Source organism: Streptomyces sp. NBC_00483 (assembly GCF_036013745.1).
Lineage (GTDB): Bacteria > Actinomycetota > Actinomycetes > Streptomycetales > Streptomycetaceae > Streptomyces.
Map to the genome: position 1 here is coordinate 8,891,775 of NZ_CP107880.1, position 457,818 is coordinate 9,349,592.

The 457,818-nt window shown below is 70.7% G+C and carries 407 protein-coding genes and 6 pseudogenes (2 of these 413 running past the window's edge); 196 read left to right on the top strand and 217 right to left on the bottom strand.

What is annotated here, in order from left to right:
- On the top strand, positions 1-388 hold the final stretch of the coding sequence (locus tag OHA73_RS39775; protein WP_327657617.1) for an amidase. It extends 878 nt beyond the left edge of the window; the window shows 388 of its 1,266 coding nt (coding positions 879-1,266); its start codon lies off the left edge, out of view; the stop codon is at positions 386-388.
- 41 nt (positions 389-429) lie between these two features.
- On the opposite strand, the gene OHA73_RS39780 is transcribed toward OHA73_RS39775, so the two are convergent.
- Entirely contained in the window at positions 430-1,026 is a 597-nt protein-coding gene (locus tag OHA73_RS39780; RefSeq protein ID WP_267067898.1) for a nuclear transport factor 2 family protein, read from the bottom strand.
- 187 nt (positions 1,027-1,213) lie between these two features.
- Here OHA73_RS39780 and OHA73_RS39785 point away from each other — a divergent pair, with 187 nt between their 5' ends.
- The 3 genes from OHA73_RS39785 to OHA73_RS39795 all read left to right on the top strand — a co-directional run bounded on the left by OHA73_RS39785 (position 1,214) and on the right by OHA73_RS39795 (position 4,121).
- Complete coding sequence (locus OHA73_RS39785; RefSeq protein ID WP_327657618.1) at positions 1,214-2,080, top strand: IclR family transcriptional regulator; 867 nt, start codon at positions 1,214-1,216, stop codon at positions 2,078-2,080.
- Between the two features lie 86 nt (positions 2,081-2,166).
- Positions 2,167-3,222 carry a maleylacetate reductase gene (locus OHA73_RS39790; RefSeq protein ID WP_327657619.1) on the top strand — a complete coding sequence of 352 codons (1,056 nt, stop codon included), beginning with the start codon at positions 2,167-2,169 and terminating at the stop codon, positions 3,220-3,222.
- A complete protein-coding gene (locus tag OHA73_RS39795; protein ID WP_327657620.1) occupies positions 3,219-4,121 on the top strand; it encodes an intradiol ring-cleavage dioxygenase in 903 nt (300 codons plus the stop codon). The genes OHA73_RS39790 and OHA73_RS39795 overlap by 4 nt, the downstream gene beginning before the upstream one ends.
- Before the next feature lie 25 nt (positions 4,122-4,146).
- Here OHA73_RS39795 and dmpG read toward each other — a convergent pair whose 3' ends face one another.
- The 4 genes from dmpG to OHA73_RS39815 form a co-directional block, all read right to left on the bottom strand.
- Positions 4,147-5,187: a 4-hydroxy-2-oxovalerate aldolase gene (dmpG, locus tag OHA73_RS39800; protein ID WP_327657621.1), complete on the bottom strand. Its 1,041-nt coding sequence runs from the start codon at positions 5,185-5,187 to the stop codon at positions 4,147-4,149.
- Positions 5,184-6,149, bottom strand: coding sequence for an acetaldehyde dehydrogenase (acetylating) (locus OHA73_RS39805; protein WP_327657622.1), 966 nt, complete (start codon positions 6,147-6,149; stop codon positions 5,184-5,186). Before OHA73_RS39805 ends, dmpG begins: the two co-directional genes overlap by 4 nt.
- Before the next feature lie 3 nt (positions 6,150-6,152).
- The gene (locus OHA73_RS39810) at positions 6,153-6,992 is read right to left on the bottom strand and encodes a 2-keto-4-pentenoate hydratase (protein WP_327657623.1); all 840 of its coding nucleotides are present in this window, start codon (positions 6,990-6,992) and stop codon (positions 6,153-6,155) included.
- Between the two features lie 71 nt (positions 6,993-7,063).
- Positions 7,064-7,828, bottom strand: coding sequence for an IclR family transcriptional regulator (locus tag OHA73_RS39815; RefSeq protein ID WP_266723580.1), 765 nt, complete (start codon positions 7,826-7,828; stop codon positions 7,064-7,066).
- Between the two features lie 225 nt (positions 7,829-8,053).
- Between OHA73_RS39815 and OHA73_RS39820 the strand changes: the two genes are divergently transcribed.
- On the top strand, positions 8,054-8,860 hold the full coding sequence (locus OHA73_RS39820; RefSeq protein WP_327657624.1) for an SDR family oxidoreductase: 807 nt from the start codon (positions 8,054-8,056) through the stop codon (positions 8,858-8,860).
- A gap of 65 nt (positions 8,861-8,925) precedes the next feature.
- On the opposite strand, the gene OHA73_RS39825 is transcribed toward OHA73_RS39820, so the two are convergent.
- Both OHA73_RS39825 and OHA73_RS39830 read right to left on the bottom strand, forming a co-directional pair.
- The gene (locus OHA73_RS39825; protein WP_327657625.1) at positions 8,926-10,851 is read right to left on the bottom strand and encodes a sulfatase-like hydrolase/transferase; all 1,926 of its coding nucleotides are present in this window, start codon (positions 10,849-10,851) and stop codon (positions 8,926-8,928) included.
- A gap of 243 nt (positions 10,852-11,094) precedes the next feature.
- The gene (locus OHA73_RS39830) at positions 11,095-11,496 is read right to left on the bottom strand and encodes a tautomerase family protein (RefSeq protein ID WP_327657626.1); all 402 of its coding nucleotides are present in this window, start codon (positions 11,494-11,496) and stop codon (positions 11,095-11,097) included.
- 151 nt (positions 11,497-11,647) lie between these two features.
- On the opposite strand from OHA73_RS39830, the gene OHA73_RS39835 reads away from it, so the two are divergent.
- Positions 11,648-12,550, top strand: coding sequence for a LysR family transcriptional regulator (locus OHA73_RS39835; protein WP_327657627.1), 903 nt, complete (start codon positions 11,648-11,650; stop codon positions 12,548-12,550).
- Here the strand turns inward: OHA73_RS39835 and OHA73_RS39840 are convergent.
- On the bottom strand, positions 12,529-14,172 hold the full coding sequence (locus OHA73_RS39840) for a sigma factor (RefSeq protein ID WP_327657628.1): 1,644 nt from the start codon (positions 14,170-14,172) through the stop codon (positions 12,529-12,531). The two genes, OHA73_RS39835 and OHA73_RS39840, sit on opposite strands and share 22 nt — an antisense overlap.
- Positions 14,173-14,382: 210 nt before the next feature.
- On the opposite strand from OHA73_RS39840, the gene OHA73_RS39845 reads away from it, so the two are divergent.
- Positions 14,383-14,823: an SsgA family sporulation/cell division regulator gene (locus OHA73_RS39845; protein ID WP_266723591.1), complete on the top strand. Its 441-nt coding sequence runs from the start codon at positions 14,383-14,385 to the stop codon at positions 14,821-14,823.
- Positions 14,824-14,859: 36 nt separating this feature from the next.
- On the opposite strand, the gene OHA73_RS39850 is transcribed toward OHA73_RS39845, so the two are convergent.
- The 3 genes from OHA73_RS39850 to OHA73_RS39860 all read right to left on the bottom strand — a co-directional run bounded on the left by OHA73_RS39850 (position 14,860) and on the right by OHA73_RS39860 (position 17,842).
- A complete protein-coding gene (locus OHA73_RS39850; RefSeq protein WP_327657629.1) occupies positions 14,860-15,315 on the bottom strand; it encodes a VOC family protein in 456 nt (151 codons plus the stop codon).
- A 74-nt stretch (positions 15,316-15,389) separates the two neighbouring features.
- Complete coding sequence (locus tag OHA73_RS39855; RefSeq protein WP_327657630.1) at positions 15,390-16,562, bottom strand: serine hydrolase domain-containing protein; 1,173 nt, start codon at positions 16,560-16,562, stop codon at positions 15,390-15,392.
- A gap of 146 nt (positions 16,563-16,708) precedes the next feature.
- Positions 16,709-17,842: an Lrp/AsnC family transcriptional regulator gene (locus tag OHA73_RS39860; protein ID WP_327657631.1), complete on the bottom strand. Its 1,134-nt coding sequence runs from the start codon at positions 17,840-17,842 to the stop codon at positions 16,709-16,711.
- 152 nt (positions 17,843-17,994) lie between these two features.
- Here OHA73_RS39860 and OHA73_RS39865 point away from each other — a divergent pair, with 152 nt between their 5' ends.
- A complete protein-coding gene (locus OHA73_RS39865) occupies positions 17,995-19,302 on the top strand; it encodes a metal-dependent hydrolase family protein (protein WP_327657632.1) in 1,308 nt (435 codons plus the stop codon).
- A complete protein-coding gene (locus tag OHA73_RS39870) occupies positions 19,299-20,879 on the top strand; it encodes an AbgT family transporter (RefSeq protein ID WP_443063176.1) in 1,581 nt (526 codons plus the stop codon). Before OHA73_RS39865 ends, OHA73_RS39870 begins: the two co-directional genes overlap by 4 nt.
- Before the next feature lie 17 nt (positions 20,880-20,896).
- On the opposite strand, the pseudogene OHA73_RS39875 reads toward OHA73_RS39870, so the two are convergent.
- Positions 20,897-21,805, bottom strand: a pseudogene (locus OHA73_RS39875) (non-reducing end alpha-L-arabinofuranosidase family hydrolase); the annotation flags it as partial.
- Positions 21,806-22,231: 426 nt separating this feature from the next.
- Between OHA73_RS39875 and OHA73_RS39880 the strand changes: the two are divergent.
- A pseudogene (locus tag OHA73_RS39880) lies at positions 22,232-23,266 on the top strand (endo-1,4-beta-xylanase); the annotation flags it as partial.
- Between the two features lie 56 nt (positions 23,267-23,322).
- Here the strand turns inward: OHA73_RS39880 and OHA73_RS39885 are convergent.
- The 7 genes from OHA73_RS39885 to OHA73_RS39915 form a co-directional block, all read right to left on the bottom strand.
- The gene (locus OHA73_RS39885) at positions 23,323-24,150 is read right to left on the bottom strand and encodes an alpha/beta fold hydrolase (protein WP_327657633.1); all 828 of its coding nucleotides are present in this window, start codon (positions 24,148-24,150) and stop codon (positions 23,323-23,325) included.
- Positions 24,151-24,167: 17 nt separating this feature from the next.
- The gene (gene fdxA / locus OHA73_RS39890; RefSeq protein WP_266723607.1) at positions 24,168-24,488 is read right to left on the bottom strand and encodes a ferredoxin; all 321 of its coding nucleotides are present in this window, start codon (positions 24,486-24,488) and stop codon (positions 24,168-24,170) included.
- A gap of 7 nt (positions 24,489-24,495) precedes the next feature.
- Positions 24,496-25,500: an NAD(P)/FAD-dependent oxidoreductase gene (locus tag OHA73_RS39895; RefSeq protein WP_327657634.1), complete on the bottom strand. Its 1,005-nt coding sequence runs from the start codon at positions 25,498-25,500 to the stop codon at positions 24,496-24,498.
- Between the two features lie 182 nt (positions 25,501-25,682).
- A complete protein-coding gene (locus OHA73_RS39900) occupies positions 25,683-26,549 on the bottom strand; it encodes an IclR family transcriptional regulator domain-containing protein (RefSeq protein WP_327657635.1) in 867 nt (288 codons plus the stop codon).
- Positions 26,546-27,520, bottom strand: a complete 975-nt coding sequence (locus OHA73_RS39905) for a catechol 1,2-dioxygenase (RefSeq protein WP_266723612.1) — start codon at positions 27,518-27,520, stop codon at positions 26,546-26,548. The genes OHA73_RS39900 and OHA73_RS39905 overlap by 4 nt, the downstream gene beginning before the upstream one ends.
- Positions 27,517-28,896, bottom strand: coding sequence for a M20 family metallopeptidase (locus OHA73_RS39910; RefSeq protein ID WP_327657636.1), 1,380 nt, complete (start codon positions 28,894-28,896; stop codon positions 27,517-27,519). The genes OHA73_RS39905 and OHA73_RS39910 overlap by 4 nt, the downstream gene beginning before the upstream one ends.
- A gap of 115 nt (positions 28,897-29,011) precedes the next feature.
- On the bottom strand, positions 29,012-30,283 hold the full coding sequence (locus OHA73_RS39915; RefSeq protein ID WP_327657637.1) for an aromatic ring-hydroxylating oxygenase subunit alpha: 1,272 nt from the start codon (positions 30,281-30,283) through the stop codon (positions 29,012-29,014).
- A 162-nt stretch (positions 30,284-30,445) separates the two neighbouring features.
- Between OHA73_RS39915 and OHA73_RS39920 the strand changes: the two genes are divergently transcribed.
- Positions 30,446-31,939 carry an AMP-binding protein gene (locus tag OHA73_RS39920; RefSeq protein ID WP_327657638.1) on the top strand — a complete coding sequence of 498 codons (1,494 nt, stop codon included), beginning with the start codon at positions 30,446-30,448 and terminating at the stop codon, positions 31,937-31,939.
- A gap of 214 nt (positions 31,940-32,153) precedes the next feature.
- On the opposite strand, the gene OHA73_RS39925 is transcribed toward OHA73_RS39920, so the two are convergent.
- The 4 genes from OHA73_RS39925 to OHA73_RS39940 form a co-directional block, all read right to left on the bottom strand.
- Positions 32,154-33,101 (bottom strand): quinone oxidoreductase family protein, encoded by a 948-nt coding sequence (locus tag OHA73_RS39925; protein ID WP_327657639.1) that lies wholly within the window; start codon positions 33,099-33,101, stop codon positions 32,154-32,156.
- Positions 33,101-33,955 carry an alpha/beta fold hydrolase gene (locus OHA73_RS39930; protein ID WP_327657640.1) on the bottom strand — a complete coding sequence of 285 codons (855 nt, stop codon included), beginning with the start codon at positions 33,953-33,955 and terminating at the stop codon, positions 33,101-33,103. Before OHA73_RS39930 ends, OHA73_RS39925 begins: the two co-directional genes overlap by 1 nt.
- A gap of 32 nt (positions 33,956-33,987) precedes the next feature.
- Positions 33,988-34,836, bottom strand: coding sequence for an alpha/beta fold hydrolase (locus OHA73_RS39935; protein WP_327657641.1), 849 nt, complete (start codon positions 34,834-34,836; stop codon positions 33,988-33,990).
- Between the two features lie 139 nt (positions 34,837-34,975).
- On the bottom strand, positions 34,976-35,572 hold the full coding sequence (locus tag OHA73_RS39940) for a TetR/AcrR family transcriptional regulator (protein WP_327657642.1): 597 nt from the start codon (positions 35,570-35,572) through the stop codon (positions 34,976-34,978).
- An 87-nt stretch (positions 35,573-35,659) separates the two neighbouring features.
- Between OHA73_RS39940 and OHA73_RS39945 the strand changes: the two are divergent.
- A pseudogene (locus tag OHA73_RS39945) lies at positions 35,660-36,390 on the top strand (SDR family NAD(P)-dependent oxidoreductase).
- Between the two features lie 42 nt (positions 36,391-36,432).
- Here the strand turns inward: OHA73_RS39945 and OHA73_RS39950 are convergent.
- The 5 genes from OHA73_RS39950 to OHA73_RS39970 all read right to left on the bottom strand — a co-directional run bounded on the left by OHA73_RS39950 (position 36,433) and on the right by OHA73_RS39970 (position 42,850).
- Entirely contained in the window at positions 36,433-37,212 is a 780-nt protein-coding gene (locus OHA73_RS39950) for an SDR family NAD(P)-dependent oxidoreductase (protein WP_327657643.1), read from the bottom strand.
- 78 nt (positions 37,213-37,290) lie between these two features.
- Positions 37,291-38,133, bottom strand: coding sequence for an enoyl-CoA hydratase/isomerase family protein (locus OHA73_RS39955; protein ID WP_327657644.1), 843 nt, complete (start codon positions 38,131-38,133; stop codon positions 37,291-37,293).
- An 11-nt stretch (positions 38,134-38,144) separates the two neighbouring features.
- Positions 38,145-40,451: a CaiB/BaiF CoA-transferase family protein gene (locus tag OHA73_RS39960; RefSeq protein WP_327657645.1), complete on the bottom strand. Its 2,307-nt coding sequence runs from the start codon at positions 40,449-40,451 to the stop codon at positions 38,145-38,147.
- A gap of 115 nt (positions 40,452-40,566) precedes the next feature.
- Complete coding sequence (locus OHA73_RS39965) at positions 40,567-41,409, bottom strand: IclR family transcriptional regulator (RefSeq protein WP_267067861.1); 843 nt, start codon at positions 41,407-41,409, stop codon at positions 40,567-40,569.
- 88 nt (positions 41,410-41,497) lie between these two features.
- Complete coding sequence (locus OHA73_RS39970; protein ID WP_327657646.1) at positions 41,498-42,850, bottom strand: MFS transporter; 1,353 nt, start codon at positions 42,848-42,850, stop codon at positions 41,498-41,500.
- A 167-nt stretch (positions 42,851-43,017) separates the two neighbouring features.
- Between OHA73_RS39970 and OHA73_RS39975 the strand changes: the two genes are divergently transcribed.
- The 5 genes from OHA73_RS39975 to OHA73_RS39995 all read left to right on the top strand — a co-directional run bounded on the left by OHA73_RS39975 (position 43,018) and on the right by OHA73_RS39995 (position 47,850).
- Entirely contained in the window at positions 43,018-44,004 is a 987-nt protein-coding gene (locus tag OHA73_RS39975) for an ABC transporter substrate-binding protein (protein ID WP_327657647.1), read from the top strand.
- A 142-nt stretch (positions 44,005-44,146) separates the two neighbouring features.
- Complete coding sequence (locus tag OHA73_RS39980) at positions 44,147-45,154, top strand: ABC transporter substrate-binding protein (protein WP_327657648.1); 1,008 nt, start codon at positions 44,147-44,149, stop codon at positions 45,152-45,154.
- Complete coding sequence (locus tag OHA73_RS39985) at positions 45,151-45,987, top strand: ABC transporter ATP-binding protein (RefSeq protein ID WP_327657649.1); 837 nt, start codon at positions 45,151-45,153, stop codon at positions 45,985-45,987. The genes OHA73_RS39980 and OHA73_RS39985 overlap by 4 nt, the downstream gene beginning before the upstream one ends.
- Entirely contained in the window at positions 45,984-46,808 is an 825-nt protein-coding gene (locus OHA73_RS39990; RefSeq protein ID WP_327657650.1) for an ABC transporter permease, read from the top strand. Before OHA73_RS39985 ends, OHA73_RS39990 begins: the two co-directional genes overlap by 4 nt.
- A 70-nt stretch (positions 46,809-46,878) precedes the next feature.
- Entirely contained in the window at positions 46,879-47,850 is a 972-nt protein-coding gene (locus OHA73_RS39995; protein WP_327657651.1) for a quinone oxidoreductase family protein, read from the top strand.
- A gap of 59 nt (positions 47,851-47,909) precedes the next feature.
- On the opposite strand, the gene OHA73_RS40000 is transcribed toward OHA73_RS39995, so the two are convergent.
- Positions 47,910-49,445, bottom strand: a complete 1,536-nt coding sequence (locus OHA73_RS40000) for a carboxylesterase/lipase family protein (protein ID WP_327657652.1) — start codon at positions 49,443-49,445, stop codon at positions 47,910-47,912.
- Positions 49,446-49,739: 294 nt separating this feature from the next.
- Here OHA73_RS40000 and OHA73_RS40005 point away from each other — a divergent pair, with 294 nt between their 5' ends.
- The 3 genes from OHA73_RS40005 (at position 49,740) to OHA73_RS40015 (ending at position 53,086) form a co-directional block, all read left to right on the top strand.
- Entirely contained in the window at positions 49,740-51,155 is a 1,416-nt protein-coding gene (locus OHA73_RS40005) for a carotenoid oxygenase family protein (protein ID WP_327657653.1), read from the top strand.
- 133 nt (positions 51,156-51,288) lie between these two features.
- Positions 51,289-51,855: a GNAT family N-acetyltransferase gene (locus OHA73_RS40010; RefSeq protein ID WP_327657654.1), complete on the top strand. Its 567-nt coding sequence runs from the start codon at positions 51,289-51,291 to the stop codon at positions 51,853-51,855.
- Between the two features lie 115 nt (positions 51,856-51,970).
- The gene (locus tag OHA73_RS40015) at positions 51,971-53,086 is read left to right on the top strand and encodes an IS630 family transposase (protein ID WP_327657655.1); all 1,116 of its coding nucleotides are present in this window, start codon (positions 51,971-51,973) and stop codon (positions 53,084-53,086) included.
- A gap of 137 nt (positions 53,087-53,223) precedes the next feature.
- On the opposite strand, the gene OHA73_RS40020 is transcribed toward OHA73_RS40015, so the two are convergent.
- The 5 genes from OHA73_RS40020 to OHA73_RS40040 form a co-directional block, all read right to left on the bottom strand.
- A complete protein-coding gene (locus OHA73_RS40020; protein WP_327657656.1) occupies positions 53,224-54,504 on the bottom strand; it encodes an IS701 family transposase in 1,281 nt (426 codons plus the stop codon).
- Between the two features lie 52 nt (positions 54,505-54,556).
- Entirely contained in the window at positions 54,557-55,000 is a 444-nt protein-coding gene (locus OHA73_RS40025; RefSeq protein ID WP_327657657.1) for a PaaI family thioesterase, read from the bottom strand.
- A 72-nt stretch (positions 55,001-55,072) separates the two neighbouring features.
- The gene (locus tag OHA73_RS40030) at positions 55,073-55,771 is read right to left on the bottom strand and encodes an enoyl-CoA hydratase-related protein (protein WP_327657658.1); all 699 of its coding nucleotides are present in this window, start codon (positions 55,769-55,771) and stop codon (positions 55,073-55,075) included.
- Between the two features lie 58 nt (positions 55,772-55,829).
- Positions 55,830-56,423, bottom strand: coding sequence for a TetR/AcrR family transcriptional regulator (locus tag OHA73_RS40035; protein WP_327657659.1), 594 nt, complete (start codon positions 56,421-56,423; stop codon positions 55,830-55,832).
- A 127-nt stretch (positions 56,424-56,550) separates the two neighbouring features.
- A complete protein-coding gene (locus OHA73_RS40040) occupies positions 56,551-57,555 on the bottom strand; it encodes a LacI family DNA-binding transcriptional regulator (RefSeq protein WP_327657660.1) in 1,005 nt (334 codons plus the stop codon).
- Positions 57,556-57,667: 112 nt separating this feature from the next.
- On the opposite strand from OHA73_RS40040, the gene OHA73_RS40045 reads away from it, so the two are divergent.
- Both OHA73_RS40045 and OHA73_RS40050 read left to right on the top strand, forming a co-directional pair.
- Positions 57,668-58,519: a phytanoyl-CoA dioxygenase family protein gene (locus OHA73_RS40045; RefSeq protein WP_327657661.1), complete on the top strand. Its 852-nt coding sequence runs from the start codon at positions 57,668-57,670 to the stop codon at positions 58,517-58,519.
- Complete coding sequence (locus tag OHA73_RS40050) at positions 58,512-59,975, top strand: sugar porter family MFS transporter (RefSeq protein ID WP_327657662.1); 1,464 nt, start codon at positions 58,512-58,514, stop codon at positions 59,973-59,975. Before OHA73_RS40045 ends, OHA73_RS40050 begins: the two co-directional genes overlap by 8 nt.
- On the opposite strand, the gene OHA73_RS40055 is transcribed toward OHA73_RS40050, so the two are convergent.
- The 7 genes from OHA73_RS40055 to OHA73_RS40085 all read right to left on the bottom strand — a co-directional run bounded on the left by OHA73_RS40055 (position 59,927) and on the right by OHA73_RS40085 (position 66,937).
- Positions 59,927-60,721 carry an SDR family NAD(P)-dependent oxidoreductase gene (locus OHA73_RS40055; RefSeq protein WP_327657663.1) on the bottom strand — a complete coding sequence of 265 codons (795 nt, stop codon included), beginning with the start codon at positions 60,719-60,721 and terminating at the stop codon, positions 59,927-59,929. The two genes, OHA73_RS40050 and OHA73_RS40055, sit on opposite strands and share 49 nt — an antisense overlap.
- Positions 60,718-61,710: a fumarylacetoacetate hydrolase family protein gene (locus OHA73_RS40060; RefSeq protein WP_327657664.1), complete on the bottom strand. Its 993-nt coding sequence runs from the start codon at positions 61,708-61,710 to the stop codon at positions 60,718-60,720. Before OHA73_RS40060 ends, OHA73_RS40055 begins: the two co-directional genes overlap by 4 nt.
- Before the next feature lie 95 nt (positions 61,711-61,805).
- Entirely contained in the window at positions 61,806-62,744 is a 939-nt protein-coding gene (locus tag OHA73_RS40065; protein ID WP_327657665.1) for a VOC family protein, read from the bottom strand.
- A 3-nt stretch (positions 62,745-62,747) separates the two neighbouring features.
- Complete coding sequence (locus tag OHA73_RS40070; RefSeq protein WP_327657666.1) at positions 62,748-63,749, bottom strand: amidohydrolase family protein; 1,002 nt, start codon at positions 63,747-63,749, stop codon at positions 62,748-62,750.
- Positions 63,746-64,888, bottom strand: a complete 1,143-nt coding sequence (locus OHA73_RS40075; RefSeq protein ID WP_327657667.1) for an FAD-dependent oxidoreductase — start codon at positions 64,886-64,888, stop codon at positions 63,746-63,748. The genes OHA73_RS40070 and OHA73_RS40075 overlap by 4 nt, the downstream gene beginning before the upstream one ends.
- A gap of 67 nt (positions 64,889-64,955) precedes the next feature.
- Complete coding sequence (locus tag OHA73_RS40080; RefSeq protein WP_267067845.1) at positions 64,956-65,939, bottom strand: cyclase family protein; 984 nt, start codon at positions 65,937-65,939, stop codon at positions 64,956-64,958.
- On the bottom strand, positions 65,936-66,937 hold the full coding sequence (locus tag OHA73_RS40085) for a fumarylacetoacetate hydrolase family protein (RefSeq protein ID WP_327657668.1): 1,002 nt from the start codon (positions 66,935-66,937) through the stop codon (positions 65,936-65,938). The genes OHA73_RS40080 and OHA73_RS40085 overlap by 4 nt, the downstream gene beginning before the upstream one ends.
- Positions 66,938-67,085: 148 nt before the next feature.
- On the opposite strand from OHA73_RS40085, the gene OHA73_RS40090 reads away from it, so the two are divergent.
- From OHA73_RS40090 to OHA73_RS40105, 4 genes are all read left to right on the top strand, one after another.
- Positions 67,086-68,024: a LysR family transcriptional regulator gene (locus OHA73_RS40090; protein ID WP_266723671.1), complete on the top strand. Its 939-nt coding sequence runs from the start codon at positions 67,086-67,088 to the stop codon at positions 68,022-68,024.
- Positions 68,025-68,098: 74 nt separating this feature from the next.
- Complete coding sequence (locus tag OHA73_RS40095; protein WP_327657669.1) at positions 68,099-68,872, top strand: IclR family transcriptional regulator; 774 nt, start codon at positions 68,099-68,101, stop codon at positions 68,870-68,872.
- 122 nt (positions 68,873-68,994) lie between these two features.
- Positions 68,995-69,990 carry a PDR/VanB family oxidoreductase gene (locus tag OHA73_RS40100; protein WP_327657670.1) on the top strand — a complete coding sequence of 332 codons (996 nt, stop codon included), beginning with the start codon at positions 68,995-68,997 and terminating at the stop codon, positions 69,988-69,990.
- A gap of 84 nt (positions 69,991-70,074) precedes the next feature.
- On the top strand, positions 70,075-71,292 hold the full coding sequence (locus OHA73_RS40105) for a cytochrome P450 (RefSeq protein ID WP_327657671.1): 1,218 nt from the start codon (positions 70,075-70,077) through the stop codon (positions 71,290-71,292).
- A gap of 21 nt (positions 71,293-71,313) precedes the next feature.
- Here OHA73_RS40105 and OHA73_RS40110 read toward each other — a convergent pair whose 3' ends face one another.
- Positions 71,314-72,363, bottom strand: a complete 1,050-nt coding sequence (locus OHA73_RS40110) for a LacI family DNA-binding transcriptional regulator (protein ID WP_266723675.1) — start codon at positions 72,361-72,363, stop codon at positions 71,314-71,316.
- A gap of 262 nt (positions 72,364-72,625) precedes the next feature.
- Here OHA73_RS40110 and OHA73_RS40115 point away from each other — a divergent pair, with 262 nt between their 5' ends.
- From OHA73_RS40115 to OHA73_RS40140, 6 genes and pseudogenes are all read left to right on the top strand, one after another.
- A complete protein-coding gene (locus OHA73_RS40115; protein WP_327657672.1) occupies positions 72,626-73,942 on the top strand; it encodes an ABC transporter substrate-binding protein in 1,317 nt (438 codons plus the stop codon).
- A gap of 78 nt (positions 73,943-74,020) precedes the next feature.
- Positions 74,021-74,905 carry a carbohydrate ABC transporter permease gene (locus OHA73_RS40120; protein ID WP_327657673.1) on the top strand — a complete coding sequence of 295 codons (885 nt, stop codon included), beginning with the start codon at positions 74,021-74,023 and terminating at the stop codon, positions 74,903-74,905.
- A 3-nt stretch (positions 74,906-74,908) separates the two neighbouring features.
- Complete coding sequence (locus tag OHA73_RS40125) at positions 74,909-75,745, top strand: carbohydrate ABC transporter permease (RefSeq protein ID WP_266723681.1); 837 nt, start codon at positions 74,909-74,911, stop codon at positions 75,743-75,745.
- A 48-nt stretch (positions 75,746-75,793) separates the two neighbouring features.
- Positions 75,794-78,388 (top strand): family 78 glycoside hydrolase catalytic domain, encoded by a 2,595-nt coding sequence (locus OHA73_RS40130; RefSeq protein WP_327657674.1) that lies wholly within the window; start codon positions 75,794-75,796, stop codon positions 78,386-78,388.
- An 82-nt stretch (positions 78,389-78,470) separates the two neighbouring features.
- Positions 78,471-78,653 (top strand): annotated as a pseudogene (locus OHA73_RS40135) (glycoside hydrolase family 3 C-terminal domain-containing protein); the annotation flags it as partial.
- Between the two features lie 138 nt (positions 78,654-78,791).
- A complete protein-coding gene (locus OHA73_RS40140; protein ID WP_327657675.1) occupies positions 78,792-79,070 on the top strand; it encodes a fibronectin type III-like domain-contianing protein in 279 nt (92 codons plus the stop codon).
- Between the two features lie 27 nt (positions 79,071-79,097).
- Here OHA73_RS40140 and OHA73_RS40145 read toward each other — a convergent pair whose 3' ends face one another.
- Positions 79,098-80,051, bottom strand: a complete 954-nt coding sequence (locus tag OHA73_RS40145; RefSeq protein ID WP_327657676.1) for a MerR family transcriptional regulator — start codon at positions 80,049-80,051, stop codon at positions 79,098-79,100.
- A 108-nt stretch (positions 80,052-80,159) separates the two neighbouring features.
- Positions 80,160-81,053 carry a helix-turn-helix transcriptional regulator gene (locus OHA73_RS40150; RefSeq protein WP_327657677.1) on the bottom strand — a complete coding sequence of 298 codons (894 nt, stop codon included), beginning with the start codon at positions 81,051-81,053 and terminating at the stop codon, positions 80,160-80,162.
- 216 nt (positions 81,054-81,269) lie between these two features.
- Between OHA73_RS40150 and OHA73_RS40155 the strand changes: the two genes are divergently transcribed.
- The 5 genes from OHA73_RS40155 to OHA73_RS40175 all read left to right on the top strand — a co-directional run bounded on the left by OHA73_RS40155 (position 81,270) and on the right by OHA73_RS40175 (position 87,932).
- Complete coding sequence (locus OHA73_RS40155) at positions 81,270-82,247, top strand: aldo/keto reductase (protein WP_327657678.1); 978 nt, start codon at positions 81,270-81,272, stop codon at positions 82,245-82,247.
- Between the two features lie 58 nt (positions 82,248-82,305).
- Positions 82,306-83,334: a zinc-binding dehydrogenase gene (locus tag OHA73_RS40160; protein WP_327657679.1), complete on the top strand. Its 1,029-nt coding sequence runs from the start codon at positions 82,306-82,308 to the stop codon at positions 83,332-83,334.
- Between the two features lie 61 nt (positions 83,335-83,395).
- Positions 83,396-84,247: an aldo/keto reductase gene (locus tag OHA73_RS40165; RefSeq protein ID WP_327657680.1), complete on the top strand. Its 852-nt coding sequence runs from the start codon at positions 83,396-83,398 to the stop codon at positions 84,245-84,247.
- A 169-nt stretch (positions 84,248-84,416) separates the two neighbouring features.
- Complete coding sequence (locus tag OHA73_RS40170; RefSeq protein ID WP_327657681.1) at positions 84,417-86,528, top strand: ATP-binding protein; 2,112 nt, start codon at positions 84,417-84,419, stop codon at positions 86,526-86,528.
- A 30-nt stretch (positions 86,529-86,558) separates the two neighbouring features.
- Positions 86,559-87,932: an SUKH-4 family immunity protein gene (locus OHA73_RS40175; protein WP_327657682.1), complete on the top strand. Its 1,374-nt coding sequence runs from the start codon at positions 86,559-86,561 to the stop codon at positions 87,930-87,932.
- Positions 87,933-88,030: 98 nt separating this feature from the next.
- On the opposite strand, the gene OHA73_RS40180 is transcribed toward OHA73_RS40175, so the two are convergent.
- The 12 genes from OHA73_RS40180 to OHA73_RS40235 form a co-directional block, all read right to left on the bottom strand.
- Entirely contained in the window at positions 88,031-88,318 is a 288-nt protein-coding gene (locus OHA73_RS40180; RefSeq protein ID WP_327657683.1) for a hypothetical protein, read from the bottom strand.
- A gap of 25 nt (positions 88,319-88,343) precedes the next feature.
- Entirely contained in the window at positions 88,344-90,548 is a 2,205-nt protein-coding gene (locus OHA73_RS40185; protein ID WP_327657684.1) for an SUKH-4 family immunity protein, read from the bottom strand.
- A gap of 35 nt (positions 90,549-90,583) precedes the next feature.
- Positions 90,584-91,270, bottom strand: a complete 687-nt coding sequence (locus OHA73_RS40190) for a hypothetical protein (RefSeq protein WP_327657685.1) — start codon at positions 91,268-91,270, stop codon at positions 90,584-90,586.
- Between the two features lie 222 nt (positions 91,271-91,492).
- Positions 91,493-92,404, bottom strand: coding sequence for a pentapeptide repeat-containing protein (locus OHA73_RS40195; RefSeq protein ID WP_327657686.1), 912 nt, complete (start codon positions 92,402-92,404; stop codon positions 91,493-91,495).
- Between the two features lie 54 nt (positions 92,405-92,458).
- Positions 92,459-94,681 (bottom strand): SUKH-4 family immunity protein, encoded by a 2,223-nt coding sequence (locus OHA73_RS40200; RefSeq protein ID WP_327657687.1) that lies wholly within the window; start codon positions 94,679-94,681, stop codon positions 92,459-92,461.
- Between the two features lie 153 nt (positions 94,682-94,834).
- Entirely contained in the window at positions 94,835-95,116 is a 282-nt protein-coding gene (locus OHA73_RS40205; protein WP_327657688.1) for a DUF6406 domain-containing protein, read from the bottom strand.
- The gene (locus tag OHA73_RS40210) at positions 95,113-102,186 is read right to left on the bottom strand and encodes a toxin glutamine deamidase domain-containing protein (RefSeq protein WP_327657689.1); all 7,074 of its coding nucleotides are present in this window, start codon (positions 102,184-102,186) and stop codon (positions 95,113-95,115) included. Before OHA73_RS40210 ends, OHA73_RS40205 begins: the two co-directional genes overlap by 4 nt.
- 156 nt (positions 102,187-102,342) lie before the next feature.
- Positions 102,343-102,654, bottom strand: coding sequence for a hypothetical protein (locus OHA73_RS40215; RefSeq protein WP_267067826.1), 312 nt, complete (start codon positions 102,652-102,654; stop codon positions 102,343-102,345).
- Positions 102,655-102,710: 56 nt separating this feature from the next.
- Complete coding sequence (locus OHA73_RS40220) at positions 102,711-103,181, bottom strand: hypothetical protein (RefSeq protein WP_266723725.1); 471 nt, start codon at positions 103,179-103,181, stop codon at positions 102,711-102,713.
- 151 nt (positions 103,182-103,332) lie between these two features.
- The gene (locus OHA73_RS40225) at positions 103,333-103,764 is read right to left on the bottom strand and encodes a hypothetical protein (protein ID WP_327657690.1); all 432 of its coding nucleotides are present in this window, start codon (positions 103,762-103,764) and stop codon (positions 103,333-103,335) included.
- Positions 103,765-103,881: 117 nt separating this feature from the next.
- On the bottom strand, positions 103,882-104,112 hold the full coding sequence (locus OHA73_RS40230; protein WP_266723729.1) for a DUF7489 domain-containing protein: 231 nt from the start codon (positions 104,110-104,112) through the stop codon (positions 103,882-103,884).
- A gap of 80 nt (positions 104,113-104,192) precedes the next feature.
- Entirely contained in the window at positions 104,193-105,677 is a 1,485-nt protein-coding gene (locus OHA73_RS40235; protein ID WP_327657691.1) for an amidohydrolase family protein, read from the bottom strand.
- A 187-nt stretch (positions 105,678-105,864) separates the two neighbouring features.
- Between OHA73_RS40235 and OHA73_RS40240 the strand changes: the two genes are divergently transcribed.
- A complete protein-coding gene (locus OHA73_RS40240) occupies positions 105,865-106,632 on the top strand; it encodes an SDR family NAD(P)-dependent oxidoreductase (protein ID WP_327657692.1) in 768 nt (255 codons plus the stop codon).
- Positions 106,633-106,757: 125 nt separating this feature from the next.
- On the opposite strand, the gene OHA73_RS40245 is transcribed toward OHA73_RS40240, so the two are convergent.
- Entirely contained in the window at positions 106,758-107,708 is a 951-nt protein-coding gene (locus tag OHA73_RS40245; protein WP_267067821.1) for a ScbA/BarX family gamma-butyrolactone biosynthesis protein, read from the bottom strand.
- 120 nt (positions 107,709-107,828) lie between these two features.
- Between OHA73_RS40245 and OHA73_RS40250 the strand changes: the two genes are divergently transcribed.
- Both OHA73_RS40250 and OHA73_RS40255 read left to right on the top strand, forming a co-directional pair.
- The gene (locus tag OHA73_RS40250) at positions 107,829-108,482 is read left to right on the top strand and encodes a ScbR family autoregulator-binding transcription factor (protein WP_327657693.1); all 654 of its coding nucleotides are present in this window, start codon (positions 107,829-107,831) and stop codon (positions 108,480-108,482) included.
- Complete coding sequence (locus OHA73_RS40255; RefSeq protein ID WP_327657694.1) at positions 108,479-109,183, top strand: HAD family phosphatase; 705 nt, start codon at positions 108,479-108,481, stop codon at positions 109,181-109,183. Before OHA73_RS40250 ends, OHA73_RS40255 begins: the two co-directional genes overlap by 4 nt.
- Positions 109,184-109,285: 102 nt before the next feature.
- Here the strand turns inward: OHA73_RS40255 and OHA73_RS40260 are convergent, their stop codons facing one another.
- From OHA73_RS40260 to OHA73_RS40290, 7 genes are all read right to left on the bottom strand, one after another.
- Positions 109,286-110,311: an aldo/keto reductase gene (locus OHA73_RS40260; protein WP_267067818.1), complete on the bottom strand. Its 1,026-nt coding sequence runs from the start codon at positions 110,309-110,311 to the stop codon at positions 109,286-109,288.
- A 34-nt stretch (positions 110,312-110,345) separates the two neighbouring features.
- Complete coding sequence (locus tag OHA73_RS40265) at positions 110,346-111,326, bottom strand: quinone oxidoreductase family protein (protein WP_327657695.1); 981 nt, start codon at positions 111,324-111,326, stop codon at positions 110,346-110,348.
- Between the two features lie 99 nt (positions 111,327-111,425).
- Positions 111,426-112,916: an MFS transporter gene (locus OHA73_RS40270; RefSeq protein ID WP_327657696.1), complete on the bottom strand. Its 1,491-nt coding sequence runs from the start codon at positions 112,914-112,916 to the stop codon at positions 111,426-111,428.
- Entirely contained in the window at positions 112,909-114,465 is a 1,557-nt protein-coding gene (locus OHA73_RS40275; RefSeq protein ID WP_327657697.1) for an MFS transporter, read from the bottom strand. The genes OHA73_RS40270 and OHA73_RS40275 overlap by 8 nt, the downstream gene beginning before the upstream one ends.
- Entirely contained in the window at positions 114,462-114,914 is a 453-nt protein-coding gene (locus OHA73_RS40280) for an SRPBCC domain-containing protein (RefSeq protein ID WP_266723745.1), read from the bottom strand. The genes OHA73_RS40275 and OHA73_RS40280 overlap by 4 nt, the downstream gene beginning before the upstream one ends.
- A 29-nt stretch (positions 114,915-114,943) precedes the next feature.
- Positions 114,944-115,708 carry an SDR family NAD(P)-dependent oxidoreductase gene (locus OHA73_RS40285; protein WP_267067813.1) on the bottom strand — a complete coding sequence of 255 codons (765 nt, stop codon included), beginning with the start codon at positions 115,706-115,708 and terminating at the stop codon, positions 114,944-114,946.
- A 75-nt stretch (positions 115,709-115,783) separates the two neighbouring features.
- Positions 115,784-116,725 (bottom strand): ACP S-malonyltransferase, encoded by a 942-nt coding sequence (locus OHA73_RS40290; protein ID WP_327657698.1) that lies wholly within the window; start codon positions 116,723-116,725, stop codon positions 115,784-115,786.
- A 383-nt stretch (positions 116,726-117,108) separates the two neighbouring features.
- Here OHA73_RS40290 and OHA73_RS40295 point away from each other — a divergent pair, with 383 nt between their 5' ends.
- The 14 genes from OHA73_RS40295 (at position 117,109) to OHA73_RS40360 (ending at position 130,994) form a co-directional block, all read left to right on the top strand.
- Positions 117,109-118,155 carry an AfsA-related hotdog domain-containing protein gene (locus OHA73_RS40295; RefSeq protein WP_267067811.1) on the top strand — a complete coding sequence of 349 codons (1,047 nt, stop codon included), beginning with the start codon at positions 117,109-117,111 and terminating at the stop codon, positions 118,153-118,155.
- Positions 118,152-119,234, top strand: coding sequence for a 3-oxoacyl-ACP synthase (locus OHA73_RS40300; protein ID WP_327657699.1), 1,083 nt, complete (start codon positions 118,152-118,154; stop codon positions 119,232-119,234). Before OHA73_RS40295 ends, OHA73_RS40300 begins: the two co-directional genes overlap by 4 nt.
- Positions 119,235-119,245: 11 nt before the next feature.
- Positions 119,246-120,967 (top strand): FAD-dependent oxidoreductase, encoded by a 1,722-nt coding sequence (locus OHA73_RS40305; RefSeq protein ID WP_327657700.1) that lies wholly within the window; start codon positions 119,246-119,248, stop codon positions 120,965-120,967.
- A complete protein-coding gene (locus OHA73_RS40310; RefSeq protein WP_327657701.1) occupies positions 120,964-122,082 on the top strand; it encodes a beta-ketoacyl-ACP synthase III in 1,119 nt (372 codons plus the stop codon). The genes OHA73_RS40305 and OHA73_RS40310 overlap by 4 nt, the downstream gene beginning before the upstream one ends.
- The gene (locus tag OHA73_RS40315; protein WP_327657702.1) at positions 122,079-122,333 is read left to right on the top strand and encodes an acyl carrier protein; all 255 of its coding nucleotides are present in this window, start codon (positions 122,079-122,081) and stop codon (positions 122,331-122,333) included. The genes OHA73_RS40310 and OHA73_RS40315 overlap by 4 nt, the downstream gene beginning before the upstream one ends.
- The gene (locus tag OHA73_RS40320) at positions 122,330-123,550 is read left to right on the top strand and encodes a beta-ketoacyl-[acyl-carrier-protein] synthase family protein (protein WP_327657703.1); all 1,221 of its coding nucleotides are present in this window, start codon (positions 122,330-122,332) and stop codon (positions 123,548-123,550) included. Before OHA73_RS40315 ends, OHA73_RS40320 begins: the two co-directional genes overlap by 4 nt.
- Positions 123,551-123,689: 139 nt before the next feature.
- Complete coding sequence (locus tag OHA73_RS40325; RefSeq protein ID WP_327657704.1) at positions 123,690-124,667, top strand: aldo/keto reductase; 978 nt, start codon at positions 123,690-123,692, stop codon at positions 124,665-124,667.
- 12 nt (positions 124,668-124,679) lie between these two features.
- The gene (locus tag OHA73_RS40330) at positions 124,680-126,320 is read left to right on the top strand and encodes a 3-hydroxyacyl-CoA dehydrogenase NAD-binding domain-containing protein (RefSeq protein ID WP_327657705.1); all 1,641 of its coding nucleotides are present in this window, start codon (positions 124,680-124,682) and stop codon (positions 126,318-126,320) included.
- Positions 126,321-126,365: 45 nt separating this feature from the next.
- Positions 126,366-126,863 carry a cupin domain-containing protein gene (locus OHA73_RS40335; RefSeq protein WP_327657706.1) on the top strand — a complete coding sequence of 166 codons (498 nt, stop codon included), beginning with the start codon at positions 126,366-126,368 and terminating at the stop codon, positions 126,861-126,863.
- Complete coding sequence (locus OHA73_RS40340; RefSeq protein ID WP_327657707.1) at positions 126,860-127,561, top strand: HAD family hydrolase; 702 nt, start codon at positions 126,860-126,862, stop codon at positions 127,559-127,561. Before OHA73_RS40335 ends, OHA73_RS40340 begins: the two co-directional genes overlap by 4 nt.
- Positions 127,562-127,798: 237 nt before the next feature.
- Complete coding sequence (locus OHA73_RS40345) at positions 127,799-128,623, top strand: AfsR/SARP family transcriptional regulator (protein ID WP_327657708.1); 825 nt, start codon at positions 127,799-127,801, stop codon at positions 128,621-128,623.
- 189 nt (positions 128,624-128,812) lie between these two features.
- Positions 128,813-130,072, top strand: coding sequence for a cytochrome P450 (locus tag OHA73_RS40350; protein WP_327657709.1), 1,260 nt, complete (start codon positions 128,813-128,815; stop codon positions 130,070-130,072).
- Between the two features lie 73 nt (positions 130,073-130,145).
- Positions 130,146-130,346 carry a ferredoxin gene (locus OHA73_RS40355; RefSeq protein WP_266723759.1) on the top strand — a complete coding sequence of 67 codons (201 nt, stop codon included), beginning with the start codon at positions 130,146-130,148 and terminating at the stop codon, positions 130,344-130,346.
- 165 nt (positions 130,347-130,511) lie between these two features.
- Positions 130,512-130,994 (top strand): hypothetical protein, encoded by a 483-nt coding sequence (locus OHA73_RS40360; RefSeq protein WP_327657710.1) that lies wholly within the window; start codon positions 130,512-130,514, stop codon positions 130,992-130,994.
- A gap of 101 nt (positions 130,995-131,095) precedes the next feature.
- Here OHA73_RS40360 and OHA73_RS40365 read toward each other — a convergent pair whose 3' ends face one another.
- A complete protein-coding gene (locus OHA73_RS40365) occupies positions 131,096-131,872 on the bottom strand; it encodes a hypothetical protein (protein ID WP_267067799.1) in 777 nt (258 codons plus the stop codon).
- 348 nt (positions 131,873-132,220) lie between these two features.
- On the opposite strand from OHA73_RS40365, the gene OHA73_RS40370 reads away from it, so the two are divergent.
- Both OHA73_RS40370 and OHA73_RS40375 read left to right on the top strand, forming a co-directional pair.
- Positions 132,221-134,659, top strand: coding sequence for a DUF3289 family protein (locus tag OHA73_RS40370; RefSeq protein WP_327657711.1), 2,439 nt, complete (start codon positions 132,221-132,223; stop codon positions 134,657-134,659).
- Positions 134,646-135,242, top strand: coding sequence for a hypothetical protein (locus OHA73_RS40375; RefSeq protein ID WP_327657712.1), 597 nt, complete (start codon positions 134,646-134,648; stop codon positions 135,240-135,242). The genes OHA73_RS40370 and OHA73_RS40375 overlap by 14 nt, the downstream gene beginning before the upstream one ends.
- A 121-nt stretch (positions 135,243-135,363) precedes the next feature.
- Here the strand turns inward: OHA73_RS40375 and OHA73_RS40380 are convergent, their stop codons facing one another.
- Entirely contained in the window at positions 135,364-135,879 is a 516-nt protein-coding gene (locus OHA73_RS40380; RefSeq protein WP_266723769.1) for a carboxymuconolactone decarboxylase family protein, read from the bottom strand.
- A gap of 119 nt (positions 135,880-135,998) precedes the next feature.
- Between OHA73_RS40380 and OHA73_RS40385 the strand changes: the two genes are divergently transcribed.
- From OHA73_RS40385 to OHA73_RS40395, 3 genes are all read left to right on the top strand, one after another.
- On the top strand, positions 135,999-136,988 hold the full coding sequence (locus OHA73_RS40385) for a pirin family protein (protein ID WP_327657713.1): 990 nt from the start codon (positions 135,999-136,001) through the stop codon (positions 136,986-136,988).
- Between the two features lie 122 nt (positions 136,989-137,110).
- Positions 137,111-137,449, top strand: coding sequence for a GNAT family N-acetyltransferase (locus OHA73_RS40390; protein WP_327657714.1), 339 nt, complete (start codon positions 137,111-137,113; stop codon positions 137,447-137,449).
- An 83-nt stretch (positions 137,450-137,532) separates the two neighbouring features.
- Complete coding sequence (locus tag OHA73_RS40395; RefSeq protein ID WP_327657715.1) at positions 137,533-138,564, top strand: NADPH:quinone reductase; 1,032 nt, start codon at positions 137,533-137,535, stop codon at positions 138,562-138,564.
- Positions 138,565-138,598: 34 nt separating this feature from the next.
- On the opposite strand, the gene OHA73_RS40400 is transcribed toward OHA73_RS40395, so the two are convergent.
- The 4 genes from OHA73_RS40400 to OHA73_RS40415 are packed head-to-tail and all read right to left on the bottom strand — an operon-like array spanning position 138,599 to position 142,437.
- Positions 138,599-139,870, bottom strand: coding sequence for a CaiB/BaiF CoA transferase family protein (locus tag OHA73_RS40400; protein ID WP_327657716.1), 1,272 nt, complete (start codon positions 139,868-139,870; stop codon positions 138,599-138,601).
- The gene (locus OHA73_RS40405) at positions 139,870-141,036 is read right to left on the bottom strand and encodes an acyl-CoA dehydrogenase family protein (protein ID WP_327657717.1); all 1,167 of its coding nucleotides are present in this window, start codon (positions 141,034-141,036) and stop codon (positions 139,870-139,872) included. Before OHA73_RS40405 ends, OHA73_RS40400 begins: the two co-directional genes overlap by 1 nt.
- A gap of 7 nt (positions 141,037-141,043) precedes the next feature.
- Complete coding sequence (locus tag OHA73_RS40410) at positions 141,044-141,907, bottom strand: HpcH/HpaI aldolase/citrate lyase family protein (RefSeq protein ID WP_327657718.1); 864 nt, start codon at positions 141,905-141,907, stop codon at positions 141,044-141,046.
- On the bottom strand, positions 141,904-142,437 hold the full coding sequence (locus OHA73_RS40415) for a MaoC family dehydratase (RefSeq protein ID WP_327657719.1): 534 nt from the start codon (positions 142,435-142,437) through the stop codon (positions 141,904-141,906). The genes OHA73_RS40410 and OHA73_RS40415 overlap by 4 nt, the downstream gene beginning before the upstream one ends.
- 112 nt (positions 142,438-142,549) lie before the next feature.
- On the opposite strand from OHA73_RS40415, the gene OHA73_RS40420 reads away from it, so the two are divergent.
- The 7 genes and pseudogenes from OHA73_RS40420 (at position 142,550) to OHA73_RS40450 (ending at position 149,732) form a co-directional block, all read left to right on the top strand.
- Positions 142,550-143,281, top strand: coding sequence for an IclR family transcriptional regulator (locus OHA73_RS40420; RefSeq protein WP_327657720.1), 732 nt, complete (start codon positions 142,550-142,552; stop codon positions 143,279-143,281).
- A 296-nt stretch (positions 143,282-143,577) separates the two neighbouring features.
- Positions 143,578-144,900: an MFS transporter gene (locus tag OHA73_RS40425; protein WP_327657721.1), complete on the top strand. Its 1,323-nt coding sequence runs from the start codon at positions 143,578-143,580 to the stop codon at positions 144,898-144,900.
- A gap of 122 nt (positions 144,901-145,022) precedes the next feature.
- Entirely contained in the window at positions 145,023-145,880 is an 858-nt protein-coding gene (locus OHA73_RS40430; protein WP_327658620.1) for an alpha/beta fold hydrolase, read from the top strand.
- 133 nt (positions 145,881-146,013) lie between these two features.
- A pseudogene (locus tag OHA73_RS40435) lies at positions 146,014-147,140 on the top strand (sensor histidine kinase).
- Positions 147,137-147,796, top strand: a complete 660-nt coding sequence (locus OHA73_RS40440) for a response regulator transcription factor (RefSeq protein WP_327657722.1) — start codon at positions 147,137-147,139, stop codon at positions 147,794-147,796. Before OHA73_RS40435 ends, OHA73_RS40440 begins: the two are co-directional and overlap by 4 nt.
- A gap of 101 nt (positions 147,797-147,897) precedes the next feature.
- Positions 147,898-148,437, top strand: a complete 540-nt coding sequence (locus tag OHA73_RS40445; protein WP_327657723.1) for an ArsR/SmtB family transcription factor — start codon at positions 147,898-147,900, stop codon at positions 148,435-148,437.
- Positions 148,434-149,732, top strand: a complete 1,299-nt coding sequence (locus OHA73_RS40450) for an MFS transporter (RefSeq protein WP_327657724.1) — start codon at positions 148,434-148,436, stop codon at positions 149,730-149,732. Before OHA73_RS40445 ends, OHA73_RS40450 begins: the two co-directional genes overlap by 4 nt.
- A 14-nt stretch (positions 149,733-149,746) precedes the next feature.
- On the opposite strand, the gene OHA73_RS40455 is transcribed toward OHA73_RS40450, so the two are convergent.
- From OHA73_RS40455 to OHA73_RS40465, 3 genes are all read right to left on the bottom strand, one after another.
- The gene (locus tag OHA73_RS40455) at positions 149,747-150,802 is read right to left on the bottom strand and encodes a hypothetical protein (protein WP_327657725.1); all 1,056 of its coding nucleotides are present in this window, start codon (positions 150,800-150,802) and stop codon (positions 149,747-149,749) included.
- Entirely contained in the window at positions 150,799-151,611 is an 813-nt protein-coding gene (locus OHA73_RS40460) for an MBL fold metallo-hydrolase (RefSeq protein WP_327657726.1), read from the bottom strand. Before OHA73_RS40460 ends, OHA73_RS40455 begins: the two co-directional genes overlap by 4 nt.
- Before the next feature lie 140 nt (positions 151,612-151,751).
- Positions 151,752-152,783, bottom strand: a complete 1,032-nt coding sequence (locus OHA73_RS40465) for a LacI family DNA-binding transcriptional regulator (protein WP_266723778.1) — start codon at positions 152,781-152,783, stop codon at positions 151,752-151,754.
- A gap of 221 nt (positions 152,784-153,004) precedes the next feature.
- On the opposite strand from OHA73_RS40465, the gene OHA73_RS40470 reads away from it, so the two are divergent.
- The 6 genes from OHA73_RS40470 (at position 153,005) to OHA73_RS40495 (ending at position 160,245) form a co-directional block, all read left to right on the top strand.
- Positions 153,005-153,850, top strand: a complete 846-nt coding sequence (locus OHA73_RS40470) for a prephenate dehydratase (RefSeq protein WP_327657727.1) — start codon at positions 153,005-153,007, stop codon at positions 153,848-153,850.
- Between the two features lie 36 nt (positions 153,851-153,886).
- Positions 153,887-154,726 carry a helix-turn-helix domain-containing protein gene (locus OHA73_RS40475; RefSeq protein WP_327657728.1) on the top strand — a complete coding sequence of 280 codons (840 nt, stop codon included), beginning with the start codon at positions 153,887-153,889 and terminating at the stop codon, positions 154,724-154,726.
- Positions 154,727-154,892: 166 nt separating this feature from the next.
- A complete protein-coding gene (locus OHA73_RS40480; protein WP_327657729.1) occupies positions 154,893-155,762 on the top strand; it encodes an ABC transporter ATP-binding protein in 870 nt (289 codons plus the stop codon).
- Between the two features lie 102 nt (positions 155,763-155,864).
- Positions 155,865-156,932, top strand: a complete 1,068-nt coding sequence (locus OHA73_RS40485; RefSeq protein ID WP_327657730.1) for an ABC transporter substrate-binding protein — start codon at positions 155,865-155,867, stop codon at positions 156,930-156,932.
- 68 nt (positions 156,933-157,000) lie between these two features.
- Positions 157,001-159,088: an iron ABC transporter permease gene (locus tag OHA73_RS40490; RefSeq protein ID WP_327658621.1), complete on the top strand. Its 2,088-nt coding sequence runs from the start codon at positions 157,001-157,003 to the stop codon at positions 159,086-159,088.
- Between the two features lie 14 nt (positions 159,089-159,102).
- Complete coding sequence (locus OHA73_RS40495) at positions 159,103-160,245, top strand: peptidase C39 family protein (protein WP_327658622.1); 1,143 nt, start codon at positions 159,103-159,105, stop codon at positions 160,243-160,245.
- Positions 160,246-160,378: 133 nt separating this feature from the next.
- Here OHA73_RS40495 and OHA73_RS40500 read toward each other — a convergent pair whose 3' ends face one another.
- A complete protein-coding gene (locus OHA73_RS40500) occupies positions 160,379-162,559 on the bottom strand; it encodes a hypothetical protein (RefSeq protein ID WP_327657731.1) in 2,181 nt (726 codons plus the stop codon).
- Between the two features lie 92 nt (positions 162,560-162,651).
- A complete protein-coding gene (locus tag OHA73_RS40505) occupies positions 162,652-163,272 on the bottom strand; it encodes a TetR/AcrR family transcriptional regulator (protein WP_327657732.1) in 621 nt (206 codons plus the stop codon).
- 111 nt (positions 163,273-163,383) lie between these two features.
- Here OHA73_RS40505 and OHA73_RS40510 point away from each other — a divergent pair, with 111 nt between their 5' ends.
- The 8 genes from OHA73_RS40510 to OHA73_RS40545 all read left to right on the top strand — a co-directional run bounded on the left by OHA73_RS40510 (position 163,384) and on the right by OHA73_RS40545 (position 172,604).
- A complete protein-coding gene (locus tag OHA73_RS40510; RefSeq protein WP_327657733.1) occupies positions 163,384-165,582 on the top strand; it encodes a 2Fe-2S iron-sulfur cluster-binding protein in 2,199 nt (732 codons plus the stop codon).
- Between the two features lie 342 nt (positions 165,583-165,924).
- Entirely contained in the window at positions 165,925-166,986 is a 1,062-nt protein-coding gene (locus OHA73_RS40515) for a glycosyltransferase family 2 protein (protein WP_327657734.1), read from the top strand.
- 204 nt (positions 166,987-167,190) lie between these two features.
- Positions 167,191-168,708 carry an ATP-binding protein gene (locus tag OHA73_RS40520; protein WP_327657735.1) on the top strand — a complete coding sequence of 506 codons (1,518 nt, stop codon included), beginning with the start codon at positions 167,191-167,193 and terminating at the stop codon, positions 168,706-168,708.
- Positions 168,701-169,135, top strand: coding sequence for a roadblock/LC7 domain-containing protein (locus OHA73_RS40525; RefSeq protein ID WP_266723794.1), 435 nt, complete (start codon positions 168,701-168,703; stop codon positions 169,133-169,135). Before OHA73_RS40520 ends, OHA73_RS40525 begins: the two co-directional genes overlap by 8 nt.
- A complete protein-coding gene (locus OHA73_RS40530; RefSeq protein ID WP_266723796.1) occupies positions 169,132-169,491 on the top strand; it encodes a DUF742 domain-containing protein in 360 nt (119 codons plus the stop codon). Before OHA73_RS40525 ends, OHA73_RS40530 begins: the two co-directional genes overlap by 4 nt.
- Positions 169,466-170,128: a GTP-binding protein gene (locus tag OHA73_RS40535; protein ID WP_443063177.1), complete on the top strand. Its 663-nt coding sequence runs from the start codon at positions 169,466-169,468 to the stop codon at positions 170,126-170,128. Before OHA73_RS40530 ends, OHA73_RS40535 begins: the two co-directional genes overlap by 26 nt.
- On the top strand, positions 170,125-171,369 hold the full coding sequence (locus tag OHA73_RS40540) for a cytochrome P450 (protein ID WP_327657737.1): 1,245 nt from the start codon (positions 170,125-170,127) through the stop codon (positions 171,367-171,369). The genes OHA73_RS40535 and OHA73_RS40540 overlap by 4 nt, the downstream gene beginning before the upstream one ends.
- Positions 171,366-172,604, top strand: a complete 1,239-nt coding sequence (locus OHA73_RS40545; protein ID WP_327657738.1) for a cytochrome P450 family protein — start codon at positions 171,366-171,368, stop codon at positions 172,602-172,604. Before OHA73_RS40540 ends, OHA73_RS40545 begins: the two co-directional genes overlap by 4 nt.
- A gap of 24 nt (positions 172,605-172,628) precedes the next feature.
- On the opposite strand, the gene OHA73_RS40550 is transcribed toward OHA73_RS40545, so the two are convergent.
- Positions 172,629-174,950 (bottom strand): FdhF/YdeP family oxidoreductase, encoded by a 2,322-nt coding sequence (locus OHA73_RS40550; protein ID WP_327657739.1) that lies wholly within the window; start codon positions 174,948-174,950, stop codon positions 172,629-172,631.
- Positions 174,947-177,448: an ATP-dependent Clp protease ATP-binding subunit gene (locus OHA73_RS40555; RefSeq protein ID WP_266723804.1), complete on the bottom strand. Its 2,502-nt coding sequence runs from the start codon at positions 177,446-177,448 to the stop codon at positions 174,947-174,949. Before OHA73_RS40555 ends, OHA73_RS40550 begins: the two co-directional genes overlap by 4 nt.
- A 385-nt stretch (positions 177,449-177,833) precedes the next feature.
- Here OHA73_RS40555 and OHA73_RS40560 point away from each other — a divergent pair, with 385 nt between their 5' ends.
- Entirely contained in the window at positions 177,834-179,471 is a 1,638-nt protein-coding gene (locus tag OHA73_RS40560; RefSeq protein WP_327658623.1) for an FUSC family protein, read from the top strand.
- Between the two features lie 12 nt (positions 179,472-179,483).
- Here the strand turns inward: OHA73_RS40560 and OHA73_RS40565 are convergent, their stop codons facing one another.
- Positions 179,484-180,731 carry a PucR family transcriptional regulator gene (locus tag OHA73_RS40565; RefSeq protein WP_327657740.1) on the bottom strand — a complete coding sequence of 416 codons (1,248 nt, stop codon included), beginning with the start codon at positions 180,729-180,731 and terminating at the stop codon, positions 179,484-179,486.
- A 133-nt stretch (positions 180,732-180,864) separates the two neighbouring features.
- Between OHA73_RS40565 and OHA73_RS40570 the strand changes: the two genes are divergently transcribed.
- On the top strand, positions 180,865-181,500 hold the full coding sequence (locus tag OHA73_RS40570) for a DUF1345 domain-containing protein (RefSeq protein WP_327657741.1): 636 nt from the start codon (positions 180,865-180,867) through the stop codon (positions 181,498-181,500).
- A gap of 25 nt (positions 181,501-181,525) precedes the next feature.
- Here OHA73_RS40570 and OHA73_RS40575 read toward each other — a convergent pair whose 3' ends face one another.
- The 5 genes from OHA73_RS40575 to OHA73_RS40595 form a co-directional block, all read right to left on the bottom strand.
- The gene (locus OHA73_RS40575; protein WP_267067778.1) at positions 181,526-182,872 is read right to left on the bottom strand and encodes a serine hydrolase domain-containing protein; all 1,347 of its coding nucleotides are present in this window, start codon (positions 182,870-182,872) and stop codon (positions 181,526-181,528) included.
- 123 nt (positions 182,873-182,995) lie between these two features.
- The gene (locus tag OHA73_RS40580; protein ID WP_266725714.1) at positions 182,996-183,523 is read right to left on the bottom strand and encodes an NUDIX hydrolase family protein; all 528 of its coding nucleotides are present in this window, start codon (positions 183,521-183,523) and stop codon (positions 182,996-182,998) included.
- Between the two features lie 99 nt (positions 183,524-183,622).
- Positions 183,623-184,147 (bottom strand): AAA family ATPase, encoded by a 525-nt coding sequence (locus OHA73_RS40585; protein ID WP_327657742.1) that lies wholly within the window; start codon positions 184,145-184,147, stop codon positions 183,623-183,625.
- Between the two features lie 52 nt (positions 184,148-184,199).
- Positions 184,200-184,841: a DUF4232 domain-containing protein gene (locus OHA73_RS40590; protein ID WP_266723812.1), complete on the bottom strand. Its 642-nt coding sequence runs from the start codon at positions 184,839-184,841 to the stop codon at positions 184,200-184,202.
- A gap of 267 nt (positions 184,842-185,108) precedes the next feature.
- Entirely contained in the window at positions 185,109-186,761 is a 1,653-nt protein-coding gene (locus OHA73_RS40595; RefSeq protein ID WP_327657743.1) for a glycine/sarcosine N-methyltransferase, read from the bottom strand.
- A gap of 440 nt (positions 186,762-187,201) precedes the next feature.
- On the opposite strand from OHA73_RS40595, the gene OHA73_RS40600 reads away from it, so the two are divergent.
- Positions 187,202-189,577, top strand: coding sequence for a glycoside hydrolase family 127 protein (locus OHA73_RS40600; RefSeq protein ID WP_327657744.1), 2,376 nt, complete (start codon positions 187,202-187,204; stop codon positions 189,575-189,577).
- 41 nt (positions 189,578-189,618) lie between these two features.
- Here OHA73_RS40600 and OHA73_RS40605 read toward each other — a convergent pair whose 3' ends face one another.
- The 3 genes from OHA73_RS40605 to OHA73_RS40615 form a co-directional block, all read right to left on the bottom strand.
- Positions 189,619-190,989 carry a M1 family metallopeptidase gene (locus tag OHA73_RS40605; RefSeq protein ID WP_327657745.1) on the bottom strand — a complete coding sequence of 457 codons (1,371 nt, stop codon included), beginning with the start codon at positions 190,987-190,989 and terminating at the stop codon, positions 189,619-189,621.
- 83 nt (positions 190,990-191,072) lie between these two features.
- Positions 191,073-194,963 (bottom strand): Pls/PosA family non-ribosomal peptide synthetase, encoded by a 3,891-nt coding sequence (locus tag OHA73_RS40610; protein ID WP_327657746.1) that lies wholly within the window; start codon positions 194,961-194,963, stop codon positions 191,073-191,075.
- A gap of 206 nt (positions 194,964-195,169) precedes the next feature.
- Positions 195,170-196,768 (bottom strand): GMC family oxidoreductase N-terminal domain-containing protein, encoded by a 1,599-nt coding sequence (locus OHA73_RS40615; protein ID WP_327657747.1) that lies wholly within the window; start codon positions 196,766-196,768, stop codon positions 195,170-195,172.
- A gap of 158 nt (positions 196,769-196,926) precedes the next feature.
- On the opposite strand from OHA73_RS40615, the gene OHA73_RS40620 reads away from it, so the two are divergent.
- Entirely contained in the window at positions 196,927-197,568 is a 642-nt protein-coding gene (locus OHA73_RS40620; RefSeq protein WP_443063241.1) for a TetR family transcriptional regulator, read from the top strand.
- Between the two features lie 24 nt (positions 197,569-197,592).
- Here the strand turns inward: OHA73_RS40620 and OHA73_RS40625 are convergent, their stop codons facing one another.
- The gene (locus OHA73_RS40625; RefSeq protein WP_327657749.1) at positions 197,593-198,921 is read right to left on the bottom strand and encodes a glycoside hydrolase family 125 protein; all 1,329 of its coding nucleotides are present in this window, start codon (positions 198,919-198,921) and stop codon (positions 197,593-197,595) included.
- A gap of 118 nt (positions 198,922-199,039) precedes the next feature.
- A complete protein-coding gene (locus tag OHA73_RS40630) occupies positions 199,040-199,627 on the bottom strand; it encodes a dihydrofolate reductase family protein (RefSeq protein WP_327657750.1) in 588 nt (195 codons plus the stop codon).
- A 160-nt stretch (positions 199,628-199,787) separates the two neighbouring features.
- Between OHA73_RS40630 and OHA73_RS40635 the strand changes: the two genes are divergently transcribed.
- The 3 genes from OHA73_RS40635 (at position 199,788) to OHA73_RS40645 (ending at position 203,703) form a co-directional block, all read left to right on the top strand.
- Entirely contained in the window at positions 199,788-200,993 is a 1,206-nt protein-coding gene (locus OHA73_RS40635) for a cytochrome P450 (protein ID WP_327657751.1), read from the top strand.
- Positions 200,994-201,162: 169 nt separating this feature from the next.
- A complete protein-coding gene (locus OHA73_RS40640) occupies positions 201,163-202,107 on the top strand; it encodes an alpha/beta hydrolase (protein ID WP_327657752.1) in 945 nt (314 codons plus the stop codon).
- Between the two features lie 3 nt (positions 202,108-202,110).
- Positions 202,111-203,703, top strand: coding sequence for a flavin-containing monooxygenase (locus tag OHA73_RS40645; protein ID WP_327657753.1), 1,593 nt, complete (start codon positions 202,111-202,113; stop codon positions 203,701-203,703).
- 22 nt (positions 203,704-203,725) lie between these two features.
- On the opposite strand, the gene OHA73_RS40650 is transcribed toward OHA73_RS40645, so the two are convergent.
- Positions 203,726-204,259: a TerD family protein gene (locus OHA73_RS40650; protein ID WP_267067764.1), complete on the bottom strand. Its 534-nt coding sequence runs from the start codon at positions 204,257-204,259 to the stop codon at positions 203,726-203,728.
- 131 nt (positions 204,260-204,390) lie between these two features.
- Here OHA73_RS40650 and OHA73_RS40655 point away from each other — a divergent pair, with 131 nt between their 5' ends.
- Positions 204,391-204,828, top strand: coding sequence for a VOC family protein (locus OHA73_RS40655; RefSeq protein WP_266723831.1), 438 nt, complete (start codon positions 204,391-204,393; stop codon positions 204,826-204,828).
- 286 nt (positions 204,829-205,114) lie between these two features.
- Positions 205,115-205,789, top strand: a complete 675-nt coding sequence (locus tag OHA73_RS40660) for a PepSY domain-containing protein (protein ID WP_267067763.1) — start codon at positions 205,115-205,117, stop codon at positions 205,787-205,789.
- Between the two features lie 136 nt (positions 205,790-205,925).
- Here OHA73_RS40660 and OHA73_RS40665 read toward each other — a convergent pair whose 3' ends face one another.
- From OHA73_RS40665 to OHA73_RS40680, 4 genes are all read right to left on the bottom strand, one after another.
- Positions 205,926-207,143 (bottom strand): 4-hydroxybenzoate 3-monooxygenase, encoded by a 1,218-nt coding sequence (locus OHA73_RS40665; protein ID WP_327657754.1) that lies wholly within the window; start codon positions 207,141-207,143, stop codon positions 205,926-205,928.
- A gap of 173 nt (positions 207,144-207,316) precedes the next feature.
- A complete protein-coding gene (locus OHA73_RS40670; RefSeq protein WP_443063178.1) occupies positions 207,317-208,117 on the bottom strand; it encodes a helix-turn-helix domain-containing protein in 801 nt (266 codons plus the stop codon).
- Between the two features lie 73 nt (positions 208,118-208,190).
- On the bottom strand, positions 208,191-209,072 hold the full coding sequence (locus OHA73_RS40675) for an alpha/beta fold hydrolase (protein ID WP_327657755.1): 882 nt from the start codon (positions 209,070-209,072) through the stop codon (positions 208,191-208,193).
- 34 nt (positions 209,073-209,106) lie between these two features.
- Positions 209,107-210,279, bottom strand: coding sequence for a cytochrome P450 (locus OHA73_RS40680; RefSeq protein WP_327657756.1), 1,173 nt, complete (start codon positions 210,277-210,279; stop codon positions 209,107-209,109).
- Between the two features lie 297 nt (positions 210,280-210,576).
- Here OHA73_RS40680 and OHA73_RS40685 point away from each other — a divergent pair, with 297 nt between their 5' ends.
- On the top strand, positions 210,577-211,161 hold the full coding sequence (locus tag OHA73_RS40685; protein ID WP_327657757.1) for a dihydrofolate reductase family protein: 585 nt from the start codon (positions 210,577-210,579) through the stop codon (positions 211,159-211,161).
- A gap of 57 nt (positions 211,162-211,218) precedes the next feature.
- On the opposite strand, the gene OHA73_RS40690 is transcribed toward OHA73_RS40685, so the two are convergent.
- Positions 211,219-211,569 carry an STAS domain-containing protein gene (locus OHA73_RS40690; RefSeq protein WP_266723842.1) on the bottom strand — a complete coding sequence of 117 codons (351 nt, stop codon included), beginning with the start codon at positions 211,567-211,569 and terminating at the stop codon, positions 211,219-211,221.
- 299 nt (positions 211,570-211,868) lie between these two features.
- On the opposite strand from OHA73_RS40690, the gene OHA73_RS40695 reads away from it, so the two are divergent.
- The gene (locus OHA73_RS40695) at positions 211,869-212,825 is read left to right on the top strand and encodes a GlxA family transcriptional regulator (RefSeq protein ID WP_327657758.1); all 957 of its coding nucleotides are present in this window, start codon (positions 211,869-211,871) and stop codon (positions 212,823-212,825) included.
- A 118-nt stretch (positions 212,826-212,943) separates the two neighbouring features.
- Complete coding sequence (gap, locus tag OHA73_RS40700; protein ID WP_267067755.1) at positions 212,944-213,942, top strand: type I glyceraldehyde-3-phosphate dehydrogenase; 999 nt, start codon at positions 212,944-212,946, stop codon at positions 213,940-213,942.
- Positions 213,943-213,964: 22 nt separating this feature from the next.
- Here the strand turns inward: gap and OHA73_RS40705 are convergent, their stop codons facing one another.
- Together OHA73_RS40705 and OHA73_RS40710 are read right to left on the bottom strand one after the other, a co-directional pair.
- On the bottom strand, positions 213,965-214,951 hold the full coding sequence (locus OHA73_RS40705; protein WP_327657759.1) for an L-threonylcarbamoyladenylate synthase: 987 nt from the start codon (positions 214,949-214,951) through the stop codon (positions 213,965-213,967).
- Positions 214,952-214,999: 48 nt separating this feature from the next.
- Positions 215,000-215,641: a carbonic anhydrase gene (locus tag OHA73_RS40710; protein WP_323179739.1), complete on the bottom strand. Its 642-nt coding sequence runs from the start codon at positions 215,639-215,641 to the stop codon at positions 215,000-215,002.
- A 417-nt stretch (positions 215,642-216,058) separates the two neighbouring features.
- On the opposite strand from OHA73_RS40710, the pseudogene OHA73_RS40715 reads away from it, so the two are divergent.
- A pseudogene (locus OHA73_RS40715) lies at positions 216,059-216,268 on the top strand (LysR substrate-binding domain-containing protein); the annotation flags it as partial.
- 135 nt (positions 216,269-216,403) lie between these two features.
- Here the strand turns inward: OHA73_RS40715 and OHA73_RS40720 are convergent.
- From OHA73_RS40720 to OHA73_RS40730, 3 genes are all read right to left on the bottom strand, one after another.
- A complete protein-coding gene (locus OHA73_RS40720; protein WP_267067754.1) occupies positions 216,404-217,927 on the bottom strand; it encodes a catalase in 1,524 nt (507 codons plus the stop codon).
- A 181-nt stretch (positions 217,928-218,108) separates the two neighbouring features.
- Entirely contained in the window at positions 218,109-219,059 is a 951-nt protein-coding gene (locus tag OHA73_RS40725) for a DUF998 domain-containing protein (RefSeq protein WP_327657760.1), read from the bottom strand.
- Between the two features lie 184 nt (positions 219,060-219,243).
- Positions 219,244-219,930 (bottom strand): DUF2848 domain-containing protein, encoded by a 687-nt coding sequence (locus OHA73_RS40730; RefSeq protein WP_327657761.1) that lies wholly within the window; start codon positions 219,928-219,930, stop codon positions 219,244-219,246.
- Between the two features lie 165 nt (positions 219,931-220,095).
- Between OHA73_RS40730 and OHA73_RS40735 the strand changes: the two genes are divergently transcribed.
- Together OHA73_RS40735 and OHA73_RS40740 are read left to right on the top strand one after the other, a co-directional pair.
- Positions 220,096-221,445, top strand: a complete 1,350-nt coding sequence (locus OHA73_RS40735; RefSeq protein ID WP_267067751.1) for an MFS transporter — start codon at positions 220,096-220,098, stop codon at positions 221,443-221,445.
- Positions 221,446-221,491: 46 nt separating this feature from the next.
- Entirely contained in the window at positions 221,492-222,316 is an 825-nt protein-coding gene (locus OHA73_RS40740) for a carbon-nitrogen hydrolase family protein (protein ID WP_327657762.1), read from the top strand.
- A gap of 59 nt (positions 222,317-222,375) precedes the next feature.
- On the opposite strand, the gene OHA73_RS40745 is transcribed toward OHA73_RS40740, so the two are convergent.
- On the bottom strand, positions 222,376-223,005 hold the full coding sequence (locus OHA73_RS40745; RefSeq protein WP_327657763.1) for a GntR family transcriptional regulator: 630 nt from the start codon (positions 223,003-223,005) through the stop codon (positions 222,376-222,378).
- 100 nt (positions 223,006-223,105) lie between these two features.
- Positions 223,106-223,618, bottom strand: coding sequence for a CGNR zinc finger domain-containing protein (locus OHA73_RS40750; protein ID WP_267067749.1), 513 nt, complete (start codon positions 223,616-223,618; stop codon positions 223,106-223,108).
- Between the two features lie 175 nt (positions 223,619-223,793).
- Between OHA73_RS40750 and OHA73_RS40755 the strand changes: the two genes are divergently transcribed.
- Both OHA73_RS40755 and OHA73_RS40760 read left to right on the top strand, forming a co-directional pair.
- The gene (locus tag OHA73_RS40755) at positions 223,794-224,663 is read left to right on the top strand and encodes an alpha/beta fold hydrolase (RefSeq protein ID WP_327657764.1); all 870 of its coding nucleotides are present in this window, start codon (positions 223,794-223,796) and stop codon (positions 224,661-224,663) included.
- Positions 224,664-224,721: 58 nt separating this feature from the next.
- Complete coding sequence (locus OHA73_RS40760) at positions 224,722-225,834, top strand: mandelate racemase/muconate lactonizing enzyme family protein (protein WP_327657765.1); 1,113 nt, start codon at positions 224,722-224,724, stop codon at positions 225,832-225,834.
- A 19-nt stretch (positions 225,835-225,853) separates the two neighbouring features.
- Here the strand turns inward: OHA73_RS40760 and OHA73_RS40765 are convergent, their stop codons facing one another.
- On the bottom strand, positions 225,854-227,218 hold the full coding sequence (locus OHA73_RS40765) for a sensor histidine kinase (RefSeq protein WP_327658625.1): 1,365 nt from the start codon (positions 227,216-227,218) through the stop codon (positions 225,854-225,856).
- Between the two features lie 71 nt (positions 227,219-227,289).
- Positions 227,290-227,997: a response regulator transcription factor gene (locus tag OHA73_RS40770; protein ID WP_327657766.1), complete on the bottom strand. Its 708-nt coding sequence runs from the start codon at positions 227,995-227,997 to the stop codon at positions 227,290-227,292.
- A gap of 63 nt (positions 227,998-228,060) precedes the next feature.
- Here OHA73_RS40770 and OHA73_RS40775 point away from each other — a divergent pair, with 63 nt between their 5' ends.
- Together OHA73_RS40775 and OHA73_RS40780 are read left to right on the top strand one after the other, a co-directional pair.
- Positions 228,061-229,251, top strand: coding sequence for a UDP-N-acetylglucosamine--N-acetylmuramyl-(pentapeptide) pyrophosphoryl-undecaprenol N-acetylglucosamine transferase (locus OHA73_RS40775; RefSeq protein WP_327657767.1), 1,191 nt, complete (start codon positions 228,061-228,063; stop codon positions 229,249-229,251).
- On the top strand, positions 229,248-230,273 hold the full coding sequence (locus tag OHA73_RS40780; protein ID WP_327657768.1) for a GDP-mannose 4,6-dehydratase: 1,026 nt from the start codon (positions 229,248-229,250) through the stop codon (positions 230,271-230,273). The genes OHA73_RS40775 and OHA73_RS40780 overlap by 4 nt, the downstream gene beginning before the upstream one ends.
- Positions 230,274-230,281: 8 nt before the next feature.
- Here OHA73_RS40780 and OHA73_RS40785 read toward each other — a convergent pair whose 3' ends face one another.
- Positions 230,282-230,662, bottom strand: coding sequence for a winged helix-turn-helix transcriptional regulator (locus tag OHA73_RS40785; protein ID WP_327657769.1), 381 nt, complete (start codon positions 230,660-230,662; stop codon positions 230,282-230,284).
- 143 nt (positions 230,663-230,805) lie between these two features.
- On the opposite strand from OHA73_RS40785, the gene OHA73_RS40790 reads away from it, so the two are divergent.
- On the top strand, positions 230,806-231,723 hold the full coding sequence (locus OHA73_RS40790) for an NAD(P)-dependent oxidoreductase (RefSeq protein WP_327657770.1): 918 nt from the start codon (positions 230,806-230,808) through the stop codon (positions 231,721-231,723).
- Complete coding sequence (locus tag OHA73_RS40795) at positions 231,720-232,607, top strand: NAD(P)-dependent oxidoreductase (RefSeq protein ID WP_327657771.1); 888 nt, start codon at positions 231,720-231,722, stop codon at positions 232,605-232,607. Before OHA73_RS40790 ends, OHA73_RS40795 begins: the two co-directional genes overlap by 4 nt.
- A gap of 57 nt (positions 232,608-232,664) precedes the next feature.
- On the opposite strand, the gene OHA73_RS40800 is transcribed toward OHA73_RS40795, so the two are convergent.
- The gene (locus OHA73_RS40800; protein WP_327657772.1) at positions 232,665-233,519 is read right to left on the bottom strand and encodes an alpha/beta fold hydrolase; all 855 of its coding nucleotides are present in this window, start codon (positions 233,517-233,519) and stop codon (positions 232,665-232,667) included.
- A 130-nt stretch (positions 233,520-233,649) separates the two neighbouring features.
- Here OHA73_RS40800 and OHA73_RS40805 point away from each other — a divergent pair, with 130 nt between their 5' ends.
- From OHA73_RS40805 to OHA73_RS40820, 4 genes are all read left to right on the top strand, one after another.
- The gene (locus tag OHA73_RS40805; RefSeq protein ID WP_266723878.1) at positions 233,650-234,072 is read left to right on the top strand and encodes a winged helix-turn-helix transcriptional regulator; all 423 of its coding nucleotides are present in this window, start codon (positions 233,650-233,652) and stop codon (positions 234,070-234,072) included.
- A gap of 31 nt (positions 234,073-234,103) precedes the next feature.
- Positions 234,104-234,571 (top strand): hypothetical protein, encoded by a 468-nt coding sequence (locus OHA73_RS40810; protein WP_327657773.1) that lies wholly within the window; start codon positions 234,104-234,106, stop codon positions 234,569-234,571.
- Positions 234,568-235,467 (top strand): NADP-dependent oxidoreductase, encoded by a 900-nt coding sequence (locus OHA73_RS40815; protein WP_327657774.1) that lies wholly within the window; start codon positions 234,568-234,570, stop codon positions 235,465-235,467. The genes OHA73_RS40810 and OHA73_RS40815 overlap by 4 nt, the downstream gene beginning before the upstream one ends.
- Positions 235,468-235,559: 92 nt before the next feature.
- On the top strand, positions 235,560-236,372 hold the full coding sequence (locus tag OHA73_RS40820) for an alpha/beta fold hydrolase (RefSeq protein WP_327657775.1): 813 nt from the start codon (positions 235,560-235,562) through the stop codon (positions 236,370-236,372).
- A gap of 66 nt (positions 236,373-236,438) precedes the next feature.
- Here OHA73_RS40820 and OHA73_RS40825 read toward each other — a convergent pair whose 3' ends face one another.
- From OHA73_RS40825 to OHA73_RS40840, 4 genes are all read right to left on the bottom strand, one after another.
- On the bottom strand, positions 236,439-236,837 hold the full coding sequence (locus OHA73_RS40825) for a PPOX class F420-dependent oxidoreductase (protein ID WP_327657776.1): 399 nt from the start codon (positions 236,835-236,837) through the stop codon (positions 236,439-236,441).
- Between the two features lie 42 nt (positions 236,838-236,879).
- Positions 236,880-237,935, bottom strand: a complete 1,056-nt coding sequence (locus tag OHA73_RS40830) for a phosphotriesterase family protein (RefSeq protein WP_327657777.1) — start codon at positions 237,933-237,935, stop codon at positions 236,880-236,882.
- Entirely contained in the window at positions 237,932-238,951 is a 1,020-nt protein-coding gene (locus OHA73_RS40835) for a DMT family transporter (protein ID WP_327657778.1), read from the bottom strand. Before OHA73_RS40835 ends, OHA73_RS40830 begins: the two co-directional genes overlap by 4 nt.
- Before the next feature lie 140 nt (positions 238,952-239,091).
- A complete protein-coding gene (locus OHA73_RS40840) occupies positions 239,092-239,844 on the bottom strand; it encodes a glutamine amidotransferase (protein WP_327657779.1) in 753 nt (250 codons plus the stop codon).
- Between the two features lie 130 nt (positions 239,845-239,974).
- Between OHA73_RS40840 and OHA73_RS40845 the strand changes: the two genes are divergently transcribed.
- Together OHA73_RS40845 and OHA73_RS40850 are read left to right on the top strand one after the other, a co-directional pair.
- The gene (locus OHA73_RS40845) at positions 239,975-240,985 is read left to right on the top strand and encodes a LacI family DNA-binding transcriptional regulator (RefSeq protein ID WP_327657780.1); all 1,011 of its coding nucleotides are present in this window, start codon (positions 239,975-239,977) and stop codon (positions 240,983-240,985) included.
- 13 nt (positions 240,986-240,998) lie between these two features.
- Positions 240,999-242,111: a M20 family metallopeptidase gene (locus tag OHA73_RS40850; protein WP_327657781.1), complete on the top strand. Its 1,113-nt coding sequence runs from the start codon at positions 240,999-241,001 to the stop codon at positions 242,109-242,111.
- 68 nt (positions 242,112-242,179) lie between these two features.
- On the opposite strand, the gene OHA73_RS40855 is transcribed toward OHA73_RS40850, so the two are convergent.
- A complete protein-coding gene (locus OHA73_RS40855) occupies positions 242,180-243,274 on the bottom strand; it encodes a CU044_5270 family protein (protein WP_327657782.1) in 1,095 nt (364 codons plus the stop codon).
- Complete coding sequence (locus OHA73_RS40860; RefSeq protein ID WP_266723892.1) at positions 243,271-243,906, bottom strand: RNA polymerase sigma factor; 636 nt, start codon at positions 243,904-243,906, stop codon at positions 243,271-243,273. The genes OHA73_RS40855 and OHA73_RS40860 overlap by 4 nt, the downstream gene beginning before the upstream one ends.
- Positions 243,907-244,213: 307 nt before the next feature.
- On the opposite strand from OHA73_RS40860, the gene OHA73_RS40865 reads away from it, so the two are divergent.
- Both OHA73_RS40865 and OHA73_RS40870 read left to right on the top strand, forming a co-directional pair.
- Positions 244,214-244,699 (top strand): hypothetical protein, encoded by a 486-nt coding sequence (locus OHA73_RS40865; RefSeq protein ID WP_327657783.1) that lies wholly within the window; start codon positions 244,214-244,216, stop codon positions 244,697-244,699.
- Positions 244,700-244,855: 156 nt separating this feature from the next.
- On the top strand, positions 244,856-248,479 hold the full coding sequence (locus OHA73_RS40870; protein ID WP_327657784.1) for a S8 family serine peptidase: 3,624 nt from the start codon (positions 244,856-244,858) through the stop codon (positions 248,477-248,479).
- An 80-nt stretch (positions 248,480-248,559) separates the two neighbouring features.
- On the opposite strand, the gene OHA73_RS40875 is transcribed toward OHA73_RS40870, so the two are convergent.
- Positions 248,560-249,561 (bottom strand): WD40 repeat domain-containing protein, encoded by a 1,002-nt coding sequence (locus OHA73_RS40875; RefSeq protein WP_327657785.1) that lies wholly within the window; start codon positions 249,559-249,561, stop codon positions 248,560-248,562.
- 156 nt (positions 249,562-249,717) lie between these two features.
- Between OHA73_RS40875 and OHA73_RS40880 the strand changes: the two genes are divergently transcribed.
- The 8 genes from OHA73_RS40880 (at position 249,718) to OHA73_RS40915 (ending at position 259,050) form a co-directional block, all read left to right on the top strand.
- Positions 249,718-250,614 (top strand): polyphosphate polymerase domain-containing protein, encoded by an 897-nt coding sequence (locus tag OHA73_RS40880; protein WP_266723900.1) that lies wholly within the window; start codon positions 249,718-249,720, stop codon positions 250,612-250,614.
- The gene (locus OHA73_RS40885) at positions 250,611-251,288 is read left to right on the top strand and encodes a DUF4956 domain-containing protein (RefSeq protein WP_266723901.1); all 678 of its coding nucleotides are present in this window, start codon (positions 250,611-250,613) and stop codon (positions 251,286-251,288) included. Before OHA73_RS40880 ends, OHA73_RS40885 begins: the two co-directional genes overlap by 4 nt.
- Positions 251,288-252,838 carry a CotH kinase family protein gene (locus OHA73_RS40890; RefSeq protein WP_327657786.1) on the top strand — a complete coding sequence of 517 codons (1,551 nt, stop codon included), beginning with the start codon at positions 251,288-251,290 and terminating at the stop codon, positions 252,836-252,838. The genes OHA73_RS40885 and OHA73_RS40890 overlap by 1 nt, the downstream gene beginning before the upstream one ends.
- A gap of 201 nt (positions 252,839-253,039) precedes the next feature.
- Positions 253,040-253,795 (top strand): response regulator transcription factor, encoded by a 756-nt coding sequence (locus tag OHA73_RS40895; RefSeq protein ID WP_327657787.1) that lies wholly within the window; start codon positions 253,040-253,042, stop codon positions 253,793-253,795.
- Positions 253,792-255,468, top strand: coding sequence for a HAMP domain-containing sensor histidine kinase (locus OHA73_RS40900; RefSeq protein WP_327657788.1), 1,677 nt, complete (start codon positions 253,792-253,794; stop codon positions 255,466-255,468). The genes OHA73_RS40895 and OHA73_RS40900 overlap by 4 nt, the downstream gene beginning before the upstream one ends.
- Positions 255,469-255,632: 164 nt before the next feature.
- Entirely contained in the window at positions 255,633-255,896 is a 264-nt protein-coding gene (locus OHA73_RS40905) for a DUF3311 domain-containing protein (protein ID WP_327657789.1), read from the top strand.
- A complete protein-coding gene (locus tag OHA73_RS40910; protein ID WP_327657790.1) occupies positions 255,893-257,389 on the top strand; it encodes a sodium:solute symporter family protein in 1,497 nt (498 codons plus the stop codon). The genes OHA73_RS40905 and OHA73_RS40910 overlap by 4 nt, the downstream gene beginning before the upstream one ends.
- A complete protein-coding gene (locus OHA73_RS40915; RefSeq protein WP_327657791.1) occupies positions 257,386-259,050 on the top strand; it encodes an HAL/PAL/TAL family ammonia-lyase in 1,665 nt (554 codons plus the stop codon). The genes OHA73_RS40910 and OHA73_RS40915 overlap by 4 nt, the downstream gene beginning before the upstream one ends.
- 49 nt (positions 259,051-259,099) lie before the next feature.
- Here the strand turns inward: OHA73_RS40915 and OHA73_RS40920 are convergent, their stop codons facing one another.
- Positions 259,100-260,059: a PDR/VanB family oxidoreductase gene (locus tag OHA73_RS40920; RefSeq protein ID WP_327657792.1), complete on the bottom strand. Its 960-nt coding sequence runs from the start codon at positions 260,057-260,059 to the stop codon at positions 259,100-259,102.
- Positions 260,060-260,234: 175 nt separating this feature from the next.
- Between OHA73_RS40920 and OHA73_RS40925 the strand changes: the two genes are divergently transcribed.
- Positions 260,235-261,440 (top strand): cytochrome P450, encoded by a 1,206-nt coding sequence (locus tag OHA73_RS40925; RefSeq protein WP_327657793.1) that lies wholly within the window; start codon positions 260,235-260,237, stop codon positions 261,438-261,440.
- On the opposite strand, the gene OHA73_RS40930 is transcribed toward OHA73_RS40925, so the two are convergent.
- The gene (locus tag OHA73_RS40930) at positions 261,427-262,245 is read right to left on the bottom strand and encodes an IclR family transcriptional regulator (RefSeq protein ID WP_327657794.1); all 819 of its coding nucleotides are present in this window, start codon (positions 262,243-262,245) and stop codon (positions 261,427-261,429) included. The genes OHA73_RS40925 and OHA73_RS40930 overlap by 14 nt on opposite strands.
- Positions 262,246-262,477: 232 nt before the next feature.
- On the opposite strand from OHA73_RS40930, the gene OHA73_RS40935 reads away from it, so the two are divergent.
- Complete coding sequence (locus OHA73_RS40935) at positions 262,478-262,903, top strand: DUF4267 domain-containing protein (protein WP_327657795.1); 426 nt, start codon at positions 262,478-262,480, stop codon at positions 262,901-262,903.
- A gap of 3 nt (positions 262,904-262,906) precedes the next feature.
- On the opposite strand, the gene nhaC is transcribed toward OHA73_RS40935, so the two are convergent.
- From nhaC to OHA73_RS40950, 3 genes are all read right to left on the bottom strand, one after another.
- Positions 262,907-264,397, bottom strand: coding sequence for a Na+/H+ antiporter NhaC (gene nhaC / locus OHA73_RS40940; RefSeq protein WP_327657796.1), 1,491 nt, complete (start codon positions 264,395-264,397; stop codon positions 262,907-262,909).
- 124 nt (positions 264,398-264,521) lie between these two features.
- Positions 264,522-265,658, bottom strand: coding sequence for a DmpA family aminopeptidase (locus OHA73_RS40945; RefSeq protein WP_327657797.1), 1,137 nt, complete (start codon positions 265,656-265,658; stop codon positions 264,522-264,524).
- Complete coding sequence (locus OHA73_RS40950) at positions 265,655-266,374, bottom strand: GntR family transcriptional regulator (protein ID WP_266723924.1); 720 nt, start codon at positions 266,372-266,374, stop codon at positions 265,655-265,657. The genes OHA73_RS40945 and OHA73_RS40950 overlap by 4 nt, the downstream gene beginning before the upstream one ends.
- Before the next feature lie 251 nt (positions 266,375-266,625).
- Here OHA73_RS40950 and OHA73_RS40955 point away from each other — a divergent pair, with 251 nt between their 5' ends.
- The 4 genes from OHA73_RS40955 to OHA73_RS40970 all read left to right on the top strand — a co-directional run bounded on the left by OHA73_RS40955 (position 266,626) and on the right by OHA73_RS40970 (position 270,000).
- Positions 266,626-267,648, top strand: coding sequence for an asparaginase (locus tag OHA73_RS40955; RefSeq protein ID WP_327657798.1), 1,023 nt, complete (start codon positions 266,626-266,628; stop codon positions 267,646-267,648).
- Positions 267,649-267,785: 137 nt separating this feature from the next.
- Positions 267,786-268,076 (top strand): hypothetical protein, encoded by a 291-nt coding sequence (locus OHA73_RS40960; RefSeq protein WP_266723928.1) that lies wholly within the window; start codon positions 267,786-267,788, stop codon positions 268,074-268,076.
- Positions 268,063-268,809 (top strand): hypothetical protein, encoded by a 747-nt coding sequence (locus OHA73_RS40965; protein WP_266723929.1) that lies wholly within the window; start codon positions 268,063-268,065, stop codon positions 268,807-268,809. The genes OHA73_RS40960 and OHA73_RS40965 overlap by 14 nt, the downstream gene beginning before the upstream one ends.
- Positions 268,810-268,818: 9 nt before the next feature.
- Positions 268,819-270,000 carry a hypothetical protein gene (locus OHA73_RS40970; RefSeq protein ID WP_267067712.1) on the top strand — a complete coding sequence of 394 codons (1,182 nt, stop codon included), beginning with the start codon at positions 268,819-268,821 and terminating at the stop codon, positions 269,998-270,000.
- On the opposite strand, the gene OHA73_RS40975 is transcribed toward OHA73_RS40970, so the two are convergent.
- The 5 genes from OHA73_RS40975 to OHA73_RS40995 form a co-directional block, all read right to left on the bottom strand.
- The gene (locus OHA73_RS40975; protein ID WP_266725722.1) at positions 269,945-271,174 is read right to left on the bottom strand and encodes an NAD(P)/FAD-dependent oxidoreductase; all 1,230 of its coding nucleotides are present in this window, start codon (positions 271,172-271,174) and stop codon (positions 269,945-269,947) included. The genes OHA73_RS40970 and OHA73_RS40975 overlap by 56 nt on opposite strands.
- A 14-nt stretch (positions 271,175-271,188) precedes the next feature.
- Positions 271,189-271,383 carry a ferredoxin gene (locus OHA73_RS40980; RefSeq protein WP_327657799.1) on the bottom strand — a complete coding sequence of 65 codons (195 nt, stop codon included), beginning with the start codon at positions 271,381-271,383 and terminating at the stop codon, positions 271,189-271,191.
- 52 nt (positions 271,384-271,435) lie between these two features.
- Positions 271,436-272,668, bottom strand: a complete 1,233-nt coding sequence (locus OHA73_RS40985; RefSeq protein ID WP_327657800.1) for a cytochrome P450 — start codon at positions 272,666-272,668, stop codon at positions 271,436-271,438.
- A 144-nt stretch (positions 272,669-272,812) separates the two neighbouring features.
- A complete protein-coding gene (locus tag OHA73_RS40990) occupies positions 272,813-273,430 on the bottom strand; it encodes a TetR/AcrR family transcriptional regulator (RefSeq protein WP_327657801.1) in 618 nt (205 codons plus the stop codon).
- Positions 273,431-273,520: 90 nt separating this feature from the next.
- The gene (locus tag OHA73_RS40995) at positions 273,521-274,855 is read right to left on the bottom strand and encodes an NAD-dependent succinate-semialdehyde dehydrogenase (RefSeq protein ID WP_266723949.1); all 1,335 of its coding nucleotides are present in this window, start codon (positions 274,853-274,855) and stop codon (positions 273,521-273,523) included.
- 289 nt (positions 274,856-275,144) lie between these two features.
- Between OHA73_RS40995 and OHA73_RS41000 the strand changes: the two genes are divergently transcribed.
- Positions 275,145-276,362: an alpha-hydroxy acid oxidase gene (locus tag OHA73_RS41000; RefSeq protein WP_327657802.1), complete on the top strand. Its 1,218-nt coding sequence runs from the start codon at positions 275,145-275,147 to the stop codon at positions 276,360-276,362.
- A 105-nt stretch (positions 276,363-276,467) separates the two neighbouring features.
- On the opposite strand, the gene OHA73_RS41005 is transcribed toward OHA73_RS41000, so the two are convergent.
- Positions 276,468-278,012, bottom strand: coding sequence for an FMN-binding glutamate synthase family protein (locus OHA73_RS41005; protein WP_266723953.1), 1,545 nt, complete (start codon positions 278,010-278,012; stop codon positions 276,468-276,470).
- A gap of 379 nt (positions 278,013-278,391) precedes the next feature.
- Between OHA73_RS41005 and OHA73_RS41010 the strand changes: the two genes are divergently transcribed.
- Complete coding sequence (locus OHA73_RS41010; protein ID WP_327657803.1) at positions 278,392-280,380, top strand: glycoside hydrolase family 3 protein; 1,989 nt, start codon at positions 278,392-278,394, stop codon at positions 280,378-280,380.
- A 27-nt stretch (positions 280,381-280,407) separates the two neighbouring features.
- Here the strand turns inward: OHA73_RS41010 and OHA73_RS41015 are convergent, their stop codons facing one another.
- Entirely contained in the window at positions 280,408-281,076 is a 669-nt protein-coding gene (locus OHA73_RS41015) for a TetR/AcrR family transcriptional regulator (protein ID WP_327657804.1), read from the bottom strand.
- A 156-nt stretch (positions 281,077-281,232) separates the two neighbouring features.
- On the opposite strand from OHA73_RS41015, the gene OHA73_RS41020 reads away from it, so the two are divergent.
- A complete protein-coding gene (locus tag OHA73_RS41020) occupies positions 281,233-281,625 on the top strand; it encodes a cupin (protein ID WP_267067698.1) in 393 nt (130 codons plus the stop codon).
- Between the two features lie 50 nt (positions 281,626-281,675).
- Here the strand turns inward: OHA73_RS41020 and OHA73_RS41025 are convergent, their stop codons facing one another.
- Both OHA73_RS41025 and OHA73_RS41030 read right to left on the bottom strand, forming a co-directional pair.
- The gene (locus tag OHA73_RS41025) at positions 281,676-282,029 is read right to left on the bottom strand and encodes an FAD-dependent oxidoreductase (RefSeq protein WP_327657805.1); all 354 of its coding nucleotides are present in this window, start codon (positions 282,027-282,029) and stop codon (positions 281,676-281,678) included.
- Between the two features lie 431 nt (positions 282,030-282,460).
- On the bottom strand, positions 282,461-283,678 hold the full coding sequence (locus OHA73_RS41030) for an FAD-dependent monooxygenase (protein ID WP_327658626.1): 1,218 nt from the start codon (positions 283,676-283,678) through the stop codon (positions 282,461-282,463).
- 448 nt (positions 283,679-284,126) lie between these two features.
- Between OHA73_RS41030 and OHA73_RS41035 the strand changes: the two genes are divergently transcribed.
- The 5 genes from OHA73_RS41035 to OHA73_RS41050 all read left to right on the top strand — a co-directional run bounded on the left by OHA73_RS41035 (position 284,127) and on the right by OHA73_RS41050 (position 288,831).
- Positions 284,127-285,434, top strand: coding sequence for a sulfite oxidase (locus tag OHA73_RS41035; RefSeq protein WP_327657806.1), 1,308 nt, complete (start codon positions 284,127-284,129; stop codon positions 285,432-285,434).
- 82 nt (positions 285,435-285,516) lie between these two features.
- The gene (locus OHA73_RS45870) at positions 285,517-285,597 is read left to right on the top strand and encodes a putative leader peptide (RefSeq protein WP_353962433.1); all 81 of its coding nucleotides are present in this window, start codon (positions 285,517-285,519) and stop codon (positions 285,595-285,597) included.
- 256 nt (positions 285,598-285,853) lie between these two features.
- On the top strand, positions 285,854-286,411 hold the full coding sequence (ssuE, locus tag OHA73_RS41040) for an NADPH-dependent FMN reductase (RefSeq protein ID WP_266723965.1): 558 nt from the start codon (positions 285,854-285,856) through the stop codon (positions 286,409-286,411).
- Positions 286,408-287,604, top strand: coding sequence for an SfnB family sulfur acquisition oxidoreductase (locus tag OHA73_RS41045; protein ID WP_327657807.1), 1,197 nt, complete (start codon positions 286,408-286,410; stop codon positions 287,602-287,604). The genes ssuE and OHA73_RS41045 overlap by 4 nt, the downstream gene beginning before the upstream one ends.
- Before the next feature lie 135 nt (positions 287,605-287,739).
- Complete coding sequence (locus tag OHA73_RS41050; RefSeq protein ID WP_327657808.1) at positions 287,740-288,831, top strand: LLM class flavin-dependent oxidoreductase; 1,092 nt, start codon at positions 287,740-287,742, stop codon at positions 288,829-288,831.
- A 17-nt stretch (positions 288,832-288,848) separates the two neighbouring features.
- Here the strand turns inward: OHA73_RS41050 and OHA73_RS41055 are convergent, their stop codons facing one another.
- Genes OHA73_RS41055 through OHA73_RS41065 form a run of 3 tightly spaced genes read right to left on the bottom strand, consistent with a single transcriptional unit; the run spans position 288,849 to position 290,879 of the window.
- Complete coding sequence (locus OHA73_RS41055; RefSeq protein WP_327657809.1) at positions 288,849-289,997, bottom strand: Gfo/Idh/MocA family protein; 1,149 nt, start codon at positions 289,995-289,997, stop codon at positions 288,849-288,851.
- Positions 289,982-290,680, bottom strand: a complete 699-nt coding sequence (locus OHA73_RS41060) for a ThuA domain-containing protein (RefSeq protein ID WP_327657810.1) — start codon at positions 290,678-290,680, stop codon at positions 289,982-289,984. The genes OHA73_RS41055 and OHA73_RS41060 overlap by 16 nt, the downstream gene beginning before the upstream one ends.
- A 34-nt stretch (positions 290,681-290,714) precedes the next feature.
- A complete protein-coding gene (locus tag OHA73_RS41065; RefSeq protein WP_267067693.1) occupies positions 290,715-290,879 on the bottom strand; it encodes a hypothetical protein in 165 nt (54 codons plus the stop codon).
- 196 nt (positions 290,880-291,075) lie between these two features.
- Here OHA73_RS41065 and OHA73_RS41070 point away from each other — a divergent pair, with 196 nt between their 5' ends.
- The gene (locus tag OHA73_RS41070) at positions 291,076-292,107 is read left to right on the top strand and encodes a LacI family DNA-binding transcriptional regulator (RefSeq protein WP_267067692.1); all 1,032 of its coding nucleotides are present in this window, start codon (positions 291,076-291,078) and stop codon (positions 292,105-292,107) included.
- Between the two features lie 35 nt (positions 292,108-292,142).
- Here OHA73_RS41070 and OHA73_RS41075 read toward each other — a convergent pair whose 3' ends face one another.
- The 9 genes from OHA73_RS41075 to OHA73_RS41115 all read right to left on the bottom strand — a co-directional run bounded on the left by OHA73_RS41075 (position 292,143) and on the right by OHA73_RS41115 (position 303,922).
- Complete coding sequence (locus tag OHA73_RS41075; RefSeq protein WP_327657811.1) at positions 292,143-293,243, bottom strand: sulfite oxidase; 1,101 nt, start codon at positions 293,241-293,243, stop codon at positions 292,143-292,145.
- A gap of 122 nt (positions 293,244-293,365) precedes the next feature.
- The gene (locus OHA73_RS41080; protein ID WP_327657812.1) at positions 293,366-294,976 is read right to left on the bottom strand and encodes an acyl-CoA dehydrogenase family protein; all 1,611 of its coding nucleotides are present in this window, start codon (positions 294,974-294,976) and stop codon (positions 293,366-293,368) included.
- Positions 294,973-296,196 carry an acetyl-CoA C-acetyltransferase gene (locus OHA73_RS41085; protein WP_327657813.1) on the bottom strand — a complete coding sequence of 408 codons (1,224 nt, stop codon included), beginning with the start codon at positions 296,194-296,196 and terminating at the stop codon, positions 294,973-294,975. Before OHA73_RS41085 ends, OHA73_RS41080 begins: the two co-directional genes overlap by 4 nt.
- A 108-nt stretch (positions 296,197-296,304) precedes the next feature.
- On the bottom strand, positions 296,305-297,054 hold the full coding sequence (gene fabG, locus OHA73_RS41090; protein WP_267067688.1) for a 3-oxoacyl-ACP reductase FabG: 750 nt from the start codon (positions 297,052-297,054) through the stop codon (positions 296,305-296,307).
- A gap of 8 nt (positions 297,055-297,062) precedes the next feature.
- Positions 297,063-298,331 (bottom strand): CoA transferase, encoded by a 1,269-nt coding sequence (locus OHA73_RS41095; RefSeq protein WP_327657814.1) that lies wholly within the window; start codon positions 298,329-298,331, stop codon positions 297,063-297,065.
- A 72-nt stretch (positions 298,332-298,403) separates the two neighbouring features.
- On the bottom strand, positions 298,404-299,174 hold the full coding sequence (locus tag OHA73_RS41100; RefSeq protein ID WP_327657815.1) for an enoyl-CoA hydratase/isomerase family protein: 771 nt from the start codon (positions 299,172-299,174) through the stop codon (positions 298,404-298,406).
- Positions 299,171-300,316: an acyl-CoA dehydrogenase family protein gene (locus OHA73_RS41105; protein ID WP_327657816.1), complete on the bottom strand. Its 1,146-nt coding sequence runs from the start codon at positions 300,314-300,316 to the stop codon at positions 299,171-299,173. The genes OHA73_RS41100 and OHA73_RS41105 overlap by 4 nt, the downstream gene beginning before the upstream one ends.
- A gap of 23 nt (positions 300,317-300,339) precedes the next feature.
- Entirely contained in the window at positions 300,340-302,550 is a 2,211-nt protein-coding gene (locus OHA73_RS41110; protein ID WP_327657817.1) for an acetate--CoA ligase family protein, read from the bottom strand.
- Between the two features lie 46 nt (positions 302,551-302,596).
- Positions 302,597-303,922, bottom strand: coding sequence for an MFS transporter (locus OHA73_RS41115; protein WP_327657818.1), 1,326 nt, complete (start codon positions 303,920-303,922; stop codon positions 302,597-302,599).
- A 233-nt stretch (positions 303,923-304,155) separates the two neighbouring features.
- Between OHA73_RS41115 and OHA73_RS41120 the strand changes: the two genes are divergently transcribed.
- The gene (locus OHA73_RS41120) at positions 304,156-305,064 is read left to right on the top strand and encodes a LysR substrate-binding domain-containing protein (protein WP_327657819.1); all 909 of its coding nucleotides are present in this window, start codon (positions 304,156-304,158) and stop codon (positions 305,062-305,064) included.
- A gap of 103 nt (positions 305,065-305,167) precedes the next feature.
- Here the strand turns inward: OHA73_RS41120 and OHA73_RS41125 are convergent, their stop codons facing one another.
- Positions 305,168-305,950, bottom strand: a complete 783-nt coding sequence (locus OHA73_RS41125; protein ID WP_327657820.1) for a GntR family transcriptional regulator — start codon at positions 305,948-305,950, stop codon at positions 305,168-305,170.
- A 231-nt stretch (positions 305,951-306,181) separates the two neighbouring features.
- Between OHA73_RS41125 and OHA73_RS41130 the strand changes: the two genes are divergently transcribed.
- From OHA73_RS41130 to OHA73_RS41140, 3 genes are read left to right on the top strand one after another with little or no spacing between them, the layout of a single operon-like run.
- The gene (locus OHA73_RS41130) at positions 306,182-307,267 is read left to right on the top strand and encodes a nucleoside hydrolase (RefSeq protein WP_327657821.1); all 1,086 of its coding nucleotides are present in this window, start codon (positions 306,182-306,184) and stop codon (positions 307,265-307,267) included.
- Positions 307,264-308,679, top strand: a complete 1,416-nt coding sequence (locus OHA73_RS41135; RefSeq protein ID WP_327657822.1) for an MFS transporter — start codon at positions 307,264-307,266, stop codon at positions 308,677-308,679. The genes OHA73_RS41130 and OHA73_RS41135 overlap by 4 nt, the downstream gene beginning before the upstream one ends.
- A gap of 31 nt (positions 308,680-308,710) precedes the next feature.
- A complete protein-coding gene (locus OHA73_RS41140; protein WP_267067679.1) occupies positions 308,711-309,322 on the top strand; it encodes a class I SAM-dependent methyltransferase in 612 nt (203 codons plus the stop codon).
- A 164-nt stretch (positions 309,323-309,486) separates the two neighbouring features.
- On the opposite strand, the gene OHA73_RS41145 is transcribed toward OHA73_RS41140, so the two are convergent.
- Positions 309,487-311,505, bottom strand: coding sequence for a GxGYxYP domain-containing protein (locus tag OHA73_RS41145; RefSeq protein WP_327657823.1), 2,019 nt, complete (start codon positions 311,503-311,505; stop codon positions 309,487-309,489).
- A 121-nt stretch (positions 311,506-311,626) separates the two neighbouring features.
- Positions 311,627-312,037, bottom strand: a complete 411-nt coding sequence (locus OHA73_RS41150; RefSeq protein WP_327657824.1) for a RidA family protein — start codon at positions 312,035-312,037, stop codon at positions 311,627-311,629.
- A gap of 143 nt (positions 312,038-312,180) precedes the next feature.
- Here OHA73_RS41150 and OHA73_RS41155 point away from each other — a divergent pair, with 143 nt between their 5' ends.
- Positions 312,181-312,549 carry a winged helix-turn-helix transcriptional regulator gene (locus tag OHA73_RS41155; protein ID WP_327657825.1) on the top strand — a complete coding sequence of 123 codons (369 nt, stop codon included), beginning with the start codon at positions 312,181-312,183 and terminating at the stop codon, positions 312,547-312,549.
- A 235-nt stretch (positions 312,550-312,784) separates the two neighbouring features.
- Positions 312,785-313,744: a D-alanyl-D-alanine carboxypeptidase family protein gene (locus OHA73_RS41160; RefSeq protein WP_267067676.1), complete on the top strand. Its 960-nt coding sequence runs from the start codon at positions 312,785-312,787 to the stop codon at positions 313,742-313,744.
- A gap of 91 nt (positions 313,745-313,835) precedes the next feature.
- Here the strand turns inward: OHA73_RS41160 and OHA73_RS41165 are convergent, their stop codons facing one another.
- The 4 genes from OHA73_RS41165 to OHA73_RS41180 all read right to left on the bottom strand — a co-directional run bounded on the left by OHA73_RS41165 (position 313,836) and on the right by OHA73_RS41180 (position 317,268).
- A complete protein-coding gene (locus OHA73_RS41165; protein WP_327657826.1) occupies positions 313,836-315,410 on the bottom strand; it encodes a PTS ascorbate transporter subunit IIC in 1,575 nt (524 codons plus the stop codon).
- Positions 315,411-315,448: 38 nt separating this feature from the next.
- Positions 315,449-316,291 (bottom strand): PTS sugar transporter subunit IIA, encoded by an 843-nt coding sequence (locus OHA73_RS41170; protein ID WP_327657827.1) that lies wholly within the window; start codon positions 316,289-316,291, stop codon positions 315,449-315,451.
- 215 nt (positions 316,292-316,506) lie between these two features.
- Positions 316,507-316,761, bottom strand: coding sequence for a hypothetical protein (locus OHA73_RS41175; protein ID WP_266724008.1), 255 nt, complete (start codon positions 316,759-316,761; stop codon positions 316,507-316,509).
- A 156-nt stretch (positions 316,762-316,917) separates the two neighbouring features.
- Positions 316,918-317,268 carry an antibiotic biosynthesis monooxygenase family protein gene (locus tag OHA73_RS41180; protein WP_327657828.1) on the bottom strand — a complete coding sequence of 117 codons (351 nt, stop codon included), beginning with the start codon at positions 317,266-317,268 and terminating at the stop codon, positions 316,918-316,920.
- Positions 317,269-317,359: 91 nt separating this feature from the next.
- Between OHA73_RS41180 and OHA73_RS41185 the strand changes: the two genes are divergently transcribed.
- The gene (locus OHA73_RS41185; RefSeq protein ID WP_267067673.1) at positions 317,360-317,821 is read left to right on the top strand and encodes a MarR family winged helix-turn-helix transcriptional regulator; all 462 of its coding nucleotides are present in this window, start codon (positions 317,360-317,362) and stop codon (positions 317,819-317,821) included.
- A 41-nt stretch (positions 317,822-317,862) separates the two neighbouring features.
- Here the strand turns inward: OHA73_RS41185 and OHA73_RS41190 are convergent, their stop codons facing one another.
- From OHA73_RS41190 to OHA73_RS41220, 7 genes are all read right to left on the bottom strand, one after another.
- Positions 317,863-318,801: an ABC transporter permease gene (locus OHA73_RS41190; RefSeq protein ID WP_266724014.1), complete on the bottom strand. Its 939-nt coding sequence runs from the start codon at positions 318,799-318,801 to the stop codon at positions 317,863-317,865.
- On the bottom strand, positions 318,788-319,585 hold the full coding sequence (locus tag OHA73_RS41195) for an ABC transporter ATP-binding protein (RefSeq protein WP_266724016.1): 798 nt from the start codon (positions 319,583-319,585) through the stop codon (positions 318,788-318,790). The genes OHA73_RS41190 and OHA73_RS41195 overlap by 14 nt, the downstream gene beginning before the upstream one ends.
- A 56-nt stretch (positions 319,586-319,641) precedes the next feature.
- Positions 319,642-320,748, bottom strand: a complete 1,107-nt coding sequence (locus tag OHA73_RS41200) for an ABC transporter substrate-binding protein (RefSeq protein WP_327657829.1) — start codon at positions 320,746-320,748, stop codon at positions 319,642-319,644.
- Between the two features lie 134 nt (positions 320,749-320,882).
- A complete protein-coding gene (locus OHA73_RS41205; protein WP_323179740.1) occupies positions 320,883-320,984 on the bottom strand; it encodes a putative leader peptide in 102 nt (33 codons plus the stop codon).
- 157 nt (positions 320,985-321,141) lie between these two features.
- Positions 321,142-322,362 (bottom strand): acyl-CoA dehydrogenase family protein, encoded by a 1,221-nt coding sequence (locus OHA73_RS41210; protein ID WP_327657830.1) that lies wholly within the window; start codon positions 322,360-322,362, stop codon positions 321,142-321,144.
- Positions 322,363-322,375: 13 nt separating this feature from the next.
- Positions 322,376-322,978: a winged helix-turn-helix domain-containing protein gene (locus OHA73_RS41215; protein WP_327657831.1), complete on the bottom strand. Its 603-nt coding sequence runs from the start codon at positions 322,976-322,978 to the stop codon at positions 322,376-322,378.
- Positions 322,979-323,260: 282 nt separating this feature from the next.
- Positions 323,261-324,265: an amino acid ABC transporter permease gene (locus OHA73_RS41220; protein ID WP_327657832.1), complete on the bottom strand. Its 1,005-nt coding sequence runs from the start codon at positions 324,263-324,265 to the stop codon at positions 323,261-323,263.
- A 587-nt stretch (positions 324,266-324,852) separates the two neighbouring features.
- Between OHA73_RS41220 and OHA73_RS41225 the strand changes: the two genes are divergently transcribed.
- On the top strand, positions 324,853-325,812 hold the full coding sequence (locus tag OHA73_RS41225) for an ABC transporter substrate-binding protein (RefSeq protein WP_327657833.1): 960 nt from the start codon (positions 324,853-324,855) through the stop codon (positions 325,810-325,812).
- A gap of 81 nt (positions 325,813-325,893) precedes the next feature.
- Here the strand turns inward: OHA73_RS41225 and OHA73_RS41230 are convergent, their stop codons facing one another.
- From OHA73_RS41230 to OHA73_RS41240, 3 genes are all read right to left on the bottom strand, one after another.
- A complete protein-coding gene (locus OHA73_RS41230; protein WP_443063179.1) occupies positions 325,894-328,680 on the bottom strand; it encodes a beta-N-acetylglucosaminidase domain-containing protein in 2,787 nt (928 codons plus the stop codon).
- A 218-nt stretch (positions 328,681-328,898) separates the two neighbouring features.
- Complete coding sequence (locus OHA73_RS41235; protein WP_327657835.1) at positions 328,899-329,813, bottom strand: endonuclease/exonuclease/phosphatase family protein; 915 nt, start codon at positions 329,811-329,813, stop codon at positions 328,899-328,901.
- Positions 329,814-329,968: 155 nt separating this feature from the next.
- Entirely contained in the window at positions 329,969-330,868 is a 900-nt protein-coding gene (locus tag OHA73_RS41240) for a helix-turn-helix transcriptional regulator (RefSeq protein ID WP_327657836.1), read from the bottom strand.
- 161 nt (positions 330,869-331,029) lie between these two features.
- On the opposite strand from OHA73_RS41240, the gene OHA73_RS41245 reads away from it, so the two are divergent.
- The 4 genes from OHA73_RS41245 (at position 331,030) to OHA73_RS41260 (ending at position 334,726) form a co-directional block, all read left to right on the top strand.
- Positions 331,030-332,274, top strand: a complete 1,245-nt coding sequence (locus OHA73_RS41245; RefSeq protein WP_327657837.1) for an MFS transporter — start codon at positions 331,030-331,032, stop codon at positions 332,272-332,274.
- Positions 332,275-332,396: 122 nt separating this feature from the next.
- Positions 332,397-333,419 carry a zinc-dependent alcohol dehydrogenase family protein gene (locus tag OHA73_RS41250; RefSeq protein ID WP_327657838.1) on the top strand — a complete coding sequence of 341 codons (1,023 nt, stop codon included), beginning with the start codon at positions 332,397-332,399 and terminating at the stop codon, positions 333,417-333,419.
- 54 nt (positions 333,420-333,473) lie between these two features.
- Positions 333,474-334,187, top strand: coding sequence for an SDR family NAD(P)-dependent oxidoreductase (locus tag OHA73_RS41255; protein WP_327657839.1), 714 nt, complete (start codon positions 333,474-333,476; stop codon positions 334,185-334,187).
- Positions 334,188-334,288: 101 nt separating this feature from the next.
- On the top strand, positions 334,289-334,726 hold the full coding sequence (locus OHA73_RS41260) for a pyridoxamine 5'-phosphate oxidase family protein (RefSeq protein ID WP_327657840.1): 438 nt from the start codon (positions 334,289-334,291) through the stop codon (positions 334,724-334,726).
- An 82-nt stretch (positions 334,727-334,808) separates the two neighbouring features.
- Here the strand turns inward: OHA73_RS41260 and OHA73_RS41265 are convergent, their stop codons facing one another.
- The 7 genes from OHA73_RS41265 to OHA73_RS41295 all read right to left on the bottom strand — a co-directional run bounded on the left by OHA73_RS41265 (position 334,809) and on the right by OHA73_RS41295 (position 342,156).
- The gene (locus tag OHA73_RS41265) at positions 334,809-335,807 is read right to left on the bottom strand and encodes a nuclear transport factor 2 family protein (protein ID WP_327657841.1); all 999 of its coding nucleotides are present in this window, start codon (positions 335,805-335,807) and stop codon (positions 334,809-334,811) included.
- 88 nt (positions 335,808-335,895) lie between these two features.
- Positions 335,896-337,263, bottom strand: a complete 1,368-nt coding sequence (locus OHA73_RS41270; RefSeq protein WP_327657842.1) for an MFS transporter — start codon at positions 337,261-337,263, stop codon at positions 335,896-335,898.
- A gap of 149 nt (positions 337,264-337,412) precedes the next feature.
- A complete protein-coding gene (locus tag OHA73_RS41275; RefSeq protein WP_327657843.1) occupies positions 337,413-338,192 on the bottom strand; it encodes an HpcH/HpaI aldolase family protein in 780 nt (259 codons plus the stop codon).
- Positions 338,189-338,965 carry an SDR family NAD(P)-dependent oxidoreductase gene (locus OHA73_RS41280; RefSeq protein ID WP_266724048.1) on the bottom strand — a complete coding sequence of 259 codons (777 nt, stop codon included), beginning with the start codon at positions 338,963-338,965 and terminating at the stop codon, positions 338,189-338,191. The genes OHA73_RS41275 and OHA73_RS41280 overlap by 4 nt, the downstream gene beginning before the upstream one ends.
- Entirely contained in the window at positions 338,962-340,272 is a 1,311-nt protein-coding gene (gene hisD / locus OHA73_RS41285; RefSeq protein WP_327657844.1) for a histidinol dehydrogenase, read from the bottom strand. The genes OHA73_RS41280 and hisD (OHA73_RS41285) overlap by 4 nt, the downstream gene beginning before the upstream one ends.
- 43 nt (positions 340,273-340,315) lie before the next feature.
- Positions 340,316-341,011, bottom strand: coding sequence for an alpha/beta fold hydrolase (locus tag OHA73_RS41290; RefSeq protein WP_327657845.1), 696 nt, complete (start codon positions 341,009-341,011; stop codon positions 340,316-340,318).
- 5 nt (positions 341,012-341,016) lie between these two features.
- Positions 341,017-342,156 carry a cupin domain-containing protein gene (locus tag OHA73_RS41295; RefSeq protein WP_327657846.1) on the bottom strand — a complete coding sequence of 380 codons (1,140 nt, stop codon included), beginning with the start codon at positions 342,154-342,156 and terminating at the stop codon, positions 341,017-341,019.
- A gap of 224 nt (positions 342,157-342,380) precedes the next feature.
- Here OHA73_RS41295 and OHA73_RS41300 point away from each other — a divergent pair, with 224 nt between their 5' ends.
- On the top strand, positions 342,381-343,379 hold the full coding sequence (locus tag OHA73_RS41300) for a LacI family DNA-binding transcriptional regulator (RefSeq protein WP_266724056.1): 999 nt from the start codon (positions 342,381-342,383) through the stop codon (positions 343,377-343,379).
- 4 nt (positions 343,380-343,383) lie between these two features.
- Here OHA73_RS41300 and OHA73_RS41305 read toward each other — a convergent pair whose 3' ends face one another.
- The 3 genes from OHA73_RS41305 to OHA73_RS41315 all read right to left on the bottom strand — a co-directional run bounded on the left by OHA73_RS41305 (position 343,384) and on the right by OHA73_RS41315 (position 347,360).
- Positions 343,384-344,790: an amino acid permease gene (locus OHA73_RS41305; RefSeq protein WP_266724058.1), complete on the bottom strand. Its 1,407-nt coding sequence runs from the start codon at positions 344,788-344,790 to the stop codon at positions 343,384-343,386.
- 134 nt (positions 344,791-344,924) lie between these two features.
- Positions 344,925-346,286, bottom strand: coding sequence for a histidinol dehydrogenase (gene hisD / locus OHA73_RS41310; RefSeq protein ID WP_266724060.1), 1,362 nt, complete (start codon positions 346,284-346,286; stop codon positions 344,925-344,927).
- Positions 346,287-346,448: 162 nt separating this feature from the next.
- Positions 346,449-347,360, bottom strand: coding sequence for a LysR family transcriptional regulator (locus OHA73_RS41315; protein WP_267073669.1), 912 nt, complete (start codon positions 347,358-347,360; stop codon positions 346,449-346,451).
- Positions 347,361-347,534: 174 nt separating this feature from the next.
- Here OHA73_RS41315 and OHA73_RS41320 point away from each other — a divergent pair, with 174 nt between their 5' ends.
- A complete protein-coding gene (locus OHA73_RS41320; RefSeq protein WP_327657847.1) occupies positions 347,535-348,425 on the top strand; it encodes a carbon-nitrogen hydrolase family protein in 891 nt (296 codons plus the stop codon).
- 74 nt (positions 348,426-348,499) lie between these two features.
- Here the strand turns inward: OHA73_RS41320 and OHA73_RS41325 are convergent, their stop codons facing one another.
- The 4 genes from OHA73_RS41325 to OHA73_RS41340 all read right to left on the bottom strand — a co-directional run bounded on the left by OHA73_RS41325 (position 348,500) and on the right by OHA73_RS41340 (position 353,417).
- On the bottom strand, positions 348,500-350,182 hold the full coding sequence (locus OHA73_RS41325) for a glycoside hydrolase family 13 protein (protein WP_327657848.1): 1,683 nt from the start codon (positions 350,180-350,182) through the stop codon (positions 348,500-348,502).
- A gap of 81 nt (positions 350,183-350,263) precedes the next feature.
- Positions 350,264-351,112, bottom strand: coding sequence for a carbohydrate ABC transporter permease (locus tag OHA73_RS41330; RefSeq protein ID WP_327657849.1), 849 nt, complete (start codon positions 351,110-351,112; stop codon positions 350,264-350,266).
- The gene (locus OHA73_RS41335) at positions 351,109-352,092 is read right to left on the bottom strand and encodes a carbohydrate ABC transporter permease (protein ID WP_327657850.1); all 984 of its coding nucleotides are present in this window, start codon (positions 352,090-352,092) and stop codon (positions 351,109-351,111) included. The genes OHA73_RS41330 and OHA73_RS41335 overlap by 4 nt, the downstream gene beginning before the upstream one ends.
- A complete protein-coding gene (locus tag OHA73_RS41340) occupies positions 352,089-353,417 on the bottom strand; it encodes an extracellular solute-binding protein (protein WP_327657851.1) in 1,329 nt (442 codons plus the stop codon). Before OHA73_RS41340 ends, OHA73_RS41335 begins: the two co-directional genes overlap by 4 nt.
- A 168-nt stretch (positions 353,418-353,585) precedes the next feature.
- Between OHA73_RS41340 and OHA73_RS41345 the strand changes: the two genes are divergently transcribed.
- The gene (locus OHA73_RS41345) at positions 353,586-354,611 is read left to right on the top strand and encodes a LacI family DNA-binding transcriptional regulator (protein ID WP_327657852.1); all 1,026 of its coding nucleotides are present in this window, start codon (positions 353,586-353,588) and stop codon (positions 354,609-354,611) included.
- Between the two features lie 58 nt (positions 354,612-354,669).
- Here the strand turns inward: OHA73_RS41345 and OHA73_RS41350 are convergent, their stop codons facing one another.
- Entirely contained in the window at positions 354,670-355,038 is a 369-nt protein-coding gene (locus tag OHA73_RS41350; RefSeq protein WP_327657853.1) for a hypothetical protein, read from the bottom strand.
- A gap of 447 nt (positions 355,039-355,485) precedes the next feature.
- Here OHA73_RS41350 and OHA73_RS41355 point away from each other — a divergent pair, with 447 nt between their 5' ends.
- The 4 genes from OHA73_RS41355 to OHA73_RS41370 are packed head-to-tail and all read left to right on the top strand — an operon-like array spanning position 355,486 to position 359,304.
- Positions 355,486-356,547: an ABC transporter substrate-binding protein gene (locus tag OHA73_RS41355; protein WP_327657854.1), complete on the top strand. Its 1,062-nt coding sequence runs from the start codon at positions 355,486-355,488 to the stop codon at positions 356,545-356,547.
- Positions 356,544-357,410 (top strand): ABC transporter permease, encoded by an 867-nt coding sequence (locus OHA73_RS41360; RefSeq protein ID WP_443063180.1) that lies wholly within the window; start codon positions 356,544-356,546, stop codon positions 357,408-357,410. Before OHA73_RS41355 ends, OHA73_RS41360 begins: the two co-directional genes overlap by 4 nt.
- A complete protein-coding gene (locus OHA73_RS41365; RefSeq protein ID WP_327657855.1) occupies positions 357,386-358,213 on the top strand; it encodes an ABC transporter ATP-binding protein in 828 nt (275 codons plus the stop codon). Before OHA73_RS41360 ends, OHA73_RS41365 begins: the two co-directional genes overlap by 25 nt.
- Positions 358,210-359,304, top strand: a complete 1,095-nt coding sequence (locus OHA73_RS41370; RefSeq protein ID WP_327657856.1) for an LLM class flavin-dependent oxidoreductase — start codon at positions 358,210-358,212, stop codon at positions 359,302-359,304. The genes OHA73_RS41365 and OHA73_RS41370 overlap by 4 nt, the downstream gene beginning before the upstream one ends.
- On the opposite strand, the gene manD is transcribed toward OHA73_RS41370, so the two are convergent.
- The 6 genes from manD to OHA73_RS41400 all read right to left on the bottom strand — a co-directional run bounded on the left by manD (position 359,292) and on the right by OHA73_RS41400 (position 365,398).
- Entirely contained in the window at positions 359,292-360,488 is a 1,197-nt protein-coding gene (gene manD / locus OHA73_RS41375) for a D-mannonate dehydratase ManD (protein ID WP_327657857.1), read from the bottom strand. The two genes, OHA73_RS41370 and manD, sit on opposite strands and share 13 nt — an antisense overlap.
- A 63-nt stretch (positions 360,489-360,551) precedes the next feature.
- Positions 360,552-361,376: a carbohydrate ABC transporter permease gene (locus tag OHA73_RS41380; protein WP_327657858.1), complete on the bottom strand. Its 825-nt coding sequence runs from the start codon at positions 361,374-361,376 to the stop codon at positions 360,552-360,554.
- Positions 361,373-362,335: a carbohydrate ABC transporter permease gene (locus OHA73_RS41385; protein WP_327657859.1), complete on the bottom strand. Its 963-nt coding sequence runs from the start codon at positions 362,333-362,335 to the stop codon at positions 361,373-361,375. Before OHA73_RS41385 ends, OHA73_RS41380 begins: the two co-directional genes overlap by 4 nt.
- On the bottom strand, positions 362,335-363,645 hold the full coding sequence (locus OHA73_RS41390) for an ABC transporter substrate-binding protein (protein ID WP_327657860.1): 1,311 nt from the start codon (positions 363,643-363,645) through the stop codon (positions 362,335-362,337). Before OHA73_RS41390 ends, OHA73_RS41385 begins: the two co-directional genes overlap by 1 nt.
- Positions 363,646-363,771: 126 nt before the next feature.
- Positions 363,772-364,524 (bottom strand): FadR/GntR family transcriptional regulator, encoded by a 753-nt coding sequence (locus tag OHA73_RS41395; protein WP_327657861.1) that lies wholly within the window; start codon positions 364,522-364,524, stop codon positions 363,772-363,774.
- A 109-nt stretch (positions 364,525-364,633) separates the two neighbouring features.
- Entirely contained in the window at positions 364,634-365,398 is a 765-nt protein-coding gene (locus OHA73_RS41400) for a FadR/GntR family transcriptional regulator (RefSeq protein WP_371591181.1), read from the bottom strand.
- Between the two features lie 263 nt (positions 365,399-365,661).
- Here OHA73_RS41400 and OHA73_RS41405 point away from each other — a divergent pair, with 263 nt between their 5' ends.
- The 6 genes from OHA73_RS41405 to OHA73_RS41430 all read left to right on the top strand — a co-directional run bounded on the left by OHA73_RS41405 (position 365,662) and on the right by OHA73_RS41430 (position 371,752).
- Positions 365,662-367,029: an MFS transporter gene (locus tag OHA73_RS41405; protein WP_327657862.1), complete on the top strand. Its 1,368-nt coding sequence runs from the start codon at positions 365,662-365,664 to the stop codon at positions 367,027-367,029.
- On the top strand, positions 367,026-368,753 hold the full coding sequence (locus OHA73_RS41410) for a dihydroxyacetone kinase family protein (RefSeq protein WP_327657863.1): 1,728 nt from the start codon (positions 367,026-367,028) through the stop codon (positions 368,751-368,753). Before OHA73_RS41405 ends, OHA73_RS41410 begins: the two co-directional genes overlap by 4 nt.
- Before the next feature lie 81 nt (positions 368,754-368,834).
- Positions 368,835-369,308 carry a ribose-5-phosphate isomerase gene (locus OHA73_RS41415; protein WP_267073655.1) on the top strand — a complete coding sequence of 158 codons (474 nt, stop codon included), beginning with the start codon at positions 368,835-368,837 and terminating at the stop codon, positions 369,306-369,308.
- Positions 369,308-370,078, top strand: coding sequence for a triose-phosphate isomerase family protein (locus OHA73_RS41420; protein ID WP_327657864.1), 771 nt, complete (start codon positions 369,308-369,310; stop codon positions 370,076-370,078). The genes OHA73_RS41415 and OHA73_RS41420 overlap by 1 nt, the downstream gene beginning before the upstream one ends.
- A 1-nt stretch (position 370,079) precedes the next feature.
- A complete protein-coding gene (locus OHA73_RS41425; RefSeq protein ID WP_267073653.1) occupies positions 370,080-370,889 on the top strand; it encodes a sugar phosphate isomerase/epimerase family protein in 810 nt (269 codons plus the stop codon).
- Positions 370,886-371,752 carry a phosphogluconate dehydrogenase C-terminal domain-containing protein gene (locus OHA73_RS41430; protein WP_327657865.1) on the top strand — a complete coding sequence of 289 codons (867 nt, stop codon included), beginning with the start codon at positions 370,886-370,888 and terminating at the stop codon, positions 371,750-371,752. Before OHA73_RS41425 ends, OHA73_RS41430 begins: the two co-directional genes overlap by 4 nt.
- Before the next feature lie 73 nt (positions 371,753-371,825).
- On the opposite strand, the gene OHA73_RS41435 is transcribed toward OHA73_RS41430, so the two are convergent.
- Entirely contained in the window at positions 371,826-372,728 is a 903-nt protein-coding gene (locus OHA73_RS41435; protein ID WP_327657866.1) for a helix-turn-helix domain-containing protein, read from the bottom strand.
- Positions 372,729-372,811: 83 nt separating this feature from the next.
- On the opposite strand from OHA73_RS41435, the gene OHA73_RS41440 reads away from it, so the two are divergent.
- The 5 genes from OHA73_RS41440 to OHA73_RS41460 are packed head-to-tail and all read left to right on the top strand — an operon-like array spanning position 372,812 to position 377,095.
- A complete protein-coding gene (locus OHA73_RS41440; RefSeq protein ID WP_327657867.1) occupies positions 372,812-373,447 on the top strand; it encodes a non-oxidative hydroxyarylic acid decarboxylases subunit B in 636 nt (211 codons plus the stop codon).
- Positions 373,437-374,864, top strand: coding sequence for a non-oxidative hydroxyarylic acid decarboxylases subunit C (locus tag OHA73_RS41445; protein ID WP_327657868.1), 1,428 nt, complete (start codon positions 373,437-373,439; stop codon positions 374,862-374,864). Before OHA73_RS41440 ends, OHA73_RS41445 begins: the two co-directional genes overlap by 11 nt.
- 53 nt (positions 374,865-374,917) lie before the next feature.
- On the top strand, positions 374,918-375,166 hold the full coding sequence (locus tag OHA73_RS41450) for a non-oxidative hydroxyarylic acid decarboxylases subunit D (protein ID WP_266724108.1): 249 nt from the start codon (positions 374,918-374,920) through the stop codon (positions 375,164-375,166).
- Between the two features lie 52 nt (positions 375,167-375,218).
- Positions 375,219-376,004 (top strand): HEAT repeat domain-containing protein, encoded by a 786-nt coding sequence (locus OHA73_RS41455; protein WP_327658628.1) that lies wholly within the window; start codon positions 375,219-375,221, stop codon positions 376,002-376,004.
- Positions 375,998-377,095, top strand: a complete 1,098-nt coding sequence (locus OHA73_RS41460; RefSeq protein ID WP_327657869.1) for a MerR family transcriptional regulator — start codon at positions 375,998-376,000, stop codon at positions 377,093-377,095. The genes OHA73_RS41455 and OHA73_RS41460 overlap by 7 nt, the downstream gene beginning before the upstream one ends.
- A 37-nt stretch (positions 377,096-377,132) precedes the next feature.
- Here the strand turns inward: OHA73_RS41460 and OHA73_RS41465 are convergent, their stop codons facing one another.
- The 4 genes from OHA73_RS41465 to OHA73_RS41480 are packed head-to-tail and all read right to left on the bottom strand — an operon-like array spanning position 377,133 to position 380,745.
- On the bottom strand, positions 377,133-377,666 hold the full coding sequence (locus OHA73_RS41465) for a hypothetical protein (protein WP_327657870.1): 534 nt from the start codon (positions 377,664-377,666) through the stop codon (positions 377,133-377,135).
- 22 nt (positions 377,667-377,688) lie between these two features.
- Positions 377,689-378,615 (bottom strand): glycine betaine ABC transporter substrate-binding protein, encoded by a 927-nt coding sequence (locus OHA73_RS41470; RefSeq protein WP_266724112.1) that lies wholly within the window; start codon positions 378,613-378,615, stop codon positions 377,689-377,691.
- A 17-nt stretch (positions 378,616-378,632) separates the two neighbouring features.
- Entirely contained in the window at positions 378,633-379,556 is a 924-nt protein-coding gene (locus OHA73_RS41475) for an ABC transporter permease (RefSeq protein ID WP_266724114.1), read from the bottom strand.
- On the bottom strand, positions 379,540-380,745 hold the full coding sequence (locus tag OHA73_RS41480) for a quaternary amine ABC transporter ATP-binding protein (protein WP_443063181.1): 1,206 nt from the start codon (positions 380,743-380,745) through the stop codon (positions 379,540-379,542). Before OHA73_RS41480 ends, OHA73_RS41475 begins: the two co-directional genes overlap by 17 nt.
- Before the next feature lie 200 nt (positions 380,746-380,945).
- On the opposite strand from OHA73_RS41480, the gene OHA73_RS41485 reads away from it, so the two are divergent.
- The 5 genes from OHA73_RS41485 (at position 380,946) to OHA73_RS41505 (ending at position 387,264) form a co-directional block, all read left to right on the top strand.
- The gene (locus OHA73_RS41485) at positions 380,946-381,752 is read left to right on the top strand and encodes an IclR family transcriptional regulator (protein WP_327657872.1); all 807 of its coding nucleotides are present in this window, start codon (positions 380,946-380,948) and stop codon (positions 381,750-381,752) included.
- Positions 381,753-381,854: 102 nt separating this feature from the next.
- The gene (locus OHA73_RS41490) at positions 381,855-382,604 is read left to right on the top strand and encodes an IclR family transcriptional regulator (protein ID WP_443063242.1); all 750 of its coding nucleotides are present in this window, start codon (positions 381,855-381,857) and stop codon (positions 382,602-382,604) included.
- Between the two features lie 246 nt (positions 382,605-382,850).
- The gene (locus OHA73_RS41495) at positions 382,851-384,935 is read left to right on the top strand and encodes an oxidoreductase (RefSeq protein WP_327657874.1); all 2,085 of its coding nucleotides are present in this window, start codon (positions 382,851-382,853) and stop codon (positions 384,933-384,935) included.
- 20 nt (positions 384,936-384,955) lie between these two features.
- Positions 384,956-386,215, top strand: a complete 1,260-nt coding sequence (locus tag OHA73_RS41500; protein ID WP_327657875.1) for an aromatic ring-hydroxylating oxygenase subunit alpha — start codon at positions 384,956-384,958, stop codon at positions 386,213-386,215.
- Positions 386,212-387,264: a hybrid-cluster NAD(P)-dependent oxidoreductase gene (locus OHA73_RS41505; protein WP_327657876.1), complete on the top strand. Its 1,053-nt coding sequence runs from the start codon at positions 386,212-386,214 to the stop codon at positions 387,262-387,264. The genes OHA73_RS41500 and OHA73_RS41505 overlap by 4 nt, the downstream gene beginning before the upstream one ends.
- Positions 387,265-387,285: 21 nt before the next feature.
- On the opposite strand, the gene OHA73_RS41510 is transcribed toward OHA73_RS41505, so the two are convergent.
- Positions 387,286-387,861, bottom strand: a complete 576-nt coding sequence (locus tag OHA73_RS41510) for a TetR/AcrR family transcriptional regulator (RefSeq protein WP_327657877.1) — start codon at positions 387,859-387,861, stop codon at positions 387,286-387,288.
- Between the two features lie 498 nt (positions 387,862-388,359).
- Here OHA73_RS41510 and OHA73_RS41515 point away from each other — a divergent pair, with 498 nt between their 5' ends.
- The 4 genes from OHA73_RS41515 to OHA73_RS41530 all read left to right on the top strand — a co-directional run bounded on the left by OHA73_RS41515 (position 388,360) and on the right by OHA73_RS41530 (position 393,538).
- Positions 388,360-389,469 (top strand): 3-oxoacyl-[acyl-carrier-protein] synthase III C-terminal domain-containing protein, encoded by a 1,110-nt coding sequence (locus tag OHA73_RS41515; RefSeq protein WP_327657878.1) that lies wholly within the window; start codon positions 388,360-388,362, stop codon positions 389,467-389,469.
- A 63-nt stretch (positions 389,470-389,532) separates the two neighbouring features.
- Positions 389,533-390,645 carry an AMP-binding protein gene (locus OHA73_RS41520; RefSeq protein ID WP_327657879.1) on the top strand — a complete coding sequence of 371 codons (1,113 nt, stop codon included), beginning with the start codon at positions 389,533-389,535 and terminating at the stop codon, positions 390,643-390,645.
- A gap of 21 nt (positions 390,646-390,666) precedes the next feature.
- A complete protein-coding gene (locus tag OHA73_RS41525) occupies positions 390,667-392,040 on the top strand; it encodes an aldehyde dehydrogenase family protein (RefSeq protein ID WP_327657880.1) in 1,374 nt (457 codons plus the stop codon).
- A 52-nt stretch (positions 392,041-392,092) separates the two neighbouring features.
- On the top strand, positions 392,093-393,538 hold the full coding sequence (locus tag OHA73_RS41530; protein WP_327657881.1) for an MFS transporter: 1,446 nt from the start codon (positions 392,093-392,095) through the stop codon (positions 393,536-393,538).
- Between the two features lie 18 nt (positions 393,539-393,556).
- On the opposite strand, the gene OHA73_RS41535 is transcribed toward OHA73_RS41530, so the two are convergent.
- The 5 genes from OHA73_RS41535 to OHA73_RS41555 form a co-directional block, all read right to left on the bottom strand.
- Positions 393,557-394,888 carry an MFS transporter gene (locus OHA73_RS41535; protein ID WP_327657882.1) on the bottom strand — a complete coding sequence of 444 codons (1,332 nt, stop codon included), beginning with the start codon at positions 394,886-394,888 and terminating at the stop codon, positions 393,557-393,559.
- Between the two features lie 423 nt (positions 394,889-395,311).
- Positions 395,312-396,787, bottom strand: coding sequence for a sialate:H+ symport family MFS transporter (locus OHA73_RS41540; RefSeq protein WP_266724130.1), 1,476 nt, complete (start codon positions 396,785-396,787; stop codon positions 395,312-395,314).
- A gap of 59 nt (positions 396,788-396,846) precedes the next feature.
- Complete coding sequence (locus OHA73_RS41545) at positions 396,847-397,542, bottom strand: N-acetylmannosamine-6-phosphate 2-epimerase (RefSeq protein WP_266724132.1); 696 nt, start codon at positions 397,540-397,542, stop codon at positions 396,847-396,849.
- Positions 397,542-398,492 carry an ROK family protein gene (locus OHA73_RS41550; protein ID WP_327657883.1) on the bottom strand — a complete coding sequence of 317 codons (951 nt, stop codon included), beginning with the start codon at positions 398,490-398,492 and terminating at the stop codon, positions 397,542-397,544. The genes OHA73_RS41545 and OHA73_RS41550 overlap by 1 nt, the downstream gene beginning before the upstream one ends.
- 62 nt (positions 398,493-398,554) lie before the next feature.
- Positions 398,555-399,514, bottom strand: coding sequence for a dihydrodipicolinate synthase family protein (locus OHA73_RS41555; protein ID WP_327657884.1), 960 nt, complete (start codon positions 399,512-399,514; stop codon positions 398,555-398,557).
- A 198-nt stretch (positions 399,515-399,712) separates the two neighbouring features.
- On the opposite strand from OHA73_RS41555, the gene OHA73_RS41560 reads away from it, so the two are divergent.
- Positions 399,713-400,429 (top strand): FadR/GntR family transcriptional regulator, encoded by a 717-nt coding sequence (locus OHA73_RS41560; protein ID WP_327657885.1) that lies wholly within the window; start codon positions 399,713-399,715, stop codon positions 400,427-400,429.
- 34 nt (positions 400,430-400,463) lie between these two features.
- On the opposite strand, the gene OHA73_RS41565 is transcribed toward OHA73_RS41560, so the two are convergent.
- On the bottom strand, positions 400,464-401,336 hold the full coding sequence (locus OHA73_RS41565) for an isocitrate lyase/PEP mutase family protein (RefSeq protein ID WP_327657886.1): 873 nt from the start codon (positions 401,334-401,336) through the stop codon (positions 400,464-400,466).
- Between the two features lie 89 nt (positions 401,337-401,425).
- Positions 401,426-402,343 (bottom strand): MBL fold metallo-hydrolase, encoded by a 918-nt coding sequence (locus OHA73_RS41570; RefSeq protein WP_266724142.1) that lies wholly within the window; start codon positions 402,341-402,343, stop codon positions 401,426-401,428.
- 122 nt (positions 402,344-402,465) lie between these two features.
- On the opposite strand from OHA73_RS41570, the gene OHA73_RS41575 reads away from it, so the two are divergent.
- The 3 genes from OHA73_RS41575 to OHA73_RS41585 all read left to right on the top strand — a co-directional run bounded on the left by OHA73_RS41575 (position 402,466) and on the right by OHA73_RS41585 (position 404,679).
- Positions 402,466-402,642: a hypothetical protein gene (locus tag OHA73_RS41575; protein WP_267073633.1), complete on the top strand. Its 177-nt coding sequence runs from the start codon at positions 402,466-402,468 to the stop codon at positions 402,640-402,642.
- Positions 402,629-404,020 (top strand): amidase, encoded by a 1,392-nt coding sequence (locus tag OHA73_RS41580; protein ID WP_327657887.1) that lies wholly within the window; start codon positions 402,629-402,631, stop codon positions 404,018-404,020. Before OHA73_RS41575 ends, OHA73_RS41580 begins: the two co-directional genes overlap by 14 nt.
- Before the next feature lie 98 nt (positions 404,021-404,118).
- Complete coding sequence (locus OHA73_RS41585; protein ID WP_327657888.1) at positions 404,119-404,679, top strand: TetR/AcrR family transcriptional regulator; 561 nt, start codon at positions 404,119-404,121, stop codon at positions 404,677-404,679.
- A gap of 36 nt (positions 404,680-404,715) precedes the next feature.
- On the opposite strand, the gene OHA73_RS41590 is transcribed toward OHA73_RS41585, so the two are convergent.
- The 8 genes from OHA73_RS41590 to OHA73_RS41625 all read right to left on the bottom strand — a co-directional run bounded on the left by OHA73_RS41590 (position 404,716) and on the right by OHA73_RS41625 (position 413,076).
- The gene (locus OHA73_RS41590; RefSeq protein ID WP_327657889.1) at positions 404,716-405,474 is read right to left on the bottom strand and encodes an ABC transporter ATP-binding protein; all 759 of its coding nucleotides are present in this window, start codon (positions 405,472-405,474) and stop codon (positions 404,716-404,718) included.
- A 9-nt stretch (positions 405,475-405,483) separates the two neighbouring features.
- Positions 405,484-407,130, bottom strand: coding sequence for a benzoylformate decarboxylase (gene mdlC / locus OHA73_RS41595; RefSeq protein ID WP_327657890.1), 1,647 nt, complete (start codon positions 407,128-407,130; stop codon positions 405,484-405,486).
- On the bottom strand, positions 407,127-407,888 hold the full coding sequence (locus tag OHA73_RS41600; RefSeq protein ID WP_327657891.1) for an ABC transporter permease: 762 nt from the start codon (positions 407,886-407,888) through the stop codon (positions 407,127-407,129). Before OHA73_RS41600 ends, mdlC begins: the two co-directional genes overlap by 4 nt.
- Positions 407,889-407,947: 59 nt before the next feature.
- On the bottom strand, positions 407,948-408,733 hold the full coding sequence (locus OHA73_RS41605) for an ABC transporter permease (protein ID WP_327657892.1): 786 nt from the start codon (positions 408,731-408,733) through the stop codon (positions 407,948-407,950).
- A complete protein-coding gene (locus OHA73_RS41610) occupies positions 408,730-409,686 on the bottom strand; it encodes an ABC transporter substrate-binding protein (RefSeq protein WP_327657893.1) in 957 nt (318 codons plus the stop codon). The genes OHA73_RS41605 and OHA73_RS41610 overlap by 4 nt, the downstream gene beginning before the upstream one ends.
- A gap of 76 nt (positions 409,687-409,762) precedes the next feature.
- Positions 409,763-410,263, bottom strand: a complete 501-nt coding sequence (locus OHA73_RS41615) for a MaoC family dehydratase (RefSeq protein WP_327657894.1) — start codon at positions 410,261-410,263, stop codon at positions 409,763-409,765.
- 74 nt (positions 410,264-410,337) lie between these two features.
- A complete protein-coding gene (locus tag OHA73_RS41620) occupies positions 410,338-410,766 on the bottom strand; it encodes a hypothetical protein (protein ID WP_327657895.1) in 429 nt (142 codons plus the stop codon).
- A gap of 9 nt (positions 410,767-410,775) precedes the next feature.
- The gene (locus tag OHA73_RS41625) at positions 410,776-413,076 is read right to left on the bottom strand and encodes a hypothetical protein (protein WP_327657896.1); all 2,301 of its coding nucleotides are present in this window, start codon (positions 413,074-413,076) and stop codon (positions 410,776-410,778) included.
- 248 nt (positions 413,077-413,324) lie between these two features.
- On the opposite strand from OHA73_RS41625, the gene rraA reads away from it, so the two are divergent.
- A complete protein-coding gene (rraA, locus tag OHA73_RS41630; RefSeq protein ID WP_327657897.1) occupies positions 413,325-413,816 on the top strand; it encodes a ribonuclease E activity regulator RraA in 492 nt (163 codons plus the stop codon).
- Between the two features lie 50 nt (positions 413,817-413,866).
- Here the strand turns inward: rraA and OHA73_RS41635 are convergent, their stop codons facing one another.
- Both OHA73_RS41635 and OHA73_RS41640 read right to left on the bottom strand, forming a co-directional pair.
- Entirely contained in the window at positions 413,867-414,448 is a 582-nt protein-coding gene (locus OHA73_RS41635) for a TIGR00730 family Rossman fold protein (RefSeq protein WP_327657898.1), read from the bottom strand.
- An 88-nt stretch (positions 414,449-414,536) separates the two neighbouring features.
- Positions 414,537-415,346, bottom strand: a complete 810-nt coding sequence (locus tag OHA73_RS41640) for a LysR family transcriptional regulator (protein WP_266724167.1) — start codon at positions 415,344-415,346, stop codon at positions 414,537-414,539.
- A gap of 67 nt (positions 415,347-415,413) precedes the next feature.
- Between OHA73_RS41640 and OHA73_RS41645 the strand changes: the two genes are divergently transcribed.
- The 5 genes from OHA73_RS41645 to OHA73_RS41665 all read left to right on the top strand — a co-directional run bounded on the left by OHA73_RS41645 (position 415,414) and on the right by OHA73_RS41665 (position 419,333).
- Positions 415,414-416,313, top strand: coding sequence for an NAD(P)H-binding protein (locus OHA73_RS41645; protein WP_266724168.1), 900 nt, complete (start codon positions 415,414-415,416; stop codon positions 416,311-416,313).
- A 322-nt stretch (positions 416,314-416,635) separates the two neighbouring features.
- Positions 416,636-416,839, top strand: a complete 204-nt coding sequence (locus tag OHA73_RS41650) for a cold-shock protein (RefSeq protein WP_020119326.1) — start codon at positions 416,636-416,638, stop codon at positions 416,837-416,839.
- Between the two features lie 205 nt (positions 416,840-417,044).
- On the top strand, positions 417,045-418,571 hold the full coding sequence (locus tag OHA73_RS41655; protein ID WP_327657899.1) for a DEAD/DEAH box helicase: 1,527 nt from the start codon (positions 417,045-417,047) through the stop codon (positions 418,569-418,571).
- 70 nt (positions 418,572-418,641) lie between these two features.
- Positions 418,642-418,959: a CBS domain-containing protein gene (locus OHA73_RS41660; protein WP_327657900.1), complete on the top strand. Its 318-nt coding sequence runs from the start codon at positions 418,642-418,644 to the stop codon at positions 418,957-418,959.
- 50 nt (positions 418,960-419,009) lie between these two features.
- Positions 419,010-419,333, top strand: a complete 324-nt coding sequence (locus OHA73_RS41665; RefSeq protein WP_266724175.1) for an SCO5918 family protein — start codon at positions 419,010-419,012, stop codon at positions 419,331-419,333.
- Positions 419,334-419,389: 56 nt separating this feature from the next.
- Here OHA73_RS41665 and OHA73_RS41670 read toward each other — a convergent pair whose 3' ends face one another.
- Positions 419,390-419,737, bottom strand: a complete 348-nt coding sequence (locus tag OHA73_RS41670) for a MerR family transcriptional regulator (RefSeq protein WP_327657901.1) — start codon at positions 419,735-419,737, stop codon at positions 419,390-419,392.
- Between the two features lie 97 nt (positions 419,738-419,834).
- Positions 419,835-420,692, bottom strand: coding sequence for a LysR family transcriptional regulator (locus tag OHA73_RS41675; protein WP_327657902.1), 858 nt, complete (start codon positions 420,690-420,692; stop codon positions 419,835-419,837).
- A 70-nt stretch (positions 420,693-420,762) separates the two neighbouring features.
- Here OHA73_RS41675 and OHA73_RS41680 point away from each other — a divergent pair, with 70 nt between their 5' ends.
- Positions 420,763-421,080 carry a hypothetical protein gene (locus OHA73_RS41680; protein ID WP_327657903.1) on the top strand — a complete coding sequence of 106 codons (318 nt, stop codon included), beginning with the start codon at positions 420,763-420,765 and terminating at the stop codon, positions 421,078-421,080.
- 224 nt (positions 421,081-421,304) lie between these two features.
- Positions 421,305-423,638, top strand: a complete 2,334-nt coding sequence (locus tag OHA73_RS41685) for a penicillin acylase family protein (protein ID WP_327657904.1) — start codon at positions 421,305-421,307, stop codon at positions 423,636-423,638.
- Between the two features lie 46 nt (positions 423,639-423,684).
- Here the strand turns inward: OHA73_RS41685 and OHA73_RS41690 are convergent, their stop codons facing one another.
- The 3 genes from OHA73_RS41690 to OHA73_RS41700 form a co-directional block, all read right to left on the bottom strand.
- Positions 423,685-424,872, bottom strand: a complete 1,188-nt coding sequence (locus OHA73_RS41690; RefSeq protein ID WP_327657905.1) for an MBL fold metallo-hydrolase — start codon at positions 424,870-424,872, stop codon at positions 423,685-423,687.
- A gap of 75 nt (positions 424,873-424,947) precedes the next feature.
- Complete coding sequence (locus OHA73_RS41695) at positions 424,948-425,775, bottom strand: DoxX family protein (protein WP_327657906.1); 828 nt, start codon at positions 425,773-425,775, stop codon at positions 424,948-424,950.
- Between the two features lie 194 nt (positions 425,776-425,969).
- Positions 425,970-426,764 (bottom strand): SDR family NAD(P)-dependent oxidoreductase, encoded by a 795-nt coding sequence (locus OHA73_RS41700; RefSeq protein WP_327658629.1) that lies wholly within the window; start codon positions 426,762-426,764, stop codon positions 425,970-425,972.
- A 98-nt stretch (positions 426,765-426,862) separates the two neighbouring features.
- Here OHA73_RS41700 and OHA73_RS41705 point away from each other — a divergent pair, with 98 nt between their 5' ends.
- Entirely contained in the window at positions 426,863-427,723 is an 861-nt protein-coding gene (locus OHA73_RS41705; protein ID WP_327657907.1) for a helix-turn-helix transcriptional regulator, read from the top strand.
- 16 nt (positions 427,724-427,739) lie between these two features.
- Here OHA73_RS41705 and OHA73_RS41710 read toward each other — a convergent pair whose 3' ends face one another.
- Together OHA73_RS41710 and OHA73_RS41715 are read right to left on the bottom strand one after the other, a co-directional pair.
- The gene (locus OHA73_RS41710; protein ID WP_327657908.1) at positions 427,740-428,411 is read right to left on the bottom strand and encodes a response regulator; all 672 of its coding nucleotides are present in this window, start codon (positions 428,409-428,411) and stop codon (positions 427,740-427,742) included.
- Positions 428,408-430,123, bottom strand: coding sequence for a sensor histidine kinase (locus OHA73_RS41715; protein WP_327657909.1), 1,716 nt, complete (start codon positions 430,121-430,123; stop codon positions 428,408-428,410). The genes OHA73_RS41710 and OHA73_RS41715 overlap by 4 nt, the downstream gene beginning before the upstream one ends.
- Positions 430,124-430,417: 294 nt before the next feature.
- Between OHA73_RS41715 and OHA73_RS41720 the strand changes: the two genes are divergently transcribed.
- Positions 430,418-431,836, top strand: coding sequence for a GntP family permease (locus OHA73_RS41720; RefSeq protein WP_327657910.1), 1,419 nt, complete (start codon positions 430,418-430,420; stop codon positions 431,834-431,836).
- A 171-nt stretch (positions 431,837-432,007) separates the two neighbouring features.
- Positions 432,008-433,018: a mechanosensitive ion channel family protein gene (locus OHA73_RS41725; RefSeq protein ID WP_327657911.1), complete on the top strand. Its 1,011-nt coding sequence runs from the start codon at positions 432,008-432,010 to the stop codon at positions 433,016-433,018.
- A 56-nt stretch (positions 433,019-433,074) separates the two neighbouring features.
- Here OHA73_RS41725 and OHA73_RS41730 read toward each other — a convergent pair whose 3' ends face one another.
- The 3 genes from OHA73_RS41730 to OHA73_RS41740 all read right to left on the bottom strand — a co-directional run bounded on the left by OHA73_RS41730 (position 433,075) and on the right by OHA73_RS41740 (position 435,677).
- Positions 433,075-433,686, bottom strand: coding sequence for an SUKH-4 family immunity protein (locus OHA73_RS41730; protein WP_327657912.1), 612 nt, complete (start codon positions 433,684-433,686; stop codon positions 433,075-433,077).
- A gap of 40 nt (positions 433,687-433,726) precedes the next feature.
- Positions 433,727-434,596, bottom strand: coding sequence for an arylamine N-acetyltransferase family protein (locus tag OHA73_RS41735; RefSeq protein WP_327657913.1), 870 nt, complete (start codon positions 434,594-434,596; stop codon positions 433,727-433,729).
- A 91-nt stretch (positions 434,597-434,687) separates the two neighbouring features.
- A complete protein-coding gene (locus OHA73_RS41740) occupies positions 434,688-435,677 on the bottom strand; it encodes an SDR family NAD(P)-dependent oxidoreductase (RefSeq protein ID WP_327657914.1) in 990 nt (329 codons plus the stop codon).
- Between the two features lie 152 nt (positions 435,678-435,829).
- Between OHA73_RS41740 and OHA73_RS41745 the strand changes: the two genes are divergently transcribed.
- Together OHA73_RS41745 and OHA73_RS41750 are read left to right on the top strand one after the other, a co-directional pair.
- Complete coding sequence (locus OHA73_RS41745; protein ID WP_266724200.1) at positions 435,830-436,420, top strand: TetR/AcrR family transcriptional regulator; 591 nt, start codon at positions 435,830-435,832, stop codon at positions 436,418-436,420.
- A gap of 164 nt (positions 436,421-436,584) precedes the next feature.
- Entirely contained in the window at positions 436,585-437,202 is a 618-nt protein-coding gene (locus OHA73_RS41750; RefSeq protein WP_327657915.1) for a hypothetical protein, read from the top strand.
- Positions 437,203-437,306: 104 nt separating this feature from the next.
- Here the strand turns inward: OHA73_RS41750 and OHA73_RS41755 are convergent, their stop codons facing one another.
- Positions 437,307-437,762: an STAS domain-containing protein gene (locus tag OHA73_RS41755; protein WP_327657916.1), complete on the bottom strand. Its 456-nt coding sequence runs from the start codon at positions 437,760-437,762 to the stop codon at positions 437,307-437,309.
- Positions 437,763-437,987: 225 nt separating this feature from the next.
- Between OHA73_RS41755 and OHA73_RS41760 the strand changes: the two genes are divergently transcribed.
- Positions 437,988-438,866 carry a SigB/SigF/SigG family RNA polymerase sigma factor gene (locus tag OHA73_RS41760; protein ID WP_327657917.1) on the top strand — a complete coding sequence of 293 codons (879 nt, stop codon included), beginning with the start codon at positions 437,988-437,990 and terminating at the stop codon, positions 438,864-438,866.
- A 23-nt stretch (positions 438,867-438,889) separates the two neighbouring features.
- On the opposite strand, the gene OHA73_RS41765 is transcribed toward OHA73_RS41760, so the two are convergent.
- On the bottom strand, positions 438,890-439,630 hold the full coding sequence (locus OHA73_RS41765) for a GAF domain-containing protein (RefSeq protein WP_266724205.1): 741 nt from the start codon (positions 439,628-439,630) through the stop codon (positions 438,890-438,892).
- 237 nt (positions 439,631-439,867) lie between these two features.
- Between OHA73_RS41765 and OHA73_RS41770 the strand changes: the two genes are divergently transcribed.
- Positions 439,868-440,266 (top strand): DUF3662 domain-containing protein, encoded by a 399-nt coding sequence (locus OHA73_RS41770; RefSeq protein ID WP_327657918.1) that lies wholly within the window; start codon positions 439,868-439,870, stop codon positions 440,264-440,266.
- Between the two features lie 155 nt (positions 440,267-440,421).
- On the top strand, positions 440,422-441,615 hold the full coding sequence (locus OHA73_RS41775; RefSeq protein ID WP_327657919.1) for an MFS transporter: 1,194 nt from the start codon (positions 440,422-440,424) through the stop codon (positions 441,613-441,615).
- On the opposite strand, the gene OHA73_RS41780 is transcribed toward OHA73_RS41775, so the two are convergent.
- From OHA73_RS41780 to OHA73_RS41805, 6 genes are all read right to left on the bottom strand, one after another.
- Positions 441,584-442,912 (bottom strand): hypothetical protein, encoded by a 1,329-nt coding sequence (locus tag OHA73_RS41780; protein ID WP_327657920.1) that lies wholly within the window; start codon positions 442,910-442,912, stop codon positions 441,584-441,586. The two genes, OHA73_RS41775 and OHA73_RS41780, sit on opposite strands and share 32 nt — an antisense overlap.
- Positions 442,909-448,023 (bottom strand): hypothetical protein, encoded by a 5,115-nt coding sequence (locus OHA73_RS41785; RefSeq protein ID WP_327657921.1) that lies wholly within the window; start codon positions 448,021-448,023, stop codon positions 442,909-442,911. Before OHA73_RS41785 ends, OHA73_RS41780 begins: the two co-directional genes overlap by 4 nt.
- Positions 448,023-450,089 (bottom strand): CHAT domain-containing protein, encoded by a 2,067-nt coding sequence (locus OHA73_RS41790; protein ID WP_327657922.1) that lies wholly within the window; start codon positions 450,087-450,089, stop codon positions 448,023-448,025. The genes OHA73_RS41785 and OHA73_RS41790 overlap by 1 nt, the downstream gene beginning before the upstream one ends.
- A 70-nt stretch (positions 450,090-450,159) precedes the next feature.
- Positions 450,160-450,990, bottom strand: coding sequence for a hypothetical protein (locus OHA73_RS41795; protein ID WP_327657923.1), 831 nt, complete (start codon positions 450,988-450,990; stop codon positions 450,160-450,162).
- 305 nt (positions 450,991-451,295) lie between these two features.
- Positions 451,296-452,579 (bottom strand): MFS transporter, encoded by a 1,284-nt coding sequence (locus OHA73_RS41800; protein ID WP_327657924.1) that lies wholly within the window; start codon positions 452,577-452,579, stop codon positions 451,296-451,298.
- Positions 452,580-452,703: 124 nt separating this feature from the next.
- The gene (locus OHA73_RS41805; protein ID WP_327657925.1) at positions 452,704-453,588 is read right to left on the bottom strand and encodes an EamA family transporter; all 885 of its coding nucleotides are present in this window, start codon (positions 453,586-453,588) and stop codon (positions 452,704-452,706) included.
- A gap of 85 nt (positions 453,589-453,673) precedes the next feature.
- Here OHA73_RS41805 and OHA73_RS41810 point away from each other — a divergent pair, with 85 nt between their 5' ends.
- From OHA73_RS41810 to OHA73_RS41830, 5 genes are all read left to right on the top strand, one after another.
- Positions 453,674-454,213 (top strand): CGNR zinc finger domain-containing protein, encoded by a 540-nt coding sequence (locus tag OHA73_RS41810; RefSeq protein ID WP_327657926.1) that lies wholly within the window; start codon positions 453,674-453,676, stop codon positions 454,211-454,213.
- Positions 454,214-454,279: 66 nt separating this feature from the next.
- Complete coding sequence (locus OHA73_RS41815) at positions 454,280-455,104, top strand: DeoR/GlpR family DNA-binding transcription regulator (RefSeq protein WP_266724226.1); 825 nt, start codon at positions 454,280-454,282, stop codon at positions 455,102-455,104.
- A 183-nt stretch (positions 455,105-455,287) separates the two neighbouring features.
- The gene (locus OHA73_RS41820) at positions 455,288-456,376 is read left to right on the top strand and encodes an alcohol dehydrogenase catalytic domain-containing protein (RefSeq protein ID WP_323187362.1); all 1,089 of its coding nucleotides are present in this window, start codon (positions 455,288-455,290) and stop codon (positions 456,374-456,376) included.
- Entirely contained in the window at positions 456,373-457,707 is a 1,335-nt protein-coding gene (locus OHA73_RS41825; protein ID WP_327657927.1) for an MFS transporter, read from the top strand. The genes OHA73_RS41820 and OHA73_RS41825 overlap by 4 nt, the downstream gene beginning before the upstream one ends.
- Before the next feature lie 58 nt (positions 457,708-457,765).
- On the top strand, positions 457,766-457,818 hold the 5' portion of the coding sequence (locus OHA73_RS41830; protein WP_327657928.1) for a dihydroxyacetone kinase family protein. Its footprint extends 1,708 nt past the window's final position; the window shows 53 of its 1,761 coding nt (coding positions 1-53); it begins with the start codon at positions 457,766-457,768; its stop codon lies beyond the right edge, outside the window.

Here is a 457,818-nt window from a genome sequence, read left to right on the forward strand (position 1 = left end):
GGCGCGCGAACGCTCCGCCGAGCTGGAGCGGGCCGATCAACTCAGCGCACCCCTGGCCGGGCTTCTCCGAACCGGTGCGGCCACCTCGGAATCCGACTACCGCGCCGCGTGCCGACTGGTCGCCGCGGCACGCACCGAACTCGGCGCGCTCCTCACCCAGTACGACGCGGTACTCGGCCCTGCCGCGCCCGGGGCGGCTCCGCAGGGGCTCGACGCCACCGGCGATCCGGTGCTCAGCCGCCCGTGGCAGGCCCTCGGTCTGCCCACGGTGGCCGTGCCGGGGCTGCGCAACGCGGCAGGGCTGCCGCTCGGACTCCAGGTGATCGCGGGATCCGAGGCGGCAGCCCTGCGTGCTGCGGTCTGGGTGGAGCGAAGCCTCAACGGGTGAGGAAATCCCGGCCCGTTGAGGAGAGGAACGGGGAGAGTTGCTCAGGCGCCGGCAGCGTGCTCATTCGTGTGGTTCGTCCCCGGCGCCTTGAGCAGCACGGACCGCTTCGGATAGCTGCCGACGAAGAAGTCGGGAAGGTCGGCGATGGCGACGTTCTCGGTCCGGGTCCGGGTGATCTTCCATACGCCGTCGATCCTGCGGAACGCGTTGTTGAGCCGGCTGGCGCGGATCAGGGACTTGCCGTCCTCGAAGAGCCAGGGCTGGAAGTGGATCCACTGGCCGTCGGCCTCGTCCCCGTACACATGGATCTGCTCCGAGGTGAGCCAGTGGGCGTTCAGGAGCAGCTTCGGGTCCTGGTCCTGCGGCCAGAAGCGGTTGAAGTGCGCGCGGATCGCCTCCTTGCCCTCGGCCCGGCCGAACTGGCTGTCGTAGTACTCGCCGACGCCCTCCCAGATGGCGTCGTCGGAGTAGAGGTCGAGGATCAGCTCGATGCGCTGCTCGTCGCTGTCGACCCCGTACTCCGGGCACGGTGTGTCGCACAGGAACATGTAACGGGCCTGAATACGGCGGATGTCGGCCTCGCCCTCGAGGACCTCGATGCGCTTGACCAGGGTGTCGATGGTGTCTTGGCTACTCATGTCGGCAGCCTCGCCGCCGCGCGTCCCGGAAGGAACCGCTCGGTCCACTGGGCGGATCGGCGCCGCGTAACCGGCCGTCATCGGGTCGTCACAGGGGTGCGTGTTCGCGGCCGAAGGGGGGTTGCCAAGAGGTTCACGAAGTTTGAACAATCACCTTTGGTCATTGGTATCGGCGAGGGGAAGCGGTATGCGCGCGAGCGCCCAGGCAGAACTCGACACCGCGGAGCAGGCCGCCCCGGTGGTCGGGCCCGGGGCCCCCGAACCGCACATGAGCTCCGTGCTCGGCAAGGCGCACCTGGTGCTCGGAGTCTTCTCCTCCGGCTCGACCTGCCTCGGTCTGAGCGAACTCAGCCGCCGCTCAGGCGTGCCCAAGGCGACCGTGCACCGGATCGGCACCGAGCTCGTCCAACTCGGCTATCTCAGCCGCACGCCGGACGGGTACCAGCTCGGCTGGCGCATCTTCGAGCTGGGCCGACTGGTCCCCGGACCGGCCCATCTGCGGGCGGTCGCGCGCCCGGCGATGCTGGATCTGCGGGCCGCGACCCAGGCCGTGGTCCACCTGGCCGTGCCGCACGGCACCGACTGCTGCTACCTGGAACGCCTCGGCGGCCGCCGGGAGGCAGCCGTCGTCGCGGCCGTCGGTTCGAACGTGTCCCGGCCGCTCACCGTCTCCGGGCGGGTCCTCCTGGCCTACAGCGACGACCAGGAGGACGTGATCGCGGAGCTAGAGGCGCAGCGCGCCGACGGATCCCCGTCCTCCGACCGGCTCGACCCGGCGGCGCTGCGCGCCGAGCTGGCCCAGATCCGCGCCCGCCGATGGGCCCAGGAGCGGGAGTCGTGCATGCACGGCTACAAAAGCTTCGCCGTGCCGATCATGTACTTCGGGGGTGACCGGATCATCGGCACGATCGCCGCGACGGTCCCGGCCGACCGCCGCGACGACCAGCAGCTGATCCACGCACTGTTGGCGACGGCGGCCGACATCGGCCGAGGCCTGTACCGACAGAACTCCTCCCATACGGGCCCCGGACCGCGGGTCGGCATGGCGGGCTGAGGGGGGCGACGGGTGATGGAGTCCGTCGGTCCGGCCACCGGACTGCCTCACTGCTCCGCACCCTCGGCCCAGGCAGTATGGGCGGAATGAAGTTCGCACACGAAACCCCCGCGCAGCGCGCCGTGTTCGCGCCGGGGGAGGCCGTCCGCACCGTCGTCGACGAAGTGGCCCGGCTCGGATCGGGACGCGTCCTGATCGTCGGCGGCCCCTCCGCCAGGGCCCTGACCACGGAGCTCTCCGAGCACCTGACCGGGGCGCGGGTCCACGACGAGGTGGTCGAGCACGTCCCGGTCGAGGCCGCCGAGCGGGCCCGCGCGGTCGCGCACGAGCACGCCGCCGACGCGTTGGTGTGTGTCGGAGGAGGCTCGGCGACCGGCCTCGCCAAGGCCGTCGCCCTCACCACCAAACTGCCGATCGTCGCCGTCCCCACCACCTACGCCGGCTCGGAGGCGACCAACGTCTGGGGGCTGACCCGGGACGGCGTCAAGACCACCGGCGTGGACGCCGCGGTGCTCCCGGCCACCGTCGTCTACGACGCCTCGCTCCTGCTCACCCTCCCCGGCGCACTCGCGGTCGCCAGCGGCCTCAACGCCCTCGCACACTGCGTCGACGCGATGTGGGGGCCGCGCGCCGACCCCATCGACCGCGCCATGGCACAAGAGGCGGCCCGCGCGCTGAGCGCCGGTCTGCCCGAAGTCGGCGCGCACCCCGACCGGTTGGCCGGGCACGAGCAGATGCTCTACGGCGCCTACCTTGCCGCCGTCGTCTTCGCCTCCGCAGGATCCGGCCTGCACCACAAGATCTGCCATGTGCTGGGCGGCCGTTTCGACCTCCCGCACGCGCAGACCCACGCCGCCGTTCTGCCGCACGTCCTGGCCCTCAACGCGCCCCACGCCCCCGAGGCCGAGCGCAGGGTCGCCGCAGCACTCGACGCACCCACCGCCACCGAGGGCCTCGCCGCCCTCTACGCCCGCCTGGACGCGCCCACTTCGCTCAAGGAACTGGGCATGCCGGAGAGCGGCATCGCCGAAGCCGTGGCCCCCGTCCTCGCCGCCGTGCCGGAAGGCAACCCCGCCCCCGTGACCCGGGACCGGCTCAGCGCACTGCTGCGGGCGGCCTGGGAAGGAGACATCCCGCGATGACCACCCACCCGACACGGACGGCACCCGGACCCGAACAGCAGAGCCGCGAGGCAGAACTCACCGACCGCGTCACGGCCTCCTTCGACAACTGCCCGGACCCCCGGCTGCGGCAGCTGATGAGCGGCCTCGTGCGTCATCTGCACGCCTACGTCCGAGAGGTCCGGCTCACGGAGGAGGAGTGGAACCGGGCCATCGACTTCCTCACCCGCTGCGGCGACATCACCGACGACCGCCGCCAGGAGTTCATCCTCCTGTCCGACGTCCTCGGCGCGTCCATGCAGACCGTCACCGTCAACAACGAGGCGCACGGCGACGCCACCGAGGCCACCGTCTTCGGCCCCTTCTTCGTGGAGGACTCGCCCGCCGTACCGCTCGGCGGCGACATCTCCGCCGGTGCGCCCGGGGAACCCTGCTGGGTCGAGGGGACGGTCATCGACACGGCCGGCACACCACTGGCGGGGGCCCGGATCGAGGTGTGGGAGGCGGACGAGACCGGCCACTACGACGTCCAGTACGACGACCACCGGACCGCCGCGCGAGGCCACCTGGTCACCGACTCCCAGGGGCGGTTCCGCTTCTGGGCGGTGACCCCGACGCCGTATCCGATCCCGCACGACGGCCCGGTGGGGGAGTTGCTGGAGTCGGTGGGCCGCTCCCCGATGCGCGCCTCGCACCTGCACTTCAAGGTGACGCACGAGGACTGCCGCACGCTGGTGACCCACATCTTCGTGCGGGGCGACGAACTCCTCGACTCCGACGCGGTGTTCGGCGTCCGGGACTCCCTGGTGAAGGACTTCGAGCAGCACCCCGCCGACGCCCCCACACCGGATGGCCGGACCGTCCAGGGACCCTGGACGCGGGCACGCTTCGACATCGTCCTCGCGCCCGCGAAGGCCTGAAGGGCGGCTCGTCCCGTACGTGGTGTCAGCTCGCCTGTGCGAGTCCCAGCGCCACGTCGACGATCATGTCCTCCTGACCGCCGACCAGGCCGCGCTTGCCGACCTCGACGAGGATCGTGCGGACGTCGATGCCGTAGCGCTCGGCGGCCGCCTCCGCGTGGCGCAGGAAGGAGCCGTAGACCCCGGCGTAGCCGAGCGTGAGGGTCTCGCGGTCGACGCGGACCGGGCGGTCCTGGAGCGGGCGCACCAGGTCCTCGGCCGCGTCCTGGAGGGCGAACAGGTCGCAACCGTGCTTCCAGTCGTTGAGGTCGGCCACCGCGATGAACGCCTCGATGGGGCAGTTGCCCGCGCCCGCGCCCTGGCCGGCGAGCGAGGCGTCGACGCGGGTCACGCCCTCCTCCACCGCGGTCATGGAGTTGGCCACGGAGAGCGAGAGGTTCTCGTGGGCGTGGATGCCGAGTTCGGTGGCCGGGTCGAGGACGTCGCGGTAGGCGCGCATCCGCTCGCGGACGCCGTCCATCATGAGGCGGCCGCCGGAGTCGGTGACGTAGACGCAGTGGGCGCCGTAGGACTCCATGAGCTTGGCCTGCCCGGCCAGCGTCTTGGCATCGGCCATGTGGCTCATCATCAGGAAGCCGGAGACGTCCATGCCCAACTCGCGTGCCGTGGCGATGTGTTGGGCCGAGACGTCGGCCTCGGTGCAGTGCGTGGCCACCCGCACCGAGCGGACCCCGAGCGCATACGCCCGCTTGAGTTCCTCGATGGTGCCGATGCCGGGCAGCAGGAGGGTGGTGAGGCGGGCGTTGGTGATGTGCGCGGCCGCGGTCTCGATCCACTCCCAGTCGGTGTGGCTGCCGGGGCCGTAGTTGAGGGATCCTCCGGCGAGGCCGTCGCCGTGGGACACCTCGATCCCGTCGACACCGGCCGCGTCGAGGGCGCCCACGATCCTCCCGAGCTGCTCCGGCGCGATGCGGTGCCGGATGGCGTGCATGCCGTCGCGCAGGGTGACGTCCTGGATGAACAGCTTGGTGTCATGTGTGGCGGTGTGTGCGGCGGTGGCACTCATGCGTCGGCTCCCTGGAGGTCGGTGGCGCGGGGGAGTTGGGTGGCGCGGGCGGCCATGGCCTCGGCCATCCGCAGGGCCGCGCTGGTCATGATGTCGAGGTTCCCCGCGTACGCCGGAAGGTAGTGGGCGGCCCCCTCGACCTCGAGGAAGACGGACACCTGGTGGGTGACCGGGGCCGTGGTGAGGGTGTGCACCGGCTGGTCGGCGGGGACCGGCGTGATCTGCACCTGCTGCTTGAGGCGGTAGCCCGGAACGTACGTGGACACCTCGTCGACCCGCTTGGCGACGGCTGCGCGGATGGCGTCGTGGGAGGCCTCGTCGGGCGCGTTCACCAGCGCGAGCACGGTGTCCCGCATGATCAGCGGCGGCTCCGCCGGGTTGAGGACGATGACGGCCTTGCCGCGGTCCGCGCCGCCGACGGTCTGGATCGCGTGGCTGGTCGTCTCGGTGAACTCGTCGATGTTCGCGCGGGTGCCGGGCCCCGCGCTCTTCGACGCGATCGAGGCGACGATCTCCGCGTACGGGACCGGTGCTACGGAGGACACGGCGGCGACGATCGGGATGGTGGCCTGGCCGCCGCACGTCACCATGTTCACGTTGTCCGCGGCGACGTGGTCGTCGAGATTGACCGCCGGGATCACCATCGGGCCGATGGCGGCGGGCGTCAGGTCGACGAGCTGCTTGCCGTACGGGGCGAGCGCCTGGGCGTTCGCGACGTGCGCCTTCGCGGACGTCGCGTCGAAGACGATGCGGATGTCCTCGAAGCCGTCCATCGCGATCAGGCCCTGGACGCCCTCGGCGGTGACCGGGACGCCGAGCCGCTCGGCGCGGGCGAGTCCGTCGGAGGCGGGGTCGATGCCGACCATCGCGCCCATTTCGAGGGTGTCCGAGAGGCGGAGCACCTTGATCATCAGGTCGGTGCCGATATTGCCCGAGCCGATGACGGCGACCTTGGTCTTCATGCTTCAGGCTCCTTCGTGGCCGGGGGCGGTGGCGTGGAAGCGGACGGAGACCGAGCCGAGTCCGCTGATGTCGGCGGTGAACACGTCGCCGGCCGCGGCGGGCACCATCGGTCCGAGCGCGCCGGACAGCACGACCTGGCCCGCGCGCAGGGGGTCGCCGACGTCGCGCGCGGTCCGGGCGAGCCAGCCGAGTGCGGTGAGCGGATCGCCCAGGCAGGCCGCGCCGTTGCCGGTGGACACCGTCTCCTCGTGCCGCTTCATCGTCATGTCCGCCTCGACGGGCTCGAACTCGGTGAGCGGCTTGGCCGGGCCCCCGATGACGTACAGCGCGGAGGAGCCGTTGTCGGCGACGGTGTCACCGAAGGTGATGTCCCAGTCGGCGATCCGGCTGTCCACGATCTCCAGAGCGGGGACCGCGTGCGCCACGGCGGCGCGGATCTGCGCGTCGTCGAGGGGGCCGTCGGCGAGGTCCGCGCCCAGGACGAACGCGATCTCCGCCTCGACCTTGGGCTGGAGCAGCCCGCCGACCGGCACGGAGGCCCCGTCCTCGACACTCATGTCGGCGAACAGCACCCCGAAGTCCGGTTGATCCACGCCCAGTTGCCGCTGCACGGCGGGCGAGGTGAGGCCGATCTTGCGGCCGGTGACGCGGCCGCCCGCTTCGAGGCGGTGTGCGGTGAGCAGCTCCTGGACGGCGTAGGCCGCCTTCACGTCGTCGCTGCCGATCAGGTCGCGCACCGGGGGACAGGGCACGTGGTCGGCGGCGGCGCGCAGCAGCCGCCGCGCCGCCTGTGCGACGGCGTCGTTGCCCGGGGAGGTGTCGCCGGGGGAGATCTCGTTCATGCCCCCAGCTTGGACAAGAGGGGCGCCCAGGGCCCAGGATTGAGTTCCGTCTGGCGGAACTCGTTCGTGGTTCAGTGCTTGCGCAGTTCCTCGCGGCGGCCGAGCGTCGCCGAGATTCCGGCCGCGGCCGCGCGCACGCTGTTGGCGTGCCGGGCGGGCTGGAACCGGTGCACCGGTCCGGTGACACTGACCGCCGCCACGATCTCGTCCGCCGGCCCGAAGATCCCGGCCGCGACACACACGATGCCGACCGCCGACTCCTCGTATTCGAAGGCGACACCCTTCGTGACGACGTCGGACAACTGCCGTGTCAGTACGTCGACGTTGGTGATGGTCCGGGGTGCCTTGCGCTCCAACGGCCCGCGCAGCGTGGCCTCGCGCACCTCGGCCGGGGAGTGGGCCAGCAGCACCTTCCCGATCGCCGTCGCGTGCAGCGGCATCCGGCCGCCGAGCCGGGAGGGCGAGTCGGCCTGCTGGTGGCCGCCCATCTTGGCGACGTAGACGACCTCGGTGCCCTCGCGCGTCCCCAGATGGACAAGTTCATGGGTGCGTACGAAGAGGTCCTCCAGGAAGGGGGTGGCCACTTCGAGCAGCCCGCGCTCGACCGACGCGCGCATCCCCAGCTCGAAGACGAGCCCGGACAGGCGATAGCGCCCCTGGACGCGGTCGAGGAGCCGGGCCGCCACGAGATCGCCGAGGACCCGGTGCAGGGTGCTCTTGGCGAAGTCCGTACGCCGCTGCAGCTCGGCGAACCCGAGGGTGGTGTCCTCGACGGTGAAGGCCTGCAGCACGGTGAGGGCCTTGGCCAGGACGCCGCTGGGCGCGTCGTCGCTCAAGGTGCCTTCCTCCTTCCCCGGTCCGGTCTCCGGTTGTCTCGGGCTGCCGTCCGGCCGCCTGTGTGTCCGGCTCCCACCTGGTGGTGGCCCGTCAGCTCAATCTACGTGTGGGCGGGGCGGAAGGTGTGTGAGCGGCTCGATCATGGGCGCCGCGCCTGAGACCATGGCCGACGCCCCGGCCCGCCCCCGTCCACGTACGCACCGAACCATCAAGAGGAGACCGACATGGGAACCATCGCCGTCACCGGAGCCGCCTCCGGTATAGGTGCCGCCATCGCCGCCCGGCTCTCCGAACAGGGGCACCGTGTCATCGGCGTCGACCTGCGCGGCACCGATGTGGCGGCCGACCTCGGCACCGCGGAGGGGCGGAGCGCCGCGGCGGCCGAGGTCACCGGGCTCGCCGACGGACGGCTCGACGGATTCGTGCCGTTCGCCGGGATCTCCGGCGGCGCGGACCGGCCGGCGAGCCTGCTGGTCTCCGTCAACTACTACGGCGCCATTGGCCTGTTGGAAGAACTGCGCCCGGCCCTGGCGGCCGCGGGCGAGTCCTCCGTCGTCCTCGCCTCGTCCAACTCCACGACCACGCAGCCCGGTTGGAATCCGCGGCTCGCCGAGGCGTGCCTCGCGGGCGACGAAGAGGCGGCGCGCGCCCTCGCCGACTCCCTGGCCGACCAGGGCGGCGTGCTCACGTACCCGGCCACCAAGGCCGCGATCGCCCACTACACCCGTACCCGTGCGGCGGACTACATCGCGGACGGCATCCGCCTCAACGCCATCGCGCCGGGGTTCATCGACACCCCGATGACCCGGGCCGGCCGCAAGGACCCGCGGATCGCGGCAGGCATCGAGGCGTTCCTGAAGGCCGTCCCGGCGGGGCGGGCGGGCAGCCCGGAGGAGGTCGCGGAGCTCGTGCTCTTCCTGCTGTCCCCCAAGTCCGCTTACTGCGTCGGTACGTTGATGTTCTGCGACGGCGGCCTCGACGCGCAACTGCGGGGGCTGGACTGGCCGAAGGTGCGGACGCCGGAGGGGTGAGGAGACCCCGGCCGGCTCTCTCCGCCGCTCGTGACTCCCGCGTCCGGCAGCCGGTCCGCACCCGCTCAGCCCGAGGGGACGGGCTCGTAGACGGGCGAGGTCGGTGTGTATGTCCCGTCGAGTACGAATCTCAGGTACCGGCCCGCGTTGTGCAGATACTCGTCCTTGCTCGTGGCCGCCGCCTCGATCGCGGAGCGGGCCGGGCGGGCGAGGTCCGGGTCGACGAAGGTGAGCGCGTTGATCGCCTGGAGCCGGATCCGGACGTCGGGGTGCCCGGCGAGTGTACGGGACAGGAACTCGACGGCTTCGGACACACGGTGCCCACCTCGGACCAGGGTCTCCGCGGCGCTGATCCGCACCTGCGGCGAGGCATCCGTGCGCAGGGTCCGGGCCAGGCGGGGCAGCGTGGGGGCGGCGTCCCGCCCGAGCATGAGCAGGCCCTGCGCGGCCCAGTATCGTACGACTTCGTTCTCGTCGCCCAAATCCCTGGTGAGAGTGGGTAGATGGCGGGGGTCTCGCTCGATGGCCTGTCGCGCGAGCCGCAGTACGCGGCGCAGCGGATAGGCGCCGGGGCGGCGGCTCCGCTCCCAGCCCTCAAGGGGGCTGCCCTCCGGGATGAACCCGTTGTCGTGCACGTCCACGATGTGCTCGTCCAGGGCGCGCGAGAGCCGGTCGAGGGTGTGGGCGTGGGCGGGATCGTCGGCGAGATTGTGGATCTCGTCCGGGTCGGAGTGCAGGTCGTACAGCTCCTCGGCGGGCTTGGTGCCCCAGAACCGCTCCTGTACGGGGTTCAGGGTGCCGTCCAGATGGGCCTGCTCCCACGACTGGTAGCCGTGCGCCAGCCAGGCGAAGGCGCCGTGCTGGCCCCAGGGGCGGTGCGGAGCGTAGTTGCGCAGGTAGCGATAGCGGGCGTCGCGGACCGTGCGCACCATGTCGTAGCGCTCGTCCATACGGTCGCGTCCGCCGAACGCATAGCGAGCGGGCGGCAGTTGGCGCACTCCGGCGAACGGGTGGCCCTGCACATGGTCGGGGATGTCGACGCCCGCGAGGGCGAGCACGGTCGGCGCGTAGTCGACGGAGGTGACCGCCCGCCGCTCCACCGAACCGGCCGGGCGGGGCGCCAAGTGCGCCCACTTCTCCGGGAATCGCACGATCAGTGCGGTGCGCATCCCCTCGTCGTAGCAGTGCCGCTTGCTGCGCGGCAGGACGCCGCCGTTGTCGGAGTAGAAGAAGACGATGGTGTCGTCGGTGAGTCCTGCCGCCTCCAACTCGGCCAGTTTTGCGGCCACATGTCCGTCCATCGTCTCCATCGCGTCGTAGTAGTGCGCGAAGTCGCCGCGGATCTCCGGGGTGTCGGGCAGATAGGCGGGGAGGCGGATCTCGTCGCGCCGGGTACGGCCGTCCTGGGCGGTGAACAGGCTGGACTCGTGGGTCGTCATGTCGTTGAAGACGGCGAAGAACGGGGCTCCGGCGGGGCGGTCGCGGTAGTGGGCGGTCGCGCTGGACGCGTCCCAGGTGGCGTCCATGTCGACGACGGTGTTGTAGTCGGTCTTGGAGTTGTTCGTGGCGTAGTACCCGGCCTGCCGCAGATGCTCGGGAAATCCCTTGAGGAAGGCGGGAGTGCGTCCGAGGGCCCGCATGTGCTCGGCGGGCCCCGCGCTCTGCGGGGCGACACCGGTCAGCAGGGCGAACCGGGACGGGGCGCACACGGGCGCCGTCGAGTACGAGTTCTCGTAGCGGATGCCTTCGCGGGCGAGCCGGTCCAGGGTGGGCGTTCTGGCGACGGGATCGCCGTACGCGCCGACAAAGGGGTAGTGGTCCTCGGCCACCAGCCAGAGGACGTTGGGCCGCTCGGCCGCGGCGCGTGGCGAGGAGTCGGTGGCGGCATCGGCGGCCGGAGCGGTGACGGCGGTCGTGGCCACCGCCCCGGCGAGCGCGGCGAAGGTGCGGCGGGTGACGGGCACACCGAAGGGGGCGTGGGGCGCGGGCATGGCGAAGCTCCCGGATGCAACTGAGCGGGGTGGCAGGTGCGGTGACGGCAAGTGCGGTGGCGGGCAGGCGCTGTTCAGCGGGGGGAGCGACACAGGGACCCGGACTGTCGTCCCAGGTCCACGAACAGGCGCCTGACGAGCGGCGGTTGGCTGTACCGGCCGGTGAGCTCCATGATCCCGACATCATGCAGGGGGAACGGGGGTGCGTCAACGCATGCCGACCCAGTAGCCGACCGGGCGTGCTCAGCGCGCGGCGGACACGCTTCGGTAGAAGTCGAACTGGGTCACCCCGTGGTAGCCGTAGCTCTCCGGCGGCAGTTCGTGCAGCGCGACACCGGAACGGGCGAGAGTGCCCAGGGTGTCGGTGAGGAGTTCGTTGGCCTGGGCGATGAACGCGGCCTTCTCCGCCGCGCTGTTCGAGCCCAGGGTGATGCTGACCTCTACGTGGGCGTCGCGCGCCCCGCCGGTCATGGGCCTGCCGTCCACGTAATAGGTGCCGGGCTCAACCGCGGCGATCTGGACGATGGTTCGCGAGCGGTCCTTGCCCAGGGCAGAGACTGCCAGGTCGGTCAGGCCCTCCGCGAGAGTGTGTCGGGTCCCGACGGGGAGGTCGGGGTCGGTCACGGTGACACGGATGTAGGGCATGGCTCTCCTCGGCATATCGGCATACGCGTACGCACTTAATGACGCGCGTACTCGGCTGAACTCCGCCGGTATCGGCGGCACGGTTGAAGCCTCGCCCGACCTGGCACCATGGGTCCAACGCATACATGTCATGGCGATATGAGGCTCTCGCATGCCCCTGAACCTGCCCCAACTGCGCGCCTTCCTCGCGGTCGTCGACACGGGCGGCTTCAGCGCGGCCGCCGCCGAGCTGGGCATGACCCAGTCGGCCGTGTCGCACGCCGTCGCCTCCCTGGAACGCGAGTTGACCGCGCCGTTGCTCATACGCGCCACACCGGCGCGGACCACCGTGCTCGGCGAGCAGGTGCTGCCGCACGCCCGTACCGCGCTGGCCGCGGCCCGGTCCGTCGAGCAGATCGCGGCCGAGGCGGCCGAGTCCATGGCCGGCACCGTGCGCCTGGCCGCGACGCCGACGGTGTGTCAGGGACTGGTCCCGAGTCTGCTCAGGCACTGGCGCGAGGACCAACCACGCGTCACCGTACGGGTCTTCGAGGGTGACAGCGCCGAAGTCGCGGGCTGGCTGGGGAACGGGACCGCGGACGCCGCCGTCCTGATCGACCCGCCACCGGGCCCCGGCGTGCAGCTTGCCGACGACGGATACCGGGCGCTCCTGCCCCGCGACCATCCCCTGGCCGGTGAGGAGCGCGTGGACATCCGTGACCTGGAGGACGACCCGTTCCTGATCTCGCCGAACGGCTGCGAGTCCCGGATCCGTACGATCCACACCCGGGCCGGCCTGCGCTTCGATCCGACCCACCGGGTACGGGACCTCGCGACGCTGATCAGCATGGTGCAGGCCGGGATCGGCGTCACGGTCCTGTCCGAGGTCTCGCGCTCGCTGATCCCCGCCGACCTGGTCCTGCTGCCCCTGGGGCCGGCGACCTCCCGCCGCCTCGTGCTGACCGGCCCGCAGGAACGTCCTTGGCACCCGGCGGTACGCACACTGGCGGAGTCGGCCGTCACGTACCTCGCCCTGCGGGAGGGGCGTCAGACTCAGCCGACGCGGCAGATGTAGATCGGGCCGAGCCAGCGGGTGCAGGTGGGGGTGGGGGTGCTGGGCTGCGGGGGAGTGGTGGGTTCGGTGGGCTGAGTAGGGACTGTGGGTTCGGCCGGTTCGGTGGGCTCGGCCGGTTCGGTCGGCTCAGTGGTGGGTGTGGGCTCCGCCGGGGTCGAGGGCTCGGTTGGCGGCGTTTGTGTGGGCGGTGCCGTGGGTGTGGGCGTCGGCGTGGCCGGGGCGGCCGGTGGCGTAGGGGTGGTGTCGTCGGACGGCGGCTCGTCGGCCTTGGGCTCCTCCGGCGCGGCCCGCTCGGCTGCGGGCGGGTCCGCGGGCGTGGTCGGAGTCGCCGGGGCGCTCGGGGTCCCGGGGTCCGACGGCGCGGACGATGCCGTGGGCGCGGCCGGCGCACCCTTGTCCGCGGAGCCGCCCGGTGCCGCCTTGGTGTCGGGCCCGGCGTCGGGTTCGGCCGCGCGCTGCGACCCGCCCTGCGGAGCAACATGCTTACGTGAAGCGGAAGTTGAGGGGTCCGAGGACGGACTCGACGACGCACTGTCACGCCCGGTGGGTGACTCGCTCTGCACCGCCGCCGACCGCTGCGGCGGCACCGTATCGCTGTTCCCGGCGAGCATGAGCCCGGCCGCGACGGCGGCTCCCGCCACCGAGACCCCGAGCACCCCGGCCACGGCGCCCTGCGCCTTCGCGCCGCCGGCCAGCGCGTGCTTTACGCCGTGCAGCAGGCCGGAACCGGACCCGTGCCCGCCCGCCGCGGCGCCGGTGGCCCCGGCTCCGGCTCCGGCCGCGAGCGGCACCAGGAACTTCCCGGCCCCGCCGAGCACGAAGATCAGGAGCGCCGGACCCACCAGGGCCGGCAGCCGGTCGTTGGCGCGCAGCAGGACCGTGAGCCGCGCCCGGCAGTCGTCGCAGTCGTCGACGTGCGCGAGGAGCTTCTCCGACTGACGCGCGGACGCGCTGCCGCGCACGTGTGCGGGCATCCGGTCCCAGTGGCTCTCGCACGCCGGGTCGTCCGGGGTCCCCGGGTGCGCCCGCAGGAACGCCTGCCGCATGCCCTCCCGCGCCCGGTGCAGCAGCACGGCCGTGGCCCCGCTGCCCGCGCCGATGCCCCGGCCCACCGCCTCAAGCGGCTGCCCCTCGGCCTCCGCGAGCCACAGGGCCTTCACCCACCGCTTCGGCAGCTGCCCGAGGACCTGGGACAACAGGTCCACGGCGGAGGCTCGGGTGGCCGGATCCTGGTCGCCGTAGCCCCCGGAACCGTATGAGCCGAACGAGCCGTACGAAGCATGCGTGCCGTTCGACACCTGTACCGGTTCGACGCCGGCGTGCGGGTCGAGGGGTGTCTCGCGCGCCGCCCCGCGCCCCGCGGAGGCGGCCAGGTGTCGCACGGTCGTCGTCAGGTACGCCGCGACGTTGTCGATGACATGCCCGGCGGCCAGGCGCCGCCAGACCCGGAAGTGGGCCTCGGCGACGAGATCGTCGGCGAGCCAGGGACTGCCGGTCAGCGAGCGGGCGTACGCGACGAGGCGAGGCTGCTCCGCCTCGTAGATCCGCGCGTACGCGGTGGGGCTGAGGCCGCCTTCCGTGGCGGCAGGGGGTATCGGCGCGGCGGCGGGGCCGTCGGTCATGGCAGGAGTCTTCCGTTCCGTCCGACGTCGGCGGTGCTCCGCCCGACTGCGGATCGGGCGGGGAGTTTGAAACCGTAATTCGTAAATGTCGGATTATGAAGGGGTGGGTGGCGTAGGTCACAACGACCTTTTCCGGAAATGCCGTAATGCCCCGCCCCGCTGTCGCGTCGAACGGTCACCTGGAACACGCAGTGGAGAAAGGGACCTGCCATGCCGACCACGCTGCCCGTCACGCTCGAACAGTCCGCCCGCGCCCGCCTCGTCGTCGCCGAGGGTCAGGGCCCCGAACGAAGTGTCACCGTCACCCTCCGTTATGAATCCGCCGACCCGCTCGCCCTTCAGCTGGTGTTTCCCGCGGAGGCCACGCTGGCCGGGACCGACGTGACGTGGGCCTTCGCCCGCACCCTCCTCGACGACGGCCTGCGCCTGCCGACCGGGACCGGGGACGTCCACGTGTGGCCGTGCGGCCGTGCGCGCACCGTCGTCGAGCTGCACGCGCCGCAGGGGATGGCCGTGGTCCAGTTCGACACCTCGGCCCTCCGCCGCTTCCTGCTGCGTACGTACGCGCTCGTGCCGGCGGGCAACGAGGACGTGGAGTCCGTCGTCGACCGCGCACTCGCCACGCTCTTCGGGCCCGACACGGAACGGTGACGTCTGGGGCCGGGTCGGGCACCGGGCGAGGGCGGCTCAGTCTCGGGGGCGCTCGTCGATGGCGGGCATCGCCTCCCCGCCCGGGTGCCATCCGCTGAGGAAACCGGCCTGTCTGCTCACGTCGACGAGTTCGATCCGTGCGCCGATGCTGTCCATCCGGTGATAGGCGAAGGGCCGACCGTAGGGGCAGCCGGAGAAGTCCACGGGCAGGCCCTCTTCCTCCAGTCGTCGGGAGCCTTCCCGGACATCGCTGGTCCAGAAGCCGATGTGGTCGAACCTGGCCCCCTTGGACGCGTCCCAGGGGCTGCCCGGCGGCCCTTCGATGAGCTCGATGAAGGGCGGCCCGCCCGCGGTGAACACGATCCGGTAGCCCCACTCGCCGAGCCGGTCGGACACGGGTTCATGCCACTCGACCCCGGCCGAACGCTGGAAGTCCCGCATCGCCTGCTCGAGATGCGGGACCACGAAGCACACATGGTAGAAGGCAGTCATCCACCCATGATCGAGCACATCGGCTCAGGGGCTCAGGCGTTCAGGGGATCAAGAGGGGGGAGGGGGCCAGGAGGTCATGGGGCAACCTTGTACACGGCGTCGACCAGGGCCATCTTCCGGGGGTCGTCGGCGATGCGTGTGCCCATGTGGTTCATGACGTAGCCGACGCTGATGCCCGCTTCGGGGTCGGCGAGGCCGAAGGAGCCGCCGAAGCCGTCGTGGCCGAAGGCGCGCGGATTGGGTCCGTACGAGCCGTTCGCGCCGCTCAGCCAGAGGCCCAGGCCGATCTCGGTGTCGTGCGCGAAACCGGCGCCCAGTATCAGGTCCCGGCAACTGCCCTGGCCCTCGCGTACGCGTTCCGCGGCCTGCGGCGACAACACCCGGCGGCCGTCCGGGCGTTCGTGCCCGGTGAACAGCCCGTACAGCGCGGCGACCCCTTGGGCCGTCGCGTGGCCACCGGCGGCGGGGATCTCGGCGGCGCGCCACTCGGGGGTGTTGGCTTCGGCGGCGCCGGTGAGCGGGTTGGCCAGGGCGGCGAGTGCGACCGGCTGCAACTGGCTGAAGGCGGCCTCCTGTTCGCTGCCGGCTGCGGCCAACGGGTGCATCAGCTGGGCAGGTTGCCGAGTCTCCTCCTCCGGGAAGCGGATGAAGAAGTCCACGCCGAGCGGCCCGGTGACCTCCTGGCGCAGGAACGCGGAGGGAAGCTGTCCGGTGATGCGCCGGATCACCTCGCCGACCAGGAAGCCGTAGGTGATGGCGTGGTAGCCGGAGCGGGTGCCTGGCTCCCACCAGGGCTCGGTGGCCGCGAGGCGCGCGGTGGTCAACTCCCAGTCGTAGAGCTCGTCCAGGGTGTGCGGTTCGCGCAGGCCGGCCAGGCCCGCGCGGTGCGACAGCAGATGGCGTACGAGGACGTTCTGCTTGCCGGCCGCGGCGAACTCCGGCCAGTAGGAGGCGACCGGCGCGTCCAGGTCCAGCAGGCCGCGGTCGGCCAGGAGGTGTGCGCACAGTGCCGTGGCCCCCTTGGTCGTCGACCACACGTTGACGAGGGTGTCCTGCTGCCACGGGCGGGTGTGCGCGGCGTCGGCCCAGCCGCCCCACAGGTCGACGACCGGTTCACCGTCGAGCAGGACGGTGACGGCGGCACCCAGCTCGTCGCGCTCACGGAAGTTGTCGACGAAAGCGGCGCGGACGCCTTCGAAGCGCGCGTCGCAGTGCCCGCCGATCCGCGGTGTCGCCTGCTCGGCCATGGAACCTCCGGCTTCTCGGGCCGGGAGTCCGTAGCTCGTGTCCGTAGCTCGAGTGCCCGGCTCTACCTGTGCATACCGACTGGTCGGCATCGTCACCGCGGAACATACCGAGAGATCGAGTCGACGGGAAGGGGGCGGGTACGCGCTCACCCCTCCGGATGCCGCAACGGCACGACCCCCACGCTCCGCCCGTCGCGGTCCAGGAGCCGGCCCATGTGTTTGACCGTGCGGAGCACCACGGAGCGGTCCGCGACGGTCAGGCGGGGGAGTTTGCGGGAGAGGTGGGCCTCGAAGGTGTGGACGTCGTGCAGGGTGCGCAGCCACACGTCGACGACCAGGTTGTGCGGGCCCGCCGTGATCGCGCAGGAACGCACCTCCGGCACCTGGGACAGCACCTGGCTCGTCTCCTCCAGGTACTGACCCGGGACTGATGCGAAGTACACGGCCGAGAGTGGCCAACCGGACAGCGGGCGTGCCAGGTCGCAGCGGAGCAGGAGGCGTGAGGAGAGCAGAGCCGCGACCCGTCGGCGCACCGTCGTGAGGGTGGCGTCGCTCGATGCCGCCAGATCGCGCAGTGTCATCCGGCCGTCCACGCTGAGGAGTTCGAGAAGTCGTGAGTCGAGGCCGTCCCAGCGGGGCGGGGGCGTGGCACCCGTGGGGGCGGGTGGCGTCGCCGACTGTTCGAGGTGTGCGGTCTGCACCGCGTCCAGGCTGCGCAGCCGCCATCGGCTGCCTTCGGTGGGCAGTCCCGTCGACACATGTGTGCGGGTCGACCGTACGCCCGCGATCGGCCGGAACAGGCTCGCGGAGAGGCGTGACAGCTCGTCCAGGGTGCGGGTCTGCACGGAGGTCACCACGTCGCGGCCGCCCGCCGTCAGTTTGATGTTCGGCACCTCGGGGTCCGCCGCGAGGGCCTGAGCCACGTCCTCGGCGGCGCCCGGTTCCGTGTCCACCTCGATGACGCCCGTGACCACGATCCGGGCGTCGGTGAGGCGCGGGTACGCGGTGACCCAGGCGAGCCCGGCCTCCTCAAGGCGGCGCCAACGGCGCGCCGCCGTCACGGGATCGACGCCGAGCACCTCGCCGACCAGGGTCCATGACGCCCGCGGATGGATCTGCAGGGCGTGCACAACACCGCGGTCGAGTTCGTCCAGTTCAACCGGGGCGGTGGATGTGTCCGGCTCGCCGGATGTGCCGAGCCCGGTCGATGTGCCGGGCCCGCCCGTTGTGTCGGGTCCGGCAGCGTTTCCCTGCCTCCCGGCACATTCCTGCGACTCCATGGGTGGCACCTTCCTGCGTGCGTCACGCGAATCCCGTACGAACCCTGCGTCGTCACACCGCGATGACGTGTGCATCCCACACTCCCCTTCAACAGGGCCCACCCACTGCCGACTTCAGGGCCCGCCGTACCGCACAGGAGTGACAGCACGCCATGACGCTCGCCACCACGCCGCACAACCCCCGGACCCCGCTGCGGATCCACAACGCCCGGCTGGTCGACGGCACCGGTAACCCTCCGGTGGACGACGCCGTCGTCCTTGTCGACGCCACAGGAATCATCACCTACGCCGGACCCGCGACGGAAGCTCCCCCGAGCGACCAGTCCGCCGCAGATGCCACGACCCGTACCGTGGACGCCGGCGGACGCACCCTGCTGCCCGGCTTCTTCGACTGCCACGTCCACATGTCCTACGCCCACGGCGCCCACCCCGGGCGCCGCGCCGAACTCGACCCGGTACTCGTCACCTTGGACACCGCCACCCGGCTGCGCGAGACCCTCGACGCGGGTGTCACCACGGCCCGCGACCTGGCGGGCCTGTCGGCCGGTTACCGTACGGCCGTCGAGACCGGGCGGATCGTCGGCCCGCGCCTTCAGACCGCCGTCCGCGTCATCAGCCACACCGGCGGCCACGGCGACGTACGCCTGCCGGACGGTACCGACCTGAGCGACGGCATGTCCGTGCTCGCCGACACCACCGACGAGGCCCGGATCGCTGTGCGCCGCGTGATCCGGGCGGGCGCCGACCTGGTGAAGGTGTGTGCCACCGGTGGCATGGGCAGCCCGTACGACGACCCGGACGACGAGGGCCTCTACGAGGAGGAGATCCGCGCCGTCGTCGACGAGGCCCGGCGGCACGGGGACCGGCCCGTCGCCGCGCACGCGCAGGGCAACGCGGGCATCCTCAACGCGATCCGCGGCGGTGTCACCAGCATCGAGCACGGCTACGGCATCGACGACAGGGCGATCGACCTGGCGGGGGAGCGGGACATCTTCGTCGTGCCGACGCTGTCCACCGTGTACGCGGGCATCAACAAGGACACGATGCCGGACTACCACTATCAGAAGAAGACCCGCTGGTCCGGGCTGACCAAGGAGAACATCGCCCACGCCATCGAGCGCGGCTCGCGGATCGCGCTCGGCACGGACGCCGCCGTCGGCCCGCACGGTGTGAATCTGATGGAACTCAGTTATCTGGTCGACCTCGGTATGGATCCGATGGATGCCATCGTCGCCGGTACGCGGACTTCGGCCGAACTTCTCGGCGTGGATGAACAGTTGGGCAGTGTGACGGCGGGGCGTGTCGCCGATCTCGTGCTGTGTGATGGTGACCCGCTGGCCGACATCGGTGTGCTCGGTGACCCCGGAAACGTCGTCTGTGTCGTCCAGGACGGCATCGTCCGTAAGGATCTGCTGGGTCTCGTCGATGGCGCCGCGTGTGCGGACGGGAGGCGGCCATGAAGTCTCCGGTGACTGAGTTGTCAGCTTCCGAAGGGCAGGGGGCGGGGCCCGGGAAGGAGAAGCCGCGTGGCGTCGACCGGGTGCTTTCCTGGATCGAGCGGGCCGGAAACGCCCTGCCCCATCCGGTCGTCCTGTTCACCGCGTTGTTCGCGGTGGTGGCCGTGGTCTCCACCGCGCTCGCCCTCGCCGATGTGTCCGTCACCGTGCCGGGCACGGACGACACCAGGCACATCACCGGCCTGCTCACCGGCGGGGGTGTGCGCTGGCTGGTGGAGAACCTTGTCACCAACTTCGCCGCGTTCCCGCCGATCGCCGCCGTACTGCTCATGATCATGGCGGTGGGTGTCGCGGAGAAGGCGGGCCTGCTGGAGACCGCGATGCGGGCCACCCTGGCCCGCGCGCCGCGCGCCTTCCTGCCGTATCTGGTGGCGCTGGTCGCCTGTCAGGCGCACATGATGAGCGACGTGGCGGCCATCGTGCTGCCGCCGCTGGCCGCCGTCGTCTTCAAGAGCGCCGGTCGGCACCCGGCGGCGGGCCTGATCGGCGGCTTCGCCTGTGTCACCGCCGGGTACGCGGCCGGGTTCACGATCGGTTCGCTCGACGCCCTCTACACGGGCATCACCCAGCAGGCCGTTGGCGTCCTGCCCGCCTCGCACCATGTCGACGTCAACATCCTCGCCAACTACTTCTTCACCGCCACCAGCAGCCTCGTACTCGGCCTGCTCGGCGGCTTCCTGATCAGTCGGATCCTCGAACCCCGCCTGCCTGTCTACGAGTTGGGTGACGACGCCCCGGGGGACGACGTCATCCCGCTGACCCCGGCCCAGCGCCGCGGCCTGCTGTTCAGCGCGCTGGCCGTCGTCGCGTACGCGGCCGTCGTGCTGTCCCTGTGGCTGCCCGGCGGCGCGCCACTGCGCGGCGAAGGCGGGGCGCTGGTGCCGTCGCCGCTGCTCACCGGCATCGTCCCGGTGCTCTTCGGGGCATTCCTGCTCGCGGGCACGGTCTACGGCTTCACGGTGAAGACACTGACCGGCTCCGAAGGTGTCATCACCGCGATGACCGACTCGGTGAAGAACATGGCGGGCTACGTCGTCATGATGTTCGTCGCCGCGCAGGTCATCGCGGTGTTCAACTGGTCGAACCTGGGCGTCCTGCTCGCCGTGAAGGCCGCGGCCCTCCTGCAGTCCATCGGACTGACCGGCTTCGGCGCCCTGGTGGCCTTCGTCCTCCTCGTCTCGTGTCTCAATCTGGTGGTCATCTCCGGCTCGGCGCTGTGGTCCCTGATCGGGCCGGTCTTCGTCCCCGCGTTCATGCTGCTCGGCATGAACCCGGCGCTCAGCCAGGCGGCGTTCCGCATCGGGGACTCGGCGACCGCGGTCATCACACCGATGAACCCGTACGTGTTCCTGCTCCTGGCCCTGCTCCAGCGCTACGAACCCGAGGCACGGCTCGGCACGCTCATCTCACGGCTCGCCATCTTCGTGCTGCCGTTCATGGTGGCGTGGCTCGCGATCCTCGCCATCTTCTACGGGTTCGACCTGCCGCTGGGGCCGGGAGTGGGCGTCGGTCTCAAGTAGCCGGACCCGCCGTGCCGTCAGGGCCGCAGTGTCAGCAGACCCGGACGGTAGGGCAGGAGGCCGTAGTCGCCGCCGGAGTTGGGGCTGCGTCCCTGGTAGAGCAGCTGAAGGTTGCAGGGGTCGACGGTCATGGTCTGATCGGCGTTGGTGCGGAGCAGTTCGCCGTGGCTGATGTCGTTGGTCCAGGTGGCGCCGCTGTTGGCCTTGCCGGCGAAGGGGTTGCTCTCGGTCGCGGCCTGGGGTGTCCACGAGCCGTTCAGGCTGGTGGCGGTGAACGAGCGGAAGTAGCGGCCCTGGGAGCCGATCGCCTCGACCATCATGAGGTAGCGGTTCTGGCCCTGGAGCTTGTACACCTGCGGGGCTTCGAACAGGTTGTTCGTCGTATCGCTCATGACCGTGGTGTACGAGGAGCCGAAGCTGCCCGGGAAGTTCCCGATCGGCATGCTCGCCCGGTAGATCTTGCCGTTGTCACCGGCGAAGAACAGGTACATGTTCGTCCCGTCACCGATGATCGTCTGGTCGATGGGTCCTGTCCCGGAGCCGGTGATGCTTCCGGAGAAGAGCACGTGCTCGGACGACCAGCCGTTCGGGTTGGTGGGGTCGCTCGACGTCCGGTACGAGAAGGCGCTCCCGCCCCACTGGTAGGTGAGCACCCAGATGCTCTTCGGCGCGAAGTAGAAGAGCGAGGGTGCGACGGTGGCGGAGGACATGGTGTTCTGGCCGGCCGAGGCCATGTCCGACCAGTTGGTGAACGGGGTGAAGTTCATCGACCCCCACTTCGTCCCCGTGTCGTGCGTCGTCGCGTAGACGAGCTGCTTGCCGTTGTACGGGGCGACGGTGAAGTCCTTGAGCGAGGCCCATCCCGACTTGGGCTGCGCCAGCGTGCCCGTGGATGCCCAGCGGTATGTCGACGGGAGATCGCAGGCGTTGGGGGCCGCGGTCGCCGCGCCGACGGGCTGGGCGCCGAGGAAGGCGGCCGCGAGCGACAGGGGTGCGAGGACCGCGAGCAGGCGTCTCAGGGGGACCGGGGACGGTCGGCGGAACCACATCAGAGGAACTCCCTTGAGGTCGAGGACACTTCCGAAAACTTTTCGAAGAATTCCCGGAATCTGTGACGCCACAAGCTAGGAATGTGTGGCTCCACGGTCAAGACCTGTCGCCGAACTGTCTGCAAATAGCGGCTCGTTGGGGTTCCGGAAGGTTTCAGGGCTGGAACGGAAAGTTTTTCTGCGGGGCGTATTGACGATGCACCGCCAACACCTCAATCATCCGTGTCTGAAGCCCCGGTCGTTGTTCGAGATCGCGAACCGGCGCTTCGGCCCTTCCATGATTTCTACCTTGGAGGCACCGTCATGGGCTCGTACGCCCTCTCCAGAACCGTTGCCCACCGAAAGCTCCGCTTTCTGCTGTTATCGCTGGTCGTTGGCGTCCTCGGTGCGGCCGGCGCACTGGTCGCACCGCCGACGGCACACGCCGACGAGAGCACGCTCGGTGCTGCCGCGGCGCAGAGCGGCCGCTACTTCGGTACCGCCATCGCCTCCGGCAAGCTGGGTGACTCGGCGTACACGTCGATCGCCGGCCGTGAGTTCAACTCGGTGACGGCCGAGAACGAGATGAAGATCGACGCCACCGAACCGCAGCGCGGCCAGTTCAACTTCACCGCTGGTGACCGCGTCTACAACTGGGCGGTGCAGAACGGCAAGAAGGTGCGCGGGCACACGCTGGCCTGGCACTCCCAGCAGCCCGGTTGGATGCAGAGCCTCAGCGGCAGCACCCTGCGCCAGGCGATGAACGACCACATCAAGGGCGTGATGGGTCACTACAAGGGCAAGATCGCCCAGTGGGACGTCGTCAACGAGGCCTTCGCCGACGGCAGTTCGGGCGCTCGCCGCGACTCCAACCTGCAGCGCACCGGCAACGACTGGATCGAGGCCGCCTTCCGCACCGCGCGCGCCGCCGACCCGGCCGCCAAGCTCTGCTACAACGACTACAACGTCGAGAACTGGACCTGGGCCAAGACCCAGGCCATGTACGCCATGGTCAAGGACTTCAAGCAGCGCGGCGTGCCGATCGACTGCGTCGGCTTCCAGTCGCACTTCAACAGCGGCAGCCCCTACAACAGCAACTTCCGCACCACGCTGCAGAACTTCGCCGCTCTCGGCGTCGACGTGGCCATCACCGAACTCGACATCCAGGGTGCCCCGGCCTCGACCTACGCCAACGTGACCAACGACTGCCTGGCCGTCTCGCGCTGCCTCGGCATCACCGTCTGGGGTGTGCGCGACACCGACTCCTGGCGCTCGGGGGACACGCCGTTGCTGTTCAACGGCGACGGCAGCAAGAAGCCCGCGTACACCGCCGTCCTCAACGCGCTCAACAGCGGTTCCTAGGTATACGCGGGTATACGCGTCCTGATGAGTCGGCCGCGGCTGGTCCTGCTGGGTCAGCCGCGGCCGACCCAGTCCACGACGGTGTCGGCGAACTCCTGCGGAACCTGCTCCGGCGCCGCCACATGACCGCCGGACAGCACCCGTGTCCCGCAGCCGAGCGCGGCGGCGAACTTCGCGAGGGAGGGACGCGAGTAGTGGTCGTCCGGCGCGCAGACGGCGAGGGTGCGGGCAGTGACGAGGGGCAGGCGCCCCTCCATGTCGTAGCCGGGGATGGCCCGATGACCCTCTTCGACACGGTCGAGGACGGTCAGCGCGTCGATGACGTACCGGGTGAGGGGCGCCTCCTCGCCCGGCCGGTAGAAGCCGCTGCGCCGGTCCCACAGCTCTTGCAGGTGGGAGCCGTCGGGTTTCAGGTCGACGTGGTCGACCCGGTGTCCCGCGGCCGAGGCGCGCCGCTTCTCGTCGTCGACGAACGGCGTCCCGGACAGCAGCAGGCTCGCCACCCGGTCCCGCAGGCGCGCGGCCACCTCGACCGCGATCACCCCGCCCGTGTGATGGCCGACCAAGTGGAGTGTTTCGAGGCCGAGTTGGTCGACGAGTTCGCAGACGGCGTCCGCGAACCGGTCGATGGTGTGCGGCCCCTCGGGCTTGGCGGACGCCCCGTAGCCGAGGGTGTCCATGGCGATCGCCCGGTACCGGGCGCCGACCAGGGGGAGTACGTCGAGGTACTCCGTCCAGGAGCGGGGTGTCTGATGGAGCAGCAGCACGGGCTCGCCGCTGCCGGACTCCACGTAGTGCAACTGGCCGAAACGGCTGGGGACATAGCCCTTTCGCAGCGTGTCCGTGTCCGCGTACGTGTTCGCGAACGTCGTGTCCGTCATACGTGGGTCGGCGGCGCTCACCGGGTGCTCACCAGCTCCGTGTCGACGCCCACCGGGCCGAGGGGTGTCGCACCGCCGGGGGAGCCGAGCGCGGCGTCGCGGCCCGGCAGGATCTCCACGAAGAAGCGCTTGTTGTCCTCGCGGAAGTCGGGGTCGGCCTTGCGGTCGACGGTGATCGCCTGCTCCGGGCAGGCCACTTCGCAGGCCCCGCAGTCGATGCACTCCATGGGGTTGATGTAGAGCTTGCGCTCACCCTCGTAGATGCAGTCGACCGGGCACTCCTCCATGCAGGACCGGTCCATGATGTCGACGCAGGACGAGCCGATGACGTACGCCATGGTGTGTTCAGTGCTCCTTCTCGGTGGAGTGCCCGGGGAACAGGGCCGCCTCCGGGTCGATGACGGTGGCCGCGTTGTTGACGGCGGTGGCGGCCTCGCCGAAGCCGACCGAGATCAGGCGGACCTTGCCGGGGTAGTCGGTGATGTCACCCGCGGCGAACACGCGCGGCAGGTTGGTGGCCATGTGGGTGTCGACGGTGATCTTCCGGGCCTGGAGGTCGAGTCCCCAGTGCTGCAACGGGCCCAGGTCGGCGAGGAAGCCGAGCGCGGCGACGACGGTGCCGGCCGGGACGAGGCGGGTCTCCTTCGTCGTACGGTGCCGGATCTCGGCCTGCTCGACCCGGTCGGCGCCGATGAGCCGGCTCACCTCGCTGTCGGTGACGATCTCCACGCCGAGGTCGCGGACCTTCTCGACGGACGCCGCGTGGGCGCGGAAGCGGGCCGTGCGGTGCACGAGGGTGACCGAGCGGGCGATCGGGGCGAGCAGGGCCGCCCAGTCGAAGGCGCTGTCACCGCCGCCGACGACGACCACGTCCCGGTCCGCGTGCACGGACGGCTCCGGCACGAAGTACTCCAGGCCCCGCCCGAGGAACTCCTCCCCGGCGGGCAGCGGGCGAGGTGTGAACGTCCCCACGCCGCCCGTGATGACAACGGCCCTGGCCCGCACCGTCGCCCCACGGTCGCTGCGGACGACCGGCAGCCCGTCGGCGTCGTGCGCCAGCTCGGCGGCCCGGTGGCCGAGGAGATAGCGCGGGCAGTACGGCTCGGCCTGCGCGACGAGACCGTCCACCAGGTCCCGGCCGCGTACGGAGAGGAAGCCGGCGATGTCGAAGATCGGCTTCTCGGGGTACATCGCGCTGATCTGCCCCCCGAGCTGCGGCAGTACGTCCATGACGGTGACGGTCAGACCGCGGAACCCGGCGTAATACGCGCCGTACAGGCCCGCCGGACCGGCGCCGATGATCAGGACGTCGGTGGTCAGGACGTCGGTGTCGTCGGTGAGTTGGCTCATGGTGGTGAGCGTAGGAACGAGGGAGCGGTTCTCCCTATGGAGTCGTTCCGGTGAGCAGGACGGTCTCTGGGGTGGGTGGTCCGTGGGGTGGTGGCCCGTGGGGTGGGTGGGTCGGAACGCGGCGAGGGGCCCGCCGTTCGGCGGGCCCCTTCGTGCTTGTGGTGCGTGACGGCGCCAGGTCCCTAGGCCAGTGACCGACCGATGCCAAGTGCTGCCGTACGCAAGGTAGTTGCGTGACCGGCCGCATCCATCCGGTACGTGGGCGCCGTGATCGACAGCGCGCCCACCAGCGTGGTGCGTCCGGCGAACACCGGCACGGCCAGGCTCGCGTAACCGAGCCTGATCTCCTCGGACTCCAGGGCGATGCCCTCGTCCCGGATCCGGTCGAGCTGGGCGCGCAGCCGGCCCGGTGACACCACCGTGTGCCGGGTGATCGGCTTGAGGCCGCTGCGCACCACGTCGACGAAGAGCGACGGCGGCGAGTGCGCGAGGATCGCCTTGCCGGTGCCCGTGCAGTACAGCGGGAGCCGGCCCGCGATCCGGGACTCCGCGTTCAACCCGCGGTGCGGGAAGATCTTGTCCAGGTAGACGACGTCCAGGCTGTCGTGGATGGCGAAGTGGATGGTCTCCCGCGTGATCAGGAGCAGGTCCTCCATGTAGGGCTGCACCGCCTCGCGCAGGATGCGCTGCCGGTGAACCCGCTGCCCCAGCTCGAACAGCCGCAGCCCGAGCCGGTAGTCGCACCCCTCGCGCTCCAACAACCCCCAGGTGACGAGCTCTTGGGCCAGCCGGTGCACCGTGGCCTTCGCCGCCCCCGACCGGCGCACCAGTTCGGCCAGGGAGAGGGCGGAGTCGTCGGAGGTGAAGGCCTCCAGGATCGGACGGACCTTCCCCAGAACGGAGTTCATGGGGTCGGTCCCTGCCGCGTCGGCCTCGGACTCCGGCTCGTTGTCGGAGCGTTCGGAGCGTACGGACGAGAGGACGAATCCGGCAGGTGGCGTCGCGGTCGGCCGGCGGTCGGCCGGCGGTGCTCCGGCCGCCGCGCTCATGCCGACTGCCCCGCTGTCGACCGCCCCGCGTCCACGGCCGCCGGATCGATGACCGCGACACCCATCCCGGTGAGCCACTCGGGCATCGGCTCGTACGCCAGACGCCGAGCCGGCGCATGGTCAAGGGCGGCCGCCATCAGCAGCCAAGTACGCAGCTCCTGCGCGCCGTTGCCCGCCGCCTTCTCCAGCTCCTCGGTCGTGTACTCGGTGAGACGGTGGGCCTCGCCGCGCTCCAGAAGAGTGAGGAACTCGTTGTCGAACTCCGGCGTGAGGGAGGCCTCCGCGGCCCGGATGATCTCGCGGCGCCGGGCGTCGTAGTCCTGCCAGTTGTTGCGGCCGTCGAGCCACGCGCCGACCATGAACTCCTCGTCGTCGCCGTGCGGTTCGCGCCAGTCCGGCCACGGCAGCCGGTGCGAGAGTCCGCCCGAGCCGACCACCGCGACCCGCCGCTCGCCGGGGAAGGCGAGCACGGCCTCGCGGATGGCGTGCCCCAACTCCTCACACCGCTCCAGCGTGGGCAGCGGATGCGCGAACACGTTCACCACCAGCGGCACGATCTCCACGTCGAGCCCGTCGAGCAGGTACTGGATGGCGTGGGACTGCCCGTGGTCGATCTGGAGGCGGGCGGAGAACGCGGGGTCGAAGCGCCCGCTCTCCACCAGCGATTCGGCGATGTGCTGCGCGAGCGGCACATCCACCGGCTGCGGGCCCTTCGGCGTCCCGGACTCGCCGCTCGCGAGGCACTCCCCGACGCCGAGCGTGAACGGCGGGATCAGGTCGAGCCAGAACCCGCGGAAGTGGTTCGAGCCGATCAGGACGACGGTGTCGGGCCGGGTCCTGGCCAGTTCGTCGCGGGCCGCGCCGAGCGCGTCGCGGAACCGTTCGGCCCGATCCTTGTGGACGGTCTCCTCCCAGTGCGTGTTCATCAGCGTGCTGTGGGAGGCACCCACGCCGAGCACGATCTCGCTCATGCCGTTGCTCCTTCCAGTGCCATGGGGGCCAGTGCCATGGGGGAGTCGCATTCCTCGCGGGAACGGGTGACGGTGTCGACCGCCGTGCGGATCAGATGGCGGGTCAGTCTCTGCATCTCCTGTACGGAGACGGTGTTCATGCCGCGCGTGAAGTCGATGTCGAAGGGTGCCTCGGACACCTTCGGCATCCCGACGCGGACCGTGGGGATGCCGCGCCCGCGCAGGATGTTCGCGTCGGTGGCACCACTGTTCCCGGTCACGATCTCGTGCGGGCGCCCCTCAAGCGCCTCCCACCCGGCGACCGCGCTGCGGAACACCCAGCTCTCCCGGCTCGTGGACGTCCCGGGGATCGCCAGGATCATCTCCACCGTGGCGTCGAGACCCGGCATCGACTGCTTCAACTCCTCGATGGCTGCCGTGAATTCACGCTTCGCCTGCATCGGGGTCGTCTCCGGTGCGATCCGCAGGTCGACGCGGAGCGTGCAGGCCGCGGGGGTCGCCGCGGCCAGGCGCGGCCAGCCGCCGCGCACCGACGAGACGACACCCTGCGGTGCGACGGTGCCACCGGTGTGCCGCTTCGCGTACTCGGCGAACCACTCCTCCAGGTGCCGTACGACATCGCCGGCGCGGCTGATCGCGTTGTCGTACGGGAGCCGGTGGCGCGAACCCACGTAGGTGTGGGTGCCGTGCACCGTCACCTCGAACCACACCAGGCCGACCTCGTCCCACGAGACCGTCCACCCCGGCTTGGCGATGACCGCGTAGTCCGTCCACACGCCTTGCTCCAGGAGAAACGAACAGCCCGCGCCCTGACCGGTGTTGAGCCGGTCGCTGCCGGGCCTCGCGTTGGTGGGCATGCCGCCGGCGCCGAACGCGGCGACCAGGTCCCCGGTCAGCGGCACACCGGCCAGCGCGATCGCCTCTGCGGCCATCATCACGCAGGCCGCGTGGCCCTTCGGGTTGGAGGCGCCGAGCCCTGTCACCAGGTCGTCGTAGACGGTGGCCTCTGGGCGCATGTCCTCGCGCAGCTTCGGCCCGATCCACGGCACGTCCTCGCTCTCGTCACCCACGGTGAAGGTGTCGATGGGCGCGTACAGCATCAGGTCGGGGCCGGTGCCGTCGCCCTCGAGGCGGGCCCAGGCGTTGGCCTGCCGCGCGTCGAGCGGCTGACACGTCGAGCGCAGGCCGACCGATTCCAGCGTCCCCGCGATGTGTTCGGCGAGCGGCCGCTCGTCACCCGTCGGGCTGGGGACACCGACCAGGCCCACGATGAGCTCGCGCAGCCGCTCCTCGGTGATGTGCTTCCATGCCTCCGCCACCCAGCCCTGACGCCGGGTGTCGAGGCCGGTCAGCCCGTCCGGGTTGGGGGCGTTCACTGGTTGACCCGGTGGACCTGGGTCATCGTGGTCTGCGCGAACCGCTTCTTCGCGCGGGGGAGTGCCACCGCGACGGCGACACCGAGCAGAATCTTGAACAGGGTGCGGGCCATGATCAGGCCTCCTCATCGGGCGTGGCGGTTTCGGTGACACCGGCGGCGGCGAACTTCTTGCCGTACTCGTCCTCGCTGAGGTTGCGCCACGAGGTCAGGGACACATCGGGGCGGTAGAGCTTCTCCGGGGGTGCGTCGGTCACGTCGACCATCCAGGCGTCCTGGCCGGAGAACTCGCCGTGGAACAGCCAGCGGATGGCGCCGAGGTACTTCGCGTAGAAGCGGAGCGTCTCCCAGCCCTGCGTGAAGTTGACCATCACACCGACGTAGCGGTGGTTGTCCTCGTCTACCGGGACGTAGAACTCGTAGTGGATGAAATTCGGGTACGCGATCCGCAGCACGCCGGGCATCGACAGGGACGCGAAGCCGGGGAACTCCTGGGCCTCGATGACGGGGTCGACGGCGTCGGACTTGCCGGTGTTGCCGAGGTTGAACGTCTCCTTGGGCGGCTGCTTCTTCCACCACCGCTTGTTGGACCAGCGGCCCACGCCCGGGAAGTCGGCCTCCCAGTGGACCTCGTCCTGTACGCGGTAGATCCAGCGGCCCTGCGGCACGATCCGGGTGATGTTCCAGGTCGGCATCGGCTTGAACAGGCGCCAAAGGGCCGTGCGGTGAAGGTACTTGGCGTGGCCCTCGTCGAAGCCGTTCTCGCACGCGAAGCGCCAGTTGCCGCCACGCGGCTCGATGCGGCCGCCCATCACGAAGGCGTTCGACACCAGCTCCTCGGGGAGCTGCTCGTCGATCGGGTGCGGCTCCTCGTCGGCGACCGGGATGAAGACCCAGACCATGCCGAGCCGCTCCTCGACCGGGTACGTCCGCACGCCGAGCTTGCCCGTGAGGCGGCAGCCGGGGCCGTCGGTGATGACCGCGGACAGCTTGCCCGTGGGCAGGTCGAAGGTCCAGCCGTGGTACGGGCAGCTGACCGTGCCGGGGAACTGCTGGTTGCCCTCGGACAGCGGCACACCACGGTGCGGGCAGCGGTTGTGCAGCGCGTACACCTTGCCGCTGTCGCGGATCAGCGTGATCTTCTCGCCGCAGAGAGTGAACGGCTTCGGGTCGCCGGTGACGTGGCTCGACCAGGTGACCGGGTACCAGTAGCCGCGGAAGCCGGACGCCGCCTTGTCGTAGTGGGGCCAGGACGACCAGTCCTGCCGGCCGATCTTCTCGGCGGCGGCGCCGCGGCGGGCCCTGGCCGCGCCCTTGGCGGGCTCCTTCGCGGCGTCGTCCTTCGCGGCGGTCTTTTGGACGGCGGGGGATCGTTCGCTCGACGTCATCTCGTCGTGGCCTCCTGCTCAGTGGGTGTGCCGCACGAGCATCCGGCGTGGCGCGGCGCCCCGCCTATGAACCTGTTCCGGTGAACGGACCGTGGCCGACGGTGGACCGGTCAGCGAACCGTGGGCCTTGAGCCGGCGGGAGCGGGCGGACAGCATCCGTCCATGAACCGCATGACGATTCCCGGCCTCGTCGACGCGGCGGCCGAACGCCACGGAGCGCGGACCTTCCTCACTGTCGACGGGGCCCGGCGCACCTACGCCGAGACACGTACGGCCGCGGCCACCATGGCGGGCGCGCTCGCGGCCCGCGGCTGCCGGCCCGGCGACAGGGTCGCCGCGCTGCTGTCCAACCGCGTCGAACTGATCGACCTGGTACTCGGCTGCGCCTGGCTCGGGGCAGTCGTCGTCCCGCTGAACACGGCGCTGCACGGGCGGCTGCTCCGGCATGCGCTGGACGAGGCGAAGCCTCAATTTCTTTACGTGGAGGGGGAGTTCGCCGAGCGTGTGGAGGCTGCGGGATACGCGGGCGAGGTGTGGGTGACCGGGTCGCCGCAGGCGCCCGTGCCCGGCGTCGAGCGGCCGCTCGACCCGTATCCGTCGCGCCCCGGTGACACGGCGGCCGTCATGTTCACCTCCGGCACCACGGGGCCCTCTCGCGGTGTGCGTTCCCCGCACGCCCAGTTCGTCTGGTGGGGGCGGAACGTGGCCGACTCGCTGCGCCTGACCGCCGACGACACCCTCTACACGTGCCTCCCGCTGTTCCACACCAACGCCCTCAACGCGCTGGCGCACGCGATGACCGTGGGCGCCTCGATGGTGGTGGACCGCAGGTTCTCCGCCTCGCGCCACTGGCGGCGGGCCGCCGAGACCGGTGCCACGTGCGTGTACGTGCTCGGCGCCATGGTGCCGATGCTGCTCGCCCAGCCGCCGGGGCCCGAAGACCGTGCGCACCGGGCGTGGCGCGGGCTCGGGCCCGGCACGCCCGGTGCGCTGTGGGAGGTGTTCCGCGAACGGTTCGGTGTGGCGCTCGTCGACGGGTTCGGGTCCACCGAGACCAACCTGGTCATCGGGTCGGGTCCTGGTGACTGTCGGCCCGGGTACATGGGCACGGTGCGGGAGGGGTTCGAGGCGCGGGTCGTGGATGTGGATCTGGCCTGTGTGCCGGACGGCTCCGTCGGTGAGCTTGTTGTTCGTACCGAACGCGAACATGCCTTCGCCACGGGGTACTTGGGTGAAGCGGTGCTCGAGCCGGGCGGCTGGCGGCGGACCGGGGATCGGGTGGTGCGTGGGCCCGATGGGTGGTTCCGTTTCGTCGACCGCGTCAAGGACTGCATCCGGCGGCGCGGCGAGAACATCTCCTCGTACGAGGTGGAGACGGCGTTGTGCGCTCATCCGGACATCGCGGAGGCCGCCGCGTTTCCGGTTCCGTCCGATCTCGCCGAGGACGAGGTGATGGTGGCGGTGGTGCCGGGCGCCGGGCGCTCGCTCGACCCGGCGGAGGTCGCGCGGCACTGTGCGGGGGAGTTGCCCGGGTTCGCGGTGCCGCGGTACGTCGACGTGGTGGGGGTGTTGCCGCTTACGGAGACGGGGAAGGTTCGGAAGTCGGTGTTGCGGGAGCGGGGGGTCACGGGGGTGACGTGGGATCGGTTGGGCTAGGGAGCCGGGGGGATGTCACCGCCGAGTGCACGTCGTACGTGGCTGGGCGCGCCCACGCGGCGGAGCCGCATATTGACACAGCCCCGCGCCCCTGAAAGGCATGCGGCTTCGCCGCTGCCATCAGGGGCGCGGGGCTCCCTCGTCGCCCGAGCCCGCCCGGCCACAGCCCCGCTCGAGCGGGCGGGCATCCAGCCGTGCCCGCCCGGGCTGGGCGTCAGCCAGGCAGCAGTACCGCCCTGCCGCGGACCCGTCCGCCCCGCAGCGCGTCCAGCGCCGCCGGGGCCTCCGTCAAGCCGAACTGCTCGACCGCCAGGGTCAGTTCACCCTCCGACAGGCGCCGGACCAGGTCAGCGGAGACCTCGCGTGCTCGGCGTTCCTGGCGGATCATGTTGACCGGGAGGAGGGCGACCTCGTCGAGGAGCCAGCTCGGCAGGTCGAGTTCGACGTGCGGCCCGGCCACGTAGCCGATGACCACCGCGCGTCCGCCCTGCCGTACCCACCGGCTGCGGCCCACCAGGCCCGCTCCGCCGAGTGTGTCGACGAGCAGGGAGGCCGAGCGGTCCTTGGCGAGCGCTTCCGCGTCGTCCAGCGTCACGGCCGCCACGCCTTTCGGTACGTCGGCCAGCTGGTCCTCGCGGCCGACCACACCGGTTACCGTCGCGCCCGCGGCCAGCGCCTGCTGCGCCACCATCGCGCCGACCGCGCCCGCGGCGCCGACCACCACGACGTCCTCGCCCTTCTCGATCCGGCCGACGTCGTGCAGCGCCACGTACGCCGTCGTCGCGGGGACGAAGAAGCTCGCCGCCACCCCCGGGTCGAGCGGTGCCGCGAGCGGTGTGACCGCCTTGCGCTTGATGCTGACCCGTTCCGTCCACGTACCGTCCCGGAGCAGACCGAGGCCGCCGCCGCGCAGTACGACCTGATCGCCGGGTGTGAGGTCGGAGTCGGCGTCGGCCTCCAGGACCGTGCCTGCTCCCTCGACCCCGCCGATGTACGGCAGGGACGGCTTCAGCTCGAAATTGCCGGAGGCGACCGTCGCGTCGAGGTGCGAGACACCGCCCGCCGTCACCTCGACGAGGACCTCTCCCGGCGCGCGGCGCGGCTCGGGCACCTCGTCGAGGACCGGCGCGGCGCCCCATTCATGGAACCGTACAGCCCGCATCAGCCGGCCGCCTTGCCGATGAACTCGAGGCTGAGGGCGTTGTAGAGCTCGGCCTGCTCGTGCTGCGGCCAGTGCCCGCAGTCCTCGAACAGTTCAAGCCGCGAACCGGGGATGCCCTCGTGCAGCGCCTTCGCCTCGGGCACGTCGCCGAACGGGTTCTTGCGGCCCCACACCACCAGCGTCGGCTGGGTGATCTGCGCCTGCTGCTCGGGGGTCAGCAGGTTGCGCTTGCGGCGCTCCATGTCCTGGAGGGAGAGGAGGTTGTCGACACCCGCGACGAACTCCGGCGTGTGATAGATCGCGTGCCGCACCTCGACCAGTTCCTCGGTGGCGGAGGCGTCGTCGGCCATGAGCAGCCGCATCCGCTTCCGGGTGAGGTCGATGTCGTCGGAGCTGACGGCCTTCTTGGTGCTGGTGCGGATGCGCTCCATGACCTCCGGGTTGGCCACCGTGCCGCCGGAGCACAGGAGTTGGAGGCTGCGCACCCGCTCGGGGTGCTCGATGGCGGCGCGGGCGCCGACCCAGCCGCCGAGGGACTCGCCGACGATGTGGACGCTGTCGACGCCGACGGCGTCCAGGTAGTCGATCAGGTGGGTCACGTAGTCGGCGATCTCGTACGGCTTGTCGGGCTTGCCGGTGTAGCCGTGGCCGAGCATGTCGATGGCGTGCAGGTCGTAGGCGGCGTGCGCGGTGATGTTCCGCGCGAAGGCCTCCAGGTGACCGCTGGTGCCGTGCAGGAAGATGACGGCCTGTGCGTTCGGGTCACCGGCGCGCAGGGTGCGGGTGGGGACTCCGGCGGCATCGACGTACTCGACGCGGAAGGGGGTGGGGCTGATCTCGGTCCAGATGGACATGTGCGGTACTCCGTAAGGAAGTTGAGGGTGGATCAGTTGAGGGAGTCGAGGAAGCCGCTGACCACCGAGTGGTACGCCTCGGGCCGCTCCTCCTGGAGGTGGTGGGAGGCGTGGTCCATCACGTGGAGGTTCCCGTTCGGCACCATGCGGGCCAGCATCAGCGGGTAGTCCGGGGTGAGGAACGCGTCCTGCATGCCCCACATGAACAGCGCCGGGGCCTGCACCTGGCCCAGCTCCTCGGTGAGGTCCTGCCAGTCGCCGCGCGGCGAGTCCGACATGGCGGCGAGTGCGCGCTCTTCCTGGTCGAGGCTCTGCTCGTGGCGCAGCGTCAGCGTCTCCTCGGGGAGCTTCGCGCCGTCGTACCACTCCAGCTTCGTGATGAGCTGCCGCATCTTCTCGCGGGTCGGGCCCTCGCCGCCGTAGTAGACGTCGCGGGCCGTGCGGCCCCGGTGACCGTTCTCGGGGAGCGGGGCGAGCGGCCCGTAGAACACGGGCATGCTGCCGGTGATGACCAACGACCGTACGCGCTCCGGGTACTTGGCGGCGAGGTTGAGCGCGATGGTGCCGCCCCACGAGTTGCACACGAAGTCCGCCCGGTCGATGCCGAGTGTGTCGAGCAGGCCGATCGTCTTCGCCGCGTGGTGGTCCCACATCGGCCCTTCGATACGGGACTTCTCCGACTTGCCGTACTGGTGGATGTCGACGAGCAGACAGCGCCGGTCGGCCGCGAACAGGGGCGCCACGGGCCCGAAGTCGCTCCACGCGGTGCAGCCGGGGCCGCCGCCGTGCAGGAACACGGTGTCGGGCCCGGAGCCCAGGTCGTGGTAGTGGTAGCGAATGCCCGCGCCGTCCGCGTACTGGCTCTCCGGTGCTGGTGACATGCGAGTCCTTCCGTACGAATGCGGGGGTACGGAGTCGAGCCCATCACCGCGCCGGGCGTTGGCCCAGCGTCACGGTCCGCTCAGCGAACCCCTCCCACTGGATGACGCACAGGTACGTAAGGACGAGTGCCCGGCAGTATCAGCGGGCGGGTCGGGGCAGTACGGCGAGGGCCGTCCGGGCCACACCGGTGAGCGTCTCCTCGCTCGCTCCGGCCTTGCCCAGTGCTTCGATACCGCGCAGTACGGCGAGCACGAGCGCGGCCAGCTCTCCCGGATCCGCGTCCGCGGCGATGTCACCATGGCGCTGGCAGGCGGCGATGTCGTCCTGGAGCAGTGCCCGCAGCGCCTCGATGGTCGCGCGCGCCCGCTCGGCCACCGTCCGGTCGTGCTCGGCGAGTTCGGCGGCTCCCTTGGCCAACAGGCAGCCGCGGTGGGCCGTGTCGGCGGCGGTCGACGCCGCCACCGCGTACACGTGGGCGGACAGCCGTGCGTAGGCGTGCGCGTCGTCGCCGCTCAGCTGCCGGCTCGCGGACTTGACGGCGGAGCCGCAGTAGTCGTCGAACACGCGGTGGAACAGTTCCTGCTTTCCGCCGAACGCTCCGTACAGGCTGCCCTTGCCGAGCCCCGTCGCCTCGGCGATGTCCTCCATGCGCGTGGCGGCGTACCCGCCCGACCAGAACCGCTCCCGGGCGGTGTCCAGTACCTGCTGCTCGTCGAACTTCCTCGGTCGTGCCATGGGCACAGCCTAGCCATTCTTGACCGGGTCGTCCATAACGACTAGCGTTCTGGACGAACCAGTCAAGAACTGATGGGTGGGTGTGTGATGACTGAAGTACTCGCAGGCAAGGTGGCCGTGGTCACCGGAGCCAACAGCGGCATCGGGCTTGCCATCGCCAAGCGGTTCGCTGCGGAGGGGGCCCGCGTGTTCCTGGCCGGCCGCCGTCAGGAGCCGCTCGACGCGGCCGTCGCCGAGATCGGCCCGCGGCCACCGGTGTGCGGACCGACGTCTCGATACAGGCGGACCTCGATGAGCTCTACTCGGTCGTGCGCAAGAAGGCGGGCCGTATCGACGTGCTGGTCGCCAACGCCGGCGGCGCCGTCCCCGAGCGCCTCGGCGAGATCACGGAGGAGGCCATCGACGCCACCTTCGGCGCGAACGTGAAGGGCACGATCTTCACCGTGCAGAAGGCGCTGCCCCTGCTGTCGGACGGTGCCTCGATCGTGGTGACGGGATCGAGCAGTACCGTCCGCCCCGAGACGGGCTTGGAGGTCTACGGCGCGTCGAAGGCGGCGGTGCGCAACCTGGTGCGCAGCTGGGCGCTCAGCGCGCAGGAACGGAAGTTCCGGGTGAACGCGCTGAGCCCCGGCCCGACTGAGACCCCGGGCCTGATCGGCGCGGTGGGTCCGGACCACCAGCTCGCCTCGGGGGTGCCGCTCGGCAGGATCGGCCGCCCGGACGAGATCGCCTCGGTCGCGACGTTCCTGGCCTCGGACGCTTCCAGCTTCGTCAACGGCGCCGACTGGTTCGTCGACGGAGGGCAGGCGCAGGTCTGAGACGGAGGGCAAGCGCAGGTCTGAGCACGCCCCTCCGGGGATTCACTGGGCGGTGTAGCCGCCGTCGACGTGCAGTACGGCGCCGGTGGTGAAGGACGAGTCGGCCGCCAGCAGGGGCAGTACCGCGTGCGCGACCTCCTCGGGCCGGCCCCAGCGGCCGAGCGGCACCTTGGCGGTGAAGGCGGCCTGGGCGGCGGCGTCGGTCTGGGCGTCGTCCTCGTTCATGGGGGTGCGGACGGGGCCGGGGGCGACGCAGTTCACGGTCACGCCGCTGCCGGCGAGTTCCAGGGCCGCCGACCTGGTGAGCGCGGCGACGGCGCCCTTGGTGGCGGCGTAGCCGGAACGCTCGGGGGCGCCGGTCGAACCGAGTACGGAGCCGATGGTGACGACGCGTCCGAAGCCCGCGTCGAGCATGCCGGGCAGGACGGCGCGGATCGCCAGCCAGGTGCCGACGACGTTGGTGTCGAGGGCGGCGCGGAAGTCGTCGGGTGTGAGCGAGAGGATCGACCCGCGGGCAAGGCGGCCGGCGGCGGTCACGAGGCCGGTGACCGGGCTCCACCGGTCCGCTGCCTGGCGTACGACGTCGGCCAGCTCGTCGGCGTTCGTGGTGTCTGCCTGGAGCGCCAACTGCCCAGTGCCAGAGGCGCATTGGAGTTGGTCGGCCGCCGCTCGGCAGCGTTCCGCGGAGCGGCCCGTGACGACTACGGGCCGCCCGGTACGGGCCACCGCCTCGGCGACCGCGAGGCCGATCCCGCTGGTTCCGCCGGTGACGAGCACGGGGCCGTCCTGTGGTGCGTCCTTGGTGTGTTGCGTGGAGGTCATCAGCCGAGGATGCGGAACGGACCGTGACACACCGATGCGGGCAGTCCGGTGAACGGACCGCCCGCATCGGTGTGTTCGTCACCGGCCCATGAACACCGGGTCCCGCTTCTCGAGGAACGCTTGCAGCCCCTCCGCAGCGTCGGCGGTCCCGGTCAGGTCGGCGACGCCCTTCTCCTCGTGCTGCAAGGCCTCCTCGACGGGCAGTCCGTGTCCCTCGTCGACGACGCGCTTGAGCAGGGCGATGGCGGCCGTGGGCTGCGCGGCGAGGCGGCGGGCCCGCTCGGCGACCACCGCGTCGAACTCGGCCTGCTCCACCACGACATCGACAAGGCCGAGCTCCAGGGCCCGCTGTGGTGTCAGCCCTTCGGCCTCGATCATCAGCCGCTTCGCCAGGTGGGGGCCGACGAGTCGGGGAAGCCGCTGGCTGCCACCGGCCCCCGGGAAGAGACCGAGCCGCATCTCCGGGAAGCCGAACGTGGCACCGGCCGACAGGATCCGCAGGTCGCAGGCGAGCGACAACTCGGCGCCGCCGCCCAGCGCGTGGCCGTTCATCGCCGCGACGACCGGCTTGGGCGCCTGCTCGATCAGCCGCTGCACGTCGATCCAACGGCGCATCTTCGCCTGGTTGTCCGCCGACAGGTCCCGCATGACGGCGATGTCGGCGCCGGCGATGAAGAACCGTCCCGTGCCGGTGATGACGATGCAGCGCACCTCCGGGTCGGCGGCGAGGGGCTCCAGGGCCGCGAGGAACTCCTCGATCATCGCCGGGTTCACGGCGTTCGCCTTGGGCCGGTCGACGCGGATCGTGGCGACGGCGCCGTCGCGTGTCACGTGGAGTACGGAGGGCGGGGCCGTGGTGTTCTTCTGAGCCGTCTCCTGAGCGGTCTCCGTAGTCGTATCCGTAGCCGTCTGCGCAGTCATCGCGGCCTCGCTCACTCGGTCACTCCCTCGGCGGTCAGAGCCGCCAGTTGTTCGTCGGTCAGGTGCAACAGCTCTCGCAGTACCTCGTGGGTGTGCTGGCCGAGGAGAGGCGCGGGCCGGGTGAGTTCGCCGGGTGTCTCGGCCAGCCGGGGCACGATCCCCTCGTGCGGGACCGGCCCGGTCAGAGGATGGTCGAGCACGGGGTAGAACCCGCGCGCGGCGAGCTGCTCGTCGGCCTCGACGAGGTCCTGCCCGGTCGCCACGACCGCCGCCGCGACGCCCTCGGCCTGGAGCAGCTCGGCCAGCTTGTGCGCGTCATGCTGACGGGTCCAGGTGGCGAGAGCGGCGTCGATCTCGTCCTCGTTCCGCCTGCGGGCGGTCAAGTCGCCGTCCTTGCAGGGAAGTTCGACGGTCCGAGTCAGGGCCTGCCACGGCTCTTCGTCGGTCACCGACACCGCCACCCACCGGTCGTCCCCGGCCGCCGGATACACCCCGTGCGGCACGGCACGCGGCGACCGGTTCGGGAAGTCGGCGGTCCGTGGATCCGGCGCGCTGTCGCCCAGTACGGGTTCCAGGGCGGCCGGGCCCATCGTTGCGGCCATCGCCTCCAGTTGGGACAGGTCGACGTGTCCGCCCTGCCCACGTGCCAGGAGGTCGAGCGTGGCGAGTACCGCGGAGTTGGCCGCGATCATGTCGCCGAGGCCGAAGGTGAGTCCCTGCGGCGGGCCGTCCGGGTCACGTGTCTCGCTGGACAGGCCGGACATCGCGGCGAGTGTGTCGGCGAACGTCACGGCGTTGCGCCAGGGCCCGGTCTGTCCGACGCCCGCCATCGACACGAGGATCACGTCCGGATTCAGCTCGCGCAGCGACGCGTAGTCCATGCCCCAGCGCGCGAGAACTCCCGGGCTGAAGTTCTCCACGACGACATCGCAGTGCGGCACCATCTCGCGCAGCAGGCGCCGGCCCTCGTCGGTCCGCAGGTTCAGGGCGACGCTGCGCTTGTTGCGGTTGAAGTTGAGGAAGTAGCCGCTGTCGTCCGGGTTGGAGCCGGGCCGTAGATGCATCGAGGGTGCGAAACGCGTGGGGTCCTGGCGGTGCCGCGACTCGACCTTGACGATGTCCGCGCCGTGCTCCCCGAACTGCTTGGTCACGTATGGACCGGCCAGCACCCAGGTCAGATCGAGGACCCGAATCCCTTCCATGGCACGGGACTTGGGTCGTCCGTCGCCGTCAGGTACCCGGGCGGACGTGTCACGGCGCCACAGCGGATCGCCCACCTCGTGGAGCGCGGACAGAGCGACCGGCCGGGGGAGTGCCGCCCACGGAAAGCCGACGTCCTCGACGCCGCCCTCCGGAAGTCCCTCGCCGGTGACCGTGACCAGCGACTCGCGGGCGCGCAACTGCGGGTGGTCCGGCAGCCGCCCGGCCGGGACCACCTCCGCCCACGGCAGGGCGCGTTCCCGCGCCTCGGCGGCGAGTTCGGCGGCCGGTTGCCGGGCCGCGAACCGCAGCACCAGCTCGTCGACATGGGCGCGCTGGTCCCACCGGAACGCGGCGTCCTGCCAGCGCTCGTCGACGAGGTCACCGGCCTCGCCCCGCTCCGCCATCCACGCCAGCAGGTCCGTCCACATCCGGTTACTGCCCGAGTAGCCCCCGGCCACATAACCGTCCGCCGCCTTGAAGATCCGGTGCGCGACGTGCTCGTACACCCCTCCGTTGCGTACGGGGAAACGTCCGGCGTGGATCCACGCGAGGGCGGCGGTCTCCAGCGTGGCGGCGACGGCCTCCTGCGCCGAGACATCGACGAGTTGCGGGGTTCCCGACACGACGGCGAGCAGCGCCCCGATCGCCGCATGGGCTCCGGCGGTCTGTAGTGCCTGTTCGCGCGGTGGCGGCTTGGGCTGTCCGTCGGGGAGCCCGCCGAGCCACGTCATGCCGCCGGCCGATGCCAGCACCAGATCGTCGCCGACCCAGTCTCGGCGCGGCCCGGTGAGACCGAAGGGTGTCACCACCACATGCACGGCGTGCGGCCACCGAGAGGAACCGTCCTCGCGCAGGCCGCGCAACCGTGCCACGGGTCCGCTCTCCAGGACGACATCGGCGTCCGCCGCCAGTGCGTCGAGCTCCGCCGCGTCCCGTACCTGCGTCCAGCGCTTGCCCGCGTGCCAGTGCGTGCGGGCCGCCGGGTCGAGGTCGTTGCCCGGCGTGATCCGTACGACGTCGGCGCCGATGCCGACGAGCAACCTGGCTCCCTGGAAGGCGAGTTCATCGGTCAGGTCGAGCACGCGCAGCGCTGTCGGGTCCGTGTCTGTTCGCACCACGGCTCCTCCCCATACGTGTCCGCAGCCTTTGCGGAACTTCACGATCACCGGGGGCGGGGAGGCGGGCCACCGGGGTGTTCTGCTGACCGGACCGGGGTCCCGCGGCGAGTGCTCAGCTCGCGGCGGCGCGGGCGGGACGCACGCCGGCCGGCCTCGGTACGACCGCCGGTCGATCCATGTCGTACGACGTCTTCCGCGCCACACCGCGTTCGATGCTCTCGGCTGTGGCCCGCAGCGTCGCGAGGTGCCGGTCCACCGACACCTGCGCGACCGGCGCCGTGATCGAGAGCGCCGCGTGCGCCGACCCGGGCACGGCCACCGGCACCGCGAGGCTGGCGTACCCGGGCCTGACCCCCTCGACCTCCAGGGCGTACCCCTGACGGGACACCGTGGACAGGCGCCGCATCAGCACCTCGGGGTCCGCCACGGTGCGAGGTGTCATCACGGGAAGACCGCCGAGGGCGAGGGCCGCCACCAGTTCGGGCCCGTCGGGCGCCAGGGCGAGCAGCAGGTGACCGGTCGCGGTGCACGAGGCGGGCAGTCGGCCGCCGACCTGCGAGTGGGTGAGCACATTGGCCTCACCCGCGATCTTCTCCAGGAACAGGACATGGCTCCCGTCGAGGACCGCGAGGTGCACGGCGGCGTGACTCCGTGTGAACAGGTCCGCCATCAGCGGGCGCGCGACGGAGCGCAGCACCGAGGAGGCGGGCACCCGCTGCCCCAGGTGGAAGAGCCTGATGCCGAGCTCGTACGTCTCGCCGTGCCGGTCGAGGAGCCCCCACTGCACCAGCTCCCGGGCGAGGCGGTACGCCGACGCCTTGGGCACACCGGACCGACGGCTGAGCTCGCTCAGCCGCAGCCGGTCCGCCCCCGACTCGAACGCGGCGAGCAGCAGCTGCGCCTTGCCCAGTACGGAATTGGGCAGCAGGACATCCTCTTCGGCGTACGACCCCATCAGCAGACCCCTTACGTCCTCACATGGCGGTACAAGCCATTTGAAGTGCAACAACGCCATGTTGCATAGAGGGAACGGGGTGTAAACATCAGGCAACAGGTGTGTCGACGTCCTCCTCGGCCCGGTCGGTGCCCCGCCCGTCGGACTCCGTGTCCCCTTGTGCCTTGGGCACGTGCGCGAAGAAGACCAGTGCCACCAACGTGACGACGGCCATTCCCATGGTGAGCAGTGCCACCGGCAGGAAGTGTCCCGTGGCGGCCAGCAGCGCCGTGGCCACCACCGGCGACAGACCGCCTGCGATCGCCGACGACAGCTCATGGCCGAGGGCCATCCCCGAGTAGCGGGTGCTGGTGCTGAACAGCTCGGAGAAGTACGAGGGCTGCACCCCGATCATCGCGGCGATGGCGATGTGCCCGACGATGAACGCCGCCCACACCGCGGCCGGTTGGCCCGTGTCCATGAGCAGGAAGAAGGGTGCCGCCCACAGCAGCATGCCGATCGCCCCGCCCAGATAGACGGGCCGCCTGCCCACCTTGTCGGAGAGCCGGCCGAAGACGACCATCATCGCCGAGTCCACCAGCATCCCGACGATCCCGGCCCAGAGCAGGACGGTCGACGAGATCCCCACGTGTGCCCCGTACACGAGGGAGAAGGACATGAAGATGTAGCTGGCGCCGCTGTCGGCGAAGCGCAGTGCCATCGCGAACAGCACCTGGCGCGGGTGGCGCCGCAGCACCTCGCGCAGCGGCGAATGAGGTGTGCTCTTCGCGTCCGTGGTGTCTGCCTCGAAGCTGTCCGTCTCGCCGAGGTTGCGGCGGATGTAGATGCCGACCACGAAGATGACCGCGCTGGCCAGGAACGGGAGCCGCCAGCCCCAGGCGAGGAAGCCCTCCCCCGACACCTGCTCCGCGATCCACAGTGCCAGCGCCGACAGGACGAAGCCAAGGCCCATGCCGCAGGAGCTGAACGAGGCGAGGAATCCACGGCGTTCGGCGGGCACGTTCTCGGTGATGATGAGCACGCCGCCGCCCCACTCGCCGCCGGCCGCCATGCCCTGGAGCAGCCGGAGCAGGACGAGGAGCGCCGGGGAGAGCAGACCGGCCGTGGAGTACGCGGGCAGCAGCCCCATGCAGAAGGTGGCAGCGCCCATCAGCGAGAGCGTCCCCATGAGGGCGGCCTTGCGCCCGCGCCGGTCACCGATGTGCCCGAAGATCAGGCCCCCGACGGGCCGGGCGGCGAACCCCACCGCGTGCCCCGCCAGGGCCGCGATGGTGCCGAGCAGCGGATGCCCGCCGGAGGGGAAGAAGACCTGGCCGAGGACCAGTGCGGCGGCGGTGGTGTAGAGGAAGAAGTCGTACCACTCCATCATGTTGCCGGCGACGGACGCGATGACCACGCGCCGCGTCGCGGACGGGCCCTCGGTCGTGCTCTTGCGGGTCATATGTGCTCCTTGCCGTTCGACCCTGAAGATCGGTGGAGCGTACGAACGGCCCGGAGCGGCCTCAATCGGGTCGGTCCGCCAGGCGAGACACCGCGCTTCTCGCGGGGCCCGCGGGCTGCCAGCGTGCCGCCACCTCGACAGCACTTCGACCCCGGAGGTCGTATCCGATGTCCCGGAACCACCGCACTGTAGGGCGCCCGGCGGCCGCCCTCCTCACTCTGCTCGCACTCCTCCTCGCGACCGCCTGCGGCGCAGGCACCACCGACTCGGCGGGAACCGCGGGCGGCGGCAGCCCGACCGTACGCATCGCGCTCGGCGTCGACGCCTCGTACGCCCCGCTGTATCTCGCCGCGCAGCGCGGCATGTTCGAGAAGGCGGGCCTCGACGTCCGGCTGACGAAAGTGGAGGGCGGCCCCGCCGCAGCCCAGGCGGTCACGGCCGGCACCGCGCAGATCTCCGCCAACGCCGATTCCACCGCGCTCCCGCAGATGGTGAGCAACCCGCGACTGCGCGCCCTGGGTGCGTTCCAGTCCTCGGGCCGCTACCTCAAGGTGGTGCTGCGCAAGGGCATCACCTCGCCGCGACAGATCAAGACGATGGCCTCGATCCAGGGCATCGGCCTGTACGCCACCCACGAGTACCTGCGTCACCATGACATCGACCCGGACTCGGTGAAGATCCAGCAGGGCGCACCGCAGGAGATGCCCACCATGCTGGAGCGCGGCGACGTCGACGGCTACATCCTCTTCGACCCCTGGGTGAGCAAGGGCGTCGCAGGGGGCGGCCATCTCGCAGGCACCATCGGCGACTTCGGTGTCACCTACGTGCAGTGGCTGCTCGCGGACGAGAAGTGGCTGAAGGAGAATCAGAAGCTCGCCGGGAAGATCTTCAAGGTGGTCGCGGAGGCCGACCGGCTGGTGACGAAGGACCCGCACGCGGGTGCCCTCGCGGCGCACGAGCAGGCCCAACTGCCGGTGGCGGCAACGGAGAAGGCGATCGGTGAGATCTCGTTCAAGGCCCGCGCCCTGACCTCGAAGGACGTCGATTCCTCGCGGAAGATCGCGGACTTCCTGCGGCAGCGGAACCTCATCAAGAGCGCACCCGACCTCAACTCGGTTCTGCTGCGCGGCTGGTACGACCGGTACGCCCGGTGACCTGGGCCGACGCACCATTCCCCGGCCGTCCCGCTGAGCGGACCGCCGCGCATGCCCCGGCCCGCGGCCGCACAGTAACGTGCGCCAACTCGCGAGCCAGCACCCCGATGACCTGCCGAAAAGCGTCCACCCCGAGGTGACCATGCAGACAGCGTCCCGCCCGATTCAGCGCATCACCGGCTCCGCTTTCCTCACCGCCGCACTGCTGGCGGTGACCGCATGCGGAGCGGGCACCACCGACGCCGGGTCCGGGCCGGGCTCCGGCGACAAGGCGGCCGGCCCCCGGATACGTATCGCGGTCGGTGTCGACGCCTCGTACGCTCCGTTCTTCGTGGCCGACGCCGAGGGGCTGTGGGCCAAGCACGGAGTGAACGTCGACCTCGTCCAGTTCGCCAAGGGCGCGGAAGGCGTCGACGCCCTCTCCGCGGGACAGGTCCAGATGGCCGGGAACTCCGACGCCACCACCATCGGCCTGCTCGGGCAGAACCCGGACCTGAGATCGCTCCTCGTGTACGAGAACTCGGGGCGGTACCTCAAGGTCGTCCTGGGCCCCCACGTGAAATCGCCCGACAAGATCCGGAAGATGGCCGTGGTCCCGGGCCTGTCCGAGCTGGCCGCCACACGGTTCCTCGAATCCAAGGGCATCAAGCCCGGCTCGGTCGACCTCGTCACCTCGGATCCCGCCGAGATCCCGGCCCTCACCAAGAAGGGCGACGTCGACGCGTACGTCCTGTGGGAGCCCTGGCCGGCCAAGGGCAAGGAGCTGGGCGAGCGCATCCTGGAGACCACCGGCGACTACGGCCTCAGCTACCAGCACTGGCTGCTTTCGACCTCACCCTGGCTGAAGGACCACAAGGGCACCGCCGCCAAGGTCGCCGCGGCCCTCGCGGACGCGGCCAAGGAGACGGAGAGCGACCCGGACGCCGCGGCGAAGGCCACCAAGGACGCCGCGAAGATCCCCACCGCCCAGACCCTGAACGCGGTGAAGGAGATCGACTTCGGCGTCCGCGACTTCACCACGAAGGACCTGAAGGGCTACGACGACACGGCCTCCTTCTACCTCGACACCGGCAAGCTCAAGGCCCGCCCCGACGTGCGCGGCGCCGTCCAGCACGGCTGGCTTCCCGACAACACGAAGGAATCCCGATGACCAAGGTGATCGAGAAGTCCACGGCCACGGGAGCGGCCCTGCGGGCCGAACGCGCCGGGATCTCCTTCGGCGACTTCCAGGCCGTCCAGGACATCGACCTCGACATCCCGGCCGGTGAATTCCTCTGCCTGCTCGGCCCGAGCGGCTGCGGAAAGTCCACGCTGCTGTCGGCGATGGCCGGATTCATCCAGGTCAGCGAGGGCACACTGACCGCCGACGGCGCTCCCATCGGCGGCCCGGACCCCGAACTGGGCATGGTGTTCCAGAGCAGCGAGGCCCTCTTCGACTGGCTGACGGTGAAGCAGAACGTCACCTTCGGGCCCCGCATGCGCGGCCGTTCCCGAGCCGAACAGGACAAGATCGCCGACGAGTACCTCGGCCTCGTCGGGCTGCGCCACTGCGCGGACCGCTACCCCGGCCAGCTCAGCGGCGGCATGCGCCAGCGCGTCCAGATCGCGCGGGTCCTCGCCAACGAACCCGGCGTCGTCCTCATGGACGAACCCTTCGGCGCGCTCGACGCGCAGACCCGGCAGGTGCTGCAACAGGAGACGGCCCGCATCTGGCGGGCGTCCGGCTGCACCGTCGTCTTCGTCACGCACGACATCGACGAGGCGATCCTGCTCGCCGACCGCATCGCCGTGATGACGGCGGGCCCGGCGGCCTCGATCAAGTCCCTGTACACGGTCGACCTGCCGCGCCCCCGCGACGAGTCCGACCCCGCCGCCGTACGCCTGCGCCACAAGCTGCGCGACGACATCGGAGAAGAGGTCCGCAAGGCCATGCGCGACCAAGGGCTCGACGACCAGCTCGACGGAGAGGCGAAGGGCGCATGACGATCACCACGACGGAGGCCGCGGCCCCGACACGTACCCGCCCGCGCCGCACCAGCCGGGCGGGCGGACAAGGACTGCGCACCTTCGGCCTGTACGTCCTCGCCGTCGTCGTCGGCCTGGGGGTCTGGCAGCTCGTCGCGATGAAGTACGGCCCCTCGCTGGTCGCCTCGCCGAGCCAGACCCTGTCGGCCGCGGGCGAGCTGGCGTCCGACGGCACGCTCGGCAACTCGGTCATCGCCTCCAGCCGCCGCATCCTGATCGGCTGGGGCCTCGGCGTCCTGGTGGGCGCCCCGATCGGCCTGCTGATCGGACAGATCAGGATCCTCCGCCAGCTCCTGGAGCCCTACATCGAGTTCTTCCGCTTCATCCCACCGGTCGCCTTCGTGACCCTGGCGGTGGCGTGGCTGGGCATCGGCGAGTCCTCGAAGATCGTCCTGATCTTCTACACGGCCGTCTTCATCGTCACCCTCAACACCAGCGCGGGCGTCATGGCCGTCAACGAGAACAAACTGCGGGCGGCGGCCAGCCTCGGCGCGAGCCGCAGGCAGATCCTCCAGCGGATCGTGCTGCCGTCCACCGTCCCGTACATCCTCACGGGCGCCCGCCTGGCCATGGGCAACAGCTTCCTCACGATCGTCTCCGCCGAGATCGTCGCCTCCCAGGTGGGCCTCGGCTCCCTGATCTGGACGTCCCGGAACTACGGCCGGATCGACTGGGTCTTCGTCGGCATCATCACCCTTGGTGTGTTGGGTCTCGTCTACGACCGGGTGCTGCGCGTGATCGCGGTGCGTGTACTGCACAAGTACGGGGCTAGGGTGTGAGTGGGAGAACGGGGCGGGACGCGGTCACCAACGGAGACACCAACGGGGACATGAACGGAGAACACAGCACGTGAGCACCACCGCAACGACATCCCGAGCCCTGCTCCTGGAGGAGTTCGGCACCCTGCCGCGCCTCACGGAGCGGACCGTGCCCGAGCCGCGCCCCGGACACACCCTCGTACGGATGGCGGCGGCCACCGTCGCCCACCTCGACATGAACATCCTCGACGGACAGTTCGGCATCCTGCCCGAGCTGCCGTTCATCCCCGGCACCCAGGGCAGCGGCCACGTCGTCGCCTCGGACACGCACCCCGAGGGCGCGCTGGTCCGGCTGCGAGGGGAAGGGCTCGGCCTGAGCCGCGACGGCGCCTGGACGGAGCACGCGCTCGTGCCGGACGCCGCCCTGGAGCCGATGCCCGAGGGCACCGACCCCGCCCTCGCCTGCATCTACTTCTCGCCTGTCGGCACCGCCTGGGCGACCGTCCACGCCATCGCGCAGGTGCGGCCGGGGGAGCGGGTGCTGGTCACCGGTGCGTCCGGTGCGGTCGGTGCCATGGCCGTGCAGCTCGCTGCGCGCGCCGGCGCCGAGGTGATCGGTGCGGTCGGCCGTCCGGCGAAGCTCCCGCACGTGCCCGGGGTGGCCAAGGCACTGCTCGCCTCGGACCTCTCCGAGGAAGCGATCGGAGGCAAGGTCGACGTGCTGATCGACACGGTCGGCGGCGAGATCCTGCGGAACGCCCTCACCATGGTCCGCGGACGCGGCCGGGCCGCACTCCTCGGCTATACGGCCGGCCGCGAGCTGAAGCTGGACCTCGCGGACTTCTTCCTCGCGGACGTGTCCCTGCTGCCCGTCAACATGATCTCGCGCGGCGCGGAGGTCGCCCCCGAGGTGCTGCGCCTCCTTCCCGACCTGTCGTCGGGCGCGCTGTCGCTGCCGTACGAGCGGTACGGGATCGACGCGCTCGGCGAGGCGGTGGAGCGACTGCGCACGGGTGCGGCGGTCGGGAAGATCGTGCTCGACCTGGAGGGCTCCGGGAAGTAGGACCTGGCGTACGGGAACGGGCCCCCTCCGATCGGAGGGGGCCCGTTGCGTATGCGGGGTCAGGACTGCGAAACGCCTGCCTGTGCGGCGAGTTGGCCCGGATCGACCGGGAGCCAGTCGTGGTCGATGGAGTTCCAGAAGGAGCACTGGTGCTGGGTCGCGTACGCCCCGGACGTGAGGGCCTTGCTCTCACCACCCGGCAGCAGCGACATGTACTTCCCGGCCCGGTACGAAGGCCAGGCGGCCTGTCCCGGAGCCGCGGGGTTCCCGTGCTTCACGAACGAGCCCCAGTAGCGCACCATCTCGTCGGACAGCTGCTGCTGCCCGGGTGACAGCTGCTTCGAGGCCGCCTCGGGCATCAGGTACGGCATCTCGGCGCCGTGCGAGGCACCCGGGTCGAAGCCGGCTGGCAGACCGCCCTTGACGGGCGGGTGCGGGTCGTCGAACTCGTAGAAGTACGTGCGCGGTTGACGGCTCGCGGCCTGACCCGCGAGGTCGTGGTACTGGCAGCCTCCGAGCCCGTAGAACGAGCTGCTGTCGTCCCACAGATCAGCGAAGGCGTACGTCCCGGTGTACGAGTCGCCGTAAGCGCTGAACGGGTAGTGGGCGAGGACGGCGTCGGCCTGGCCACCGAACTCGATGCGGACCGCCTTCTCGTACTGCTCCTTCGTCGCCTTCGCGAACGGCAGCGCCCAGGAACGCACTTCGTCGCGCGTGTGACCGATGAGCAGGGGGACGTTCGCGGCCTTGCCCGTGCGGACGGCCTCGCCCGGCGGAATCGGCAGTTCGGGGCCGCCGGAAACGGGCAGCGGTCCGCTCAGTACGCCTCCGGCGAACTCCCGTCCAGAGGCCAGCAGTTGATCGGCCGACTTGGACCGCAGGCAGGACGCGCTGTCCGCGGCGTTCGCGCAGCCAGCCGCCGTCTCGTACTTCTTCCCTCGCGCGACGGCCTGCTGGGCCGTGAGGCTGGGGCAACCGCCGCTCTGGATGATCGCGCCGGAGAACAGGCCGCGGGCCGGCGGTGAGGCAAGGAGCGCGCAGACGGAATGACCGCCGGCCGACTGGCCGCCGATGGTCACCCGGCTCGCGTCGCCGCCGAAGGCGCCGACGTTGCGCTGCGTCCAACGCAGCGCAGCCTCCTGATCGAGCAGACCGTAGTTGCCGCCACCGTGCTTGCTCAGGCCCGGCAGATCGAGCCAACCGAACGCGCCGAGGCGGTAGTTGACGGTGACGACCACGACGTTGTTGGCCTCGGCGATCTGTGAGCCGTCCTCGTCGCCTCCCGACCCGCCGGAGAATCCGCCGCCGTGGATCCAGAACATCACCGGCAGCGGATGGTCCGTGCGCTTCGAGGGGGTGTAGACGTTGAGCGACAGGCAGTCCTCGCTCATCCCACGGCCGGCGTCGCCGCCGAACTGCATGCAGCGCGGGCCGGGGGCCGTCGCCGAACGCGTCCCCTTCCACGAGGACGCGGGCGCCGGCGGCTGCCAGCGCTTGGAGCCGACGGGCGGAGCCGCGTACGGGATGCCGAGGAACCGGTCGACCCCGTCCTTCGTGGCTCCCGCGACCCGGCCCTTGTCGGTGGGGACCGTCAAGGAGCGAGAGGCTGCGGAGGCGGGAACGGCGGATATAAGCGTGAGCAGCACGAACAGGCTCGCCAAGCCTGCAAGTCCTCTTCGGGCAAAGGAATGCACGGAACAACCTCCCAGGGGGCCGGAGCGATGGGCGAGGCCATGCTCCGTAACGCACGGCGGCCGCGCGACACTTCTGGCCCGCTCAGCGGACCGGATCGGGAACGGCCCGCCTCGATCGGGGGTCGACCCGGGCCCGTTTTCGGTAGAGGGTGGAGTCCTGCGCCACCCCCTGCCGGACCCGTCGAGGAGGCCGTCATGGCCGATCAGGGAAATCCGTATCTGCAAGGGCTGTTCGCGCCCGTGCGCGAGGAGGTCACCGCCTACGACCTGCCGGTGAGCGGGCGGATACCCGACGGGCTCGACGGGAGGTATCTGCGCAACGGGCCGAATCCGCTGAACGTCGACGACCCGGCGGCGTACCACTGGTTCACCGGGCCCGGCATGGTGCACGGGGTACGGCTGCGCGGCGGGCGGGCCGAGTGGTACCGGAACCGGTGGGTGCGCAACGACGCCATGGCCGCGACGCTCGGGGACAAGCCGCTGCACGGCCCGCGCCACCTCGACATGGACCTCGCGCCCAACACGCACATCCTGAACTTCGCCGGCCGCTACCTCGCCACCGTCGAGGGCGGAGCGCTGCCGTACGAGCTGGACGGCGACCTCAACACCCTTGGCCCGTACGACTTCCAGGGCACGCTGCCGGGCGGGCTCGCCGCGCACACCACCCTCGACCCGGTCAGCGGTGAGCTGCACGCGGTGGCGTACTGCTGGGCGTATCCGTATGTGCAGTACCTGGTCGTCGGGACCGACGGGCGGGTGCGGCGCAGGGTCGACATCCCCGTCGACGGGCGGCCGATGATGCACGACTTCTCGCTCACCGCCTCGTACGTGCTGCTGTACGACCTGCCCGTCGTCTTCAACCCGGACGTCGCCACGTCACCCTCGTCCCTGCCCTACATCTGGGACCCGGAGCGCAAGCCGCGGCTCGGCGTGCTGCCGCGCGAGGGGCGCGCCGAGGACGTGCGCTGGCTGGAGGTCGAGCCGTGCTTCGTCTTCCACCCCATGAACGCGTACGAGGACGGGGACGGGCTCATCAATGTCCATCTGGTGCGCTACGACCGGCTGTTCGCGGGGCGGGACAGCCGCGGGCCGGACGAGACGCCGCCGCGACTCGTGCGGTGGACGGTCGATCTCGCCGCCGGGACCGTGCGCGAGGACGGCATCGACGAGCGGGCCGTGGAGTTCCCGCGGGTCGACCCGCGGCGCGAGACCGGTGCGCACCGGTACGGCTACGGGGTCCTCGAACCCGTCGACGGGTATGCGGCCGAGCGGGCCCGCGTCCACCTGCTGTCGCCCACCTCGCCGGCGCCCGAGCTCGCCCAAGTCGGCGTCGGACTCGTCAAGTTCGACCTGGAGCGCGGCGGCAGCGAGGTGCATCGCTTCCATGCGGGCGGGGACGTCGGCGAGGGCGTGTTCGTGCCGTCGGCGGACAGTGACGCCGAGGACGACGGGTGGATCCTGTCGTACGTCTTCGACCCCGAGCGTGGCGCCACGGACCTGGTGGTCCTCGCCGCCCAGGATCTGAGCGGCGGGCCCGTCGCGCGGGTGCATCTGCCGGTGCGGGTGCCGGTGGGGTTCCACGGCAACTGGGTTGCGGACCAAGAGAGTTGAGAACCGTCGCCGACGGCTAGTGCTCTGAACGGAAACGATCACCGGGGTGGGGTGGTCATGCCGGTCAGGATTGATATGTGGTGATCGAATAGCCTGTCCGGCAGCTCACTGGCAAGACACGGGGAGAAATTCGATGACCATTGCCTCGCAGCACGGCCTGGTGCCGATCACTACCGAACGGCTGGTCCTGCGGCCGTTTGCCTTGGGCGACGTGGATAACCGGTATGCGTACCAGGGCCTGCCGGAAGTGGCGCGCTACCTCTACCGACAGCCGCTCACCCGCGAGGGCTGTGCCGAGGCCATCGCCGCGCGGGCCGGTGGGACTGCCTGGCAGGCTGACGGTGATGTGCTTCTGCTGGCCGTGGGCCGGCCGGACGAGCCAGGTGTCATCGGCGAGGTGGTCCTCACCCTCACAAGCGCGCACGCCCGGCAGGCCGAGATCGGTTGGGTCTTCAACCCGCGGTGCGCCGGGCGGGGATATGCCACGGAAGCCGCGCGGGCCCTGGCCTCGCTCGCCTTCGAGCAGTTGGGAGTCCACCGGATCTTCGCACGCCTCGACGTCCTCAACACCGCATCAGTGCGCGTGTGTGAGCGTCTCGGCATGCGTCGCGAGGCGCATCTGGTCGACAACGACCTCGACGGAGATCGTTGGGGCAGCGAATACGTCTATGCCGTGCTCGCCCATGAGTGGATGGACTGAACCCCAACTACCCAGCGTCATGGGGCCTTGCACGGGACGTGATCATGAGGTTGGCGTCGGCTGCCCTCGCCTCGGTTGGATGCGACTAAGCGTCCGTTCTGCGCAGGGAGAAGCGATGGCAGAGCCGGTCAGGGTTCGTCGGCTGACTGAGCAGGAGGGGCAGAGGCTGCAGCGGATCGTGCGGCGGGGCAGTACCAGCACGGTGCGCTTCCGCAGGGCGATGATGCTGTTGGCCTCGGCCGGCGGCAACACCGTGCCGGTGATCGCGAATCTGGTGCAGGCGGACGAGAATACTGTCCGGGATGTGATCCACCGATTCAATGCGATCGGGCTGGCCTGCGTGGACCCTCGGTGGGCGGGAGGCCGTCCCCGCCTGCTCAGCGATGACGACGAGGAGTTCGTCATCGAGACGGCCACCACCCGCCCCACCAAGCTCGGCAAGCCCTTCACCCGCTGGTCGATCCGGAAGCTCGCCGACCATCTGCGGCGCAACGTCGCCCGTCCGATACGTATCGGCCGTGAGGCCCTGCGCTGTCTGCTCCAGCGTCGCGGTGTGACGTTCCAGCGGACCAAGACCTGGAAGGAGTCCAGCGACCCGGACTTCGATGCCAAGCTGGACCGGATCGAGTACGCGCTCACCGAGCGCCCCGATCGCACCTTCGCCTTCGACGAGTTCGGCCCGCTCGGCATCCGCCCCACCGGCGGGTCCTGCTGGGCGAAGCAGGGCAAGCCCGACCGGCTGCCGGCGACCTTCCACCGCACCCACGGGGTCACGTACTTCCACGGCTGTTACTCGGTCGGCGACGACACCCTGTGGGGCGTCAACCGGCGCCGCAAGGGCATCGCCCCGACCTGGGCTGCACTCAGGAGTATCCGGGCAGCTCTTCCCGACGGCGCCCCGATCTACGTGATCCTGGACAACCTGTCCGCCCACAAGAACGCGGGCATCCTGCGCTGGGCGGCCCGGAACAAGGTCGAGCTGTGCTTCACGCCGACGAACGCGTCCTGGGCAAACCCGATCGAGGCCCATTTCGGACCGCTGCGGCAGTTCACCCTCGCCAACTCCAACCACCCCAATCACCACGTCCAGACGCGGGAGTTGCACCGCTACCTGCGCTGGCGAAACCAGAACGCCCGACACCCCGACATCCTGGCCGCCCAACGACGCGAACGCGCCCGCATCCGCAGCGAGAAGGGAATCCGTTGGGGCGGACGCCCACTCACAGCCTGAATGGACACACCCACCCCGGTGATCGTTTCCGGTCAGAGCACTAGTAGGACTCCGTTAGGTCTGTCTCGATCTCGAGGTGTGATGTGTCCTGGCGGGCAGGGGCTGTTGGCAGGTGGTGCAGGCGCCGGTCCAGCACCTCAGGATGTTCTGGAGGGTGTCGAGGACCTGATAGAGGGTGAGTCCGGTGCGGGGACTTTTGGGGCCAGGCGCTGTTCGGTGAGGAAGGCATGGGCGGCACTCACGAGGGTGACGTGATGGTGCCAGCCGGGCCAGGAACGGCCTTCGAAGTGGTCGAGTCCCAGGCCGTGTTTGAGTTCGCGGTAGTCGTGCTCGATGCGCCAGCGGACCTTGGCCAGGCGGACCAGCTCGTCGATCGGGGTGTTGGCCGGCAGGCTGGAGAGCCAGTAGTCGGTGGGTGCCTCGGCGCCGTCGGGCCATTCGATCAGCAGCCAGCAGTCGGGCAGGATCCCGTCCCACCAGCCCTGTTGGTCCGAGGCGGCCCGCTTTATCGGCCGCTCGACGGCCTTGCCGGCCGGCCGGACCCGCAGCGCGGCAAACCGGGACTGCAGCCGACCGCGGGAGCCCTGGCGCCAGGTGAGGGTGGTGAAGGCGTCCGGTCCGAGTTCCTTGGCCAGGGCCGCCACCGAGGGGGCGGGCTGCCGGTAGCGGGGTTGTGGCCAGCAGCCGACCGCGCCCTCGCGGGCCGGGGCCTCGGGTTCGGCGTCGAACGGATGGGCCGTCACATCGGTGCGGACGGCGAGCATGTAGTCCAGGCCGCGGTCGGCCAGCGCGGCCCTGAAGTGCCCGTTGGTGCCGTAGGCGGCGTCTGCCACCACCACCGGTGGGGTCATTCCCCAGCCGGCCAGCGTGTCGAGCATGTCCAGGGCCAGGCGCCACTTCTCCCGGTGCGTGACCTCGGGCGGGATCAGTGTTTTGGCACGGCGGTCGGCGTCCGCCGCCCACTCCGGGGGCAGGAACAGCCGCCACTGCAGCGGGCACGAGGCGGCGTCGGTGGCGGCGTGCACGCTCACCACGACCTGGCAGTTCGCGCGCTTGCCCAGCGCCCCACAGTACTGGCGGGCCACGGCGACCGACATCCGGCCGTCCTTGGGCAGCGACACATCGTCGATCACCCAGGCAGTCGGCCGGATGAGCGGCAGCATGCGCTCGCAGACCCGCCGCTGCACCGGCACCGGGTCCCACGTCGACTGGTTCACGAACTGCTGCAGGTTCTGCTCGTTGCCGTCCGGCAGCCGCGCGGCCATCGCCTGGATCGACTTGCGGCGGCCGTCCAGCATCAGGCCCCGCAGGTAGCAGTCGCCCTTGGCCCGCTGGTCCCTGCGCGGCACCGAGGCGAACACATCCGCCACGTACAGTGCCAACCCCGCCCGGACACGGTTCACTTCATGTGCGTCCACTCATCCAACATGCTCTTGATCAGCACTTATCGGAAGACCTAACGGAGTCCTACTAGAGAATCATGCAGGTGGTCGTGGCGTGGGCGATCAGCTTGCCCTGCTCGTCCAGGACCTTGCCCTCCGCGGTGGCGGTGCGGCGGCCGGCGTGGATGACCTTGCCTTCGGCGGTGAGGGTCTGGCCGTCGGTGCGGGCGGCGCGGATGTAGTTCACCTTGAGTTCGAGCGTGGTGTAGCCGGTGCCCGCGGGGAGCGTGGTGTGGACGGCGCAGCCCATGGCGGAGTCGAGGAGGGTGGCGGCGATGCCGCCGTGGACGGTGCCGAGGGGGTTGGCGAAGTCGGGGCGGGTGTCGAGGGAGACGACGATGCGGCCGTGCTCGACCTCGTCGAAGTTCATGCCGAGCAGACGGCCGATGGAGGGGATGTCGGTGGGGCGTTCGGTCTGCACCCAGCGCATCAGTTCCAGGCCGGTCATGGCAGTGGGGTCGGTGGTCGTCACGGTGGTCGTTCTCCTTGTGCGGTGCGTGAAGCGTGGTGCGGGTGGCGCCCCTGCCCCGGGGTGCGGTCGTGGTCAGCCGAGCGGGTTGGTGGTGTCGCGCAGGGTGGCCAGGGCCGGGGCGTACATGCGGGCCTTGATGGTGCCGAGGGTGTCGCCGGCCTTGGTCACCTGTGCCTGGGCGAGTTCGATCGCGGTGGAGCGCACGGCGTCCTCGGGGACCGCCTGGTCGACGATGCCGGCGGCCGCGGCGTCGGTGCCGCCGTAGCGGTGGGCGGTGAGCATGGCCTCGTGCGCGGTCCGCGGGGCGAGGCGGGACTGGATCAGGGCGGCCATGCCGGGCGTGAAGGGGATGTTGATGTCCGCCTCGGGCAGACACCAGAACCCGCGGTCGGCCCGCATCACGCGGAAGTCGTGTGCGAGGGAGAACATGGCGCCGGCGGCGAAGGTGTGTCCCTGCAGCGCGGCCACGGTGATGACCGGCAGTGACAGCATCCGCGCGAACAGCTCGTGGACGGTGACGACGTAGTTCTCGTGCTGGTCGGCGTGCGCCAACACCCATTCCAGGTCGAGCCCGTTGGAGTAGAACTTGCCGGTGGCGGCGGTGACCAGCGCGCGCGGGCCCTCCGCCTTCTCCGCCTCGTCGAGCGCGGCGCCGACGGCGGTGAGCCAGTCGGGGTGGAAGCGGTTCTCGCCGTCGCCGAGGTCGAGGACGAAGACACTGTCGTGACGGTCGAGCGAGGGCGTGACGGGCGTGACGGGCGTGGCGGTCATGGCGACTCCTTCGAGGTGTGCACGGGATGCGAGGTGTACGAGGTGGCGACGGGCCGGATCAGGTGTCGGGCCGCTCGCGCAGGGCGTACAGGAGGAGATCGTGGATCTCGGCGGCGGCCGCCTCGATCGGGGCGGTGCTCTGCTCGGCCCGGCACATGATGACCGCGCCCTCGACCGCGGCGAGGGTGAAGGCGCCCAGCCTGCGGCTGCGTTCCTCGGTCAGGCCGTGCCGGACGAAGAGCCCCGCGAGAGCCTCCTGCCAGCGGGCGAAGACGGCGGCGGCGGAACGGGCGAGCTGGGGCGCGTCGTCATTGGTCTCGACGGCCACCGCCACGATTGGGCAGCCGGCCCGGAAGCCGCTCTCGACGAGCCGCTCGCGCCACAGCACGAAGAACGCGTCGACGGCCTCCACGGGATCGTCGGCCTGCATCGCCGCGTCGATCAGTCCGGCGATGAAGTCCCCGGCCAGGGCCACCGCCTCGTCGATGAGCTGCGCCCGCCCGCCGGGGAAGTGGTAGTACACCGAGCCGCGCGGCGCCCCGCTGTGAGCGAGTACCCGGTCGACGCTGGTCGCGCTCGCCCCGTACTCGCGCAGCAGCGCGGCGGCGCTGAGGACCATCCGGTCACGACTGTCACTCTTGCGCGGGCTCACCTGTCCACCCCACCTCTGACGACGAGGCGCCCCACCGCCGAGCGGTGAGCTGCCTGGGCTACCTGTCAGTAACTTAAGGTGTATGACATAGAACAGGCAAGAGGGGATGGACGGCCGATCGGTCGGCTCAGGCCGTGCCGCGCCTCAACAGCCGGTGCGGCACGATCAGTTCCTGCGGAGGGACGTCGTTGCTGGGGCTGTAGATCCGGTCCGCCAGACACTGCAGGGACCGCTCGGCGATCTGCTGTTTGTCCGGCGCGATGGTGGTCAGTGGCGGATGGCTGTAACGGCCGTCCTCGATGTCGTCGAATCCGACGATCGCGATGTCCTCGGGCACGCGCAGGCCCCGTTCGTGCGCCACATGGAGGGCGCCCAGGGCGAGTTCGTCACTGAAGGCGAACACGGCGTCGGGGACGGCCGGTCCGTCGAGCAGTTCGGCCATGGCGCGGGCGCCGTCCGCCCGGTGCAGCGCGGCCACGGGGCGCTGGGCGTCCGGGAGTTGGGGGAGTCCGGCCCGCTCCAGGGCCCGGCCGTGGCCCTCGGTGCGCAGCAGGGCGGTGCCGTTGTGCAGGTGCGGCTGCAGGCCGATGGCGGCGATGCGGCGCCGGCCGAGGCCGATCAGATGGCTGGTGGCCTCGTCGGCGGCGGTGACGTTGTCGACGGCGACGCGGTCGGCCGCGCCCCGCGGGCTGCGCTCGCCGAGCAGGACGAGCGGCACGGTCGGTGCGGTGGCGGCGAGTTCGGCCGGGTCGAGCGCCCAGGGGCTGATGATGAGCCCGTCGACGGCGCGCCCGCCGCCCTGGGTGAGCAGTCGGCGTTCGGCGTCGGCGTCGCCCCGGGTCTGGTCTATGACCACGGTCCAGGAACGGCGCTGGGCCTCGTCGACCAGGAGTCCGGCCAACTCGCCGAAGTAGGGCGAGTGCAGCTCGGGGATGGCCAGGCCGATGATCCCGGTGCGGCCCGCGCGCAGGCTGCGCGCGGCGAGGTTGGGCCGGTAGCCGAGCTCGTCGATCACCTCCTGGACGCGCCGTCGGGTCTCCGCCGCCACCGAGGCGGACCCACTGACCACATTGGACACGGTGCGCGTGGAGACGCCCGCCCGGGCGGCCACATCCTTCAGACGACTGCTCACCCGGTCATCCTTTCACGCGGCGCCCCCGGAAAACCGCTGCCCTGAGGGTATTGCAACGTTGCATTCATCGATGCAATCTAGTGGCGGAACTTCCGCTTGCAAGGAGGCAAGGATGACTGTGTCCGCATTCCCCGGCGTCAGCCCCGCCGATCAGGACGTCGATGTGACGCGGGACGTGGCGAACCTGTACGGGGACGGCATCACGGCGCGGAAGGGCGCCTTCGCCACGGAGTGGGCCGACCGGATGCGCGAGGACATCGAGGCCGCGTACGAAGAGGCGCGCTCCCGGCCGGGCGGCGCCGTGGGCCGCGGTCCGAACCGCTACTACGTGGAGATCCACCCCGAGCAGCTGCGCGGCTTCGTCGACCTCGTCGACCACCCGTGGGTGCGGTCGGTGGCCACCGCGGTCCTCGGCCCGGACTACCGCATCGTCGAACTCGGCTTCGACGTACCGCTCGAGGGCGCCGTGAACCAGCCCTGGCACCGCGACTTCCCCATCCCCGACGAGACGCGGAACGAACGCCGGCTGACGTCGCTCGCCTTCAACGTCACCGCCGTCGACACCGCCGAGGACATGGGCCCCTTCGAGATCGCGCCCGGCACCCAGTGGGACGACGAACCCGACTTCGAGCACGGGATGTTCCCGCCCCGCGAGCGCTTCGGCCGCTACGAGGAGCGCGCGGTGCGCAAGTACCCGCAGCGCGGCGACATCTCGGCCCGCACCGCGCTGACCATCCACCGCGGCACCAAGAACGAGTCGTCCAAGTCGCGGCCCGTGCTGATCCTCGGCCTCGACGGCCCAGAGTCGAACAACGGCGACCGGCACGACACCGCCGTCACCCGCACGTTCTGGGAGTCGCTGCCCGAGCGGGTGCGCCGCCACCTGGACTGCCCGGTCGTCGACGAGCTGACGCCCGTCACCCAGAAGCACACCATCGAGGGTCTGGTCATGGGCGATGCCTGAGCCGGCCACGGAGGCGCACGGCCCCGCAGGCGGCGGACGCACCCCGGTGCTGGTCTACGCCGTCGCCGCCGTCTCGGCGCTTGGCGGTCTGCTCTTCGGGTACGACACCGGCATCATCTCCGGCGCCCTGCTGCACCTGCGGGAGGACCTCGACCTCTCCTCCCGCGAGCAGGAGATCGTCGTCAGCGTCATCCTGCTCGGCGCGATGGTCGGCGCCCTGATCTCGGGGCGCGCGGCGGTACGGCACGGCCGGCGCAAGGTGGTGGCGACGGTCGCGGTGATCTTCGCCGCCGGCGCGGTCGCCGCCGCGCTCGCCCCCGATGTGTCGACGCTGATCGCCGCGCGCTTCGTGCTCGGGCTCGCGGTGGGCGGCGCGTCCAACATGGTGCCCGTCTACATCGCCGAACTGGCGCCCGCGGCCGTACGCGGCCGGCTCATGGTGCTGTTCCAGCTGATGGTCGCCATCGGACAGCTCATCGCGTACCTGTGCGGCTGGGCCCTGTCGGGCAGTGGCGGCTGGCGGGTCATGTTCGCCCTCGCCGTCATCCCCGCACTGGCACTGGCCCTCGGCATGCTGCCGCTGCCGGAGAGCCCGCGCTGGCTCATCGAGCAGGGCAGGACCGACGACGCGGAGCGCACCCTGCGACGACTGCGGCCCGCAGGCGCGGACGCGGCCGCGGAAGCGGCCGAGATCGCCGCGGTGTCGAACAACACCCCTGCGGGCGGCGGTAGTTGGCGACAGCTGCGGCAGCGGTGGCTGCGCCCGGCCCTCCTGATCGCCCTCGGCATCGCGGCCTTCTCCCAGCTCACCGGGATCAACGCCATCGTCTACTACGCCCCGACCATCCTCGACGACGCAGGCTTCGGCGACTCGGTGGCGCTGCTCACCGGCATCGGCATCGGCGCGATGCTCGTCGTGGCGGGCATCGTCGGTGCCATCGCGGTCGACAAGGCCGGACGGCGCCGCACGATGCTGTGGTTCCTGCCGGGCTCGGCGCTCGCCATGGTGGTGCTCGCGGCGGCCTTCGCGACCTCCTCCGGATCGACGGCCCAGCGCTGGACCGTGATCATTTCCCTGTTCGCGTACATCCTGTTCAACGGGGTGGGCATGCAGGCCGTCGTCTGGCTCATCGGCCCGGAGATCCTGCCGCTGGGCGTGCGCGGCCCGGCCACCAGCCTGGCTACGCTGTCCGTATGGGGCTTCGACCTCCTCATCGCCATGACCGCGCTGACGGCCATCAACACCGTCGGCCGCTCCGGCACATTCCTGTTCTACGCGCTGATGAACGTGGCCTGCATCGTCTTCGTCGCGCTGAAGGTCCCGGAGACGAAGGGCCGCAGCCTGGAGCGCATCGAGCAGGCGCTGCACAGCCCGCTGCCCTTCCGCCGGGCGCTGGACGACGACGGTCAGGGGCTGTCCGAGGCCTCCGACAGCCGCGCCGGTGCGGCGGTGTGAGCGGCCGGGGTCCCCGGGCGCAGAGCGTCGGAGATCGACTTGGCGGCGCCGTGGGCCGTGTATCCACCGTCGACCGGGATCTCGGCGCCGGTGATGAACGACGACTCGTCCGACAGCAGGAACGTGACGAGCGGGGTGATCTCGTCGACCGTGCCGGTGCGGCCCAGCGGGGTCTCGCGCAGGTTGGCCTCGCGGAAGGCGGGGGCGGCCGACGCCGTCATCTCCGTCTCGATGAAGCCCGGATGGATCGTGTTGACGCGGATGCCGCGCGGGCCGAGTTCGAGTGCCGCCGTCTTCGACAGGCCGCGCAGCGCCCACTTGCTGGACGTGTACGCGACCGGGTAGTGGGCGGTGAGCGCGGCGGACGAGCCGACGTTGACGATCGAGGCGCCGGCGGGCATCAGCGGGGTGAGGTGCTGGATGCCGAGGAGCGGTCCGGTGACGTTCACGGCGTGCACGCGGGCGAAGTCCTCGGCGCGCACCTCGTCGAGGCGGGCGCGCCAGGTGATGCCCGCGTTGTTGACCAGGCCGTGGATGGGGCCGTACGACTCCCGTAGATCGGAGGCTAGTTGGGCCCATTGCGTCTCGTTGGTGACGTCGAGCGGGCGGATGCCGGGTCCCTCGGTCACGTCCGTCGCGATGACGTGGGCGCCCTCGCGGGTGAGGGCCGCGGCCTCGGCGGCGCCCTGGCCGCGGGCCGCGCCGGTGACGACCACGACCCTGCCCGCCAGGCGCTTCGTGGTCACGGACGCTCCCGCGTGCGGCGGCGGCCGGCCGGGAGCGGCAGCGGGGTCGCGCCCTCGACGACGGTGTTGGAGAGGGTGCCGACGGCCTCGACCGTGAGGGTGACGGTGTCTCCGGGCTTCAGCGGCGGCGGAGTCTGTTCGCCGCGCCTGCCCCACAGTTCGGCGAGGCAGCCACCGTTGCCGCAGGTGCCGGAGCCGAGAATGTCACCGGGGCGGACGACGGTGCCGCGCGAGGCGTAGGCGACCATCTCCTCGAAGGTCCAACTCATGTTGGAGAGCAGGTCCTTGCCGATCGTCTCGCCGTTGACCTCGGCCGTCAGCGCCAGGCGCAGCAGACCGTCCGCGTCGCGGTACGGCTCCAGTTCGTCGGCGGTGACCAGGTACGGGCCGAGCGTGGTCGCGGTGTCCTTGCCCTTGCAGGGGCCGAGGCCGACCTTCATCTCGGCGGACTGGAGGTCGCGGGCCGACCAGTCGTTGAAGACCGTGTAGCCGATGATGTGCTCGCGGGCCTCTTCGGGAGTGAGGTCGCGGCCCTCGCGGCCGATGACGGCGGCGACCTCGAGTTCGTAGTCGAGGACGGTCGAGCCGGGCGGCATCGGGATGTCCTCGCCGGGGCCGTAGACGGCGTACGGGTTGGTGAAGTAGAAGGTCGGCGCCGCGTACCACTGCTCGGGTACGCCCGCGACACCGTCCACGGCCTTGCGCACACCCTCCACATGTTCCTCGAAGGCCACGAAGTCCCGTACGGAGGAAGGCTGGAGGGGCGGAAGCAGCCGCACTTGGGAGACCTGCGGGCCGGGCGGTCCGGCAAGCGCGGCGGTACCGGCGTCGAGGAGGCCCGGCAGGCCGTCCGAGGAGTGGATCAGGTCGGTGAGGGAGGTGACACCGGGCACCGGGTACAGGGTGTCGTCCTCCGTGACGACGGCGACGCGGGTGGGGTGTCCGTGTTCGTGTTCGTGCTCATACGTGGAGTAGGTGGCGAATCGCATGCGAGCTCCTGGCGGGCGGCGACGGAACCGGGGGGCGCGGCGGGTGTGTCAGGGCATGGACAGGGCACCGCCGCGCCCCCGGAAATCGGGTGGGATCAGACCGGCGGGGCGATGAACACGCCGCGGTCGGGGTCGTTGAACGACTCCTTGGCGACGAGCTCGTTCATCGCGTTCGCCGTTCCCCACTGGTCGGTGACCTCGGGCTTCGAGAAGTCGTAGACGTGCGGGTGCCAGGTGTCCTCGTCGAGCTCCTCCAACTCCGTCGTGTATTCGACGGTGTTGCCGTGCGGGTCGAGGAAGTACGTGAAGGTGTTGTCGCCCGCCATGTGCCGACCGGGGCCCCAGATCTTCTTGAACCCGGCACGCATCACCCGGCCGGAACCGCGCATGTACTCGTCCAGGCCGCGCATCTCGAAGGAGACGTGGTGCAGCGCGGTGTGCGGGCCCTGCGCGATCGCCATCGAGTGGTGCTGGTTGGAGATCCGCATGAAGTGCATGACCTCGCCCATGTGCGGCGAGGACAGGGTGTCGGAGAGCGCGAAGCCGAGGTGGCGCTCGTACCACTCCCGGGTCTTGTTCAGATCCGGGGAGTTGAGGACGACGTGGGAGAGCTTGACCGGGATGGCCTCCTTCTCCTCGATCTTGCGGTGCTGCCGGACCTCGACGTCGGCGGAGACCTCGATGGTGCGCCCGTCGACGTCGAAGAAGCGGAAGCCGTAGCCGCCACCGGGGGTGTCGACCTTGCCCGGCTGCGAGATCAACTGCACGTCACCGGCAAGGAGTTGCTCGGCGAGCGTGTCCACGTCCGCCGGGCTGGCCGCCCCGTAGGAGACGAGGTCCAGGCGCTTCTCGTCAGCCTCGCGCAGGCGCACCACGTACTGCTCGGGGGAGCCCTCGGCGGCCAGGAAGGAGATGCCGGAGTCCTCGGCGACCTTGGTCAGGCCCCAGACGCCGGAGTAGAAGTCGAGCTGCTTGTCGTAGTCCGGCACGGCGAGGTCGACGTGCCGCAGGTGGGTGAGCAGACGGTTGCTCATGGGTCAGTCCTTCCGGAGGCGGAGGAGGGCGGTCGCGGTGCCGCCGCGTACGGCGTGAAAGTCGGCGTCGGCGAGATCCGCCGCGCGCAGTGCGCCGACGGGGTCCTCGCTGCCCATGTCGAAGGGGAAGTCGGAGCCGAGCAGCACGCGGTCCGCGCCCGCGACCCGCACCAACTCCCGCAGCACGTACGGGTCGTGGACGAGCGAGTCGAAGTACAGGCGGCGCAGATACGTGCTCGGTTCCTGCGCGCACGCGTGGGCGTCGGCGCGCGCCCGCCACGCGTGGTCGGCGCGGCCGATGTGGGTGGGCAGATAGCCGCCGCCGTGCGCCGCGATGATCCGCAGGCCGGGATGGCGGTCGAGGACTCCGGAGAAGATCAGGTGCGAGAGCGCGACGGCGTTCTCGGTGGGCTGGCCAACGGAGTTGGACAGGTACCACTGGTCGAGGCGCTCGTCGAGCGTGCAGCCGAAGGGGTGCAGAAAGACCAGCGCGCCCGTCTCCTCGGCCCGTGCCCACAGCGGTTCGTACGCCGGGTCGGACAGCTCGCGGCCCGGCGCGTGGCTGGAGATCTCGACGCCGAGCAGACCCTGTTCGAGGGCGTGGTCGAGCGCGCGCACCGCCTGTTCGGGATGCTGGAGCGGTACGAGGCCGAGGCCCCGCAGTCGGTCCGGTGCGGCCGAACAGTGCGCGGCCGTCGCCTCGTTGGCGAGCCGGTACACCTTCTCCGCGGCCGCCTCGTCGGCCCAGTAGTGATAGTGGGACGGGGACGGGCTGACCAGTTGGACGTCCACGCCCTGCGCGTCCATCGCGGCCAGCCGGGCGGACACATCGGTGAGCCGGGCGAACCGCTCGCCGATCATCCGGCCGCTGACCTTGAGCGCGTCGGGGCCGTTGCGCCGGGCGTCCAGGGCCTTCGCATCGGCGTGGCCCGGCAGGCCGTCGACCAATGCCTCGATCTCGGGCAGCAGGACGTGGGCGTGCACGTCAATAGTGGGCGTGGTCACGGCAGCTCCCGCAGCATCGTCATCGTGCGGCCCATCAGGCCGGGCACATCTGCGTCGCGGACCCCGTCGAGCTGCCACTGGCCGATCTGCACGGACGCCTCCACGATCGGGCGCACACGTGCGATACGCCGCTCGTAGTACGTCTGGAACAGCGCGTCGTCCCAGGTGTCGACGGCGCTCAGCATCTGCGTGAGCACCCAGGTGTCCTCCATCGACAGGGCGGCACCCTGGGCGAGGGTGGGCGGGCAGCAGTGCGCGGCGTCGCCGACCAGGACGACCCGGCCGCGGTGCCAGGACCCCTCGACCAGCATCCGGTCGAACCAGGTGTAGTTGACCTGCGCCGGGTCGGTGATGTGCGCGGTGATCTCCGGCCAGTGGCCGCCGTAGTGCTTCGCGAGCGAGCGCATCTCGTCGGCGTAGGAGTCCGTCGGGATGGTGGCCCGGTCGCGGTTGGCCTCGACGACGTACGCGTAGATCGTGGACTCGCTGGTCGGGCAGTATCCGGCGATGTAGGCGGGGCCGCCGTACGCGAGGTCGGTGCGGGTCAGGCCGGACGGGCGCGGGGTGGCGACGCGCCAGATGGCCATGCCGGTGGGCTCGGGCCGGTCGGTGATGCCGATCGCGGCACGGGTGGCGGAGCCCAGGCCGTCGGCGGCGATCACCAGGTCGTAGCGGCCGTCGGTGCCGTCGCTGAAGCGTACGGAGACACCGGTGTCGTCCTGGTCGAGGGACTCGGCCCGGACGCCGAGCCGGACGGTGGCGCCGCTGGCGCGGACCGCGTCGATCAGGATCCGCTGGAGCTGCGGGCGCTGCATGCCGACGGTGGCGGGCAGTTCGTCACCGCCGGTGCGCAGGTCCTCGCTGACGTGCAGAACGGTGCCGTCGGGGGCGGTGATGCCGACCGCGTCGAAGCCGTAGCCGGACCGCTCCACCTGCTCCCACACACCGAGTTCGCGCAGCACGCGCAGCGCGTTGCCCTGGAGGGTGATGCCGGATCCTGCGGTGGCGTTCCAGTCGTCCTTGGCCTCGATCAGGTCGACCGCGATCCCGGCGCGGCGCAGCAGGATCGTCGCGGCGTTGCCGGCCGCGCCGCCGCCGACGACGAGGACCGAGCGGGGGCTGCTGGGGGTACTGCTCATGGATAACTCCTGTGTTCCGTCGGCTACTTGACGGCTACTTGACGGCTACTCGACGGCGACTTGTCGACTACTTGACGGCTACGGGGTTGACCGGGGAGCCGACGGCGCCGGTGATGGGCAGGGGAGCGGCGGTGAGCCAGAACTCGTAGGTGCCGTCCGCCGCGCAGTCCGCGGCGAGCGCGTCCGGGTCCCACATCTCGCCGATCAGCAGGCCCATGTTGGGGATGGCGACCTGGTGCAGCGGCTGGAAGGCGTGCTCGAACTCGTTGGGCCGCACCTCGAAGCCCCAGGTGTCGGTGGCGATCGCGGCGATCTCGGTGCGGTGCAGCCAGCCGGCCGCGGTGAAGGACAGGCCGGGGGCCGGGCCGCCCGCGTACTCGTTCCAGCCCTCGCGGCGGGCGCGGGCGAGCTGCCCGGTGCGCACGACGACGATGTCGCCGCGTCCGACGCTCACCCCGTGGGCCTCGGCCGTGGCGATGAGGTGTTCCTCGGTGATGGCGAAGGCGTCGGGCAGCTCGCCGTCGGTGCCGATGACCCGGCCGACGTCGAGCAGGACGCCGCGCCCGGCCACGTACGGAGCCATGTGCTCGATGCCGGTGACCAGGTCGCCGTCGGAGGTGACGACCTTCTCGGCGGCGCGGCCGTTCCACGCCTTGCCGTGGTCGAAGATGTGGCCCAGGCCGTCCCACTGTGTGGAGCACTGCAGCGGCATGGCGATCACGTCGTCGGCGCCGCCCATGCCGTGCGGGAAGCCCTGGTTGGCGAGGGCCGCGTCGGTGCCGGTGTCGAGCATGGTGTGCACCGGGTTGGTGCGGCGCCGCCAGCCCTTCTGCGGGCCGTTCATGTCGAAGCTCTGGGCGAGCGAGAAGCTGGCGCCCCGTCGTACGAGTGCGGCACCCTCGCGGCGCTTGGCCTCGTCCAGGAAGTTCAGCGTGCCGAGCCGGTCGTCCTCGCCCCAACGGCCCCAGTTCGAGTACGACTTGGCGGCGCGGGCCACCGCACCCTCCGGGTCGGTGCGGTCCAAGGACGCCGGCGTCTGCTCGGGATTCACGTGGTCACCTCCGCCACACACCGGGTGCGCTGCGCGCCGAGCCCGGTGACGGAGCCGTCCATGACGTCTCCGTCGCGCAGCAGCCGACCCCAGTGCATGCCGTTTCCGGCGGGTGAGCCGGTCAACACCAGGTCTCCTGGCAGCAGTTGGGCGCTCTGTGAGGCGTAGGCCACCATGCGTGCCACGTTGAAGATCATGTCCTTGGTGGACTCGTCCTGCATGGTCTCGCCGTTGAGCTTCAGGGTGAGCTGCAGATCGTCCGGGTCCGTGACCGATTCGGTGGGCACGATCCACGGGCCGAGCGGGGTGAATCCGGGTGCGTTCTTGCTGCGCAGCCAGTCGGTGCCGATCTGAGGCATGTCCCGGCGGAAGACGGTGGCGCGGTCGGTGAGGTCGTTGGCGATGGTGTATCCGGCGACGTACTCCAGGGCCTCCTCGACGGAGACGCCGTGGGCGGGCCTGCCGATCACGGCCGCCAACTCCAGCTCCCAGTCCGGCTTCCCGGCCCAGGAGGGCAGCACCACGTCGTCGTAAGGACCGGTGATCGCGCTCGGCAGCCCGATGAAGACGTACGGCAGGTCCTCCGTGGCCCGCCGGTCCATGATCTCCGCCGCCTCGGCGCGCCGCACGTCCTCCGGACGGTCGTCGCCCGGCGCCTTGTGCGCGACGTGCAGATCGATCACGTGCTGGCGGTAGTTGGCGCCGGACTGGAACACCTGGCGCGGCTCGACCGGCGCGTGCACCGAGAAGTCCGCGAGCGGCGTGCGCGCGACGGCGCCGTCGTCGGCCAGGGAGCGCAGCCGCGGCAGCACCGCGGCCCAGTCCTCCAGCAGCCGACGGGTCGTCAACCGGTCGTCGTCCAGGGCGATACGCAGGTCCACGACCCGCTCGTCGGGGGTGACCAGGGCGGGGAACTCCGGCCCGCCCGGAGTCGAGAGCGTGGCGAGCGCGAAGGGGCCGGCGAACGGCGCGGATGCGGGAGCGGGTTTCACGAACATGTCCTCCTGATTGCGGTGGTACTAATCTGGACCCGCCACCGGTGATCAGGGAAATAGATTCTGTGGATGCGGACTATCCGTTGGGTAAATTCTCCCTGGTCAGCACCGTCCGACCCCGAGCCCGACGCCGTACAGCAAGGGAAAGCCCGTGAATCTGGCCCGTCTGGACCTCAACCTCGTCGTCGCCCTGCGGGCCCTGCTGGAAGAGCGCAACGTCACGCGCGCCGGACACCGCGTCGGGCTGAGCCAGCCCGCGATGAGCGCCGCGCTCTCCCGGCTGCGCCGCCACTTCGACGACGATCTGCTGGCCCGGGTCGGCGGCCACTACGAGCTGACCGCGCTCGGCCAGGTGCTGCTCGACCGTACCTCCACCGCCTACGACGTGCTGGAACGCCTCTTCGCCAGCCAGGCCACCTTCGACCCCGCGCAGGAGAACCGCGAGTTCACGCTCGTCGCCTCCGACTACGCCGTGTCCGTGTTCGGCACCGCCCTCGCCCGCCACCTCCACGAGGAGGCCCCCGGCATCCGGCTGCGCTTCACGCAGACCCCGACCACCGTGGTCGAGGACACGGCGACGCTGCTCAGCACCGTCGACGGACTGCTCATGCCGCACGGTGTCATCAATGACTTCCCCGCCACGGATCTCTACGACGACCGGTGGGTCTTCCTCGTCGCCGACGACCATCCGGATGTCGGGGACCGGCTCACCCTGCAGGACCTCGCGGACCTGCCCTGGGTCACCTATCAGCGCACCTACGACGCCCCGGCCGTGCGCCAGCTCGGCATGCTCGGCGTCGAGCCGCACGTCGAGGTCTCCGTCGACAGCTTCCAACTGCTACCGCTCCTTGTGGCCGGCACCCGGCGCATCGCCCTCGTCCAGGCCCGGCTCGCCCGGCTGCTCGCGCCGATCGCCCCGGTCCGGGTCATGGAACCTCCCTACGAGGCGGTCTCCCTGCAAGAGGCGCTGTGGTGGCATCCCGTGCACACCCACGACGCCGCCCACATCTGGCTGCGGGAGACAGCGGCGCGGGTCGGGGCCGGGCTGCCCCGGTCGCAGGACGGGCCGCCGCTCAACAGCACGAAATGAACGGGGAGTTGGAAGTCGCGTGAACGGAGAGCCGGAAGGGACCACGTGAGCGGAGAGACGGAAGGAGCCACCCGATGAAGCCACCCCACCGCGAGTCCGTCCTCTCCCGTGCCGCACGCATCCTGGGGGCCTTCAGCCAGGACGAACCGGCGCTGACCGTCTCCGAGATCGCCCGCCGCACCGGCCTGCACGTCGCCACCGCCTCCCGCCTCGTGGGCGAGTTGGTCGGGCACGGATTCCTGAGCCGCGACGAGGACCGTCGCGTACGGATCGGCGTCCGGCTGTGGGAACTCGTCGTCCGCGCCTCGCCCACACTGTCCCTGCGCGACGCGGCGATGCCGTTCATGGAGGGCGTGCACGACGTGGTGGGCCACCACGTCCAACTCGCCGTCCTGGACAGCGAAGAGGTGCTGTTCCTCGAACGCCTCTCGGCCCCGCGCTCGGTCATCAACTACACCCGCATCGCCGGACGACTCCCCCTGCACGCCTCCTCCAGCGGCCTGGTGCTGCTCGCCCACGGGCCGGCCGCCCTCAAGGACCGCGTGCTCGACGGCGAACTCGCCGCCTACACCGACGCCACCCCGGCCACCCCCGCCGTGCTGCGGGCCGTGCTGGCGGAGGTGCGCCGGCAGGGCTACGCCTACTGTCCCGGCTACGTCCACGAAGACGCCCTCGGCATTGCCGCCCCGGTGCGCGGCGCCGACGGCACGGTGGCGGCGGCGCTGTCGGTCATCGTCCCCAACGACCAGAGCGCACAGGCGGTCGTGCCCGTCGTCCGTACGGCCGCCCGTGGTGTGTCGCGCGCGCTCGAAGCGGCCGCCGCCGCACCCGTTACACCTGATGCGTGACGGACGTACGACGGTCAGGTGGAAGCGGCACGAAATCCGTCTCTCACTGGATGAGAAGGCCGTCGCGGTGCGACCGCCGCCGCGCGCATCCTGCCTGCAATCCACAGACGGGAGGCGACGACGTGGTCGCACACCACCTGCTGCCTGAGATTGCCCGCGCCACCCCGACCCCCACCCCAGCCCTGACCCTGCGGGTGCGCGCCAAGGACACCGTCGCGGACGGCGTCGTGTCCCTCACGCTGGCGCGTCCGGACGGCACCCGGCTCCCGGACTGGACTCCCGGGGCCCATGTCGACCTGGTGCTGGCGGACGGGACGACCCGCCAGTACTCCCTGTGCGGCGACCGCTGGGACCCGTACACCTACCGCGTCGCCGTGCTGCGCGAGACCGCTGGGCGCGGGGGATCGGCGTATGTGCACGACCGCCTGGCGGCCGGCGACCCGGTCGGCGTCGGCGGTCCGCACAACCACTTCCCGCTGGCACCCGCGGACCGCTATCTCTTCATCGCGGGCGGCATCGGCATCACCCCGCTGCTGCCGATGGTCCACCAGGCCGAACTGATGGGTATCGACTGGCAGTTGCTGTACGGAGGTCGTACTCGGGCCTCGATGGCGTTCCGCGACCACCTCACGACCGCGTACGGCGAGCGCGTGCACCTGTGCCCTGAGGACGAGTACGGGCTGCTCGATCTGGACTCCTGGCTGAGCCGGCCGGAACCCGGCACCAAGGTCTACTGCTGTGGGCCCGCCCCGCTCCTGGCCGCCGTCGAATCCGCCTGCGCCGCCTGGCCGACGTACAGCCTGCGCACCGAACGCTTCGCCGCCGCCGCCCCAGCGGAGCCCGTCCGCCAGACCCCCTTCGAGGTGGAACTGCGCCGCACCGGCCGCACGATCACCGTCCCACCGGACCTCTCTGTGCTGCATGCCGTACGCCGTGCGGGAGTTGAGGTGCTGTCCTCCTGCGAGCAGGGCACCTGCGGCACCTGCCTGGTGCCGGTCCTCACGGGAACGCCCGACCACCGGGACGCGGTCCTCGCCGAGCACGAACGCGCCGCGGGTGACTGCCTGTTGCCCTGCGTGTCCCGCTCGCGCTCGGACCGACTCGTCCTCGACCTCTGAGACCTCTGAGACCTCTGAGACCTCTGAGCCCTCTGAACATCACCCGGGCCGACCGACCGACCGAATCGCATTCGTGGAGCCGCCATGTCCGCAACAGCCGCCGCCCCCGCGCCGGTGCCGACCACCGACATCGACCCCTTCGCCGCCGGACATCTCGCCGACCCCGCCCCGTTGCACCGGGACCTGCGCGCCGCGGGCCCCGTCGTCCACCTGTCCCGCTACGACGTGCACGCCCTGGCCCGCTACGAAGAGGTGCACACGGCCCTCGTCGACTGGCAGACCTTCCAGTCCGGCGCCGGTGTCGGATTGGCCAACTTCCGCCACGAGAAGCCCTGGCGGCCGCCGAGCCTCCTCCTGGAAGCCGACCCGCCCCACCACGACGCCCCTCGCCGCGTACTGAGCGAGATCCTCTCCCCGCTCGCCCTGCGACGGCTTCGCGAGTCGTGGCAGAGCGTCGCCGACGACCTCGTCGACACCGTACTGACCACCCAGGGAGCGGAGTTCGACGCCTTCGAGGCGCTGGCCACGGCCTTCCCGCTTCGGGTCTTCCCGGATGCCGTCGGCCTGGGGCCCGACGGCAGGGAGAACCTGCTGCCCTACGGCAACATGGCCTTCAACGCCTTCGGCCCGCGCAACGAGCTCGTGCGCGCCGACGCTGACCGTATGGCCGGTCTCTCGGCCTGGGTGAACGACCAGTGCGCCCGCGAGGCACTGAGCGAGGACGGCTTCGGCGCCCGCATCTGGGCGGCCGCCGACCGCGGTGACATCACCCCCGTTCAGGCACCTCTGGTGGTGCGCTCCCTGCTCACGGCGGGCGTCGACACAACGGTGCACGGCCTGGCCGCTGCCCTGTACGCCTTCGCCACGCACCCCGATGAGTGGCAACGGCTGCGCGAGCGACCGCAGTTGGGGCGGGTAGCGTTCGACGAGGCGGTGCGCTGGGAGTCGCCCGTGCAGACCTTCTTCCGCACCGCGACCACCGACGTCGAGATCGCCGGGGTCACCGTCCCCGAGGGCGGAAAGATCCTCATGTTCCTCGGCGCCGCCAACCGCGACCCGCACCGCTGGACCGACCCCGACCGCTTCGACCTCACCCGCGACCCTTCAGGCCACGTCGGCTTCGGCATGGGCCTGCACCAGTGCGTCGGCCAGCATGTGGCCCGCCTGGAGGCCGAGTGCCTGCTGACCGCCCTGGCCCACCGCGTGACACACCTGGAACTCGCGGCCCCGCCCCGCCGCCACCTCAACAACACCCTGCGCTCCTGGGCCTCCCTCCCGGTGCGGATCCGCCGCGCGACATGACGTGTCCTACTGCATCGAGGCCTACCGCCCCTGCGGCGATGCCGTGCTGGCGCGCAGGACCAGGCGGGGCGTCATCGTGGTGCGCAGCGCCCGGTCCCGCCGCCGCTCCACACGTTCGATCAGCATCCGCGCGGCGGCCGCTCCCATCTCCTGCCCTGCCTGGTCGACACTGGTCAGCTGGACGGGCGCCAGGGCGGCGAGGGCCGTGTTGTTGTAGCCGACCAGGGAGACGTCGTCCGGGATGCGCAGGCCGAGATCATGGGCGGCACGGTAGAGGCCCAGGGCCGCCACGTCCGCGCCCGCCATGACGGCGGTCGGCCGGTGCTCGCCCGTCAGCAGCGTGAGGCCGGCCTTGAAGCCGCCTTCGTCGGAGTAGGCGGCGTGGTGGACCTGGATGTGCCGCTCCAGGCCGTGCCGCCGCATCGCCTCCCCGTACCCGTCGGTCAGCGCGATCTCGGGGGTGCGCCGCCACTGCGCGGCCTTGTTGCCCGGCGCCGAGACCAGTGCGATGTCCCGGTGGCCGAGCCCGACGAGATGGTCCACCACGAGGCCGGCGCCGAGGTCGTCGGCGTCGGCCACTGTGTCGTGGCTGTCCGCGCCGTCGTGGTGGCCGATGACGACCGTGGGCGTCGCGGCGGCCGTGGTGAGGACCTCGGGGCGTGGCGTACCGGGCGCGATGAGGATCAGGCCGTCCATCTGGCGGTCCGTCATGGACCGGATGACACGGGCTTGTTCGTCCGGTTCGAAGCCCGCCGCGCCGATCAGCACCGTGTAGTCGGTGCGGCCGAGCTCCTCGCGGATGCCGTCGAGGATGTCGGCGAAGAAGGCGTTGCGTACGTTGTCGAGGAGCACGCCGATCGTGTACGTCCGACCGCGCATGCCACGGGCCGCCGCGTGCGGCCGGTATCCGAGCTCCGCGATCGCCGCGCCCACCTTCTCCCGCATCCCCGGGCTCACGCCGTAGGCGTTGTTGAGCACCTTGGACACGGCCGTGGTGGACACCCCGGCGCGCCGGGCGACGTCGTTGATCGTCACGCGCTTGTTCGGCCTGGGTGTCGCGGCCCCGCTCATCGTCAGTACTCCGGATCTCGCGGCGTGAAGGGTAACGATTCACAGAATGCCACACCCGTGTCCCCACGTCTCCCTCCTGGGACATCGACGTTACGGCTGAATGTCTTGACTGACACGGGAGTTGCGTGCAGGGTGATGCCCACTCGCAATGGGGAACGTTTCACACCCCCCGCCGTGGCCGGACGGCTTCCGCTCCATGCGCCGCTCCGTGCCCGAGCTCACCTCCTCGCTTCGCTGATTCACTGACTTCTGGGAGTGAACCGTGCCTTCCCGTACCCCTGTTGCCCGCCGCACGCGCCTGGGCCTGCTCGCCGCGGGTGCCGCCTCGATGTCCCTGCTCGCGACCGCCTGCGGCGGCAGCGGTGGCGGCTCCTCGGCCGCGCCGAAGGAGTTCGACTACCTGAGCGTCACCGAGAACACCACCGTCAAGGCCGCTCTGAAGTCCCTGTCCAAGGGATCGTGCAAGTCCGCCCAGAAGGCGCTGCCGCTGAAGGTGGAGACGGTGCCGCAGAGCAGCCTCGACCAGAAGCTGCAACTGCTGGCCGGGCAGAACGCCCTTCCCGTTCAGTTCGCCGCTGGCAACGCACCTGCGCTCACGCAGCAGTTGGCGAAGTCGGGCAAGGTCGCCGACCTGGAGAGCCAGCTGAAGAAGCTGGGTGTTTACGACCAGTTGGAGCCGGCCGCCGTCTCCACCATCAAGGCGCTGTACGGCGACAAGCTGGACGTCCTGCCGTACGAGTACAACATCGAGGGGATCTTCTACAACAAGAAGGTCTTCAAGGCGAACGGCATCGAGACGCCCGGCACCTGGGCCGAATTGCGCTCGGCGGCCGCCAAGTTGGAGGCCAAGGGCATCCAGCCGTTCGCCGCCTCAGGACAGCAGGGCTGGCCGCTGACCCGCCTCATCAGCGGCTACCTCTACCGCAGCCTCGGCCCCGACGCGCTGCAGAAGGTCGCCGACGGCAAGGCGAAGCTGACCGACCCCGCGTACGTGAAGGCCGCCCAGGAAGTCGCCGAGCTCGGCAGGAAGGGCTACTTCGGCAAGGGTGTCGGCTCCATCGACTACGACACCGCGATGAACCAGTTCCTGGCCGGCAAGGCCGGCATGTACTACATGGGCAGCTGGGCCCTGGCCAACATCTCCGACGCCAAGCAGAACAAGGTCGGCGCCGAGAACGTCGGCTTCCTGCCGTTCCCCGCCGTCTCCGGCGGCAAGGGCTCGGTCGACCAGTACCCCTCCAACGTAGGACTCGGCATCGCCCTCAACGCGAAGTCCTTCGACAAGAAGACCGGGGACTGGGTCTCCTGCATCGCCAAGAACTACGGCAGCACCGCGCTCAAGGACCACGGCACCATCTCCGGATTCAAGGTCAACGGCGAGGTGAAGGGCACCAACACGGTCACCACCCAGGTCCGGGACACCGTCGGCTCCTCGAAGCAGAACGTGCTGTGGTTCGAGGCCCTGTTCAGCACGAAGGCGACCACCGTCAGCCAGACCAACGCGGCACGCCTCGTCACCGGAAGCATGAGCCCGAAGCAGTTCATGCAGACCGTCCAGGACGCGCTCGCCGCGAAGTGACCGGCCCGGAACGCCTCTACGGAGGCCTCAACGGAAGCCTCAGCGGAAGCTTCAACGGAATCGAAGTGGACTCCATCCATGCACCGCGTACTCGGTGACCGCAGGGCCGTCGCGATCCTGCTCGGTCCCGCCCTCCTCGTCTACACACTGATCATGCTGGTCCCGATGGCATGGTCGCTCGGGTACTCCTTCACCAAGGGCAACAGCATCGACGGCTTCACCGGCAACGGCGTCGCCAACTTCTCCCGCCTCCTCGACGACCCGGCCGTCCACCACGCCCTGTGGTTCACCCTGAAGTACGCTGCCGTTGTCACCGTCGGCCAGGTTGTGGCGGGCTATCTGCTGGCCCTGCTCTACGTCTTCTTCCTCAAGCGCGCCTCGGCCCTGATCCGCACCCTCGTCTTCTTCCCCGTGGTGCTGCCCACCGTCGCCGTCGGCCTGCTGTTCAAGAACTTCTTCCAGGTCGCCCCGAACCCCGGCCCGGTCAACTCCCTCCTGAACGCGGTGGGGTTGGACTCGATCGACTTCTTCGGCAGCTCCGGCAGCGCCTTCTGGGTCCTGATCGTCATGGACATCTGGCGCTCCATGGGCTTCTACGCCGTCCTCCTCTTCGCCGGCCTCGTCGACATCCCCGAGGAGACACTGGAGTCCGCCCGCCTCGACGGCGCGACCGGCCTGCGCCTGGTGCGGCACATCGTGCTGCCGCTGTCCCTGCCCGTGCTGATGTCCTCGCTGATCTTCAGCATCAACGGCACGCTCAAGGTCTTCGACTCCATTGTCGCCCTGACCAACGGCGGGCCCGGCGACGGCACCACGCCGCTGACCCTGTACATGTTCCAGACGTCGTTCACCTACAGCGAGTACGGCTACGGCAGCACCATCGCTCTGCTGCTGACCGTGGTGTGTCTGCTGGTGAGCCTGGTCGTCTACCGCGTCTCGCGGCGCGACCTCACGGAGGGCTGAGCCATGGCTGTCCGCAATCCCGCCCGCCGCTGGTGGGTGAAGCTCGTCATCGGCGTACTGCTCGTCGTGGAGATCTACCCACTGATCTGGATGTTCCTGACATCCCTGAAGTCCAACAGCGACTACCTGAACAACTCCACCTGGAGCCTGCCCACCACCTGGGAGTGGGGCAACTACACCGAGGCATGGACCACCGGGAACATCGGCCTGTACGTACAGAACAGCCTGCTCGCCGTCCTGCCCGCCCTGGCCCTGATCCTGCTCCTCGGCACGGCCGCCGGCTTCGCACTTCAGGTCATGGTGTGGAAGGGGCGCAGCCTGACCCTCCTTGTCTTCCTCGCGGGCATGATGGTGCCGCCGCAGATGATCCTGCTGCCCCTGTTCACCGTGTACTTCCAGACCGGCCTGTCCGGCACACTGTGGCCGCTGATCCTCACGTACACCGGGACCGGCCTGCCGCTGACCGTCTTCATGATGGCGACGTACTACCGCACCGTCCCGCGCGAACTCTTCGAGGCGGCCACCATCGACGGTGCCGGCATCCTGCGCGCCTTCTGGACGATCAGCGTGCCCATGGTGCGCAACGCCCTGCTCACCGTCGGTCTCGTGCAGTTCTTCTTCATCTGGAACGACCTGCTGATCGCCCTGACGTTCACCAACAACCAGGACCTGCGCACCATCCAGGTCGGCCTGCTGAACTTCACCGGCGACTTCGGTGCCACCCAGTACGGCCCGCTCTTCGCCGCGATCTGCATCAACGTCTTCGGCACCCTCCTGATCTATCTCTTCCTCAACCAGAAGGTCATGAAGGGCCTCACCTCGGGAGCACTCAAGGGCTGACCCCCGCAGGCCCGTTGCTCCCGCGCACGTGAACGAAAGGTTCCTCCCTTGCTGCCCTCACCGCCCTCACCGGTGTCCTTCGAACACCTCCCGGACGGCCTCGGCATCGGCACCGCCACGCCCCGCCTGTCCTGGACCCTGGCCCCAGGATCGAACCGCCAGACCGCCTACGAACTCCAACTCACGACCGATGGAGAGGAGTTGGTCACCTGTCGTGTCGACAGCGACGAGCAGGTCCTCGTGGCCTGGCCGGGCCCGCCGCTGGTCTCACGCGCACGCGTCGGCGTGCGAGTCCGGGTCTGGACGCCCGGTCGCGATGACCCCTCGCCCTGGAGCGAGGAACGCCTCGTAGAGGCCGGCCTACTCGACCCCACGGACTGGCGGGCCGTGCCGGTCGCCGCCGCATGGACCGAAGACCCGGAGGGGGATCGCCAACCGGCGCTGATTCGCCGGGACTTCACCCTCGACCGCCCCATCGCCCGCGCCCGCCTCTACGTCACCGCGCACGGCCTGTACGAGGCGGAGATCAACGGGCGCCGCGTCGGCGACGAGGCCCTCGCCCCCGGCTGGACCGTCTACCCGCACCGCCTGCGCTATCGCACCCACGACGTCACCGATCACCTCACCGAAGGCGCCAACGCCATCGGCGCCTGGCTCGGCGACGGCTGGTACCGCGGCAAGTACGGCTTCGACGGCGGCACCCGCAACATCTACGGCACCGACCAATCACTCATCGCCCAACTGGAAGTGACCTACGACGACGGCACCACGACCGTCGTCGCCACCGACGACACATGGCGCGCGGCCCCCGGCCCGATCCTCATCAGCGGCCTGTACGAGGGGGAGACCTTCGACGCCCGCCTGCACCACGCGAGTTGGTCCACCCCGGCCGGCGCACACACCGGCACCTGGACTCCGGTCCGTACCGGCGAACGCGACCCCCGCACCCTCGTCGCGCCCCTCGGTCCCCCGGTCACCTGCACCGAGGAGCTCGCCCCGGCCACCGTCACCAAGGCACCCGACGGCCGCCACCTCCTCGACTTCGGACAGAACCTGGTCGGCCGCCTCCGCGTGACGGCCGACGGTCCGTCCGGTACCACCATCACGCTCCGGCACGCCGAGATCCTCCAGGACGGCGAACTGGCGACCCGGCCCCTGCGCGAGGCGTACTCCATCGACACCCTGATCCTGTCCGGCGACGGCCCGCTCACCTGGGAACCCCGCTTCACTCTGCACGGCTTCCGATACGCCGAAGTCACCGGCTGGCCGGGCGAGTTGACCCCCGACATGGTCACCGCCCGCGTCCACCACACCGACATGCGGCGCACCGGCTGGTTCGAGTGCAGCGACCCGTTGGTCAACCGGCTCCACGACAACGTCGTGTGGAGCATGCGCGGCAACTTCGTCGACCTGCCCACCGACTGCCCGCAACGCGACGAACGCCTCGGCTGGACCGGCGACATCCAGGTCTTCGCCCCCACCGCGAGCTACCTCTACGACTGCGTGGGCATGCTCGACTCCTGGCTCACCGACGTCGGCCTCGAGCAACTCCCCGACGGCACCGTCCCCTGGTACGTGCCCGTCATCCCCGGCGGCCCGATGTGGACCCCGATCCGACCTGGCGCCGCCTGGGGTGACGTCGCCACCCTCACGCCCTGGGTGCTCTACCAGCGCTTCGGCGACCGCGAACTGCTGCGCCGGCACTACCCGACGGGCAAGGCGTGGGTCGACCTGATGGAACGCCTCGCCGGGCCCGACCGGCTGTGGAACAGCGGCTTCCAGCTGGGGGACTGGCTCGACCCCGCCGCACCACCGGACGACCCGGCGGCCTCGCGAACCAACCGCTACCTCGTCGCCACCGCCCACTTCGCCCACTCCACACGGCAGCTCGCTCGAACAGCGGTCGAGTTGGGGTACGAAGGGGACGCTGCACGGTACACCGCGCTCGCCGACGAGGTGACCGCCGCCTTCCGCCGCCGTTACGTCCTGCCCACCGGCCGCATGACGAGCGACACCCCCACCGCCTACGCCGTCGCCCTCGCCTTCGACCTCCTGGCCCCGGAGCGGCGCGGCCCCGCCGGTGACCGCCTCGCCGAACTCGTCCTCGCCGACGAGGGACGCATCGCCACCGGCTTCGTGGGCACCCCACTGATCTGCGACGCCCTCACCGACACCGGCCACGTCGACGTCGCCTACCGCCTGCTGACCCAGACCGCATGCCCCTCCTGGCTGTACCCCGTCACCATGGGTGCCACCACCGTCTGGGAACGCTGGGACAGCCTCCGCCCCGACGGCACCCTCAACCCCGGCGGCATGACCTCCTTCAACCACTACGCCCTCGGAGCCGTCGCCGACTGGCTGCACCGAGTCGTCGGCGGCATCACCGGGGCGGCGCCCGGCTACCGGGAACTGACCTTCCGGCCGCGCCCCGGCGGCGGCATCACCTGGGCCCGCACCCGCCACGAGACGCCGTACGGGACGGCGTCGCTGGACTGGGAGGTGACCGAGGCCGGCATGACGGCGCGTATCACCGTGCCCGAAGGCTGCACCGCCACCGCCGAACTCCCCGGATGCGCGCCCGTCGCGCTCGGCCCGGGGGAGCACACGCTCGACACCGCCGCGCTCATCTCCACGGCGGCGTGAACGCACCTGCTCGCGTCCGCCGCACAGCACGTACGTCACCTCAAGCCGGGGCCGGCCGTACACCTGACGACACGTCGGGGCCGTCGTCCAGGCCTGGTACGGAGGCCGGGGCACGGGCACCGCGCTCGCCTCGGCCCTCTTCGGCGACACCGACCCGGGCGGCCGCCTCCCCGTCACCTTCCCGGCCGACGCCGGCCAGGGCCCCGGCACCACCACCGCCACCTACCCCGGAACGAACGGCACGGTCACCTACGACGAAGGCATCGACGTCGGCTACCGCTACTACGACAGCAACGGACAGCGCCCCCGCTTCCCCTTCGGCCACGGCCTGTCGTACACCACCTTCGTCCACGGCTCCATCGAGGCGGCCTACGACGCCGCCGCGAAGAAGGTCACGGTTTCCGTGACTGTCACCAACACCGGTACGTGCGCGGGCACGGACGTCGTCCAGCTCTACGTGACACTGCCGGACGCGGCGGCCGCCGAACCGCGCCGCCTCGTCGCCTTCCACAAGGTGTCCCTGCCCGCCAAGAAGTCCACGCGGCTCGAACTCTCCGTCCCCGTAGCCGAGTTGCGGGTGTGGAAGTCCGGCCGGTGGACTGTCGTCCCCGGCTCCTACACGTTCGCCGTGGCGCGTTCGTCGCGGGATGTCACCGCGCAGCGGACGGTGACGGTCGGCTGACGCAGGGACGCCTGGCCGCGCAACGGGCTACGGGGCGGTGGAACTGCTGCCGGTGCCCGCGCGCAGTGCCTCGGCGAACCACGTGAACACCGGTGCCAGGCTCGGCGGGACGGGCCATGCGTTGATCACGGACAGAAGGTGCCAGTAGCGCTCCGCGCGGGGGTCGGAGGCCGTCTCCAGGCGCGTCAGCAACCAGGCCCGCAGGTCATCGTCGTCCGCGCGGCCGAAGGTTTCCGCGTAGCGGGCGGTCAGATCGTCGACGATGGGTGCGGCTTCGGGGGAGGCCGGGTCGATGCCGGAGGCGAGGGCGTGGCCGACCCGGGCGCGGACGGCTTCGGTCAGGTCGTGGTGGAGGCCGGTGGTGTCGCCCTGGGCACGTTCACGCGCCTGGTACTCGGCCATCCGCCGGACGGCGGCGCGGAAGTCGGGGTCCTGGGTGAGCTCGGCGAGTTCCGCCCAGGCTTCGACCTGCTCGGGTTCGGGGTCGTCGGGCAGCTCGGGCATGGCCGCGCGCATCATGGCCACGAACTCGGGATTGGCTTCAAGGCCGCCGAAGGTGTCGTCGATGAAGTCGGTGACGAGGCGTCTGCGTTCGTCTTCCGAGAGTTTCGCGAGCTTGTGCATGAGGTCCATCTCCTTGGGAGTAGAGCCCCGTTCGGCCACCACCCGAAGCACCGCGCGCCGCAGACGAAGGGTGCGGATCTGTACGTCCAGTGCGTCGGCGTGGGTCGCCGCGACCTCGGGCACCGAGATCTCCCGGTCCAACACCCGTCGGATGGCGGCGAGTTCGAGGCCCAGGTCGCGAAGGGTGCGCACCAGATCCAGCCGAGTGAGCGCGTGGATGTCGTAGAGGCGGTAGCCTGCCGGGCTGCGGTCGGTCGACGGCACGATCCCGCTGTCGGAGTAGAAACGAATGGTCTTGACCGTCAGTCCGGTCCTACGGGCAAGCGCCCCGATCGTGAAGAGTCCGTCGCCTTCCATGCCCCCACCCTCGTGTCTCCCCTTGGTGGAGACTCAAGTACATCTTCCCTCGGCGGGGCCGGCGGCAGTTCGGGCGAGTGAACGGATCGCGGCTGCGTTGAGGCGGTGTCAATTCGTGTGGGGTGATGTGCTGGGCGTCGAGGCGGCCGGCGCCGTCATGTCGAGCAGGAGCAGGGCGTCGTGGTCGGGGGTGCCGGGGTCGGCGGTGTAGACCCCGATGCGCTGGCCCGGGGTGCCTTCGACGTGCAGGGACTGCGAGGTGAGGGTGACGGTTCCGACCTGTGGGTGTTGGAACGTCTTGTGCGCCGGCTTGCGGCCCGTCACCTCGTAGCGTTCCCACAGGCCCGCGAAGTCCGGGCTCTTGAGGAGGAGTTCGCCGACGAGTTGGGTGAGGTCGGGGGCGTCGGGCGCGGTGCCGGCGATGGCGCGCAGGCGGGCGACGCAGGCCGTGATCTGCCGGTCCCAGTCGGTGAAGAGGTCGCGGGCCGCGGGGTGGAGGAACAGGTAGCGGGCGAGGTTGCGCTGCTTGACCGGCCAGTCGTCGAGGCCCGCGTACAGGGCGAGGCCGCCGGGGTTCCAGGCGAGCATGTCCATGCTGCGGCTGATGACGTACGCGGGGTTCGGGCGCAGTGATTCGAGGAGCAGCTTGAGGTGGGGGCGCACGGTGCGGCTGGGCGCGGGCGGTGGTTCGGAGACGTAGCGGGCGGCGCGGGCGGCGAGCTCGCGCAGGTGCTGGTGCTCCTGGTCGTCCATGTGCAGGGCGCGGACCAGGGAGTCGAGGACGGCCGGGCTGGGCCGGGTCTCCTTGCCGCGCTCCAGGCGAACGTAATAGTCGATGCTGATCCCGGCGAGGGTGGCCAGCTCCTCGCGGCGCAGGCCGGGGGTGCGGCGGATGCCGGCGCCCACGGTGAGGCCGACGTGTTCGGGGCTCGTCTGAGTGCGACGGGCGCGCAGATAGCGGCCCAGCTCGGCGCCCTCGCTGTGCGCGCTTGTCGATGCCATGCCTCCAGTCTCACCCGCCGGGCACCCGCCGCGCAGAGCCGAGGGGGGCCCTGTCGTTACCCCTGAAGAGCCCGCCCTGCCGCATGGGCGCGATCCCGGCGAAGGTGAAGGAGCAAGACACCGGCACCCCGGCCCGACTCCGCCACCACAGGCGCGACCTGCCGGGGCGGGCGAGAGTGAGGGTGCCGGGTACGCCATGGATCGAAAGAGGGCGAGATGCGGTACATCAACCTGCGTGACCTGGAGGTTTCGCGAATCGGCCTGGGCGCGATGGGGATGTCCCACGGCTACACCGGCTCCGGCACCGACGACGCGGAATCCATCAGGACCGTGCACCGGGCGCTGGAGCTGGGCGTCACGTTCATCGACACCGCGGAGATCTACGGCCCGTACGCCAACGAGGAGCTGCTGGGCCGGGCGCTGAAGGGGCGCCGGGACCAGGTGGTGCTGGCCACGAAGTTCGGCCTGGTCTCGCACGCCGGTGACGGTGCCTGGAACCTGGACTCGAGCCCTGCCAACATCCGCACCGCGGTCGAGGGCTCCCTGAAGCGGCTCGGCACCGACCACATCGACCTGTACTACCAGCACCGGGTCGGCCCGAACACGCCCATCGAGGAGACCGCCGGCGCCGTCGCCGAGCTGATCACCGAGGGCAAGGTGCGCGCCTTCGGCCTCTCGGAGGCCGGCCCGGCCACCATCCGCCGCGCGCACGCCGTCCAGCCGGTGACCGCGGTGCAGTCCGAATACTCGCTGTGGACGCGCGGCATCGAGGACCGCGTCCTACCGGTGCTGCGCGAGCTGGGCATCGGCCTGGTGCCGTTCTCCCCTCTCGGCCACGGCTTCCTCACCGGCACCGTTCGCTCCGAGGCCGACTTCGAGTCCGGCGACTTCCGGCACGGCAACCCGCGCTTCACCGGCGAGAACTTCCAGCGCAACCTGGCACTCGCCGACGAGGTCCAGGCCATCGCCGCCGACGCGGACGCCACACCCGCCCAGGTGGCCATCGCGTGGCTGCTCGCCCAGGGTGACGACATCGCCCCGATCCCCGGCACCAAGCGCGTGGCCCGCGTCGAGGAGAACACCGCCGCCGACGCCCTCACGCTCACCAGTGAGCAGCTCTCCCAGCTCAGCAGCCTGCCGCCCGCCGCCGGCGACACCCACACCGAGGCCCAGGCGCAGATGCTCGAACGCTGATCACCCACGCCCGCCACCCCCACCACGTGACACCACACCCGTTTGGAGTACGCCTCTCATGCGCGCAGCCCTGATGTACGGAGCCGGCGACGTCCGCGTCGAGGACCGGCCCGACCCGAAGATCGTCCAGCCGGCCGACGCCGTGGTGCGCACGCTCGCCGCGTGCGTGTGCGGCAGCGATCTGTGGCCGTACGGGGCCATGCCCGCCACCGAGGAGGGCCGTCCCATGGGGCACGAGTTCCTCGGCGTGGTCGAGGAGACCGGCGCGGACGTGACCGGCCTGAAGGCTGGGGACCTGGTCGTCGCCCCGTTCACGTACAGCGACAACACCTGCGACTACTGCGCCAAGGGCCTGCAGATCTCGTGCCGCAACGGAGGCCGGTACGGGTTCGACGGTGTCGACGGCGGGCAGGGCGAGGCCGTCCGCGTGCCGTATGCGGACGGCACCCTGGTCAAGCTGCCGGTGGCCGCCGACTCCGCGCTGCTGCCGTCGCTCCTCGCGCTGTCGGACGTGATGACCACCGGCCACCACGGGGCGGTCACCGCCGGTGTCGGCCGCGGCGACGCGGTGCTCGTGGTCGGGGACGGCGCGGTCGGCCTGTGCGGGGTGATCGCCGCCCAGCGGCTCGGCGCCGAGCGGATCGTGCTCGCCGGCCGCCACGAGGCGCGTACCGAACTGGGGCGCCACTTCGGTGCCACCGACGTCGTCGCCGCACGCGGCGAGGAGGGCGTCGCCCGCATCCGCGAACTGACCGGCGGCGTGGACAAGGTGATCGAGGCCGTCGGCACCCGCCAAGCGCTGGACACCGCCATCGGCGCGGTCCGGGACGGTGGCACCATCAGCCGCCTCGGCGTCCCGCAGTACGAGGAGGGCCCGATCGGCCCGGCCGAGTTCATGCGGAACATCACGCTGACCGGCGGTGCCAGCCCCGCCCGCGCCTATATCGAGCAGCTGCTGCCCGATGTCCTGGACGGCACCATCGCCCCCGGCCGCGTCTTCGACCGCACCTTCGCCCTCGACGAGACACCGGACGCCTACCGGGCGATGGCGGACCGCCAGGTCCTCAAGGCGCTCATTCGCCCCTGACTCTCCCGACTCGCCAACTCGCTGAACCTCCAACTGGCTTGCATCACAAAGGACTTCCCCCATGCAGTACGTGACATTGAACAACGGTGTCGAGATGCCGCTCCTCGGCTTCGGCGTCTACCAGATCCCCGCCGACGACACCGAACGCGCCGTCTCAGAGGCCCTCGCCACCGGCTACCGCCTCCTCGACACCGCGGCCGCCTACGGCAACGAAGAGGCCGTCGGCCGAGCCATCAAGTCCAGCGGCATCCCCCGCGAGGAGCTGTTCGTCACCACCAAGCTGTGGGTCCAGGACGCCCCGGCCGAGGACAACACCCGCCGCGCCTTCGAGACGTCGCTGACCAAGCTGGGCCTGGACCACCTGGACCTCTACCTGATGCACCAGCCCTTCGGCGACGTCTACGGCCAGTGGCGCGCCATGGAGAACCTCAACCGCGAGGGCCTCGCCAAGGCGATCGGCGTCTCCAACTTCTACCCGGACCGCCTCCTCGACCTGATCGTCAACAACGAGATCACCCCGCAGGTCAACCAGATCGAGACCCACCCCTTCTTCCAGCGCGCCGGCTATCAGGAGCTGATGGACGAGCACGGCGTGCAGATCATGTCCTGGGGCGGTTTCGCCGAGGGCAAGAACGACCTCTTCACCAACCCGCTGCTGGCCGAGATCGGCAAGGAGTACGCCAAGTCCGTCGCCCAGGTGGTGCTGCGCTGGCTGACCCAGCGCGGCGTCGTCGCCATCCCCAAGTCCGTGCGCGCCGAGCGCATGGCGCAGAACCTCGACGTCTTCGACTTCCGGCTCACCGACGAGCAGCTGGACCGGATCGCCACCCTCGACACCGGCAGCTCCCTGTTCTTCGACCACCACGACCCCGAGATCGTCACCTGGCTCGCGGCGCGCCGCTTGGACGCGTGACCTGACCTGACCTCACGGCGCCGCGCCGCGCGTGGTCGGCCGGCGCACGCCACACCTGGGTAACAAGCGTCGGCCGGGGCGTGATGCGCCCTGTGCGACCCCCATAGGATGAACGTCGTACGGTCAACACGATGTGACGGTGTCGGACGGACAGGACAACGGGGGAACGATGACCAGCCCGACCCAGGCCCCAGAGCAGGCCCAGGCCGCCTATGAGCCCCACCCTTACATCGGCGGGCGCAATGCCGCGCTGCGCGCGCTCGCCGCGTGGCGGATGGAGTGGCCGGGCGCGCCCCGGGTCGTCATCCTGACCGGGAGCCCGGGCACCGGGTGTTCGCGGCTGCTCACGGGGTTCCTGATGCTCTGCGACCCGGAGTACCGAAAGGGACTCGAGCTGGACGCGTTCGATCCGGCGACCGTGCCGCCGGACCTGCCCGCGCCTGCGGTGCCGAGCGTCGCAGGGCTGACTGCCGCGCAGACCCTGTGGCTGCTCGCCGATCACTACGGGTTGCCCGCGACCCGCACCGCCGACATCTTCCCCGAACTCGGTCAACTCCCTTTGTCAGGGCGGCCGGTGACGATCGTGGTGCCGGATGTGGACCGGGCAGGACCGGTGCGGGGGGCGGGGGAGCCCGCGCGCGTGGTGCGAGACGTGCTGAAGCCCCTCGCCGCCGTCGACTCCATACGTCTTCTCGCCGAGGTGCCCCGGGAGTTCGCCGCCGAACTCGCGGAGAGCCTGCCGCCCGGCGAGGTCCGCATCATCGACCTCGACGCACCCGAGTGGGGCGACCCCGAGGGGCTCGTGCTGCAGGCCGAGGCGCTGCTCAATCCCCAATTCGGCGCTCCGGAACTGCCGTTCACGACCGATCCCGCCGCTCGCCGCACGCTCGCCGAGGCGATCGCCCGACAGACGGGCGACGGCGCGGGCAGCCGGCTGACCGTGCATCTCGCCGTGCAGTCGATCCTGACGCACCCGGAGGGATTCGACCCTGCGGATGCGAGCCAACTGCCCGGCAGCGTAGGCGAAGTGCTCGATCTGCACGCCCAGCGACTCGACGCGCACCCCCGCACCCTGCGACAGATCCTGGCGCCCCTCGCCCTCGCCGAGGGCGACGGCCTGCCCGTGCACCTGCTGACCCCGCTCGCATCCGCCGTCGCCGAACGGGACATGAGCGAGGGCATGGCGCGCGGCATGCTGCTCGCCGCTCCCTTCATCCGTCCCGTCGAGAGGGCCGACGAAGACGTTCCCGAGGACGAGCGGACACTCGTGGCGCTGCAACACCCGGGCATCGGGGAGGCCGTTCGGGAGGGCATCCCGGATGTGCCGGGCGCTCAGGCGCGTATCGCCATGGAGTTGCTGGAGGCCGTCCCCGATCAGGACTGGGCGAAGGCAGGGGAGTACGTACGCGATCGCATCGCGGGACACACCCTGGCGGCCGGACTGCTGCCCCGGCTCCTCACCGACCCGAACCTGTTCGCCCAGGCCGACCCGGTGCTGTTGCGCGCCGCGGTGGAGGCCCTGCCCTACGAGCAGTTGGACGCACCGGCGCGCACGTATCTGCGTACGGCCCCGCTGCTCACGCGCACTCAGGCGCCGGCCATGCTGCGGGCGGCGCTCCTGGAGACGGCGTTCGTCGAGGACGGGTTGCCGGATTACGCGGCGGTGTTGCGGGCGGCGCTGCCGGAGCTTGACTGGCACACCTTGTGGAGTGTGTCGGTCGCCGGGGTCGATGGTGTGACGGTCGGGAGGCTGGCGCCGTCTGCGGCTGTGCCGGAGGGCGACGTGCCGGACGGCGCCGAGCTGGCTCCGCTCGCGGTCGCCGTGAGCGTGGTGCCTCAAGGCACCCCGGGTGCACGCCCGTTGAAGGCCGACGACCTCGAGGCGCCCGCCGTGCTGGTGCACGACCTCGCCACCGGCTCCGTCATCGATGCCGACCCGGCCCGAATCCAGCGCCCCTCGGAGGACGAGCGCGCCGCGAGCCCGCTCGGATTCAGCCGAGGCGCCGACTACGTTCGCGTCTGGCGGCGCGGCGCGCAGAAGGGCGACGAGGAACTCGTCACGGCCCTGATCTCCGCCACGCCCTTCACCGGAACCGACATCTCGGCCGAGGGTGTCCTCCTCGTTGCCACGGCACGTGGTGTGAAGGCGCTGCAGATCCGCCCGGCGAAGCCGGTTACGCCCGACGTACCTGCTCCCCGGGCAGCGGAGCCGGAGCCCGAGCCCGCGCAGGCTCCCCAAGCTCCCCAAGCCCCCGGACCGGACGCCCACCCCGACGCCTGATACCCGCCCGAAGACTCGAAGGGAGTTCCCGTGATCAGCCAGGAGCAGGCGCTCGCGACCGCCGAGGGGTGGCTCAACCCCGAGGGGCAGCAGCGCCGTGAGGTGCGGATCCAGGAGTTCGACCTGGGCTGGGTGGTGTGGGCCGCGGCCCCGCCCCTCGAGCGCGACCCGGTCACGGGCAAGCGCCGACCGCCGGCCACGATCGGCCACTCCTGCGGCGTGGTCGACCGCCGCACCGGCGAGCTGAGCACCTGGCCGTCCGTGCCGGTCGAGGAAGTCGTGCGTATGTACCAGCAGAAGCACGGCGGCGGCCAGGACACCGAGCCGTATGCCGGCGGGCAGGACACCGAACCGCACGGCGACGGCCAGGGCACGGCACCGCCCGCACAGCCGCCGGTCACCGGCCCCGGCAACACCGCCGTCTTCACCTACGTCGACCCGGGCACCGGCGAGGAGACGAGCCTCGTCCAGAACTCCGCCCCCGGCGAGCCGCACTCCGAGTACCAGGCCATGGTGGAGCTCGACCGACTCGGCGTCCCCGCGCAGAACGTGATCGCGATCCACACCGACCTCAGCTCCAGCCCGCTCCCCGGCGGCTACCCGGGCCTGCTGCTCGGCCGCCGCTTCGCCAACGCCAAGTTCACCTGCACGCAGGAGTACGGCCTGCGGGGCGAGGGGCGTGCCGAGGCGATCGCCGGGCTGATCGAACACGTCGAGCAGATGCACCGGATCGCGGGCCAGCAGCCGCCGCCCCGGCCCCACCGGGCGCCGGTGCCGACCGACGTCGAGCCGGCCGAGCCGCTGCGCGATGTCGCCCTGGGCCGCGAGCTGACGGAGGCCTTCGGCGCCGACGACGTACGCCGCTACGACGCCGACGACGTGGCGGGCACCCCGCTCCCCGAGGCCACCAAGGCCACGCTGACGTGGGCCGGCCTTCCGTCCGACATCCCGTTCTTCTTCACGGCCGACAACACGGAAGCGGGGCTCCCGGGCGGCCTGTTCGGCAACGCCGCTGCGCACCTGCGCGCGGTCGGCTCCCAGGCCGGCGCCGACGCCCTCGCATTCCTGGAGGGCCACGTCAGGATCGGCACCGACGGCGTCGCGCTGATCACCGTCCAGTGCACGGGTTCCGACCTGGACGGCGAGCCGGTCGGCCAGGTCTGGGCCGTCACCCCGGACAACGGCGCGGGCCGCCGCGTCAACGCCTCGGTCTCCGCCTTCGCCCGCTCCCTCGCCCTCCTGCACACCACACGCGAGGAAATGATCGCGCTCGACCCGGTCATGGCGGGCAGCGCCGTCGCCGACTTCCAGGAGCAACTCGTCGCCATCGACGCGTCGTCCCTGGACGACCCGCGGAACTGGTGGTCGGTGATCGTCGAGCAGATGTGGCACGGGTTGTTCTGACCGGGGGGGGCGAGCCAGGGGGCGGGGTCGGATCGGCGGGATCTCCGGCGGAACGTCCCCGTGCCCCAGGGACTCCGACGACCCTCTTCCCGGGCCGGCTACTCGGGTGGCAGTGGTTGCATTTCCCCGGTCTGGAACAGGTACTGGAACATCTCGCGCAGGTAGGCGTAGAGCGCCTCCTCGCTTGCGAACTCGATGTCGGTGATTCTCTCGTAGTCGGCTGTCGAGAGTTCACTGTCTGCCAGTACGGACGTCAGGCCTTCTCGTACGGCGGCCACGAACTCCGGCCTGAACGCGTGCAGAGTGGGGCGCAGGGTTCCGCTGGTGTCGAAGGCCTGTTCGTGGTCGAGGTATGTCCTGAGGAATGATTCGAGTTCTCTGTTCATCGGTCCCGGCCGTTTCGGGTCGGCATCATGTGTTGTGGAGTACGTAGGACCAGACGGGCTGCTTACCGCCCGTCTCGTTGGCCTCGATCAGTGCGCCCACCGTCCAGTAGGTGGCCTGCTGTCGTTCGGCGCTGGTCGGGGGCGCGAGGTCCCGTGAACGCAAGCCGGTCACGAACACCGCGACCATGGTGAGGAATTCCTCGAGGCTGTCCGCGACGGGAAGCCCGCCGAGATGGTCCTCGCCCGGCTCGGTGGGGACGCGCAGGACGTGTCCGGTGGGGCCGTCGACGACGAGGCTGCCGCCCACCCACTTGCCGATCCGGAAGAAGGGGCCGCTCTCGGTGACGGGCTCGATTCCCTCGGGCCAGGAGGGTAGTTCGTCGAGAACTCCCATCTCCCAGTTGCCGAACGGGAAGAGTCCCATGGAGCCTTCCTTCATGTACGGCAGGCCGAATTCCAGGAGGAGTTGGCGTGTCGCGGGGTCGGTGAGCCGGTCCGGGAGGTCCTCGGGCTGGATGGGGTAGATCAGGTCCTCGCCGAACACGGTGAGGAGGTCCTCGTGGCTCGGGGCCGGCGCGCTGACCGGGCTGCACGGACCCGCGTCCGTGTAATCACCGCTGAGGGGGAGCGCCCGGGCACCGAAGTCGGAGAGGTCCACGCCGTCCGCGGGTTCGATGGCGAGCAGGCCCAAGTCGCCCGCGAACACCGTGACTTCGTCCACAGTCAGCGGTGTGCAGGGCAGCATGAAAACGCGGTCGTCCCGTCGCGGGACCGACGCAGTGAACAGGTCGCTGACACTGTCGGGCGCGGCGGAGCCCTGCCCGGACGCCGCGGGCCAGGTGAGATCCGCGCTGTGCTCCTCCAGGATCTGGTCGTCCTCAAGAGGGTCCGTGAGCTGCTCTCCCGTCTCCACGTCCCGGATCGAGACGTACAGCAACTCCTCCTCGTTCACCGTCCGCCGTTGCAGACCGGTGACGGCGGGCCGCCCCTGCCAGCGCACCTCCGCCAGTGCGGCCAGTCGCCCCGCCTCGAGGAAGTCCGGGTGAAGGCCGCCCGGCGGCCGCCACTTCGCCCACTTGGCCTGCCAGGGCAGGGCGACACCGGAGGAGGCGACCGCTGACGCGAACGCACGGTCGTTGCGCGAAAGGGCCATCAGGTGAAGCCACGACGCCCACTCCGTCTGCTGCCGCGGGACGATTCCCCAGCCCCACAGGTGAATGGCGTCAGCGGCGGCCGTGTTCCCGGGGATGTAGAAGGTGATGCTGCGTGCCGCGTCCATGAGGGCCGTTTGTGGCAGATGGGCGACGACACGTCCGTCCCGGAGGAGCTCCTCGTACGTTCCCGCCTGTACGGCGTGCATGGCGAGCCCCGTGGCCGCGTACAGGCCGATGGCGCCGTGCCGGGCCCACCCCTCGGGGTGGCGGAAGTCGGGAGCCGAGCGCGTCAGCCAGTCCACCACGTGCCCATGGAGACGGCGGAGTTCGCCGGGACCGACCTCGTGCCCGGCGTCCCGGCGCAGCCTCTCGGCGAGGCCCTCGTCGACGAAGGAGGCCCCGAGCGGCCCGAGCCGAACCACGCCTGACTCTTCCCGCGCGAGCGCGGCGAGTTCGTCCTCGGACGTCGACTCACCAGTCAGCGCCGTGACCAGTTGGGACCACACAGGCAGTGGCACGAAGCGGGGCTCGGCCAGGGCCAGGGCCCGAAGGGCCGGCAAATTCGGCGACGCCTCCGGTGCGGTGGCGGGCGCCGAGACCCGGAACACCGTCCGGGCGTCGGCATCCGTGGGCAGCAGTTGCGGAACCGCGTGAACCAGCACGGCCAACTTGCCGTGCGCCAACTGTGGGAGCGTCCAGGTCACCAACCGCTCGGGCTCGTACGAGCGCCGGGTCGGACCGGCCCTATGGGCGTTGACGACCAGCAGTAGCCGCTCCTCTGGCCACGCGCCGAGCGCGAGACGCCAGGCGCGCGGCCCGTCCGCGGGCAGCTCGACTCCGAGCGCCGTGAGGGCCTGCCGCATGACCTGCTCCGCGGTGAGTCCGGTGGCGTCGACGACGACGCTGCCGGGTACGTGCTCGTGCGTCCGGCGCACGACCGCGGAGGCGTCGTGGCCGTCCTCCAGGGCGAGGAACGCGACACGGCCGCCGCGCCCGCCTTCGCGCCACCACGCGCCGACGCGCCCGGCGACCTCCTCCTCGGGGATTCCGGAGGTGTCGGTGGTCGGCTCGGGCACTGTGCCCCTCCCTGGTTCGTGTCGGTTCCCTGGTCTCAGGAGGAACGGGACGGTCTGACCCGCTGGATCACCCGATTGATGAAGGCCGCCGCTTCGATCTCCGAGATCTCCACGTGGTCGGTGTCATTGTGTCCCAGCGTGTACAGGCCGAAATAGTCGGTGGGTTCCCAGCGCAGGTTCCGGCCGAAGGCCTCGTCGCGGGTGACGGGCTCCCGTCCGACCGTCCGGCGGCGCATCACCCCGAGGGGCCGTTCCCTCGGCAACCCCTCGTCGACCACCGCGAAGTACGTGATCCTCCCTTTCGCCTCGAAGTCCAGGGCGTCGAGCGTCGCCGTGGTCACGGTCGGGAAGGGCGGAGCAGCGATGGCTGTGTCGAGGCCCCAGCGGGGCAGGCTCACGCCGTTGAGGTCGATGGCCTGATCGACGTAGAAGCCGCCCCCACGCTCGTACATGAGGAGCAAAGGCTCGTACGGTTCCGGGAGTTCGGGCAGATCCGTACGCCCCTGACGGCGCAACTCAGCCCAGCGGACGGCGCCCGTCACGGTCCGCTCGACCGAGTACGGACCGACCCCGCCGCGCAGGAATGTGTCGAGGTCGCTCGCGATGTCCGGGGCCAACTGCACGGAGGCGTCAACGTGTTCAACGATGTCGAGGAACGGCCAGGCGCTCTCGGCGCTGTAGTGCCGGGCCCACTGGGCGGACGTGCGCAGATATTCGCGCATCAGGAGAGCGCGCGACCGTGCGTGGTCGAACGCCGCAGTCCAGTCGTCCCAGTTGACGGCTCGGAGGCGGCCGAGTACCCCGCGGGGCGAGTCGCGCGCCCCTCCTGCCGATTGGTTGGCCCGGTTCGTGTCGACTCCGTGGGGTAGAGGGGGCGGTCCGGTTCGCGCGGAACGCGTGCCCCGTGACACTCGGAATGTCGCGCGGTCACCCGCACTGCTCGATCACCCCGGCTGTCCACCGGCGGGCGGGACCGAGGTGTCGCTTACGGCATGATCCGGATTATTCGTTCTGTGGAACTTGGCCTTGAAACGGAGGATGAACCGGGTGGCTTCCTCCTCGGTGATCTCGACGTGGTCGTCCTCGTTGTGGCCCAGTTCGTAGCGGCGCAAGTACTCTGTCGGTTCCCAGCGCAGGTTACGCGTGAAGGCCTCGTCGCTGAGTGACTTCCCGGCTCGGCGTCGGCGGACGATGCCGGCGGGGCGTTCGCGGGGAAATTCGTCATCCACGCGCGCGTAGTAGGTGACGGTGCCGATAGGGGAGTTGAGTACGCTGACGGACGCCCCACGACTGTTCAGCCACAACTCGAGCTCAAGTCCTGCGAGTTCGCGTTCTGTATCGCCTTCACTGAGGCGGGCCGGACCGCGAATCTCACCGGTGAGGCCGGTGACCACGGTGCTCTCGTCGAGTGCGACATTGAGTGTCGCATTTCGCGCTGATGCCCCGGTGAGGTCGGCCCCGAGCAGAGACACTTCCTGGAGGGCCGCGCCGTCGAACACCGCATGACGGAAGGACGCCGATCGCGCGTCCACCTTCCAGAGCGCCGCACTGCCGAGATCTGCGCGCGTGAGGTCGGCGCTCCGCAGTTGTGTGTCACGGAAATCGACCTTCGCCAGCGACGCCCCGGTGAGGTCTGCACGGTCGAGTACGGCGTCCGCGCTCTGAGCTCGATACAGATCCGCGTCGACGAGCTTCGCGTCGGTGAGGTCGGTGTCGAAGAGAGTCGCCAGCGCAAGGTCGGCACCCGACAGATCGGCGCCGGACAGGTCGAGTTGAGAAGCGTCAAAGGTTGTCTCGGTGTCGGTCGCCTCGCACCAGGCCAACAACGCCGCCGCGGCCGCCGGATCGGCTGGCATGAGCCGTATGGTTCTGTACTCGTCAGGGGTACCAGACACCTTGCTCACCTTGGTTCATTCGTTTTCAAAGATGTATGCCCAGGCAGGCGCCTCGCTGCCCTTTTCGTCGATCACGGTCAACGCCCCGAGGACATGGCCGAGGATCTCTGGCTTCTCGTCACGGGGCGGCGGGAGGGTGTCTCGGGTACGTAGCCCCGTCACCCACCAGGCCACCATTGTCAGGAAGGCCTCCAGGCTGTGCGCCGCAGGCAGCGCGGCGAGTTCTTCCTCGTCGGGCCCCGTCGGAACACGCAACACGTGTCCTGTTGGGCCGTCGATGACGATTTCGGCTCCCATCCATTTGCCGATCTGGAAGAACGGTCCAGTCTCGTCGATGGGGTCGATGTCGTCGGGCCACGAGGGCATTTCCTCGAGGATCTCGACGTCCCAGTCGCAGTAGGGCAGGACTCTCATCCCGCCCTCGTCCACGTCGGGGAGGCCGAATTCGAGGAGGAGTTCACGAGTCGGCTCGTGGGTGAGCCCGTCGGGGAGCTCTTCGGGTTCGACCGGGAAAATGTCCTCGAACAGCAGCGCGAGCACTGCGTGATCAGTCTGATCGGGCCCAGCGGCATCAGCCGGCATGCTTCCGCCGGCGGATGCATAACTGCCGCCCAAGGGCTGGTTCAGGGAGCCGAGGCCTGTGAGGCCGATTCCGCCGGAAGCCTCTATGGCGACCAGTCCCGAGTCGCTCCCGAAGACGGTGACGTCACCGACGGGCAGCGGGACGCACGGCAACAGAAAAGAGCGGTCGTTGCGGCGGGCGGGAGCCGCAGCGAACAACTCTTGGGCAGTGGAGGGGCCGACACTGTCCCCCTCGGTCGCGTGCGGTTGCGCCTGGGCCTCCGGCGAGGGCTGGGGCGGCCAGGTGAGTTCCGCACGGTGCGTCGGGGGGATCTCGTCCCCTTCCCAGGGTCCGGCGAGACGTTCGCCGGTTTCCACATCCCAGATGGAGGTGTACTCGGTCCGCGATCCGACCGTGAAGGACCGGTGTCGGCCGGCGACGGCGGGGCGTCCTCGCCAGCGCACTTCCGCCAACGCGTCGATCTTGCCTGATTGCAGATAACCGGGGTGGAATCCGCCCGGCGGCCGCCACTTCGCCCACTTGGCACGCCAGGGCAATGACACACTCGAAGCCGCGATGGCGGCGGCTGTCTCATGGTCGTTGCGACTGAGGGTCATCAAATGCAGCCAGGAAGCCCATGAACGCTGGTTGTTGGGGACGACCCCCCACGTCCAAAGCTGCTTCGCGTCGGCGGCCGGGGTGTCCCTAGGGATGACGTAGCCCGCTGCGGTGCGACCGGCGTCCATCAGCACGCTCTGCGGGATGTTGGCGACTGCCTCGCCGTTTCGCTCAAGCTCTTCGTACGTCCCTGCCTGCACGGCGTGCATGGCAAGACCGGTTGCGGCGTACAGCCCGAGAACGCCGCTTCTCGCCCATCCCTCAGGGTGGCGGAAGGCGGACATCGACTGCAGCAGCCAATGCGCCAAGTGCCCGTTGACGCGCTGCAGTTCGTCGGGTGCGGTCCCCGCGCGGAGAGCTTCGGCCACCCCCTCATCGACGAAGGACACACCCAAGGGGCCCGACCGAACGAGGTCACTGTGCTCCCGGGCGAACGAGGTGAGTTCGTCCTCGGTGGGAGTCGTGCCGGTCAACGAAGCAACGAGTTGAGCCCACACCGCCAGGGGGACCACACGTGGCTCCGCGAGGGCCAGGGCGCGCAGCGCGGGCGACTCCGGCAGTGGTGGCGTGGCGGAGTGCGACGGGGACACGTCGAAGACGGCCCTGGGGGTCGTGCCGCGGGGAAGCAGGTCAGGGGACGTGTCGGTCAGCACGGTCAACTTGCCCTGTGCCAACCAGCGAAGAGCGAAGCCGAGCAACTGCTCGGGCTCGTACGAGCGCCTGGTGGGACCTGCGCGGTGGGCGTTGACGACGAGCAGCAGGCGGTGATCGGTCCACCCGATGCGCGCGTTCTGCCAGCTGCGACGCTTGTCCGCGGACAGATCCACGCCGAACGCGGTGAGTGCCTGGTGCAGGACCTGTTCGGCGGTCAGCCCGGTGGCATCGACGAGCACGCTGCCCGGGATGCGTTCGTGTGCCCGGCGTATGACCAAGGCGCCGTCGGCGGCGACAGGTGACATGACGTACGTGGCATTGCCTGTGTGTCGGCCCTCATGCCACCACTCGACGACGGCATCGACGATCCCTCCCGGAGAAGTGTCGGCTGTCGGATTGGGCATGTCACTCCTTGACGTTGGTTCTGCGGGCCTCCATCACGGTAATACGGGCTCCGGTTGCTGTTGACGGTCGGTCATGTTCATGAACCGGCGCTTCCCAGGCCGGTTGGCCGGTGACCTCGCGGCGGCCCGCGGCGTTCCGCCCAATGGCGTTGCCTACCGCTCTCCAGGGCCTTTCTCCGGGACCCGGCACAACTTCACGACCCAGTCCTCCTCGCTCGGCCACCCCGTCAACTCGGCGAGCTGCCATGTTTCATCGCCCACGGGGAAGGTCTCGCCAACGCGGAGAGTGTGACGGTGCATCTCGGTGGTCACGCTCCGGATTTCAACCCTGACCGAGGCGTCGGAATCCCGGTAAATGTCCGTTACCGCGAACCTCGCGTTCTCGGACTTGCGCTGAATCCCCTGCCAGAGGTGAACCGTGTCGGCGCTGCTCACTTCTTATCCTCCAGAGATGCGTACTGGTTGCTGCAATACTTCATGAATTCCTTGATGGTCAGCGGCTCGGGATGGTCCTCGTTGTGCGGATTGCGCAACTGGATGAGGCCCTTGTCGTCAACCGAGACGATCTCGTAGGCGTGGGAACTCAGGAGGCCCTTCTCCATCTTGTTCTCCACACCCGCACCCTTCGGGCGGGTGCCGATAACAACCGGCCTGTCGCCTTCCGTCAGTTCCCGCAGGTGGGACAGGAGTTGCTTCTCCGGGCTGCGGCCCTGCATATCGTACTGCGTCGGGAATTCGTGGTTCTCCGCCGTACGTCCTGTGAGCTGGGCGAGCAGCTCGGCGCGGTCGCCCGATGTGGAGCCCTGGGTGATGCGGGAGTAGCCCGTCAGCAGGTTGCCGTCGAAGTCCTTGTTGCCGGGGAACTGCGCTTCGTGCTCGCGCTTCTTGTCGTCCCAGAACTGGTCCAGGCCGGCGATGGCCTTCTCCATGATCGCGGGCCAGGCCACGCCCACCCCCTCGGCGTCGGCGTAGGCGGTGGAGTTGGGGAAGTCGCTGTACACGGGCAGGTCCGGGGTGACGCGCACAGTCAGGATGCGGCCGGTCGGAGCCTGGTGACCGTAGTTGTTGCGCGCGACCTCGTGGAAGTGGACCTCATAGGCGTCGTCCTCCATCTCACGAATCATGTCCTGGAGGAGGTCCGGGTACCTGCTCGCCATGGCGCCCATGGTGGCGATCATTCCGCAGTCGCCGATGGCGCCCTGCTGTGTCTGCTCACGCGACGGAGGCCCATCGAACAGCGGTACACGCGTCCCGTCCGGGCGGTCCAACGGAGTGCCGTAACGGTCGGGCTGGATCTCCGGCGGCTTCTTGTGGTTGCCGAAACGCGGCTGGTCCACCTCAGTAGTGACCTCGGTGGGCTCGGCAGGCCCCGACGGGGTCAGGAACTGCCAGACGCGCTTCAACCGGCCCTGCTTTTCCTGCTGGTTGTCGGCGGCGGGCGAACCTTCGCGAGGCTCGTCGGTGGATTGGGACGGGGCGCTGGTGTGCTCGCCCGTACCCGAGGTTGCGATGACGGGACGTGGGATGTCTCGCGCGCTCGCGGATTCGGTCTGCGGCTGCGCAATGTTGTGGTTCGAGCGTTGCGAGTCCGTCGGCGTGGGTGTTCCGGCGTCCGCAGGTGTGCGCCCGCCGCTGGGCGTGTCGGTGGGCGGTGTGCTGGCGGAGTTGGTCGGGGCCCTGTGGCCTACGCCTGGGGGTTCGGCCGGTGGGCGGCGGTCCGTACCGGCAGGGTTGGACGGCGGACGGCGGTCCGTGTCCGGCGTAGCTGATGGAGGCGTGTGGTTGGGATCCGCGGGATGCGACGGGCCCGACTGGGGGGCCTGGCTGGGCGGTGTGTGTTGGTCGGGTGCCGGAGCCACCGGGGCGTTCTGGTCCGGGTTCGCCAGCGTCTGTGTCAAACCATCGATGAAATTCAGGTGAGCCCGAATTTCTTGGTCCATGATCCTTTGGTTCGGTGTGCGGAATTTCTTGAGAGCCGTCTTGATTTCGGCTTCGGTTTTCTTTCCCTCGTCCACCAGGCGCTGCCGCTCCTGCGCCATCAACTCTTTGCGCTCAGGGTCGACTCGGTAGGTGGTGCTGTAGTACACCGGAACACCGGTCATGGCCTCGGAATCACGGATCGTGAGGGAGCAGTCGGCGTGCCCGGAGTTTCCTTTTCGGCTACCACAAGGCTCTCGCTCGGTATACAGGCCGGCGAGGGTGTACTTGGGCTTGCCGTTCGCTTCCCGGTTCTTGTTGAGATGTTCGACCCATTCCAAGATGTGGCTCTCGGAGTGGCGGGGACGCACAGCGTCATCGGAGGGTGGAACCGATGAGTCGATGATGTAGTGGCTTTCGCCCTTGTCGTCGACAATCTCGACAACCGCGTAATTCTTGTCCGAATCATCGCCAGACTTGCGCTCGATTTCCTCGAGTAGCTGTCGCAGGTTCTCCGGGTTTTGCAGGATCTCGGAACTCGGAGTCGCCGAAACCTCGCGCCGCCAGGAAGCCACGGACTCGGCGAATTCAGCCGCAGGATCGGGCTTGTTGCCCCGCTTGGGTGGAGCATCGGCATACGGGGAGTTGTCCTTGGCCGCTTCGGGTGCCATGCCGACCGCGTTGTTCGCGTGAAACGAATGGCTCATGCGCCCGAGCGTCGCCAGGGCGGCGTAGCGCTGACCGTCGTTCATGTTCGACCACGCAGGGTCGAGGTGACGACGCAGGTCACTGTCCGTGAAGTTGGTCTTGGGAACCTGGACGTTTCGGTGAGCGAACTGCGCTTCCTGGTGGGCCGCCGTGGCTGCCGGAACAACAGCCCTGGCATCCGCCAGCCGCTGTTCAGCGGCTGCCTTCCGCTCTTGGGCGGCCTCCTTCTCCGCGTCGGTCTTGGCGTCCTTCTCAGCCTTGATCGCCTTCTTGCGATCCTTGTCGGCGCTACTGACCTCTTTGCGAGCGGCGTCCAAGGCCTGCTTCGTGGCGCGGACGTTCTGCGCCGACTCCACATAGTCCTGCCGACGGTCGAGGGACTCCCGTAGCAAGTTCGCGAGCGGGGACGGCGTGTTGTCACCCGGGGGTGTGGCCCATTGCTGCATCTGCTGCTGGACAGGATCCAGGTCGATCCTGTGGACGCGGGGCTGTTCCCGGAGCTCTTGCTGCGACGAATCCGGTGGGAGATTCGCGTGCTCTTGATTCTTTGTTTCCGGGTCGGGAAGGCTCTGATTACGTCGCCCGCGAGTGTCTGCCGCGCTCTCGACGTTGGACTCATTGCCAGAACCCGCCGGACGCTGAGGCGACAGGCGGTCCTGCGCAGGCGGGGCGGTCTGACCCTGGTTCTGCGCGGCAGGCTGGTTGGTGGTGTCGATGGGGCGGCGGTTGGCGTCCAGGGGGATGGCGAAGACGCCGTTGTTGCCGTTGTGGAGCGGGGTCGTGGAGCTCTGGCCCGTCTGGGGGTCGGCGTAGACGATCTGGCCGTTGTGGTTGACCACGTTCCAGGCGTGGGCGCGGCCGTCGGCGTTCTGCGTGATGATGACGGCCTGTGAGCCGTGGCCCTCGTTGAGGAGGGTGGTCTCCAGGTTGTTGTACGCGTCGCGGCCGTCGCCGAAGTCGTCGAACTGGGCGCCCAGGGTGTTCTCAATACGGTCGCGGCCGCCCGGCTCCGGGGTGTCGGCGGGGGAGCCGTCCTCGTTCGGGCTGCGGCGGGCGGCGACCGTGGGGTTGCCGGCGTACGAATCGGCGAACGCGAGTGCCCCGTCGGGGCAGTTGACGTCGCGGCCCGAGTCGTCGGGGTTTTGGCCGCGGATGTCGTTGAGCCAGGAGCCCTCGCGCGGGTCGGCAGCCTGCTGGAACGAGCCGTCCTCGTTGCGTGGGAATCGTTCCTGCTGCGCGCGGCTGTCGGCGTCGGTCGGGTCGTCGTAGCCGTCCGGGGGGCCGGAAGGGCGAGTTGCCGTGGACGGGGTCGGTTCCGTCGAGTCCTGGTGCTGGTCGGTGCCGTCGTCCGGATTTTGCGTGGAGTCGGTGGAGTCGGTCGCGTCGGTGTCCTGAGAATCCCCGGGATCCTTTGGGGATTCGGAGTCCTGGCTGTCCTGGCTGTCCTGGCTGCCCTGCGCGTCCTGGTCCGTGTCGGACTGCGGGTCTTCCTGGTTCGTCGACTCCGGGGGCTGCGTGGTGTCCGAGTCCAGATCCGGGGTGGCGTCCGTGTCCGGGGTGGAGGTATCGGAGGCCGGGGCCTGATCCGGGGCCGGTTCCTGTGTGGTGTCGGACGACTGGGGGTCGGGCGTGGACTGGTTCGTCGACGAGTCCGGGTCCGAGGTGTTGTTCGTTGTGTCCGGGGTGGTGTTCTCCGCGGACGGCTGCGGCGTCGACGGAGTCAAGAAGTACGGGGTGATCGGATTCCTGTTGGCGTCCAGTGGGGTGTAGAAGACCTCTTGGGCGCCCAGGTGGATCGGGTTCTCGCTGACGACGCCCGTTTGCGGGTCGACGAACAGGACCTGGCCGTTGTGGTTGACCGCCGCGAAGGCGTGGCCGCCACCGCCGGGCCAGTTGACGCCGATCACGGCCGCCGAACCGTGCCCGGCCTGCGACAGCTCGTGGGCTATTCGCACATACGGGTTGGGGTGGTCCTTGCCCGCGTACGTGCTGGGGGCGCCGGCCCAACGTGCCTGGTTGTCGACCGAGTCGCGCTCCGCGGAGAAGCGGTTCAGGCTGCCGTCCGGGTTCTGGTCCAGGGTGCGAGGGGCGGACACCGTCGGGCGGCCGAACCATGTCTCGAGGAACGAACGGGTGCAGTCGGCGCAGTTGTTGGACCGGCCGGGCACGCCAGGGCCACCGTCGTTCTGCAGGCCGGCCCAGTTTCCTTGCCGCGGGTCCGCGAACACCTGCGGGGTGCCGTCGGGGTTCCTCGGGTGGGCGTTCTCGAGGTCCTGTTGGTGGGCGGGGTCGGGTGTGGTCAGGCCTTCGGACGGGGTGTTCAGGTCGTTTCGGATGTCCGAGAGGTTGTCTGCCTGGGACGGGGGCGGAGGTGCCGTGGGCTGTTGCTGTTGTTGCTCGTGCTGGTTCTGGTCGGGCGTCTGGTTGGTGGCGTCCGGCTGTGGGGTGGTCGGCTGGTGGTTGTTCTGGGCCGGCATCCCCTGGCCGTTCGGCGTGGGCGTGGGGGACTGGTGGTCGGACGGACGGTTGTCCGGCGGGCGGTTCGTCGGGCGGTCGCCGCGGGGCGGAGTGGTCGGGCGGCTCGGTGTCTCCGTGCGCGGCGTGCTGGTGCGCGGCGGCGATGTGGGGCCGTTCTGCTGGGTGTTCCGGGACGGTGTCGTGGGCCGGGTGCTCGGCTGGTCCGTACGCGGTGTTGTTGCGCTGGGCGTGGTGGACCGCGGTGGCGTCGTGGGGCCGCCCGCTGCCGGTGCCTGCGTCGGGATGGGGCCGGCCGTCGGTGGCGGCATGGCGCCAGGGGGCGGCGTCGAGGGCGGCGCGGAGGACTGGGCCGCCTGCTGCGGGACGCCCGCGTCAGCGGACTGCGCATTGGACGCTGGGGGTGCCGCCGTGGCGACGCCGCCCATGAGGTCCATGTCCGGGTCGCTCGGGTCGTGCGGGGTCAGGGACGGGTGTGTCGGCGCGTGGCCCTGGCCGGGACTGGCGTGGGAGGTGGGCGCGTTGCCGGGCATGGCGCCGCTCGGCATGCGGCCGCTGCCGGTGCCCTGGCTCTGGTTGTCGTTGTTGGTGCCGTCGCCGGAGTCGCCCGGCGTGGGGCCCTGAGCCTGTGCGGGCATGGTGCTGACTGAGTCGCGGTCGACCTGGTGCGCAGCGGGGTCGGGGCTGGAGTTGTCCGGCGCGGGGGTGGGCGCGGCCTCGGGCGGCGTGGACGGGGTGGGCTCGGGATTGCGCTGGTCCGGGATCGACGCACCCTGGCCCGGGCTGGGGGTGTCGGCGCCCTCCGGACGGCTCGGGGCGGCGCCCTCCGGTGTGGTGTCCGGCGTCGGGGAGGTGCTGACGTCCGGCGTGGTGCCCGTGCTCTCGTTGGGCGAGGGATCGGAGGGCAGGGACGGCTCGTTGCCCGGCGGCGTGTTCGTCGGGGCGTCTGGGCTGCTGTCTGGACGGGCGGAGTCAGGGGTGGTGTCGGGGGCCGGTCCACCCTCGATGTCAGGTGTCGTGGCGGACGGTGTGGACGAGTCCGGGGACGCGCCGGGGGCGGAGGAGTCGGGGCTAGACGAATCCGGGGTGGAGGCGCTGGGGCTCGAGGAGTCCGGCGTGGAGGAGTCGGGGCCGGACGGGTCGCCGCCCGACGGCTGACTGATGCTGTCCTGGTACGCCTGGGTGCCCACGTCGAACGGGCTGGGTGGGTCGGAGCCACGGCTCGGCGTGGGCGAGGGCGAGGATGTGGACGACGAGTTGTCCGGTGAGCCCGTGCCGCCGGTACCGTCCGTGCCGCCGCTCGGCGCCGTACTCGGCGAAGAGGTGTCCGAACCGCCACCCGGCGGCGACGAGGACGAAGGGCCGCCGATGTCCGGCGCCCTGCGCCCGGAGTCGCCGCCGCTCGAACTCGGCGAAGTACTGGAACCGGACGAGTCGCCCGACGAACTTCCGCCGTTCGAAGGCGAGTTGGACGAACCCGACGAACTGCTGGAGCCGGGGGAGTTGCTGGACGAACTGCCGTCACTGGACGACGAGTTGCTACTCGACGACGAACCGCCGGAGGACGAGTCGCTGGAGCTGGACGAGTTGGACGAGCTGTCACTGCCAGAGCTCGACGAACTGTCGCCTCCGTCCCCGCCGTCGCCTCCGCTCAGACCATGGCGGGCGCCGTGCCCCGCCCGGGAGCCCGCGCCGTCGCGCAGTGACTCGCCGAACGTGGAGCCGGAGTTCTCCAGGGCGCTCTTGCCCTCTTCGTAACCCGTCTTGGCGGTGCGCCCCAGGTCGTAACCGGACTGCTTGCCGAAGTTCTGCTCGACGGTCTGGGCGACCACGTCGGAGATCATGGCTTCGAGAGCGGAGACGAAGGGTTCCTTGGCGGTCTCCAGCACCGCTTGCAAGATCTGTTGGGCGATCTCCTTGAGGAGCTTGCGCAGGATCAGGCGCGTGGCGGCGGCCGCGCCCATCGCGCCGATCTCGGACAGGCCCAGGGTGAACGGAGCGGCGACCTGGGCGGCGGCGATCTCGACCGCCAGGATGACCAACTGGGCGATCACCGCGATCTTCAGCCCGATGATGAGCATCGCCGCGGCGTCCATGCAGATGGCGATCAACTCGGCGCCCTGGCGGGCGTCGTCGAAGTAGCCGGAGCCGCCGGCGAATTTCTCCCAGGTCTTGTTGAAGCCGTCGATGGAGTCCCCGGCGTTCTCCGCGAGAACGTTGCCGGCGGCGGTTAAGCCGCGGGACTGGAGGTCCGTCACGTCGGCGGCGAACTGGCGCCAGGTGTTGGCGCACTCCATCATTTTGTCTTCGTCGCCTGTGGGCCAGTCGAAGCCGCACATCTCGAGAAGCCACTCAAGCCCGTTGGGCAGCATCAAAGCCACGACGAAGACCCCCGTTGTCGCCATGTAGTTCGTGTTGTCCCGGCCTTGTGGGCCGGCTCAATCGGCTTGCGCCGACGCAGAGCCATGCTCATGCCAGAGACTACCCACTGGCCCTATGCAACCCTCAACTATCCCGTGTCACAGTGCTGTTGCAGACGAACCGGTCCGAAGGCAGCCGGCTCAACCGTTGGTTCGGCGCATGCTGCGGTAGAGGTCGATCGCGGAGTCCGGCGGGAAGTTGGGGATGTAGGTGACGGCTCCGTCGGTCTTGGAGATCACCATGTGGCTGCCGCCCAACGGTGCCTGGGTGCCGGGCGGCGGCGGGGGCATGACAGCGTGGACGAGGAAGCCGATGTCGAACTCCACCACGTGCAGCGGCGCCGGGTTTCCTTCCGGATTCAGCACTTCGAATCGGGACCGAGCGGCGGCCAGGGCCTCTTCGGCGGTGGTGGGGACGGGCTGCACCGCTTCGGGCGTGCCGGGCTGAGACACGAACGCTCTCCTATGGGCAATTGAGTGACGGCAAATCAGCCAACGCTGTGAGTCGGCTACTTGCTCACGGACTTCAGAACGTGGACCTCGCCGCCGAACTGGTTCTCCGGCGTCTGCTCCTTGACCAGAGCCTCGTTGAAGTCCTCGTTCTCCTCGTGGTTCTTCGCCATCCGCTCCAACGCCTTGCCGATCTCGTTGAGCTTCGTGGCCAGGTGCTCCATCGAGTCCGTCATGCCGTCGCGCAGACCCTCGTAGACCACGCCGAACTTCTCGCCGAGTTCGTCGTCGCCCCAGGGCGGGGTGCCGGCCTTGTCGCTGAAGGTCGTCATGCCCTTCCAGGCGTCCTGGGCGACGCTCGCGAACGACGTGTCCTTCGGCGCTTCGCCCCCGCCGCCTCCGCCGTCGCCCTGCGCGGCCAGGCCGTTCTTCAGCCTGGCGGTCGCCTGGTAGAACTCCCTGCCGATGTCGGAGAAGCTCTGCCCCTCGGCCTTCAGTGTCTCCGGACTGCTCCTGAATCCGTCACCCATGACTACGCCCCCGTTTCACCAACCGGCGCCATCTTGCCGCTGGTTCGCGTCCGTCTCATGTCTACGACAGCGTACCCAGAGGCACTGACAAGCGCTCAACCTCCGGGTGTCACAGTGCTGTTCCGAGACCGGCGGGGGAGCGGGCCCGGGATCAACCCCGGTGTCCGCCCTGCCCACGCTTCTTCGACCCCGTGAACAAGTTGGTCGAAGGACCGTCGCGCTCGTCGCGCTCCTTCTGCTCCTCCTCTTCCCGCTTGCGCGCCCACTCCTCGCGCTTCCCGCGCTCGGCCTCGCGGTCCTCCATGGTCTGCGACTCCGCGGCGTGCCGGATCTCGGTCATGCGGTCGCCCAGTGCGTCCATGTAGCGCGCGTCCTTGATGGCGTCGGTCATGCCCATACGTCCCGACAGGATGCCCTGGGCCATCTCCTGAAGCGGGCCGTTCACGTTGGGGTTGTTGGCGAGTGTGCGCAGCGCCTTGTGGAGGCTCTCGGCCTGCTCCGGATCCTGCGCGACGTCCATCAGCTCCGAGTCGTCGATCTCCCGATCGCCCGGCCCCGGTCCGCTTCCCGGCCTGTCGGTCATGAGGAACCCCCTTCGAGCCCAGCGGGCCCTTCACCTTCACGCACACCGATCCACGAGCCTATCCAGCGGACCGCTCGGGCCGTCAACCCGCCCTCATCCACCCACAATTCGCCCGGTCTAGCGAGGCGCCTTGGCCGGCTCCGAGGCCCCCGCTTCCTTGACGAGGCGGTCGCCGATGGTCAGTGACTCCCACAGGGGCTTGTCCAAGCGGACCTTGATCGTCGAATCGTCCTGCAGGCGGACCTCGACGTAGTGGTAGAGGTTGGAGCCGTCGGTCGCCCGGCGGGTCTTGTCGATGACGATGCCGTCCCAGGCGTCTTCTTTGCGTACTTTGCGGGATTTGAACATCTCGCCACTGTAGCGGGCTGCCCGCGTCGGGCTGGTGCAGCCACCCCGGCAGCCCCAGCCCGCCCCAACCTCCCATGTCGTTACCGCGGTTCGCCCCGCAGCGGTCGCCCCGGAAGAGCATCGGGGCGCAGCGCGCCGTCCGAGATCACCGGCACCCCGGCCACGTACAGATGCCGCACCCCACGCGACGCCCGTGTGGGATCCGCATACGTGGCCGTGTCGGTCACCGCGGCCGGGTCGAGGACCACGAGGTCCGCGTCGGCGCCCACGCCCAGATGCCCCTTGGCGCGGGCGCCGGGGGCCACGTCGTCGAGGATGCGGGCCGGGAGGTAGGAGCAGCGGCGGAAGGCCTCCAGCCAGGTCCAGGCTCCGGTTTCGCGCACCATCAGGCGGAGCGTCTTGGCGAAGGTTCCGGCCGTACGAGGGTGTGTCGTGCCGCCGGGTGGCAGGGGCCACCGGGTGCTGTCGTGGCTGCCGTCGGGCCAGAAGACGGGCATCGCGTCGCTGGCGACGACGGCGTCGGGGAAGGCGAGTGCCTGCCGCAGCAGGGCCAGGTCGCGCGGGTTGTCCTCGTCGAGGAATTCCAGGAGGCAGGGCGCGCCCGGGTCTTGTGTGCGGAGCTGCTCCAGGCGGGCTGCGTCCGCGATCCGTTCCCCCGTTTCGACCATGATGACGCTGCTGGGGCCCAGGCCCTTCAGGCGTAGCCGCTCCGGAGCGATGAAGGCCGCGCCGACGGCCGTGCTGCCCGCTCCGTACGGATAGGCCTCCACTGTGACCCGTGAGCCCGACTGCCGTGATTCCTCAAGGGTGTTGAGGACGCGGTCGACGTGTCGACCCGAGGTGCTGTTGACGTGGCAGTGGTGCATCGCCGCGCCGGTCTCGGCCGCCGCGATCGCGATCTCCGTGGAGCCGTCGACAGGGGTGGCCGGATCCATTTCGACCAGTTCCCGTACGTGTGTGAACGTGGGTGCGCCGGCCTTCGCCGCGAGCCGGGCCACGGCCCGGAATTCGGCGGGCTCGGTGGCGGGCGCGTAGCCCATCAGGATGCCGATCCCGAGTGCGCCTGCCGCCAGCTCGTCCTCCAGCAGGGACAGCCACGCCGCCAACTCGCGCGGTGACGAGGACCGTTGCCAGCGCGGGTCGCCCAGCACGGCAAGGCTGGACGCGATCCGGGCATCGGGGGTGATGCCGGCGAGAACCTGGGCCCGCGCGCCGCCCCAGGAGGCGGAGAAGCCGAAGTGGAGCGGGCGGCCCGCGGCGGCGGCCTCGGCGTAGGCCCGCTCGACCGGCATCAGGCCGGCCTCCAGGTCGAGCGCGGTCGTCACGCCGTCCATGGCCTGCAACCGGTGCCCGGCGATGGAGTGGACGTGGCTGTGCAGGTCGACGAAGCCGGGGCCGATGACGAGCCCGGTGGCGTCCACCAATTCTGTATCCGTCGGCGGTGCGAGGTCGGTGCCGACGGCGGCGATCTTCCCATCGGCCACGAGCACGTCGGCCGCCCCGTCGAACCCACCGGCCGGATCGATGACGCGACCGCCCCGGAACAGGGTCCGCATACTCGTCATACTCGTCTCCTTCTGAACGCCCCGCTACGACCTGCTCAGTTCTACTCGGACACATGGCGCCTGGTACGTGCCGTACGAAACGTTTCACAACTCGGCGGATGCATAGGGAAGTTCTGAGGCCGTCGGGGCCAAGGGAAGATCTAGCCCGGCCTGACTCCGGCCGATCACCGTCTGCTTGACTTCCCGCATGTCAACACACGGTTTGCTCGCTGAGAAGAACATCCTGGTCGCCGGTGCCTCCAGCGGCATCGGTGCCGCCGCGGCACGGCTCTTCGCCCGTGAAGGTGCCAGGGTGGGTCTGCTGGCCAGGCGGCAGCAGAATCTTGAGGACCTCGCCGCGGACATCCGTGCCGAGGGCGGCACCGCCGTGCCGATCGCCGGCGACGTCACCGACCCCGGGGACGTCGAGCGGGCGGTGCGGGTCGTGGTCGAGGAGTTCGGTCGTCTCGACGGCGCGTTCAACAACGCCGGCACCGCCACCGTCGGGACCGAACTGCACGAGATGTCCATGGACGATTACGACCTGGTGATGGACACCAATGTGCGGGGTACCTGGAACTGCCTGCAGCACGAGATCCGCGCCATGCTCGCCTCCGGCGGCGGCTCCATCGTCAACACCTCGAGCGTCGCCGGCCTGGTGTCCACAGGTGTCGGCGCGCCCTACATGGCTGCCAAGCACGCCGTCATCGGCCTGACCAAGGCCGCCGCCCACGAGTACGGAGAGCGCGGCATCCGCGTCAACGCCCTTGCGGTCGGCTCCACTTTGACCGAAATGATGGAAGGGGCCATCGCCGGCTCCCCCGGGATCGAGAAGACCTTCTTCGCCCGCGCCATCCAGCAGCGCATGGCTTCCCCCGACGAGATCGGGCAGGCCGCCGCCTGGCTCCTGAGCGACCGCTCCACCTTCGTCACCGGTGCGACCATGCCCGTGGAGGGCGGGACGCTCGCGGTCTGATGTGACCGCCCGCATGGCCCTGCGCGCCTTCTCCGGGAAGCCCCAGGAAGCCCCGGGAAGTCCTGGGAAGTCCTGGGAAGTCCCGGGAAGCTCCGGGACGAGGGTGCAGGGCCGCTCGCGGCGGTTCAGCGCTGCTGTGCGCCGGCGAGGGTGAGGGAGGAGCGGAAGCACTCTTGACCGCTCTGCATCATGCGTACGTGTGTCACGGGCCGGCCGGCGTCGTCCTCGCCCGCGGTCTCGGCCGTCACGGTGCACGGCTGATCGAGCTCCACGTAGCGGGAGAAGAGGGCCTGTTGGCCCGCCGGGATCACCGTGAGACGCGGGTGGAGCTCCTGCGCGGCCTGGCGCGCGGCTTCCAGCAGCAGGGTGCCGGGGGCGTGGTCCACGGGGTGGTCGAAGTAGAACGGGTGGTGCACGTCGACGCGCAGGAGCCACTCCTGGGGCCGGTCGGTGGGGGAGAGGGCCACATCGTGGAACTCCCCGACGCCCAGCGGCTGATGGGGGAGCGGCGGGGGCAGCGGGACGGCCCGGGCCATGGCCTCTCGGCCGTCACCGGCGTCGGGGCGGATCCGTCGGTAGACGGCCGGTGCCAGCACGGGGAAGCGTGAGTGGGCACGGGCCAGCGAGACCCCGTCGGCCAGTACGTCGATGTCGAAGGCCAGGAATGAGGCGCGCTTGCCCCGGTACTGCGCCTCGGTGCAGGTCACGTGCAGTTCGACGTCCTGTGGTGCACGCTGCACGACGGCGCGCAGGGCGGACGGCGTGCACGTGTAGCGGAACTCGTCCCACAGAAGGTGGTGACCGAGCGGTACTTCATGGCCCACATGGGCGAGCAGTGGGAAGCTCTGGCGGACGGTCTCCACCAGTAAGGCAGGGCTGACGTGCCCGAAGAGGGGCGCGAACGAGTCGGTGGCGCGGTGCCAGTCGACGGGTATCGAGAACGTTCCGTCCGCGTTCCCTCGCCAGTCTTTGAGCAGAACCTGACAAGCGTGGTGCTTGTGGACCAGCTCCTTGGGGACCGGCCTGGCCGGCTGGGGCTGTCTTGCTGAGTCGATGTTCGTGGTGACGGTGCTCATCAACGGCCTTCATCTCGGGATGGGCGGAGTTCGCATCCAAGCCGGTGCGGCGGCCCATCGGATGTCTGACCGTAGAACATAGCGTGTATTATTTTTTGTCAACCGGCAAAGGGGCTGAAGATGGCAAAGGGTCAGCAGGAGCGGGCGCTCGCGACGCGCAGGATTCTGCTGCTAGCGGCGGCAGAGGTGTTCGACGAGTACGGGTACACGGGCGCCGGGATTGCCAAGATCCTCCAGCGGACGGATCTCACGGCGGGCGCCCTGTATTTCCACTTCGGCTCCAAGCAGGGCCTGGCGCAGGCGGTGATGAACGCGCAGCCGGAGGCGCTGGTCATCCCGGATGACGCCAAGGGGCTGCAGAAGCTGGTCGACCTGCTGCTGACCTGGTCGTTCCAGCTCCAGCGTGACCCGCTGCTGCGTGCCGGTGTCCGGCTGACGGACGAGCAGGCGACCTTCGGCATGCGCGATGTGACGCCGTATTCGACGTGGCGCACGATCATGCAGGAGTGCCTGGAGGAGGCGCGCGGGGCCGGGGAACTGCTAGCGGGGGCGGAGCCGGAGACGGTGGCGAAGTTCCTGGTCGGCGCGTGTACCGGGCTGCAGACCTACTCCCAGGTCGAGACGGGGCGCGAGGATCTGCCCGAGCGGGTCCTCGACATGTGGCGGCTGACCTTGCCCGGAATCGCGTCCACCGAAGCCATCAAGCACCTCGAAGTCAGCGTGGAGCGGGTCGACCCCGCCCTACGCACCCCACGAGAGGAACCGAAACCGTGAGCACGTTCCAGAGGCTGAAGGCGGTGGCCGTCAACATCGACGGCGTCATGCTGACGGACACCTTCAGCCCGGTCATCCACCGCTTCATCACCTCAAGGGGAGGTGAGTACACGGCGGAGACCGAGCGCTCGATCTTCTCCCAGCGGCGGGCGGAGGCGGGTTGGGCCATGGCCCGCTCGGTCCCGCAGGAGATGACGGGGCCCGAGGCGCTGGAGACGTACTTCCGCGAGCGGGACGAGTATCTGGCCGAGAACCCGGTCGAGTTGAGCCCTGGAGCCACCGGACTGGTCAGCAGGTTGCGGGCACTTGGGCTGCGAACCGTGTGCTACGGCGGGCTCGGGGCCGACCACTTCCGTGCCTCGCTCGGTGCCGACGCCGAGCTGTTCGACGAGCCCGGCTACATCTGCACCAACGACTTCCGCCCCGGTGTGGCGGAGATACCGGGCATCCTCGGCCTGACGCAGGGCGAAGTGGTCTTCATCGATGACGTGGCCAAGGTGGGCGAGGTGGCCCGGACGGAAGGGGCACCCTTCGTGGGCTACCCCAGCACCTTCCCGCACAGCCACCAGGCGCAGTTGATGCGCGAGGTCGGCGTTGAGCACTTGGTGTCGCACCTGGATGGAGTCGACGAGACGCTGCTGAGCGGGATCGACGAGTCGGTTGCTGCGGGACGTCTGTGGGCGACGGCGCCGGTGAACTGACCTCGTACGTCGGGTTGTTGCCCGCCCCGGAGGGGGTGGCGGGCAACAATTGGACGAGGGGCGGACAACCACCGGACGGGGTACGGGTTTTCGGCTCTGCCGTCAGCGGCGCCGAAGCCGTGCGTCGGACAGGTGCGGCGGCACATAGTCGGCATCGGCGGGGTTGAGGTCGGTGCCAGGCGGGACGAGCTCGTCGATGCGGTCGAGCACGTCGTCGGGCAGGTCCAGTTCGGCCGCGCCCAACAGGTCCTGCAACTGGGCCAGGGTGCGCGGGCCGATGATGGCGCTGTCCACGGCGGGGTGGGACAGGACGAAGGCCACGGCGAGGTGGGCCAGCGGCACCCCGGCTTCCCCGGCCAGCTTGAGCAGGTCCTCGACCAGCTCGAGTTTGCGCCGGTTGCCGGGTGACTCCTGGTCGAACTTGTACCGGATCATGTCCTGCCGGAAGCCCGCCAGGCGCAGCTCCTCACCGGCGCGGAAACGCCCCGTGAGCCAGCCGCTGTTGAGCGGGGACCACGTCAGGACGCCGATCCCGTGCCGCTGGGCGGTGGGCAGCACGGCGCGCTCGGCACCCCGAAGGAAGATCGAGTACGGCGGTTGCTCGGTGCGGAAGGGGATGTGCCCGCGGCGCTCGGCGGTCCAGCGTGCCTCCACCAGTTGCTCGGCGGGGAAGTCGGAGCTGCCGATGGCCATCACCTTCCCCTCCCGGACCAGATCGGACAGGACCGAGAGGGTCTCGTCGATGTCGGTGTCAGGGTCGGGCCGATGGATCTGGTAGAGGTCGATGCGGTCGGTCCGCAGCCGGCGCAGGCTGCCCTCGACGGCCTGGCGGATCCAACGGCGGGAGTTTCCACGCTGGTTGGGGTCCTCGCCCATCGGGAAGTGTGCCTTGGTCGCGAGCACGACGTGGTCGCGGCGGCCCTTGAGGGCGTGACCGAGGATGGTCTCGGCCTCACCGCCGGAGTACATGTCTGCGGTGTCGATGAGGTTGATGCCCGCGTCCAGGGCGGCGTGCACGAGCCGGGTGGCCTCGTCATGGTCGGGGTTGCCCCATGAGCCCAGCATCATCGTGCCGAGGGCCAGGCGGCTGACCGTGATTCCGGTGCGGCCGAGCGTGGTGGTGCGCACTGTAGGTGTCTCCTTGCCGGGAAGGACGGGAACGTCAGGCGCCGATGGCGAGGACGGTCTTGCCGGTGCTGAGGCCGGAGCCGATGTGGCGGTGTGCCTCGGTCGCCTCGTCGTGGGCGAAGGTGCGGCTGATGGGCACCGTGACGCTGCCGTCGAGTACGGCGGTGAGCGCGCGCCGCAGCGCGTCGGTGATCTCCTGAGGTGCCTCGGCGGCCAGGGCGGCGAGGTTGAAGCCGAGGACGGCCTTGCCGCTCATCCACAGGTCGTTGGCGCCGAAGGGGACGTCGTCGGCACCCGATGCGTTGCCCATGGCCACGAGCCGGCCGCCGATGCCGAGGGCCTGCATGCTCTGGGTGCGTGCGGCCCCGCCGACCGGGTCGACGGCGATGTCGAAGCCGCGCCCGTCGGTGAGGTTCGCGGCTGCCGCGGGCAGTTCGTCGCGCAGCAGCACATGGTCGTAGCCCAGGGCCTTGGCATGCTCGATCTTCTCGGGGCTCCCGACGGTGCCGACCACCTGAGAGGCGCCGAGCAGGCGGGCGACCTGCCCGAGCTGGCTGCCGACACCGCCGGCAGCGGCGTGCACCAGGACGGACTCGCCCTTCTGGAGCCGGGCCGTGCGCTCCAGGACCAGGAAGGCGGTGCTGGTGTTGGAGGGGGTGGCGGCCGCCAGCTTGAGGTCGGCGCCGGCGGGCAGCGGGCAGACCAGTCGGGCGTCGGTGACGGCGACCTGGCCGTAGCCCCCGCCGCGCAGCATGGTGAGCGCGGCCACCTGCTGGCCGGGGCGCAGGCCGGTGACCTCCTCGCCCACGGCCCGGACGGTGCCGGCCACCTCGATGCCCGGAACGTAGGGCAGTTCGAGGTCGACGACGCCGGAACGGAAGAGGATCTCGGCGTAGTTGACGCCGGCCCAGGCGACGTCGATGGAGACGTCCCCCGGGCCGGAGGTGGGCTGCGGGGCGTCGGTGAGGGTGAGGACTTCCGGGCCGCCGAAGCGGGGGATGGTGATGGCGCGCATGCGTCGTACCTCGCGAGGTCTGGGGACGGTGATGGTGTGTACGGAACTCGTACGGAACTGGCAGGGGAAGCGGGAACTCGTACGGAAAGCAGGCGCGGGTCAAGCCGGCTCGTGCACGACCTCCCGACGCCGATCGGACGGCAGGTCCGTGGTGTTCGCGCGCGGCCGTCGCAGGAGCGCCGCGATCGCCGCCGCGGAGGCCAGGCACAGCGCGGCGAAGCACCAGAGCACGGAGTGCAGGCCGTCGGCGAGACCGGGGCCGGTGAGCGTGCCCTGTGTGGTCTGCGCGAGAACGGCGCCGACCGCGGCGATCCCCACCGTTTCGGCGGTGAGCTTGGCGGTGTTGAAGGCGCCGGACGCCGCGCCCGCGTGCTCGACCGGGACGGCGTCCACGGCCTGGCCGTCGAGCAGCCCCTGTGCGATGGCCACGCCGCACCCGGCGACCAGCAGGGCGGGCAGCAGGGACGCGCCGGTCGCCATCCATGCCGCGCCCGCCGCCACCAGGACCAGTGAGGCCACCACCTGCACCCGGGCCGGGATCCAGCGCACCAAGTAGCCGCACAGCAGCGGCAGGACGAGCACCGGAGCGGTCAGCGCCAGCATCGCCCACCCGGCCGTGGACGGGGTCATGCCCACAGCGCGCGTGAAGTAGGTCGGCAAGTAGGTGAGCAGCGGGGCGAAGAGCCCGACCACCGCGGCCACCGCCAGGCACAGCGCCGCGAACCGGCCGGTGCCCACGTGCCGCAGGTCCAGCAGAGGACGCGCGGCCGTCCGCTCGCACCGTACGAAAAACGCAAGCGCCGCGACGGTGATCGCCGCGGACGCCCACACCAGCGGGGACGTCCAGCCGAGCAGCGGGCCCTCCACGAGCGTGAAGACCAGGGCCAACAGCCCCACGGTGAAGCAGATCGCGCCGGCCGGGTCGCCCTGACGGCCCGTGGCCCGCGGTGCGGCGGGGCGCGGCAGCAGCGGGACACCCAGCAGACACACCGCGCCGACCAGGCCCGGTAGGGCGAAGGCCGCCCGCCAGCCGAAGCCGTCGACGAGCTGGGAGGCGACCGTCGGACCGAAGGCGAGCCCGACGCCGATGGTGGTGCCGAACAGGCCGAAGACGCGGGCCCGTGAGCGGCCGGTGAACGCCCCCGCCAGCACCGCGCTGGCACCGGTCGTGGTGGCGGCGGCTCCGATGCCGGCGAGTAGGCGGGCCGCGTCAAGGAGCCAGATATTTCCGGCAGTTGCGGCCAGCAGCCCGCAGGCCGCGAAGAGCGCCACACCCGTGGCGAAGACGCGCCGGGCGCCGAAGCGGTCCGCCCACGCACCGGTGACCAGCATGAACGCCGCGAAGGTGGCGCTGTAGGCGTTCACCACCCACTGGGTGTCCGACAGGTCGACGTCGAGCTGCCGGGCGATGTCGCTCAGCGCCACCGAGGCACCGGTCAAGGTGAAGGGCACCAGGAACAGGGCGACCAGCGTGGTGGCCAGAACGGCCGCGGAGCGTCGCGGAGTTGACCCGGGTGCGCTCCGCGGAGTTGTCCCGGGCACGCCCGGCTGAGGTGCACCGGGAGCGCTCTGCTGCGAGGCCTCAGGCATGCTCGGCCTCCTTCACCCGCGCGGTCTGCTCCGCCGGAACCTCCGCGCTGTCCTGTCGCCGCGGCGCGAGCAGCTTCCACACCGCCACGCCGATGACGGCGCACAGCGCGGCGCTGACGAGCAGGACGGTCTGCCAGGCACCGGTCAACTCCTGGGCCACCAGCTGCTGGAAGCTCTCACCTGTGCCGGACGGGGCCAGGCGCGCCAGCCCCTCGCGCTCACCCGCCGCGGCGGTGTTGGCGATCTCCCCGGCGGACGCGGCGGTCCGGCCGTCGTCCGCGAGACGCCCGGTGAGCAGTCCGACGAGGGCGGCGCCGGCGGCGGCGATGGCCACTGCCTCGCTGCCCAGGCGCAGGGTGTTGAGGAACCCGGCGGCGGTGCCCACCGATTGGGGTTCGACGACGTCGAGGACGGCGCCGTCGACGAGGCCGAAGTTCAATCCGAGGCCCACGCCGAGCATGATCAGCGGTGCGGCGAGGTCCGCGGCTCCGGCGCCCGGGTGCAGGGCGAGGGCCAGCCAGGCCACACCGGCCGTGAGCAGCAGCACGCTCAGCCCGAGGACGGCCCGGGTCGACATGCCCCAGCGCTGCAGCCGGGCGGCCAGCATCGGGGTCGGCAGGATGGGCAGCGTCATCAGGAGCATGAGCGTGCCCGCCGCCTGGCTGGAGATCCCGTCGGCCACGACCAGGTAGTTCGGCAGCAGGGGCAGCAGGATTACGAAGGCGAAGGTCGCCGCGACCGGGACGAGGCAGAGGCCCATGAAACGGGCGTTGCGCAGCAGCGCCAGGTCCAGCATCGGCGCGCTCACCCGCTTCTCGACGGCGCCGAAGGCGGCGAACAGCACGACGCTGCCGATCAGCAGGGCGACCACCGCGGGGCTCGACCAGCCCCACTGCGGGCCCTCGGCCACACCCATCATCAGGGCGAACAGGGCGGTCACGAACAGCACGGTGCCCAACCAGTCGACCCGCGCGCCCTGTTGGGGCCGCGCCCCGCTCATCGCCGGGATCGCGCAGGCCACCAGTGCCATCAGGATCGCGTGCAGGCCGAAGAAGGAACGCCAGCCCAGCGAGTCCGCCAGCACTCCCGCGGCCATGGCGCCCAGCGCGAGCCCGGCACCGGTCACGATCCCGACCGCGGCGAAGGCGCGCGTACGGGCGGCGCCGGTGAAGGTGGCGGAGAGGATCGCGCTGCCGCTGGTGAGCAGGGCGGCGGCGCCGATGCCCGCCAGCGCGCGGGACGCGTTGAGGACGGTGATGTCACTGACCAGAGCGCTCAGGGCGCTGGAGGCGGTGAAGAGCACCGCTCCGGCGGCGAACAGGCGCCGGCGCCCCCAGACGTCGGCGAGGGAACCACAGGCCAGCATGAAGCTGGAGAAGGTGAGGTTGTAGGAGTGCACCACCCACTGCAGGCTCGCCAGCGAGGCGTCGGTGTCACGGGCGATGTGCGGCAGTGCGACTCCGGAGCCCGTCACCGAGGTCGGCAGCACCAACAGCGCCAGCAGGACGGCGACAAGCACCCATGCGGCGCGGGAACGTCCCGTACTCACGAGGCGGCCACCAGGGACTCCGCGCGCACCTTGAGAGCGGCGTTCATCAACATGAAGCCCTGCTCGATGCGCCACACCATCGCGCCGGCCAGCGGCATGCTCAGCCCGCCGAACTCCTCGAGCTGGCGCAGCCGGACACCCCCGTCGCGCTCCTCCAGGACGAAGGAGTGGCGGGCGCGGAAGAACGCGGGATGCTTGATGATCCCCGACCACTGCAGCAGCCGGCCCTCGTGCAGGGCGGTCACGGTGGGTGTGTGGGTCTCCTCCTCGGTCTTCATGGGCCGCTGCATGCGCAGGTGGAGCCGGGCCCCGGCCTCGATGCGGCCGCTTGCGTCGATGATGAAGGGGTTCCAGTCGCGGTAGCGGTCCAGGTCGGTGACGGCTTCCCATACGGCCTGGACCGGTGCGTCGATGTCGACGTGGGTGTCGATGCTGCGTCGTGTACGCACGATCGTCTCCAAGGGGTTCGAGGTCCGGTTCAGGCCGGGATGGACATGGACAGGCCGCCGTCGACCAGCAGGTCGACCCCGTTGACGTAGGCGGCGTCGGAGGAGGCCAGGAAGGCGACCACGGAGGCCACTTCCTCCGGTGTGCCGATGCGGCCGCACACCACGTCGCGGCGCGCCGCCTCGCGGCCCTCCTCGGTGGGGACCGACTCGCGGTACATGTCGGTGTCGATGTAGCCGGGGCTGATGGCGTTGACGCGGACACCGTGCGGCGCCAGGTCGGCGGCCAGGGTCTTGGCGAGGTTGCCCGCGGCGGCCTTGGAAGCGGCGTACAGCGAGCCGATGGCCAGTCCGCGGTGGTGGGTCCACGAGGCGTTGATGACCACCGCGGATCCCTCGTTGAGCAGCGGCAGGGCGCGCTGGACGGTGAAGAAGACGCCCTTGACGTTGGCGGCGAGCACGTCCTCGACGTCCTGTGCGGTGAAGTCGCCCAGGCGCTTGAAGACGCCGACACCGGCGTTGGCGAAGACCGCGTCCAAGGTGCCGAAGCGCTCGCGGACGGCGTCGGCCACAGCCTCGGCGCCGGAAGCCGTGGAGATGTCGGCGGACACGGTCAACACCCGTTGCCCGGCGTCCAGTTCGACGGCCGCCTTCTCCAGGCGCTCGGTATTGCGGCCGACCAGGGCGACCCGTGCTCCTTCGTCGAGGAAGCGGCGGGCCGCGGCCAGGCCCATGCCGGAGCCGCCGCCGGTGATCAGGACGGTCTTGTCGGCGAAGCGGGAGGTGTGCACATGCATGGTGGGTAACTCCTCATGGTTGTACGGGAATTGGGTGCGGGCGCGGGTACGGGAAGGGTGTGAGCGCGCGCCGGGTCAGACGGGGGAGGGAAGCAGCTGATCCGCGCGCTGGACGGCGAGTTCGGGGACGGCGCGGCGCGCGAGCCCGGCCATCGTGCGGCCGGGACCGACGTCGAGGAGCCGGGCGCAGCCGGCCGTGTCGCGCAGGGTGCCGAGCACGCCGTGCCAGTGCACCGGGCCGGTCAATTGCGCGAGGCACAGTGCCGGCCAGTCGGCGCCCCGCGTGTGCACGGCCGCGTCCACGTTGGCCACGACCGGCGCGTGTACGGGTGCGAACTCGACCGACTCCAGGGCCTGGGCGAGCTCCTCGGCGGCCGGCCCCATCAAGGGGGTGTGGCAGGCCGCGGAGACCGCGAGCCGGGTACAGGCGACACCGAGGATCTCGGCGCGCCGCCCCAGCGCCTCCACCGCATCGGGCGCCCCGGCCACCACGGTCTGCCGGGGACCGTTGAAGTTGGCGAGCCACAGCGCCGGGTGATCCACCCGTACCTCGGCGACCAGCACTTCCGTCGCCGCCTGCCCGGCGGTCACGGCCGCCATGGCACCCGGCTCCGACCGCGCGGCACGCGCCATGGCCCGACCCCTCGCCGCCACAAGCCGGGCGCCGTCGTACGCGCTCAGGGCGCCCGCGGCGACGAGGGCCGTGTACTCGCCCAGGCTGTGCCCGGCGTGAACGTAGGTGTCCGACGCGAAATCCGCGACGTCCTCCAGGCTCCGCCACGACAGCAACGAGGCGGTGAACACGGCGAGTTGGGCCCGGTCCGTGCGAGCCAGGTGGTCCGCGTCGGCCTCCAGTAGCAGGTGTGCCACGTCCAGGTCCGCCGCCTGCGACACCTCCTCGACCAACTCCCAGGCGCGGCTGGTGGACCAGGGGGCGCCCAGGCCCGGACGCTGCACCCCCTGCCCCGGAAACAGCGCGGCCGTGCGCGCTGCCGGAGACGCTTCATTTGCAGCCATCTTCTTCTTCCCTGCTCCTTCGTTCGGCGGTCGCCCTAACATGTTCACGACCGCTTTCTAAAGCGGCGCTCAAGGATCGCTAAAGCGCAATTCCCCCCGCCTCGTATTCGGCGGCTTTAGTGATTCTTTGGTGCGCCCCAGTGAGACTCCTGGTGTCGGCCGAGCAACGGACTCGGCCCCATCGGGAGGGACGCATGAACCACACGGAGCGGGCCGCGCGGGCCGGACTGAGGAATTCCCACGCCGCGAGAATTCGGGCGTTGATGGGCCTGGCCGAGGAATTCGAAACACCGCGGACTTTCGCCGGACCACCGCACCCGCGCCCCTGGCGTTCCCCGCTGCCCCGGTCCGCCTGACCGCCCGCTCCGACGAAAGGAAATCCCGTGCCCCCGACCCTGTCCGCACCGTCGGCCCCGCACCGCGGCGAACAGGCGGAGCTGTCCTTCACCCGCACCGTCGACCGCCGCATCCTGCACCGCTGGGCACTGTCCGAGGTCTTCCTCACCGATGTGCACCACACCGACGACGGCGGCTACCGCGCCGCGGCCCAACTGCCGTGGAAGCACCCGTACTACGGCGACCACCTCACCCGCCTCGACTGCCCCGACCCGCTGCTCCTCCTCGAGTGCGTGCGCCAGGCCGAGACCTGGGGCGGGCACGCGGTCGCCGGTGTGGGCGAGGACCGCCAATTCCTGCTGCGCCGCTGGACCATGGCGCTGCCGGGCCTACTGACCGCCCCTGATACGCAACGTCCCGCCGAGGTCTCGGTGGCGGTGACGACATCAGGCGCCCAGGGCCCCGCGGGCTCCCCGCGCCGTCTCACCTTCGCCGCCGACGTGGGGGTGTGGGACCACAACGTAGGACAGGTCCGCATCGAGGTCGGCTACATCCCCTCCGATGTGTACGCCGCCGTGCGTGAGAGCGGCCGTGGCAGACCGCTTCCCGACTTCGCCGCGCTGCCCCGCACCACCAGCTCCCTGGCCCCGCACTGGGTCGGCCGCACCGACCGCCACAACGTCGTCCTCGACGACATCACCGTGGACGGGCAGGGCACTTCGGCGCGTGTGTGCGCCCCGCTGGACAACCGCAGCATGTTCGACCACGCCCAGGACCACGTGCCCGGCATGGTCCTGATGGAGGCCGCCCGGCAGTTGTGCCTGTTCACCGGGGCCGAACTGCACGGCACATCCGCGGCCCACACCACCGTGGCGGGCTTCGACTTCTCCTTCAGCCGCTACGCCGAGCTGGACGCGCCGCTGACCGCCCATGTGCGGCACAGCGGCCCCTACGCAGGGGACGACGCCCTGGCCTCCGCACTGCCCCGACTGACCACCCACCACGTCGAGTTCCTCCAGGACGGAGCCCTGTGCGCCCGCGGCGTGCTGCACACCACCACCGCCCGCGCCGCACCCCAAAGGAGGCAGCCGTGATCGACATCCCCCGCGGCACCTGGATCGCCGCCGCCGAGTGGCTCCCGGCCACCTCCCGGACCCCCCAGGACGCCCTGCTCCTCGGGCAGGTCACCGCCGAGGAGATCGCGGCCATGGGGTACTCCTACCTGCCGTGCTCGGAGGACCTGTCCGCACCGCAGATGGCGGCCGAAGCCGGACTCGCGGCCCTGGAACGCGCCCAGGTGGATCCCGCGCGGCTGGGCTCCGTCCACCACGCCTGGACCTACTACCAGGGCCACGACTTCTGGTCCCCGGCCCACTACGTCGCCGCGCGCCTGGGCGCCCGGCACGCCGTCCCCGTCGGCATCCAGCAGATGTGCAACGGGGGCGCGGCCGCCCTCGAAGCGGCCGTCGCCCGCCTCGCCGTCACCGCACCACCCGCCTGCGCCCTGGTCACCACCGCAGACCGCTTCGTCGCACCCGGCTTCGACCGCTGGGCGGGCGACTACGGGGTCTGGTACGGCGACGGCGCCACCGCCGCCGTCCTGGGCCGCGCCGCCACCCCCGGAACAGTTCCACCGGAACGGTCCCTGCAACTGCGCGCCCTGGTCACCCGCGCCCAGCCGGACCTGGAAGTCGTGCACCGCGGCCGCGACCGCTTCCATGCCGCCGCGGGCGAACTCGGGCCCGTCGACGTACGCCGCACGAAGAAGGCCTACCTGAGCGGCACGAGCCGGGACGCCTTCGTGGCCCGGCTGCGGCGGTGCACCACCGAAGTGCTCGCCGCCGCCCTCGCCCAGGCCGCCGACCGGCCGGGGGCCTGCACCGATAGCGGCCCGCGCAGCGTCCTGCTGCCCCGCCTGGGCGCGGCCACGGCACGCGACATCTACGGCAAGGCCGTCGCCGAAGTGACCGGCGCCCCGGCCGTGGACCTGGGCGCGGGGACCGGACACCTCGGCGCCGGGGACGCCCTGTCGAACCTGGCGGCCCTGTCCGACCCCTCCCACCCGCAAGGGCTCCTCCCGGGCGAGTACGCCGTCGTGCTCAGCGCCGGAGCCGGCTTCACCTGGAGCGCGCTCGTCGTGCAGCGCCCCACCGAACAGACCGACCCGTCGTGAAAGGCCACTTCATGTCCGCACCCACCCCGTCCGACAGCCTGCTGGAACAGGCACCGCCCGGCGCGCCCGTCGTCATCGTCGGAGCCGGCCCCGTGGGGCTCGTGCTCGCCGCCGAACTCCTCAGCCGCGACGTTCCGGTACGCATCATCGACGGCACCCCGCCCGGCTCCTCACTGCACTCGCGCGCCATCGTGGTGTGGCCCCGCAGCCTCGAACTGCTCGACCGGATCGGCGCCGCCGAACCCCTCGCCGAGGCCGCCAACCGCCTCGACGCGGTCACCTACTTCTCCCAGCGGCGCCTGCTCGGCTCCATCGAGATGAGCAGGCTGGCCGAGACCCCCTTCCCGTTCGGCGCCGTGATCCCGCAGAGCCGTACCGAGGACGTCGTGCGCGCCCGGGTGGAGGCGCTGGGCGGCAAGGTCGAGCAGGGGCGCGTCACCGCGGTCCAGGACATCCACCGCCGCCCCGTCGTCGAGGTCGAGTGGCCCGACGCCTCGGGCAGCGAACACATCGAAGCCTCCTGGGTGATCGGCGCCGACGGCGCCCACAGCACCGTGCGCCGCCTCGCCGGCATCGAGTTCCTCGGCTCCGGCGAGGACGTGCTCTTCGCCATCGGCGACGGGCCCATCGACGGCGACCTGCACCACAACGAGCTGCTGTACTGCTACACCCGCAGCGGCGCCCTGGGCCTCGCGCCCTTCGGCGAAGGCCGATTCCGCCTCGCCGTCAGCGTCCCCGGCTGGAACCGCCAGGACGCCCCGCCGCGCGCCCTGTTCCAGCAGGTGATGGACGAGCGGGCACCACGCCCCGGCGCCATCGGCACCCTCGACTGGACCACCATCTTCCGCGCCCGGCGCCGGGTGGCCGAGACCCTGCGCGAGGGCCGCGTCTTCCTCGCCGGCGACGCCGGGCACATCTTCAGCGCCGCCGGGGCCCAGGGCATGAACACCGGCATCCAGGACGCCGTCAACCTCGGTTGGAAGCTGGCCGGAGTCATCGACGGCACCCTGGAGCCGGGCATCCTCGACACCTACGACACCGAACGCCGGCTGGCCGCGGAGCGCGTGGTGCTCACCACCGCCAAGCAGACCAGCTGGGGCCTCTTCCGCCGCAGGCGTCAGATCGCCGTCCGCGACGGCGCCGTGCGCCTCGCCCAGCGCTCCGGCCTGCTGCAGCGCTTCGGGGCGCCGCTGATGGCCCAGCACGACGTCACGTACCGGCCCGCCGAATCCCTGCGCGACACCCTGCCGGGAGTGACCCGCAAGGTGCGCGCCGGCGACCGGCTGCCCGTCTTCAGCCACCACCCGCGCGGCCGGGAGACGCCGGCGCCAGCCACCGAGCTCGGCGGCTGGCCGGTGATCGATGCGGCCCGCCCCTCCGTCCTGCTGTGGGCCGGAACCCGCCAGGACGGTGCCTGGATACGGCAGGCCGACGCCGTGCGCGCCGGGCTGCCGCCCACGGTTCCCGTGCAGGACATCTCCGCCCGCCCCGGCTTCGCGCCCCTCCTCGGCACCCGGCCACTGGCCGCCGTGGTCCGCCCGGACGGACACATCGCGGCCCTGACCGAAGCCGAACCCGTCGCGGTGCGCACCGCCCTGCGCGAGACCCGCGCCGTCGTCGGGCCGCGCCCGCACAGCGGCAGGGCGGGAACCGAGAGTGTCACCGAAATGGGCGTCGCGGCCGCCGCGTCACAAGGAGACACCCAAGGAGACACCCGAGGAGGCGCCCAGTGAGCAGGGCTGCGGTCCTGTGCGGCCTCGGCGCGTGGGTGCCGCCCACGGTCGTGGACAACGACCAGCTCGCACGGGACCTGGACACCTCGGACGACTGGATCCGCACCCGCACCGGCATCGCCCGGCGCCGTATCGCGGGACCGGGCCTGGCCACGTCGGACCTTGCCGCCGAAGCCGGCCGCAGGGCCCTGGAGTCGGCACGGCGGACCGCCGCGGGCGCCGACGTCCCCGGGCCGAAGGTCGACCTGGTGGTCCTGGCCACCAGCACGCCCGACCAACCGTGCCCGGCCACAGCCCCGCAGGTCGCCCACCGGCTCGGGCTCGGCACCGTGGCTGCCTTCGACGTGGCCGCCGTGTGCACCGGCTTCATCTACGCACTGGCCACGGCCGCGTCGATGATCGTCGCCGGCTGCGCGCGCAGCGCCCTCGTCATTGGAGCGGACACCTTCTCGACCATCCTCGACCCGGCCGACCGCACCACCCGCGCCATCTTCGGCGACGGCGCGGGCGCCGTGGTGCTGCGCGCGGGCGAGGACACCGAGCCCGGCGCCCTGCTCGCCTTCGACCTGCACAGCGACGGCGCGGGACACGAGCTGATCACCGTCCCCGGCGGGGGCGCGCGCGAACGCTCGCTGCGTACCGGAAACGAGGCGGACTGGAACCGCTACTTCACCATGCAGGGCCGCGCCGTGTTCACCGAGGCCGTCGTGCACATGAGCGACTCGGTGCGCACCGTCCTCGACCGCACCGGCTGGGGGAGCGCACAACTCGACCGGCTCGTCGCCCACCAGGCCAACCTCCGCATTCTGCGTGCCGTGGGCGGCCAACTCGACCTGGAGGAGCGGCAGGTCGTCACCAACCTCGACGAGGTCGGCAACACCGTGGCGGCCTCCATCCCGCTCGCCCTGGCCGACGCCGACGCCGACGGGAACCTGCGACCGGGCCACCGGGTGGCCCTCACCGGCTTCGGCGGGGGAGTCACCTGGGGCTCCGCCGCCCTGATCTGGCCCCGCCTCGACCTCGCGGTCGACGCGCCCGAACCCAAGGGCGCGAGCCTCACCGAAGAGGGCGCGCACTTCACCGAAAGAACCGACGACAAGGAGAACCTGTCATGACCGCCCCCACCCCCACCGCCAGCCTCACCGACCGCGTCGCCGCCCTGATCGCCGAGCACTTCGGCCTGCCGGAGGAGGAGCTGCGTTCCGGTGTCACCTTCGACGAGCTGGAGATCGACTCCCTCGTCCTGGTCGAGCTCGGCCTGATCCTGCGCAAGGACATGGGGATCGTGCTCCTGGAGGGCGAGTTGAAGCCCAGCCACACCCTTGAGACGGCCGTCGAAGTCGTCGCCTCCAAGGAGACCGCGTGAGCGCCGCGGCCTCCATCACCGGCATAGGCCTGGTCACCCCGGCCGGTATCGGCCTCGAGAACAACTGGTCGGCCGTCGCCGCCGGCCGCTCCGCCGCGGCCCACGACCCGCAACTGGCCGGACTGCCAACCGACTTCTCCTGTCGGGTCCCCGGCTTCGACGCCGACGCCCTGCTGGGTCGGCGCACCGCCTGGCGGCTCGACCCCTTCACGCGGTTCGCCATGGTCGCCGCCCGCCAGGCCGTCAAGGACGCCGGCCTGGACACCCGGACCTGGGACGGGGCCCGGGTCGGCGTCGTCCTGGGCAACTCCCTGGGCGGCACACACACCATGGAGGAACAGACCCGCCGTTTCTACGAGGACGGGCCCGACGACGTCTCCGCGCTCACCGTGCCGAAGTCCATGGTCAACATGGTCGCCGGATACGTGGCGATGGACCTCGGCATCCTCGGCCCGAGCCTGGTCACCGCGACCGCCTGCGCCTCCGGAGCCACGGCCCTGGGGGTGGGCCGCTCCCTGCTCGCCTCGGGCCTGTGCGACATCGTGCTCGCCGGTGGCACCGAGGCGGCGCTCACGCCCGCCACCGTGACCGGCCTGTCCCGCATGGGCGCGCTCTCCGAACGCCGCGAGGACCCGCAGCGGGCCTCGCGCCCTTTCTGCGTCCACCGCGACGGATTCGTGCCCGGCGAAGGCGCCGCGGTCCTGGTGCTCGAGGGACCCGGCCACGCCCGCGCCCGAGGCGCGTCCGCCTACGCGGACCTCGTCGGCTTCGGCGCCTCCAGCGACGCCCACCACGCCACCCAGCCCCACCCCGAGGGACAGGGCCTCATCCGCGCAGCACAGGACGCCCTGCGCGACGCCGGCGCACTGCCCGACGAGATCGGGCACGTCAACGCGCACGGCACCTCCACCCCGCTCAACGACAGCACCGAGGCCCGCGCGCTGCGCAAGGTCTTCGGCACGGGCCCCGCCGTCGCCTCCACCAAGGGCGTCACCGGCCACACCCTGGCCGCCGCGGGCGCCATCGAAGCCGCCTACACCGCCCTCGCGCTGCACCACCAGACCGTGCCGCCCACGGCGAACGTGGAGCGGCTCGACCCCGAGGTCGACATCGACGTGGTCACCGGGCAGGCCCGCCCGGCACGCATGGAGCTCGCGATGAGCACCTCGCTCGGCTTCGGGGGCCACAACGCCGCGCTCGTACTGAAAGCCGCCTGACTGCTTGACCGCACCGCGGCGGGAACCGTCTGAGCGCACCGCGGCGAAAGCCGCCCAAGCACACCGCGGCGGGAACCGCGCGAGCCGTTCCCGCCGCACCCGTCCCACGAACCACCCCCCACACGGAAGCGAAACCGCCATGGGCACCACACCGACCGCACACCCTCTCCTCGACGCCGCGGGCCGCCGCACCACCGACATCGGCCTCGGTTGCATGGGAATGAGCTGGGGTTACGCCGAGTCCCAGCGCGACGACCGGCGCTCCACCCAGGTCATCCACGCCGCCCTGGACGCCGGGGTGCGCCTGATCGACACCGCCGACGTGTACGGCGACGGCCACAACGAACGGCTCGTCGGCGCCGCCCTGCGCGGACGCAGCGAGGACACCGTCGTGGCCACCAAGGGCGGCCTGGTCGTGGACGATCTGGCCCGCCGTGACATGCACCGCGACGGCAGCCCCGCCCACCTGCGGGCCGCCGTCGAGGCATCCCTGACACGGCTGGGGGTGGAGGCGATCGACCTGTACTACCTCCACCGCATCGACACCGCGGTGCCCCTGGAGGACAGCTGGGGCGAACTCTCCCTGCTCGTCGCCGAGGGGAAGCTGCGCGCCCTCGGCCTGAGCGAGGTCACCGCCGCCGAGGCCGGCCGCGCGCACGCCGTCCACCCGGTGGCGGCCGTCCAGTCGGAGCTGTCCCTGTGGACCCGCGACCCCCTCGACCCGCACACCGGAACGCTGCGCTGGTGCGCCGACCACGGGGCCGCCTTCGTGCCCTACGCCCCGCTCGGCCGCGGATTCCTCACCGGCGCCTACACCCCCGACTCGTACGAGCAGGGCGACTTCAGGGCCACCAGCCCCCGCTTCGCCGGACTGGCCCACGAAGCCAACCTGCGCATCGTCGAGGCCACCCGCCAGGTCGCCGGCCGCAACGGCGCCACGCCCGCCCAGGTGGCCCTGGCCTGGACCCTCGCCCAGGGGGCGCACGTCATCCCCGTACCGGGCACCAAGAACCCCGGCTATCTGAAGGAGAACCTCGAATCCGCCGACCTGGCACTGGACAGCGACGACCTCGCCCTGCTCGACGCGGTCCCCGCCGCCGTCGGCAGCCGCTACTGAGGAGGCCGGCCCATGCCCATCGCCCGCAGTGCCGCCGTCGTCGGCACCACCGCGACGGCCGAAGCCCTCGCTCATGCCCTGCACACGGGCGGAGCGGACACGATCCTGATCACACCCGAGGAGGACACCCCACCGCGGACACGGCCCGACAGCGGAACACCGCACCGCAGCGGGAACCTCGACGACCTGGCGCAGGCCGACGTCGTCATCCTGGCCACCGGCGAGGAACCGGCCGCCCTACGCCTTCAGTTGGCCCGGACCGCCGCCCGCCGGGCCGCCGGTTCCGCGCTCGCCGTCGCCTGCCTGGGACCTTCGCTCGGGGACCTGCGCGTTCCGGGGGCCGAGGACCTGATGATCCTGCGCGTGCCCCGCCCCGACCTGATGAAGGCCGTGGAACTGACCGCCTCATCGCACACCTCACAGGCCTCCCGGGACCTTCTCACCGAGACCCTCCAGGCCGCGGGCATCACCCCGCACCTCGTGGCGGACAGCGCGGGCGGGCACAGCACGGCCCCGTTCCTGCGCCTGCTCGACCGCGCCATGCAGCTTCTGCAGGAAGGCCGCGCGGACGCCGCCTCCATCGACACCGCCATGCGCCTCGGCTGCGGCTGGAGCACGGGACCGCTCCAACTCGCCGCCCAGTTGGGCCCCGAGACGGTGCGTCAGGCGCTCGCCGTGGTGGCGCAGGCGCACGGGCCCCGCTGGGCCCCAGCCTCCACACTGCCGACCGGACGACTGCCGGGCACTGCCCCCGCGACGCGGACGGCGTCGCATGGCGAGGAAGTCGGCACCGACCGCGAACGCGTCGTGGTCGTCGGCTCGGGAACCATGGCGTGCGGCATCGCCGAGGCCCTGGTCCGCTCCGGACATCCCACCAGCCTGCTGGCCCGCTCCACGCGCTCCGCCCAACGGGCCCAGGAGAGCGTGACCTTCGCCCTGGAGCAGACCCTGTCGGGCGACGACCTCACCACCGCGACCGCGCTCCTCGGAGTCGGCTGCGAGGAGGATGTACTCGCAGACGCGCAGGTCGTCATAGAGGCGGTGGTCGAGGACCCGACGGTCAAGAGTGAACTCTTCGCCCGCATCGGCGGGATCTGCCCCGCCGGGACGCTCCTGGCCACCACCACATCCAGCCTGTCCGTCCACGAACTCGCCGCCGCTTCCGGCCGGCCCGAGCACGTCGTGGGCCTGCACTTCTTCAACCCCGTACGGCACATGGGACTGGTCGAACTCGTCCCCGCCGACACCACATCGGTCCGGACAACCGACCGTGCCCGACAACTCGTTGAGGGACTCGGCAAGGTCCCGGTGCGCTGCGCGGACCGCCCCGGCTTCCTGGTGAACGCGCTCCTCTTCCCCTACCTCGACGACGTCCTCGAACAGGTGCGGTCCTTCGGCTCCGACCCGGCACAGCTGGACACCCTGGCCAAGAGCGTCATGGGGCTGCCCCTGGGACCCGTACGCCTCCTGGAGACGGTCGGCGCCGATGTCGCCCTGGCCGTACTCGACCAGTTGTGCTCGGCGGACGACGCGCGCACCGCTCCTTCCGTGCTGCTCCAAGAGGCGGTCGCCGCAGGGCACTTGGGCCGCAAAAGCCCGGGACGGAGTGTTCGTGCGTTCCTCGACCGGGCGCAGTTCCCCGCAGCGGCGTGAAGCCCTCGAATCCCCAACAATCGCCCAGCCCCAGGAGGTTCCCTCGTGTACTCGTTCCGCTCGCTCCCCTCGATCCGCCGCAGTCGCAAGGCACTTGTCGCCGCCGCTGCCGGAGCCCTGCTGGTGACCGCCGGCAGCGTGGCCTACGCGCAGACCACCGCCGCTAGTGACCCCGTCACCAGCGAGACCCTCTCCGAAGGTGACACCGGGCAGCCCTTCACCATCAAGGCGGACGGCTCCCGCCACCTCGTCTACCGCAAGGCCGTCATCCCGCCGGGTGCCAGCACCGGTTGGCACTTCCACACCGGCGAGGAGATCGCCGTCATCCACTCCGGCACCATGGTCCGCGTCAACGGCAGCGACTGCTCGGAGCGCAGCCTCGGACCGGGCGACGCGCTCGTGGAGCCCACCGGTCCCGACGAGGTGCACTTCGGCACCAACCGCGGCAGCGAGCCGGTGGTCCTGTACATCACCGATGTCCTGCCGAAGGGGGCCGACTTCTCCGAGCCCGCGGAGGACCCCGGCTGCGAGAACGCCAAGTGACCGCGCCCGCGGACACCGCACAGAGCCGGGACGTCGGCCATATCCGGGTCGCCTTCTTCGACGTCGACGAGACCCTGTTGACCGTCAAGAGCATGTTCCGGTTCCTGAGGTTCCATCTGCGCGCCCGCGGCCTGCCGGACACGGCTTACGAAGAGGCCGCGCAGACCCTGCGCCGACGCTCGGCCGCTGGGGTCCCCCGGGCGCAGACGAACCGCGAGTACTACCGGCTCTACGCCGGACAGTCCCTCACGGACGTCTTCGCCCAGGGGCGCGCCTGGTTCGCCGAGGAGTTGGAGCGCGGGGTCCTGCACGCTCCCGGAGTCACGCAACTGCAAACGCACCAGGACAACGGCGCGCACATCGTCCTCGTCTCCGGTTCGTTCGCTCCCGCGCTCCAGCCGGCCGCGCGTCTGCTCGGCGCGGACCAACTGATCTGCAGCACGCCCGAAGTGAGCCGGGGAAAGTACACCGGCCACCTCGCCAGGCCCCTGATCGCGGAGGAGAAGGGGCGAGCCGTGCAGCGGTTGCTCGCCGAACTCGACGTCCCCGCCGAACACGCCGCCGCCTACGGAGACCACGCGTCCGACCTGCCGATGCTGGCGGCGGCCGGGCTTCCCGGCTGCGTGGGCGACGACCCCGATCTCGTGGCGCACGTTCGCGACCGCGACGGAATCCTGATCCCCGGCATGAACGGCTGAAGCGTCAAAGCAGCGACTGAAGCATCAAGGAGTCGTCAACAGTGGCTCGTGTGAGGAGGCACTCACTCGGCGTACAACATGAGAACGGCTATTATGTTTTCTGTGCGTACGCCGCCACCGTGTGCACAAAGGCATCCGGGCAGCGCTCTGTCTCCGAGGGCGGAGCGCTGCCCGGTACGGCTCCTGAGGGGGACTGCAGTGACCGCAGTGACTGAGCACCACGCTTCCGAGACCAGAGTGAGCATCGAGACCGAGGCCCTGCGATTCCGCATCCTGGGCCCGCTCTCGATGACCGTGCACGGCCGCGAGGCCGCACCGACCGCGGCGAAGCAGCGCCAGGTGCTCTGCCTGCTCCTGATGAACGTCGGCCGGCGGGTGACCACCACCGCGCTGACATCCGAACTGTGGCCCAACGAGGTGCCGCGCACGGCGAAGACCGCCCTGCAGACCTACATCAGTGCCCTGCGGCGGCTCTTCGCCAAGGAACTCGGCCTGCCCGCCGAGACCGTTGCCGCGTCCCTGCTCACCACCGACGCCGGGAGCTACACCCTGCACCTTCCCGCATCCTGCTGGGACGGCGCCGAGTTCCAGGCTCTCCTGGAGCAGGGCGAGAGCGCCGCCGCGCGCGGAGACTACGGGGAGGCCGAAACCACGCTCGCGCGGGCCTTGTCGATGTGCCAGGGAGACATCCTCGAAGATGTACTGAAGGGCCCTCAACTGCGCCCGCTGGCCCGCTTCCTGGACGAGGCCCGGCTGCACGGCGAAGAGATCCTGGTCGACACCTTTCTGCGTACCGGCAAGAAGAACCAGGCCGTGTGCCGTGCCACCACCCTGGCCGACCGCAACCCCTACCACGAGGGACTGCACGCCCAGTTGATGCGATCCCTGTACGCCGCCGGCCGGCGCAATGACGCGCTCAAGGCCTACCGCGAGCTCGACGCCCGCCTCGCCGACGAACTCGGCACCGTGCCCTCACCGGAAACCCGCACCCTCCACCACGCCCTGCTTCAGGACGCCCCCGACGCCGCCTTCTTGCGCCTCGCACCGGTCAGCGGCGGCTGATCCGCGGGGTCGGCTCGGTGCGGCCACGACGCGGGGTGCCGCTCGGGGATGTGACGGTTGTGCGTCATACATAGAGAGTGCATCATGCACAGACGGTGCATGATGCACTCTTGTTGAACGGTGCATTGTGCAGGCCCTTTCGCCACCGTGGACACCTGCCGCCGCCTCCACCCCACGAGGAGCCGCACCATGACCGACCAGGCCGAACACGCCTACGCCCAACCGCCCGTCAGCCTGCCGCTGTCGGGAGACACCCCGCTCGAACCGCCCGCCGTATGGGAGGAGTTGCGCGCCCGGTGCCCCGTCGCCCACGCCACGCTGCCCAGCGGTGACACGGCCGTCTATCTGACCCGGTACGACGACGTCCGGGGCCTGCTCGCCGACCCCCGGTTCGTCCGCCCCACGGAGGAGGACAACGCCGCCCGCATGGCGCCCGAGGGCGCCGGGGGAGCCGCCGCCACCGGTAGTTCCGCCGTCGCGCACCCCACCAAGGGCGAACCGCACCAGCGTTGGCGCCGTCAGGTGGGCCGCTACTTCACCGCCAAGCGGATGACCGCCCTGCGCCCCGCCATGATCCGCCTCGCCGAGGGTCTCGTGGACGCCATGCTCGCCGATGGCGCCCCCGCCGACCTGCGGGCGAGCCTCGGCTTCCCGTTCCCCGTCTACGTCATCTGCGACCTCCTCGGGGTGCCCGCGGAGGACCGGGACCGCTTCTCCGGCTGGTCCGACAGCTTCCTCAGCGTCACCCGCTACAGCGCCGACGAAATCCGTACCGCCCAGGCGGAGTTCGTCGCCTACATGTCCGCACACATCGCCGCCAAGCGCGCCGAACCCGCCGACGACCTCCTCAGCGTCCTCATCACGCAGAGCGCGGAGGCGGGCGGCGCGGGGAGCGAGAGCGAAGGCGGTGGCCTGAGCGACGACGAACTCGTGTCCACCGGCATGGGCCTGCTCGTCGCCGGCCACGAGACCACCGCCAACTCGATCGGCAAGATGGTCTCCCTGCTGCTCGACGACCGCGGCCGCTGGGAGAGCCTGCTGGCCGACCCGTCGCTGGTGCGCACCGCCGTCGAGGAGTCCCTGCGCTTCGACAGCAACCTCGGCTTCGGGCTGCGCCGTTACCTCGGCGAGGATGCCGAGGTCGGCGGGCAGGTCGTCCCGGCGGGCAGCACGGTCGTGTGCAGCATGCCGGCCGCCAACCGCGACGAGCGCGCCTTCACCGGCGCCGACGCCATGGATCTCGCCCGCACCCCGAACCCCCACCTCACCTTCGGCGTGGGACCGCACTCCTGCCTCGGCCAGGCACTGGCCCGCACCGAACTCCAGGTCGTCCTGGAGGTCCTGCTGTCCCGCGTCCCCACCCTGCGCCTCGCCGTCCCCGCCGCCGAACTCCGCAAGACGGAGGGCCTCCTGGTGGGAGGCCTGAGCGAAGTCCCCGTCAGCTGGTGAGTCAGCTGGTGCCCCCTGGACCCCTGGACCTGTAGCCCCGACAACCCCGATATCCCCGTAGAGGAGACGGACCGTGAAACTCACCGTCGACCAGGACAAGTGCTGTGGCGCCGGTGCCTGCGTCCTGTCCGCGCCGGAGGTATTCGACCAGCGCGACGAGGACGGCATCGTGACCCTCCTGACCCCCGAACCCGGCTCCGAGCACCACGCTGCCGTACGCGAAGCGGCGGCCATGTGTCCCACCGCGGCGATCGGTGTGAGGGAATCCGGCTGAGCGTCACGAGGTCATGGGCCGCCCTCTCCGTCTCGCCGGTCGCCCCGTCACGACAGCGATTTCGGGCACGCCGGACGACGTGTGTCGCACAAAGAAGTCATTCGACTACCGTGCGTATCCATCGTGCGGGACTGCCCGCACGCGACTCGATGGAGAGGATCGTTCATGACATCCATCCGCCTACTCGGACGGTCACTCGGACTCGCGTCCGCTTCGCTCACTGTGGCGGTGGGCGCCCTGGCTGCCCCCGCGGTGGCTCTGGGCGGCCCGGAGCCACTGCCCACCATGACCGTGGACTTCGGTTACGAGGACGAGCAGCCCAGCGGCAGCGAGGGGCAGCAGTTCGACGGCGACGCCCGTCTCCTCGATGCCTCGGGAGACGTGGTGGGGCGGTTCTACTACGACTGCACCACGGCGGCGCCCGGGAAGACGACGGTGGGTGCGCTGTGCTCCGGCGCCTACGTCATCGAGGGGAGGGGTGAGATCTTCACCCAGGCCTTCAAGCCCATCCAGAAGGACGAGGACACCATGCCCCGCCCCACCCACTCCGCGGTGACCGGGGGCACGGGTGACTTCAAGGGTGCGACCGGCCAGGCGACGATGCTGCCGGTCGGCGAACCGGACACCAACACCGTCGTGTTCAACTGATTCAGCTGACGCGCACACACCGCCCTGTGCGCGTTGGTGTCTCGCGCTCTGTACGGCTTTCTGGGGCCGGGTGGTTGGACCGCCCGGCCCCGCCGTAGAGATCAGATCTTCGGGGCAGTCACGATCTTTCCGGTCGGCGCCTTCGCGCCGACGGACGTGCCGAAGTCGGACCACGTGATGGTCTGCATGCCGGTCCCGTTGCTGTACGGCACCTCCTGCCGCAGCAGGTAGGGCTTGCCCGTGGTCGCGATGCTGAACGTGGCCTTCTTGCTCGGGTCCGTGCCCTTGGCGACGACCGTGGCGACGGGCTGCCCCGCCACCTCCGCGGCGTCACCCTTCTCCAGCTTGAGGGAGCTCTTCTCCTGCTGGCCGAACTGCTCGACGTGGCAGTAGCTGACGAGCGCCTTCGTGAGCGAGGCGGTCGGTGAGCCGTGCATCCACTGCTCGGCCTGGATGGTGCCGGCATCGTTCTTCTTGGCCCAGGAGACGAACTTGGAGTCGACCTTGACCCAGACGTCGTTGCCCTTGCGGATGATTTCGAAGGTGCCCATGTCCGTGAGGTCGACCGTGCCGGTGCACTCCGTGGCGGAAAGCCGGAGGTCGGACTTGGCGTCCGAGCGCGACATGACCTCGTGGACCGAACCTGCGGCGGCCTTCGTCTCCAGGCCCTTGGCGCGCAGTTCGGTGGCGGCGAGCTTGTCGGCGCCGTTCGGCTTGGCGTCGGCCTTGGCCGGCTTGTCCGCGGCGGTCGACGCCTTGCTGTCGGCGTCCGCGGCCTTGTCCGAACCGCTGTTGCAGGCCGTCAGCGACACCAGGGCGGCGGCGCAGGCGAGCGCGGTGGCGGTGCGGCGGACGGACAGGACGTGCGTGTTGTTCATCAGTTCCCCGTTGTTCCCCGTGAGTGTGTGGTTGCCGTAAGTGGCATGTGCCGTTCTATCAGTGGGCGGGTGACGCCTCGTAGCGGGGGCTCGACTCAACGTCGTGAACGGCGGTCGTCAAGGGTCGAAATCGAGCTCTCCCTCACCAGGCGCCACCACCAAATCACCAGGAACGGAACTTAACGATCCACCCAGCGTCCTCAACTTCCCCTCATGGAAGCCAAAGTTCCGTCATCGACCCCTGCTAGCTTCTGCGTTCGACTGGCGAAGTGCCGTGAAACGGGGGCTACTTCGCGACGCCTGGTAAGTGTGGACACTTGGGGGAAGACCATGCGCAGACGCGTCACAATGCCACTCAGTGCCTTATTACTCCTGCTCGGAACCGCGGCACCCGCGATCGCGGGCAACGACGAGGACACACCTCCCGGGAAGACGATCTACCGGGACAAGGCGGTCGACGTCTCCTATCGGCAGCTCGCGGCGGACGATCCGCAGTGGGGCAAGGTTCCGAAGGAGTTGCGCGACAAGTCGACCGAGGGCTCCTACATCGCGGAGCTCCAGATCAAGAACGTCTCCAAGCGAGACATCACCGACTGGTCCCTGACGTTCGAACTGCCGGACAGGATCACGGCCACCGAGTCGGCGAAGCTGGATGGTGCCCAGCAGGGCGAGCGCACAACGATCCAGAACGACGTGGCGAACAAGGTGATCGAGCCGGGTACGACCTCGACCCTTTGGTACCGCGCGAAGGCCGGCGGTACGGCACACACCCCGGCCTGGACGAGCTTCGCGAAGGACGGGGCGCGGCCGACGAAGGACACCGACGGCGACGGGCTCCCGGACGACATGGAGCAGCGCGCCAAGCTCGACCCGAAGAGCAAGGACACGGACCACGACGGCCTGGCCGACTTCTTCGAACTGGGCAACCGCAGCGACCCGTTGAAGGCGGACAGCGACGGCGACGGCGTCCGTGACGGCAAGGAGGACCCGGACGGCGACAAGGTGTCGAACCTGCGCGAGGTGCAGCTCAAGACCTCACCCGGGCGGGCGGACACCGACGCGGACGGACTGGCCGACGGCAAGGAGCTGACCCGGCACACGAGCCCGGCCAACCCCGACACCGACGGCGACGGCGTGGAGGACGGCCAGGAGACACGGATCGGGTCCGACCCACGTGCTGCGGAGTCCTCGTTCGACGTGACACGGTCCGCGGACGGCGGAGCCACCACGGCCTCGGCCACGATCAAGGGACTGAGTCCCAAGCAGGTGTCGACGTTCTCGGTCACCAAGCTCCCGGCCGATCAGCAGCAGTTCCCGAAGTCCACTCCGGGCTACGTGGGCAACGGCTACGAGTTCGCGATCGACGGCGAATTCGACGCGGCGAAGATCTCCTTCAAGGTCGACAAGGCCGCCTCGAAGCAGGCCGGATCGGACTTCAAGCCGGCCGTCTACGGCTACGACGAGAAGTCCCAGCGCCTGATCAAGCTCGCGGACCAGCGGCTCGACGGCGACACGATCACGGCCACCACCAGCGACTTCTCCAAGTACACGGTGCTCGACAGCCGGGCCTTCGACAAGGTGTGGGAGCACATCGACCAAACCGTCCGTAAGGATTCCGCCCAGGAACAGGGCTCGTCGAAGGACACCGACAACGACGGCATCAGCGACGGCGACGAGAAGGCGATGCGCGCCGGGAACCTCGTCCAGGGCAATGGTGTGCCGGTGGGCGCGATGGACCCCAAGAACCCGGATTCGGACGGTGACTCGGTCAAGGACGGCAAGGAGGTCCAGGTCGTCACGGACAAGCTGTCCGGTACGAAGCAGGGGACGCAACAGGGGACCAAGCAGCTCACCTACGCCAAGCTGACCTCGAACCCGCTGAAGACGGACACGGACGGGGACGGTTCCCGGGACCGTGCCGACCAACACCCGCTGGTCTTCGACGAGTCGGACATGCTGATCCACCAGTCGGCGAACCGGGAGGGCCGGCGCAAGGAGCCCAACCCCGACGACTTCCAGGTGCCCCCGAGTCGGCTGGTGGCGGACGACCTGACGTTCAACGACTACAACTGGGACGAACTGACCGATCTCAGCTGGGACTTCTGGAACGCCTCGATCACCCCCGAGTTCCTGATGTGGGGAGAGTTCAACGACATCATGAACTTCGGCAAGGCCGGCGCGGACAGCGACAATCAGCAGACGGTGGACGACCTGCGCAACGCCTTCCGCTTCGGCCACAACGGGGAGAGCGCGGGCTCCGTCTCGGTGGACGACGACTACGACCCCGCCCGGTTCCAGCAGGTCGGCTCCGGCAGCGCCCTGTCCCGGGCGGTCGCGGCGTCACCGCAGGAGAAGACGTACACGGACAAGGCCAAGGAGCTCATCGTCCAGTCCATCAAGGACAACAAGGGCGGGACGGCGCAGTTCCAGCTCCAGGACGACCTGAACCAGAACCTGCTCTACCAGACGTTCTCCCGGGAAGGTGTGCAGTACCCGGTCTACGACTTCTCCCTCTTCGACGCCAACCAGCGTGCGCTCTCCATCGCCATCCACCAGTTCCACGGGCAGACGATCCGGCTGAAGGACTACAAGGTCAGCGGAAACACCTTCTCCGGGAAACTGCTGTTCCACTCCTACGACCACTTCGGCCTCGACCCCGACGACGAGATCACGAACTACGGCTTCATCGACTGGTTTACGCTGCAGCACTATGAGCGATTCGAGGGGAAGTACGCCCCGCCGATCGCGGTGGCGGACGTCGAGATACCCATCAATGGTTCGTTCTGACGCCCTCGAGTTGGAGCGTCGCCGATGGCGGCGCTCGCCGGGCCGGGTTCTGCTCGTCGCGCTGATCGTGGCGGCGGCGCTGTTCCTGGCCTGGCGGGTCGTCGTCCTCGGACTGCTGGAGGCACACTTCGGCAGCGGGTACGACGACGGGCGGTTCGACAAGCTCCAGACGGAGTTCGACCGCCGGTCGTCGGCCTTCGCCAAGGCCGACGACCGGATGCGGGAGCTGGCGGCCGCCCACCCGCGGGCCGAACGGATCACCTGGATCCCGGCGGTGATCTGCGTGCGTGACGCCGGACGGCCCGAATCCTGTAAGCCGACGTCTGCCGAGGACCAGGCGGCGTACAGGGCGTTGTGGGGCGTCGACGTGATCGTCCGCCAGTCGAAGGACAAGGGGCGCACGTTCTTCCGCTTCTACGGCAACGACCCCCCGCGCTACACGATCATGCACGCCTCCGAGGACACGGACGCGGAGGAGTACGCGGACGACCGCGAGTTCCGGAGCACCCGGTCGCTGAAGCCGGGATGGACGATCCTCGGCCCGATCGACGATCTGGACCGTGAGGATGCCCAATGGCAGTAACGGATGCCCAAGGGCAGTAACGGGTGCCCAATGGCAGTAAGAGGGCGCTCTCTTCTGCCCTGGCCGCCCGCCGGAGTCGTCGTGGTCAGCCCTCGACCTTGCTGCGGCTTGGTCGGCTAGGTCACTGGACCGCCGGGTTCGGCATGGCGGCCCGGCGCACGGGGTGCTTGCTGAGGATGGAGACCCGGTTGAAGGCGTTGATGGAGATCGACGCCCAGATCGCGGCGGAGATCTCGGCGTCGTCGAACACCTCCCGGGCCGCGGCGTACGCCGACTCCTGAGCGGCGGCGTCATCCGGGTGCGTGACCGCCTCGGCCAGGCCGAGCGCCGCCCGCTCCCGGTCGGTGAACACCTCGGTGTCCCGCCATCCCGGCAGCACCCCCAGGCGCAGCGGTGATTCACCGGCGTGCAGGGCGGCACGGGTGTGCGTGTTGAGGCAGAAGGCGCACCCGTTGATCTGGGACACGCGTACGTTGATCAACTCCAGCAGGGCGGGCTCCAGGCCGGCCGCGGCGGCCTCGGCGCGAACCGTCTCGGCGGCGTGCCGGAAGGCCCGGTACGCGTCCGGTGACTGCTTGTCGATGAAGACCCGGCGCCGGTCCTGCGTGCCCGTGGTGGTCGCTGCTGTGCTGCTCACTGTGGAGCCCTCCCTCGTTCGTGGCCGCCGATGCCGGTCGGCAGTGGCGACCTACGCCAATATAGTTTACTGTTCAATCACCTTGCTACGGGGAAGATCCACAAAGGGGGAGGAGCGCCATGGCCGCACACGAGCAGACGCCGGTCGAGAACCACCGCACGCCGGTGACGCCACATCAGAAGACCGCCGACACCAGGCGGGTGGAGCTGCTGTCGGCCCGCGAGGTGCCACTCGGCGGCCCGCGGGCGATGACCGTACGGCGCACCCTTCCCCAGCGGGAACGGGGCCTGATCGGTGCGTGGTGCTTCGCCGACCACTACGGGCGCGACGACGTCACCGCCACCGGCGGAATGGATGTCGCGCCGCATCCGCACATCGGCCTGCAGACGGCGAGTTGGCTGTTCAACGGCGAGATCGAGCATCGCGACAGCCTCGGCACGCACGCCATGGTGCGACCCGGCGAGCTGAACCTGATGACCGCCGGGCGCGGCATCAGCCACTCCGAGGTGTCCACCCCGGACGCCACCGTCCTGCGCGGTATCCAGCTCTGGATCGCGCTCCCGGACGCGCACCGCGACGTCGCGCCCGCCTTCCGGTACCACGCCCCCGCCACCATCGCCCTGGACGGAGGGGAGGCCAGGGTCTTCCTCGGCACGCTGGCCGGAGACACCTCCCCGGTCCCCACGTACTCCCCGCTGCTCGGCGCGGAACTCGTGCTCGAACCGGGCGCGCACGTCACCCTCGCGGTGGACCCGGCCTTCGAACACGGGGTCCTGGTCGACGAAGGGGCCGTCCGGGTCGAGGACACCCTCGTACCGCACGCGGAGCTCGGCTACCTGGCCCCGGGCGGAGACACGATCACCCTCACCAACGACGCGAGCGGCCCGACGCGGCTTCTGCTGCTGGGCGGTACACCGTTCGGCGAAGAGATCGTGATGTGGTGGAACTTCATCGGCCGGAGCCACGAGGACATCGTCGCGGCCCGGGCGGACTGGGAGGCCGGCGCGGAACGCTTCGGCACGGTGTCCGGCTACCCCGGAAACCGCCTGCCGGCCCCCGAACTGCCCAACAGCAGGCTGAAGGCACGCGGCAACCGCTCGCCGCACTGACGGCCCCGGGAACACACCAGCACACCAATACGCCAACACGCCAATCCGCTTACGCCCCGACACACCAAGGCCCAAGACTCAAGACTCAAGGCCGTCCCGCACGGCACAAGGAGAAAAGAACCATGACATCCGCCACCACTCCGGTCGTCGAACACCGCCCCGACGGGCAGCGCTACGTCATCACGGTCGACGGCGAACAGGCCGGTCTCACCGAGTACCGCGACCGCGACGAGCAACGGGTCTTCTTCCACACCGAGGTCGACGACCGCTTCGCCGGACAGGGCCTGGCCTCGAACCTGGTGACCGAGGCCCTGGCCGACGTCCGCGCCGCCGGCAAGCGGGTGGTTCCCGTCTGCCCCTACTGGGCCAAGTACGTCAAGAAGCGCGAGGAGGAGACGGCCGACGTCGTCGACCCGGTGACCCCGGAGATCATGACGTGGCTGCGAAGCCGGATCGGCTGAACGCGGACGGTCTCCCTTCCCGCCCACCGTCTCCTTTCCCGCCCACCGGGAATACGACAAGTCCAGTAGTGATTGGCCAGAACATGAAGGCCATCGTGTACAGCAGCAACGGCGACTCCGAAGTTCTGAAGGTGGAGGAGCGCCCCGTCCCCGACCCCGGTCCCGGCGAGGTCCGGGTCGAGGTCCATGTCTCCGGGGTCAACCCCACCGACTGGAAGGTCCGGGCAGGGGTGTCCGGTCAGCTCGGGGACGGCGAGAGTCAGGTGCCCAACCAGGACGGTGCGGGCCGGATCGACGCGGTCGGCGCGGGAGTCGACCCCGCGCGGATCGGGGAGCGGGTGTGGCTGTACCTGTCCGCGGCCGGGCGCCCCGACGGCGGCACGGCCCAGGAGTACCTGACCATCCCGGCCGAGCGGGCGGTGCCGCTCCCGGACAACGCCGGCTACGACCTGGGCGCGGCGCTCGGCGTCCCGGCGCTCACAGCCCACCGTGCCCTGACCCTCGCCGCCGACGGACCGGACCGGTTGGCGCCGGGGGTGCTTGACGGACGGACCGTGCTGATCGCCGGAGGAGCGGGCGCGGTCGGCAACGCGGCGATCCAACTGGCCCGTTGGGCCGGGGCGACGGTCATCACGACCATCAGTTCCCCGGAGAAGGCCGACCTGGCGAAGGCCGCCGGCGCCCACCACATCGTCAACTACCGTACGCAGGACGCCGCCAAGGTCATCCTCGACCTGGCGCCGGACGGGGTCGACCTCGTCGCCGAAGTCGCCCCGGCGGTCAACGCCGAACTGAACCTGGCGGTCACCAGGAACAACGCAACGATCGCCTTCTACGCCAACAACGGCGGCGACGAACTCCGGCTGCCGCTCCGCGCGACCTTCGGCCGGAACCTGGACTGGCACGGCCTGTCCCTCTACACCGTCCCGGCCGACGCGATGCGCGACGGCGTGGCCGCCGTCTCGGAGGCCGTCGCGGCCGGCGCGCTGCGGGCAGGTACGGAGGCCGGTCTGCCGCTGCTCCGCTTCCCGTTGGAGCAGACGTCGAAGGCGCACGAGGCGGTCGAGGGCGGTGCCGTGGGGAAGGTCCTCATCGACGTCAGGGCGGCCGAGTAGGACCCGAACCGGCCGCGGAGGGGAGCGCGCCCTGCTACGCCGAGCCGCTCGGTGTCCCTCCGCGGCATGTCGGCCCATCCTCCCGAGCCGCCACCGCACCGCTCTCCAACGCCTCCGCGATTTGCTCCGCCGTGCAACCGGCCGCCGCAAGCACCTCCCTGGTGTCACCGCCCGCTGGGCTCGGCGGAGCTGCCGCGTGGCCAGGGGTGCGGCTCAGTTTGATGGGGACGCCGACGCCGCGGTAGCCGTCCTGTTCGACGACGAGTTCGCGGTGGCGTACCTGGGGCGCCGTCATGGCCTCGGCGATGTCGTGCACCGGGGACGCCGGTACGCCTCGGGCGAGGAGGCGTTCCGAGAGTTCCGCCCGACGGCGGCGCGCGATGCGGTCGGTGAGGATTGCGCGGAGCTCCGCCACGTTGCGGACCCGGTCCGGATTGGTCGCGAAGCGGGGGTCGACGGCGAGGGTAGGTTCCCCCAACACGTCGGCGAGTGCGGCGAATTGACGGTCGTTGCCCGCGCTGATGAAGAACAGTCCGTCGAGTGTGGCGAAGTTCTCGTAGGGGGCGATGGTGGGGTGCGCAGATCCGGTGCGGGACGGGACCCGGCCGTCGGCCAGCCAGGATGCCGAGTGGGGGTGGAGGAGGCTGATGACGGTGTCGAGGAGGGTGCTGTCGACGAGTTGGCCGCGGCCCGAGCGTTGCCGTTCGTGGAGGGCGAGCAGGATTCCGGAGAAGGCGAGGATGCCGGTGACCTGGTCGACGACCGGGACGCCGATGCGCAGTGGTGGTCCCTCCCGTTCCCCGTTGATGCTCATCAGGCCGCCGTACGCCTGGAGTACAGCGTCGTAGCCGGGCAGCGCGCCGAGGGGGCCGTCGGTGCCGAAGCCGGTGATGCGGCAGTGGATCAGGGCGGGCCAGCGTTCGCGGATCACGTTGTCGGAGTAGCCCCAGGCCGCGAGAGTGCCCGCCTTGAAGTTCTCTACCACCACGTCGGCGTCGGCCAGGAGGGTACCCAGGATGGTGCGGCCCTGGTCGGTGGCCAGGTCGACGACGATGTTCTTCTTGCCACGGTTGACGTTCGCGTAGTAGGCGCTGGTGTCCTCGGTGAGGAACGGTGGTCCCCAGCGGCGGGTGTCGTCGCCGGCCGGGGATTCCACCTTCACGACGGTGGCGCCGTGGTCGGCGAGCATCTGGGTGCACAGTGGCCCTGCGAGGACCCGGGAGAGGTCGAGGACCTTGAGTCCTGCCAGTGCGCCGGGCGTACGGGCATCAGGTGCGGTGACAGGTGTCGTCACAGGTGTGGTCATCAGTAGGACCTCGGCAGACCGAGCACGTGCTGGGCAACGTAGTTGAGGACCATCTCCTGGCTGACGGGGGCCAGGCGCATGAGCCGGGACTCCCGGAAGTACCGCTCGACGTGGTATTCCTTCGCGTATCCCATGCCGCCCAGTGTCTGGACGGAGGCGTCAGCGGCCTGGAAACCGGCGTCGGCGCACAGCCACTTGGCCATGTTCGCCTCGCGGGCACAGTGCAGGCCCTGGTCGTAGCGCCAGGCGGCGTTGCGGGCCATGAGCCGGGCGGCGTCCAGGCGGGTGAGTGCCTCGGCGAGCGGGAAGGCGATGCCCTGGTTGCGGCCGATCGGGCGGTCGAAGACGACGCGGTCCTTGGCGTACTGGGTCGCCACATCCAGAGCGGCACGGCCGATGCCGAGCGCCTCGTGGGCGAGCAGGATCCGTTCGGGGTTGAGTCCGTCCAACAGGTAGCGGAATCCCTGGCCCTCCTCGCCGATGCGGGCGGTGGCGGGCACTCGCAGGCCGTCGATGAAGATCTCGTTGGAGGCGACGGCATTGCGGCCCATCTTGGGGATCGGCCGGATGTCCATGGCGGTGCGGTCGATGTCGACCAGGAAGACGGAGAGCCCGTCAGTGGGCTTGGTGACCTCGTTACGGGGTGTGGTGCGGGCCAGCAGCACCATCTTCTGCGAGTCCCCGGCCTTGGTGATCCAGATCTTGCGGCCGTCGATGACGTAGTGGTCACCGTCACGGCGGGCGAACGTGGAGACGCGGGTGGTGTCGGTGCCGGCGTCGGGTTCCGTGACTCCGAAGCACACGTGCAGGTCGCCGGTGACGGCCTGCGGCAGGACCTCGCGGCGTAGCTGCTCACTGCCGTGCTTGGCCAGGACGTTGAGCCCGAAGATGGTCAGGTGCATGGTGCTGCAGCCGTTCATGCCCGCTCCGGAGGCGGCCACCTCTTCCAGCAGGAGAGCGGCTTCCAGGACACCCAGGCCGCCGCCCCCGTACTCCTCGGGTACGGCGATGCCGAGCCAGCCGGCCTTGGCGAACGCCTCGTAGAACTGCCAGGGGAATTCGGCACGTTGGTCCTGCTGCGCCCAGTAGTCGGGGTGGAAGGACCGGGCCAGGTCACGGACTCCCGACTGGATGTCCTGCTGCTGTGTGGTCAGTTCGAAGTCCATGTTGCTGTCACTTCCTCGTGTGGTGAGCCGTGTGGTTGCCGGCGACGGAGGGCGGTTCGTCGTCGGCCGACTCAAGTGCGGCGAGCACCGAGCGCGCGTGGGCCAGGACGGGGGCGTCGACCATGCGGCCCCCGTGCCGGAAGACGGCGCCACGGATCTCGGCCGCCGCGAGGACCTCGCGGGCCCATCGGCTCTCGGCCTCGGTGGGCGCGAACGCGGCGCGGATGGGGGCCACATGACTGGGGTGGATGCAGGCCTTGGCGCGGAAGCCGACGGCCACGGCGTCCTCCGCCTCGACCGCCAGGCCTTCGAGGTCGGAGATGTCGAGGTGGACGGCGTCAACGGCGTACTTGTGGGCGGCGGTTGCGGCGAGGAGGACCTGTGTCCGCGTATGGAGGACGACACCGCGGTAGCCGCCGCCCGGGCCGCGGCTGGAGCGGCCGCCCAGGTCCGCGATCAGGTCTTCCCCGCCCCACATGAGGCCGGCACAGTTGTCGGTGCGGGCGAGGGACTCGGCGGCCAGCACCCCGGCCGCGGTCTCGCACAGGGCGAGGACGGCGCGCGGTGCGCAGGCGCGCACGTCGGCCGCGGAGCCGGCTTTGGGGAGCATGACCATGGTGTGTGCGGGCAGCGCCGCCAGGTCGTCCTTGCCCCATGGTGTGTCGAGGGCGTTGATGCGTACGAAGGTGTGTGCCGGGTCGAGCTCGAGGAGGGCTCGCACGACGGACTGGCGGGCGCCGTCCTTGTCCGCAGGGGCCACGGCGTCCTCGAGGTCGAGGACGATGCTGTCGGCGCGGGCGGCGGCCTTGGCGTACCGATCCGGCCGGTCAGCGGGGCAGAACAGCAGGGTGGGGCCCTTGAGCGCACTCATTGCCCTTCCCCTGCTGCCGAGTTGGCCGGGGTGCGCCGCATCAGAGCCACGCGCTGCACGACGGCGACCAGTTCACCGCGCTGATTGCGGCCGCGGTGCTCGAAGGTGACCACGCCGTTGTCGGGGCGCGAGGCGGACGAGCGCTTGGCGATGACCTCGGTCTCGGCGTAGAGGGTGTCTCCGTGGAACACCGGAGCGGGAAAGGTGACTTGTTCGAAGCCCAGGTTGGCGACTGTCGTGCCCTGGGTGAGCTGGCCGACGCTGAGGCCCACGACGGTGGAGAGCGTGAGCAGGCTGTTGACCAGGCGTTTCCCGAACTCGGTGTCGGCGGCGGCGTGTTCGTCCAGGTGGAGGCTCTGGGGGTTCATGGTCAGCGTGGTGAAGAACGTGTTGTCGGCTTCGCCGAGGGTGCGTCCGGGCCGGTGCGCGTAGCGCACACCCGGTTCCAGTTCCTCGAAGTACAGCCCGCGCTGGGTGATCTCGGTGTGCTGCTCGGTGTGCATGACGATGTCCGTTCGTATTTGCGTCATCGCGTTCGCAGATACGATCAACGTAGGCGGGCGGCTGCAGCCGGTCAAGAGTCGACCGGGACCTTCGGTGACGGATAGGGTTCGTAGATACGAACTGAGAAGGAGGGTCACCGTGGCCGAGACCGTCGCCAAGGCGCACCGGACCGTCAGCCGGGTGACCGACATCCTCGAGATCGTCGCGCAGCGGGACGGCGCCCGCATGCACGAACTCTCCACCGCCCTCGACGCCCCGAAGTCCTCGGTCTTCGGTCTGGTCAAGGGGCTGGTGTCGACGGGGTATCTGGTCGAGGAGCACGGCGTCTACTCACTCGGGCCCGCGCTCGCGAATCTGCTGTCGCAGCCGTCCCTGGACGTGGCCGGGGCCGCGCAGCCCAGCCTCGACGCGCTGCGCGAGCAGTTCCAGGAGACGGCGATGCTCGGCGTGGCGGTTGGGGACTCCGTCGTGTACCTGGCCTCCGCCGAATCGCAGCAGTTGATCCGGTACTCGGCGCCCATCCGTGTCCGCCGCCCGCTGTATCCGCCGAGCGCGGGCAAGGTCATCCTGGCGTACCGGACCGCGGCGCAGCGCGAGGCCTACCTGCGCGATGCGCTTCTGGATTCGGGCACCTACCGGGCCGCGCTCGACGAGCTCGCCGCCGTGCGCACCGGTGGCGTGGCGTTCAACAGGGGCGAGACGCTCCCCGACGTCAGCGCGGCGGCCCGTCCGATCGTCGTGCAGGGTGCGGTGCGCGGCGTCATCTCGGTCGCCGGCCCCACCCAGCGCATCGCGGAGCATCTCCCCGCCATCGCGGACGCGCTCACCGGTGCGGTGGCCGCGGCGGCGGCGCGGCTGGGCGACCGGTAGCCACACCCCCGTTCCTCCCCTTGGCTCGCCGGGGTGCGGTCCTCGCGCCTCGGTGCATCGGCATGCCCTGACGCGCCGCCAACGGCCGGACGGCGCCCCGGGATTGCGCCGTGCCGACTCCTTGACGCCCTCTTCAGCGCTCACTTAGCCTTCGCATATCCGAGTCATGGTTCGTATATAAGAACCGCACACATGCTGAATGACTGTCTGGTCCTGCCCCAGGACTCCCGCTCCTCCGGGCTCCGACGCGCCGCACGCACGGTCCGCGTCCGGCTCGGCACCGAAAGAAGAGGGACATGGCACGTACGCTCGATGAAGAGCGCATCACTGCTTCGCGGGCACCGAAAGGTGTGCGCTCGGCCGTTGTCGCGGGTTCCGCGATGGAGTGGTTCGACTTCTACCTCTATGCCTCGATGGCCGCCCTGGTGTTCGGGAAGGTGTTCTTCCCCGCCGGGGAACCCGCGTTGGCCACCATGGCCGCGCTCGGCACCTTCGCGGTGGGGTTCTTCGCCCGCCCCGTTGGCGGCATCGTGTTCGGAATGATGGGCGACCGGCTGGGTCGCAAGAAGGTGTTGTCCCTGACCTTCACGCTCATGGGAGCCTCCTCCGCGTGCATCGGCCTGCTGCCGAGCTACGCCTCCATCGGTGTCATGGCCCCGGTCCTGCTCATCCTGCTGCGCCTGCTCCAAGGTCTCGGCGCGGGAGCCGAGTTCGGCGGCGCGATCGCCGTGGCGTACGAGCATGCGGACGCCAAGTCCCGCGGCCGGCAGGGGTCCTGGCCCGCGCTCGGGGTGAACGTCGGCCTGCTCGCCTCGTCCCTCACGGTCGCCGGCCTCACCAGCATGAACGATGACTTCCTGTACAGCGTCGGCTGGCGGATCCCGTTCGTCCTCAGCTTCCTCCTCGTCGGCATCGGCCTGTGGGTGCGCCGCAACCTGCCCGAGACACCCGCCTTCCAGGAGATGACACACCAGGAACGGACCCGCCCCGAGCGGAAGAAGAACCCGCTCATTCAGCTCTTCAGAACGGACTGGCGGGGCCTCGCCGTCGTCATGGCCATCACCATCGGCTACAACGGTGTCAGCTACACCTTCAAAACGTTCTCGCTGTCCTACCTCACCGACTTCCAGGGCGTCTCCGCCAGCGTCGGCGCCCTGGGCATCAGCATCGCGAGCTGCTGCTCACTCGTCACGGTGCCGCTGGCGGGCCGACTGAGCGACGCCATCGGCTCGAAGAAGGTGGTCATCGTCAGCGCCGTTGCCACCGCCGCGCTGGCCTTCCCGTTCTTCTGGCTACTGGACACGCGGAACAACTGGCTGATCTGGCTCGGACTCACGCTTGCCACCGGCATCACGGTGCCCGCGCTGCTCTCCGCCCAAGGCGCCTTCCTCGCCCGCCAGTTCCCGCCCGCGGTACGGGGGACTGGCCTGGGCACCGGGCGAGAGGTGGGCGGAGCGTTCTCCGGCGGCCTCGCGCCGCTCGCGGCCTTCGCCATCGTGCAGGCGTCACCGTCCCACGCGACGTGGGGTGTCTCGTTGCTGTTCCTTGCGGGTGCGCTGTTCATCGGCGTCGGGGCGGTCTGTGACCAGAGCAGGCGGTACAGCAGCGACTTGAACTGAGCGGCCCTGATGAGAGAGCGCGCGGGAGCCGTCCCCCTGGAGAGCTACGTGTAAGTGGGCTCCGTGGGGTGACGATCGCGGGCCGCAGGCTCCGTAGCGTTCGTGCGGTCGGCGTGACGCCGATGCCGTATCTCTCCCAGACCTTGCTCGCCTTCCTGGAGGCCCTCGTGTACCGCTCGATCAAGGTGGCTGCCGCTGCCGTCATGTTCTGCGCGGCAGGCGCCGTGGCCGGTGGGGGCATTGTCGGATACGGGAATGTCGGAGCCAAGGCGCAGTCGCTGTCGGAGTCCGTCGCGGACGCGGTGCAGGGCAAGGGGGTGTCCAGTGGTGGGGACTCGTTCCTGGGGACCAAGAAGGTCCGTGTCGACGGTAACTCGGTCAACGTCTCGTGTTCCGGTCGATCGACGGGCCGTACGCCCGCGGTCATGCTGATGGCCGGCGGGGGAGACGGGCTGGACACGATGGCCGGTCTACAGAAGACCCTGAGTAAAAAGGCTCGGGTCTGCTCCTACGACCGGCTCGGCGAGGGCAAGAGCGACAAGCCGAAGGGCGCCCAGACCGTCGACGACAGCGGCAAGATCCTGACGGGCGTGCTCGACCGGATCGTCGGGGACGGTCCGGTCGGCCTGGCCGGTCACTCCATGGGCGGGTTCATCGCGGCCCGGTACGCCCCCGATCACCGGGACCGGGTCAAGGGGCTGGTCCATCTGGACGCCACGATCCCGGCTCTGACCGCCGGTATCAACAAGGCGATTCCTGCGTTTGCGACCGACGCCGCAGCCGAACTGCGCGACCAGACCATCGCGGTGAACAAGGGTCAGAACCCGGAGAAGTTCGTGATCGACGATGGCGAGGTGCGCTCCCCGCGCAGCAGCATCAGCACCGCCGCCGGAAGCGGGCACTACATCCACGTCGACCGACCTGACATCGCCGTCAAGGCCGTCCAGCGTGTCACCGCGCAGGCCGCGGCCCACCAATAGGCGCCTCCAGGCACCTTTAGTACTTCGGCCTCGGAGGCGTGGACATGAGGCGTGTCAGGCAACTGCCGCAGGTCACAGCGGTCACGTTCATCGGCGGCCAGGGCCGCGCGAAGCCCACGCTTACACTCTCCCGGTGAGCACTCCTCGGTGGGTCCCGGAGCAGTGGCGCCGGGTCGGGCCCGCGGTCTGGTATCCCGTGCTCGGTGTGGTGTTCCTGGCGGCGTCGTTCGTGCCGGAGTTGCACAGCCAGGGGACGGTGCTCGGGAGTGTGCCGAACCGGCCCTTCGACGCGCTGGCCGGTGGCCTGCCTTGCCCTGGTGTCGCTCGGCTTCGTTGTCGACCAACTCCGCGGCTACCACACGTTCGCGGGGAGCGCGCTGCCCATCGCGCTGCTGACCGTCGCGTCCCGGCTGGACAGTCGCCGGCGCGTCACCGTGCTCTGCTGCTCCGCGGCGTTCGTCCTGCTGTCGGTCGCCATCCACTGGCTGGGGCCGGGCGATCCGCTCGTCGAGTTCGTGTTGTTCTATCTGGCGCTGGTCCTCGCGTGGGGCATCCGGAGTGTGGATGCGCGCAGGCCGGCTCGCGGAGGCCGAACGCTGCCGCCGCGTCGCCGAGGAGACCCTCGTCGCCGAACGCACCCGCATCGCCCGCGAGCTCCACGACGTGGTCACCCATCATGTGACGGCGATGGTGGTGCAGGCGGAGGCCGCCCGCTATCTGACCGCCGCCCCCGAGCGTCTCGACCAGACCTTGAGCGCCGTCAGTGACACCGGCCGGCGGGCCATTACCGACCTGCGGCACCTGCTCGACCTGCTCAACCCCGACCACGGCACCGAGGCCGACGGCGGCGCGGGCGCCGAGCCCAGGACGCCGGCCGTCGGCAGGCTCCTCACCCTCGTCGAGCAGACCCGCCGGGCCGGGCAGCCGGTGGAGTTCACCGAGGAGGGCACGCCCGCCGAATCGACCGGCAGCGCCGACCTCGTCGCCTACCGGATCGTGCAGGAAGCCCTGACGAACGCACTCAAGTACGCTCACGGCAGGCGCACTTCGGTCCAGGCGAAGCACGGGGGAAGGGCGATCACCGTGGAGGTCCGCACGGACGGTCGTGGATCGTCGACCGCATCCACGGGAGGCGGCGGCCGCGGTCTGGCCGGGCTCCGCGAGCGGGTCGATGTCCTGGGCGGAGAGTTCAGCGCGCACCCGCAGACGGGCGGCGGCTTCGTCGTACGGGCCCGGATACCCGGCGGGAGCGCATCGTGACCGAGCCCGTCCGAGTACTGGTCTGCGACGACCAAGTACTGGTCCGCACCGGCCTGGTGACCATCATCGACGCCCAGCCCGACCTGGAAGTGGTGGGCGAGTGCGGGGACGGCAAGACGGCCGTCGACCTTGCCGAACGACTGCGTCCTGACGTCGTGTTGATGGACGTACGCATGCCGGTGCTCGACGGCATCGAGGCGCCCCGGCGGCTCGCCGGTTCCGGGGTGCGGCATCCCGTCAAGGCGCTCGTCGTCACCACGTTCAACCTGGACGAGTACGTCTACGAGGCACTGCGCGCCGGGGCGAGCGGATTCCTCCTCAAGGACGCGCCGCCGGCCCAACTGCTCCTGGGGATACGGACCGTGGCCACCGGCGCGGCCCTCCTCGACCCCGAGGTGACACGTCAGCTCGTGGGCAGATACGCCGCCCGGATCCGGCCCGCCGAGGACACCGCGCCCGACATTCCGCTGACACCGCGCGAACTGGAGGTCCTGCTCCTCATCGCGGACGGCCTGTCCAACAGCGAGATCGCCGCAGCCCTCCTGTTGAGCCAGGAGACCGTCAAGACGTTCGTCTCCCGCATCCTCGCCAAACTCGGCCTCCGCGACCGCGTCCAGGCGGTCGTCTATGCCTATCGCCGGGGGCTGGTGACCTGAGGCGACGGCGCGGATGCGGGGTCCGTGCGCCGGACAGCGGATTTTGGAAGCCGTGCGCAAACCCCTTGCCCAATGGTCAAGAAACGTTGACCATTGCTCGCATGCCCACCGACGATACTGCCGAGACCATTCACGTCACCACGGATGACCAGCTGCGCGCCGTCTCCAATCGCACACGTCACCGGATCATGGCCGTGCTCCGCTTCGAGCCTGCGACGATCACGCAGATCGCCGAGCGGGTCGGCCTCGCGAAGGGAAGTTCCAGCTACCACGTGCGGCTGCTGGAGCGGGCCGGTCTGGTCAAGGTGGTGCGGACGCGGAAGGTACGGGGAGTCACCGAGCGGTACTACGCGATGGCCGCGCGGTCGATCGTGCTGCCGGATCCGGGCGAGGGAGGTCCGGATGTGCTGATGCGGCATGCGGTGGCGGACCTGGAGGCGTCTCCGGCGGATGGCGAGCGGCACGTTCGGATGGCGCATCTGCGGCTCACCGACGAGCAGTTCGCAGACCTGGGGGCGCGGCTTGAGGCGCTTGCGGACGAGTATCGGGAGCTGTCCGATCAGTCGCTGCCGGACGCGTCACTCGTCTTCGCACTGTTCCACCCGGCATCGGGCGAGCGGGCCGGGGGGGATGTCAAGTGAACGCAGACGTACGGAAGTTGCCGACCGGGTTCGGGCGGCTGTGGACCGCGCAGACGGTGTCCTCGCTCGGTGACGGGGTGTCACATGCCGCGCTGCCGCTGCTCGCACTGACGTTGACGCGGGATCCGATGGCGCTCGCCGTTGTCACGGCCGCGGGCACGCTGCCGTGGCTGCTCTTCGGGATGCTCGGCGGTGCGCTGGTGGACCGCTGGGACCGTCGGCGCACGATGTGGGTCACGGATGCGGCGCGAGCGGTGCTGCTGGCGATACCGGCGGCAGCGGCGGCGTTCGACCTGCTGAGTATTCCGCTGCTCGCGGCCGTCGCCTTCCTGCTCGGCCTCGGTGGACTCTTCTTCGATACGGCCGCCACGGCCTATCTGCCGGATCTGCTCGGCCGCGACCCCGCGCTCCTGGAGCGCGCCAACTCCCGCTTGCGCGGCGCCCAGACGGCCATGTCCGGCTTCGCGGGGCCGCCTGCGGGCAGTGCGTTGCTCGCGCTCGGGCGGGCGGTTCCGCTGCTCGCCGATGCGGTGTCGTTCCTGCTCTCCGCACTGCTCGTACGATCGCTGCCCGCCATGCCCCGGCCCGTGCCGGAGGTCCGCGAGTCACTGCTTCGGCAGGCGCGGGCCGGCGCTTCGTACGTCTTCCGGGATCGGGTGCTGCTCGGGCTCGCGCTCCGCCCGGCAGTCGGGAACGTCGCCTTCCTCGCCGTGGAGACCGTGCTCGCCCTCTTCGCGCACGACCGCCTCGGCATCGACACCTACGGCTTCGGCCTGCTCCTCACGGCGGAGGCCACCGGCGGCCTGCTCGGTGCAGGCATCGCCTCCCACCTCGGCCGACGACTCGGCACCGGCACCGCACTGACCTGCACGGCTGCCGTCGAAGGGCTCGCCATCCTGGTCCTGGCCGCCGCCCCGAACCCGTACGTGGCCGGACTGGGGCTCGCCGTCTGCGGGGCCGGCATGGGCGCCACCATGGTGCTCGGGCCCTCCCTCCGCCAAACCATCGTCCCGGCCCACCTGATGGGCCGGGTCGCCTCCACGTCCCGCATGCTGGCCATGTGCGCCGCCCCCGTCGGGGCCTTCCTCGGCGGCTGGCTGGCCACCACCTACGACGTCCGCACCCCGCTCTACGCCGCCGCCGGCCTCCTCCTGTCGATGACGGCCGTGACGGCGTCCATGACCAGCAACCGCCGGGTCGAGGCGGCGCTGCGTGCTGCTGCTCGGGCCGACGGACCGGCTCACCCCGCATCCAAGGATCACGCCCATGAGGACGCACCCGACGTGACGCGGTGAGCCCTTCCTGCCCGTCATCGCTCGTGACCGGCAGGGTCGTGGTCGGTCCAGGTCGATACCTGGACCGACCCCAGGGGCCAGTGGCGGTCGGTGACGATGCCGGGGCTGCGCGCTTCCAGTTGCTGAATGAACTGGTCGTTCCAGCGCACCTGTTCCCGGTGCAGGGCCGGCCGTGACAGACGACCGACAGCAGGGTGGCAGGCAGCGATGACCTGTGCGAGGACGAGGGAGGTCTCCGCGTCGCTGGCGGCGTTGCTGGGTTTGTCGTGGTCGATGCCGTACCACTCGGCGACGTCTTGGAGGCGGTGCCCGCGGGAGTGGTCGATGTCCGCGTGCCGGTCGAGCACGAGGGGGTCGCAGATCGGTGACAGGCCGTGCGGGAGGCGGGTGGACAACGGGGTGAGTCCGTGCCGGGTCAACTCCGTCTCCAGGATGGTGAGTACGAACGGCGCGTACCAGACGACCAAGGGCTCCTTGGTTGCCAGATACTCGGTCAGAGTGGCCGCCAGCTCGCCCAGTGCCTCGGGGGCAGGTGTCCCTTTGGCGCGTGCCCGCTCCATCTTAATGCCGTGGTCCTTGTACGGTGCGACGGACAGCGGACCGGGGCCCGGGTCGACGAGCCAGGACCTTTGCGTCCCGTCAGTGGTGCACACCGCCGCACCCAGGATCCGGTCGACGGCGAAGCGGTTGCCGGTGGTCGCGATGTCCAGAGCCATGAGGCGGCGCCGATGCCAGCCCGGGTGGGGGAGACGGGGCGGTGGCGCGGGGTCACGGACGTGGTCACGGTGGTAGTGCACGTCCCTTCCGCCGGACACCTTGCGCACCACTACTCCCGTGTAGGCCGCGACAGCTTCCCCGCAGGTCTCGCACCGTCCGTCCCACCGGTTGGGCAGGAGTGCGGAGGGGTCCGAGGTGGTGCCGTCCGGGTCGGGTGTCGGGGCGTGCGCCGGGTGGTAGGTCACCCATCGCCCCCACGCACTGCGCAGCAGCGTGCCGGTCTCGGCTTCGACTTGCTCGCCGCAGCGGGCGCATGGGGCCGCGTACTGGTTCGTCCGTGCCGGACTGTTCACTTGCCACCTCGCCGCGCAATGCTCTGGGCCTGCCCCTCGTGCACGTCGTTCACCCACTCCCAGCCGGGCCTCGCCGATGCGCCGAGCCGTGGGTCGTCGGGAGTGAGGCCGTCCCGTAGGGCGTGTACGTACGCCCGGTCCTGGTGGATGCGTGTGCGTACCTGATCGGTGCCGGCGACGGACCCGTGGCCGGGGACGAGGACGTCGACGTCGTCCGCCACGTCCTCGAGCAGTCGCAGGCTCACCAGGTAATCGTCGATCGGGGTGGTGGACTCGTCGAGCATCGGGATCAGGACGTCGGAGAGCATGTCGCCCGCGACGAGAACCCTGCTGTGAGCGATCAACAGCGCCGCGTGGCCGGGTGCGTGGCCAGGGTGTTCGATGATTCGCACCTCGGGGCCGTCCCAAGGAATCCGTACGGTTCCGGCCGGCAGAGCCGTGATGAGGCCGAACAGGTCCAGTGGCGTTTCCAGGGCGATTTCCGGCGGTAGGCCCTCGGTGACTTGGGTCCTCCAGTCCGCGTGCGACAGCAGCTCTTCCATTTCCGCCGCGCAGCGGGCCGTGCCGTAGCGAGGTGCTTCGCCGAGTTCGGCGTGCCAGAGCACGTGATCCCAGTCGGGATGCGTCGAGAAGCCTGCGGTCACGGACTGGCCGAACTTGGCGAGGTCGTTCGCCAGGCAGAGCATTTCGTCGTCCGTGATTCCGGGGTCCACGAGCAGCACACCATCCGTGCCCTGCACGACAACGGTGTTGTTCTGGAGCAACTCGCTCTGGTGGACCAGTACCCCTTCCGCTACCTGCTTCAGCATGGGGAACCTCCCGTTTGTGGCCTGCGGCCGCTTGGTGAGACGTTAGCCCACTGCATCCCTTTTGTGATGTCCTCGGGCAAGGGCGGCCGTCGTCGGTTTCCCCCAACTCGCCCTTCCCGTCTGGCGTTTGTGCCGGGCGCTCAGGCGTCGGCGGGGGCCACCACCGAAGCGCGCGCGACGACTGGGCACTCCAGGCGCCGTACGTGCCCCGCCGGGACCGGTCCGCCGGACTCCACCGCGTCGAGCAGCGTGTCCACGGCCGCCGCGCCCATCGCGTGATGCGGCAGCGCCACGGTCGTCAGGGCCGGGACCAGGTGCGCGGCCATCTGGTCCTGGTCGTCGTACCCGACCACCGAAAGCCGCTCCGGCACGGAGATCCCCAGCCTGGCGGCGGCCAGCAACACCCCTGTCGCCACACGGTCGTTGGCGCACACCACGGCCGTCGGCGGCTTCGCCACGTCCAGCAGGCGCAGCGCGGCGGCGTACCCCTCGTCGATCTGCCAGCCGGCCCGCAGTCGCCGCCGGGCGCGCACCGGTACACCCGCCACGCGGAGTCCGTCGGCGAAGCCCAGGGCGCGGTCGTCGGCGGCGATGTTCCCTTCGGGCCCGCCCACCAGTGCGATGTCCCGGTGCCCGGCCGCGAGCAGCACGTCGACGGCGCCGCGCCCGCCGGCCCGCTCGTCCGCGACCACGGCGGCGTACGAACTCTCCTTGCGGGGAAGGCAGTTGGCGAGCACCGTGCGTGCCGGGTCCAGGCCCTCGGGGACGTCCGTCGCGTTGAGTTCCATGGCCGCGTAGACGAACCCGTCGACGCGGCGTGCCCGCAGCTCCGCGACCGCCTCGGCCTCCGCCGCGCTGTCACTGCCCGACTCCATCAGCAGCACCTGGTGTCCGCGCGCACGCGCCGCTTCCATCGCGCCGAGCACCATGCGTCCGGCGAAGGGGCTCGTGGCGATCGAGTCGCTGAGCATCCCGATCACACCCGTACGCCGCGCGCGCAGCGACCGCGCCACCTCGTCGGGCCGGTAGCCGAGTGTGTCCGCCGCCTCCTTGATGCGCTGCTGTGTCCGGGCCGACAGATTCCCCTCGGCCCGCCCGCTGAAGACGAACGACACGGCTGCACGCGAGACGCCGGCGAGCTGGGCGACGTCGCGGGCGGTGGGGCGCTTCACGCGGGGGCTCCTTCGAGGGCCGGGCGTCCACCCGGGCGCGACGACGTGCACGGGCGGACGGAGCGATGGGCCTCCAGTGTGCCGGATGGCGTCGTGGGGGTCCCTGTCGGCGGGGGCGTACGGTCCTGGCCGGGGGCCCCAGTCGCCGGGATGAAAGAGTTGGGTCTCCTGTTGAGCCCCCTGAACGATCGCAACGGCCTCCGCACCGAAGGTGAAACCCTGTGACCAGCATCGCGTATCAAGGCGAACATGCCTCCAACTCGGCGACCGTCGCCCAGAGGCTGTTCCCGGGGTGCACGGAACTGCCCTGCGTCGGCTTCGAGCAGGCGCTGGACGCGGTGACGCTGGGCACCGCCGACCTGGCGGTGATCCCGGTGGACAATTCCACGGCCGGCCGTGTCGCAGACGTGCACCATCTGCTCCCGGAATCGGGCCTGTTCGTGATCGGCGAGTACTTCCTCGCCATCCGGTTCGACCTCATGGGGGTGCCGGGGACGTCGCTCGGTCAGGTGGAGTGCGTCCGCAGCCATGTGCACGCGCTGGGGCAGTGCCGGAAGGTGGTGCGTGCGGGCGGGTGGCGTACGCGGGTCAGCGACGACACCGCGGGTGCCGCCCGCGAGGTGGCGGAACTGGGCGACCCGCGGCATGCGGCGCTCGCCCCGCCGGCCGCGGCCGGGCATTACGGTCTGGAGGTGTTGCAGGCCGGCGTCGAGGACGACCCGGACAACACCACGCGATTCGTCGTCCTGTCCCGTGACGCCGAATTCGCGCCCCTGGAGGGCGGGCCGACCATGACGAGCCTGTTCTTCGCCGTGCGGAACATCCCGAGCGCGCTGTACAAGGCGCTCGGCGGCTTCGCCAGCAGTGGGGTGAACCTCACCAAGATCGAGAGCTATCAGATGGGGGCGGGTCTCAACCCGAGCTGCTTCTACGTCGAGATCGAGGGGCATCCCGACGAGCCCCGTGTCGCGCTCGCCCTGCAGGAGCTGAGCTTCTTCTCGACCGAGGTCCGCGTACTCGGCGTCTATCCGGCCCACCCGCACCGGCTGGAGGAGCGGAACGTGTGAGGGGTGGCTGCCGGCGCCGCGGATAGACTCGTGCGCATGCAGGTATCGGCGTTGCCGGAGCCGGTCGAGCCGCTTCCGGAGCAGGGGGCGGCTCCCTTCACCATCACCGCCGGGTTCCGGATTCCCCGTGTTCCCACCGAGTGGGCGCCGCACTCGCACCCCTTTCACGAACTCGTCTGGGTACGTGGTGGAACGCTGACGTCCCGCGTCGGGGACCGCGTCTTCACCGTGTCCGAGGGGCACGGTCTGTGGATGCCCGCCGGAGTGGCGCACGGGGGCCGGTCGACGGCGGGTGCGCAGTTCCACGACGCCTTCTTCGCCCCGGACCGCACACCGTTCGCGGTCGGGGAACCGAAGGCGATCGCGATGACGCCGCTGCTCGAGTCGCTGCTGATCCATCTGTCCCGCACGGACCTCGACGAGGCGGCCAGGGCGCGGGCGGAGTCGGTCGTGTTCGACGTGCTCCGGCCGTCGGAGCGCCAGTTCGCCCTCCAGCTGCCCAACGACCCCCGGATCGATCCGATTGCCGAAGCCCTGCTGGACGACCCCGGAGACCCCCGCTCTCTGGAGGAGTGGGCGGGGCGCCTCGGGATCAGCGACCGGACGGTCACCCGCGCGTTCCGCCAGGCGGCCGGCCTCTCGTTCGCGCAGTGGCGGCAGCTGCTGCGGGTGCACCGCGCGCTGACGCTGCTCTCCGAGGGCTTCGATGTGCTGACGGTCTCCGAGACGCTGGGCTACGCCCGGTCCAGCTCCTTCATCGCCGCGTTCCGGCGGGTCATGGGCACCACGCCGGGCGCGTTCTTCGCGGCGGGCGACGGCGCCGACGCCGCCCCGGGTGATGTCCGGAATCCCGTATCGGGTGTCCAGAACGCGTGATTGTCGACGCGGCGGCCGGAATATAACCTGCTCGGAGTTAGGTAACCCTTAGTTGGTGCTCGACGTGCACGGCGCTGCCCGTACGCGGGTGAGTTCGCGGCCCGGCCGGTGACGGCCGGTCGGAGGGTGCCGCGCCTCCTGCCCTTCCGACCACCGGGATTCGTCGATGTTCACGCGCTCTCCTCGGCCCACCGAGCGTTCGGTTGCCGGGCCACCCGACGCGCCGGTGGGCGCCGCCCTCAACGGGCATGAGCTGGTGCTTCGTTACGACGGCAAGCCGGTCGTCCATGGTGTCTCGATCGATTTGGCGCCCGGCCGCGCGACCGCCCTCGTGGGGCCCAACGGCAGTGGCAAGTCCACGCTGCTGCGGGCGCTGTCCCGACTGCACCGGGTGGAGGGCGGCCGGGTGACGCTCGGCGCTCCCGACGGCCCGTCCGCGCGTGACGCGGCGCTGCTCAGTGCCCGCCAGTTCGCCCGTGAGGTCACGCTGTTCTCCCAGTCGAGGCCCGCGCCCCAAGGGCTGACGGTCTCGGAGGTCGTCGCCTTCGGGCGCCATCCCTACCGCCGCGGCTTCGCGGGGCCGACCGCCGAGGACCGGGCCGCCGTCGACCGTGCCATGGGTGTCACCGGCGTACGGGACATGGCGGGACGCCCGGTCGGGGAACTGTCCGGCGGCGAGATGCAACGTGTCTGGCTCGCGGCCTGCCTCGCCCAGGACACCGGCGTCGTCCTGCTCGACGAACCGACCAACCACCTGGACCTGCGCTACCAGTTCGAGACGCTCGACCTGGTGCGCGATCTCGTCGAGGAGCACGGCATCGCGGTCGGGATCGTGCTGCACGACCTCGACCAGGCGTCCCGTGTCGCGGACACGCTGGTCCTGATGCGCTCCGGCCGCGTGCACGCGGCGGGCGCACCCGCGGACGTCCTCACCGCCGAGAACATCGGCGAGGTCTACGACATCCGGGTCGACGTCAGCGTGGACGCCCGCACCGGCCGCCTGCGCATCGATCCCATCGGGCGGCACGCCGCCTGAGGCGGAACATCCGCCTCGCTCACCAACACGTACGTACTCCCAACGCGCACGTACGCCGACCCACACACGTACCTCGACACATCTCAAGAAAGAGGCCCCCTCATGAACCGTGCCCGTCTCCTGGCGGCGTCGGCCTCCACCGGGCTCGTCCTCCTCGCCGCGACGGCCTGCGGCACGACCGACGTCGACAAGGCCGTCAAGGCCGAGGGCGGGGCCAGTGCGTCGCCCGCGTCGAAGGACTGCGCCTCGGACACCACGGCCACCTCGACGAAGCCGGTCTCCTTCAAGGACGGCGTCGGCCGCACCGTGAAGCTCGACAAGCCCGCCAAGCGGATCGCGGTCCTGGAGTGGCAGCAGGTCGAGGACGCGCTGACGCTGTGTGTCACCCCCACCGCGGTGTCCGACGCGAAGGGCTACAGCACCTGGGTCAGCGCCGAGAAGCTGCCCAGCGGGGTGACCGACATCGGTACCCGCGAGGAGCCCGACCTCGACACCCTCTACGCGGCGAAGCCCGACCTCGTCGTGGTGGAGGGGTTCGACGCCGACGACGAGACCGTCAAGAAGCTGGAGAAGCGGAAGGTCCCCGTGATGGTCACCAAGGGGGCCGACCCGAAGGACCCGATCGGCAACATGCGGAACGTGTTCAGCATGATCGGCAAGGCGACGGGCCGCACCGAGCGGGCCGACCAGGTGCTCAAGGAGTTCGACGACCACCTGGCGACGGCGAAGAAGCAGGTCACCGACGCCGATCTGCCCACGAAGGACTTCCTGTTCTTCGACGGATGGCTGGAGGGCGGCAACCTCACCGTCCGGCCCTACAGCGACGGCGCCCTGTTCACCGAGATAGGCAAGGAGCTCGGCATGAACCCGGCGTGGACCAAGGCCGTCAACAAGAACCACGGGGACGGCGGCGTCGACAAGTCCTACGGGCTCGCCCAGACCGACGTCGAGGGACTCACCGCGGTGGGTGACGCCAACCTCTTCTACGCCAACGACGAAGGTGCGGGGGGCTACGTCGCGGCGCTGAAGAAGAACCCGATCTGGAAGACGATCCCGGCCGTGAAGGAAGGCCGCGCACACTCGTTCCCGGCGCGGGTGTGGGGCGCCGGCGGCCCGCGCTCCACCGAGCAGGCGATCGACGCGTACGTCGACGTACTCGACAAGAGGTGAGCGCGCCGCAAGAGGTGAGCGCGCCGCAAGAGGTGAGCGCGCCGCATGAGGTGGGCGCACCACACGAGGTGGGCCCGACGCACGAAGCGGGCGCGCCGCGCCGCCCCAAGGCGCCGGGTGCCACCGGGATCGCCCTCCTCGCGGCGCTCCTCCTCGCGACCGTCCTGGTGGGCATGTGGCATCTGACGCAGGGCACTTCGGGTGTCGGTGTCGGAGACCTGGTGCGGTATCTCACCGGCGGGCGGGAGCACACCGGTGGCGCGCCGGTCGGTGAGATCTTCACCGGCTCGCGCCTGCCGCGCCTGCTCGCGGGCGTGGCGGTCGGGTTCGCCCTCGGTGCCGCCGGAGCGCTGCTCCAGTCCGTCACGCGCAACGCCCTCGCCTCGCCCGACACCCTCGCGGTCACGGCCGGCGCCTACTTCACCCTCACGCTCGTCGCGGCCTTCGGTCTCGCCGTCCCGCTGTGGGCGTCCGGCGTCGTCGCCTTCGTCGGCGGCCTGACCGCGGCGGCGCTCGTGCTGCTGCTCGCGGGCCGGGCCGCCGGCACCGCGGGCACCCGCCTCATCCTCGCCGGATCGGCGACGGCGCTGGCCCTGGACGCGGCGACCGGGGCGCTCCTCATCCTGTTCAACCAGAACACGACCGGCCTGTTCGCCTGGGGGAGCGGTTCGCTCGCGCAGCTGAACATCGACGCGGCCATGCGCGCCTGGCCCCTCGTGGCCGTGGTGCTGTGCCTCGGCCTCGCGCTGTCCCGGCGCCTCGACGTGATGAACCTCGGCGACGACACCGCGGCCACCCTCGGCGTCCCGATCCGTTCCACCCGTGTGACGGCCGTGTTCTGTGCGGTGCTGCTGACCAGTACGGCGGTCACCCTCGCGGGACCGATCGGCTTCGTCGGCCTCGGCGCACCCGTCCTGGTCCGCCTGATCGCCGGGCGGGTCGGGGCGCTGCGCCGGCACCTGTACTCGGTGCCTGCGGCCGGGCTGCTCGGCGCGCTGCTCATCCTTCTCGCGGACGCGGGCCTGCGCGCGGTGCAGGGCGCGGACGGCGCGGCCGCCATCCCCACCGGTGTGCCGACCGCGCTGCTCGGCTCCGTCGTGATCGTGGTGCTCGCGCTGCGTCTGCGGGACACGGGCCAGGCTTCGCGGCCCCCGCATGCGCGGGTCGCCGCACGGTCGCGGCGCGCGTTCCTCCTCGTCGTGTCCGGCGCGGTGGCGCTGCTGGCCGTGGCGGCCGTCGTGGCGGTTCTCGCGGGCAGTCTCTGGCTGCGGACCGGGGATATCGTGCTCTGGGCCCAGGGCCTGGCGCCGGATCTGATCGGCCAGGCGCTCGACGACCGGGTCCCGCGCGTGACCGCCGCGGTGTTCGCGGGCGCGGCGCTCGGGCTGGCCGGATGTGTCGTGCAGGGCGCGGTGCGTAACCCGTTGGCGGAGCCCGGGGTGCTGGGCATCACGGCAGGCGCCGGTCTCGGTGCGGCGAGCGTCGTCACGTCGGGCCTGCCCGGCGGACGGCCGGTGCTCATCGTGGTGGCGGTTGCGGCGGGGCTCGCCACGTTCGCGGTGGTCGCCCTGCTGTCGTGGCGCGGCGGCTTCCTGCCCGACCGGTTCGTACTGATCGGCATCGGCTGCGGATACGGACTCAGCGCCATCACCACCTTCCTCCTCCTGCGCGCCGACCCGTACAACACGCCCCGCATCTTCACCTGGCTGTCCGGTACGACCTACGGCCGCACGTTTCCCGATGTCGTCCCGGTCGCGGTGGCCCTGGCGCTCGCGCTGCCCGTGCTGCTCGCCATGCGTGAGCGGCTCGACCTGCTCGCCGTCGACGAGGACACCCCGCGCATCGTCGGCGTCAAGGTCGAACGCACCCGCCTCTCCGCGCTGGCGATCGCCGCCGTGCTCGCGGCGCTCAGCGTGGTCGCCGTCGGCGTCGTCGGTTTCGTGGGACTCGTCGCCCCGCACCTCGCCCGGTCACTGGTCGGCGCCCGGCACGGCCGAGCCATCCCCGTCGCGATGCTGCTCGGCGCGGTGCTGGTCTGCGTGGCCGACGCCCTCGGCCGGGCGCTCGTCGCACCTGCCCAGATGCCGGCGGGCCTCATGATCGCGCTGGTCGGCGCCCCGTACTTCGTGTGGGTGCTCCGGAAGTCCCGCGCATGACGTCGCCCCGCAGAATGTCCCCCGTCAAGGAAGCCCCCGTGCGCCCTATCATCGTCGTCCCGTTCGAGTCCGATACGTCACCGGCCTTGCTGAGCCGCCTCGGCCACCTCGACGTGCCTGAGCGCTGGCACGCGGTCGACCGTTCCGCCCATGCCCCGCACATCGTCGCCGTCCCGGGCGACGATGACGACGCCACGGACTGGACCGGCGCCGCGCTCGTGTCGGCGCGCCCGGGCACCGCCTATCTGAAGATCGTCGACGCGGTCGGTGATGTGCAGGCGGCTGCCGCGGCGGTCGTCGCCCACGCGCGCGACCAGGGCCTCGCGCAGGTCAAGTGGGAAGGCTGGACGGCGAGTTCGGAGGACGCCGCGTCCGCCGGCTTCACCCCGCTGCGTGCACCGTTCACGCCGCCCGACGACGCGACGGAGCCTGCTACGGGAGACGCGACAGGGCCTGCTACCGGTGACACGGCAGGGCCCGTCACCGGATACGTACGCTGGCTGCACGACGGCGTGCTGAGCGAGCCCCCGTACTACGGCCAGACCACCCACTTCACATGCGGCGCCGTCACCGCCCTGCTCGCGCAGGCGCACGCGGGGACACTGTCGACCGACGCGCTCGACCGCCGGGCCGAGCTGACGCTGTGGCGCGATGCGACCAACTTCCTTGCGTGCGAGCCCGTAGGCCTTGGTGTCGCCGTGCGCCGGGCGTGGCCGTCGACGCCCATCACGGTCCATCTCGACGTGGACCGGCCCGTCCTGCTCGACCATCTCCCGGACAGCGAACAGGAATGGCGCGCCCTGCTGCAACGGGAGTCCCGTACGCAGGCCGCACACATCGGCGTCCCCGTCGACGCACGCCACCTTTCCCTGGCCGCGATCCGCGCCGCGCTCGGCCGGCAGGAACACGTGCTGCTCCTGGTGTCGCTCGCCGCGATGCAGGGCTTCGACGTGCCGCACTGGGTGCTCTGCCACGGCGTAGTCCCCGGAGCCGTCGTGATCGAGGACCCGTGGGCGAGCGCGGCGGCGGGGGACACCTGGGTCGACGCCCATCTGCTGCCCGTCGCCGATGCGTCGCTCGACGAGATGGCCACCGTCTCGGCGGACCGCTTCCGCGGCGCCGTGAGCATCGGTCACGCGCCGGAACCCGCTCCGTAGGAGATACGACGAAGTCCCCGGCGCGGGGCGCCGGGGACTCGAAGTCGGCGGTGAGGAAAGCGAGGAGGCTAATTCATTGAAAGGAGTTGAGAAGGAAGCCTCTTCATGGCCTCACCGCGCTCGACGCTACCAGTCACTCAGGGATCGCGTCGCGCAGATTTTCCGGGGTGAGGATCCACGACTCGGGGTGCAGCCCTTCGGGGCGCTGCATCCCTATGTAGGTGACCGGCCCTTCCGGAACGCTCTTGCCGTCCCACAAGGTCACCTCCGCAGCGCCCAGCAGGCCCAACAGCCAGCGTACGGTCAGGAATTCGCGCTCGACGATGCCGCGCGCCAGCGCCTCCACCGTCACCCGGGTCTCCTCGACACGGTTCGCGGCTGGCATGCCCTTGAGGTACAAGTGCAGCCAGTGCGCGCACCATTGGCCGTCCTCGCCGCGCCGGAACACCAGCGGCAGCGCCACCCGGCCGGGGCCCCGCAGATCCGACTTCATCCGCACGGTGCGCGGTTCGAACGGCCGCCCCTTCTGCTCGCCTTCCCGCAGCATGAACCCGAAGAACGACTCCTCGACGTCCATGAAGCCCTCGCCGGAGAACAGCAGGACCTGCGGCACGACGAAGCTGCCGCGCACCGCTCCGAGCCGCAGCTCGATGAACTCCGAGGCGCCCTCGGGCGCTTCGACGATGTCCCCGGAGTGCCGCCCCTCCACGTCCGTCAGCTGGGTGTACGAGAGCCAGGTGACCTGCTCGTAGTTCTCGTCGAGGATCACCGCGGACAGGTCGTAGTCGGTGGTCAGGCTCTGCTGCTTCCAGTACACGAAGAACCGCAGCAGCTCACCCTCGACCGGTGACACCGAACCGCGCGGCAGCACACCAAGCCCGGCCGAGACCGCCTTGCCGCTGAGCGGCAGCGCGACATCGAGGACGTCCGGGTCGACGAGCACCGCGCCGGCCTCCGGCAGCCGGCGCGCGATCTCGGCGTCGAGCAGCCCGACGAGTCGCTCCTTGACGGGACCCGGCAGCGCGGGACGCGTGTCCTCGGCGACCCAGGCGCGCCCGAGGCGGTTGATGAACACCCGGCGCGCACCTGCCCGTTCGAGCCGGTCGCCGCGGTTCAGCAGGTGCTGGCGCACCGAGAGCAGGACCCGCCCGGCAGCCTGCGGGGCGGCCTCCTCGACACCGCTGAGCACGGCCGTGCACTCCTCGTCCGTGCGGGCGGAGCGCAGCAGCCGGTCCACGGACCGCAGCAGCACACCGGGTGCGGACTTCAGCAGCTCGACCGCGCCGAGCAGGTCGCCCCGGTCGAGCAGCTCCTCGGTCCGGCTCGCGAAGGACCGCACCCGCTGCTCGCCGCGTGCCACCGCGAACACCTGGGCGGCGTACGGCCACTGGGGGAACTCGTGCGGGTGCAGCCGCTCGCCGAGGCGCTTCCACATCTCCCGGTGCGCGGCCACATCGGCGAGCTTCGCGGGCGCCGCGGCGACCACGGCGTCCAGACCCGCGAGCAGCGCTCGGCGCGTGGGCCGCGACAACTTCCCGAACCTGGTGGGCTCGACGAGGGACACGTCGCCGTCAGGGCCCGCCAACGCGCAGGCGAGACGCAGCACATCGGTGACAGTGTCGAGAAGTAGCCCCGAACCCACCTGCAGACGCGCCTTGTTGATGACCGCGCGGTTCTCCCGCACGGGGATCTCCTCGGGCTGCGGGCCGTCCACGCAGTGCGCCGCCAGCACGTCGAGGTCGCGAAGGTCCTCCTCGCCCAGGGGTGTGCGGCTGCCCGCGAGCTTCAGGTACAGCTCGCAGACCTCGGCCCGCGCGTCCTGCCCGAGATGCAGCACCGTCATCCGGTCACCGGCCGCCGCGATCAACTCGTCGTGGTGGCCGAGCATTTCGGTGTACGTGTGCTGGTAGCGTCCGTAGGACGGCAGTGTCAGCAGGTTCACCACTCCGGTGCCCAGCTGCTTGAGGGTGTCTTCGCGGGCGTCGTCGTCGGCGAGCGCCTCGCGGATGCACCGCATCCAAAAGTCCATGGTGTCCGGCACATGCGCCGGGAAGTCGACGAAGTACGTGTTGTGCCGCACATGGTCACCGACCAGCTCACGCACACCGGCCAGCGTACGCACGGCGACATCGACCACCGCCGCCTCGGACAGCAAGGCCAGCCGCTCCAGCAGCGGCGCGGACAACTTGAAGCCCACGGACATCAGCGCGGCATCGAACTGCCGCGCGGCGACGGCACCTTGACCGGCCGCGCCCTCGGGGGCGGGCAGACGGTGGGCGTGCCGGACGACCAGATGCTCGAGAGGATGAACCATGTGGGAATGGTGACAGCGGGGTGCAGGTGCACGCACTCAGGTTTTTGCGGCGCCCATCTCCCGGCCGGACCTATCTCCCGGCCTGCAGTGACCTATTTCCCGGCCTGCAGATACAGCGTGATCATGTCGACCAGTTCCTTCTCCAGGCGTTCGACCTGAACGGCGTGGGGCGTCGCCATGAGCTTGTGGGTGTTCAACTCGACCGTTCCCAGGATCAGTTCGGCGGCCATGTCGAGATCCTGTACGTGGACGTCCGGATGCCGTGCGAGCAGATCGCGCAGCTGGGCGACGCGCGTCGCGCCGTGCTGGTCGACCGCCTCGATCAGTTCGCTGGAGACCGGTGCCTGCTCGATCATGATCCGCAGCAGTTGCGGGTCTTCGCGGTGGTGGTCGATCGCGTCACGTACCAGGGAGCGCACCAGGTCCCTCAGGCTGCCGGGCGTCAGCTCGATCCGGTCGGCCCCTGTCCAGGCGCCGCGGTCGATGTGCCGCACCAGCAGCTCGGCGAGGATGGCGTCCTTGTTCGGGAAGTACTGGTACAGCGATCCGATCGACATGTGGGCGTGCTCGGCGATGCGGTTGGTGGTGCCGGCGGCGTAGCCGTACTCCGCGAAAACGTGAGCAGCCGAGTTGAGGATGCGCTCGCGGGTGAGCTCGGCGCGTACCTGGCGGGGCTTGCGACGTGGGGTGAGGCGGCGATCGGCCGATGCCATCAGGTGATCCTTTCCGGCCGGGAAAAGCGAGTAGCCAAAGAGCTGAGCTTTTACTCAGAATACTGTCATGACCTGCGTGAATACCCGAAACCCCGATACGGGGGATGGCACGTGAACCCCAAGCAGCACGCGTCCCCGCCGGACCTGCCCGACCCGCCCCACCGGCTCACCACCGTCGAGGAGCTGGAGTCGACCATCGGCCGGCCGGCCGCGATGATCACCCGCAAGCAGGTCCGCGCGCTGGACGAGGGCAGTCGCGCGGTGCTGGCCCGCTGCCCGGTCGCCGCCTTCGGCTACCGCGATGCCTCGGGCGCCGCGCGGACCACGTTCGTCGGCGGTGCGCCCGGCTTCGCACACGTCCACTCCCCGACGGAGATCTCCTTCGCCGTGCCAGGACCGGAGGTCGCCCGTGGCCCGGTCTCGGCGTTCTTTCTGCTGCCGGGCGTGGGTGAGGTGTTGCGCGTCAACGGCACAGCGGCAGGCCGCCGAGGCGGAGAGGTGTTCGTGGAGGTCGCCGAGGCGTACGTGCACTGCGCGCAGGCCGTCATCCGCTCACGTCTGTGGGAGGCCCCCGCCGCGGCTGCGACAACCGAACCGGTCGCGGGCGAGGGCCCGTTGGCCGGGCCCGGGGTGGCCGACTTCCTGGCCGCCGCGCCCTTCCTGGCCCTGTCCAGCTGGGACACCGACGGCGGCAGTGACACCAGCCCGCGCGGCGAGCGGCAGCCGGTGGCCCGCATCCTGGACGGTCGTAGGCTCGTCATCGCCGACCGCAGGGGCAACAAGCGCGCCGACACCCTGCACAACCTGCTCCAGGACGACCGGCTCTCCCTCGCGGCCCTCGTGCCCGGCCGCAGCGGCGTGCTGCATGTCCGCGGGCGCGGCGCGATCACCGACGACCTTGCGCTGCGGGAGACGATGGCGCTGCGGGGCGTACCCCCTCACCTGGCCCTCGTCATCGACGTGGAGCACGCCGAGGTGACCGGCAACGCCGCCGTGGCGGATGCTCGACTGTGGGACCCGGGCCGGGCGGAGAGCGGCGAGGCGCCCGACATGATGGCCCTCGGCAGCGCGCACCTTGCCGCCAACTCGGCTGAATCCGGGCGAGGTTCGGCATGGTTGATCAAGGCCTTCGCCGCGATCCCGGGAGTGTCCCGGCTGATGCGCAAGGTGATGGACCGCGGCTACCGCTTCGCCCTGCAAAAGGAGGGCTACGAGGAAGTGCGGATTCCTGCCGGCACCCGTACCGGTGAGCCGGCGCGGCCGAGCGAGGCGGACGGTGCGCTGCGGCAGGTGCGCGTGGCCGAGGTGCGGCAGGAGACACCGACGGCCCGCACCCTCGTCCTGCGGGACGCATCCGAGGAGGAGAGGCCCTTCGACTTCCGGCCCGGGCAGTTCTTCACCCTGATCGTGGACGTCGCCGGCCACCCGGTACGACGCGCCTACTCGGCGTCGTCCGCCCCCGGCGCCACGCACCTCGACGTCACCGTCAAGCAGGTGGACGGCGGGCACTTCTCCACCCACGTCCACCGCGACCTGCGCGTGGGGGACCGCCTCGCCGTGCGCGGGCCGTCCGGCACCTTCCACACCCGGGACGAGCCGCAACGGCACCTCGTCCTCATCGCGGCCGGCAGCGGCATCACACCCATGATGAGCATGATCCGTTCTCGGCTGGCCGACCCGGCGGGTGACGGCCGCATCGCACTGCTCTACAGCAGCCGCACCCACGAAGAGTTCATCTTCGCCGACGAACTGGCCCGGCTGGAGAAGGAGCACCCGGAACGCTTCACCGTCACCCACGTCCTGACCCGGCGGGACGGCCGGCTCGATGCCCGAGGGGTGCGGCACTGGGTCACCACCGAGGCCGCTCGGGCCCTTCCCGACGGTGCGCACCACTACCTCTGCGGCCCGGAGGCGCTGATGGACACCGTGCAGGGCGTCATGCGTGAACTGGGTGTCCCGGACGAGCGCGTGCACCAGGAGCGCTTCACCGCTGCCGCGACTCCGGCCGCGGTGGCGGGCCCGCAGCAGATGCGGGTCGAGGAGGGCGGCGCGCCCGTGGGCGCCACGATCGTCGAGCCGGGCCAGACCCTTCTCGACGCGGGCCTCGCCGCCCGCCTGCCGATGCCGTACTCCTGCACCGTCGGCAACTGCGGAGACTGTGCGGTGCGGCTACGGGATGGCGACGTCACGCAGGCCGAGCCCAACTGCCTCACGCCCGAGCAGCGGGCCGACGGGTATGTGCTGGCGTGTGTGAGTTGCCCGCTGTCGAACGTGACTCTCGACATCGGGCCGCAGCCGCCACTCGCCTGAAGCGTCAGCGGCAAGTACCACCGCAGGCCCGGCGGCGAGTACCACCGACCGTCGTGCCGATCAACTCCCCGTTCGTGTAACGCCGTTGTCCACAGGCGCCGGGTCGTCCACAGATTGCGGCGGCCCGGCCGTTCGCGGTCTGTGGCGGGCTAGCTTCATGGGTGTGCGACGGCGAGGTGCCGGAGCGAGGAAGCGGTCGGGGAAGCGGCCAGGCGGATGACGGGGGAGCGGGTATGGGCAGTGGGCTGCCGGTTGTCGGAGTGAGTGTTCTTGTGTACGCGGTGGTGGGCGCCGTAGTGCTTTTCAGGGCCGCGGTACGGCGGCTCGTTCGGGGGCGTGGACATGTATGACGTGACAGTGATCGTGCCCGCGCACAACGAGGAGGCCGGGCTTCCGGCGACCCTGGAGTCGATCGCGGCACAGACCGTGCCGCCGCGCAGGGTGATCGTGGTGGACGACGCGTCCGTCGACGCCACCGGCGAGGTCGCGAGACGGTACGGCGCCGAGGTTCTGCGCCCGCGGAGCAACCTCGGCAGCAAGGCGAAGGCGCAGAACCACGCGCTGCCGCACTGCACTTCGGAGCTCGTCCTCGCGGTGGACGCGGACACGGTGCTCGCGCCCGACTACATCGAGAAGGTCGCGCCGGTCTTCGCCGACCCGCGCGTGACGATCGCGGCGGGCAATGTGCAGACCCGGTTCGCCCGGACGCTGTGGGAGCGGGGCCGGTCGGTGGAGTATCTGCACGGATTCCACTGGCAGCGGCCGATCCAGGCGGGCGCGGGCAGCCCGATGGTGTGCTCGGGGTGCTGCTCGATGTTCCGACGCAGCGCCCTTGGGAAGCACGGGTTCCCCGAGCGGACCATCGTGGAGGACATGGACTTCACGTGGTCCGAGCAGATCGCGGGGCGGCGCGCGGTGTACGTGGGCGAAGCGGTGGCATGGGCGGCCGACCCGGAGAGCCTGCTGTATCTGCGCAAGCAGGTGTGGAGGTGGATGGCGGGCTTCTGTCAGAACGTCCGGCTGCACGCAGGGCAGTTGGCGCTGCGCAAGCCGATGCTCGCGCTGTGGGTGGTCCTCGCGCTGATGGAGATTCTCCTCGCCCCGCTGTGGTGGGGCGCGCCCCTGGTGCTCACCTTCGGGTTCGGACGACCTGCCGTGGAGACGTTCGGCTGGTGGCTCGGGTCCGAACTCGCACTGACCCTTCCGCCGTTGATCTATGCGTCGCGCCGACGGCGGGTGCCGTTGAGATCGGTGCTGGTGAATCTCCTGTGTGTGTATCCGACCAAGCTCGTCAATGTCGTCTACGCCTGGAAGGCGGTCGTGGTGGAGCTGGTCCTGGTGCCGCTGGGCCGGTCGAAAGGCCTGGTCGTGTACGAGAAGGGGCGGGCGCCGACGGCCATATGAGCCCGGGGCGCGGAAATCCGCCCGAATGCCGCCAACTCGCCCGCGAGGCGACGCGATTCAAGATCCTGGACGGCTTCACTCGAACGTGTGGTGGGAGGTAGGGTCGCAAGCGGCAGGTGGGCTTCCGCGCCTTCCCTCCTACCCCCGACCCGTCCCCTCCTCGCAGTCGGCCCCCACGCCCTGTTCTCCTCGAGGTCCGCATACATGATTGAGATACCCGAGCTGGCCGCGGGTGCCCTGGCCGCCGGGACCGTGTCGGCGTTCGTGCTCGGCGGCGGCTTGCTGAAGGCCCGTCAACACAGCGGCAGGCAGCGCGACGAGACAGATTCGCTCCGCTCCCGCCTCGAAGCCTCCCGCGAGGAGCTGGAGGCCGCCCGCGAGGAACTCGACGATCTCGCCGCGGCGTTCGCCTCCGAGGTCGCCCACCTGTCCGGCACGCGCATGCCGGCAGCGGCCACCCACACCGCCCACCCGCACTACCAGGTGCCGGGACCCCTGCAGCCCGACCTCGGCGGCAAGGAGCTGGCCGCGGGCCTCGACTCCGTGCTCGACGGGCTGCGCACCGCCATCGCCCAGGAGCGCAAGCGGGTCGACGCCGCCGCCCGTGCCGGGATGCGGGGTGCGACGCGCGAGATCCAGGCGGGCCTGTACCGGCTGCAGGACGTCCTGCGCGGGCTCCAGGAGCGCTACGACGACCCCGAGTTGGCGCAGACGCTGTTCGCGCTCGACCACGAGAACGAGCAGTCGCTGCGCCGGGCGCAGGTCGCCGCCGTGGTCTGCGGGGCCTGGGTCGGGCTCGCTCGCGGGGAGTCGCACCTGGTGGAGGCCGTTACCGGCGGCCAGTCGCGGCTCGCCGGGTACGAGCGGGTGGAGATCCACAACCACCTTGAGGACGGCACCGGGCTGATCTCGCACGCCGTCGAGCCGGTCGCCATCATCGTGGCCGAACTACTCGACAACGCCCTGCGCCACTCCTCGCCCGACACCACCGTGGGCGTGCACCTCGAACGCGTCCACCACGGCGTCAGCGTGACCGTCGACGACGCCGGTGTCGGGATGAGCTCCGACGAACGGGCCAATGCCCAGCGGATGGTGGCGGGGGAGGAGCCCATCCTCCTGTCGGAGCTCGGCGATCCGCCGCGCATGGGGCTCGCCGCGATCGGCCAGCTGACCCGGCAGTTCGACCTGTCCGTAGACCTGTCCTCGCCCTCGCCGTACGGCGGTGTCCGCGCGGTCCTGCTCGTGCGGGACCACCTCCTGTGCCGGATCGCCCCCGAGGAGCGCAGGCCGGCCGCCGCGGCTCCCCGGTCCACCCGCGACACCACGCGCGACGTCTCCCACGACTCCACCCACGCCCTCGCGGCGGACGAGGCGCCGGCGGCATCCGCGTCCGCGCCCGCACAGGCCGCCGCCCCGGCCCCGGCGGCGACACCCGCCCGGCCGGACACCCCGCTCACTGACGGCGACGAACTGCCCCGGCGCCGCCGGGTCCGCACCGAAGCGAAGCCCGACGCACAGTCCGACGCGCGCCCCGCCCCGTCGAAGCCACGGCCCGCCGCGCACCGCAGCCCCGAGGAGCAGGCCGCCGCGCTCGGCGCCCTGCAAGCGGCCACCGCCGCGGCGCGGAGCGCCGCACCGGGGGACGGCGAGGCCGCACAGCAACCGCACGACACCGCGGGCGACCGCCCCGGCACCAGTGAAGGGAACACGCCCGATGAGTAGCCGTGACCTCGGCGACAGCGCTTGGGTCCTCGATCCGATCCTGGAGATCCCGCACGTCCAGGCCGCCGTCCTGCTCACCAGGGACGGCCTGCTCTCCGGACACACCGAGGCGTTGACGCAGGCTTCCGCGGAGCGCGTCGCCGCCATCACCAGTACCGTGCAGGGCGCCTGTCGCACCGCGGCGGCCGCCTTCGCCGACCAGGAGACCGCGGACGTACGCCAGGTGGTCATCGAGTCCGACCACGGCTACATCCTCGTCGCGCCCACCGCGCACGGCACTTGCGTGGCCGCCTTCGGAGACCCCGAGGTACGGCTCGATCTGCTCGGCCACCGTGTCCACTCGCAGGTGGCCAGGCTCGGCGAGAAGGCCATGGCGGCCGCGCCCCGCGGGGTCGACGGCGGCATCGCCGGCGGCACTGGGGAATGACGGGCCGCCGGAGCGGCCGGCCGCTGGTCCCCGCGTACCTCGCCACCGGCGGGGTCGCGCAGCCCAGCCGCAACAGCCTGGAGCGGCTGTCCGTGCTGACCGGCGTCGGCGCGCCCTGGCCCGCAGGACTGCCCGCCGCGCAGCACGCCCTGCTGCGCACCCTGGACGGCGGCTCGCTCACGGTGGTCGAGTCCGCCGCCCTGCTCGAACTGCCGGTCTCCGCCGTACGGGTGCTCGCCGCCGCACTGGTCGACCAGGGGCTCGTGGGTGCCCGCCCGCCGGTCCCGCCCGCCGCGCAGCCCGATCCCGATCTGTTGAAGAGAGTCGCCGATGGCCTCCGCGCCCTCAAGCGCTAAGTCCGCGCCGGCAGGCGCCGAGCTTGCGCCGTCAGACCCCGCGCCCGCAGGCGCCAAGAGCGCAGTGCATCTCCCGGACACCGCACGGGAGTTGGTGAAGATCCTGGTCACAGGACCCTTCGGGGTGGGCAAGACCACCCTGATCGACTCCGTCTCCGAGATCCGCCCGCTGCACACCGAGGAGCAGCTCACCGAGGCGTCGGCCGCGGTCGACGACCTCGCGGGTGTGCGGGAGAAGACGACCACGACCGTCGCCATCGACTTCGGGCGGATCAGCCTCAAGGGCGGCGCCGTCCTTTACCTGTTCGGCACCCCGGGGCAGGAGCGCTTCCGTGCGCTGTGGGACGACATCGCGTACGGCGCGCTCGGTGCCCTCGTGCTGGTCGACACCCGCAGGATCGACGAGTCCTTCGAGGTCCTCGGCCTCGTCGAGGAGTCGGGTCTGCCCTACGCCGTCGCCCTCAACACCTTCCCGGATTCGCGCAGTTACACCGAGGAGCAGCTGCGGCTCTCCCTCGACCTGGACGACGACACCCCGATGGTGATCTGCGACGCCCGCGACACGTACTCCTCCGTCGACGCCCTGCTCGCCCTCGTGCAGCACCTGATCGACCGCAGCTTCCCGGAGCCCCGATGACGTATCCCGCGCAGGCCGAGGACTTCCACCTGTCCGCGCCGGTCCGCCTGTGGGAGGACGGCTTCGCCGCCGACTCGCACAGCTACTACGAGGCCCTGCGCGCCCAGGGCCCGGTCGGCCACGCCGAACTCGCCCCCGGCGTACCCGCGTACGTCGTCACGGACCGGCGGGCCGCCCTCGACCTGCTCCACGACACCGAGGCCTGGTCGCACGACCCGCGGCCGTGGGAGGAGACCGTCGACGGCGACGCGCCGATCCTCGGCATGATGCGGTGGCGGCCCAACGCCCTGTTCAACGACGGCGAGTTGCACGGGCGCTACCGGCGCTCCCTCTCCGACGCCTTCGACCTCGTGGAGCCGCACGACCTGCGCGAGCGGGTGCACCGCGCCGTGGACGTGCTGGCCGCAGGGATGGCGTCCCGGGGGCGGGCCGACCTCGTGAGCGAGTTCGCCCGCCCGCTGATGTCGCTGGTCTTCAACGACCTCTTCGGGCTGCCGGACAGCGAGAGCGACCGCCTCCAGGACGCGATCGCGCGGGTGATGGACGGCGGCGACCAGGCGGCGCGCGGCGAGGAGGAGTTCGGGCGCTACATCCTGGACCTCGTCGCCGCCAAGAGCGCGCAGCGCGGCCAGGACCTCACCAGCTGGCTGCTCGACCACCCCCTCGGCCTCACCCCCGAGGAGGTCACCTGGCAGGTCTTCCTCATGCTCGGCGCGGGCCACGAGCCCACGGCCAACCTCGTCTCCAACGCCCTGTCGCGGATCCTCGGCAACCCGGCGTACTACTCGACGCTGACCAGCGGCTCCCGGCCGGTCATGGACGCGGTCGTCGAGGTCCTGCGGCACGAGACTCCGCTGGCCAACTACGGCATCCACTTCGCCCGCAAGCCGCTCACGTTCCACGGCGTGTGGGTGCGCGCCGCCGTCCCCGTCGTCATCTCCTACGGGGCCATCGGACTCACCGCGGAGGAGGCGGCCAAGCAGTCACCGGTCGCCCGTCACCCGCAGGACGCCTCGCACCTGTCCTGGTCGGCCGGTGAGCACTCCTGCCCGGTCAAGCAGCACACCCTGCTCATCGCCACCGAGGCCATCGAACGCCTCACCCAGTGGCTCCCCGACCTGGAGCCGACCACTCCGCGCGAGCAACTGACGTGGCGCACCGGGCCGTTCAACCGCTCCCTGACGGAACTGCCCGTCCGCTTCGTGCCCCGTACCGCATCCCAGTCAGGAGCGTCCGAGTGACCGAGACCGCGTCTTCGCCCCGTATCGCCATCGACCCGTTCGGCGCCGACCTGCCGGCCGAGGCCGCCCGACTGCGCGCGGCGGGATCCGTGGTCCCCGTCGCACTGCCCGGCGGCATCCCGGCCTGGGCACCGACCCGCTACGACACCCTCCGGTCGCTGATCCTGGATCCGCAGGTGAGCAAGGACCCGCGCAAGCACTGGTCGCTCTGGCCCGAGATCGGCGAACACCCCGAGTGGGGCTGGGTGCTCGGCTGGGTCGGCGTGGTCAACATGCTCTCCACCTACGGCCCCGACCACACGCGGCTGCGCAAGCTCGTCGCACCCAGCTTCACCGCCCGCCGCACCGAGCTGATGCGCCCCCGCGTCGAGAAGATCACCGAGGAGCTCCTCGCGGCCCTGGACGCGGCGGCGGCCGACGAGGTCGTGGATCTGCGCGCCCTGTACGCCAACCAGTTGCCGATGCAGCTGATCTGCGAACTCTTCGGCGTACCCGACCACTTGCTCGGCCCGGTCGAGCGTCTCGTCGACGCCATCATGGACACCTCCGACCCGAGCCCCGAGCACGGCGCGTTCGTGCAGGAGCAGATCGCCGCCGTGCTGCCGGCGATCATCGCCCACCGCACCGAGCACCCCGGCGACGACATGACCACCGAGCTGCTGCGGGTGCGCGCGGAGGACGGCGACCGGCTCAGCGACGAGGAGCTGCTCTACACCCTGCTCCTCGTCATCGGCGCCGGCTTCGAGACGACGGTCAACCTGATCGGCAACGCGGTCGTCGCCCTGCTCACCCACCCCGAACAGCTCGCCGCCGTCCGCTCGGGCGAGATCGCCTGGGACGCCGTCATCGACGAGACGCTGCGCGTGCACCCCTCCATCGCCAGCCTGCCGCTGCGGTTCGCGGTCACCGACGTGACCGTCGACGGGGTGACGATCCCGGCGGGCGACGCCATCCTCACCACGTACGCCGCCTCGGGCTACGACCCCGAGCACTACGGGCCCACGGCCTCGGAGTTCGACGCGACCCACGCGGCCGACGACCACATGTCCTTCGGTATCGGCGTCCACCGCTGCATCGGCGCCCCGCTCGCCCGCCTGGAGGCGCGCACCGCCCTGCCCGCCCTCTTCGACCGCTACCCGAACCTGCGTCTCGACGTCGGCGAGGAGGAGCTGCGTCAGGTCCCGTCGTTCATCGCGTACGGCTGGCAGCAGATCCCGGTGCGCCTGCACGGCTGAGCCGCACCGGTTCCGGCCGGCCCGTCATGTCGAGAGTGTCACCGTCACCTTGACGTGCTTCATGATGGGCTGGTCGCTCTGCGTGCTGTGGTCGCCGATCGCGCACAGCACGTTCATCTCCGGCATGTACCCGGCCGCGCAGCCGCGCGGGATGTCGTACGGGACGGCCAGATAGCCCGCGAGGCTGCGCCGGCTGCCGTCCCTGGCGGTGCTCGTGATGTCGACCGGGTCGAACTCGCCGATGCCGCGCTCGCGCATGTCGTCCTGGTTCAGGAAGACCAGCGTGCGCAGGTTCTTGATGCCCCGGTAGCGGTCGTTGTCCGAGTAGATCGTCGTGTTCCACTGGTCGTGGGAGCGCATCGTGCCCAGCGCGAGCGTGCCGGGTTCCGGGATGACGTCGGGCAGTGGGGCGGCGGAGAACTCGGCGCGGCCCGAGTCGGTGAGGAAGACCAACTCCCTTGCGGGCTGCTTGATGCGGAAGCCGAGCGGGAGGCGCACCCGGCGGTTGCAGTCCTCGAACCCGTCGATGACCTGCGCCATGGTGTCGCGGACGCGGTCGTAGTCCTCGACGTACCACTCCCAGGGCGTACCGCTGTCGGGCAGCGAGGCGCGCGCCATGCCCGCGATGATCGCCGGCTCGGACAGCAGGTGCTTGGACGCGGGGCGCTTCATGCCGACGGACAGGTGCACCATGCTCATCGAGTCCTCGACCGATGTGGCCTGGAGGCCGCCGCGCTGCTCGTCCTTCTCGGTGCGGCCCAGGCACGGCAGGATCAACGCCCTGCGGCCGTGCACCAGATGGCTGCGGTTGAGCTTCGTACTCACCTGCACCGTCAGCTCACAGGTGCGCAACGCCTCGTACGTATAAGGGGTGTCGGGCGCCGCGAGCGCGAAGTTGCCGCCCATGCCGACGAACACCTTCACGTCGCCGCGCCGCATCGCCTCGATCGTGCCGACGGTGTCGAGCCCGTGCGCACGCGGCGCGTCGATGTCGCAGGCCTCCGCGAGACGGGCCAGGAACGCGTCGCTCGGCCGGTGGTCGATGCCGCAGGTCCGGTTGCCCTGGACGTTGCTGTGCCCGCGTACGGGGGAGGGGCCCGCACCCTCGCGGCCCAGATTGCCGCGCAGCAGAAGGACGTTGACGATCTCGCGGACCGTGTCGACGCCGTGCTCGTGCTGCGTCACGCCCAGGCACCAGCTGATGATGCTGCGGTCCGCGTCGCGGTACACGCGGGCCGCCTTGAGGATCGCGTCGCGGTCCAGCCCCGACTGGCGCTCGATCTCGTCCCAGGGAGTCGCCTCGCACAGCGCGCGGTACGCGTCGAAGCCCTCGGTGTGGCGGTCGATGAACTCCCTGTCGAGCGCCTTCGGATCGGATCCTGACTGTTCCAGGACCGCCTTGGCGATGCCGCGCAGGAACGCCATGTCGCCGCCGATGCGCACCTGGAGGTTCAGGGTGCTGGTCCGCGTCGCCTTGTTGAGCGCCATGTCCTTGAAGTCGTGCGGGATGATCGTGCGGGTCGCCGCCGCTTCGACGAGCGGGTTGACGTGCACGACCTGCGCGCCACGCTCGTACGCCTCGGCCAGCGCGGTCAGCATCCGCGGGGCGTTGGAGGCCGCGTTGACGCCCATGATGAACAGGGCGTCCGTCCTCTCCCAGTCCGCGAGGTCGCAGGTCCCCTTGCCAGTGCCCAGGGACGCCTGCAGGGCGCGGCCGCTGGCCTCGTGGCACATGTTGGAGCAGTCGGGCAGGTTGTTCGTGCCCAGTTCGCGCGCCCACAACTGGTAGAGGAACGTGGCCTCGTTGCCGAGCCGCCCCGACGTGTAGAACGAGGCCTGGTTCGGGTTGTCCAGCTCCCGCACCGTCCGGCCCACCAGCTCGAACGCGTCCTTCCAGCTGATCGGGACGTAGTGGTCGGTCTCCGGGTCGTAACTCATCGGCTCGGTCAGCCGGCCCTGGTCCTCGAGCGCGAAGTCGCTCCACCCGGACAGCTCGCTCACCGAATGCTCGGCGAAGAACTCGCGCCCGACCCGCTTGCGCGTCATTTCCCAGGTGACGTGCTTGATCCCGTTCTCGCAGATGTCCAGGTGCAGGCCCTTGAGGTCGTCCGGCCAGGCGCAGCCGGGACAGTCGAAGCCGCCGTTCTCGTGGTTCATCTTCAGGATGGCCCGGGGCCCGTCGAGCAGTTCGCGCTCGCGCACCATGAACCGGGTGACGCTCTTGGCGGCGCCCCAGCCCGCCGCCGGGTGGTGGTACGGGTGGAAGTCCGGCTTCTCGTCGGGCGCAGGGCCGACGCGCGGCTCCGGTGTGTCCTGACCGTCCTGGGAGGCGTTCACTGGACTCATTCCTTGTCGGTGGAGTTCCTGCGAATCGTGCAGTGCAGGGTGTCGTTCTGCACGTCGGCGACGATCGTGTCGCCCGGGTCGGCCTCGCCGCCGAGCAGCAGGGACGCGATGCGGTTGTCGAGCTCGGTCTGGATGGTGCGGCGCAGCGGGCGGGCGCCGAACTCCGGCTGGTGCCCGTGCGCGATCAGCAGCTTCTTGGCCGCCTCGGTGACCTCCAGTTTCAGCCCCTGCGCGTGCACCCGGCGCTCGCTCTGGTCCAGCAGATGGTCGACGATCCGGCCGAGGTCGTCCTCGGTGAGGCTGTGGAAGACGATGATGTCGTCGATGCGGTTGAGGAACTCCGGCAGGAAGCGGCCCCGCAGCTCCTCCATCAGCTCGTCCTTGAGCTCGGCGGCGTCGCCCTGGTGGGCGAGGATGCGGTGGGCGCCGATGTTGGACGTCATGATGACCACGCAGTGCCGGAAGTCGACGGTGCGGCCCTGGGAGTCGGTGAGCCGGCCGTCGTCGAGGATCTGCAGCAGCGTGTTGAAGATGTCGGGGTGCGCCTTCTCGACCTCGTCGAACAGGACCACGCTGTAGGGCTGGCGGCGGACCTTCTCGGTGAGCTGCCCCGCCTCGTCGTAGCCGACGTAACCGGGAGGGGCGCCGACGAGCCGGGCGACGGTGTGCTTCTCCTGGAACTCGCTCATGTCGAAGCGGACCATGCGGCTCTCGTCGCCGAACAGCAACTCGGCCAGGGTCTTGGCGAGTTCGGTCTTGCCGACGCCGGTCGGGCCGAGGAAGAGGAACGAGCCGACGGGCCGGTTCGGGTCGCCCATGCCCGCCCGGTTGCGGCGCACCGCCTCGGAGACCGAGGTGACCGCCTCGTCCTGCCCGACGATGCGGGCGTGCATCTCCTCCTCGAGCCGCAGCAGCCGCTCCTTCTCGCCGGCCGTCAGCTGGGCGACCGGGATGCCGGTGCGGCGCGAGACGATGTCGGCGATGTCGCCGGCCGTCACCGAGACCACGCCCTCACGGCGCTCCTCGATCCCGGCGACCTCGCCCTCCGCCTCGGCGATCTGCTTCTTCAGCTCGGAGGCCTTCTCGAAGTCCTCGGAGGCGACGGCCTGGTCCTTCTCACGGGTCAGCTTGGCGATCCGGTCCTCGCGCTCGACGACCTCGGTGGAACGGCTCGCGTTGCGCAGCCGCACCCGGGCGCCCGCCTGGTCCATCAGGTCGATGGCCTTGTCGGGCAGGAACCGGTCGCTGATGTAGCGGTCCGACAGCTCCGCCGCCGCGGTCAACGCGCCGTCGGCGAAACGGACTTGGTGATGCGCCTCGTACGCGTCCCGCAGCCCCTCCAGGATCTGCACGGTCTCCTCGACCGTCGGCTCCGGGATGAGTACGGGCTGGAAGCGGCGCTCCAGCGCCGCGTCCTTCTCGATGTGCTTTCGGTACTCGTCGATGGTGGTGGCGCCGACGACGTGCAACTCGCCGCGCGCCAGGGCCGGTTTGAGCATGTTGCCGGCGTCCATGGAACCCTCGCCGGTGGCGCCCGCGCCGACGACGGTGTGCAGCTCGTCGATGAACAGGATGATGTCGCCGCCCGCGTTCTGGACGTCCTCGATGACCTTCTTCAGGCGTTCCTCGAACTGGCCGCGGTACTGCGCCCCCGCCACCATGGCGGACAGGTCGAGGGAGACGACCCGCTTGTCCTTGAGGGTGTCGGGGACCTCGCCCGCGACGATGCGCTGCGCGAGCCCCTCGACGATGGCGGTCTTGCCGACGCCGGGCTCGCCGATCAGCACGGGGTTGTTCTTGGAGCGCCGGGAGAGGATCTCCACGGTCTGCTCGATCTCCTCGGCGCGGCCCACGACCGGATCGAGCTTCCCGGCCTTGGCCTCCTCCGTGAGATCGCGCCCGAACTCGTCGAGCGTCGTGGATGCTCCTGTCGACCCACTGCTGCCGCCGCCGCTGCCTTCCGGCCGGGCCGCCTGCTCCGTGGCGTTCGCCAGCCGCTGCGGATCGAGGCCGCTCGCGCTCAGCAGCCGCGCCGCTCCCGTCCCGGGGTCGGCGATCAGGGCGCCGAGGATGTGCTCAGGACCGATGTAGGAGACGCCCGAGGCCTGGGACTGGGCGTGGGCGGCGGCCAGCGAGCGCTTGGCCGCCGGAGTGAGCCCCGGCTCCGCGGACGGCTGTCCGGCCACCTGCGGAAGGATCTTGGCGATCTCCTCCGCGAGCCGGTCGGGGTCGACGCCGGCCTGCTCAAGGACCCGGCGGGACGGCTCCACCTTCGTCGTCGCCCACAGCAGATGTTCGGTGTCCAGATCGGAGGTGCCGTCGTCATGGGCCTTCTGCGCGGCCAGGTTGAGCAGCTCCTGGGACGACTCGGTGAGCAGCCGGCCGATGGGCACGCGCTGCACCGCCGGCGGCGAGCTCGCGGGGGACGTACCGAAGAACCGATTGAACATCTCACTGAAGGGGTCCGAGGGACCGAACCCGAACGGCGACATCGACATGGTGACTCCAAGTGCGCAATGGGTTTCTCCAAGCCAACCCCTGCCCTTGATCCCCCGCAAGCTGATCTTCGCAGAAGGAACGCCATGACCAGGCGCCCTTCGGAAATTCTGGTAATCGCCACAAAAACCTTTGTCGGGCCGCACAAGACGGCTATCGATTCAACCGTGATGGTTCAAGCCGGTGCAATTCAAATAGATTCTTTGTTTGACTTGTTCGGTAATTTCCCGGACGGTGAGAAAAAGATTCCCGGGTCGTTTGGACAGTTGAGTGAGACACCTGCCGCGTGTGGCCGAGCGGGTACGGCGGGCGCTCTCGCCGCGTGGCGCCCTCGCGTTGCACAGCGAGGACGGAACCCTTTCGTTCGGGTTCCGTGCCGCCCTTGCCATGGCTCTGGTCGCCGTCCCGATGGCGCTCGCCGGGCAGGCCGAAGCGTCCGTCTACGCGATGATGGGCGCATTCACCACGACGTTCGGACGCAACTTCCCTTACGCCCGCCGGGCCCGGGTGCTCGCCCTTGTCGCGCTCTCCATGACGGCCTCCGTCGGTGCCGGAGCGGCGCTCGGCGTCTGGGCCCGCCCGCAGGACGGGGGAGCGGGCGCCGCCGTGGTGGTCGCCGCCATGGCGGTCGTGGCCGGGGTCGCGAAGGCCGGCTGCGACGCGGCCCGGTTGAGAGGGCTCGGCGCGGTACTGCTGCTGTTCTCGTTCGCGGTGTCCGCCTACGGAGCCCCGACACCGTCCGACGTTCAGGTGCGCACAGCACTGGCGGCACTGGGCGCGGCCGTGGCCTGGGTGCTGGCGATGGCCGGCCGGTACGCACATCCCGACCGGCCCCAACGGCTGGCCGTGGCCGTGGCGCTGCGTGAGCTCGCCGGGCTGCTCGATGCCACCATCGACGACGGCGGGACGGACCGGCTCGCGCGCCACCGGGCGACCGCCGCCGTGCTCGAGGCGCACCGGGCCCTCGGCCTGGCACCCGCGACCGCCGCCGAACGCGGGAGCGAGGGCGGGCCCTGCGTCCGCCTGGCAGCCATCTCGTGGTCCGTGCTGATCCGCTCCGCGAGCCGCCCGCCGGACCTGCCGGCGGGGCCGGCCGGACACCTGCGCGGCCAGGTGGTCATCCTCCTGGGGCGTCGCCGAGGGGAACCGGAGCTGCTCCCAGGCGTGGAGGCGCTCGCGGGGATCGGAACCGGGACCGGTGCGCGCGACACCCGGGGCACTCAACCCGCCGCCCCGGCCCGCGTGGACGGGCCACTCGCCCTGGAACAGCGAGCCGCCGTCCTGACCATCGGGCGCCGCGCCGACGCGGCAGGCCGCGCCTCCCGCCGCGCCGTCCTGCTCGTGCCCGCCCTGCGCATGACGCTCGGCACCGGCCTCGCCGGAGGCATCGCCCTGCTGCTCGGCCTGGGCCACGGCTACTGGGCGGCGATCTCCGCGGCCGCCGTGCTCCACTCGATCAACGTGCGCACCGCCGCCCAGCGCGCTGTCCAGCGCACCCTGGGCACCGCCGCCGGACTGGCGCTCGCCGTCGCCGTGCTGGCGCTGCACCCCGGGCCCCTGACGCTCGTCCTCGTCATCGTGCTCCTGGAGTTCCTGCTGGAGTACGGGGTCGCGCACAACTACGGCATCGGGGTCGTGTTCCTGACGCCCCTGGCCCTGCTGATGAGCGACCTCGCGAACCCCGTATCGGCCGAAGACCTGGTTCAGGACCGGGTGTTGGGCAGCGCTGTGGGCATCGTCGTGGCCCTGCTGTGCGCGCTCGTCCTCATCCACGGTCGTGCGGCGGAGCGGGTGCGGCGCGCGCTGACGGCATGCGGCGCCGCGGCCGAACTCGCCGAGCGGGCCCTGGCGAACCCGGGCACTTCCACGCTGCCTGAGTTGCGGTCGCGGCTGGCCGAGGCCGTCGTCGAACTCCGTGACGCCGACGACGCCGCGGCAGGCGAACTGTGGCCCGCCGAGCTCGATCCCACCGAACTCGCCGCCGCCGAACAGCGCGCGCACGGGATCCTGCGGCGCCTGGAGTGACTCAGCAGCGTGCTAGCCGTCGGTGTCCATTCGGACGGCGTCCGTCGCGGTCACCAGCTCCGCCAGCGAGCGCGGATCACTGAGCGAGCGGCCGGTGAGTTCGCGGACGCGGTTCAGCCGGTACCGGACGGTGTTCGGGTGGCAGTGCAGCACGCGCGCCGCGCTCTCGGCCGACCCGGCCTGATCGACGTAGGCCCGCAGCGTCTGCAGCAGCGCGACGCGGTCCTCCTGGGGCAGGGCGAGCACAGGACCGAGCACCTCCTTGGCCAGTCGCCGCCCCTCGTCCGGGTCGTAGGCGATCAGCGCGGAGAGGGGGCTGGTGCTGAACTCCCGTACCCCGGCCTTCCCGACAGGGATGTCGGCGAGCGCCGCCCGGGCGAGGTGAAGCGCGCGCGGTGTGTCGGCGAGCGACTCGTACGCGGGGCTCACACCGGTACGGGACGCGGCGGCCGCGCGCAGCACGCCCAGGACTTCGTCGCGCTGCTCGTCGCGCAGCGCGATCACTCCGGCCTGGAGAGCAGGCGTGAGATGCCAGGCCGACACGATGCCGAGCCCGCCCAGCATGCGTTCCACGCCGACCAGGCTCTCCTCGGCGAGACCGGCGGTCTCCGCGGCCGCCACCGTCAGCTTCGTGTCGAGGGGCAGCCCCAGCAGCCTGCCGACCTCCCACGAACCGGACTCGGGCACCAGCCGGCCGGTGAACAGCGCCTCCATGAGGGCCGAACGCCGCCGCTGCTGTGCGACCAGCAGCTCCGCGGTCGCCGATCGGTAGGCCTCCGTGAGGGCGAGCGCGTGCTCGTCGGAGAGCCGCCACAGGGTGCTCGACGCGGCGAGCAGCGCGTCCAGGAAGTCCGGGCGGGCGACGCGCCGGGCGTGCTCGACGAACAGGTCCCAGAGCATCGCGCAGGCGATGCGGTAGCAGCGCAGCACCTCGGGCAGCGGCGCCCGCTGGTGCGCGCGGCGCCGCCCCGTCTCGGCGGGCGCAGACAGGTCGGGCGCGGTCCTGGGTCCGGTACCGATTCCTGCGTCAGTCCTGCGCTCCGCGAGACCGTCGAGGATGAACTGCAGGTTGACCGCTACAGAGGCGCGCAACTCCGCGCCCGGGACGATGCTTTCGTCGCGGTAGAGGTCGATGCGGTCGCGGGTGGCCGCGCACACGTCGTCGATCAGCCGGGGCAGTTGCTGCTCCGCCCACGCGACCAGCTCACCGAGCAGAGGGTCCGGCACTCGGCCGTCTGTGTCCGCGATGTGCCCAGCCATGAGTGCTTCCCCTGTTGCGCCGGAGGTGGGGGCCAGAAGTAGCCGTGGCGCCTCGCGATCGTCAAGTCGGCGCGGCCGTGTCGCGACAACCATCGGGGGCGATGTGGCACGGACCCGTCTAGTGTGACGAGCCATGAGCGCCTGGTTGCCGACGTCCGCGGTTCCCCGCCTGGCCGTCTCCGTGGGGGTCGGCCTTGTGGCCGCGGTGGCCGTCGGCCTTCCGGTCAGTGTGCCGATGGGCATCCTCGCGGGCATCGCCGCCGCGGAGCTGGTCTTCGTGGTGACGGGCTGGCTGGTGATGTGGCCGATGGACGCCACCGCCACGCGCCGCGAGGCACGGCGTGAGGACTTCGCCCCCGTCACCGAGGAGTTCGCGGTGGTCGGCACGGCACTGTGCGGGCTTGGAGCCATCGTGGTGCTGCTGCTCCTCGACGGCTCCGGAGCCCGGCACGCGGGGGCCGCGGTCGCCCTGGGCGGTGTGTTCATGGCGTGGGCGGCCCTGCACCTGATGTACGCCGCGCGCTATGCCTATCTGTACTACCAGGGCTCCGCGGGCGGAATCGACTTCAACTCCGAGGACCCTCCGGCGTACCGGGACTTCTTCTATTTCAGTTACAACCTCGGAATGACGTACCAGGTATCCGACACCGACGTCTCCAGTTCGGTGATCCGGTCGGTCGTGCTGCGGCACTCGCTCCTTTCGTACCTCTTCGGCACCAGCCTTCTGGCCACCGCCATCAATTTGGTCGCGGGCATGGTCACGGGCTGACGGACCGGCGCCGCTCGGTGCGAGGTCAACCCGTGAAGCGCGCCGCCGCCCGGCTGTTGTGGAGGTACTGCGCCCGCCCGTCCGCGTCCTTGCCGATCAGGACGAAAACCTCGTGTCGCCCCGCGCGTTCCTCGACGGTGATCAGTCGGTCGGGGCCGAGGCCGACCAACTGCTGGGTGATGCTGTCCTTGCCGAGCAACACCCTGGCCTCGCTGGTGCGCGGCGTGGTGGTCAGTGACGTGGTGCCGTCGTCGTGGACGGTGAGGTCGAAATCGAGCAACGTGGAGCGGTACGTGCCGGTGGCGCGGTGCGCGTCGACCGGTGCCGGCTGCTCGGGGACCCGGGGCAGGGCGGGCAGCCGTGCGTCGGCGAGTTCGCCGAGCAGGTGACCGCCGAGGTCCTGGAAGAGCGCCGCCGCGTCGCCGCCGTTGGTGAGCACGGCGACGGCGACGCCCGCCTCCGGCACGACCCGCAAGAACGCGTACTGTCCGATCGTGCCGCCGTCGTGGCCGATCATGGAACGCTCGGGCTGGTCGTACAGCATCCAGCCGAGCCCCCAGCGGTCGCCCAGCGCCCCCAGGGGTGGCGCTGTCACCTGCGTCTCGCGCATCACATCGAACGCGCGCTCATCCAGGTGGAGTTGGACGAACCCGAGCAGGCTGCGCGCCGGCATCGCAAGTGCGGCGCCGGCCGGGGCGGTGGAGGGCGGCAGCCCGTAGACCGGCGCGGGCTGCGAGTCGGGGCCGAGGTGGCCGATGGCGGGCAGTTCCAGGATGGCCTCGCCGACATGGGTCGCCACGTGGGCGAGGCCGAGGGGCGCGATCAGGTGCTCGCGCAGCGCCGCGTTGAAGGTCTGCTCGCGCAGCACCTCGACGAGGCGGCCGAGGACGACGTAGCCGCTGTTGCAGTACGAGAACTGTTCGCCCGGCGGGTACAGCTGCTCGGCGTCGGCCAGGGTGGGCAGATAGCGCTCGATCGCGTCGTCGTTCGCGCCCGTGTCGGTGAACCGGTCGCCTTCGACTCCCGAGGTGTGGCAGAGCAGTTGGCGGACGGTGACGCTGGCGGCTGCGTGCTCGTCGGCCAGGGCGAACTCCGGCAGGTACTGCCGCACCGGGCGGTCCAGGTCGAGCCGACCCTCGTTCGCCAGCTGCTGGATCAGGGTCGCCGTCCAGACCTTGGTGATCGACCCGATCTGGAAGACCGCGTCCGGGGTGACGGGCACCCCGGTGGCCCTGTTCACGACACCGGCGGCCGCGTCCACCACCTCGCCGTCCACGAGCACGGCGACCTGGGCGCCGGGCACCTTGTGCACGGCTGTCAGCTTGGGCAGATGCTCCGCGATCCAGGCCTGAGCGGTGGACGCTCGTGACATGACTTCTCCCTCGTGGCGCGTGCTCATGGGCGCAGGCTCGTTGGCGCACGTCAGTCAGCCAATGGTGCTACCAGGCCCGGCGTTTCGGAACAAGGCGGTGCCGGGCGCCGGTCGCGGGCGGGTTCAGAGGCCGAGGCCCGCGTGGGCGAGGGCCTGTTTGAGGAGGGCGCCGTGGCCGCCGGGCATCTCGTCCTGCATGGCCGACGAGACCGCGTCCTCGGGGCTGAACCAGACCAGGTCGAGCGCGTCCTGCCGGGGCTGGCAGTCCCCGGCCACTGGAACGATGTAGGCCAGCGAGACCGCGTGCTGGCGCGGGTCGTGGTACGGCGTGACGCCTTGCGTCGGGAAGTACTCGGCGACGGTGAACGGTTGCAGGGAGGCCGGCACCCGGGGCAGCGCCACCGGGCCGAGATCCTTTTCGAGGTGGCGCAGGAGGGCGTCGCGGACCCGTTCGTGATGCAGCACGCGGCCGGAGACCAGCGTGCGGCTCACGTTGCCGTCGGGGCCGATGCGGAGCAGCAGTCCTACGCTGGTCACCTCGCCGCTGTCCGCGACGCGCACCGGCACGGCTTCGACGTAGAGGATCGGCATGCGGGCACGGACCAGCTCCAGCTCGTCGGAGGCCAGCCACCCGGGCGTTGTCTCTGTCATGTCGGGCATGGCGTGATCATATTTCAGCGGCTCCGGTCTGTGGCCGAATTGGACCCGTCCGGGCCTCGCCGATCCGACACGCGCCGAACGGCGGGGGAGTCAGCCGAGCGACAGCCACCGGTGCACGGCCCACTCCCGCCACCCCGCCCACCCGGGCGGCGGGCCGTCGATCCGCCGGCCCTCGAGCTCCGCCGCGTCGGGCTCTTCGAACAGCGACCTCCAGCGCAGGAGTTCCGCCTCGCTCATGGGGAAGGTCTGGTCCGGGGTGGTCGCCTGGCGATGGGCGATGCGGGCGCGCTGGGTGTCGTGGTCCACCGGCACGTACACCAGGTGGCAGGACGCGCCCTCGGATGTCACCAGCGAGCGGATCGCGGATCGCTCGTCACGGGACCAGCAGCCGAAATCCAGCACGACATCGGTGCCAACCCGCAGTGCCTCCAGGGCCAGCCACAGCAGGCGCCCCTCCAGCACGTCCCGCTTTCCGTCAGCGTCCGGCTCGCCGAACAGCGGAATCATCCACTCGTCCGGCGTCAGTCGAAGGGCCCCGTGCTCCTCGGCCAGTTGCCGGGCCCGCGTGGTCTTGCCGGCCCCGGGCAGGCCGACCGTCAGGAACAACTTGGTCATGCCTGAAGGATGGCCGCACGGGTCGAGGAGATGCACGGACGCGCCGACGGTCCTACTTGGCGGTGTGCGTCGGGTAGACCTGGACGTCGGTGTAGGCGCCCTTGATGTCTCCCGCGCCCGCGGGCCAGTCCAGGGTCACGGAGTGGGTCTCGTTCGGGGGCGTCACCACGATGTTGGTCGGGGACGAGAGGCTCTCACCGGAGCTGTCGATGTCGTAGGAGAGGTTGAAGATCGCGGAGTCGCCCGGCTTCAGGGTGGTGACACGCGGTTCGGCGTGGCCGCGCTCGATGGGGTTCGAGGTGTTGTCCTTGTCCTTGATGTCGACGCCCGCGAAGCCCGTCGCCGAGCAGGTGGTCGAACCCCGGTTGACCATGGAGATGTCGATCCGGCCCGAGGTCTCGTCGGGCGCGGCGTCCACGGCGTTGATGGCCAGGTCCTCCGTCTTGCAGAAGGTGGCCTTGGTGCCGGACTGCGTCCCGCTGTTCGCGGCGCCGGCCTTGACCTCGGTGTCGCTGCCGGAGCCCGCCTTCGCGTCGCCGGCCTCCGACTTCGAGCCGCTGTCGGAGGACGAGGACGAAGAAGTGGCCGAGGAGTCCTTGGCGGAGGCGTCGGAGTCACCGCCGCCGCAGGCGGTGAGCGAGAGGGTGGCGGCGACGCCGATGGCGGCGAAAGCGGAGATGCGGGTGTACTTCATGGGGTTCCCCCGTGGGTGGCTCGGTGTGTGCGGTCTGAAGTATTTGTATCCCGCACCGAGTTACAGGCAGTGCTTCGGGGTGTCTTCGTTCTGTCACAGGCGTATCGAGTAAGGGCAGGTGGCAGCCCGACCGGCCGGTCCCGTAGGTACCTCGGGGCCGGCCGGTGGAACGTCGCTCAGCGGACGTGCTCAGGTGTCTCGTTCAGGTGTCTCGTTCAGGTGTCTCGCTCAGCACTACCGCTCAGCCGTACAGCTCAGCCGCACCGCTCAGTCATCGCCACCGAGCCTGAAGTGGAAGATGCCCCACGTGAGATGGGTGTCGCGGCCACCGTTGACCCAGTGGCCGAGTCCCGTCTTCATCTGGGAGAGGTAGTCGTGGCTGATCCTTCTGGCCAGCCCCTCGGCCTCCAGACGCTCGGTCTCCTCGAGGACCCGCGTGTAATGGTTCACCAACTGCTCGCGGTGCTCCTCGAAACCGCCGTCGACGGCGGTGAACCCGAGCCGCTTCAGTTCGCGCGTGTAGAAGCCGGGCGAGCCCATGTCGTCCAGGTGGATCCGGTCGAGAATCGGCTGCAGCACGTCGGCGCGGCCGCCCTCCGTCGCCGCCATCGGGTCGGTGAAGATGAGTTGGCCGCCGGGCCGCAGCACCCGGGCGATCTCCTTGAGGACCTGCTCCCGGTTCCCGCTGTGCAGGAAGGCGTCCTGGGACCAGACGACATCGACCTGGTCGGCCGGGTACGGGATGTCCTCGAAGGACCCGTCCACGACCTCGATCCTGTCGGTGAGCCCGCGGGCCGAGTTCAGCTGCTTGTGGCGCTGGTTCTCCACCTCGCTGAGGTTGAGGGCCAGGACCCGGCAGCCGTACGTCTCCGCGAGGTACCGGGCCGAACCGCCGAAGCCGGAACCGAGATCGAGTACGACGGAGTCCCGGGTCAGCCCGAGCTTCGACGCCATCTGTTCGACGGTCCGCCGGCTGGCGTCCGCGATGGGCTCGTCGGCGCTCTCGTACAGGCCGATGTGGATGTCCTCGCCGCCCCACACCGTGGAGTAGAAGGTGTCGGCGTCGGGCGAGTTGTAGTAGCTGCGGGCGGTGCCGACCGCGCCCTTGTACTGCTCCTCTCCCTCGGTCCTGTACTCCTTCTCCGCGACATGGATGAAGAAGTCCGGCTGCTCACGACGGTAGGTGTGCTGGAAGTCGCCGTAGGTCTCGATGCGCTGGAAACCGACGTCCGACATCAGCTTCCGCGTGTAGTCCTTCCGGAGCGGAAACATGTTGAGGTAGTACATCGAGCTGTCCGGGAAGCTGTACCGCATGCGGCACAGTCCCTCGTCGACGTACTCCGGCTCCACGATGACGTCTTCACCGCAGTAGTAGTAGCGGTGCTTGCTCGTGTACCCGTCGTCCAGCATCGCGTCGTAATTGCGCTGATCCAGGATGAGAATTCCGTCGTGCTTGAGCATCGCGTAGAACTCGGCCAGCGCCTTGCGCCGGTCGCGTTCCGAGAAGAGATGCGTGAAGGAGTTGCCGAGACAGACGATGGCGTCGTACTCCCCGTGGACGTCACGGTTGAGCCATCGCCAGTCCGCCTGAACGACCCGCAGGATGTGGTCTCCCCGCTTCTGGCCGTTCTCGAAGGCCCGCGCCAGCATCTCCGCGCTGCCGTCCGCGCTGACGGTCTCGAATCCCGCGGACAGGAGCGCCACGGAGTGGAATCCCGTGCCCGTCGCCACATCGAGCACGCTCTTCACCCCCCACTTCCGCAGCAGGTCGATGAAGAAATTTCCTTCGCTGTCCGCCCTCTTCTCCCAATCTATGAGGGAGTCCCATTTCTCGACGAAGCTGGGGACGTACTCCTCCGTGTAGTGCCCGGTTTCGCGTACTTCGACAGGGTTGTCGCCGAACTCTTGGGCCGGTTGCACGATGATGGGGAACCCTTCAGCTAGGAGGAATCTTGCCCTGGCGCGGCAGCCCAAGACGGCACAGAACTCCAGCACTCGGGAGCCGCACGGTCTGAGCGCATCGCTGTCCAAGACTGCGCGGTCTCATGCCTCCAAAGTTCGTATACAGGGCCGGGGTTGAGGCAAACAGCGGACCTGGCCAGCGCCTCTCCGTTCCAAGATTGTTTGAGGTGGAGAGAGTGAAACCGCCTCGGATAAAGGTCATTCACGGAGGAACCGCCGCGACGGCGATAGTCGGCCAGGGCCGGAAACCGCTGCATGGCGGCCCCGCCCGGCGTGCAGAGGTGTTGACGGGCGGTCCACCCTGCGTGAGATCTTGGGCCCCGTTCAGGACTGTTCGACAAGTCAGAGGCTGTTCGGTATCCCGAACGAAGCCGTAACTCCCGTGAAAGGGGAGGGGCATGACGACGTTCGGTGGCCGGTCCATACGACGACGTGACTTCATGGCCGCTTCGGCCCTCGGTACCGCCGCCGTGGCGGCCGGCTCCTGGCCGGCGGCCGCCACGGCGCCAGAGCCCGGCACCGGCGCGGCCCGCGCGCTCGCGTCCCACGCGCTCGCGCAGGGTCTCCCGCCGTACGTCGGCGCGGGCAGCACGGCGCCCGTCCGGCCCTTCCGGCTGAACGAAGTGGCCCTGGGCAAGGGCCTGTTCCAGGAGAAACGCGACAGGGTGAAGGCGTTCATCCGCGCCTACGACGAGCGGCGCTTCCTCGTGCTGTTCAACAAGGTCGCGGGCCGGCCCAACCCGCCCGGCGTCGAGGTGCCCGGCGGCTGGGAGGACGGCGGCCTGCTCAGCGGCCACTGGGCAGGCCACTACCTCACGGCCCTCGCGCAGTCCCATGTCGACCAGGGTGAACAGGTCTACAAGGACAAGCTCGACCGGATGGTGTCCGAACTGGGCGCCTGCCAGGACGCCCTGAAGGGCAAGACGGTGCATCCGGGCTACCTGGGCGCACTGCCCGAGGACACCGTGCTGCGCGCGGGCCCGCCCAGGTTCGCCGTGTACGGCAGCGACCCGGACACCAACACCTGGGCTTCCTGGTACACCCAGCACAAGATCATGCGCGGCCTCCTCGACGCGTACACCCTCACCGGCAACGAGCAGGCCTTCGAGATCGTCCGGACCATGGCGGACTGGGCCCACCTGGCCCTGACACTCGGCGACATCGAACACCCCGACTACAAGGGGCCCGTCACCCGCGACGACCTGAACTACCTGTGGGACACCTACATCGCGGGGGAGTACGGCGGCGCCAACGAGGTCCTCGCCGAGATCCACGCACTCACCGGCGACGGGCGCCATTTGGAGACCGCCCGGCTCTTCGACAGCCGCGAGTCCCTCTTCGAGGCCTGCGTCGAGAACCGCGACATCCTCGTCACCACCGACGAGAACCGCCCTGGCCGCAGACGCCCGAACCACCTGCACGCCAACACGCACGTCCCCAACTTCATCGGCTATCTACGGGTCTTCGAGCAGAACCGGGACGACGACTACCGGCGTGCGGCGGAGAACTTCTTCGGCATGGTCGTCCCGCACCGGATGTTCGCGCACGGTGGCACCAGCGGGACTGTCCCCGGCAGCAACACCAACCCCGAGGCGTTCCAGAATCGCGACAACATCGCCCACGCCATCGCCGGAGACGGCGCCGAGTCCTGCACCACGTACAACCTGCTCAAGCTGGCGCGCAATCTCTTCAGCTTCGACCCCGACCCGGCCTACATGGACTACTACGAGCGCGGCCTGGTCAACATGGTGCTGGGGCAGCGCGCCGACACGGACCGGACGGACGATCCGCAGCTCGCCTACTTCCAGCCGCTGACCCCGGGCGCCGCCCGTGAGTACGACAACACCGGAACCTGCTGCGGCGGCAGCGGCCTCGAAGGCGGCACCAAGTACCAGGAGACGGTGTACTTCCGTTCGGCCGACGACAAGACCCTGTGGGTCAACCTGTACGTCCCCTCCACCCTGCGCTGGCGGGACCGGGACTTCACGGTCACCCAGACGACCGGCTTCCCGCGCGAACAGCGCAGCACCCTGAAGATCGACGGCCTCGGCCGGCTGGCCCTCAAGCTGCGCGTCCCCGGCTGGGTGGCCGACACCAAGGACGGCTTTACGGTCTCGGTCAACGGGCGCCGCCGCACCGGCCCGCGCCCGAAGCCGGGCAGCTACCTCACGATCGACCGTGACTGGCGCCCCGGCGACACCGTCGAGGTCTCGATGCCGTTCACCGTCCGCATCGAGCGCGCCATCGACCGCCCGGAGGTCCAATCGGTCTTCTGGGGACCGCTGTTGATGCCGGTACTCGGCGAGGTGGCCAAGGGCGAATTCCAGGAGCTGACGCTCTACCGGCACCTGAAGCGCGACGGGAACTACGCCCGGTCGGCGATCACCCCGCGCCGCGGCCAGACCCTCGCCGTCGGCGACCTCACACTGCGCCCGCACTACGTCGGCGACCGGCAGCCCCAGTCCGCCTACTTCAAGCGCGTGGAGCCCGAGGTGGTCTTCGGCTCCATCGCCACCGGAGTGCCCAACCGTAAGCGCGACGACAACCTCCCGGACTACGACGTGCCGGTCGAGGGTGTCACCTCACCCGGCGACGACGGCCTGACCTTCCTCGACGTGGTGTGGGACGGCGCACCGTTCGCCGAGCACCGCGACTTCGTCCGCCGGGTGGAGCGGACCGCGGACGCATGGGCCGCCGCCGGGCTCTTCACGAAGGGGCAGCGCGCCACCGTCGTCGAGCACGCGGCCGCGGCGGAGCGGGAGTTGACGCCCTAGGCTCCTACGACAGTCTCCTACGACTACGACTACGACTACGACTACGACGAACTCACCAGCACCGGAACCTCCGGCAGCGCCGTCTCGTGGACCCACGCACGGAACACCTCGTCCACGGGCCGGCGCGCGAACCGCTCCATGTGCGCCGCGAACATCTCGGTCGTGACGACGCCGTGCCGGTGCAGGTCCGTCCACGCGCGCAGCGCCTGGAAGAACGCCTGGTCGCCGAGTGAGCATCGCAGGGCGTGGATCGCCAGGGCGCCGCGCTCGTAGAGGCGGTCGTCGAACATGTGCTTACGGCCGGGGTCGGCCAGGGACAGGTTCTCGGGGAGCTCGGCGAGCAGGCCGTGGGCCGCGGCGGCGAGGTCCTGGGCGCCGCGGCCGCCCGAGCGTTCGCACCAGAGCCACTCCGCGTACTTGGCGAGACCCTCGTGGAGCCAGATGTGCTGCCAGTCGGCGACGGTGACGCTGTTGCCGAACCACTGGTGGGCCAGCTCGTGGGCGATGAGCCGCTCCGAACTCCGGGCGCCGTCCACGTGGTTGGTGCCGAACAGCGACAGGCCCTGCGCCTCCACGGGCACGTCGAGCTCCTCGTCGGCCACCACGACCGCGTACTCGCCGAACGGGTAGGGGCCGAACAGCTCCTGGAACAGGGCCATCATCTGCGGCTGGCGCGCGAAGTCGCGGGAGAAGGCGGTGAGCAGATGGGCCGGGAAGTGGCCGGTCTGCGGGACCCCGTCGAGGCCCGGATCGCCGAGCAGCGCCGTCTGGAATCTGCCGATGGCCAGGCCGACGAGATAGCTGGAGGTGGGGGCGGCCTGTTCGTACAGCCAGGTCGTGGTCGAGGCCCTGGTCGTACGCGTGAGGAGGCGGCCGCCGATCACCACCTGGTACGCGGAGGGGGTGGTGAGCGAGATCTGGTACGCGGCCTTGTCGGCGGGGCGGTCGTTGCACGGGTACCAGGAGGGGGCGCCGACCGGCTGGCTGGCGACGAGCGCGCCGTCGGTCAGCTCCTCCCAACCCAGGCCGCCCCAGGCGCTCTTCACCGGCTTCGGGTTGCCGGAGTAGTGCACCTCGACGGTGAACGCGGCGCTCGCGGCCAGCGGCTTCGCCGGCCGGATCCGCAGTCGGCCGCCGCGCAGCGTGTAGTGCGCGGGGCGGCCGTCGACCCGGATCCGGCCGATACGGAAGTCGGCGAAGTTCAGCTGGAATTCATCCAGTTCGGCGCGGCCCGCAATGGCGCTGAGCCGGGCCGTGCCGGCCAGCCGGTTGGGCTCGGGCCGGTAGTCCAGGTCGAGTTCGTAGCGGTGCACCCGGTAGCGGGGGTCCCCATTGGACGGGAAGTAGGAGTCAGGCCCGTGGTGCCCGTGGTGCCGGCCGCCGTGGTGCTGACCGTAGTGCTGCCCGTTCACGCCTCGTCCGCTCCCTGTCCCTGTGCCCGTACTCGTCTTCGTACCCGTACGACATGGCCAACGTGCCTTCAGGGCCCGCCAATTCACGGGCGCCAGGCCTCTATCGGGTTGCCGAGCCACCGGCTGCCCGGCGGCACCGACTCGCCGGCCATCACCAGGGACGCGGGCCCCAGCGTGCTGCGGGCACCGACCTCGCTGCCCGGCAGCACGATTCCGCCCGGACCCAGCGTGGCGCCCTCGCGAAGGGTCACAGTATCCGTCCGCAAGATCCGGTCGTGGAAGAGGTGCGTCTGCAGGACACAGCCCCGGTTCACGGTCGCCCCGGCCTCCAGGGTGACCAGGTCGGTCTCCGGCAGCCAGTAACTCTCGCACCACACGCCCGCCCCGATGTGCGCGCCGAGGCCGCGCAGCCAGGCGGTGAGGACCGGGGTGCCGGGCACCGACCCGGCGAGCCACGGCACCGCGAGCATCTCCACGAAGGTGTCGGCCAGTTCGTCCCGCCACACGAAACCGCACCACAGCGGGTGCTCGCTCGCGCGATGGCGGCCGACCAGCAGCCACTTGGCCACGATCGACACCGCGCACGCGAGGACACCCGCGGCCAGCAGAACAGGGCCGCTGACGAGCGCGGCCGCCCACAGGCCGTGCCTCGCCGCGATGGCGGCCAGCGCGCCGAGGACCAGGACGATCAGGGCGGCCGAGCAGAACACCGGGACGAGGCGGCCCAGTTCGACCAGGGCGCGCGCCCAGCGCAGCCGGACCGGCGGTGTGTAGGTGCGGGCCGGATCGACGCCGGTGGCCGGGCGGGGCAGCCGGACCGGCGGCAGACCCAGGTACGAACTGCCCTGCTTGGCCTTCTTCGGGGTGGCCGACAGGACGCCGACCAGGCCGTCGTCCGGCACCGAGCGGCCGGGCGCCGTCATGCCCGAGTTGCCGAGGAACGCCCGGCGGCCGATCCGGGCGCGCCCGATCCGCACCCAGCCGCCCCCGAGTTCGTACGGCGCGGTCAGCGTGTCGTCGGCGAGGAACGCGCCGTCGCCGACCGTGGTGAGGCCGGGCAGCGCGAGCACCGTGGACACCTCGGCGTCCCGGCCGACGCGCATGCCGAGCAGCCGCATCCACACCGGCGTGACGAGCCCCGCGTACAGGGGGAACAACGTCTGCCGGGACAGGTCCATCAGCTGGGTCACGGTCCAGGACTGCCAGCCCGCCCGGCTGTGCACCGGGAACGTTCCGGAGGTCAGGCCGAGCCCGGCGAGCCGCACACCGGCCAGGATCAGCACGGCGTACGTGAGTCCGTAGGCGAGGGCTGCGGGGGCGGCGGCGAGGAGCCCGTCGCGCAGCGCATCGCCGAGCCCGGCGCCCGCGGGCACGAAGGCGCGCGCGACGAGCAGGGCCGGGAGGGCGGACAGGAGCGGGAGGAGAGTGAGGGCGAGGCCCGCGGCGCCGTACATCGCGCGCCAGCCCACCGTGCGCGGCGGCCGCTGCGCGGGCCACTCCCGCTTGGCCTTGCCGAGCTTGACCGCCGGGGAGCCCGCCCAGCGCTGGCCGGTCGGTACGTGTCCCTGGACGGCGGAGCCCGGTGCGATCTCGGCGCGCTTGCCCACCCGGGCCCCCGGGAAGAGGACGCTCCGCGTGCCGACCACGGCGCCCGCGCCGACCTTCACGGCGCCGATCTCCAGGCGGTCGCCGTCGAGCCAGTGCCCCGACAGGTCGACCTCGCTCTCGACGGCGCAGCCGCGGCCGAGCTTGAGCAGGCCGGTGACCGGCGGCAGCGAGTGCAGGTCGACGTCGGGGCCGACCCTGGCGCCGAGCGCGCGGGCGTAACGCTGCAGCCAGGAACCGGTCAGCGAGGTCGCGCCGCTGTGCTCGGCGAGCCGCTCGGCGGTCCACAGCCGCAGATGGACGCCACCGCCTCTCGGATACGTCCCCGGGCCGACGCCGCGCAGCAGCAGCCGGGCGCCGCCCACCGCCACGGCGAGCCGGCCCGGCGGACTGAACAGGACCAGCGCCGCGGGCGCGAGCAGCCACCAGGAGGCGGATGGGGCCCACGCGTAGCCGCCGAACCGGTGCAGGACGTCGGCCAGCGCGGCGAGCGCGATCGTCCAGCGCAGGCCGTTGAGGGTGAACAGCGGTATCAGGAGCAGCAGTTGGACGAGTTTGGCGCGGTTCGGGACCGGGGCGATCGTCCGCTCCGCGCCGTCGTCCTGCGCCGACTTCTCCAGGCGGCGGGCCAGCTTACGGAGGACTGGACGCTCGTAGAGGTCGATGACGGCCGCGTCCGGGTAGCGGGTGCGCAGTCGGGTGGTCAGCTGGGCGGCGGCGAGGCTGCCGCCTCCGATGGTGAAGAAGTTGTCGTGCGCGTCGGTGACGGGGACGCCGAGGGTCTCGCTCCACTGCTCGGCGAGCCAGGCCTCGGTGCCGTAGAGCTGCTCGGCCGGGGCGTCGGTCGCCACGTCGGGCAGCGGCCACGGCAGCGCGTCGCGGTCGACCTTGCCGGAGGTGCGCGTGGGCAGTTCGGCGACGGGAGCGAGCAACGGCACGAGCGCGGCGGGCAGTTCGGAGCGCAGCTTGTCCACGGCGGCCGCGTGCTGCCAGCCCTCCTGGGTGACGATGTAGCCGACGAGCAGCTGGTTGCCGCCGCGCGCGGTGCGGACGGCGCAGGCCGCACCCGCGACGCCGGGCAGCGCCTGCAGCGCGGAGTCGACCTCGCCGAGCTCGATGCGCCGCCCGCCGAGCTTGATCTGCTCGTCGCCGCGCCCAAGGAAGACCAGGCCCTCGGGGTCGGCCTTGACCAGGTCGCCGCTGCGGTAGGCGCGCTCCCAGCCGAGGGCGGGCAGCGGCGGATACTTCTCGGCGTCCTTGACCGGGTCGAGATAGCGGGCCAACCCCACGCCACCGATGACGAGTTGTCCGCTGGCGCCCATCGGGACGGGCCGGTCGGCCTCGTCGACGACGGCGAGTTCCCAGCCGTCCAGCGGCAGTCCGATGCGGATCGGCTCGGCGCCGGTCATCAGGGAGGCGCAGGTGACGACGGTGGCCTCGGTGGGCCCGTACGTGTTCCAGACCTCGCGGCCCTCGGTGACCAGGCGCTGGACGAGCTCGGGCGGACACGCCTCGCCGCCGAAGATCAGCAGCCGGACGTCGTTGAGGGCCTCCGGCTCCCAGAGCGCGGCCAGCGTCGGCACGGTGGAGATGACGGTGATCTCCTGCTCGGCCAGCCAGGGCCCGAGGTCGGCGCCGCCACGCACCTGGGCGCGCGGCACCGGCACCAGGCAGGCGCCGTGCCGCCACGCCAGCCACATCTCCTCGCAGGACGCGTCGAACGCGACGGACAGGCCCGCCATGACCCGGTCGCCGGGCCCGATCGGATCCTCGGCGAGGAAGAGCGCGGCCTCCGCGTCCACGAACGCCGCGGCGCTGCGGTTACGGACGGCGACGCCCTTGGGCCGCCCGGTCGAACCGGACGTGAAGATGATCCACGCGTCGTCCCCGGGCCCGGGCCGCCCGGCGGGAACGGGGGAGGACTCCGCGACGGTGAAGGCGTGCCCCGCCCCGATCACGGTCCGCACCCCCGCCTCACCGAAGACGAGTTCGGCCCGCTCGTCCGGATCCTCGGCATCCACGGGTACGTACGCGGCGCCCGCCGCGAGCACGGCGAGAATCGCCACGTACAGGTCGTTCGTCCCCGACGGCACCCGCACGCCGACCCGGTCGCCGCGCCCCACCCCGGCCCCGGCCAGACGGCTGCGCAGCCGGCCGACCTCAACGTCCAGCGCGCGGTACGTCAGTCGGCGCAGGCCGTCGTCGAGGGCGAGCTCGTCGGGGTGCTTTCGGACGGTCGCGTCGAGGATGTCGACCAGGGTGCGCGGTGCGGCGGCGTCCTTCGCGAAGAAGTGCGCCGGAGCGTCGAGCCGTTCGGTCAGCTCCGCTTCGAGCAGGCTGAGCTCGTCGTGTGCGCGAGTGGCGTCCATCGGGTCCCAACGTCGAGAAGACGGCAGCCCCGGCCGGAGCGACGCAACTGCCCCCGAACTGCCCGAAGTTGCCCGGATGGAGCCGGGCAACCGGGACATGCTACGGCGTCCGGGGTGTCGGACGCGGATCGTGCAGGTCAATCGGGACGCGGCGAACTCCACGGGGGTGGTGTCGAGTTGGCCGGAGAGGCAGTGTGCCGGGGTGGTCAGATGACCGTGCCGACGTCCTTGGCGGCGATGCTGTCCATGGCGCGCTCGGCCACCGCGGCGATGGTCATCGAGGGGTTGCAGGCGCCGGTGGTGCCGGGGATGAGCGCGCCGTCGAGGACGTAGAGGCCGCGCTGCCCCTGGACGCGTCCCTCCAGGTCGCACACGGTGCCCATCGGGGCGCCGCCCAGTGGGTGCCAGGTGCTGTTGACCAGGGAGTTGGTGTCGATGAGGGTGCCGAGGCCCCGGGAGATCTTCGTGACCCGCTGATGGATGGCGCGGTAGCTGGTGTCGTCGCCGCCCGCGGGCCAGTGCAGGGACACGGAGTCGCTGGCCGCGTTGTAGCGCAGGCGGCCGCGGTCGGGGCTGACGCCGAAGCCCACCAGCATGGTCGTGCGGGTGTCGAGGCCCAGGGGCGGGAGGGAGGCCTGGATGACCGTGTTCGCGGTGGCCGGGTCGGTCCAGTCCTTGCTGCCGTAGACGACGGGACCGCCCTGCTCGCCGCCGAAGTCCTCCTGGAGGCTGGTCCACGCGTAGATGCGGTCGCCGTTGGTGCCCCAGCCCTCGCCGAGCCCGTCGGGCAGGTCGGGGACGGCTCCGGTCGCGCCGGCGCGGACCAGGAGTTTGCTGGTGTTGACGCTGCCGGCCGCCATGATCAGGGCGCGGGTGGTGAGCACCTTCTGTTCCAGCACGGTGCCGGAGTCGTCGGTGCGGTCGACATGCACCTCCCAGCGGCCGTCGGCGGCGCGGGCCACGGAGGTGACGTTGTGGTGGGTGGCGACGGTGACCTTGCCGGTCGCCTCGGCCTGCTTCAGATAGGTCACGTCCACGGAGTGCTTGCCGCCGTTGTTGACGCCGAGCGCGCAGTCTCCGTTCGTGTACGAGGGCTTCATGTCGCCGCGCAGTTCGGCCAGGGCGTAGTCCCAGTCGATCGGCATGGGGATCTTCTCCAGGCCGTATCCGGCCTTGCGGACCCGCTCTCCGAAGACTCGCGACGCGAAGTAGTTGGGCGAGTCGATCAGTTGGTCGGGAGCGGTGGCCGCCTTGAGCATGCGCGCGACGCGCGGATAGTGGACGCGGTCCATGCGCCGGTAGTCGAGGCCTTCGGGCAGCCAGGTGTTGAAGACGGCCTCCGAGGGCTGGAGGGTCATGCCCTGGTAGACGAGCGAACCGCCGCCGACCCCGGCCGCGCACACGCTCAGGATGTTCTCCCCGAGGACCGGCTCCAGGAGGCCGGTGTAGGGCGCGAAGCCGAGCGGGGTGCCGATCAGGCGTGCGAGCGGCCTGACGGCTTCGGGCAGGGTGCCGTACCAGAGCACCCGCTTGTCGAGGCCGGAGACGTGCGGGAAGGTCTCCGCGTTCGGGCCGGTCGGCCAGCGCCGCCCGCGTTCGAGGACGGTCACCGGGACGCCGGCCTGGGCGAGCCGCAGTGCGGCGACGCCGCCGCCGAATCCCGATCCGATGACGACGACGCGGTGTTCCTCGCGGGTCAGACGCACGCGGGCTGGTGCGGCCGCCGCGACCCGGGCCGGAAGGGCGGCGGCGGTGGCGAGGGCGGTGGCGCCGGTGAGCAGGGCGCGCCTGGTGGGGGAGGGCATGGGCAACTCCTTGACCAAGTGGGGGAGAGGGAGGGCACAAGGGGGCACAGGGGCGTACGCCGGCCAACTCCGGTCGAGAGCACGGTGGTTACTCGCCGGTCAGCTACCGCAGAGTAGAGTCGCGTGTCACTCAGTGACAAGATGGCGGCATGCGACAGATGCCATGGGAAGAGTGGCGGCAGGAGGCGACGCCGACGGACGAGCGGCCTTCGCTCGCCGAACGCCGCAAGGCCGCGCTCCGGTTCGAGATCGCCTGCGAAGCGGTGCGCCTGTTCACCTCCCAGGGCGTCACCGCCACGACGGGAGCGCAGATAGCGGGGGCCGTCGGCGTCTCCTCACGCACCCTGTGGCGGCACTTCCCGACGAAGGAGAGCTGCGTGCTCCCGCTGCTCGCGGCGGGACTCGACTTCGCGGTGACCCAACTGCGCCACTGGCCACCGCAGATGAGTCTGCTGGACTTCTTCACCGAGTCGCGCGGAACGGGAGATCTCCCGCAGGGCACGCCCACCATCCTCGCCCTGATCCGCATGACCTCGACCGAGCCCGCGCTGCGCGCCGTCTGGCTCCAGGCCCACGACGACGCGCTCCCCGTCCTCGGCCGCCTGCTCGCGGAACGCTCCGGCGGCCAAGCCGACGACCTGCGCGTGACGGTGCACGCCGCGACCCTCAACGGCGCCCTGCGCGCGGCCGCGGAGAACTTCGCCCGCCGCTACGCGGACCAACCCGATGCCTCGTACGACGAGTTCGCGGCATGCCTCGACGTCGCCCTGCGCGCGGCGTCGGAGGGGCTGCCGTACTGAGAGCAGCTGTGGCCGACAGGCTGTCTAGGCGGACGCGTCCAAGGAGGTACCCACGGACGCATCCCACAGGGAGCGAGTGCCGAACCCGGCCAGATCCAGGGCCAGTTCCGCATACATGGCATTGGCCCAGGAGAACCAGTCGCGGGTGAACCTGTCCGGGTCGTCCTTGTGGAAGGACTCGTGCATCGCCCCGGTTCCGGCGTCGGTGTTGATCAGGGTGTGCAGCAACCGCAGCCGCCGCTCGGGGTCGTTGCTGGTCAGTCCCTCCACGGCGAGGGCGATGGGCCAGATGTAGCCGTCAGGGGTGTGCGGGCTGCCCACACCCTCGGCGGCCGTTCCGCGGTACCAGGTCGGGTTGGCGGGCGAGAGGACGAACGCGCGGGTGGCCAGGTACAGCGGGTCCTTCGGCGAGATGTCGGCGACCAGCGGCAGCGACAGCAGGCTGGGCATGTTGGCGTCGTCCGCCAGGAGCGCGTTGCCGAGCCCGTCGACCTCGTAGGCGTAGATCGAGCCGTGGTCGGGGTGGTCGACGGTGCCGTGCTGCCGGGTCGCCGCGCGCAGTTCGACCGCCAACTCGGCCGCATCGTCGGCGAGTTCGGTGTCCTGAACCTGCCGCGCCATGTTGGCGACGCCGTCGAGGGCAGCGGCGGCGCACAGGTTGGCGGGCACGTTGTAGCCATAGGTGCACGCGTCGTCGCTGGGCCTGAACCCGCTCCAGGTCATCCCGGTCTCGGCGACGGGAGTTCCGCGCCCCTCGTTCCGCAGGGTGTCGGTCGGCGGTACGTTCGCCCGCACGAAGCGGTACTTGGAGAGGTGCTCATGGTCCTGCTCCGTGCGCCACACGGAGATCGCGGCGCGCGCCGCCTCCAACGCCTGCGCCAAGTGGTCGGTGCGCCCGGTCGCCCGCCAGAAGCGATGGGCCAGCAGGAGCGGGAAGGCGAGGGAGTCGACCTCGTACTTCTCCTCCCAGACCCAGGGGTCCTCGCACAGGTCGTCCGTGTCGTGCGCCCGTCCGGAGGCCTCGGCGTTGAACGCGTTGGCGTACGGATTGTGCGCGATCTGCCGGAACTGGCGGCGCAGCACGGCGAGAAGAAGGTCCTGCAGGTCCTCGTCGCCCTCGAGCAGCGCCAGGTACGGCATCATCTGCGTCGTCGAGTCGCGCAGCCACATCGCGGGGATGTCACCCGTCACGACGAAGGCGGTGCCGTCGGGCATCGGGCGGATGGTGCGGGCCAGCGTGTCGTCCAGGCAGCGCAGCAGCGTCTGTCCGAAGCGGGGGTCGCCGAGCTCGTCGAGGCGGCGAACCGCCTGCTGGACGACCGGATTGTGCTGGACGCTGGTGGGAAACGGCATCGTCGGCCTTTCGGTGGCGGGGCGATGCCAAACGTAGATCACGACCGTGGGGCGGGGAAGAGCGCGGCAGACATCGAGCCCGGGCGCCGCCCCGCCACATCGGGGACCCTACGGCCGACTATCGGCGGACGGGATACCGCAGGTGGAGGGCGCGGCGCCCCTGGACGACGACCGGGTCCTCGAGGAGGAGGTGGCCGCGCGCCAGCTTCGCGAAGTAGGGGATCCCCTCGCCGAACAGTACGGGGACGAGGCTGACGCACACCTCGTCGACCAGACCGAGGTCGAGCGCCTGCTGGGTGATCGCCGCGCTCGCGATGGTGATGTCCTGATCGCCGGCGATCTCCTTGGCCCGGACGATCGCGGCCTCGACTCCGTCGACGAACGTCGTGGTGGGCCACTTCGTGGCGGCGTCCTCGGGCGCGCGGTGAGTGACCACCACGACCGGTGCGCCCACCGGGTGCTTGTCACCCCAGCCGTCGGCGATGTCGAACAGGCGCCGGCCGGCGACGAGGGCGCCGCAATTGGCGGTCAACTCTCCCATCACCTGGGCGCCGGCGTCGTCGACCTGGGAGTCGACGGACTCGTTCGGGTCGGGGACGTTCACGCCTCCCGCCTCGTACCACTCGAACAGCTCCCCGATCTCGTCCTTCGGGCTCGCGATGAAGCCGTCCAGCGACATCGTCATGTGCGTGAACACCTTGGCCATCGGGGATCTCCCACCGTTTGTCGTCGTCTCGTCCGTCACGGGTATCGACTGCCTGTTCCCTCGAAACTCATCGGCCTCCCGGCGTCGCACTTCAAATCCGTGATCGACGGCTGCCCGCACGTCCATTGACAGTGCGTCAGGAGTCACCCACCGTGCCGCCATGAGTATCGTCCCGCCACCCGCCCGATTCCTACCCCGCGGTGCCGAGTCCTGGCGCGACCCCTACGCGATGTACGCGGCCCTGCGCGACCACGATCCGCTGCACCACGTCGAGGGCGGCGACCACTGGGTGCTCTCCCGCTACGACGACGTCCTGGACGCGCTGCGCCACCCCGAGCTGTTCTCGTCACGCCAGGGTCTGACGGTGGTCCGCGACGACATGGCCGCGGCCGGTGTGGAGGCCGCGCCGCCGCTGGTCATGCTCGACCCGCCGGAGCACACGGAGTTCCGCGGGCTGCTCACCAAGGGGTTCACTCCTCGCCGCGTGGAATCCGTGGCGGACGCGATACGCGACTTCGTACGCACCCGGCTCGACGCGATCGCGGAGATGACCGCAGCGGGCGAACCGGTCGACATCGTCGCCGAACTGGTGCGGCCGCTCCCGTGTTTCGTCGTCGCCCACTACCTGGGGGTCGACGAAGCCGACCGGCAGCGTTTCGCGGGCTGGACACAGTCGATCGTGCAGGCGGGCGCCCAGGGCCACGCGCTCGACGCGCGCGAGGCGGTCGCCGACCTCTTCGCGTACTTCGCGGAACTGATCGAGCGGCGCCGCGCACACCCGGCCGACGACACCGTCTCCGACCTCGTCCGCGTCCTGGCCGACGATCCGCAGGCCGCGATCCGGATCCTGGGATTCGCCTTCACCATGATCGCCGGCGGCAACGACACGACCATCGGCCTGCTCACCACCGTATCGCAACTCCTCACCGAACAGCCAGAGTTACGAGCCCGTTTCGCATCCGACCCGGAGTCGGCCGGGCCCTTCGTCGAGGAGGCGCTGCGCCTGGCGTCGCCGGTGCAGGGCCTGGCCCGCACCCTCACCGAAGACCTGAGCCTGCACGGCAGGACCGCGCCGGCCGGGGACAAGGTGCTGCTGCTCTACGGCTCCGCCAACCGCGACCCGCGCGCCTTCGGCCCCCATGCCGACGAGGTCGACCTGGAGCGCACGACGCCACAACACCTGGCCTTCGGCTACGGCCCGCACCACTGCCTGGGCGCCGCGGCGGCCCGCCTCCAGGGACGGATCGCGCTCACCGAACTCCTCGCCCGTTTTCCGCACTTCACGGTCGACGCGCCCCGCGGTACGTTCGCGGACGGCTGCTACGTGCGCCGGTACGAGACGCTGCCGTTCGCGGCCGGTGGGTGAGCCGAGGACCCGTTGCGCGAGCCGGCCTCCGCCGAGGTCTGGACCTCGCGAGGATCTCCGGCGAGCATGGTCCGTGCACGGTACAGCGGCCGGTGCGCGGGGCCGGGCCCGCCTGCCGTACGAGCATCACCTCCGAGAAGACGAGCAGGATCGACGAGGGGACGGCCGTATGCCACTGGAACCGGTGACCCAGGCGTTTCTGGCGGAACTGGCCAAGGCCGACGGCCCGGCGATGCACGAGTCCACGCCGGCCATCGCCCGTCTGCACGCCCCCATCCTCTCCGGTATCAGCGGCCGGGGCCCGGAGGTCGGCGCGGTACGGGACGTCAAGATCGAGGGCCGCGACGGCGGGCGATTCCGCACCAGGGTGCTGCGTCCCGAGGGCACCCCGCAGGCGGTCGTCGTGTACTTCCACGGCGGCGGCTGGGTCGTCGGGGACATCGACCTGCAGTACGACCACGTGGGCCGCCGGCTCTCGAACGCGACGCAGTCGACCGTGGTGATGGTCAACTACCGCAAGGCGCCCGAGCATCCGTTCCCGACAGCCATCGAGGACAGCTGGGCCGCCCTGACCTGGACCGCCGAGCACGGGGACGAACTCGCCCCGCAAGGCGCCCCGTTGCTCGTCGCCGGCGACAGCGCGGGCGGCAATATCGCAGCGGTGATGACCCGCTGGGCCCGCGACCGCGGCGGGCCCGCCGTCGACTACCAGGCCCTGATCTATCCCGTCACCGACTGCGACCTGGACCGGCCCTCGTACCTCGCCCCGCAGAACCAACTCATGCTCACCCGCGACACCATGGCCTGGTTCTGGGACCACTACCTCCCCGACGAGCGGGCCCGCACGCACCCGGACGCCTCCCCGCTGCGCGCCGACAGCCTCGCGGGCCTGCCCCCGGCGCTCGTGTACGTCGCCGAGTGCGATCCGCTGCACGACGAGGGAGTCGCCTACGCGCACGCGCTGCGCGAGGCGGGCGTCCCGGTGGCACTTGAAGAGGCCGCGGGCCAGATGCACGCCTTCTTCCAGATGGCGGGCATCCTGCCGGGCTTCGAGGACGGGCTGCGTCTTGTGGCGGAGCACATCAACAAGTTCGTCGCCGAAAGGACGGTGTGAGCCATGGCCGACCACGACGTGCTCGTCATCGGCGCCGGTTTCGCCGGCCTCTACCAGCTGCACCGGCTGCGCGCGCTCGGCTTCGACACCTGCGTGATCGAGGCAGGCGCGGACGTCGGCGGCACCTGGTACTGGAACCGCTACCCGGGCGCCCGCTGCGACATCGAGTCCGTCGAGTACTCCTACTCCTTCGACTCCGAGCTCGAGCAGGAATGGGACTGGAGCGAGCGCTACGCGGCCCAGCCGGAGATCCTCGCCTACGTACGCCATGTGGCCGACCGGTTCGACCTGCGCAGGGACGTCGTCTTCAACACCCGTGTGGAATCGCTCGATTGGGACGACGCGGCGGAGCGCTGGACGGTCCGGGCCTCCGACGGAACACCCCGCACCGCCCGGTACGTCATCGCGGCCACCGGGTGCCTGTCCATGCCGTCCCGGCCCGACTTCGAGGGCCTCACGGACTTCGCGGGGGAGGTGCTGTGGACGTCCAACTGGCCGCACGAGGACGCCGACCTGGCCGGCAAGCGGGTGGCCGTGATCGGCACCGGATCCTCCGGACTGCAGACGATCACCGCGATCGCCCCGCTGGTGGGCTCGCTCACCGTCTTCCAGCGCACCCCGTCCTACGCGGTGCCCGCCCACAACGGCCCCAACGCCTCCCGTCTCGCCGCGGCGCGGGCGCGCTACCCCGAACGACGCGAGGTCTCCCGCGCCTCATCGAAGGGCTTCGACTGCGACGAAGAGGCGCAGGTGCTCGTTGTCGAGACCGAAGAGGAGGAAATCGTAAGGGAGTTGGACCGGCGCTGGGACATCGGTGGTCTGTGCTTCGGCAGCGGCTTCAGTGACCTGCTCAGGGACGCGGAGGCCAACGAGGCCGTCGCCGAGTACGTCCGCGCACGGATCCGCGAGAAGGTGAAGAGCCCCGAACTCGCCGAGCGGCTCACCCCGCGCACGTACCCGATCGCCAGCAAGCGGATGTGCGTCGACACCGGCTACTTCGAGGTGTTCAACCAGGACAACGTCACCCTGGTCGACCTCGTCGAGCGGCCGATCGACCGGATGACCGAGCGCGGGATCCGCACCGAGGACGGGGGCGCGTACGACGTCGACGTCATCGTCATGGCGACCGGATTCGACGCGATGACCGGCGCCCTGAACGCCATCGACATCAGGGGCGCCGACGGCCTCGCGCTGCGCGAAAAGTGGGCGCACGGCCCGCGTACGTATCTGGGCCTGATGTCGGCCGGCTTCCCCAACCTCTTCACGGTGACCGGCCCCCAGAGCCCGTCCGTCCTCTCCAACATGATGACCTCGATCGAGCACCACGTGGACTGGATCACCCGCGCCCTCACGCACCTGCGCGAGCGCGGACTGCACCGCATGGAGGCCGACCCGAACGCCGAGGACAACTGGGTCAACACCACCAACGACCTCGCCGACCTCACGCTCATGCCCCAGGCCGCGTCCTGGTACATGGGCGCCAACATCCCCGGGAAACAACGGGTGTTCATGCCCTTCATCGGCGGCGTCGGCCTCTACCGCGACCTCACCGACGGCATCGCGGTGAGCCACTACCACGGCTTCGAACTGAGCTGAGCGGGAGCGGTATTGGTCCGGCTCAACTCTGCCGGGCGCTGCCCATTTCGGCCGGGAACGCGCTCGCGTCGCAGTCGAAGCCCTGGATCAGTTCGTGGAGTTTCCAGGCCCCGGAGTCATTCCGCCGGAACTCCACGATGGTCGCGGCGGTGGCCCCGGCGACCGGCGTGAAGTCGGTCTCCAGAAGCTCCGTGTACTTCTCCACGACCACGACCCCGGCATTCTCGATGTCGGAGAAGGTGCGCGGGTCGGCGTCCTGATGGATCACCACTCCGACCACCACTCGCGCGTAGGAGGACGCCAGTCGGTCGAGTTCGAGAGTCATGACCTCGACGAAGCCGAAACCCATCCCGGTCTTGCTGTCCCGGATCATGTTGATGGTGCCGTCGGGGGAGCGGCTGTCGTAGTGGACGACGTACGCGGGATCCCCGTCGACGTCGTCGTCGGAGTACGTCGCGGCGACGATGTCGAGATGGCGCGGTGACTCCCCGACGGGGCTGGGGTCCCACCGAAGCCTGACCTCGATCTTCTGCAGTCCCGTCGTGACGCTGCTCACCGAACGCCGCCTCCTTGCCTCGAGTCAACGAGGGGCCATCCCGCCCCCGTGCCCTCAAGTATGTCCTGCTACCAGCGGCTTGATGGTCCCTTAACGCAATTCGCGGCCGCCCGACTCGTAGCATGCAACGCATGGCCATCAAACTTGAGAACGTCGCCATCGCTGTTCGCGACCTCGAAGCAACGATCTCCTTCTTCACCGACCTCGGCCTCACGGTCCTCGGCCGGGACACGGTCAGTGGGGAGTGGACCGATACCGCCGTCGGACTCGATGGCAATCACGCCAAGATCGCGATGCTCCAGACGCCGGACGGACAGGGTCGCCTGGAGCTCTTCGAGTACATCCACCCCGATGCGATCGAGACGGAGCCGACCCTCCCCAACGAGATCGGTATGCACCGCGTCGCCTTCTCGGTCGACAACATCGAAGAGGCCCTCGAGACGGCCGCCAAGCACGGGTGCCACCCGCTTCGCGGCGTGGGCACCTATGAGGACATCTACAAGCTCACGTATGTCCGCGGCCCCAGCGGCATCATCGTGATGTTCGCCGAGGAACTGAAGAAGGGCTGACGGCCGATCGGGTCAATCGGCCTCCCGGCTCCTGCGCGCGTGTCGGGCAGGGCGGGAGGCCGTGCGCCGGGCCGTCGCGACGGGCAGGGCCGAGACCGTGTGCCGGGACGTCGGGGCGTCGGGATGCCGAGCCCCGGGGAGGCTGGGACGATCGGCGGGCGTCCGCTTCGTGCCCGTTTGCGGAGTCGCCGTGAGGGCGGCGGGCGCACGGGGTGACCTGGGCGCGGGAGCGGCACGGATCTCCCCGGCCCACGGCACGAAAGGCCCACCCATGCACTCTGTACCCGTGAAGCGGAGCAACCGAAGCGCGCGAGGGCGTGCCGTCGGCGTCGTGTGCGCCGTCGCCGCATCGCTCTCCCTGCTGAGCGCGTGCTCGTCGGACGACGGGGACGACACCTCCTCGGGCGCCAAGAAGAGCGAGAGCGCCTCCCAGCAGGACCAGGCCGGCGACGCGACCCCGACCGGCCGGCTGAACGAGGACCAGGCCGAGCGCAAGAAGCTGCTCTCCGCGACGAAGGTCGGCTGGGACAAGGCGGCACGCACCGCCGAGAAGGAGGTCTCCGGCAGCAAGCTCCTGGACATCGAGCTCGGAGACGACAACCAGGGCAACCCGGAGTGGGAAGCAGAGGTCGTCGCGTCCGACGGCACGAGCACCGACGTACGCGTCGATGCCGTCACCGGCAAGGTGAGCGGCTCTACGACGGACAAGGACCAGGACGCGGACGACAAGAAGGAGAACTCCGACAAGCTCGCCGCGGCCAAGATCACGGCGGTGAAGGCCGCCGATACGGCCACAGAGCGGAAGAAGGGCAAGGTCACCTCCGTCGCCCTCGACGACTCCGACAGCGGGTCCACGGTCTGGTCGGTCGACGTGGTCACCCCTGCCACCTGGGACAAGACGTCGTTCGACATCGACGCGGCCAACGGCAAGGTCCTGAACGAGCACGTCGACAAGGACTGAATTCCCCCGGCCCCCGGACGCGTTCGGCCGACCACACGGACCGATGGTTCCTTGGCGACCCCGGGTCATCATGAAGGACGGCACCCGAGGCCTGCGCGGATCACCGCGGAGCACATCGACCGGGTGTGTCCACGACCTACGAGGCGTGAGGCGCCGCCGGTTCCAGCATGGTTTCCAGGTTCTTGCGGGCGATCTGCTTGCGGAACTCCCCTTCGTAGGTGGTGTCACCGGAGTCGTGCATGGTCTGCGTCATCCGGACAGCGGATGCCTGGCGCTCCCATGTGTGGTTCAGGCAGGTGTCGGAGTAGCTGTCGAGCAGGGTCGAGTCGTTCTTCTCCACCTGCCGGACGACCGCCTTGGCCAGTGCGTCGGCGTCGTGGAGGGCGAGGCTCATGCCCTCCGCGCTCATCGGGGAGATGAGGTGGGCCGCGTCCCCGAGCAGGTACAGGCGTCCATGGCGCATGGGGCTGAAGACCACTCCGCGCAGCGGTACGACCTGCCTGCTGGTGATCGGGCCCCTGGGCTCCACGGGCCCACCGAAGCGAGCCTCCAGTTCGTTCCAGATGCGCTCGTCGGGCCACTGTTCGACGGTGTCCGTGAGTGGACACTGCAAGTAGAGACGGCTCGCGTGCGGGCCACGGGTGATCCGCGCGGCGAAACCGCGCGAGTGCACGGCCAGCACGGCCAGGGGATCCGCCGGCGCCTGCGTCATCGCGCTCAGCCAGGCGTAGCCGAACTCGTAGGTGGAGCTGGTGAGTACGTCGTCGGGGACGGCCGTCCGGCTGACGCCGCGGTAGCCATCGCTGCCGGCGACGAAGGCGCACGTGAGCGTCCGCGTCGAGCCGTCGGCGTCCCGGTAGCGAACAGTCGGCTGCTCGGTGCCGGTGCCGGTGCCGGTGCCGGTGTCGGTGCCGATGTCGATGTCGATGTCGATGTCGTGCAGGGATACGTCCTGCGCTCCGAAGCGCAGGTCACCGCCATCGCGCAGGAAGATCCTGATCAGATTGCGGACGAGGATCTGCTGCGGGCAGAACGCCCCGTCGACCTCGTCCTCGTCGTCACCGCCGCCCACCCTCCACTGTCGTTCCTCTCCGTCGATCAGCAGCGGCACACCCGCGTCGGAGTCCCCATGGCTGTAGCCCTCGACGGCCTCTCCCAGCCCCCACTCGTTCAGTACACGCACACCGTTGGCATCGAGAGCCCCGGCCCTCTGCCGCTGCTCCACATAGTCACGACTGTGCTTTTCGAGGACGACGCAACCGATCCCCTTGCCCAGGAGAAAATTGCCCAGCGTGAGTCCGGCGACTCCGCCCCCGACGATCACGACGGTCGTGTCCCTGCCGGTTTCGGTCATGGTTTTTCGAGCTCCTTGCAGAAGGTGGGGCCGCGCACTCCGCGCTGCGGGGGCGGCCGTGCCGCCTGGGCGGCGGCGTACTGACACCACTGTGGAACCGGCATCAGCCGTCACCAACCGGTGAATGGACACGTGATACCGAAAACCCGCCAATGTGCGGAGGAGCGGCACACCTAGGGCATCGCGGGGCTGTTGCGCAGGTCCGCCTGGTAGCTGCCCGGGGTTTGGCCGACGACGTCGTTGAAGGCGTCGATGAAGCTGGACGGGTTCGACCAGCCGCACGCCATCGCGGTGTCGGTGACCGACATGCCCTCCGTCAGATGGGCCAGCGCGTGATGGATGCGCAGGATGGTGCGCCACCGGTGGAAGCTCATGCCGAGCTCCGTGTGGAACAGGCGGCTCAGTGTGCGCTCGCTGGCTCCCGCGACGCGTCCGAGCTCGGACAGTGTCGCGGGCCGGGCCGGATCGGCGTGCAGAAGATCGGTGACGGCACGGAGCCGATCATCGTCCGCCTCGGGCAGATGCAGGGACAGCTCGGGGGTGTTGGACAGCTCGTCGATGACCACGGCGAGCAGCCGCTGGTGGGCGCCGGGACGTGTCTCGGGCCGGTCGCCGGTGAGGGCGAGGACGGCCTCGCGCAGCAGCGGGCCGACCGCGAACACGCTTGGATGCGCGATCAGTTCATGGCACAGCTCGACCGGAACGGTCAGCAGTCGCGTGTCGGTGCGGCCGTAGAAGCGGTGGGAGTGGGCGAAGCCGGGCGGCGTCCACGTCACGCGGTTGGCGGGAGCGACCCAGGTGCCGCGCTCCGTCGTGGTGGCCAGCGTCCCGGCGGCTGCGTAGACGAGCTGCCCCGCCTCGTGGGTGTGCGAGGCCATCGCGTAGCCGTGCGGCAGCCACCCGGCTCCGCTGGGCATGTCCTGCGGAGCCGAGGACTTCAAGGGGGCCGACGGCGGCTGGCGGGTTTTCGGCATCAAGGGCCAGTTTACCGACGGTACGAGGCCCTCGACTCCGATGCCCGGGCCGCAGGTGCTACGGACGACCTGCTCAACCGGTGTGGGACACCACGGCGTCGATGAGGTCCGGCCAGAGCTCTGGGGGGCGGTCGTGGCCCATGTCGGGGATCAGCAGGAGTTCCGCACCCGGCACCAGCTCCGCGGTGCGCTTTCCGCCGCTGGGGTCGATCAGCGTGTCGTCCAGACCGTGGATCACCAGCGTCGGCACCCGCAGTTCGCGGAGGGCGTCCGCGCGTGAACCGCTGAGGATCATCGCGCCGAGTTGCCGCCCGATCCCCGCGGGGTAGTACGAGCGGTCGTGGCTCGCGGCGGCCAGCTCACGCAGCGCCGCCGCGTCGCCGTAGCGCTTGGAGGCCCACACCAGCTCCTTCTCCGCCGCCGCGACGTATCCCTCGCGATCCGCCGGCTTCGGAGTGAACAGTGCCGCCTGCGCTTCCGGGCTGGACCGGCCGTACTCACTCTCGCCGGTCGAGGACATCATCGACGTCAAGGTAAGCACCCGGTCCGGGGAGGAGAGGGCCATCGTCTGGGCGATCATCCCGCCCATCGAGGCGCCGACCACGTGGGCGCGTTCGATACCGAGAGCGGTGAGCAGGCCGAGTCCGTCGTCGGCCATGTCGCTAAGCCGGTAGGGAACCATCGCGAGGGCGGTGGGAAGGTCACCCGAGCCGACGGCGGCGATGAACTCGCCCATGTCAACAGGGTGTTCGTCGAACTTGGTGGACAGCCCGCAGTCTCGGTTGTCGTATCGGATCACGTACCGGCCGCGGTCCGCCAGCGCCCGGCAGAAGTCCTCGTGCCAGCCGAGCAGCTGCGCGCCGAAACCCATCACGAGCAGGACGGGTGGATCCCCGGGGTCGCCGAAGCTCTCGTACGCGATGGACACCTCGGGAGACACGACAACGTTCGGCATACAGGAATCCTGTCATGAGGCCGACGGGCAGGCCCTAGACGCTCACCGTGACCTCCAGATGCTCCAGCCCGCGCAGCCCGTTGTTGAGCAGCGGCCTCGAGGACACGGTCTCGAACCGGCTCACCCGGTCGGCGAGGCGCTCCAGGAGCGTGCCCATCTCCACGCGGGCCAGGTGCATGCCGACGCAGACGTGTTCGCCGCGGCCGAAGGCCAGGTGGTCCGAGGGGCGGCGGGTGATGTCGAAGCGTTCGGGGTCCGGGTAGTGGCGCTCGTCGCGGTTCGCGGAGCCGTAGAGCAGGGCCACACGGCTGCCGGCGGGGATACCTACGCCGTCGATCTCGTGGTCCTCGGTGAGGACGCGGCTGAACTGCGGCACCGGGGTCTCCAGGCGCAGCGACTCATTGATGGCGTGGGGAATCAGGGACCGGTCGGCCCGTAACAGGTCCCATTGGTCCGGGTGTTGGGCGAAGAGCGCGATCGCGTTCGTGATCGCGAGAATCGTGGTGTCGAGGCTCGGCGTGACGTAGTCGAGCATCAGCGCCGGGCACTTCTCTCGCGGCAACTCCCCGCGGTCGGCCGCCTGATGGAGGTTGGCGGCCCAGCCGTCGGGGTCGATGCGCCCGGGGACCGCCTCGTGGGCGACGTAGTCCATGAACTCCTCGGCCACGGGCGCCGCCTTCGTGAAGCGCTCGTTGGCGGGCCCCTGCATGTCCCACATGGCCGCGGCCCACTCCAGCATCTTGTCGCGTCCCCGGTCGGGCAGGCCGACGAGGTCGGAGACGACGGCCATGGGCAGGTGCTCGGCCAGCTCCGTCGCGGCGTCGAACCGGCCCCGCTCGACCAGCTCCGCGACGATCCGCTCGGCCTCCGCCTCGATGGTGGGGGTGACGTCGCGCATCCGGTCCTGGCGCAGCGGACGGCCCAACACCGCTCGCATCGCGGTGTGTTCCGGCGGATCGCTGCACAGCGTGATCCCCTCGAGCTGCGCGTTCATGTCCGGATCGACGAACACGCCGCGGGCCGAGGAGAACGTCCGCCAGTCCATGAGCGCCGCGCGCACTTCCTGGTAGCGGGGGAGGGCGTAGAGGTCGTAGCGGGACAGGTGCACCACAGGACCGAGCGCCCGTAACTCCTTGTAGATCGAGTACGGGTCGGCCCGCGCGCCGGGCGTGTAGAGATCGACGTCGCTCACCGGTATCGCGGACATGCGCGCTCCTGGGGACGGGGGCCCGAACGTCGTTCGGTGCGGGCCCGGTTCGTCGTCGGGTACGGAAGGTCCGAGCGATCGTGGCACGCGGCCCGCGCCCATTAGGCGTATGTCATGAACACAGGACATCTTTGTGACGGTCCCGACCGTAGGGGTCTTTCCGGCCGGAGCGGCCGGATCCGGGATGAAGCGACCTCGGCGTAGGCCTCGCCAGGGCGATGAGTTCGCCTGCTGCCTGGAGTCTCCCGCTGTGACCACGGAGCCTTTCCGCGCCGTGCAAGAGAGAGGGAGGCCGGCATGCGCAATCCGATTCGGCTGTACATGTCGATGTCGCTCGACGGCTTCATCGCCGGTCCGGACGATCGACCGGGCCAGGAGCTCGGCCGCGACGGCGGACGCCTCTTCAACTGGCTCGACGACAGGAAATCCGACGGCCCCAGCGGACAGGTCTACCGCGAGGCGCTGGCGACCGGCGCGGTGATCTCCGGCCGTCGCACCTTCGAACTCGCCGGACGCTGGCAGGGCGACCACCACGACGGGGCGCCGATCTTCGTCCTCACCCATCACGTGGACGACGGGGACGTACCGCCCGGCCACGCACGATTCGTCACCGACGTCGAGGACTGCGCCCGGCAGGCCCGCGCGGCCGCCGGGGACCGGCCGGTCATGGTCCACGGGGCGGGCGCGGCCCAGGCGCTCCTGCGGGCCGGCCACATCGACGAGATGGAGATCCACCTGATCCCGGTCCTCCTCGGAGACGGCCGGCGCCTGTTCGACCACCTCGGTGCCGACCACATCGAACTCGACCTCACCCGACGCCTCGACGACCGGGACGTCACGTACTTGCGCTACCGGGTGCGCGGCTCCGAGGGGGCTGCGTAAAGACCCTCTTCGTCTCTTACCGCGTCACTGACCTGGACCGCTCGAAGACGTCGTGGCTCAGGAGTCGGTGGCCTCCGTCGGCGGCGGTTCGGGGGTGGCGAGCAGGAGGCGGGCGGTGCCGGAGATGTCCAGGACCCGGCGGACGGGGCCGCTGACGGCGATCAGGCGCAGGCTGCCTCCCGCGTCGGCGGCCAGCTGTTGATGGCGCACGAGGAGGTTGATGCCGGTCGAGTCGGTGAACGGCACCTCGGCGAAGTCGAGTTCGCAGCGCCGTGGGTGCAACGGGACAAGCACCCGGTCGAGGCCGGGCGCGGTGTTCAGGTCGAGTTCCCCGCGCGCGCGGAGGAGGACGAGGTCTCCGGCGTCGACGACGTTGATGTCGAAGAGGGGTGAGGTCGGCGTGCTCATGTTGTTGCTCCTCGGCCTACCCGCTTGAGGTGCGTTGAGTGTTCCATGGAAGCACCGAGCGCCCGGTCCTGGCATCCGAACCGGCGGAAGGCGGCCAAGGTTGCTTGTTGGTCATGCCTACGGCATATGGTGGAGGGGCCTATTGGCGGCGAGCATACGGTCCTGGGCGTACGTTGGCATATGGCGCCGCCATCGTGCGAGACGGCCAAGGCGTGCGGGCCGCCCACGTGTTGTCGCCCTCCCCGTCGCGGTGGCAGTGCGGTGCCGGGATCGTGGCCACTCCCGCGTAATCTCCTCCTGTGTCAGCCTCCCGCCCGCACCATGTCGCCGTCCTCGTGCTCGAGGGCGCCAAGCCGCTCGACGTCGGGATTCCCGCGCAGGTGTTCACGGCCCGCGCGAGCATGCCGTACGAGGTGCGGGTGTGCGGGGCGGAGCCCGGGCTCGTGACCGGCGGCGACGGACTCGCGTACTCCGTGGCGTACGGGCTCGAAGCCCTCGCGTGGGCCGACATCGTCTTCGTTCCCGGCTACCGGTTCCCCGACCGCGAGGACCCGCCGCGGGCCGTCGTCGACGCGCTGCTCGCCGCCCACGAGCGGGGCGCCCGGCTCGCCGCCATCTCGACCGGCGCCTTCGCGCTCGCCGCCACGGGACTGCTCGACGGCAGGCGCGCCACGACGCACTGGCACTACACGCGCGCCCTCGCGGCCAGGCATCCGCTCGTCCAGGTCGACGAGAACGTGCTGTTCGTCGACGAGGGCAGCGTGCTCACCTCGGCCGGCGCCGCCTCCGGCATCGACCTGTGCCTGCACATCCTGCGCGGCGACCTCGGAGTCGCCGCGTCCAACCACGCCGCCCGCCGCCTGGTCGCCGCGCCCTACCGCAGCGGCGGCCAGGCCCAGTACGTGCCGCGCAGCGTCCCCGAGCCGCTCGGGGAGCGATTCGCCGCCACCCGCGAATGGGCGCTGCACCGGCTCGGCGAGCCCCTCACCCTCGACACGCTGGCGCGGCAGGCCGGGGTGTCACCGCGCACCTTCTCCCGGCGCTTCGTCGACGAGACCGGCTACACCCCGATGCAGTGGGTGATGCGCGCCCGTATCGACCTGGCCCGCGAACTGCTCGAGCGCTCGCAGCGCAGCGTCGAACAGATCGCCGCCGACGTCGGGCTCGGCACCGGCGCGAACCTGAGGCTGCACTTCCAGCGCATCCTCGGCACCACACCGAGCGAGTACCGGCGCACCTTCACCCCGGGCGGCTGACCCGCCCCGGGGCCGCTCGACGCCGCGTGGCGGGATCCTTTTGAAGCGTGGCGATCCCGCCACTGTCCGCACCGCGAGCCGCGCGCGAGCCTGGTGGGGAACGGAAGGGACACCATTCATGACTCGCATCGCCATCAACGGATTCGGCCGCATCGGCCGCAATGTGCTGCGCTCCCTGCTGGAGCGCGACAGCGACCTCGAGGTCGTCGCCGTCAACGACCTGACGGAGCCCGCCACGCTCGCCCGGCTGCTCGCCTTCGACAGCACGGCAGGACGGCTCGGGCGCCCGGTCACCGTCGACGGGAACACCCTCGTCGTCGACGGCCGGCGGATCACGGTGACGGCCGAACGCGAACCGGCGCAGCTGCCGTGGGCCGAACTCGGCGTCGACCTCGTCCTGGAGGCCACCGGCCGCTTCACCTCGGCCAAGGCGGCCCGCGCCCACCTCGACGCGGGCGCGAAGAAGGTGCTCGTCAGCGCCCCGTCGGACGGCGCCGACGTCACCCTCGCGTACGGGGTCAACAGTGACGCGTACGACCCGGCCGTGCACACGATCGTCTCGAACGCCTCCTGCACCACCAACGCGCTCGCGCCCCTGGCCAAGGTGCTCGACGAACTCGCCGGTATCGAGCACGGGTTCATGACGACGGTGCACGCCTACACGCAGGAGCAGAACCTCCAGGACGGCCCGCACCGCGACGCCCGCCGCGCCCGCGCCGCCGGGGTCAACATCGTGCCGACCACGACCGGCGCCGCCAAGGCGATCGGCCTGGTCCTCCCGAACCTCGACGGCAGGCTGTCGGGCGACTCGATCCGCGTCCCCGTACCGGTGGGCTCGATCGTCGAACTCAACACGACCGTCGCCCGCGACGTGACGCGCGACGAGGTGCTGGCCGCCTACCGCGCCGCGGCCGATGGCCCGCTCGCCGGCGTCCTCGAATACTCCGAGGACGCGCTCGTGTCCTCCGACATCGTGGGCAACCCCGCCTCGTCGATCTTCGACTCGGCCCTCACCCGCGTCGACGGCCGACACATCAAGGTGGTCGCCTGGTACGACAACGAGTGGGGCTTCTCGAACCGGGTGATCGACACGCTGGAACTCCTCGCCGCCCGCTGACCGGAAGCGCCCGGCCCGTCGGTTACGCGGGCCGGGGCCCGGCCGCGCGGCGCAAGCGGTTGGCGATCGCGAGGCCGAGGCCCTCCTGCGCCGGCAGCGACGCGAGGATGAGGTCGCAGCCCTGCTCGTCGAGTTCGCGCAGGTAGCCGTAGAGGCCGCGCGCGTAGGCGTCCAGCGACGCGGGGACGGCGACCACGGCGTGCGCCTTCACCGTCTCCGGAGCGTCGGCGAGTGTCGACGGCAGGAACACGCCCACCCGGCGGCCGAGTTCGTGCGCGCGGACCGTCTCGGCGAGGATCTCCTCCGGCTCGACGAGGACGACGCGCGCGTTTGGCGCGTAGTGCGAAGGATGCTGGCCCGGTACGCGCACCTCGCTGGTGTCGGGGACGTCGAGGGGGCGTCCCAGCGCCTGTTCGAGGTCCTCGCGCGTCACGCCGCCCGGCCGCAGAATGCTCAGCGACTCGCTCGTGGCATCCACGATGGTCGACTCGACGCCGACCTCACAGGGGCCGCCGTCGAGCACGAAGTCGACACCGTCACCGAGCTCCGCGCGGACGTGATCGGCGGTGGTGGGGCTGACCGAGCCGAACCGGTTGGCGGACGGGGCCGCGATGCCGCCGCCGAAGGCGTTGAGCAGCTCCAGTGCGACGGGGTGATCGGGCACGCGCAGCCCCACCGTCTCGAGCCCGCCGGTGGTTTCGTGAGGCACCCGGCCGCTGCGCCGCAGGACCAGCGTGAGCGGCCCCGGCCAGAAGCGCTCCGCGAGCAGGCGCGCCGCCTCGGGCACGTCCTCGGCCCAGTCGCCCAGGTTCTCGGCGCCGCCGATGTGGACGATCAGCGGGTGGTTGGGCGGGCGGCCCTTGGTCTCGAAGATGCGGGCGACGGCGGCCGGGTTCTCGGCGTCGGCGCCCAGGCCGTAGACCGTCTCCGTCGGGAGGGCGACGAGCCCACCGGCGCGCAGCACGGCGACCGCCTTGTCGATGTGGATGTCGCTGGTGGGTGCCGGCACCCTCGCGTTGTCCTTCACTGTGGTGCGCTTCTTTCGATGGGGCGGGGGTCAGAGTGCGGCGTCGGCGGTTTCGCTCAGGCCGTGGGAGGCGACCAGCTGCGCGGTGCCGTCGGCCAGTCGGTAGGACAGGCCCACCACGGCGAGGCGTCCTGCGGCCACCTGCTCGGACAGCACACGGGAACGGTCCAGCAGCAGGTCGACGGTGTGCCGTATGTGCTCGTGCAGGATCTCCTGGTCCGAACCGCGGCCGTCGGCGCGGGCCGCGAGCACGCTCGGCGTCACGCGCTCGACGACGTCACGCACGAAACCGGCGGGTGCCCTGCCACCGTCGGCGGCGTCCTTGGCGGCGGCGATCGCCCCGCAGGAGTCATGGCCGAGGACCACGACCAGCGGGCAGCCCAGCACGCTCACCCCGTACTCGATGCTGCCCAGCACCTCCGAACCGACCACGTGGCCGGCCGTGCGGACCACGAACATGTCCCCGAGCCCCTGGTCGAAGATGATCTCGGCGGCAAGGCGGGAGTCGGAGCAGCCGAACAGCACCGCGAAGGGGTTCTGCCCGGGCGCGGTCTCGGTACGGCGCGCGGCGTCCTGGTTGGGATGTCCGGGGGTGCCGGTGACGAAGCGTCGGTTGCCGTCCAGCAGCATCGCGAAGGCGTCGTCGGGAGTGGGATTCAGCGTCTCGGTCACGACGGCAGGCTACGACTCGGCTCGCGGAAGCGTGCAGTCAGGTCCACCGAACCCCGACGAAGGCAACCCTGGTAGCCCCCGAAATATGTGTGGTCCGCCAGCGCGAGGGCGCGCAACAGGCCGCGCAGACGGACCAGTTGGCGGGCGGCGGCCCGGACGGGGGTGGAGGCGGCGAGGGGAGTGGGCGGCGGCCCACAGGGCGGGTACGCGGTTCATGCCAGCAGGATCCGGCGCCCCCACCCGGTCGGTCCAACAGATCGGATAGCTGCCTGCCATCGATAGAGTAGATGGATGGAGATGCGTCAGCTCCGTCACTGACCACCGGACGCGTGTCCATCGGCACGATCCAGACCCTCACCCCCCGTGGACCTGCCCACGGAACTCGCGGCGTGCCATCGCCGACTGCCCGGCATCCAGGTGTCCGCACGCGACGCGCCGGTCGACGAGCTGTACGCCGCACTGCGCGCCGGCGAACTCGACCTCGCCTACCTCGCCCCGGACGCGGCCGAACTCCCCGAAGGACTGGTGGAGTTCGTATCCTGGCACGAGGAACTGGTGCTCATCACGGCCCCCGGGCACCCCCTCGCACACGCGGGCCGCACCCTGATCCGGGACCTCGCCCATGAGTCCTTCATCGACTTCCGCGCGGGCACGGGCCTGGAGACGGCGGTGCGCAGGCTGTCGAGCACCTCACCCGCGGCTCGGGCGGGACTCCGGCCACGCGTCGGTAGCCGTCACCCGCCCGAGGGCCGCGGGTGTACCTCAGGCCTTGTCCTGCATGCTGCTGCGCGCCGGGTTGGCCTGCTCCGCCGCCTTGGGGTCCTTCTCGCCGGCCTTGGCCTGCACGCCCTGCTTGATGCGCTCACCGATGGTCCGGTCGATGTTGGACCAGTACTCGAACGCACGGTGCAGCACCGGCTCGCTCACGTCGTTGAGCAGGTGGCCGACGACGTTGTCCACGAGACGGTCGCGCGCGGCGTCGTCGAGGACCTCGCGGACCATCGTGCCCGCCTGGCCCCAGTCGTCGTCCTCGGCGTGGTCGACGTAGGCGGCGCGGGTGATGTCACCGTCCGCGGACCAGCTGGGCGGTGTGCCGTAGCGGTCCGTGTCGGCCGCCGGGCCGCCCTTGGAGTTCGGCGCGTACACCGGGTCCGTGGTCTTGCGGTAGGCCATGGCCCCGTCTTTGGAGTACGTGTTCACGGGCGCGACGGGAGCGTTGACCGGCAGCTGCTGGTAGTTGCCCCCGATCCGGTGCCGGTGCGCGTCGGCGTAGGAGAACAGCCGGCCGAGCAGCATCCGGTCGGGGCTCGGGCCGATCCCCGGGACCAGGTTGTTCGGCTGGAACGCCGCCTGCTCGATCTCCGCGTGGTTGTCCGTCGGATTGCGGTCGAGCGTCATCTTGCCGACCTCGACCAGCGGGTAGTCGGCGTGCGGCCACACCTTGGTCAGGTCGAACGGGTTGAAGCGGTACGTGGCGGCGTCGTCGTACGGCATGATCTGCACGTACAGCGTCCAGCTCGGGTACTCCCCGTCGCGGATGTGCTCGAAGAGATCACGGGTGTGGTAATCCGTGTCGGCCGCGCACATCTGGTCGGCCTCGTGCTGGGTGAAGCACTCGATGCCCTGGTCGGTCTTGAAGTGGTACTTCACCCAGAACCGCTCGCCCTGGGCGTTGATCCACATGTAGGTGTGGGACGTGTAGCCGTTCATGTGGCGCCAGGTCCGCGGAATGCCCCGGTCGCCCATCAGCCAGGTGACCTGGTGCGCGGACTCGGGCGAGAGGGTCCAGAAGTCCCACTGCATGTCGTGGTCGCGGAGGTTGTTGTCCGCGCGGCGCTTCTGGGAGCGGATGAAGTGCTGGAACTTCATCGGGTCCTTGATGAAGAACACCGGGGTGTTGTTCCCCACCATGTCGTAGTTGCCCTCGGTGGTGTAGAACTTCACCGCGAATCCGCGGGGGTCGCGCCAGGTGTCCGGGCTCCCGCGCTCGCCGGCGACCGTGGAGAACCGGGTCACCAGCTCGGTCCGCGTCCCGGGCTGGAACAGCGCGGCCTTCGTGTAGGGGCTGACGTCGGCGGTGACCTGGAAGTGGCCGAAGGCGCCGCTGCCCTTGGCGTGCGGCTGCCGCTCCGGGATCCGCTCCCGGTTGAACTGCGCCATCTGCTCGATCAGATAGGAGTCCTGCAGGAGGATCGGGCCGCCGGCGCCGACCGTGAGCGAGTGCTCATCGCTTTCGACCGGAACGCCGGCATCCGTGGTCGTCGCTTTGGCTGTGTCGTCACTCATGGGCTACGCGTGCCTTTCGACGGAGGTCCTAAACGCCTCGGCGCCCTGTGGGTGCAGCCTCGGAGGACGTTTCAGGCGGAGCCGCCTCTCGAAGGGCACACCGGGCAAACCGACGACATGACCATGCTGCGGCCTCCGTGCGGACCCGGCCATTCGGACCGCGTGGGCCCACGCGGTCCGCTCACGCGGAGCGGGCGCCCACCCGTCGCCCGGCGACGCAGAGCAGGGCGACGGCGGCGCCGGCCAGGAGGATGTGGCCTGCGAGATTGACGGTGCCCGCGGAGCCCTGGTCCGGGGTCTGGCCGAAGCCGACCCAGGCGTAGGTCAACGTGGCGCCGGCGGCCAGGGCGAAGATGTGCGGCGGCGCCCAGTCACGCGCGCGTGCCCAATGGTGGACAAGGCCCGCGGCCGCGACGGCGATCGCGAGCGCGGCGGCCACGCCCAGCCAGCTCGGCTGGAGAACCAGCCAGAAGGCGCTGGTGACCGCGCACGAGGCGATGCCGACGAACAGCGGCCGGGGAGCGCCGCGGGAGTCGAGCCCGGCGCGCGGGCGGGGGATCAGGAACGCGGCGGCCACGAGCGCGGCCACCACGGCGGCCGTGCCGGCCAGCAGCGGCCAAGGGGCCATGTAACCGCTGTCGTCGTAGCTGCCCCAGCCGACCACCACGGCCCCCAGCACCAGCAGTCCGGCCGTGACGGTGAACCCGGTCCTGCCGAGCCACGGACGCTCAGCGCGCTGCGGGACGAGGGCTTCCATGAGCGCGATCGGCACGGTGATGCTCCACAGCGCGTGCACGGCCAGGACGGAGATCAGGCCGTAGGCGCCGGTGCCGACCAGGGGGATGGGCGTCACGGTGACCATGTCGTAGTTGCCGGAGTAGTCGGCGTTGAACAGCATCTGGTCCAGCAGGCCCTCTTCGAGCAGCGCGTACGCGGCGCCCAGCAGCAGGATGGAGCCCCAGCCGCGACCGGTCCTGCGGACGAGTTCGCGGATGAGCAGGGCCCCGCTTCCGTAGAGGAGTGCGAGGACCGGCAGCAGCGCCAGGGCGTCGAGTGAGGTCGCGCCGAGGAGCATCTCGCCGATCAACGGCGCGAGGAAGAAGAGTCCCACCGCCGGCATGCTGTTTCTCATGCCGCCGACGCTACGGACGCCGGGCCCGCCCGCGAGTCGGCCGAGCGGCTGCCCTGGACGGCCGTGCGGCTACGGGCCCCCGGCCAGAAATATCCGAAGGTAGACCGCAGGGAGACTTTGGGCGGACCCAGCCGGGTGCGCACGCCATGGGCGGCGCACCCGGCACCCGTTCTCCGTGCCCCGCTCAGCCGATCGGCACCGGCAGCGGTGTCACCGCGTAGGCCAGCGTGATGGTGTCACCGGTCGACGGGTCGGACAGCTCCACCCGCCAGGCCTCGCCGAACTGGTCCACGCCCTCCGCCATCGGGATGGTCCCGGAGATCAGCACCGTGCCGGGGAGCAGCTCACCGCGCTCGCGCAGCACCTCGGCCCAGTACGACGGCGTGAGCAGCTCCGCGAGGGAGCCGTCCTGGATCAGGGACTCCTCGCCCTTCACCGTGACCCACGCGCGCAGCGTCAGGTCGTCCAGGCGGCCCTCGACGTCCGAGAGGCTCCAGGCGCGGCGGGCCAGGACATCCGGGCTCGCGTTCTTGCTCCAGGCCACGCCGTGCACCTCGAGTTCGCGGTCCGTGTGGTCGCACGCGGCCGTGAGCAGCAGCTCGCCGTCCTGCGCCACGACGAGCGCCCACTCCGCCTCGCCCGAGGTCCGTCCGTGCTGCACCGCGACCCGCTCGGTCTGCTGCGCGAGGTAGGGGGAGATGGGGTACAGGGCCGGGGTGGTGGTCGGCGCGGGGACGCCGAGTTCGGCGAGTTCGGCGACGTGCGCGGCGACATCGTCCTGGCTGCGCCCGGCGTATCCGGCGTTGAGGACCTGGACGACGTCCACGTCGCGGGTGGAGCCGTCGGGCAGGTCGAACGTGAGCAGCGTCATGGAAATCTCCAGGGGTGAGCAGGTAGGAGGGTTGCGAAGCGGTTAACTTCCCGTCCGGGGCTTGCGCATACGACCTGTATACAAGAAGTATGCCGGAAGGTCGATGTCTCCCCGAACGTCGACGTCCCCCCTCAGACCGTCGAAGCCCCCGAACCGAGGACCGAAATGCTGCAAGACTCCCCACGCGGCCCGGCCGCCTCACCGGTTGTCACCCCGAACCGCTCCGGTCTCGTCCGGGCCTTCTTCGCGAGCCTCACCGGCACCGCCCTGGAGTGGTACGACTTCGCGGTCTACTCCGCCGCGTCGGCCCTGGTCTTCGGCGACCTGTTCTTCCCCTCCGAGGACCCGCTCACCGGCACCCTGCTGGCCTTCTCCACGTACGCCGTCGGCTACGTCTCGCGCCCGCTCGGCGGCATCGTCTTCGGTCGGCTCGGCGATGTGATCGGCCGCAAGAAGGTGCTGATCGCGACGCTCGTGCTGATCGGCGCGGCCACGTTCCTGATCGGCCTGCTGCCCACCCACAGCAGCATCGGCGCCGCCGCTCCCATCGCCCTGGTCGTGCTGCGGTTCGCGCAGGGCGTGGGCGTCGGCGGCGAGTGGGGCGGCGCCGTGCTGCTCTCCAGCGAGTTCGGCGACCCGAAGAAGCGCGGCTTCTTCGCCTCGGCCGCACAGGTCGGACCGCCCGCCGGCAACCTCCTCGCCAACGGCGTCCTGGCGGCGCTCGGCGCCCTGCTGACCGAGGACCAGTTCCTCTCCTGGGGCTGGCGCGTCGCCTTCCTGGTCTCCGGCGTCCTGGTCGGATTCGGCCTGTGGATCCGCGCGAAGCTGGAGGAGACCCCGGTCTTCAAGGCGATGGAGGCCGAGCAGAGCCGCCCCGAGGCGCCGGTGCGCGAGGTGCTCACCCGGCAGCCCCGCGCCCTGATCGCGGCGATGCTCGCCCGCGTCGCCCCGGACGTGCTGTACGCGCTGTTCACCGTGTTCGTGCTGACCTACGCCACCGACGAGCTGGACATGTCGCGGGGGTCCGCGCTGACCGCCGTACTCATCGGCTCCTCGCTGCAGATCTTCCTGATCCCGCTCGCGGGAGCCCTGTCCGACCGCGTCAACAGGCGCCTGCTGTACGGATGTTCGGCCGTCGGCGCCGGTGTGTGGCCGTTCATCTTCTTCAACATGGTCGACGGCGGCTCGTGGGGTCTGCTCGTCCTCGGTGTGATCGTCGCGCTGGTCCTGCACTCGCTGATGTACGGCCCGCAGGCCGCGTTCGTCGCCGAACAGTTCTCGCCGCGGCTGCGTTCCACGGGCTCCTCGCTCGCGTATACGCTGGCCGGTCTGATCGGCGGCGCGATCGCTCCACTGCTGTTCACGGCGCTGCTCGGCTCGTTCAACAGCTGGGTGCCGCTCGCCGTATACGTTGCCGTCACCGCGGCCGTGACCGTCACCGGGCTCCTGCTGGGCCGCGACGCGGAGGCGGCCACGGACGAGGACACGGAGCTGGTCGCGCAGGCGACCGCCTGAACCGCACACCTACCGCCCCATCAGGCCTCATCAGGAGGGACACCCCATGCTCATCGCCCTGAGCCAGCTCACCACCGGGCCCGACCCGGCCAAGAACCTCGACCTCATCGAGGAGCAGGCCCGGCGCGCGGCCGACGCTGGCGCCCGCGTCGTCGTCCTCCCCGAAGCGGCGATGGCCTGCTTCGGCACACCGCTCACCCCGCTCGCCGAGCCGCTCGACGGCCCGTGGGCGAACCGGCTGCGGGCCATCGCCGAGGCGGCCGGCATCGTCGTCGTCGCCGGGATGTTCACCCCGGCCGACGACGGGCGGGTGACCAACACTCTGCTCGCGACAGGCCCGGGCGTCGAGGAGACCTACGACAAGATCCACCTCTACGACGCCTTCGGCTTCGCGGAGTCCGACACCGTCGCGCCCGGAACGCGGGTGGTCACCATCGACGTCGACGGCGTCCGCCTGGGTCTCGCGACCTGCTACGACGTGCGCTTCCCCGAACTCTTCCGGGCCCACGCCGACGCGGGCGCCGTCGCCACGCTGCTCCCGGCGTCCTGGGGCGCGGGCCCCGGCAAGCGCGAGCAGTGGGAACTCCTCGTACGTGCCCGGGCCTTGGACGCCACTGTCTGGGTTGCCGCGGTGGGCCAGGCGGACCCGGCGGCGAGCGGCATCGACGTCAGTGGCACGGCCCCGACGGGCATCGGGCACAGCATGCTGGTCGGCCCGGACGGCACCGTGCGGGAGAGCCTCGGCGCCGAACCCGGCCTGATCGTCGTGGAGTTGGACGTCGCCGAGGTCGACCGGGTGCGCGGGAAGATCTCCGTGCTGGCCAACCGCAGGCTCGGGCGCGACGACGCGGTGATCACCTACCCGAAGTGATGCGGGTGGGCCGGCTCAGGGACACCCGGGCCGGCCCGGATCACCCAGTCCGGCTCATATCACCCCGCCAGAAGTACCTTCAGCGTCGACTCCAAGTGGCTGTCGATCGCCGCGCCCACCGCGTCCGTGTCACCCGCGGCGAGCGCGTCCAGGATCACCTTGTGCTCGTCGATGACCGACTTCTGCCGACCGCTCTGGTTGTACAACGCCACGACACCCGCGCGCACTTGGCGGCTGCGCAGCCCGTCGTAGTGGCGGTCCAGCAGGCCGTTGCCCACGGCCTGGACGATCGTCGCGTGGAAGCGGTGGTCGATGGCGATGAACTCCTTGGCGTCGTCGGGCCCGCTCAACCCGCGCTGCCGCTCAAGGAGTTCGCCCAGTTCCTCCAGCGGCACCCGGTCCGCCTTGATGACTTGCTCCGCCGCGTACCGTTCCACCATGCCGCGCAGTTCCATCAGCTCCGTGATCTGCCGCCCGGTCAGCCGGGAGACGCGCGCGCCGCGCCGGGGCACCATCTCGACCAGATCCTCGGCGGCGAGCAGCAGCAGGGCCTCGCGGATGGGGGTGCGGGAGACGCCGATGCGGTCGGCGATCTCCTGCTCGGACAGGAACTCGCCCTGCATCTCCGGATCGGTGAGCACCGTCCCCTTGAGGTAGGCGTACGCCTTCTCCCGACCGGACGTCGCCATGTGAGCTCCCGTGGACCGTGGTTCTGAATCGCATACAACTTGTATACGGAAGTTACCACGGGGTGGAGTTACCACGGGGTGGAGGAGGAGTGCCCGATCGCTACTCGGCGACCCCGTCGCGGGTGCGCTGGTAGTGGCGCCTCGCCTTCATCCGGTTTCCGCAGACGGCCATGGAGCACCAGCGGGCCCGGTTGGTCTTGCTGCGGTCGAGGAGGAACAGGCGGCACTCCGGGTTGGCGCACGGACGCAGCCGACCGGGCTTCGCCTTCTGTAGCGCACTCCATGCCAGGACCGCTTCCACAGCCGGTCGGCGCTCCGCGGGGACGTCGAGCTCCCAGGTCACGCCGTCGGGGGAGAGGTGCGGCCGGGAGCGCACGCCCTCAAGGATCGGGGCCAGTGACGTGGTCGGCCGGGCGCCGCGCACCACCTCCTGCAAGGCGTCGCGCGCCTGCACCAGGTGAGCGAGTTCCCGGGTGCTGCCGCTGCCGCCGTGCGCCTTCTGCCACGCCTTGGCCGCTTCACGGTCGGCCAACTCGTCCGTAGGCGTTCCGTTGGTCACCGGTGTGGTGTTGAGGAGTTCCAGCAGTGTGTCCTGCTGCCCGGGGTCGATCACTGCAGTACCTCCTGTCCTGCGTTTCCTGCGTCGAGTTCGCCAGCAGGTTACTTGCCGCGAAGGTGCGGCAACCGCCGCCTACTCAACACTAACCCTTTAAAGCGCATTGACCGGTTATCCCGACTGTGCTCCACTGGGCCTGTAACTGGTAAATCGCGAATGAGGGGTTAGGGTCATGTCTTCCACGGTCCACCACCGCACCGCCACCATCAACGGTCTCGACGTCTTCTACCGGGAGGCCGGTGATCCGAAGGCGCCCGCCGTCGTGCTCCTGCACGGCTTCCCGACCAGTTCGCACATGTTCCGCAACCTGATCCCGGCGCTCGCCGACCGCTATCACGTGATCGCACCCGACCACATCGGGTTCGGGCAGTCCGCGATGCCCGCGCTGCGGGACTTCCCGTACACCTTCGGGGCGCTCGCCGACGTCACGTCCGGGCTGCTCCAGCACTTGGGTATCGACAGGTTCGCGATCTACGTGCAGGACTACGGCGCCCCGATCGGCTGGCGGCTCGCCCTGAAGGACCCGGAGCGGATCACCGCGGTCATCACGCAGAACGGCAACGCCTACGAGGAGGGCTTCGTCCGGCCGTTCTGGGACGGTCTTTTCGCCTACGCCGCGGCGCCGGGGCCGGACACCGAAGCGCCGGTGCGTGCCGCCCTGACGTCGGAGGCCGTCCGCTGGCAGTACGTGACCGGGGTGGCGGATCCGAGCGTGGTCAGCCCCGACAACTGGGTCCACGACCAAGCACTCCTGGACCGCCCCGGCAACGCCGAGATCCAGCTCAAGCTCTTTCGCGAGTACCCCACCAACGTGGACCTCTATCCGGCCGTCCACCAGTACTTCCGCGACTCCCAGGTCCCGCTGCTCGCGGTCTGGGGCGCGGGCGACGAGATCTTCGGGCCCGACGGCGCCAGGGCGTTCGGCCGTGACCTGCCGGACGCCGAGATCCATCTGCTCGACGCCGGACACTTCGCCCTGGAGAGCCACATCGAGGAAGTCACGGAGCACATCCGTGAGTTCCTCGCCCGGGTCCTGGCCTGACGTCCGCGAGCGGCGGCCGGGCCTTGGTCCGCACGGCCCGTGCAGTAGAAAGAAGCCCATGAAGATCACCGACATCACGCTCGATCACCTGCGGCTCGAACTCGACCCGCCGTTCCGCGCGGCCTGGGACCCGGACCCGCGGCGGCACTTCGACGCGACCATCGTGCGGGTGCACACCGACGAGGGTGTGACCGGGATCGGCTCGGGTGACACCATGGACGGCTTCGACGCCTTCCGGCACCTCTTCATCGGCCAGGACCCGCTGCACATCTCCCGGCACGTGAAGGCGATCGAGACGGCGAACTTCCACGGCGGCCACTACTGGCCGCTCGAAGCCGCCCTGTGGGACATCGTCGGCAAGGTGCACGGCCGGCCCGTGTCCGAGCTGTTCGGCAATGCCACCAAGCGCCTGCCCGCCTATGCCTCGTCGGGGGAGCTGAAGTCTCCGGAGGAGCGCGTGGCCACCGCCCTGAAGGTGCGTGAGGCCGGCTTCAAGGCGATGAAGATACGGATCGACCGCAACCGGGTCGGCGAGGGCATCGCGGCCGTACGCGCGGTGCGCGAGGAGCTGGGCGAGGACTTCGGCATCATGGTCGACCTCAACCAGTCCTGGCGAATGGCCGGCGACACGGCGGACGCGACCGACCTCGCACGCACCCGCAAGACCGTCGCGCGCCTCGCCGAGCTGGACGTGTTCTGGGTCGAGGAACCGCTGCCGTACGCGGATCTCGAAGGCTTCAAGCGGCTGCGTGCGGAGAACCCGGGCGTGCGCATCGCGGCGGGGGAGATGCACCACTCGACCACCGAACTGCTCCGCTACCTCGAAGAGGACGCGCTGGACATCTACCAGATGGACGTCGTCCTGGCCGTCGGCATGCACCGCGCACGCACTCTGGCCGAGGTGGCCCAGCTCAAGCACCGCCACTTCACCCCGCACAGCTGGACCAACGGCATCGGTGTCCTGGCGAACGTGCATGTCTCGGCAGGTGTCGGCGGCGGCCCCTACTTCGAGTTCCCCTTCGACCCGCCGGGCTGGACCCCCGAGCGCCGCGACTTCATGCTCGCCGAGCCGGTGCGGGTGGACGCGGACGGGTGTGTGCGGGTGCCGGATGCGCCCGGGCTCGGTGTCGAGCTGGACGAGGACGCGGTGGAGCGGTGGCGGGTCGGCTAAGTGCGTCACCACTGGAGCTCTAGGCGTGCGGAATCGTGAGGCGGAACTGGGCGCCGCCACCGGGCGCGGGTTCGGCGACGAGGTCGGCGTGGTGGGCGTGCGCGATCTGGCGGGCCATGGCGAGGCCGAGGCCGGACCCGGGCAGGGCGCGGGCGCTGCGGGCGCGGTAGAAGCGGTCGAAGACGTAGGGCAGATCCTGTTCGGAGATGCCGGGGCCGTGGTCGCGGACGGTCAGCTCCAGGGTGTCCGACACGGAGGTGAGCGTGACCTCGACGGGGCGGCCCGGCGGGCTGAACTTGGCCGCGTTGTCCAGCAGGCTCGACAGCAGCCGTGAGAGCCGAGCCGGCACACCTGCGACGGTGGCGGTGCGCGCCTCGGGGGCGATCGACAGGGTGAGCGGGGTGGCCGGCCAATGGCCGCGTGCCGTCTCGACGGTGTGCGTCACGATGTCCGCGAGACGGATCTCCTCGATCAGCGGGTCCGGTTCCTCGTTCCGGGCCAGCTCGACCAGGTCGTTGACGAGGAGGGTGACCTCGCGCAGCTGGCGGCTCAGTGCGCCGGCCGCGCGCTCGCGCTGGGCGTCGCTGAGGCGGGAACTCCGGGTGAGCAGCTCGGCGTTGGTGCGCAGCGCGGTCAGCGGGGTGCGCAGTTCGTGGGAGGCGTCGGCGACCAGGCGTCGTTGCGCGCCGATGGACTTCTCCAGCTCGTCGAGCATGGTGTTGAAGGAGGCGGCGAGACGGGTGATCTCGTCGTCCTGGCCGGCGCGTTCCGGCGGCAGTTCGATGCGGTGCCGGGCATCGCGCGTGGCGGCGATGCGTTCGGCCGTGGCGGTGAGCCTGCTGACGGGCGCGAGTCCCGTGCGCGATACCCAGGCACCGAGGGCGCCGGCCAGCAGCACACCGGCCACTCCCATGCCGCCGAGCAGCACCGCGGCCTGACGCACACCCCGGTCCACGGTGTCCGCCCGCACGGCGACTTGGAGGGCGCGTCCCTCGGGCAGCGGTGTCGTGAGCATCCTGGCCCGGTGACCGGACAGCCTCAACTCGCTGTAGTACGGCCCCCGTTCGCCGGAGGCCACCTCGCGCGTGGAGTCGGTGACCGGCAGGAGGTACGGCTGCGTCGGGTCGTCGTCCGGCTGCGCGGGGACCAGCTGCGCGCAGGCCGGGGCGGCGAGGTAGCGGCACTGGCCCTGCACCACACCCGAGGGCTCGTGGCCGTACTGCTGGGTGGCCAGCCGGGCGGACTGCGTCAGGTGCAGGTCGAGCTGGTGCAGCAGCTGATGACGGATCACCACGAAGCTGCCGGCGCACAGGCCGACGGCCACGGCGGCCACGGCCGCGGCGGCGGCGAGGGTCAGCCGGGTGCGCAGGGGACGGCGGCGCATCCAGCGGGCATGTCTGCGCCCGCCCTTCGGCAGCGGCCGGGACTGCGGTTCCGTGCTCTGCGGTTCAGTGCTCACGCCAGGTCCAGCCGGTAGCCGACGCCATGTGCCGTGTGGACGAGCCGTGGCTCGCCGTCGGCCTCCAGTTTGCGGCGCAGATACCCGACGTAGACGGCGAGGGAGTTGGAGTCGGGACCGAAGTCGCGGCCCCACACCCGCTCCATGATCGTCTCGCGGGGGAGTACCTGCCCGGGGTGGCGCAGCAGCAGCTCGAGGAGGGAGAACTCGGTGCGGCTGAACTCGATGACACGTGTGCCGCGCCGCCCGCTCCGGCTGGCCGGGTCGACGACGAGGTCGGCGAAGCCCAGCGTCGTCGACGACTCCTCGGGCGCGGCGCTGCGACGCAGCAGGGCCCGGATCCGTGCCACCAGCTCGTCAAGGGCGAACGGTTTGACCAGGTAGTCGTCGGCCCCCGCCTCCAGGCCGTCCACCCGCTCGCTCACCGAGCCCAGCGCCGTGAGCACCAGGACCGGCGTGCGATCGCCGAGCGCCCGCAGGCGGCGGCAGACCGCGAGGCCGTCCACGCCAGGGAGCATGACGTCGAGCACCATGGCGTCCGGCTCCCAGGCGGCGAGGGCGGAAAGCGCCGCGAGGCCGTCCTCCGCCCCGCGCACCTCATAGCCTTCGACCGCGAGTCCGTCCTCGACGGCGTACCGCACCTCCGGCTCGTCGTCCACCACCAGAACCTTCGGTGCGTTCGTGCACCCGTCGGCCGCGTTCATGGGGACAGCCTGCCAAAACCTGGTCTTAGAAAGTTCTTAGAGCGCGCCAGCAGTGTGTCGGCCATGAGGACACAGCGAACATCCCATGGCCGGCTGTCGGTGGTGATCGGCGCGGGCGGCACGGGTGGACACATCTATCCGGGGCTCGCGCTGGCGGACACGCTGCGGCGCGCCGTGCCCGACGCCGAGATCTCCTTCGTCGGCACCGAGCGCGGCCTGGAGACCCGGCTCATCCCGGAGGCCGGGTACCGCCTGCACACCGTCGACATGATCCCCTTCGACCCGTCGCTGGGTGCCCGGCGGTTCCTGCTGCCCGCCGCGCTGGTCAAGTCCGGCGCCCAGGCCAAGTCGGTGCTGCGTGCGCAGCGGGCACAGGTCGCCGTCGGCATGGGCGGGTACCCGAGCGCCCCGGTGATCGTCGGAGCGCGGATGGCCGGGCTGCCCAGCGTCATCCACGAATCCAACGCGGTGCCCGGGCGGGCCAACCGGTTCGCCGCGCTGCTCACCGACCAGATCACGCTGGCCTTCGAGGAGAGCCGGGCACATCTCGCCGGCAGCCGGCACGCCGACGTCGTGGGCATGCCGATCGCCTCGGAACTCGCCGCGCTGGACCGGCCCCGGCTGCGCGACGACGCCCGGCGGGCCCTGGGGGTCCCTGCCCAGGGACGGCTCCTGCTGGTCAACGGCGGCAGCCTCGGCGCCGCCCGGCTCACCGCGGCCGCCGCCGACCTCGCCCGGCGCTGGCAGGACCGCACCGGCGTCCACCTGCTGATCAAGACCGGCCCCGCCGCTCTGGAGGACATCCGCCGGCGACTCGTCGAGACCGGCGCCGACCGCGTGGCGACCGCCGTGCCCTACCTCGACCGCATGGACCTGGCGTACGCGGCCGCCGACCTGGCCGTGTGCCGCGCCGGGTCCGCGACCGTCGCCGAACTCGCGACCACCCGCACCCCCGCCGTCCTGGTGCCCTACCCCTACGCGCCGGGCGACCACCAGACGCACAACGCGCGGGTCCTCACCGACGTCGGCGCGGGACTCCTGCTGCCCGACGCGGACACGGACGCCGCCAGCCTGGCCGCTCTCGTCGAGCCACTGCTGGCCGAACCGTCCCGGCTTGCCGCCATGTCGGCCGCCGCGCACCCCGGCCGACACGGGCGGGCGGCCGACCTGCTGGCCGCGCACGTCCTGCGCCTCGCCGGTCGCCCCAGCACCCACCCCACCCTTCCCACACCTCACACGGAGATCGCCATATGACCACCAACGCCCACGCCGCTGCCGCCGATTTCGACTGGACCGGCCGCACCGTGCTCGTCACGGGAGCCGAAGGCTTCATCGGCTCCACCCTCGTCGACCTCCTCGTCGCCCGCGGGGCGAAGGTCCGCGCCTTCGTCCACTACAAGCCGTACGGCGAAAAGGGCAACCTCGCCCCCTACCTCGGCGCCGCCCACGGCCCCGTCGAGATGATCGCCGGTGACGTCCGGGACGCGGGCCGGGTCATGGACGCCGTCGAGGGCTGCGACACCGTCTTCCACCTCGCCGCGCTCATCGGCATCCCCTACAGCTACGACGTGCCCGGCGCGTACGTGCAGACGAACGTCGTCGGCACCGAGAACGTGGCCGAGGCCTGCCGCAGGCACCAGGTGCGCCGCCTGATCCACACCTCCACGAGCGAGGTCTACGGCACCGCGCTCACCGCTCCGATCAGCGAGGCGCACCCGCTCCAGCCGCAGTCCCCGTACTCCGCCTCGAAGATCGGCGCGGACATGATGGCCCTGTCGCACTGGCACGCCTTCGAGCTGCCGGTGACGGTGGTGCGCCCGTTCAACACGTACGGCCCCCGGCAGTCGGCGCGCGCCGTCATCCCCACCATCCTCGCCCAACTGCACGCCGGCCGACGCCAGATCAAGCTCGGCTCCCTCACCCCCACGCGCGACTTCACCTACGTCACCGACACCGCCCGCGGCTTCCTGGCCATGGCCGCCTGCGACGCGGCCCTGGGCCACAGCGTCAACCTCGGCACCGGCCAGGAGATCGCCATCGGGGACCTCGCCAAGGCGCTGATCAACGCCTCTGGCCGGGACGCCGAGGTCGTCGTCGACCGGAGCCGGCTGCGCCCGTCGGGCAGCGAGGTGCACCGGCTGCTGTCCGACAACGCCCGAGCCCGGGATTGGGCGGGGTGGGAGGCTGAGGTCCCGCTGGACGAGGGTCTGCGCCGCACCTCCGACTGGGTCGCGGAGAACCTGCACCTGTTCGCTGCCGACCGCTACCAGGTCTGACCGACGGATCAGGAGGCGGCCGACGTTGAAGTGTCGGGGGCCGGGACGACGCTGAGGCCACGGTGGCGGATCCGGTCACGGCCCCACTCTCCGAGCGGCAGCAGCGCCTCGTTGAGTGCCGCGCCCGACTCGGTCAGCGAGTACTCCACCTTCGGCGGCACCTCCGCGTAGACCGTACGGAGCACGAGGCCGTCCTCCTCCATCTGGCGCAGATGCTGGGTCAGCATCTTCTCGCTCACGCCCGTCAGCGCGCGGCGCAGTTCGGCGAAGCGCCGGACGCCGTGCGCGTGCAGCTCCCAGAGGACGAGGCCCTTCCACTTTCCGCTGACGACGTCGAGTGCGGCGTCGATACCGCAGATGTAAGGGCCGTTGCGGGGCGCCTTCGCCATGTCCTGCAGCCTCCGGTCTCTGCTTGCATACAAAGCTTGCTTACAAAAAGGTAAGTACCGCAGTAAATAGTGGGTACTTCCGCGACGATACCGCCTTGCGCAGCATGGTCGTCGTGTCCGAACCCACTAGAAACCCAGTCCAGTTGACCGACGTCAGCATGCTCGGCCTCGGCGCGATGGGCAGCGCGCTGGCGGCCGCGCTGCTCGACGCCGGACGCTCCGTGACCGTCTGGAACCGAACCCCCGGCCGTGCCGCAGAGTTGATGACCCGCGGAGCCCGCGGCGCGGACTCGGTCCGCGAGGCCGTGACGGCGAGCCCGGTCGTCATCGCCTGCCTGCTCAAGTACGACTCGGTCCGGGACACCCTCGCCCCGGTCGCCGACGAGCTGCGCGGTCGAACCCTGCTCAACGTCACGACCACCACACCGAACGAGTCCCGCCAACTCGCCACTTGGGCCGCCGAATTCGGTGTGACCTACCTCGACGGCGCCATCATGGCCGTACCCGCCATGATCGGAACCCGCGAGGGTCAGATCTTCTATAGCGGCTCGCGGACCGCGTACGACACCCTCCTGCCGACCCTCGACGTCTGGGCCACGAGCGAGTTCCACGGCGAGGATGCCGGCCGGGCGTCGCTGGTGGACCTGGCGATGCTGTCGGGGATGTACCAGATGTTCGCGGGCTTCATCCACGGTGCCGCGATGGTCGCCCCCATGGGGACGAGCGCGTCCGACTTCGCCGCCCGGCAGGCCCCGTTCCTGGCCGCCATGACCCACGGACTCGCCGGCTTCGCGGAGGTCGTCGACGGCGGCGACTACTCCGTCCCCGGCCAGCAGAGCCTGGACTTCTCCGACCTGTCGCACATCGTGCGGGCCAGCGAGGAGCAGGGCGTCGACGCCGCCCCGATCGCCGGGGTACAGGCGCTGATCAGCCGACAGATCGACGCGGGTCACGGCCGGGAGGGCTTCGCGCGGATCTACGAGAGCCTGCGCGCTGCCCGTCCCACGACCCTTCCCGCCACCCGCCCCACCGCCCGCCCCGAGGAAGGAACCGCAGCATGAATACCACCCCCGTCACCCTGATCGGTCTCGGCCCGATGGGCCGGGCCATGGTCCGGGCGCTGCTCGCGGCCGGCCACCCCGTCACCGTCTGGAACCGCACTGCCGCCCGCGCCGACGGCCTCGTGTCCGACGGCGCCACCCTGGCCGCCTCGCCCGCCGACGCGGTCGCCGCGAGTGAACTGGTCATCCTCAGCCTCACCGACTACCAGGCGATGTACGACATCCTCGGCGGCGCGACCGCGGAGCTGGCCGGCCGCACGATCGTCAACCTGAGCTCGGACACCCCCGACCGTGCCCGCGAGGCCGCGGCCTGGGCGGCGTCGCACGGGGCGAAGTTCCTGACCGGCGGCGTGATGGTGCCCGCGGAGATGGTGGGGACCGAGGCGGCGTACGTGTACTACAGCGGACCGCCCGAGGTCCTCGAGGCGCACCGCCCGGCGCTGGCCCGCATCGGGGCGCCGCGCCATCTCGGCGAGGACGCGGGCCTGGCGCAGCTGATGTACCTGGCACACCTCGACGTATTCCTGACGAGTCTGTCGGCGCTGCTGCACGGCACCGCGCTGCTGGGCTCGGCCGGGATGTCCGCGGCGGAGGCGGTCCCGGAGCTGATGTCGACGCTGACCGGCATCCCGGCCATGATCGAGGCCGGTGGGGACATCGGCGCACAGATCGACGCCGGTGAGCATCCGGGACACCTGAGCACGGTGACCATGATGGGCGCGACCGCGGACCACATCGCCGCCACCAGCGCCACCGCCGGGGTCGACCTCGCCCTTCCCCGCGCTGTCCAGGCGCACTACCGCCGCGCGATCGCCGACGGCCACGGGAAGGACAACTGGACCCGCATCGTCGACGGGATCCGGGACCCGCGAGGGAAGGTGTAGGTGGGGCAACGGGGCGTGGCAAAAGGCGAGTTCGGCCGCGGCAGCGTGTCGATTGGTTCAGGCGCTTCCAGCCGAATCCTCACCGGCCAGGAACGGACGCAGCAGAGCCAGCAGGGCGTCTGGCCGGTGCAGCGGGATGATGTGGCCGCAGTCCTCGATGAGGTGCCCGGTGAGATCGTCGGTGACCGGGCGGAGTTGGTGTTCCAGGGCCGAGCCGACGGGCTGCGCGCCCAGCGCCATCGTCGGCACCGTCAGGCGGGCCGCGGCGACCGCGTCCTCGATCTGCGCCGCGCTCTCGGGCATGGCCCGGTAGTACGAGAACGCGCAGGTCAACGCCTGACGGCCGGTGTATGCGCGGACGAAGGCGTCCCGGACGGCGGGGCGCACGCCGTCGCCACCCGTGCCGGCGTGGAGGAACCAGTCGACGTACTCGGCTTCGTGGCCCTCCAGCACGGTCTCGGCCAGTCCGGGCGCGGCGGAGTGGAAGCCGAACCACCACGGCGGACCGCCGGCGAGGAACTCCTCGGCGCCGGGCAGCCGGCCCAGCAGTGACTCCATGACGACCAGGCGGCGGACGAGACCGGGGCGGCGCATGGCGAGGAGGAACGCCGGCGGGGCGCCGGCGTCGATGCCCACCACCGCGGCCGAGGACACACCGAGCGCACCGAGAAGCGCGGCGGCGTCCTCGGCCAGGGTGCCTGCGTCGTACCCGGACTCGGCCCTGCTGCTCGCGCCGAACCCGCGCAGGTCCGGGGCGATGACGCGGTAACGGTCGGACAGGTCGGCCATGGCGTCAGTCCACAGCTCCCAGGTGTGCGGGAAGCCGTGCAGCAGCAGGACGGCAGGTCCCGAACCGGCGAGGGCGACGTTGAGTTCGACACCGTTGACGGAGATGCGTCGGAGCTCGGGCACGGAGGGACTCCAAGGGCGGTGAGGGAGGCGTGGATGGGAGAGGGACGGTGAGGAATAGTGACAACCTCACGGTAGGGAACTAGCCTGATCCGCCCAAGACGGCACTTTCCCTTCAGGTGGTGAACCCCAGGTGACCACGTCGAGATCCGGCGGACGTGAGCAGCGACGCGGTGAGCGTGGTGAGCGCGGTGACCTGCTGGATCCGCTCTGCCCGACCCGCCGGTTGCTCGACCGCATCGGCACCAAGTGGACGTCGATGGTGGTCAAGGTGCTGGCCGAGCGGGCTCCGGGCGAGATCCGCTTCGCTGAACTGCGGCGCCTCGCCCCCGGCATCTCGCAGAAGATGCTCTCCGTCACCCTGCAGAACCTGGCCCGCGACGGCCTGGTCGCGCGTCGCGTGGAACCCACCGTCCCGCCCGCAGTCCACTACCGGCTCACCGAGCTCGGCCTGTCCCTCGAAGGGCCGCTCTCCGCGCTGCGGGTCTGGGCCGAGACACACATGCCGGAGATCGACCGCAACAACCAGCTCGCCGACGAGTCGTCGCCCGACTAGCCACTGGCACCCATGAGGCATGATCGGGGCCATGAGACATCCGCATCTGGCGAGTACCGAGGCCGCTGTGGTGGCGGTTCGTGAGGTTGCTCGGGAGTACCACCTCGAGGTGTCCGTCACCGACGACATCGGCGCCGACCAGACGTCCCGCCGGACCTCGGCCGGGGTCTTCACCGTCCTCGACCCGGACGGCACGCTGCCGCACGAGGCACACATCGACCTCGGCGGCTCTCCCGCGGTGTCCGTCCGGATCTTCCCGGACGACGACGCGAAAATCACGGTCGAGAACGTCGACTTCGACGACATCCCCCGAGACGCCGTCCCGGCGTTCCTGCGGTCCGTCTACGGAGGCCTGGCCCACGTAAAGCGAAGGCGGTTCCCTCCCGCCCTGTGGCTGATCGTGCCGCTGCCCGGTGACGACACCTACAAAGAGCTGATCCTGCCCAGTGCGCTCAGCCCTTGGCTCGCCCGCAACGTTCAGGAACGGAACACCCCATGAAGGCAGCGCAGTTCAGTCGGTTCGGTGGTCCCGAGGTGCTGGAGATCGTCGAGCTCCCCGATCCGCATCCGGGAGCCGGGGAGATCCGGATCGCGGTGCGCGCCGCCGGTGTGAACGCCAGCGACTGGAAGAAGCGACAGGGGCTGATGGACCAGGAGTTGCCCCAGACGATGGGCTACGAAGCCGCGGGGGTCGTCGACGAAATCGGGGACGGGGTCGAGGAAGTCGCCGTCGGGGACCGGGTGTTCGGGTTCGGCGGTGACGGCGCCGCGCAGGCGGAGCGGGCCGTGTTGTCCGCATGGGCGGCCATCCCCGCGTCGCTGGACTTCGCCGGCGCCGCGGCCCTGCCCTCCTCGGTCGAGACGGCGGCGAGAGCCCTCGACCAGCTCGGCGTCCGCAGCGGCGGCACGCTCCTCATCAGCGGGGCGTCGGGCACCGTCGGCAGCGCCGCCCTCCAACTCGCCGTCGCCCGCGGTGCGCAGGTGATCGGCACCGGCAGCCCGGCCACCCATGACCGCCTCCGTGAACTCGGCGCGGAACCCGTCGCGTACGGCGACGGCATGACCGACCGGGTCCTGGCCCTCGCGCCGAACGGGGTCGACCTGGCGCTGGACGTCGCCGGCAGCGGGATCCTGCCCGAGCTGATCGACCTCGCCGGCGGTGCGGACCATGTCATCACCGTCGCCGACTTCGAGGGGGCGCAGCGGCACGGTGTGCGCTTCAGCCGCGGAGACACCGGCCGCGCCGTCTACGCGCTGGGTCAGGTGGCCGAGCTGATCGCCGCGGGCCGGTTCACGCTCCCCGTCGGCCGGACCTTCCCGTTGGCCGACGTCGCCGAGGCGCACCGGGTCGGGGAATCCGGCCAGGTACGCGGAAAGCTTGTCCTCCTGGTCTGAGGTTGCCCGCTGAGGCGATGAGGTTTCCTCCCGGGCGGAGTCCTCCCTACGTCACCGCGATCGCGGGACGACCGCCCAGGGAAGGACGACCCGTGACCACCACCCACACCCTCGACGTCGCCGGTGCACGCCTGCACTACGAAGTCCGCGGCTCAGGACCGCTGTTGCTCGTCATGGGATCGCCGATGGACGCGGAGGCGTTCGGGCCGCTGGCCGACGCGCTCGCGAGCGACCACACGGTCGTCACCCACGACCCGCGGGGCATCTCCGGCAGCCCCCTCGACGACCCCGAGCAGGACTCCACCCCTGAACTGCGGGCGGACGACGTCGCCGCGCTCCTGGACGCCCTCGGCGCGGACTCCGCCGACGTGTTCGGCAGCAGTGGCGGGGCGGTCACCGGGCTCGCCCTCGTCGCACGGCATCCCGGGCGGGTGCGCACGCTCGTCGCGCACGAGCCCCCGCTGCTGGAGCTGCTCCCCGACGCCGCGGAGCAGCTCGCGGAGGCGGACGACATCGTCGAGACCTTCCACCGGGAGGGGGTGGGCGCGGCGTGGATGAAGTTCATGGCCAACGCCGGGTTCGACGTCGGCGACGGCGAGGACGTCGCCCCCACGCCGCCTGGGGAGCCCACGGACCAGGACCTCGCCAACAGCGCCCACTTCTTCGGCCACGAACTGCGGGACACCATCCGCCACGTACCCGACATCGTGGCACTGACGGCCCCTCCGACCCGCGTCGTGGTCGGTATCGGCGTCGGCTCGGCGGGCCTGATCACGGCCCGTACCTCCAGGGCACTGGCCGAACGCCTCGAAACCGCTCCGGTCGAATTCCCCGGCGACCACGGCGGCTTCATCGAACAGCCCAAGGAGTTCGCCGAGCGGCTGCGGGAGGTGCTGAAGAGCTAGCCGACGAACGGACGGCGGGTGGCGGGCGACAGGCCACAGACGGCGGGGCCCGTCGACCGATCCCGGCTAGAAGGTGATCTCGAGCCCGATGACGGGATGCCTACGGTGGCGTCCCGAGATCGCGGAGTACCAGTCGCCGATGCGCGCCATCACGTACTTCTGGCGCAGCAGAGCACCCGCCTTCTTCGTCTCCGCCTCGTCCAGCACCCGACCGGTGCCCGTGGCCCGTACGGCGTCCGGGGCGACGCGGCCGCGGACGTCGCAGACGGCGACCTCGGCCCGGGAGTCGCGGCGCAGCCGCTTGACCTTCCAGGCGTCGGCCGCGCTGCGCACGTAGAGCCGGTCACCGTCCATGGCGTGCCAGACCGCGGTGGCTCTCGGTGTGCCGTCCTTGCGGTACGTGGTGAGGCTGACGTAGCGGGCGCGCTGGAGCGCGGCGAGTGTGGCGGGGTCGAGTGAGGTCACAGGGGGACGGTACCGGGAGGTGGGCCCGGGGTCTCCTCGGAGTCAGCAACCGGTGAGCATCCGGGCCGGGTTGTCGTGGGTGAGGCCGGCGACCAGGTCGTGGCCGAGGCCCCGGGCGGTGAGCATTTCGGCGAAGACCGTGGGCACGAAGGTGAGGCCGTTGCCGCCGTGCCGGGTCCACATCTGCTTGAGGAACAGGTCGTGGCTGAGCAGGAGTTGGCCGGCATGGCCGCGGGAGGCGAGCCGCGCGACCGCGTCGGCGGTGAGCTCCGCCCGCGGGGCGGCGCCCTCGTGGGGGAAGGTGATGTCCATCCCGATCATGTCGAACTCCAGCCAGGCACCGCGTGCCGCGATGGAGTCCTGGTAGGCGGTGTCGCCGCTGGACGGGTCCATGTGGGCCAGGACGACCCGCCCGGGTGCCACGCCCATCTCGTCGAGCACGATGTCGAGGACTTCGTGTGCCCGTCGTTGCCATCCCGGGAGGTGGATCATCAACGGGACGTCCGGGTGGTTGAGTTGAGCGAGCGCGGCGGCGCGGACGGAGAGATGTTCCGCGGGGGTGAAGTCGGGGGAGACGCCGATCTCGCCGATCAGGCCGGGACGGATGTGGTGGTCCGGGGTGCCGTGGGCGAGTTCGTCGTCGATGGCCCCTGCCTGGGCCTCGATGTCGGCCGCGGAGATGCGGGGGCCCTCGAACTTCTCGAGGTAGGCGCCGCAGCCCATGACGACGTTGACGCCGCTCCGCAGGGACGCCTCGCGCAGCCGCTCGGGCGCACGGCCGATCGCGGCGCTGGACGTCGCGTCGACGACGGTGCCGCCTCCGACGGCCCGAAATGCCGCGATCTCGGGTAGGACGTCGGTCATCGGCTTGGCGGCGAGGTTGTCCGGGCAGCAGTACGGATCGTGCCGCAGGGCCGACGCCGCGGAGGCGCTCACCGGCTGGTCGGCCAGGAACCCGGTGAACGAGTAGCTGGGCTTGTCGAGTACGCCGGAGAGGTCGTTGAACAGGTGCTCGTGCGGCAGGACGAGGCCGAGGTCGGCAGCGGGGACGGGGCCGGTGACCGTCCGGGCGTGCGGCTGGTGGTGTGTCGGTGTCATGGCCGGTCCGCGGCTTCCTGCGTACGGGAGGGGATCATCGCGATGCCCGCGGCGACGATGCCCAGCACCGTGCCGACCACGGTCACCACATGCACGGTGTGGCCGAGGGACGGGTTGATGGTGTCGAGGACGAGCGACCCGAGCAACTGGCCGGCGACGGACGAGAGTCCGAGGAGAAGCAGACCGAGGCCGCGGACGAGCAGGGCCATGAACGCGATGGAGAGCAGACCGAGGATTCCGCCGGTGTACATCCACCACGTGGAGGGCAGGGCGAACTCCACCGATCCGGCGGCCATCCGGACCAGCAGTCCCACCAGCAGGACGGTGAAGCCGACGAGGAAGTTGAAGCCGATCGAGACGAGCACGGAACCCGTCGAGCGGGCGACGGCGGAGTTGCCCGCGGGCTGCCAGCCCGCCAGTAGACCTGCGGCGAAGGGCAGGAGGGCGAACGCGATCGTGCCCGGCACGTGGAAGGAGGGCAGGATCGCCAGGACCGTGGCGGCGATGGCCAGGACGGCGCCCAGCAGTCGCGTCGGGGACAGCGGCTGCTTCACCTCCGAGGTGACACCGACGCGGTCGCAGATCACTCCGGAGACGATCATTCCGGAGACCAGTGCGATCTGGAAGACCGCGACTCCGAGCGCGCCGACCGACACACCTTCGGAGAGCACGACGGCGCCGCCGCACAGGCCCGCCAGACAGTTCCACCAGGGGAGATTGCCGGTACGGATCTGGCGGGGCAGCCCCAGCGCCTGCCGGCGGGTGGTGGGTCGGGCGAACACGATGATCGCCATGAGCAGCAGGCCGCTGCCGAAGGAGATGACCGCCGCGGCGTTGCCGTCGTCGATGGTGTCTCCGAGGGCGCCGTTCACGGTGGACTGCAGAGGGCTGAGCATCCCGGCCAGGATGGTGGCCACGACCAGGAGCGCCGTGGCGGTGTTCCGGCCGGTGCGTCCGGCGCCTGTCGACGGACCGGTCCGCACGAGCGACGGATCAGGGGGCGAAACGGATGTCATCGTGAAGCCACCAATTCTCTGAGCGTTCCGGGCAGGGCCGGACCGGCAGTTTCACCGTGGCCCGGAGGCTCCGTGAAACTGCACGTTAGGTCCGGTTCGGGAGGGGCGTCGACCGTGATCGGTGAGGTGTGCGTCACGGCTCACTCCGCGGAGGCGGCGAGCCATGCCACGGCCTGGTGGAACAGCCGCTGGTAGCCCTTCCACTCGAGGAACTCGGTCGGGGCCCAGTGCGGCGAGATGTCCGAGGCGAACGCCAGGGTGCGGCCGGCGCCGACGGTGCGTACGGCGAGCAGCGGACGCGATTCGACGGTGGCGAGCACGGTGGCGTCGGGCCGGGCGACGAGGCGCTGGTAGCCGAGCAGGATCGGCCACTGGGCGTCGAGTCCTGCGGTGACCTCGTGGTCGGCGTCGGTGAGCTCGCCGTTGACACCTTCCGGGCACTCGACCCGGTCGTCGTAGGGGTAGATCTCGACCGGCAGGACCTCCTCGACGGCGGTGCCGTGGAAGTTGGCCTTGCCCTGGAAGCCCTGGAAGCTGAGGTAGCCACCGGCCATGGCCAGGCCGCCGCCCTTGCCGACCCACTCGGCGAGCAGCTTGAGGCGGTTGGGGAAGGGCCGGCCCTGGGCGAAGACCTGCGGAGGCAGCAGCAGCGAGTTCGCCCCGATGTCGGACAGGATCACGACGTCGTAGGCGGCGAGCTTCTCCAGGGCCTCGGGAAAGTCGGTGGCCACGGCGTGGGAGGGCAGGTGGGTGACCGTGTGCCCCTCGGCCTCAAGGGCCTCGATGAGGGCGGTCGCGCCCGTCTCGTACTGAGCGTGCGGGAAGGCGTCGTAGCCCTTGAAATCGGTCGAGGCGTTGATCCAGGACTCGCCGGCGATGAGAACGCGCGCCATGAGGGCTCCTTGCTTTGCGCAATGTTGTGCTTGTTGTTGCGCAACGCTAGGGACGGGTTTTCGTGAAGTCAATGGGGTAGCGGCAGGGAGTTGTGGATAGACTGGCGGGACGTGCAGAGAGGAAACCCGGGTGACTTTGACGAGCGTTGCGCAACATGCGCAAGTGTCGGTATCCACGGCGTCGCGCTATCTGCGCGGCCAGCTGAAGGTGAATCCCGAGACGGCCGCCAGAATCGACTCCGCCGTCCGCGAGCTCCGCTACGAGGTGCCCGCAGCCTCGTCCGAGGCCCCGAGCCCCCGGCGGAACCCGGTCATCGCGCTCGTCGTACCGGACCTGCTCAACCCGTTCTTCGCCGAGCTCGCCGAGGAGATCGCCGACAGGGCGGCCGCCAGTGACGTGGAACTGGTCGTCGGTGTCACCGGTCAGCAGGCGCGGCGCGAGGCGAGCGTCAGCGACCTCGTGGCCAAGTCCGACGCGATCGACGGGATGATCTACGTCGGCATCCACCGCAGTAATCCCCGGCTGATCGCCGCGATCGACGCGGGGCTGCCGGTGGTCGTCCTCGACGAGGAGATCGCGGGCAGTTCCCAGGCCGACGCCATCTCCGTCGACAACTACAGCGGCGCCTACCAGGCGACGGCCTACCTCGCCCAGCTGGGCCACCGGCACATCGCCCACGTCGCCGGGCCCCCGGAGCTGTCCACCAGCCGCGACCGGTACCGCGGCTACCGGGACGCCATGGAGCACGCCGGACTGAGCGTCAGTGACGACCTCGTCCTGCACGGCCCGTACACCGAACGCTTCGGGGCCAGTACGTTCCCCTACCTCGCCCGTGCCGACCAGTCGCCGACCGCGGTCTTCGTCGGCAGTGACATCGTCGCGGTCGGCATGCTCGCCAGCGCCGAACTCCACGGCCTGCGCATCCCCGAGGACCTCTCCGTGGTCGGCTGCGACGGGATCCGCGTCGGCGAATGGCTCCGCCCCAAACTCACCACCGTGCAGCAGCCCGTCGCGGAGCTGGCACGGACCGCGCTGGAAGTCGTCCAAGCGCGCATCGACAAGCCCGACAGTGAACGAGTGCAGCAGGTCCTCCCGCTGCACCTCGTCATCCGGGGATCGGCCGTACCGCCCCGAACCTGACAGGAGAAACCGCGTGCTCGACCCCGTGGCCCTCACCCAACAGCTCGTCAGGCTGGACACCCGCGCGGGAAACGAGAAGCCCGCCGCGCAACTCCTCGCCCCACTCCTGCGCGAGGCGGGCTTCACGGTCCGCATCGAGGAGGGGGAGGAGGAACCGGAGCGGGCCAATCTCGTGGCCCGCACGGGAACCGGCACCCCCATCACCCTGACCGGTCACCTCGACACCGTCCCCGCCGACGCCTCGGGCTGGTCCTTCGACCCGCTGAGCGGAGACATCCGCGACGACCGGCTGCTCGGGCGCGGCAGCAGCGACATGAAGGCCGGTGTCGCCTGCATCCTCGCCGCCGCCATCGAGCACTCCGCCCGGCACGCGGACGCGAACGTGCAAGTGGTGCTCACCTTCGGTGAGGAGACCGGCTGCGACGGCGCGGCCCAACTCGACGACCTGGCACCCAGCCCCGTCGTGCTCGTCGCCGAACCCACCGGAAACCAGGTCGTCCTGGGCCACAAGGGAGCGCTGTGGCTGCGCCTGACCGCGCACGGCCGCAGCGCCCACGGCTCGCGGCCCGAACTCGGCGTCAACGCCCTCGCGGCCCTCGCCGGCGCGGCCACCCGCATCTATGACCACGACGGCTGGCCCAGCAGCGAGACGCACGGCGCGGCCACCGTCAACGTCGGCACATTCCACGCCGGTGTCCAGCCCAACCTCGTGCCCGATCACGCCGAGTTGATGCTGGACATCAGGACGGTCCCGGGCTTCGCCTCCGGTGATGCGGTCTCGGCGATCCGCCAACTGGCGGGCCCGGACACGGACATCGACGCGGTCCTCGACCTCCCGAGCATCGCCACCGACCCGGGCGACGGCCTGGTGAAGACCCTGACGGCCGCCCTGCACCCGACCGACACGGCCGAGACGACCGGGACGGATCGGGGCCCTCAATACGCCACGTACTTCACCGATGCGTCGGTCCTCACGGACAAACTGAGCTCACCGGTGGTGATCCTGTACGGGCCGGGCGACCCGGACCAGGCCCACGTCACGGACGAGACCTGTTCCGTCTCCAACATCACGAGCGCCACCGAGGCGATGCTGAGGCTCTTGGAGACCTGGCGGGGTCTCGCCTGACGCGCCGGCTCGGGAGCCCTCAGAGGTCTGGGGGCCGTCAGAGGTTGGGGGTCTCAGGTTCGGAGACCTCAGCTCTCCCGCGCCCTGGACGGCTCCTGTCCCGCCTTGTCGACGACCGCGAAGTCCAGGATGGCCTCGCTCGACATGAGCGTGCCCTTCTTCCCGTACTGGGTGTCCTTGACGAGGTAGCTGCGCGAACCCAGGAACGTGAGGTCCTGGCGGTCGAAGACCCACTCGGTGCGGGTGTGGAACGTGGTGTCCTCGCGGGCGATGCCGACGCCGTGCCGGCCGATGGCGTCGTGGGCGGCGGGGGCCTTGGTGACGCCGGGGATCTTGGCGGCGGCCCGGTAGAGAGCGGCGGCGGCCTTCGGTGGAGTCACCCCGCCGAGAAGGCCTCCGATGCGTTCGAACACCGCCTGGTCGCGTTCCTGGTCGTCGGACTCGGGTGTCTTGGCGTACAGGAAGTGCAGCAGCTTGTCGGGGTCGGTGGGCAGGGACGCCAGCCAGTGGTAGGTGGGGCGGCCGAAGCCTTCCGGTGTGCCCTCGGTGTCGCCCAGTTGGGCATTGATGGGCAGGGTCTCGCCGTCCTCCTTGACGATCCCGAGCTTGCGCAGCGGCCCGGGGTCCTGGGCGACCCAGCTCTCGGACTCCTTCAGCGGCTCCATCACCGCCTTGCCACTGGTCAGGTCCGCACCCTGGTCCTTCTGTCGGGTGTAGGCGAACTGGTCGTCGCGGACGGTGAGTTCCTCGTTCTTCCCCGCGGCGTCGGAGATCTGGTCGAGGAGCGCGGCCGCGGGGCGTACGTCCCTGTTCGCCGTGGTGGTCGTCGTGGTGTCGTCGCCCGTGGTGAGGACGATGCTCGTGGTGAGGATTCCGGCGAGGGCGAGCGCCGTCACCGGTAGCAGGATGGCGGGGCGCAGCAGGCGTCGGGCGGAGAAGGCGGTACGGGCAGGCTGGGCGGGGGTGTCCGTGCGGTCGAGTTCGCGGTCGATGTGCTGCATCAGCTGTTCCTTGTGGTGAAGGTGCTGCGCATGGGGGAGGGGGTGACGGTCCGGGGCCGGCAGCAGCCGGGCGATCTCCGCGACGTCGGCGTCGGCACGTGCGTCTGCGCGTGTGTCGCCGGCGGTGCGCCGGTCCGCTCGTACGTCCTTGTTGGGGGTCATGCCGTCTCCTCCCGCACGGGCAGGGCCGCGAGTGCGGCTTCACCCTTCATCTCTCCGCGGTCCGCGCGCGGTTCCGGATTTTCCTGCGCCTCGTCCGTGAACCGGGCGAGCTTGGCGCGGGCCCGCGAAAGCCGGGAGCGCACGGTGCCGACGGGGATGTCGAGCGCCTCCGCGGCCTGCTTGTAGTCGAGGCCGGACCACACGCACAGCGTGAGCACTTCCCGCTCCGGGCGCCGGAGTCGGTCGAGTGCGACGTGTACGGCGGCCAGGCGCCGGGCATCGTCGACGCGCCCCGCGACCTCGGGAGCGAAGTCCTCGACCACGGGTGTCCGCCGCTGCCGGGCCAGGAACGCGACGCGGCGGCGCAGGCCCCGACGGGCGTTCTCCGCCTTGTGGGTGGCGATGCCCAGGAGCCAGGGGCGCAGTGATCCCCCCTCCTCGTGCAGCCGTTCCCGTACCCGCCAGGCGGTCAGGAACGTCTCCGACATGATGTCCTCGGCGCTCGTCCGGTCGCCGGTGAGCCACAGCGCGTGCTGGTGCACGGCGGCGGCCCACTGCTCGTACATCTCGGCGAACGCGTCGCGCTCACCGGCCCGTACGCGTCTGCGCAGATCGTTTTCTGAGTCCCTCACACCGACTGTCTCTCCGCGGTCCCGGTGGAGTTCCTGTGACCTGCGCCATGTCGACCTCCCCGTCCAGGGGGGGGGCGAGGAACAAGGCTAGCCCTGCGGCGGAAGCCAGCCGGAGGCCGGTGACCCGGGAGCGGAGTTCACCAAGTGACGACTGTCATGTCACGAACGTGTCCTGAACACGATCATGAAGCAACTGGGGCAACCGCACCGCTGTCTGAGGGGATAGAAAGCAACACGGGCGAACACCCGCCCCGTTCACTCGCCCGTCGCTCACCAGGAGCGACGGCCCCACGCGGAGGACACAAGAATGCGCACTCGGAAGATCTCGGCACTGACGCTGACCGCAGTGGCCCTCGGACTGTCGCTGACGGCCTGCAACGGCAGCGGCGGCGCCGACAACTCCTCCTCCAGCGCGCCCTCCAGTGCGTCTTCCAGCGCATCTTCCAGTGCGTCTTCCTCCGTGAGCAGTTCGGCGGAGACCGCGAGCACCCCGCAGCCCGATGCGACGCAGGGCCAGTCGTCGGGGGCTCCCGCCGCCAAGTCCGACGCGAAGTGCACGGACCAGATCAACTACGCGGGTGACCCGCGCTCCAATGCCGAGATCAACTCCATCGGCGCGGACACGGGTACGTGCCCCGAGCCCCAGAAGTCCGACAAGCCGTCGGGTACGCCGAAGGACCCCGACACGAAGTGCACGGACCAGATCAACTATGCCGGTGACTCGCGCCCCAACGCGGAGATCAACTCCATCGGCGAGGAGACGGGCTACTGCCCGCCGGTCAAGCAGAACTGAACGGCCTGAACGGACACGGTGAGCCGAGTGGCGGATAGGCGCCGTGGCGCCAACCCGCCACCGTAAAGCAAGTACCGCACGACGCACAGTAGTTGACACTCTTCCCAGCTCTCGGAGCGCACCCCGCACCCGATGGTTCCAGGAGAAGAGGCAACTATGGCAAGAGGTACCGCGCGACGCGGCGCGGCCCTGCTGTCGGCCGGGTTGGCGTTCGCGCTGCTGCCCGCCGTCGGTGCGCACGCCGAGCCGGACCACGTGAGACCCCAGTCCACGAAGGCCGCCCGCGCCGCTCACACCGTGACGCTGGTGACCGGGGACAAGGTGACCGTGACGGACATCGGCGGCGGGCAGCGGACCGTCGATGTCAAGAGGCCCCAGGGAGCCACCGGCCTCGTCCGTACGCAGGTCACCGACGGCAAGATACGTGTCGTGCCGGACGAGGCCGCCCCCTACCTCGCCTCGGGGAAGCTCGACACCCGGCTGTTCGACGTGAGCGGCCTCATCGAGCAGGGCCTCGCGGACACCAAGGCCGACGCCACCCCGCTGATCGTCACCTACGGCGGCAAGAGCGCGCGCGGCACCGCCGCCACGCCCAAGGGCGCCGACCGCACCCGCAAACTCGGCAGCATCGGCGGCGCGGCCCTCGACGCCGACAAGGGGCGCACCTTCTGGAACGACCTGACCAGCAAGGGAAGTTACACCGACGGCATCGGCAAGGTGTGGCTCGACGGCCTCGTCGAGGGCGACATGGAGGAGTCCAACGCCCAGATCGGCACCCCGAAGGCGTGGGAGGCGGGGCTCACCGGCAAGGGGGTGAAGGTCGCCGTCCTGGACACCGGGTACGACACCACGCACCCCGACCTCGCCTCCCGCGTGAGCGAGTCGAAGTCCTTCATCGAGGGGCAGGAGGTCGCCGACCGGGCGGGGCATGGCACGCATGTCACGTCGACCGTCGGTGGATCCGGCGCCGCGTCCGACGGCAAGGAGAAGGGCGTCGCGCCCGATGCCACGCTCGCCGTCGGCAAGGTGCTCAGCGACGAGGGCTATGGCACCGAGTCCGAGATCATCGCCGGTATGGAGTGGGCCGCCAAGGACATCAAGGCCAAGGTCGTCTCCATGAGCCTCGGCTCCGACACCGGCAGCGACGGCACCGACCCGATGGCCCAGGCCGTCAACTCCCTCACCACCGACACCGGCACGCTCTTCGTCATCGCCGCGGGCAACGCCTACAGCCCCGGCACCATCGGCGCGGTCGACGCGGACGACGAGCGGGCCTCGTTCTCCAGCCAGGGCCCGCGCCTCGGCGACGACGCCCTCAAGCCCGACCTCTCGGCCCCCGGCGTGGACATCCTCGCGGCCCGCTCCTCGCTGGTGGACGGCTCCGGCAGCTACACCACCATGAGCGGTACGTCGATGGCGACACCGCACGTCGCCGGTGTCGCCGCCCTCCTCGCGCAGGCCCACCCCGACTGGACGGCCGCGCAGCTCAAGAACGCGCTGATGTCGTCGTCGAAGCAGCTCTCCGACTCCGCGTACGCCATCGGCTCCGGCCGGGTCTCCGTCCCCGACGCGATCGCCGCGAAGGTCACCGCGACGGGCAGCGCCGACCTCGGTTCCTACCGCTGGCCGTACGACAGCAACAAGCCGGTCACCAAGACCCTCACCTACTCCAACTCCTCAGACCGTGCGGTGGAGTTGGAGCTCGCGGTACAAGGGGATCCCGACGGCGTTGCGACGCTCGCCGACTCAAAGCTGACCGTGCCCGCGCACGGCGCCGCCTCCACCACCGTCACCGGCGACGGCTCGAAGGCCGCCGTCGGCACCAACAGTGGTCGGATCGTGGCCAGTTCGGGTGGCGTGGCCGTCGCGCACACCGCCTTCGGGCTGGTCAAGGAAGAGGAGCGGTACACGCTCACCGTCCACGTGAAGGACCGGGACGGCAAGCCGGCCGCGGCCGACATCATGTACCAGCGGCTCGCCAAGGACACACTGCCGCAGCCGGCCACGGTCGATGAGTCCGGCACGGTCAAGCTGCGGCTCCAGCCGGGGACGTACTATCTGGACTCGTTCCTTGACGTCCGCGGAGCCCACGGCAAGGACTCCCTCGGCGCGGCCTATCTGTCCGACCCCGAGGTGAAGGTCGACGGAGACCGCGAGATCACGCTTGACGGCACCAAGCTGCGTGAGGTCGACACACGTGTCCCGAAGGACACCGACCCGCACCAGACACTCGTGCAGTACGACCGCAAGGCGGGCGGCACCGACGTGTTCGGCATGGTGCTGCTGCCCATCAAGTACGACACGCTGTACGCACTGCCCACCCGCCCGGTGAGCGACGGCAGTTACGCGTATCGCACCACCTGGCGCGAGGCCCAGCCGCGCGTCACCGTTGACGGCGTCGACGAGGTGTGGGAGCAGCCCGGCTCCACGCTCGTCGAGGGTGACAGCAGGCTCACGCTGGTGAACGCGGGTGCCGGTGCCCCCGCGGACTACACGGGCAAGAACGTGACCGGCAAGGGCGTCCTCGTGCACATCGACGGCACCCGCACCCCGGCGCAGATCGCGCAGGCCGCCCAGGACGCGGGAGCCAAGGCGCTGTTCCTCACGGACGACAACCCCGGCCGGCTGAACACCCTCTTCTACAACGACGACAACACGGACCGGCCGCTGCAGATCGCGAGTGTCACCAACGCCGACTTCGCGCGGCTGCTCACCAAGCAGAAGCACGGTGAGCGCATCAGGATGACGGGCGTCGCCAACTCCACGTACTCCTACGACCTGTCGAAGGGCTACAAGGGCGCGATCCCGGACCGGAGCCTGCTCTTCGCGCCGGGCTCCAAGGACCTCGCCACCGTCGACACCACCTTCTACGGTGCGAAGAAGACCGCGGGCAGCGAGTTCCGCCACTCGGTCGACCCGTCCTTCGCGGTCGCGGGCGGGTTCCAGGAGCGGTACGACTTCCCGGGGCACCGCACCGACTACGTGTCGGTCGAGCCGGGCCAGAAGTGGCACGAGTCCGTGAACCTCGGTCCCCTGGAGGAGCGCAGCGGCCTGGTGTCCTACCGGCCGGGCAGGCACACCGAGTTGAACTGGTTCAAGCCCGTCTGGCACCCCTACGGTGGCAGCGGTCTCGGTTGGGGCCAGCAGCGGAACGGTGACATGCTGCGCTTCAACATCCCCGGCTGGGGCGACTCGGGCCCTGACCACACCGGCTTCGGCGACCCGTACAGCCCGGAAGCCGGCATGACGCAGTCCACCGAGGCCTTCGTGAACGGTGAGAGCGCGGGCCGACGCACGGGCAGCACCGCCCAGTTCAGTGTCAACGACGGTTCCGAGCAGCCGTTCAAGCTGGTCACCGACACGGAACTCGACCCGGCCGTGTGGGGCATCCGCAGCACCTCGCACAGCGAGTGGACGTTCCGCTCGGGCACCACGCCGGACGACGCGTACACGTTCCTGCCGCTGATCAACCTCAACTACGACATCTACACGGACCTTGCCGGAAAGGTCCGTTCGGGCAAGCGCCTGCCCATCGGCCTGTCCGCCGAGTACGTCAAGGACGCGGCCGGCACGGGCACCATCGGCGGCGGCACCCTGAAGGTGTCGTACGACGACGGCAAGACGTGGAAGTCCGTTTCACTCACCGGCAGCGGCGCTTCCTGGAAGGGCACGCTGAACGTGCCGCGCGATGCCACCTCACTGTCGCTGCGGGCGACGGCGAAGGACGACAAGGGTGGCTCGGTTTCGCAGGAGCTCGTCCGGGCGGCGGCCGTGAAGTAGCCGTCCAGGACGATTGGAAGAAGGTCGGGGCCCGGCGCGGAGTAATGCCGCGCCGGGCCCCGCTCGATCCCGACGGCGCGTCAAAGTGCGCTGCCCCGGCGGCCGTTGGACCTCTTGCGCAGCCACACCATGCGGCCGCCCCCGAGCAGCAGGGCCACGCCGGCGGCGACACCGATCACGACGCCGGTGACCCGCATCCCGCTGAGGCCGTCGGCCTCATCGACGATCGCCGCGCCCGCCTTCGCCGGCCGTGCCACCACGCCACTGTTCCTGCCCTCGCTCCCGTACAGCAGTGTCCTGCCGTCCGTCGTGAACGTGATCGCCTCGCCCTGTTTCTGCTTCGGCACGTCCAGGGCCCGCGGGTGCGACGGCTTCCCATTCTTCCAGGTGTACATGATGCCGTCGTCGCCGCGGACGGCCAGCCGGGTGCCGTCGGGGGAGAAGGCCGCGTCCGTCACCCACAGGTCGATGTCGGCGACCTTGCCGAGGGTGTTGTCGCCGTCGGGGCTCGGCTCTTCGGGCGCCTCGTACAGCGCGCCGCCGTCCTTGTCCTTCGTGATGACGTAGATGCGCCCGGTCCCCGGGTGCACGGCGAGTGACTCGGCGTTGTGCGCCCCGTCCTCGTACGCCACGTGGTACTCGGTGGCCGCCACCGTCCGGTCGGAGAGGTCCGACGGCTCCTTGAGGCGGTAGATCCAGACGTGGTCCTCGTCCTCGTCGTTGTCGCCGATGGCGCCGACGTAGAGGTGGCCGTCCGGTCCGACCGAGACGGCCTCGACGTCATGCGGCTTGCCGACGCCGGTGTACGTGATCCTGGCGACCGTCTCGCCGGTCCTGCCGTCGACCGCGTACAGGTACGTGCCGTCGTCGCCGTCGTTGTGCGTCCAGTAGATGCCCGGGTGTGCCCGGGAGGCCGCGAGGCCGCTCGACTCGGTGATCCGCGGGTCCTTGATGGTGAATCCGTCGTCACCCGGGACCGAGGCGGACGCCGCGCCCGCGCCCACACCTGCCCCTGCTCCCGCTCCTGCAAGGAGCAGGACGGAGACCGGCAGTGCCGTTGCGTAACCCAAGATCCTGCGCATGGCGCCAGCCTGTCACGGCTTCCGGGCGGTCTCCCGTTCATGTTGCCGTAGCCCTGAAGACTCCTGAAATACACCCGAGATTCTCATGGGCCCCTCATGTGCCGTTGGTTGCGTGTGCCTGGCCGGTCGGTCCGCAACGTATGAGCAAGGAGACGCATGGTGTTCCTGTCGAAGGCAGCCGGCGAGCAGGAGAGCGAGGAGCCACTGCATGTGGCCAGTCGGCTGCACGCGTTCAACCGGTTCGAGCTGAAGTACCTGGTCCCCGTCGACCAAGCGGCCGAGATCCGCGACGAGTTGGCCGAGCGGATGGACACCGATCCGCACAGCCCGGTCGGCGGGTACGGGGTCTGGAGCCTGTACTACGACAGCCCCCAACTCCGGTTCTACTGGGAGAAGATCGAGGGCCTCAAGTTCCGGCGCAAGCTGCGCATCCGGCACTACGGGAACCTCGACGGTGTCACCGACGACTCGATGGTCTGCGTGGAGATCAAGCAGCGCGTCAACCGGGTCACGCAGAAGCGGCGCATCATGCTCCCCTACGGCGTGGCACGGCAGTTGTGCGACGACCGTGAGATGCCGGAGCACTCGCCGAAGGAGAGCGCCTTCATCCAGGAGGTCCTCGCCCTCGTCGTCGAGGCGAACCTGCGGCCCACCGCCATCACCGGCTACCAGCGCGAGGCGCTGGTCGGGCGGGAGGCGGACACCGGCCTCCGTGTCACCTTCGACCGGCGCATCCGCGGCCGGGACCGGGACTTCCACTTCGGCACCCCCACGCCCGAGAACCGGTTCACGATCCCGCCGCACCTGTCGGTCATGGAGATCAAGGTGAACGAGCGCACACCGACCTGGATCACCGACCTGGCCGCGCGGCGCAACCTCAACCTCGTACGGATCTCCAAGTACGTGCAGTCCATCGAGGCGTTCGGGCTCGCCCCGCGGTCGGTCTTCCACGTCAACGAGGCGGACTGCCCGCCTCCAACCCCCTCTGAAGAACTGCCGCTCGAGCAGCGGCCGGCGCAGCACGATGCGTCGTTGAAGGTAGGAGCACAGTGAATTTCGATCTGCAGGAACTCAGCGGCACGTTCAGCGTGGCCGATGTCGTGGCGGCGATGGCGCTGTCGTTCATCCTGTCCACGGTGATCGGTTACACGTACCGGTACACGCACCGGAACGTGTCCTACAGCCAGTCGTACGTGCAGACGCTGGTCATCGTCGGCATGATCGTCGCGCTCATCATGCTGGTCGTCGGCTCGAACCTGGCGCGGGCCTTCTCGCTGGTCGGCGCCCTGTCCGTGGTCCGCTTCCGCAACGCGGTCAAGGAGACCAGGGACGTCGGCTTCATCTTCCTGGCCATGGCCATCGGCATGGCCTGCGGTGCCCGCTTCTACACGCTGGCCGCGGTCGGCGCCGTCGTGATCTGCGCCGTCATCCTCGTGATGCACAAGTTCAACTGGTTCGCCCTCAACGTGCAGCGCCAGGTCGTCAAGGTCCAGGTCCCGGCAGGCGAGGACTACACCCCGCAGCTGCGTGACGTGCTCATCAAGTACACCAGCGAGTTCGAGCTGGTCAGCACCGAGACCATCCGCGGTGGCGCGCTGAACGAGATCTTCTACACCGTGCGTCTGAAGAAGGGCGCCGAGCCCAGCGACCTGGTCGGCGCGCTGCAGGAACGCACCTCCGGCCAGCGGGTCACCGTGCTGACCGGTTACGACACGACGGACCTGTGATGCCCTCCGCCAGGGCGGGGCGGCGGCTGCGGGACCGGCTGCCCGTGCGACTGCGCCACCACTGGAAGCCGGTCACGGCGCTGGGTGTCGGGCTCGCCGCGATGGTCTGTTTCCTGGGTGACGCGCGGATCTCCCCGTACGTGACCTCGTCCTCGCGCGTCGAGGCGGACGCCATCACCGACAACGTCCAGGGGACGGTGGACCTGTACGACACCTCGGTGTCGCACTCGATCCAACTCGCTTACCAGCAGACCGACTTCGACAAGATGATGAAGGAGTTCAAGGACGACGGCACCAAGGACTACATCGAGGCCGACCTCACGATCGACGGTGTCTACCTCAACGACGTCGGGATCCGTCTGAAGGGGAACTCCACCCTGTCGTCCCTGCGCGGCGCCAAGGGCATGCCCGGTGGCGGCCGGGACATGCCTCAGGGCGGGCAGGGAGCTCCGGCCGGTGGCCAAGGTCAGAAGGCCGGAGGCAAGGGCGGAATGGGCGGCATGATGCAGTTCAATCTGTCCGCCAAGAAGCCCGAGGAACTGCCCTGGCTCGTCAAGGTCGACGAGTACGTCGAGGGCCGCGCCTACCAGGGCGAGCGGGAGATTTCGCTGCGCCCCGGCAGCGACGGCCAGGTCCCGGCCAACGAGGCACTGTCGCTGTCCCTGACCGACGAGAGCGGCCAGAAGGCCGAGCGGTACGCGTTCACCAAGCTGAAGGTGAACAACCGGCCCACCGCCGCCCGCCTCATGGTCGAGGCCCCCGACACCGACTACGCCGACGACGTGTCCGGCGGCAACGCCGTGCTCTACAAGGCCCGGGCGAGCGGCAGCTTCGAGTACAAGGGCGACGACCCCAGCGACTACGAGACGTCCTTCAAGCAGCTCAACAAGAAGGGCAGCCAGGACCTCGAACCGGTCATGAAGCTGATCAAGTGGGCCGGCAAGGCCTCGGACAAGGAGTTCGCGCGCGACCTCGACACCTACGTCGACGTCGACTCGTTCGCCAAGTACGTCGCCTCGCAGAACCTGCTGCTGAACTTCGACGACATGGCGGGCCCGGGCAAGAACTACCTGCTCTCGTACGACCTGGACACCAAGAAGTTCTCCGTCCTGGGCTGGGACTACAACCTGACCTTCAGCGGCGACGCCACCACCGGTCCCGACGACTCGGTCGGCATGGGCGGCGGCATGCCCGAGGGGATGCCGGAAGGCGCGCCCGGCGGCGCAGCGCCAGGAAAGCAAGGTGGCGGGGGCTCGGACGCGGACGCCAAGGGTGGAATGGGTGGCATGGGCGGGCGCATGCAGCACGTCCTGAAGTCCAAGTTCCTCGACTCCGACGCGTTCGACGGTGTCTACCAGAAGGCGTATAGCGAGCTGTACCAGAAGTTCTACGGCTCGGGTACGGCGACGAAGACCCTCCAGGAGATCGCGGACCAGGCCCGCAAGGCGGGCGCCGACTCCAAGGAGTTCGACACCGCCGTCACCAAGCTCCAGAAGACCGTCACCGACCGGCGCGCGGCGCTGGCCAAGGACAAGAAGGTGACCGGCTGACCGGCCTACCGGCTGATCGGCTGAGAAGGTCTCCGGCACCCCGGGCCGTCGCTGCGCGGAGCAAGCGGCCCGGGATGCCGGAGATATTCGGCCACGTCCCTATATGTGCCCATCACGCACAGGAACCCTGCCTAGCATCGCGCCGCACGACCAGGACCCGCCCCGGCGGCTCCACCTGTCCGTATCCCGAGGTGTCGGAGCATGAACATCCAGCAGCAGCCACCCGCGCGCACATCCAACGCCGCACACACCGTCCTGGTCGTGGAGGACGACGCCAGCATCCGTACCCTGCTCACCTCCGCGCTCAGCGCGGCCGGCTACGCCGTGGCGAGCGCGGCCGGCGGGCAGGAGGCCATGTTCGAGGCGGGCAGCCGCCGGCCCGACCTGATCGTCCTCGACGTGATGCTGCCCGACACCGACGGCTTCGAGGTCACCCGAGCCCTGCGCGCCCAGGGCGTCTACACACCCGTGCTGTTCCTCACCGCACGGACCGGGGTCGAGGACCGCATCATCGGCCTGAGCTCGGGCGGCGACGACTATGTCACCAAGCCGTTCCACGTCCAGGAGGTGCTGCTGCGCATCCGCGCCATCCTGCGCCGCACGGGGATCTCCGCCTCCGCCACCGGTGCCCGGCCACCTTTGCGGTACACCGACCTCACCTTGGACGAGGACACCCACGAAGTGCGTCGCGCGGGCCGCCTGCTGAAACTGTCACCCACCGAATTCCGGCTCCTGGCCTGCCTGTTGTCCCATCCCGAACGCGTCATGGAGAAGGCCGAGATCCTCCAGCAGGTGTGGCGCTACGACTTCTCCGGTGACACCCGGATCGTCGACACCTACGTCAAGAACCTGCGCCGCAAGATCGACCAGGACGGTCCCGCGCTGATACACACCGTGCGCGGCGTCGGCTACTGCCTGCGGCTGCCGCGTGGCGAGTCCGACGCGGTGACACGGTGACGCGCCCGCGCCTACGACGCCTGCGTAAACGGCTGCGGCTACGGCTCCGGTTGCCGCGTTCCCTGCGCAGCCGTCTCGTGCTGATTGCGGGCCTGCTGGCCACCAGCGCCGTCCTGCTGTGCCAGCTGGCCGCCCTGACCGTGCTGCGCGGCTGGCTCACCGACCAGGTGGACAACCAGCTCTTCCACTTCCGTCCCCCGGGCCGGGTCTACGAAGACATCAAGACCGACGGCACACTGCGAGGACCGCCGAGGTCCGACAACACGCTGCCCTCCGACTACCGCGTCCACTTCTACGACGAGAACGGCCGGCTGCTCGGCGACTCCCTGGGCAGCAGCGACGCACCGGGCCCACAACTCCCGCAGCGCGCCGCCGACTTGCACCTGACCGCCCGGCAGCCGAGCACGGTCCCGGCCGAGGACGGCGCGGGGTCCGACTGGCGAGCGATCTCCTACTCCGGGCCCGACCACATGCGCGCCGTCGTCACCCTGCCCCTGGACACCGTGGACGGCGCCACCACCAAACTCCTGTGGGTCAGCCTCGGCCTCGGTGTCGCCGTCGCGGTCGGGGTGGTCGTCCTCGGCAACGGCGCCGTCCGCCTGGGACTTCGCCCGCTCACCCGCGTCGAGCACACCGCCCAGCACATCACCGAGGGCGCCCTCGAACTCAACGTCCCCGGAACGGACCCGGACACCGAGGTCGGCCGCCTCGGCCTGGCCCTCAACACCATGCTCGACCGACTGCGCACGGCGCTGCACCGCACAGAGGCCTCGGAACAGCAGCTACGCCGCTTCCTCGCGGACGCGGGGCACGAACTGCGCACCCCGCTCACGGCCGTCCAGGGATTCGCCGAACTCCTCCTCGACGCACCCGACATGGCGGACCGGCGCCGTCACGAGGCACACACCCTGATCGCCCACAACGCCGACCGGATGAGCCGCCTCGTCGACGACCTGTTCCTCCTCGCCAAGCTCGGTGAGGGCGGCGACACCCACCCGCCCACCACGCACCGCGAACCCGTCGACCTCCTCTCCCTGGCGGCCGACGCCATCGCCACCACCGCGATACGCCACCCCCGCCGAGCCATCACCCTGGAACCCCTCGGCGGCCGCACAGGCGACTGCGGTGTCGGCTCCACCCCTGACCCCAACCCCGACCCCGACGGCCCCGATCCTGAACACGACCTCGACATCGTCGAGGCCCCCGGCGACCCCCACCAACTCGCCCAGGTCCTGGGCAACCTGCTCTCCAACGCCTGCGCGCACACCCCCGCCGACACCCGCATCCGCGTCCGCGTGGGCGCCGCTCGCACCCCGGCCGAGCAGGGGCCGGGCAGCGGGGTGACACTGCCACCCGGCACACCCGTGTCTGTCGTCGAGGTCGCGGACAGCGGCCCGGGCATCGAACCCGCAGAGGCGCCCCACGTCTTCGACCGCTTCTACCGGGCCACCCCGCCCACATCGTGCGACGAACCGGCGGATCCGGACCCCGAGGCCGCACCCGAACCGGGCTCCGGCCTCGGCCTGGCCATCGCCTCCGCCATCGCGGCCGCACACGGCGGACGCCTCGAACTGGACAACCACCCGGGCGCGGGCTGCACCTTCCGGCTGCTCCTGCCGAACTCGGCCACCGCACCCAACTCGGCCACCACGCCGAAGGTCGACCAAGGTTGACCACCACGCCGAAGAACGACACGTTCCTGCACCGTGAGAATCCGCCATTGCCAAGATCCGTTCACCGGGCAAGCATTCCCCGCGCGCCCGCCCGTTGACCTGAGGACCAGGCCTTCCGGACGGGGCCCTGCCCATGGCCCGTCCGCCCGGAGGGAGCACGTTTCGTGTCACGCCGCTGGATCCTCTATCTGCTCAGCGCCGTCCCGGTCGCCGGGTCGTTGATCGTCGTCAATACCGAGCGGCCCTACGTCCTGGGCCTGCCGATGGTGGTGTTCTGGGCCGCCCTGTGGGTGGTGCTCACCACCGTCGTCATGACGGTCGTCTACTTCCTCGACCCCGCGAACCGCGAACCCGACGAACCAGGTGAACCGTCCGACGAGCGCGGCGAGTTCGCCGATGAGGCAGCCTCCGAAGGAGTCGCCCGATGAACACCGCCCTCGCCATCCTCGGCAGCGCATTCGTCCTCGTACTCGTCCTCGGACTGCTCGCCCGGCGCGGTCGCACCATGGACCTCGAACAGTGGTCCGTCGGCGGTCGCGGGCTCGGCAGTCTGCTCGTGTTCCTCCTCGCCGCCGGCGAGAACTTCACCACGTACACCTTCCTCGGTGGCAGTGGCGGCGCCTACTCGATGGGCGGGCCGATGATCTACATGTTCTCGTCGATCTGCTACGTCGTCTTCTACTGGCTGGCCCCGCCGATCTGGGCGTACGCCCGCCGCCACAAGCTGCTCACCGCCCCGGACCTGTACGCGCACAAGTACCGCTCGAAGGGGTTCGGTGTGCTCACCGCCGTCGTCGGCGTGGTGTCCCTCGTGCCGTATCTGGTGCTGCAGCTCAAGGGGCTCGGCATCATCGTCCACGAGTGCTCGTACGGGCGGATCTCGCAGGGCGCCGCCGTGTGGATCGGGGTCGCCGTCATCGCCGTGTACGTCACGGTGTCCGGGCTGCGCGGCACCGCTTGGAACGCCATCATCAAGGACACGTTGATGCTCGTCCTCGTCGTGGGGCTCGGTCTTTATCTGCCGATCCACTACTACGGCGGGCTCGGCGACATGTTCCACGCGCTGTCCGCCGCCCACCCGCACTTCCTGACACTCCCCGACCACGGGTACAGCGTGTGGTGGTACATCTCCACCAGCCTGCTGTTCGCCCTCGGCATCTGTACGTGGCCGCACATGATGCCCGGCATCCTGGCGGCCCGTAGTGCCAAGGCGCTGCGCCGCAATGCCGTGATCACACCCGCGTACCAGATCGTCCTGGTCATGGTCCTCGTCATCGGGTTCACCGCCGTGCTCAAGGTGCCGGGTCTCAAGGACGGGGACCTCGCGCTGCTGTCACTCGCCAAGGACGCGCTGCCGCCGTGGCTGGTCGGCCTCGTCGGGGTCGCGGGCATGCTCGCCGCGCTCGTCCCGGGTGCCATGCTGCTTCAGTCCGCCGCGATGCTGGTCGCGAAGAACATCTACCAGACGGCCCGCCCCGCCACGAGCGAGCGGACCGTCGGACGGCTCAGCCGCCTGCTGGTACCGGTGCTCGCGCTCGTCGCCGCCGTGCTCACCTTCCGCGGCGGCGAGGCCATCGCGATGCTGCTGATCATGGCGTACGGGTTCGTGGTCCAGCTCTTCCCGGTACTCGTCGCGTCGATGTGGCGGCGCAATCCGGTCACCACCGCCGGTGCCTGGGCCGGTGTGTGCACCGGTGTCGCCATCGTCAGCTGGACCACGCTCACCGATGCCACCAGTGCGAGCCTGCTGCCATGGGCGCCGCGGCCGGTGCAGGACCTCGACGTAGGTGTCGTCGCCATGGTCGCCAACATTCTCGTACTCGCCGTCGTCAGCGCGGCCACCCGGCACCGCGCCGGACACCCGGACGACACCCGCCCCGCCACCGCCGCTGCCACCGTCCCGGAAGGAGCCGCCCTGTGACCACCGCAGACACCACGGCCACCGCACCCCTCGTCCTCGGCGACCGGCCGCTCACCCTCGACGGCCTCGTCGCCGTCGCCCGCCACCACCGCCCCGTAGCGCTCGGCGCGGCGGCCGAGAAGGCCATGGCGCCGAGCGCCGCATGGATCTCCCGGCTCACCGACGACATGGCCGAGGGCGCGGCCGCACGCCCCGTCTACAGCGTCAACACCGGATTCGGTTCGCTCGCCGGACGGCAGGCCTTCGAGACCGCGGCGGACGCCGTCGAACTGTCCCGTCGGCTCATCGTCTCCAACGCCTGTGGCGTCGGCCGGTATTGCGGCGAGGACGTCGTGCGCGCCACCATGCTGATCCGCGCCTCCAGCCTGGCGCGCGGCTACTCAGGCGTGCGCCCCGATGTCGTGCACACGCTGCTCGCCATGCTCAACTCCGGTGTCCATCCGGCGATCCCCGAGTACGGATCGCTCGGCGCCAGCGGCGACCTCATCCCGCTCGCCCACCTCGCCCTCGTCCTCAGCCGCCCCGCCGGTGACACCGACCCGGAAGAGGACAGCGGACTCGCCCACTACGAGGGCGAGTTGGTGAGCGGTCGCGCGGCCATGGCCGCCGCGGGTATCGACCGGCTCGCCCTCGGCGCCAAGGAGGGCCTCGCCCTCACCAACGGCACCTCGTACTCCACCGCGCTGTGCGCCCTCGCCCTGGCCGACGCGGAGAACCTCCTCGCCACCGCCGAGGTGACCGCCGCGATGAGCATCGAGGCGCTGCTCGGCTTCGGCGACGCCTTCCTGCCGCAGCTGCACGAGGCCCGCGGACACCCCGGGCAGATCGCGACGGCGGCCCGGCTGCGCGAACTCCTCGACGGCAGCGCCTTCGTCGACGGCGCCGCCGACACCGATCCCGTACGTCAGCCGCCCCAGGACGCGTACTCGCTGCGGTGTGTGCCGCAGGTGCTCGGGCCGGTGCGGGACACCCTTGGGTTCGTCCACGGCATCGTCGAGACGGAACTCAACGCCGCCACCGACAACCCGCTCGTCGTGCCAGATCTGCCGCGCGACCTCAAGGCCGTCTCCGGCGGCAACTTTCATGCCCAGTACCTGGCGTTCGCCTCCGACTTTCTCTCCATCGCGGTCACCGAGATCGGGTCGATCGCCGAGCGCCGCCTGTTCCGGCTCAACGACGGCACACTCAATCGCGGGCTGCCCGACATGCTCGTCGACGGCGAGAAGGTGGGCATGGACTGCGGCTACATGCTGCCGCAGTATCTGGCCGCCGCCCTGGTGTCCGACTGCAAGACACTCGCGCACCCGGACAGTGTCGACTCCATCCCCACCTGTTCCAACCAGGAGGACCATGTCTCGATGGCGTCCAACGCGGGGCGTCACGCCCGCCAGGTCGTCGCCAATATCGAGGCGGTCGTCGCCACGGAACTGTTGATGGCCGGCCAGGCGATGGAGCTGCGGCTCGCCGAGCAGGGGAGGGGCCCGGAGGCCCTCGCCCCGGCCACCCGCGCCGCCCTCGACCGGCTCCGCGCCACACCGGCCACCGACGGGCGGCCGATCGACCACCTGACCCGTGATGTCGTGATGTACCCGAGGGTGCACGCGGCGCTCGACCTTGCCCGGTCCGGGGCGGTCGTGGACGCGGTGTCCCAAGTGGGTTGATCTGTACGGGGGGTTGCCCGGGCGGTACGTGCCCGGGCAACCCCCGGCGTCACACATCGAGGACCAGACGGTCCCCCTGGCAGCGCGAGACGCAGATCATCATGACGTCGCCCGCGGCCCGCTCCTCCTCGCTCAGGAGCTGGTCGCGGTGGTCGGGGGTGCCGCCGAGCACCGGTGTCTCGCACGTCCCGCACACACCCTCCCGGCACGAGGTGAGCGTGCGCACCCCGGCCTGCGTCAGGGCGTCGACGATGGACTGGTCGGCGCCCACCTCGACCTCCTGCCCGCCGGCGGTCTCCACCGTGAACGGCCGGTCGCCGTCCCGTGCGTGGCCCTCCGGCGCCGCGGCGAAGCGTTCGAGTGTGAGGCGGGACGTCGGGTGCGCGTCGGCGTACTCCTGCACCGCCGCGAGCAGCCCGGCCGGGCCGCACGCGTACACATGCGCGTGCGCCGCGCCCATGCCGTCGAGCTCCGCGGCGAGGTCCGCGACACCCGAGACATCATCGCGGTGCAGGCGCACCCGGTCGCCGTACCGGGCGAGCTCCTCGGTGAACGCCATACTCTCCGCGCCGCGTCCCAGGTACAGCAACTGCCAACCCGCACCCGCCCGTTCGGCCGCCGCCAGCATCGGCAGGATCGGCGTGATGCCGATGCCGCCGGCGACGAACACCAGCCGTGGTGTGTCCAGGTCCAGGTTCAGCGCGAAGTTGTTGCGGGGCGTGCTCACCAGCAGGGTGTCGCCCGCCACGACCCGGTCGTGCAGATACGCCGAACCACCCCGCCCATCGGGCTCCCGCAGCACGGCGATCCGCCAGCCGGCCTCCTCCGTCCCCGAGGACAGTGAGTACTGCCGGACCAGGTCCCGGGACAGGACCACATCGATATGCGCTCCGGGTGTCCACGGCGGAAGCGACCCGCCCTCACGCGCGGCCAGCACCAAGGAGCGCACCCCCGCGGCCTCGGAGCGCGTCTCCTTCACGGTCACGGTCAGGTGCTCCTGCGTAGGCATGCTTCCTCCATGTCGTCCTCCGAGTCGCGTCAGCCGCAAACTCGCCTGAGCCGCATCGTCAAAAACCCGGCCGCACGCGGCAACAGCGGTTCTCAGCAGGTGATAACGCCCGTGTCCCGGGCGCGGCCCACCGGTCTACGGTGCCTGCGACCACCGAGCCGCAACAGGAGGCCAGATGTCCGCCCCGGCCGACACCCCCGTCGCACACCTCGCCGACGACCCCTACGACGACGCCCACCTCACCGACCCGTACCCGCTCTTCACGCGGATGCGCGACGCGGGGCCCGCGGTGTGGCTCGAGCGCTACGGGGTGCATGCCTTCACGCGGTTCGCGGAGTGCCGGGAGATCCTCACCGACCACGGGACGTTCCTCTCGGGCGCCGGGGTCGGGCCGCGCAACTACCACCAGGAACCTCCGTGGAAGCCGGCCGGCATCCTGGACTCCGACCCACCGACGCACACGCCGCTGCGTACCGCCATGTCCGGGGTCATCTCCCCGCGCAACGTGCGTGCGCTGCGCCCCGCGTTCCGTGCCTACGCCGAGCAACTCGTCGACGAACTCCTCGACAAGCGGGAGTTCGACGCGGTGACCGAGATGGCGGAGCTGTTCCCCATCGAGGTCTTCGGCAACGCCGTGGGCATCCCCCGCGAGGGCCGCGCCGAGAACCTGCTTCCGCACGGAGCCATGAACTTCTCCGCCTTCGGCCCCGAAGACGCCCGCTACGCCGAGTACTTCGCCGCCGGCGAGCACACCGTCGGCTGGGTCATGGAGAACTGCGCCCGCGAGAACCTGACGCCCGAAGGACTCGGCGCGAAGATCTGGGAGTACGCCGACCAGGGCATGATCACCGGCGACGAGGCGACCCGCCTGGTGCGCGCGCTGCTTTCGGCGGGGCTCGACACCACCGTGCTCACCCTCGGCAACACCATGAAGTGCCTGTCCGCCAACCCCGGCCAGTGGGAACTGCTGCACGCCGACCCGAAGTTGACCCGGTTCGCGGTGGACGAGGCGCTGCGCCACGAGTCACCGTTCCAGTCCTTCTTCCGCACCACCGCGCGCGACGTCGACTTCCACGGTGTCCGCATCCCCGAGGACACCAAGGTCGCCCTGTTCACCGGAGCCGCCAACCGTGACCCGCGTCGCTTCGGCGACGACGCCGACACCTACCGGATCGAGCGGGACGCCTCCGGGCACCTGGCGTTCGGCTTCGGCATCCATCAGTGCGTGGGCCAGCCCATCTCGCGCCTGGAGGCGGAGGTCCTGATCAGCGAACTGGCCCGCCGAGTGCGGACGGTGGAGCCTGCCGGTGATCCGGTGCCCTTCCTGCACAACACGCTGCGTGGCTGGAAGCACCTGCCGGTGCGCATCACTCCGGCGTGAGGGCGCCCGCCCCGCGCTCCAGGATCTCCGCGAGGCGCGCGCCCGCCGCTCGTAGCTGGGCGCGGGCCTGACGTCGCCAGGTCGGACCGCACCGCGGTTCGGGCCCGGCCACGGTCAGCGCGCACACCACCTCGCCCATCGCGGTCACCGGCACCGCGACGGCGACCGCGCCCTCGTTCAGCTCGCCCTGCGAGATCAGGAAGCTGCTCGACCGGATTCCCTCCATCTCCCGTGCCAGGCGGGCCCGGTCGGGCGTGCGGTCCGTGATCGTACGCATCGGCCGGCCAAGCACCCGGTCGATCACCGGGGGCGGCGCGTGGGCCAGCAGGATGCGCTGGCCCGCCCCCGCGTACAGCGGCAGCAGCTGGTTGATCCGGAACGCCATCCGCATCTCGTGCGGTGACTGGGTCTGGCGCAGACACATCGCCTGCGACCCGACCCGTACGGTCAGTACGGCTGTCTCCCCGGTCCCATCCGTCAGCTCCTGCAGCAACGGGTGCCCGAGCTCCACGAGCCGGGTGTGCGTCAGATGCTGCCCCGACAGTTCCAGCAGCCGCCAGCCGGGTGCGTACGTGCCCGAACGCTCCTCCACCAGGTCCAACTCCCGCAGCGTACGCAGATATCGGTACACCGTGCTCACCGGTATCCCCGCGTCGACCGCGATCTGCTCGACGCGGGTCTCCCCGGACTCGGCGACGCTCATGAGCACCTTCAGCCCACGCTGGAACGACACACCCGCACCGGACGCCGCGGGGCGCGCGGCCGGCGTCGTCGCGTCGGAATCGTGCGGAACAGCCCTGGTCAACAGCCTTCTCTCCTCGGACCGGTGTGCCGGTCGGTGGACCCGGTCGGCGGCGTCGCCAGCGTAGATCAGGCAGCCCGTTCGAACCAGGCTCCGTCCATATCGACCCTAGCGACGCTAGACAAGCGAGCGGCAGCAGCGCTAGCGTTGGCCCATCATCTAGCGGCGCTAGATTTTGATGGGGGTCTGCGCCGGCTGCTTCCCCGTCCCAGACCGAACGTCAAGGAGAGGAACCATGTCACTGAAGCGCGTCAATACCATCCTGACCACCGTCATCACGCTGTTCGTTCTCTACCTCGGGCTGTCCTTCATGCTGACCCCCGAGACGTCCACTCCAGGCGTCGGCCTGCCGACCTGGCCCTCCGGCGACGGCGGCGGTTTCCTCGTCATGAAGGGCCTCCGCGAGTTCGCGATGGGCCTGGTCATAGGCGTCCTGCTGCTGACTGGCCACCGCCGCGCCCTCGGCTGGGTCCTGCTGGCGGAGGCCGTCGCCCCGTTCGGCGACATGATCAACGTCCTGACCCACCACGGCTCCGTGGCCGCCGCGTTCGGCATCCACGGCCTGACCGCGGCATTCATCGCGGTCACCGGTCTGCTGATCCTGCGCGAGACCCGCAAGACCCACAACGTCCCCACCTCGGTGCCCGCCGCGGCGAGGTAGGTGTCAGGAGACGGGCGTGGACGCGGTCGGCTCCGTGGACGTGGGCCGGTCGGACGGGGTCGGGCTGTTGCGGGCGATGCCGATGCCGGTGTAGCCGCAGATCACCGCGAACACCGCGCCCAGGTAGCAGAGGAAGGCGTAGGGCGCGTACGAGATCGTCGCCACGCCCAGCGTCGTCGACATGTACATCGCGGCCTCGCTCCAGGGGATCAGCGGGACCATGACCGTGCCGGAGTCCTCCAGGGTGCGGGAGAGGTTCTTGGGGGCGAGGCCCTTGTCGGCGTAGACCTGCTTGAAGCCCTCGCCGGGGATGAGGATCGTCAGGTACGAGGTGCCGGTGGCCAGCGCGACGCCGATGGACGACCCCACCGTCGCCAGGACGATGCCTCCGGTGCGCCGGACGCGCTGCAGCAGGCGCGTGATCAGCACGTCCATGAAGCCCGCCTCGGTGATGATGCCGGCGAACGCGAAGCCGGCGAGGCCGATGAGGACGACGCTCGTCATGGAGGAGAGTCCACCGCGGTCGAGGAGGGTCCGGGCCGTCTCCGGGATGGCCTGCGCGTCCCACCCGTGCGCGGCGAGCATGTCGGAGTTGAAGCCCTCGGACGCGGCGGTGCTCAGCTCGGACAGGGAGAAGCCCTGCACCACGCCGCCCAGGACCGCGGCCACCACCGACGACAGAATGATCGTCGGCAGCGGCGGCTTGCGCAGCACCGCTCCCACCAGGACCACGAGAGGCGGCAGCAGGAGCAGCGGACTGAAGGTGAACGCCTTGTCCAGGAAGCCGAGAAGCTCCTCCGTCTGCTTGCCCGTGCCCTGCGACGCATGCGTGTCCATGCTCAGGCCGAGGAAGAAGTAGGCGATCAGCGACACGACCGCGGCGGGCACCGTGGTGTACAGGAGGTGGCGGATGTGCTCGAAGAGGTTGGCGCCCGCGACGACCGGGGCCAGGTTGGTCGTGTCCGACAGCGGTGACATCTTGTCGCCGAAGTAGGCACCCGCGACGATCGCACCGGCCGTCATGGGCAGCGAGGCACCAAGACCGCCCGCCACGCTGATGAGCGCGACGCCGACCGTGCCGACCGAGCCCCACGACGTTCCCGTGAGCGTGGAGACGACCACGGTAACCAGGAACGACACGGGGAGTATCCAGTGGGGTTCGATCACTTGGAGCCCGTAGTCCACGACCATCGGGATCGTTCCGCTGATCATCCAGGTGCCGGTGAGCATGCCGATCGAGATCAGGATCAACAGCGCGGGCATGGTCGAGTCGATCTTGCGGCGGATGCCGATGAGCATCTGCTCCCAGCTCAGGCCGAACCACAGCGCGTACACCCCGGCGAAGCTCGAGGCGACGATGAGCAGGATCACGGGATCGAGGCCGAGCCAGACCGTGCCGACCACCAGCAGCGCGATCATCACGGCGATCGGGGCGAGGGCCTGGAGGAAGGTGGGGGTCCGGCGCGGCGCCGCGACCGGAGCGGTTTCGGGCATGGTTCGCTCTTTCCGGGGTGGTTGAGGACAGGTCGGGCCGGGCCGCCGGGCATGCCCGGCGGCCGGAGACCTGCTCCGATGTCTGGGGGTGTGGGGCGTGGGTCGTGTTCGAGGTGCGGAGCTCTTACGGGGTGGGCTCCGGCGGCGCGCCCGGGTGGGCCAACGGCTCGGGGTGGCGCAGCAGTTGGGTCACGCGGTCCGTGGGCAGCGCGGGTGCGTGGTGGCCCCGGATGCCGGTCACCGGGTGCGCGGCGAACAGGGAGCCGAGGACGGCCTCCTCCGTCGCCTCGGCGACGGCCCGGAACATCAGGTCCATCAGGGGGCCGTCCTCCGCCAGGGCCGAGGAGGTGCGGACGGGCCCGGACGGTACGTGGGGTGTGCGGTTCGTCGTGGACCAGGCCAGGGCGTACTCACCGCTGCCGTGCTGGATGATGCCGCCGGTGCGGGCCAGACCGACCGAGGCGCGCTTGGCGATGCGCCGCAGCTGGCGGGCGTCCGCCGGGGCGTCCGTGGCGACGAGCACGACACAGGATCCGGCGCCACGGGCGAACTCGGCCTGCTCCGCCGCCTGTTTGGGCGTGAGGTGGCGGCCGACCGGGGCGCCGAGCACCGTCAGGTCTGACGCCCGCCCGAAGTTGGCGAGGACGAGGACGCCCACGGTGAAGCGGCCGCCATCCTCGGCGTCTACGAGCCGCGAACTCGAACCGATGCCGGCCTTCCACCCGAAGGACACCATGCCGGTGCCCGCCCCGACGGCCCCTTCCACAACGGGCCCTTCGGACGCCGAGGCCAGCGCGTCGAGGACATGACGCGGGCGTACGAGAAGCCCGCGGATGTCGTTGAGCCAGCCGTCGTTGCACTCCAGGACCACGGGGTTGACGGTGCCCGTCGAGACACCGATCTCCGGGTGGTCGCCCAGCGCGTGCCGGGTCAGGCCCTCGAAGGCGGCCCCGACGCCGAGCGTGTTCGTCAGCGCCAACGGCGTTTCCAGCACGCCGAGTTCGACGACCTGGCTGAGTCCTGCGGCCTTGCCGAACCCGTTGACGACGTCCAGGCCGGCAGCCGGCTTGTGGCGGAACACGGAGCCGGTGGCGGGGACGACGACGGTCACGCCCGTCCGCGCCGGCTGCGCCTCGTCGTCGTGGTGGAGGGTGAGGTGCCCCACGCGGACACCTCGTACGTCGGTCAGGGAGTTCGAGGGGCCGGGCGGCAGCGTGCCCGGGGCGATCCCCAGGGCGCGGGGACGGGGCCGGGGTGTCACGTCGCCTCCGCTCGGCCGGCGCGGCGGCGCGCGGGCGTGGCCCCCTCGCCGTGGTCCGCGTGCCGCGTGTCCGACTGCAGGGAGTGCAGCAACTCGGTCTCCACCAGGGAGAGATGGGCCTCCATCAGGCTCGCGGCGAGCTCGGCGTCGCCGTCCGCGACCGCCTCGGCCATCGCCTCGTGGTCGGTCAGCGAGGCCTCCGTGTGGGCGGGCCGCGACACGAGCCCGCTGCGCAGCACGATCACCTGCTGCTGCACCAGCCACACCTGCTCGGCGATACGGGGGCTGTGCGCGGCCTCCATCAGCAAACGGTGGAAGTCGAGGTCAAGGTTGTACGGGAGTTTGCGCCCCGTCTCGCGCGCCGTGCGGGAGCGCACGCACACCTTGCGCAGGCGGGCCACCTCCTTGGGCTGCCTGCGGAGCGCGGCCAGGCGTGCCGCCCGGCATTCGAGCGCCGAGCGCAGCTCGAAGAGTGCCGCTACGTCCTCGGGGCCCGCCGTCAGGACGGCGGCGCCCTTGTTGGGCACGTGCACCAGCAGCCCGTCGCTCACCAGCTGACCGATGGCCTCGCGCAGCGGGCTGCGGCTGATGCCCAGATCGCGGGCGATCTCCACCTCGTTCAGGCGGGAGCCGGACGGCAGCACACCGGTGAGGATCTGCTCGCGCAGCATCTCGACCACCTGTCCCGCCAGACGACGGTGGATCAGTCCGGTCACGGGAACCTCCGAAGGACAAAGAGCGCGTGGTGTCGGCAGCGGGTGGCGTTGATCTGCCGAAACACGCTGTCGAAGTGTCGACAGACGTCAGTGGACAGCCGTCCCGAACCCCGTGTCAAGGCTTCTCCGGAACCGTCTTTCATGGCGGACAACTGTCGACACTTGCCCCTGAAACTGATAACTGTCGACACTTGAAAAGCTGTGAGGGCCTCCAGCCGGGGCCCCGCACCATCGACCGTCGAAGGACACTCATGACTGCCGCAGCCCCCAGCACGTCCACGCCCGAGTCACCGGTTTCACGGCCGGAGTGGCCCGTGCTCGCCGAGGTGTGGCGCGGTGACTTCCTCGAGTCCGTGCACCACGGCTCCGTCGTGGTGCTCGACGCGGACGGCGCCGCCGTACTGGCGGCCGGCCCCGTCGACAGCCCCATGTACCCCCGGTCGTCCAACAAGCCGCTCCAGGCCGTCGGCATGCTCCGTGCGGGCCTCGACCTCGACGGCGAACTCCTCGCCCTTGCCTGTGCCAGCCACTCGGGCGAGGCCTTCCACCTCGACGGGGTGCGCCGGATCCTCGCGGGAGCGGGACTGACCGAGGACGCCCTGCGGTGCACCGAGGCCCTGCCCATCGGCGTCGACGCGCAGCCCGCGCACCTCGCCGCGGGTCTCGGCCCCAGCCGGATCACGATGAACTGCTCGGGCAAGCACGCGGCGATGCTCGCCACCTGCGTGGCGGCGGGGTGGACCGTCGACGACTACCTCGACCCCGGCCACCCCCTGCAGCTCGCCCTGCGCGACACGTTGGAGGACCTCGCGGGGGAGAAGTCGACCGCGGTCGGCATCGACGGCTGCGGCGCCCCGCTGTTCGCGCTCACCCTCACCGGCCTGGCGCGCGCCTTCGCGAAGATAGCGGCCGCTGACGACGGCACCCACGAGAAGCGGGTGGCGAAGGCGATGAACACGCACCCCGAGTACGTGGGCGGCACCGGCCGCGACGTCACCACCCTCATGGCGGCGCTCCCCGGCGTCGTAGCCAAGGACGGGGCGGAAGGCGTCTACGCCCTCGCCCGCCCGGACGGCTCCGCCGTCGCCCTCAAGATCGCGGACGGTGCGCAGCGGCCCCGCCCCGTGGTGATGACCGCCGCGCTGCGCCACCTCGGAGTGGACGTCGACTCCGATCCCCGACTGGCGGCGCTGACCGAGACACCCGTCCTCGGGCACGGTGAACCCGTCGGGGCGGTGCGTCCGTCGGCGGCGCTCGGGACCGCCCCGCAGTAGGCGCTCGGGACCGTTCCCCAATAGGCGCCCGGGACCGCTCCGCAATAAGCGTGAACCGCCTGGCCAGGTGCCCCGTAGAGCCCGGTGTGCGCGGATCACCATCCGCGGGGTGATGTGGAGACGAGAGAAGGGGGCCCATGTCGCGTATTCACATTCCGGTGGATGACCTCGCCGACACCATGGACGCGCTGCGGGACATCCGCGAACGCATCGCGAAGACCGCGAAGTTGGGCAACGTCGGTTCGGACGACGACGTGGGCGACTCCGGCCTGACCGGAGCCGTCAACGGCTTCGACGCGGCATGGACGGCCGGACACGAGCGGGTCCAGGACAACGTGGACACGTTCAAGGAAGCCGCGCAGGGCATCGTCGACAACTTCACCGACACCGACAACGACGCTACGAAGGCACTGGATGACACCGCTTGAGACGCAGGACGGGGACGGGGGAGGGCGGCCGGGGCTGCTGCCTGTGGGTGAGCGGCCGGAGGGCGCCCCTGCGCGCTACACCCTGAAGTACCCGTCCAGTTGGTCGCACCTCGACCTCGACCCGAACATCCGGGACGTGGCGATCCGGCGCCGTATCGAGGAGCAGGCGAAGGGCATCGAGGTCGACCGCGAGCTGGTGGACAGCCTGATCCGGGACACCCGCAAGAGCGCCCGCGAGGCCTATACCCAAGGCGCCCTGCAGGTCGGCTACATGCTCGGGTTCCTCCGGGACGGCAGCACGCTGAACGCCACGGCGATGGTGCTGCGGGCCCGGATCCCCGACGGCGAGACCACCGAGTTGACGGAGATGATGCTCGCCGCGGGCATGCGCAACAGCCGTACCTCGGTCGGCCGGCACTCCGAACTGAACCGTGTCGAGATCATGGAGTTGCCCGAGGTGGGCAGCGTGGGGCGGATGACCTCGATCGAGGACTTCGACTACTTCGGGCAGGCCACGGTCCGTACGGCCGTGCACCAGGTCGTGATCCCCGTGCCGTCGAGCCGGGAGCTGATGATCCTCGCCGGCACGACGCCCAACATCAGCCTGGCGGCAAAGTTCTTCGAGGTCTTCGACGCCATCGCCGAGACCTTCCGGTTCCACGACTCGGAGGAACCCGAGGACTCGGAGGAACCCGAGGAAGCCGAAGCCGCCGACACCGAGAACGGGAAGTGAGGTTCCGCCATGGCACGGCCACCGCTGGCCGACTGGGAATCGGTGTTCGGCTTCTCGGACGACCCGACACCCGGCGACCCCGAGATCCTCGAAAAGCTCGCCGCGGAGTACCGGTCCATCTCCCACGACGCCCAGTCCGCCCACTCCGTCGTCGCCCGCCTGGACTCCGACGAGCTCGGTGAGGGCAAGTCCATGGAGAAGCTGCGGACCCAACTCGGCGAACTGCCCAAGCAGGTGGGCAAACTCCACTCGTCCTACGAGGCGGCCGCCGACGCGGTCGCCACGTACGCCGAGCAGCTCAAGGAGTCACAGCACCAGGCGGACCGGGCGCTGGACAAGGGCCGCGACGCGAAGGAACGGCTCGACTCGGCCACCGACGTGGCGGCCGCGGCGAGCGCCCATGTGAAGCGCCTCGACAGCGCGGAGGCCCCGCCGCCCGACGACCAGGAGGCCCGCAGCAGCGCCCGGCGCGCGCTGGCCGACGCGCGGGAGGCGGAGGGTGACGCCGCGCGGTCCGTCGAGTCGGCGGAGGCGGACCTGGAAGCCGCCCGCATGCTGGCCGTGGACGCGCAGGAGCTGCGCACGTCCGACGCGGGCGTCGCCAAGCGCGCGCTGGAGGACGCCGAGGGCGAGGCGGTCGAGGGCAAGAGTTTCTGGGACCGGATCGGCGATCTCCTGAACACGATCTTCTCCGTCATCGGGACCGTCCTCGGTGTCATCGCCATGTTCATCAGCGGCCCGATCGGCGTCGCGCTCGCGATCGGCTCGGTCGCCTTCGGGACGGCCTCGCTTGGCCTGACGATCGGGAAGGGATTCGACACCGGGAAGTGGGACATCCCGAGTCTCGTCCTGGGAACGGTGGGGCTCGCCGCGGGCGGGATCTCCATCCTCAAGGGATTCACGGGCGTCGGCAGCCTGGGGAAGGCGACGGTCGGATTCGGGGACTGGATCAAGAACCTCTTCACGTGGAAGCCCACAGCGGTCTTCGTGAACGCGCCGCAGATCGAGCTGGACGTCCTCGCGGGGGCGGCCAGGGTCATCGGCACCGAGACCAGGCTCGCCGCCCCCGCGCCCGCGATCGGTGTCCTGGAAGGCATCCTGGACGGCCTCGGTCTCGCCACCGGGATCGGCGGCCTCATCTGGGGTCTCGGTCTTTCGCCACGGGTACAGGGGGGAGTCGTGCAGACGTGAGGGCGTGCCAGTCGGCCCTGGCGCCGATGGCCGTGCGCCAGCGGCGCAGTTCCTTGGGCGGCATGCCGATGGCCAGGACCCCGGTCAGGGTCGTGCCGCTGCGGTAGGCGACGAGGAAGCGGCCCTCCGACAGGGCCCCTTCCACGACGCGCGCCTCGTCGTGCCCCCGGAGGTGGCCGTACGCCTGGATCTTGAGCCCGTGCTGATCGGACCAGAAGTAGGGGATCGGCGCGAACGGCTTGGGCTGCTCCGGGCGGAGCAGGTTGCGGGCGGCGGCCATGCCCTGTTCGGCGGCGTTGGTGCGGTGCTCGATGCGCATGCTCGTGCCGAACAGCGGGTTGTGCCAGCGGGCGACGTCCCCGGCCGCGTACACGCCGGGGGCGGCGGCCGTGTACTGGTCGCACACCACACCGTCCTCCAGGCGCAGTCCGCTGTCGGCGAGCCATTCGGTGTTGGGTTCGGAGCCGATGGCCACGAGGACGTCGTCGGCCGGAACCAGGGTTCCGTCCGACAGCCGTACCGCGGTGACGCGGGCCGCTTCGGTCACGAACTCGTCGACCTTGGTGCCCGTACGCAGGTCCACGCCGTGCTCACGGTGCACCTGCGCCAGGTGGGCGCCCACGTCGTGGCCGACCGCGTGGGCGAGGGGGAGCGGGGCGGGCTCGACGAGGGTGACCCGTGCGCCCAACGCCCGTGCAGATGAGGCCACTTCGGCGCCCAGGAACCCGGCTCCCACCACGACCAGGCGCCGCCCCGCGGCCAGCCGGTCCCGCAGGGCGACGGCATCCTCCAGGTCGCGCAGCACGTGCACGCCAGGCAGTCCGCACTGTGGCAGCTTCCGAGGGCGTACACCGGTCGCGATGACCAGGCCGTCGTAGGGGAGTTCGGTGCCGTCGGACAGGGTGACCGTCCGGGTCCCGGTGGAGAGCGCGGCGGCCGAGGTGCCCAGCCGCAGGTCCAGGTCGAGCGCGGCCAGATCGGCGGCGGGCCGCAGCGTCGCCCGCTCGGCGTCCCAGTCGCCGGAGAGGATCTGCTTGGACAACGGCGGCCGGTCGTACGGCGGGTGGAGCTCCCGCCCTACGAGGTGGATCGAGCCGTCGTAGCCTTCGCGACGCAGGGTCTCGGCGGCGGCGAGGCCGGCCGCCGAGGCTCCCGCGATCACGATCCGGCGCAGTGGGCGACCGGTTGTCACTTCTCCGCCAGGTGGATGGCCGCGGCCGGGCAGACGGCGGCCGACTCCTTGACGTCTTCGTGGTGTGCGGTGTCAGGGGTGTCGGTGAGCAGCTCGACGATGCCGTCGTCGTCCTGGTCGAAGACCTCGGGGGCGAGCATGACGCACTGGCCGGAGGCGACGCATTTGGGCTGGTCCACGGTGACGCGCATGGTGGCTCTCGTTTCTCTGGGGGGGGGGGCGTACGCAGTAGGGGGCGAGGGGCTACCAGGTGACCGGGAGTTCGTAGACGCCGTACACCAACCCGTCGTGCTTGAACTCCAGTTGGTCGATGCCGGTGGCCAGGGCCAGGGTGGGGATGCGCCGGTAGAGGGTGCTGTAGACGACCTGGAGTTCGACGCGGGCCAGCGGCTGGCCCAGGCACTGGTGCACGCCGAAGCCGAAGGCGACGTGCCGGCGGGAGTCGCGGGTGATGTCGAGTTCGTCCGGGTTGCCGGCGAAGGCCTCCGGGTCACGGTTGGCGATCTCGCCCGCGAGGATGATGCCCTCTCCCGCGCGGATGACCTGCCCGTCGATCTCGATGTCCTCCAGCGCCAGACGGCGGCGCCCGGAGTGCGTGATGTTGAGGTAGCGCAGCAGTTCCTCGACCGCCGCGGATACCGTCTTGGGGTCCTCCGTCCCGCGCAGCGTGGCCAGTTGGTCTGGGTGCTCCAGCAGGGCGAGGGTGCCCAGGGCGATCATGTTGGCAGTGGTCTCGTGTCCTGCGGCGAGCAGCAGGACACCCATGTGCGCGGCCTCGCGCCGTGTCATCTCCCCGGTGGCCACCCGCTTGATGGCGAGTTCGGAGAGCAGGTCGTCCTCGGGCCGGGACTGCTTGGTCGCGAGCAGCTCCTCCAGGTAGTCCGCGAGGGCGGTGGTGGCGGCGACGGTCTCCTCGGGTGCGGAGTCGCGCTTGACGATGACCTTGGTGTGGCGCTGGAACAGGTCGTGGTCCTCGTAGGGCACGCCGAGCAGTGCGCAGATGACGAGGCTGGGAATCGGCAGGGCGAACGCCTGGACCAGGTCGACCGGTTTCGGTCCTGCGAGCATCTCGTCGATCAGGTCGTCGACGATCTTCTGGATCGAGGGGCGCAGTGCCTCGACCTTCTTGATGGCGAAGGGGGCGGTCACCATGCGCCGGATCCGGGCGTGCTCGGGGTCGTCCATGTTCAGGAACGTGCGGCGGCTCTGGGAGCCGGCCTTCTGCCCGGCCGAACGGTGGGGATAGCCGGGCCCGTTGACGTCCGCACTCACACGCGGGTCGCCGAGCAGCGCGCGCAGTTGGTCGTAGCGGGTGACCAGCCAGGGGCTGCTGCCGTCCCAGATTCGTACCCGGGACAGCGACGGGGTGGACTGCAGGGCGTGCAGGGCCGGGGGCGGGTCGAAGGGACAGCCGGTCGCACGCGGGCTCGGGTGCTGGGGAAGGTCGACCGCAGTGTCGGTGGTGGTCTCGGTCATGGGAGTGCCTCCGTGGGGAGAGGGGGTGCTTCCCCACATACCTAACAGCGTTAGGTGCCTTGGGCAACCATGTGATCAAGTTCGCCCGGTTGAAACGTCGCTATTCGGCCGACTCTTACCAAGGACCTTCTGGCGGTACGGACTTCAGGTCCCGGAGGGAAGCAGCCCGAGCAGGTCGTCCGCCCTCGACAGCACCGACTGCCGGTCGGTGGGGAAGGGCAGCGCCACGGCCATGGACACGATGCCGTGCAGCGAGGCCCACAGCAGCACGGCCAACTGCTCGTCGCCCGGGCCCTCTTCGCCACGCCGCAGGGGCGACACCGCGTCGCGCCACACCTGGAGCACCTCGCGCATCGGGCTCGAATCCGACTCCTCCCGAGGTACCTGGATCCGCTCGATGCCGAACATCAGCTGGTACACGCGCGGGTTGTCCAGGGCGTAACAGCAGTAGTGCCGCGCCATCGCCCGCAGCGCGGCACGCGGCTCCTCCTCCGCGGCGGCGTCCCTGGCCGTACGCAGTTCCACGGCCAGCCTCTGGTAGGCCCGCTGCGTGAGCGTGGCCATCAACTCCGCCCGGTTCCTGAAGTGCAGATAGATGCTGGGCGCGGAGATGCCCACCGCGCGGGCCACCGCCCGCAGCGACAGATCCCCTTCCCTGCCCGACTCCATCAGCATCCGTGCCGCGGTCCTCAGGATCTCGTCCTTGAGAGCGGCCCCCTCGCCCCACTGGCTCGGCTCACGCCGCTTGAACCCTTCGCCCATCCCGCGCCCCCCTCCACCACCGGTGGCGTCGACCGGACGGATCCCGTCGACGCCACCGCCGTCTGCCTGGCTCCGCGCTGACGCTTACGCTTACGCGACCGTGCGGATGAGCTTCTTGTTCACGAACTCCTCGATGCCGGGACGGCCCAGCTCGCGGCCGAAGCCGGAGCGCTTGACGCCACCGAAGGAGAGCTCCGCACCCTCGGCGCCGACGCCGTTGATGAAGACCATGCCGGCCTCGATACGGTCCGCGACCCGCTGCGCCTGGTCGGCGTCGGTGGTGAAGACGTACGAACCGAGGCCGTACGGGGTGTCGTTGGCGATCCGCAGGGCGTCGTCCTCGTCGTTGGCCTTGAAGACCATGGCGACGGGGCCGAACAGCTCCTGGCGGGCCGTGGCGTGCTCGGTGGTCAGGCCGGTGAGGACGCCGGCCGGGTAGTGGGCGCCGTCGCGCTTGCCCTCGGTGTGCAGCGTGGCGCCCTCGGCGACGGCCGCCGCCACCTGGCGCTCCAGGTTGTCGGCCGCGGCCACGGAGGACAGCGGGGCGCCGGACTGGCGCGCGAGGAGCTGGGCGGCGAACTTCTCCACGAACGAGTCGTACAGGTCGGAGACCACGACGAAGCGCTTGGCGGCGTTGCAGGCCTGGCCGGTGTTGTCGAGGCGGGCGGCGACCGCGGACTCCACGACCGCGTCGAGGTCGTCGGCGGACAGCACGACGAACGGGTCGGAGCCGCCCAGCTCGAGGACGACCTTCTTCAGGTTCCGCCCGGCGATCTCGGCGACCGCGGCCCCTGCCCGCTCGGAACCGGTGAGCGAGACACCCTGGACGCGCGGGTCGGCGATGACATCGGCGATCTGCTCGTTGGTGGCGTAGACGTTGACGTACGCGCCGGCCGGGAGGCCCGCCTCGCCGCACAGCTTCTCCAGGAGCGCCGCCGTGGCGGGACACTGAGGGGCGTGCTTGAGGACGATGGTGTTGCCGAGGGCGAGGTTCGGGGCGGCGAACCGGGCGACCTGGTAGGCGGGGAAGTTCCACGGCATGATGCCGAGGAGCACGCCGACCGGGCTGCGGCGGACGACCGCGCGGCCGGGACCGGAGGTGACGTTCACCGCCTCGTCGGCGAGGTACTCCTCGGCGTGGTCGGCGTAGTAGTGGTAGATGTCCACACAGAAGTCGACCTCACCCTCCGCCTCGTCGCGCGGCTTGCCCATCTCCCGCACGATGCTGTCCGCCAGCTCGTTACGGTGCTCGGCGTGCAGATCGCCGAGGCGACGCAGCAGCGCGGCACGCTCGGCCACGGTGCTGGTGCGCCCCCACGCGGTGGCCTGGTGCGCGGCGTCGACGGCCGCGGCCACCTCGGCGTCGGTGGCGGTGGGGTAGGTCTCGACGAGCTCGCCGGTGGCCGGGTCGGTGACTGCGTACATCGGATCTCCAGAAGAGTGCGAGGGGGCAGGAAACCAGGGCCTGTCGTTCGGACCAGGTCCTGGGTCGGCACGCGGTCCTCACATGCCGCGAGGCCGACTGGTGAGAACCCTACGGCTCCGCGGCGGTGCGCACTCCAGCGGGCGACTCGATGTCACCCACCACGGCCGCCGTCGCGCCGTCCGGCGGGGGCCACGGATCATGGCCCTGTAATTTGCCGTCCACGGGCGCATCGTCCGTCGCCACGGCCGCCCGCAGGACCGCATTCGTCACGCACCGCAGGAGGAACCCATGAAACACCGACTGCCCCAGATCTCCGAGCTGCGCCCCCTGCTGAAGTTCGACGGGTTCAACCCCGACAGGCGCGCCGCCCGGCTCGGGAAGGCCGCCGACGTGTGGGATCTGCGCACGATAGCCAGGCGCCGTACACCCCGCCCGGCGTTCGACTACGTGGACGGCGCGGCGCAGCGGGAGTTGACGGTGCGGCGGGCGCGCAGGGCATTTGATGACGTCGTGCTTCTGCCGCGCATCCTGCACGGGACCGAGAAGGTGGACCTGAGCACGAGGATCGCGGGCGCGTCGTCCGAGCTGCCGTTCGGGATCGCGCCCACCGGGTTCACGCGCTTCATGCACGCGGAGGGTGAGGACGCCGGAGCCACCGCGGCCGCCAAGGCCGGCATTCCGTTCTCGCTGTCGACCATGGGCACTCGCTCGCTCGAACACGTCGCCGCCGCGGCACCGGACGGGCGCCGCTGGTTCCAGCTGTACCTCTGGAAGGACCGGCAGAAGTCGCTCGACCTCCTCCAGCGGGCCACGGCGAGCGGCTTCGACACGCTGCTTGTCACCGTGGACACCCCGGTGGCGGGGCAGCGGCTGCGTGACGCCCGCAACGGCATGGTGATCCCGCCGAGGCTCACCCTCAAGACCGTGCTCGACGCCTCGTACCGGCCCGAGTGGTGGTTCAACTTCCTCACCACCGACCCGCTCAGCTTCGCCTCGCTGTCCGGTACGAGCCAGGACCTGCCGTCGCTCATCAACTCGATGTTCGACCCGACCCTGTCGATCGAGGACCTGGAATGGATCCGGTCCCAGTGGCCGGGGAAGCTGTTCGTCAAGGGTGTCCTCACGGCCGAGGACACCCGCCGCTCGCTCGACGCAGGCGCCGACGGCCTCGTCGTGTCCAACCACGGCGGACGCCAACTCGACCGCGCACCCGTCTCGTTCCACGCCCTGCCCGAGGTACGGGCCGAGGCCGGCGACGACGTGGAGATCATCCTCGACTCCGGCATCATGTCCGGCGCCGACATCGTCGCCGCCCTCTGCGCCGGCGCCGACTTCACCCTCATCGGGCGTGCCTACCTGTACGGGCTGATGGCCGGCGGCCGCGAAGGTGTGTCACGAGCCGTCGAACTGCTCGCCAGGGAGATCGAGGTGACCATGCAGCTCATCGGGGCGGCGACGATCGCCGACCTCGGACCGCATCTGCTGCGCACGCGGCACACGGGCTGATGCGGGTGCCCGCCGACGGTGACAGGGACGGGTGGACATCATCACCGGTCACCGTCGGACGGGGCAGACTCGGAAGCGGCGTACAGGGCAACCTCGGAAGGCGGCTCAGACGCCCGGCTTGGGCTCCGGCTCCGGCCGCGTGGTGAGGAGTTCGGTGATCTCCTGGGCGAGGTCCGTGCCGAGTTCGCCCCAGCCGGCCTTGTAGCCGTAGACGCTCGCCAGCGTACGGGCGTCGTAGTCGCCGTTCATGATGTCGATGTCATCGGGCGTGATGAGCGACGGGTGGGCGACGCCGACCGCGCCCGACACCTTCAGCAACTCCTTGCGCAGGGTGCGCAGATACATGGCGGCGCGGGTGGCCTTCGAGGGCGCGTCGAGGCCGCGCACCAGCCAAGGGTCCTGGGTGGCGATGCCGGTGGGGCACTTGTCGGTGTGGCACTTCTGCGCCTGGATGCACCCTATGGACAACATCGCCTCGCGGGCTACGTTGATCATGTCGACGCCCAGGGCGAAGGCGACCGCGGCGTTCTCGGGCAGGCCGAGCTTGCCGGAGCCGATGAAGGTGAGCCGGTCGGTCAGGCCACGCTCGGCGAACGTGCTGTACACGCGCGAGAAGCCCATCCGGAACGGCAGCGACACCGAGTCGCTGAAGATCAGGGGAGCGGCGCCGGTGCCACCCTCCCCGCCGTCGATGGTCACGAAGTCGACGCCGCGGTCACCGCGCGCCATCAGGGTGGCGAGCTCCTCCCAGAAGCTCATCTCGCCGACCGCGCTCTTGATGCCGACCGGGAGCCCGGTCTCCGTGGCGAGCAGCTCCACGAAGTCCAGCAGGGAGTCCACGTCGTGGAACGCGGTGTGCCGCGAGGGCGAGGCGCAGTCCTTGCCGGCGGGGATGCCGCGGATCCCGGCGATCTCGGAGGTCACCTTCGCGCCCGGCAGCATTCCGCCGAGCCCCGGCTTGGCGCCCTGCGAGAGCTTGATCTCCAGCGCCTTTACGGGAGCGCTGTCGACGACGGCCTTGAGCTTGTCGAGGTTGAACGTGCCGTCCTCGTTGCGGCAACCGAAGTACGACGTGCCGATCTGGAGGATCAGGTCACCGCCGCTGCGGTGGTACGAGGAGAGGCCGCCTTCACCGGTGTTGTGCATCGTCCCGGCCAGCGCCGCGCCCTTGTTGAGCGCCGTGATCGCCGCGCCGGACAGCGAACCGAAGCTCATCGCCGAGATGTTCACGACGCTCGCGGGCCGGAACGCCTTGGCGCGCCCACGCGGTCCGCCGAGCACCTTCGCCGAGGGCAGCGGGGCCTGCGGGTCGTGCAGGTCGGGGAGCGCCCCGGCGAACGTGCGCTGCTTGACGTACGCGTGGCCCTGCACGTGCTCGACGTCGTTGTCGGTGCCGAAGCCGAAGTAGTTGTTCTCCTCCTTCGCCGACGCGTAGATCCAGCTGCGCTGGTCGCGGCTGAAGGGACGCTCCTCGTCGTTGGACGTGACGACGTACTGGCGCAGCTCCGGGCCGATCGTCTCCAGCAGGTACCGGGCGTGCCCGATCACGGGGAAGTTCCGCAGCAGTGCGTGCTTCTTCTGCACGAGGTCGCGGGCAGCGACCACCGCCAACGCGGTGGCGGCCGCCGCACCGATGTTCCGAGCACGCATGATGTTCCTCTCCTCGACTGCTCGATACCCGACGTCACCGCTGGGCGGCGGACGACGTGGACGCCCGACGTCGAACTCGGCCGGTCAGGCTCGGGCGTTCGACGGCGAAGCGCCACCTGATCGTAGAGGTCGGGGGTCGGGGAGGGCGTGACCGGGGGCGGGCGGGCACTCCCTCCCGCCAACAGCCATGGGGCGCGGAGCACTTCGCTTGTCACAGCTCTTGTATTGCTTGAACCTGCAACCTACTTTGAAGGCGCTCCGGTGATGTATCGCTTCACAGCATGAAGACGTGGCCCTCCGCTGCCGCCGCCCGTCAAACGGCGAATCGGCTGCAGGAGGCCTTGTACGCGCTCAAGTGGACCTCGATGGAGAGGAACGCATGCGTTCACGCAATCACCCCACGGGCGGCCGGCGAAGACTGGCCCTCGGGGCCGCCATCACCACCGTCGCCGCCCTCGTCGCCCAGCCGGGCATGCTCACCGCACCGGCCGGCGCCCACGGGAAACCGTCCGCCCCGCCCCGCCTGGAATCACGCGACGTACCGATCCTGGCCAAGGACGGCATCCGCTTCCGCGACCTGAACCGCGACGGCCGCCTCACGCCCTACGAGGACTGGCGCCTGAGCGCCACCGCACGCGCCCGTGACCTGCTGTCCCGGATGACCCTGGAGGAGAAGGCAGGGCTCCTCGTCCACGGCAACCTCCCCACATCGGGCGACGGATACGACGCGGCCGCGACGGCCCAACTGGTCGGCGAACGCCACGTCACCACCGCCATCACCCGCCTGTCGAAGTCGCCGGAGAAGGTCGCCGCGGCCAACAACAGCGTGCAGGCGATCGCCGAGAAGCAACGCCTCGGCATCCCCGCCGTGATCTCCACCGACCCGCGCAACGGGTTCTCCGTGGTCGAGGGCCAGACCGTCGCCGGCGCGGGCACGACGGCCATGCCCGACGCCATCGGCATCGCCGCCGCCCACAACACGCGCCTCACCGAGCGGCTCGGTGACATCGTCCGCCGCGAGTACCGGGCCGTGGGCATCACCGAAGGCCTGTCGCCGCAGGCGGACATCGCCACCGAGCCCCGATGGACCCGCATCGACGGCACCTTCGGCTCGGACCCGGAGACCGCGGGCCGCCAAGTGAACGCCTACGTCAAGGGAATGCAGCACGGCGCCGACGGCCTCGGCCCGGACAGCGCGGCCACCGTCACGAAACACTGGGTGGGCTACGGCGCCCAGGCGAACGGCTACGACAGCCACTACTACTACGGCCGCTACGCCACGTTCCCCGGCAAGAACTTCGCCGACCACATCACGCCGTTCAAGGGCGCGTTCGCCGCGCACACCTCCGGCATCATGCCCACGTACTCGATCCTCAAGGACCTCACGTACAAGGGCCACAAACTGGACCAGGTGGGCGCGGGCTTCAACTCGTACCTCCTGAAGGACCTTCTCCGAGGCACCTACAAGTTCGACGGAGTCATCGTCTCGGACTGGGGCATCACCGGCGACTGCCCGCAGCAGTGCCTCGACAACCGGCCCCCGGCGTCCTTCATCGGGCCGTGGGGCGTCGGCATGCCCTGGGGCGTCGAGAACCAATCGATCCTCCAACGCACGGCGCTCACCCTGAACGCGGGCGTCGACCAGATCGGCGGCAGCGACCAACCCTCGTACGTCGTCCAGGCCGTACGGCAGAAGCTGGTCGGCGAGCAGCGGGTGAACGAGGCGGCGCGGCGCGTGCTGGAGCAGAAGGTCCGCCTCGGCCTGTTCGAGAACCCGTACGTGGACGAGGACGCGGCCGGGCGCCTGGTCGGCAACGTCGCGTTCCAGGCGGTGGGCGACAAGGCGCAGTCCGACTCCCTCACCCTCCTCAAGAACAGCGACCGAACCCTGCCCGCGCGTGGCGGCAAGGTCCGCACCGTCTACCTGTACGGCGTCTCCGTCGACGAGGCGAAGGCGCGCGGCCTGAAGGTGGTGGACGACCCGGCCGACGCCGATCTGGCGGTGGTACGACTCGCGGACCCCAGGGCCGGCTCCGACCTCACGGGCCTGGAGTTCCCCGACTCCGACCCCGCGTACCAGGCCCTGCGCAAGGCCGCGTCCACCGGCACCCCGACGGTCGCCGTCCCCAAACTGACCCGCCCACTGATCCTGACAAACGTCACCCGCGCCGCCGACGCGGTCATGGCCAACTTCGGTGTCTCCGACGCCGTCCTGCTCGACACGATCTTCGGCAAACGCAGCCCGGACGGCAGGCTCCCCTTCGAGCTGCCGTCCTCGATGAAGGAGGTGGAGGCGCAGCGGGGCGACGTACCCGACGACACGGCGCATCCGCTGTACGAGCGGGGGTTCGGCCTCAACTACCGGTGACCGGGCTCGCCCATCCGCAGCGAGTTATCAGCGGCTGACGGCCAGGCCGTCCACCAGGGCTCGGAGACCGTCCTTGTAAGTGTCCTTCGCGGTCAGTGGAGCCCAGCGGTCCGAGGCCTGTGCCAAGCGCGGCAGCTCGCTCGGATCGAGATCGGCGAAGACCTGTTCCCGGTAGGTCGTACGGTCACCGTCGGCGCGCCGCCGGGCCGCCGTTGTCCTGACCACGATTTCGCCCGCGGTGTAGTACCAGATCGCGCGGTAGCCGTGCACGGCCTGGTCGAGGGAGAGCCCGCACTCGACCAGGCCGTCGACGATCTGCTCGACGAACCACAGCGCGGACGTGGACATCAAGTCGTCGGCGGTCAGCACCTCCACGATCCAGGGGCAGGCGGCGAGCGCCTCGTGGATCGCCGCGGCGGCGACAACGACCCGCTCGCGAGGGCCGGCGGGAAGCTCGGGGCGGGTCAGCTCCCGCGCCGCGTAGTCGTCCAGCAGCAGGACGAGCAGTTCTTCCTTGTCGCGCACGTGGTGGTAGAGCGCCATCGGCGTACTGCCGATCTCGGCGGCCAGCCGACGCATGGTCAGCTTGTGCACGCCCTCCTCGGTCACGATCCGGCGAGCTGTCCCGATGATTTCCTCGCGAGAGATACGGGGAGGTCGGCCCGGGGTTTTGCGCGGTGTTGACGGCTGCGGCATGCCCCCATCATCCCCCAGTAGTCGACACGGGCGACCCTCGGCGCTACATTTTCTTACACGTACAGAAAACCTCGAGGGCGGCCCGAGGTGGTGCCGACGGCAGCGGCCGCACCTACAACCCACCACCCCCGCACAGAAGTTGAGAGGAACACCGCCATGACAACCACCAGCATTGACCTGTTCGCCTCGGCGCTGCACTTCAGCGCCGACGGTGGTGTCCGAGCCGCCGAACGACAGATGTCCGGCAGCGACTCCGACGCCTGGCAGATCGCCACCTTCCACGTCGAGACCGACGCCGATGTGCACGCCGACCACTGGGAGATGCACCCGGAAGCCGAGGAGGCGGTGTGCTGCCTGACCGGAGGTGTCCGCCTGTACTTCCGTCCCGACGGGTCCGGCTCCGAGGACATGGTTCAGTTGCGGGCGGGCGCCGCTGCGGTCGTTCCTCGCGGCCGCTGGCACCGCCTCGAACTGGACGCACCCAGCGACCTGATGTCGATCACCCTCCGCAAGGGCACCCTCCTCGAAAGGCGCATCGACGCCCCCTGAGTGCCGAATTGGGGGTGCTCACGAGCGTTGGGGGAGCATGCACTGCGTGACTACCCCAGGACCGTGCCCGACGATTCCGTGTTGACCTCGCGCTTTCGGGAGAAGGTGCCGATGGCGACGTAGAAGCCCGGCAGGGCCGTCTTGTCGTAGATGGGCGTCCAGTCGTCGGCGACGTCGTACACGCCGGCGACGCCCTGGGGCCGGTTCGGGACGGCGAGGTCGGGGAAGCACCGGGCGGCGCGGGTGACTTGGGCCTCGAAGCGCTCCACGGTGGGGTTCGGGTTCGCGGCGTCCGGATCCTCGATCCACTCCAGCGGATCGCACTCCGGCTCGGTGCCGCCGATGAGCAGGTTCCCGCCGGTCTCGGGGCGCATGTACGTGCCCAGGTCCATGTCGCTGATCACGAAGAAGTCGGCGTCGGGCGCGAGGAGCGGGGCGGGGGCGAGCCACTCATGTGGTCAAGATCTTCCGGGTCACGAGTCTGTCCCGGTGGGTGTACGAATCCGAATGCGGGTTGTCTCGCGGAAGACCTGACGAACTCTGGGTAAGGGTTGTACGTTCGGTTGCGGCGGTCGCGGATGCGTCTCGCCACGGCCCCCTGTCCCCGGGCTCCTTTGTGCAGACCACAGGCGGCTGGGGCCGCGTCGCCGACCTTCGGCGGTCCCAGCTCACGCCCTGTCATGTGCTGTGCGGAGTGGCCTCCCGCGCTCTCCGCCCCGTGCAGGGCGTCCGCGTGGGGGAGGGAAGGGGAGCTTCCCTCCCCCACGCTCGGCGGCGTCCCGCCGGAGTGTTCCGTCCGGCGGAAGTCGCTGCTTCTTGCCTGCCCGAAATGTGTTCACGTACGCGCCCGGGGTGTCCCGCCGAACGCCCCCGTCCCGTCCGTCCGTTGCCACCACGCCTCCAGGCCCGCCTGGTCGAGGGACCGCCAGTCCGGGGTCTCCTGGACCAGGCCACGGCCCAGCCGCCGGCCCAGGTCGACCATGACCCGGCCGGTGGGCGCGCGGTCGGCGTCGTACGCGGACAGGGCCTCCGGCCAGGTGGAAGCGGAGGTCAGGGCCGACTGGAGGGCCGTGGCGTCCTGCAACGCCTTGACGGCGCCCGCGCCCGTGTGCGGGCGGGCGACCGTGGCGGCGTCGCCCATCAGCAGCGCCCTGTCCACCGCGTAACGCAGCGCCGTGAAGTCGTAGAGGGGCTGCAGGAACAGCTCGTCGTATGTCGTCGCCCGCACCACGTCGCCCCAGAAGGATGGCAACAACTCGGCGGCCACGTACGCGAGATGGGCGCGGAGGCCGTCGCCCGCCGTGCCCGGATGCAGCGTCGTGGGAGTCTGTAGACCCTGGTCGAGGCCGGACGGCGGGGCCGTGTACAGGACCCAGTTGACCCGGTGGACACCCGGGGCGCCGTCCGGGATGCGGTACGTGACCAGGTGTCCGCCCGGGAAGACGACGTACACGCACTCGTCCTCGGCCCACAGGTCCGCATCGCGCAGCCGGTCCGACGGGTAGGCGCCGCGCCAGGCCAGGTATCCGGCGTAACCCGGCTGGACGTCGGGGTACACGGCCGCGCGGACCGCCGACCGGTAGCCGTCCGCGCCGATCACCACGTCGTAGCGGTCGGTGTGCCCGTCCGCGTGCACGGCGGCGCCCTCCGGCGTCACCTCGACCGCCTCGACCGTCGAGCCGTGCCGGAAGTCCGCCGCCTCGGGCACCCGGCCGCGCAACTCGCGCCAGAGCGGCCCCCAGTTGTAGGTGCGGAACGGGAACGGCAGCACCGCGAGCTCGCGCCCCAGCGGGCCGCTCGCCGCCGCGTCGTCCCGCACGTACCAGCGGCGGCGGGTGACCTGGTGATACGGCATCGACGCGTCGACGAGGCCGGCCAACTCCAGTTCGGCGTAACGGGCGTTGTGCATGGCGAGGCCGACGCCGCGGTCGGCCAGGCGGCCCGCCGCACGCTCGTACACGGTGACCTCGTCGGCCCCGCCACGCCGCAGCGCGAGCGCCGCCGCGCACCCCGCGATGCTTCCACCTACGACCGCGACCTTGCCGCCACGCATATCCACGCCCCCGTGGTTCGTCCATTGGCTGTGTACGTCGCCGGATTCGCGTGACGTACTGGCGTCATGATGCCAGCGGGGCGCGTGCGGGGGCCGGGACGCGCCGATGTCCGTCCTCGATCGGCCGTCGGCGGCCATGGCCATGACCGTGGTGCCGCGACCCGCGCCCGCTCCACCGAGGCCCCAACCACCTGGAGGCCAGGCGCCGTTGACACCCTCGCGCCCCGCGTGCTTGCATCGCGCCATGCCACCGCTGGAGCCTCTGACGCGTCGCCGCACCGTGGACCTCGTCCGCGTCGCTGCCGCGCTGTGTCGGTTCCCCGGCTGATCACTCGCCGCCTCGGTCCGGTACCCAACTGCCGTATGCACCCGCTCTGTTGGGTGCGCTGGTCCGGCCGCCACACGTCCCGCGCGCCGCCGCCTTCCCCGTTGATCACGAGGACCCGCCATGCCTGAGTCCGCCCTGCCCGAATCCGCCGTGCCGGCGCCGCCCCGCCCGGCAGCCCGCCTCGACGAGACCGCCTACGACCGGCGCAGACTGCGCCAGTGGCTGGCCGGGGACGCCCGCGCGGACGGGGTCAGCCGCCGCCGGCTGCTCACCCTGCTCGCCGCCACGGCCGCCGCCACCGCGCTCCCGGCGCCGCGCCCGGCCCACGCCGCTGACACCCCCATCGTCAAACCGCTGCCGCCCGAGTGGTTCATCCAGCGCGGCACCAACGCCGAGACCCGCTGGGAGGCGCTGCGAGGGACCGGCCATCTCACCCCCAACGAGCGGTTCTTCGTCCGCAATCACACCGCCACCCCCGTCCTGGACGCAGACGACTGGCGGTTGCGGTTGTGGGGCAGCGGGCTGCGGGGCGCGCACGGCGAGGACAGGCCGGTGGAGTTCGGCTACGACGATCTGCGCGCCCTGCCCGCCGTCACCCGGACCGCGTTCGTCGAGTGCGCCGGGAACGGGCGCAGCTACTACACGTCCCAGCAGGGCGAGACGGTGACCGGAACCGCGTGGACGCTGGGCGCGGTCGGCGTCGCACGATGGCGCGGGGCGCGCCTGGGCGACGTACTCCGGAAGGCGGGGCTGTCGTCGGGCGCCGTCGACGTACAACCGCGTGGGCTGGACGCCGAGTACATCAGCGAAGGGGAGAACCTCGGCCGGGTGCGGCGTCCGCTGCCGCTGGCCAAGGCGCTGGACGACGTCCTGCTCGCGTACGAGATGAACGGCGAGCCGCTGCCGTACGACCATGGCTACCCGGTGCGGGTGCTGGTTCCGTCGTGGGTGGGGATCGCCTCGATCAAGTGGGTCGGTGACATCGAGGTGTCCGCGCAGCCGCTGTTCTCACCGTGGAACACCGCCTTCTACCGGCTGTTCGGCCCCGGCTACCCGGAGAACGGCAGCGCGCCGCTGACCCGGCAGACCATCAAGAGCGCCTTCGAGCTGGCGAGCGGCGCCCGGTTCCCGGTGGGGGAGGGACAGGTGCTGCACGGCCGGTCCTGGTCGGGGGCGGGCGGCGTCGCGCGGGTCGATGTCAGCACCGACGGCGGGGCCAGCTGGCGGCCCGCCCGGCTGCACGACCGGCCCCGCGCGGGCACATGGACCCGCTGGTCCGTGCCTTGGAGGCCCGACACCTCCGGCGCCACCCATGTCCTGGCCCGAGCCACCGACACCGCGGGCCGCAGCCAGCCGGACGTCGCGGTGCCCAACACGCAGGGATACCTCTTCGACGCGGTGGTGCGGCATCCGGTGACGGTGGTGTGACGGCGACTTCCGGCTCTCAGAATGTGGAATCGGGTCCGTGCGCTGTTGACCGGCGGGACTTTCCGCTGCTTTGATCGATGACATGAAGCGACAGGACCTCACGCAGCGACGCCACGTCGATCTCGCGCGTGTCTCCAGCTCCTTCTGTCGTTGTCGGGTCTGAGCGCACCCCGCGAAAAACCCTCGCACACGCGTCGCTCCCCTTCCCCCCTCGCGGATCCCACCCGCTGACGTCCCCTTTCAGGAACGTCGCTCCCGTGCGCCCCGATTCGGGCCACTGACCCCACTGCTGCCCCTCGTACGTGAGTTGGAGGCGCAAGCCGTCGACACGGACGCCGCGTCCGTCCCGGCCCACGCCTGACCAACCCGCCTCCGCCCGACCCGTCTTGAGCGTCCCGAACCCAGAAAGAAGGCCCCCCATGGCCACCGTCCTGTCCGTCTCCGGCAGTCCGTCCCCCACCTCCCGCACCGCCCGTCTCCTGCGCGCGCTCGACACCCGGCTGACCGGACAGGGGCACGAGGTGATCCCGCTCGATGTGCGCACGATCCCGGCCGAGGCCCTGCTCCACGCCGACTTCCGGCATCCCGCGATCGTCGAGGCCACCGCCCTGTTCGAGCGGGCGGACGGGGTCGTGGTCGGCACACCGGTCTACAAGGCTGCCTACTCGGGGTTGCTGAAGTCGCTCCTCGACCTGCTCCCGCAGTACGCGCTGGCCGGAAAGACGGTGCTCCCGCTGGCCACCGGCGGCTCCACCGCCCATGTGCTGGCGATCGACTACGCCCTGCGTCCGGTCCTCGCCTCCATGGGGCCCGCGCACATCACGCCGGGCTGGTTCACGCTCGACAAGGACATCAAGGTGGGCGACGACGGCACGCTGACCGTCGCGCCCGGCTCTGCGGAGGCCCTGGCCCAGGTCACCGACCAGTTCTCCGCCGCGCTGGGTGGCCGCACGAAGCTGCTCGCGGCCACCGGATGAGCGCCGCGACCGTGCTCGCCGACGACGCCGAAGCCCTGGCCGTCGCCGCCGAACTCGCCGCGGAATTCCGCAAGGAGGCCGCCGAGCGGGACACGTTGCGCAGGCTCCCGCGCGCCGAGCTGGAACGCCTTTCGGCCTCCGGGCTGCTCGGCGTGACGGTGCCACGGGAGTTCGGCGGCGCGGACGTCCGCACCGAGACGCTCGCCGAGATCTTCCGGCTCCTTGCCGCCGCCGACGCCAGCCTGGCGCAGATACCGCAGAGCCACTTCGTGTACGTCAACGTGCTGCGCCGGCAAGGCACGCCGGATCAGCAGGAGTTCTTCTTCGGTGAGGTGCTGCGGGGGAGGCGGTTCGGCAACGCGCAGTCCGAGGCGGGCACGCAGCACGTGCAGGACATCCGCACCCGGCTCGCGCGCGGGCCGGACGGGGCGTACGTCCTCGACGGCGTCAAGCACTACTCCACCGGGGCGCTGTTCGCCCACTGGATCCCCGTCCTCGCCCGCGCCGACGACGACACCCTGCACGTGGCGTACGTGCCGCGGGACGCGCCCGGTCTCACGGTGGTGGACGACTGGGACGGCATGGGGCAGCGCACCACCGCCAGCGGAACCGTCCGCCTGGAGTCGGTGCCCGTACCCGCCGACCGGGTCGTGCCCCATCACCTCACGTTCCAAGGGCCTCAACTACACGGCGCTGTAGCCCAGTTGCTGCACGCCGCCATCGACGCCGGGATCGCCTCCGGTGCGCTGGGGGAGGCGGTGGAGTTCGTCCGCACCAAGAGTCGCCCCTGGTTCGAGAGCGTCGACGAGGGGCACGCGAGCGCCGCCGACGACCCGCTGCTCATCCAGCGGTTCGGCGAACTGGGCATCCGGGTACGGGCCGCGGACGCGCTGCTCGCCGTCGCTGCCAGGTCCGTGGACGCAGCCCGCGCCGACCTGACCGACGACACGGCGGCCGAGGCGTCGATCGCGGTGGCCGCGGCGAAGGTGACGGCGGCCGAAGTCGCCGTGGAGACGGCCAGTGCCCTCTTCGAGGTCTCCGGCACCCGCTCGGCCCTCAACTCCCTTGACCTGCATCGCCATTGGCGTGACGCCCGCACCCACACCCTGCACGATCCGGGCCGCTGGAAGGTCCAGCACATCGGCCGCTACGTACTCAACCGGACCCGTCCGCCCCGGCACGGCCTGCTGTAGCAACGGCCTGCTGCAACAACGGCCGGCTGTAACAGGCGACCCTGATCGGAGAACCCCAGTGCCCCTTACCTTCCACCGGCGCCTCCCCACTGACGTACGCGGCGAGACTGACGTACGCGGCGAGCAGGTGGCATCGTGAAGTTCCTCGCCATCACCCTCATCACCCACCGGCCCGACCCGGTCACCGGCATACAGAAGCCGACCCACGACCGGTTCCGTGAGGTGCTCCAACACGCGGTGCTCGCCGAGGAGTTGGGGTTCGACGGGTTCGGTGTGGGGGAGCGGCACGAGCGGCCGTTCATCTCTTCCTCGCCGACCGTCGTGCTCAGCCACATCGCCGCGCTGACCAGACACATCCGCCTCTTCACCGCGGTGACCACGCTCAGCCTCCTCGACCCCGTGCGTGCCTACGAGGACTACGCCACGCTCGACCACCTCTCCGACGGGCGCCTCGACCTGATCATCGGCAAGGGCAACGGGACCGCCCAGCGCGAGCTGTTCCACGTCACGCCCGAGGACCAGTGGGACCGCAACGCCGAGAGCTACGAGGTGTTCCGGAAGCTCTGGCGGCAGGACAAGGTCACCGCGGCGACCCGGTTCCGTCCGCCGCTTGCCGACGCCGAGGTGTGGCCGCGGCCGTACCAGCAGCCGGTCCGGGTCTGGCACGGCAGCGCCACCAGCAAGGAGTCGGTGGACCTCGCGGCCCGCTACGGCGACCCGCTGTTCTCGGCCAACGTCACCAACCCCATCGAGCCGTACGCCGAGCTGATCCGCCACTACCGCGAGCGCTGGGAGCACTACGGCCACGACCCGGCGAAGATCGCCGTGGGCGCCGGTACGGCCGGGCTGTTCGTGGCCCGCACCTCCCAGGAGGCGGTGAAGGTGTACCGGCCGATCTTCGAGTCGACGCTGGCGTTCCAGGGGCAGTCCGGCCTTCCGGTGGTCTTCGAGACCGTGGAGGACTTCGTCGAACGCAGCTCCGCCCTGATCGGCAGCCCGCAACAGGTCATCGAGAAGGTGCACCGCTACCACGAGCAGTTCGGGCACTCGGTGCTGCATCTGCACGCGGACGGCGGCGGGCTGACGGACACTCAGCACCGGGACTCTCTCGAACTGTTCCAGTCAGAGGTCGCCTCGGTGCTGCGGCACGAGCTCCCCGACCCGCCGTTCGCCTGGGAGCCCGTGCTCCCGGCGCCGCCGGTCGTCGAGGAACCCGTGCGCGTCTGACCCGGGCAGAGCTCCCGCTAGGGCGCACCCACCCCCGCACGCGACAGGTCGGCGAGCGGCACCGGCGCCGGGCGCGGGGCGCGGCTGGACACCGTGACGGAGGTGCCGCCCGCCGCCGATTCGAGCAGGGACTCCATGATGTCCAGCACGTGGTACGCCAGCGTGCCCGACGCACGCGGCTCGTGCGTCGGGGGCGTGGCGGCCAGATCGGCGATGCCGTAACCGCGGCCCGAGTCGCTGTAGCCGGCGGAGACCGGGAGGGCCTCCCACGTCTCGCCGCCGAGGCGGAACAGGCGTGTGTCGCCGGCGAAGTGGTTCGGGTCGGGGACCGCGAGGGACCCTTGCGGCCCGTGGATCTCGATGTTCGAGGAGTGTGTCGCGACCGCGTCGAAGCTCACCACGAGGGTCGACAGCGCGCCGGACTCGTGCACCAGCACCCCCGTGACATGGGTGTCGACCTCGACCGGCACCCGCTCACCGGCCCGCGGACCGCTGCCGATCTCCCGTTCGGGGCGGGGGTGGCTCGCCGCCCCGATCACCGAGGTGACCGGTCCGAGGAGGGTGACCAGGGCCGTGATGTAGTACGGCCCCATGTCGAGGAGCGGGCCGCCGCCCGGCGCGTAGTAGAAGTCCGGGTTGGGGTGCCAGCGCTCGTGTCCCGGTGTCACCATCGTCGCTGTCGCCGCGACCGGGCGGCCGATGAGCCCGTCGTCGATGGCCTTGCGCGCGGTCTGGATGCCGGTGCCGAGCACCGTGTCCGGCGCGCAGCCGACGACGACGCCCGCCTGCCGGGCGGCCTCCAACACCTGGCGGGCCTCGTCCGTGGTGGCCGCGAGCGGTTTCTCGCCGTACACGTGCTTGCCTGCCGCGATCGCCCTGAGGGCTATCTCGGCGTGCGCGGCGGGGATCGTGAGGTTGAGGACGAGGTCCACGTCGTCGGCGGCGAGCAACTCCTCGACGGTGACCGCACGTACGCCCCCGTCCCACTCCTTCGCCACCGCACGCGCACGCTCCGCGTCCAGGTCGGCTACGGCGACCAACTCGACGTCCGCCAGCCTGCGCAGACTCGCCAGGTACTGGCCGACGATGGTCCCGCATCCGATGATGCCGACGTTCAACGGCCTGTCCGGGTTCAACGGCTTGCCCACGTTCAACGGCTTGCCCACAGCAGGCCCCTTTCGACGATGGTGCGCACGCTCGGGTGCTCGAGGTCCTCGACGTGGTGGCCCGGTGTGCACACGAAGATGCGGCCCTTGCCCCACTTCCGTGTCCAGATGGCCGGCGAGGTGACCTCCCGGTGCCACGGGTCCCAGGCGCGGATCTTCTGCGTGGTGGTGGCGAGCACGTCGATGTAGTCGTCCGCGAGGACCCAGTACTGCTCGGTGACGAGGTCGAAGTCCTCGATGCCCTCGGTGACGGGGTGTTGGGCGGCGGCCGGGAGCATGTTCACCGTGTACGGGACGTAGTTGTCCGCCTGCTCGCCCTTGCGCTCGTCGGGGTGCTTGCCGGGATGGCAGGCGAACTGGCCGCCGATGAGGTGCAGATAGTCCGCGGTGTTCCGGTAGGAGTCGGCGATCCCGCCGTGCCATCCGGCGAGCCCGGTCCCGTTCTCGACGGCCGTGCGCAGCCCCGCGAACTCCTCCCGCTCGATCGTGGACATCGTCATGCACTGCATCACCAGGTCCACGCCTGCCATGTACGCCGCGTCGGCGTAGACCTTGGGCGAGTCCTCGATGCGTACGTCGTAGCCGTTGGCCTTCAGGTGCGGGATGAACAGGTCGGTGGCCTGGACGGGTTGGTGCCCGTCCCAGCCTCCGCGTACGACGAGTGCCTTCTTGGCGGTGGTCACAGAACTCCTTTGCCGGGTGAGAGGGGTACGGGTGTCACTTGCCGAAACCGGCCGTGAGGCCGCTGACGAGCTGCCGGCGCGCGATGACGTACACGACGAGCTGCGGCAGCGTCGCGAGGATGGCCCATTCCGTGCAGCCGTCCAGGCGTCCGCGGATGCCGCTGAGGCCGCGGAGCCCGCTGAATCTGCTGGAGGCCATGGTCGTCCGTTCCTCGGCGTTGAGAGACGGGGATCGAAATATTTCGAAGATTGTTCGAGACCCCGGAACCGTAGAAGTGGCGACGGGGACGGTCAAGAGGCCGTGCAGCAGAAAGATTTGGCGCCCGGGGTTGACGCCGATGACGCCGCGTCCCAAGCTGCCGTCACCGAAAATATTTCGATACCCAGGAGACCCTGTGCCGCTCCCGTCCTCCTCCGTCAAGCCGACCCTGGCCGCCATCGCGCACGGCACCGGAGTCTCCACGGCGACGGTGTCCAAGGTCGTCAACGGCCGGGCGGACGTGGCCGACGAGACCCGGGCGAAGGTGCTGGCCGCACTCGAGGAGGCCGGCTACCGCTCGCCGTCCCAGCGCCGGGCACCCTCGGGGCCCGACGTCGTCGAGGTCGCCTTCGACGCGATCGACTCCGCGTATCCCTCGGCGCTGCTCAACGGCATCCTCGACCACGCCGCGAGCACCGGCGTCGAGGTCGTCGTCAGCACCACCGGACGCCAGCGCACCACCGAACGCGGCCTCGGCCGCAAGGCGCAGCGCATCATCAACGAGGGCCGCGCCGGAGTCATCGTCGTGACCTCGGCCTACGGCGAGTCCGGACTCGCCGCCTTCCTCCGCCGGCACATCCCCGTCGTGGTCATCGACTCCTACAACCCGCCGCCCGCCGACGTCGTCAGCGTGGGGGCCGCCAACTGGGCGGGAGGCAAGGCCGCCACCGAACACCTCCTGGGCCTCGGCCACCGCCGTATCGCCTACCTCGGCGGCCCGGAGACGATCGAGTGCAACCAGGCGCGCCTGCACGGCTATCTCTCCGCGCTCGCCTCGCGTGGCATCGAGGCCGACCCCGGCCTCGTCCTGCACGGCCGCTTCCGCGCCGAGTACGGCATCGAAGGGCTGAGCACCCTCCTGTCCCGTACGCGACCGCCGACCGCGGTCTTCGCGGGCAACGACGCGATCGCCGTCGGCGTGCTGCGCGAGGGCCGCAGGCGCGGCATCCGGGTACCGGAGGACCTGAGCCTCGTCGGCTTCGACGGCACGGCCCTCGCCCGCGACTCCGTCCCTGCCCTCACTTCCGTCGCCCAGCCCCTGCAGGAGATGGGCCGCGCCGCCCTGCGCGCCGTACTGCGCCAGGCGCGGGGCGAACAGCCCGACACGCATCGCGTGGAGCTGGCGACGCAACTGGTCGTACGGGAGTCAACGGCTGTGCTGGAGTGAGGAGTTGGGGACTCGTGACCTACCGGTCCGGCGCCTCAGCCGGTGACCTCTGCCGCGACCTGCACGGGATGGTCGAGGATCTGGTTGTTGAGGTAGCCGAGTCGGTTCCACGGGACGTGGGCCGGCTGGGTGCGGCCCGTGTCGTCCGTGGCGCGGATCGAGATGGTGTGCTTGCCCGGGTCGGGGGTCCAGGTGAAGTGCCAGCGGGTCCAGGCGCCGGCCTCCCGGGAACCGGTGAGCCGGGCCTCGTGCCACGGGCCCCGGTCGATGCTGTAGGCCACCGAGGCGATGCGCTGCTCCCCGGCGAACGACCGTCCTCGTACGAGCTGGGGCTCCGGCTTCAGGTGTGCGGGCCAGTCGAGTTCCACCAGGCTGGTCACCGGGAGTTCGTTGATGGGTGTGCCCAGGACGGGTCCGTGCGCCGGGTGGTCGGGGCCGATGAGGACGTAGTCCTCGGTGTTCCAGGGGACGTGGATCGGTCTGCGGGACACCTCGATGCGGCCGACCCACTTGATGCTCGCCGCCCCCAGCCAGCCGGAGACCACGACCCGGGCCGGGAAGCCGTGGTCGGGCGGTAGCGGCTCGCCGTTCATGGCCAGGGCGAGCAGGGTGTCGTCGGCCATCGCCTTGTCCAGGGGCATGGGCCGCCGGGCGCCGCACTCGTCGAGCGCCACCGGCATGACGTCGTGCGCGTCCGGGCAGACGCCCGCTGCCTCGAGCAGGTCACGCAGCCGTACGCCGGTCCACTCGGCGGTGCTGACCGCGCCGCGGCCCCATGGCGTCCCCGCGATGCGCTGACCGTGCTGCCTGCCGAACAGCACACGGCGATTGCCAGCGCACTCGATCGTGCGCGTGACGGAGACCAGCGGGAACGCCCGCCACAGATCGTCGTAGCCGAAGGTGACGGGCGACCGCACGGCATCGCCCTCGATCCGCAGCGACCACCCCTCGACGTCGATCCGGGGCGTGGGGGAGTGGCTGCGGACGAAGAAGCGGTCGTTGGGGGTCAGGTGGCCGGGCATCCGGTCCGCCCGGGTACCGAAGTCCAGACCGGTGCCGGTGTCCTCCATCAGCTTGTCGGAGGTCGGCTTGACCACTCCGGGCACTGCGGTGACTGCCGTGTCGGTTGTCGTCATGTCCTCAGCGTCGGCCCCCGCGCTGCGGGCTGGTAGCCGCTTGTTCCCTATGAGCCCATAAGCGGGGCCTATGCCCTTTAAGTGGTTGGGGATGCCTCCTCAAGTGGTTTGGGGGTGACCCCTCAAGTAGTTGGGGGTGCCCCCTTCGCCAGCTGCCGCGCGATCACCCGGAGCGCCAGCACCTCGTCCGCTCCCTCGAAGATCGACAGGACGCGGGCGTCGACGAAGAGGCGGGACACCGCGTACTCCTCGGCGTAGCCATAGCCGCCGTGCAGCTGCTGGGCCTCGCGGGTGACCCATTCCGCGTCCCGGCAGGCCAGTTGTTTGACCTGGGCCGCCGGTAGGACGCCTTCGCCCGCCGTGATGGCCCGCGCCGCCGTGGCGGTGAAGGCGCGGCAGGCCGCGATGTGGGCGGCCATGCGGGCCAGCTTGGCCCGGGTGAGCTGGAAGGAGGTGAGGGGGTGGCCGAAGACGGGGCGTTGCCGTGCGTGGTCGGCAGCCAGTTCCAGGGCCGACTGCATCACGCCGACCGCGCGGGCCGCCGTCTGTAGACGGGCGTTGGCGAAGGCCTGCATCTGTAGATAGAACCCGCGGCCGAGGCCCTCGTCGAGGCCGATGAGGTTGTCCGCCGGGACCCGGAACCCGTCGAAGGTGACCTCGAACGAGTGCATGCCGCGGTAGCCGAGCGTGCGGATCGCGCGGCCCTCCGCCGAGCCGCCGCCGTCCTGCGTGACCTGCCACTCGTGGCCGGGGAACGACGGCTTCTCGACGACGAACAGGGACAGGCCGCGGTGGCCCGCCGAGCGGTCCGGCTGCGTACGGGCGAGTACGAGGAGGTAATGGGCGCGCCCCGCGAAGGTGCACCACGTCTTGACCCCGTTGAGGATCCAGTCCTCGCCGTCGCGCACGGCCGTCGTGGTGATGCCGCCGACATCCGAGCCGTGGTTCGGCTCCGTGACGGCGACACCGCACAGCCGCTCGCCGGTCGCGATGCGCGGCAGCCAGCGGCGGCGCTGCTCCTCCGTGCCGCCGCGCGCGATCGCCGTACCGATGATCTCGGGCCGGGTGATCAGCGAGCCCGCGGCGCCGAGCGAGGCCCGCGAGAGCTCCTCCGTCACCACGACCATGCTGAGCAGCTCGTCCGCGCCGCCCTCGGCGAAGCCGCCGTACTCGGCGGGGATCGAAAGGCCGAAGCAGCCCATCTCGGAGAGGCCGTCGACGATCTCGTCCGGGATGTCCTCGTCGCCCGCGTGGATGGCGTCGGCGACCGGCTTCACCTTCGCCTCGGCGAAGTCGCGGAACGTGGAGCGCACCAGCTGAAGCTCGTCGGAGAGACGGCGCGGGGCCGCCTCGCCGCCGGCCGCGAGGACGCGTTCGGCGACGGTGTCCAGGAACGCGGGCGCGCGCCCGGCCGCGATGTGCTCGGCGGCCGCGTCGAGCACCGTCGTCCCGTCCAGGCCCCACAGGGCTTCGCGGCCTGCCGTCCGGCCCGCCAGATCGGCGGCCGTGTCGGCGGCGAAGAGCAGCGCCAGATCCGCCTCGGCCGCGCTGTGCGCGCCCAGGTCGAGGAGGTGGCGGGCGGCGGCGACCGCCGAGGACACCGAGGCGATGTCGTACGGGACGGTCTGGTCCTCGTCCGTCGCGGGGGCCGCGGCGAGGCGTGCGGAGGCCTTGCCGACGACCTCCTCCAGTGCCTCGACCAGCTCCGTCGCACGCACAAGTGCGGTGGTCACGACGTCACCCGCTCGAAGACCGCCGCCAGGCCCTGGCCGCCGCCGATGCACATGGTCTCCAGGCCGTACCGCGCCTCGCGGCGGTGGAGTTCGCGGGAGAGGGTGGCGAGCATGCGCACGCCCGTGGCGCCGACCGGATGGCCGAGCGAGATGCCGGAGCCGTGCACGTTGGTGCGCTCCAGGTCCTTCTCGCCGAACTCCCACTCGCGCATCACGGCGAGCGCCTGCGCGGCGAAGGCCTCGTTGAGCTCGACGAGGTCGATGTCGGCCAGGGTGAGCCCGGCCCGGTCGAGGGCGACCGCGCTCGCCGGAACGGGACCGATTCCCATCGTCTTCGGCGGCACCCCGGCCACGCCCCAGGAGACGAGACGTACGAGCGGCCGCAGGCCCAACTGCTCCGCGCGCTCGGGGGTGGTGACGACACACATCGCCGCCGCGTCGTTCTGGCCGCTCGCATTGCCCGCGGTGACCGTGGCCTCCGGGTCGGAGTGGCGCAGGATCGGCTTGAGGCGGCCGAGGGACTCCAACGACGTGTCGGCGCGCGGGTGTTCGTCGGTGTCGATGACGGCGCTCTCGTCGGTGGGGCGACGCCCGGGCACCGTCACGGGCACGATCTCCTCGGCGAGGACGCCGTCCGACTGCGCCCGCACGGCGCGCTGGTGGGAGGCGAGGGCGAGACGGTCCTGCTCCTCGCGGCCGATGGCGTACTCGCGGCGCAGGTTCTCCGCCGTCTCCAACATGCCGCCGGGTACCGGGTAGTGGCGGCCTCCGGCGGTGGAGCGGGCGCGCGCGAGGCCGTCGTGCAGCTGGATGGCGGCGCCCTTCGCGCCCCAGCGCATGTCGGTCGAGTAGAACGCCGCGTTGCTCATGGACTCCGTGCCGCCCGCCACGACGACCTCGTGCGCACCGGTCTGCACCTGCTGAGCGGCGTAGAGCACGGCCTGAAGCCCCGAGCCGCAGCGGCGGTCGAGGTGGAGGCCGGGGACGGTGACGGGCAGGCCCGCGTCCAGGGCGACGACGCGGCCGATCGCGGGCGCCTCGCTGTTGCCGTTGCAGTGGCCGAGGATGACGTCCTCGATGGCCTCGGGGTTGAGGCCGGTGCGCTCCAGGAGGCCCTTGAGGGCGGCGACGCCGAGGTCGACGGCGGTCAGCGACTTGAACATGCCGCCGTAGCGGCCGATGGGCGTGCGGACGGGTTCACAGACGACGGCTTCACGCATGGGGTGCTCCTGACGGGGTGCGGGTGTACGGCCGATGGCCGGCTGAGCTCGCAGACGCGGCCCGGCTCACATGTACGAACTCACAAGTACCAACTTACGAGTACCAACTCACATGAACCGCCCACCCGTTACCTCCAGCACGGTTCCGGTCATGTACGAGGACAGGTCCGAGGCCAGGAACAGCGCGACGGAGGCGACCTCCTCCACCTCGCCCGCGCGCCGCATCGGGATCTCGGCCATCTTCTGGTCCCACGCCTTCTCCGGCATCGCCTCGGTCATGGCGCTGCGGATCAGACCGGGCTGGACGGCGTTGACGCGCACACCATGGTGGGCCATCTCCTTGGCGGCGGCCTTCGACAGGCCGATGATGCCGGCCTTGGCGGCGGAGTAGTTGGTCTGCCCGACCATGCCGACCTTGCCGGACAGCGAGGAGATGTTGACGATCGCGCCGCGCTTCTGCTCACGCATCACGGCGGCGGCCTTGCGGGTGCCGTTCCAGGTGCCCTTGAGGTGGACGTCGATGACCTGGTCGAACTGGTCCTCGGTCATGGTCCGCATCGTGGCGTCGCGGGTGATGCCGGCGTTGTTGACCATGACGTCGAGGGAGCCGAAGGTGTCGATCGCGGCCCGGATCAGGGCGTCGACCTGGTCGGCCTCGGTGATGTCGCAGTGCACGGCGTGCGCGACGGAGGGCCCGCCGAGTTCCTTGGCCGCGGCCTCCGCTGCCTCCAGGTTGAGGTCCCCGAGCACGACCTTCGCGCCCTCGCGGACGTAGGCCCTGGCAATGGCGAGCCCGATGCCCTGGGCGCCGCCCGTGATGACTGCGGTCTTGTCGGCCAGAAGTGCCGTGGCTGCCATGAGTGTCTTCAGCTCCCTGTGGTCGTGGTGAACGGGTGCGCGGCCCGGCGGGGACGGATGACGCCCGCCTCGCCGAGTTTCTCCAATTCGGCCTCGCTGAGCCCCAGTTCAGTGCGGAGTACGTCGTCGGTGTGCTGGCCGACCGTGGGCGAGGGTTCGGGCGTGGACTGGGTGTCGTCCATGACGACGGGGGAGCCGGGTGCCCAGTGCGCGGGGATGCCGTCCTGGCCGACGCGGGCCATCAGCGGGTTCTCGCGCAGCAGTTGGGCGTCGTCGGCGGCGAGGTCGGTGAAGCTGCGGTAGGTGGACCACAGCACGCGCGTGCGGGCGAGCGCCTCCTGGGCCTCGGCGAGGGTGTGTGCCGCGAACCAGCCCGCGAGCAGCTCGCCGAGGATCTTGCGGTGGGTGTAGCGCTCGAACTCGTCGGAGAGATCGGCGCCGAGTGCACGGCCGACGGCGTCGACCGCGTCGGTGAGGCCGGTGGCGCCCAACAGGCCCTGCCAGTGCCGGGTGGTGAGGGCGACGACCATGAGGCGGCCGCCGTCGGCGGTGGCGAAGTCGCGGCCGAAGGTGCCGTAGACGTAGTTCCCGGCGCGGGTGCGCGGGGCGCGGTCGAGCTGGGCCTCGGCGAGGTAGCCGAGGTTTCCGGCCGTCGCCAGGGCCACGTCCTCCAGGGCGACGCGGACCTGCTGGCCCTCGCCGGTGCGCAGCCGATGGCGTTCGGCGGCGAGCAGGCCGACGGCGAGGTAGAGGCCGGCGGCCACATCCCAGGCGGGCATCAGGTGGTTGACCGGGTCGGGCGTGCCCTCCGGGCCGGTGAGCTGGGGAAAGCCCGTGGTGGCCTGCACGGTGTAGTCGACGGCGGCCGAGCCGTCCCGACGTCCGGTGAGCAGCACGTGGATCAGATCGGGGCGGCGGGCGGCCAACGCCTCGTACGAAAGGTCCTGATAACGCTCGGAGTTGGCGATCACGATGCCGCCGCCCGGTCCGCCCCCGGTGGCCAGACCGGCGACGAGCTCACGTCCCTCCTCGCTGCGCAGGTCGACCTCAAGGGCCCGCTTGCCCTTGTTCAGGCCGGACCAGTACAGGCTCGTACCGCTGTCGGCGAGCGGGTGCCGGGTGCGGTCCGGCGCGCCGTTGAGCGGCTCGACGCGGATGACGTCGGCGCCCAGCTGGGCCAGCGTCATCCCGCCGAGCGGGCTGGCTACGTAGCTGGAGAGCTCGACGATCCGCATGCCCTCAAGGGGACGGGAGCGGGACGCCGTGGGGTGAGGCATGCGTTCTCCTCTCATTCCTTACGCCCGTACGGGTACGGGCTTTCCTTTCGCGTACGGGTACGGGCTGTCGGCTCAGGCCGGGAAGACCGGGCGGCGGCGTTCCAGGAACGCGGCCCGGCCCTCCACGAAACCCTCGCCGCCCAGCAGTTCGACCTGCGCCGCGGCCTCCGCGTCGAGGGCCGCGTCCAGGTCCTGTGCCTCCTGGGCGAAGATCCGCTTGGTGGCGGCGACCATGGCGGGCGACGCGGCGGCGAGCCGCTCGGCCCGCTCCCGCGCCCGCACGGCCACCTTCTCGCTCTCGACGATCTCGCTGACCAGGCCGATCCGCTGGGCCTCGGTGGCGTCCAAGTCCTCGGCGAACAGGATGAGTTCCTTCGCGCGGGCCGGCCCGACGCGCTGGGCGAGGCTCCAGCTGAGTCCGGAGTCGGCGGTGAGCCCGATCTTGGCGAAGGAGGCCGCGAACCGGGCGTCGTCGGCGGCCACGACGTAGTCGCAGGCCGCGGCGAGCCCGAGGCCCAGGCCGTACGCCCCTCCGCGCACCGCGGCGACCACCGGCTTCGCCGAGCACACCAGGGCCCGGGCCACGTCATTGACGACGGAGAGGCGCTCGCGGGCGACGCTCGGGTCCTGCGACATCGAGCGGATGTCACCGCCCGCGCAGAACACCTCGCCCGCACCGGTCAGCATGATCGCCCGGCACTCCGGATCCTGCCCGGACTCCCGCAGCGCGGCGAGCAGTTCGCGCCGGTCGGCGAGGTCGAGGGCGTTGCGCCGGGCGGGCCGGTTCAGGGTGAGGGTGTGGACCGGGCCCTCGCATTGCACGTCCACTGCGGGTTCGATCATGACCGGGCCTGCCGCAGCAGCTGCTTGGCGATGATGACCTTCTGGATCTCGCTGGTGCCTTCGTAGATGCGGAAGAGCCGGGCGTCGCGGAAGCAGCGCTCGACGACCGTGCCTCGCATGTAGCCCATGCCGCCGTGGATCTGTACGGCCAGGTCGGCGGCCTTGGAGACCATCTCGGAGCAGAACAGCTTGGCGGCCGAAGGCCGGATCCTGCGGTCCTCGCCGGAGTCGTACTTCTCGGCGGCGTCGAGGACCATGGCCCGGCCCGCGAGCACACCCGTCTGGATCTCGGCGAGCATGCCCTGGACGAGCTGGAACTCGCCGATGGGGCGACCGCCCTGCTTGCTGGTCGCCGCGTGGGCGACGGACTCCTCCAGGACCCGCTCGGCCATGCCGACACACAGCGCCGCGATGTGCACACGCCCGCGTACGAGGGACTGCATGGCCGTGCCGAACCCCGCGCCCTCCTCGCCGCCGACGAGCGCGCGCTTGTCGACCCGTACGTCGTCGAAGAACACCTCGGCGGTCCAGGCGCCCGCCTGCCCGGTCTTGGCGTCCTTCGGGCCGACCGTGACGCCCGGAAGACCCGCCTCGACGAGGAACACGGAGATGCCCTTCGTCCCGGTCGCCTCCTCGCCGGTGCGGGCGAAGACGACGAACAGGTCGGCGAGCGGGGCGTTGGTGATGAACCGCTTGCTTCCGTTGATGACGTATCCGTCGCCCGCCCGGACGGCGCGCGTGGTCAGGCCCGACGGGTCGGAGCCCGCCTCCGCCTCGGTCAGCGCGAACGACGCGACGGCGCCCTCGGCGAGCCGGGGCAGCCAGTGCTTCTTCTGCTCCTCGGTGCCCGCGTTGTCGAGGACCTTGCCGGCGATGCCGTTGTTGGTGCCGAACATCGAGCGGAACGCGGGCGTCGTGTACCCGAACTCGAAGGCGAGTCGGACGTCTTCGGACAGGCTCGCCCCGAGCCCCCCGTACGCCTCCGGCAGCGTGTACCCGAACAGGCCCATCTCGACGGCCTTGCGGCGGACGTCATCCGGGATGGCGTCCGTCTCCTCGATCTCGTCCTCGCGCGGGACCACGTCCTCCCGCACGAGGGTGTGGACGGCGGCGACGACCGCCTCGAACTCCTCGGCTTCCATCGTGAATCTCCTTTCCAGGTACGTCAGTTGACAGGGGCGCGGGTTGAGTTGGTAGGGGCGAGGTGTGAATTGACTGGGTCGCGGTGCGAGTTGGCCGGGGTGAGGTGTGCCAGCGCGTCCACCGCCGACGCGCCCTCGCCCACCGCGGCAAGGAGCAGCGGGTTGACGTCCAGCTCCGCGAGCTCGTCCGCGAGGTCGGCGGCCAGCCAGGACAGCCGCGCGATGGTGTCGGCGGCGGCCTCGACGTCGCGGGCGGGCTTGCCGCGCACCTCGCCGAACAGACGGCTGCCGCGCAGGGACAGCAGCAGTCGCCGGGCGCCGACCGTGTCGACGGGGGCGACGGCGACCCGGCTGTCGGCGAGCGCCTCGACGAGGATGCCGCCGAGCCCGGTGACCACGACGGGCCCGAACACCGGGTCGTTCTTGACGCCGACGATCAGCTCGGTGCCGCCGCCTTCGGCCATCCGCTGGACGAGGACGCGGGCGTCGTCCACGCCTGCCTCGCGGGCGATGCGCAGCACATCCTCGGCGGCCTCGCGCACGGCGTCCGCGCCGTCGAGGCCGAGCCGGACGCCGCCGATGTCGCTCTTGTGCCCGATCCGCTCGGACAGCAGCTTCACGGCGACGGGCCCACCCAACTCCCGGGCAGCGGCTGCCGCTTCGCCCGGATCGGTGGCCGGGCGCGATGCCGCGGCCCGCACCCCGTAGGCGGCGATCAGCTGCGTCGACTCGTACTCGTCGAGCTGGGTGCGGCCCTCTGCGCGGGCGCGGGAGACGACGGCGCGGGCGGCCTCGGTGTCGACGTCGGCGGGACGCACGGGGGCCGGGAGGGCCGGCCGCAGGCTGAAGTCGGCGAGGAGACCGAGGGCGCGGGCAGCCTGGGCGGGGTCGGTGTAGCAGGGGATGCCCAGCTCGCGCAGCCGGGTGCGGGGACGGCCGCTGCCGCCCGTCCACACGACGACGAAGGGGCGGTCGGTCGAGCGGTACGCCTCGTCGAGGGCCTCGATGAGCGTGTCGGCGCAGTTGTCCGCGCAGCCCAGGAGGACGGCGATCATGTCGGTGCCCGGATGCTCGACGGCGACCTTCAACGACCGCCGCAGGATGTCGGGTTCGGCGATGAGGCTGCCGGTGAGGTCGACGGGGTTGCGCGGGGACCCGTAGACGGGGATCGCGGCGGCCATGGTGCGCTGCCACTCCTCGTCCCAGGCGCGGACCTCGATGCCGTGGCCCGCGGCCGCGTCGGCCATCAGGGCCCCTGCACCGCCGGAGACGGACAGGGAGGTGAGCCTGCGCCCTGCCGCGCGGCGGCCGGTGGAGAAGATCTGGGCGGCCTCCAGCATGGACTCGGGACCGTCCACGCGCAGAATGCCGTACTGCCTGATCGCGCCGTCGAAGACGGCGTCCTCGCCGGCGAGCGAGGCCGTGTGGGACTGGGCGGCGCGGGCGCCGGCCTCGGAACGGCCGACCTTGACGGCGATGATCGGCTTGTCCCGCTCGTGCGCCTCCCGGGCGGCGTCCAGGAGACGGCGGCCGCCGGTGACACCTTCGAGATAGGCGAGGATCACCTCCGTGTCGTCGCTGCGCACCAGACCGTCGACCAGCTCGGCGACCGAAAGGTCCACCTCGTTGCCGGTGTTGAGGTAGTGGGATATCCCGATGCCGAGGTTCTGGGCGGCGTTGAACACGAAGCCCCCGAAGGCGCCGCTCTGGCTGAGGAAGGCGATCGGGCCCTCCACCAGGTCGGCGTCCTCGTCGAGCGCGGAGGTGAAGGTGGGCAGCGCCCGCTCGCGGGAGGCGATCATGCCGAGGCAGTTGGGGCCGAGCACCCGTACCCCGCTCTCGGCGATCGCGGCCTTCAGGTCCTCCTGGAGCTCCACGCCCCGGCCGCCGACCTCGGCGAACCCCGAGGCACCCAGGATGGCGGCGGGGATGCCGCGCCGGCCGCAGGCGCGGACGGCGTCGGCGGACTGCTCGGCCGACAGCATGATCATGGCGAGGTCGATGTCCCCGTCGATGTCGTCCAGGCCGCGGTAGGCGGTCAGGCCCTGCACCTGATCGCGCTTGGCGTTGACGGGAAGGATCCGGCCCGTGAACCCGAACCGCTTGAGGTAGTCGACGGGCCGCCCCGACAGCTTCGTCGGGGTGTCGGAGGCGCCGAGGATCGCGATGGAGCGGGGGTGCAGGAGTGCGTTCAGGGCGTCGACGGTGCGGGGGCGGTCTGCGTGCTGCTGCACGGTTCCTCCTCGGGACTGCGAGACACGAAGTACGAGTGCGCGAAGGTCAGTTGGCGGCGGCGGGCGAGGCCTCGGTCTGCTGCTCCTTGTCGACGGTTCTGGCCGCCAGGGTGAGGAAGGCGCGGGCCGCGACGAGCGAGATCGCGCCGAGGACGACCACGAAGAGGACCGGCAGCGCGATCGTCCCGGAGGCGGACAGCAGCGACTGAAGGATCACCGGCGCAAGGCCGCCGAGCACGCCCGCGAGCCCGTACGCCGTGGAGATGCCGGTGTAGCGGACCCTGGCGGGGAAGGCCTGGGCGAACATGCCCGCGACGATCGCGTAGTACATGACGTCCGGGATGGTCGCGAGGACCGCGCCGGTCACGGCGAGCGGGAAGCTCCCGGTGCCGATCAGGGCGAACATGACCGGGATCGTGGGGATCTGGCAGGCCAGGATGACGGTGACGGCCTTGCGGACGCCCCAGCGGGTGGCCAGCACGGCGCCGAGCGGCTGCACGAAGAACTGCACGATGCTGGCGACCAGGATGACGGTGAGGAAGTCCTGCCGGCCCATGCCGACCTCGCCTGTCGCCCAGGACAGGGCGAAGGTGTCACGGGCGTAGACGATCGCGAAGACGGTGAACGCGGCGCCGACACCGAGCAGCAGCAGCTTGGAGTGCTCCCGGAACAGGGTGACGACCGGCACCTTCACGGTCTGGTCGGCGGCCCGCAGGGACACCATCGCCGGGGACTCCTCCAGGCTGAGCCGGATCACCAGGCCGATGATCACCAGCAGGGCGGAGGCCAGGAACGGGATCCGCCAGGCCCACGCAAGAAGTGCCTCGTCGGAGAGCCGCCCTACGGCGAGGAAGGAGAGGGTGGCCAGGATGCGGCCGGTGGGCGAGCCCTGCTGGGCGAAGGCCGCGAACAGGAACCCGCGTTCCTTCTTGGCGTGTTCGGTGGTGATCAGGACCGAACCGCCCCACTCACCGCCGAGCGCGATGCCCTGCACGGTACGGAACACGGTGAGCAGGACCGGCGCGGCCACACCGATCTGCCCGTACGTCGGAAGACACCCGATGCCGACCGTACTGACACCCATCAGCAGCAGCGTGGCGACGAGCGCCTTCTTGCGGCCGAGGCGGTCGCCGAGGTGTCCGAAGAGGATGGCGCCGAGCGGCCGGGCAAGGAAGCCGACCCAGAAGGTGATGAAGGAGAGCAGCACGCCGACCGCCGGGGGCACGTCGGCGAAGAACAGCGGGGCGAACACCAGGGCGGAGGCGGTGCCGTAGACGTAGAAGTCGTACCACTCGATCGTCGAGCCGAGGTAGGAGGCCCAGCCCGCCCTGCGGGCCATCTTCTCCTCTGCGGGAAGCCGTCTGCTCGGCATCTCGTCCCGTCCTTCCGGTGGGCCGCGGACGTCGTCGTCCGGGCATGGGCAGGGGAACTCCGTGGGGAATCAACGTGATCGCGCTCACAGGGAAGCTATGGCTGCCGAATGGTTTCGTCTAACACCAAACTTGCCTACCGTTGATTCGGCTGCGCGACATAATCGCCGGTGACCTGCGCGGACGCACCCGGACCCGGGCACGTCCAACGGGCCGGATCCGAACGGGAGTTCATGTGGAATTGCGCCATCTGCAGTCGTTCGTGACGGTCGCGGAGGAGCTCAACTTCCGGCGGGCGGCGGAGCGTCTGCGGATGTCGCAGCCGCCGCTGTCCCAGCAGATCAAACGCCTGGAGCACGAGGTCGGCGTCACGCTGCTGCGCCGCACGACGCGGCAGGTGGCGCTCACGGCGGCGGGGGAGGCGTTCCTGACGGAGGCCAGGCGGGCGCTGCGGGCCGTGCAGGAGGCGCCGCTCGCCGCGCGCCGGGCCGCGAGCGGACAGACCGGGGTGGTGCGCCTCGGGTTCAGCGGGCCCACCTCCCACGAGGTGCTGATCCTGATGACCCGGAAGTTCCGCGAACACCGCCCGCGCGTGCGCCTGGAGATCCACGGCCCGGTGTACGGCGGCGAGTTGGTGACCCGGCTCACCGACGACGAGATCGACGCGGGGCTGATGCGGCTGCCGGTCGCGGGCACCGGCATCCAGGCCCGCGAACTGACCCGGCACGGCATCGTGGTGGCCCTCCCGGCGGGCCACCGGCTCGCCACGCGCGCGGAGATCGGCATGGACGACATCCAGGACGAGCCCGTCGTCAGCCACCCCACCAATCGGGGCGCGGGCATCGTGGCGCTGATCCACACCGCCTATCTGGCCCACGGTTCGAGCCCGCGCATCGTCCAGGAGGCGCCGGACACGCATACGATCCTGACGCTGGTCGGCGCCGGCGTGGGCATCGGCTTCGTGCCGTCCTCCGCCAGCCACCTCAAGGTCCCCGGCGTGGTCCTCATCCCGGCCCGCGACATCCCGCCGCTGCCGCTCGCCCTGGCGTGGCGCGCGGGCGACCCGAACCCGGCGCTGCACGCGCTGATCGACCTGCTGGACGAGATCGCGGCGGACTGTGCGCCGGGGGCGGTGGCCACGTGAGGCGGCGGGGCGTGCGGTTCCTGTCGGCTGGAGCCTGCCGTTTGGGTCAGGCCCGCGAGCCGGGCCTGACCCAAACGACAGGCCCTGGGAGCCGACGCGGTGGTCAGCGGCGCTGGCGGACGTGGAGCAGCGGGGCGCCCGCCGGGTAGAGGTACTTGGCGGCGAACAGGGGCCGGCTGCCCCAGGACACGACCTGCGTGACGAGCGTCGCCGGGGTCTGGGCGGAGCGCTCCATCGCCGCGCCGCGTTCCTCGCCGAGCAGGGTCGCGCCGACCGTGCTGCGGCCGGTGAGCGGGGCGTCGGTGGCGGCGAGGAGGACGGCGCTCATGCTGCGGTCGGACGCCCCGCCCCGGCTCGCGTCGGCCGTGCGGTCGAGGAGTGCGGGCCCTTCGGGGACGACCTCGGCGAGGGTGGCGTCATCGGCGGCCCACTCGTGCGCGAAGCACGCGGGCACGCCGTCCGCCGTCAGCAGGGTCTCCCAGAACCAGGTGCTGTCGCTGCCGGACAGCCGCAGGTGGTGGGCGGAGAAGTCGGTGGGCAGGTCCCGGCTGGCGGCGAGCCGGCGGCCGTCGACGTGGGTGGTGTCGAGCAGGTCCTCGACGGGCGAGAGGCGTTCGAGGCCGCGCGGCGGCAGCTGATGGCTGACCCGGCTGCCCACCCCGTGCTTGCGGGTGATCACGCCGTCCTCCTGGAGCAGGATCAGCACCTCGCGCAGCGCGGGGCGGCTCACACCCAGCTCCCCGGCGAGCGTCGGCTCGGAGGGCAGCACGGAGCCGGGCGGGAAGGTGCCGTCGTGGATCGCGGCGACGATCCGCTCGTACAGCTCGACGCGGGGCGGTCGGCGGTGAGCCGCACGTGCGGTCATGGGGCGGGGCCTCTCGGTCATGTCAACCATTGTCCGGCCGTCAGTGGTCATACATCCAGCGGGCTTGGTGCGGGGTCCCGTCGAGCATGCACCAGAGCCAATACGCCGGTCAACAGTGGAAATCAACCCCTTGTCAGCGGGGCGATACGTACTTACGCTCCACCGCAGACTTCAGTTGTCTGACAACTGGCGCTGAGTGTCTGGCAACCGGCGCTGAGCTGGATTGAACCCCCTCCTCGCGGAAGGCCCCCGATGACCGCCCCCCTGCCTCTGCTCATGGACTGCGACACGGGCGTCGACGACGCCCTCGCCCTCCTCTACCTCGCCGCCACCCCCGGCGTGGACCTGCGCGGTGTCACCACCGTCGCGGGCAACACCAGCGCCGAACAGGCCGCGATCAACACCCTCCAGGTGCTCGAACTCGCGGGCCGCACCGACATCCCCGTCGCGGCCGGCGCCGCCACCCCGCTCACCGGAACCGATCCCGAGTACGCCACCCATGTGCACGGCGACAACGGCATCGGCAACATCCAGCTCCCGCCGCCCACCGCCGACCTCGACCGGCGCGACGCCGTGCAGCTCATCATCGACGCCGCGCACGAGGCCCCGGGCGCCCTGCACATCCTGGCGACCGCGCCCCTCACCAACCTCGCCCACGCCCTGGAGCGCGAGCCCCGGCTCCCCGAACTCGTCGGCCACGTCACGGTGATGGGCGGCGCCGTCCACCACCCCGGCAACATCGGCGCCCGCGCCGAGGCCAACATCGGCAACGACCCCGAGGCCGCCGCACGCGTCCTCGCCGCGGGGTGGGAGCTGACCATCGTCCCCCTCGACGTGACCATGCGCGAGCGCCTCACCCCCGCCCACCAGGACCGGCTGCGCGCCCACGGCACCCCGGCCGCCCGCTTCGCCGCCGACGCCCTCGACGTCTACTTCGACTTCCACGAGCGGATCGTGTTCCCGTTCCGCGCCTCCGCCTGCCACGACCCGCTGGCCGCCGCCATGGCCGCCGGTGACCTCACTCCGGTCCAGGCCCCCGTGCTGCATGTCACCGTCGACACCACGCAGGGCCCCGCGCGCGGGGAACTCGTCGCCGACGCCCGGGGCATGTACCGCGACTACCCGCGTACGCCCGAGGCCAACGCCCGCGTCCTCCTGGAGACCGACGGCACGTTCCCGGAGCGCCTCGTGGAGCGGATCAACTCCATAGCCGTGCCGACCGCAGACGTACCGGCCACAGACGTACCGGCCGGAGCCGTACCGGTCGCAGACGCACCGGCCGGAGGCGCACCGGTCGGAGCCGCCCAGCCCGCCGCCGGATCCGGAGCCCTCTCGTGAGCCGCACGGCCCCCGCGGCGACCGCCGAGGGCGCGGGACGCCGCGGGAGGTCGCACGCCCTGTTGCTCACCGCGCTCATCGTCGCGGTGATCGCGTTCCAGCTCGGTGCCTCCATGGTCACCCCCGCGCTCCCCGAGATCGCCAGGGAATTCGATGTCTCGGCCTCCCAAGTGGCGGGCGCCCAGGACCTGTTCTTCCTCGTCGGCGGTGTCGCGGGCGTCGTCCTCGGCCGGCTCAGCGACCGCGTGGGCCGCCGCCGCATCCTGCTGGCCGCGATGGTCACGATGTGCCTCGGCGCGCTGATCGCCGCCCTGGCACCCAGCGTCCCCGTGCTCATCGCCGGACGCATCCTCCAGGGCGCCTCCGGTGCCACCTTCCCGGTCACGTACATGCTGCTGCGCGACACCATGAGCCCCGCCAGGTTCGGCCCGGCCCTCGGGCTCGTCACCGCCATCAACGGGGGCGTCGGCGGTCTCGACGGCCTTGTGGGCGGCATCGTCGCGGACACCGTCGGCTTCCGCTGGATCTTCGGAGCCATCCTCGTCGTCGGCCTGACCGCGATCGTGCTGGTGCTGCGCTTCCTGCCCGAGACCGCGCCCAAGGACGGGCGGCGGATGGACTGGTGGGGCGCCGCCGCGCTGTCCGCCGCGCTCGTCTGCGTCAACCTCGCGCTCAGCAGGGGCTCCGCCCACGGCTGGTCGGCACCGCTGCCACTCGCCCTGATGCTCGCCGCACTCACCCTGCTTGTCGTCTTCTGGCAGTTGGAGAAGCGCCGCACCGCCCCGCTCATTGCCGTCGAGCACCTGCGCTCGCGCCAGGTGTGGCCGCTGCTCGCGACGACCCTGCTGACCCTGATGGGTGTCTTCTCCGCGATCAACTTCACGTTCGTCCTGCTCAGTCAGGACGGGGAGTTCGGCTACGGGATGAGCGCGACGCTCTCCTCCCTGCTCTACCTCACCCCGCCCGCCGCCATCGGCCTGCTCTCCGCGCCGCTGACCGGGTGGCTGGCGCCGCGCAAGGGCTGGCTGTTGCTCCTGCGCACGGGCCTCGGGCTCAGCCTCCTCATCCTGCTCGGCACGGCCCTGCTGCCGGACAACCGGTGGCTGCTCTTCGCCGCGGCCTGCGCCCTCGGCATCGCGTACAACGGCCTGGCGATGACACCCCTCAACGCGCTCGGCGTCGTCGTCTCCCCGAAGGACGCGCCCGGCGCGGTCCCCGGCATCAACGCGGCCTGCTTCGGCATCGGCTCCTCGGTCGGCATCGCACTCGTCGCCCCGGCGGCCGGCTCCGGCACGCTCGGCGGCATCGAGCAGGCGCTGTGGATCTCGGCGGGCTTCACCTTCCTCGCCCTGCTCGCGGCGTGTGTCCTACGCCTTCCGGCGAGTGAGGGCGGCGACGAGGCCCAGGCGTGACAGGGCGGCGCGTCGACCTATAGTCGATCTCATGAGTCGTTGGCAGGAACTGACCGGTGGAAAGTCCGGGGGCGAGTACGCCGCCCGCTTCGAGGCGCTCGCGCGCAGCGGAAAGGACATGCACGGAGAGGCGTCGTTCTGCTCGGCCCTCGTGCCCGCCGGGGCCCGGGTGCTCGACGCCGGGTGCGGCACCGGGCGGGTCATGATCCGGCTCGCGGAGCTCGGGCACGACTGCGTGGGCATCGACCTGGACGCCTCCATGCTCGACGTGGCGCGGGAGCGGGCGCCTCAACTGCCCTGGTTCCAAACGGATCTGGCCGAGTTCGACCCGACGGCGCTCGACATCGCCGCGGACTTCGACCTCGTGGTCGCCGCCGGTAACGTCCTGCCGCTGCTCACCCCCGGCACCGAGGCCACGGTGGTCAAGCGCCTGGCCGGGGCCCTGCGCCCGGGCGGCCTGCTGGTCGCGGGCTTCGGCCTGGACGCGGCCCACCTGCCGGTGCCGCCCACGATCACACTGCCGGAGTACGACGCCTGCTGCGAGGCAGCCGGACTGACCCTTGTGGACCGGTTCGCCACCTGGGACGCCGCGCCGTACGACGACGGCGGCTACGCGGTCAGCGTCCACCGCCTCGGTTCCTGACGGGGCCCGCGTGGACGTGCCGTCCGTCCCCGGACGCCCTGCGCTCCATGGGCATGCTGATCGAGCAGGCCGCTGTCCGACTGGCTCACTGACTGACCGGCCGTGTGGGTGCACCCGCGCCGGGCGGGGAGCACCCGCCCGGCCGCGTCGCCGTCGAGGTACTCCTACTCGTAGCTGCGGTCGAGGAGTTCGAAGAAGGCGTCGCCGCGCACGATCTCGAACGGGTCGTCCAGCAGTTTCGCCAGTTCCGCGATGTCGCTCGGCGTCCAGCTCCACGCGTTGATGGCAGCGGCGATGAACATCGGCTTGTCCGGATCGCGGCCCTCGATGTGGTGCAGCAGCGCGTCCCGGAAGTCGGCGCCCTTGCCCTGCGGGTAGAAGTTGCCGATCACCGGGATTCCGGCCGGGCGGGCCTGTAGATCGCCGGTCTCCCAGGACTGGATGACACCCCGCAGCGGCGTGTTCTTCCGGAAGGACGCCATGACACTCTCGTCGAATGGCACCCAGCCGTCGTTGTCCGCGTTGCGCGGGTTGTACGCGTAGACGAGATCCATGCCGGTGCGCCGCAGATAGCGCCCCGTGAGTTCGGTGTACGAGTCCAGCGCCGCCTTCGGCCACGAGCCCGGATAGGTGTAACCGGCGCCGGACGGGCCGCAGATGAGCAGGTCGTTGTCGGTGGCGGTCTTCTGGTAGTACGCGAGTTGGGCGGGGCCGATGTCGGCGAGCAGCGGGGTGACGGTCCAGTTCACCGGTACGTCGCCGCGCTTGGGGTCGTCCCAGATGTCGCGCATGCGGCGCTGGCAGTACTGGATGTTGTCGCCCTCGCCGACGGTGAACGTGACGTACACGCGGTTGCGCAGCTCGGCCTTGGGGCGCTTCGGTACGCGGCCGGAGACCTTCGCGGGGACACCGGCGTGCACGGTGCCGTTCATGTAGAAGTCGGCGGCGACGACCGGCACTCCGTGCTGCGAGGCGCGGTCCACGCCGCCCCACTCGCCGGCCACGTCGTTGGGGAACCATCCGGCGTACGGGGTGGTGGGCGCCAGCTTGGTCAGCACCTCGTCGAGCAGCTTGCCGGTATCTCCGGACGGCGGCAGCCACAGCACCATGGCCCGGCTCGCCACCACGTAGTCCCGGAAGTACGGGAAGGGTTCGACGCGGGTGGGTGCGGTGGCGGTCGCGGTCACCAGGTACTGGTTCCAGAGGTCGACGTCGACGGTCAACTTCCCTGTCCCCGCAGGCGCCTTGAAGTGGTAGACGAAGTAGCCTCCGCCGTCGGCGAAGCGGTTCGCCTTGTCGCCGAGCGAGGAGTTCAGGCCGTCGAACAGATAGGGTTTTTCGCCGTCCGTGCCGGGCGTGAAGGACGCGAGCTCCTTGCCGTCCACCGTGACCTTGACGGAGCCGACCGAGGCGCCCCAGCCGTCGTCGCCGAAGGAGTCCTGGAAACGGAGGTAGACATCGTTGTCGCCGCCCAGTTCGGGGCTGAGGTCGAGCGTGCGCGACTTCCGGTTGGAGGTGTCCCGGATCCGCTCGCTCTCCCGTGCCACCTCCCGCCACTTGACGCCACTCACACTCACGGTCCGGGTCGGCGGCAGACCGGACAGCAGCGCGTGGTCGCAGTGCGGGAAGAGCTTGTCGAGCTGCCAGCGGTAGGTGCCCAGGACGTCGTCCGGGTCGAAGCGGCCGCGTAGGTCCACCAGGGTCTTCAGGCCGTGGTCGCGCGCCTGCTCCGCGGTCGCGGCCACCCCGTTCTTGAGCCCCGCGAGCGTGGTGGCGACGTTCACGGAGTCCGGCACGTCGGGGTCGACGAGGACGGCGCCGCGCACCCGATCACGGTAACGGCCCACCAGATCAAGGGCGTTGTCGTGCTGGGTGACGGACGCCCCGGTGCTCGACAGCCACCGCCGGTCGGCCGCGCCGTCGTCGAAGGTGAAGTAGAGGCGGGGGCCTCTGCGGTTCACGGTTCCCTGAAGGGTCGTCAATAGCAGCTGGTCGTAGCCATTCAGGGCGCCGACGTGCGCGACGTCGAGCCGCGTCGGGCGGCCGAAGGACGGCAACAGGCGGGCGGGTGCGGCGCGTTCGGCTGCGGCCGCTGCCGCCGCCGGGTTCGGCAGGGAGATCCCGAAGGCCCCGGCGGCCAGGGCCGCTCCGCCGGTCCGCAGGACGGTTCTTCGTGTCACCATCGACGTTCACTGCTCCTCGATCGGGCCACTCTGACATCGTTGTCGACCGTCGGTGAACGTAACCAGTGGGTGGGGCGTTGTCTATGGGATACGCACATACTTTTGCGGGAGGGTGCGGCTCTCAGTCGAGAACCGCCGTCGCCTCGACCTCGACGAGTACGTCGGGTTCGAAGAGGTGGTCGACCCCGATCAGCGAGGCCGGGGGGAGTCGGTCGTCCAGGCCCAACTCCCCGGCCACCTGGCCGATCCCGGCCATGAACGCATCGATCTTCTCCGGCGCCCACCGCACGACGTAGAACGTCAGCCGCACCACGTCGTCGAACGTCGCGCCCGCCCCGGCGAGCCCGGTCGCGGTGTTGCGCAGCGCGTGGGTGACCTGGCCGGCCAGGTCACCCGGTGCGACCTGGGTCCCGTCCGGGGTGCGGGCGATCTGACCGCTCACGTACACATGGCGCGTGCCGGTCGCGACGGCGACGTGGTGGTAGGGGGTGGGCTGCAACATGCCGGCGGGGGTGAAACGGTGAACGGACATCAAGGGCTCCTCATGCCTCATTGCTCATGTCTCATGTCTCGAGTTGCTCATGTCTCATGGCTCGCGCCCGGAGTCGAACGACTTGCGGGTATACCTTTGATACCTGGTGCACGAAGAACACTTCAACGAGACCAGGTTTCGGCATGGATACCGCCCCCACCCCGGACAGCGAACTCCGCGTCACCGCCCCGCACCGGGAACTCCTCGACCAGGTGCTGGACAAGTGGTCGCTGAGCGTCCTCAACGAACTCTGCGAACGGCCCAGCCGGTTCAACGAACTGCGCCGCGCCATCCCCGCGGTGACACAGAAATCGCTCACCGCCACCCTTCGTCGGCTCGAGCGCAACGGCATCATCGAGCGCGAGCTGCTCAGCTCCCGCCCGGTCGCCGTCGAGTACCGGATCACACCCCTCGGCAAGACACTCCGTCGCCCGGTCGACGTACTGCTGGACTGGGCCAGGACCCATATGCCCGAGATCGAACGCGCACGCCGGACCTTCGACACCGAGTGAGTCGGCGGTCGGCGGGCCCAAGTCCTTTGCTCGATTCGCTCGTTGATCGTGCGTACACATCAAGGGAGTCACGGGATCAACCGGTTGTCTGCACACCGTCTTCACGCAGGTCAGGCCTGTTACCCGGTTATGACATGGCGATCTTGACGTAAAGGGCCTGTGGGCAAGTAGGTTCGTGATGCAACGATTTACCATGACGAACCGGCGGTCACCCGCCGGAAGGAGGGGGCGTTCCATGGGTTCCCATGCCCGACCCAATCGGCTGCACAAGACCGGCGCGAGATTTGCGACGGTCGCGCTCTTCGGAGCCGTCCTGCCGATCACCGCCGGCGGCATCGCCCAGGCGGCCACGCCGGCCGCCACGCACTCCGCCGAGCAGAACGAGGGCACGCCGGCCGCGGACACCCAGGACGTCCCTGACATCGCGGCCGACCACGCCTACCTCCTGGACGCCCGTGACGGCAGCCAGGAGCGCGAGATGTGGGCCGGGGCCAAGGCCGACGAGAGTGTGTCGATGGCCAGCACGACGAAGATCATGACGGCCGTGGTCGTGCTCAAGCACCCGGAGTGGCTCGACCGGCAGGTCACGGTCAAGCAGGAGTACCGGGACTACGTCCAGGCGAACGGCGCGAGCACGGCCGACCTCCAGACCGGCGACAAGCTGACCGTCCGCCAGCTGCTGCACGCCATGCTGATCCCCTCCGGCGGAGACGCCGCCATGGCCCTCGCCGACAACTACGGCGTCGGGTCCACCACGGAGGCGCGCATCGCCGACTTCGAGCGCCAAATGAACGCCGAGGCCGCGCAGCTGGGCATGACCGGCACCCACTTCGACTCGTTCGACGGCATCTCGCACGGCGACAACCGCAGCACCGCCCGCGATCTCGCCAAGCTCGGCCAGCGCGCCATGCTCCAGCCGGTCTTCGCCGACGTGGTGAAGCAGAAGAAGTACGAGGCCGAGGCCCCGGCGGCCAACGGCCACACCCGGTACTACACCTGGGAAAACACCAACGACCTGCTCGGCACCTACGACGGCGCCCTGGGCATCAAGACCGGCAGCGGCGAAGAGGCCGGCTACTCCCTCGTCTTCGCCGCGAAGCGCGACAACCGCACCCTGGTCGGCGCGATCATCGGCGCCGACAAGGAGGTCTTCGGCGACGCCACGAAGGTGCTCGACTGGGGCTTCGCGCACTGACGGGACCATCCGTCACACCGTGCGAAGGCGTCGAAGGCCCGCTGAAACCCCGAGGGTTCAGCGGGCCTTCGGCGATTCCGGAGAGTGTCGGTCAGTCCTCAGGCGGAGGCGGCGGCACCGGGGCACCCGCCGGAGGTGCGATCTTCGAGTACGTGCGGGAGACCGAGGTCCCGCCGCCCGCGGAGTCGTCGTGCTGCTCCGGGCGGTCCTCCGGCGGCAACAGCGCGGCGCGCTTGGCGCCCGGGTCCCAGCCGGTGTCCACGACCCGCTTCTGCCATGTGATGGCCCCGGCCAGGATCACCAGGCCGACGACGAGCATGAGGATCACGCCCGCGACATCACCCGCCTTGGCGACGTTGCCGAGGATCAGGCCGAGCCAGCCGAAGTCGGCGTCGCCGAACGTGGTGTTGGCCGAGCCGAACGAGCCGAGGACGCCCAGCAGGAACGCGGGCAGGAACGTGATCAGCACACCGTTGAGGAACGAGCCGAGCGCCGCCCCGCGCCGCCCGCCCGTCGCGTTGCCGAAGACACCCGCCGCGCCACCGGTGAAGAAGTGCGGGACGAGCCCCGGCAGCACGAGGGCCGTGCCGAACGCGGGCTTGAACACACCGACGAGCAGCCCGAGGCTGACAAGGCCGCCGACGAACGAGCAGATGAAGCCGACGAGCACGGCGTTCTGGGCGTAGGGGAAGACGATCGGGGCGTCCAGGGCGGGGATGGCGCCGGGCACGACCTTCTGCGCGATGCCCTGGAAGGCGGGGACCAGCTCGCCGAGGATCGTGCGGACACCGAACAGGATGACGGCGACGGCGATGCCGAACTGGAGACCCTGATTGACCGATGACATCAGGTAGTTGCCGACACCGGTGGAGGCCGTGCCGCCGTCCGTCGCGAACGCCTTGAACGCCTCCGTCTTCCCGACCTTCGCGAGGAAGACGATGGCCATGATCATGTAGATGAGCAGCATCGACAGGGCGGTGGCCACCATCGAGTCACGCAGGAAGCGCAGGCCCTCGGGCAGGTTCATCTCCTCCGTCGAGCGGCTCTTCTTGCCGACGGCCTGACCGGTGGCACCGGAGAGGATGTACCCGGCGGTCCCGAAGTGCCCCACGGCGACGGTGTTGTTGCCGGTGACGCGCTTGGTCCAGGGATGGGCGAAGGCGGGCATCGCGACGAGCATGATGCCGAGGAGCACCGCGCCTGCGACGACCACGACCCATGAGGTGACGCCCGCGGTGGCCATCACCATCGTCAACAGCGTTGCCATGAACAGCATGTGATGGCCGGTCAGGAATACGTACGAGAGCGGGGTGAAGCGGGCGAGCAGCAGGCTGACGAGGAAGCCGAGGATCATCAGCCACGCCACGCGCGAGCCGTACTCGGCCTGCGCGATGCCGACGATTGCCTCGTTGGTGGGGATCACACCGTGCGAACCGGTGGCGCCGGTGATCATCGTGCCGAGCGGGGCGAGCGAGTTGGTGACCAGGGTCGCGCCCGCGCCGATCAGCAGAAAGCCGAGGGTCGCCTTGATGGCTCCGCCGATGACCTGGCCCGCGGTCTTCTTCAGGGCGATGAGGCCGACGGCCGTGATGATGCCGATGAGATAGGCGGGGACGCTGAGGATCTCGTTGACGATGAATTTCGCGATGTCCACAAGGGAGTGCATGCGGGACTCCTGGGGAGGGGAGCGGTGGGAGCGGGGGATCAGACGTCGTAGAGGTCGCGCATCGCCGCGTCCACCTCCTTGGTGCTGGTGAAGTCCTCGATCACCCGCACCGGCACCCCTACGTCGCCGAGCGTCCGCGCGATCTCCCGCGACGTCATGATGGCCACCGCCTCGGACGCCTTGCCCTTCGCGGAGATGGTGTCGGTCGCCTCGGTGGTGATGTACCGGCCCCACTTCCAGCGGTCGAGCACCTTGTCCAGCGTCGACTTGAGGAAGAGGCTCGTGCCGACGCCGTTGCCGCACACGGTCAGGATCTTGTGCATGCCGTGGGCGGAGCCCTTGGCGGCGGGCCGTTCGGGGGCGGCGTCGGACGGTCTCGGCGCCGCTGCCGGTGCTGCTGCCGAATCTGACTCCGACTCCGGCTCCGGCGTCGTGTCCCCTACAAGGATCTGCCGCAGGGCCTCCGGTGTCGGGGCGTGGTCGAGGGCCGCGGAGGTGTCCGGGTCGGCGAGCAGGCGGGCGAGGGCGCCCATCGCCTGGGTGTGTGCCCCGGCGTCCGCGGCGGCGAGCGCTACCACGAGGTGGACCGGGTCGTTCGTCTCGTGCCCGAAGTTCACCGGCGTCGAGAGCCGGACCCATGACATGCCCGTACGCCGGACGGCGGGGGAGGGCCGGGCGTGCGCGAAGGCGAAGCCGGGCGCGATGACGATGTAGGGGCCGTTCTCCTCGACGTTGCGGAGCATCTCCTCGGTGTAGGTGTCCGTGCTGACATCCGTGGAGACGAGCAGGTCACCGGCGGTGCGCACGGCGGACTGCCAGTCGGGGGCGGCCACGTCGAGGCGGATGGCCTCGACGGGGATCAGGTCGCTCAGTTCACTCATACGAGCAGTGGTCCCGAGCGGCGGTCCCGTGTCAGCGCGACACGCCGGGTGAAGACACCTTCGTTATGAGGTTCCTCTTCGTTATGAGGTTTCTCCGGGGAGGTGTGCGCACACGCGGAGGCGGCCCCGCCGAAGCGGGGCCGCCTACGTCATGCGTCATGCGTCATGCGTCATGCGTCATGCGTTACGCGAAGGAGCGGAGCCCCCAGGTGCCATCAGCGACCGGCGTAGTCGTGGTAGTGGGAGTGCTTCTTCCAGGCGCCGACGTTGTGGTGGGCGGCCAGCGAGTTGGAGACGGTGACCCCGTTGCGTCCGCCGACGTTGACGAACTCCTGGCCGGCGATCCCGGCGTGGTCGTACACGTGGCTGCTGTCGTGGCGGCTGTGGTCCACGTCGGCGACGGCGGGGCCGGCGGCCAGGAACCCGGCCACCGAGGCGACGGCGACAGCGGCTGCGATGCGACGCACCATGAACTTCTCCTTCTGAGAGGGATCAAGCGATCACTTAAAAGATCAGCAGACCGCCGGTGGGTGCGCACCTCGGGGCGTCCACAGGACACCCGCGTGCAGCAACGCGTTCCCCTGCTCGGCCCCATGATCGGCGTGCCGGGTCGACCTGGAGGCCTCTCAGGCCTTCTGTCCGTCGGGTCGGTGGACCGAGCGGACCCGCGCAAAGGTCGGGTCGAAGGCCTCGGCGATCGCTGCCGCCTCGGCGATGTGCTCGCGGACGTCGGGGCGTCGCATGGCCTCCTGGTACTGCTGCTCGCTGTTCCACTGCGCGTAGTTGACGACGCGGCGGCCGTCGAGGCTGATGTGGAGGTTCGCGGAGACGAAGCCGGGCACGGCCAGGAAGACGTCGCGGGTGGCCCGGTCGAGGGTGTCGGCGAGCTCGATCTGCCGTTCCGGCGGGACGGTGAAGACGTTCACCAGCGTGATCAGGTCGGCGTCGGCGGAGATGGTCGTGGTGGGACTGCTCATGGTCGGCGCCTCCGGCGGTAGCGTGCATCCAATGTCAGGACTTTGACATCACGAACGTAGGTGTGCCGCTCGTGTATGTCAAACTACTGACATGGAAGACCGGAAGCCGGCGCAGCCGCCGCACCCCGCCGACGACGTCACGGACCATGTGGGATACCGCCTCAAGCGCGCCGCCGCGGCCCTTCGCGGCGCCATGGACGCGGCGTTGCGCGAGCACGAGCTGACCGTGCCGCAGTACTCCTGCCTCGAACTTCTCGATGAGCGGCCGGGCCTGTCCAACGCCGAACTCGCCCGCGCCACGTTCGTCACCCGGCAGTCGGTGAACGTCGTCCTGCGCAACCTCCAGGAAGCCGGCCTGGTCTCCCGGCCCGCCACCACCGAACACGGCCGCGCCCTGCCCACCCACCTCACCGCTGAGGGACTCGGGCGGCTCGAGGCGGTCAGGTCCGCCGTCTATGACATCGAGCGGCGGATGATCGAGACCATCCCCGAGCGGCGCCTGGCCGCCCTCCTCGCCGACCTCGACCGCATGGCCGACGCCCTCGGCGGCTGACCGGCCGGACCCCCGGGCCGGGCGGCAGCCGCCGGTCATGGTCAGCGGGAGGTGAGCAGCCCCCGCCCCCGCAGCACCCTGCGCTCCAGCGGGCTGAAGATCAGCAGGTCGATGGCGATGCCGACCAGGAGGATCAGGAGGATGGCCAGGAACACCTGCGACATGCTGCTGTTGTTGCGGCCGTTCTCCAGCAACTGGCCGAGGCCCACGCCGAGATCGGGAGACGAGGCGATGATCTCGGCGGCCATCAGGGAGCGCCACGAGAAGGCCCAGCCCTGCTTCAGTCCGGCGAGATAGCCGGGCAGCGCGCCCGGCATCACGATGTGCCACGCCCCGCGCAGCCCGGTCGCGCCCAGGGTCTGTCCTGCGCGCAGGTACAGCGGCGGGATCTGGTCGACGCCCGCGACGAGGCCGTTGGCGATGGAGGGGACCGCGCCGAGCAGGATCACGGCGTACATCATCGAGTCGTTGAGGCCCAGCCAGATCACGGCGGGCGGCACCCACGCCACCGACGGCAGGGACTGCAGGCCCGACAGGATCGGGCCGATGGCCGAGCGCACGAACCGTACGCGGGCCACCAGCAGGCCGAGTGGTGTGCCGATGACGAGGGCGAGCAGGAAGCCGAACAGGCCGCGTGACACGGACGTCCAGATGGAGTCGAGGAGCGTGCCCTGGAGCCAGGCCGTGCGCACCTCGCCCCACACATCGGACGGTGAGGGCAGCTTGTAGTCGGGGACGACGCCCGCCCACACCAGCAGCTGCCAGACCACCAGCACCACCGCGACCGCGGTGAGGGGCGGCAGCACCTTGCGGCGCAGTGTCTCGCGCAGCGGCGTACGGAAGGTCTGCACCGAGTCCAGTGCGTCGAGCCCGGCCTCCAGACCCGCCAGATCGCTCGGGCGGCGGGGCTCGCCGGGCGTCGGGGAGCCGTCCTTCGTCGCCTCGGCGTCGAGGGTGACGGTGTGGTCAGTGGCGGCCATGGCGGCGGATCTCCCCACGCAGTTCTTCGGTGATCTCGGCGGACAGTTCGGCGACCGAGGTGTCCTCGAGGCGTCGCGGCCTCGGCAGGTCGACCGTCCACTCCCGGGCGATGCGGCCGGGGCGGGACGACAGCAGGACGACGCGCTCTGCCAGGCGCACCGCCTCCCGCACGTTGTGCGTCACGAACAGCACCGACACACCCGTCTCCTGCCAGATGCGGGTGAGCTCGTCGTGCAGCACGTCGCGGGTGATCGCGTCGAGCGCGGCGAACGGCTCGTCCATCAGCAGCAGCCGGCTGTCCTGGGCCAGGGCGCGGGCGAGTGCCACGCGCTGGCGCATGCCGCCGGACAGTTCGTGCACCCGCTTGCCGTGCGCGCCGCTCAGGCGCACGAGGTCGAGCAGCCGCTCCGCCTCGGTGTGCCGCTCCTGCGCCGCGACGCCGCGCAGCTTCAGCGCCAGCTCGATGTTCTTGCCGGCCGTGAGCCACGGGAACAGCGCGTGCTCCTGGAACATCAGGGCGGGCCTGCCGTCCGTGGCGATGGAGCCCGCGGACGGCAGGTCGAGGCCCGCTGCCAGATTGAGCAGGGTGGACTTGCCGCAGCCCGAGGCCCCCAGGAGGGTGACGAACTCACCCGGCGCGACATCGAGTGTGATGTCGTCCAGGACGAGCTGCTGTCCGCCGGGCGTGCCCGGTGCGGGGAAGGACTTCGAGACATGCTCGATACGCGCTGCGTGTGTCACCGTCTCGACGGCCTCGGCCGACTTGGGTGTCGTGGTGGCCATGGGCGTCACCTCCTGAGGGTTCGTCAACTCGTCGACGTGCCCGGTCCGATGGGTTGTTACTTGGCGCCGAGGCCGGCGTCGTCGACCTCGTCCTCGCCCTCGGCCTTGAGGACCTTGTTGAGCGGCTTGAGGTCGTAGATGCCCTTGAGGTCGGGCTGCTCGAGGAGTCCGGACTTCACCGCGTGCTTCGCCTCGGAGTCGAGGGTCGAGGCCAGCGGGTCGTCGAGGAAGTCGATGGACTTCCAGGCCGGGTCGATGACATCGGCCGGCAGCGCCTTGCCGGACAGCTTCTGCAGCGCCGCGTTGGCGGATTCCTTGGCCTTCTCCGGGTTGGCGTTGATCCACTTGTTGGTCTTCACGGAGCCGCGCAGCACGGCCTCGACGACGTCCGGGTGCTCCTTGAGGAACTTCTGCGACACGATGATGTTCGTGATCACGAACTTCTTGTCGGGCCACAGGTCGGACTCGTCGAGGATGGTCCTGCCGCCCTCGGCGACGAGCTTGGACGCGGTGGGCTCGGGAACCCAGGCGCCGTCGATGGAGCCGGACTTGTAGGCGTCGGGCGTGATCTTGTTGTCCGTGCGGACGACGGAGACATCGCCCTTGCCGCTCTGGGCGTCGACCTTCCAGCCCTTCTCCGCGATCCAGTTGAGGAACGCGACGTCCTGCGTGTTGCCGAACTGGGGCGTGGCGATCTTCTTGCCCTTGAGGTCGTCCAGGGACTTGATCTTCTTCGGGTTGACGACCAGCTTGACGCCGCCCGAGGCCGAACCGCCGATGATCCGCAGGGACTTGCCCTTGGACTTGGTGTAGCCGTTGATGGAGGGGGAGGGGCCGATCCAGCCGATGTCGATGGATCCGGCGTTGAGCGCCTCGATCTCGGAGGGGCCCGCGTTGAAGGTCGACGGCTTGATCTCCGTGCCGCCGAGCTCCTTCTGCAGCAGGCCCTTCTGGACGCCCACCAGGGCGGTGCCGTGCGTCAGGTTGGGGAAGTAGCCGATCTTCACCGAGTCGGCGGAGAGCTTCTTGGCGCCCGACGCGGCCTTGGCCTGGTCGCCGCTGTCGTTCGACTGGGACCCGTAGCCGCAAGCGGTCAGCAGGAGCGGGAGCGCTGCTACGGCGGCAAGGGTGCGCAGGGGGGTGCGTGGGCGTGCGGCAGACACGGAGGTGTCCTCTCGGGGAATGAGTGCTTCAGGGGAGGCGCGCGCGGCGCCGTGGGACCGATGGGCCGGCATTCGGCCGGCCCGAGGGCCGTCGTCCAGGGGCGGCCTCGGGCGGCCCGGCGGACGGAGGTGGCTCAGGCGGCCCGACAGATGGCGCTGGACGTGCGGCCGAGGTCGATGTGGCGGCGCGAGGTCAGCAGGAGGCGCGACAGGTCCGCGCGGCTGAGCGTACGCATGGCCACCCCCTGACTTCCCCAGTTTTCCTACCTGACAGATAGGGATCGTGGCAGAAGGAAGCGCTCACCCCAAGAGGGTGTTCATCATATGGACGTACGAGTCTCGCATGTCGAGAACTCGCACTTCGGGAACGCCGAGAGGGCCCTGCGGGAACCCTCAGGCGGGCAGGGCGAACGGGGGCTGTGCACCGTTGAGGAAGTAGTCGCCGATGTCGCGGAGTTGGTGCCCCAGAGGCTCGTACAGAGTGTGGGTGCGGGCGTTGCGCCAGAAGCGGTCGAAGCCGAGGACTCCGGAGGCGGCCCGTGGGCCGACGATGTCCAGGGCCCGGGTCGTGGACTCCTGGGCGGCCCGCGACGCGGCGGTCTCCGCCATGGTCACGAGGGCGGCGACCTCCGCGTACTCGTCATAGGCGAGCTCGTCGCCGAGCGCCAGCGCCTCCTGTACGGCTCCCAGCGCCTGGTCCGCGAGCGCCGACGCGGAGCGGATGAGGACGGTGAGCTCCCCATAGGTGGTCAGCACCTGTGGGTCGTGCGGGCTGCCGACCGGCCAGGCCGGATGCAGGGGCGTCTGGCCCGTCCTGCTGTACTCGCGGGCCTCGGCGAGCGTTCCCTCGGCCGTACCCAGCAGGACCTGGACGGAGACGAGGTGGGCGACGGGCGACGCCAGTGCCGTACGCGGCGGCAGGAAGTCCTCGTCCGCGGAGAGCGGGCCGAGCACCTCGTCGGCCGCGACCGTCACGTCGTCGAACTCCACGCTGCCGCCGGCCGCGAGTCGCCGGCCGAAGGTGTCCGCGGCGGCGTCGATCACGACACCGGGACGGTCGGCGTCCACCACGACGGCGAGCGGCGCGCCCGTGTCCGCCCGCACGGCCCGGACGGCGAGCCGGTCGGCGGCCAGGACCCCGGTGGTGTAGTCCTGCCGCCCGTTGAGCACCAGCCCGCCGGAGTTCCTGGTCAGCGTCAGTGCGGGTTCCTGGCGGGCGAATCCGCCGCCCCAGCACCACTGCCCGGCAGCGGACCGCTCCTCGATCTGCGCGGCGAGTGCGGGCCCGGCGAAGAACCGGGCGCTGCCCGCCAAGAAGTAGTGGCAGCCCAGCAGTTGGCCGATCGCGCCGTCCGCCGCGGCGATCTCACGGACGACCGCGAGGGCGGCGGCCCAGTCCCCGCCGCCTCCGTCGGTCTCGGCCGACGCCGGAGGTGTCAGCAGGCCCGCCTCGCGCAGCCGGGACACCTCGTCGACGGGGGCCTTGCCCGCCTGCTCCCTGGCGACCGCGTCCGTGGCGAGGTCGTCCGCCACCTCGCGGGCCACCCGCAGCCAGTACGGAGGGGTGGAGCCGGTCCGGTCGGTGGTGCGAGGCGACGCGGTGGCAGGGCCCATCACGGGGATCTCCTCAAGGTCGGTGGCAGGGGGCGGAGTCGGAGCCCTCCTGCCGGTCGGGGCGCTGCTCGGGGACGTACTTGTACCCCACGCGTCGTACGGTGACGATCCGTTGGCGGTGGGCCCTGCCCAGCTTGCGGCGCAGTCGGGCGATGTGGACGTCCACGGTGCGGCCGTCGCCGACGTGGTCGTAGCCCCAGACGGCGGTCACCAGCAGCTCGCGCGTCAGCACGTGGTGAGGGCGCTTCACGAGGTGCGCGAGGAGCGCGAACTCCAGGTAGGTAAGGTCGAGTTCACGACCGTCCAGCTCGGCCACGTGCCGCACCGGGTCGATGCGGATGGTGTCGTCGTCCGTGGGCCGCGCGGCGGCCGGCGGCGGGACGGGGATCGCGTCCGCGGGGTCGACCGGCCGGATCTCGGGCCGGGGCCCGCCCTCGGCGAAGAGCTCGGCGGGGTCGGTGCCCTCGGGGACGAGCAGCAGATATCCGACCATCGGTACGGAGGTTCGCTGACCGACGCCGGCACCGAGCGGGGTGTCGCGGACGAGGCTGAGGTGGCGGGCGTCGGAGGGTGGCGCGGTGGCGTGGGTGGTCCCGGTCTGCGGTGCCGTGGTCATGGCGGTTGTCCCTCGTTGGTGTGTCGGGTCACCGACGCGCCGTGGATGAACGCGCCCTGGTGACCTGGGAATTGGCGTGCGGAGCGGCACGATCCGACCTGTGGGCCGGGTGCCTTACGCGCGACAGCACGCGGCGCTGACGACGTGACCAAAGTCGACATGCCGACGACGAACGAGTCGCTGCTGCGTACGGGACATGTGCACCATCCTGTGTGCCCGAGCGGGCCCGGTCAAGGATTTCCTAGTAATTCGGTAGGGAAAGTGGGGAAGGTGTGGCGCAGCTCACCGCTCGCCCCGGATCGCGGGTCGCGCGTCGGCCGCCGTCACCCTGCTCAACCATGCGCGAACGGAGGTGAGGCGACCGCGCAGCCGCTGCAGCGGAGTGGGCGGCAGCGTCCGCGAGTCGCCCCGCGCGTAGTGCCGCTCGACGTAGTACTGCCCCACGCTGAGGACGCTGGTGACCGCGATGTACCAGAGTGTGGCGACCATGAGCAGCGGAATGACCTGGTACGTCTGGTTGTAGATGAGCTGCGCCGAGTACAGCAGGTCGTGCACGGCGAGAACGCTGACGATGCTCGTGCCCTTCAGGGTGCCGATCAGCATGTTCCCCGCGGTCGGCACGATCGAGCGCATCGCCTGCGGGACGACGATCCGGCGCAGCGTGCGGCGCCTGCTCAGGCCGAGCGCCTGGGCGGCCAGGGTCTGCCCGGAGTCCACGGAGATGATGCCGCCGCGCACCACCTCGGCGGCGTACGCGGTCTCGTGCAGCGTCAGGCCGATCAGGGCGGTGAGGGTCGGGCCGAACAGGTTCACCGTCTTGACCGTGACGAACTCCGGGCCGAACGGGATGCCGAGCCCGAGCGTGGGATACAGGGTGCCGATGTTGAACCAGAACAGTAGCTGCACCAGGAGCGGCGTGGACCGGAAGATCCACACGTAGCCCCAACTCAGCGTGCGCAGCACGGGGTTGGCGGACAGCCGCATCGTCGCGAGGACGGTGCCGAGCAGGAACCCAAGCACCATCACGGCGGCGGTCAGCCACACCGTCAGAAGCAGACCGTCGAGCACGGCGGAGGTGGTGAAGTAGTGACCCACCACCTCCCACTGGAAGGCGTCGTTGCGGACCACGGAGTTCAGCACCATCGCGAAGACGAGCAGCGCGACGGCGGCGGACGCCCAGCGTCCGAGGTGCCGGCGCGGCACGATCCGGGGCCGGGCGGGGGCGCTCGTCGGCTCCTCGGGCGGTGCGGCGGGGGAAGGTTCTACGTAGGACGACGTGGTGGTCATCGGGGCTCTCCGGGGGAGGGAATCGCGGGCAGGGGTGAGAACGCGTCGTCACATGCACCGCGTCCCTCAACGCGGCCGGAGCGGCCGCCGCGTACTGCGGGGCCGGTCCACCGTCGATCGTATGTGCCCGCCACGCCGATGTGTCAACAGCGCCCGGACGCAGCCGAGTCGAGGACATCCGGCATCCGGACACCGGCCGGGCGCGGCTTGACGAACAGCTCGATGTACTGCTCAATTGTCCGCATGACTGCCCAGCGCTTGGTCTCGCGTGACCACATCGACTTCGGTCGGGTGTGGTCCGCGGCGTGTTGCGCCTGATGCGGCAGCGGGCCCTCTGACCGGCCCTTCCCTCCCTCGGTGACCCCGTCGCGGGCCGAGTTCTTTTTTCACTGACGCGCGCTGCCGCGAGTCCTCCCTTCATGACTTCTCGTGACTGCTCACGGCTTCCCGTGGCACCTCGCGATGCTCGACGTCGTCACACCTGCCCCGGCCCGTCGCTCTCCTCGCCGACGGGCCGTCATTCGACATGCCTCCGGTGCCCCGCGCACCCCTCGGCACTGTTCGCACACCTGAAAGGCTCCCGCCCCGTGAACCTGCCCGGGACCAGAACCCGACCGCGGCTCGCCGCCCTCGTCCTGCTGCCGCTCCTCGCTCTGACCGCCTGCGGCTCGGGAGACACCGACACCGACGGCGCGGCCGGGGCGGGTGCACAGGCGGCCGCCGCACCGAGCGGCAACCCGGTCGCCACCGTCCGCAAGGTGGAATCCGCCGCCAAGCTGCTCCCCGCCGACGTCCGCAAGAAGGGCACGTTGCGCATCGGCAGCTCGACCGGAGGCCCGCCCGCCGCGTACTACCCGAACGGCACCGGCAAGAAGGCCGTGGGCCAGGACATCGACCTCGCCGACGCCGCGGCCAAGGTCCTCGGCATCCAACTCCGGCGCCAGGACGCCTCGTTCGAGACGATCCTCCCGGCCCTCGAGAGCGGCAAGTACGACCTCGGCACCGGCAACTTCGGTGTCACCGGCGAGCGCCTGAAGACCATCGACTTCGTCACCTACATCAACGACGGCCAGGGCTTCGCGGTCAAGACGGGTGACACCTCGTTCGGCAAGAAGATCACCGACCTCGCGCAGCTCTGCGGCCGGAACATCGGCGTCGGCGCGGGCACCACGTTCGAGGCGACCCTCGACGCGGAGAAGGCACGCTGCACCAAGGCCGGCAAGAAGCCGTACGACGTGCAGGTCTTCTCCGACAACGGCGCCACCCTCACCGCGCTCCAGCAGGGCCGCATCGACGTGATCATGTCGACCATCAACGGCCTGCGCCACCAGGCGAGCAAGTCCGCCTCCCGGACCACCTTCCTCGGAGAGTTCCACCGACTCGACGTCGGCTTCGCCTTCAAGAAGGACTCCCGGCTCACCAAGGCCTTCCAGGTCGCCGTCAACGAGCTGATCAAGGACGGGACGTACGAGCGGATCCTCAAGAAGTGGGGCACGTCCGAGTCCGCGATCGAGACATCACGGATCAACCCGCCCGAGCACACCTGACAACGGGGAGCGGGACGCACCCGCCCGGGTGCGGAAAACCGACAACGGCTCTCCGCACCCGGGCAGTTCACGGCCCCACGCCTACTTAACGATCACCTCGCTCAGCACCGGAGCCGCCGAGCCGTCACCCCACACCAGCCACACCGCGTCCGCACTCGCCCCGGCGGGCGCGGGCAGGGTGGTGACGGAACCGTCGAGCGGGCCGAGGTCCTGCCATGTGCCGTTGACGCGCAGCTGCACCTGCGCCTTCGACGACGTCGCGTCGTCCGGGCGCAGCACCGTCACCGAGGACACGGCGCGCGGCGCCGGGTACGTCACGGTGACGGCGTCGTCCGAGGCCGGGGCGGAGGCGGCGCGGTAGGCGCTCTCGGGGAGGCCGTCCGCCGCCGCGGCAAGGCTGCTGCCCTCCGCCGCGGCCGGGCCGCCGCTCACCGTCGGGCGGTCCGTACGTGCCACCGTGAACTCGCGGACGATCAGCCAGTTCGTCTGGTCGGCGCTCGCGCGGGCGCGCACGTACCGGGCGGTCGTGCCGCTCGGCGCGTCCGCCGTCCACGTCGCCTTCCCGCTGAACTCCGCGCCCAGCGCGTGCCACGTCGTGCCGTCCGACGAGTACTCGAGGACACCCTTGTGCAGATAGTCCTCGGTGCTCCCGGACTTGCCCATGGTCACCGTCACCGAACCGAGCGGCTGCTCACCGCCCAGGTCGACACCGACACCCTCGCCCGTCTTCGGCGCCCGGCCGCTCCAGAAGTACGTGGAGTCGTCGCCGTCGGTCATCCGGTCGGCCGTGTTGCCGTTGTAGACCGGCAGCCCGGTCGTGCCGGTCGGCTGCGGCGGCAGGCCGAGCCCCTTGTTGGACGTGTCCCGCACCTTCGCGAAGAACGGTTCGAGCACACCCTCACCGACGACCACCGGCACCTTGTTGCCGTTGAGGTCGGTGTACCGGTACGACTTCGCCTTCGTGACCAGATCGGGCAGCTGCTGACGGAGCGTCCAGGCCGCGTCGGTGTGCCCGGCGCGCTGCTCCTCCAGCATCCGCACCGCCGCGACCCCGGCCCTGCCCCACGCCTGAGCGGAGTCCAGCCACGGCCCGGAGTCCTCGACGAAGCCCTTCTCGACGCCGTCGCGAATCGTCGCCGGCGCGTCCCGCAGCGCCGCGAACGCCGCCGTCAGCCGGGACGCCGGGACGGAACCGTCCCAGTACCCCTTCATCAACTTCGACAGCTCCGGCGCCTCCACGGAGTCCATCCGCGAGCTGTGGTTGAGGTCAGTGAACGCCCGCAGCGCCCGCGCGACCTTGGCGTTCCCACCGGCCGTCTCCTCGACGGCAGCGCGGTAGGAGACGTCGGCGTCGTACGCCGAGTCGTTCCATGTGTAGTCGGCGACGGTGTGCAGGGCGAGCTTCGAGGCGTACGGCTGGATCATCGGGTTGGCGGTGATCCCGGCCAGTTCCTCGGCAAGCCCCTTCTCGCGTCCGCTGAACGGGCCGAGGAACAGCCGCCCGGTGGCGAAGTCGTTGACGGGATAGTTGTCCCACGTCAGGATCTCGTGCCCGAAGACCGCCTTGGCCCGCTTCGCCTGAGCCACCGTCATCGTCGGCGCCACGACACCCTCGCCCGTCCACTCGACGAGCACATCCTTGTCGAGCTGCCCGGCGATCGCCGTCTTGTACGGCGTGGAGGTGGTGTTGTAGTACTCCGTCGGCACCATCTGCAGCGGCAGGGCGCCGTCATGGGTCTTGATGAACTGCTGGTTGACCCGGTTGAGCAGATACGCCTGCGCCTGACCGGCGGCGCCTCCGCCGGTGCCCCACTTCGTCTTGTCCGCGTCGCAGTTCCAGTCGGTGTAGCTGATGTCGTCCAGCGGCACCGCGAACTGCCGCACCCCGATGTCCCACAGCGTCTGGAACTTGTCGGTGAGCGCCTTGAGGTCGTCGTCGGAGCTGTAACAGACGCTCAGACCGGGGGAGAGGGCATAGGTGAACTCGACGTGCTTCGCGCGCGCCCGTTCCACCAACTCCTTGATCTGGTCGAGCTGTTCGGGCGGGTACGGGTCGCGCCACTTGGCGCGCAGATACGGATCGTCCTTCGGCGAGTACACGTAGATGTTCATCTTGTGCTCGCCGTAGTAGTCGAGCTGGTCCAGGCGCGCCTCGTGCGACCACGGGGTGCCGTAGAAGCCCTCGATGACACCGCGCACCGGCGTCGCCGGCCAGTCGCGCACGGCCAGTCCGCGCACGGTGGCGCCGGGGGTCTTGCGGTGCGGCAGCACCTGGCGCAGCGACTGCGCCGCGTAGTACGTGCCGGTCGGATCGGCGCCGGACAGCACGATGCGGCCCGCGCCCTTGCCGCCCATGGCGAGGACGTAACCCTCGGCGGCGAGCCCGGCCGGACCGTCGGTGCGCAGGGCGTCGAGTGCGCCCGCGGAGGCCGGGTTCTCGGAGGGGCCACCGACGTAGACCGTCAGCGAACCGGAGCCCGCGGGAGCCTTCCGCGTGGTGGTGACATCCCGCGCGCCGGCCGCCTTCAGTACGGCGGTGGTCAGTTGCACGGCGGCCGGGTCGGACTTCGCGCCGGTGACGACCGTGACGGCGGGGGTGATGATGACCCGGTCGGAGCGTTGCTGCTCGCTGTGCGGGGCGGGGGTGATGGCGGGCGCGCCGTCATCGGCCCCGGCTCCGGACCCGGACCCTGATCCGGCGGCGGCCGGGCCCGAGCCGAATGTCAGGGGAGCGGCGGCCAGGGCCGCCACGGCGAGGACGGCGATGAGCGGCGTCCTGCGGGATCTGTCAGTTCTGCGGGATCCGTCAGTCCTGTGCGACCTGTGCGACCTGTGCAATACGTGCGATCTGTGCTTCGTGCGGAACATGAGTGAACCTCCACGGTTGGCACATGCAACGTGCTCTAGCGGACTAGACCACCTTGCTGATGCAGTGTCAATGTTGCGTGAAAGGACGGGAGTTCAAGCAGTTTCACGCATCGCGGTGCTCGGCTCCGCCGACCCTCATCGCGGCGCCGAGCACCAACAGGCCCTGTGCAGTCAGCTCCTATCGGGGCAGGACTGAACCGCCTGTCCGGGAACTGCAATTAGCCGAGCGTCAGCCTCACCTGCACCGGCAGATGGTCACTCGGGAACTGGCCGTTCTTCTCATACGTGTTGATGGACGCGGAGTGCACGGTCACGCCCGGCGTGGCGAGGATCCAGTCGATGCGGTCGCCGTCAGGGACGAGCGGCTTGTAACCGTGGAACGTGGCGTAGAGCTTGCTGCGTTGGGCGGCCGCGTCCCAGGTGTCCTTGAGGCCCGTGGCGAGGAGCTGGTCGTAGACCGGGTTGCCGTGCGCGGCCACGTTGAAGTCGCCGGTCATCAGCAGCGGCAGGGACTTGTCGAGCGCCGCGATCCGCGAGGCGATCAGCTCCGCCGACTTCACGCGGGACACCTGGACCTGGTGGTCGAAGTGGGTGTTGAGGAGGTAGAACTCCTTGCCGCCCTCGGTGAGGTCGGCGAAGCGCACCCATGTGGCCATCCGGATCACCGAGTTGCCCCAGGTCTTCGAGCCGATCAGCTCCGGGGTGTCGGAGAGCCAGAAGTGGTCGAACTCGACCGGGCGCAGGCGTCGCGTGTCGTAGAAGACGGTGCCGAACTCGTCCCGGCTGCCGCCCGCTCTGCCCGTGCCGATCCAGGCGTAGTGCTCACCCAAGTCTTCGTGAATGTCCTGGAGTTGGTGGTACAGGCCCTCCTGGGTGCCGATGACGTGCGGCCGTTCCTTGCGGAGCAGTTCGCGCATCACCGGGCGGCGGTCGGCCCAGGAGTGGGGCGAGGTGTCGGAGGCGTAGCGGAGGTTGAACGTCATGACGTGCAGACGCCCTCCGCGGCCCGACGTCGCGGCGCCCGCGGGCGCCGCGACGGTGGTGGTCACCGCCGCGGCGGCGGGAAGCGCCGCGGCCACGGCGAGTACGGCACGCAGTCCGTGGCGGCGTGTGAGGCGGGGGTGCTCGGTCATGGGTCCTCCTGGTGCGTCGAGGTCTGGGCAGGGGACCCACGGTGGCGGGCTCGGGTGAGGCGGAGGTGAACGCTCGGCGGCGGTGGATGTGACGTCTGTGGGCCCTTGACTCCTAAGTGCCCAGGGGCTGTTGGCGTGAAGCGGGGGACGGGGAACTATGCGCGGGGCGGGACGGCCTCGTGGGAGCGGGTGGCCGCCAGGCTGGAGAGGAGCTTGAGGCGCTCTTCGGAGGTGGTGCCGGGTTCGGCCGAGTAGAGCGTCAGGTCGTGGACCGCGCGGCTCGCCATCGGCAGATCCAGGGAGAGGTAGGAGAGTTCCAGGTCACCGACGTCGGGGTGGCGCAGCCGTTTGATGCCTTCGTGGCGGATGCGGACGTCGTGGGCGGCCCACTGGGAGCGGAACTCGGGGCTCAGCGTGGACAGTTCACCGATGAGTTCGCGCAGCGCCCGGTCGTGGGGCTCGCGGCCGGCCTCGGCGCGCAGCAGGGCGGTGGTCGCGACGGTGGCGGCGTCCCAGTCGACGAAGAAGTCCTGCGATCCGGGGTCGAGGAAGATGTAGCGGGCGATGTTGGGGCGGCCCTGCTTGTCGGTGGTGGGGCTGGCGAACATCGGTGTGTGCAGGGCGTGGGCCAGCGCGTTGTGGGCGATGACGTCCTGGCGGCCGTTGCGTACGAAGGCCGAGGACATGGTCATCGAGTCGAGCATCCACTGGACGCGCGGCGGCACGGCGACGTCTCGGCGGCGGGACGGCGCCCGGCGGGCGGGCCTGGCGGCGCGGGCCAGGTCGAACAGATAGGTGCGCTCGTCCTCGTCCAGTTGCAGGGCCTGCGCGACCGCGGCGAGCACGTCCTCGGACACGCCGCCGATGTGGCCCTTCTCCAGCCGCGTGTACCACTCGGTGCTGACACCCGCCAGCACGGCGACCTCCTCGCGCCGCAGCCCGGGCACGCGCCGCCGGGTACTGGTGGGCAGCCCGGCCTGCTCCGGGGTGATCCTGGCGCGTCGACTGGCGAGAAAGTCCCTGATCTCGCCGCGCTGGTCGCTTCGCTCGTCCATGCGTTCCACGGTAGCCATGGGCCGCCGCCGAGGGAGGTCGAGCTTGTACCCCCTATAAACGCAACCTTCCCCACCTGCGGAAACACCGGTTTCGTGGAACCAGCACGGCACAGAGGCGCCGCGAACAGGCGCTGCACAGAGTCACCCCACGGAGTTGATGCATGAGTACGCGAGGAGGAACCCTCCACGCCCCCACGGACGGCCGGACAGCCCAGACCCGGTCGGCGCCGTCCGCCCGCCTCCCGCTCGTCGTGTACGTGCTGGCGATGGGCACGTTCCTGATGGGCACCACCGAATTCGTGGTCGCCGGGCTGCTGCCCGAGATCGCGGGAGACCTGCAGGTCGGCGTGGCGCGGACGGGGCTCCTGATCACCGTCTTCGCCGTCGGGATGATCGTGGGCGCGCCGCTGATGGCGATGCTCACGCTGCGGCTGCCCAAGCGGCTGACCCTGATGCTGGCCCTGGGGGTCTTCGCCGTGGGCCACGTCGTCGTCGCCCTCGGCTCCAGCTTCCCGCTGCTGCTGGCGGCCCGGTTCCTGACCGCGATCGCCACGGGCGCGTTCTGGGCCGTGGCCAACGTGGCCGCCGCGCACGCCGCGGGACCCGCCGCGAACGCTCGCGCCCTGGGCCTCGTCGGGGCCGGGGCGATGCTCGCCAACGTCGTCGGAGTGCCGCTGGGCGCGTTCGCCGGACAGGCCATGGGCTGGCGCGGCCCGTTCTGGGCCCTCGCGGCGCTCGCAGCGGCGGCCGTCGTCCTGATCGCCCGCACCGTCCCGCACGACGGCCCGGACCGGCACGGCGGATCGATCCGCTCCGAGCTGTCGGCGCTGCGCTCCGGACGGCTCTGGCTGGTGCTGGCCGCCTGCGCCACCACGACCGGCGGTGTCCTGGCCGCGTACTCGTACATCGCGCCGCTGCTGACCGGCCGGTCCGGCCTCGCCTCCGGATACGTACCGCTGGTCCTGGTCGGCTTCGGTCTCGGCGCCCTCGCAGGGTCGCTCGTCGGCGGACGCCTGGGCGACCGCCGCCCCCACGTGGTGACCATCGTCGCCCCGACCGGGGCGACACTCCTGCTGCTGGCGATCTGCCTGCTGGCCGGCTCGGCCCCGGCGACGGTCGTGCTGGTCGCCCTGCTGGGCTTCTTCGGCCTCGGCGCCAACCCGGTCCTGATCGCCCTCGCCGTCCGCTACGCCGACCGGGCCCCGGCGCTGGCCTCCGGCCTGACCGTCGCGGCCTTCAACCTCGGCACGGCCGTCGGATCCTGGGCGGCCGGGCTCTCACTGGCCGGCCCGCTCGGCACGACCGGCCCCGCCGTCGTCGGCACGGCCGTCGCCGCGCTGACCCTGATCCCCGCGATCATCATGGGTCTCAGGAGCCATCGCCGCCCAGCGCAGGCGCGTGCCTAGCCAGCGGCTCCGGGCCGGACGGACACCGCGTCCCTTGGGGCCCACCACACCGAACACACCGAACACGGAACGAGGAGACCCACCACACCGAACACACCGAACACGGAACGAGGAGACCCACCATGCGTGGAGTAGTGATGCACAACGCCGGCGACGTCCGAGTGGAGGACCGCGAGGACCCGAAGATCCTCGAGCCCACCGACGCGATCGTGAAGCTGACCGCGACCTGCATCTGCGGCTCGGACCTGTGGCCGTACCGCGGGATCGAGCCCGTCGACCACACGCTCATGGGGCACGAGTACGTGGGTGTGGTCGAGGAGGTCGGTGACGCGGTCGAGACCGTCGGGCCCGGGGACTTCGTCGTCGGCTCGTTCGTCATCTCCGACAACACCTGCGAGATCTGCCGCGCCGGGTTCCAGTCCAAGTGCGTGCACGCCGAGTTCGTGCACGGCGGGATCGGCACGCAGGCCGAGAAGGCCCGCATCCCGCTGGCCGACGGCACCCTCGTCGCCACCCCGGGCCAACCCGCCCCGGAACTGATCCCTGCCCTGCTGGCCGCCTCCGACGTGCTGGGGACCGGCTGGTTCGCGGCCGTCGCAGCGGAGGCGGGACCCGGCAAGACCGTCGCGGTCGTCGGCGACGGCGCGGTCGGGCTCATGGCCGTCCTCGCCGCCGAACAACTGGGCGCCGAGCGCATCATCGCGATGTCCCGCCACCCGGAGCGGCAGAAGCTGGCCCGCTACTACGGTGCGACCGACATCGTGGAGGAACGGGGCGACGAGGGCGTAGCGAAGATCAAGGAACTCACCGACGGCCTCGGCGCGCACTCCGTCGTCGAGGCGGTCGGCACGCAGGAGTCCTTCATGCAGGCCGTGGGCGCCACCCGCGGCGGCGGCCACCTGGGATACGTCGGCGTCAACCACGACGTCCGGATCCCCGGCATCGAGCTCTTCTTCGCCGGCATCCACACCCTCGGCGGACCCGCCCCCGTACGCCGTTTCCTTCCCGAACTGATCCAGCTGATCTGGAACCGGAAGATCGACCCCGGCAAGGTCTTCGACCTCACGCTGCCGCTGGAGCAGGCCCCCGAGGGCTACAAGGCGATGGACGAGCGACGGGCCACGAAGGTCCTGCTTACGCTGTGAACGCTGTGACCCCCTACGGAACGCTGTGACCACCAACGGACGGAGTACACGCACATGTCCCTGATCCTGGTGACGGGAGCCTCCACCGGCCTCGGACACGCGACGGCGGACGCGCTGGCCGGGGACGGGCACGACGTGGTCGTGCACGCCCGGACCCCGGCGCGCGTCGCCGCGCCGTCCGGGGCGGGCCGTTGGGCGGGCGTGGTCACCGGGGACCTGGCCGAGACCGGCGAGATCCCCGAAGTCGCCCGGCAGGCCGCGGAGTTCGGCCGCTTCGACGCGGTCATCCACAACGCGGGCACCATGCACAGCCCCGAGTCGGCCACGGTCAACACGGTCGCGCCGTACGTACTGACCGCCCTGATGGACAAGCCGTCCACGCTCATCTACCTGAGCAGCTCCATGCACCGGGACGGTTCCACCGACCTCACGCGGCTGACCGAAGGCACGGCCACGTACAGCGACACCAAGCTGTGGGTGACCGCGCTGACCGTGGCCCTCGCGACCCGCTGGGAAGGGACGGCCGCGCATGCCGTCGACCCGGGCTGGGTCCCCACCCGCATGGGCGGCCCGGCGGCCACCGACGACCTGACGGCCGGTCACCGCACCCAGACATGGCTGGGCACCCACACCGGCGTCACCCCGCCCACCGGCGGCTACTGGTACCACCGGCACACCGAGGACCCGCACCCAGCGGCGCGCGACCCGCGGTTCCAGGAACGGCTCCTGCGGGCGCTGCGGGACCTGACCGGGGTCGCGCTCGACTGAGTCTGGACCGAGTGCGGCTCGCGCACCCCGTCCTAGGACGGAAGTCGCAGGTCGGAGGTCGGTCGACAGGAGGGTCGTGACACCACAGGGTGGGCGATGTGATGTCTCGTGACTTCGATGTGGACACGTTCCTGCGACAGCCGCTCACCGCGCGCCTCGCCACCAGCGGGCCCACTGTCCGCCCGGTCTGGTTCCTGTGGGAGGACGGCGCGTTCTGGGTGCTGACGGGCCCGTGGGCCCGACTGTTCGACCGGGTGAAGGACGACCCCCACGTCGCGCTCGTCGTGGACGAATGCGACGTCGCGACAGGGCGGGTTCAGCAGGTGATCGCCAGGGGCCGGGCCGAGCTCGTGCCGTTCGACGTGCCGCGGGGGCGCCGCAAACTGGTCCGCTATCTGGGAGCGGACGAGGCGCTGTGGGACGAGCGGTTCGTGGACTATCTCTACGACGAACCGAGCGAACGGGGCACGATGTGGCTGAAGTTGAGGCCCACCTCGCTCACGGCCAAGGACCTCAGTTACGTTCCCGCGCCGTCCTGACGGCACTCCAGCGCAGGGCAGCCGAGATGGTCGGGACGGTGCAGCGCCGCACCGTCCCGACCACCCTCGCCAAGTGGAGACATCAGTAGATGTTCGCCGCCACGTCCGCGCCGTCCTCACGGCCCGCGTTGATCTGCGCGCGCAGTGCGATCTCGTCGTACACGCGGACCTCCTTCACGATGCGGCCGTCCTGGATCAGGAACTGGGAGACACCGAGCACCGTGACCGGCTTGCCGGTGAGCGGGCCGAAGGCGGGGATGCCCTTGTACGTTCCGTGCATGGTCCAGGTCACGGCCACGCGCAGACCGGCGTAGCGCTCCGCGTAGTGGGTCTGGACGTCCCGTACGGCGAAGCGCGCGTCGGGGAAGGGGCCCACCATCTCCAGCAGATCGGCCTGGTAGCGCTCCGGGCGGATGACGGTGCGGTCGCCGATGGTGTGCAGGAAGAGGTCCCGCGCCATGAAGTCGTTGACCTTGTTGAGCCGGCGCTGCGACCAGACCTGCTCGATGAAGTCCAGGACCATCTCGCACTCGGGGCGGAAGTCGTCGGGGCGCGGACCGCTGACACCTTCCAGGAGGACGTCCTTCGGCGGGTCCTCCGTCATCGACCCGGTGTAGCCCTGGAACTGGATGCCGCGCGCGGCCTCGTCCGGGTCGATGCCGAGCTGCAGGCAGTCCGCGAGGTCGTCGCGCACCACCCACTCCTCGACCATGCGGCCGCGCCGGTAGAGGCAGTTGGCGACCGTGCGCTTGCGGACGCGGATGTTGCGGCCGTCCACGAGGTGCTCGTCGGCGGAGAAGACCAGGTGCGAGCTGAGGAACGCGTCGTCGCCGCGCGCCTCCCACACCACGTCCTCGGCCTGGCCGATGTGGCCCGGCACGGCGGCCATCCGCATCGTGCTGCCTTCGATGACACCATCGCGGCCGACGACCGTGCCGAGGCTGGCGTGAACGATCGAGTCGGGCTCGTAGTTGGCGACGATGTGTTCGATGTCGCGCTGGACCCAGATGCGGTCGGTCACCTCGCGGATGAACTCGTCGGGGTCGTTGTAGGGCTCGTACGCGACGGGGTCAAGGGCCATGGTGGTTCTTCCGTTCCAGTGCTGTGTGAATGCGTATGTAGCGTGACTGATGTGTGGTGTGTCGGGCAAGGGGTCCGGGGCCGCGGGATCAGGCCGGCTGTGGTGTGTCCTGGCGCGGGAACTTGTCCGCGCCCAGCTGGCTCCGGTACGTCTCCGTCATGAAGCCGGTCACGACGACGAGTGCCAGGACGGCGCCGACGGCGAGGTAGGCCCACACGGCGTAGATCGAGTCGAAGGTGTCGACCAGCAGCGTCGCCACGAACGGGGTGATGCCCATGAAGATGGAGAACGAGCTGTTGTACGCGATGGCGCTCGCGCTGAACCGGGTGCGGGTCGAGAAGAGCTCGGCCGCGCAGACCGTGATGATGCCGGTGAGGAAGAACTCCGGTACCAGATAGATGAGTTGGCTGGCGACGGCGGCGCCGAAGGTCCCGTGGTCTCCCACCCAGAACGCGAGCGGGACGAGGACGATGCAGGCGATGGCGCCCGTGATGAGCATCGGCTTGCGCCCGATGCGGTCCGAGAGCTTGCCGGCCAGCGGCAGCAGCGGGATGAGGACGGCGATCGAGATGGCGTTGGAGGCCAGGCCCATCCAGCGGGGCAGGCCGAGCGTGTTCGTCAGGTACTGCGGATAGAACGTGACCCACGTGTAGGACAGGATCGCGCACATGATGGAGATGCCGCAGTAGACCAGGATCGGACGCCACTGCGAGCGAAGGGCCTCGAGCACCGGCGACTTGACGACGTTGGTGCCGTCCTCGGTGGCCCGCACGAACTCCGGGCTCTCCGAGATGCGGCTGCGCATCCACATGCCGACCAGGCTGAGCGGGATCGCCAGCAGGAACGGGATGCGCCAGCCCCACGAGTCGAGCGCGGGACCCTCGAACACCCAGCTGGTCAGCGCGGCGACACCGGCACCGGCGAGCGTGCCGACGAAGCAGCTGTTGGAGGCGTACGAGGTGTAGTAGGCGCGCCGGTTGGGCTCGGCCCACTCGACGATGAACGCCACCGCGCCGACGTACTCGCCGCCGGAGACGACGCCCTGGACCACGCGGAGCGCCAGGAGCAGGAGCGGCGCCAGGATGCCGACCTGGTGGTACGTGGGCAGGACCGCGACGAGGGCGGTGGACGCGCCCATGGCCACCAGGGTCCACAGCAGCGTCTTCCTGCGGCCCACCCGGTCGCCCCAGCGGCCGAGGAGGGTCCCGCCGAGGGGGCGGACCAGGCACGCGATCGCGATGATCGCGTACGTGCCGAGCACCGCCACGGTCTTGTCGCTCTCGGGGAAGAACGCCGGGGCCATGATCGGCGCCATGTAGCCGTACAGGCCGTAGTCGAACTGCTCGACGAAGTTGCCGACGCTGCCCGCGCCGATGGCCCGGCGAATCGCGCTCCGCTTCTCCGCTTCGTCGGGGGCGGTCGCTGGGGTTGTGCGAGGTGGCGCTGCAGAGGACATGGCTGCTCCGATCGCGCGGCGGATGAGGGGTGCGAATGAGGGGGAGGTGTGCATACGTGCGGGTGTATGCATACGTATGAACTAGGGTTGAACGTTAAGGTTCCGGGGGTGGACCGTCAAGAGGTGCGGACGGGTCCGAGGAAGGTGTGTCACGACGAAGGTGTGTCACGGTCCGGACGGTGCGCGAGGGCGCCCATGGTGTCCATCAGTACCTGCGCCATGTTGAAGACGATCAGCCGGGATCCGGCCTCCTCGGCGGCCAGCGCCGCTTCGAGGTGCGGGACGATCGTCATCACCGTGCGACCGTTCTTCGCGGTCGCCCGATGTGCCTCCTGTACAAGGCCGTTCACGACCTCCGGGGCGGGGAAGCCGCAGTCCGCCGCGAGGTCCGCGGGGCCCACCAGGACCGCGTCCACGCCCTCGGTGCCGGCGATCTCGTCGGCGGCGGCGCAGGCGCGCTGCGTCTCGATCATCGGGATGACCAGCGTCTCGCGGGACGCGGCCACATGCTCGGCCGCGGTGACCGTACCGAACCGCCCCGACCTGCTGTACGTGGCGAAGCCCCGCTCGCCCCAGGGCGGATAGTGGCTCGCGGCCACGGCCCGCCGGGCGTCCTCGGCGCTGTCCACGTGCGGATGGATGAGACCGGCCGCGCCCAGGTCGAGGGCGCGCAGCGCCAGCGCGGGCTCGGCGGTGCCCACACGCACGATGACGTCGATCCCGTGGGCCTGCGCCGCCAAGATGTGCTGCTGGAGCAGAGCCATGTCCGCGGGCCCGTGCTCGCAGTCGATGACCACGTAGTCCAGACCGGCGACGCCCGCCATCTCCACCAGCGTCTCCGACGGCAGCCGCAGCAGCCCGCCGCGCAGCGATTCACCGTCCGCCAGGCGCTGCTTGAGGCTCCGGCGCGGGGTGCGAGGAACCGTCATCGTGCCACCATCCCTGCCGAGAGATCGATATCGGCGCCGCACAGGCCACGCATCCGCAGCATCGCCGTCACCGCGTCGCCCACCTCTTCCTCGGTCACCATCCGCCCGAGCGCGGCACGTGACACGAAGGCCTCCTCGGCCTCGGCGTAGCTGCTGCCCGTGCGCTCGGCCTCCAGACGGAAGTTGCGCTCCATGCGCGGACCCGAAACCGGTCCGGGAGACAGGGAGTTGACCGTGACACCCTGCGGTCCCACCTCGCCCGCCAACGTCGTCGTCAGGCCGATGACCGCCATCTTCGACGCGCAGTACGGTGTGCGGCGCAGCAGCGGCCGCTTGCCCGACACCGATGCCACGTTGATGACATCACCGGAGCCACGACGTGTCATGGCGGGAAGGAACGCCCGGCACATCAGGAACACACCGCGTACGTTCACGTCGAAGACCTCGTCCCACTCCTCGGGCGAGATGTCGGTCAGCGGCGCCACGGGGCCCGCGACGCCGGCGTTGTTGACCAGGATCGATATCTCCTCGTCCGCGAGGGCCGAGGCGAGCGCGTCGACGTCCGCGGGGCGGGACACGTCGCAGACCTGGGGGACGACCCCGGGCCCGAGCTCGTCGGCGGTGCGCTTCAAGGAGTCCACGTTGCGCCCGGTGATCACCACGCGGGCGCCGTCGGCCAGCAGGGACCGGGTGATGGCCCGGCCCAGGCCGCTGCCACCGCCGGTGACGAGTGCCGTCCGCCCGGCGAGTGGTGCTTCCGTACGGGAGGTCATGCGCCCGCCTCCTCGTTCCACGTCAGGGCCTTGTCGCCGTACTTCGCGGCGCGTACGTCACCGGAACGCGCGTGCCCCTCGAAGAGCTCGACGCGGGCGGCGCGCCCGCACACCTCGCCGAGCAGCGCCGACGAAGCGGTGTCGGTGACTTCCTGGTGGGTGACCGTCTTGAGGTACTTGCCGACCCACAGGCCGCCCGTGTAGCGGGCGGCGCCACGGGTGGGCAGCACGTGGTTGGTGCCGATGACCTTGTCGCCGTAGGAGACGCAGGTGCCCTCGCCGAGGAAGAGTGCACCGTAATCGCGCATCTTGTCCAGGGCCTGGCGCGGGTTCTCGGTGAGTACCTCGACGTGCTCGCTGGCGTAGGAGTCGGCGATCTCGAAGGCCTCGTCGAGGGTGTCGGCCACGACGATCTCGCCGTGGTCGCGCCAGGCCGGCCCGGCGAAGTCCTTCGTCGGCATGCCGGGCAGCAGCCGCTCGATGTGCCGCTCGACCTCGCGCCCCAGCTCCTCGGACGTGGTGACGAGGACGGCGGGGGAGTCCGGGCCGTGCTCGGCCTGGGACAGCAGGTCGACGGCGACCACGAAGGGGTCCGCGTGCTCGTCCGTGACCACCAGGATCTCGGTGGGTCCGGCGAACAGGTCGATGCCGACCTCACCGAACAGCTGACGCTTGGCCTCGGCCACATACGCGTTGCCGGGCCCCGCCAGCATCGGCACGCCGCCGATCGTCTCGGTCCCCACGGCCATCGCCGCGACGGCCTGGACACCGCCCAGCAGGTAGATCTCGTCGGCGCCCGCCAGGTGCATCGCCGCGACCGTCGCGGCCGGGATCTCGCCCCGGATGGGCGGGGTGCAGGCGACGACCCGGGGCACGCCCGCGACCTTCGCGGTCACGATCGTCATATGGGCCGAGGCGGTCAGCGGGTAACGGCCGCCGGGCACGTAGGCGCCGGCAGAGGCGACAGGTACGTGCCGGTGGCCGAGGCGGACGCCGGGCAGTGTCTCGATGTCGACGTCGAGCATCGAGTCACGCTGGGCCTGCGCGAACGTACGCACCTGCTCCTGCACGAACCGGATGTCGTCGAGGACCTGCTGCGGGACACCGGCGACGATGCGCTCGATCTCCTCGGACGACAGGCGGAACGACTCCGGGCTCCAGTTGTCGAACTTCTCGGAGTACTGGCGCACCGCCTCGTCGCCGCGCTCGCGGACGTCGTCGAGGATGGCGCGCACCCGGTCGGCGACGTCCGCGCGGGCGGCGGTCACCTGGGCAGCGGGGACGGGGGACTTGAGATGTCGGGGCATGAGGGCTCTCCTCAACTCGATTCTTTGGATACGGGGTCGGTGCTCAGGCGGCGGCGACCGCGGCGACCAGGTCCTGCAGCGCCGCGCCCACGGCGTCCGGCCGCTGCCACGGCACCAGGTGCCCGGCGTCGGGAAGTTCGCGCATACGGGAGTGCGGCAGGGCCTCGGCGATGGCGTGGTGGAAGGCGGGCGGGCAGAGCGTGTCCCGGCCGCCCGCGAGGACGACGGAGGGGCAGCGCGCCGAGCGCAGCGCCGTGAACGCGTCCTCGCGGGTGGGCTGGGCGGCGAGCTGGGCGCGGGCGGCATCGGGGCCCACGGCCCGCGCCATGCGGCGGTAGCGCTCGGCGCCCGCCGTGGTCGGGCGGCGGTCGGGGAACATGTCCGGCAGCGTGCGCTCGACCACCTCCGCGAACCGGCCGGCCGCGACGAGGTCGTCCAACTCCCGCCAGGCGGCGTGCTGTTCGGGGCGAGGGGCCGCGGCGTTCGTCGCCATCACGCATAGTCCGGCCACCTGCTCGGGTGCCCGCCGCAGCGCCTCGAACCCGACGATGGCCCCCAGGCTGAGCCCGACGAGCACGAACGGGCCTTCCACCGCGGACAGCACATCGTCCGCGAGCGCCCCGATGTCCGGCTGCGTCAGCGCGACGTGGTGGACGTCGTGGCCCTCGGGGAAGGTGACGTCCGACCACAGGCTCGCGTCGCAGAGCATGCCGGGGACCACGACCAGGGGCAGCGGCACGCCGGTCACCAGCGCCGCGCGGAGCGGGGGAGCAGCGCGTACGGGGCGACGTACCCGTTGTGGTCCAGGCCCAGGCCCGCGTCGGCGGCCGCCTTGAGGACCTCCTCGTCCCACTCCAGACGGACCCGGCCGTCCCCGGAGTTGACCACCAGGAGGTCGCCCTCCTCCTCGCCGACGTTGCGCACCGTGCGCCAGGCGTCCTGCGGTACCGACAGCATGTCGCGCGGGCCGAGGCGCACCGAGACCGGGTCGGTGCGGTTGAGCGTGACCTCCCACTCGCCGTTCTTGACGATGAGCGTCTGGGTCTCCTGCTGGCGGTGCTGCGAGACACCCTGGCCGGGCTCGGCGCGCAGCCAGGCGACGTTGTGGCCGTGCGGGTTGAACACACGCGGGTCCTGGTGCGGGTCCTCGGTCATGCCGTAGCCGATGACGCAGCTCAGGCGCGCCCCGCCGCCCGACAGGCTGCTGTCGATGAAGGGGTGCTCCGACCACACGAGCTCGTCGGCCGCGGCGACCCGGCGCTTCATCTCCTCGGCGCTGTAGTGGCGCAGCCGGTCGATGTGCTCCTGCGCCATCGGCGTGACCCGCTCGGACTCCGCCGGCAGCTCGTCCCCGGCGGCGGTGTCGACGAGCTGGTTGTCGGCGCTGAGGTACAGGCCGTGCTCTGCCGCCTCGCGCAGGACCGAGGGGCCCCAGATGATGCCGCCGGTCCTGTCATGGCCGAGCACGGTGAACAGCCAGCCGTCGTCAGGTCCGGTGTTGGTGAAGCCGCGGAAGATCCAGGTGGGGATGGACGCGATGTCCCCGGCCTTCAGCAGCAGTTCACCTTCGCTGCCGTCGGCGCCCCAGCGCAGCAGGTACTCGCCGTCGGTGCAGATGAACACCTCGGCGGTGTAGTGCAGGTGCAGGTTGTTGGTGATGCCGTGCGGCATGGCGGCGGCGCCGATGTTGTAGCCGTGCGGCAGTCGCAGGTTGACGTGCTGGCCGGAGGACTGCGAGACGCCCGGCCCGATCATGGCGTAGTTCTCCTTCCGGTCCGAGCCGGGCGTACGGCAGTCGATGAAGGCCTGGTTGCAGGAGACGAAGTCGCTGCGGCGCACCGTGCGGCGCTCAAGGTCGGGCGTGGACACGACGACATCGGGCATGGGGGCTCCCTGGTGGACAAGCATGAATGGAATACGTATGCATTGCTATGACAGGCCTCCGGGGTGTGTCCTGTCAAGGGGGTAGAAACGAATTTCCCTGCGGTCGACGGGCGCGCCGCGATCAAGGAATCCGGCGGAGACATACGTATACGGGGTGGCGTACGTATACTGTCCGGGCGCGGTGCTGGTTCCGGGCGGTACGAGGTGTCGACGAGGAGAGAGACATGGCGATCACGAGTCACGACGTGGCGAAACTCGCGGGTGTCTCGCAGCCCACGGTGTCCCGCGCCCTGCGTGACGACCCCCGTGTCTCGCAGGCCACCCGCGCGAAGATCAAGCGGGCCGCCGAGGCGCTCAACTACGTACCCAGCGAAGCGGGCCGCACGCTGTCGACCCGGTCCACCCATCGGGTCGGCGTCATCGTCACCGACATGACCAACCCGTTCTATCCGCACGTCGTCGCGCCGCTCCACGACGAGCTGGAGCGGCTCGGCTACCGGATGATGCTGCTCACTGAGCGCTCCGACGAGGCGGTCGCCGAGGAGAAGCTCCTTGACCAGTCGCTTGACGGCGTCGTGCTCGCGACCGCCACCACCGACTCGCGGCTGCCCGCCCTGCTGGAGCGGCGCGGCATGCCCTACGTGTTCCTCAACCGGGACACAGGCAGGTCCGGCGACTTCGCCTCCGTCGTCGACAACGAGGGAGGTGGCCGCCTCGTCGCGCAGGAGCTGGTCGGGCTCGGCCACCGCCGCATCGCGGGCATCTTCGGTGCGGCCAACACCACGACGGGCCGCGAGCGTGAGCTGGGCTTCCGGCTGGCCCTGGCGGATGCCGGCATCGGGCTGCCGGACGACCGCGTGGTGCGTGGCGCGTTCGAGTACGAGACCGGGTACGCGGCGCTGCCCTCCCTCCTCAAGGCGGCCGAACCGCCCACCGCCGTCTTCTGCGGCAACGACGTGGTCGCCATCGGTGTGCTCAACGCCGCGCTCGCGGCGGGCGTCAAGGTGCCCGACGACCTCACCGTCATCGGCTTCGACGATCTGCCCATGGCGGCCTGGGAGGTGTTCCGGCTCACCACCGTCCGGCACGATCTGGGTGAACTCGCCTGTCAGGCGGCCCGGTTGCTGGCCCGGCGGATCGCCGGGGAGGTCGACGCGGACGGCGAACGCCTGGTCCTGCCGACCGAGTTCGTCCCGAGAGCCACCCACGCCAAGGCCCGCTGAACCCTCACGACCCGGAGGTCGCGCGGACGGGCTCGGTGGTCGCCGTGGGAGTCGCACCACGTCGCTGTCGCACCACACCCACGGTGGCCAGCACCGCGGCGAGCCCGAGCGAGAGCCACAACTCCAGCCGGTGGCCCGGCAGTACGGCCATGAGGACCAGTACCCCGGCGATGAACGCGATGGTGGCGAGCGTCAGATAGGGGAAGCCCCACATGCGTACGTCGGTCGGACGGTCGCCCTTGCGGCGCACGGCGTACTGCGTCAGCGCGATGACCATGTACATCATCAGGGCGATCGCTCCGCTGGAGGCGATGAGGTACGAGAACACGTCCGGCAGCAGATAGTTGGCGATCACCGCGGCGATGCCGACGACCGTCGACGCGAGCACCGCATTGCGGGGCACACCGTGCGGTGAGGTGCGGGCGAAGGCGGCCGGGGCGTCGCCGCGCCCGGCCAGTGAGAACAGCATCCGTGAGGCCGTGTAGACGGCGGAGTTGAGGCAGCTGCACACGGCGACCACCAGCACCACGTCCATGATCCGGGCGGCGCCCGGGATGTTCATCCGGTCCAGGACCGCCTGGTAGGACCCGGCCCCAAGGTCGTCGGCGTTCCAGGGCACGAGGCAGACCACGACGAGGATCGAGCCGATGTAGAAGAGCCCCAGACGCCACACCACCGCGCGGATCGCCTTCTTGATGTTCTTGCGCGGCTCCTCGGACTCCGCCGCCGCGATGGTGACGATCTCGCTGCCCTGGAAGCTGAACATCGCGGTGAGCAGTCCGGCCAGGATCGCCGTGACACCCTGCGGGGCGAAGCCGCCGTGACTCCAGAGATTCGACACACCATGGGTGTCGGACCCGGGCAGCACTCCGAGCACCGCGAGCGCCCCGAGGACCAGGAATGCCACGATGGCGACGACCTTGATCAGCGAGAACCAGTACTCGAACTCGCCGTAGTTGCGCACCGCCAGCAGATTGCTGCCCGTCAGCACGAGGATCACCGCGAGGGCCGGTATCCAGCTAGGGATCGAGGTCAGCCCCGCGACGACCTCACCGGCCGCGATGGCCTCGATGGGGATGACCAAAATGTAGAACCACCAGTACAGGTACCCGATCGAGAACCCGGCCCAGCGGCCCAGCGCACGGTCCGCGTACGTGGAGAAGGAGCCGGTGTCGGGGTTGGCGACGGCCATCTCGCCGAGCATCTGCATGACGAGCACCACCAGGGCGGCGGCCAGCAGGAACGAGACGATCACGGCCGGACCAGCGGTGGCCACGGCGGCCGACGAGCCGACGAAGAGACCGGCGCCGATCACCCCGCCGATGGAGATCATCGTGATCTGGCGGCCCTTCAGGCCCTGGGTGAGCGTCGCTCCCGCGGCGGGGGACGGCTCAGGAGGAGGGTGTTGCATGTGAGGATCCTTGGCTCGCGGACGAGGTGGGAGCCGCGCCGCGCCTGAACGGCACGCAGGGTCCCGGAAGAGGGGTGGGCCGGGGACGGACGCCGATGACGACGTCGCCCCCGGCCCGGCGGTGGGAGGAGTGGTCAGAGCTGCTCGCGCAGCGCGGCCGGAACGTCGTCGAACGCGCCGGAGGTGCGGCCGATCTCGTCGATGCGCAGCGTCGCGGTGGCGCCGTGGGCCGCCAGGCCCTCGAAGGCGGAGATCCGCTCAACTGCCGGGGCCAGAGCGGCCGTTCCCTCCTTCGCGGCCCGCTGGTACGTCAGCGGCTTGAGGAACCGGGAGACCGACAGGCCGGCGTTGTACCGCGCGGTCTTGCCCGTCGGCAGCACGTGGTTGGTGCCGGCGATGCCCTTGTCCGAGTACGCGACGGTGGACCACGGCCCGATGAACAGCGAGCCGTAGTTGGACAGGTTCTCCAGGTAGAAGTCGTCGTCCTCGGTGTGCACCTCGAGGTGCTCGGGGGCGATGACGTCCGCGACGGCGACGGCCGCGTCCCGGTCCTCGACCACGATGACGGAGCCGAAGTCACGCCAGGCCGGACCGCAGATGTCGCGGGTGGAGAGGGCGGTGAGCTGGCGCTCGATCTCGGCGATCACGGCGTTGCCCATCCGCTCGGACGTGGTGATCAGCGCGGCAGGGGAGTTGGGGCCGTGCTCGGCCTGGCCCAGCAGGTCGGCCGCCACCCACACCGGGTCGGCGCTGTCGTCGGCGATGACCGCGACCTCGGACGGGCCGGCGAGCAGGTCGATGCCGACCTGGCCGAACAGCTGCCGCTTGGCCTCGGTGACGAACGCGTTGCCCGCGCCGACCAGCATGTCCACCGGCGCCTCGCCCAGCAGCCCGAAGGCCATCGCGCCGAGCGCCTGTACGCCGCCGAGGGCGAACACCCGGTCGGCGCGGGACAGGTAGGCGCCGTACAGCACCGCGGGGTGGGCGCCGTGCTCGCCCGACGGCGGCGTGCACGCCACCACGGTGGGCACACCGGCCGTCTTGGCGACGTTGACCGTCATGAAGGCGCTGGCGAGCAGCGGGAACCGGCCGGCCGGAAGGTAGGCGCCGACGCGGGAGACGGGCACGTACCGCTGGCCGCCCTTCACGCCGGGGGCGAGCTCGATCTCGAAGTCCGTCAGGTGCTCGCGCTGCGCGGCGGCGAACCGGTGGGTGCGCTCGTAGCCCATCTCCAGGGCGGTGCGGACGTCCGGCGGCAGGGCGTCGCCCGACTTCTTCAACTCGCTTGCGGAGACCTCCAGTTCGCTGGACCAGCCGTCCAGCTCCTGGGCGTAGGAGCGCACCGCGTCCATGCCCTTGCGCTCGATTTCCGCGAGCATCTCGGAGACGCGCTCGACCACCTTCGGGTCGCGCTGGGCGGGCGGGCCGTCGACGGACGGCTTCTTGAGCCACTGGAGGGGAGGGAGGGCTTGGGCTTCGTCGTGCGTGATCTGCATGGCGAGGACGCTAGACGGGCTTCTGCCACAGGACTAGAGGGGCGATTCCTGTCCCATCCACAGGGTTTTCCTGCATGTCACCACGGCCCCTCTCGCAGGCCGCGTGTGAGAGGGGCCGCGGTACCTGTCACAGACCGCGTACGAGCGTCACCGCGATCCCCCTCACAGGCCGCGTGCGAGGCGGATCTCGCGCAGGGTGTCCTCGGCGATGCGGGCCAATTCGCGGGTGGCGCGGGACAGTGGGTGTCCCCGGCGCCGTACCAGCGCGATGGTGTCGTAGAGGGGGTCGGCGAAGCGGGCCGTGTGCAGCCCCGCGGGGAACGCCGGACTGTCGACCACGGCGCGGCTGGCGATCGTGTCGCCCACCCCGGTGGTCACCAACTTCAGGGCGGCTTCCACGTGTTCGAGCTCGATCAGCGGGTCGATACGGACGCCCGCGAACTGCGCGCGTTCGGCGAGCTGCCGCCGCGTGGGGTCCTGCCAGCCGTAGTGGGCGTCGTACAGGACGAGGGGTGCGCGCGCGAAGTCCTCGATGGTCACCGGCGCCCGGGTACGTTCCTCGCTCGCGCTGACGTAGTACACCTCGTCGCGCAGTAGCGGCGTCACCTGCAGCTCCTCGTCGTCGATGGGGAGCACCACCAGGCCTGCCTCGATGCGTCCGGCCGCCACGGCCGCCGCGGTCTCGGCGGAGTTCTGGCCCACGAGCCGCACCCGCACCGACGGATAGCGGGCATGGAACAGCTGCACCAGGTTGGACAGCAGGTAGTAGTCCGCGTTGCGCAGGACTCCGAAGGTGGCGGTGCCGCCGCCGAGCGAACCGAGGGAGTGCACGGCCCGGGTGCCGCTGTCGGCGGCCTCCACGGACTGCTGGGCATACGGCAGCAGCTCCTGCCCCGCCGAGGTCAGCGCGAGGGTGCGGCTGCCGCGCACGAACAGCTCGGCGTCCAGTTCCGCCTCCAGGCGGCGCACGAGTTCGGAGGCGGATGCCTGGGCGATGTCCATGGCCCGCGCCGCCGCGGTGAACGACCCGAGCCGCTCCGCTTCGACGAAGGCCCTCAGCTGGTTGAGGGTCATGCGGCCACAGGTTAGTCCTGTGCCTGCCGCTGGGAACAGGGGGGTTGTCCGATGGTGGGCGGGCTGATTGGCTCGTCCGGGCCCGCACACCGCCCCCGCACACCGACACCTGCACACCGACACCCGCACACCGACACCCGCACACCGCTCCCGCCCGGAAGGCCCCTCCCGCCGATGACCAGCCGTCCCCTGTCGATCTGCCTCGTCCAGTCGGCCGCACACCATCACGCCGCGGACGACGGCCTGGACGCGTTCGCGGCGGACGTACGCCGTGTCACGCGCGCCCACCCCGGCGCCCGGCTGCTGGCGTACCCCGAGCTGCACCTGTGCGGCCACCGGCCGGACGAGGACCCGGCGACGGTCATGACGGCGGCCGCCGAGCCGCTGGACGGCCCCCGCGGCGCCCGTCTGGCGGACCTCGCGCGCGAGACGGGTGTGTGGCTCGTGCCCGGCAGCGTCTATGAGCGCGGCGCCGACGGTCTGATCTACAACACGGCGCCCGTGTACTCGCCCGAGGGCGAGCGCGTTGCCGCCTACCGGAAGATCTTCCCCTGGCGCCCCTACGAGACCACGGCGTCCGGCGCGGAGTTCGTCGTCTTCGACATGGACGGGTACGGGCGCGTGGGCCTGTCCATCTGCTACGACGCCTGGTTCCCGGAGCACACCCGCCACCTGGCCTGGCAGGGCGCCGACCTGGTCCTCAACCTCGTGCGCACACCGACCGTCGACCGCACCCAGGAACTCGTCCTCGCCCGGGCCAACGCGATCGTGAACCAGGTCGCCATGGCCAGCGTCAACGCGGCGCAGCCGGACGGGATCGGCCGCAGCCTCGTCGTCGACCCCGAGGGCCGGGTGCGCGCCGAGGCCGAGTCCGCCACGCACCAGATCGTCACGGACGTCCTCGACCTGGGGGAGGCCCGCCGGGTACGCACCCATGGCACGGCGGGCCTGACACGGGTGTGGGACCCGTTCACGGCCGGCCAGTCGCCCCTCGAACTCCCCTTGTACGCGGGCCGCATCGACCCCGAGCGATGGAATGAGGCGCTCCCGGACGGCGAGCGATAGGGCGGTGGCGTACGCCGAGGGCGCCGGCCACACATGGTGACCGGCGCCCATTCGCATGCTCAAGCAGCCGCCATTCAGGCCTGGTTGCGCATCCAGACCGTGGTCCAGGCGGGCAACTCCCCCTCGGGCAGCGGGTTCGAGGCGAGCAGCACCGTGCCCTGTGGCAGCGGGACGGACTCGTCCGAGAGGTTGCTGAGAACGTGCCAGCCGCCGCTGCGGGTGAAGTGCACCAACCCCCGCTCGGCGACGCCCGGGGCCGTGTCGGCCCACTCCAGCGTCTCGTCCGTGACCAGGTCGCGCCGCAGATGCAGCGCCTCGCGGTACAGCTCCAGGACCGAGTCCTTGTCACCGGCCTGGACATCGGCGGCGTACGAGCCCCAGCCGGCGGGCTGCGGCAGCCAGGAACCGCCGGGGCCGAAGCCGTGGCTCGCGCCCTCCCGGGTCCAGGGCAGCGGCACCCGGCAGCCGTCACGGCCCTTGACCCGGCCGCCGCTGCGTACCCAGATCGGGTCCTGGAGGTCCTCGGTGCGCAGGTCGGCGACCTCCGGCAGGCCCAGTTCCTCGCCCTGGTAGACGTACGCGGAGCCGGGCAGCGCCAGCATCAGGAGCGTCGCGGCGCGGGCCTTGCGCAGCCCCAATTCCCCGTCCGGTGACGGTTCCTGGCCGTCCGTCATCAGCCAGGCTTCCACGTCGGACTTGGTGGCGCCGGTAGGGAGGGCGTAGCGCGAGGGGTGACGCACCACGTCGTGGTTGGACAGCACCCAGGTGCTGGTGGCACCGGCGTCGCGGGCATGGGCGAGCGCGGAGTCGATGGTGGCCCGCATCGCGCCGGCTTCGAGAGGTGTGTTGAGGAAGTCGAAGTTGAACGCCTGGCCGAGCTCGGCCGCGGAGGCGTACGGGGCGCGCCGCGAGGAGCGGACCCAGGCCTCGGCGACGGCGAACCGCGGCGGCTCGTACTCGTCGAACACCCGCCGCCAGCCGCGGTAGATGTCGTGGACCGCGTCCCGGTCCCACAGCGGATGGCTGCCGTCGTCGGGCAGCTCGTCCGGCTGGTAGCTCTGCGCCTCACCGAGGTCGCGCAGCGGCTCGGCCAGATCCTTGGCGAGGCCGTGCGCGACATCGACGCGGAAGCCCGCGACTCCTCGGTCCGACCAGAACCGCAGCGTGGTGTGGAAGTCCTCGCGCACCTCGGGGTTGTCCCAGTTGAAGTCGGGCTGCTCGGGCGCGTACAGGTGCAGGTACCACTGGCCGTCGGGAACCCGGGTCCAGGCGGGGCCGCCGAAGCTGGACGGCCAGTCGGTGGGCGGGAGTTCACCCTGCTCGCCGCGGCCCTCGCGGAACACGTAGCGCTCGCGGGCTGCCGAACCGGGGCCCGCGGCCAGCGCCTCCTGGAACCAGACGTGCTGGTGCGAGGAGTGGTTGGGGACGATGTCCACCACGATCTTCAGGCCGAGCCGGTCGGCCTCTGCGACCATCGCGTCGAAGTCGTCGAGCGTGCCGAGCCGGGGGTCCACATCGCGGTAGTCGGCGACGTCGTACCCGCCGTCGGCCAGCTCCGACGGGTAGAAGGGGCTCAACCAGACGGCGTCCACGCCGAGTTCCGCGAGGTAGGGCAGGCGGGAGGTGACACCGCGGATGTCACCGATGCCGTCACCGTCGGCGTCGGCGAAGCTGCGCGGATAGACCTGGTAGACAACGGCCTGCCGCCACCAGTCGGCGTCGGTACCGGTGCCGACGGGGTGGGGACGCTGAGGCATGTGAGGGCCTTTCGGGGTTGTGCGGTGTGCCCGCCCGGCGGGTGCCGGCCGAGCAGGTGGTACGCGGGACGGCGGGGTGGGTCAGCCCTTGACCGCGCCCGTGGTCATGCCGGACACGACCGCCCGGCGGAAAATCAGGACCAGCAGGGCGATCGGCACGGTGGCCACCATCGCCCCGGCGAAGATCACTCCGTACGGGACCTGGTACTGGCTGGTGAACAGGGCGATGCCCACGGAGACGGTGCGCCGGTCGTCGACGCCGTTGAAGGTGAGCGCCAGCAGGAACTCGGACCAGGTGGCGGTGAAGGAGAACACCCCGGCGGTGAACAGGCCGGGCCGGGCCAGCGGCAGGATCACCGTCAGCGCGGTGCGCCAGGGCCCCGCGCCGTCGACGGTCGCCGCCTCCTCCAGCTCGCCCGGGATCTTGCTGAGGTAGTTGCGCATGATCCAGACGGCGAACGGCAGGTTCAGCGCCACGTACGGGACGATCAGGCCGGGATAGCTGTTGAGCAGGCCGGCTTGACGCTCCATCAGGAACAGCGGGACGAGCAGCGCGATCGGCGGGAAAACCGACAGCATCAGCAGTGCCGTCATGACGGCGCCCCGCCCGCGCAGCCCGAACCGGGCGAGTGCGTAGCCGGCGAAGAACGCCAGGGACAGGATCAGGATCGTCGACACACAGGCGACGATGACGCTGTTCAGGAAGTACTGGCCGATCCCGTTGCGCACGAACGCCGTCGTGTAGTTGTCGAGCGTCGGCGCCTTCGGCAGCAGGGTCGGCGGCGTCGCGCTGATCTCGGCGGGGCCCTTGAGCGATGCCGATGCCATCCACAGCAGCGGCAGGGTGGCACAGACGGCGATCAGGAGACCCCCGGCGTTGACGACATTGATGTACCGGCGGACACCGGAGCGCTGGGTGTGGCGGCTCATCCTCGGACCTCCTCATCGGTCTGGGCGCGAAGGACGCGCAGGAACAGCAGGCAGCAGGCCATGACGATGGCCGCGGTGGAGACGGCGACGGCGGCGCCCCCGCCGAAGTCGAGATCCTGGAAGAGGATCCGGTAGCCGAGCATCGCCACCGACTGGGTGGCCGTGCCGGGACCGCCCTGGGTCAGGACGAACGGCAGGTCGAAGATGCCGAAGGCCTGGAGGATGCGGAAGAGCACCGCGATGGCCACGATCGGCTTCAGCTGCGGCAGCGTGACCCGCCAGAACGTCGTCCAGGGCCCGGCCCCGTCGATCTCGGCGGCCTCGTACACCTCCGCCGAGATCAGCATCAGCCCCGCGAGCACGACGATCGCCACGAACGGCGTGGTCTTCCACACGTCGACGACGACCATCGCGGCCATCGCGGGAACCGGCCGCCCCAGGATGTCCGGCTGGGTGCCGAGTACCTGCTCGCACAGCCAACTCACGGCTCCGTACGTGCCGTTGAAGAGGTACGACCACAGCTGGGCGGCGACGACGTTGATGAGCGCCCACGGCAGCAGAAGCAGGGCGATGAGCCAGCCGCGGGCCGCGCCGAGCCGTTCGAGAACCAGCGCGGCGAGCGTGCCGAGGACCAGTTCGAGCAGCACGGAGACGATCGTGAATCCCAGCGTGAACGCGAGTGCGTGGTACCACTCGGGATTGCTCAGCAGCGCCTCGTAGTGTGCGAACGTGGGGGACCCGAGGCGCAACCCGCCGTAGTCGAGGCGCACTTCGGCAAAGGACAGCGCCAGCGAGAAGACCACGGGGAAGACCGTCACCACCGTGACGACCAGCAGAGCGGGCGAGGCGAAGAGCCAACCGGTGCGGGTGCGGCGGCGCGCGCCGGAACCGGCCGACGGGGTCTGCCGACCCGGGGGTGCGGAACGACTGTCGCCGCCCTTCGCCGGTGTCGATGTCTTCGACTGCAGCGCGGTACTCACAGCGCTTTCCCTTCCAGAGCCTTACGGAGGCCGTCTTGCGCGGCACGAACCCCGGCCGCGGGGGAGAGGTCGCCACCGACGACCGCGTTGGCCGGTGTGTAGAGCGCCTTGCTGACCTGCGGGTAGTGCGGGGTCTGCACGGGCCGGGCGACCAGGTGCAGATCGGCGGCACGCAGCACCGTCGGGTCACCCGCTGCGCGTGCCTCGCGCCCGTGCAGCACAGAGGTCATGGCGGGGATGACACCGGCCTCCCGGGCGAGCAGCCGCTGCACCTCCTCGCCGGCGCAGAACCGGGCGAACTCCATTGCGGTGCCGAGCTGTTGGGAGCTGGGATTGACGAAGTTGCTCCAGCCGCCGGCGCACGAGACACCACGGCGGCCGGTGCCCTCGAAGCCCGGACGGAGCGCGACGCCCACCTTGCCCGCGACACGCGAGACGTTCGGGGTGCTGCTGTTGACCCACGCGTAGGACCAGTTGCGCAGGAACAGGCCACGCCCGTTGACGAACGCGTCCTGGGAGTCCGACTCCTCATAGGTCGTCACCGTCCGGGGTGTGACCCCGGACGTGGTGAACTCCGCCATCAGCGAGAACGCCCGCTCCGCCGCCGCCCCGCTCAGGGCGGCCCTGCCCCGCTCGTCGAGGACGGTGCCGCCCGCGTCGGCGAGGAACTCGGTGACGTTCGCCGTCAGTGACTCGGTCACGGCGGCCTGCCACAGGAACCCGGCCGCCGTGTCCCCGGCCCGCTGCACGGTGCGCGAGGTGTGCAGCAATTCCTCCCAGCTCCGGGGGACCCGCAGTCCGTGCTTGGCCAGCAGGTCCTTGCGGTAGAAGAGGTACGTGCTGTCGAGGAAGAACGGCACTGCGTACGCCGTGCCCCGGTACGTGGAACTGCGCCGCAGGGCCTCCGGGTAGGCGTCCCAGAAACCGTCCGGCAGCAGCTCGTTCACGGGCAGGGCGAGCGCGGCCCGGCCGAACTGCGTGGGCCAGGTCGTGTCGCCCAGGTAGACGTCGGGCTGGGGCGAGCCGCCGGCGAGCTGGGTCGCGATGGCGCTGCGGTTGCCGTCCGACGTCGACAGCGCGTTGATCTTCGAGATCCGGACGTTGGGGTGGCGTCGCTCGAAGGCCCGGATGATCAGGTCGGCGACGACGGCACCCCGGCGCGACGGGATCTCGGAGACCCACCAGGTCAGCCGGGCCGGCTTCTTCGGCGTCGTCGCCGCCTGGGCGACCAGGTCGTCGACGTCCCTCCCTCCGCATCCGGACGCCAGTCCGGCCGCGACGGCGCTCCCGACGCCGGCGAGCACGGTTCTGCGGTGCAGGGTCATGGCATGCTCCTCCCCTTTCATGCCGCCGAATGACAGCGCTAGCACGGTAGGGAGCCGCAAGATTCACTGTCAATGGCCTTGGCGAAGACATTGCAGGCAATCCTTGAAATGACAGCGTTGGCATTACCGGGCTCGGCGAGGCGTGATCGCTGTGTTAGCGTCCCGCTCATGACTGGTGAACGGGGCGCCACGCTGGCGGATGTCGCACAGAGGGCCGGAGTGTCTCCCTCGACCGTCTCGCGCACGCTGCGCGGTCTGTCGACGGTGTCACCGCAGACCCGCGAGCGCGTCGAACAGGCCGCCCGCGAGCTGTCGTTCGCGATCTCGCGCAGCGCCTCCAGTCTCGTGACCGGGCGCACCGGCAGGATCGCCGTGCTCGTGCCGAACATGGAGTCCTGGTTCCTGGGCGCCGTACTGGCAGGACTCGCACCCGAACTGAACGCTGCCGGGCTCGACCTGCTCGTCTACAGCGTCACCACCGCCGAACAGCGGGCCCGGTTCTTCGACCGACTGCCCGCCCGCCGCAACGCGGACGCGCTGCTCGTCGTCAGCTTCGCGCTCTCCCCCGAGGAGCGGGAGCGCCTTGACGGCCTCGGCATGCCGCTGGTCTTCGTCAGCCAGCACGAGAAGGGCCGGGCCAGTGTCTACGTGGACGACGCGGAGGCCGCCCTGCGGGGCACCCGGCACCTGCTCAACCTCGGTCACCGCCGCATCGCCTACATCGAGCCCGCCGACGACTCGGGCTTCGCCTGGAGCAGCCGCGCCCGCCTTGAGGGGTACCGGGCCGCGCTGACGGAGGCCGGTGTCGAGCACGACGAGGACCTGGTCCGGCAGGTCGCGCAGTGGCAGGGGCCGAGCCTGGACGCGGCGGTCGGGCGGCTGCTCTCCCTCACCGAGCCACCCACGGCGATCTTCGCCGAGACGGACGACATCGCCTTCCGGCTGCTGACCGTGTTGCGCGGGGCGAACGTGCCGGTGCCGGACCGCATGTCCGTCCTCGGCTTCGACGACCACGCGATGGCGGCGCCGTGGGACCTGTCCACGATGGCGCAGCCCGCCCGCCAACTCGGCGTCACCGCAGCGGAATTGGCACGCGCCGTGATCCAGGAACCCGAGGCGAACTTGGAGCGCCATGTCGTCCTGCCGGTGGAGCTGGTGCCGCGGGGGAGCACGGGGCTCGCCCCGCGGCAGTAGTGCGGTCCCGGACCGGGATCAGCAGTCGCACACCCCCGGGACCGGGATCAGCGGTACATCAGCAGTCGCGAACCGGATCCGTCTCGCTGTAGATGTCGGTGTCCTTCATGAAGCCGAGCTGGCCGTTGTCCGCCACCGTCATCAGCCAGCGCGTCGGGTGCGGCCCGCCGACCCAGTCCTGGCCGTCCATCTTGCAGTAGAACCAGCTGGGGTTGGAGTTCATGTACCCGACCACCCTGCCGGGGTCCGGGTAGAGGTGGTTGTTGCCGATGGTGCCGTACACCGGGGCGCCGGCGACGTTGTGACACCAGTGCCGGTTCCCGTCCTGCCAGCAGCCGTCCGCGGCCGAGGCCGTGGGCGCGAGGGTGACGACGGCGCCTGCGGCGAGGGCCACCGCGCCCAGGACCGAAGCGAGCTTCCTCTTCATACAACTCCCCATGTTGTGGCCCCCATTGGGGCGACGAACGTTGTTGTCGTGCCGCCCTGGTCAGGGGCGGCCGCTGGGGAAGACGGTGCCGCGCGCGGGTGCGGTTGCCGGGGCCGGGCGGTCTTCACTCGTCCGGGCGTACGCAACACGCGTATGGCTCCTGCATGAAAGGGGTATTGCAGTCCGGCCCCGGGCGCTCCACGCCCTTGACCCGCCTCCGGCGGCCTGGCTAGCTTCGGCGGCATGTCCGACGACCAGCGGTATCACAAGCGCCGAGCCATCGATCTGATGCGCGTCGCCACCGCCGTGTGTAGCTGAGCCGCGGCGCCCGTTCAACGGGCGCGCATCCTCGCGTACTTGCCTCCCTCCCCGGGGTCCCACGCCTGCTCCGGTGTGCCGCCCCTCCTCTCTGTGAAGGCACGAATGAAGCCCCGTCTCCGCATACCCATGTCCAGATTCCGGAGCGCCGCGGTCGTCGGTTCGCTCGCCGCGGCCCTGCTGCTCACCTCCTGCGCGAACAACTCGACCTCGACGAGCGGTAGTCGGAACGTCGCGTCGAAGAAGATCCCGGCCAAGGTGTCGGCGGACACCACGCTCACCGTCGGCGCTCCGATCCTGAAGGTCGCCCTCGAACTGTCCGGGCAGATCGACAAGCTGCCCTTCAGGGTGAAGTGGGCCAACATCAGTGGCGGCCCGCAGTGCTCCGAGGCCTTTCGCGCCGATGCCCTCGACATCTGCTCCGCGGCCGAGATCCCGTCCATCAACGCCCACTGGACCGGGCTCGACACCAAGCTCGTCGGCGCCGAGTTCCGCAAGGATCCGATCGCCGACCCGATCTACGAGCTGGGCATCGCGCCGGGCGCCGGCATCAAGAAGCTCGCCGATCTGCGCGGCAAGAAGATCGCCTACAGTCCGGGCCAGGCGCAGGGCGCTCTCGTGCTGCGCATTCTGAAGAAGGCAGGGCTCGGTAAACAGGACGTGAAGCTCGTCGAGCTGGCCAGTACTGGTGATGTGTTTCCGACGGCCCTCGGCAATCACCAGGTCGATGCCGCGCCCATCGCCGGTGTCAACATCAAGCGCTACCTCACGAAGTACGGCCGGGACGGTGCCACCACCATCCGGCACGGGTTGCGCGACGATCCCGGACACCTGTGGGCGCTGACCGACGCGGTCGCCGACGGGCAGAAGTCCGCTGCCATCAAGGAACTCATCCGCTTCTGGGCACGCGCCGAGGTCTGGATCGACGCGCATCCCAAGGAGTGGATCGAGGGCTACTACGTCAAGGACCAGGGGCTCAGTCGCGAGGACGGCGAGTATCTCGTCGCGCACGCGGGTCATCCGGTTTTCCCGGCCAGCTGGAAGGGGGCGATCGCGCGGCAGCAGCAGACCGTCGATCTGCTCGCGAAGGAGCAGAAGCACGAGCGCTTCGACGCGGGCGTTCTCTTCGACCGGCGCTACGAGCGGGTCGCCGCGGACGCGGTGGCCGGCGAGGGTGGTGAACAGGCGTGAGTTCAACCGCTGTTGAGTTGAAGGTCGAGGAGGGGGCCGCGGCCGGGGCGGGGGAGCGTCCGGCGCACGCGTCCCGGCCCCGCGTCCGCAAGCGGCTCGCTCCCGGACGGCCCGTCCCCTACGGCTGGGCGCTCGGCCCGCTCCTGTTGCTCGCCGCATGGGCAGTCGGCTCGGGCGCAGGCCTGATCGACCCGCGCAACCTGCCCGCTCCGTGGGTCATCGCGAGCACCGCGGGCGACCTCATCGCCGACGGCAGGCTCCAGTCGAACCTCGCCATCTCCGCCCAACGCGCCTTCCTGGGGCTGGTGTTCGGCGTGCTGGCCGGGCTCGCGCTCGCGCTCGTGTCGGGGCTGAGCCGGATCGGCGAGGGGCTCGTCGACGGGCCCGTGCAGATCAAGCGGTCGATTCCCTCGCTCGCACTGATTCCGCTGCTGATCCTGTGGTTCGGCATCGGCGAGTCGATGAAGGTCGTCACCATCGCGCTCGGGGTGTTCGTGCCGATCTACATCCACACCCACAACGGGCTGCGCGGCATCGACAGCCGCTACGTCGAACTCGCCGAGACGGTCCGCCTGGGGCGTGCCCGGTTCGTGCGGCACGTGGTGCTGCCGGGCGCACTGCCGGGCTTCCTGCTCGGACTGCGGTTCGCGGTGACCGGGGCGTGGCTCGCCCTCGTCGTGGTCGAGCAGGTCAACGCCACCAGTGGCATCGGCTACATGATGGAGCTGGCACGGACGTACGGACAGACCGACGTGATCCTCGTCGGGCTCGTCGTGTACGGAGTGCTCGGCCTCGTCTCCGACGCCCTCGTACGGCTCGTGGAGAGAAAGGCGCTGACATGGCGACGTACCTTGGCCGGCTGAACCCCGTACGGCACGACGGTGCGGCGTCGGCCGCTGCCGTACGCATCGAGGGACTTGTCCGTACCCTCGGTGGGCGTGACGTACTGAACGGGCTGCAACTCTCCATCGCGGAAGGCGAGTTCGTCGCCCTGCTCGGTCGCAGCGGCTCCGGCAAGAGCACTCTGCTGCGGGCCTTGGCCCGGCTGGACCACGATGTGCCGGGCCGGGGCGAGCTGATCGCGCCCGACAACGTGTCCGTGGTGTTCCAGGACGCCCGGCTGCTGCCCTGGAGGCGACTGCTGGACAACGTGGTCCTCGGTCTCGACGGGCCGGACGCGGTGGAGCGCGGGCGCACCGCCCTGGCCGAGGTCGGGCTCGAAGGGCGCGAGCGGGCATGGCCGATCGAGCTGTCCGGCGGCGAGCAGCAGCGGGTCTCGCTCGCCCGCTCCCTGGTGCGTGAGCCTCAACTCCTCCTCGCCGACGAACCGTTCGGCGCGCTCGACGCCCTGACCCGGATCCGGATGCACGGGCTGCTCCGGCAACTGTGCGAGCGGCACCGGCCCGCGGTCCTCCTGGTCACCCATGACGTCGACGAGGCCATCGCGCTCGCCGACCGGGTGGTCCTCCTGGAGGAGGGCCGGATCGCCCTCGACCTCGCGGTGCGGCTCCCGGTGTCCCGCCGGCGCGGCGATCCCGAGGCCGCGGCCCTGCGCGAGCGGCTCCTGCGGCAACTCGGCGTCGAGGCCGCGGAGGACGCCGAGGGTGGCGCCGCTGCGGCGCAGGTCCATGGTGAGACGACTGGCGTGGAACCGGAGGGGCGATGACGTCGGCGACCGAGGAATTCCTGTGGTACATCCCCAACACCGTCGAGCCGGGACACCGCGGCGACGACACCAGGGCAGGCTGGGGCTCGATCGAGTTCTCCACGTGGCTCGCCCGCACCGCAGAGGAACACGGCTGGGGTGGCGCCCTGTTGGGCACCGGATGGGGTCGGCCCGACACCTTCACCGTGGCGACGGCGCTCGCCGCGCGGACCACCACGTTCAAGCCGCTGATCGCGATCCGTCCCGGCTACTGGCAGCCGGCCAACTTCGCGAGCGCGGCGGCCACTTTGGACCAGCTCAGCCTGGGGCGGGTGCTCGTCAACATCGTCAGCGGCCTGGACAACCCGGCCGCGTACGGTGACACGAACGTCGACCCCGCCGCGCGGTACGCGCGCACCCGGGAGTTTCTGCACCTGGTGCGGCGGCTGTGGACGGAAGAGGATGTCACCTTCGAGGGCGAGCACTTCCAGGTGCGTCACTCCACGGTCTCTCCCCGCCCGTACGAGGTTCCGGGCCGCGCGCATCCTCGGCTGTACTTCGGCGGTGCCTCCGAGGCCGCGGAGCGGGTCGCGGCGGCCGAGGCCGACGTCCAGCTGTTCTGGGGCGAACCCCTCGACGGGATCGCCGAACGCATCGACCGGCTGCGGAAGTTGAGCGAGTCGGAGGGCCGCGTCCACGCCCCGCTGGAGTTCGGGCTGCGGATCACCACGGTCGTCCGGGACACCAGCGAGGAGGCGTGGGAGGCGGCCGAGCGCAAGGTCGCGAAGATGGCCGAGGGCTCCGGTGACACCGCCTGGTCGGGCAACCGCCGCACGGCCGTCGGCCAGCGCCGACTCCTTGACCTGGCCGAGCGCGGCGAGGTGCTGGACCGCTGCCTGTACACCACGCCGGGCCGATTCGGCGGCGGGGGAGCGGGGACGACCTGGCTGGTCGGCTCCCCCGACGAGGTCGCGGCGGCCCTGCACGACTACCGCAGGCTCGGCATCTCCCACTTCGTCCTGTCCGACACCCCCTACCGGGAGGAGACCGCTCGCGTGGGCGACCAACTGCTTCCCCGGTTGCGGGAGTTGGCCTTGTCTCACCAGTCGTGAAGTGAACCGTCCTGGAGCCGGTTGACCGGCAGGTAGGCCTGCTCGTACGGGTGCCGGGCGGCCAGGGCCTCGTCCAGCTCGACGCCGAGGCCCGGCTGCTCGCCGGGGTGGAGGTGGCCGTCGGTGAAGGTGTAGGCGTGGCGGAAGACCTCGCCGGTGAGGGCGGTGTGCCCCGAGTACTCCTGGATGCCGAAGTTGTGCACCGCGAGGTCCAGGTGGAGTGCGGCCGCCAGGCCGACGGGGGAGATGTCCTCGGGGCCGTGGGTGGCGGTGCGGATCTGGTAGAGGGCGGCGAAGTCGAAGAGCTTCTTCAGCGGGGTGATGCCACCGAAGTGGGTGACCGCGGAGCGGACGTAGTCGATGAGCCGTTCCGTGATGAGGGTCTGGTAGTCGTGCACCGAGTTGAAGACCTCGCCGACCGCGAGGGGCGTGGTGGTGGCGCCGCGGACCTGCCGGAACGCCTCCTGGTTCTCCGCCGGGGTGCAGTCCTCCAGCCAGAACGGGCGGTACGGCTCCAGGTCGCGGCCGAGCCGTGCCGCCTGGGTCGGGGTGAGGCGGTGGTGTGCGTCGTGCAGCAGGGGCAGTTCGGGGCCGAACTCCTCGCGTACGGCCGCGAAGACGGTCGGCAGGTGGCGCAGGTAGGCCTCGGTGTCCCAGTCCTCCACCAGCGGGCGCTGCTGCTGGTGGGCGACGCCGGCGTGCACTCCGTAGACGGCCTTGAGGCCGGGGACGCCGGTCTGGATGCGGACGGCCTGGTAGCCCTCTTCGAGGCGGGCGCGCACCGAGTCCATCAGCTCCGGAACGGTGGCGCCGTTCGCGTGGCCGTAGGCCCGGATGCGCTCCCTGCTCGCCCCGCCGAGGAGTTGGTACAGCGGCATGCCCGCCGCCTTGGCCTTGATGTCCCACAAGGCGGTGTCCACGGCTGCGACGGCGGCCATGGTGACCGGGCCGCGCCGCCAGTAGGCGCCGCGGTAGAGGTACTGCCAGGTGTCCTCGATGCGGTGCGGGTCGAGCCCGGCCAGCAGCGGCGCGACGTGGTCCTCCAGGTAGCTGACGACGGCCAGTTCACGCCCGTTGAGGGTCGCGTCGCCCAGGCCGGTGAGGCCGTCGTCGGTGGTGAGCTTGAGGGTGACGAAGTTGCGTCCGGGGGAGGTGACGACGACCTTCGCTTCTACGATCTTCATGGGTCACTTTCTGTGAAACGTGCGGAACGTACGGGAGGTGGATCCGGGAGGCGCGGGGGTGCCTCAGCCCTTGGCTGCGCCCGAAGTGAGCCCGGCCACCAGGTACTTCTGGCCGAACAGTGCCGCGATCAGGACGGGGGCGGTGATGAGGGTGGCGGCCGCCATCAGGCCGCCCCAGTCGGTCGAGGCGTAGGACATGAACTGGAAGAGCGTCACCGGAACCGTCTGCGTGCTGTCGTCGGCGAAGACGAGGGCGAACATGAAGTTGTTCCAGCTGAAGACGAAGGCGAGCAGGCAGGCGGTGGCCGTTCCGGGTGCGGCCAGCGGCAGTGTGATGCGCCGGAACGCGCCGAAGGCGGACAGACCGTCGGTGCGCGCGGCCTCCTCCAGTTCGACGGGGAGCCCGGCGAAGAAGCTGATCATGATCCAGAGGATCAGCGGCACCGAGACGAACATGTGGCTGAGGATCAGGACGGTGTAGGACCCGACCAGGCCCAGCTGCGCGAACAGGTAGTACCAGGGGACCAGGAGCGAGATGGCAGGGACGATGCGGGCCACCAGGATCAGCGAGCCGGTGCGCTGCATCCCGAACCGGCCCACCGCCCACGCGGCCGGCACCGCGATCACCGCGGACAGCACCGTCGACACCACGCCGATCAGCAGCGAGTTGCCCATCGAGCGCAGGATCGGGCCCTCGGTCAGCACCGTGCGGATGTTCTCGAGCGTCGGGTGGAACCACAGGCCCACCGACGGGTCGGTCACCTGCACGTTCGTCTTGAACGCGGCGGCGATCATCCACACCATCGGCAGCGCGAAGACCAGCATCACGCACACGATCGCGGCGGCGCGCAGCCACCCCAGCCAGGCCTTGCTCCGCGGGGCGCTCATGCGTCCTTCCTTCCGCTGCTTGTGGCACGCCGCCGCAGTGCCACCACGACTCCGATGATCACGAGGGTGAACAGGACGAGGAGCGCGGCGGCGAGCCCGTACTCCTGGTAGTCGAAGGTGAGGCCGTAGGCGTAGACGTTGAGGGTCTCCACCTCGAAGTCGGCGCCGCCGCCCGGGCCCTTGGTGGCGTACAGCAGGTCGAAGGTCTTCAGCGCGTCGACGGCGCGCAGCACGAGTGCCGTGCCGAGTGCGGGGGTGAGCATCGGCAGGATCACGTAACGGAAGCGCTGCCAGGGTCCCGCGCCGTCCACGAGCGCCGCCTCCTCCGGCTCCTCGGGGAGCGTGGTGAGGCCGGCGAGCAGCAGCAGGGCCATCATCGGCGTCCACTGCCATACGTCGATCAGCATGAGCGTGGGCAGCGACTGGCCGACCGAGCCGAGGAACTCCATGCGGGGCATGCCGAGTTCGGACAGCAGGTGGTTGGCGATGCCGTTGGTCGGGTCCAGGATCAGCAGCCACAGGATGCCGATGGCTACCGGCGTGGTGAGCAGCGGGATGATCAGGACGGTGCGCACCCAGCGGATGCCACGGAACGGCTTGCGCAGCAGCATGGCCACGGCGAGGCCGAGCACGGTCTCCAACAGCACGGCGCCGACGGTGAATTCGAGCGTACGCCAGGCGGCGGGCCAGAAGCGGCGGGTGTCGGTGAGCAGGTCGCCGAAGTTGCGCAGGCCCACGTGGCTCGACCCGGCGTTCACCGCGCCGAACGCGTCGGTGAGGGAGAGGTTGACCGTGTACGCCAGCGGAAAGGCGATCATCAGGCCGACGAAGAGCAGCGCCGGGGTCAGCATCGCCCACTTCAGGCGCCGGTTGGACGACTCGAAGGAGCGCGGAGGCCGCCCGCGGCCGGGCTCGGTGGTGGACTGCCGTGTGCTGCCGGGTAGTTGGAGGGTCGCCATCACGACTCCTTGTGCCGGTTGTCGCGGACGAGGAACTCGCCGAACTCGGCGTCGGCGTCGCGGGCTGCCGGGGCGACGTCCTGGCCGAGGATCCCGGCCACCAGGGGGCGGCCGACGATGTCCCTGGCCCGCCCCACCTGAAGTACCTGAGGCCGGTCGTGCCCCAGACCGTGCGCGGCATTGGTGCGCATCGCGGCGGCCAGGTCGTCGGGGAAGGCCGCCAGGGTGCGCGCGTCCTCCCACGCCGAGCGGCGGGCGCCGGGGATCCCGGCCGCCTGGAGGGTGCGCGACATCCGCGGTCCCGCCGCCCAGCGGATGAACTGCCAGGCGTCGTCCTGCAGTCGGGAGAAGCGGTTGATGCCGAGGCTCCATGACGGGATGTTGTGCGGCTTCGCCCCGGCCGGGCCGGCAGGGAACGGTGCGAAGCCCACGTGCTTGCGTACGGTCGACACCTTGGGGTCCAGGAAGCCGCTGTAGACGGCGTCCGCCTCCACGCAGAACGCCGCCTTGCCCTGGGCGAAGATGGGGGTGACCTGCTCCAGGCTCATGTTGGTGGCACCGGGCGGGCCGGCCCGGTGCAGCAGCTTGCCGTAGTACCGGTAGGCGGCGAGCGCCTGCGGGGTACCGATGCCGGAGCGGCCGTCGACGGTGAAGTCCCCGCCGTGCGAGTACAGGAAGCTGGACCACTGGGAGACCGCCCCGTTGCGCTGGCCGCGCCCGGCGTATCCGTAGAACTGCTTGTCGCGTTCGGTGAGTTCGAGCGCCTGCCGCATCAGGTGGTCGAGGGTGCGGGGCGGGTCGGCGAGGTCCTTGCGGTAGTAGAGCACCGGCCGCTCCGTGACGACCGGCACGCTCAGGATGCGACCGCCGGTCGCGGAAGCGCGGCGCGGGGCCGGCTGGAAGTCCTGCCAGTCGAAACCGCTGTCGCCGTGGATGCGGCCGCCGAGGTCGGTGAGCCAGCCGTTGTGCGCGAAGACCAGCTGGTCCTGCAGGGCGCGGACCATCATCACGTCCACGTCGGTGCCGGACGCGTTGAGCTTTACGTTGTAGCTGCTGGTGAGCTGGTCGGCGGTGAGCAGGGTGATGCTGACCCTGCGGCCGATCTGCTCCTCGAACTCCTCCTTCCGGCGGCTGATGGCCTGCGACCAGACATGGTTGATCGCCATGATGCGCAGCGGTGTGTTCGCCGAGGGCGGCCCGCCGGAGCGTCCGCAGGCGCTGAGCGCCCCGGCCGCCCCGGCCCCGGCCGCAAGGCGGACGAAGCCGCGCCGGCCCATCCGACGCCGGCCCATCTTGTCCAGGGGGGACATCGTTGTCTCGTTCCTCTGAAGTCCGGTCCAACTGGTAGGACCAGTTGAGATGCGAGTGGACGCTAACAGCCACCGGGGCCGGTGGGAACCCCCGTTCCGGAATCCGGGCGGCGCGACCGCGAAGGGTCAGCCGGCCCGGCCCTCGCCGAGCAGTGTCTCGATGTGCCGCCGCGCCATGGTGTCCAACTGCACGTCCAGGTCGGGCCCGTAGGTGCGCAGCCCCAGACTCAGATGCTCACGCATCCGGGCGCACGCCGACTCGGCGTCCCGCGCCTCCAGGGCGGCGAAGATCTCCGGGTGGTGCGGCACTCCGGGCTCGCCGATGGAGGGATCGGAGTTGGAGCGCAGCATCATCTCGAACATCATGCCGCTGATCGACGACAGCATGATCCGCAGCACCGGATTGCCGCTGGCCATCGCGATGGCATCGTGGAACTCCAGGTCCGCGCGCGCCTTGGTGATGACATCGGTGGCGCTCTCGGTCGTCTCCATGGCGGCCCGGATCGTCGCCAGATCCTCGTCGGTGGCGCGCTCCGCGGCGAGCCTGATGATCTCGATCTCCACCGGCAGCCGGGCCTCGATCAATTGCCGCACGGTGGGCCGCTCGGCGCGGTACAGGGCGTCGTACCCGCGCGCCTGTTCAGAGCTCTGCTCCCGCACGAACGAGCCGCGCCCTGGCGCCACTTCGATGAGCCGCTTGGCCTCCAGCTGCCGCAGCGCCTCCCGTACGACATTGCGACTGGAGCCGAACTGGGTGGCCAGCTCCCGCTCGGACGGCAGCTTCACGCCGACCTCGAGGGCGCCGGACCGGATGTCGTGTTCCAGCTGACGCGCGATGCGCTCGGTGAGAAGGCCGCTCTGGGCGGGAGGTGTGGACATGATCAGCAGGATACCGAGCGGTGCCGACAGGCACTTCCGTGCGGCGGCCGGTATCGCGGGGTACAGCGGGTACGCCACGACCCTGCCGCGGTGTCAACACGCCCCGGGCTCAACCCTGTTGCGGCTCGTCCCCCACCGACTCCCGCAGCCGCGCGCTCGCCATCCGCATGTGTTCGGCCATGGCCCGGTCCGCGCCCTCGGGGTCGCGGTCGCGGATCGCCTTGAGGACGGCGTCGTGTTCGCACAGGGTGCCGCTGACGGTGCCCTCGATGTCGCTGACCCGCTCCATCCAGACTTGGAGCAGCGCGCGGATGCTGTGCAGGATGTCGCTCAGGACGGTGTTGCGGGCGATGCTCGCGCACTCCAGGTGGAAGGCGATGTCGGCGTCGATGAACGCCTTCACGTCGCTGCCCGCCTCCTGCATGTGCCGCAGGTGCTCCTCCAGGCGTGCCACGTCCTCGTCGCCCGCGCGCTCCGCGGCGAGCCGTGCCGAGACACCCTCCATGTAGGTGCGCACCTCGACCAGGTCCCGGGTGCGGCGCTGGCCCAGCATCAGGCCCCAGTTGATGGCGCGCGGCAGGAACTCCGACGTGCCCTCGCGGACGTACGAGCCGGAGCCGGGCCGGATCTCGATGATGCCGAGGACGTCGAGCGCGGACAGGGCGCCGCGCACGCTGGAGCGGGCGACCCCGAGGGCCTCCGCGAGCTGGCGCTCGGCGGGCAGGCGGGTGCCGGGCTTGATGTTCCCCGCGGAGAGGTGGTCGAGCAGGCGCTTGGCGACCTCGCTGACGGAGGACTCGCGCACGACCGGGCGCAGGAGCGTGGCGAGGTCGGCCTCGGGGGTGGCGTCGGAGGGCTGGTTGGTCACGGTCACCAGTAGACCAGACGGGTCGTCCGGGCCGGTCCACGGCCGCGCGCGACGCTCTTTCATGCCCGCTTTGTCAAGGGTTCAGCCATGGGCAACAAGTGCGACGCTCGCCACATTGGTAAATTGGTGACCAATTTGAAGATCGGGTCTAGCGTGACACGCAGATCGGCCCGACCTGAGCGGCCAGCCAGCTGCTGCAGAGCCCTCGCCCCTCGTGCCGAGCGTGACCCAAGTCCGGACAGAGCTGTCCGGCGAGCCGAGGAGTCGCCATGCCTGCCACTGCCGCGCCGCCCGTGAAGGCGACGAGGTCGGCCGTCGAGAAGTCGGCCATCAAGAAGATCTCGATCCGGTTGGTCCCCTTCGTGGCCCTGATGTTCTTCGTGAACTATCTGGACCGCACCGCGGTGTCGTTCGCGGAACCGAACGGGATGGGGGACGACCTGGCGCTCACCGCGGCCCAGTTCGGCTTCGCCTCCGGGATCTTCTTCGTCGGTTACATCGTGCTCGAGGTCCCCAGCAACATGGCGTTGCACCGCTTCGGCGCCCGCCGCTGGCTGGCCCGGATCATGGTGACCTGGGGCATCGTCTCGCTGCTCTTCACCTGGGTGGACAGCAGCGGAGGCCTCTACACGCTGCGCTTCCTGCTGGGCGTCGCGGAGGCCGGGTTCTTCCCCGGCGCGATCCTCTTCCTCAGCCAGTGGGTGCCCAGCCGCCACCGCACCAAGGTCCTCGGCCTCTTCTACCTCGCACAGCCGCTGACCACGGTCTTCGGCGCCCCGCTCGCGGGCTGGCTGATCGGCCACCACGGCCTGTTCGGCCTCGAGGGCTGGCGCGTGATGTTCCTGTTCGTGTCGATCCCGGCGATCCTGCTGGGCGTCATCGCCTGGTTCTACCTGATCGACCGCCCCGCCGACGCCAAGTGGCTCACCACCGAGGAGCGGGACTGGCTCACCGAGGAACTGGCCGCGGAGAACGCGCAGAAGACGGGCCACGACGACAAGCACGCCAAGGGCGACCTGAAGGCGGCGTTCACCAACGGACGCGTCTGGATCCTGGCCGTCGTCTACTTCGGCTTCGTCTACGGCCTGTACGCGCTCGCCTTCTTCCTGCCGACCATCATCGACGGCTTCCAGGAGCAGTACGACACCACGTTCAGCGTCATGGACAAGGCGTGGATCACGGCCATCCCGTACCTGCCCGCTGCGATCGTCCTCTTCTTCTGGAGCCGGCACGCCACCCGGCACGGCACCCGCACCTGGCACGTCGCGGGTCCCGCGATCGTCGGCGGCGTCTCCATCCCGCTGGCCCTCTACATGGGCTCGCCGGCCGCGACCGTCGCCGTCATCACCGTGACCGCCTGCGCCATCTTCGCCGCGCTGCCCGTGTTCTGGGCCGTGCCCTCCCGCTTCCTGACCGGAGCGGCCGCCGCGGCGGGCATCGCGCTCATCAACACCGCGGGCAATATCGCGGGCTTCGCCTCCAGCTACATCACCGGCTGGCTCAAGGGCTGGACGGGCGACTACTACGTACCGCTCTACCTCGTCGGCCTCTTCATGCTGCTGTCGGCCGTGCTGATGTTCGTCCTCGCCCGCCGCGCGCCCACCAGCACCTCGTCCCTCCCGGAGAACCAGCGATGACCCGCCTCCACAACGACCCCGCCGCCTTCGCCGACGAAGCGCTCGAAGGCTTCGTCGCCGCCCACCGCCGCTGGGTGCGCCCCGTCACCGGTGGCGTGGTCCGCGCCACCGTCAAGACCCCCGGCCAGGTGGCCGTCGTCATCGGCGGCGGATCCGGCCACTACCCGGCGTTCTCCGGCCTCGTCGGGCAGGGGCTCGCGCACGGCGCCGCCGTCGGCAACGTCTTCGCCTCGCCCTCCGCCCAGCAGATCCGCGGCGTCGCCAAGGCGGCGCAGTCGGGCGGCGGTGTGCTGCTCATGTACGGCAACTACGCGGGCGACGTCCTGCACTTCGGGCAGGCCGCCGAGCGGCTGAACGGCGAGGGCATACCGACGCACACGTTCGCCGTCACCGACGACATATCCAGCGCGGGCCCCGACGAGGCCCACAAGCGGCGCGGCATCGCCGGTGACCTGCCCGTCTTCAAGGTGGCCGCGGCCGCCGCCGAGCAGGGGCAGTCCCTCGACGAGGTGGCGCGGATCGCCGCCCATGCGAACGACCGCACCCGCTCCTTCGGCATCGCCTTCTCCGGCTGTACGCTCCCGGGCGCCGACCACCCGCTGTTCACGGTCCCCGAGGACCGGATGGCCGTCGGCCTCGGCATCCACGGCGAACCCGGCATCGGCGAGGAGCCCGTCCCCACCGCGGACGAGGCCGCCGAACTCCTCGTCGCCACCCTCCTCAAGGAACTCCCCGACGGGATCCACGGACCGCGGGGACAGCGCGCCGCGGTGATCCTCAACGGCCTGGGCTCCGTGAAGTACGAGGAGCTGTTCGTCGTCTACCGCAGGGTCGCGCAACTGCTCGACGAAGCGGGTGTGACGGCCGTCGACCCCGAGGTCGGCGAACTCGTCACCAGCTTCGACATGGCCGGCATCTCCCTGACCCTGACCTGGCTCGACGACACCCTCGAAGCCCTGTGGACCGCACCGGCCGACACCCCCGCGTACCGCAAGGGCGCCGTACCCGAAGCGGCAGCCGCGGACGAGGAGTCGTACGAGACCGAGGAAGGGCCCGAGGTCTACACGGCGAGCGAGGAGTCGCGGCAGGCCGCGGCGACCGCGCTCGACGCGCTGCGCCGCCTCAAGGACACCGTCGACACGCACGCCGACGAACTCGGCCGCATCGACGCCGTCGCGGGCGACGGCGACCACGGCATCGGCATGCAGCGCGGCTCGACCGGCGCCTACGAAGCCGCCCACCGCGCCCGCGAGGCGGGTGCGGGAGCCCGCTCCCTGCTGACCGCCGCGGGCGACGCCTGGGCCGACAAGGCGGGCGGCACGTCCGGAGCGCTGTGGGGCATCGTCCTGCGCGCGCTCGGCGACGCGCTCGGCGACACCGAACGGCCGACCCCGGCGTCCGTCGCCCACGGAGTCCTACAGGCGTCCGACGGCGTCCGCAGGACCGGCGGCGCCGAGGTCGGCGACAAGACCATGGTCGACGTCCTCGTGCCCTTCGCCGAGACACTGGGTCAACAGGTCGATGCGGGCGCCGGGTTGACCGCCGCGTGGGACGCCGCCGCCACCGCGGCCGAGCGCTCCGCGCGCGACACCGCCCACCTGCTGCCCAAGATGGGCCGCGCCCGCCCCCACGCCGAGAAGTCACTGGGCACCCCCGACGCGGGCGCCCACTCCCTCGCGCTGATCGTCCGCGCCGTCCACGGCGCGCTCGCCCCGTGCAAGTAACCGTCTTGCAGGTAACCCCTGTGTCAGTAGCCCCGGTGCAAGTAACACCCTTGCAAGCAACTCCCTTTAAGGAACGCTGAGATGAGTGACAAGCTGCGGATCGTCGTCGGCTGCGACGACGCCGGATTCCAGTACAAGGAGGCGCTGAAGCAGGACCTCCGGGCGAGCGACCTGGTCGAGTCGGTCACCGACGTGGGCGTGGACGCCGACGGACACACCGCCTACCCGAAGGTCGCCATCGCCGCCGCCGAGATGGTGGCCCGCGGCGAGGCCGACCGGGCGCTGCTGGTGTGCGGCACAGGGCTCGGCGTCGCCATCGCCGCCAACAAGGTCAAGGGCATCCGCGCCGTCACCGCGCACGACTCCTTCTCCGTCGAGCGCGCGATCCTCTCCAACAACGCCCAGGTGCTCACCTTCGGCCAGCGCGTCGTCGGCATCGAACTGGCCCGCCGCCTCGCCGCCGAGTGGCTCACCTACCGCTTCGACGAGACCTCGCCGTCGGCCGCGAAGGTCGCCCTGATGAGCGACTACGAGAACGAGGCCGAGGCCGCCTGATGAGTTCACCCGTCCTGCTCGGGGTGAGCCTGAAGATGTACTTCGGCCACCACGAGACCCTCAACTGGTCCCGCCGCATCGTGCAGTTGGCGGACCGGCACCCGGCCGTCACCAGCGGCGCGGCCCGGCTGTTCGTGCTGCCGTCCTTCCCGGCGATCGTGCCGGTGGCCGGGATCCTCGCGCGCAGCGGAGTCGACGTCGGCGCGCAGGACATCGCCACGGAGGACGTGGGTGCCTACACGGGCGAGGTGTCGGGGCCGCTCCTCAAGGAGATCGGCTGCCGCTACGCCGAGGTCGGGCACGCCGAGCGCCGCCGCCTGTACGGGGAGGGTGACACGGTCGTCGCCTCGAAGACCGCGGCCGCGCTGCGCAACGGCCTCACCCCGGTCCTGTGCGTCGGCGAACTCGACCCCGTGGAGCCGGAGGAGGCCGCGCGTCGCACCGTCGCCGAGGCCGCCCGCCTGCTGTACGGCCTGGAGGGTCAGGTCGTCCTCGCCTACGAGCCGCAGTGGGCCATCGGTGCGCCCGAGCCGGCCTCGCCCGAGCACATCACCACGGTGTGCGCGGCGCTGGGGGAGTGGCTGAACTCCCGTCCCCAGCACGCCGGTTCGACCGTGATCTACGGCGGCAGTGCGGGCCCCGGCCTGCTCACCCGCCTCGGTGGCGCCGTCGGCGGCCTCTTCCTTGGCCGCTTCGCCCACGACCCGGAGGCCGTCGGCCGCATCCTCGACGAGGTCGCGCCCGCCGCCTCCCGCACGGAGGTGGCCTGACATGGCGTACGGCATCAGCACCTACGCGTACTTCTGGCGCATCTCGTCGCGCGCGCCGCAGCCGATGACGGCCCTGGACATGCTCCGGGACATCCACGGGCTCGGCGGCCAGGTCTTCCAGATCTGCGACTACGCGCCGATCGAGTCCTACGACGACACGCAGCTCGCCGAGCTGAAGGCGGCGGCCGCCGACCTCGGTGTCACCCTCGAACTCGGCACCCGCGGCATCGCCCCGGACCACCTGGAGCACTACCTCCGCATTGCGCGGAAGCTCGGCGTGACCTTCGTCCGATCCATGCTGCACACCGCTGACCACAAGCCCGACGTCGAAGAGTCGGTCGCCTTGCTGAAGCAGGCCATCGGCGGCTACGAGGAGCAGGGCGTCACGCTCGGCCTGGAGACGTACGAGCAGGTCGCCACCGCCGACCTCGTCGACGTCGTCCGCACCGTGAACAGCCCCCGCCTCGGCATCGTCGTCGACCCGGGCAACTGCGTGGCCCGCCTGGAACACCCGTCCCAGGTCGTGGAGTTGACCGCGCCCTACGTGGTGAACGTGCACGTCAAGGACTTCGCGTTCAGCCGCAGGGACGGCTGGGTGGGCTTCACCTACGCGGGAGCACCGCTCGGCACAGGGCTGCTCGACTACCCAGCCATGATCGCCGCCGTCCGGAACCACGCCCCGGACCCCGCGTCGGTCAACCAGATCGTGGAGCACTGGCTCCCGTGGCAGGACGGTGGCTTCGATGTCACCGCCGAGCTCGAACACCAGTGGACCAAGCACAGCATCAGCACACTCCTGAAGGGCGAATGAACATGGCCGCCGAGCACAACACGACCGTTGCCGTCATCGGGGCCGCCGGCAAGATGGGCCAGCGTGTCTCCAACAACCTGGTCAAGAGCGACTTCACCGTCCTCTTCTCCGAGAATTCGCCCAAGGGCCAGGAGCTGATCCGCTCGCTCGGCCGCGAGCTGACCGACTCCGAGACCGCCGCCCAGCAGGCCGACGTCCTGATCCTGGCCGTGCCGGACATCGTCCTCGGCAAGGTCTCCGAGCAGCTCGTCCCGCTCCTGAAGCCGGGCGCCGTCGTCCTCACCCTCGACCCGGCGGCCGCGTACGCGGGCCTGCTGCACCCGCGCGCCGAAGTGCACTACGTGTGCGCGCACCCCTGCCACCCGTCCGTCTTCCTGCAGCGCAAGACGCAGGCCGAGCTCGATGACACCTTCGGTGGCATCGCGGCCCCGCAGGAGGTCGTCGCCGCGTACGAGGGTGGCGACGAGGCCAAGCAGGCGCTCGCCGGGTCCGTCATCCGCGTCATGTACGCGCCGGTCGTCGACGTCCACTGGGTCACCGTCAAGCAGCTCGCCGTCCTGGAGCCGACCCTCGTCGAGACCATCGCCTGCATGGTCGGCGCTCTCCTCAACGAGGCGCTGCACGAGACCGTGCACACGGTCGGCGTCCCGGAGAAGGCGGCCCGCGCCATGCTCCTCGGCCACACCCAGGTCGCCCTCGCGAACACCCTCAAGGGCGACAACCCGTTCTCCGACGCCTGCCTGATCGCCATGGACTACGGCCGCGACTCCATCGTCAAGGACGACTGGAAGAAGGTCTTCGACGACGGCGAACTCGACAAGGTCATCACCAAGATGCTCAAGATCAAGGAAATCCGCCGCTGAGACACCCCCGCTCCACTGCCGGGTGGCCCGCCCCACGGGGGACGGGCCACCCGCGTTGCTGTGGCCCCCGGGTTCAGGGGCTCGCCCGGAACGCCCCCGGTGTCACCCCCGTACGCAGCCGGAAGAACTTTGTGAAGTCGCTCGGGTCGTCGAAGCCGAGGCGGGCCGCCACCTCCTTTGCCGGGAGGCCGCTGTGCCAGAGCAGGCGTTTGGCCTCCAGGAGGACCCGGTCGTCGACGTACTGCTTCGCGGTGCGGCCCGCCGCCGCGAGCGCGGCGCGGGTCAGGGTGCGGGGGCTGTAGCCGAGGGCCGACGCGTAGTCCTCGACCCGGCGGGTCACCGCGTGGTCGCGCTCCACCGCCGCGTGGAAGCGGTGGAAGGTGCCGGACGCGGCCGCGGGGCCCGGCTCCGGGGCGCGTACCTTCGCGAGGCGCATCACCAGCACCGACAGCAGCGCCCGCAGCGCCTCGGTGTGCGCCTGGAGGGGGAGCGAGGCCATCGACCCGTACTCGTACGCGAGGTGGTCGAGCGCCCGCCGCACCCCCTCCGCGTCCGGTCCCGCCGGTGTCAGCGGGCGCTGTTCGTACGGCGGGTCCATGTGCGCGGCCGAGACGATCGCGGGTGGCAGGAAACCTGCCTTGAAGACCACGTCCACGCCGTCCGCCGTCCTCAGGTCGCGGCCGAAGCGCTGCACCTGACCCGGCCGGATCCACAGCCACGAACCGGGCCGCAGCTCGTACTCGACGAAGTCCACCGCCACCTGCAGCGGACGCTCGCGCGCACCGATCAACTGGTGGAACGCGGGCCGCAGCGGCGCGTACGGATCGTTGCCGTGGCGCAGCGAACGGTCGTGGAGGTCGGCCAGCTCCTCGACCTCCACGCCGGTCGGAGCGCCGACGTTCGGTGTGTATTCGAGGTCCCTGACGTCGGGGCGCTCCTCGCGGGCCACGCGGCGTTCCTGTCTGATTTTCCCCATCGTGAGTCCCGAGCGTACCGCTGCCTCCCCCTTCCCGCCGCCTAGCGTGAAAGCACAGGTCAGCGACGTGTGAGGAGTGTCCTGTGCGATTGGTCGTGGGAATGACCGGGGCGACGGGAGCTCCGTTCGGTGTCCGTCTACTGGAATGTCTGCGCGAGCTGCCGGACGTGGAGACACATCTGGTGCTCTCCCGCTGGGCGCGCACCACGATCGAGCTTGAGACCGGCCGCTCCGCGGCGGAGGTCTCGGCGCTCGCCGACGTGACACACCACCCCGACGACCAGGGCGCCACCATCTCCTCCGGCTCCTTCCGCACCGACGGCATGGTCATCGTCCCGTGCTCGATGAAGACGCTCGCGGGGATCAGCGCCGGCTACGCCGAAGGGCTCGTGGCGCGCGCCGCGGACGTCGTCCTCAAGGAGCGCCGCAAGCTCGTCCTCGTCCCGCGCGAGACACCACTGAGCGAGATCCACCTGCGGAACATGCTCGAACTCGCCCGCATGAGCGTGCAGTTGGTGCCGCCCATGCCCGCCTTCTACAACAACCCGCGCACCATCGACGACATCGTCGACCACATCGTCGCGCGGGTCCTCGACCAGTTCGACCTGCCCGCCCCGGCCGCCGAGCGCTGGGCCGGCATGCGCGCCGCCCGCGCCGCCCGCACCGCGGCCGAGTCCGCAACCTCCGTACAGAACACAGGAGTTACCCATGCCCTATGACGATCTGCGCAGCTTCCTCGGCACCCTGGAGAAGGAGGGCCAGCTGCTGCGCATCTCCGACGAGGTGCTGCCCGAGCCCGACCTCGCGGCCGCCGCCAACGCGACGGGCCGCATCGGCGAGAACGCCCCCGCCCTCTTCTTCGACAACGTCAAGGGCTTCACCGACGCGCAGATCGCGATGAACGTGCACGGCTCCTGGGCCAACCACGCGCTCGCGCTCGGACTGCCGAAGAACACCCCGGTCAAGGAGCAGGTCGAGGAGTTCGCGCGGCGCTGGGACGCCTTCCCCGTCGCCCCCGAACGCCGCGAGGACGCGCCCTGGCGCGAGAACACCCAGGAGGGCGAGGACGTCGACCTGTTCTCCGTCCTTCCGCTGTTCCGCCTCAACGACGGTGACGGCGGCTTCTACCTCGACAAGGCCGCCGTCGTCTCCCGCGACCCCGAGGACCCGGAGAACTTCGGCAAGCAGAACGTCGGCATCTACCGCATCGAGGCCCTCGGCGCGAACCGCCTCGCCATCCAGCCCGTGCCCGTGCACGACGTCGCGATCCACCTGAACAAGGCCGAGGAGGTCGGCGAGGACCTGCCCATCGCCATCACGCTGGGCAACGACCCGGTGATGGCGATCGTCGCCGGCATGCCGATGGCGTACGACCAGAGCGAGTTCGAGATGGCCGGCGCCCTGCGCGGCGCGCCCGCCCCGATCGCCACCGCGCCGCTCACCGGCTTCGACGTGCCGTGGGGCAGCGAGGTCGTCATCGAAGGCGTCATCGAGTCGCGGAAGCGTCAAATCGAGGGCCCCTTCGGGGAGTTCACCGGTCACTACTCGGGCGGGCGTCGGATGCCCGTCGTCCGCATCGACCGGATCTCGTACCGTACGAACCCGGTCTTCGAGTCCCTCTACCTCGGCATGCCGTGGACGGAGTGCGACTACCTCGTCGGACCCAACACGTGCGTGCCGCTGCTCAAGCAGCTGCGCGAGGCGTTCCCCGAGGTGCAGGCCGTCAACGCCATGTACACCCACGGCCTGATGGTGATCATCTCGACGAAGAAGCGGTACGGCGGCTTCGCCAAGGCCGTCGGCATGCGCGCGATGACGACGCCGCACGGGCTCGGATACGTGGCCCAGGTGATCGTCGTCGACGAGGACGTGGACCCCTTCAACCTGCCGCAGGTCATGTGGGCCATGTCGGCGAAGGTCAACCCGAAGGAGGACGTGGTGATCATCCCGAACCTGTCCGTCCTGGAACTCGCTCCCGCCTCGGAGCCCGCGGGCATCACGAGCAAGATGATCATCGACGCGACGACCCCGGTGGCACCCGACGTCCGCGGCAACTTCTCCACGCCGGCCAAGGACCTGCCCGAGACGGCCGAGTGGGCGAAGCGTCTGCAGGACATGATCGCGGCCCGCCACTGACCCCCGCCGTCCCCTCTCTCCCTGTCCTTCTTTCTCCAGAAAGGTCAACGCCCATGAACAGCAAGCTGGTTGACGGCGCCGAGTGTCCGCGCTGCCCCGCCGACACCATCACCCACCTCGCCACGTCCCCGGTCCCCGGAGTATGGGACGTACTCCAGTGCACCCACTGCCTCTACACCTGGCGCACGAGCGAACCCGACCGCCGCACCCGCCGCGACGCCTACCCCGAGGCCTTCAAGCTGACGGACGCCGACATCGAGAACGCGATCGAGGTCCCGGCGGTGCCGCCGCTGCGCGTTTGACCTTGACACGGTGACAAGGTCTTCACTGCTGTTCGAGGAGGTGGTCTCGATCATGATCACTGGGCAGGACACGGAGACCTTGCGCGCACTGCGGGGGCTGGCGGACCGCGATGCGTCGGTGCGGCTGCGGGCCGCGATGGCGGTCGGCTCGTCGCCCGACCCGGGGTTCGTCGGCACGCTCGTCGAGCGGTGCGCGGTCGAGCCGGAGTTCTACGTTCGCGACATGCTGACCTGGGCGCTCACCCGCCACCCGGCGGCCCTGACGCTCCCCGCGCTGCTGCGCGAGGTGCGCTCGGGGCCGGCGCAGGCGCGGAGCCAGGCGCTGCACACGCTCTCCAAGATCGGGGACCGGAGCGCGTGGCCGGTGATCACGCGGGAGCTGTTGACGGACGCCGACGACGAGGTGGCGCGCAGTGCTTGGCGGGCCGCCGTCGTGCTCGTACCGGACGACGGCACGGGCGTCGATACGGACGGCGGTACGGACGGCGGTACGGACGGCGGTACGGACGGCGGTACGGACGGCGGTACGGGCGGCGCTACGGGCGGCGGCGCAGAGAACGAGAAGGCCGCCCTCGCCGCCGTACTCGTGACGCAGCTCGGCCGCGGCGGGCGGGAGACGCAGCTGAGCCTGGGCCGGGCCCTGGTCGATCTCGGTGACGTGGCGATGCCCGCGCTGCGCACCGCGGCGACCGCCTCCGACCCGGACGTGCGCGCGCACGCGCTCGCCACGCAACAGGTGCTGCGCGACCCGGACACCGGGTTCGGCTTCGCGATCGAGGAGGCGAAGCGCGTCGTGGCCCTCGACGGGGCTCCCGTGGTGGACGATGAAGTGTGTTGATCGGTGAGGTGGCGCGAAGGTCCGGGGTCAGTGCCCGCATGCTCAGGCACTACGAGTCGCTGGGCCTGGTGCGGCCCTCGGAGCGCACGGGCTCCGGGTACCGGGAGTACTCGGGCGACGACATCCGGCGGATCTTCCACATCGAGAGCCTGCGATCGCTGGGGCTCTCGCTGCGCGAGATCGGGCGGGCGCTCGACGAACCGGGCTTCACGCCCTCGTCGCTCGTCGGCGATCTCATCCGGCAGACGCGTGAACGCATCGCGGCCGAGACCGAGTTGCTCACCCGTCTCAACCGGATCGACGCGGCGGAACCCGGGGGCTGGGAGGAGGTTCTCCAAGTCGTCGCACTGCTCCAGGCGTTGAGCTCGAAGAGCGCCGACGCCCGGCAGCGTGCGGCCCTTTCGTCGGGCGGCCAGGACGCGCTGCCCGTGGCGGCCCTGGTCGAGGCGGTGTTGAGCGAGACGGACACGAATGTCGCCGGGGCGCTGCGCTGGGCGCTGGTGCGTTCGGGCGGCGCCGACAGCCTGCCGCTGCTGGTGCAGGCGCTCGGCTCGCCGGAGGCCGCCGTTCGGGAGCGGGCCGCTCAGTGCCTCGCCGAGCTGCCCGGCGACGAGGCCACCGCTGAGTTGCGGCACGCCCTCGTGGGCCCCGACGCCGTGGTCAGGGGGCGCGCCGCCGTGGCACTCGGCAACCGGGGAGCGGCCGACGCGATCCCGGAGCTGATCGACATGATCGTGGCGGGCAGGAACGACACGGACGCGGCGGATGCGCTGAGCGTGTTGGCGGTCGAACCCGCATCGGCGGGCGCCACCGGGTCGGCGGTCGACCCCGCACCGGGCGCCACCGCACCGGCGGTCGTCACCACGTCGGCGGAGGCCACCGCACCGGCGGAGCGCATCGCCACCGCACTCGTCGACCGCCTCGACCGCCCCGCCACCGAAGCCCCCGCCCGCGGCCGGCTCACGCAGGCGCTCGCAGGCATCCCGGGGGCAACGGCGACGCAAGCGCTCGTCGAGCTGGCGGACGACGAGGACCGCGCCGTGGCCGTGACCGCGACGTACCTTCTCCGGCTGCGTGACGGCGAACGCTGACGTCAGGATCAGCGACGTACGCAGGGGAGCACCCGGCTCAAGCCCGCAGGGCCGTCCCCTTGCCGGCCAGCTCCTCCTTCAGCACGCGCACGGCCTTCGGGCCGACGCCGTGCAGCGCGAGCAGCTCGGCCTCCGAATGCCGGGCCACCCGCTCAAGCGTGTCGATGCCCGCGCCCAGCAGGGCCCGGGTGGCGGGCCTGCCGATGGCGGCCGGAAGGTCACCCGTCGCGTCGGCGGCGGAGGCGGCGTCCATGGCCGCCACGAGCCGCTTCGGCGCCCGGTTCGACCAGGCGGCCCGCACCAGCGCGTTGAGGTCCTTGCCGTTCGCCTCGGCCAGGGCGAGCCGCACCCCGATCGTCGCACCCGAGCGCAGCACGGCCTCCGCCCCGGCGTGCGTGGCGAGTGCCGCCCGGGCGTCGTCCTCGGACAGCCGGAGCTGTACGCACCCGTCCTTGGTCAGCGACGCGAAACCCTTGCCCCGTACGGAGAAGGCGACCATGCCGAAGTGGCGTCCCTCCTCGGTCTCCGGGAGAGCGAGCGCGGCCTTGCGCAGCTGGGCGATCGTCGTCATGCCACCAGCATGGCAGCAGGTGTCACTTCAGCCAGCTGTCCACCAGCTGCTTGTTGTCCGCGATCCACTCCTTCGCCGCGGCCTGCTCGTTACCCGTCCCCTTCTTCTGGAGGAGGAGTTCCAGGCTGCCGAGCTGGCTGCTCGTGAGGTGGAAGTTCTTGAGCCAGCCCGCGACCTCGGGGTTGGCCTTGGAGTAGCCCTTGGAGGCGACCATCTGGACCTTGTCGGGCTTGCCGTAGGCCTTCTTGGTGTCCTTGAGGACCTTCAGCGGCATCGAGGTGTACGCCCAGTGCGGCCGCCAGAGCGTGACCACGATGGGCTTCTCGTCCTTGACCGCCTTCTTCAGGGCGGAGAGCATCGCCGACGTGCTGGACTCGGTGAGGTCGTACTCGCTCTTGAGGCCGTAGTCCGGCAGCACGGGGTCGCGGGTCAGGCGCATCAGGCCGGAGCCCGCCTCGATGCCCACGATCTTGCCGCCGAACTCCTTGGACTTCCCCTTGAGGTCCTCGATGGTGTTGACGTCCTTGACGTACTTGGGGACGGTCAGGTTGAGGTCGGCCGGCTCGTACCAGGTGCCGAGCTTCTCCATCTTGGGGCCGAGCTTTTTCCAATAGGTCTCGTGGGTGACCGGCAGCCAGGCGTCGAGGTAGATGTCGGCCTGCTTATTGGCGACGCCGGTGTAGGTGCTGGCGACGTCCAGGTCACGGACGTCGACCTTGTACCCCTTGTCCTCCAGGATCTGCTTCCAGAGGAAGGTCGCGGAGACTCCCTCGTCCCATCCGGCGACGTAGGCCAGCTTGACCGTCTTCGAGCCACCGCTACCGCTGTCGTCGTCGGATCCCCCCTCGACCTTGGAGGTGTTGCCGCTGCATGCGGTGGCGAGCAGGGTGAGGGCGGCGGCGGTACAGCCGAACAGGTAGGTGGTGCGGCGGCGGCGGTTGCGGATCATGGCTGGAGCTCCTGTCTTCACGCGGAAACCGGAGTGGTGGACGAGGCGGGAGAGGACGACTTCTCCGTGTCGGCCACCGGGGTCTTGCCGGTGCGCCCGCGCCCCGGCCAGCGGCGTATGCGGGGTGTGGCGAGGGCACTGGTGGTGCGGTCGAGGAAGATGGCGAGGAACACGACGGCGAGGCCGCCCTGGAAGCCGATCCCGACGTCGAGCTGGCTGATGCCGCGCACCACGATGGTCCCCAGACCGTCGGCACCGACCATGCCGGCGATGACGACCATGGAGAGCGCCAGCATGATGACCTGGTTGATGCCGGCCATGATCGAGGGCAGGGCCAGGGGGAGTTGGACACCGCGCAGGATCTGCCCGTTCCGGGCGCCGAAGGCGTGCGCGGCTTCCACGACCTCCCGATCGACCTGCCGGATGCCCAGTTCGGTGAGGCGCACGGCGGGCGAGATGGCGAAGAGGATGGTGGCGACGACGCCGGGGACGAGTCCGATGCCGAAGAAGAAGACGGCCGGGATGAGGTAGACGAACACCGGCAGCGTCTGCAGGAAGTCGAGAACGGGCCGAACCAGGGCGCTGACCAGCGGACTTCGGGCGGCCCAGATGCCGATGGGTACCCCGATGACCACGGCGAACACCGATGCGACCACGACGACGGCGAGCGTCTGCATCGCCGGGGTCCACAGGCCCATGCCCTGGATGAGGAGGAACGCGCCCAGGGTGTAGAGGGCGAAGAACCAGCCGCGTGCGAAGAACGCCAGGATGGTGAACACCGCGATGATGACCACCATGTGAGGGGCCGTCAGTACGTACAGGACCGCGTTGACGAGTTCCGTCATCACGGTGGTGACGGCGTCGAAGAGGCCGCTGAGGTTCTCGGTCAGCCAGTCGACGGCCTTGTTGACCGGGGTGCCGAGATCAACGCTGAACAGCATCGGCCACCTCCTCTTGAGTGCTGCCCGATGTTTCCGAAGTATCGCCCTCTTCGCGGGAGTTGGGTGCTTCTGGTGCAGAGAGAGCGGTGAGCAGTGCCGCGCGTGGTACGACGCCGAGGAGCCGGCCGTCGTCGTCGGTCACGGCCAGCGGAACCGCGTACCGCCCGGCCGCCGGGAACAGATCCACGAGCAGCGTGTCGGGGCCCGCCCGCCCGTATGTGTCGGTCAGGCTCTCCGGGCTGTCGCGCAGCGAGGCGTGCCCCGCGTCGGCGGCCCGTGCGATGTCCTCGGTGTGCGCCACACCGGAGACGAGGCCGTCGCTGTCGAGCACGTAGACGGCGCCGGCCTCGATGTCGGCCATGGCGCGAAGGACATCGCGCGGGGCGTCGTCGAGGCCGGCTGTCGTCAGCGGCTCGCGCATGACGGCGCGGGCGGTCAGCACGCGGGAACGGTCCACGTCGGAGACGAAGTCGCGTACGTAGGCGTCGGCGGGGGAGTCGAGGATGTCGGTCGCGGTGCCGAGCTGTACGACGCCGCCGTCCCGCATGACCATGATCCGGTCGCCGAGCCGCATCGCCTCGTTGAGGTCGTGGGTGACGAAGACGATGGTGCGGCGCAGATCGCGCTGCAGGCCGAGCAGTAGATCCTGCATGTCCCGGCGGATCAGGGGGTCGAGCGCGCTGAACGGCTCGTCCATGAGCATGACTTCGGCATCCGTGGCCAGCGCGCGGGCCAGGCCGACGCGCTGCCGCATACCGCCGGAGAGTGCGCTGGGGTAGGCCTCGGCCCAGTCGGAGAGGCCGACGGTGCTGAGCGCCCAGTCGGAGCGCTCCTTTCGCTCGGCGGCGGTGCCGCCGCGCAGTTGGATGCCGTACGCGGCGTTCTCGCGGACCGTGCGGTGGGGGAAGAGCGCGAAGTGCTGGAAGATCATGTTGACCTTGCGATTGCGCAGCTCGCGCAGGTCCGCATCGTTCATGGCCAGCAAGTCCCGGCTGTCGACGCGGAGTTCGCCCGATGTCGGCTCGATGAGACGGTTGAGCATCCGGAGCAGAGTCGACTTCCCGGACCCGGACAGGCCCATGACGACGAAGAGTTCGCCGGGTTCGACGGTGAAGGACACATCGCGCACGGCATGCACCGTGTTGTCGGCGGATTCAAAAACCTTGTTAAGCCGTGCTGCTTCTATCACCGTGCCCCACCTCCAGGGGTCCGCGCGGGGCGGTTGGAACAAGTCCGGGCTGGTGTTTCGCATTGCGCAACAAATGTGCAGTACGGTGTGACGATGCCGTTGATCGTGACGGCGCGTCAAGGCTCTTGCATCCGGGCAACCGCGAATTAACGTCTACGGGCGGCTAGTTGGGTCGCCGAGGCGGAGAGCTGGAGGGTGCTGTGGCGACGACCGGCAGCCGTGGGCGAGCGCGCGACCGTGCGGTCCAGTCCGTCGACCGTGCGGTGTCGGTCCTGCAGATCCTGGCCGTGCGCGGGCCGTGCGGCGTCACGGAGATCGCCGGGCAGCTCGGCGTGCACAAGACGACCGTGTTCCGATTGCTCGCCACCTTGGAGGCGCGCGGTCTGGTCGAACAGGGCGCGGGCCGGGGCCGCTACCGCATCGGACACCCGCTCACCGAACTCGCCGCCGCTGCCGCGAAGAACACCGATCTGTTCCTGCTCAGCCGCCCCGTCTGCCAGGAGCTGGCCCAGGCCGCGGGCGACACCGTGAACGTCTCCGTCCGCGAGGGCCGCGACGTGGTCACCGTCGGCCAGGTGGCGGGCGAGGCGTCGATCGCCAGCGTCGACTGGGTCGGCAGGCGCTGCCCGCTGCACGCCAGCGCCGCGGGCAAGGTCTTCCTCGCCCACCCCGCCCCTGACCGGCACGGGCGCCTGCCCGCGGAGCTGCCCCGGGGCAGGCGCCTGGAGCGGTTCACGCCCCGCACCATCACCCGCCGGGAGCACCTCGCGAAGGATCTCGCCGCCGTACGCGAACGGGGCTACGCCGTCTCGTTCGAGGAGTACGAGATCGGCCTCGTCTCCCTCGCCGCGCCCGTTCGCGCCCTGGACGACACGGTCGTCGCCGCCGTGACCCTCGCCGGGCCCGCCTTCCGGATCCGTGAGGACACCGCGCCCGTCCTCGCCGGAATGCTGCTCGCGGCCGCGGCGCGGATCTCGTGGCGGCGGGGGCAGGTCAAGCGGGGCTGAGCCCGGCGGGGCCGGTCCGGCCGCGGTCGCGACCGGTGTGCGCTGGCACTTCCTGGATAGGCTCCACGTATGAGCAGCAAAGGTCGCGCGCGGGACACGTCGGTGCAGTCGGTGGACCGGGCGGTGTCGATCCTCCAAGTGCTGGCCGTGCAGGGGCCGTCCGGCGTCACGGAGGTCGCCGACGCCCTCGACATCCACAAGTCGACCGTGTACCGGCTGCTCGCCACCCTTGAGGCGCGCGGCCTCGTCGAGCAGGACAGCGAGCGCGGCAGCTACCGCATCGGCTACACCGTGGTCGAACTCGCGGGCGGGGCGACCAAGGGCAACGACCTGTCGCTGCTGAGCCGGCCGGTCTGCCAGGAGCTCGCCGCCGCCGTCGGCGAGACGGTGAATGTGGCGGTCTACGACGGCGAGGCCGTCATCAGCATCGACCAGGTGCTCGGCAACGCGGCCATCACCAGCATCGACTGGGTCGGCAAGCGCACGCCCCTGCACGCCACGTCGGCGGGCAAGGTCTTTCTGGCGCACATGCCGCAGCCGGAGGCCGCCGAGATTCTCGAGCAGCCGCTGGAGGAGTACACGCCGCACACCATCACGGACCCGGCGCTCCTGAAGGAGCAGCTGCAGGGGGTGCGCGAGCTGGGTTACGGCGTCATCAGCGAGGAGCTGGAGATCGGGCTCGCCTCGCTGTCCGCCCCCGTCAGGTCGCTGAACGGCGAGGTCATCGCCACCGTGACCGTCTCGGGGCCGACGTTCCGGATCAACGACCACACGATCTCCGGACTCGCCGAACAACTGGTGGCGGCCGGCGAAAAGATCTCGTGGCGCAAGGGCTATATCCGGCGCGGCTGATTACGCAGCGGTAGGGGTTGACGACGCGGTCTCGTGCGCCGCACATTTGTCTCGCATCGCGTTGTTGTTTCGTATCGCGAAACGGGAACGTGGCGACGTCGTCGTCACGCAGCCATCCCCGTTGTCCCCCGCCGTCACATCCGGGGTCGTCCGTCCCCCACATCCGGGGTCGTCCCCCGCATCACATCCGGGGCCATCCCCGTCACATCCGGGCCACAGAGCTTCCCTGCCTCCCTTGGAGCTGTCGTGCGCGCACCGAACACGAACCTGGATCCCCTGCTCCAGCCCTTCCGGCTGAAGCACCTCACCCTGCGCAACCGGGTGGTCAGCACGTCCCACGAGCCCGCCTTCGGTGAGGACGGACTGCCCAAGGACCGCTACCGCGCCTACCACTTGGAGAAGGCCCGCGGCGGCGTCGGCCTGACGATGATCGGCGGCTCCGCGGTCGTCTCGCCCGACAGCCCGCCCTCCTTCGGCAACCTGCTGCTCTACCGCGACGAGATCGTGCCCTGGCTGCGGCTGCTCGCCGACGACGTGCACGCGGCGGGCGCGGCCGTCATGTGCCAGGTCACCCACCTAGGGCGCCGCACCAGCAACTACACGGGGGACTGGCTGCCGGTGGTCGCCGCCTCCCCGCTGCGCGAGCCCGCGCACCGCGCGTTCCCCAAGGCCGCCGAGCCCTGGGACCTGGACCGGATCGTCGCCGACTACGCGGCCGCGGCGGTGCGCTGCAAGGAAGGCGGCCTGGACGGCATCGAGTTGCAGTCGTACGGCCACTTCTTCGACGGGTTCCTCTCCCCGGCGACCAACCACCGCGACGACGAGTACGGCGGCGACCTGGAACACCGGATGGCCTTCCCCCGCCGCGTGATCCGTGCGGTGCGCGAAGCGGTCGGCCCCGACTTCGTCGTCGGCATCCGCATGGCCCTGGACGAAGCCCTCCCCGGCGGCCTCACCTTCGCCGAAGGACTCGCTGCCGCCGAGCAATTCACCGCCGACGGCATCGACTTCATCAGCGCCATCCGCGGCACCATCGAATCCGACGCCTCCCTGTCGCGGACGATCCCCTCCATGGGCACGCCGCTCGGCCCCTTCCTCGACTTCACCGGCGAGATACGCCGCCGCCTCGACATCCCCGTCATGCACGCCGCCCGCATCGCCGACCCCGCCACCGCCCGGCACGCCCTGCGCGAAGGCCTCCTCGACCTCGTCGGCATGACGCGCGCGCAGATCGCCGACCCGCACCTCGTCGCCAAGATCACCTCCGGTGAAGAGGACCGCATCCGCCCCTGCGTCGGGGCGAGTTACTGCCTGGACGCGATCTACGACTCCGGCGACACCAAGTGCATCCACAACCCGGCTACCGGCCGTGAACTCCAGATCCCCCACACCGTCCCGGCCGCAACGGGGCCGCGCCGCAAGGGAGTTGTCATCGGCGGCGGCCCCGCGGGCCTCGAGGCCGCCCGCGTCCTCGCCGAACGCGGTCACGACGTCGTGCTGTTCGAGGCGGGCGACCAGGCGGGCGGCCAGATCCGGCTCGCCGCACAGAACCCCCGCCGCCAGGACCTCCTCGGCATCGTCGACTGGCGCGTCGCCGAGTGCAAACACCTTGGCGTCGACCTGCGCCTGGGCGTCTACGCCGAAGCGTCGGACGTGCTCGCCGAACACCCCGACCTGGTCGTCGTCGCCACCGGCGGCCTGCCCAACCGCTCCTTCCTCACCGCGGGGGAGGGGCTCGTCGCGGACACCTGGGACGTGATGTCCGGCTCCCTGCGCCCGCGCGCCGGCAGGGACGTCCTGATCTACGACGACCACGGGGGCTACCCGGCCATGGACGCCGCGGAACTCCTCGCCACGCACGGCGCCCGACTGGAGTACGTGACACCGGAACGGACGCTGGCACCCGACGTCGGCAGCATGAACTCCCCTGCATACATACGGGCGTTCACCGAGCACGACGTCACCGTCACGCTCGCCCGGCGAGTGCGCTCCGTGCGTCGGAGTCGGGACGGGGAAGGGGATGGTGGCAGTGGTGGGCGGCTGGTGGCGACGCTGTTCAGCGAGTACACCGGCACCGAGACCGAACGCGTCGTCGACCACGTCGTCGTCGAGCACGGCACCCTGCCCAACGACGAGCTGTACACCGACCTGCTGCCCGCCTCCCGCAACTTCGGCGAGGTCGACCACCGGGCCCTCCTCGCCCGCGAGGCACAGACCGTCGTCCGCAACCCGGCGGGCCGCTACCAGCTGTTCCGCATCGGCGACGCGGTCACCAGCCGCAACATCCACGCCGCCGTGTACGACGCGCTGCGCCTCTGCCTGCCGGTCTGACGAGTCCTCGGAGAGACACCATGACTGTTCACGCCTCCGACACCACCACACCCGCCGCCCTCGTCGCCCGCCGCACCCCCGGACACAGCCTCGAAGCCCCCTTCTACGTCAGCGACGCGCTCTTCCGCCTCGACGTCGACGCCGTCTTCGCCCGCAGCTGGATCTTCGCGGCCGCGGAGGCCGAACTCCCGGAGCCCGGCGACTACATCACGCTCACCCTCGGCGCGTACTCCGTCCTCGTCGTCCGTGACGACGACGAGGAGGTGAGGGCCTTCCACAACGTGTGCCGCCACCGGGGCGCACGCATCCTCAACGACGAGCGCGGCTCCGTCGGCAACATCGTCTGCGGCTACCACCACTGGACGTACGGCGTCGACGGGACGCTGCTGCACGCCGAGTCGCAGCCGCCCGACTTCGACCGCTCGTGCTTCGGCCTGCGCTCCGTCCACGTACGCACCGTCGCCGGCCTCGTCTTCCTGTCCCTGGCGGCCGAACCACCCGCCGATTTCGACGAGTTCGCGGCCCGCGTCGAGCCCTATCTCGCGCCGCACAACCTGGCGCGCGCCAAGGTGGCCCAGCAGATCGACCTCGTCGAGCACGGCAACTGGAAGCTCACCATGGAGAACAACCGCGAGTGCTACCACTGCGCGGGCCACCCCGAACTCCAGCGCTGCTACTTCCCGCTCTACAACTTCACCGAGGACGAGGTGCCGCCGGGCATGCGGGCCACGTTCGAGCGCTTCCAGAAGGCCGACGCCGAGGCCCGTGCCACGTACGAGTCCCTCGGCCTGCCCTACGCCACCATCGAGGAACTGGTCGAGCGCCCCACCGGCTTCCGCGTCCAGCGCGAACCGCTCGACCTCGCGGGGGAGTCCTTCACCCCCGACGGCAAGGCCGCCGTACGCCGCCTGCTCGCCGACTTCCCGACGGCGCGCCTCGGCCACCTCGGCTTCCACCTGCAGCCCAACGCCTGGTTCCACTTCTTGGCGGACCACGCGGTGCTGTTCTCCGTCGTCCCGCTCGCCGCCGACCGCACCCTCGTACGCACCACATGGCTCGTGCACGCGGACGCCGAGGAGGGTATCGACTACGACCTCGACAGCCTGACCGGTGTCTGGGTGGCTACCAACGAACAGGACGCGGTCTTCGTCTCCCGGGCCCAACTGGGCGTCGGCAGCCCCGCGTACGTCCCGGGCCCCTACAGCCCGACCGAATCCCAGGTCGAGGACTTCGTCACCTGGTACATCAACCGGCTCACGGCGCACCTGGAGGGGCCATGACGACAGCGACGCTGACCGCGGCGGGACTTCCGCCCGCCTGGGCCGACGGCCTGCTGGTGTGCCAGCAGGTCCACGATGTGACGGCGGACGTGCGGACCTTCGTCCTCGCGCCCACCGAACCGCGGCTCTTCCGCCACGACCCCGGCCAGTTCCTCACCCTCTGCCTGGACATCGACGGCGAGCCCGTCGAGCGCTGCTACACCCTGTCCTCCGCGCCCACCCGCCCCGACCTCGCCACCATCACGGTGAAACGCGTCCCCGGCGGGCACGTGTCCAACTGGCTGCACGACCATCTGGCACCCGGGGGCACGGTGTGGGCGCGCGGCCCCCTCGGCCGGTTCACCATCAACCAGCACCCCGCCCCGAAGTACCTGTTCCTGTCGGCGGGCAGCGGTGTGACCCCGCTGATGTCGATGACCCGGGCGCTGTACGACCTGGCCCACCCCGTGGACGTCGCCTTCGTCCACAGCGCCCGCACCTTCGACGACATCATCTTCCGCCGGGAACTGGACTTCATCGCGGCGGCGTCCCCCAACTTCCGTATACGCCACGTCCTCGACGACCACGGCGAGCAGCTGAACGCGCGGATGCTGCGGTCCTTCGCCCCCGACCTCGCCGAACGCGAGGTGTTCACCTGCGGACCGGTCGGCTACATGCGGGCGGTACGCGAAATGCTCGCCTCCGAGGGCTTCGACATGGCCCACCACCACGAGGAGAGCTTCGCCTTCGAGACACCGGTGCCGGCCGAACCGGAGTCCGTCCCCAACGCCGGCACCGGCCTCGTCACCGGCTTCAAGGTCCAACTGGCCCGCACAGGACGCACCATCGAGTGCGACGCCGACACCCCCGTCCTGGCGGCCGCCGCCCGCGAGGGCATCACGCTCCCCGCATCCTGCGCGCAGGGCATCTGCGGAACCTGCAAGACGACCCTCCTGTCCGGCTCGGTCGACATGCGGCACGCGGGCGGCATCCGCCCCCGCGAGATCGCCAACAACAAGATCCTGCTGTGCTGTTCGACGCCGCGGGAGGATCTGGTGATCGACGTGTAGCCCCCAGCCGCGGGCGCCCGCTCATCTCTCGACGTTGCTCAACGTCCCCAGCGCGGCGAAGACGGAGGAGTCGATGACGGTGTAGGCGTCGTGCACCCACTGTTCATCGGCGCTCGCGGACGACTTGGCGTCGATCATCGTCAAGTCGTTCAGCAGTAGTCCGAGCGCCATATAGACCTTCATCTGAACGGGCTCCACCCCTGCCTGCTCGGCCAGTTGGCGCCACTGGTTCCCGTATGCCTCGCGGACGGCCTCGCGCACCTCTTCGTTGGCGCACGCGGCGAAGGCCTGTCCCTGGATCAGTACGTCGGGGTTGTTCTCCAGGTTGGACCGGTACTGGTTCCCCATCGCGACGAGCGCGTTGACCCCGGACAGCCCCTCGGCGGCGTCCAGCATGCGCGCCGTCGACTGGGTGAACGAGATCCGGACGCATTCGACGAAGAGTTTCGTCTTGCTGCCGAACAGTCGGAAAATGTACGGCTGCGTCACTCCGGCCGCGCGCGCAATGACCTCGGCGGAAGTCCCGAAGAGTCCGGTCCTGGAGAACTCCAGCATGGCGATATCGCGAATCTGCGCCCGTCGTTCGGCCGATGACATACGAGTTTTTTGCATGGCTCATTGTGTCATACGAGGTGAGCCAGGAGAGGGGCCCGGGGGTGATCGGTCGGACGCCGCAGCCGAGGCCCGCCCTCCGGTTGCGCGGCGGGGAGGCAGTGGGAAGTAGTTACTAACTAGAAAGATGTCCCTGTGAGGTTCAGGGCTTCCCGGTAATCTATATACGTGCAGGTCAAATGCCATCTCCGGGATCTTGCTCGCTTGTATGTATCCACTTACTTAGCGCTTGCGGTGCTCGACGGGACGGGCTACAGTCATGTGCGTCGGATCACGGCCGCCGCGTGCTGTGGTCCGGGCGTTCGTGACTGGCCTGCGTCAATCCGGCGTGCGGTTCGGATTGCGCTTTCAAAACGTGCCGACGGGGGATCCGGGAATGAGTGCTTGACGCACCTGAATTGCTTCACTTTTCTGTGGGCGTGATCGATTCACGAAATCGGAACCGGACGGCGAAATTCTTCGAGTGGCGGAGGGGGCCCGGTCGTGACGAGCGGCCAGAAGGCAGCTTTGGGCGCCCGGCCGGAGCTATTACGCGCGGCCCCGGGCGAGGCGGATGCCTTTCTCGTCGGCAGTGCGGTCGAGCTCCCGCCGGCCGTGGAGTGCGCCGCCGACGCCGTGCGCCAGGCGTGGATCTCGCAGGAGGAGGCCGACCGCCTGGATGTGGTGGGCGTGCATGTGGGAACGGAACCGGCGCCCGTGCTCGCCGCTGCGGCGGCACGCCGGGCCGCCGTCGAATCGGGCATCGAGCCCGACCGCGTCGGTCACCTGATGCATGGTCACATCTACTACCAGGGACACGACTTCTGGTCCCCCGCCCACTTCATCGCGCACGAGGCGGGATTCGAGCAGTGCGTCCCGATGACCATCGGGCAGATGTGCAACGGCGGCGCCGCGGCCCTGGACATCGCCGTCCAGCGGATCCGGTCCGCGAGGCCCGGTGACCCGACCCTGAGCGTGGCCACCACGGCGGACACCTTCGGTGGCCCCGGCTTCGTCCGCTGGGGCAGCGACTACGACACCGTCTACGGGGACGGCGGCACCTGTGCGATTCTCGCTCCCCGTCCCGGCCCGCACACGAACGCCCTGCGCATCCGCGCGCTCGGCTCACGGGCGCAGTCGCGGTTCGAGGCCATGTACCGCGAGGGCGACGCGTTCGGGACCGCACCACACCAACTGAGGCCCGCCGTCGACGCCAAGGCCACCAAGCGCGCCTTCTTCGAGCGCTCCGGCGGCACCGAGGAGTTCCGCGACACGGCCGTCAAGGCCATCGGCGAACTCGTCGGCGACGTCATCGACACCGCGGGCGTCCGCGTCAGCGACGTACGGGCCACGATGCTTCCCCGGCTGAGCCCCAAGGTCCTCGACCTCATGTACTCCGGGGCGATCGACTCGCGCCTGCGACCCACCCTGCACTGTGAACGCCGTACGACGGGGCACCTGGGAGCGGGCGACTTCCTCGCCAACCTGGACCACCTGCGCCGCACCGAGCTGATCGACGAGGGGCAGTACGCACTCGTCATCGGCGGTGGCGGCGGCTTCACCTGGTCGGCCGCGCTCGTACAGAAGGTGGGCCCCGCCGCTCCACGTGGCTGACGCGCGTACCCGCCCCCCGTACCTCTCTCCCGTGATGCACCCACCGTTCGAAAGGATCCAGCGATGTCCGACGCCGCCGCGCACGACTGGTCGATTCTCGACGTCGACCCGACGCAGCAGAAGGTCACCGACACCGATGCCTACGTACGCCCCCTCATGCAGTGGCACTTCGGCCCCGAGACGGGCTCGCCATTCTGGCTCGACCGCAGGTCCCGGCTGGACTTCGACCCCCTGACCGACGTCAAGTCCGTCGAGGACCTCGCCCTGTTCCCCAACCTCATCGACGAGTTCCGTGATGTCAGCGCCGAGGAACTGGTGCCCCGGGGCCTCGGGGACGCGAAGATCGCGGCCATCTTCGAGAGCGGCGGCACGACCGGCCGGCCCAAGCGGTTCCTGATGTTCGAGGAGTGGTTCTCCCGCTACCTCGCCTGGGCGGGCCGCAAGGCCGCCTCGGGCCTTGGCGGTTCGGGCATCAACCTGCTCGCCACGACACCGTCGGGACCGCACATGATCGGCGAGGTCACCGTCCGGCAGTCGCACGCCCTGGGCGGCAAGCGGTTCACCATCGACGTCGACCCACGGTGGGTCAAGAAGCTGATCGAGCGCGGCCGGGCCGACGAACTCGGCGCCTACGTCGACCACTTGGTCGACCAGACCGCCGACATCCTGGCCACCCAGGACATCGGAATGATCCAGACGATTCCCGTTCTGCTGACGAAGATCGCCGAACGCCCCGAGCTCGTCGACCTCGTCCGCTCGAAGGTCAAGCGCATCGCCTGGGGCGGCGCACACATGGATCCCGACACCCGCGCCATCCTGCGCGAGGAGGTGTTCCCCGGGATCCCGATCGTCGGCGGCTACGGCAGCACGACCATCCTCAGCGTCGCCGTGGAGCGCAAGGACGAACAGCCCTCGGGCCTCGCGACGTTCGACCCGTTCTCCCCGTACGTGTTCTTCCGGGTCGTCGACCCCGGGACCGGGCGACCCGTCGCGTACGGGGAGCGCGGGCAGATCGTCATGAACCACATCACCAAGTACGCCCTGATCCCCAACAACCTGGAACGCGACACCGCGGTCCGTACGCCCGCCGAGGACGGACACATCGGGGACGCGGTCGCTGATGTGGCGCCGGTACAGACCTTCGACGGCTCCGCCGTCACCGAAGGGGTCTACTGAGACCGAAGGGGTCCACTGATCATGAACACCCCCCACACCACGGCCGAGTTCACCCACGTCGACGCGATCACCGGGGCCGGTGAGTACCGGGCCCGCGCCAGTAGGCCGCTCACCCTGCCCGACGGCACGGAGATCGGGGCCGTCAGCGAGGTCCCCCGGCTCTATGTCACCCGTGCCTTCGCCCGCCTGGCACAGGCCCCCGTGCTGCCGTACGAGCGGCGCCTGGAGCTGCTCGCCAAGGCCGCCGACCTGTTCGAGAACGCCGTACTGGAGGGCCGCACGGTCGACGACTACCTCGACCTGGTCAGCCGCTGCGCCGGCGTGCCGAGGGCCATCGCCCACGCCTCGGTCGCCGCCATCGCCCGGACGCTGCGCGCGTTGCCGGACACGCTCGCCCAGGAGATCCCCCGCGGCGCGGTCACCGACATCGACGACCCCCGCCTGCGGGACGGCGCGGCCTACTGGGCGCGCCGCGGGAAGACCCTCGCCGTGCACGCCTCGGGCAACACGCCGGGCGTGCACAGCCTCTGGCCCAGCGCGCTGGCCCTCGGCTACGCGGTCGCCGTGCGGCCCTCAAGCCGTGAACCGTTCACGCCGCAACGCCTCGTGCGGGCCTTCCGCGAGGCGGGTCTCGCCGAGCAGGTGGCGTTGCTGCCCACCGGGCACGACGTCGCCGACGCGCTCATCGAACAGGCCGACCGGGCGCTGGTCTACGGCGGACAGGCCGTCGTGGACAAGTACGCGGCGAACCCGGCGGTGCTCACCCAGGGTCCCGGCCGCTCCAAGACACTCGTCACGGACGACGTCGACTGGCGTGAGCACCTCGACACCATCGCCGCGTCCGTCGCGGGTCTCGGCGGCGCCGCCTGCACCTGCACCACCGCGGTGCTCGTCGAGGGGGACGCCGCCACGGCCGACGCCTTCGCCGCCGCGCTCGCCGAGCGGCTCGCCGCGTATGCCGCCGAGCACCCGCGCGTCGAGCTGCCGGAGGTGACGGCCCGTCAACTGGCCGACCACGTCCGGCAGATCGCGGCGGCGACCACCGGTCATGGACCGGCCGAGCTCGTCGAGGTCGTGAGGCCGGGCACGGCGGTGCTGCGTCCCGTCGTCCGCGTCGCGCCAGACGCCCGCGCCCCGGTCCTCGGCGTGGAGCTGCCCTTCCCCTGCGTATGGATCGCACCGTTCGACCGCGCCGAGGGGATCGGGCCGCTGGCCGGCTCCCTCGTCGTCACCGCGATCACCGAGGACACGGAATTCGCCCAGCGGCTCCTGGACGAACCGAGCATCTCCAACGTCTACATCGGCGCCCACACCACGACCTGGATGAAACCGGGCGTGCCCCACGACGGCTACCTCTCCGAGCACCTGATGACGACCAAGGGCGTCATCCGATGACGCGGCCGTACGACGGCGACGACCCGACCGCACACAACCGAAAGAACCGACCATGAGCACCGACATGAGCACCGAAACGCCTGCCGTCGCCGCCGCCCGACCGGTGGACAAGGCGGCCGACCGCCGCCGAGCGATCGTCTTCGCCGTCCTGTGCTGCGGGTTCGTGCTGACCAGCCTCGACATGATGATCGTGAACGTCGCCTTCCCCGCGATCGAGCACGAGTTCCCCGGTTACGACAACGCGGTCGTCAGCTGGACGCTCAACGCGTACACGATCCTGTACGCCGCCGCCCTGATCCCCGCGGGGCGGCTGGCCGACCACCTCGGCCGCAAGCAGACCTTCCTCGCCGGGCTCGTGCTGTTCACCCTGGCGAGCGGAGCGTGCGCGCTCGCGCCGAGCCTTCCCGTCCTCATCGCGGCTCGCGCGCTGCAGGCGCTCGGCGCCGCCGCGCTCACCCCGACGTCCATGGGTCTGCTGCTGCAGGTGAACCCGCCCGAGCGGCAGCAGCGCGCCGTGCGCAGCTGGACGGCGGCCGGTGGCATCGCCGCGGCCATGGCCCCCGTGGTCGGCGGACTGCTCGTCCAGTCCGACTGGCGCCTGATCTTCCTGATCAACGTGCCGATCGGCGCCCTCGCGGTCGTCGTGGGGGCCCGCGTGCTGCCCGCCTCGGCCCCGCGCTCCACCACCGCTCCCGGCCCTGACCTCATCGGTGCCCTGGCCGTGGCCCTCTTCGCGGGCGGCGCCGTGTTCGCCCTCGTCGAAGCCCCTGAAGCGGGCTGGGGCTCGGCCACCACGCTGCTCGGATTCGCCTGTGCGGCGGTCATGCTGGCCGTCGCCGCCCTGCGCAACCTGCTGCACGCCTCACCCGTCGTCCCGCGCGAACTGCTCGCGCTGCCCGTCTACGTCCGCACCAATGTCGCCGCGTTCGTCTACAGCGCGGGATTCGCCGTCATGCTCCTTTCGGTCGTGCTGTGGACGCAGAACGTGCGCGGCTACTCGGCGATCCAGACCGGCCTGGCCATCGCACCGGGCACGGTACTGATGCCGATCTTCGCCATGCTCACCGGACGCATGGCGCGCGGCATGGGTCTGCCCCGCACCGCCGCCCTGGGCTGTGTCGTCCTCGGCGCAGGGATGGTGTGGTGGATCGTCACCGCCCCCACCGACCTGCCGTACGTACTGGCCGTCATGCCCGGTTCGATGCTGACCTCCATCGGCACGATCGTGGCGATGGCGGCGTTCGCGGGCCAGGTCTCCGCCACCATCCCGCAGGCCTTCTACGCCTCCGGCTCGGCCGTGCACACCATGGCGAAGCAACTGGGCATCGCGATCGGGGTCGCCCTTCTCCTCGTCATCCATGACAGCGCCGCCCAGAGCGGAGCGTCACCGGTGCCGGCCCTGCGCGACGCGTGGATCGTCGGCGCCGCTCTCACTCTCGTCGCGGCCGCGGTCGCCCTCATCGGCTCCCGCCGACCGGCCGCCACCGCCACCGAATAGTCGGTGTTCGTGACACGGCTACTCCCGCACCGCACTGGGCACGGCGATCCGCCCGGCGACAGCCCCCGCCGCCGCGAGCCCGACCACCGCCAGGCAGCTGCTCACCAGGAACGGGTCGAAGGTGTCGAGGGTGGGGGCGAAGCCGAGGCCTACGTAGAGCGTGACGCCCGTGGAGCCGCCCAGTTGGTCGGCGGCCCGCTGGATGCCGGAGGCGATGCCGGCGTCGGCCTCGGTCACGCCGGTCACCGCGACGTACTGCAGCCCGACGATCCCGAAGCCCATCCCGGCCGCGATGAGCACCATGGCCGGGACCAGTGCCCAACCGGCCGCCCCGAGCGAGGCGATCAGCGCGATGGCGGTCATCGCCAGCACCGTGAAGCCGATCCCGGCCAGTACGCACACCCGGGCACCCCAGCGCCCGAGCAGCCGAGGCACCAGCACCGAGGCCGCGATCAGGGACACCGCCAGCGGCAGCATCGTCAGACCCGCCTCGAGCGGTCCGGCGCCCAACCGGTCCTGCAAGTAGTAGGTGAACAGCAGGAACGACGTGGACAGCGCGGCACTCAGCAGCGCGGTGGCCGTGTTGGCCAGGACGCGCGGCCGGTTGCGGAAGAACCGGAGCGGCACGAGTGGGTTCCGTGACCGGCGCTCGATCTTGACGAAGAGGATCCCGGCCGCCACCGCGCCGCCCAGCGCCAACGGCGGCAGCCAGGGCAGGGCGCCGTCCGTCGCCCCCGCCTCGACGACACCGAGGGTGAACAGCAACGGCGCCGCGATCAGCAGGAGCGAACCGGGAAGGTCCAAGGGCGCGCGCCCGGGCGGCCGTTCGCCCGGTACGAGGAACACCGCCGCGACGAGTACGACCAGGATGAAAGGTACGGACGCCAGGAAGATCCACCGCCAGCCGAGCAGCTCGGTGATGACACCGGAGACCACGAATCCGAGGACGAGGCCGCAGCTCGCGACGGCCGCCCAGACGCTCAGCGCCCGCGACCTGCGCGGCCCCTCGGGAAACAGGAGGACGATCACCGCCATCGCCGCGGGAAGCGCGATCGCCTCCCCGGCGCCCTGCAGCAGCCGGGCCGCCACCAGCACGGCGAACGACGGCGCGAGCCCCGCCAGCAAGGACGCGGCGCCGAACAGTGCGGTGCCGAGCAGCAGGACGTGGCGCCTGCCCAGCACGTCGCCCAGTCGGCCGCCCAGCATCAGCAGACCGCCGCCGGTGATCGTGTACCCGACCACGACCCAGGTCAGAGTGTGCCCGTCGACGCCGAAGTCGGCGCCGATCGAGGGCAGGGCGACATTGACCACGGTGACGTCGACCGCGATGAAGAACTGCAGCATGGCCATGCAGCACAGCACCAGCCACGCACGCACCGGGGACGAACTGCCCCCGCGGGAAGAGGAATTGCCTGAAAACACAGAGTGCTCCGTTGCCCAGAAACGATTCCGAGCAGCACAAACGCGCCGCTCCGGTCCAACCGAGGAGCGACAGGGCGTTCAGCCGAAGACAGAAGTGAGAGGAACGCCCGCCGCTAGCGGAGCGTCCTCGTCACCGCGGCGCAAGCGGCCGCGCACGAGGCAGCAGACATGCCGGCGATGCTACCGGACCGCCTCGTAGGGGTGTCCGGGGCGCGTGGCTCCGTCCATCGGTGGGCCCGGACACACGCTCTTGATGGCGCTCGCCCTCACGATCCCCGCCGTGAAGGTCGCCCGACCGGGAGCCTGCGGGTGCGCCGCGCCTGGTGGTGACGGGGCGGCGCACCCGGTCCGTCAGAGCTTGCCTGCCCCGTTCGGCTGCGGGGTGTCGGCCACAGGCGTCGGCAGGTCGGCCGCCAGGTGGTCGTGTGCCGCGTCCGGGTCGGTCAGGCGGTTCAGGCGGGCCGGGACGTCGAGGCCGACCAGGACGACGACGATGATGGTGCCCGCGAAGGTGAGGACGGCGAGGGCGCGGCCCAGCGGCATCCCGTCGGCCAGCGACGCGCCCAGGACCGGGGCCACGGCGCCACCGAGCGCACCCACGTTGTACGTGAAGCCGAGCGCGGCCGCCCGGTTCTCGGTGGGGAAGTGGCCGCCGATGTAGCGCGGCAGCAGCCCGGAGATGCCGAAGCTGAGCCCCTGCAGGACGAACAGGAGCGCGCCCAGCAGGAGCAGATTGTCCTTGACCGCGAAGACCGGGAAGACAAACACCATCGACGCGATGAGCGTGAGCGCGTACGCCTTCTTCGTGCCGATCCAGTCACCGACGAACCCGGCCAGCCAGCAGCCCGCCATCGTGCCGAAGCCTGCGAAGAACATCGCGTTGCTGACCTGGTCGGGGGAGTAGCCGAGATCCGACTTGAGGTACGTCGGAAGGAGCGCCTGGATGGGCCAGGTGTAGAGGAACGCGAAGAACACCGTCACGGTCATCGCCACGTACAGCGTCCAGTTGCGGCGCCCGCCCAGCTGCGCGGCGAGCGCGATGAGGCCGACGCCCGCGACGACGGAGAGCACGGGCACGTACCCCGCCCCGATGGGGGTGAAGACAGCGAAGAGGGAGACCGTCGCGGCGACGGTCAGGACGGTGTTGGCCGTCGCGCGGGCCGTCGTCGCGAAGAGCGGCCGGAAGGGGTTGGGCTTCGTCGCCCGCTGCTCGACCGTCTCGCTCCACTCGGCGGCCTCCGGCAGCGACCGGCGCAGCCACAGGGCGACCACGATCGGGATGATCCCGAGGTAGAACATCCACCGCCAACCCAGCGACGGCACCACCCACTTGTACACCTCGGCCGCAAGGACGGAACCGACCGAGAACCCGGAGATCAGGAACCCGCTCGCCCGGTTGCGCAGGCGCGCCGGCCAGCTCTCCATCGCGTACGTCGCACTGGCGCTGTACTCGCCCGCCATCCCCATGCCGATGGCGAGCCGGGCGACGAACAGGCTGGTGTAGTCCCAGGCGAAACCGCAGGCGAAGGTGCCGAGGGAGTAGAGGAGGATGCTCACCACCATCGACAGCTTGCGGCCGTAGCGGTCGCCGAGGGCGCCGAGCACCGCGCCGCCGATCCACCGGGTGATGAACGCGGCGGACACCAGACTGGCGCCCTCCACCGTGCTGAGCCCGAAGTCGTCACTGATCTCCGTGAGGACGAGGGTGATCAGGACGAAGTCGAAGCCGTCCAGGACATAGCCGACCCAGGCGGCGAAGAACGACTTCCACTGGGTACCGGTCACCTCGCGGTACCAGGGACGTGTGTCGTGGGTTGTATGGCGCACGGTGTCTCCAGAATGTCGGACCGCCTCGGCATTGAGCACGGGCCGCGGGCGGTGGCGTGTCAGCGCTGGGTGAGTCCTGCGACGAATTGGCCGGTCAGGGCCGTGGGGGCGGTGATGGCTGTGCCGACCACGACACTGTGGGCGCCGCGCGCGAGTGCCTGCGCGGCCTCCTGCGGGGTGCGGATGCGGCCCTCGGCGACCACGGGCACGTCGAGGGCCGTGGCGAGCGCGGCGACGAGGTCGAGGTCCGGCCCTGCCTGCTTCGGGGTACCGGGGACGTAGCCGGAGAGCGTGGTGGACACCAGGTCGGCGCCCTCGGCCGCCGCGGTGACACCTTCGTCGAACGTCGCGACGTCGGCCATCACCAGGGCGCCCGCCGCGTGCACGGCCTCGGCCGCCGCGGCGAAGGTGCTGCCGTCGGGGCGCGGTCGGTCGGTGGCGTCGATCGCGACGACGTCGGCGCCGGCCTCGGCGATCGCCACGGCGTGCCGGACGGTCGGCGTGATGTAGACGCCGGTGTCGCCGTCCTTCCAGAGGCCGATCAGGGGCAGGCCGACGGCGGCGCGGATCGCGGCCACCACCTCGGGTTCGTTGGCGCGGACGGCGGCGGCGCCGCCTGCGGCGGCAGACCGTGCGAGACGGACGAGGGTGGAGGTCTCGCGCATCGGATCGCCGGGCGGGGCCTGGCAGGACACGATCAGCCGGCCGGCGAGGGCTTCGGCGAGGGCGGCGGGGGAGGGAATGCCGGTATTCATCAGAGATTCTGCTTCTGGTCGTGGGGGTGGTGGAGGGGAGCGGTCGCGGTGAGTGCGGCGGCGCCGAGTACGGCCGCGTCCGCGCCGCCTCTCGGTGCCTGCGGCCTCAAGTGGCTTAGTAGCGGCAGAAGTTCACCCGTGAACGCGCGGTCCAGCGCGTCCCGGTACAGCGGACCGATCCGTGGTACGCCGCCCGCGACCACGACACGGTCGGGGCCGAGCGCGTTGGCGAGTCCGCCTAGGGCGCGCCCGGTCGCCGTCGCGCCGATCGTGATGGCACGGAGCGCGTCGTCGTCCCCGGCCGCCGCGCGCTCGGCGACCGTCTGCAGGCGGTCGACGGGCCGCCCGGTGAGCCGCTCGTACAGGGCCGTGATGCCGGGCCCCGAGGCGACGGCCTCCAGGTGTCCGCTCGCGCCGCAGGTGCACGGGAGCCCCGCGGCCTCGGGGCTCGGCAGGTGTCCGAGGTGGCCGGCGACGCCCGCGGCCCCGTGCAGCATCCGCCCGCCCGCGGCGACGGCGCCCCCGATTCCCGTACCGACGGCGACGAACAACAGCGTGGCGTCGCCGTCGAGCGCGGCGAGTTCGGGTCCGGCCGTGGCGCGTACGTCGTTGTCGCAGGCGACCGGGAGGCCGGTGCGGTCCGCGAGGCCGGCGCCGAGCGCGGTGCCCGCCCACCCGCGGATCGTGTCGGTCGAGGCGGTCACCATGCCCGTACGAGGGTTGATCACACCGGCCGCGGCGACACCGACGGCCCGCGCGCCGTGGTCGACGGACCGTGCCGCCTCGGCGAGGGCGTCGAGGACGGCAACGGGCCCCTCAGTGGCGGGTGTTGGGCGGGTGTGCCGGTCGAGTACGGACCCGTCCGGGGCCACCAGGGCGGCGTCGATCTTCGTGCCACCGAGGTCGAGCCCGATGACGGGACCGGACACGGGAAGGGGCCCGGTGCTCATCGGACCGGACGCGCCAAGGGGCCCGCTGCTCATCGGACCGGACACGGGAAGGGGGCCTGTGGTCATCGGACCGGCGCGAGCCCGGCGGCCCGCAGGCGGGCGGCGATGCTCTCGACGGCCGCCTCGCCCAGCTGGATCTGCGGGAACGCGGTGTCGCCGTTGTCGATGACACCGAGCAGGCGCAGGGCGCCCTTGAAGGATCCGAGCGCCGACGAGCTGCGCCCCATGTCCCCCTCGGGACCGACATCGACGATGCCGAAGAGCTCGACGAGCCGCTCCTGCTCCTTCGCCGCAAGATCCCAGTCACCGGCGCGGGCGGCCTCGTAGAGACGTACGTACGCGGCGGGATCCACGTTCCCGATACCCGGTACGACACCGTCCACCCCCGCCAACAGGGCCGCGTCCACGGTGAGTTCGGAGCCGGTGAGGATGCTGAAGTCGGGCGCGGGGCCGGTCTCCCTGCCGTGCCTGCCGCCCAGCTCGACGATCAGACGCCGCAGCCCGCCCTCGTCGCCACTGCTGTCCTTGACGCCCGCGAGCGTGCCGTCCTGCGCCAACTCCCGCAGTAGCGCGGCGGACAGCTTGCTGTGTACCGACACCGGCAGGTCGTACGCGAACAACGGCAGGTCGACACGCGCGCGGATGCGCCGGAAGTGCCGGGCGATCTCCAGCGGGTGCGTGCGTGTGTAGAACGGTGCGGTGGCCACGAGCCCGTCGGCGCCCAGCTCCGCGGCCTTGGCGGCGTGGTCGAGGACGCGCGGCGTGGTGGTGTCGATGACACCGGCGAGCACCGGCACCCGGCCCGCGGCGGCGGACACCACCGTCTCCAGGACCGTGGCGCGCTGCGCGTCGGTGAGGTACGCGACCTCGCTCGTCGAGCCCAGCGCGAACAGGCCGTGCACGCCGCCGTCGACGAGGTGCTCGACGAGCCGGGACAGAGAGGCGGTGTCGACGTCGCCCTGCGCGTCGAGCGGGGTGCAGACGGGCGGGACGACCCCGCGAAGAGGGCTGGTGAGAGGCATTGCGGTTGCTCCAGTGCTGCTGCGGAGGTGTGGCGCAAGATCGGCCACGAGGTAAGACGTAAGATGTCTTACGTCAGGCGTCACCATAGACTCAGCTGGGCGCCACAGGTCAAGAGCGTCGTGAGTCACACCGGGAATTACGCCGGGAAGCAACACCGGGTCGTCACATCACGCCCGGCCGATCGGAAGGAGTCGTCGGTGGCCCGCACCACGCTGACCGCGGACGTGCAGGAGAGCATCAAGCAGCTGATCCTGGAGCGCGGTCTCGCGCCGGGCAGCCCGCTGCCGCCCGAGGGCGAGCTGGCGGAGCTCTTCGACGTCAGCCGGGTCTCGCTGCGCGAAGCGCTCAAGGCGCTGCAGGCCTTGCAGGTCATCGAGATCCGGCGCGGCTCCGGCACCTTCGTGGGCTCGCTCTCCCTCGACCCCTTCGTGAAGGGCCTGGCCTTCCGTGCGGCCGTGCGGCACCGCAACGGGGAGCCGAGTCTGTACGAACTCATGCGGGTGCGCGAGGCGTTGGAGGCGGGACTGATCGAGAGCGTGGCGGCGTCCGTGCCCGAGGAGGACCTGGCTGCGCTGCGCGGGATCGTCGCGGACATGGAGAAGGAGGCGGAGTCGGGGCGCGTCGCACGGGCCACGGATCGCGCCTTCCATGTGGCGCTCTACCGCTCCCTCGACAACTACCTGCTCAGCGAGGTGCTCGACGCGTTCTGGGCGGCCATGGACCAGGTCCGCGACGACGTCGGCGACAGCCACCAGGTGGGTGCCATCACGGCCGCCCACCACAAGGCGATCGTCGAGGCCCTGGCCGCGGGGGACGGGCCCCGCGCGGCGGCGGCGATGCGTACGCACTTCGACGGCATCCGGGAGCGGCTTGCGCCGGGTGGCGTGGCCGCCGCCGCCCGACCGGTGGGCTGACCGCCGCCCGGCCGGTGGGTCGGAGCAAGGCCCGTCAGTCGCGGGGGCCGGCCCCCTTCTCGTACCGGCCCCGCAGGTCCTCCCAGAAACCGAGCCCGACGGACTCGAACAGCCCGCGCACCGGCAGCTGTCCGGCGGTGTCGAGGTCGCCGGACGCCGCGCGGGCCAGCGCGTCGCGCATCGCGGCCGCGGCGCTGCCGACGTTGAGGAGGGGCATGATGACCAGCGCGTATCCGGCCTCGCGCAGCACATCGAGCCCCGCGTCGGGTGTCTTGCCGCCGGGGACGAGGTTGAAGAGCGCGGGCGCGGCGACCTCGGACGGCACCCGCCGCACCTCCTCCATCGTCTGCGGCGCCTCGACGAACACCATGTCCGCGCCCGCCTCCACGTACCGGTTGACCCGGCGCACGGCCTCGTCGAAGCCGTGCGTGGCGCGGCAGTCGGTGCGGGCGATGAGGACGGTGCCGGGGTCGCGGCGCGCCTCGGCCGCCGCCTCGATCTTCGCGGCGAACTCCCCGGCGTCCACTACGCGCTTGGCGTCGAGATGCCCGCAGCGCTTGGGGAACTCCTGGTCCTCCAGCTGGATCGCGGCGACGCCCGCGCTCTCGTAGAGCTGGACGGTTCGGTACGTGTGCGTGAAGTCGCCGAACCCGGTGTCCGCGTCGGCGATCAGCGGGATGTCCAACACCCCTGCGAGCAGCCCGGCCTGACGCACCATCTCGGTCTGCGTGGCGAGCCCGATGTCCGGCAGCCCGTTCGCGGCGGCCACGGCCGCCCCCGACATATAGGCCGCGCGGAATCCGGCGCCCGCGGTCAGCGACGCCGACAACCCGTCGTACACACCGGGCGCCAGCACAGCCGACCGCTCGCGCAGGATCTCGCGCAGCCGATTCCGTGTGTCCGTCATGAGTCTGCCTCCACCGGGTTGGTTCCTCGTTCGAGATCAATTCCTCATTCGACCCTCCGAGCGCCCGCGGGGGAAGTGGGCGACGACTGTCAGTGCGAGGGCCGCTGTGCGTCGGCCGGGACGGGGGAGAGCCGGTAGGTGCCGTCGTGGGTGACGACGTGGCCCGCCGTGGGCGGGGCGAAGTGGGTGCCCAGGACGAGCGTGTCCGTGCCCGCGAGCGAGTCGAGCAGCGCGCGGCGCGAGGTCTCGGACCGGTGCGGGTCGATGTCGACGCAGGCGCCGATGGCGGGGTGGGCGAGCTGTACGGGGTGGTGGACGCAGTCGCCGGTGATGACCGCCGTACCGCCGTGGCCGGTGAGCTCGACGGCCACGTGGCCGGGGGTGTGTCCCGGCGTGGGGAGCAGGCGCAGGCCGGGGGCGACGGTGAGCCCCTCGGCGGGGACGTCGACGAGGTCGAGCAGGCCCGCCTCCTCCACCGGGAGCACGGAGTCCCGGAACATCTGCTCGCGCGCCTCGTCCATCTCGTACGCGGCCCAGAACTCCCGCTCCGTGCGGGAGGTCAGGTAGCGGGCGCGGGGGAAGGTGGGGACCCAATCGCCGTTCACCATGCGGGTGTTCCAGCCGACGTGGTCGGCGTGCAGGTGAGTGAGGATCACCAGGTCGACCGAGTCCGGGGGGAATCCGGCGGCGGTGAGTGTGCGCAGGTAATCGGTGTTCAGGTCGCGCCAGGCGGGGTTGGCCCGTTCCTTGCCGTTGCCGATACCGGTGTCGACGAGGACGCGCAGTCCGCCGACGGTGAAGGCGAAGGTGTGGCTGTCGATACGGAGGGTGCCCTCGGCGTCGGCGAAGTCGGGCCGCAGCCAGTCCTGTTGGGCGACGAGGTCCGGTGTGGCGTCGGGCAGCAGCCACGGTCCCGTGGCGGGCGGAAGAGGTGTCTCGTCGATGCGGTGGACGGTGATGTCACCGACGGTCCAGGAAGGGGTGGTGGTCGCGGGAGTGGTGGCCATGAGGGTCCGTCCTTCGAGGTGGCGCTCAACGCTAAAAGCAACGTGTTTGCTTTAGTGGATCTTAGGGGCTACGGTCCACTAACGCAAACGATTGGCGTTTGTGGAGCTAGGAGGAACCGTCCATGTCCGATGTCGACCGGCAGGCCGCCGTCGCGGCCACCGCCGACCACATCCGCTCCGTCGTCGCGGTCCTGCGGGAGCTGGAATTCGGGGACACCCCGCCCGCCCTCGCCTACCGCGCGGAACGACAGGAAACCTCGGAACGCTCGGAACAGGAGAAGCCCGTTGCAGCCGTATGAGATGTCCCTGAGTCGGGCCGCCGAGGCGATCGGGGAGCGGCAGTTGTCCCCCATCGAATTGGTGGACTCGGTCCTGAGTCGCATCGCGCAGGTGGAGCCGGACCTCGGTGCCTACGTCACCGTCACCGCCGAACGGGCTCGCGAGGCGGCACGCGACGCCGAGCGCGACCTGTCGGCCGGCCGGCATCGAGGCGCGCTGCACGGAGTCCCCATGGGGCTCAAGGACCTGATCGACGTCGCGGGCGTGGCGACAACGGCCAGCTCCCGGGTGCGCGACGGACATCGTGCGCGGACCGACAGTGCGGTCGCCGCCCGCCTGGCGGAGGCCGGCGCCGTACTGCTGGGCAAGACGCACACGCACGAGTTCGCCTACGGCCTGACCACCCCGCAGACCAGCAACGCCTGGGATCGCGGTCGGGTCGCCGGGGGTTCCAGCGGCGGATCCGCCGTCGCCGTCGCCTCCGGCATGGCGACCTACGCGCTGGGTACCGACACGGGCGGTTCGATCCGCGTGCCCGCCGCGCTCAACGGTGTCGTCGGCCTGAAGCCGACCTACGGCCTCGTCCCCCGCCGTGGTGTCACCTCCCTGTCCTGGTCGCTGGACCACGTAGGGCCGATCGCCCGTACCGTCGAGGACGCGGCGCATGTCCTGGGCGCGCTGGTCGGGCACGACCCGGACGACCCGGCCTCGCTCAGTGCCCCGTCCACGGACTACCGGCCGGGGCCGGGCGCGAGCCTCGCGGGGCTGCGCGTCGGGGTGCCGCGCACCTACTACTTCGACCACGTCCAGCCCGAGGTGGAGGCCGAAGTCCGGCGCGCCATCGGACAGTTGGCGGACCTCGGCGCCAGACTCGTCGAGATCGACATCCCGATGGCCCGGTACGTACAGGCCACGCAGTGGGGGCTGATGGTCCCCGAGGCGACCGCGTACCACGAGGGCACCCTGCGTACGGTCCCCGAGCTCTACCAGGCGGACGTCCGCACCCTCCTCGAAGCCGGTGAGCTGATGCCCGCCGGGGACTACCTGCGCGCCCAGCGCTCCCGGGCGCTGATGCGGGAGGAGTGGGCCCGCGTGCTGCGGCAGGTCGACGTGGTCGCCGCCCCCGCCGTCCCGGCGACCGCCGTCGAGGCCTCCCAGGAGACGATCACCTGGGCCGACGGCACGGTGGAGGCGGTCTCCGACGCCTACGTACGCCTGTCGTCCCCGGCCAACATCACCGGGATACCGTCCCTGTCCGTACCGGTCGGCCACGACACGGCCGGACTGCCCATCGGCATGCAGCTGCTCGGCCGCCCCCTCGGCGAACGCACTCTCCTGCGGGTCGGACACGCCTACGAGCAGACCCGGCCCGCTCGTGCGCTCGCGCAGGCGGCGTGATGAGGAAGCCGCAGACCCCTGGATGAGGAAGCCGCAGACCCTTGGATGAGTGAGCCCCGGACTCCTAGACGCAATGTTTTCGCTTTAGCATGGGTCCCATGAGCAGGCAGATGGCACGTCCCGGTGGGCGCAGCGCCCGGGTCCAGGCGGCGGTGCACGAGGCCGTCCGCGAACTCGCCGCCGAGGTGGGCCGGGACGCGGTGACGGTGCCGATGGTCGCCCAGCGTGCGGGCGTGACACCGTCGACGATCTACCGGCGCTGGGGCGACCTTCAGGCGCTGCTGTCCGACGTGGCGGTCGAGCGGCTGCGGCCCGAAACGGAGCCGAAGGACCACGGTGCCCTCTCCTCCGACCTGACCGTATGGGCCGAGCAGTTCCTCGACGAGATGGCCTCGCCCGCCGGACGCGCCTACATTCGCGACGCCCTGCTCGGCGACCCGGACGGCAGCAACGCCGGCCAGTGCTCCGCCTACGCCGCCGAACAGATCGACGTCGTCCTCGCCCGCGCGAAGGGGCGCGGGGAGAGGACACCCGATGTCGAGACGGTCATCGATCGCGTCGTCGCGCCCCTCATGTACCGGATCCTCTTCCGCCCGGACGGAATCGACGCCGCGTACGCCCGTCGCCTCGTGGCCGAGGTACTCGGCGCGATCGGCTGACATTGGGGCGCGGGCACCCCGCCGGCGCCGTCCCCTTCAGCCGAGCTTGGGCGCCCGCACCGTCCGACCCACCTCCGCCCGCAGCTTCACGAACTCCGGCAGGCCCCGTGTCGCGATCTGGTCGCGTTCCACGGGGAGTTGGACCCGCAGGTCGAGGGCGATGCCGGAGTCCGGGGCGGGCGAGAGGGCGACCACGCGGTCGCCGACGTAGACACTCTCGTCGATGTCGTGCGTGACGAACACGATCGTGGTGCCGTCCGTGCGGTGGACGTCGAGCAGCAGGTCCTCCAGGTCCTCGCGGGTCTGCGCGTCGAGGGAGCCGAAGGGCTCGTCCATGAGGAGCAGCGACGGGCGGACCACCAGCGCGCGGGCGATCGCGACCCGTTGCTGCATGCCGCCCGAGAGCTGCCAGGGGTGGCGGCGGGCCGAGGATTCGAGGCCGACACGTGCCAGGATGCGGTCGGCCGCGGCTCGCCGTTCGGTGCGGCGCAGGCCCTGGCGGCGCAGCGGCAGCGCCACGTTGTCGCGGACCGTGAGCCAGGGCAGCAGGGAGCGGCCGTAGTCCTGGAACACGACCGCGAGGCGGTCGGGCACCCCGGCGACCGGTGTGCCGTCGACGGTGATCGTGCCCTCCTGTACGGGGAGCAGCCCCGCGATCGTGCGCAGCAGCGTCGACTTGCCGCAGCCCGACGGGCCCACGACACACAGGAGTTGACCGTCCGGCACGGTCAGGGACACATCGTGCAGGACGCGGTGGGAGCCGTAGGACTGGCTGATGGCGGTGAGGCGGAGCATGCCGGGCCCTCACCGGGCCCATGGTTCGTAGAGCGTGCCCTCGGTGCCGGCGACCTTGAGGTGCAGCAGGTGGGGGCCGTCCTCGTCGCCGAGGTGTGTCACCGCGCGGTCGAGGGCCTTGCCGAGGTCCTCCGGACGGTCCGCGTAGTGGGCCGTGCAGCCGAACGAGGCGGCGAGCGCCGCGAATTCGATGCCGCCGATGTCCGTCCCGGGTGCGGGATCGATGCCGATCCGGCGGCCGAGCGCGCGCACCGCTCCGTAGCCGCCGTTGTCGAGGACGATGAACGAGACCGGTGCCCGGTGCCTGGCCGCCGTCCACAGAGCCTGTACCGAGTACATCGCCGAGCCGTCGCCCAGCACGCACACCACGCGCCGGCTGTCCGCGAGCGCCCGGCCGACGGCCAGCGGCAACCCCCAGCCGAGGGCTCCGCTGCCCGTGGTGAGAAAGCCCCCGGAGCGGTCGACCGGGACGCGGGCGTGGAGTGCGTCGCGATGGCTGGGGGCCTCCTCGACGAGCACGCGGTCGCGGGGCAGGCGCCGGTACAGCTCGTCGAGGACCAGTTCGGGCGTGAGATGGCTGCTGTCCGCGACGCTCACCGGGTGTGGCCGGACGCGCGGCGGAGGTGGCTCGCGGTCCGACTCGCCCACGAGCGCGGTGAGTTGGGTCATTGCCGGGCGCAGGGTCGTGACCAGGCTCGTGCCCGTGGGCAGCCATGCCGCCTGCGCCGGGTCGCAGTCCAGGTGGAAGAGTTCGGTGCCGGGCGCGAGGGGTGGGCTGTCGTCCACCACGTGGTACGTGAACACCGGCGTCCCGAGCGCCACCACCACGTCGTACGGTGCGAGGCGCGCGGCCAACTGGCCTGCCACCGGCGGCAGGAAGCCCTGGAAGAGCGGATGCGACTCGGGGAATCCGGAACGGCCGGACAGCGGGCTGATCCAGACACCCGCCCGGATCCGCTCCGCCAGCGCGACGGCTTCGGGCAGCGCCGCCTCGTCGTCCACTCCCGGGCCGATGACCAGCGCGGGGCGGGCACAGGTGTCGAGGCGGGCGGCGAGCGCGGCGAGCGCGTCGGGGCTCGCCGTGAAGTCCGTGTGCACCGCCCGGGGTTCGACCGGCTGAGTCGCCGCCCGGTCCCAGTCGTCCTCAGGCACGGACACGAACACCGGACCACGCGGATGGGTCATCGCCACGCGGTGGGCCTCCGCGAGGACGGCCGGGACGTCCTCGGCGCGCTCGGGCTGGCGGGAGAACTTTACGTAGGGGCGCGGGAATTGGGCCGGTTCGTCGACCCCGAGGAAGGGTCGAAGCTGGATCAGCGAGCGCGCCTGCTGCCCGGCGACGATCACCAGTGGCACCCGGTCGCGGTAGGCGTTGAAGACGGCGCCGAGCGCGTTCCCGACGCCGCCCGCCGAGTGCAGACTGACGAACGCGGCGCGTCCCGTGCCCAGGCTGTGCCCCGCCGCCATGCCCACGGCCGTGGACTCCTGCAGGCCGAGGACGTAGCGGAAGTCGTCGGGCCAGTCGCGGAACATGCGCAGCTCCGTGGAGCCCGGGTTGCCGAAGACCGTGGTCATGCCGGTGGCGCGCAGCAGCCCGACGACCGCGTCCAGCACCGTGGTTGGCGCACCGTGGGTGGCCCCGTCCGTCGTCGTCATGCCGTCCTCCCCGTGCCGAGCACGCGTTTCTCGATGGCCAGCAGGCCGGTGTTGAGCAGATAGCCGAGGACGCCGAGCAGGGCCAGGGCCGCCCACACGGTGAGCAGGTCCGAGCGCGACTGGGCGTCGGTGAGGATGAAGCCGATGCCGTTCTCGGTGCCCGGCAGCAGCTCGGAGAAGACCATGAGGATCAGGGCGAGTGACAGGCTGAGCCGCAGTCCCGCGAAGATCCGGGGCAGCGCGGACGGCACGATGACGTACCAGAGCCGCTCGGCCGTCGTGAGCCGCAGCGCGGCGGCGACCTCGAGGCGCAGCGGATCGGTGTTGCGGGCGCCCTCCGCGGTGTTCACGAGCACCGGCCAGACGGCGCTGAACACGATCGACGTGATCTGCATCGGCGTACCGAAGTCGAGGACCACGACGAAGACCGGGACCAGCGCGGGGGGCGGCACGGCCCGCGCGAACTGCAGCACCGGATCGCACAGCGCGTACACCCGCCGGGAGCGGCCGATCGCCACCCCGAGCACGACCCCGGCCACGGCCGCGAGCAGGAAACCGGCCGCCATCCGGCCGAGGCTCGGGCCGATGGTGTCGAACGCGGCGTCGGTCAGGAACACATGGCGGACCGGTCCGGAGAACCACAGCTCGTACGCGTGGCGCGCGATGCGCGACGGGGGCGGGAAGAAGACACTGCCGTGCGCGCGGGCCGCCACCTCCCAGAGCGCGACGGCGAGCACCAGGACGGGCCAGCGCAACAAGGTCCCGGTCCGGACAACTGACCCACCCGATCGGCGAGTTGGCGCCTGCACCGTCCCCGTCACGCGCGCACCGCCCGCCGTTCGGGCGTCCACGGGAACAACCGCCGCTCGCCCCACACCAGTACGCCATTGATCAGCAGGCCGAGCACGCCCGCCCACACCACGCCCGCGAGCACGTCCCGGTTGCCGTCCGTGGCCTGTTGGGCCTGCGCGATGAAGATGCCGAGGCCCTCGCCGAACCCGGACAGCAACTCCGTGGCGACGGCCACGACGAGCGCGACGGCCGCCGAGATGCGGATGCCGGCGGCGATGAACGGCGCCGCGCCGACCAGTTCGACGCGCAGCAGCACCGCGCCCCGGCCGAAGCCGAAGGCGCGCAGCGTGTCCTTGGCCAGCGGCTCGCTCTCCCCGAGGCCGTACATCGTGTTGAACAGGATCGGCCACACCGAGGCGTACGTGACGAGCGCGACCTCCGTCTCCGTGCCGGAGCCGAGCAGCAGTGACACCAGCGGGATCAGCGCGACGGACGGCAGCGGCCGCAGGAACTCCACGATCGCGCGCACCGCGGCGTCGACCACCGGCACGCTCCCGAGCAGCAGCCCGGCCGGTACGGCGATCGCACACGCGAGCGCGAGCCCGAGCACCCAGGCGCGCAGCGTGGCGGCGACCCCGTCGAGGAACACCGAGTCGCCCGCCAGCTCTACGGAGCGGGCCAGGATGTCGGACGCGGGCGGCAGATATTCGCGCCGCACGATCCCGGCGCGCGACACCGCCTCGCAGACGCCGAAGGCCAGCAGCACGCCGAGGATGCCGAGCCTGGCGTCCCGGCGGCCGCGCCCGTTCACTTGACGACGAGCGTCGACGGGTCGACGGCCTTCTTCAACAGCCCCTGTTTCCGCATGAGTTCGGTGAGTCGGCGGAGCTGATCCGCATCGGTCTTCGACGGATACGCGGGCAGCCCCATCGACTTGGCCTGCGCGGCCTTGACCTTGCTGTACGTGGGCACCACCTTGCGCACGGCGGAGGGATCCTCGTCGGCGATCTTCGAGGCGGCCTCGATGGCGCGCTTGAACTTGGCGACGGTGTCCGGGTTCTGCTTCGCGTACCGGGCGGTGGTGACGTATCCGCTGATGGGCAGCGACTCGACGGGGCTCGCGGCGCCGTCGATGAGGACCTTGGCCTTGAGGTCGCTCTGGATCGCGCTGTCGAAGGGTTCGACGACATGCACCGCGTCGACCTGGCCCTTCTCCAGTGCGGCGCCCATCTGTGGGAACGCGATCTGCCGGTACGCCGGCTTCCCGGCGCCCTGCTTCTCCAGGATCGCGTCGAGCGTCAGCGTCTGGATGTTGTTGAGGATGTTGACGGCGACCTTCTTGCCCTTGAGGTCGTCCGCGTTCTTGATGGGGGAGTCCTTCGGCACCAGGACATCCATCATGTGCGGCGCCGTCCGCACGCCTTCCGCGAGGATGCGCACGTCGAGCGTGCCCTTCTCCTGGGCCTGCAGGAAGGTCACGTAGTTCGCGCTCGCGATCACGTCGACCTGCCCCTTGGACAGGGTCGGCAGTGCCTGGATGCTCTGCTGAACGGGCTGGATGCGGACATCCAACCCCTCCTTCTTGAACAACCCTCGGTCGCGGGCGATGTACAGCGCGGCCGAGTCCGTCAACGGCAGGGCGGCGACGGTGACTTGGGAGTCCTGGCCGCCGCCGGAATCGTCCGAACCGCTGTCCCCGCACGCCGTCATCAGTAAGGCAAGTGTGGTGACGGCCGCCGCCGCACCACCCGTTCGCGTCTGCACCTGACGTAACGTCACAATCATTGCTTATCAGGTGATTGACGGTGATCGCCACAGGGCCTCTGCCGCCGTCACCGGATCATTGCTGGTCGCGGCGGAGCAGCAGATTCATGGCGGTGAGGGTCAGTACGGTCTCGCCGTGCTGGTCGAGGACCTCGACGTCGGTGAGGACGAGGCCCCGGTCGGGCTTGCTGCGTGAGGGGCGGGCCGAGCGGACCGTGGTGCGGATCGAGAGGCTGTCACCGGGGCGGACCGGGCGCGGCCAGCGCAGTTCGTCGATGCCGGGGGAGGCCAGGCTCGCGACCTTGCTGACGTAGTGGTCGGCGTACAGGCGCATCATCACCGAGGCGGTGTGCCAGCCGCTCGCGATGAGCCCGCCGAAGGGGCCGGTGGCGGCGGCCTCGGGATCGGTGTGGATGTCCTGCGTGTCGAACTCCCCGGCGAAGCGGAGGATGGCCTGCTCGGTGACGGTGATGCTGCCGTAGGTGTACGTCGATCCGGGGACGTAGTCCTCGAAGTACCGCTTCTCGATGGGGGTGTTGAAGTCGGGGCCGATGGCGTGCGTCGATGGGGTGGTCATCGATCGCACGTTAGTCGACGGGCGCGGCGGCCACGCGGCGGACCCGTCGGCGCCGTGCACGTCGGGCGGACCGGTTACGCGTTGTCTTCGCCGCCGAAGCGGTGGCGGAACTCCTCGGCGAGGGTGCCGCCGGCCGCCGCCACGAGCTGCCCGACGACCGGGTGGATGACGAGGCTGGTGACGGCGCCCGCGAGCGCGGGGAGGTGGCGGGAGAACCAGCGGCGTACGTACTCCATGGTGGAGAGGTCGGGTTCCGGCGCGGTCGCGGACTCCTCCAGCTCGTCGAGGAGTTCACCGGCGCGGTCCGGGGCGTCGGTCGGGAGCAATGCGCGGACGCGGGCGAACTCGGCGTGCAGCTCCGCCAGTTGCTGCTCCGTCACGGCGGTCGGCGTGCCGGTCCCGTCCACCCGGGAGAGGGTGTTGTCGCGGCCGACGACGACCTGGCCGGAGACACCGCCTTCGGTCCGGATCTCGTAGTGGTCGCCGCCTGGTGTGTTGGGCATGAGGTCTCCTCAGTCGATGCCCGATTCGGACTCGAAGGGCGCGGGTGAGGGGGAGGGGGTGAGTGGATCGGTCGGGCCGGGAGGGTCGGTGGGGCCGGTCGGTCCGGTCGGTCCGGTCGGTCCTGTGGGAACGGTGACGGCCGTCCCGGTGACCGGCATGGTCACGTCCGGTTGCCCCGCGTCGTCGGGCATGGTGACCAGCGCCTTGTACGGGCCGGGCTTCTTGGGTGCGAAGGTGACCTGGAAGACGCAGTCGTGCGAGTCGCCCGCGGGCGGGCACGAGGTCAGGGCGGTTTGCCAGTTGGCGGGATCGCCGGCCTTCAGTGCCTGCTCGTCGTCGCACTTGAGCCACGAGGTGAAGTGGACGGTCTCCGTCTTCGTGTCGCCGACCTTGACGGCGCCGAAGTCCCGTGCGGGGAGACCGACCGCCGGACAGATTCCCGGGCCCGGAGAGGGCGTGGCGGCGCGCGGACCGGTGGGAGCGGTGGACACGGGTGACGACTGCTGCGACGGGCTCTGGCTCGTGGGTGAGTCGATGGGGCTCGTGGGCGAGAGCTGCGTCAGGGGCGAGGTGATGCTCGGGGTGCCGTTCACCACCACCGGGGTGCCGCCGCCGGTCAGGGCCGCCACCCCGACCGCCACGCCCGCTGCCGCCAGGACGCCACCGGCGCCGACCGCTGCGGGGTGCGACGAGACGGCATGGTGCACGGATTGGCGTGCCCGGTGGATCCCCGACCCCCGTGGCCGGGGAGGCCCCGCACCGCTGCCGAGCGGACTGCCGGCGCCGGACGGGCCACTGGGGACGGACGGGCTGCCCTGTCCAGGCCCCGGTATTCCCCCGCCTGCGCCACCACTCCCGCCACCCGCCTGCGCCGCCGCGTACCCCATCCCCCCGCCGCCACCGACGAGCCCCGACGAGGCCGTGCTCAGTGCGACAACCCGTACGTGCACCTCGTGAGCGAAGTACGACTCGTCCGCCGCGGCACCCAGGAACTGGGCCGCCGCCCTGCCGTAGCGCAGGACCTGTCCCCAAACGCCCCAGTGCAGCGAGAGCGCGAGCAGCGGGGCCGCGGCGCGTGCGAGATCCCGCACGCCCCGGTGGTCCTCGACCATGGCCAGATTCCCGAGGACCCGCCGGATCACGGCGGCTTCGGCGCACGCCTCGTACCGGGTCGCGCGGGTCCGCAGCCAGTGGGTGAGTGCGGGTGCGAGCTCGGCGGCGGCGGGAAGTATCCCGGCCTGCTGGGCGACCAGGACGGCGAACGGGCCACAGGAACAGAGGTTGTCGCCGTCGACCTCGACAAGCCTCAGCGCGGTGAGTTCGGCGAGCGCAGCCGGATCGGGGCGCACCCCGAGTGCCGACAGCAGGACCGGTGACGCGGGCAGCGGCGCGAGGGTGCACAGCGGCCGCAGCAGCCCGACCGCCCGCTCCGACAGCCGGGCCACGATGCCGACGGCGAGGGCGGTCTCGTCGACGGGGAAGAATCCGGGAGGCCATTGAGGGACGCCGCCGACCCGGCCCGGGGCACTCCGCCCCTGCGCGACGTGGAACGCGGCGGCTGCCTGCAGGATGGTCTGCGGATGCCCGTGGACGGCCGCGACCAGGTGCCGGGCGGCGTCGGCCGCGGGCCCGCCGGGGTGGTACCCCACCTCGCGTACCAGCAGCTCGAACGCGTGCTGTTCGTGCAGCCCGTCGAGCCGCAAGGGACGGGCCTCGGGCCTCTCGATGCGGTCCACGGCGGCCGTGAGCAGCCGGCAGCCGGGCGTTGCCTCGATCAGCATGCCCAGGTCGTCGGGGGAGACCTGGAGGTCATCGACGACGAGCACCACCTGCACGGCACCCAACAGCTCCCGCAGAGTGGCGGGTTCGGGCTTGTAGCCCTCGCAGGGGCGGCCGTCGGGAAGCTCGTAGCAGGCCTGGAAAATCTCTTGGAGCAGGTCCTCCGTCGTCCTGTCGGCGGCGTGGAGATGGAGAACGGGACGGCCGAGCGCGAGCTGCTCGGCGGCACAGCGGCGCAGCAGCGCGCTCTTGCCGATGCCGGGCGGGCCGAAGACCTGAACCCGTCTCCCCGCGCCCAACCAGCCGCCGATCGCGGCGAGTTCGCCGTCCCGGCCGACGGGCGCCTCGCCCTGGCCGCGCAGCGCGGACCCGCCCGGATACGGACGATGCCGCAGCCGCAGCTGTGGTGGACCCTCGGGCCGGTAGGCGACGTACGCGCCCTGCTCGGCATTGATGACGACGTTGTTCCGCCCGACGACGACCTGCCCGTTCACTTCCCCGCGTAGGTCGACCCTGCCCATATCCCCCATGGGCTCGCCCTTCCCCCGTTACGCCATGACAGCGTTCTACGCCGAGCGGCAGCTCCTATCAAGGCAGTTACGGCAGATAGGGGTAAGCGGTGAAAAATAGGTCGGAAGTGGGCGCGTGGCTACCGGTGGGAGTCGATCCCCTGGATCCGGTCGAGGGTGCCGGCCGGGGCATCGCTAAGTTACTTGGATCAATGGCGCCGGGCCCCCGAAGGGCTCGGTCGCACGTCGTCCCTACGCCAGGAGGCCCCGTGTCCACGACGCGCATCCCGACCCCCACCGCCGACCTCTACGACGAGTACGGCGACGAACTCCGCGTCTGCGACGTCCAGTTCACCTCGTACGGCGCCGTCCGCTCCTTCACGGGGCCGGTCAGGACCGTGTCCGTGTACGAGGACAACACCGTGCTGCACGCCCTGCTCCACGAACCCGGCGACGGAGCGGTCGTGGTCGTCGACGGCGGCGCCTCCCTGCGCACCGCGCTCCTCGGCGACCTCATGGCGGCCCGCGCCCGGGACAACGGCTGGGCCGGTCTGATCATCCGCGGGGCGATCCGGGACGCGGCCGTCGTCGGCGTCACATCCGTCGGCGTACAGGCCCTCGGCTCGACGCCGCGCAAAAGTGCCAAGGAGGACAAGGGCGAGGTGGACGTGCCGGTGACCTTCGGGGGTGTCACGTTCCGGCCCGGCGACATCCTGCACGCCGACGAGGACGGGGTGGTGCTGCTGCCGGCGTCGGAGTGAGGTCGGCGCCCCCGCGGTGACGCGCGAGCCCCTTCGCCCGGCCGGCCGGGCTAGCGCAGGCCTTCACCGTGCGCGGGCTCCGGGCTGTTGCGGAGGCGCTCCTCCAGCAGGTCCAGCAGGGCGGGCAGTTCGGGGGCGACGGCGAGGTCGTCCAGGGTGGGGGCCGGGAGGAGGCCGGAGTCGGCGATGCCGTGCAGGGCGTTGAGCAGTGGCGTCCAGAAGCCTCCGGCGTCGAGGAAGCCGACGGGCTTGGCGTGGAAGCCGAGTTGGCGCCAGGACCACACCTCGAAGATCTCCTCCAGCGTGCCGAGTCCGCCGGGCAGGGCGACGAAGGCGTCCGCATGGTCGGCCATGATGGCCTTGCGCTCGTGCATCGAGTCGCACATGAGCAGTTGGGTCACGCCCTCGTGCGCCCACTCCCGCTCGACCATGCTGCGCGGCATGACACCGATGACCTCACCGCCTGCCTTCAGCGTGCTGTCCGCGATCGCACCCATCAGGCCTCGGCGGCCACCGCCGTAGACAAGGCCGATGCCACGCCGGGCGAGCTCCGCCCCTACGTGGACGGCCAGTTCGGTGTGGGCCGGGTCGACCCCGCTGGACGAGGCGAGGAAGACGGCGAGGCGGCGCATGTAGATCTCCGGATCGGTCGCGGTGGATGCTCCGGTCTACCACGCGCCTGGCGCGGCTGACCAAGGCTTTCCCTGTCCTGCGTACCGCTCAGGCCTGCCGCAGCACAGCGGTGGCGATCTCCAGGAAACCGCGCAGCAGTTTGTCCCGTCGCCCCTCGGGGGCCACCAGGCACGTGTCGATCGGCGGGGCGTCCGTGAGGGGGATGTGGGTGAGGTCGGGGCGTGAGTAGGAGCGGGCGACGCTCAAGGGGACGAGGGCGATGCCGTGACCGGAGGCGATGAGTTCGAACTTCTCTTCAAGGGACGACGTCCGCCGCGTCGGGGCGTCGAGCACCCGCTCACCGTCCAGATCCGCGGAGGTGAGCTCGGCGCGGTCCGCCAGGGGGTGTGTCGTCGGCAGGCAGGCGACCCTGGGCTCCCGGCCGATGGGAATGACGTGCAGGCCCGCATCCTCGAACGGGCGTCGCAGGTAACCGACTTGGGCCCGCCCGTCCCGGATTGGCGCGTCCTGCTCCCACCAGCGTGCCGGTACGAGGTCCGTCTCCACGTCCGGGTGGCGCGAGGCGAACTCCCGGATGGCATCCGCCACATGCAGGCCGGGAGAGAACGCGACGACGAGGCGCTGGACGCCACGATCCGCGTCGCGAACGCGCTGCACTCCCGCCGCGACGGACGCGAGAATCCCTTGCGCCTCCGCGTACAGCTGCTGCCCGGCGGCGGTCAGCTCGACGCTGCGGGTCGTCCGTGCGAGCAGGGTGCACTCCAACTCCTGCTCGAAGGCCCTGATTTGGCGGCTGAGCACCGGCTGGGCGATGTAGAGCTGTTGCGCCGCCCGGCCGAAGTGGCGGTGCTCGGCCACCGCGACGAAGTAGCGGAGCTTGCGCAGATCGAGATCCATACCTCCAGGGTATTGATTGCCGGGAAGGGTATTGGACGCTCCCGGGAACGGGTCCGAGACTCGAGACATGATCGTGCTCACGACTCCCACCGGAAATATCGGCAGCCAGGTCCTCGATGCGCTGCTGAACGAGGCCCCCGAGCGCGGCGAGGAGCTGCGCGTCATCGTGCGCGACCCCGCGAAACTCCCCGAGGAGGTACGGGCCCGCGTCGACGTCGTCCCCGGCTCGCACGGCGACGCCGACGTCGTCGACCGGGCCTTCGACGGCGCGGACGCCGTCTTCTGGGTGGTCCCGTCCTCGGGCCCGCGGGCGCCCAGCCTGGACGCCGTCTACTCCGGGTTCACCCGCGCCGCGGCCAAGGCGTTCGCGGCGCACGGCGTCGGGCGTGTCGTCGGCGTCTCGGCGCTCGGCCGCGGCACTCCCGTCGCCGGGCGCGCCGGACACGTGACGGCGTCGCTGGCCATGGACGATCTCATCGCCGGCACGGGCGTGGCCTACCGGGCGCTCGCGAACCCGTCCTTCATGGAGAACCTGCTGCGGCAGGTGGCCCCGATCCGCGACACCGGCGTGTTCACCGACATCGTCGACGGCGATCGCGCCGCCCCGCTGGCCGCCACCCGGGACATCGCCGCGGCCGCCGCCGGCCTGCTGCTCGACCGCTCCTGGTCGGGGACGGGCGAGGTTCCGGTGCTGGGCCCGGAGGACCTGTCGCCGAGCGACATGGCCCGCATCATGTCCGAGGTGCTCGCCCGGCCCGTCCGCTACGAGAGGCAGCCGCTCGACGACTTCCGCGCCGCACTCACCGGCCACGGCGCCGGGGACGCGGTCGTGGAGGGCTTCGTCGCCATGATGACGGCCAAGGACACAGGCCTCGACACCGGCGTGCCGCGCACCGACCGTACGGCGAGCCCGACGACCTTCCGGACCTGGTGCGAGGAGGTCCTCAAGCCGGCTGTCCAGGCGTGAGCGCGCCACCGGAGGATGCAGGACCCTGCACTACGGGTGACCCAATATCTACGACCGCGCGATGAGGGTTTTGCGGATCATGTGGTGAGAGTTTCTGCCGGGGCGGGAAAAGTCGAATTCCGTGGTGGGTGCAGGCTGTTTTCGCGTGCTAGTCTCGGTTCAAGTTGCAGTTGTGGTTCCCAAAGCTTCAAGTGCCCCGGACCTGCTCATGCAGGTCGGAGCGCTCTTGTATTTCCGGTCATTTTCCGGGCGGGGTAATCATCGCGGCGACACGGTTTTCGCACAGTGCGGATTCCGATGTACTGCCCCAAGGAGATATGACATGGCCACTGGAACCGTGAAGTGGTTCAACTCGGAAAAGGGCTTCGGCTTCATCGAGCAGGACGGCGGCGGCGCTGACGTCTTCGCCCACTACTCGAACATTGCCGCCCAGGGCTTCCGTGAGCTGCTCGAGGGCCAGAAGGTTTCCTTCGACATCGCGCAGGGCCAGAAGGGCCCGACGGCCGAGAACATCGTTCCGGCCTGACACTGACGCGCATTTTGCAGCTGGGGCCCGCATCCTTCGGGGTGCGGGCCCCAGCTGTATGCGTCCGCGCCCCGGTTCCACTGTGTACGCGTGGATTTCCGCCGGTCGGCTGCTTGTTTTTACCATCGGTCCATACTTGTAATTCTCCATGCCGCTCATTGCTGCGGGGATTCCTTGATATGCACCGCATCGAGGAAGGTTCCGCATGAACCGCACACGTACAAACAACCGTTCCACCCGTAACCGTCGTGACAACGCCTTCGCCGGAAAGGACGGCAGCCGCTTCGGCTCGCCGGCGCCGCGTACTTCCGGTGGACAGGGCCGCTCCGGTGGCCAGGGCCGCTCCGGCGGGCAGTCCCGCTCGGGTGGGCACGGCCGCCGACCCGCCGCGGTGCAGGGCGAGTTCGCGCTCCCCAAGACGATCACCGCCGCGCTGCCCGCCGTCGACGGCTTCGCCGAACTCGGCATGCCCGAGCAGCTGCTGGCCGAACTCGGCAGGCAGGGCGTGAGCGTGCCGTTCCCGATCCAGGGCGCGACGCTGCCGAACTCCCTGGTCGGCCGCGACGTTCTGGGCCGTGGGCGCACCGGCTCCGGCAAGACCCTCGCCTTCGGCCTCGCGCTGCTCGCCCGCACCGCCGGACAGCGTGCCGAACCCCGCCGGCCGCTGGGACTGATCCTCGTACCGACGCGCGAGCTGGCACAGCAGGTGACGGACGCCCTCACGCCGTACGCCCGCTCCCTCAGGCTGCGGATGGCCACGGTCGTGGGCGGGATGTCGATCGGCAAGCAGGCGAGCGCGCTGCGCGGCGGGGTCGAGATCGTCGTCGCGACCCCGGGCCGGCTCAAGGACCTCATCGACCGTGACGCCTGCGGGCTGGACGCGGTTGCCATCACGGTGCTCGACGAGGCCGACCAGATGGCCGACATGGGATTCATGCCGCAGGTCACCGCGCTGCTCGACCAAGTGCGCCCGGAGGGGCAGCGGATGCTGTTCTCCGCCACCCTGGACCGCAACGTCGACCTGCTGGTGCGTCGCTACCTGAGTGACCCGGTCGTGCACTCCGTCGACCCGTCGGCCGGTGCGGTCACGACGATGGAGCACCACGTCCTGCACGTGCACGGCGCCGACAAGCACGCCGCCACCACGGAGATCGCCGCCCGCGACGGCCGCGTGATCATGTTCCTCGACACCAAGCACGCCGTCGACCGGCTCACCAAGGACCTGCTCAGGAGCGGGGTGCGGGCCGCCGCGCTGCACGGCGGCAAGTCCCAGCCGCAGCGCACCCGTACGCTGACGCAGTTCAAGACGGGGCACGTCAGCGTGCTGGTCGCGACCAACGTCGCGGCGCGCGGCATCCACGTCGACAACCTGGACCTCGTCGTCAACGTCGACCCGCCGACCGACCACAAGGACTACCTGCACCGCGGCGGCCGCACCGCCCGCGCCGGCGAGTCCGGCAGCGTCGTCACCCTCGTCACCCCGGACCAGCGGCGGGCCATGGTCCGCCTCATGTCGGATGCGGGTATCCGTCCGCAGACCACCCCGGTACGCTCGGGCGATGAGGCCTTGCAGCGGATCACCGGCGCCCAGGCCCCGTCCGGCATTCCGGTCGTCATCGCCGCACCGGCGGCCGACCGCCCCAAGCGCGGTTCGTCCTCCCGGGGCCGCCGCGGCGCTTCCTCGGCTCGGCGCGGCCCCGTACGCAAGGCCGCCGTCGATCCGGCGGCCTAGGCGGCGCAGCACCATCGTGATCAGGAAGTCGACCCATCTCTGCAGGAGGCACCTTTTGACACTGGTTCAGATGCAGCCCCGTCCGGCGATCGCCCGCCCCGCGCGCCGGAAGGTGGCCGACGTGGTGGACCCGGCCGGACCGCGGGTGTGTGACGACATGAGTGTCGAGGTGGCGCTGTCCGTGATGGACGCCGCGCACACGGGTCGGCTGGTCGTCTGCGATCGGGACGACCAGGGCATCGGCGTCGTCACCCGGGCCGAACTCGCCGCCGCCCGCGACAGTTCCGCCTACACGGACCGCATCTGCCTGCGCGACATCCTCGGCGTCCACATCGTCGGCGTCCACGCGCCGATCACAGCCTCGGTAGCCTTCGCCCTTTCCCACTGAACCGTTGCCCCTCCGGCCGGATCGTTCTTCCCTACTCCTTGTGAGGACCCATGCGCTGCGTCATCGCCCGCTTCCCGTTCGATCTCACCAAGAACGGAGTACTGGAATCGATGAAGGGCATCAAACCCGAACCGAGCACCGGCGAAACCGTGACCATCGGCCGCCGCCAGTACCCCGCCAAGCAGGTCGGGCAGGTCATCACCCGCCAGGACCGGCGTGACTTCACCGCCGCCGAAGTCCTCCGGGCCATGACCAAGCTCGGTTTCACCTGCCACACCGCCCCCGAGCCGGCACCCGAGCCCAGCCTCGACCCGATCGAGCGGGCCTCCGCGATGCTCGGCACCAACACGCCTTTCCGAACCGACGACATGTGACATGCAGTGGGGCCCGAACGGCACGCCGATCGGGCCCCCATGTGAGCGTCGCACTCTCAGCTTTCCTCGGCCGCGGTGGCGGAACCCTCCGATCCGGCGGTGCGGCGGTATTCGGCGTTGATGCGCTGCGCTTCTTCTAGTTGGTCTTCGAGAACGATGATGCGGCAGGCGGCCTCGACGGGCGTCCCCTGGTCGACGAGTTCCCGGGCGCGCGCGGCGATGCGCAACTGGTAGCGGGAGAAGCGGCGGTGACCGCCTTCTGAGCGGAGCGGGGTAATGAGGCGGGCTTCGCCGATGGCACGGAGGAAACCCTGGGTGGTCCCGAGCATTTCGGCGGCCCGGCCCATGGTGTAGGCGGGGTAGTCGTCGTCATCGAGACGCCCGAACGAATCGTCTGCTGTCACTTGCACCTCTCTGCGGAACATCTTTGAGGGACCTGGTGCCTGCCGTATGGCGTCAGGGCGCGCCAGGACCCCGAAGGAACTTCTACACCATCTGCCGTTACGCGCGTGCCTCGGCCACCCCGACCGCCGCCGTCACAAAGGCCCGTAGGAGCGGATGCGCCGCCTGAGTCGGCCACGCGAGCACCAGGCGGCTCTCGGGGGCGTCCGTGACGGGTACGCAGACCACGCCCGGCGGGACCGGGTGGACGAGGGAGCGGGGCAGGACGGCCACGGTCCGGCCCACCGCGACCAAGGGGATCAACTCCGCGACGTCGTGCACCTCGGGGCCGGCCCCACCGTCGCCCCCGATCCCGGGTACTCCCTTCCAGCGCGGCATCGGCTCGTCCTTCAGATCGGCGAGCCGCACCGCCTCGCGGGCGGCCAGCCGGTGGTCCGCGGGGAGGACGGCGACGCGCTCCTCGATGCGGAGCGTCTCGTGGTCCAGACCCTCCAGATCGTCGAACGGTACGTACAGCAGGCCCACGTCGGCCCGTCCGTCCCGCAGTTGTTCCGCGCGGTCGGCGGGTCCGCTGAACACGATCTCGACCCGGCGCGCATCGGATGCCTCGGCGTACGCGGCGAGGATCGACGACAGCAGATCGGCGTCGCCGCCCGGCTTGAGGACGAGCCGCAGCCGCGTCCCCGCGTCCGCGGCCCGACGGGCCCGCTCCGCGGCGGCGGCCACCGCGTCCAGCGCGTACCGGCCGTCCCGCAGCAGGGCCTCGCCCGCCGGTGTCAGCGCGACCTGGCGGCTGGAGCGGACGAAGAGCGTGACGCCGAGCCGCCTCTCCACGCGCTGGACCGCCTTCGACAGGGCCGGCTGCGCGATCGCCAGACGCTGGGCGGCGCGGCCGAAGTGCAGCTCCTCGGCGACCGCGACGACGTACTCGATCTCCCGTGTCTCCAGTTCAGCCATGCCTCCAGGTTATCGTTCGAGGCCGAGCGGATCTTGGACGGGGCGCCCCACCTCCTGTTTCGATGGCTGCATGATTCACCACACGATGCTCGTATCCTTCGACAGCCCCCTCCCCGACACCGACCTCGACCAATTCCTTCAGGACATCGAGAAGGTCATGGTGGACTCCGGTCACCTCCAGACGTCCGCCACCCGTCGGCACATTCCGGTTCCCGGCGAGGAGGCCATCCCCGCGATGATCGCCACGGCGGTCGTACAGTTCGGCGTCGCCGACATGGAAGCCCTCGGTGCCGCGTTCGCCGCCCCCGGCGTCGGGGAGCTCATCCACCGCTGGCAGGCCCGGTACCCGTACAAGGTCGCCTGGGTGAACCACGAGCCGCTGGACTGAACGCGGCGTCAGTAGCTCCGGCGGTCCCGGCGGCCGCCCGCGGTCAATATGAACGAAACGACGCGCCCCTCGTCCTGCGTTCCGCTTCCTCCTAACCTCGAGCCGTTCGTGTCAGGGATCTGTTGACCGACGAGGAGGTTGTTGTGGCGAATGCCGGGCAGGGGCGGTTTTCCAGACGGCAGGTACTGGCGGCAACGGCAGTCGGAGTGTCCGGAGTCGGTGTGATGGCCGATGTCGTGGGCGCAGCACCGGCGGGCGCGGCGGCGGCCGGGCCGCGCGACTACCGGGTACCGGGCCTGCGGGCGCCGGTCGAGCTGATCGAGGACCGCTACGGCGTGCCGCACATCTACGCCGACAACGAGCACGACGTGTTCCTCGCGCAGGGCTTCAACGCCGCCCGCGAGCGCCTCTTCCAGATCGACCTGTGGCGCAGGCGCGGACTCGGCCGGCTCGCCGATGTACTGGGGGCCGACTACGTGGCGCAGGACCGGGCCACCCGCCTGTTCCTGTACCGCGGCGACATGGACGTCGAGTGGGCGCGCTACGCCGAGGACGCGCAGCGCATCGCGACGCAGTTCACCGCCGGGATCAACGCCTACGTGGACTGGCTGGACGCCCACCCCGAGCAACTCCCCGAGGAGTTCGGCCTCCTCGGCTACCGGCCGGCACGCTGGGACCCCGAGGACGTGGTCCGCATCCGCAGCCACGGACTGACCCGCAACCTGACCAGCGAGGTCAAGCGCGCCCAGGTCGCCTGCGCCGCCGGGGTGGACGCCGACCTGGTGCGTCAGGGGTTGCAGCCGGACCACAAGGCGAGCGTGCCCGACGGCTTCGACCCGTGCGTGCTCCCCGACGACGTGCTCAAGGTCTTCGAACTGGCCACCCAGGAAGTCGAGTTCAGCGAAGGTGCGGTACCAAGCGCGGTCGTGCGCGACGCGACCACCGAGGGCTCCAACAACTGGGTGATCGGCGGGCAGCGCACCGCCACCGGGCGGCCGATCCTCGCCAATGACCCGCACCGCTCCTACTCGGCGCCCTCGCTGCGCTACCTCGCACACCTCAGCGCGCCCGGACTCGACGTCATCGGCGCGGGGGAGCCGGCCCTCCCGGGCATCTCCATCGGGCACAACGGCACCGTCGCCTTCGGCCTGACCATCTTCTCGATGGACCAGGAGGACCTGTACGTCTACGAGTTGGACCCGGACGACCACAGCCGTTACCGGTACCAGGACGGCTGGGAGCCGATGAAGGTGCTGCACGAGCGGATCCCCGTCGCGGGCCAGGACGACCACCCCGCCGAGCTGACCTTCACCCGGCACGGACCCGTGATCCACGTCGACGAGGAGCACAACCTCGCCTACGCGGTGCGCACCGCGTGGCTGGAAGCGGGCACGTCACCGTACTTCGGCAGCGTCGCCTACATGCGGGCGCGCAACTACCGCGAGTTCACCGAGGCCATGCGCAACTGGGGCGCCCCGACGGAGAACCAGGTCTACGCCGACGTCGAGGGCAACATTGGCTGGGTGCCCGGCGGCCTCGCACCCAAGCGGGTCGGGTACGACGGGCTGCTGCCGGTGCCCGGCGACGGCCGCTGCGAGTGGGACGGTTTCTACTCGGGGGACGACCTGCCGCGGACCCTCAACCCGGCTGCCGGGTTCATCGCCACCGCCAACCAGTTCAACCTGCCGCCCGCGTACCAGGACATGGGACTCGGCTACGAGTGGACCAACCCCTTCCGCCACCAGCGGATCGTCGAAGTCCTCTCGAAGCAGCACAACCACACCCTCGCCGACTCGCAAGCACTCCAGCACGACCAACTGTCCATACCCGCCCGCAGGTTGGCCGCCCTGCTGGCCCGCCTGCAAAGCAGCGAACCCGACCGCCGCCGGGCCCTGCGACTGCTGCGCACCTGGAATGCCGTCGAATCGGCCGACTCGGGGCCGGCGGCCCTGTTCGAGGTGTGGCTGTCCAGGCACCTGGGGCCCGGTTTTGTACGGGCCGCGGTACCGAAGGCCGCCGAGCTGATCGAGGACGCCGACACCCTCGTCCTGCTCGGCGAGTTGGAGAAGCCGGGACGGTGGCTGAAGGACGAGGCGGCCCGCGACCGGCTGCTGCTCGACACACTGGGTTCGGCCTACGCCGAGGTGCGCAAGCTGCTCGGCGACGACGAGCGGAAGTGGCAGTGGGGCGCACTGCACCACAGCCTCTTCCAGCACCCGGCATCGGCGGCGCTCAGCGACACCGACCGCGCCCGCTTCGACGTCGGCCCGATGCCGAGCGGCGGATCCCCCGACACGGTCAACGCGGCGACCTACCGCACCAGCGACTTCCTGCACACCAGCGGTCCTTCGTTCCGGGTGGTCCTGGACGTGGGCGACTGGGACTCGTCGGTGGCGGTGAACACCCCCGGCCAGTCCGGCGCCCCGGACGACCCGCACTACCGCGACCTCGCCGAACCCTGGCTCGACGGCGACTACTTCCCGCTGGCCTACACCCGCGCGGCAGTCGAGAAAATCGCCGAACGCCGCGTGCGGCTCCTTCCGGTAGAGGCGTCCTGAGCGGCCTGCCGCAGAGGGGCCGTGCCGACGGCATCGTCGCCGGGGATCAGCCCACCCCCAGGTGGAGCAGGTCCTCGCCGACGATCAGCCTGCCCGAGTAGCCCTTCTGCGCCGCCTTCCAACGGCGGGCCGGATTCGTCGCGGGGACCAGGTGGTTGAGCACCAGGTTGCGGGCGCCCGCCGGCTCCGCGACGTCCCGTCCGACCTGCTCGATCGTGGTGTGGCTCGTGAGGAGGTGCTCGCGCAGGGGCTCACGGATGGCCTCGGGGACCGCAGTGACCAGTTCGTCGACGAAGCGGGGGTCGATCACCTCGTGCACCAGATAGTCGGCGTCCCGCGCCAGACGGATCAGGTTGTCGCTGACGCAGGTGTCACCGGAGAAGACGACGGAGCCGTCGGGGGTGTCGAAGCGGTACGCGAAGGTGGGCGCCATCGGCCGGTGGTCGACGAGGGTCGCCGTGACACGGACGTCGCCGTCCTCCCAGACGGACAGTGGCTCATCGAGCCGCGGCGGCCTTCCGGCCGGGTCGATGTCCCATACGTCGCCCAGGTCGATGTCGTGCACGGTGAACAGGTCGTCCGGCATGGTGAAGTTGGACTCGCGGGCGCGCCCGTTGAAGTCGGCGGCGAACGCCTGGCTCAGGTAGCCGGTCATCGCGGAGATACCGGGCGTCGGGCGGTCCGGGTTCACGACGGGCGGTGCCTGCCGGTCGGGAGGGAACACGCTGGGCAGCGTGCCGCGGTCGCCGGGGCCGAACACCTCGATGGGCGGCAGGGTCCGGCCCACGATGTTCGAGGGGCCTGTCGCGTAGAGGGACGGCCAGTCGGCGACGTGGTCACTGTGCAGGTGGGTCAGGAAGACACCTCGTACCCGCGTGAGCGACGAGCCGAGGTGGTCGTCAGGACCGAGCCCGCTCTGCACCAGCCGGTGCAGCGCCCCTTGTCCCAAGTCGACGATGTACACCCGGTCTTCGTACACGACCGCGCTGGAGACACCGCATCGCGCGCCGTCCGCCCAGGCCGGGCCGCCGGCCGTGCCGAGCAGAACCAGACGGGTGCGATGGCGGCTCGCGGTGCGTCCGGTGGCCTGGGAGCGTGCGGCGGCGGACCCGGATCCGAGGGCGAGCAGGCCGCCGGTGGCGGAGGTCGCGCCCAACGCCTGAAGGAAGCGGCGCCGGTCGGTGCGGGGCGCCGGGGCGCTGTGGGAGAGGGCGTGGTCGAGCAGATGGCACACGTGCGGTGGACCTCCTTGGACCCGAGCGGGTGTGCTCGGGGTGTCGGGTGTGCTCGGGATCTCGGGCGGCAGGCGTCAGGCGTCGGACCCGGGGGAGACGGGCGATGCGGGGGACATGGGTGGCGCCGCCAGGGCCGCGTCCGGACGGTCGCCCGGCTCCCCGCTCGCGGCAGCGAGCCCCCGACCGGTCTTGCGCAGATGCGTCCACAGTCCGAGGAAGCCGGCGAGGAAACCGCTGATCAGCCCGGACACGGCGTGGTTGGCCGCGTTGGCGGCGGCGTTCAAAGGCATGCCGACGACCAGGTAGTTGGCCACCGCGCTCATCACCGCGCCGATGACACCCCCGATCAGCCCGCTGACGAGCGACACACGGACCGCCGACGGGCCCGTGGACACGACGCGGCGCCCGGCGCCGGACGGCCCAGCCGTCGGCACGCCCTCGATGCCGAGGACCCGGTCGAGCGCCACCGGGCCCGGACCCGAGAGTGCGACGGCGAGGAAGCCGGCGATGAGCACCAGCGGAAACTCCGCGCCCGCGCCACTCGCGGCGCCCTGCTGCGGCGTGATGAATCCCGTGTCCGTATTGACCAGGGCCAGTGCGACACACAGGTGGACCGACAGCAGCAGCGCCGTGAGCCGGGACAGCAGCCCCACCACGAGGAACAGTCCGCCGAGCGACTCACCGAGAGCCACGGCCCAGCCGACGGCCGAGGGCGCGGGGACGTCCAGGCTTGCGAGGAAGGCACCGAAGCCGTCGGGACCGTGCACCAGCTTGTCCACGCCGTGCACGGCCATGACGGCCCCGCAGGCGACCCGTGTCACGCACGGGCCGGCGGAACGCAGCCCGTGCAGCGGGGCGATGCCAAGGGCGCGCCGCAGCGCCGTGGTCCTGGAAGGGGCCATGACGGGGTCCTCTCGGAGGGGTGACATGCCGGTGCCTGGAGTGCGTCACGGGCACGTCGGCCGGTGACGTATGCGCAACTGTGCTGGTGACAGGCCCGGTTGGGAATCCTCCGGGTCATCGCGACTTCGGATGCCGCTCATCCACCGCGTGGATGCCGGGGGAGCGGAACATCGCATCCGCCCGCCCGGTCGATTCAGGCCCCCGCCCCGCCGTCCACCGGCACCACCGCCCCGGTCACCATCGACGCCCGGTCGCTGAGGAGCCACGCCGCCGCCTCGGCGACCTCGCGGGGTTCGGCCATCCGGCCGAGGGGGATCGCCGACTTCACCTGCTCGACGATGCCGGGGGTCGCGGCCTCCCATGCGTCGATCATCTCGGTGGCCGTGCCGCCGGGAGTGAGGCCGTTCACCCGGATCCCGTCCGGGGCCCAACTGACCGCGGCGGTCTCGGTGATGCTGTTGAGCGCGCGCTTCATGGCGCCGTAGGCGGGCAGGGCGGGGTTCGCGCGGCGGCTGCCGATGCTCGACGTATTGACGATCGACCCGCCCCCGCCGCGTCGCATGAGTGCGGCCTCCGCGGTCATGGCGGTCCAGTGCGCGCGGAAGTTGACGGCGAACTGCTCGTCGATGTCCTCGTCGCTGGTGGTGTGGAGCGGTCCGGGTTGCTGGATCGCCGCGCCGTTGTTGAACGCGCCGTCGAGCCGGCCGTGCACGTCCTCCACGTGGTCGACCGCCGCGCGGATGCTGTCCCGGTCGGCCAGGTCCAGCGGGACGGCGTCGGCCACGCCGCCGTCGGCGCGGATCTCGGTGACGATGCGCTGGAGCGCTTCGGTGCCGCGCGAGGCGAGCACCACGGCGGCGCCTTCCTGGGCGAAGAGGCGGGCGGCGGCCGCCCCGATGCCGCGGCTGGCGCCGGTGATGAACACGACCTTGCCGGCGAGCAGGCCGATGGGCGGGTGCGTCATGCGGTTCGTCATGTGGTTTGTCATGTGGTTCGTCATGAGGGGAGTGTCGGCGCGGTCCGCGGGTCCGATACAGGCACAACCGGTACCAGGATGTGCGGCCGCGGGGCGGGCACACTGGGGGCATGGACAAGCAGGAACTGGGTTCGTTCCTCCGCAGCCGCCGTGAGCGCCTCAAGCCGCAGGACGTCGGCCTGCCCTTTGGGGCGCGACGCCGGACACCGGGGCTTCGCCGCGAGGAAGTGGCGGTCCTCGCGCACATTTCCACGGAGTACTACGTCCGGCTCGAGCAGGGGCGGGCGCCGCGGCCGTCCGGTGAGGTGCTCGCCGGGATCGCGGGAGCGCTGCGGCTCACCGACGCCGAGGCCGACCACCTCCATGTCCTCGCGGGCACCGCACCGAATCGCAGCGGGCTGCACCGGCGCGACGTTCGCCCGAGCATCCTCGCGCTCCTCGCGCGGCTGCCGCAGACGGCCGCGTTCGTGACATCCGCCGTGTTCGAGGTGCTTGCGTGGAACGACCTGACGGCCGCGCTCATGGAGGACTACGCCGAACTGGCCCCCGATGAGCGCAACTTGGCGCGCCGTGCCTTTCTCGGGCCGCAGCGTCCGCAGGCGCCGCTCTACGGGATCTCCGATGCCGCCGAGTTCCGTCAGCACGTCGTCATGGAGCTGCGGGCCGCCCTCGCCCGCTACCCGGAGGATCCCGCGGTCGCCGGTCTCGTCGCCGAACTGCGCGACGAGAGCCGCGAGTTCGCCCGGCTGTGGGAGCTGCGCGACGTGCACGCGGCGCCGACCCTCACCAAGACGTTCCACCACCCGGTCGTCGGAGAGGTCACCGTCGACTGCGACGCCCTCGCACTCACCGACCGCGACCAGCGCCTCGTGCTGTACAGCGCGCCACCCGGATCCCGGGACGCCGAGACGTTGGCCCTGCTGGGCGTGGTCGGTGCTGACGGGGGCGGGGTCCTGCCCCGGGCCACGTAACCGCTGCCGAGGACCCTCAACCCGCCGGTCGGTACTCCTGCTCGGGGCGCCCCGTGGCCCCGTACCGCAGTCGCATGCGCAGCAGGCCGTCCGTGCACAGGCCCGCGAGGTGGCGTTGGGCCGTGGCGCGGGAGATGCCGATGGAGTGGCCCACCTCCGCGGCGGACAGGGCGGCGTCGGCCCCCCGGACGGTGGTGAGTACCAGTTGGCGGGTGGCGGCGTGTGCGCCGGTGGGGCGGTCGCGGCGCGGTGGGGGAGCGAAGAGCGTGGCCACCGCTTCGTCGATCGTGTCCTGGTCGACGTGCGGGGAGTCCAATGTGCGGCGGTAGCGGGCGTAGCCGCGAAGGCGGTCGATCAGGCGCTGCGGAGGGAACGGCTTCGCCAGGTAGGTGAGCGCGCCGGCCGACAGTGCTGCCCGGACAGTTTGTCCCTCCGTCGCCGCGCTCAACACGAAGCAGTCGCAGGGTAGTTCGCGGACCAGGTCCACGCCGGAGCCGTCCGGGAGGTACACGTCCACCAGGGCCAGGTCGACCTGCCGCTCCCGTACGATCTCGCGCGCCTGCTGGGCCGACTGCGCGGTGGCCACCACCGTGAATCCGGGGGCCTGCGCCACGTGGGAGGCGTGCAGGCCTGCCACGTGGAAGTCGTCGTCCACCACCAGCACCGACAGCGTGGTCCTCTCGCTCACCGTGCCTCCTCCAGTACGCCCGGCAGCCGTGCCACGAACACGGCGCCGCCGGGATCCTCGTCGTTGCCCGGGCCGCCCGGTGTCACAAGCTCGACCTCTCCGCCACGGCTCCGTGCGATCTGCCGCACCAGCGCAAGCCCGACGCCCCGGCCGCCGGGCGTCGAGGTGTCCTCCTTGGACGAGACACCCTCCTCGAAGATGTCCTCGGCGTGGGCCAACGGGACACCGTCGCCGCTGTCCGCCACGGTGATCACGAGCGTCGTGCCGTGCGTCATCAGTTCCACTTCCATCCGTCGTGATGTGCGGCTGCCCTCCCCCGCGGCGTGCACGGCGTTGTCGAGCAGGTTGCCGAGGACGGTGGTGACATCGACCGGTTCGGTGACGGGGGAGTCGATCCAGGTGCCCTCGCCGAGGGTCAGCTCCACGCCGTTCTCGCGTGCCTGGGCCGCCTTCGCGCGCAGGAAGGTGCGCAGGTACGCGTCGTCCACCGCGTCCAGGCCGGGCAGGGAGACCGACGTCGAGCCCGTGCCGAGGAGTTCCTCCAGGTAGCGGGCCGCCTGTGTCAGATGGCCGCCGTGGACCAGGCCTGCCACCACGTGCAGCCGGTTGCTGAACTCGTGGCGCTGGGCGCGCAGTGCCATACCCATCGCCTGCACCGCGTCCAGCTGCCGCGTCAGCGACTCGACGTCCGTACGGTCCTTGACGGTGACGAGCGTGCCCAGGTCCCGGTCGGCCCTGCGCACCCGCCGGGCCGACACCACGAGGACCCGTTCGCCCGCCGTGGTCACCACCGGTTCACCGCCCCCGCCGTCCGGCCGGGCCGCGCGGGCCACCGCCAACACCCGTGGGTTGAGGCCCCATTCGGACACCGGGGCGCCCACCGGTCCGTCCACCGCGAGCAGCCGCCGCGCCTCGTCGTTGACGACCGTCACCCGCTCCCGCGCGTCGAGCGCGAGCACACCGTCGCCGATGCCGTGCAGCACCGCCTCCTGCTCCTGCACGAGACCCACCAGTTCCTCCGGCTCCAGGCCGAGGGTGAGCCGTCGCCACCGCCGGGCGAGCGCGGCGGAGGCCATCACACCCACGAGCAGTGCCACCGCCAGGCAGGCCAGACCGACAATGAGTACGCGGACGACCTGGTCGTGCACGTGGCTCGCGGCGACCCCCGCGTTGGCCTCGCCCACCACACGACGGCTGTGCGGGGCGTAGACGGGGACCTTCGCCACGATCTCCTCGCCGAGGTGCGCGTGGTCGTGGTCGAGCACCTCGTGCCCGGCGAGCGCACGTGACGGGTCGGTGCTCACCATGCGTCCGAGCTGGCTCTTCTGCGGGTGGGCGAGGCGGACGCCGCGGTCGTCCGTGACCACCACGAACAGCGATCCGGTACGGGCCCGGGCGGCCTGCGCCAGCGCCTGCACCGGTCCTTCGGCGAGGGCGTCGATCTCCTTCTCCGCGCGGGCCCTGCGGTGTCCGTCGCCGGACACGGAGTAGCGGGCCGCCTGCGCACGGACGACCGGGTTCGCGGCGACGGTGCGGGCCACGCCCAGCGCCCGCAGCTGGTACTCGCGCTCGACATGGCGATCGTTGACGTATGCGAAGGCCCCGAAGGCGGCGGTGAGGGCGAGCGCGACGACTGCGCTCTGCAGCAGCAGTACCTGGGTACGCAGCCGCAGGCGTCGACTGCGCCACCGCTTGGACCTGGAGAACCTCACGTCGCGACGGTATCCGCCGCCTCTCGCGGGACCTTCAGGGGCCCCGTCCCGGACGTGCACTCAATGAGCACAACCCGCACAAGGCGGGTTTCGCGGCTTGCGCGCGCAACCTGTTCGGCGCGGATCGCAGCGGGATACGTTCACCCGGATCATCCCCCGGCCGACCCCGTGTGCGTTCGCCGATCCGTTGCTGATCCTTCCTGCCCGAGCCGCTTTGACCAGGAGTTTCCCCATGACGCCACCCACCGCAGAGGCCAGGGACGGCCTGCGCGACAGCACGCGCGGAGGTTGCCGGTGACCACGCACACCTGGGGACTCCTGGCCATCCTCGTCCTGTCCATCGTCGCGCTGATCGCACTGATCAACTCGCGGCTGCGCCTGCACCCCTTCGTGGCCCTGACGCTGGTCTCGCTCGCCGCGGCCGTCGCCGCCGGTGAACCCGCGGAGAAGATCGCCGAGTCACTGGAGACGGGCGCGGGCTCGATCCTCGGCGACGTCGGTGTGACCCTCGCCTTCGGAGCGATGCTGGGTCGGCTGCTGTCCGACTCCGGAGCCACCGACCGCATCGCCCGGCTCATCGTCCACCGGGCCGGTCGCAGATCGCTGCCGTGGTACATGGCCGGTGCGGCGTTCGTCATCGGCATCCCGATGTTCTTCGAGGTCGGCCTCATCGTGCTGCTGCCGCTGATCTTCAGCGTGGCGCGGCGGCTGCGCGACGACCACGACGTCAAGGGCTCCCCGTACGTGGCCCTCGCCGCCCCGGCGATCGCCGCCCTGTGCACCCTGCACGGCATGGTGCCGCCGCACCCGGGACCGCTGATCGGGGTGAACGGCCTGCACGCCAACCTCGGTCTGACCATCGGCGTCGGCCTGGTGTGCGCGATACCCACGGTCATCCTCGCGGGCCCCGTCTACGGCCGGTGGATCGCGCCGCGCCTCGACGTCCGGCCGGACCGGGCGCTCGTCGCCCAGTTCACCGGTGACCGAGCCGCTGATGCCGACGCCGGCACCTCGGCCGACACCACGGAGGCCGGCCGGCCGCGCCGCAGCGTGCCCACCGGCTGGGCGGTCGCCGCGGTCCTGGTCCCCGTCGTCCTGATGCTCCTGAACACGGTCGCCGACCTCGTGCCCGCGCTGCCCGCGGGGCTGCGGCACACCCTCGCCCTGACCGGCTCGCCGGTCGTCGCGATGTTCTTCGGCCTGCTCTTCGCGCTGTTCGTCGTGGCACTGCCCAGCGGAGTGGGCGGCGAGGCGATCCGTGACTCCCTGGGCGAGAGCCTGCGGTCCGTGGCCGGCATCCTGCTGATCATCGCGGGCGGCGGCGCGTTCAACCAGGTCCTCGAGGACTCCGGCATCGGCAAGGCGGTGGAGTCGGCCGCCTCGGGCGCACACCTCAACGTACTCGTCCTGGGCTGGCTGTTGGCCCTGCTGCTGTCGTTCTCGACGGGCTCCGCGACGGTGGGCATCGTCGCCGCCACCGGAGTCCTTGCTCCGATGGCCGCCACGGAGTCGAGCCTTGCCACGTCGCTGCTCGTCGTCGCCATCGGCGCGGGTTCCGTGGGCCTCAACTACGTGAACCACGCGGGATTCTGGCTGGTCAAGGAGTCCTTCGGGATGACACTCGGTCAGGCCACCAAGTCCCACACCGTCATCCAGACACTGGTGAGTGTCTGCGGACTGCTGATGACACTTCTGCTGTCGCTTTTGGCATGACGCGGTGACGAGGATGCGAAGGTCCCGTCGGGACACGTGAAGGCTCCACACATCCCTCTCCACCGCTTTGACCTCGGCGGAGAGGGGTCAATAGGTTCGGGCGCCGAGTACTTCCCCGCGTACTCCCTTGTCCTGCCACGGACTTGACCCGCCACGGAACGGAGCTTCCCCGTGTCATCCCTTGACGCGTTCACGTCGTATCCCCTCAGCAGCGAGAACCCCGTGACCGGCGCCCCCGAGTGGCTGCGGGACAACCTCGGCACGTTCGTCGGCGTTCCGCTCCGCATCCTCCTGATCGTTCTCGGTGCCATGCTGGTGCGCGCGCTCGCCCAGCGGGCCATAACCCGGACCGTGAACAGGGTTTTGCAGGCCAACGAGCACGGCAGTGAGCCGCGGCGCACCACCCGCGGTCCCGCCGTGCTGCAGCGCGATGCCTCCCGGGCGCAGGAGCGGCGCGAGCAGCGGGCGCGCACCATCGGCTCGGTGCTCAGCAGCATCGTGACCATCGTCATCTCCGTCATGGGCCTGGCCATGATCCTCGACCAGATCGGCATCGCGCTCGGCCCGCTGCTCGCCAGCGCCGGAGTGGTGGGTCTGGCGATCGGCTTCGGCGCGCAGAGCCTCGTCGCCGACTATCTGGCCGGAATGCTCATCATGATCGAGGACCAGTACGGCGTCGGTGACTCGGTCGACCTCGGCGAGGCCATCGGCGAGGTCGAGCACGTCGGCCTCCGCCTCACCCAGGTCCGCGACCTCAACGGTGGCCTGTGGCACATCCGCAACGGCGAGATCATGCGCGTCCGCAACGACAGCCAGGAGTGGGCCCGCGCGGTGCTCGACGTGTCGGTGGCGTACGACTCCAACCTGGAGAAGGTCTTCGCCGTGCTGGAGGAGACCGGCATGTCGCTGCGCGAGGACCACGCCTACAACGGCGTCCTGCTGGAGGACCCGTCGGTGTGGGGTGTGCAGTCCATCGAGGCCGACGGCATCGTGGTGCGGCTCGTCGTGAAGACCGCGCCGCTGAAGCAGTGGGCCGTCACGCGCGAGCTGCGCCGCCGCGCCAAGGAGGCCCTCGACGCGGCCGGCATCGAACTCCCCTTCCCGCAGCGCGCGGTGTGGGTGCGCGGCGCCAAGGACGCCGACGCGGAGGACACTCGCGCGGACGCCCCGCTCTCGCGCTGAGCGGCACCGACGTCACCCGCAGGCGGCACTGACGTCACCCGTATTCGGCACCGAGGTCACCCGTAGAGCGAGCGCGCTCCCGGTGAGCCGTCCGCGAAGCGCTGGCCCATGGCGATCTCGTCCCCGATCACCGACCAGAGGGTCTCGTCGTGGAGGAAGGGGAGCGGGTCGACACTGCTCGTCTCCTTGCGGATCCGCTCGACCTCGCGGTCCAGGCGCTCGAACCCGGCCTCCTCGCCCTCGTCGCCGAACGTGAACTCCTCCAGTACGCGCTGGAAATGGAGCGTCACGTGGATGAGTGAGGAGACATCGGCGTGGAGCTCCTGCACGGTCTCCTCGTCCGTGTCGACGGCGTACACCTTGCCGGAACCGGGGTCGAGGGCGAGGTGTGCGTTGAGCAGCCAGCCGATGACGGGCCAGCTGCCCGCGTCCGGCGGAGCGTCCTCGAAGTCCTCGGTGTCGGCGACGTCCTGGACGAGGGACAGTCCGCCGGACTCCGCGGAGGACTCGTAGGGCAGGAGTGTCCCGGTGGGGACGCCGACGGTCCGCAGGAGGCGTACGCCCTCGGTGTCCGCGACGGACGGCGGGAAGGCGGTGGCGGGCAGCGTCGCGAGCCGGTCCTCGCCGAAGGTGTCGGCGAGGACGTCGCGGGTGACGTCGAAGAGCATGGCTGGAACGGGCTCCGAACTCTCGGGTGGGGCGGCGGGATTACGTGGCCGGGGGCCGGTTGGCGTCGAGTTCCGTCAGCCGGGTCACCAGGAGAGCGGCCTCCTCGGGGTCCATGCGGATGTCGAAGACGTCGTCGAGCAGCTTGGGCACCTCGCGCGGTGGCACGGTCTCCGTCACCGGATCCTGCCCCGGCCGGTGGGTCGTCCAGGCCAGCGCGTCGAGCGTGTCGTACCGGTCCGTGCGCAGACGCTGGATGTACGGGCGGGTGACGAAGGGGGAGCGCTCGTGCGTGGACACGAAGTGGTTACCGACCGCGTAGTCGATGGGGTACTGCGGGTCCTCGGTGAACACCTGCCGCACCGTCCAGCCCTCCGGTCCCTCCGGGCCGTCCCCACGCTGGTGCACCGCCCAGCCCTCCGAACCGTGGGTGATGACCTGCCGGCGCAGCAGGTACGGCCACGGTCCGCCCTCGCTGCGGGCGCCGTCGACCAGCTCGATGGGCTCCAACGGGCTGGCGCCGAAGCCGATGTCGACCAGCCACCGCCCGCCGTCCAGGTCCACGATCAGCATCGCGTGGGTCAGCGGGCGGGGTGTGCTGGAGTCCGCCCCGAGCTGCACGCGCGCGGAGACGGCGGTGAAACGGAACCCGAGCGCCTCCAGTGCGGCGGCGAACAGCACGGTGTGCTCGTAGCAGTAGCCGCCCCGGCCCCTGCGCACCAGCTTGTCCTGGACCGACGGCACGTCGATCCGCACCTCGCGGTACAGGAACGAGTCGTACGTGTCCCACCGCAGGGTCAGCACATGTGCGCGCTGCAGGGCCCCCAGTGTCTCGAGGGTGGGCGCACGGTCGCCCTCGTACCCGAGGCGGGTGAGATAGGCGTCCAGGTCGAGTTGCTCGCTGCTCCACATGTGGGGGTCAACCTCGGCGGGCTCGGCGGCTATTCCGGGCGGCTCACCCGATCGGGCCCGGCCGGGCGCACCCCGACCGCGACCGGCCGGTTCACGCCTTCAGCATCCGCTCGCTCAGCTCCCACAGCCGCCGCGCGGATGCGGGGTCGAGGGAGTGGGACATGGCGTCGGCCGGGATGCTGTCGGCCGTCAACGGCCGCTCCTCGTCGTCCAGCGGCGCGATGTCGCTGTCCTTGAGGTAGACACCGCCGATGTTCGCGAGCGCCGGGTGCGCGGCGCCGAACACGATCGTCGCCGCGCCCTGCGCCGCGGTCTTCTTGCCGCGGACGGGGTCGATGATCGGTCGGCCCTGTTCGTCGATCAGCCCCTCGGCGCGCAGGGCCTCCTCGCCCGCCGCACTGTTCAGCGCGGTGCCGACGACGACGCCGGGGTGGGCGGAGTAGGCGCGGATGCCATCGGTGGCGTGGCGGTGGTCGAGTTCGACGCCGAACAGGACGTTGGCGCACTTCGACTGAGCGTACGCAAGGCCCGAACTGTAGTCGCCCGCCCCGAAGTTGACGTCGTCCCAGCGGATGCCGGACATGCGGTGGGCGCCGGAGCTCACGTTGATGACGCGGGCTCCGTGGGCGGCGCGCAGGGCGGGCAGCAGGTCGAGGGTGAGCTGGAAGTGGCCCAGGTGGTTGACGGCGAACTGCAGCTCGTAGCCGCGCCCTTCGACTTCGCGGGTCGCGGGGGCGGCCACGCCTGCGCAGTTGACGAGGATGTGCAGGGGGCGGCCCGTGGCGTTCCACCGGTCGGCGAAGGCGGTGACGGAGGCCGGGTCGGCCAGGTCCAGGCGCCCGGTGTCCACCTCTTTGATGCCGGCCGAGGCCAGTGCGTCCGCCGCGTGCTGCGGGTCGCGGGCGGCGACGGTGACAGAGGCGCCCCTGGCGGCGAGCGCGCGGGTGACCTCTCGTCCGATGCCGGCGTGGCCGCCGGTGACGACGGCGTACTTGCCGGTCAGGTCGACGTCGGCGAGGACGTCGTCAGCCGTCGACGCGGGCGTGAATCCGGAGCCGATGGGTCGCTGCTTGGTGGTCATGAGACATGTCCTCTCGCGGTGAGGCGTGTGTCGACCGTGATGTGGTCGCCGCCCACTTTCCGGAACGTTGCTCCGTTTAGCTTACGGAGCGCTGTTCCGTTTCTGCAAGCGCAGTAGGGTTCGCTGTGACGATCAGTCCTCGGGAGGAAAGCGTGGAAACCACGGAAGGCCAGGTCGGGGGAGCCGGCCGCGGCAAGCGGGCCGACGCGGCGCGCAATCAGGAGAAGCTGCTCGCCGCGGCCGCCCGAGTGTTCGTGACCTCTGGCGTCGACGCACCGGTGCGGCAGATCGCGGCCGAGGCCGGCGTCGGCATGGGCACGATCTACCGGCACTTCCCGACCCGTGCGGAGCTCGTGGTCGCGGTCTTCCGTCATCAGGTCGAGGAGTGCGCGGAGGCGGGCCCGCGGCTGCTGGCCGAGGCGGGGTCCCCGTTCGAGGCGCTGCGTGCGTGGGTCGACCTGTTCGTGGACTTCCTGGTCACCAAGCACGGCCTGGCCAACACGCTGGAGCCGGGCAACAGTGGTTTCGCCGCGCTGCACTCGTACTTCATCGATCGTCTGATGCCCGTCGCCGAGCGGCTGCTGGACGCCGCCGTCGAGGCCGGCGAGATCCGGTCCGGTGTGCGGCCCTACGAGCTCCTGCGCGGCATCGGCAACCTCTGCATCGGTCACGAGAGCGACACCGATTACGATCCGCGTCGGTTGATCGATCTGCTGCTGCGGGGGCTTCAGCAGCCGCGCTGAGTCGGTCTGCTGGGGGGCCGGCGGGGCCCGGCGTGGATGCTGCGGGATTACGCCGAGGTCGTCGCCGGGGGCGTTCGCTGGGGGGAGTGCCTTCGCTCGCCCGCAGGTGTGACCCGCAGGCGCGCCGCCCGCTCCGGGTGGCACCCGCAACGAACACTGGCGGCATGATTCTGCGCCTCACCTCCACGCGGCTCGTGCAGCGTGCCGCTCTGGTCGCCGCCACCGCGCTGACGACCGCCCTGTCCGCCGGGCTCGTCGCCGTTCCCACCGCGTCGGCCGCGTCGCCCGCCCACTGCGCCGGCTCCTGCGGCGGCCCGGCCGTCGTGGCCCCGCTGTCCCAGGAGCCGCCCGCCGTCGGCGCGTGTACGAGCCCGGAACCCGTGGTGTGCGAGATTCGCCGCTCCACGCCCGACGAGCGGGTGGAGCAGCGCGACATCCGTATGAGGTACCTCGACCTCATCGGCGACATGGACCACGTACGGTGCACGATGCGCGCCGAGGGGCGCAGCCCCGAGGAGATCGCCCGCCGGCTCGTCGACATGCGCAACGACGCCAAGGAGATCACCCGCGCCGGGATGACACCGGAGGAGGTCCGGGTCCTCGAAGCGCGCAACATGGTGAAGTACGGCAACCCTCTCGGCCCCACCGCCGACCAGCTCTACGCCAAGTACGACTCCTGGGGGAAGGTCGCCGACGCCGCCACCCGCACCAGCCGGGCCGTCGACGGCGAACTTGGGCTGGCGTACCTCCCCTGTCCCTGCGATGTGCCCGCCGCGGCCTGACCCCGTCGGGACCCGGTGGGCCGTGCGGTCAACTTCCTGTCGAGGCACGGTAATTGGTTCGCCCTGCGCTCAACTGCCCCCCAGGTCCCGGTGATTGACCCGCGTCACTGCCCCGCTTCGCCGTCCGCCGTGCAGGTTGCTGGTGGCTCGGCGGCGCCCTCGCCGTCGTGGGCGGGCGGTGGCCAGACGGGGCGGTGGTGTCGGGGCAGAACCTTCAGGGCCTGGCTCACGGTGGAGTGGGACGGCAGCAGTTCGTTGCTGGCGGTCTGGACGAGTAGATCGGACAGGCGGCGTCCGGGCCCGGCCAGCAGGAGCATCCCCTCGCGGCGCTGCAACAGCCAGCGGGCGGCGAGCAGGCAGTTGAGGCCGCGCGAGTCGCAGAACGTGAGTGCCGTGACGTCCAGCACCAGGTGCCGGTGCCCGGACAGCACAAGGGATCCGATCGCCCGGAGGAAGAACTGCTCGCAGTTCTGGTCGAGTTCTCCGCTCACGCGCAGCACGGCACAGTGCTCGCACCGCGCCAGCTCGGTGACGGACAGGCGACCGGCCTGCGTGGACATCGTGCCTCCTGCGAGTCGTACGGATACGACGCTGATTTCTTCGGTTGCCCCGGACCTTCCCGCGTACGCGCAGCAGTACATCAATCAGCGCAGTGTTTCCGTAGACCTGCGTCACATGTGTGACGGAGCGTCAAGTTGCAGGTGTGTAACGGGAGGTGGTGGGTAGGGGCCGTGGACGCCGCACTCCCGGCGGGGGAGTGCCTTCCGCACGAGGGAGCGACGAAGATGACCCAGGCCGCCGGTTCAGCGATCGAGCGCCCCGATTCGCCCGAACGACATACCACCGGTCTCGGGGGTGCGGCCCCGGCGGCCGACGCTCCGGGCCTTCCGTCACTGTCCGACACGGGGGGACTCACTGCGGCGGACATCCGCGAGCTGTCCAAGTCGCTGTTCGCCCGGCTGGGTGAACTCGAGGAGGGCACCCATGAGTACGCCTACGTACGGAACAATCTCGTCGAGCTCAACCTGAACCTCGTGCACTACGCCGCCCGGCGGCTGCGGACTCGGAGTGACAGCTACGAGGACGTCGTGCAGGTCGGCACCATCGGTCTGATCAAGGCCATCGACCGCTTCGACCTGTGCCGTGGAGTGGAGTTCACCAGCTTCGCCCTGCCCACCGTCATGGGCGAGATCAAGCGCTTCTTCCGCGACACCACGTGGGCCGTGCACGTTCCCCGCAGGTTGCAGGAGCTCAGCCACCACCTCGACCGGGCGAACACCCGCCTGGAGCAGGTCAACGGCCACGCGCCCACCGTCGCGGAACTCGCCGCCGACCTCGGCCTGGAGGAGGACGAGGTCGCCGAGGGGCTGACCGCCTCCGCCGGCTGTACCGCCGCCTCGCTCGACTGGTCGACCGACGCCGACGACACGCCGGCCGACCATATCGGCTGCCACGACCCGGAGTTGGCGAAGGCCGAGAACCTTCAGGCCCTCAAGCCCCTGATCGCCGCCCTCTCGGATCGGGAACGCACACTCCTCGCGATGCGGTTCGTCGACGAGATGACGCAGGCCGAGATCGGACGCGAACTGGGCGTCTCGCAGATGCAGGTCTCCCGCCTCCTCACACGTGTCCTGGACCGGCTGCGCGCGCGGCTCGGCGAGTAGGGCGCTCCACCGGGCGGGCCGCCTCAGGACGCGACGGCGGGGGCCCGCCGGTGCCCGCCCGGACGCGCCCCGGCGGGCTGTAGGACCAGGTCACAGGTGTCGAGCAAGGATTGCTTCCGACGTGTGCTGGCCGTCTGTAGCCACGCCAGAGCGTCACCGACGGGGCAGTCCTCGCGCTCGGCCACGTAACCGGCGGCCCGGTGGATCCGTTCCCAGCGGGCCGCGCGGGTGTCGGTGGCCCAGACCGGCTGGGGACCCGCGGGGTCCGCGTGCGCGGGGCGCCAGCGCAGCAGTTCCTCGCGTGCGACATCGGCGGCCCGTTCGGCCTCGGTGATGTGCGCCGCGGGCAGCTGGGTGGGCCGGGTGAAGTAGAGGCAGATCACCCCGACCGGCCGGAACTCGCGGTGCAGCGCCAGCGCCAGGACGTGTCGCACCCCGGGCAGATCGTCGGACCAGTCCGGCACGTGCGAGCGGTCGCCGTCGCCGCCGCGTACCTCGGGGACGAAGACGGTCCGTGCCTCCAACGCGGCACTGACCGAGGGCCCGTCGGCGTGCGCGAACTGGGCGGCTTCGGCCCGCAGAGCGCATTCGTCGCTGGCGTACAGCAACTGCCACTGTTCGAGGCAGGGGAACAGGGACATCGTCGCGTGCTGCGCACCCAGTGACCGGGTGAACGCCGTGCACAGCCGTATCGGCAGGGCACGCCGCCCCACGGCCGCCGCGAGCGACACATCATGAACGACCGACGGGCCATCTTCCAACATGCACATCACATCCCTTCCGGACGGGCTCGGCCCCTCCGGTGAGCTACCTCCGATCCGGCGGGACTTGCTCGCCGTGACGAAGCGGTGGGACTCCGTCTACCACCCGCACACCGCTCTCACGCATCCGATCTGCCCACACGCCCATCTCGTTCGGGCGGGCCCGTACTTGTGTGCGGGTGACGGTGATCGGCCACCCCATCGGACGAGTGTCCTGCTCCCTGCGAGGGGCAGCCGAACATGATGAGACTGGTCGAAGACGTGGAACGGACGATGGAGCGCTGGACGGACACGATGTGGGCCCGGCTGCTCCCGCCCCGGCGCAAGCGGGGCGAGGTGGTGTCGATACTCCGCCGGCACTGCGACGACCGGGCGCTGATCCTGGGACGCCGGCGCGTACTGGTCCCCAACGCCTTCGTCGTCGAACTGCCCCCACCGGTCCACCTCCAACTCGCCGCCCACAGCGGCGACGTGAGCCGCCACCTGGCCGTCCAGGTCCGCCGCCACGCCGCGGAGTCGGGATACACCTTCGCGGGCCCCGTCGCCGTCCACCTGGAACCCTCAACGAGCACCACCCTCGGCCGCTTCCGCGTCCACAGCCGCATCGCACCGATCCCGGCGCGCCGCCGGGGCGAGTGAGCGGGTCGTCGTGCAGAGGCGCATGGCAAGGATCTCCTGAGGGTTTCTGGCCGAACCCCGCCGTCCACGCGCACCATGTCACCAACCGCCCGTCGGCAAGGGGAGTTGGTGAAGGCGTGAGTCGTTATGGGCATGGTCGCGCGGAGAGGTGCCGGATGGGGGCCGGCGTCGCGCTGGCTGTCGTCGCGGTGAGCACGTTGTTGTCGATGAGTGTGTGGTTCTCCGCGTCGTTCGTGCTGCCGCAGTTGAAGGAGGAGTGGGGGCTGAGTCCGGGGTCCGGGGCGTTGTTGACTGTCGCCGTGCAACTCGGGTTCGTCGTGGGGGCGGTGTCGTCGGCGATGTCCGGGCTGGCCGACCGGGTGGCGAATCGTTTTCTGATGTGTGGTGGTGCGGTGGGTGCCGCGGCCGCCAATGGTGGGGTGCTGCTCGCAGACGGGCTGTGGTCGGCTGTTGTGCTGCGGCTGGTCACCGGGTTCTTCCTCGCGGCGGTGTATCCGCCCGCGCTCAAGGAGACCGCGACGTGGTTCCGCGCCGGGCGGGGCAAGGCGCTGGGAGTCATGATCGGCGCGCTCACCGTCGGCTCGGCGCTGCCCCATGCCGTGAACGCCGCGGGAGGCGTGGACTGGCATCTCGTCATCGCGGTGACATCCCTGATGGGCGCGTGCGGGGGCGTGCTCGTCCTTTCCCTGCGGTGGCCCGGTCCCTACCCGTTCCCGCGGCGCCGGGTCACCGTCGGGGGCGCCCTGCGGTCGCTGCGCAACCGCGATGTCGTGCTCGCCGACCTCGGGTACGTGGGGCACATGTGGGAGCTGTACGCGATGTGGGGCACGGTGGCGTCGCTGCTGGCGAGTGTGCCGGTGGTGGAGGGATCGGGGCGGACCGATGCGCTTGCCTCCACCATCGCCTTTGTGTGCATCGGAGTTGGCGCGTTCGGGTGCCTCCTGGGTGGAGTGCTCGGGGACCGGTGGGGGCGTGCCTCCGCGGCGCGCATCTGCCTCGTCTGTTCCGGTGGGGCCGCGCTGCTGCTCGCTGTTGGTGTCGATGCGATGCCGTCGGGCCTCGTCATCGCGGTGTGTGTCTTCTGGGGGTTCTGGGTGGTGGCCGACTCCGCCCAGTTCTCGGCGCTGGTCACCGAACGGGCCGACCCCGACTACGTAGGCGGGGCCCTGTCGTTGCAGCTTGCGCTCGGCTACTCGACCACCGCGGTCACGCTGTGGGGCGTGCCTGTGCTGGTCGAGCACACGTCGTGGCGGGTCGCGCTGCTGGTGCTCGTGGTGGGGCCCGTCGTGGGTGTGGTGGCCATGAGCCGGTCGATCGTCAGGGATCGGCGTGCGGCGGCGGTGGCTTGAGTTCGGTACCCGCTGACTGTGCCGTGCCCGTCGGATGTTCCGTATCCGCCGCGCGCAGTGCCAGTAGCAGCTGGCCCCCTGTCGCTGCTGCGGCCGTGCGCTTCTTGGCGCGTGGTCCCTCAGGCCGTAATGCGAGGGCCTCGGTAACCGCACGGGCGCCGACGCGGCGGGAGCGGTACTCGGCCGGGCAGGTCAGGAAAGCCAGTGCCGCCGCCGCGAACACACCGGGCACGACGGACAGGCCGGACGGGATTCCCGCAAGGAGACGGTCGGCATGCACCTGGGTGGCCGGCGCCGAGGGGAGCAGGTCCGGGAGGCGGCGGCAGGCGAATTGCGGGTAGCCGTCGTCGAGGAGGGCCGCTGCCACCTTCGTCGAGGAGGGATCGGGACCGTCCGCCAAGGCCTCGGCGATCGGCGCGGGCCATGTCTTCGGGCGCTCGTGACCGGCCAGGTCCAGGGCGGCGCAGCAGATCCGGAGGCGGGTGTCGAGGGGAGGGTGTGGCGACAACTCCGCTGCGTCACCTGCCGGTTCGGGTTCCATGAGCGTGCCCACGACGTCCGCGAGGACCGCGGGGTACGCCACCCCGCAGGCCAGGCTCGCGCACACGTCCGCGAACACCTCGCCGATCCACGCCTCGGGCAGTGACGTGCCCGCGAGCCGTGCGGCAAGAGTCTCGGTCAGGTCGAAGTCGTCCTCGATGTGATGGCCGACCTCATGCGTGATGGTGAGCACGGCGGGCACGTGCGAGCCGTAGTACCAGGGCACGTCGATCACCGGGAACGGCAGGCTGCGCACCAGTTGGACGCCCGCGCGCGTGTGCATGCCGCCGCGCGGCAACAGGTCGCGGTACTGGCCCCCGCGCCGGTGTGCACGCGGCGCCGGATCCCGGCTGAACGACACCAGTGGTGGTTCCTTGGGCCGCGTGTCCCCGGTCGCGAGCGCCGCATTCAGCGGGCCCTCGTAGCACGACCAGGCGAGTTCGTCCGCGGCGTCGAGGTAGCCGCGGTACTCGTCGAGCCTGCGCAGTGCGAACTTCGAGCGGAAGTAGTCCCAGACGTGGTGCAGGTCCAGGATCAGTACGGGCAGGCCAGCCGCGTCGGAACCGGTGGCCAGCTCGGCGCGCGCTGCCGCGATGCCCTCGTTCAACATCGCTTCCACCGAACGGAGTTGGCTGCGGTGCTTCTCCAGCGGTGTCTTCTTCAGCGGGGCCTTCCCGTCGAACGCGAGCCTGCGCCATGCGGCAAGTTCGTCGCCCAACCCGTCGAGCAGTGACTCCAGTTCTGCCGGCGGTGTCACGACTGGCCCATCGGGCAGCGCAGCAGCGCGGAGGACGCCGCGAACAACGCCGTCGCCCGGAGCGCGTCCGCGTTGGTCTCGAACGTGGTGCCCCGGTCCTCCGATCCCGTACCGGCCGCCGTGCGCATGCCGCGTACCGCGTGCGCCACCGAGGACTCCTCGGACAGCGCCTGGTAGAAGGCGATCACATGCTCCAGGCCCCCGTCGGGGAACAGCCCCGTGCACACGACCGCGGGGCAGTCGCCGAGCCGGAACAGCTGCGCCGCGAAGAGGTTGCGCAGCGCCAGTTGGACGTGGAGGTCCACCTCTGAACCGGGGCACGGCGGGTCGAGCACCACCAGCGGCGTGCGGCCCGGCTCGAAACCGGCCAGCCAGCGCGCCAGTTGACTCGGGAAGACGTCCGAGCCGAGCGCCTTGCTCTCCAGCCGGCGGGCATGGCCGGGCGGCGAGAACTCGAGATACGGCATGCCGTCGCGCTGCCGCAGCGGGGCGGCGATGTGCAGGACGTCGGTGCCGTCCGGAGGCGACATCAGACGGTCGGCGAGATCGGGCACCGAGTCCACCACGACCAGCTTGACCGGGAAGCGGCGCTGCTGCAGGTGGAGGCGCCGCTGCCAGTACGACAGAGGCACCACTCGCTCCTCCTGCTTCGTACTGAACACCAGGACCTTGCGGGGGCCCGGCTCGCGTGTCTCGTCCCGTTGCAGTGCGCGCCTGGTCTCCGGACTGACGAGCGGCCAACCCGCCGTCGGGCCCCCGGGCTGGATGCGGTGCAGTGCCTTGCGGGTCTCCGGGCCCACGAGGCCGTCCACGTCGAGGTTCACCCCGAGTCGCCGGTTCATGCGGAGCTGCAGCCAGCGCACATCGATGTGGCGGGCCGCGGCGGGCAGCGTGCGATACATCACCGGCTGCTCGTCGTCGTCCGCCGCGTCCAGCGCGTGCTGCAGCGTCATCTCCCAGGGCAGCGCGTGCGCCGTCGGATCGTCGGACTCGAGCCGGGCGAACCGCAGCCGGCGCAGCGTGGGCCTGCTCAGGGCGGCGCGCAGCAGCCACTCGTCGGCGTGCCAGGCCGCCAGCTTCGCCGGGTGCGGCGAGGCCTCGTCGTCCACCGGGTCGATGTCGGGGCGGCGGCGCAGCGCCAGCGTCCGTTCGCCCGGCCAGTCCTGGAAGAGGCGCAGGCCGTCCTGGCGGTCCGTATCGCGCATCACCGGCCAGCTCAGGCTGAGCAGGAGGTCCTCGATCCGCTCCGGCACGCCGTCGACCTGCACGCGCCGCGCGCACTCCGTCAGCGTCATCGGCAGACTGTGCTGGACGATGCCGGTGTGCGAGGCCAGCGCGACGGCCCGGTTGAACGCCTGCACCGCCGCGGTGCGGTCCGGTTCGATCCCGGCGAGCAGCACCAGCGCGGCGAGCGCGAGCCGGGCGTGCGGAACGCGCGGCGCGTCGCTCGGCACGGGCCGTGGCTGCTCCCACGGCACCCGGTGCAGCAGCCGCACGGCCAGCTTTCGGTGGCCGAGGCGCGCGGTGATGCGCGCGCACCGCCAGACGATGAGCCGGTTCCCGTCCGCCCCCTCGACGAGACTGACCACCGCCCGCTTCAACCGCGCGGGATCCTCGCCGCCGACCTGCGCGATCAGCAGCTTGGCCAGCGCCTGGTCGGGATTGTCGCCGTCGTCCGTCATCTCGTAGAAGGGGCGCAACAGCGGCCAGGGCACACGGTGTTCGAGCGCCGGGTTGTCTACGAGGTCGCGCAACGTGGCCAGGCGCGCCTGGGCGGGCCGCACCTCGCCCAGCGCCGTCGCCAGTTGCTGCAAATGCTCCCCGGGTTCCTGGTCCTCCGTCAGATCCGCGATGCGGCACAGCACTTGCAGGGGACGGACGAGCGCGGGCAGATCCCCGTACGGCACGGGCATGCCCTCGACGGACGTCACCCCGTGGGTGCGCCTCGCCCACTCGCGGGCGAGAAGGTGCAGTCGGAGCGCGAACTCCGGTTCCTGGCCCGGAGATTCCTTGGGTTCAAGGAGACGGTGGGCGGAGGTGAAGTCCATGCAGTCGCGCAACAGGAAGCGGGCGAACAGATAGTGGCACTCGGGTTCACCCGTCAGATAGCCGAGTTCGGACCACAGTCCTGCCGCACTCGTGAACCAGTCGTTGGCGTCGGAGAGTTCCTGGAGCTCGCCGAGGGCGACGCCGCGCAGTTGGGCGTTCTGGGCCAGGTGCCGGTAGCGCTCGGCGCCCTGCAATTGTCCCGCGGCGATGTCGGCCCGGTGGATCGCGGTGAGCGCCGGTTCCTCCCGGCCTAGCAGCAGCTGCGCCTTGGCCTGCAACCGCGCCTTGTCCGCCTGCTCCGACGGCGTGGTGACACGCGCCGCTTCGAGCACGCCGAGGGCCAGCTCCGCGCGTCGGCAGCGCAGCAGCAGCCCGGCCCGCTGGGCGACGGCCTGGAACGTGGGCTGCCCGGCCTCCTCAAGGAGTTCGGCGGCCTGCGCGTACAGCTCGATGGCCCGGCCCACGTCGCCCATCAGCCGACGCTGCGCCGCCTCCTCCGAGGCGGCGGTCGCCGCGACGCCCCGCTGGCCTATCTCCCGTGCGAAGGCGAGGACTTGGTGGTACGCCGCCGCCGTGTCCTCGGAGCGCAGCAGGCGCAGTTGTGCGGCGCGGATGCTCAGCGCCCACAGTCGTTCGAGCGAGGGGAGTTCCGCGCGGGCCAGCACGTGCTGGTCGAGCAGATGCACCGCGTCCCCCGCGCTCCCGCCGAGGCCCAGCATCGCGGCCCGTACGACGTCCTCGCGCACCGAGTGCGGCCGGTCCTGCGCGCTGATGCCGCCCTGCGCGAACAGCTCGTCGGCGCGCTTCAGATGCAGCTCGATCTCGGCCCACACATGGTCGTGTGCCACCGAAGGGGTGCCCTCCGCCATGGCCTCGCGGAACTGGGCGTAGGCGATGTTCAGATGGGCCTCCGCCATGAGGGAGAACGTGATGACGGTGCCGCCGCGCACCTGGCGGGGGACCTCGCGGTCCACGTACTCGTCCCCGAGGATCTCCTCGGCGAGACCGCGCAGTTGGTCGGTATTGCCGCCCGCCCAGGCGCGTTCCATCGCGCTGCGCCAACGCCGGGGTGCCCGCGGATCGCGCATCTGGAAGCGGTGGTAGAGGGACTCGCGCAGATACCAGGCCCAGTTCTCCGGATCGGCCTCTCCGGCGTCGGCGGCCCGCTGCTCGAAGCGCTGGGCGAAGTCCCGGTGCAACTCGGTGAAGACGTTCTTGTCGGAGATGAGGTCGCGCATCGGGCCGAGGACCACGCTGTGGAACACCACGGACTCCTCGTCGCCCGCGACCTCGCTGATCCAGGAGGAGCCGCCCGCGTACTGGAGCAGCTTCCCCCAGGCGTTGTTGAGCCGCTCCCGGTCCGGCGGCGGGACGGGCGGGAAGACCGCCCCCTCGCTGTGCAGTTGATGCGCGTCGGTCAGCGGATCGTCCGCCGACTCGGCGGGTCCGGCGGTCCTCCGCTTCTCCAGATGGGGCCGCAAAATGTCATGGACGTGCTCGCGGCGCAGCCGCCGGGGGATCACCCCGTACCGCACCAGCCACAGCACGACCGGGTCCTCGATGCGCCGCAGCACCCGCTTGACGAGGTAGCGGATGAGCGGGTCGCGCAGGCTGCCCAGCTCCTCCGCGGTGACCTCGGGGTTCTGGTCGGTGACGTCCGCGAAGAGCGCGAGATGGAACGGCATGCCGTCGCTGCGTCGCACGATGATCTCCCGCAGCTCCGAGTGCCGGACCTCGCGTATGTCGCGCAGATAGCGGTCCGCCTCGTCAGGGGTGAACTGCGCCACCTGTACGTTCTCGTAGTCGCCCAGCGAGGCGAGCGCCTGGCCGTGCCGGATGCTCAGATCGTGGCGGCCGGAGAGGATGAGCCGCAGCGCCGGGCAGGCGCGCACGGTCTCGCCGAGCAGCCGCAGCAGGCCGTCCGTGTGGGAGGCACTGCGCAGCACGACCTCTTCCAGTGTGTCCACCACGAGGAGCGCGGGCCGCTCCGTGCCGAAGCTCTTGTTGAACCGGGAGGTGAAGGCGTCGACGACCTCGCGCCCGATCCGGTTCTCGTCCTGCGAACGGATGCCGCGGGCCGCCTCGGCGGCGGACCGCGAGGTGGGGCGGCGCAGCAGGGAGCGGTAGGCGGCGTACTTGTCGAGACCGGTGAACACCCGCTGCGGCAGCCGCTGTTCGAGCTGCTCGGCCGCCTCCAGGAGCAGCAGCCAGGGCCAGTGCGCCGCGTTCAGCGGGTCGACGACGTCGAAGTCGATCCGGGCGCAGTTGATGTCCGCCTCCGCGGTGACAGCCTTTCGGGACACCAGCCAGCGCAGCTGCATGGTCTTGCCGGTGCCGCCCGTGCCGTGCATCTGCCAGACCCGCGGGCCCTGCGCGGACAGCAGCCTCCTGGCCCGCTCCCACAGCCCGTCCGGTTCGAGGAACTGGGCGCAGCGGGCATAGTCGGCGGCCCAGTAGGTGCGCGCCCGCAGATAGCCGGCGCGGTCCTCGGCCAGCTTGAGGAGCGGGCGCGGGGCGATCCCCGCCCGGTCCGGATCCGCCAGTACGTCGACGAGGTCCTGGCAGCGGGTGAAATCACGCTGGGTGTCGCTGGCGAGGAACAGCTCGTCGAAGAGTGCGGCGGCGCCTTCCGGATCGGCGAGCATCAGATGCCGCAACTGCTCGGCCGGTCGGCCCCGAGAACGCCAGTGTTCGCTCAACAGCCATTCGAGTTCGATGAGTTGCTTGGGGGACGGAGGGCTGTCGCTCTCCTCCAGCCAGGGGATCAGATACGCGGGGCGATCCGCATCCGGGACCTGATAACTCAGCCGGTGGCCGGGGACCTCCTCCACGGCGCCGCGCTCCAGCAGAGTGGTGAGGCCGGGCGGGGTGCCGCCCACGAAGTTCCGGATGACCGCGTACGCCTCCTCGTCGAAGAGCCGCGCGACGGCTGCGGCCTGGAGGGCGTCCGTCCACGGTGCGGGCAGCAGGGCGCGCCGGATGTCGTCCAGGGCCTCGCCCTGTCCCAGCCGGTCGGCGAGTTCGGTGAACGCGGCCGCGAGGCGCTCGTCCGAATCGGACATCAGCCCACCTCCCTCATGCCGCCCATGTCGAGCCATGTGTCCAGGACCCGCTGATACATCCCGACGTGGAAGGATTGCTGAGTGCCCTGCAGGCCGTTCATGCCGTCCAAGAGTGCCTCGAAGTCCTGGAAGCGCTGGCGCCGCAGGATCTGGTTCTCATGCCGCTGGCGCTCCCAGAATTCCCTGGCCAGCCGCTTGTAGTGGGGCTGTTGGAGGTTTGTCAGGACCACGGGTGAGCCCTCCATGAACTTCTGCAGATGCCGGAACCCGGGCCAGCTGTGGGGAGCCACGGTCAGAATGCGCAGCGGGAAGTCGCTGTCGGCGTCTTGTACGGGGCCCAGCAGTAACGGCAGGAGGGCGTCGCTGAAATCGGACTCGCTGATCCTCTGTACGCTGTCGATGGCCAGCAGATGGGGGCGGCGACGGGCCACGGCCCGGCTCCGCAGGGTGTTCAGGAAGGCACTGAAGATCTCGGCCCTGCGGGCCTCGGCATGCCGGTCGGCATCCACCTTGAAGGAGTGGCCGAGGTCGAATGCGGGCGACGGCATCCCCTCGGCCCAGCGCTGGCCGCCCTGGGCGGCGAGATTGAGCACCTGGTTGAACCTGGCAAACTCCGTGACGTGCATGGCGTTGGGCTGATGCTTGTCGTCCGTGCACGCCTCGCGCAGCGCCCGCAGTACGGCCAGCCAGTCCAGGGTCACCGGCTCGTCGCCATGGCCCTGGCCCGCGTAGTCGGCGAGGTCGGCGTAGGTGATGTCCTCGCCGCGCAGCATGCAGGTGAGCAGGCACCACTTGGCGAGCCAGGTCTTGCCGGACTTCTGCTGTGCGGAGGTGATGGCGAGGAGACGGTCCGGCGGGTCCGTGCTCTCGGGCGGTTCCCACCAGCCGGTACGGCGTTCCTTGGCCTGCCCCACGAACATCGCGAGCTCGGCGAACGGCCAGCTCTTGTTCAACCGGGTCAGTTCGGGTTCCGGGTGGCCGAACTTCATCCGCACCACGTCGCGTGGATCCTCAACGCCGCACTGGAGGACCGGCAACGCCCACGAGGGGCCGTTCGAGTCGTCTATGTGCAGATGGTTGCGGGCCGCGGTGACTGCCGCGTCGATCGGCTGGGCGTCGGCCAGCGCCTGGTACAGCGAATGGGAGAACTCGGCGGCGGCCGGCGAGTCGATGTCGGCCTGCATGGCCACTACCGCCAAGGAGCCCCGATCCAGACATGTCTCGATCAGATCCGCGAACTCGGCTGCCGGCGCGTGTGCCTGTCGGCAGGCGTTGAGCACCACGAGCCGAGGCTTCCAGGAGGCATAGAGGTGATCCATCTGTTCCGGACCGAGCGTCCAGCTCTCCTCTGGCGCTTCCCAGCCCGGGTCCGGGGAGCCGATCGCGGGCTGCGCGGCATTGAAGTGGAGCCCTCCCGTGTCCCCGGCGACCGCGCGCATGCCGTGGCCGATGAAGTGCAGTACATGCGGGCGGACATGGGTCACTTCGGCGATCAGTTCACGCAGGTTCGGGCCGTCGATCACCTCGGTGTGCACCCGGCCGGGCAGCTGTGTGAGAGCCGCTCCGATCAGCGCCAGCTCCTGGTCGGCGAGGAGGCGGCGGTCGCGCGGATTGCACACCACCAGCAGTACTCGCAGGGGCCCCCTCTCCGGAGGGGTCTCCGCAGAGGTCCCGACGCGCCGCCCGCGACGCAGCAGTACAAGGTTGTTGCGCGACCACGCCTGCCGCCTGTCGCGCATCAACTCCCAGGGCAGTTGGGCGAGTGTCGGAGACTCGATGTCCACCCTGACGTGCAGCGGGTCCTGCTCGGATGCCCCTTCCTGCAGCTCCGCCCAGCGACCGGCGGGCGCCGCGTCGAACACCGCTCGGTACAGGCGCAGTCCGATGTCGGTCCGCTGCTGCGGGGGAGCCCCGGATTCGAGTGCCGCGGTGAACGGCGAGGCCTTGTCGCCGGTCTGGTCGTGTGCGACCGCGACCAGCTCGTCGCCCAGCATCCACTCGAACTCATGGGTGTTCGTGTGTAGTTGAACCCGGTCATCAGTGATGCGAATAACTGCGTCGGTCATTGCCGGCCCCCCGAAAGTCCTGCCGTGTGCTGTTGTGCTTGGTGCCTCGCGTGTTCTTGGTGGCTCGCGCCTAGAGCCGTTCCCCCGACTCCAGGTGCTCCAAGTCCTCTGCCTGCTCTACGTGTTCGATGACGGCCACCGCCTCGTCCCGGGCCTCGTCCAGCAGCAGCGGAGGTACGGGACCCGCGGCGAGACCGCGGCCCGGCTGCGGTGTGCCGTACTCCTCCCTGACGCGGTTCAGCCAGGTACGGCGCACCCGGACCACGCGGTAGCAGGGGGTGAGATTCGTTCCGGTCCAGTTCAGGCCCAGCCGGCTCGACGCGCTGAAGGTGCCCCGCCCCGCGAGGTCGACCAGCTGCAACGGCCCGGGACCGACCGCCCCTTCGAGCCGCAGCTCGGCGCTGGCGCCCGCCCGGTCGGCGATGAGCACGGTGCCGGCGCGGGCGGCGATGACATCGGAGACGACGAGCAGGTCCGGGTCCCAGTCACCCCGCCACAGTCGCCGCACCAGGGAATCGGCCAGCTCCGCGAGGTCCGCGAGGCCCGACTGGTCGAGACCGGTGTAGACGATCAGGGCGCTGTGCTCGTCCCGGAATTCCACCAGTGCCCCGGCCTCGGCCGCCGCCACCGTCGAGAACCCGTCCGCGGCGACCCCCGCGGCCTTGAAATGTACGGCGACCGTGCCCCCTGCGTCGTACGTGATGTCACCCGGAGCGCCCGCGGGCCGCGGCTTCGCCTCGATGCCCCGGTCCGCGAGGCTGCCCGCGGCGACCGAGCCGGTGCGGTGCAGCTTGCGCACCTCGCCGACCTCCACGCGCTCCGTCAACGGCCACGCCGACCACCAGCCGCGGTAGACGTCGCTGAGCGCCTTCCGGTACGCCTCGTATGAACCCTTGGCCATAGCCGCTCCCCCTTGCCCCCGTGAGAATGCGGCGCCCTTTTTGGAGGCTAGCAGCGGTTCCGTTCCCGGGCGCCGGGCCGAACGGCCCCTGCTTTCGGGGTGGTCAGAGCCCGGCGCGAGGAGCCAGGACCCCTCCGAACAGGGGCTCGCATCAGGGGTGTGACGGTGCCCCTGGAGCCCCGGGAGCTGCGGCTCGTACGGAGACGGCGGTACGCGGACGGGACGGGGGAGCGTAGCGCGAACCCGCCCGGCCAGGGCCGTCCTGGGGCCTGCCGTTTGGACCAGGCCCCGTGGCGTACGCCGGACTAACAGTCCGAGAGGGAGTCCCGCTTCGTGTCCGGAGTACCTGCCGCGCGGCGGGGCGACGGGGGAGTGGCCGACCGGCCACCGGGCCGGAGTGTCAGGGCCGCCGCGATCGCCGTCGCCACCGCCATCACGAGGAAGCCTGCGGAGAACGTGGCCACTTGGGCGGCGAGACCCAGCAGGAGCGAGCCGAGGCCGGTGCCCGCGTCGAAGCCGATGTTCCAGGCGACGGAGGTGGTGTGTCGGTGCTCCGTGCCCGCGCGGTTGAGCGCCTGCACGAGGGTGAGACTCTGCAGCCCTCCGTACGCCGCCCCCAACAGCAGGAGTCCACCAAGCAGGGCTGGGAGGACGGCAGGAGCGGAACGGACGGACCAGGCGACGAGGACGAGGCCGGCGCACGACGCAAGCAGCAGGCCGAAGTTGAGTGGCCGGGTGCTGATCCTGTCCGCCAGGACGCCGCAGCTCCAGCGGGTCACCGCCGCGGTCGCCGTGAAGGTGATCAGCGCCCCGGCGGCTGCCCCTGGTGTGCCGGCGAACTGCGGGGTGAAGGTCAGGATCGCGCCCCCGGCCACCGTCACGAGCAGCAACAGGGTCACCGGCATCAGGATGCGCCTCAGCGTGGCCCCCGTCGCCGTAGAGGGAGAAGGAGGGCCGGGAGCGGAGGGCCCGGGAGCAGGGGTGTCGGCGTTGGCGTCGAGGGCGCGTCCCAGGGCGGGAGTGAAGGGCAGGGCCAGCACGGGGAGGATGCCGCACGCGAGGATCGCGGGCAGGGCGAACGCCGCGACGAGGGCCGGCGCCGCCGGGGTCAGCACCAACTGGGGCAGCGCGATCGACAGGCCGTACACGCCGATGGCCGCGCCCTGACGGCCGCGCGGGGCCAGTGCCGCCACGGCGGTGGCACCGCACACGGTCATGATGCCGAAGCCCGCCCCGCGCAGCGCCGTGGTGGCCAGGATCGGCCACAGGTTGTCGCTGAGGGCCTGCAGAGGCGCGGGCAGACCGAGCAGCAGGGCGCCGAGGGCGAACGTGCGCGACCACCCCAGCTTGCGGAGCGTGGCCTTGACGCAGAGCTGGGAGGCGACCGTCATGGCGATCAGGACGGCGGTGACGAGTCCGGCGCCGAACTCGTCGGCCCCTCCGTCCAGGGCCCACTGCGGGGATACGGGCAGCAGCAGCGCGAACCCCGAGAAGCAGCAGAGCACCACCGTCATCAGGGGCGGGATGCCGGGCGACCGTATGACGGACGGTTTCGTTCCCTTGACGGACGGTCTCGTTCCTTCAGCCATGCAACTCAGTCCTCTTTTCCGTCGGGCTGGCGGGACAAGGATGAGCGTAGTTCTGCCGACGGACCTCGTGGTGGGTCAGGGTTCAAAGCATCTCGAGCATTACGTAGACGCAGCATCTCGATCTTCACGTAGACCCGGCGGATCGGGCGGCGCGACGCACCGACCACACACCGGCCAGGACGATCAACGCGGCCGCCCCGAGCTGGCGCCCCGTCAACTCCTCGTGCAGCAGCACGAAACCGATGCCGGCCGCCACGGCGGGGCTCAGCGCGAGCAGCACACCGAAGGCACGGGCGTCGATGCGCCGCAGCACCGTCATGTCCAGCGAGTACGGGATCAGCGAGGACAGCAGCGCCACAAGGAGCCCGGTGAACAGGACGGAAGGGTGGGCCGCCACCCGGTCGCCGTCGGTGACGGCGGTGACCGGGGTCAGCACGCAGGCGCCGACGGCGAGCGCCAGCGTCAGCCCCGTCCAGTCGGGGAACAGCCGCCCGACCCGCCGGCTCAGGACCACATACCCGGCCCGGCACACCGCGGCGGCGCCTCCCAGGAGGAGCCCGGCGGCGGGCAGCGAGGCGCCGGGCGCCGCCAGCAGCAGTACGCCCGCCAGGGCCAGCAACGCCACCACGAGATGCTCGATCCGGCGGGACAGGGCGATCGACAGGGCCAGCGGGCCGAGCAGTTCGAGTGTCGCGGCCACGCCGATCGGGAGCCGGCTGATGGCCTGGAAGTAGGCCAGATTCATGGCCGCGAGGACCAGGCCGAGCGCGACGGCCGCGCGCCACTGCGGGGCCGTGATCCCCCGCAGCCGCGGCCGGACGAGCAGCCACAGGACCACGGCGGCGAAGAACAGCCGCATACCGGCCAGCGCCGTGGGACCCGCGGACGCGTACGCCCCCTTGGCGACCGCGGACCCCACCTGGAGGCTGGCGATCTGGGCCAGCATCAGCACCGGCGCCGTCGCGGCTCCCCGCGACCGCGGTCGGGGATCCTCCACTGCCGCGCCCATCGGAGTCCTCCACACGTTCGGCACCGCCCTCCGGCCGCCGACGCGCGTCGGCACCGCTCGCCTCACACGGTGCTGTAATGCTCTTATGCACTTCAATCATTACGGCGGCGAGGCCGCCCGGCTGGCCGCCGACCTGGTCAACCTGACGGAGACACCACGCCCCGAGGACCTGGAGACACTGCTCGCCGCGCACGGCGTCGTGAACCGTGCACTCACCACCGCGCAGGCCGAGTCGACCTGGGACTGGAGCCGGCGCCTGGCCGTGTGTTTCGGGCGACAGGACCTCGAAGAGCGGTGCCACGCGGTCAACGAACTGCTCGCGGATGCCTCGAGCAGCCCCCGGATCTCCCTGCACGACGGGCAGCCCCACCTGCACTACAGCGCCATCGGCGCCGACCCGGCCGCACACATCCGCGCCGTCACCGCGGCCGGACTCGCCTACGTCATCTGCTCCGCCGACGCCGACCGCCTCGGCCGCTGCGCACGCCGGAGCTGCGCCCTGGCCTTCGTCGACACCTCCCGCAACGGCCGCCGCGCCTACTGCTCGGTGCGCTGCGCCAACAACGACGCCGTGGCCCGGCACCGCGATCGGGGTCGCGCATCACAAGACAGAACACATTCCTAACACGAGGGGTGTTGTGTTTGAGGGGTCCGCTGTTAGCTTGTCGGGCGACGGCAGGAAGGAAACGCTGTGAGCCCCGATGAAGTCCCCACGGGTTCAGCAGAGTTGCTGAACCCACAGGCGCGCCAGGAGCGCATCCGTGACCGGGTGCTCGAGCTGGGCTCGGCCCGCATCGAGGACCTGGCGCGCGAGCTGGGGGTCAGTGTGATGACGATCCACCGCGACCTGGACCGTCTCGCCGACGAGGGGTGGCTCCGCAAGACGCGCGGGGCGGCCACGGCCCAGCAGTCCGTGCTCTTCGAGAGCAACGTCCGCTACCGGACGACCCAGCAGGGCGAGGCCAAGAAGGCGCTGGCCGGCGCCGCCCTGGAGCACATCGACCGCGGTCAGGCGATCCTGCTGGACGACAGCACCACGTCCCTCGCCCTCGCCCGCGCGCTGCCCGAGAGCGGACCGCTCACCGTCATCACCAACTTCCTCGCCATCGTCAACGCCCTTGCGGGCCGCCCCGGCATCGAGCTGATCTCGCTCGGCGGCAGCTACGACCCGCACTACGACGCCTTCCAGGGCATGGCGACCTGCGACCACATCAAACCCCTGCGCGCCGACACCGTGTTCATCTCGACCTCGGCGGTTGCGGACGGCCACTGCTACCACCAGTCGCAGGAGGCGATCCTGGTCAAGCGGGCGCTCCTGGAGGCCGCCCAGCGCCGGATCCTGCTCGTCGACCACACCAAGTTCCGGAAACGGGCCCTGCACCGGGTCGCCCCGCTCAGCGATTTCGACCTCGTGATCGTCGACGACCGCATCTCCCGGGCCGAGTTGGAGGCGCTGCGCGAGGACGGCGTCACCGTGCAGGTCGCCGCCCTGCGGCCGGGACCGCCCGAGTCCTGAGCCACCCCGAACCACCGTGGCCCACCCCGAGCCACCGTGCTCCACCCAGAACCGCGGTGCTCCACCCCGAGCCACCGTGATCCCACCGGATCCACCCCCACGGATCCGTGTCCCCCAACCGCATCTCATCCGCGCAAGAGCCGACTGCCAATGGAGGTAGTAGTGATCAGTGTGCCGAAGCGAATGCAGGCCGTGGTAGTCCACGGGCCCGAGGACTATCGCCTCGAGGAAGTCGACGTCCCCACACCGGGTCCCGGCGAACTGCTGTTGCGGACCGAGGCGGTGGGGGTGTGCGCGAGCGACCTCAAGTGCTACCACGGCGCCCCCAAGTTCTGGGGCGACGAGAACCGCCCGGCATGGGCGCAGCGCGGCATCATCCCAGGTCACGAGTTCGTCGGCGTGGTGGTCGCGGGCGACGACGCCGCGCTTGCCGCCCAGCAGGTGAGCGTCGGTGACCGCATCGCGTGCGAGCAGATCGTGCCGTGCGAGGAGTGCCGCTACTGTCGGCGCGGTCAGTACTGGATGTGCGGCCCGCACGACATGTTCGGCTTCCGCAACCACCACGGCGCCATGGCGCAGTACATGGTGATTCCGCCGAAGGCCCGCGCCCACAAGGTCTCGCACGACCTCGCGCCGCACCACGCCGCGTACGCGGAGCCGCTGTCCTGCGCGCTGCACGCGGTGGAGCGCGCCGACATCCACTTCGAGGACGTCGTGGTGGTCGCCGGCTGCGGGCCGATCGGCCTGGGCCTCATCGCGGGCGCGCGGCAGAAGAACCCGCTCAAGATCATCGCGCTCGACCTGGACGACAACAAGCTCGAACTGGGCCGCCGTACGGGCGCCGACATCGTCCTCAACCCCGCCAAGGAAGACGTCGTCGCACGCGTCAAGGAGATGACCGACGGCTACGGCGCCGACGTCTACCTGGAGGGCACCGGCGCGACGCCCGCGGTCGCACAGGGCCTCAACCTGCTGCGCAAGCTGGGCACGTACGTCGAGTACTCGGTCTTCGGCTCGGACGTCACGGTCGACTGGTCGATCATCTCCGACGACAAGGAACTCGACGTCCGCGGCGCCCACTTGGGCCCGCACTGCTGGCCCGCGGCGATCCGCCTCCTGGAGGAGGGAAAGGTGCCGGTCGACGACATCTGCACCCACCAGTTCGGCCTGGCCGACTTCCAGAAGGCGCTCGACCTGGTCGCCGACACCTCCGGTGCCTCCGTGAAGGTGTCCATCCTGCCGAACGCCGAGTCCGACGCGGTGATCGCGTGACGGCGGCGGCCACCGGGGCCGTGAAGGCCCCCGAGACCCGGCTCGACCGCATGGGCATACCCCACTCGCTGCGCTGGGGCTTCGTCGCCGTCCTGGTCTTCATGACCGGCAACGGCACCGAGTCCAACTTCATCGCCCCGCACATCGAGCACGTCCTGGGCAGCACCACCGCGACGGCCAGCACCATCATCTCCATGTACGGCGTGTCCGTACTGGTCGGCAGCTACCTCTCCGGAGCCCTCACCGACCTGTGGGGCCCGCGGCGGGTCATGCTGCTCGGCACCGTGGTGTGGGTCGTGTTCGAGGCGCTGTTCCTGGCGGGCCTCGCCTCCGGCAGCATGCCCATGGTCTTCCTGACCTACTTCCTGCGTGGCTTCGGCTACCCGCTGTTCGCGTTCGCCTTCCTGGTGTGGGTGAACCTCGTATCACCGAAGGAGCGCAACGGCGCCGCGGTCGGCTGGTTCTACGTCATGTTCACCGGCGGACTGCCCACGCTGGGCTCGCTGTTCGCACTCGGCATGATCCCGGCGTTCGGCGGTTCGACCGGCGGCGAGACGGGCGCCATGGCGGCCTCGACGGCGCTGGTGGTGATCGGTTTCCTGATCGCCCGGTTCGCCGTCAAGGAGCCGCACGGATCGCAGCGGGTGGCCCCGGCCGACAAGTCGTCCTTCGAAGTCCTGTCTGCAGGAGTGCGCCTGACGGCACATCAGCCCAAGGTCCTTATGGGCTTCCTCGTGCGGCTCATCAACACCGCGCCCCAGTACGGCATGTTCATCATCCTGCCCGGAGTGATCGCGGACGACCGCGGCTGGGGACAGAGCCGCTGGCTCACCATGACCGTCCTCGTCTACGCGACGAACATCCTCGTCAACGCCCTGTTCGGCGCCATCGGCGACCGCTGGGGCTGGCGCCGCACCGTGCAGTGGTTCGGTGTGTTCGGCTCCTCCATCGGCCTGCTCGCCTGGTGGTACGTGCCGCAGATGGTGCCCGCCGGTTCCACCTGGGGCTTCTGGGTGTCCGTCGTCGCGGGCTGTGTGTTCGGCTGTCTGCTCGCCGGGTTCGTACCGATGGGCGCGATCATGCCGGCGCTCGTGCCGGCGGAGTTCAAGGGCGCGGCCATGGCCATGTACACCACGGCGGCCGGTGGTGCCTCGTTCCTCGGCTCCGCGGTGGTCGCGGCCGTGCTCTCCGTCGGCCTCGGCAACGCAGGAGTGGTGTGGGCGTTCGTCGTGCTGTACGGCGCGGCCTTCGTGATGGTCTCGTTCCTCAACGTGCGCCAGAGCGAGCCCAGTTCAGAGGAGGAGCAGGCCGGAGCCGTCATGGCCCGCTGACCTGCCCCCGACCGCGTACCGACGCGCGACGCACCGTAGTTGTTTTGGAGGTTCTCTCGTGACCAGACTCTTCGACGACCCGGCGAACTTCGCCGAGGACCAACTGGCCGG

Bases quoted from the DNA above. Each gene is read 5' to 3' on its own strand.
- OHA73_RS39920 (WP_327657638.1), top strand. From the start codon at position 30,446: ATGAACCGCATGACGATTCCCGGCCTCGTCGACGCGGCGGCCGAACGC.
- OHA73_RS41570 (WP_266724142.1), bottom strand. From the start codon at position 402,343: ATGGCCACCACTCCCGCGACCACCACCCCTTCCTGGACCGTCGGTGAC.
- OHA73_RS40285 (WP_267067813.1), bottom strand. From the start codon at position 115,708: ATGCATGTGCACACCTCCCGCTTCGCCGACAAGACCGTCCTGATCACC.
- OHA73_RS41260 (WP_327657840.1), top strand. From the start codon at position 334,289: ATGTCTCGTGACTTCGATGTGGACACGTTCCTGCGACAGCCGCTCACC.
- OHA73_RS40375 (WP_327657712.1), top strand. From the start codon at position 134,646: ATGGTTCGTTCTGACGCCCTCGAGTTGGAGCGTCGCCGATGGCGGCGC.
- OHA73_RS41430 (WP_327657865.1), top strand. From the start codon at position 370,886: ATGAACATGGCCGCCGAGCACAACACGACCGTTGCCGTCATCGGGGCC.
- OHA73_RS41390 (WP_327657860.1), bottom strand. From the start codon at position 363,645: ATGTCCCCCCTGGACAAGATGGGCCGGCGTCGGATGGGCCGGCGCGGC.
- OHA73_RS40935 (WP_327657795.1), top strand. From the start codon at position 262,478: ATGTCACTGAAGCGCGTCAATACCATCCTGACCACCGTCATCACGCTG.
- OHA73_RS40755 (WP_327657764.1), top strand. From the start codon at position 223,794: ATGTCTTCCACGGTCCACCACCGCACCGCCACCATCAACGGTCTCGAC.
- OHA73_RS40050 (WP_327657662.1), top strand. From the start codon at position 58,512: ATGCCTGAGCCGGCCACGGAGGCGCACGGCCCCGCAGGCGGCGGACGC.
- OHA73_RS40585 (WP_327657742.1), bottom strand. From the start codon at position 184,147: ATGACCAAGTTGTTCCTGACGGTCGGCCTGCCCGGGGCCGGCAAGACC.
- manD (WP_327657857.1), bottom strand. From the start codon at position 360,488: ATGAAGATCGTAGAAGCGAAGGTCGTCGTCACCTCCCCCGGACGCAAC.
- OHA73_RS40810 (WP_327657773.1), top strand. From the start codon at position 234,104: ATGAGACATCCGCATCTGGCGAGTACCGAGGCCGCTGTGGTGGCGGTT.
- OHA73_RS40515 (WP_327657734.1), top strand. From the start codon at position 165,925: ATGTATGACGTGACAGTGATCGTGCCCGCGCACAACGAGGAGGCCGGG.
- OHA73_RS41680 (WP_327657903.1), top strand. From the start codon at position 420,763: ATGATTCACCACACGATGCTCGTATCCTTCGACAGCCCCCTCCCCGAC.
- OHA73_RS41215 (WP_327657831.1), bottom strand. From the start codon at position 322,978: ATGACCACGGCACCGCAGACCGGGACCACCCACGCCACCGCGCCACCC.
- OHA73_RS41415 (WP_267073655.1), top strand. From the start codon at position 368,835: ATGAGTGACAAGCTGCGGATCGTCGTCGGCTGCGACGACGCCGGATTC.
- OHA73_RS40530 (WP_266723796.1), top strand. From the start codon at position 169,132: ATGACGGGCCGCCGGAGCGGCCGGCCGCTGGTCCCCGCGTACCTCGCC.
- OHA73_RS41410 (WP_327657863.1), top strand. From the start codon at position 367,026: ATGACCCGCCTCCACAACGACCCCGCCGCCTTCGCCGACGAAGCGCTC.
- OHA73_RS41105 (WP_327657816.1), bottom strand. From the start codon at position 300,316: ATGGAAGCCGAGGAGTTCGAGGCGGTCGTCGCCGCCGTCCACACCCTC.
- OHA73_RS40005 (WP_327657653.1), top strand. From the start codon at position 49,740: ATGGCCGATCAGGGAAATCCGTATCTGCAAGGGCTGTTCGCGCCCGTG.
- OHA73_RS41035 (WP_327657806.1), top strand. From the start codon at position 284,127: ATGCCTGAGTCCGCCCTGCCCGAATCCGCCGTGCCGGCGCCGCCCCGC.
- OHA73_RS41625 (WP_327657896.1), bottom strand. From the start codon at position 413,076: ATGGGGGATATGGGCAGGGTCGACCTACGCGGGGAAGTGAACGGGCAG.
- gap (WP_267067755.1), top strand. From the start codon at position 212,944: ATGACTCGCATCGCCATCAACGGATTCGGCCGCATCGGCCGCAATGTG.
- OHA73_RS40245 (WP_267067821.1), bottom strand. From the start codon at position 107,708: ATGAGCACCGTCACCACGAACATCGACTCAGCAAGACAGCCCCAGCCG.
- OHA73_RS40955 (WP_327657798.1), top strand. From the start codon at position 266,626: ATGACTGCCGCAGCCCCCAGCACGTCCACGCCCGAGTCACCGGTTTCA.
- OHA73_RS41065 (WP_267067693.1), bottom strand. From the start codon at position 290,879: ATGGCCTCCAGCAGATTCAGCGGGCTCCGCGGCCTCAGCGGCATCCGC.
- OHA73_RS40610 (WP_327657746.1), bottom strand. From the start codon at position 194,963: ATGGACGCCACTCGCGCACACGACGAGCTCAGCCTGCTCGAAGCGGAG.
- OHA73_RS40970 (WP_267067712.1), top strand. From the start codon at position 268,819: ATGGCACGGCCACCGCTGGCCGACTGGGAATCGGTGTTCGGCTTCTCG.
- OHA73_RS39835 (WP_327657627.1), top strand. From the start codon at position 11,648: ATGCCCCTGAACCTGCCCCAACTGCGCGCCTTCCTCGCGGTCGTCGAC.
- OHA73_RS40780 (WP_327657768.1), top strand. From the start codon at position 229,248: ATGACCACCAACGCCCACGCCGCTGCCGCCGATTTCGACTGGACCGGC.
- OHA73_RS40965 (WP_266723929.1), top strand. From the start codon at position 268,063: ATGACACCGCTTGAGACGCAGGACGGGGACGGGGGAGGGCGGCCGGGG.
- OHA73_RS40620 (WP_443063241.1), top strand. From the start codon at position 196,927: ATGCCATGGGAAGAGTGGCGGCAGGAGGCGACGCCGACGGACGAGCGG.
- OHA73_RS41370 (WP_327657856.1), top strand. From the start codon at position 358,210: ATGACGTCGGCGACCGAGGAATTCCTGTGGTACATCCCCAACACCGTC.
- OHA73_RS40895 (WP_327657787.1), top strand. From the start codon at position 253,040: ATGAACATCCAGCAGCAGCCACCCGCGCGCACATCCAACGCCGCACAC.
- OHA73_RS39820 (WP_327657624.1), top strand. From the start codon at position 8,054: ATGGGAACCATCGCCGTCACCGGAGCCGCCTCCGGTATAGGTGCCGCC.
- OHA73_RS39780 (WP_267067898.1), bottom strand. From the start codon at position 1,026: ATGAGTAGCCAAGACACCATCGACACCCTGGTCAAGCGCATCGAGGTC.
- OHA73_RS40775 (WP_327657767.1), top strand. From the start codon at position 228,061: ATGAGGACACAGCGAACATCCCATGGCCGGCTGTCGGTGGTGATCGGC.
- OHA73_RS39895 (WP_327657634.1), bottom strand. From the start codon at position 25,500: ATGAGCCAACTCACCGACGACACCGACGTCCTGACCACCGACGTCCTG.
- OHA73_RS39860 (WP_327657631.1), bottom strand. From the start codon at position 17,842: ATGGAGTCGCAGGAATGTGCCGGGAGGCAGGGAAACGCTGCCGGACCC.
- mdlC (WP_327657890.1), bottom strand. From the start codon at position 407,130: ATGACGACGACGGACGGGGCCACCCACGGTGCGCCAACCACGGTGCTG.
- OHA73_RS40725 (WP_327657760.1), bottom strand. From the start codon at position 219,059: ATGAGAAACAGCATGCCGGCGGTGGGACTCTTCTTCCTCGCGCCGTTG.
- OHA73_RS40235 (WP_327657691.1), bottom strand. From the start codon at position 105,677: ATGACGAGTATGCGGACCCTGTTCCGGGGCGGTCGCGTCATCGATCCG.
- OHA73_RS41015 (WP_327657804.1), bottom strand. From the start codon at position 281,076: ATGCCGCAGCCGTCAACACCGCGCAAAACCCCGGGCCGACCTCCCCGT.
- OHA73_RS41265 (WP_327657841.1), bottom strand. From the start codon at position 335,807: ATGGCCCTTGACCCCGTCGCGTACGAGCCCTACAACGACCCCGACGAG.
- OHA73_RS40570 (WP_327657741.1), top strand. From the start codon at position 180,865: ATGAGCGCCTGGTTGCCGACGTCCGCGGTTCCCCGCCTGGCCGTCTCC.
- OHA73_RS40760 (WP_327657765.1), top strand. From the start codon at position 224,722: ATGAAGATCACCGACATCACGCTCGATCACCTGCGGCTCGAACTCGAC.
- OHA73_RS40125 (WP_266723681.1), top strand. From the start codon at position 74,909: ATGGCTGTCCGCAATCCCGCCCGCCGCTGGTGGGTGAAGCTCGTCATC.
- OHA73_RS40985 (WP_327657800.1), bottom strand. From the start codon at position 272,668: ATGACCGAGACCACCACCGACACTGCGGTCGACCTTCCCCAGCACCCG.
- OHA73_RS41820 (WP_323187362.1), top strand. From the start codon at position 455,288: ATGCAGGCCGTGGTAGTCCACGGGCCCGAGGACTATCGCCTCGAGGAA.
- OHA73_RS39850 (WP_327657629.1), bottom strand. From the start codon at position 15,315: ATGACTGCCTTCTACCATGTGTGCTTCGTGGTCCCGCATCTCGAGCAG.
- OHA73_RS41730 (WP_327657912.1), bottom strand. From the start codon at position 433,686: ATGCTCTTCGACGTCACCCGCGACGTCCTCGCCGACACCTTCGGCGAG.
- OHA73_RS40495 (WP_327658622.1), top strand. From the start codon at position 159,103: ATGTCCCCCGTCAAGGAAGCCCCCGTGCGCCCTATCATCGTCGTCCCG.
- OHA73_RS40415 (WP_327657719.1), bottom strand. From the start codon at position 142,437: ATGACGCAAATACGAACGGACATCGTCATGCACACCGAGCAGCACACC.
- OHA73_RS41095 (WP_327657814.1), bottom strand. From the start codon at position 298,331: ATGCCTCACCCCACGGCGTCCCGCTCCCGTCCCCTTGAGGGCATGCGG.
- OHA73_RS40785 (WP_327657769.1), bottom strand. From the start codon at position 230,662: ATGGCGAAGGCGCCCCGCAACGGCCCTTACATCTGCGGTATCGACGCC.
- OHA73_RS41775 (WP_327657919.1), top strand. From the start codon at position 440,422: ATGGGGGCCGGCGTCGCGCTGGCTGTCGTCGCGGTGAGCACGTTGTTG.
- OHA73_RS40720 (WP_267067754.1), bottom strand. From the start codon at position 217,927: ATGAGTGACGACACAGCCAAAGCGACGACCACGGATGCCGGCGTTCCG.
- OHA73_RS41190 (WP_266724014.1), bottom strand. From the start codon at position 318,801: ATGGCCGCCACTGACCACACCGTCACCCTCGACGCCGAGGCGACGAAG.
- OHA73_RS39810 (WP_327657623.1), bottom strand. From the start codon at position 6,992: ATGAACGAGATCTCCCCCGGCGACACCTCCCCGGGCAACGACGCCGTC.
- OHA73_RS41020 (WP_267067698.1), top strand. From the start codon at position 281,233: ATGACAACCACCAGCATTGACCTGTTCGCCTCGGCGCTGCACTTCAGC.
- OHA73_RS40855 (WP_327657782.1), bottom strand. From the start codon at position 243,274: ATGACCCCCAACAAGGACGTACGAGCGGACCGGCGCACCGCCGGCGAC.
- OHA73_RS39975 (WP_327657647.1), top strand. From the start codon at position 43,018: ATGTCCCGGAACCACCGCACTGTAGGGCGCCCGGCGGCCGCCCTCCTC.
- OHA73_RS40655 (WP_266723831.1), top strand. From the start codon at position 204,391: ATGGCCATCAAACTTGAGAACGTCGCCATCGCTGTTCGCGACCTCGAA.
- OHA73_RS40795 (WP_327657771.1), top strand. From the start codon at position 231,720: ATGAATACCACCCCCGTCACCCTGATCGGTCTCGGCCCGATGGGCCGG.
- OHA73_RS41405 (WP_327657862.1), top strand. From the start codon at position 365,662: ATGCCTGCCACTGCCGCGCCGCCCGTGAAGGCGACGAGGTCGGCCGTC.
- OHA73_RS41675 (WP_327657902.1), bottom strand. From the start codon at position 420,692: ATGGCTGAACTGGAGACACGGGAGATCGAGTACGTCGTCGCGGTCGCC.
- OHA73_RS45870 (WP_353962433.1), top strand. From the start codon at position 285,517: ATGAAGCGACAGGACCTCACGCAGCGACGCCACGTCGATCTCGCGCGT.
- OHA73_RS39935 (WP_327657641.1), bottom strand. From the start codon at position 34,836: ATGTCACCAGCACCGGAGAGCCAGTACGCGGACGGCGCGGGCATTCGC.
- OHA73_RS41765 (WP_266724205.1), bottom strand. From the start codon at position 439,630: ATGTTGGAAGATGGCCCGTCGGTCGTTCATGATGTGTCGCTCGCGGCG.
- OHA73_RS41470 (WP_266724112.1), bottom strand. From the start codon at position 378,615: ATGATCCGCAACCGCCGCCGCCGCACCACCTACCTGTTCGGCTGTACC.
- OHA73_RS41685 (WP_327657904.1), top strand. From the start codon at position 421,305: ATGGCCGATGTCGTGGGCGCAGCACCGGCGGGCGCGGCGGCGGCCGGG.
- OHA73_RS40635 (WP_327657751.1), top strand. From the start codon at position 199,788: ATGAGTATCGTCCCGCCACCCGCCCGATTCCTACCCCGCGGTGCCGAG.
- OHA73_RS39900 (WP_327657635.1), bottom strand. From the start codon at position 26,549: ATGAGCGCGGCGGCCGGAGCACCGCCGGCCGACCGCCGGCCGACCGCG.
- OHA73_RS40045 (WP_327657661.1), top strand. From the start codon at position 57,668: ATGACTGTGTCCGCATTCCCCGGCGTCAGCCCCGCCGATCAGGACGTC.
- OHA73_RS41695 (WP_327657906.1), bottom strand. From the start codon at position 425,775: ATGGCCCCTTCCAGGACCACGGCGCTGCGGCGCGCCCTTGGCATCGCC.
- OHA73_RS40350 (WP_327657709.1), top strand. From the start codon at position 128,813: ATGACCGACCAGGCCGAACACGCCTACGCCCAACCGCCCGTCAGCCTG.
- OHA73_RS40680 (WP_327657756.1), bottom strand. From the start codon at position 210,279: ATGTCCGCGATACCGGTGAGCGACGTCGATCTCTACACGCCCGGCGCG.
- OHA73_RS40665 (WP_327657754.1), bottom strand. From the start codon at position 207,143: ATGACCGAAACCGGCAGGGACACGACCGTCGTGATCGTCGGGGGCGGA.
- OHA73_RS40690 (WP_266723842.1), bottom strand. From the start codon at position 211,569: ATGAGCACGCCGACCTCACCCCTCTTCGACATCAACGTCGTCGACGCC.
- OHA73_RS41030 (WP_327658626.1), bottom strand. From the start codon at position 283,678: ATGCGTGGCGGCAAGGTCGCGGTCGTAGGTGGAAGCATCGCGGGGTGC.
- OHA73_RS40675 (WP_327657755.1), bottom strand. From the start codon at position 209,072: ATGCCGAACGTTGTCGTGTCTCCCGAGGTGTCCATCGCGTACGAGAGC.
- OHA73_RS39980 (WP_327657648.1), top strand. From the start codon at position 44,147: ATGCAGACAGCGTCCCGCCCGATTCAGCGCATCACCGGCTCCGCTTTC.
- OHA73_RS40615 (WP_327657747.1), bottom strand. From the start codon at position 196,768: ATGCCCTCCCCCACCAGGCGCGCCCTGCTCACCGGCGCCACCGCCCTC.
- OHA73_RS40385 (WP_327657713.1), top strand. From the start codon at position 135,999: ATGGCCGCACACGAGCAGACGCCGGTCGAGAACCACCGCACGCCGGTG.
- OHA73_RS40600 (WP_327657744.1), top strand. From the start codon at position 187,202: ATGACGACGTTCGGTGGCCGGTCCATACGACGACGTGACTTCATGGCC.
- OHA73_RS41195 (WP_266724016.1), bottom strand. From the start codon at position 319,585: ATGGCCACCACGACACCCAAGTCGGCCGAGGCCGTCGAGACGGTGACA.
- OHA73_RS39790 (WP_327657619.1), top strand. From the start codon at position 2,167: ATGAAGTTCGCACACGAAACCCCCGCGCAGCGCGCCGTGTTCGCGCCG.
- OHA73_RS41525 (WP_327657880.1), top strand. From the start codon at position 390,667: ATGAACACCCCCCACACCACGGCCGAGTTCACCCACGTCGACGCGATC.
- OHA73_RS41790 (WP_327657922.1), bottom strand. From the start codon at position 450,089: ATGACCGACGCAGTTATTCGCATCACTGATGACCGGGTTCAACTACAC.
- OHA73_RS39840 (WP_327657628.1), bottom strand. From the start codon at position 14,172: ATGACCGACGGCCCCGCCGCCGCGCCGATACCCCCTGCCGCCACGGAA.
- OHA73_RS40890 (WP_327657786.1), top strand. From the start codon at position 251,288: ATGCCCTCCGCCAGGGCGGGGCGGCGGCTGCGGGACCGGCTGCCCGTG.
- OHA73_RS40670 (WP_443063178.1), bottom strand. From the start codon at position 208,117: ATGCCGAAAACCCGCCAGCCGCCGTCGGCCCCCTTGAAGTCCTCGGCT.
- OHA73_RS41425 (WP_267073653.1), top strand. From the start codon at position 370,080: ATGGCGTACGGCATCAGCACCTACGCGTACTTCTGGCGCATCTCGTCG.
- OHA73_RS40995 (WP_266723949.1), bottom strand. From the start codon at position 274,855: ATGTACGCAGTCACCGACCCGGCCACCGGCGAGCTCGTCGAGACCTAC.
- OHA73_RS41000 (WP_327657802.1), top strand. From the start codon at position 275,145: ATGAAACACCGACTGCCCCAGATCTCCGAGCTGCGCCCCCTGCTGAAG.
- OHA73_RS40990 (WP_327657801.1), bottom strand. From the start codon at position 273,430: ATGGGCGAAGGGTTCAAGCGGCGTGAGCCGAGCCAGTGGGGCGAGGGG.
- OHA73_RS40745 (WP_327657763.1), bottom strand. From the start codon at position 223,005: ATGGCGACGTCCGGTCGGGAGAAGGCGTACGCCTACCTCAAGGGGACG.
- OHA73_RS39985 (WP_327657649.1), top strand. From the start codon at position 45,151: ATGACCAAGGTGATCGAGAAGTCCACGGCCACGGGAGCGGCCCTGCGG.
- OHA73_RS41010 (WP_327657803.1), top strand. From the start codon at position 278,392: ATGCGTTCACGCAATCACCCCACGGGCGGCCGGCGAAGACTGGCCCTC.
- ssuE (WP_266723965.1), top strand. From the start codon at position 285,854: ATGGCCACCGTCCTGTCCGTCTCCGGCAGTCCGTCCCCCACCTCCCGC.
- OHA73_RS40110 (WP_266723675.1), bottom strand. From the start codon at position 72,363: ATGAGCGGGGCCGCGACACCCAGGCCGAACAAGCGCGTGACGATCAAC.
- OHA73_RS41300 (WP_266724056.1), top strand. From the start codon at position 342,381: ATGGCGATCACGAGTCACGACGTGGCGAAACTCGCGGGTGTCTCGCAG.
- OHA73_RS41380 (WP_327657858.1), bottom strand. From the start codon at position 361,376: ATGAGCGCCCCGCGGAGCAAGGCCTGGCTGGGGTGGCTGCGCGCCGCC.
- OHA73_RS41270 (WP_327657842.1), bottom strand. From the start codon at position 337,263: ATGTCCTCTGCAGCGCCACCTCGCACAACCCCAGCGACCGCCCCCGAC.
- OHA73_RS40925 (WP_327657793.1), top strand. From the start codon at position 260,235: ATGTCCGCCCCGGCCGACACCCCCGTCGCACACCTCGCCGACGACCCC.
- OHA73_RS39940 (WP_327657642.1), bottom strand. From the start codon at position 35,572: ATGGCACGACCGAGGAAGTTCGACGAGCAGCAGGTACTGGACACCGCC.
- OHA73_RS41785 (WP_327657921.1), bottom strand. From the start codon at position 448,023: ATGTCCGATTCGGACGAGCGCCTCGCGGCCGCGTTCACCGAACTCGCC.
- OHA73_RS40200 (WP_327657687.1), bottom strand. From the start codon at position 94,681: ATGCCCAATCCGACAGCCGACACTTCTCCGGGAGGGATCGTCGATGCC.
- OHA73_RS41100 (WP_327657815.1), bottom strand. From the start codon at position 299,174: ATGATCGAACCCGCAGTGGACGTGCAATGCGAGGGCCCGGTCCACACC.
- OHA73_RS40815 (WP_327657774.1), top strand. From the start codon at position 234,568: ATGAAGGCAGCGCAGTTCAGTCGGTTCGGTGGTCCCGAGGTGCTGGAG.
- OHA73_RS40920 (WP_327657792.1), bottom strand. From the start codon at position 260,059: ATGCCTACGCAGGAGCACCTGACCGTGACCGTGAAGGAGACGCGCTCC.
- OHA73_RS40480 (WP_327657729.1), top strand. From the start codon at position 154,893: ATGTTCACGCGCTCTCCTCGGCCCACCGAGCGTTCGGTTGCCGGGCCA.
- OHA73_RS40625 (WP_327657749.1), bottom strand. From the start codon at position 198,921: ATGCCGTTTCCCACCAGCGTCCAGCACAATCCGGTCGTCCAGCAGGCG.
- OHA73_RS39925 (WP_327657639.1), bottom strand. From the start codon at position 33,101: ATGCGGGCTGTACGGTTCCATGAATGGGGCGCCGCGCCGGTCCTCGAC.
- OHA73_RS40160 (WP_327657679.1), top strand. From the start codon at position 82,306: ATGCGCGCAGCCCTGATGTACGGAGCCGGCGACGTCCGCGTCGAGGAC.
- OHA73_RS40145 (WP_327657676.1), bottom strand. From the start codon at position 80,051: ATGGAAGGCGACGGACTCTTCACGATCGGGGCGCTTGCCCGTAGGACC.
- OHA73_RS40165 (WP_327657680.1), top strand. From the start codon at position 83,396: ATGCAGTACGTGACATTGAACAACGGTGTCGAGATGCCGCTCCTCGGC.
- OHA73_RS40010 (WP_327657654.1), top strand. From the start codon at position 51,289: ATGACCATTGCCTCGCAGCACGGCCTGGTGCCGATCACTACCGAACGG.
- OHA73_RS40485 (WP_327657730.1), top strand. From the start codon at position 155,865: ATGAACCGTGCCCGTCTCCTGGCGGCGTCGGCCTCCACCGGGCTCGTC.
- OHA73_RS39830 (WP_327657626.1), bottom strand. From the start codon at position 11,496: ATGCCCTACATCCGTGTCACCGTGACCGACCCCGACCTCCCCGTCGGG.
- OHA73_RS40500 (WP_327657731.1), bottom strand. From the start codon at position 162,559: ATGGTTCATCCTCTCGAGCATCTGGTCGTCCGGCACGCCCACCGTCTG.
- OHA73_RS41250 (WP_327657838.1), top strand. From the start codon at position 332,397: ATGCGTGGAGTAGTGATGCACAACGCCGGCGACGTCCGAGTGGAGGAC.
- OHA73_RS40560 (WP_327658623.1), top strand. From the start codon at position 177,834: ATGGCTCTGGTCGCCGTCCCGATGGCGCTCGCCGGGCAGGCCGAAGCG.
- OHA73_RS40075 (WP_327657667.1), bottom strand. From the start codon at position 64,888: ATGAGCAGTACCCCCAGCAGCCCCCGCTCGGTCCTCGTCGTCGGCGGC.
- OHA73_RS40210 (WP_327657689.1), bottom strand. From the start codon at position 102,186: ATGGCGACAACGGGGGTCTTCGTCGTGGCTTTGATGCTGCCCAACGGG.
- OHA73_RS40225 (WP_327657690.1), bottom strand. From the start codon at position 103,764: ATGACCGACAGGCCGGGAAGCGGACCGGGGCCGGGCGATCGGGAGATC.
- OHA73_RS41455 (WP_327658628.1), top strand. From the start codon at position 375,219: ATGATCACTGGGCAGGACACGGAGACCTTGCGCGCACTGCGGGGGCTG.
- OHA73_RS41325 (WP_327657848.1), bottom strand. From the start codon at position 350,182: ATGCCTCAGCGTCCCCACCCCGTCGGCACCGGTACCGACGCCGACTGG.
- OHA73_RS40265 (WP_327657695.1), bottom strand. From the start codon at position 111,326: ATGCGCGCCATCACCATCCCCCGCTTCGGCGGCCCGGAAGTCCTCACC.
- OHA73_RS40540 (WP_327657737.1), top strand. From the start codon at position 170,125: ATGACGTATCCCGCGCAGGCCGAGGACTTCCACCTGTCCGCGCCGGTC.
- OHA73_RS41395 (WP_327657861.1), bottom strand. From the start codon at position 364,524: ATGTCCACACCTCCCGCCCAGAGCGGCCTTCTCACCGAGCGCATCGCG.
- OHA73_RS41500 (WP_327657875.1), top strand. From the start codon at position 384,956: ATGACTGTTCACGCCTCCGACACCACCACACCCGCCGCCCTCGTCGCC.
- OHA73_RS41755 (WP_327657916.1), bottom strand. From the start codon at position 437,762: ATGTCCACGCAGGCCGGTCGCCTGTCCGTCACCGAGCTGGCGCGGTGC.
- hisD (WP_266724060.1), bottom strand. From the start codon at position 346,286: ATGCAGATCACGCACGACGAAGCCCAAGCCCTCCCTCCCCTCCAGTGG.
- OHA73_RS41235 (WP_327657835.1), bottom strand. From the start codon at position 329,813: ATGACCGAGCACCCCCGCCTCACACGCCGCCACGGACTGCGTGCCGTA.
- OHA73_RS41045 (WP_327657807.1), top strand. From the start codon at position 286,408: ATGAGCGCCGCGACCGTGCTCGCCGACGACGCCGAAGCCCTGGCCGTC.
- OHA73_RS41655 (WP_327657899.1), top strand. From the start codon at position 417,045: ATGAACCGCACACGTACAAACAACCGTTCCACCCGTAACCGTCGTGAC.
- OHA73_RS41550 (WP_327657883.1), bottom strand. From the start codon at position 398,492: ATGAGCACCGGGCCCCTTCCCGTGTCCGGTCCCGTCATCGGGCTCGAC.
- OHA73_RS41280 (WP_266724048.1), bottom strand. From the start codon at position 338,965: ATGACCTCCCGTACGGAAGCACCACTCGCCGGGCGGACGGCACTCGTC.
- OHA73_RS40085 (WP_327657668.1), bottom strand. From the start codon at position 66,937: ATGTTCGTGAAACCCGCTCCCGCATCCGCGCCGTTCGCCGGCCCCTTC.
- OHA73_RS40095 (WP_327657669.1), top strand. From the start codon at position 68,099: ATGAAGCCACCCCACCGCGAGTCCGTCCTCTCCCGTGCCGCACGCATC.
- OHA73_RS41330 (WP_327657849.1), bottom strand. From the start codon at position 351,112: ATGAGCCGCCACACCCAGCGCTCCGGTGTCCGCCGGTACATCAATGTC.
- OHA73_RS39955 (WP_327657644.1), bottom strand. From the start codon at position 38,133: ATGACTGCGCAGACGGCTACGGATACGACTACGGAGACCGCTCAGGAG.
- OHA73_RS40065 (WP_327657665.1), bottom strand. From the start codon at position 62,744: ATGAGCAACCGTCTGCTCACCCACCTGCGGCACGTCGACCTCGCCGTG.
- OHA73_RS41170 (WP_327657827.1), bottom strand. From the start codon at position 316,291: ATGAGTGAACTGAGCGACCTGATCCCCGTCGAGGCCATCCGCCTCGAC.
- OHA73_RS41740 (WP_327657914.1), bottom strand. From the start codon at position 435,677: ATGACCACCAAGCAGCGACCCATCGGCTCCGGATTCACGCCCGCGTCG.
- OHA73_RS40740 (WP_327657762.1), top strand. From the start codon at position 221,492: ATGCTCATCGCCCTGAGCCAGCTCACCACCGGGCCCGACCCGGCCAAG.
- OHA73_RS41770 (WP_327657918.1), top strand. From the start codon at position 439,868: ATGATGAGACTGGTCGAAGACGTGGAACGGACGATGGAGCGCTGGACG.
- OHA73_RS40370 (WP_327657711.1), top strand. From the start codon at position 132,221: ATGCCACTCAGTGCCTTATTACTCCTGCTCGGAACCGCGGCACCCGCG.
- OHA73_RS41795 (WP_327657923.1), bottom strand. From the start codon at position 450,990: ATGGCCAAGGGTTCATACGAGGCGTACCGGAAGGCGCTCAGCGACGTC.
- OHA73_RS39990 (WP_327657650.1), top strand. From the start codon at position 45,984: ATGACGATCACCACGACGGAGGCCGCGGCCCCGACACGTACCCGCCCG.
- OHA73_RS41075 (WP_327657811.1), bottom strand. From the start codon at position 293,243: ATGACGACAACCGACACGGCAGTCACCGCAGTGCCCGGAGTGGTCAAG.
- OHA73_RS41735 (WP_327657913.1), bottom strand. From the start codon at position 434,596: ATGTGGAGCAGCGAGCAACTCGACCTGGACGCCTATCTCACCCGCCTC.
- OHA73_RS40550 (WP_327657739.1), bottom strand. From the start codon at position 174,950: ATGAGTCCAGTGAACGCCTCCCAGGACGGTCAGGACACACCGGAGCCG.
- OHA73_RS39785 (WP_327657618.1), top strand. From the start codon at position 1,214: ATGCGCGCGAGCGCCCAGGCAGAACTCGACACCGCGGAGCAGGCCGCC.
- OHA73_RS41590 (WP_327657889.1), bottom strand. From the start codon at position 405,474: ATGCTCCGCCTCACCGCCATCAGCCAGTCCTACGGCTCCCACCGCGTC.
- OHA73_RS41205 (WP_323179740.1), bottom strand. From the start codon at position 320,984: ATGCGTACGCTCAGCCGCGCGGACCTGTCGCGCCTCCTGCTGACCTCG.
- OHA73_RS40105 (WP_327657671.1), top strand. From the start codon at position 70,075: ATGTCCGCAACAGCCGCCGCCCCCGCGCCGGTGCCGACCACCGACATC.
- OHA73_RS39845 (WP_266723591.1), top strand. From the start codon at position 14,383: ATGCCGACCACGCTGCCCGTCACGCTCGAACAGTCCGCCCGCGCCCGC.
- OHA73_RS40395 (WP_327657715.1), top strand. From the start codon at position 137,533: ATGAAGGCCATCGTGTACAGCAGCAACGGCGACTCCGAAGTTCTGAAG.
- OHA73_RS41465 (WP_327657870.1), bottom strand. From the start codon at position 377,666: ATGACGACGATCGCCCAGCTGCGCAAGGCCGCGCTCGCTCTCCCGGAG.
- OHA73_RS40230 (WP_266723729.1), bottom strand. From the start codon at position 104,112: ATGTTCAAATCCCGCAAAGTACGCAAAGAAGACGCCTGGGACGGCATC.
- OHA73_RS40910 (WP_327657790.1), top strand. From the start codon at position 255,893: ATGAACACCGCCCTCGCCATCCTCGGCAGCGCATTCGTCCTCGTACTC.
- OHA73_RS40315 (WP_327657702.1), top strand. From the start codon at position 122,079: ATGACCGCCCCCACCCCCACCGCCAGCCTCACCGACCGCGTCGCCGCC.
- OHA73_RS41350 (WP_327657853.1), bottom strand. From the start codon at position 355,038: ATGAAGAGGAAGCTCGCTTCGGTCCTGGGCGCGGTGGCCCTCGCCGCA.
- OHA73_RS40835 (WP_327657778.1), bottom strand. From the start codon at position 238,951: ATGACATCCGTTTCGCCCCCTGATCCGTCGCTCGTGCGGACCGGTCCG.
- OHA73_RS41130 (WP_327657821.1), top strand. From the start codon at position 306,182: ATGACCGCCCCCCTGCCTCTGCTCATGGACTGCGACACGGGCGTCGAC.
- OHA73_RS41340 (WP_327657851.1), bottom strand. From the start codon at position 353,417: ATGACCCTGCACCGCAGAACCGTGCTCGCCGGCGTCGGGAGCGCCGTC.
- OHA73_RS39855 (WP_327657630.1), bottom strand. From the start codon at position 16,562: ATGGCCGAGCAGGCGACACCGCGGATCGGCGGGCACTGCGACGCGCGC.
- OHA73_RS40360 (WP_327657710.1), top strand. From the start codon at position 130,512: ATGACATCCATCCGCCTACTCGGACGGTCACTCGGACTCGCGTCCGCT.
- OHA73_RS41705 (WP_327657907.1), top strand. From the start codon at position 426,863: ATGGACAAGCAGGAACTGGGTTCGTTCCTCCGCAGCCGCCGTGAGCGC.
- OHA73_RS40565 (WP_327657740.1), bottom strand. From the start codon at position 180,731: ATGGCTGGGCACATCGCGGACACAGACGGCCGAGTGCCGGACCCTCTG.
- OHA73_RS40150 (WP_327657677.1), bottom strand. From the start codon at position 81,053: ATGGCATCGACAAGCGCGCACAGCGAGGGCGCCGAGCTGGGCCGCTAT.
- OHA73_RS41555 (WP_327657884.1), bottom strand. From the start codon at position 399,514: ATGCCTCTCACCAGCCCTCTTCGCGGGGTCGTCCCGCCCGTCTGCACC.
- OHA73_RS41445 (WP_327657868.1), top strand. From the start codon at position 373,437: ATGCCCTATGACGATCTGCGCAGCTTCCTCGGCACCCTGGAGAAGGAG.
- OHA73_RS41640 (WP_266724167.1), bottom strand. From the start codon at position 415,346: ATGGATCTCGATCTGCGCAAGCTCCGCTACTTCGTCGCGGTGGCCGAG.
- OHA73_RS41160 (WP_267067676.1), top strand. From the start codon at position 312,785: ATGGGTTCCCATGCCCGACCCAATCGGCTGCACAAGACCGGCGCGAGA.
- OHA73_RS40270 (WP_327657696.1), bottom strand. From the start codon at position 112,916: ATGCCTGAGGCCTCGCAGCAGAGCGCTCCCGGTGCACCTCAGCCGGGC.
- OHA73_RS40180 (WP_327657683.1), bottom strand. From the start codon at position 88,318: ATGAACAGAGAACTCGAATCATTCCTCAGGACATACCTCGACCACGAA.
- OHA73_RS41450 (WP_266724108.1), top strand. From the start codon at position 374,918: ATGAACAGCAAGCTGGTTGACGGCGCCGAGTGTCCGCGCTGCCCCGCC.
- OHA73_RS40060 (WP_327657664.1), bottom strand. From the start codon at position 61,710: ATGCGATTCGCCACCTACTCCACGTATGAGCACGAACACGAACACGGA.
- OHA73_RS40735 (WP_267067751.1), top strand. From the start codon at position 220,096: ATGCTGCAAGACTCCCCACGCGGCCCGGCCGCCTCACCGGTTGTCACC.
- OHA73_RS40460 (WP_327657726.1), bottom strand. From the start codon at position 151,611: ATGCTGAAGCAGGTAGCGGAAGGGGTACTGGTCCACCAGAGCGAGTTG.
- OHA73_RS41275 (WP_327657843.1), bottom strand. From the start codon at position 338,192: ATGACGGTTCCTCGCACCCCGCGCCGGAGCCTCAAGCAGCGCCTGGCG.
- OHA73_RS41245 (WP_327657837.1), top strand. From the start codon at position 331,030: ATGAGTACGCGAGGAGGAACCCTCCACGCCCCCACGGACGGCCGGACA.
- OHA73_RS41255 (WP_327657839.1), top strand. From the start codon at position 333,474: ATGTCCCTGATCCTGGTGACGGGAGCCTCCACCGGCCTCGGACACGCG.
- OHA73_RS40445 (WP_327657723.1), top strand. From the start codon at position 147,898: ATGCCCACCGACGATACTGCCGAGACCATTCACGTCACCACGGATGAC.
- OHA73_RS41180 (WP_327657828.1), bottom strand. From the start codon at position 317,268: ATGAGCAGTCCCACCACGACCATCTCCGCCGACGCCGACCTGATCACG.
- OHA73_RS40195 (WP_327657686.1), bottom strand. From the start codon at position 92,404: ATGCCAGCCGATCCGGCGGCCGCGGCGGCGTTGTTGGCCTGGTGCGAG.
- OHA73_RS41800 (WP_327657924.1), bottom strand. From the start codon at position 452,579: ATGGCTGAAGGAACGAGACCGTCCGTCAAGGGAACGAAACCGTCCGTC.
- OHA73_RS40250 (WP_327657693.1), top strand. From the start codon at position 107,829: ATGGCAAAGGGTCAGCAGGAGCGGGCGCTCGCGACGCGCAGGATTCTG.
- OHA73_RS41660 (WP_327657900.1), top strand. From the start codon at position 418,642: ATGCAGCCCCGTCCGGCGATCGCCCGCCCCGCGCGCCGGAAGGTGGCC.
- OHA73_RS41005 (WP_266723953.1), bottom strand. From the start codon at position 278,012: ATGCGTGCTCGGAACATCGGTGCGGCGGCCGCCACCGCGTTGGCGGTG.
- OHA73_RS41615 (WP_327657894.1), bottom strand. From the start codon at position 410,263: ATGACCACCCCATCGACGCACGCCATCGGCCCCGACTTCAACACCCCC.
- OHA73_RS41805 (WP_327657925.1), bottom strand. From the start codon at position 453,588: ATGGGCGCGGCAGTGGAGGATCCCCGACCGCGGTCGCGGGGAGCCGCG.
- OHA73_RS41545 (WP_266724132.1), bottom strand. From the start codon at position 397,542: ATGAATACCGGCATTCCCTCCCCCGCCGCCCTCGCCGAAGCCCTCGCC.
- OHA73_RS41620 (WP_327657895.1), bottom strand. From the start codon at position 410,766: ATGCCCAACACACCAGGCGGCGACCACTACGAGATCCGGACCGAAGGC.
- OHA73_RS39795 (WP_327657620.1), top strand. From the start codon at position 3,219: ATGACCACCCACCCGACACGGACGGCACCCGGACCCGAACAGCAGAGC.
- OHA73_RS40410 (WP_327657718.1), bottom strand. From the start codon at position 141,907: ATGAGTGCGCTCAAGGGCCCCACCCTGCTGTTCTGCCCCGCTGACCGG.
- OHA73_RS40390 (WP_327657714.1), top strand. From the start codon at position 137,111: ATGACATCCGCCACCACTCCGGTCGTCGAACACCGCCCCGACGGGCAG.
- OHA73_RS40770 (WP_327657766.1), bottom strand. From the start codon at position 227,997: ATGAACGCGGCCGACGGGTGCACGAACGCACCGAAGGTTCTGGTGGTG.
- OHA73_RS40325 (WP_327657704.1), top strand. From the start codon at position 123,690: ATGGGCACCACACCGACCGCACACCCTCTCCTCGACGCCGCGGGCCGC.
- OHA73_RS40870 (WP_327657784.1), top strand. From the start codon at position 244,856: ATGGCAAGAGGTACCGCGCGACGCGGCGCGGCCCTGCTGTCGGCCGGG.
- OHA73_RS41115 (WP_327657818.1), bottom strand. From the start codon at position 303,922: ATGCCGAGCAGACGGCTTCCCGCAGAGGAGAAGATGGCCCGCAGGGCG.
- OHA73_RS40580 (WP_266725714.1), bottom strand. From the start codon at position 183,523: ATGACAGAGACAACGCCCGGGTGGCTGGCCTCCGACGAGCTGGAGCTG.
- OHA73_RS41520 (WP_327657879.1), top strand. From the start codon at position 389,533: ATGTCCGACGCCGCCGCGCACGACTGGTCGATTCTCGACGTCGACCCG.
- OHA73_RS41505 (WP_327657876.1), top strand. From the start codon at position 386,212: ATGACGACAGCGACGCTGACCGCGGCGGGACTTCCGCCCGCCTGGGCC.
- OHA73_RS40535 (WP_443063177.1), top strand. From the start codon at position 169,466: ATGGCCTCCGCGCCCTCAAGCGCTAAGTCCGCGCCGGCAGGCGCCGAG.
- OHA73_RS40880 (WP_266723900.1), top strand. From the start codon at position 249,718: ATGGTGTTCCTGTCGAAGGCAGCCGGCGAGCAGGAGAGCGAGGAGCCA.
- OHA73_RS41750 (WP_327657915.1), top strand. From the start codon at position 436,585: ATGATTCTGCGCCTCACCTCCACGCGGCTCGTGCAGCGTGCCGCTCTG.
- OHA73_RS41165 (WP_327657826.1), bottom strand. From the start codon at position 315,410: ATGCACTCCCTTGTGGACATCGCGAAATTCATCGTCAACGAGATCCTC.
- hisD (WP_327657844.1), bottom strand. From the start codon at position 340,272: ATGCCCCGACATCTCAAGTCCCCCGTCCCCGCTGCCCAGGTGACCGCC.
- OHA73_RS40120 (WP_327657673.1), top strand. From the start codon at position 74,021: ATGCACCGCGTACTCGGTGACCGCAGGGCCGTCGCGATCCTGCTCGGT.
- nhaC (WP_327657796.1), bottom strand. From the start codon at position 264,397: ATGCCCGAAACCGCTCCGGTCGCGGCGCCGCGCCGGACCCCCACCTTC.
- OHA73_RS41295 (WP_327657846.1), bottom strand. From the start codon at position 342,156: ATGCCCGATGTCGTCGTGTCCACGCCCGACCTTGAGCGCCGCACGGTG.
- OHA73_RS41220 (WP_327657832.1), bottom strand. From the start codon at position 324,265: ATGACCACCACGTCGTCCTACGTAGAACCTTCCCCCGCCGCACCGCCC.
- OHA73_RS40765 (WP_327658625.1), bottom strand. From the start codon at position 227,218: ATGCGCCGCCGTCCCCTGCGCACCCGGCTGACCCTCGCCGCCGCCGCG.
- OHA73_RS40190 (WP_327657685.1), bottom strand. From the start codon at position 91,270: ATGCGCGAATATCTGCGCACGTCCGCCCAGTGGGCCCGGCACTACAGC.
- OHA73_RS41650 (WP_020119326.1), top strand. From the start codon at position 416,636: ATGGCCACTGGAACCGTGAAGTGGTTCAACTCGGAAAAGGGCTTCGGC.
- OHA73_RS39965 (WP_267067861.1), bottom strand. From the start codon at position 41,409: ATGGGGTCGTACGCCGAAGAGGATGTCCTGCTGCCCAATTCCGTACTG.
- OHA73_RS41305 (WP_266724058.1), bottom strand. From the start codon at position 344,790: ATGCAACACCCTCCTCCTGAGCCGTCCCCCGCCGCGGGAGCGACGCTC.
- OHA73_RS40030 (WP_327657658.1), bottom strand. From the start codon at position 55,771: ATGACCGCCACGCCCGTCACGCCCGTCACGCCCTCGCTCGACCGTCAC.
- OHA73_RS39865 (WP_327657632.1), top strand. From the start codon at position 17,995: ATGACGCTCGCCACCACGCCGCACAACCCCCGGACCCCGCTGCGGATC.
- OHA73_RS41185 (WP_267067673.1), top strand. From the start codon at position 317,360: ATGGAAGACCGGAAGCCGGCGCAGCCGCCGCACCCCGCCGACGACGTC.
- OHA73_RS41155 (WP_327657825.1), top strand. From the start codon at position 312,181: ATGGATACCGCCCCCACCCCGGACAGCGAACTCCGCGTCACCGCCCCG.
- OHA73_RS41810 (WP_327657926.1), top strand. From the start codon at position 453,674: ATGCACTTCAATCATTACGGCGGCGAGGCCGCCCGGCTGGCCGCCGAC.
- OHA73_RS41320 (WP_327657847.1), top strand. From the start codon at position 347,535: ATGACCAGCCGTCCCCTGTCGATCTGCCTCGTCCAGTCGGCCGCACAC.
- OHA73_RS41665 (WP_266724175.1), top strand. From the start codon at position 419,010: ATGCGCTGCGTCATCGCCCGCTTCCCGTTCGATCTCACCAAGAACGGA.
- OHA73_RS41210 (WP_327657830.1), bottom strand. From the start codon at position 322,362: ATGGGCCCTGCCACCGCGTCGCCTCGCACCACCGACCGGACCGGCTCC.
- OHA73_RS41230 (WP_443063179.1), bottom strand. From the start codon at position 328,680: ATGTTCCGCACGAAGCACAGATCGCACGTATTGCACAGGTCGCACAGG.
- OHA73_RS41145 (WP_327657823.1), bottom strand. From the start codon at position 311,505: ATGGTGACACGAAGAACCGTCCTGCGGACCGGCGGAGCGGCCCTGGCC.
- OHA73_RS40330 (WP_327657705.1), top strand. From the start codon at position 124,680: ATGCCCATCGCCCGCAGTGCCGCCGTCGTCGGCACCACCGCGACGGCC.
- OHA73_RS41240 (WP_327657836.1), bottom strand. From the start codon at position 330,868: ATGGACGAGCGAAGCGACCAGCGCGGCGAGATCAGGGACTTTCTCGCC.
- OHA73_RS41150 (WP_327657824.1), bottom strand. From the start codon at position 312,037: ATGTCCGTTCACCGTTTCACCCCCGCCGGCATGTTGCAGCCCACCCCC.
- OHA73_RS40290 (WP_327657698.1), bottom strand. From the start codon at position 116,725: ATGGCTGCAAATGAAGCGTCTCCGGCAGCGCGCACGGCCGCGCTGTTT.
- OHA73_RS41435 (WP_327657866.1), bottom strand. From the start codon at position 372,728: ATGGGGAAAATCAGACAGGAACGCCGCGTGGCCCGCGAGGAGCGCCCC.
- OHA73_RS40865 (WP_327657783.1), top strand. From the start codon at position 244,214: ATGCGCACTCGGAAGATCTCGGCACTGACGCTGACCGCAGTGGCCCTC.
- OHA73_RS40400 (WP_327657716.1), bottom strand. From the start codon at position 139,870: ATGACCACACCTGTGACGACACCTGTCACCGCACCTGATGCCCGTACG.
- OHA73_RS39915 (WP_327657637.1), bottom strand. From the start codon at position 30,283: ATGACGTCGAGCGAACGATCCCCCGCCGTCCAAAAGACCGCCGCGAAG.
- OHA73_RS41645 (WP_266724168.1), top strand. From the start codon at position 415,414: ATGATCGTGCTCACGACTCCCACCGGAAATATCGGCAGCCAGGTCCTC.
- OHA73_RS39825 (WP_327657625.1), bottom strand. From the start codon at position 10,851: ATGCCCGCGCCCCACGCCCCCTTCGGTGTGCCCGTCACCCGCCGCACC.
- OHA73_RS40220 (WP_266723725.1), bottom strand. From the start codon at position 103,181: ATGGGTGACGGATTCAGGAGCAGTCCGGAGACACTGAAGGCCGAGGGG.
- OHA73_RS39970 (WP_327657646.1), bottom strand. From the start codon at position 42,850: ATGACCCGCAAGAGCACGACCGAGGGCCCGTCCGCGACGCGGCGCGTG.
- OHA73_RS41175 (WP_266724008.1), bottom strand. From the start codon at position 316,761: ATGGTGCGTCGCATCGCAGCCGCTGTCGCCGTCGCCTCGGTGGCCGGG.
- OHA73_RS40630 (WP_327657750.1), bottom strand. From the start codon at position 199,627: ATGGCCAAGGTGTTCACGCACATGACGATGTCGCTGGACGGCTTCATC.
- OHA73_RS40640 (WP_327657752.1), top strand. From the start codon at position 201,163: ATGCCACTGGAACCGGTGACCCAGGCGTTTCTGGCGGAACTGGCCAAG.
- OHA73_RS39805 (WP_327657622.1), bottom strand. From the start codon at position 6,149: ATGAAGACCAAGGTCGCCGTCATCGGCTCGGGCAATATCGGCACCGAC.
- OHA73_RS40155 (WP_327657678.1), top strand. From the start codon at position 81,270: ATGCGGTACATCAACCTGCGTGACCTGGAGGTTTCGCGAATCGGCCTG.
- OHA73_RS41565 (WP_327657886.1), bottom strand. From the start codon at position 401,336: ATGACGGACACACGGAATCGGCTGCGCGAGATCCTGCGCGAGCGGTCG.
- OHA73_RS40305 (WP_327657700.1), top strand. From the start codon at position 119,246: ATGTCCGCACCCACCCCGTCCGACAGCCTGCTGGAACAGGCACCGCCC.
- OHA73_RS41085 (WP_327657813.1), bottom strand. From the start codon at position 296,196: ATGCGTGAAGCCGTCGTCTGTGAACCCGTCCGCACGCCCATCGGCCGC.
- OHA73_RS39905 (WP_266723612.1), bottom strand. From the start codon at position 27,520: ATGAGCGAGATCGTGCTCGGCGTGGGTGCCTCCCACAGCACGCTGATG.
- OHA73_RS40505 (WP_327657732.1), bottom strand. From the start codon at position 163,272: ATGGCATCGGCCGATCGCCGCCTCACCCCACGTCGCAAGCCCCGCCAG.
- OHA73_RS40475 (WP_327657728.1), top strand. From the start codon at position 153,887: ATGCAGGTATCGGCGTTGCCGGAGCCGGTCGAGCCGCTTCCGGAGCAG.
- dmpG (WP_327657621.1), bottom strand. From the start codon at position 5,187: ATGAGTGCCACCGCCGCACACACCGCCACACATGACACCAAGCTGTTC.
- OHA73_RS39885 (WP_327657633.1), bottom strand. From the start codon at position 24,150: ATGACGGACACGACGTTCGCGAACACGTACGCGGACACGGACACGCTG.
- OHA73_RS41635 (WP_327657898.1), bottom strand. From the start codon at position 414,448: ATGCGCCGCCTCGCCGTCTTCCTCGCCTCGTCCAGCGGGGTCGACCCG.
- fdxA (WP_266723607.1), bottom strand. From the start codon at position 24,488: ATGGCGTACGTCATCGGCTCGTCCTGCGTCGACATCATGGACCGGTCC.
- OHA73_RS40730 (WP_327657761.1), bottom strand. From the start codon at position 219,930: ATGACGCTGCTCACGTTCGACCTGCCCGACGGCTCCACCCGCGACGTG.
- OHA73_RS40425 (WP_327657721.1), top strand. From the start codon at position 143,578: ATGGCACGTACGCTCGATGAAGAGCGCATCACTGCTTCGCGGGCACCG.
- OHA73_RS39950 (WP_327657643.1), bottom strand. From the start codon at position 37,212: ATGACCTCCACGCAACACACCAAGGACGCACCACAGGACGGCCCCGTG.
- OHA73_RS39930 (WP_327657640.1), bottom strand. From the start codon at position 33,955: ATGTCCATCTGGACCGAGATCAGCCCCACCCCCTTCCGCGTCGAGTAC.
- OHA73_RS40685 (WP_327657757.1), top strand. From the start codon at position 210,577: ATGCGCAATCCGATTCGGCTGTACATGTCGATGTCGCTCGACGGCTTC.
- OHA73_RS40555 (WP_266723804.1), bottom strand. From the start codon at position 177,448: ATGTCGATGTCGCCGTTCGGGTTCGGTCCCTCGGACCCCTTCAGTGAG.
- OHA73_RS40520 (WP_327657735.1), top strand. From the start codon at position 167,191: ATGATTGAGATACCCGAGCTGGCCGCGGGTGCCCTGGCCGCCGGGACC.
- OHA73_RS40170 (WP_327657681.1), top strand. From the start codon at position 84,417: ATGACCAGCCCGACCCAGGCCCCAGAGCAGGCCCAGGCCGCCTATGAG.
- OHA73_RS41125 (WP_327657820.1), bottom strand. From the start codon at position 305,950: ATGACCGAGAGGCCCCGCCCCATGACCGCACGTGCGGCTCACCGCCGA.
- OHA73_RS40840 (WP_327657779.1), bottom strand. From the start codon at position 239,844: ATGGCGCGCGTTCTCATCGCCGGCGAGTCCTGGATCAACGCCTCGACC.
- OHA73_RS40405 (WP_327657717.1), bottom strand. From the start codon at position 141,036: ATGGACTTCGAACTGACCACACAGCAGCAGGACATCCAGTCGGGAGTC.
- OHA73_RS39870 (WP_443063176.1), top strand. From the start codon at position 19,299: ATGAAGTCTCCGGTGACTGAGTTGTCAGCTTCCGAAGGGCAGGGGGCG.
- OHA73_RS41420 (WP_327657864.1), top strand. From the start codon at position 369,308: ATGAGTTCACCCGTCCTGCTCGGGGTGAGCCTGAAGATGTACTTCGGC.
- OHA73_RS41475 (WP_266724114.1), bottom strand. From the start codon at position 379,556: ATGCTGTTCAGCGTTGATCTCGGCACCCCGGTCAACAAGGCCGTCGAC.
- OHA73_RS40240 (WP_327657692.1), top strand. From the start codon at position 105,865: ATGTCAACACACGGTTTGCTCGCTGAGAAGAACATCCTGGTCGCCGGT.
- OHA73_RS40645 (WP_327657753.1), top strand. From the start codon at position 202,111: ATGGCCGACCACGACGTGCTCGTCATCGGCGCCGGTTTCGCCGGCCTC.
- OHA73_RS40875 (WP_327657785.1), bottom strand. From the start codon at position 249,561: ATGCGCAGGATCTTGGGTTACGCAACGGCACTGCCGGTCTCCGTCCTG.
- OHA73_RS41355 (WP_327657854.1), top strand. From the start codon at position 355,486: ATGTCCAGATTCCGGAGCGCCGCGGTCGTCGGTTCGCTCGCCGCGGCC.
- OHA73_RS40590 (WP_266723812.1), bottom strand. From the start codon at position 184,841: ATGAAGTACACCCGCATCTCCGCTTTCGCCGCCATCGGCGTCGCCGCC.
- OHA73_RS40365 (WP_267067799.1), bottom strand. From the start codon at position 131,872: ATGAACAACACGCACGTCCTGTCCGTCCGCCGCACCGCCACCGCGCTC.
- OHA73_RS41385 (WP_327657859.1), bottom strand. From the start codon at position 362,335: ATGGCGACCCTCCAACTACCCGGCAGCACACGGCAGTCCACCACCGAG.
- OHA73_RS41530 (WP_327657881.1), top strand. From the start codon at position 392,093: ATGAGCACCGACATGAGCACCGAAACGCCTGCCGTCGCCGCCGCCCGA.
- OHA73_RS40830 (WP_327657777.1), bottom strand. From the start codon at position 237,935: ATGACACCGACACACCACCAGCCGCACGCCCGGACGGTCACCGGCCCC.
- OHA73_RS40960 (WP_266723928.1), top strand. From the start codon at position 267,786: ATGTCGCGTATTCACATTCCGGTGGATGACCTCGCCGACACCATGGAC.
- OHA73_RS40525 (WP_266723794.1), top strand. From the start codon at position 168,701: ATGAGTAGCCGTGACCTCGGCGACAGCGCTTGGGTCCTCGATCCGATC.
- OHA73_RS41510 (WP_327657877.1), bottom strand. From the start codon at position 387,861: ATGTCATCGGCCGAACGACGGGCGCAGATTCGCGATATCGCCATGCTG.
- OHA73_RS41535 (WP_327657882.1), bottom strand. From the start codon at position 394,888: ATGGCCATGCTGCAGTTCTTCATCGCGGTCGACGTCACCGTGGTCAAT.
- OHA73_RS41140 (WP_267067679.1), top strand. From the start codon at position 308,711: ATGAGTCGTTGGCAGGAACTGACCGGTGGAAAGTCCGGGGGCGAGTAC.
- OHA73_RS41345 (WP_327657852.1), top strand. From the start codon at position 353,586: ATGACTGGTGAACGGGGCGCCACGCTGGCGGATGTCGCACAGAGGGCC.
- fabG (WP_267067688.1), bottom strand. From the start codon at position 297,054: ATGGCAGCCACGGCACTTCTGGCCGACAAGACCGCAGTCATCACGGGC.
- OHA73_RS40980 (WP_327657799.1), bottom strand. From the start codon at position 271,383: ATGCGCGTCACCGTGGACCAGCCCAAATGCGTCGCCTCCGGCCAGTGC.
- OHA73_RS41700 (WP_327658629.1), bottom strand. From the start codon at position 426,764: ATGACAAACCACATGACGAACCGCATGACGCACCCGCCCATCGGCCTG.
- OHA73_RS40015 (WP_327657655.1), top strand. From the start codon at position 51,971: ATGGCAGAGCCGGTCAGGGTTCGTCGGCTGACTGAGCAGGAGGGGCAG.
- OHA73_RS41365 (WP_327657855.1), top strand. From the start codon at position 357,386: ATGGCGACGTACCTTGGCCGGCTGAACCCCGTACGGCACGACGGTGCG.
- OHA73_RS41760 (WP_327657917.1), top strand. From the start codon at position 437,988: ATGACCCAGGCCGCCGGTTCAGCGATCGAGCGCCCCGATTCGCCCGAA.
- OHA73_RS40430 (WP_327658620.1), top strand. From the start codon at position 145,023: ATGCCGTATCTCTCCCAGACCTTGCTCGCCTTCCTGGAGGCCCTCGTG.
- OHA73_RS41575 (WP_267073633.1), top strand. From the start codon at position 402,466: ATGTCCGATGTCGACCGGCAGGCCGCCGTCGCGGCCACCGCCGACCAC.
- OHA73_RS40575 (WP_267067778.1), bottom strand. From the start codon at position 182,872: ATGTCACGAGCGTCCACCGCTCAGGCCTGGATCGCGGAGCATCTGCCC.
- OHA73_RS41315 (WP_267073669.1), bottom strand. From the start codon at position 347,360: ATGACCCTCAACCAGCTGAGGGCCTTCGTCGAAGCGGAGCGGCTCGGG.
- OHA73_RS41585 (WP_327657888.1), top strand. From the start codon at position 404,119: ATGAGCAGGCAGATGGCACGTCCCGGTGGGCGCAGCGCCCGGGTCCAG.